The 461373-nt window shown below is 42.2% G+C and carries 366 protein-coding genes, 6 tRNA genes, 1 other RNA gene, 1 pseudogene and 1 riboswitch (2 of these 375 cut by a window edge); of the genes and pseudogenes, 223 read left to right on the forward strand and 151 right to left on the reverse strand.

The genetic code is table 11. The features are described 5' to 3' along the window. The 7 genes from BFS30_RS17195 to BFS30_RS17225 all read left to right on the forward strand — a co-directional run. On the forward strand, nt 1-15616 hold the 3' portion of the coding sequence (locus BFS30_RS17195) for a hybrid non-ribosomal peptide synthetase/type I polyketide synthase (protein ID WP_069380422.1). Its footprint begins 2876 nt before the window's first position; only the last 15616 of its 18492 coding nucleotides appear in the window; its start codon lies beyond the left edge, outside the window; its stop codon occupies nt 15614-15616. Beyond that, nucleotides 15617-19729 (forward strand): non-ribosomal peptide synthetase, encoded by a 4113-nt coding sequence (locus tag BFS30_RS17200; RefSeq protein ID WP_069380423.1) that lies wholly within the window; start codon nt 15617-15619, stop codon nt 19727-19729. 363 nt (nt 19730-20092) lie between these two features. After that, nucleotides 20093-23188 (forward strand): cyclic peptide export ABC transporter, encoded by a 3096-nt coding sequence (locus BFS30_RS17205; protein WP_069380424.1) that lies wholly within the window; start codon nt 20093-20095, stop codon nt 23186-23188. 41 nt (nt 23189-23229) lie between these two features. Beyond that, nucleotides 23230-24741 (forward strand): serine hydrolase domain-containing protein, encoded by a 1512-nt coding sequence (locus BFS30_RS17210; RefSeq protein WP_069380425.1) that lies wholly within the window; start codon nt 23230-23232, stop codon nt 24739-24741. Between the two features lie 37 nt (nt 24742-24778). Beyond that, nucleotides 24779-25717 (forward strand): TauD/TfdA family dioxygenase, encoded by a 939-nt coding sequence (locus BFS30_RS17215; protein WP_069380426.1) that lies wholly within the window; start codon nt 24779-24781, stop codon nt 25715-25717. 23 nt (nt 25718-25740) lie between these two features. Beyond that, nucleotides 25741-26496 carry an aspartate/glutamate racemase family protein gene (locus tag BFS30_RS17220; RefSeq protein ID WP_083252094.1) on the forward strand — a complete coding sequence of 252 codons (756 nt, stop codon included), beginning with the start codon at nt 25741-25743 and terminating at the stop codon, nt 26494-26496. 31 nt (nt 26497-26527) lie between these two features. Then, nucleotides 26528-27232, forward strand: coding sequence for a thioesterase II family protein (locus tag BFS30_RS17225; RefSeq protein ID WP_069380427.1), 705 nt, complete (start codon nt 26528-26530; stop codon nt 27230-27232). Here the strand turns inward: BFS30_RS17225 and BFS30_RS17230 are convergent. Beyond that, nucleotides 27229-27816, reverse strand: a complete 588-nt coding sequence (locus tag BFS30_RS17230; protein WP_069380428.1) for a hypothetical protein — start codon at nt 27814-27816, stop codon at nt 27229-27231. The genes BFS30_RS17225 and BFS30_RS17230 overlap by 4 nt on opposite strands. Before the next feature lie 136 nt (nt 27817-27952). On the opposite strand from BFS30_RS17230, the gene ligD reads away from it, so the two are divergent. Together ligD and BFS30_RS17240 are read left to right on the forward strand one after the other, a co-directional pair. Continuing rightward, a complete protein-coding gene (gene ligD, locus BFS30_RS17235; protein ID WP_069380429.1) occupies nt 27953-30568 on the forward strand; it encodes a DNA ligase D in 2616 nt (871 codons plus the stop codon). Between the two features lie 16 nt (nt 30569-30584). Continuing rightward, complete coding sequence (locus BFS30_RS17240; protein WP_069380430.1) at nt 30585-31349, forward strand: Ku protein; 765 nt, start codon at nt 30585-30587, stop codon at nt 31347-31349. 180 nt (nt 31350-31529) lie between these two features. On the opposite strand, the gene BFS30_RS17245 is transcribed toward BFS30_RS17240, so the two are convergent. After that, nucleotides 31530-33935, reverse strand: coding sequence for a TonB-dependent receptor (locus BFS30_RS17245; RefSeq protein WP_069380431.1), 2406 nt, complete (start codon nt 33933-33935; stop codon nt 31530-31532). 231 nt (nt 33936-34166) lie between these two features. On the opposite strand from BFS30_RS17245, the gene BFS30_RS17250 reads away from it, so the two are divergent. From BFS30_RS17250 to BFS30_RS17290, 9 genes are all read left to right on the forward strand, one after another. Then, nucleotides 34167-38036: a TIM-barrel domain-containing protein gene (locus BFS30_RS17250; RefSeq protein WP_208602984.1), complete on the forward strand. Its 3870-nt coding sequence runs from the start codon at nt 34167-34169 to the stop codon at nt 38034-38036. Nucleotides 38037-38460: 424 nt separating this feature from the next. After that, a complete protein-coding gene (locus BFS30_RS17255; RefSeq protein WP_069380432.1) occupies nt 38461-41607 on the forward strand; it encodes a SusC/RagA family TonB-linked outer membrane protein in 3147 nt (1048 codons plus the stop codon). 18 nt (nt 41608-41625) lie between these two features. Continuing rightward, nucleotides 41626-43536 (forward strand): RagB/SusD family nutrient uptake outer membrane protein, encoded by a 1911-nt coding sequence (locus tag BFS30_RS17260; RefSeq protein WP_069380433.1) that lies wholly within the window; start codon nt 41626-41628, stop codon nt 43534-43536. 45 nt (nt 43537-43581) lie between these two features. Continuing rightward, the gene (locus BFS30_RS17265) at nt 43582-44751 is read left to right on the forward strand and encodes a DUF5000 domain-containing lipoprotein (RefSeq protein WP_069380434.1); all 1170 of its coding nucleotides are present in this window, start codon (nt 43582-43584) and stop codon (nt 44749-44751) included. Nucleotides 44752-44775: 24 nt separating this feature from the next. Beyond that, entirely contained in the window at nt 44776-45972 is a 1197-nt protein-coding gene (locus BFS30_RS17270; RefSeq protein ID WP_069380435.1) for a DUF4998 domain-containing protein, read from the forward strand. Between the two features lie 25 nt (nt 45973-45997). Continuing rightward, nucleotides 45998-47302 (forward strand): hypothetical protein, encoded by a 1305-nt coding sequence (locus BFS30_RS17275; protein ID WP_069382495.1) that lies wholly within the window; start codon nt 45998-46000, stop codon nt 47300-47302. Between the two features lie 4 nt (nt 47303-47306). After that, nucleotides 47307-47978 carry a basic secretory protein-like protein gene (locus BFS30_RS17280; RefSeq protein ID WP_069380436.1) on the forward strand — a complete coding sequence of 224 codons (672 nt, stop codon included), beginning with the start codon at nt 47307-47309 and terminating at the stop codon, nt 47976-47978. Nucleotides 47979-48141: 163 nt separating this feature from the next. After that, nucleotides 48142-48501 carry a DUF4180 domain-containing protein gene (locus BFS30_RS17285; protein WP_069380437.1) on the forward strand — a complete coding sequence of 120 codons (360 nt, stop codon included), beginning with the start codon at nt 48142-48144 and terminating at the stop codon, nt 48499-48501. A 32-nt stretch (nt 48502-48533) separates the two neighbouring features. Beyond that, the gene (locus BFS30_RS17290; RefSeq protein WP_069380438.1) at nt 48534-49061 is read left to right on the forward strand and encodes a hypothetical protein; all 528 of its coding nucleotides are present in this window, start codon (nt 48534-48536) and stop codon (nt 49059-49061) included. An 11-nt stretch (nt 49062-49072) separates the two neighbouring features. Here BFS30_RS17290 and BFS30_RS17295 read toward each other — a convergent pair whose 3' ends face one another. The 3 genes from BFS30_RS17295 to BFS30_RS17305 form a co-directional block, all read right to left on the reverse strand. Further along, entirely contained in the window at nt 49073-50065 is a 993-nt protein-coding gene (locus BFS30_RS17295; RefSeq protein ID WP_069380439.1) for a hypothetical protein, read from the reverse strand. A 113-nt stretch (nt 50066-50178) separates the two neighbouring features. Next, on the reverse strand, nt 50179-50541 hold the full coding sequence (locus tag BFS30_RS17300; RefSeq protein WP_069380440.1) for a nuclear transport factor 2 family protein: 363 nt from the start codon (nt 50539-50541) through the stop codon (nt 50179-50181). A gap of 90 nt (nt 50542-50631) precedes the next feature. Then, nucleotides 50632-51012: a hypothetical protein gene (locus BFS30_RS17305; protein ID WP_069380441.1), complete on the reverse strand. Its 381-nt coding sequence runs from the start codon at nt 51010-51012 to the stop codon at nt 50632-50634. A 147-nt stretch (nt 51013-51159) separates the two neighbouring features. Here BFS30_RS17305 and BFS30_RS17310 point away from each other — a divergent pair, with 147 nt between their 5' ends. Beyond that, nucleotides 51160-52692, forward strand: coding sequence for a sensor histidine kinase (locus tag BFS30_RS17310; RefSeq protein ID WP_083252095.1), 1533 nt, complete (start codon nt 51160-51162; stop codon nt 52690-52692). On the opposite strand, the gene BFS30_RS17315 is transcribed toward BFS30_RS17310, so the two are convergent. Both BFS30_RS17315 and BFS30_RS17320 read right to left on the reverse strand, forming a co-directional pair. Continuing rightward, nucleotides 52685-53167: a hypothetical protein gene (locus BFS30_RS17315; protein WP_069380443.1), complete on the reverse strand. Its 483-nt coding sequence runs from the start codon at nt 53165-53167 to the stop codon at nt 52685-52687. The two genes, BFS30_RS17310 and BFS30_RS17315, sit on opposite strands and share 8 nt — an antisense overlap. Before the next feature lie 2 nt (nt 53168-53169). Then, nucleotides 53170-53643: a hypothetical protein gene (locus BFS30_RS17320; RefSeq protein ID WP_069380444.1), complete on the reverse strand. Its 474-nt coding sequence runs from the start codon at nt 53641-53643 to the stop codon at nt 53170-53172. A 280-nt stretch (nt 53644-53923) separates the two neighbouring features. On the opposite strand from BFS30_RS17320, the gene BFS30_RS17325 reads away from it, so the two are divergent. Next, entirely contained in the window at nt 53924-55759 is a 1836-nt protein-coding gene (locus BFS30_RS17325; RefSeq protein WP_237028596.1) for a DUF4153 domain-containing protein, read from the forward strand. A 5-nt stretch (nt 55760-55764) separates the two neighbouring features. Here the strand turns inward: BFS30_RS17325 and BFS30_RS17330 are convergent, their stop codons facing one another. From BFS30_RS17330 to BFS30_RS17360, 7 genes are all read right to left on the reverse strand, one after another. Next, complete coding sequence (locus BFS30_RS17330; protein WP_069380446.1) at nt 55765-56223, reverse strand: DUF1569 domain-containing protein; 459 nt, start codon at nt 56221-56223, stop codon at nt 55765-55767. Nucleotides 56224-56255: 32 nt separating this feature from the next. Beyond that, complete coding sequence (locus tag BFS30_RS17335) at nt 56256-57077, reverse strand: metallophosphoesterase family protein (RefSeq protein WP_069380447.1); 822 nt, start codon at nt 57075-57077, stop codon at nt 56256-56258. A gap of 81 nt (nt 57078-57158) precedes the next feature. Then, nucleotides 57159-58526, reverse strand: a complete 1368-nt coding sequence (locus BFS30_RS17340) for a DUF3526 domain-containing protein (RefSeq protein ID WP_083252096.1) — start codon at nt 58524-58526, stop codon at nt 57159-57161. Nucleotides 58527-58535: 9 nt separating this feature from the next. Further along, nucleotides 58536-59978, reverse strand: a complete 1443-nt coding sequence (locus BFS30_RS17345) for a DUF3526 domain-containing protein (protein WP_069382497.1) — start codon at nt 59976-59978, stop codon at nt 58536-58538. Between the two features lie 19 nt (nt 59979-59997). Further along, nucleotides 59998-62493 carry a TonB-dependent receptor gene (locus BFS30_RS17350; protein WP_069380448.1) on the reverse strand — a complete coding sequence of 832 codons (2496 nt, stop codon included), beginning with the start codon at nt 62491-62493 and terminating at the stop codon, nt 59998-60000. Further along, nucleotides 62494-63189 carry an ABC transporter ATP-binding protein gene (locus tag BFS30_RS17355; protein ID WP_069380449.1) on the reverse strand — a complete coding sequence of 232 codons (696 nt, stop codon included), beginning with the start codon at nt 63187-63189 and terminating at the stop codon, nt 62494-62496. A 76-nt stretch (nt 63190-63265) separates the two neighbouring features. Then, on the reverse strand, nt 63266-63631 hold the full coding sequence (locus tag BFS30_RS17360; protein ID WP_157262948.1) for a hypothetical protein: 366 nt from the start codon (nt 63629-63631) through the stop codon (nt 63266-63268). 57 nt (nt 63632-63688) lie between these two features. On the opposite strand from BFS30_RS17360, the gene BFS30_RS17365 reads away from it, so the two are divergent. Next, nucleotides 63689-64408 carry a phytanoyl-CoA dioxygenase family protein gene (locus BFS30_RS17365; RefSeq protein ID WP_069380451.1) on the forward strand — a complete coding sequence of 240 codons (720 nt, stop codon included), beginning with the start codon at nt 63689-63691 and terminating at the stop codon, nt 64406-64408. A 278-nt stretch (nt 64409-64686) separates the two neighbouring features. On the opposite strand, the gene BFS30_RS17370 is transcribed toward BFS30_RS17365, so the two are convergent. Together BFS30_RS17370 and BFS30_RS17375 are read right to left on the reverse strand one after the other, a co-directional pair. Beyond that, on the reverse strand, nt 64687-65808 hold the full coding sequence (locus BFS30_RS17370; RefSeq protein ID WP_069380452.1) for a hypothetical protein: 1122 nt from the start codon (nt 65806-65808) through the stop codon (nt 64687-64689). Between the two features lie 38 nt (nt 65809-65846). Beyond that, a complete protein-coding gene (locus BFS30_RS17375; RefSeq protein ID WP_069380453.1) occupies nt 65847-66710 on the reverse strand; it encodes an SDR family oxidoreductase in 864 nt (287 codons plus the stop codon). 60 nt (nt 66711-66770) lie between these two features. Between BFS30_RS17375 and BFS30_RS17380 the strand changes: the two genes are divergently transcribed. The 4 genes from BFS30_RS17380 to BFS30_RS17395 all read left to right on the forward strand — a co-directional run bounded on the left by BFS30_RS17380 (nt 66771) and on the right by BFS30_RS17395 (nt 70527). Next, on the forward strand, nt 66771-67223 hold the full coding sequence (locus BFS30_RS17380) for a winged helix-turn-helix transcriptional regulator (RefSeq protein WP_083252097.1): 453 nt from the start codon (nt 66771-66773) through the stop codon (nt 67221-67223). Between the two features lie 172 nt (nt 67224-67395). After that, nucleotides 67396-67749: a hypothetical protein gene (locus tag BFS30_RS17385; RefSeq protein ID WP_069380454.1), complete on the forward strand. Its 354-nt coding sequence runs from the start codon at nt 67396-67398 to the stop codon at nt 67747-67749. Continuing rightward, entirely contained in the window at nt 67746-68750 is a 1005-nt protein-coding gene (locus BFS30_RS17390) for an ATP-binding protein (RefSeq protein ID WP_069380455.1), read from the forward strand. Before BFS30_RS17385 ends, BFS30_RS17390 begins: the two co-directional genes overlap by 4 nt. A 4-nt stretch (nt 68751-68754) precedes the next feature. Further along, a complete protein-coding gene (locus BFS30_RS17395) occupies nt 68755-70527 on the forward strand; it encodes an SGNH/GDSL hydrolase family protein (protein ID WP_157262949.1) in 1773 nt (590 codons plus the stop codon). Nucleotides 70528-70542: 15 nt separating this feature from the next. Here BFS30_RS17395 and BFS30_RS17400 read toward each other — a convergent pair whose 3' ends face one another. From BFS30_RS17400 to BFS30_RS17410, 3 genes are all read right to left on the reverse strand, one after another. Continuing rightward, entirely contained in the window at nt 70543-71565 is a 1023-nt protein-coding gene (locus tag BFS30_RS17400) for an LLM class flavin-dependent oxidoreductase (protein ID WP_069380456.1), read from the reverse strand. Nucleotides 71566-71800: 235 nt separating this feature from the next. Further along, nucleotides 71801-72493 carry a transporter substrate-binding domain-containing protein gene (locus BFS30_RS17405; protein ID WP_167353160.1) on the reverse strand — a complete coding sequence of 231 codons (693 nt, stop codon included), beginning with the start codon at nt 72491-72493 and terminating at the stop codon, nt 71801-71803. A gap of 40 nt (nt 72494-72533) precedes the next feature. Then, nucleotides 72534-73223: an aspartate/glutamate racemase family protein gene (locus BFS30_RS17410; protein WP_069380458.1), complete on the reverse strand. Its 690-nt coding sequence runs from the start codon at nt 73221-73223 to the stop codon at nt 72534-72536. 142 nt (nt 73224-73365) lie between these two features. On the opposite strand from BFS30_RS17410, the gene BFS30_RS17415 reads away from it, so the two are divergent. Next, the gene (locus BFS30_RS17415) at nt 73366-74715 is read left to right on the forward strand and encodes a M60 family metallopeptidase (RefSeq protein WP_069380459.1); all 1350 of its coding nucleotides are present in this window, start codon (nt 73366-73368) and stop codon (nt 74713-74715) included. Between the two features lie 120 nt (nt 74716-74835). Here the strand turns inward: BFS30_RS17415 and BFS30_RS17420 are convergent, their stop codons facing one another. Further along, nucleotides 74836-75741 (reverse strand): M57 family metalloprotease, encoded by a 906-nt coding sequence (locus BFS30_RS17420; RefSeq protein WP_083252098.1) that lies wholly within the window; start codon nt 75739-75741, stop codon nt 74836-74838. 250 nt (nt 75742-75991) lie between these two features. Here BFS30_RS17420 and BFS30_RS17425 point away from each other — a divergent pair, with 250 nt between their 5' ends. The 4 genes from BFS30_RS17425 to BFS30_RS17440 all read left to right on the forward strand — a co-directional run bounded on the left by BFS30_RS17425 (nt 75992) and on the right by BFS30_RS17440 (nt 79082). Next, nucleotides 75992-76852 carry a helix-turn-helix domain-containing protein gene (locus BFS30_RS17425; protein ID WP_069380460.1) on the forward strand — a complete coding sequence of 287 codons (861 nt, stop codon included), beginning with the start codon at nt 75992-75994 and terminating at the stop codon, nt 76850-76852. Between the two features lie 138 nt (nt 76853-76990). Beyond that, nucleotides 76991-77626 (forward strand): isochorismatase family protein, encoded by a 636-nt coding sequence (locus tag BFS30_RS17430; RefSeq protein WP_069380461.1) that lies wholly within the window; start codon nt 76991-76993, stop codon nt 77624-77626. 121 nt (nt 77627-77747) lie between these two features. Further along, entirely contained in the window at nt 77748-78335 is a 588-nt protein-coding gene (locus BFS30_RS17435; protein WP_069380462.1) for a Crp/Fnr family transcriptional regulator, read from the forward strand. Between the two features lie 105 nt (nt 78336-78440). Beyond that, nucleotides 78441-79082, forward strand: coding sequence for a hydrolase (locus BFS30_RS17440; RefSeq protein ID WP_069380463.1), 642 nt, complete (start codon nt 78441-78443; stop codon nt 79080-79082). Between the two features lie 77 nt (nt 79083-79159). On the opposite strand, the gene BFS30_RS17445 is transcribed toward BFS30_RS17440, so the two are convergent. Next, nucleotides 79160-80131, reverse strand: coding sequence for a phosphatidylinositol-specific phospholipase C (locus BFS30_RS17445; protein ID WP_069380464.1), 972 nt, complete (start codon nt 80129-80131; stop codon nt 79160-79162). A gap of 272 nt (nt 80132-80403) precedes the next feature. Between BFS30_RS17445 and BFS30_RS17450 the strand changes: the two genes are divergently transcribed. The 5 genes from BFS30_RS17450 to BFS30_RS17470 all read left to right on the forward strand — a co-directional run bounded on the left by BFS30_RS17450 (nt 80404) and on the right by BFS30_RS17470 (nt 83928). Continuing rightward, nucleotides 80404-81276 (forward strand): pirin family protein, encoded by an 873-nt coding sequence (locus BFS30_RS17450; protein WP_069380465.1) that lies wholly within the window; start codon nt 80404-80406, stop codon nt 81274-81276. A gap of 19 nt (nt 81277-81295) precedes the next feature. Beyond that, nucleotides 81296-81604: a GNAT family N-acetyltransferase gene (locus BFS30_RS17455; protein WP_069380466.1), complete on the forward strand. Its 309-nt coding sequence runs from the start codon at nt 81296-81298 to the stop codon at nt 81602-81604. Between the two features lie 27 nt (nt 81605-81631). Next, entirely contained in the window at nt 81632-81934 is a 303-nt protein-coding gene (locus BFS30_RS17460; RefSeq protein ID WP_069380467.1) for a GNAT family N-acetyltransferase, read from the forward strand. A gap of 63 nt (nt 81935-81997) precedes the next feature. Continuing rightward, nucleotides 81998-82417: an OsmC family protein gene (locus BFS30_RS17465; protein ID WP_069380468.1), complete on the forward strand. Its 420-nt coding sequence runs from the start codon at nt 81998-82000 to the stop codon at nt 82415-82417. 104 nt (nt 82418-82521) lie between these two features. Then, on the forward strand, nt 82522-83928 hold the full coding sequence (locus tag BFS30_RS17470) for a pyridoxal phosphate-dependent decarboxylase family protein (protein ID WP_069380469.1): 1407 nt from the start codon (nt 82522-82524) through the stop codon (nt 83926-83928). Nucleotides 83929-83943: 15 nt separating this feature from the next. Here BFS30_RS17470 and BFS30_RS17475 read toward each other — a convergent pair whose 3' ends face one another. The 3 genes from BFS30_RS17475 to BFS30_RS17485 form a co-directional block, all read right to left on the reverse strand. Next, nucleotides 83944-84699 (reverse strand): carbon-nitrogen hydrolase family protein, encoded by a 756-nt coding sequence (locus tag BFS30_RS17475; protein ID WP_069380470.1) that lies wholly within the window; start codon nt 84697-84699, stop codon nt 83944-83946. Continuing rightward, a complete protein-coding gene (locus tag BFS30_RS17480) occupies nt 84689-85237 on the reverse strand; it encodes a GNAT family N-acetyltransferase (protein WP_069380471.1) in 549 nt (182 codons plus the stop codon). Before BFS30_RS17480 ends, BFS30_RS17475 begins: the two co-directional genes overlap by 11 nt. A 215-nt stretch (nt 85238-85452) precedes the next feature. After that, nucleotides 85453-86913 carry an MAC/perforin domain-containing protein gene (locus BFS30_RS17485; RefSeq protein WP_069380472.1) on the reverse strand — a complete coding sequence of 487 codons (1461 nt, stop codon included), beginning with the start codon at nt 86911-86913 and terminating at the stop codon, nt 85453-85455. A gap of 394 nt (nt 86914-87307) precedes the next feature. On the opposite strand from BFS30_RS17485, the gene BFS30_RS17490 reads away from it, so the two are divergent. Next, the gene (locus BFS30_RS17490; RefSeq protein WP_069380473.1) at nt 87308-87838 is read left to right on the forward strand and encodes a GNAT family N-acetyltransferase; all 531 of its coding nucleotides are present in this window, start codon (nt 87308-87310) and stop codon (nt 87836-87838) included. A gap of 58 nt (nt 87839-87896) precedes the next feature. Here the strand turns inward: BFS30_RS17490 and BFS30_RS17495 are convergent, their stop codons facing one another. Next, nucleotides 87897-89426 carry a choice-of-anchor I family protein gene (locus BFS30_RS17495; protein ID WP_069380474.1) on the reverse strand — a complete coding sequence of 510 codons (1530 nt, stop codon included), beginning with the start codon at nt 89424-89426 and terminating at the stop codon, nt 87897-87899. A 223-nt stretch (nt 89427-89649) separates the two neighbouring features. Between BFS30_RS17495 and BFS30_RS17500 the strand changes: the two genes are divergently transcribed. Continuing rightward, a complete protein-coding gene (locus tag BFS30_RS17500; RefSeq protein WP_069380475.1) occupies nt 89650-91569 on the forward strand; it encodes a PAS domain-containing sensor histidine kinase in 1920 nt (639 codons plus the stop codon). A 56-nt stretch (nt 91570-91625) separates the two neighbouring features. Here BFS30_RS17500 and BFS30_RS17505 read toward each other — a convergent pair whose 3' ends face one another. Genes BFS30_RS17505 through BFS30_RS17515 form a run of 3 tightly spaced genes read right to left on the reverse strand, consistent with a single transcriptional unit; the run spans nt 91626 to nt 94338 of the window. Beyond that, nucleotides 91626-92216: a LutC/YkgG family protein gene (locus BFS30_RS17505; RefSeq protein ID WP_069380476.1), complete on the reverse strand. Its 591-nt coding sequence runs from the start codon at nt 92214-92216 to the stop codon at nt 91626-91628. Then, nucleotides 92209-93585: a LutB/LldF family L-lactate oxidation iron-sulfur protein gene (locus BFS30_RS17510; protein WP_069380477.1), complete on the reverse strand. Its 1377-nt coding sequence runs from the start codon at nt 93583-93585 to the stop codon at nt 92209-92211. The genes BFS30_RS17505 and BFS30_RS17510 overlap by 8 nt, the downstream gene beginning before the upstream one ends. Before the next feature lie 12 nt (nt 93586-93597). After that, nucleotides 93598-94338 carry a (Fe-S)-binding protein gene (locus BFS30_RS17515; protein ID WP_069380478.1) on the reverse strand — a complete coding sequence of 247 codons (741 nt, stop codon included), beginning with the start codon at nt 94336-94338 and terminating at the stop codon, nt 93598-93600. A gap of 291 nt (nt 94339-94629) precedes the next feature. Here BFS30_RS17515 and BFS30_RS17520 point away from each other — a divergent pair, with 291 nt between their 5' ends. The 8 genes from BFS30_RS17520 to BFS30_RS17555 all read left to right on the forward strand — a co-directional run bounded on the left by BFS30_RS17520 (nt 94630) and on the right by BFS30_RS17555 (nt 104203). Next, nucleotides 94630-95664, forward strand: a complete 1035-nt coding sequence (locus BFS30_RS17520; RefSeq protein ID WP_069380479.1) for a LacI family DNA-binding transcriptional regulator — start codon at nt 94630-94632, stop codon at nt 95662-95664. A 55-nt stretch (nt 95665-95719) separates the two neighbouring features. Next, a complete protein-coding gene (locus BFS30_RS17525; RefSeq protein WP_157262950.1) occupies nt 95720-96922 on the forward strand; it encodes a glycoside hydrolase family 88 protein in 1203 nt (400 codons plus the stop codon). Nucleotides 96923-96996: 74 nt separating this feature from the next. Next, entirely contained in the window at nt 96997-97839 is an 843-nt protein-coding gene (kduI, locus tag BFS30_RS17530; protein ID WP_069380480.1) for a 5-dehydro-4-deoxy-D-glucuronate isomerase, read from the forward strand. Nucleotides 97840-97905: 66 nt separating this feature from the next. Next, nucleotides 97906-99045 carry a DUF4861 family protein gene (locus BFS30_RS17535; RefSeq protein WP_069380481.1) on the forward strand — a complete coding sequence of 380 codons (1140 nt, stop codon included), beginning with the start codon at nt 97906-97908 and terminating at the stop codon, nt 99043-99045. A gap of 25 nt (nt 99046-99070) precedes the next feature. Then, complete coding sequence (locus BFS30_RS17540) at nt 99071-99841, forward strand: SDR family oxidoreductase (RefSeq protein ID WP_069380482.1); 771 nt, start codon at nt 99071-99073, stop codon at nt 99839-99841. 4 nt (nt 99842-99845) lie between these two features. Beyond that, nucleotides 99846-101288 carry a sulfatase gene (locus BFS30_RS17545; RefSeq protein WP_069382502.1) on the forward strand — a complete coding sequence of 481 codons (1443 nt, stop codon included), beginning with the start codon at nt 99846-99848 and terminating at the stop codon, nt 101286-101288. 11 nt (nt 101289-101299) lie between these two features. Next, the gene (locus BFS30_RS17550) at nt 101300-102934 is read left to right on the forward strand and encodes a beta-N-acetylhexosaminidase (RefSeq protein ID WP_237028597.1); all 1635 of its coding nucleotides are present in this window, start codon (nt 101300-101302) and stop codon (nt 102932-102934) included. A gap of 12 nt (nt 102935-102946) precedes the next feature. Then, a complete protein-coding gene (locus BFS30_RS17555; protein ID WP_069380483.1) occupies nt 102947-104203 on the forward strand; it encodes a DUF2264 domain-containing protein in 1257 nt (418 codons plus the stop codon). 56 nt (nt 104204-104259) lie between these two features. Here the strand turns inward: BFS30_RS17555 and BFS30_RS17560 are convergent, their stop codons facing one another. Then, nucleotides 104260-106104, reverse strand: a complete 1845-nt coding sequence (locus BFS30_RS17560) for an alpha-L-fucosidase (protein WP_069380484.1) — start codon at nt 106102-106104, stop codon at nt 104260-104262. A gap of 54 nt (nt 106105-106158) precedes the next feature. Next, nucleotides 106159-107028, reverse strand: coding sequence for an AraC family transcriptional regulator (locus tag BFS30_RS17565; protein WP_069380485.1), 870 nt, complete (start codon nt 107026-107028; stop codon nt 106159-106161). 184 nt (nt 107029-107212) lie between these two features. Here BFS30_RS17565 and BFS30_RS17570 point away from each other — a divergent pair, with 184 nt between their 5' ends. From BFS30_RS17570 to BFS30_RS17590, 5 genes are all read left to right on the forward strand, one after another. After that, on the forward strand, nt 107213-109333 hold the full coding sequence (locus tag BFS30_RS17570; RefSeq protein WP_069380486.1) for a sulfatase-like hydrolase/transferase: 2121 nt from the start codon (nt 107213-107215) through the stop codon (nt 109331-109333). Nucleotides 109334-109512: 179 nt separating this feature from the next. Next, a complete protein-coding gene (locus BFS30_RS17575) occupies nt 109513-110079 on the forward strand; it encodes a UbiX family flavin prenyltransferase (protein ID WP_069380487.1) in 567 nt (188 codons plus the stop codon). A 52-nt stretch (nt 110080-110131) separates the two neighbouring features. Continuing rightward, nucleotides 110132-111451, forward strand: coding sequence for a tRNA (N(6)-L-threonylcarbamoyladenosine(37)-C(2))-methylthiotransferase MtaB (gene mtaB / locus BFS30_RS17580; RefSeq protein WP_069380488.1), 1320 nt, complete (start codon nt 110132-110134; stop codon nt 111449-111451). Nucleotides 111452-111482: 31 nt separating this feature from the next. Then, nucleotides 111483-112637, forward strand: coding sequence for a prolipoprotein diacylglyceryl transferase (locus BFS30_RS17585; RefSeq protein ID WP_069380489.1), 1155 nt, complete (start codon nt 111483-111485; stop codon nt 112635-112637). Nucleotides 112638-112649: 12 nt separating this feature from the next. After that, on the forward strand, nt 112650-113444 hold the full coding sequence (locus tag BFS30_RS17590) for an inositol monophosphatase family protein (protein ID WP_069380490.1): 795 nt from the start codon (nt 112650-112652) through the stop codon (nt 113442-113444). 90 nt (nt 113445-113534) lie between these two features. Here the strand turns inward: BFS30_RS17590 and BFS30_RS17595 are convergent, their stop codons facing one another. The 4 genes from BFS30_RS17595 to BFS30_RS17610 form a co-directional block, all read right to left on the reverse strand. Then, nucleotides 113535-114086 (reverse strand): NifU family protein, encoded by a 552-nt coding sequence (locus BFS30_RS17595; protein WP_069380491.1) that lies wholly within the window; start codon nt 114084-114086, stop codon nt 113535-113537. 77 nt (nt 114087-114163) lie between these two features. Beyond that, nucleotides 114164-115510, reverse strand: coding sequence for an adenylosuccinate lyase (purB, locus tag BFS30_RS17600; RefSeq protein ID WP_069380492.1), 1347 nt, complete (start codon nt 115508-115510; stop codon nt 114164-114166). 140 nt (nt 115511-115650) lie between these two features. Further along, nucleotides 115651-115863 carry a hypothetical protein gene (locus BFS30_RS17605; protein WP_069380493.1) on the reverse strand — a complete coding sequence of 71 codons (213 nt, stop codon included), beginning with the start codon at nt 115861-115863 and terminating at the stop codon, nt 115651-115653. Between the two features lie 449 nt (nt 115864-116312). Then, nucleotides 116313-116525 carry a hypothetical protein gene (locus tag BFS30_RS17610; protein ID WP_069380494.1) on the reverse strand — a complete coding sequence of 71 codons (213 nt, stop codon included), beginning with the start codon at nt 116523-116525 and terminating at the stop codon, nt 116313-116315. A 211-nt stretch (nt 116526-116736) separates the two neighbouring features. On the opposite strand from BFS30_RS17610, the gene BFS30_RS17615 reads away from it, so the two are divergent. The 5 genes from BFS30_RS17615 to BFS30_RS17635 all read left to right on the forward strand — a co-directional run bounded on the left by BFS30_RS17615 (nt 116737) and on the right by BFS30_RS17635 (nt 120805). Continuing rightward, nucleotides 116737-117303 (forward strand): RNA polymerase sigma factor, encoded by a 567-nt coding sequence (locus BFS30_RS17615; protein ID WP_069382504.1) that lies wholly within the window; start codon nt 116737-116739, stop codon nt 117301-117303. 7 nt (nt 117304-117310) lie between these two features. Next, a complete protein-coding gene (locus tag BFS30_RS17620; protein WP_069380495.1) occupies nt 117311-118408 on the forward strand; it encodes a S1 family peptidase in 1098 nt (365 codons plus the stop codon). Nucleotides 118409-118561: 153 nt separating this feature from the next. After that, the gene (locus BFS30_RS17625; protein ID WP_069380496.1) at nt 118562-119509 is read left to right on the forward strand and encodes a DUF72 domain-containing protein; all 948 of its coding nucleotides are present in this window, start codon (nt 118562-118564) and stop codon (nt 119507-119509) included. Nucleotides 119510-119561: 52 nt separating this feature from the next. Further along, nucleotides 119562-120197, forward strand: coding sequence for a peroxiredoxin (locus BFS30_RS17630; RefSeq protein WP_069380497.1), 636 nt, complete (start codon nt 119562-119564; stop codon nt 120195-120197). Between the two features lie 98 nt (nt 120198-120295). Next, entirely contained in the window at nt 120296-120805 is a 510-nt protein-coding gene (locus BFS30_RS17635; protein WP_069380498.1) for a MepB family protein, read from the forward strand. 73 nt (nt 120806-120878) lie between these two features. On the opposite strand, the gene BFS30_RS17640 is transcribed toward BFS30_RS17635, so the two are convergent. The 6 genes from BFS30_RS17640 to BFS30_RS17665 all read right to left on the reverse strand — a co-directional run bounded on the left by BFS30_RS17640 (nt 120879) and on the right by BFS30_RS17665 (nt 128504). Next, nucleotides 120879-123884: a DUF2723 domain-containing protein gene (locus BFS30_RS17640; protein WP_069380499.1), complete on the reverse strand. Its 3006-nt coding sequence runs from the start codon at nt 123882-123884 to the stop codon at nt 120879-120881. A gap of 114 nt (nt 123885-123998) precedes the next feature. Further along, on the reverse strand, nt 123999-125180 hold the full coding sequence (locus BFS30_RS17645) for a THUMP-like domain-containing protein (protein ID WP_069380500.1): 1182 nt from the start codon (nt 125178-125180) through the stop codon (nt 123999-124001). A gap of 11 nt (nt 125181-125191) precedes the next feature. Further along, a complete protein-coding gene (locus tag BFS30_RS17650) occupies nt 125192-126466 on the reverse strand; it encodes an aspartate kinase (RefSeq protein WP_069380501.1) in 1275 nt (424 codons plus the stop codon). A 2-nt stretch (nt 126467-126468) separates the two neighbouring features. Beyond that, on the reverse strand, nt 126469-127275 hold the full coding sequence (locus tag BFS30_RS17655; RefSeq protein WP_069380502.1) for an RsiV family protein: 807 nt from the start codon (nt 127273-127275) through the stop codon (nt 126469-126471). A gap of 69 nt (nt 127276-127344) precedes the next feature. After that, on the reverse strand, nt 127345-127812 hold the full coding sequence (locus BFS30_RS17660; RefSeq protein WP_069380503.1) for a GNAT family N-acetyltransferase: 468 nt from the start codon (nt 127810-127812) through the stop codon (nt 127345-127347). After that, nucleotides 127812-128504, reverse strand: a complete 693-nt coding sequence (locus BFS30_RS17665; protein ID WP_069380504.1) for a YggS family pyridoxal phosphate-dependent enzyme — start codon at nt 128502-128504, stop codon at nt 127812-127814. Before BFS30_RS17665 ends, BFS30_RS17660 begins: the two co-directional genes overlap by 1 nt. Nucleotides 128505-128575: 71 nt before the next feature. On the opposite strand from BFS30_RS17665, the gene BFS30_RS17670 reads away from it, so the two are divergent. From BFS30_RS17670 to BFS30_RS17690, 5 genes are read left to right on the forward strand one after another with little or no spacing between them, the layout of a single operon-like run. Continuing rightward, the gene (locus BFS30_RS17670; RefSeq protein ID WP_069380505.1) at nt 128576-129079 is read left to right on the forward strand and encodes a DUF4296 domain-containing protein; all 504 of its coding nucleotides are present in this window, start codon (nt 128576-128578) and stop codon (nt 129077-129079) included. Nucleotides 129080-129087: 8 nt separating this feature from the next. Then, a complete protein-coding gene (locus BFS30_RS17675) occupies nt 129088-131460 on the forward strand; it encodes an endonuclease MutS2 (protein ID WP_069380506.1) in 2373 nt (790 codons plus the stop codon). 46 nt (nt 131461-131506) lie between these two features. Continuing rightward, entirely contained in the window at nt 131507-132604 is a 1098-nt protein-coding gene (locus BFS30_RS17680) for a PQQ-dependent sugar dehydrogenase (protein ID WP_069380507.1), read from the forward strand. Between the two features lie 48 nt (nt 132605-132652). Next, nucleotides 132653-133354, forward strand: a complete 702-nt coding sequence (locus BFS30_RS17685) for a CoA transferase subunit A (RefSeq protein ID WP_069380508.1) — start codon at nt 132653-132655, stop codon at nt 133352-133354. 17 nt (nt 133355-133371) lie between these two features. Further along, nucleotides 133372-134031, forward strand: coding sequence for a CoA transferase subunit B (locus BFS30_RS17690; protein ID WP_069380509.1), 660 nt, complete (start codon nt 133372-133374; stop codon nt 134029-134031). Nucleotides 134032-134099: 68 nt separating this feature from the next. Here the strand turns inward: BFS30_RS17690 and BFS30_RS17695 are convergent, their stop codons facing one another. Both BFS30_RS17695 and BFS30_RS17700 read right to left on the reverse strand, forming a co-directional pair. Further along, complete coding sequence (locus BFS30_RS17695; protein WP_069380510.1) at nt 134100-134747, reverse strand: uridine kinase family protein; 648 nt, start codon at nt 134745-134747, stop codon at nt 134100-134102. Further along, nucleotides 134737-136005, reverse strand: coding sequence for a LysM peptidoglycan-binding domain-containing protein (locus BFS30_RS17700; protein WP_069380511.1), 1269 nt, complete (start codon nt 136003-136005; stop codon nt 134737-134739). Before BFS30_RS17700 ends, BFS30_RS17695 begins: the two co-directional genes overlap by 11 nt. A 183-nt stretch (nt 136006-136188) precedes the next feature. Here BFS30_RS17700 and BFS30_RS17705 point away from each other — a divergent pair, with 183 nt between their 5' ends. Next, nucleotides 136189-136668 (forward strand): Dps family protein, encoded by a 480-nt coding sequence (locus BFS30_RS17705; RefSeq protein WP_069380512.1) that lies wholly within the window; start codon nt 136189-136191, stop codon nt 136666-136668. 102 nt (nt 136669-136770) lie between these two features. Further along, nucleotides 136771-138588: a UbiD family decarboxylase gene (locus BFS30_RS17710; RefSeq protein WP_069380513.1), complete on the forward strand. Its 1818-nt coding sequence runs from the start codon at nt 136771-136773 to the stop codon at nt 138586-138588. 58 nt (nt 138589-138646) lie between these two features. Here BFS30_RS17710 and BFS30_RS17715 read toward each other — a convergent pair whose 3' ends face one another. Further along, entirely contained in the window at nt 138647-140146 is a 1500-nt protein-coding gene (locus BFS30_RS17715; RefSeq protein WP_069380514.1) for an OmpP1/FadL family transporter, read from the reverse strand. 32 nt (nt 140147-140178) lie between these two features. Next, entirely contained in the window at nt 140179-141129 is a 951-nt protein-coding gene (locus BFS30_RS17720; protein ID WP_157262951.1) for a hypothetical protein, read from the reverse strand. Between the two features lie 104 nt (nt 141130-141233). On the opposite strand from BFS30_RS17720, the gene proS reads away from it, so the two are divergent. The 5 genes from proS to BFS30_RS17745 all read left to right on the forward strand — a co-directional run bounded on the left by proS (nt 141234) and on the right by BFS30_RS17745 (nt 146129). After that, nucleotides 141234-142706, forward strand: a complete 1473-nt coding sequence (proS, locus tag BFS30_RS17725; RefSeq protein WP_069380516.1) for a proline--tRNA ligase — start codon at nt 141234-141236, stop codon at nt 142704-142706. An 11-nt stretch (nt 142707-142717) separates the two neighbouring features. Next, on the forward strand, nt 142718-143413 hold the full coding sequence (locus BFS30_RS17730; protein ID WP_069380517.1) for a hypothetical protein: 696 nt from the start codon (nt 142718-142720) through the stop codon (nt 143411-143413). Beyond that, nucleotides 143410-144549 carry a cystathionine gamma-synthase gene (locus tag BFS30_RS17735; protein ID WP_069380518.1) on the forward strand — a complete coding sequence of 380 codons (1140 nt, stop codon included), beginning with the start codon at nt 143410-143412 and terminating at the stop codon, nt 144547-144549. Before BFS30_RS17730 ends, BFS30_RS17735 begins: the two co-directional genes overlap by 4 nt. 6 nt (nt 144550-144555) lie before the next feature. Next, nucleotides 144556-145410 carry a TIGR02757 family protein gene (locus BFS30_RS17740; RefSeq protein ID WP_069380519.1) on the forward strand — a complete coding sequence of 285 codons (855 nt, stop codon included), beginning with the start codon at nt 144556-144558 and terminating at the stop codon, nt 145408-145410. A 194-nt stretch (nt 145411-145604) separates the two neighbouring features. Further along, nucleotides 145605-146129, forward strand: coding sequence for a YdeI/OmpD-associated family protein (locus tag BFS30_RS17745; protein WP_335645339.1), 525 nt, complete (start codon nt 145605-145607; stop codon nt 146127-146129). A 3-nt stretch (nt 146130-146132) separates the two neighbouring features. Here BFS30_RS17745 and BFS30_RS17750 read toward each other — a convergent pair whose 3' ends face one another. The 7 genes from BFS30_RS17750 to BFS30_RS17780 all read right to left on the reverse strand — a co-directional run bounded on the left by BFS30_RS17750 (nt 146133) and on the right by BFS30_RS17780 (nt 153832). Continuing rightward, the gene (locus BFS30_RS17750) at nt 146133-146861 is read right to left on the reverse strand and encodes a polyprenol monophosphomannose synthase (protein ID WP_069382506.1); all 729 of its coding nucleotides are present in this window, start codon (nt 146859-146861) and stop codon (nt 146133-146135) included. A 102-nt stretch (nt 146862-146963) separates the two neighbouring features. Further along, the gene (locus tag BFS30_RS17755) at nt 146964-148517 is read right to left on the reverse strand and encodes a peptide MFS transporter (protein WP_069380520.1); all 1554 of its coding nucleotides are present in this window, start codon (nt 148515-148517) and stop codon (nt 146964-146966) included. 68 nt (nt 148518-148585) lie between these two features. Next, complete coding sequence (locus BFS30_RS17760) at nt 148586-150412, reverse strand: peptide MFS transporter (protein ID WP_069380521.1); 1827 nt, start codon at nt 150410-150412, stop codon at nt 148586-148588. A gap of 182 nt (nt 150413-150594) precedes the next feature. Next, entirely contained in the window at nt 150595-151515 is a 921-nt protein-coding gene (locus BFS30_RS17765; RefSeq protein ID WP_083252099.1) for a hypothetical protein, read from the reverse strand. Further along, the gene (locus tag BFS30_RS17770; RefSeq protein WP_069380523.1) at nt 151516-152694 is read right to left on the reverse strand and encodes an acetyl-CoA C-acyltransferase; all 1179 of its coding nucleotides are present in this window, start codon (nt 152692-152694) and stop codon (nt 151516-151518) included. Between the two features lie 81 nt (nt 152695-152775). Continuing rightward, nucleotides 152776-152952 carry an Arc family DNA binding domain-containing protein gene (locus BFS30_RS17775; protein WP_069380524.1) on the reverse strand — a complete coding sequence of 59 codons (177 nt, stop codon included), beginning with the start codon at nt 152950-152952 and terminating at the stop codon, nt 152776-152778. 22 nt (nt 152953-152974) lie between these two features. After that, the gene (locus BFS30_RS17780; protein ID WP_069380525.1) at nt 152975-153832 is read right to left on the reverse strand and encodes an SPFH domain-containing protein; all 858 of its coding nucleotides are present in this window, start codon (nt 153830-153832) and stop codon (nt 152975-152977) included. 125 nt (nt 153833-153957) lie between these two features. Here BFS30_RS17780 and BFS30_RS17785 point away from each other — a divergent pair, with 125 nt between their 5' ends. From BFS30_RS17785 to BFS30_RS17825, 9 genes are all read left to right on the forward strand, one after another. Next, a complete protein-coding gene (locus BFS30_RS17785) occupies nt 153958-156036 on the forward strand; it encodes an HD family phosphohydrolase (protein WP_069380526.1) in 2079 nt (692 codons plus the stop codon). A gap of 80 nt (nt 156037-156116) precedes the next feature. Next, nucleotides 156117-156203, forward strand: a tRNA-Ser gene (locus BFS30_RS17790). 84 nt (nt 156204-156287) lie between these two features. Then, nucleotides 156288-156361: transfer RNA gene (locus tag BFS30_RS17795), tRNA-Pro, on the forward strand. A gap of 56 nt (nt 156362-156417) precedes the next feature. Then, nucleotides 156418-156491, forward strand: a tRNA-Pro gene (locus BFS30_RS17800). A gap of 56 nt (nt 156492-156547) precedes the next feature. After that, nucleotides 156548-156621 (forward strand) — tRNA-Pro (locus tag BFS30_RS17805). A gap of 57 nt (nt 156622-156678) precedes the next feature. After that, nucleotides 156679-156752 (forward strand) — tRNA-Pro (locus BFS30_RS17810). Nucleotides 156753-157105: 353 nt separating this feature from the next. After that, on the forward strand, nt 157106-158257 hold the full coding sequence (locus tag BFS30_RS17815) for a zinc-dependent alcohol dehydrogenase (RefSeq protein ID WP_069382507.1): 1152 nt from the start codon (nt 157106-157108) through the stop codon (nt 158255-158257). 2 nt (nt 158258-158259) lie between these two features. Then, a complete protein-coding gene (locus BFS30_RS17820; protein ID WP_069380527.1) occupies nt 158260-158745 on the forward strand; it encodes a hypothetical protein in 486 nt (161 codons plus the stop codon). A gap of 24 nt (nt 158746-158769) precedes the next feature. Then, nucleotides 158770-159936, forward strand: coding sequence for a Gfo/Idh/MocA family protein (locus BFS30_RS17825; RefSeq protein WP_069380528.1), 1167 nt, complete (start codon nt 158770-158772; stop codon nt 159934-159936). 46 nt (nt 159937-159982) lie between these two features. On the opposite strand, the gene BFS30_RS17830 is transcribed toward BFS30_RS17825, so the two are convergent. The 8 genes from BFS30_RS17830 to BFS30_RS17865 form a co-directional block, all read right to left on the reverse strand. Beyond that, nucleotides 159983-161047, reverse strand: a complete 1065-nt coding sequence (locus BFS30_RS17830) for a zinc-dependent alcohol dehydrogenase (RefSeq protein WP_069380529.1) — start codon at nt 161045-161047, stop codon at nt 159983-159985. Beyond that, nucleotides 161044-162129: a lactonase family protein gene (locus tag BFS30_RS17835; RefSeq protein ID WP_069380530.1), complete on the reverse strand. Its 1086-nt coding sequence runs from the start codon at nt 162127-162129 to the stop codon at nt 161044-161046. The genes BFS30_RS17830 and BFS30_RS17835 overlap by 4 nt, the downstream gene beginning before the upstream one ends. Before the next feature lies 1 nt (nt 162130). Next, a complete protein-coding gene (locus tag BFS30_RS17840) occupies nt 162131-162889 on the reverse strand; it encodes an SDR family oxidoreductase (RefSeq protein ID WP_069380531.1) in 759 nt (252 codons plus the stop codon). Nucleotides 162890-162947: 58 nt separating this feature from the next. Beyond that, nucleotides 162948-163157: a hypothetical protein gene (locus BFS30_RS17845; protein WP_069380532.1), complete on the reverse strand. Its 210-nt coding sequence runs from the start codon at nt 163155-163157 to the stop codon at nt 162948-162950. 123 nt (nt 163158-163280) lie between these two features. After that, nucleotides 163281-164003 (reverse strand): DUF72 domain-containing protein, encoded by a 723-nt coding sequence (locus tag BFS30_RS17850; RefSeq protein WP_069380533.1) that lies wholly within the window; start codon nt 164001-164003, stop codon nt 163281-163283. Between the two features lie 7 nt (nt 164004-164010). Then, nucleotides 164011-164511, reverse strand: a complete 501-nt coding sequence (locus BFS30_RS17855; RefSeq protein ID WP_069380534.1) for a CinA family protein — start codon at nt 164509-164511, stop codon at nt 164011-164013. 17 nt (nt 164512-164528) lie between these two features. After that, nucleotides 164529-165284, reverse strand: coding sequence for an SDR family oxidoreductase (locus BFS30_RS17860; protein WP_069380535.1), 756 nt, complete (start codon nt 165282-165284; stop codon nt 164529-164531). Between the two features lie 12 nt (nt 165285-165296). After that, the gene (locus BFS30_RS17865; protein WP_069380536.1) at nt 165297-167507 is read right to left on the reverse strand and encodes a hypothetical protein; all 2211 of its coding nucleotides are present in this window, start codon (nt 167505-167507) and stop codon (nt 165297-165299) included. Nucleotides 167508-167807: 300 nt separating this feature from the next. On the opposite strand from BFS30_RS17865, the gene BFS30_RS17870 reads away from it, so the two are divergent. Further along, nucleotides 167808-168230: a response regulator gene (locus tag BFS30_RS17870; protein ID WP_069380537.1), complete on the forward strand. Its 423-nt coding sequence runs from the start codon at nt 167808-167810 to the stop codon at nt 168228-168230. A gap of 182 nt (nt 168231-168412) precedes the next feature. On the opposite strand, the gene BFS30_RS17875 is transcribed toward BFS30_RS17870, so the two are convergent. Together BFS30_RS17875 and BFS30_RS17880 are read right to left on the reverse strand one after the other, a co-directional pair. Next, on the reverse strand, nt 168413-168652 hold the full coding sequence (locus BFS30_RS17875; protein ID WP_069380538.1) for a hypothetical protein: 240 nt from the start codon (nt 168650-168652) through the stop codon (nt 168413-168415). Nucleotides 168653-168847: 195 nt separating this feature from the next. Then, on the reverse strand, nt 168848-169498 hold the full coding sequence (locus BFS30_RS17880; protein ID WP_069380539.1) for a response regulator transcription factor: 651 nt from the start codon (nt 169496-169498) through the stop codon (nt 168848-168850). Nucleotides 169499-169914: 416 nt separating this feature from the next. On the opposite strand from BFS30_RS17880, the gene BFS30_RS17890 reads away from it, so the two are divergent. The 5 genes from BFS30_RS17890 to BFS30_RS17910 all read left to right on the forward strand — a co-directional run bounded on the left by BFS30_RS17890 (nt 169915) and on the right by BFS30_RS17910 (nt 172983). Beyond that, a complete protein-coding gene (locus tag BFS30_RS17890) occupies nt 169915-170082 on the forward strand; it encodes a hypothetical protein (RefSeq protein ID WP_167353107.1) in 168 nt (55 codons plus the stop codon). 29 nt (nt 170083-170111) lie between these two features. Continuing rightward, nucleotides 170112-171386, forward strand: coding sequence for an NAD(P)/FAD-dependent oxidoreductase (locus BFS30_RS17895; RefSeq protein ID WP_069380542.1), 1275 nt, complete (start codon nt 170112-170114; stop codon nt 171384-171386). A 173-nt stretch (nt 171387-171559) separates the two neighbouring features. After that, complete coding sequence (locus BFS30_RS17900; protein WP_069380543.1) at nt 171560-171892, forward strand: hypothetical protein; 333 nt, start codon at nt 171560-171562, stop codon at nt 171890-171892. Nucleotides 171893-172026: 134 nt separating this feature from the next. Next, nucleotides 172027-172314: a hypothetical protein gene (locus BFS30_RS17905; RefSeq protein WP_157262952.1), complete on the forward strand. Its 288-nt coding sequence runs from the start codon at nt 172027-172029 to the stop codon at nt 172312-172314. Nucleotides 172315-172449: 135 nt separating this feature from the next. Next, the gene (locus BFS30_RS17910; protein WP_069380545.1) at nt 172450-172983 is read left to right on the forward strand and encodes a DUF4142 domain-containing protein; all 534 of its coding nucleotides are present in this window, start codon (nt 172450-172452) and stop codon (nt 172981-172983) included. Between the two features lie 364 nt (nt 172984-173347). On the opposite strand, the gene BFS30_RS17915 is transcribed toward BFS30_RS17910, so the two are convergent. Genes BFS30_RS17915 through BFS30_RS17925 form a run of 3 tightly spaced genes read right to left on the reverse strand, consistent with a single transcriptional unit; the run spans nt 173348 to nt 174770 of the window. Further along, the gene (locus tag BFS30_RS17915) at nt 173348-173593 is read right to left on the reverse strand and encodes a DUF4142 domain-containing protein (RefSeq protein ID WP_069380546.1); all 246 of its coding nucleotides are present in this window, start codon (nt 173591-173593) and stop codon (nt 173348-173350) included. Then, nucleotides 173593-173880, reverse strand: a complete 288-nt coding sequence (locus tag BFS30_RS17920; RefSeq protein ID WP_069380547.1) for a hypothetical protein — start codon at nt 173878-173880, stop codon at nt 173593-173595. The genes BFS30_RS17915 and BFS30_RS17920 overlap by 1 nt, the downstream gene beginning before the upstream one ends. A gap of 11 nt (nt 173881-173891) precedes the next feature. Then, nucleotides 173892-174770 carry a DUF4142 domain-containing protein gene (locus tag BFS30_RS17925; RefSeq protein ID WP_069380548.1) on the reverse strand — a complete coding sequence of 293 codons (879 nt, stop codon included), beginning with the start codon at nt 174768-174770 and terminating at the stop codon, nt 173892-173894. Nucleotides 174771-175182: 412 nt separating this feature from the next. Between BFS30_RS17925 and BFS30_RS17930 the strand changes: the two genes are divergently transcribed. From BFS30_RS17930 to BFS30_RS17960, 6 genes are all read left to right on the forward strand, one after another. After that, entirely contained in the window at nt 175183-175419 is a 237-nt protein-coding gene (locus BFS30_RS17930; protein ID WP_069380549.1) for a hypothetical protein, read from the forward strand. Nucleotides 175420-175569: 150 nt separating this feature from the next. Beyond that, entirely contained in the window at nt 175570-175755 is a 186-nt protein-coding gene (locus BFS30_RS17935) for a DUF3606 domain-containing protein (protein ID WP_069380550.1), read from the forward strand. A gap of 63 nt (nt 175756-175818) precedes the next feature. Next, nucleotides 175819-176082 carry a hypothetical protein gene (locus tag BFS30_RS17940; protein ID WP_069382508.1) on the forward strand — a complete coding sequence of 88 codons (264 nt, stop codon included), beginning with the start codon at nt 175819-175821 and terminating at the stop codon, nt 176080-176082. A 60-nt stretch (nt 176083-176142) separates the two neighbouring features. Continuing rightward, nucleotides 176143-176535 carry an SPW repeat domain-containing protein gene (locus BFS30_RS17945; protein ID WP_069380551.1) on the forward strand — a complete coding sequence of 131 codons (393 nt, stop codon included), beginning with the start codon at nt 176143-176145 and terminating at the stop codon, nt 176533-176535. Nucleotides 176536-176716: 181 nt separating this feature from the next. Beyond that, nucleotides 176717-177019 carry a hypothetical protein gene (locus BFS30_RS17955; protein WP_157262953.1) on the forward strand — a complete coding sequence of 101 codons (303 nt, stop codon included), beginning with the start codon at nt 176717-176719 and terminating at the stop codon, nt 177017-177019. A 403-nt stretch (nt 177020-177422) separates the two neighbouring features. Continuing rightward, on the forward strand, nt 177423-179498 hold the full coding sequence (locus tag BFS30_RS17960; protein ID WP_069380554.1) for a carbamoyltransferase: 2076 nt from the start codon (nt 177423-177425) through the stop codon (nt 179496-179498). Nucleotides 179499-179667: 169 nt separating this feature from the next. On the opposite strand, the gene BFS30_RS28075 is transcribed toward BFS30_RS17960, so the two are convergent. From BFS30_RS28075 to BFS30_RS17965, 3 genes and pseudogenes are all read right to left on the reverse strand, one after another. Next, entirely contained in the window at nt 179668-179820 is a 153-nt protein-coding gene (locus tag BFS30_RS28075; RefSeq protein ID WP_237028598.1) for an IS66 family transposase, read from the reverse strand. Between the two features lie 44 nt (nt 179821-179864). Continuing rightward, nucleotides 179865-179951 (reverse strand): annotated as a pseudogene (locus tag BFS30_RS28210) (hypothetical protein); the annotation flags it as partial. 321 nt (nt 179952-180272) lie between these two features. Then, the gene (locus tag BFS30_RS17965) at nt 180273-181178 is read right to left on the reverse strand and encodes an SMP-30/gluconolactonase/LRE family protein (RefSeq protein WP_069380555.1); all 906 of its coding nucleotides are present in this window, start codon (nt 181176-181178) and stop codon (nt 180273-180275) included. 581 nt (nt 181179-181759) lie between these two features. Here BFS30_RS17965 and BFS30_RS17970 point away from each other — a divergent pair. The 5 genes from BFS30_RS17970 (at nt 181760) to BFS30_RS17990 (ending at nt 188085) form a co-directional block, all read left to right on the forward strand. Next, nucleotides 181760-182731 (forward strand): polyprenyl synthetase family protein, encoded by a 972-nt coding sequence (locus BFS30_RS17970; protein ID WP_069380556.1) that lies wholly within the window; start codon nt 181760-181762, stop codon nt 182729-182731. Between the two features lie 56 nt (nt 182732-182787). Then, entirely contained in the window at nt 182788-184737 is a 1950-nt protein-coding gene (dxs, locus tag BFS30_RS17975; RefSeq protein ID WP_069380557.1) for a 1-deoxy-D-xylulose-5-phosphate synthase, read from the forward strand. Nucleotides 184738-184741: 4 nt separating this feature from the next. Further along, a complete protein-coding gene (locus tag BFS30_RS17980) occupies nt 184742-185941 on the forward strand; it encodes a 4-hydroxy-3-methylbut-2-enyl diphosphate reductase (protein WP_069380558.1) in 1200 nt (399 codons plus the stop codon). A gap of 99 nt (nt 185942-186040) precedes the next feature. Then, on the forward strand, nt 186041-187051 hold the full coding sequence (locus BFS30_RS17985) for a terpene synthase family protein (RefSeq protein ID WP_069380559.1): 1011 nt from the start codon (nt 186041-186043) through the stop codon (nt 187049-187051). Nucleotides 187052-187089: 38 nt separating this feature from the next. Further along, on the forward strand, nt 187090-188085 hold the full coding sequence (locus BFS30_RS17990; RefSeq protein WP_069380560.1) for a terpene synthase family protein: 996 nt from the start codon (nt 187090-187092) through the stop codon (nt 188083-188085). Nucleotides 188086-188215: 130 nt separating this feature from the next. Here the strand turns inward: BFS30_RS17990 and BFS30_RS17995 are convergent, their stop codons facing one another. After that, nucleotides 188216-188788 carry a sigma-70 family RNA polymerase sigma factor gene (locus tag BFS30_RS17995; RefSeq protein WP_069380561.1) on the reverse strand — a complete coding sequence of 191 codons (573 nt, stop codon included), beginning with the start codon at nt 188786-188788 and terminating at the stop codon, nt 188216-188218. A 127-nt stretch (nt 188789-188915) separates the two neighbouring features. Here BFS30_RS17995 and BFS30_RS18000 point away from each other — a divergent pair, with 127 nt between their 5' ends. The 7 genes from BFS30_RS18000 (at nt 188916) to BFS30_RS18030 (ending at nt 199504) form a co-directional block, all read left to right on the forward strand. After that, nucleotides 188916-190049 carry a FecR family protein gene (locus BFS30_RS18000; protein WP_069380562.1) on the forward strand — a complete coding sequence of 378 codons (1134 nt, stop codon included), beginning with the start codon at nt 188916-188918 and terminating at the stop codon, nt 190047-190049. A 128-nt stretch (nt 190050-190177) separates the two neighbouring features. Next, entirely contained in the window at nt 190178-193543 is a 3366-nt protein-coding gene (locus tag BFS30_RS18005; RefSeq protein ID WP_083252101.1) for a TonB-dependent receptor, read from the forward strand. A 23-nt stretch (nt 193544-193566) separates the two neighbouring features. After that, nucleotides 193567-195429: a RagB/SusD family nutrient uptake outer membrane protein gene (locus tag BFS30_RS18010; RefSeq protein ID WP_069382510.1), complete on the forward strand. Its 1863-nt coding sequence runs from the start codon at nt 193567-193569 to the stop codon at nt 195427-195429. Nucleotides 195430-195817: 388 nt separating this feature from the next. After that, entirely contained in the window at nt 195818-196600 is a 783-nt protein-coding gene (locus tag BFS30_RS18015) for an AraC family transcriptional regulator (protein WP_069380563.1), read from the forward strand. 65 nt (nt 196601-196665) lie between these two features. Continuing rightward, a complete protein-coding gene (locus tag BFS30_RS18020; RefSeq protein ID WP_069380564.1) occupies nt 196666-197199 on the forward strand; it encodes a dihydrofolate reductase family protein in 534 nt (177 codons plus the stop codon). Between the two features lie 200 nt (nt 197200-197399). Next, on the forward strand, nt 197400-197852 hold the full coding sequence (locus BFS30_RS18025) for an SRPBCC family protein (protein WP_069380565.1): 453 nt from the start codon (nt 197400-197402) through the stop codon (nt 197850-197852). A 308-nt stretch (nt 197853-198160) separates the two neighbouring features. Next, entirely contained in the window at nt 198161-199504 is a 1344-nt protein-coding gene (locus BFS30_RS18030) for an OmpA family protein (RefSeq protein ID WP_069380566.1), read from the forward strand. Between the two features lie 240 nt (nt 199505-199744). On the opposite strand, the gene BFS30_RS18035 is transcribed toward BFS30_RS18030, so the two are convergent. Beyond that, entirely contained in the window at nt 199745-200035 is a 291-nt protein-coding gene (locus BFS30_RS18035; RefSeq protein WP_069380567.1) for a putative quinol monooxygenase, read from the reverse strand. 302 nt (nt 200036-200337) lie between these two features. Here BFS30_RS18035 and BFS30_RS18040 point away from each other — a divergent pair, with 302 nt between their 5' ends. The 26 genes from BFS30_RS18040 (at nt 200338) to BFS30_RS18165 (ending at nt 249379) form a co-directional block, all read left to right on the forward strand. Then, the gene (locus tag BFS30_RS18040) at nt 200338-201921 is read left to right on the forward strand and encodes a cysteine peptidase family C39 domain-containing protein (protein WP_069380568.1); all 1584 of its coding nucleotides are present in this window, start codon (nt 200338-200340) and stop codon (nt 201919-201921) included. Nucleotides 201922-202035: 114 nt separating this feature from the next. Then, a complete protein-coding gene (locus BFS30_RS18045; protein WP_083252102.1) occupies nt 202036-204321 on the forward strand; it encodes a glycosyl hydrolase family 95 catalytic domain-containing protein in 2286 nt (761 codons plus the stop codon). A 201-nt stretch (nt 204322-204522) separates the two neighbouring features. After that, nucleotides 204523-206982 carry a glycosyl hydrolase family 95 catalytic domain-containing protein gene (locus BFS30_RS18050; protein WP_083252325.1) on the forward strand — a complete coding sequence of 820 codons (2460 nt, stop codon included), beginning with the start codon at nt 204523-204525 and terminating at the stop codon, nt 206980-206982. Nucleotides 206983-207016: 34 nt separating this feature from the next. Next, on the forward strand, nt 207017-208525 hold the full coding sequence (locus BFS30_RS18055; RefSeq protein WP_069380569.1) for a sulfatase: 1509 nt from the start codon (nt 207017-207019) through the stop codon (nt 208523-208525). A gap of 110 nt (nt 208526-208635) precedes the next feature. Continuing rightward, a complete protein-coding gene (locus BFS30_RS18060) occupies nt 208636-210057 on the forward strand; it encodes a Gfo/Idh/MocA family protein (RefSeq protein ID WP_069380570.1) in 1422 nt (473 codons plus the stop codon). Nucleotides 210058-210180: 123 nt separating this feature from the next. Continuing rightward, entirely contained in the window at nt 210181-211800 is a 1620-nt protein-coding gene (locus BFS30_RS18065) for a histidine kinase (RefSeq protein ID WP_069380571.1), read from the forward strand. A gap of 127 nt (nt 211801-211927) precedes the next feature. Then, nucleotides 211928-214612 carry a zinc-dependent metalloprotease gene (locus BFS30_RS18070; RefSeq protein WP_083252103.1) on the forward strand — a complete coding sequence of 895 codons (2685 nt, stop codon included), beginning with the start codon at nt 211928-211930 and terminating at the stop codon, nt 214610-214612. A gap of 35 nt (nt 214613-214647) precedes the next feature. Continuing rightward, the gene (locus BFS30_RS18075; protein WP_069380572.1) at nt 214648-218004 is read left to right on the forward strand and encodes a SusC/RagA family TonB-linked outer membrane protein; all 3357 of its coding nucleotides are present in this window, start codon (nt 214648-214650) and stop codon (nt 218002-218004) included. 11 nt (nt 218005-218015) lie between these two features. Continuing rightward, the gene (locus tag BFS30_RS18080) at nt 218016-219344 is read left to right on the forward strand and encodes a RagB/SusD family nutrient uptake outer membrane protein (protein ID WP_069380573.1); all 1329 of its coding nucleotides are present in this window, start codon (nt 218016-218018) and stop codon (nt 219342-219344) included. A gap of 97 nt (nt 219345-219441) precedes the next feature. After that, entirely contained in the window at nt 219442-220191 is a 750-nt protein-coding gene (locus tag BFS30_RS18085) for a LytR/AlgR family response regulator transcription factor (protein ID WP_069380574.1), read from the forward strand. A 108-nt stretch (nt 220192-220299) separates the two neighbouring features. Further along, nucleotides 220300-224364, forward strand: coding sequence for a hybrid sensor histidine kinase/response regulator transcription factor (locus BFS30_RS18090; protein WP_069380575.1), 4065 nt, complete (start codon nt 220300-220302; stop codon nt 224362-224364). A 215-nt stretch (nt 224365-224579) separates the two neighbouring features. Next, nucleotides 224580-225452: an AraC family transcriptional regulator gene (locus BFS30_RS18095; RefSeq protein ID WP_069380576.1), complete on the forward strand. Its 873-nt coding sequence runs from the start codon at nt 224580-224582 to the stop codon at nt 225450-225452. Between the two features lie 159 nt (nt 225453-225611). Continuing rightward, the gene (locus tag BFS30_RS18100) at nt 225612-228749 is read left to right on the forward strand and encodes a SusC/RagA family TonB-linked outer membrane protein (protein WP_069380577.1); all 3138 of its coding nucleotides are present in this window, start codon (nt 225612-225614) and stop codon (nt 228747-228749) included. Nucleotides 228750-228753: 4 nt separating this feature from the next. After that, nucleotides 228754-230304 carry a RagB/SusD family nutrient uptake outer membrane protein gene (locus BFS30_RS18105; protein ID WP_069380578.1) on the forward strand — a complete coding sequence of 517 codons (1551 nt, stop codon included), beginning with the start codon at nt 228754-228756 and terminating at the stop codon, nt 230302-230304. A 10-nt stretch (nt 230305-230314) separates the two neighbouring features. Beyond that, nucleotides 230315-231070: a hypothetical protein gene (locus BFS30_RS18110; protein ID WP_157262954.1), complete on the forward strand. Its 756-nt coding sequence runs from the start codon at nt 230315-230317 to the stop codon at nt 231068-231070. Then, nucleotides 231067-233520 carry a glycoside hydrolase family 2 TIM barrel-domain containing protein gene (locus BFS30_RS18115; protein WP_069380580.1) on the forward strand — a complete coding sequence of 818 codons (2454 nt, stop codon included), beginning with the start codon at nt 231067-231069 and terminating at the stop codon, nt 233518-233520. Before BFS30_RS18110 ends, BFS30_RS18115 begins: the two co-directional genes overlap by 4 nt. Nucleotides 233521-233529: 9 nt before the next feature. Continuing rightward, nucleotides 233530-236079 carry a glycosyl hydrolase family 95 catalytic domain-containing protein gene (locus tag BFS30_RS18120; protein WP_069380581.1) on the forward strand — a complete coding sequence of 850 codons (2550 nt, stop codon included), beginning with the start codon at nt 233530-233532 and terminating at the stop codon, nt 236077-236079. Nucleotides 236080-236083: 4 nt separating this feature from the next. After that, nucleotides 236084-238231, forward strand: a complete 2148-nt coding sequence (locus tag BFS30_RS18125; RefSeq protein ID WP_083252104.1) for a glycoside hydrolase family 31 protein — start codon at nt 236084-236086, stop codon at nt 238229-238231. Continuing rightward, nucleotides 238224-239399: an alginate lyase family protein gene (locus tag BFS30_RS18130; protein WP_069380582.1), complete on the forward strand. Its 1176-nt coding sequence runs from the start codon at nt 238224-238226 to the stop codon at nt 239397-239399. Before BFS30_RS18125 ends, BFS30_RS18130 begins: the two co-directional genes overlap by 8 nt. Nucleotides 239400-239458: 59 nt before the next feature. Beyond that, complete coding sequence (locus BFS30_RS18135; protein WP_069380583.1) at nt 239459-241339, forward strand: alpha-L-fucosidase; 1881 nt, start codon at nt 239459-239461, stop codon at nt 241337-241339. A gap of 58 nt (nt 241340-241397) precedes the next feature. Next, the gene (locus tag BFS30_RS18140) at nt 241398-242582 is read left to right on the forward strand and encodes a glycoside hydrolase family 88 protein (RefSeq protein WP_069380584.1); all 1185 of its coding nucleotides are present in this window, start codon (nt 241398-241400) and stop codon (nt 242580-242582) included. Between the two features lie 74 nt (nt 242583-242656). Beyond that, nucleotides 242657-243430, forward strand: a complete 774-nt coding sequence (locus BFS30_RS18145) for a heparin lyase I family protein (RefSeq protein WP_069380585.1) — start codon at nt 242657-242659, stop codon at nt 243428-243430. Nucleotides 243431-243538: 108 nt separating this feature from the next. Further along, nucleotides 243539-244975 (forward strand): alpha-L-fucosidase, encoded by a 1437-nt coding sequence (locus BFS30_RS18150; protein ID WP_069380586.1) that lies wholly within the window; start codon nt 243539-243541, stop codon nt 244973-244975. 6 nt (nt 244976-244981) lie between these two features. Then, entirely contained in the window at nt 244982-246313 is a 1332-nt protein-coding gene (locus BFS30_RS18155) for a polysaccharide lyase 6 family protein (RefSeq protein WP_069380587.1), read from the forward strand. 94 nt (nt 246314-246407) lie between these two features. After that, nucleotides 246408-247943 carry a DUF4955 domain-containing protein gene (locus BFS30_RS18160; RefSeq protein WP_069380588.1) on the forward strand — a complete coding sequence of 512 codons (1536 nt, stop codon included), beginning with the start codon at nt 246408-246410 and terminating at the stop codon, nt 247941-247943. 11 nt (nt 247944-247954) lie between these two features. Further along, nucleotides 247955-249379, forward strand: coding sequence for a GDSL-type esterase/lipase family protein (locus tag BFS30_RS18165; protein ID WP_069382515.1), 1425 nt, complete (start codon nt 247955-247957; stop codon nt 249377-249379). 311 nt (nt 249380-249690) lie between these two features. Here BFS30_RS18165 and BFS30_RS18170 read toward each other — a convergent pair whose 3' ends face one another. The 12 genes from BFS30_RS18170 to BFS30_RS18225 all read right to left on the reverse strand — a co-directional run bounded on the left by BFS30_RS18170 (nt 249691) and on the right by BFS30_RS18225 (nt 265698). After that, nucleotides 249691-251283 (reverse strand): hypothetical protein, encoded by a 1593-nt coding sequence (locus BFS30_RS18170; protein WP_237028600.1) that lies wholly within the window; start codon nt 251281-251283, stop codon nt 249691-249693. Nucleotides 251284-251312: 29 nt separating this feature from the next. Further along, nucleotides 251313-253322: a heavy metal translocating P-type ATPase gene (locus BFS30_RS18175; protein WP_069380589.1), complete on the reverse strand. Its 2010-nt coding sequence runs from the start codon at nt 253320-253322 to the stop codon at nt 251313-251315. A gap of 58 nt (nt 253323-253380) precedes the next feature. Next, nucleotides 253381-253800, reverse strand: a complete 420-nt coding sequence (locus BFS30_RS18180; protein ID WP_069380590.1) for a Fur family transcriptional regulator — start codon at nt 253798-253800, stop codon at nt 253381-253383. Nucleotides 253801-253875: 75 nt separating this feature from the next. Next, nucleotides 253876-255108, reverse strand: coding sequence for an efflux RND transporter periplasmic adaptor subunit (locus tag BFS30_RS18185; RefSeq protein ID WP_083252105.1), 1233 nt, complete (start codon nt 255106-255108; stop codon nt 253876-253878). A 4-nt stretch (nt 255109-255112) separates the two neighbouring features. After that, nucleotides 255113-259510, reverse strand: a complete 4398-nt coding sequence (locus BFS30_RS18190) for a CusA/CzcA family heavy metal efflux RND transporter (RefSeq protein ID WP_069380591.1) — start codon at nt 259508-259510, stop codon at nt 255113-255115. An 85-nt stretch (nt 259511-259595) separates the two neighbouring features. Then, nucleotides 259596-259916: a DUF6660 family protein gene (locus BFS30_RS18195; protein WP_069380592.1), complete on the reverse strand. Its 321-nt coding sequence runs from the start codon at nt 259914-259916 to the stop codon at nt 259596-259598. A gap of 60 nt (nt 259917-259976) precedes the next feature. Further along, nucleotides 259977-261074, reverse strand: a complete 1098-nt coding sequence (arsB, locus tag BFS30_RS18200) for an ACR3 family arsenite efflux transporter (protein ID WP_069380593.1) — start codon at nt 261072-261074, stop codon at nt 259977-259979. Between the two features lie 4 nt (nt 261075-261078). Continuing rightward, entirely contained in the window at nt 261079-261495 is a 417-nt protein-coding gene (locus BFS30_RS18205; RefSeq protein WP_069380594.1) for an arsenate reductase ArsC, read from the reverse strand. 21 nt (nt 261496-261516) lie between these two features. Next, the gene (locus BFS30_RS18210; RefSeq protein WP_069380595.1) at nt 261517-262086 is read right to left on the reverse strand and encodes a DUF6428 family protein; all 570 of its coding nucleotides are present in this window, start codon (nt 262084-262086) and stop codon (nt 261517-261519) included. 37 nt (nt 262087-262123) lie between these two features. After that, nucleotides 262124-262453, reverse strand: a complete 330-nt coding sequence (locus tag BFS30_RS18215; protein ID WP_069380596.1) for an ArsR/SmtB family transcription factor — start codon at nt 262451-262453, stop codon at nt 262124-262126. 108 nt (nt 262454-262561) lie between these two features. Continuing rightward, nucleotides 262562-264100: a SulP family inorganic anion transporter gene (locus tag BFS30_RS18220; protein WP_069380597.1), complete on the reverse strand. Its 1539-nt coding sequence runs from the start codon at nt 264098-264100 to the stop codon at nt 262562-262564. Between the two features lie 209 nt (nt 264101-264309). Next, a complete protein-coding gene (locus BFS30_RS18225; RefSeq protein ID WP_069380598.1) occupies nt 264310-265698 on the reverse strand; it encodes a DNA/RNA non-specific endonuclease in 1389 nt (462 codons plus the stop codon). A gap of 179 nt (nt 265699-265877) precedes the next feature. On the opposite strand from BFS30_RS18225, the gene BFS30_RS18230 reads away from it, so the two are divergent. After that, nucleotides 265878-266108, forward strand: coding sequence for a hypothetical protein (locus BFS30_RS18230; protein WP_069380599.1), 231 nt, complete (start codon nt 265878-265880; stop codon nt 266106-266108). A gap of 9 nt (nt 266109-266117) precedes the next feature. On the opposite strand, the gene BFS30_RS18235 is transcribed toward BFS30_RS18230, so the two are convergent. From BFS30_RS18235 to BFS30_RS18245, 3 genes are read right to left on the reverse strand one after another with little or no spacing between them, the layout of a single operon-like run. Next, a complete protein-coding gene (locus tag BFS30_RS18235) occupies nt 266118-266789 on the reverse strand; it encodes an SOS response-associated peptidase (protein ID WP_069380600.1) in 672 nt (223 codons plus the stop codon). A gap of 40 nt (nt 266790-266829) precedes the next feature. Beyond that, nucleotides 266830-267117 carry a chaperone modulator CbpM gene (locus BFS30_RS18240; protein WP_069380601.1) on the reverse strand — a complete coding sequence of 96 codons (288 nt, stop codon included), beginning with the start codon at nt 267115-267117 and terminating at the stop codon, nt 266830-266832. A gap of 11 nt (nt 267118-267128) precedes the next feature. Next, on the reverse strand, nt 267129-268031 hold the full coding sequence (locus BFS30_RS18245) for a DnaJ C-terminal domain-containing protein (RefSeq protein WP_069380602.1): 903 nt from the start codon (nt 268029-268031) through the stop codon (nt 267129-267131). Nucleotides 268032-268282: 251 nt separating this feature from the next. Between BFS30_RS18245 and BFS30_RS18250 the strand changes: the two genes are divergently transcribed. The 7 genes from BFS30_RS18250 to BFS30_RS18280 all read left to right on the forward strand — a co-directional run bounded on the left by BFS30_RS18250 (nt 268283) and on the right by BFS30_RS18280 (nt 276516). Beyond that, nucleotides 268283-268477: a hypothetical protein gene (locus BFS30_RS18250; RefSeq protein ID WP_069380603.1), complete on the forward strand. Its 195-nt coding sequence runs from the start codon at nt 268283-268285 to the stop codon at nt 268475-268477. Between the two features lie 2 nt (nt 268478-268479). Then, nucleotides 268480-269937, forward strand: coding sequence for a Gfo/Idh/MocA family protein (locus BFS30_RS18255; protein ID WP_069380604.1), 1458 nt, complete (start codon nt 268480-268482; stop codon nt 269935-269937). Between the two features lie 17 nt (nt 269938-269954). After that, nucleotides 269955-271037 carry a Gfo/Idh/MocA family protein gene (locus tag BFS30_RS18260; protein ID WP_069380605.1) on the forward strand — a complete coding sequence of 361 codons (1083 nt, stop codon included), beginning with the start codon at nt 269955-269957 and terminating at the stop codon, nt 271035-271037. 399 nt (nt 271038-271436) lie between these two features. Continuing rightward, nucleotides 271437-272300 (forward strand): sigma-70 family RNA polymerase sigma factor, encoded by an 864-nt coding sequence (locus BFS30_RS18265; RefSeq protein ID WP_069380606.1) that lies wholly within the window; start codon nt 271437-271439, stop codon nt 272298-272300. A gap of 247 nt (nt 272301-272547) precedes the next feature. Beyond that, nucleotides 272548-272724, forward strand: coding sequence for a histone H1 (locus BFS30_RS18270; protein ID WP_069380607.1), 177 nt, complete (start codon nt 272548-272550; stop codon nt 272722-272724). A 145-nt stretch (nt 272725-272869) separates the two neighbouring features. Next, complete coding sequence (gene dinB / locus BFS30_RS18275; protein WP_237028601.1) at nt 272870-273919, forward strand: DNA polymerase IV; 1050 nt, start codon at nt 272870-272872, stop codon at nt 273917-273919. A 185-nt stretch (nt 273920-274104) separates the two neighbouring features. After that, nucleotides 274105-276516: an ATP-binding protein gene (locus BFS30_RS18280; protein ID WP_069380609.1), complete on the forward strand. Its 2412-nt coding sequence runs from the start codon at nt 274105-274107 to the stop codon at nt 276514-276516. A gap of 2 nt (nt 276517-276518) precedes the next feature. On the opposite strand, the gene BFS30_RS18285 is transcribed toward BFS30_RS18280, so the two are convergent. Continuing rightward, a complete protein-coding gene (locus BFS30_RS18285) occupies nt 276519-276857 on the reverse strand; it encodes a winged helix-turn-helix transcriptional regulator (RefSeq protein ID WP_069382518.1) in 339 nt (112 codons plus the stop codon). Between the two features lie 117 nt (nt 276858-276974). Between BFS30_RS18285 and BFS30_RS18290 the strand changes: the two genes are divergently transcribed. Then, nucleotides 276975-277976, forward strand: a complete 1002-nt coding sequence (locus BFS30_RS18290) for a quinone oxidoreductase family protein (protein ID WP_069380610.1) — start codon at nt 276975-276977, stop codon at nt 277974-277976. Nucleotides 277977-278055: 79 nt separating this feature from the next. On the opposite strand, the gene BFS30_RS18295 is transcribed toward BFS30_RS18290, so the two are convergent. Beyond that, entirely contained in the window at nt 278056-278562 is a 507-nt protein-coding gene (locus BFS30_RS18295; protein ID WP_069380611.1) for a hypothetical protein, read from the reverse strand. Between the two features lie 154 nt (nt 278563-278716). Beyond that, nucleotides 278717-280216, reverse strand: coding sequence for an acyl-CoA dehydrogenase family protein (locus tag BFS30_RS18300; protein WP_069380612.1), 1500 nt, complete (start codon nt 280214-280216; stop codon nt 278717-278719). Between the two features lie 329 nt (nt 280217-280545). On the opposite strand from BFS30_RS18300, the gene BFS30_RS18305 reads away from it, so the two are divergent. Then, complete coding sequence (locus tag BFS30_RS18305; protein ID WP_069380613.1) at nt 280546-281100, forward strand: GNAT family N-acetyltransferase; 555 nt, start codon at nt 280546-280548, stop codon at nt 281098-281100. A gap of 116 nt (nt 281101-281216) precedes the next feature. Here the strand turns inward: BFS30_RS18305 and BFS30_RS18310 are convergent, their stop codons facing one another. Continuing rightward, entirely contained in the window at nt 281217-281492 is a 276-nt protein-coding gene (locus tag BFS30_RS18310; protein ID WP_069380614.1) for a hypothetical protein, read from the reverse strand. A gap of 199 nt (nt 281493-281691) precedes the next feature. Here BFS30_RS18310 and BFS30_RS18315 point away from each other — a divergent pair, with 199 nt between their 5' ends. Further along, a complete protein-coding gene (locus BFS30_RS18315; protein ID WP_069380615.1) occupies nt 281692-283062 on the forward strand; it encodes an exonuclease domain-containing protein in 1371 nt (456 codons plus the stop codon). Here the strand turns inward: BFS30_RS18315 and BFS30_RS18320 are convergent. Then, a complete protein-coding gene (locus BFS30_RS18320; protein ID WP_208602985.1) occupies nt 283059-283490 on the reverse strand; it encodes a YciI family protein in 432 nt (143 codons plus the stop codon). The genes BFS30_RS18315 and BFS30_RS18320 overlap by 4 nt on opposite strands. A gap of 216 nt (nt 283491-283706) precedes the next feature. Here BFS30_RS18320 and BFS30_RS18325 point away from each other — a divergent pair. Continuing rightward, nucleotides 283707-283780, forward strand: a tRNA-Arg gene (locus tag BFS30_RS18325). Nucleotides 283781-284125: 345 nt separating this feature from the next. Next, nucleotides 284126-284836: an SPFH domain-containing protein gene (locus tag BFS30_RS18335; RefSeq protein WP_069380618.1), complete on the forward strand. Its 711-nt coding sequence runs from the start codon at nt 284126-284128 to the stop codon at nt 284834-284836. A 33-nt stretch (nt 284837-284869) separates the two neighbouring features. On the opposite strand, the gene BFS30_RS18340 is transcribed toward BFS30_RS18335, so the two are convergent. Next, nucleotides 284870-285271 (reverse strand): OsmC family protein, encoded by a 402-nt coding sequence (locus BFS30_RS18340; RefSeq protein ID WP_069380619.1) that lies wholly within the window; start codon nt 285269-285271, stop codon nt 284870-284872. Between the two features lie 153 nt (nt 285272-285424). Here BFS30_RS18340 and BFS30_RS18345 point away from each other — a divergent pair, with 153 nt between their 5' ends. The 3 genes from BFS30_RS18345 to BFS30_RS18355 all read left to right on the forward strand — a co-directional run bounded on the left by BFS30_RS18345 (nt 285425) and on the right by BFS30_RS18355 (nt 290467). After that, nucleotides 285425-285661, forward strand: coding sequence for a hypothetical protein (locus BFS30_RS18345; protein WP_069380620.1), 237 nt, complete (start codon nt 285425-285427; stop codon nt 285659-285661). Nucleotides 285662-285800: 139 nt separating this feature from the next. Further along, nucleotides 285801-289025, forward strand: coding sequence for a SusC/RagA family TonB-linked outer membrane protein (locus BFS30_RS18350; protein ID WP_069380621.1), 3225 nt, complete (start codon nt 285801-285803; stop codon nt 289023-289025). 11 nt (nt 289026-289036) lie between these two features. Further along, nucleotides 289037-290467, forward strand: a complete 1431-nt coding sequence (locus BFS30_RS18355) for a SusD/RagB family nutrient-binding outer membrane lipoprotein (protein WP_069380622.1) — start codon at nt 289037-289039, stop codon at nt 290465-290467. Between the two features lie 58 nt (nt 290468-290525). Here the strand turns inward: BFS30_RS18355 and BFS30_RS18360 are convergent, their stop codons facing one another. The 10 genes from BFS30_RS18360 to trpS all read right to left on the reverse strand — a co-directional run bounded on the left by BFS30_RS18360 (nt 290526) and on the right by trpS (nt 305357). Next, the gene (locus BFS30_RS18360) at nt 290526-291797 is read right to left on the reverse strand and encodes a nucleoside recognition domain-containing protein (RefSeq protein WP_069380623.1); all 1272 of its coding nucleotides are present in this window, start codon (nt 291795-291797) and stop codon (nt 290526-290528) included. A gap of 160 nt (nt 291798-291957) precedes the next feature. Further along, nucleotides 291958-294801, reverse strand: a complete 2844-nt coding sequence (locus tag BFS30_RS18365; protein ID WP_237028602.1) for a prolyl oligopeptidase family serine peptidase — start codon at nt 294799-294801, stop codon at nt 291958-291960. 132 nt (nt 294802-294933) lie between these two features. Next, nucleotides 294934-296739, reverse strand: coding sequence for a membrane protein insertase YidC (gene yidC / locus BFS30_RS18370; RefSeq protein WP_069380624.1), 1806 nt, complete (start codon nt 296737-296739; stop codon nt 294934-294936). 20 nt (nt 296740-296759) lie between these two features. After that, the gene (locus BFS30_RS18375) at nt 296760-298376 is read right to left on the reverse strand and encodes a CTP synthase (RefSeq protein WP_069380625.1); all 1617 of its coding nucleotides are present in this window, start codon (nt 298374-298376) and stop codon (nt 296760-296762) included. Between the two features lie 156 nt (nt 298377-298532). Beyond that, nucleotides 298533-299294 carry a GLPGLI family protein gene (locus tag BFS30_RS18380; protein ID WP_237028603.1) on the reverse strand — a complete coding sequence of 254 codons (762 nt, stop codon included), beginning with the start codon at nt 299292-299294 and terminating at the stop codon, nt 298533-298535. A gap of 1 nt (nt 299295) precedes the next feature. Continuing rightward, a complete protein-coding gene (locus BFS30_RS18385; protein ID WP_069380626.1) occupies nt 299296-302076 on the reverse strand; it encodes an outer membrane beta-barrel family protein in 2781 nt (926 codons plus the stop codon). Between the two features lie 341 nt (nt 302077-302417). Beyond that, nucleotides 302418-302966, reverse strand: coding sequence for a hypothetical protein (locus tag BFS30_RS18390; protein WP_069380627.1), 549 nt, complete (start codon nt 302964-302966; stop codon nt 302418-302420). After that, complete coding sequence (kdsB, locus tag BFS30_RS18395) at nt 302963-303694, reverse strand: 3-deoxy-manno-octulosonate cytidylyltransferase (protein WP_069380628.1); 732 nt, start codon at nt 303692-303694, stop codon at nt 302963-302965. The genes BFS30_RS18390 and kdsB overlap by 4 nt, the downstream gene beginning before the upstream one ends. A 1-nt stretch (nt 303695) precedes the next feature. Further along, nucleotides 303696-304310: a deoxynucleoside kinase gene (locus BFS30_RS18400; RefSeq protein ID WP_069380629.1), complete on the reverse strand. Its 615-nt coding sequence runs from the start codon at nt 304308-304310 to the stop codon at nt 303696-303698. Nucleotides 304311-304358: 48 nt separating this feature from the next. Continuing rightward, complete coding sequence (gene trpS, locus BFS30_RS18405; RefSeq protein ID WP_069380630.1) at nt 304359-305357, reverse strand: tryptophan--tRNA ligase; 999 nt, start codon at nt 305355-305357, stop codon at nt 304359-304361. 141 nt (nt 305358-305498) lie between these two features. Between trpS and BFS30_RS18410 the strand changes: the two genes are divergently transcribed. The 6 genes from BFS30_RS18410 to BFS30_RS27775 all read left to right on the forward strand — a co-directional run bounded on the left by BFS30_RS18410 (nt 305499) and on the right by BFS30_RS27775 (nt 308554). Next, complete coding sequence (locus BFS30_RS18410) at nt 305499-306233, forward strand: lysophospholipid acyltransferase family protein (RefSeq protein WP_069380631.1); 735 nt, start codon at nt 305499-305501, stop codon at nt 306231-306233. Continuing rightward, nucleotides 306230-306520 carry an Asp-tRNA(Asn)/Glu-tRNA(Gln) amidotransferase subunit GatC gene (gene gatC, locus BFS30_RS18415; RefSeq protein ID WP_069380632.1) on the forward strand — a complete coding sequence of 97 codons (291 nt, stop codon included), beginning with the start codon at nt 306230-306232 and terminating at the stop codon, nt 306518-306520. Before BFS30_RS18410 ends, gatC begins: the two co-directional genes overlap by 4 nt. Before the next feature lie 64 nt (nt 306521-306584). Next, on the forward strand, nt 306585-307343 hold the full coding sequence (locus BFS30_RS18420) for an ABC transporter ATP-binding protein (RefSeq protein WP_069380633.1): 759 nt from the start codon (nt 306585-306587) through the stop codon (nt 307341-307343). A 9-nt stretch (nt 307344-307352) separates the two neighbouring features. Next, complete coding sequence (locus BFS30_RS18425) at nt 307353-307901, forward strand: cob(I)yrinic acid a,c-diamide adenosyltransferase (protein WP_069380634.1); 549 nt, start codon at nt 307353-307355, stop codon at nt 307899-307901. A gap of 85 nt (nt 307902-307986) precedes the next feature. Beyond that, the gene (locus BFS30_RS18430; protein WP_008240955.1) at nt 307987-308208 is read left to right on the forward strand and encodes a DUF2795 domain-containing protein; all 222 of its coding nucleotides are present in this window, start codon (nt 307987-307989) and stop codon (nt 308206-308208) included. A 184-nt stretch (nt 308209-308392) separates the two neighbouring features. Continuing rightward, a complete protein-coding gene (locus tag BFS30_RS27775; RefSeq protein WP_157262955.1) occupies nt 308393-308554 on the forward strand; it encodes a lmo0937 family membrane protein in 162 nt (53 codons plus the stop codon). A 31-nt stretch (nt 308555-308585) separates the two neighbouring features. On the opposite strand, the gene BFS30_RS18435 is transcribed toward BFS30_RS27775, so the two are convergent. Beyond that, nucleotides 308586-309260, reverse strand: coding sequence for a 2-C-methyl-D-erythritol 4-phosphate cytidylyltransferase (locus BFS30_RS18435; protein ID WP_069380635.1), 675 nt, complete (start codon nt 309258-309260; stop codon nt 308586-308588). 83 nt (nt 309261-309343) lie between these two features. After that, nucleotides 309344-310393, reverse strand: coding sequence for a tRNA preQ1(34) S-adenosylmethionine ribosyltransferase-isomerase QueA (gene queA, locus BFS30_RS18440; protein WP_069380636.1), 1050 nt, complete (start codon nt 310391-310393; stop codon nt 309344-309346). 273 nt (nt 310394-310666) lie between these two features. Here queA and BFS30_RS18445 point away from each other — a divergent pair, with 273 nt between their 5' ends. Then, on the forward strand, nt 310667-311908 hold the full coding sequence (locus BFS30_RS18445; RefSeq protein WP_069380637.1) for an ABC transporter permease: 1242 nt from the start codon (nt 310667-310669) through the stop codon (nt 311906-311908). A gap of 496 nt (nt 311909-312404) precedes the next feature. Here BFS30_RS18445 and BFS30_RS18455 read toward each other — a convergent pair whose 3' ends face one another. Next, on the reverse strand, nt 312405-313598 hold the full coding sequence (locus BFS30_RS18455; RefSeq protein WP_208602986.1) for a pyridoxal phosphate-dependent aminotransferase: 1194 nt from the start codon (nt 313596-313598) through the stop codon (nt 312405-312407). 135 nt (nt 313599-313733) lie between these two features. On the opposite strand from BFS30_RS18455, the gene BFS30_RS18460 reads away from it, so the two are divergent. The 4 genes from BFS30_RS18460 to BFS30_RS18475 are packed head-to-tail and all read left to right on the forward strand — an operon-like array spanning nt 313734 to nt 317041. Next, entirely contained in the window at nt 313734-314708 is a 975-nt protein-coding gene (locus tag BFS30_RS18460) for a cation diffusion facilitator family transporter (RefSeq protein WP_157263104.1), read from the forward strand. After that, the gene (locus BFS30_RS18465) at nt 314705-315145 is read left to right on the forward strand and encodes an NUDIX domain-containing protein (RefSeq protein WP_069380640.1); all 441 of its coding nucleotides are present in this window, start codon (nt 314705-314707) and stop codon (nt 315143-315145) included. Before BFS30_RS18460 ends, BFS30_RS18465 begins: the two co-directional genes overlap by 4 nt. Then, the gene (gene bioA, locus BFS30_RS18470) at nt 315142-316410 is read left to right on the forward strand and encodes an adenosylmethionine--8-amino-7-oxononanoate transaminase (RefSeq protein WP_069380641.1); all 1269 of its coding nucleotides are present in this window, start codon (nt 315142-315144) and stop codon (nt 316408-316410) included. The genes BFS30_RS18465 and bioA overlap by 4 nt, the downstream gene beginning before the upstream one ends. A 1-nt stretch (nt 316411) precedes the next feature. After that, complete coding sequence (locus tag BFS30_RS18475; RefSeq protein ID WP_083252108.1) at nt 316412-317041, forward strand: hypothetical protein; 630 nt, start codon at nt 316412-316414, stop codon at nt 317039-317041. A gap of 22 nt (nt 317042-317063) precedes the next feature. On the opposite strand, the gene pdeM is transcribed toward BFS30_RS18475, so the two are convergent. From pdeM to BFS30_RS18495, 4 genes are read right to left on the reverse strand one after another with little or no spacing between them, the layout of a single operon-like run. Beyond that, the gene (gene pdeM, locus BFS30_RS18480; protein WP_069380642.1) at nt 317064-317702 is read right to left on the reverse strand and encodes a ligase-associated DNA damage response endonuclease PdeM; all 639 of its coding nucleotides are present in this window, start codon (nt 317700-317702) and stop codon (nt 317064-317066) included. Then, complete coding sequence (locus BFS30_RS18485; protein WP_069380643.1) at nt 317686-320211, reverse strand: ligase-associated DNA damage response DEXH box helicase; 2526 nt, start codon at nt 320209-320211, stop codon at nt 317686-317688. Before BFS30_RS18485 ends, pdeM begins: the two co-directional genes overlap by 17 nt. A 6-nt stretch (nt 320212-320217) precedes the next feature. Beyond that, complete coding sequence (locus BFS30_RS18490) at nt 320218-321810, reverse strand: ATP-dependent DNA ligase (protein WP_069380644.1); 1593 nt, start codon at nt 321808-321810, stop codon at nt 320218-320220. Then, on the reverse strand, nt 321807-322847 hold the full coding sequence (locus BFS30_RS18495; RefSeq protein WP_069380645.1) for a ligase-associated DNA damage response exonuclease: 1041 nt from the start codon (nt 322845-322847) through the stop codon (nt 321807-321809). The genes BFS30_RS18490 and BFS30_RS18495 overlap by 4 nt, the downstream gene beginning before the upstream one ends. Before the next feature lie 100 nt (nt 322848-322947). Between BFS30_RS18495 and BFS30_RS18500 the strand changes: the two genes are divergently transcribed. The 6 genes from BFS30_RS18500 (at nt 322948) to BFS30_RS18525 (ending at nt 330306) form a co-directional block, all read left to right on the forward strand. Beyond that, complete coding sequence (locus tag BFS30_RS18500; protein WP_069380646.1) at nt 322948-325275, forward strand: TonB-dependent receptor; 2328 nt, start codon at nt 322948-322950, stop codon at nt 325273-325275. 1 nt (nt 325276) lies between these two features. Continuing rightward, complete coding sequence (locus BFS30_RS18505; protein ID WP_237028604.1) at nt 325277-326095, forward strand: DUF4249 domain-containing protein; 819 nt, start codon at nt 325277-325279, stop codon at nt 326093-326095. 97 nt (nt 326096-326192) lie between these two features. After that, complete coding sequence (locus BFS30_RS18510) at nt 326193-327101, forward strand: NAD(P)/FAD-dependent oxidoreductase (protein WP_069380647.1); 909 nt, start codon at nt 326193-326195, stop codon at nt 327099-327101. 37 nt (nt 327102-327138) lie between these two features. Further along, nucleotides 327139-328041, forward strand: coding sequence for a helix-turn-helix domain-containing protein (locus BFS30_RS18515; RefSeq protein WP_069380648.1), 903 nt, complete (start codon nt 327139-327141; stop codon nt 328039-328041). Between the two features lie 82 nt (nt 328042-328123). Continuing rightward, on the forward strand, nt 328124-328963 hold the full coding sequence (locus BFS30_RS18520; protein ID WP_069380649.1) for an SDR family NAD(P)-dependent oxidoreductase: 840 nt from the start codon (nt 328124-328126) through the stop codon (nt 328961-328963). A 146-nt stretch (nt 328964-329109) separates the two neighbouring features. Beyond that, nucleotides 329110-330306 (forward strand): GAF domain-containing sensor histidine kinase, encoded by a 1197-nt coding sequence (locus BFS30_RS18525; RefSeq protein WP_069380650.1) that lies wholly within the window; start codon nt 329110-329112, stop codon nt 330304-330306. On the opposite strand, the gene BFS30_RS18530 is transcribed toward BFS30_RS18525, so the two are convergent. Then, nucleotides 330307-331173 (reverse strand): aldose 1-epimerase family protein, encoded by an 867-nt coding sequence (locus BFS30_RS18530; protein ID WP_069380651.1) that lies wholly within the window; start codon nt 331171-331173, stop codon nt 330307-330309. It lies immediately after the preceding gene. A gap of 98 nt (nt 331174-331271) precedes the next feature. On the opposite strand from BFS30_RS18530, the gene BFS30_RS18535 reads away from it, so the two are divergent. After that, nucleotides 331272-333629, forward strand: a complete 2358-nt coding sequence (locus BFS30_RS18535; RefSeq protein WP_069380652.1) for a PAS domain S-box protein — start codon at nt 331272-331274, stop codon at nt 333627-333629. A 76-nt stretch (nt 333630-333705) separates the two neighbouring features. On the opposite strand, the gene BFS30_RS18540 is transcribed toward BFS30_RS18535, so the two are convergent. The 7 genes from BFS30_RS18540 to BFS30_RS18570 form a co-directional block, all read right to left on the reverse strand. Beyond that, nucleotides 333706-335124 carry an efflux transporter outer membrane subunit gene (locus BFS30_RS18540; RefSeq protein WP_069380653.1) on the reverse strand — a complete coding sequence of 473 codons (1419 nt, stop codon included), beginning with the start codon at nt 335122-335124 and terminating at the stop codon, nt 333706-333708. Nucleotides 335125-335126: 2 nt separating this feature from the next. Next, nucleotides 335127-338282: an efflux RND transporter permease subunit gene (locus BFS30_RS18545; protein ID WP_069380654.1), complete on the reverse strand. Its 3156-nt coding sequence runs from the start codon at nt 338280-338282 to the stop codon at nt 335127-335129. A gap of 24 nt (nt 338283-338306) precedes the next feature. Continuing rightward, complete coding sequence (locus tag BFS30_RS18550) at nt 338307-339494, reverse strand: efflux RND transporter periplasmic adaptor subunit (RefSeq protein ID WP_069380655.1); 1188 nt, start codon at nt 339492-339494, stop codon at nt 338307-338309. Nucleotides 339495-339639: 145 nt separating this feature from the next. Further along, nucleotides 339640-340398 (reverse strand): LytR/AlgR family response regulator transcription factor, encoded by a 759-nt coding sequence (locus BFS30_RS18555; protein ID WP_069380656.1) that lies wholly within the window; start codon nt 340396-340398, stop codon nt 339640-339642. A 10-nt stretch (nt 340399-340408) separates the two neighbouring features. After that, entirely contained in the window at nt 340409-341533 is a 1125-nt protein-coding gene (locus BFS30_RS18560) for a sensor histidine kinase (protein ID WP_167353163.1), read from the reverse strand. Nucleotides 341534-341535: 2 nt separating this feature from the next. Beyond that, the gene (locus BFS30_RS18565) at nt 341536-341874 is read right to left on the reverse strand and encodes a hypothetical protein (RefSeq protein WP_069380658.1); all 339 of its coding nucleotides are present in this window, start codon (nt 341872-341874) and stop codon (nt 341536-341538) included. Between the two features lie 197 nt (nt 341875-342071). Then, on the reverse strand, nt 342072-342269 hold the full coding sequence (locus tag BFS30_RS18570) for a hypothetical protein (RefSeq protein ID WP_069380659.1): 198 nt from the start codon (nt 342267-342269) through the stop codon (nt 342072-342074). Between the two features lie 118 nt (nt 342270-342387). Here BFS30_RS18570 and BFS30_RS18575 point away from each other — a divergent pair, with 118 nt between their 5' ends. Further along, a complete protein-coding gene (locus BFS30_RS18575; protein WP_069380660.1) occupies nt 342388-342762 on the forward strand; it encodes a hypothetical protein in 375 nt (124 codons plus the stop codon). Between the two features lie 41 nt (nt 342763-342803). On the opposite strand, the gene BFS30_RS18580 is transcribed toward BFS30_RS18575, so the two are convergent. After that, a complete protein-coding gene (locus tag BFS30_RS18580) occupies nt 342804-343874 on the reverse strand; it encodes a PLP-dependent cysteine synthase family protein (RefSeq protein ID WP_069380661.1) in 1071 nt (356 codons plus the stop codon). Nucleotides 343875-344054: 180 nt separating this feature from the next. Between BFS30_RS18580 and BFS30_RS18585 the strand changes: the two genes are divergently transcribed. Then, the gene (locus BFS30_RS18585) at nt 344055-344519 is read left to right on the forward strand and encodes an Lrp/AsnC family transcriptional regulator (protein ID WP_069380662.1); all 465 of its coding nucleotides are present in this window, start codon (nt 344055-344057) and stop codon (nt 344517-344519) included. Nucleotides 344520-344641: 122 nt separating this feature from the next. Here the strand turns inward: BFS30_RS18585 and BFS30_RS18590 are convergent, their stop codons facing one another. The 7 genes from BFS30_RS18590 to BFS30_RS18620 form a co-directional block, all read right to left on the reverse strand. Then, a complete protein-coding gene (locus tag BFS30_RS18590; RefSeq protein WP_069380663.1) occupies nt 344642-345637 on the reverse strand; it encodes an MlaD family protein in 996 nt (331 codons plus the stop codon). A 4-nt stretch (nt 345638-345641) separates the two neighbouring features. After that, nucleotides 345642-346415, reverse strand: coding sequence for an ABC transporter ATP-binding protein (locus BFS30_RS18595; RefSeq protein WP_069380664.1), 774 nt, complete (start codon nt 346413-346415; stop codon nt 345642-345644). A gap of 11 nt (nt 346416-346426) precedes the next feature. Next, nucleotides 346427-347236 carry an MlaE family ABC transporter permease gene (locus BFS30_RS18600; protein ID WP_069380665.1) on the reverse strand — a complete coding sequence of 270 codons (810 nt, stop codon included), beginning with the start codon at nt 347234-347236 and terminating at the stop codon, nt 346427-346429. Nucleotides 347237-347414: 178 nt separating this feature from the next. Further along, entirely contained in the window at nt 347415-349589 is a 2175-nt protein-coding gene (locus BFS30_RS18605) for a S9 family peptidase (protein WP_069380666.1), read from the reverse strand. 2 nt (nt 349590-349591) lie between these two features. Further along, nucleotides 349592-351352: an LTA synthase family protein gene (locus tag BFS30_RS18610; protein WP_237028605.1), complete on the reverse strand. Its 1761-nt coding sequence runs from the start codon at nt 351350-351352 to the stop codon at nt 349592-349594. Between the two features lie 116 nt (nt 351353-351468). Further along, entirely contained in the window at nt 351469-352146 is a 678-nt protein-coding gene (locus BFS30_RS18615; RefSeq protein WP_069380668.1) for a DUF4412 domain-containing protein, read from the reverse strand. Nucleotides 352147-352178: 32 nt separating this feature from the next. Beyond that, entirely contained in the window at nt 352179-352958 is a 780-nt protein-coding gene (locus BFS30_RS18620; RefSeq protein ID WP_069380669.1) for an enoyl-CoA hydratase/isomerase family protein, read from the reverse strand. A 389-nt stretch (nt 352959-353347) separates the two neighbouring features. On the opposite strand from BFS30_RS18620, the gene BFS30_RS18625 reads away from it, so the two are divergent. Then, complete coding sequence (locus BFS30_RS18625; protein WP_069380670.1) at nt 353348-354169, forward strand: DUF6266 family protein; 822 nt, start codon at nt 353348-353350, stop codon at nt 354167-354169. Here BFS30_RS18625 and BFS30_RS18630 read toward each other — a convergent pair. Genes BFS30_RS18630 through BFS30_RS18640 form a run of 3 tightly spaced genes read right to left on the reverse strand, consistent with a single transcriptional unit; the run spans nt 354166 to nt 358427 of the window. Beyond that, nucleotides 354166-355995 carry a ComEC/Rec2 family competence protein gene (locus BFS30_RS18630; protein ID WP_069380671.1) on the reverse strand — a complete coding sequence of 610 codons (1830 nt, stop codon included), beginning with the start codon at nt 355993-355995 and terminating at the stop codon, nt 354166-354168. The genes BFS30_RS18625 and BFS30_RS18630 overlap by 4 nt on opposite strands. 3 nt (nt 355996-355998) lie before the next feature. After that, on the reverse strand, nt 355999-358041 hold the full coding sequence (locus tag BFS30_RS18635; RefSeq protein ID WP_237028606.1) for a helix-hairpin-helix domain-containing protein: 2043 nt from the start codon (nt 358039-358041) through the stop codon (nt 355999-356001). A gap of 50 nt (nt 358042-358091) precedes the next feature. After that, on the reverse strand, nt 358092-358427 hold the full coding sequence (locus tag BFS30_RS18640) for a MerR family transcriptional regulator (RefSeq protein ID WP_069380672.1): 336 nt from the start codon (nt 358425-358427) through the stop codon (nt 358092-358094). Between the two features lie 118 nt (nt 358428-358545). Here BFS30_RS18640 and alaS point away from each other — a divergent pair, with 118 nt between their 5' ends. After that, on the forward strand, nt 358546-361248 hold the full coding sequence (gene alaS / locus BFS30_RS18645) for an alanine--tRNA ligase (RefSeq protein ID WP_069380673.1): 2703 nt from the start codon (nt 358546-358548) through the stop codon (nt 361246-361248). Nucleotides 361249-361455: 207 nt separating this feature from the next. On the opposite strand, the gene BFS30_RS18655 is transcribed toward alaS, so the two are convergent. The 4 genes from BFS30_RS18655 to BFS30_RS18670 are packed head-to-tail and all read right to left on the reverse strand — an operon-like array spanning nt 361456 to nt 365175. Next, on the reverse strand, nt 361456-362481 hold the full coding sequence (locus tag BFS30_RS18655; protein WP_069380675.1) for a hemin-degrading factor: 1026 nt from the start codon (nt 362479-362481) through the stop codon (nt 361456-361458). A gap of 11 nt (nt 362482-362492) precedes the next feature. Beyond that, nucleotides 362493-363293, reverse strand: a complete 801-nt coding sequence (locus tag BFS30_RS18660; protein WP_069380676.1) for a heme ABC transporter ATP-binding protein — start codon at nt 363291-363293, stop codon at nt 362493-362495. Between the two features lie 11 nt (nt 363294-363304). After that, nucleotides 363305-364345, reverse strand: a complete 1041-nt coding sequence (locus tag BFS30_RS18665) for a FecCD family ABC transporter permease (RefSeq protein ID WP_069380677.1) — start codon at nt 364343-364345, stop codon at nt 363305-363307. Beyond that, nucleotides 364345-365175, reverse strand: coding sequence for a heme/hemin ABC transporter substrate-binding protein (locus BFS30_RS18670; RefSeq protein WP_069380678.1), 831 nt, complete (start codon nt 365173-365175; stop codon nt 364345-364347). The genes BFS30_RS18665 and BFS30_RS18670 overlap by 1 nt, the downstream gene beginning before the upstream one ends. Nucleotides 365176-365531: 356 nt before the next feature. Between BFS30_RS18670 and BFS30_RS18680 the strand changes: the two genes are divergently transcribed. The 14 genes from BFS30_RS18680 to BFS30_RS18745 all read left to right on the forward strand — a co-directional run bounded on the left by BFS30_RS18680 (nt 365532) and on the right by BFS30_RS18745 (nt 381127). Further along, a complete protein-coding gene (locus tag BFS30_RS18680) occupies nt 365532-367898 on the forward strand; it encodes a TonB-dependent receptor (RefSeq protein WP_083252109.1) in 2367 nt (788 codons plus the stop codon). A gap of 27 nt (nt 367899-367925) precedes the next feature. Continuing rightward, complete coding sequence (locus BFS30_RS18685; protein ID WP_069382526.1) at nt 367926-368585, forward strand: HmuY family protein; 660 nt, start codon at nt 367926-367928, stop codon at nt 368583-368585. Nucleotides 368586-368604: 19 nt separating this feature from the next. Next, entirely contained in the window at nt 368605-369366 is a 762-nt protein-coding gene (locus tag BFS30_RS18690; RefSeq protein ID WP_157262956.1) for an HmuY family protein, read from the forward strand. A 20-nt stretch (nt 369367-369386) separates the two neighbouring features. Then, entirely contained in the window at nt 369387-370349 is a 963-nt protein-coding gene (locus BFS30_RS18695) for a hypothetical protein (RefSeq protein WP_069380681.1), read from the forward strand. Nucleotides 370350-370423: 74 nt separating this feature from the next. Continuing rightward, nucleotides 370424-371026, forward strand: coding sequence for a hypothetical protein (locus tag BFS30_RS18700; protein ID WP_069380682.1), 603 nt, complete (start codon nt 370424-370426; stop codon nt 371024-371026). 204 nt (nt 371027-371230) lie between these two features. Further along, nucleotides 371231-372211, forward strand: a complete 981-nt coding sequence (locus BFS30_RS18705; RefSeq protein WP_069380683.1) for a hypothetical protein — start codon at nt 371231-371233, stop codon at nt 372209-372211. Nucleotides 372212-372220: 9 nt separating this feature from the next. Next, nucleotides 372221-373756, forward strand: coding sequence for a S41 family peptidase (locus tag BFS30_RS18710; RefSeq protein ID WP_069380684.1), 1536 nt, complete (start codon nt 372221-372223; stop codon nt 373754-373756). Nucleotides 373757-373767: 11 nt separating this feature from the next. Further along, nucleotides 373768-374088: a DUF6686 family protein gene (locus tag BFS30_RS18715; protein ID WP_069380685.1), complete on the forward strand. Its 321-nt coding sequence runs from the start codon at nt 373768-373770 to the stop codon at nt 374086-374088. 9 nt (nt 374089-374097) lie between these two features. Continuing rightward, entirely contained in the window at nt 374098-375096 is a 999-nt protein-coding gene (locus BFS30_RS18720; protein WP_069380686.1) for a helix-turn-helix transcriptional regulator, read from the forward strand. A gap of 98 nt (nt 375097-375194) precedes the next feature. Next, a complete protein-coding gene (gene gatB / locus BFS30_RS18725; protein ID WP_069380687.1) occupies nt 375195-376658 on the forward strand; it encodes an Asp-tRNA(Asn)/Glu-tRNA(Gln) amidotransferase subunit GatB in 1464 nt (487 codons plus the stop codon). 11 nt (nt 376659-376669) lie between these two features. Further along, nucleotides 376670-377776 (forward strand): TlpA disulfide reductase family protein, encoded by a 1107-nt coding sequence (locus BFS30_RS18730; protein ID WP_069380688.1) that lies wholly within the window; start codon nt 376670-376672, stop codon nt 377774-377776. A gap of 105 nt (nt 377777-377881) precedes the next feature. Then, nucleotides 377882-378571 carry a response regulator transcription factor gene (locus BFS30_RS18735; RefSeq protein WP_069380689.1) on the forward strand — a complete coding sequence of 230 codons (690 nt, stop codon included), beginning with the start codon at nt 377882-377884 and terminating at the stop codon, nt 378569-378571. A 29-nt stretch (nt 378572-378600) separates the two neighbouring features. Beyond that, nucleotides 378601-379323, forward strand: coding sequence for an RluA family pseudouridine synthase (locus tag BFS30_RS18740; protein WP_069380690.1), 723 nt, complete (start codon nt 378601-378603; stop codon nt 379321-379323). A 10-nt stretch (nt 379324-379333) separates the two neighbouring features. Further along, nucleotides 379334-381127: a chloride channel protein gene (locus BFS30_RS18745; RefSeq protein ID WP_069380691.1), complete on the forward strand. Its 1794-nt coding sequence runs from the start codon at nt 379334-379336 to the stop codon at nt 381125-381127. A gap of 72 nt (nt 381128-381199) precedes the next feature. Here the strand turns inward: BFS30_RS18745 and BFS30_RS18750 are convergent, their stop codons facing one another. From BFS30_RS18750 to BFS30_RS18775, 6 genes are all read right to left on the reverse strand, one after another. Further along, nucleotides 381200-382606, reverse strand: a complete 1407-nt coding sequence (locus BFS30_RS18750) for a sigma-54-dependent transcriptional regulator (RefSeq protein ID WP_069380692.1) — start codon at nt 382604-382606, stop codon at nt 381200-381202. Nucleotides 382607-382671: 65 nt separating this feature from the next. Then, nucleotides 382672-383046: RNase P RNA component class A (rnpB, locus tag BFS30_RS18755), an RNA gene on the reverse strand. Nucleotides 383047-383077: 31 nt separating this feature from the next. After that, nucleotides 383078-383716 (reverse strand): hypothetical protein, encoded by a 639-nt coding sequence (locus BFS30_RS18760; protein WP_157262958.1) that lies wholly within the window; start codon nt 383714-383716, stop codon nt 383078-383080. Nucleotides 383717-383852: 136 nt separating this feature from the next. Next, nucleotides 383853-384497, reverse strand: coding sequence for a hypothetical protein (locus BFS30_RS18765; protein WP_069380694.1), 645 nt, complete (start codon nt 384495-384497; stop codon nt 383853-383855). Between the two features lie 313 nt (nt 384498-384810). Beyond that, nucleotides 384811-385233 carry a c-type cytochrome gene (locus BFS30_RS18770; RefSeq protein WP_069380695.1) on the reverse strand — a complete coding sequence of 141 codons (423 nt, stop codon included), beginning with the start codon at nt 385231-385233 and terminating at the stop codon, nt 384811-384813. 2 nt (nt 385234-385235) lie between these two features. Further along, nucleotides 385236-385889 (reverse strand): SCO family protein, encoded by a 654-nt coding sequence (locus tag BFS30_RS18775; protein WP_069382527.1) that lies wholly within the window; start codon nt 385887-385889, stop codon nt 385236-385238. A 193-nt stretch (nt 385890-386082) separates the two neighbouring features. On the opposite strand from BFS30_RS18775, the gene BFS30_RS18780 reads away from it, so the two are divergent. From BFS30_RS18780 to BFS30_RS18900, 27 genes are all read left to right on the forward strand, one after another. Next, complete coding sequence (locus BFS30_RS18780) at nt 386083-386691, forward strand: GNAT family N-acetyltransferase (RefSeq protein ID WP_069380696.1); 609 nt, start codon at nt 386083-386085, stop codon at nt 386689-386691. A gap of 101 nt (nt 386692-386792) precedes the next feature. Beyond that, nucleotides 386793-387935 (forward strand): M20/M25/M40 family metallo-hydrolase, encoded by a 1143-nt coding sequence (locus tag BFS30_RS18785; RefSeq protein ID WP_069380697.1) that lies wholly within the window; start codon nt 386793-386795, stop codon nt 387933-387935. 20 nt (nt 387936-387955) lie between these two features. Continuing rightward, on the forward strand, nt 387956-389287 hold the full coding sequence (locus BFS30_RS18790) for a sigma-54-dependent transcriptional regulator (RefSeq protein WP_069380698.1): 1332 nt from the start codon (nt 387956-387958) through the stop codon (nt 389285-389287). 268 nt (nt 389288-389555) lie between these two features. Beyond that, nucleotides 389556-389633 carry a K(+)-transporting ATPase subunit F gene (gene kdpF, locus BFS30_RS28215; protein WP_157263106.1) on the forward strand — a complete coding sequence of 26 codons (78 nt, stop codon included), beginning with the start codon at nt 389556-389558 and terminating at the stop codon, nt 389631-389633. A gap of 10 nt (nt 389634-389643) precedes the next feature. Continuing rightward, on the forward strand, nt 389644-391362 hold the full coding sequence (gene kdpA, locus BFS30_RS18795; RefSeq protein ID WP_069380699.1) for a potassium-transporting ATPase subunit KdpA: 1719 nt from the start codon (nt 389644-389646) through the stop codon (nt 391360-391362). Nucleotides 391363-391446: 84 nt separating this feature from the next. Then, nucleotides 391447-393480, forward strand: a complete 2034-nt coding sequence (gene kdpB / locus BFS30_RS18800) for a potassium-transporting ATPase subunit KdpB (RefSeq protein WP_069380700.1) — start codon at nt 391447-391449, stop codon at nt 393478-393480. A gap of 38 nt (nt 393481-393518) precedes the next feature. Continuing rightward, on the forward strand, nt 393519-394085 hold the full coding sequence (locus BFS30_RS18805) for a K(+)-transporting ATPase subunit C (RefSeq protein WP_069380701.1): 567 nt from the start codon (nt 393519-393521) through the stop codon (nt 394083-394085). 150 nt (nt 394086-394235) lie between these two features. Then, nucleotides 394236-395306, forward strand: a complete 1071-nt coding sequence (locus BFS30_RS18810; protein ID WP_069380702.1) for a porin — start codon at nt 394236-394238, stop codon at nt 395304-395306. A 134-nt stretch (nt 395307-395440) separates the two neighbouring features. Continuing rightward, nucleotides 395441-395563, forward strand: coding sequence for a hypothetical protein (locus BFS30_RS28130; protein WP_257785583.1), 123 nt, complete (start codon nt 395441-395443; stop codon nt 395561-395563). 6 nt (nt 395564-395569) lie between these two features. After that, the gene (locus BFS30_RS18815; RefSeq protein ID WP_069380703.1) at nt 395570-396697 is read left to right on the forward strand and encodes a sensor protein KdpD; all 1128 of its coding nucleotides are present in this window, start codon (nt 395570-395572) and stop codon (nt 396695-396697) included. A gap of 81 nt (nt 396698-396778) precedes the next feature. Next, nucleotides 396779-398533, forward strand: a complete 1755-nt coding sequence (locus BFS30_RS18820) for a HAMP domain-containing sensor histidine kinase (protein WP_069380704.1) — start codon at nt 396779-396781, stop codon at nt 398531-398533. Between the two features lie 58 nt (nt 398534-398591). Beyond that, nucleotides 398592-398783: riboswitch (cobalamin riboswitch) on the forward strand. A 165-nt stretch (nt 398784-398948) separates the two neighbouring features. After that, nucleotides 398949-401267 carry a 5-methyltetrahydropteroyltriglutamate--homocysteine S-methyltransferase gene (gene metE / locus BFS30_RS18825; RefSeq protein WP_069380705.1) on the forward strand — a complete coding sequence of 773 codons (2319 nt, stop codon included), beginning with the start codon at nt 398949-398951 and terminating at the stop codon, nt 401265-401267. 57 nt (nt 401268-401324) lie between these two features. Beyond that, a complete protein-coding gene (locus BFS30_RS18830; RefSeq protein WP_069380706.1) occupies nt 401325-402329 on the forward strand; it encodes a beta-ketoacyl-ACP synthase III in 1005 nt (334 codons plus the stop codon). A gap of 35 nt (nt 402330-402364) precedes the next feature. Next, on the forward strand, nt 402365-402751 hold the full coding sequence (locus tag BFS30_RS18835) for an acyl-CoA thioesterase (protein WP_069380707.1): 387 nt from the start codon (nt 402365-402367) through the stop codon (nt 402749-402751). Between the two features lie 80 nt (nt 402752-402831). Further along, nucleotides 402832-403206 (forward strand): hypothetical protein, encoded by a 375-nt coding sequence (locus tag BFS30_RS18840; protein WP_069380708.1) that lies wholly within the window; start codon nt 402832-402834, stop codon nt 403204-403206. Nucleotides 403207-403386: 180 nt separating this feature from the next. Beyond that, entirely contained in the window at nt 403387-403815 is a 429-nt protein-coding gene (locus BFS30_RS18845) for a hypothetical protein (RefSeq protein WP_069382528.1), read from the forward strand. After that, complete coding sequence (locus tag BFS30_RS18850; RefSeq protein WP_069380709.1) at nt 403815-404453, forward strand: SCO family protein; 639 nt, start codon at nt 403815-403817, stop codon at nt 404451-404453. Before BFS30_RS18845 ends, BFS30_RS18850 begins: the two co-directional genes overlap by 1 nt. 3 nt (nt 404454-404456) lie before the next feature. Continuing rightward, on the forward strand, nt 404457-404858 hold the full coding sequence (locus BFS30_RS18855; RefSeq protein ID WP_069380710.1) for a hypothetical protein: 402 nt from the start codon (nt 404457-404459) through the stop codon (nt 404856-404858). 135 nt (nt 404859-404993) lie between these two features. Beyond that, nucleotides 404994-405848 (forward strand): MbnP family protein, encoded by an 855-nt coding sequence (locus BFS30_RS18860; RefSeq protein WP_069380711.1) that lies wholly within the window; start codon nt 404994-404996, stop codon nt 405846-405848. Between the two features lie 5 nt (nt 405849-405853). Continuing rightward, nucleotides 405854-406915 (forward strand): cytochrome-c peroxidase, encoded by a 1062-nt coding sequence (locus BFS30_RS18865; RefSeq protein WP_069380712.1) that lies wholly within the window; start codon nt 405854-405856, stop codon nt 406913-406915. Nucleotides 406916-406924: 9 nt separating this feature from the next. After that, nucleotides 406925-407854 (forward strand): transporter, encoded by a 930-nt coding sequence (locus BFS30_RS18870; protein WP_335645340.1) that lies wholly within the window; start codon nt 406925-406927, stop codon nt 407852-407854. Between the two features lie 145 nt (nt 407855-407999). Beyond that, entirely contained in the window at nt 408000-408578 is a 579-nt protein-coding gene (locus tag BFS30_RS18875) for a sigma-70 family RNA polymerase sigma factor (RefSeq protein WP_069380714.1), read from the forward strand. Nucleotides 408579-408650: 72 nt separating this feature from the next. Then, nucleotides 408651-409706, forward strand: coding sequence for a FecR family protein (locus BFS30_RS18880; protein WP_069380715.1), 1056 nt, complete (start codon nt 408651-408653; stop codon nt 409704-409706). Nucleotides 409707-409977: 271 nt separating this feature from the next. Continuing rightward, entirely contained in the window at nt 409978-413496 is a 3519-nt protein-coding gene (locus BFS30_RS18885; protein ID WP_167353164.1) for a TonB-dependent receptor, read from the forward strand. A gap of 19 nt (nt 413497-413515) precedes the next feature. Further along, a complete protein-coding gene (locus tag BFS30_RS18890) occupies nt 413516-415303 on the forward strand; it encodes a RagB/SusD family nutrient uptake outer membrane protein (RefSeq protein WP_069380717.1) in 1788 nt (595 codons plus the stop codon). Between the two features lie 97 nt (nt 415304-415400). Continuing rightward, nucleotides 415401-416522 carry an acyltransferase family protein gene (locus BFS30_RS18895; RefSeq protein WP_069380718.1) on the forward strand — a complete coding sequence of 374 codons (1122 nt, stop codon included), beginning with the start codon at nt 415401-415403 and terminating at the stop codon, nt 416520-416522. Between the two features lie 43 nt (nt 416523-416565). Continuing rightward, nucleotides 416566-419091 carry a family 20 glycosylhydrolase gene (locus BFS30_RS18900; RefSeq protein ID WP_069380719.1) on the forward strand — a complete coding sequence of 842 codons (2526 nt, stop codon included), beginning with the start codon at nt 416566-416568 and terminating at the stop codon, nt 419089-419091. A gap of 224 nt (nt 419092-419315) precedes the next feature. Here the strand turns inward: BFS30_RS18900 and BFS30_RS18905 are convergent, their stop codons facing one another. From BFS30_RS18905 to BFS30_RS18920, 4 genes are all read right to left on the reverse strand, one after another. Then, nucleotides 419316-419555, reverse strand: coding sequence for a helix-turn-helix domain-containing protein (locus BFS30_RS18905; protein ID WP_083252112.1), 240 nt, complete (start codon nt 419553-419555; stop codon nt 419316-419318). 438 nt (nt 419556-419993) lie between these two features. Continuing rightward, nucleotides 419994-420188, reverse strand: coding sequence for a hypothetical protein (locus BFS30_RS18910; protein ID WP_069380720.1), 195 nt, complete (start codon nt 420186-420188; stop codon nt 419994-419996). A gap of 113 nt (nt 420189-420301) precedes the next feature. Then, on the reverse strand, nt 420302-420757 hold the full coding sequence (locus BFS30_RS18915) for a hypothetical protein (protein ID WP_069380721.1): 456 nt from the start codon (nt 420755-420757) through the stop codon (nt 420302-420304). A gap of 140 nt (nt 420758-420897) precedes the next feature. Further along, a complete protein-coding gene (locus BFS30_RS18920) occupies nt 420898-422667 on the reverse strand; it encodes a hypothetical protein (RefSeq protein WP_069380722.1) in 1770 nt (589 codons plus the stop codon). A gap of 136 nt (nt 422668-422803) precedes the next feature. Here BFS30_RS18920 and BFS30_RS18925 point away from each other — a divergent pair, with 136 nt between their 5' ends. From BFS30_RS18925 to hemN, 4 genes are all read left to right on the forward strand, one after another. Continuing rightward, nucleotides 422804-423988 (forward strand): PAS domain-containing sensor histidine kinase, encoded by a 1185-nt coding sequence (locus tag BFS30_RS18925; RefSeq protein ID WP_069380723.1) that lies wholly within the window; start codon nt 422804-422806, stop codon nt 423986-423988. A gap of 12 nt (nt 423989-424000) precedes the next feature. Continuing rightward, nucleotides 424001-425059, forward strand: a complete 1059-nt coding sequence (locus BFS30_RS18930) for a response regulator (RefSeq protein WP_069380724.1) — start codon at nt 424001-424003, stop codon at nt 425057-425059. A gap of 85 nt (nt 425060-425144) precedes the next feature. Further along, nucleotides 425145-425618, forward strand: coding sequence for a lactate dehydrogenase (locus BFS30_RS18935; RefSeq protein WP_069380725.1), 474 nt, complete (start codon nt 425145-425147; stop codon nt 425616-425618). Nucleotide 425619: 1 nt separating this feature from the next. Continuing rightward, complete coding sequence (gene hemN / locus BFS30_RS18940) at nt 425620-426978, forward strand: oxygen-independent coproporphyrinogen III oxidase (protein ID WP_069380726.1); 1359 nt, start codon at nt 425620-425622, stop codon at nt 426976-426978. Nucleotides 426979-427079: 101 nt separating this feature from the next. Here hemN and BFS30_RS18945 read toward each other — a convergent pair whose 3' ends face one another. The 9 genes from BFS30_RS18945 to BFS30_RS18980 form a co-directional block, all read right to left on the reverse strand. Continuing rightward, nucleotides 427080-427457, reverse strand: coding sequence for a group III truncated hemoglobin (locus BFS30_RS18945; protein WP_069382530.1), 378 nt, complete (start codon nt 427455-427457; stop codon nt 427080-427082). A 38-nt stretch (nt 427458-427495) separates the two neighbouring features. Next, nucleotides 427496-428182, reverse strand: a complete 687-nt coding sequence (locus BFS30_RS18950) for a sulfite exporter TauE/SafE family protein (protein WP_069380727.1) — start codon at nt 428180-428182, stop codon at nt 427496-427498. Next, the gene (locus BFS30_RS18955) at nt 428179-428622 is read right to left on the reverse strand and encodes a FixH family protein (protein WP_237028607.1); all 444 of its coding nucleotides are present in this window, start codon (nt 428620-428622) and stop codon (nt 428179-428181) included. Before BFS30_RS18955 ends, BFS30_RS18950 begins: the two co-directional genes overlap by 4 nt. Continuing rightward, a complete protein-coding gene (gene ccoG, locus BFS30_RS18960; protein WP_069380728.1) occupies nt 428615-430015 on the reverse strand; it encodes a cytochrome c oxidase accessory protein CcoG in 1401 nt (466 codons plus the stop codon). The genes BFS30_RS18955 and ccoG overlap by 8 nt, the downstream gene beginning before the upstream one ends. Nucleotide 430016: 1 nt before the next feature. Further along, complete coding sequence (locus BFS30_RS18965; RefSeq protein ID WP_069380729.1) at nt 430017-430811, reverse strand: cbb3-type cytochrome c oxidase N-terminal domain-containing protein; 795 nt, start codon at nt 430809-430811, stop codon at nt 430017-430019. Next, complete coding sequence (locus tag BFS30_RS27955; protein WP_167353165.1) at nt 430811-430975, reverse strand: hypothetical protein; 165 nt, start codon at nt 430973-430975, stop codon at nt 430811-430813. Before BFS30_RS27955 ends, BFS30_RS18965 begins: the two co-directional genes overlap by 1 nt. A 19-nt stretch (nt 430976-430994) precedes the next feature. Further along, the gene (ccoN, locus tag BFS30_RS18970; RefSeq protein ID WP_069380730.1) at nt 430995-433106 is read right to left on the reverse strand and encodes a cytochrome-c oxidase, cbb3-type subunit I; all 2112 of its coding nucleotides are present in this window, start codon (nt 433104-433106) and stop codon (nt 430995-430997) included. Nucleotides 433107-433183: 77 nt separating this feature from the next. Further along, the gene (gene ccoS / locus BFS30_RS18975) at nt 433184-433369 is read right to left on the reverse strand and encodes a cbb3-type cytochrome oxidase assembly protein CcoS (protein WP_069380731.1); all 186 of its coding nucleotides are present in this window, start codon (nt 433367-433369) and stop codon (nt 433184-433186) included. Beyond that, a complete protein-coding gene (locus BFS30_RS18980) occupies nt 433366-435765 on the reverse strand; it encodes a heavy metal translocating P-type ATPase (protein ID WP_069380732.1) in 2400 nt (799 codons plus the stop codon). Before BFS30_RS18980 ends, ccoS begins: the two co-directional genes overlap by 4 nt. A 273-nt stretch (nt 435766-436038) precedes the next feature. Between BFS30_RS18980 and BFS30_RS18985 the strand changes: the two genes are divergently transcribed. The 12 genes from BFS30_RS18985 (at nt 436039) to BFS30_RS19040 (ending at nt 458049) form a co-directional block, all read left to right on the forward strand. After that, entirely contained in the window at nt 436039-437265 is a 1227-nt protein-coding gene (locus BFS30_RS18985; RefSeq protein ID WP_069380733.1) for a Pycsar system effector family protein, read from the forward strand. A 1-nt stretch (nt 437266) separates the two neighbouring features. Further along, nucleotides 437267-439264 (forward strand): polyphosphate kinase 1, encoded by a 1998-nt coding sequence (gene ppk1, locus BFS30_RS18990; protein ID WP_069380734.1) that lies wholly within the window; start codon nt 437267-437269, stop codon nt 439262-439264. A gap of 12 nt (nt 439265-439276) precedes the next feature. After that, complete coding sequence (locus BFS30_RS18995) at nt 439277-440155, forward strand: SdiA-regulated domain-containing protein (RefSeq protein WP_069380735.1); 879 nt, start codon at nt 439277-439279, stop codon at nt 440153-440155. 25 nt (nt 440156-440180) lie between these two features. Beyond that, nucleotides 440181-442541 (forward strand): hypothetical protein, encoded by a 2361-nt coding sequence (locus tag BFS30_RS19000; protein ID WP_069380736.1) that lies wholly within the window; start codon nt 440181-440183, stop codon nt 442539-442541. A gap of 8 nt (nt 442542-442549) precedes the next feature. Continuing rightward, nucleotides 442550-445168: a BamA/TamA family outer membrane protein gene (locus BFS30_RS19005; protein WP_069380737.1), complete on the forward strand. Its 2619-nt coding sequence runs from the start codon at nt 442550-442552 to the stop codon at nt 445166-445168. 82 nt (nt 445169-445250) lie between these two features. Further along, nucleotides 445251-445919 (forward strand): superoxide dismutase, encoded by a 669-nt coding sequence (locus BFS30_RS19010; protein WP_069380738.1) that lies wholly within the window; start codon nt 445251-445253, stop codon nt 445917-445919. Between the two features lie 353 nt (nt 445920-446272). Then, a complete protein-coding gene (locus BFS30_RS19015) occupies nt 446273-449341 on the forward strand; it encodes a SusC/RagA family TonB-linked outer membrane protein (RefSeq protein WP_167353166.1) in 3069 nt (1022 codons plus the stop codon). 22 nt (nt 449342-449363) lie between these two features. Further along, complete coding sequence (locus tag BFS30_RS19020) at nt 449364-450986, forward strand: RagB/SusD family nutrient uptake outer membrane protein (RefSeq protein ID WP_069380740.1); 1623 nt, start codon at nt 449364-449366, stop codon at nt 450984-450986. 100 nt (nt 450987-451086) lie between these two features. Continuing rightward, nucleotides 451087-452103 carry a substrate-binding domain-containing protein gene (locus BFS30_RS19025; protein ID WP_069380741.1) on the forward strand — a complete coding sequence of 339 codons (1017 nt, stop codon included), beginning with the start codon at nt 451087-451089 and terminating at the stop codon, nt 452101-452103. A gap of 111 nt (nt 452104-452214) precedes the next feature. Next, nucleotides 452215-454281 (forward strand): hypothetical protein, encoded by a 2067-nt coding sequence (locus tag BFS30_RS19030; RefSeq protein ID WP_157262960.1) that lies wholly within the window; start codon nt 452215-452217, stop codon nt 454279-454281. A 145-nt stretch (nt 454282-454426) separates the two neighbouring features. Beyond that, nucleotides 454427-456826: a TonB-dependent receptor gene (locus BFS30_RS19035; protein WP_069380742.1), complete on the forward strand. Its 2400-nt coding sequence runs from the start codon at nt 454427-454429 to the stop codon at nt 456824-456826. Beyond that, a complete protein-coding gene (locus BFS30_RS19040) occupies nt 456826-458049 on the forward strand; it encodes a PepSY-associated TM helix domain-containing protein (protein WP_069380743.1) in 1224 nt (407 codons plus the stop codon). The genes BFS30_RS19035 and BFS30_RS19040 overlap by 1 nt, the downstream gene beginning before the upstream one ends. A 75-nt stretch (nt 458050-458124) precedes the next feature. On the opposite strand, the gene BFS30_RS19045 is transcribed toward BFS30_RS19040, so the two are convergent. After that, nucleotides 458125-458970 carry a S1 RNA-binding domain-containing protein gene (locus BFS30_RS19045; protein ID WP_069380744.1) on the reverse strand — a complete coding sequence of 282 codons (846 nt, stop codon included), beginning with the start codon at nt 458968-458970 and terminating at the stop codon, nt 458125-458127. Between the two features lie 84 nt (nt 458971-459054). On the opposite strand from BFS30_RS19045, the gene BFS30_RS19050 reads away from it, so the two are divergent. Together BFS30_RS19050 and BFS30_RS19055 are read left to right on the forward strand one after the other, a co-directional pair. Continuing rightward, nucleotides 459055-459687, forward strand: a complete 633-nt coding sequence (locus BFS30_RS19050; RefSeq protein ID WP_167353167.1) for an ABC transporter ATP-binding protein — start codon at nt 459055-459057, stop codon at nt 459685-459687. Then, complete coding sequence (locus BFS30_RS19055) at nt 459681-460772, forward strand: hypothetical protein (RefSeq protein WP_069380745.1); 1092 nt, start codon at nt 459681-459683, stop codon at nt 460770-460772. Before BFS30_RS19050 ends, BFS30_RS19055 begins: the two co-directional genes overlap by 7 nt. Nucleotides 460773-460794: 22 nt before the next feature. Here the strand turns inward: BFS30_RS19055 and BFS30_RS19060 are convergent, their stop codons facing one another. Continuing rightward, nucleotides 460795-461373, reverse strand: partial view of a HesA/MoeB/ThiF family protein gene (locus BFS30_RS19060; protein WP_069380746.1) — the 3' portion only. The gene runs 468 nt beyond the window's last position; the window shows 579 of its 1047 coding nt (coding positions 469-1047); its start codon lies beyond the right edge, outside the window; it ends in the stop codon at nt 460795-460797.

Here is a 461373-nt window from a genome sequence, read left to right on the forward strand (position 1 = left end):
CACGGTCAGCCTGGACAATCATAATGGCTTCAAAATTAATATAGATAATCCAGAACATTACCTTGAATTTGTCGAGCATTTTAATAAGCTAAGTGAGCCGTTAACAATTATTGATCTTTCCTTTTTTACTCCTGAGGATACTTTACCTGCGGCATATGTGGTTGATTTTGTCTCTTATCATCATTTATTGCATTTAGGGAAAGCATTTGGCCGGTTGACACGCGTACCTGAGGTGTTTTTAAATTGTTTAACTATAGATAACTATGATGTTTATGGTTCAGAGCAATTAACATTACGTGCTTCGTATCTTGCCAGTACATTAAAAGTAATCTCTCAGGAGTATTTCTATGTGAAATCTAAAAATATTGATGTTTCCGCTGCTGAACTATCCGATCTACCAGGGCTTTATAAAAGGATAGGTAAGGAGGTGTCAATTGACTCCAATGAAACTGTCATTGCCTTGAGAAATTATACGCGATGGATTCCCGCTTATGAGCAATTGAATAAAAATGAGCTGGCTCCTGATTCCAAATTTGAAATTCAGGAGAATTCAGTTTACCTGATTACCGGAGGTCTTGGAAATGTAGGTTTTGTTCTGGCAAAATATCTCTGCAGGAAAGGAGCAAGAGTGGCGATCATCGGGAGAACTGAAATCAGTTCCGGCATCAATAGCTCAGATAGTGAAAAGTTGAAGCGATTCAACCAGCTTAAAGAAATTAAATCTGACGTTTTTTATGTTTCGACTAATGTGGCGGATGAAAAATTGCTTAATGAAGCAGTTCAGCAGATTGAACAGGAGCTAGGGAACATAGTGGGAGTATTTCATCTTTCGACAGCTGGTTTTTCGCATCATGAAGATCATTTGATTAAAGAATTAAGCATAGCTACCTGCAGAGAACAGTTCAATGCAAAATTGAAAGGTGCTGAAAATATTCGTCAGGTTTTTAAGCATCATCAGGTTGACTTTGTGGTGTTATTTTCTTCTATAGCATCAGTTTTAGGCGGAATCGGTTATTTTGCGTATGCCGCTGCAAATGCTTGTCTGGACCGTATGGCTGAAATAAATGATGGTGTTGATGCCGTACGGTGGGTTTCCATCAATTGGGATGCATGGGGAACGGAGAATAATGGAGCTGCTGATCTGGCTATTACTGAAAATGAGGGTAACCAGGTATTTTCTCAAATGGAGTTATTACTGGGACATGGTCGTCTTGTCGTGTCAGTTCATGATTTGAAGGACAGAATGGACCGTTGGGTTTTGAAAAAACAGGATTTACCCGATCATAATATTAAAATGCCAGAATTGGAAAGGCCACAGCTTTCCGGTGACATTGACCTTCCTGAAAATCAAATAGAAACTGAATTAGCTGCAATCTGGAAGAGCCTATTTGGTTACGATACCATTGGCGTTAACGATGATTTTTTTGAACTCGGAGGAGACTCACTCAAAGCCTTAGGTCTATTGAATTCAATAAGGCGGAAATTTGAAAAAGAAATTTCATTGGCTGAGTTCTTTAACGCTCCCTCTATCCGGGCGATTGCTTCTCTCATTTCCTTGTTGGCCGTGAATTCAACCGGGATTAATAAGGCTACTGAAAAGGAAACTTATGCATTGTCCTCTGCGCAACAACGTTTGTATTTTTTATATGAACTTGATAAAAGTTCATTGGCTTATAATATGCCGCAGGTGGTGAGAATTAGCGGTGGACTCGACCTCATCAGATTCGGCAATACTTTTAAAGAACTCATTTCTCGTCATGAGAGTTTACGTACCAGCTTTATCCTAAAAGATGGAGAGGCTTGTCAGCTAGTTGGTGATGGGGCCGGTTTTTCTATAGAAGAGTACAGGATTTCAACGCTTGAGCTGAAAGAAGTTATCCGTCAGTTTATCCGTCCATTTGATCTGGATAAAGGACCACTCATCCGTATAGGGATAGTTTCGATCGCAGAGGAAGAACATTTGTTGTTGGTGGATATGCACCATATCATTACAGATGGAATTTCTCAGGGAATTTTGATCCGCGATTTCATGCAGCTGTATGAAGGAGAAGAATTACCATCCCTGAAATTGCAATATAAAGATTATTCAGAGTGGCAACAAGGTGAAGGTGAGCAGTTACGTATCCGCGAACAGAAAGAATTCTGGTTGGCAGAATATAAGGTCTTGCCAGATATTCTTGAGCTGCCTGCTGATTATGCCCGCCCTAAAAAACGCAGTTATCAGGGAGGGACCTATAAGTTTGAACTGGATGAAAAGACTACTGCTGCCTTGCGCTATTTAGGCGAGCAGGAAAAGTCAACCTTATTTATGGTCTTGTTGTCAGTATACAATATCTTCCTTGGTCGGCTTGGTAATCGGGAGGATATCGTTGTAGGAACCCCTTTAGCGGGTCGTCAGCATCCTGAAATTGAAGGTATTATCGGCATGTTTGTGAATACCCTTGCATTACGGAATTATCCGGAAGGGGATTTGAAATTTCGTGACTTTTTGAGGAAAGTACGTTCAAAAACACTCTCCTGCTTCGATAATCAAGATTTTCAATATGAAGAACTTATTGAAGAGCTGAAACTGACACGTGATATGAGTCGGAATCCTTTATTTGAGACCGTATTTTCCTATGAAAATTTTGAAACGGAAGCACTTGAGATTTCCGGGTTGAAACTCGATGCCTACGATCATGGACTTGGAAGTGCTAAATTTGATTTGTCTTTATCGGCTGTAGAAGGTGCTGACCGTTTATATTTCGGATTTAGTTATTCTACCGACCTGTTTACTGAGTCTACAATCGGACGTTTTGCACATTATCTACAGCGTGTGATTAGTGCTATCGTATCAGATCATGATATTCGTATTGCAGATATAGATATCTTATCAGAAGAAGAGAAATATCAGCTTTTAAATCAGCATAATCATTCCTCGGTATCTTATCCTGAAGATCGTACTGTGGTCAGCTATTTTGAGGAGCAGGTAAAGCTTTACCCGGATCGCATTGCTCTGGTAGATCAGGATGTTTCGCTAAGTTATCAGGTACTTGATGGTTTAAGCAACCGGCTTGCCCGTGTTCTGCGTAAAGCGGGGGTAGGGCGGAATAGTATTGTCGGTTTGTTAACCGGACGGACACAAGAGACTGTGATAGGGATGCTCGGCATTCTGAAAGCCGGCGGGGCTTACCTTCCTATGGACCTGGATTATCCTCATGACCGGATCAGTTATCTGCTGGAAGACAGTCAAGCTGTGTTGCTTCTGGTGACTGCAACTGACTACCTGGTATCCCATGAGCTAAATACGATGGTTGTTCAGCAGGTTCTTGAACAGGATGAGATCAGCCTTGAAGCTTTACCTTCGGAGAATCTTGCCGAAGATCTTTGTTATGTGATCTATACCTCCGGTACCACTGGTTATCCAAAAGGTGTACTGGTAGAGCACCGGAATGTTGTGCGTTTATTTTTCCATTCGGAGCCTTTGTTTGATTTCGGAGCAGAAGATGTCTGGACGATGTTCCATAATCCTTATTTTGATTTTAGTGTCTGGGAAATGTATGGGGCGTTATTGTATGGCGGAAAACTGGTGATGATCCCCAAAATGGTAGCCCGTGACCCGGGTTCCTATCTTTCCTTACTGGTTTCTCATGGTGTTACGGTATTGAACCAGACCCCTTCGGCATTTTATAACCTGATCGAAGCAGAATCGTATGCGGGGTTATCACCCGATGCATTGAAGTTAAGGTATGTTATTTTTGGTGGTGAAGCTCTTAAACCTTTAAAGCTATCTGGCTGGTATGCCAGGTATCCGGATATCGCGCTGATCAATATGTTCGGGATTACCGAGACGACAGTGCATGTGACTTATAAATTAATTACAGAACAGGAGATCGGTGGGAATGTGAGCAATATTGGTACACCTATTCCGACACTATCTGCCTATATTTTTGATCCTTACCAGCGTTTGGTTCCTCAGGGCGTTACCGGAGAACTGTATGTTGGTGGAGCAGGTGTTTCCCGTGGTTATCTTAACCGTCCGGAGCTTAATGCATCTCGTTTTGTGCCCAATCCCTACCGTGCTGAAGAACGTCTTTACCGGACCGGGGATTTGTGCCGTCAGCAGGCAAACGGAGAACTGGAATATATCGGCCGGATTGACCATCAGGTTAAAATCCGTGGTTATCGGATTGAACTTGGGGAGATCGAAAGCCGTTTGCTGGAGCATGACCAGATTTCAGATGTGGTGGTGCTGGTCCGAGAGGATCATGAAAATAACAGTTCGTTGTGTGCTTACCTGGTTAGTACAGAAGAACTGGAGTTGTCCGTGATTCGGAGTTATCTTTCGGGGGTATTGCCAGATTATATGGTTCCCTCACACTTTGTTCAGGTTCCTTTCCTTCCTCAGACCGGAAACGGGAAAGTAGACCGTGATGCACTACCAGCACCTGTTCCTCAGGATGGATCTGCTTATGTAGCTGCGGAAAGTGACCTTGATATTGCCCTAAGTAAGCTTTGGTCTTCTGTACTTCAGGTTGCTGAGGTCGGCTTGACCAGTAACTTTTTCAGTTTAGGTGGAGATTCTATGCTTGCACTGAAACTGGTTAGCCGGATCAACCGGGATCTGGGTTTGAAGATGAGCATTGCCGATCTGTTTACCTATCAGTGTATTGGAGAGTTGAGCCCACGGTTAGTGGCTGTTTCTCCGTTGTCAGATGAAAAAGAAGTAGTTGCCGGTTTACTGGCCTCTTATGATATTTTACGGTCGTCGTTCCTGGAGTCACATCCTTCAGTGAATGGGGATGATGTAAGTGCTGTTTATCCGGCAAGTGACATTCAGAAGGGGATGCTTTATCATTCGATGAAAGAGCGGGGACTTTATCATGACCAGATGGTTCATGTGGTCCGTTATCCGGATCATTACCTTTCGTTGCTTGATCAGGCGATGGGCCTTCTGATCGAGAAACATTCGATTCTTCGGACAGGTTTTTACCAGGGAGAGGAAGAGCTGTTACAGGTTGTTTTTACCGAGGGTGTTGCCGATATCCGTTACCAGGATTTGAGTGAGCTGTCTAGCTCAGCTCAGGAGGCTTTTATCCGGGAATCGCTGGAACAGGATAAGGATGAGCCTTTCGGTCTTGGTGAGCCCGGCTTATTCCGATTGCTGGTTTTCCGTTTGGAAGAGGGTCGGAGTTGTGTATGTCTGGTTTGTCACCATGCGATTATTGACGGCTGGAGTGAGGCCTCTTTGAATACAGAGCTTCACAATACGCTGATGAGTCTTTCTGCCGATCCTGAATTCCGTCCTGCCGGACTGCGCCATAGCTATCTGGACTTTGTTATTGATCAGCATCTGGCCTCGATGGACGGGAGATTACAGACTTACTGGCAGGAAGCACTGAAGGATTATAAACGTTTTGTTTTTTCCTCAGTAGAGGAAGTATCTGAGTACCGGACCCACCAATCGAGTTTGGACGGGGCTTTACTTTCGGGGTTAAATTCCTGGAATTTATCTTCAGAAGTGAGTGTTCGCAGCCTTTGTTTTTCAGCTTTTGTTTACGCCCTTTATATGTTGAGTTACGAGAATGACCTGACGGTTGGATTGGTGACCAATAACCGTCCTGCTTTGGAGGATGGGGACCAGATTCTGGGTTGCTTTTTGAATACAGTACCTTTTCGAACTTCTGTACCCGAGCAAGGGAGCTGGCTTTCTTTTGTGCAGGAGATCAATACAAAGCTGAATGGACAGAAGGAGTATGAGCGTTTGTCTTTTTCGAAGATTGTATCCGGGCTGCAAGAGGCTTCAGGAGATCAGAATCCGATCACTGATGTGCTGTTCAACTATGTAGATTTTCATGTTTACGATGCTTTACAGGGTGCTGAACTGAATGAGGGTGGAGGGGCAGTTTTGTCAGATGGACCAGTTGCTGATCAGGGAGAAGGAGTTTCAGGAGAAACGCGGAACAACTCCTTATTTAACCTGAATGTAGACCGGACCGGTGGGGAACTGAAGCTTTCCTTATGTTACCAGAGTAATTTTGTGAGTGGAAGTACCGTGGAGCAGTTCATGAGTTATTACCATCGGGTACTGGAACTGATCTTAAGCAGTCCGGATTCTCCTATTGGTATGGGTTCAGTTTTATCTGTTCAGGAGCAGGAGCAATTGTTGTATGGGTTTAACGCTACAGCCGCTGTTTATCCGGCAGATCAAACAATTCTGGACTTATTTGTGGAACAGGTAGGGCGAAATCCAGAAGCAGTGGCATTGAGTGATGAGCAACGGAGTATGACTTATGAAGAACTTGATCAGCGTAGTTCTCAGCTGGCCAATTATTTGCATCAACATGTGGGCTTAGAAAAGGGGAAAATCGTCGGATTATTAATTGATCGGGAAATAGACCTTATTCCAGTTATATTCGGCGTACTCAAGGCTGGATATGCCTATATTCCGATTGATGTAAAACATCCCCTAGAACGGATTAATTCAATAATTGAAGATTCCGGACTAAGCTTTATTATTAAAAGTGATCATATTCAATACGCAGTTGCGACGCAGATTGATCAGACCTCTATTACTGATTTATGGAAGGACTTAAATGCCATTGACCATTCCAGACCGATTGTAGATATTACAGGTAAAGATCTGGCTTATATTATCTATACTTCCGGATCTACAGGTAGGCCCAAAGGTGTAATGATAGAACATCATTCCCTGGTGAATATCATCACTGCTATGGATCAAAAGTATCCATTATCAGCGACAGATAAATTCCTGTTAAAAACAAATTATTCTTTTGATGTATCCGTTGCAGAAATCTTCGGATGGTTCTTAAATGGTGGAAGCCTCTGTATACTTAAGTCGGGCTCAGAAAATGATCCTTCAGCGATACTAGATACAATAGAACAGAATCGCATTACCCATATCAACTTTGTTCCGTCCATGTTTTCGGCATTCCTGAATTTCATAGGACAGCGGGATTTGAATAAAATAGCTTCATTAAAGTACATTTTCCTTGCCGGAGAGGCATTATCCGGTGAATTAGTTAGAAAGTTTCAGGCTCTGAAGACAGGAATTGCCATTGAAAATGTTTATGGGCCTACAGAGGCAACAGTTTATAGCAGTGCTTATTCTACATTGCCAAATAATGATAAATTACCCGTTCCGATAGGAAAGCCATTGAAGAATGTAAAATTCTACATTTTAAACGCTTCAGGCTGTTTACTACCTCGTGGAGTCGCAGGAGAATTATATATCGGTGGGGCAGGGGTTGCAAGAGGTTATCTGAATAATGAAGACCTTACTGCAGAGAGATTTGTAGGCAGTCCATACAGTGAAAATCAGAAATTATATAAATCTGGCGATCTTGCAAAGTGGACGGTTGATGGAGATATCTTATTTATTGGCAGAATTGACAATCAGGTCAAACTTCGTGGATACAGAATTGAACTGGGAGAGATTGAAAATCAATTGCTTTCTTATACTGGGGTTAATCATGCTATAGTTCTTTTAAGAGAAAAGCAGGGTAGTAAAAATTTGATTGCTTATTACAGTGCAGAGCAAGAGATCGAAAACGCAAAACTAAAGACCTTCTTACTAAATAAACTGCCGGAATATATGGTTCCTGTAATTTATATGTATCTGGAAAATGTTCCCCTCACTACCAGTGGGAAAATCGATAAGAAAGCCTTACCTGATCCTGGCATGGAAGAGCAAAGCGCTTACGAAGAAGCAACAAGAAAAGAAGAAATACTTTTGGTGGATATCTGGTCTAAAGTACTTGGAGTAAAGAAAGTTGGTATTCATGATAATTTCTTTTCATTGGGAGGTGATTCCATCAAGTCCATTCAGATCAGTTCCCGCTTGCGTGGTTTAGGATATGAACTATCCGTGAAGTCTGTATTTAACTTCCCGGTAATTAAAACTCTCGCATCAAAATTGAAACATCTGGAGCGATTATCAGATCAGTCTCCTGTTTATGGGGAAGTACTTTTAAGCCCTGTTCAGTCCTGGTTTTTTGATAAAAATAAGAGGTATAGACACCATAACAACCATGCTGTAATGCTGAGATTTGAGCGCGGCATTTCTGCTGAATCGGTAAATCAGATATTTTATAAACTACAGAATCATCATGATGCATTGAGAATGGTATTTGCCGAGCATGAGGGGGGCATTTCTCAAAGAAATTTTGAAGCAGGAACACCCGTATGGCTAAATACTTTCGATCTGACAAAACATGACCATGCAAAAGAACTAATGTTTTTAGAAGTCAACAAGCTCCAGCGAAGTATAGACTTAGAGAATGGGCCATTAATGAAACTTGGTTTATTTCATACTAATGATGGTAGCCATTTATTAATCATTATACACCATCTGGTAATCGACGGCGTATCCTGGAGGATTTTATTCGAAGATATTGAGTCGCTCTACCAATTATTGATGGAAAATAAGCATTTGGAGCTACCATTGAAAACTGATTCATTTCAAGTCTGGTCCCGTTCTATCTACTCGTATTCACAAAGCAAAGCTTTTTTGCAGGCAAAATCATACTGGGACAGTATTAATGCTCAGGAAATAAATGATATCAGACCTGAGCTCTCAGATGGAGAAAATACATATAGCAGTACAGGTGTTGTCTCTTTTCATTTGACTGAGGCTGAAACAACAAAATTGCTGAAATATTCACAAGTTGCGTTTGGGACCCAAATTAATGATATACTGTTAACCGGACTGTTGTTGAGTATAGTGAAACAATTCGATTATAATGTAATCAGGATTGATCTAGAGAGTCACGGTCGTCAAAGTGCAGATCCGTTGATTAATATCAGTCGTACCGTAGGTTGGTTTACAAGCATCTATCCCGTGGTACTTAAATACCGGGGAATGGCATTGTCTGAGGTCATAAAAGGTGTAAAGGAAGCACTTAGAAATGTTCCTAATGAAGGATGGGACTTTCTGATTAATAAATATATGGCTACTGATTCAATCCATGGTAATGTCAGTAGAGAATCCAGAATGAGTTTTAATTACCTCGGACAATTCGATCAGGATACTGAAAATAAATCTTACTCTATTTCCTCTGAATCAAAAGGGAATATTGTTGCTCCTGAACAAGTAAGACCTTATGACCTGGAAGTTCTGGGACTGGTGTCAGGACATCAGTTATATATGGATATTATCTATAGTAAAAATCAGTTTAAGGAATCTACATTACAACACCTGATGGACCATTATCGAGTGTGTCTGGCAGAAGTGATTGATTACTGCTGCAATTATGGCAAGACTGAATTAAGTCCTTCTGATCTCACCTATAAAGGTTTGACAATAGATCAGCTCAACCATTTACAGGGGGCATATAATCTTACGGATATCTATTCTTTATCACCAATGCAAAGAGGCATGCTGTTTCATGCCTTGCTTGATAAAGCGTCAGATAATTATTTCGAACAGATGACCTTTACAGTGAAGGGTAACTTAAACGTTGAAGCTGTAAAATCCAGTATCAATATGTTATCTCAACGCTATGACATTCTTCGGACCAGATTTCTTTATGAGGATTTGAAGCATCCATTACAGATGGTTTTAGAGGAAAGTCCTGTGGACTTTCTGTATAAAGATATCCGTGATGAGTATAGAAATGATTCAAAAGAGAGGATTGTGGAGTCTTTCCGCCTGAAGGACATGTCAAATAAATTTGATTTAAGTAATGATAGTTTGATGCGATTGTCTGTCTTGCAAACCTCAGAAAATGAATTTGAATTTATATGGAGTCATCATCATATCCTAATGGATGGATGGTGTATGGCGATCATTATTGAAGAATTCAGGAAGATTTATTCAAGTCTGTCCAGCGGTAGCGAATTTATTCTTCCTCCTGTTAAGCCCTATGCGGATTACATTAAATGGATTGATAGCAGAGACAAAGAAGAAGCGGCTAATTACTGGAAGAATTATTTGTTGTTTTATGAAGTTCCTGTAAGCTTACCTAAAAAAAGGAAAGCGCATACTGCCTACTTCTTACAGCCTGAGTTTAGTGCTAGTTCATTGATTATAGACAGAGGCAGGACACAAGCTGTCAATAAGCTTTCCCGTACATATGGGATAACGGTTAATAGTATCATTCAAGCCGTCTGGGCACTTTTGTTAAGTAAATACAATAATACCAATGATGTTGTATTTGGTTCGGTAGTATCCGGGAGACCCGCTGAAATTGAAAATGTAGAGCGTATGGTTGGTCTATTTATTAATACTGTACCAGTGAGAATAACTTATGAGGCTAGTGATACTATTGCAGAATTATTAAAGTCGGTGCAAAGCCAGGCTCTTGAAGCAGGAAGTTATCATTATCATCCATTAGCAGAAATACAGGCCTTAACTGAACCCGGAAGAGATCTGTTTGATCATATTATGGTATTTGAAAATTATCCATTGTCTGAGCGGCTGGAGGGACATATACCAGAAGAGGATATTTCCGATGATATAGAAATTGATAATGTAAGAATGTTTGAACAGACAAATTACGATTTAAGTATTCTGGTGATTCCCGGAGAGGAGATCAGCATTCAATTCGATTTTAACTCAAACGTATATGATCCTGAGTTAATGAGTAAAATGGTTGTTTTCTTGGATGATATTCTTGACCAGGTCCTTTCCGCTCCTGATCTGCGGCTTTCTGATCTTGATTTGCTTTCTTCCACTGAACGTTTACGTTTACTGGAACTGGGCAGGGGAGCTGTTCCTGCTTACCGAACCGATCGGACTCTGGTAGAGCTGTTCAGGGAGCAGGTGTTAAAGAATCCGGATGCTGCTGCAATAATCTTTGAAGATCAGGTACTGAGTTATCAGGAACTGGATGATCTTTCCAGCCGGTTGAGTGTGTTTTTAAGAAATTCGGGAGTGGTATCTGGAGCAGTAATCGGGTTGATGTTAGACCGTTCACCAGAGATGATTGCAGGGATTCTTGGTATACTAAAGTCAGGAGCAGCTTATGTACCTATTGATAGTATTTTGCCACAAGAGCGTATTCTTTACCTATTGAAAGATAGTGGCGCCAGCTTTTTGCTCACTTCATCAGCGTACTGGCAGACATATCAGGATCATATTTCTGTACTGGATATCTCAGCGGCTGAAAGTGTTGCTGAACAGGGGGGAGAGGTTCAGGTACAGACTGAACCGGGAGATCTGGTTTATATTATTTATACCTCAGGCAGTACCGGAAAACCTAAAGGGGTCATGGTAGGCAATACTTCATTGATTAATTTTATTGAAAGTCAGCGGAATTTATTTGAGATCACCTCTGCTGAGCGTATTCTTCAGTTTTCGACGATCAGTTTTGATGCTTCAGTTGAGCAGATCTGGCTGGCCTTATTAAGCGGTGCTGGTTTGGTATTGCTAAGTAAGGAAGTGCTTACAGATCAGGAAATGTTCCAGGATTATCTCCGGATTCATGAGGTGACTCATCTTCATGCTACACCTTCCTTTCTGGAAAACATCCGTCTGCCGGATCAAAACTCCCTGAAGCGGATCATTGCCGGAGGAGAAGCCTGCAGTGCAGATCTGGCCAACCGGTACAAAAAGAACTATAATTTCTATAATAAATATGGTCCAACTGAGAGTACTATAAGTTGTCTTATTTATCATGTTGAACAAAGTTCAAGCTTTAAATCGGCGGTTCCTATCGGGCGTGCGATATCAGGTACCTGTGTTTATATATTGGATCAATATCAGGGTTTAAGTCCTGAGGGGGCATTAGGAGAGTTATGTATCTCTGGTCTTGGACTTTCAAAAGGTTATGTGAACAATGAAGCTTTAACCGCAGAGAAGTTTGTGAGCAATCCTTTTGAAAAGGATGGGTTGATGTACCGTACCGGAGATCTTGTTCGCTGGGGCGCAGATGGGAATATCGAATTTTTGGGTCGTATTGATGACCAGGTGAAGATCCGTGGTTACCGGATAGAACCAGGAGAAATCGAAGTGGTGATCAGTGGATTGGAGGAGATCAACCAGGCTTTGGTAGTGGTTAAGGAACAAGGTAGCGATAAACACCTGGTAGCCTACTACACTACAGCAGCAAGACTTCCTGTTGCTGACTTAAAGCAGCGTCTTCAAGGCTTGCTTCCAGAGTATATGCTTCCCTCTTATTATGTTCATTTATCCGAGTTTCCATTAACAAGCAATGGTAAAGTAGACCGTCGTGGACTTCCGGAATTACGGTTGGATATAGCAGATGATTATGTGGCGGCTTCTACTGGCCTGGAAGATACTCTTGTCACCATTTGGTCAGAGATCTTAAAAATAGAAGAGGACAGGATCAGTGTAAGCAAGAGTTTCTTTGATTTGGGGGGACACTCGCTGAAAGCAATGAGTCTGGTCAACCGGATCAGGAAAGAGGTGGGAGTAGAAGTCTCTTTAAAAGCAATCTTCAGCCATCAGAGTATCCGAAGTTTATCTGCATATATTCAAGGTATGTCTGGAGGCTCAGTTTATTCTTCAATACCTTTAGCCACCGGGAAAGGACATTACGCACTGTCTTCTGCTCAGAAGCGTTTGTATTTTCTATATGAGTTTGACCGGGATTCCCTGGCTTATAATATGCCACAGGCAGTCTGGCTCCATGGTGAGCTGGATCAGGATCGTTTGAGCGGAGCTTTCCGCTCTTTGATCCATCGTCACGAAGTACTCCGGACCAGAATTGTGATGATTGGGGATGAACCTTTTCAGGTTATTGGTGATGGATCAGACTTTTCAATCACAGTGTACCAGAGCAGCGAAGAAGAGGTTGATGCAGTAATGAGCAGGTTCATCCGTCCTTTTGATCTTGGTCGTGGTCTGCTGATCCGTGTGGGACTGGTCCATGTTGCCAGTGGAACAACCTTGATGATGGTGGATATGCACCACATCATTACCGATGGGGTTTCCCATGGGATTCTGATCCGTGATTTCATGGCTTTGTACGATGGACAGGAACTTTCTGCTCCGGGATTGCAGTACAAGGATTACTCGGAATGGCAGCAGAGTGCAGCAGAACAGAAACGCATTGCTGAACAGAAATCCTTCTGGCTTTCTGAGTATCAGGATCTTCCTGAAGCACTGGAACTTCCCCTGGACTATGCACGTTCCAGGCAGGCTGTACATAAAAGCGGGAGTTATGGTTTTGAACTGGATGAACAGACCACCGGGGGGCTTCGTCGTTTAGGCGAAGAAAACGGAGCGACCTTATTTATGGTGTTACTGTCTGCGTATAAAATTTTGTTAAGCCAGCTGGGTAATCGTGAGGATGTAGTGGTCGGTATTCCAACGGCTGGTCGCCGTCATGCGGATCTGGAAGGAGTGATCGGTATTTTTATCAATATGCTGGCTTTACGTAATTATCCTTTAGGAAGCCTGAGTTTCCGTGCTTTTCTGAAGGAAGTGAGCTCCCGTACTTTATCCTGTTTTGACCATCAGGACTTTCAGTATGAAGATCTGGTTGATGAGCTGAAGCTCTCTCGTGACACAGGTCGGAACCCACTTTTTGAAGCTACCTTTTCCTATCAGAATTTTGAAACCGGTTCACTGTCTATTCCCGGATTAAGTTTATCCCCTTACGCTCAGGAAGCGGGAATCTCCAAATTTGATCTGTCTCTTTCTGCTATCGAGGAGTCCGGACTGCTATATCTGAATTTAAGTTATTCCAGAGACCTGTTCAATGCTTCAACGGTTGAACGTTTTGGAGATTATCTGCAACAGATTATAAAATTAGTGCTGGTGGATCCTGATATGCATCTTTCTGAAATCAACCTGCTTTCTGCTGCTGAGCGTTCACATTTACTGGAACTGGGTAAAGGATCTGCTGCTGCCTATGGAATAGAAAAGACCGTAGTAGATTTGTTTTGCGAACAGGTTCTGCAAAGGCCGGATGCTGTGGCTGTCGTTTTTGAAAAGCGTGCACTGACTTATGCTGAGCTGGACCAGTTGTCCAATCAGCTGGCTGGTCTTCTGCAAAGTTCTTATCAGATCCAGGCCGGAGATGCTGTGGGTATTTCCCTTGGAGGTACAGAATTGTTGCTGGTTGGGATCCTTGGTATCCTGAAAGCAGGCGGGGTTTATGTTCCTTTTGATGTTGACTATCCAGCAGAACGTAAAGCCTATTTATGTGCTGATGCCGGTATCCGTTTGTTGCTCACCGTTACCGATCATGTTTTTGATGCGGTAGATTATTACAGCGGTTCCATTATGGCCCTGGATGCAGAGCTTGTCCCGGACGCTCAGACTTATTCCAGGCCATCGGTTTCCATTACAGGGGAGAGCCTGGCATATATCAGTTATACTTCAGGCAGTACAGGCAATCCCAAGGGTGTGATGGTTCCTCATCAGGGTATCCTTCGGCTGTTGAACCTATGTGATATTGTGCTCAATGAGCATACCGTAACCCTTCAGTTATCCTCTGTATCTTTTGATGCAGCTACTTTTGAAATCTGGGTATCGCTTCTAAGCGGAGGTAAAGTTGTTCTGCGGGGAGATGGATCGATAGATATTGGCAAGCTTAATAATTTGATCCGTACAGAGGGGGTGAATACCTTGTGGCTGACGTCCGGACTTTTAGACCAGTGGGCTGATCATGATTTATCCGGATTGCCATTAGTATATCTTTTATCCGGAGGTGATGTTGTTCATGCAGCTTCTGTGTGTAAGGTTTACCGTCAGCTTCCTGAATTGAACATTTATAATGGTTATGGCCCCACAGAGAATACTACTTTTACCTGTTGTTATAAAATTCCCCGGACCATTCAGGCAGATGAGAATATTCCGATCGGCCGGCCGATCACAGGGAGTGATGTTTATGTGCTGAACAGCAGTATAGATTTATGTCCTGATGGGGTAGCTGGAGAATTATGTATCTCTGGTCTTGGTCTGGCAAGGGGTTATGTGAACAATGAAGCTTTAACTGCAGAGAAGTTTGTGAGCAATCCTTTTGAAAAGGATGGGTTGATGTACCGTACCGGAGATCTTGTTCGCTGGAAGCGGGATGGGAATATTGAATTCCTGGGTCGTATCGATGATCAGGTGAAGATCCGTGGTTACCGGATAGAGCCAGGAGAGATTGAGGCAGTCATCAGTGGACTGGAGGAGGTCAACCAGACCTTAGTGATGGTTAAGGAGCAAGGTGGCGATAAACACCTGGTAGCCTATTACACCACGGCCACACGCATCCCTTTTGCAGATCTAAAGCAGCGCCTTCAGGGCTTGCTTCCGGACTATATGCTTCCTTCTTATTATGTTTATTTATCTGAGTTTCCATTAACCAGCAATGGTAAAGTAGATCGCCGTAAACTTCCGGAATTAAGCCTGGATGTATCAGATGATTACGTGGCAGCTTCTACTGAACTGGAGCGTACACTTACCGGTATCTGGTCTGAGGTGTTGAAAATAGACCAGGATAAGATCAGTGTAAACAAAAGCTTCTTTGATTTGGGGGGACACTCGCTGAAAGCAATGAGTCTGGCAAATAAGATACATAAAACATTTTCTGTGGATTTTCCTATCTCTGATGTTTTTAATAACCCGACAGTAAAATTAATGGCGAAAATTATAGAAGTACAGCAATGGATTGGAGTGAGTGTTAATAAGAGTTCAGAAATTATAAAAATAAAGATCTAGATGAGAGACTTAATATATAAACTAAGGCAAAACAATATCGCAATTGATGTTATAGATAGCGAGCTTCAATTGAGCATACCTAATGGTCTTTTTTTAGATGAAATAATAGAAGAAGTAAGAGCCAATAAACAAGAGCTGATCTCTTTTATTGAACAAGCAAAAAATAATAAAAAAGTTAAAGCGATTCATCCTGTTGGAAAAAAGCCTTATTATGCATTATCCTCTGCTCAAAGGCGTTTGTATTTTTTATATGAGTTTGACCGGGATTCTCTGGCTTATAATATGCCCAGGGCGGTTTGGCTTGATGGAGAGCTGGATCAGGATCGTTTGAGCGGAGCTTTCCGCGCTTTGATCCATCGTCATGAAGTACTCCGGACCAGAATTGTGATGATTGGGGATGAACCTTTCCAGGTTATAGGTGATGGATCAGACTTTTCAATCACAGATTATCAGTGCCTTGAAGAAGAGGTTGGAGCAGTAATGAGCAGGTTCATCCGTCCTTTTGATCTTGGTCGTGGTCCGCTGATCCGTGTGGGACTGGTCCATGTTGCCAATGGAGCGACCTTGATGATGGTGGATATGCACCACATTATTACCGATGGGGTTTCCCATGGGATTCTGATCCGTGATTTTATGGCTTTGTACGATGGGCAGGAACTTTCTGCTCCGGGATTGCAGTATAAAGATTATTCAGAATGGCAGCAAAGTGCAGCAGAACAGGAGCGCATGGCCGAGCAGAAATCCTTCTGGCTTTCCGCGTATCAGGATCTTCCGGAGGTGCTGGACCTTCCCTGCGATTATGAACGTCCGGATCACCGGAATCATCGGGGAGAGAGTCATGGTTTTGAGCTGGATGAGCAGATTACGGGAGGACTTCGACGTTTAGCAGAAGAGCAGGATTCCACCTTATATGTTGTTTTGTTATCGGTTTATACGATCCTTCTTGGGCGTTTGGGTAACCGCGAGGATGTGGTGGTTGGTACACCTATTGCCGGACGCCGTCATGCGGACCTGGATGAGATGATCGGTATGTTTGTCAATACGCTTGCCCTTCGTAATTATCCCTTAGGGAGTTTAAGTTTCCGTGATTTTCTGAAGGAAGTGAGTTCCCGTACTTTATCCTGTTTTGACCATCAGGATTTTCAGTATGAAGATCTGGTTGATGAACTGAAGTTGCCACGTGACTTAGGGCGTAACCCACTGATAGAGGTGATGTTTTCTTATGAGAATTTTGAAATCGAGCAACTGGAGATTCCAGGACTGGTGATGAGTGCCTATCAACAGGAGGGAGAGAAGAGTTCGAAGTTTGACCTTTCGCTTTCTGCTTCAGAGCAATCCGGACGTTTATATCTGGCTTTAAGTTATTCCATCGAATTGTTCAGTGCTTTAACGATCCGTCGTTTCGGAACTTATTTCAAACAGATCATTGACCAGGTCCTTTCCGCTCCTGATATTCGGCTTTCTGAGCTTGATTTGCTTTCTTCCCCTGAGCGTTTACGTTTACTGGACCTGGGCAGGGGAGCTGTCCCTGCTTACCGAACCGATCAGACGGTGGTAGCGTTGTTCAGCGAACAGGTGTTAAAGCATCCGGATGCGAGGGCTATATTTTTTGAAGATCAGGAACTGAGTTATCAGGAACTGGATCATTTATCAAATCAACTGAGTCACTACCTGAAGGCAACCGAAGGGCTGCAAAAAGGAGAGCTGGCCGGGGTTAAACTGGAAAGAAGCAGTTGGTTGATCATTGCTCAGCTGGCTATTCTAAAAACTGGGGCGGCGTATGTATCGATAGATCCGAATTATCCTGATACCAGAATAGATTTTATAACAAATGATAGTCAGTGCAGATTTATCATTGATGGTGTTTTTATTGCTGGTTTTGAGGCGCTTTGTGACTCTTATCCCAGGAGTGCAACAGCGTTGATGATAAATGGAAATGATCCGGCATATGTTATTTATACCTCCGGGTCCACGGGATTACCTAAAGGTGTTCTGATTACACATCAAAGTCTGAGTAATCTATGCTTATGGCATCAGCATTATTATGGGGTTTGCCAGGATAGCCGTGGTACTTTATATTCCAGTGTTGGTTTTGATGCTTCTGTATGGGAGATATATCCTTATTTAGTTAGTGGTGGTAGTCTTTATCCGATTTTAAGGGACGAGATGCGGTATGATGTTCATGCTTTGCAGAAGTTTTTTGGCCAGCATCAGATTACCCATTCTTACCTGCCAAGTATTATCTGTCAGGATCTGGTTAGAAATGATATCGACCTTGATGGAGCATTGATTTTGACTGGGGGGGATGTATTGAGAATAAATGAAGGGACCTCACTAAAAATATATAATAACTATGGACCAACAGAAAATACTGTGGTCACTACGGTGGCTGATTTAACCGGATATAAAGGGGGGGTAATTTCGATCGGACGTCCGATATCAGGTACGTGTGTTTATATATTGGATCAATATCAGGGTTTAAGTCCTGAGGGGGCTTCCGGCGAGTTATGTATCTCTGGTCTTGGTCTTGCAGCTGGTTATGTGAATAATGAAGCTTTAACTGCAGAGAAGTTTGTGAGCAATCCTTTTGAAAAGGATGGGTTGATGTACCGCACCGGAGATCTTGTTCGCTGGGGTGCAGATGGGAATATCGAATTTTTGGGTCGTATTGATGATCAGGTGAAGATCCGTGGTTACCGGATAGAACCCGGAGAGATCGAAGTGGTGATCAGTGGATTGGAGGAGATCAACCAGGCATTGGTAGTAGTTAAGGAAGAAAGAGGTGATCAACACCTGGTAGCCTATTATACCACATCAACAATGGTTTCGGTTGCTGACTTAAAACAGCGCCTGCAAGGCTTGCTTCCAGAGTATATGCTTCCTTCTTATTATGTTCATTTATCCGAATTTCCATTAACAGTAAGCGGGAAGATAGACCGGCGTGGACTTCCGGAATTGAGTCTGGATGTATCGGATGATTACCTGGCAGCTTCTACTGAACTGGAGCGTACACTTACCGGTATCTGGTCTGAGGTGTTGAAAATAGACCAGGATAAGATCAGTGTGAATAAAAGCTTCTTTGATCTTGGAGGACATTCACTTAAGGCTGTTCAGTTGATTTCTCAGATCAATAAAAAAATCAAAAAGGAAGTAGGATTAGTAGATCTTTTTAGGTCCTCAACGATAAGTGCCCTTGCTGAAGTGATTACAGTAAAGGAGTATACGGATGTTATTAGTGATGAAAATCTGGTTCTACTTAAAGGCGGTGAAAAGGCTATTGAGAACCTGTTTTTTATACATGAGGTCAGTGGTAGTGTTCGGGGCTATGTCGAATTGGCTGGGTTGATGGGACAATACAATTGCTGGGGATTAAGAAGTGAGCTATTAAACTCACTAGCTCCTCAAAGTGTAGACATTAAAGAAATGGCATCCCGATATGTTCGTAAGTTAAAGCTTGTTCAAAAGACCGGTCCATATAAAATCGCCGGCTGGAGTTTGGGAGGCGTAATCGCACTTGAAATGATACAACAACTGGAGCTGAACGGTGAAAAAAACAATAAAGTAATTATGATTGACTCCCCGTTGCCTGTGTTTCCAAACAATATTTTTGCACCTAAAACAGATGATTTTATTAATCCCGTATTTACGTTAAATGAAGAGAAAGCCCTGATTGGGGGATTTGAAGAGAAGTTGATCTCTTCTCTAACTAATGTACAGACTGTAAAAGAATGCTGGGAATTAGCTGCTGAACATTTTGAAAAAGAAGGAAGCCATGAGTATATTATAAATAAACTGCCAAAGGATATGCTGAATCTCGTACTGGCTCCAGGTACTTCCAATAAATTAAGTGACACTATTAAATCTATAAATACAATCAGGTCATTACGTCATGCGCTCCAGCGTTTTTATTATGGAGCTAATGAAAAATCTGATGCACAATTGATTTATATGAAAGCGGAGACATCGGAAGTTGATTTAAGACAGCTTCAGGATGCTTTCCTGGAAAAAATAGTCGTTGTTGAACTGGGAGGTGGTCATTTTGATCTGCTTAAAGCTCCATCTGTTGTAAACGTTGCTGAATATCTAAAAAAATATCTGGATAATAGTCTATAGTTCAATCGCTTGTTTTGTGCTTGATATTTGTGGTGAAATAATTTTCTTATATATGTTTTTTTATATTCTTGTGTTTAAGTGTTTATCTATTGTTGTTTTTAAATGTTCATTTTTTTGTTTGTATGTTAAATAACTAAGATATTGTCATTAGGTGGAATGTTTTTGTTGTATTATGATTGACTTTCGTTAAAATGCTTTGTGATGTATGTATCATTTTGAATGCTAATTAGATAAGGTATATGTTAGCGCATTTTGGATTTACTTCCGTAAATTTTAATCAAGCCACTAATTGAAATTAAAAATCATATTAAAAAAAAATAATTATAATTCAATTGTTGTAAAAACTATTTAAAATAACAATTAATGAGAAAAAATAATCTCTATGTCTTTTTGATTTTAATCATTTCTAGTTTAGGTATATCTCCATCATTATTTGCACAATTGAAGGATGAGGCCATCAACAGTCAAATCCAGAATCAGGTTTCTGAGCTGATGGAAAAAGGTGATATTCCTGGTTTGAGTATTGTTGTACTCGAAAACGGCAAATCACTGATAAAAAGCTATGGTTATGCAGATTTGGAACTTAAAAAGCCCGTCAGCCCAAAAACCTTATTTCAAATTGGCTCTTGTAGTAAAGCATTTACTGCACTGGCAGTAGAACAACTGATCCGGCAAGAGAAAATTAATGTAAATGCAAACGTTTCTCAGTACATCCCATGGTTTCATCCTGATTATAAAAAGAAACCGGTTAAAATAACCGTTAACCAATTGTTGCATCATACCAGTGGGATTGCCTGGAGTACTATCTCAGATATTCCGGAATCTGATAGTAAAGATGCGCTTGAAAAGACAATTAGAATTATTGCGGGACTGCCGTTAAACAGATTGCCAGGCGAAAAATATGAATATGCTACCGTTAATTATGATGTTTTAGCATTGATTATTGAAAAGGTAACAGGAGAAACATTTGAAACTTATCTTCAGGATAGCATTATCAACAAGTTAAAGCTCCAATACACATCAGTTGGAAAACCTTTAGACAATGAATTAATGTCCGAGGGGTATAAAGTAGGTTTTTTTAAGGCCAGGTCTTATGAGGCTCCCGTATTTAAAGGAAACAATTCCGCTGGTTACGTCATTACCAATGCAATTGATATGTCTGAATGGCTTAAGTTTCAAATGGGGATGATCCCTTCGGATCTGTATCCTTTGGCTAAAAGTACCCATAGTAGAGACGAGACCGTTCCCCTGCATGGAATGGATGCTTATGCAGCAGGTTGGGAGATTGCGCTTAACGGGACAGGAGAGATATTTCATGGAGGACTTAATCCGAATTTTAGCGCCCATATTTTGTTAAGACCCGATCGTAAACTCGCAGTAGCAGTAATTGCAAATTCAAATAGCACTTATACTCCGGTTATCGCGAGGAAAATAATGCAATTGCTGGCATCTGAAAAGCAGGAAAATCAGCCAGACCCTGGTGATAATAACGACACGATATATTCTGTGGTCTTTTTTGGTTTGTTGAGTTACCTGCTGATGACTGTTCTATTTATCTGTTTTATGTTCAGTGATCTGATCAAAAAAGAACGTATATATCTGGGTTTTTCATTTGCTATGGTAAATCAGTTTTTACTTGCTATATGTTTCATACTACCTTTTCTATATGGTTTTTATTTTCTTCCCAGAGCATTTCTGGGCTTTGACTGGAGGTCTATATTTATCTGGTCACCGATAAGTCTTAGTTATTTGATTGTAACCGCCTTTATAGCCATTACTCTAACTTATCTTGCTTATTTTCTTAACCGATGTTTTCCTAATAAGAATAAGCATAAGGATGTAATTCCTGGTGTCGTTTTATTCAGCTTACTATCGGGAATCGCCAATGTGATTTTAATTATTCTGGTAACCTCATTGGTGGGGTCAAAAATACCCTTGCATTATATATTGTCTTATTATGCATTAATACTGGTCGTGTACTTGCTCGGAAGAAGATTTGTTCAGATGAATCTGACAAAGTTGACAAGGGGAATAGTGTATGACTTGAAAGTGAAATTGTTATCTAAAATTTTCTCCACTTCTTATCAGCATTTTGAAAAGATCGATAGAGGGAAGATTTATACTGCACTAAATGATGATGTAGATGTGATAGGCCAATCTGCTAGTACACTTGTATCATTGGTTACCAGCATCATTACAACTATTGGAGTTTTCGTATACCTCGCTTCGATCTCTTTAGTGGTAACGCTCGCTGTTATCGTATTGTTTGTAGCATTCTCCTTAGCCTATTATTTTGTTGTTCAAAGTACAAATATCTATTTTAAGGATGCGCGTGAAGAACGTAATGTGTATATGCGTCTGATCAATGGAATTGTTGATGGCTTCAAGGAATTAAGCTTACACGGAAATAAGAAAATATTATACAGGGATGAAGTCACTAAAAGTGCAAAAGCATATAAAGAAAAACGATCTGTTGCAGATATCAGGTTTATCAATGCCTTTTTAGTTGGAGAGTCATTGTTATTGGTGTTATTGGCTTTAGTTGCTTTTTGTGTTCCAAAATTCTTTCCCGAAATTCCTGTCTATACGGCCCTCAATTTTGTGATCATATTGTTGTATATGATTGGTCCGATTAACACCATTTTAGGCTCTGTTCCCCAATTGTTACAATTTAAAATTGCCTGGCAAAAAATACAGACCTTTTTAGCTCAGATACCTGCAAACCAGGATCTTCATAAAAAGACAGGGGAGGTAACTTCATTGGTGAAATCTATTAAACTCGAGCAGGTAAAATTTCATTACAAAAATGCAGAGAACAATGATTTTAGTGTGGGGCCTATTAATCTGGAAATTAAAAGCGGTCAGATTGTATTCATTATCGGTGGTAATGGGAGTGGAAAAACCACATTGGCTAAACTCATTACAGGCTTATATTCTTCAGACGAAGGCACCGTGTTCATCAATAATATGAAAACGGATAGTCATTGTCTGGGAGAGTATTTCTCGACGGTATTCAGTCCTTTTCACTTGTTTGAAAAATTGTATAATATTGATTGTACCGATAAAGATGAAGCCATTCAAAAGTATCTGAAATTACTTGATCTTGAAAAAAAGGTTACTATAAATGATAATAAGTACAGTACTATTAATTTATCTGCCGGTCAGCGGAAAAGGCTAGCACTTTTACAGTGTTACCTGGAGGATTCCCCAATCTATTTGTTTGATGAGTGGGCTGCTGACCAGGATCCTTCTTACCGTCATTTTTTCTATAGAACCTTACTTCCGGAAATGAGAAAACAGGGTAAAATAGTCATTGCCATTACCCATGATGATCATTACTTTGACATTGCAGACCATGTTTTGAAAATGGATGAGGGTAAGCTATCAACAGTTGATGTAGTTGCACCAGGTGAAACCCCGGATCATTTCTATGGGTTTAAGGCACCATTATTACCTTGAAATATCATTAACCATTTCTAACCAATAAACTCGATAATGCTATGAAAAAACAGAAGCGCTTTTCTCAAAAAAAATTAGCAAGCCTGTCCAACACATTTTTTTATATAACGGGAATATTTCTTTCAGTTGGTGCCCTGGCATTCTCTTCTTCGGATGTATTTGCACAATCTCTTTCATTCGTTTCCGGGGGCCAATCAATTGATGTTAGTTCTTTCAACCAGCATATTAAAAAGTTTATGGAGGAGACTGGAATACCCGGAGCTTCAATCGCTATTATTGAAGATGATAAAGTTGTATTCTCGAACTTTTACGGTTATCAGAATACTTCAACCAAAGCCATTGTTGATTCTGCTACACTTTTTGAGGCATGTTCTTTATCGAAAATGTACTTGCTTAGTCTGGCGTATAAAATGGTGGAAGAAGGTAAGCTGAATCTGGACAAGCCTATGTATACCTATCTGGAGAATAAAAGATTAGAGCATGATCCCAGATATCGGCTAATTACACCTAAGATGATTATAAATCATACTTCAGGAGTGGAGAATTGGCAAAGAATGAATGACAAGGATGTATTGGAAATACTAAGCAATCCGGGTGAGAAGTTTGTGTATTCAGGAGAAGGATATCATTACCTGGCAGACGTAATTGCCTCAATCCTAAAGGAACCGTATCAAAGTTATCTTCCCAGACGGGTTTTGAGTCCGGAAACACGCAGCAGTACAAAACTTAATTATGTGCTGGCTGATTCTAGTAGTAATATATCAAAAGGTCATAATTACGTTGGGAGAGCATTAGATAAATGGATTACCAATGAACCTTGGCCAGCATCTTCAGTTCATACCAACTCAAAAGCTTTTTCAGCGCTTTTGTTAGGCATGTTTAATGGCCGCTTCTTAAAGAAATCAAGTGTAAGGGAAATGACATTGGATATGAAGTTGATTAGTAAGGATAGCGTATCTCAGTTCAGTATCGGGAATGGTTTTTTTGTACTCACAAGTAAACAGGATACCATCTTTAGTTTTGCTGGTCAGAACACCGGTTTCAGGTCTGACATGTTTTATTCTAAAGTTAAAAAAAGAGGATTTGTTTTTTTTACAAATAGCGATCTGGGGCTATTAATGGGGCCGCTAATTAACGAATTAAGTACCAAATTAGATCTTTCTCTATATTTCAATAATCCAGGTTTTAAGTCCGACAATTATGTGTCTGCTCTTCTCAAGATAAAGAATCGTTTCGGAATTGAGGCGATGACCGAAGAAATTGACCGAAGAGCAGAAAAGGGAGAGGTATACGCAGATATTTTGGGAAACCTAATGATTCAGATGTATAAAATGGACAAAGAAACTGCAGGTAAACTGGCAGTTACTGTTCTTAAGTATAATCCCGAATCCAGTAATGCCAATGCTATTCTCGGGGCTGTGAACTTAAAAATATATCATAAATATGCATTAGCCAAGAGTTACCTCGTCAGAGCCAAAGCCCTGAATTACGGAGGAACGCAGATTGATGAGTTTATAAAAGAATGTGATGATAAGTTATCTGTAAATAAATAGCGAACCACTATTAATAAAATCTTTAAATTTTCTTAGAATGCAAAAAAAATCAAATCTCCCGCTCATTATAGGCTTAAGTGATGCTGATTCAGTAAATTTCATTTCTTATTATCAAACTAATAAAATTGAAATCGAAGAACAATTGAACCGTATAGGGGCTATTAAATTTCAAAACGTAAGCATCTCTTCCCTTCATGATTTTCAGGATATCGTAAATGCGATATCTGATAAATTTTTGAGTTATGTTGACGGTAACTCTCCACGAACCAAACTTACTGATAATGTATATACTTCTACAGAATATGATAAGAATCAGAAAATTACGATGCATAATGAGCTATCATATTCTGCTCAGTGGCCAAATAAACTTTTTTTTTCCTGTTTAATTCCAAGTGAAACCGGAGGGGAGACCTTATTGGCAGATAGCAGAGAAATTGTAAAAGCAATGAATCCGGAAATTGTAGAAGAGGTAAAAAGAAAGGGAATTACTTATATCAGAAATTTACATGGCGGGTTGGGGTTAGGTCCCTCTTGGCAGGATACATTCGAAACTGCTGATCCACGTCAGCTTGAAACCTATTGTAAAAGCTATAACATCACCTATCAATGGGGCGAAAATGGAATTTTAAGACTCATGCAGCCGAGTAAAGGCGTCATTCGTCATAGAACGACAGATGAACTGATATGGTTTAATCAGATAGATCAATTCCATCCTGTGCACCTTGGGGATGAAATATATGAAATTATGCAGTCCATATATGAATCAACTGAAGATTTTCCAATGAATGTAAAATTTGGGGATGGAACTGCAATTGAAGAGGATATGGTTCATGAAATTCTGAATACGATAGAGACAGTTACTATTGCACCGGTTTGGAATAAAAACGAATTGCTGATCATTGATAATGAATTGGTTAGTCATGGGAGGAATGAGTTTTCTGGTGAAAGAAAAGTTTTAGTTTCTATGTCTAAATAATGAACTTCTAAATATAACTCCTCATGGATTTTAAACAAGATATGGCGATTGGGATCGTCGGTGGAATGGGGCCTCATTCGGGACTTACATTGTTTAATCATATTTTGTCCAATACAAAGGCAAGAACTGACCAGGAACATCCTTCAGTTATTATGATGTCTTTTCCCAAACATATTGTAGACCGGACTTCATTTCTGGAAGGAGATACCGAGATAAACCCTGCCTACAGCATTGCCCAGATAATTTTGAACCTGGGTAAGTCGGGAGCTAAAGTCGTAGGAATAGCTTGTAATACTGCGCACTCTCAGCATATATATGATGTAATTATTGATGAGCTTGTCAAAGAAAAAAGCGAAGTTAAACTAATGAATATGCCATTAGAAACGTGTCGTCATTTAAAAGACAGTAAGACCGGGATAACCAAGGTTGGTTTGATGGCAACGAATGGAACTTATAAGTCAGGAGTCTACAAAAAAATCCTTGAAGATTCCGGATACGAAGTTATCGTTCCGGATGCTGTTTTCCAAAATCAGGTGATTCATAAAATGATTTACGATGTTGAGTTTGGTATAAAGGCTTCTCCGAATAATCTAAATGTCAATGTTCAGCGATTAATGAATGAAGCACTGGAATATTTTAAGGAGAAAGAGGCTGAAGCGATCATACTTGGCTGTACCGAGCTTTCCATGATCTTTAAAGAAAAAATGTTTGAAAGAATTCATATTGTAGATCCGACGGAGATCTTAGCATTGGCGCTGTTGCGCGAGATTGATGTTTAAGGAAAATTATAATTACAAACCAAATTAAGTGATGCAGAATCATAATCCAAAACCTCAGATATTTTTAGTTCATTTTGCGGGCGGAAGTGTTTATTCCTTTCAATTCCTGAAAGAACACTTTCAGGAATACGATTTTATCCCGATTGAACTTCCGGGAAGAGGCAACAGAATCAGAGAAAGAATCCTGCAAGACTTCAGCGCTGCTGCAAGAGATCTCTATTTACAGATTGTATCTAAATTAAAGTCCCCAAATTTTCTGCTTTATGGACACAGTATGGGTGCATTACTCGTTTTAAGGATTGCCAGTTTACTCGAGTTAGATGGTTATATCCCTCAAGCAATTGTAGTTTCTGGAAATGCAGGGCCCGGAATTTCAAGTTCAAAAATTAGGCACCTGCTGCCGGACGAGCAGTTTAAAAATGAACTGAAAATATTGGGAGGTATGCCAGATGAAGTTCTTGACAATAAAGAGCTCTATGAATTCGTGGAACCAATTATCCGTGCAGATTTTAAAATAGCCGAAACTAGTCAACGTAAAGAAGTGTTGACCCCAGTAAATAGTCCTATTTATGCATTGATGGGCGATGCGGAATCAAAGGTAGATAAAATTGAGAATTGGAAAACCTATACCTTGTCGACCTTTAAGTATGAGGTTCTTGAAGGTGGTCATTTCTTTATTTATGACAATGCTATGGCGCTCAGTGGTGTGATTAAAGCGGCTATTAAAGACAATTAATTATCATCGAAAATAGGAGATGTCCCCGCTGATGGACGGGGTTGCCAATCCTCATCGAAGGGTCTGTTTTGTAAACCGAAATAGCCCCAGTTGATGGTCAGGACTTCTTCCCCGTGGTTTCCGGTAACATAGTTGTCAACGATCAAACAGAAGGCGATCAGTAGCTTGGCATTGTCATCATCATTTGCAATGATCCTGTATCTGTCTCCTTCTAACCAGGCAATGATTTCCTTTTCCCACCAACCTACCTGTTCTTCATTTCTGAAAATAGAATATTTTCGGCCCCGATGACCATAAATATCATACCTATCTCCGGCAAACTGGCATCGGAAATGAGATTTCAGATAAGAGACCGTCTGAAAAATACAGGTGGTATGGTCAAGTGAAATCTTATAGTTAGCCTTAAACAGGTGAAATTGTTTATTGATTTTTATGCTCAGGTGTTTGGTAGAGATCTTTAAAACTACTATTTCTGCCAACCATTGGAGTAATTCCCGGGAGGCGGTGTACATGAGTTCCTCATTTATCAGGATGCGGAACTGAGCAGCCATTGAAAGTTTCTTCTGATGAACTTCTATAACCATGATACCGGACTATGCATAAAACAAAACTACAATTGTTCCATGATTTTTCATTATACTAAACTTTCTGCTGCCCGGTGTGTTTTTCAACATATGTTATTAATTTTTTAATTACTCCAGAGTTCAAAAGTATTTTTCGATGAGTCTTACTGAATATAAAAAGAAGCGGTCTTTTAAGAAAACCCCCGAGCCAAGCGGAGGGAAGGGAACTGGGAAAGAATTGCGGTTTGTTATTCAGAAACACGATGCTTCTCATCTGCATTATGACTTTCGTTTGGAAATGGAGGGGGTGTTAAAAAGCTGGGCGGTCCCAAAGGGCCCCTCCACAGATCCTGACGTTAAGCGCCTCGCGATGATGGTTGAAGATCATCCCTACGATTACCGGAATTTTGAAGGAATCATTCCGAAAGATCAGTATGGAGGCGGAACTGTTATTGTTTGGGATGAGGGAACTTATTCGCCCGCCGAACCTGAGTCTGATGATTTGAAAAAACAGGAAAAGCAATTGCTGCAAGAATTAAAAAATGGAAAACTTAAAATCAATATAAAAGGTAAAAAGCTCAAGGGAATTTATGCGTTGATAAAGGCTTACGGCAGAGGCGAAAACAGCTGGCTCCTCATGAAACTGGAGGATAAATACGCAGGGCAATCGGATATTCTTCTAAAAGATAAATCAGTTCTTTCCAGGAAGACCATTGCCCAGATGGAAAAGAGGCCAGACCATGTTTATGGATCTACTCAGGAAAAAGTAACGAAAGCACTTGAAAAGAAAGTTAAAATCGTTGAGTCTGGGGGTAGCAGGTTGAAGGATTTGCTCAAAAAAGCAGTGAAAAAACCTTTTTTTGAGTGGGTTGAACCTATGTTGACGACCCTGGTGAATGAACCTTTTGATGAGCCTGGATGGATATATGAGATCAAATGGGATGGCTATAGGGCAGTTGCTTTTATGAATAAGGGAGAGGTTTCCTTAAAATCCAGGAACGATAAGCCTTTTGAGAAGAAGTTTTATCCGGTATACGAGCAATTGAAAGAATGGGGAATTAATGCGATAATAGATGGTGAGGTAGTGGTGGTCAATGAAAAAGGAAAGGCCAGTTTTGGTGCATTGCAGAATTGGCGTAATGAATCGGATGGCGAACTCCTTTATTATGTTTTTGATGTTCTCTGGTATAATGGATATGATCTGACCCATTTACCTTTAGTTGATCGCAGAGCGATCCTTGCAGAACTTATCCCGGAAAAATCGTCCATCTTGCTCAGTAAATCTTTTGAAACATCTGGTATAGAATTTCTCAGCGCTGTAAAACATATGGGGCTGGAAGGAATCATTGCAAAACGAGCTGAAAGCATATACAATAGCGGAGGCCGGACAACCGATTGGTTAAAGATCAAAGCCAGCAGAGGGCAGGAGGCGGTTATTGGTGGTTTCACAAAAAATGAAAATAGCAACAAACCCTTTAGTTCTCTGTTAGTTGGGCTTTTTAAGCAGGGGAAATTTATATATACCGGAAAAGTTGGCGCCGGTTTCAACATCGATACCCAAAAGGAGTTGCTTACTCAATTTCAACCGCTGATCATCGCTCAATCTCCTTTTGCGGAGGAACCGGATGTGAATAAGCCAAACCGTTTCAGTTTTGGTTCCCCAAAAGCGAGGGCCACCTGGTTAAAACCGGAGCTGATTTGTGAGGTCAATTTTGCAGAGATGACCACAGACGGTGTCATGAGGCATCCTTCTTTTAAAGGAATGAGAGTAGATAAAAATGCAAAAGAAGTGGTGTTGGAAAAAGCAGTTGATGCGGATAAAATTATTCCTGACTTCATTAATCCTAAAGATATGTTCATCACAAAAGGCGAAGAAACAGAAGTGAAAAAGGTAAACAGGCATGAATTAACATTTACTAACCTCAGTAAAATATACTGGCCGGTAGAAAAAATCAGTAAGCGGGACCTGATTAATTATTATGAACAGATTTCCCCTTTTATCCTGCCTTATCTGAAAGACCGTCCGCAATCTTTAAATCGCTATCCTGATGGGATTACCGGGCAAAATTTTTATCAGAAAGACGTCACGGGAAAGGTGCCGGACTGGATCAAAACTTATTTGTATCATGCTGAAGGAGACGACACTGATAAACATTTCCTGGTGGGGAATGATAAAGCAACTTTATTGTATATGGCCAGTTTGGGTTGTATTGAAATGCACCCCTGGAGCAGCACCATTAAAAAACCGGATCATCCAACCTGGTGTATTATAGACCTCGATCCCGACAAGAATTCTTTTGATCAGGTTATTGAGACTGCGCGGGTAACCAAAGCTGTTTTAGATGATATGGGGGTACCAGGATATTGTAAAACAAGTGGATCAACAGGTTTACATATTTATATTCCCCTCGGTAATAAATACACCTATGAACAGAGTAAGGAGTTTGCACGGATTATCGTTACACTCGTTAACCGGGAACTGCCTGGATTTACCAGTCTTGAACGAACTATTGCCGACCGCAAAGGGAAAATGTATCTGGATTACCTGCAAAACCGGTCACAGGCTACTATAGCTGCCCCTTATTCCCTGCGGCCTAAAGCAGGCGCCACTGTTTCTATGCCTTTACATTGGGATGAGCTGGAAAAGGGGCTGCAAATGAAGGACTTTAACATCTTTAATGCGGTATCGAGGGCAAATAAGCTGGGCGACATTTTTAAGCCGGTACTTGGAAAGGGTGTTGACCTGATGAAAATTATTAAAAAGAACCGCTAACCTAAATAATTGACAAATGAGATCTATCTGGAAAGGTGCAATTGGATTTGGCCTGGTGAATATTCCTGTGAAATTGTTTTCCGGGGTTCAAAGCAGTAACCTTGATTTGGATATGCTTGATGAAAGAGATCATTCCAATATCAAATTCAAACGGGTAAATGAGAAAACCCATAAAGAAGTCCCCTTCGATCATATTGTCAAGGGCTATTTCTTAAAAGATCGGTATATTGTGCTGGACGATCATGATTTTGAGGAAGTAAAGCCGGAAAAAACGAAGGTTATAGAAATAGAAAGCTTCGTGGATATGAATGAGATCAATGCCATTTATTATGAAACTTCGTATTATACCCAGCCTGAAGCTCAGGGTAAGAAAGCCTATACCTTACTGCTCCAGGCACTGACGAAATCTAAAAAGGCAGGTGTGGCACGTTTTGTATTGAGAAATCAGGAACACCTATGTGTCATTCACCCTCTCGGAGGAATTATCGTGATCACAAAAATTCGTTTTGAGGAAGAGATCAGGAGTACTAAAGAGTTTAAACTTAAAGATGAAATCATGATTAAACCGAAAGAACTGCAGGTTGGTCTGGCCTTAATCAATCAATATTCAGCGCCATTTGATATCACCACTTTTAAAGATGATTATGCCAAAGAGCTGTTGAAAATTATTAAGGCTAAAGCCAAAGGGAAGCGGGCGACCGTTAAAAAGATCAAACCTCAAAAAGCAGTTTCTGAAGATTTATATGAACAGTTGATGGAGAGCTTAAATAAACGGGCTTAATACAAACAAAGAGATTTTCATAAAAACACTGACTTCAAGACTCGATGATTTCGAAAAAGAAAGTAAAAGAAAAGGGGTTGAAAAAGTAATAAAGAAAAGTGGTCAATTGAGTAAGTAAACAAAAAGCCGTTTCTGCTATACAGAAACGGCTTTTTATAAGTAATGAAAGCTCAAATAAGCTTAAAATTTGTAAGCAACTCCTAATCTGTAATTTCTCAATGCTTCTGTCTGCCAGGCATAAGCTGCTACCGTCCCAAAATTGTAAATCTCACCGTCATACAGGTATTTATCCAGGATATTAAATACGTTTGCGTTGATTCTGATCTTACCTGATCCCCAGAAAAGTCCTCCGTCCAGGCGGAAATAATCCGGTAAAGGTTTATCGTCTGTTCTGCTCCAGCTGCCTGGTACACGATCCATTTGCCATGAAAAACCTGCAGAAATACCCGCACCTTTCAATAGTCCGTTTTGTAGCGTGTAGCTTAACCAGCTATTTGCGGTATGTTTTGCAAAACCGGGTACCACATCTCCAGCTTTGATGCTTTCGACATCCGGGTTGGCTTTGGTTACTTTTCCATCTGTATAGGCATAATTGGCAATAAGCTGTAAGCCTTCGGTGATTTCTCCTCTAAGATCAAACTCTATACCCTGTACTCTTTTTTCACCTAAAACAACACTGTATATCCGTTGTGGATCGGTAGGATCTCCGGTGAGTTCGTTTTGTTTTACGATGCGGTAGAAAGATAAAGTAGTATTGAACTTGCTGTCAAACCAGTCTTTTTTTACACCGAATTCTGTATTAACACCGGTAAGCGGTTTAATCTTGGCACCATCCCTGAGTATTCCACTCTGAGGGATAAAGGCTTTGTCGTAAACTGCATAAACCGAAGTATTGTTATTGATAGAATAGCTCAGTCCAAACCTCGGCGAAAACTGATTTGCTTTGTTTGGATCTTCAGCACTGCTACCCCAGCTGTATTCACTGAGCTTGGTATACCTGCCGGCAAGTGTCAATCTCAATTTATTGCTGAAAAAACCGAGTTCTTCCTGAAGGTAAAAAGAGTGGTATCTGGAGCCAATTAATCCTCCGGCATCTATCGCTCTTTCTTTTAAAGGAGTTCTTCGTCTGAGGTCAAACGCATAAATTGCTGCGGGATTGGCTCCGTAAACAGGGCGTTCGTTGTTGAAAGGATTGGCCTCTGTATCTAGTTTAACACTGGCATTCCAGTCTGCTTCATATTTTTTATCACCGGCATCGAAACCAGCCAGGATCCGATGTTGAATTCCACCGGTATTAAAGTTTCCATTTAAAAATACCTGAGCCAGTTTCATACTGCTGGTTGCATCCCATATTCCGATACTACGGATGAGGGTCCCATCAGCATTTACAGTGGAAGGCCAGGCACTGTTACCCATCATATTGTAATCGTAATAAGCTCCCTGAGCAGTTAATTTCCAGTGTTCGCCAAGTTTTTGCTGAACGTTCAAAGTCAGGCTTTGATCGTTGATTGTGGTAGGAGGAACCAAAGGATCGGATTGTGAAAAATCAACAGGAAGCGTGCCATAACCGTTCACTCCGAAAATATAGGAAGAGCCAACCTGACTGGTTTTTGCCTGCTGCAAAGTATATTCGGCAGTAATTTTTGTATTTCCGATTTCATAGGACAGAACAGGAGCAATGCTGTACCTGTCGTTATATTCGAAGTCTCTGTGCGATTTTTTGTTCTGTCCGGCCGCATTGAGTCTGAACAATAACTTGCCGTCTTCAGTGAGCTTTCTGTCAAAATCTACGGTTGTGCGGTAAAGACCATAACTGCCGGCAGTAAGAGATACTTCCCCCTTATTAATTCCCGTAGGCTTTTTAGTGACTATATTATAAAGACCACTTGGATCGCCACTACCCAGCATGAATCCTGCTGGACCTTTCACGAATTCCACATGGTCAACAAAACTCATGTCTTCGGTGAGCGGGCCCCAGAATGAATTCACCACATTAAACCCGTTTCTGAAGGCTTGAAGCTGTGAACCCCGCATTTTGATATTGGCATACATGTCTGACCAGTGCTGGGTGCGTATCGCTCCACTTACATTTCTGATCAATCCATCACTCATGCTGATGATTTGCTGGTCTTTAAGTACCTGCTCGCTAACAATCTGGATGTTCTGGGGTGCCTCCAATAAGGGTTCGTTCAATCTTAAAGTAGCGGAAGGTAAGCTGACCTTATATTTATTTTTAATGGCTGCAATGTTGACTTCCTGTAAGGCTTCATCATTTTCTGCGAGAACAAAATCAACTGTTTTAGTTTCTCCGGCTTCAACGGAAATGTTTTTTTCTGCCGAACGGATACCTACTGCAGAGGCTTTAATGGTATAGTTTCCGGCTTTGACATGTTTTAGGGTAAATTCCCCTTTTTCGTCTGAGGTTGCACCAATGTTTTTACCCTTTAGCGTAATGGAGATCTGAGGTGCAGCTTTTCCGTTGGAGATCCGGACACTGCCTTTTATGGTGGCAGACTGTTGGGCAAAGGTGATAAAACTGCTAAGCAACATCCCTGCTGTTAGTATGAGTAGTTTGATTTTATTCATATTTCTTATTTAGATTTATTAAAAATAATTGCAAAACTACATGATGTAACTTTAAAATTCAAGTTATTTAAAACAAATCTAAATAATAATGAAGTGATAACTTCCTAAATCTCATTCCGGGCTATTGCTATAATTCCTATATTGGCGGCTTCAACACACAAGCTTCTGGGATGACTGACAGACTCGACCTGGTTTCTGTCCGGAAAATCCCAGGAAAAACCAATTATAAGAATGATGAGAAAATTATTTGGGCATCCAAACCCAAAAAACACAGTTTTACTCGCACTTGCCTTACCATTACTGGTTTCCTACACCTCAGCATCGGCAGTGCCACAACCAAACCTGGTAAAACAGACAATGCAACAGCGCCTGAAAGTGATTGGTGCGAAAAAGATTAATTCTACTTCAATTGAACTCCTGTTTTCCAACAATCAGCGGTTGACACTTGACTTCTATGGCGGAAACCTTTTCCGGTTGTTCCAGGATAATTCAGGAGGATTTATCAGGGATCCTGAAGCCAAACCTGAAGCTAAAATCTTAGTGGAAAATCCAAGAAGGCCGGTGTCAAAATTAGACCTTGCTGAGGAATCCGGGCAGATTACAATTGCTACAGATAAGATCACCGTGTTGATCGATAAGAATACCGCTTTGCTAAAGGTGATTAACCAGGCCACCAAAACTGTTGTTCTGGAAGAAATGGCTCCTGTTAGTTTTGAAAAAGGAAAAGCGACATTGACCCTAAAAGAAAACCCTCAGGAATACTTCTATGGTGGAGGAGTACAGAACGGGCGTTTCTCTCATAAGGGAAAAGCGATCTCTATTGAAAACCAAAATAGCTGGACGGATGGAGGAGTAGCATCTCCAACACCTTTTTACTGGTCTTCAAACGGCTACGGTATGATGTGGCATACCTTCAAAAAAGGGAAGTATGATTTCGGAGCCAAAGAAAAGGGATTGGTAAAACTGTCGCACGATTCAGATTATCTGGATGTTTTTCTTATGGTAAATGATGGTGCTCCAGCCTTGTTGAACGACTTTTATCAGCTGACCGGAAATCCGGTGTTGCTGCCGAAATTCGGTTTTTATCAGGGACACCTGAATGCTTATAACAGGGATTTCTGGAAGGCAGATGAAAAAGGAATTTTGTTTGAAGATGGCAAGAGATATCAGGAGAGCCAGAAAGATAATGGAGGAGTCAGGGAATCCCTCAACGGAGAAAAGAATAACTATCAGTTTTCAGCCCGTGCAGTCATTGATCGATACAAAAAGAACGATATGCCTTTTGGCTGGTTACTCCCAAATGATGGTTATGGTGCCGGTTACGGGCAGACAGAAACTTTGGATGGAAATGTTCAGAACCTTAAAAGCCTAGGGGACTATGCCCGTAAGAATGGTGTGGAAATCGGATTGTGGACACAATCTGACCTTCATCCTAAAGCAGAAGTCAGCGCCTTATTACAGCGGGATATTATTAAAGAAGTAAGAGATGCAGGCGTAAGGGTCTTAAAAACTGATGTGGCATGGGTAGGTGCTGGATATTCATTCGGACTCAATGGGGTTGCAGATGTGGCGCAGATCATGCCTTATTATGGGAATAGCAGCCGGCCATTTATCATCTCCCTGGATGGTTGGGCAGGTACGCAACGGTATGCCGGTATCTGGTCCGGTGATCAGACAGGGGGAGTATGGGAATATATCCGTTTTCATATCCCTACTTATATTGGTTCCGGCTTATCCGGACAACCCAACATTACTTCAGATATGGATGGCATTTTTGGCGGTAAAAATGCAGCCATTAACACCCGGGATTTCCAATGGAAGACTTTTACACCGATGGAATTAAATATGGATGGTTGGGGATCCAATGAGAAATATCCGCATGCTCTCGCAGAGCCGGTGACTTCGATTAACCGCAATTATTTAAAATTGAAGTCTGAATTGATGCCTTATGCCTACAGTATTTCAAGGGAGGCAGTGAGCGGGTTGCCGATGATCCGGGCAATGTTCCTGGAATATCCAAATGCTTACACAAAAGGTACAGCTACACAATATCAATTTCTGTACGGACCTTATTTCCTGGTTGCTCCGATTTATCAGGACACCAAATCAGATGATAAAGGGAATGATATCCGCAACGGAATCTACCTGCCCGAAGGAATCTGGGTTGACTATTTTACAGGAGCACAATACGCTGGAAACAGTATTTTAAATACCTTTGATGCCCCACTGTGGAAATTGCCGCTCTTTGTTAAAAGAGGAGCAATTATCCCCATGTCAAATCCAAATAATAATGTGGCAGAGATCAATAAAGGAATTCGCATTTATGAGCTGTACCCTTCAGGAAAAACTTCTTTTACGGAATATGACGATGACGGAACAACAGAAGAATACAAATCAGGTAAAGGTGCTTTGACTTTAATTGAGTCCGAATTGGATCAAAAAGGTAAAGTAAGCCTGACGATTCATCCTGCCAAAGGTGATTTTAATGGATTTGTAAAAGAGAAATCTACCGAACTGAGGATAAACGTTACGGAAAAACCGAAGAAATTGACTGCTAAAATCGGAGATACTAAAATCAGGTTGACTGAGGCCAGCTCGATGGACGATTTTCTGAAGAAAGAGAATGTATCTTTCTATGATGCCAGTCCGGATCTGAACAGGTTCGCTACAAAAGGAAGTGAATTTGAAAAAGTGAACATCATTAAAAATCCTCAGCTTTTGTTGAAATTAGCTGCTACAGATATCAGCCTGAATCCGGTTAACGTAATTGTTGAAGGCTTTAAATTTGAACCTGCAGACCAGCAACGGGTATCATCAGGTAAGCTGAGTGCTCCGGTAAATGCGACGGTTACCGATAAAAATAAAGAGGCTTATACCCTGAGGCCAACATGGAACAAGGTGAACAATGCAGATTTCTATGAAATAGATTTCAACGATATGCATTATACGACGATCAGAGATACGAGTCTGCTGTTTGAGGGATTGCAGGCAGAAACCTCTTATTCTTTTAAAATTCGTGCAGTAAATAAAGACGGATATTCGGATTGGACAACGTTAAATTCCAGGACTAGATTTAATCCGCTGGAATTTGCCATTCCTGGAATTGGAGCCGAAACAACTGCTGAAAACCAGGAGGAATCAGGAATAGACAAATTGTTTGATTATGATGAAGGAAACATGTGGCATACAAAATGGGGGCAAAAATCAGTTCCCTTCGATATCGTCATGGACCTGAAATCAATCAACCAGCTGGATAAATTCCATTACCTGCCGCGTAATGGAAGAGGAAACGGAATATTGCTGAAAGGAAAAGTATTTTATAGCAACAATAAGGAAAACTGGACAGAAGCAGGTGCTTTTGAATGGAAAAATGCAGGAGATGTTAAGGTATTCGATTTCGCCAGCCATCCGACTGCCCGTTATATTAAAATTTCCGTTACCGATGGTGTCGGAGGTTTTGGCTCCGGACGTGAATTATATGTATTTAAAGTTCAGGGAACGGAAAGTTACCTTCCGGGCGATATCAATAACGATCGTCTGATTGATGGGAATGATTTGACTTCTTATACCAATTATACCGGATTGAGAAAAGGAGATGCTGACTTTGAAGGTTATATCAGCAATGGGGACATCAACAAAAACAACCTGATTGATGCCTATGATATTTCTGTGGTAGCTACCCAGCTTGATGGCGGGATAGAAGATAGCAAAACGGATAAAGTTGCCGGTAAAATTGAAATCAGTACTGCAAAACAGAGTTATAATAAGGACGAAATTATCGAAGTGAAGGTGAAAGGGCTAAACCTGAAGTCTGTGAATGCACTAAGTTTTGCCTTACCATACTCTAGTCAGGATTATGAGTTTATTGGTGTGCAAAACCTGAATGTGAAACAAATGGAGAACCTTACTAACGACCGGTTGCATACAAATGGAGATAAAGTCTTGTATCCAACTTTTGTAAATCTCGGTAGCAAGGAGGTTTTAACAGGAAATACAGTGTTGTTCGTATTGAAATTAAAAGCAAAACGCAAACTGAAGTTTGATCTTAAAGTACAGGATGGATTTCTGGTAGACAGGAAGTTGAATACCTTTAAGTTTTAAAGCTGCATAGGTTAACATTAATCCTAACCCGCAAATCATCATATTGGTTTGCGGGTTTTTTATGATACAGGGGATAAGTTATTTCGGTTCATTTTGATTGCTTTATCCGAAATCAAGATTTAAATCCTTAAAAGTACAGATTGCCCTGAGTAGAAACCTGTTTTAGATAAAACCTGCTGGATGAAGCAGGAAATATATTACTGTGCATTGTTAATGTATGTACATGTTGATGTGTTTTTTATATGTTGAAAACTTTGTTTTTTGGTATTTTAACCGGGTTTTGATTGGTTTGTACTGTAAAGTATGAAAAATAAAATTTGTGATTGATAAATTAATACGTAAATATGTATGTACAATGTTGATGGTTTGGGTCACGTTGTACAGACATAACCAGATTAATCTAACCAATTAACAAACTATTATTATGTATCGAAGAAGGTTTACTGATTTCAATCTAAAGTACCTCGGCTTCCTCTTTTTGTTCCTGATTTCAGCAAATCAGGCCCCAGCTCAATCTCTCGTCAGGGTTACTGGTAAAGTAACGGATGAAAAGGGAGGTCCGTTGCCAGGCGTAAGCGTATTATTGAAGAATACCACTACAGGTGGTGTAACTGATGCAGATGGAAAATATAGCATTCGTGTGCCGGATGGCAAAGGAATACTGACATTTTTCTACGTTGGCTTTAAAAGACAGGAACAAAATATAAATGGGAGAAACTCAATTGAAGTCATTTTAAAAGAAGACGATAATGCACTAAATGAGGTGGTTGTGGTTGCCTATGGCCAGCAGAAGAAGGAGAGTATGGTCAGCTCCATTACCACGATTAATCCCAAGGAAATCAAGGGGCCAACGAGTAACCTGACCACCATGCTGGCCGGGAAACTGGCAGGAGTTGTGGCTTTCCAGCGCAGCGGAGAGCCGGGAGCAGATAATGCTCAGTTCTTTATCCGGGGAATTACCAGTTTTGGATCGGGAAAAGTAGATCCTTTGATCCTGATCGATGGGATGGAGTCCACAACAAATGCATTGGCAAGGTTACAACCGGATGATGTAGCAGGATTTTCCATCTTAAAAGATGCAGCGGCATCCTCACTTTATGGGGCCAGAGGTGCAAATGGAGTCGTGCTGGTGACTACAAAATCGGGTACAGACGGAAAAACGAAATTCAACTTCCGTTTAGAAAACTCGATCTCTTCCAATACTCAGAATTTCAAATTAGCAGACAACATCACCTATATGAAACTGGCCAATGAAGCAGTGCTTACCAGAGATCCTTTGGGCGTGCTGCCTTATTCGCAGACAAAAATAGACCATACTATCGCAGGTGATCAACCTTACCTGTACCCAAACAACGACTGGATTGGTTTATTGATAAAAGATTATACCATGAACCAACGCTTTAATATGAACATGAATGGCGGAGGGAAAGTCGCTCAGTATTATATTTCAGGGACCTTTAATCAGGATAATGGCGTCTTAAAAACAGATCCGAAAAATAATTTCAACAACAACATTAATCTCAAAAGCTACGAGGTGAGGTCGAATGTAAACGTAGAGCTTACCCCAACTACTGATGGAATCGTCAGAACTTCCGGTAGCTTTGACGATTATACCGGGCCAATTGGCGGGGGAGGAGAAATCTTCAAAAGCGCGGTCACTTCTAATCCGGTATTGTTTCCTGCGAGTTTTCCTGCATCAGATTTATCGGCAGTTAAACATCCCTTATTTGGAAATGCAACGTTGGGAGGTACGGATAATTTTTACAACAATCCGTATGCCTCCATGGTTTCCGGATTTCAGCAATACAGTTCCTCAACGCTTAATGTTCAGCTGGAGTTGAAACAAGATTTTAAATTTCTTACAGAAGGGCTTTCGGCAAGGGTGATGGCTTATACACAACGCTATTCCTATTTCAGTTTACAACGTCAGTACAATCCGTTTTTCTATGGTGTAAATCCCACAAAATCTAATGAGAAAGGGTACACACTTTCGCTTTTAAATGAGAAATCAGCAACGGAATACCTGAATTATAAGGAAGGAGATAAAATTTCGAATACTTCAACTTATGCCGAAGCTGCGGTAAATTATAACCGGACATTCGGCCAGAAACACAACATCAGCGGTTTGCTGGTCACCATTATGAGGAATTACCTGAATGGCAATGCAGGTGATCTTCAGTCTTCACTTCCATTCAGAAATCAGGGACTTTCGGGAAGGTTTACCTATGCGTACGATAACCGATACCTGTTTGAAACCAATTTTGGATATAACGGATCAGAACGTTTTGCTAAAAATGAACGTTTCGGTTTTTTCCCTTCAGTAGGTATCGGATGGAATGCAAGTAATGAGGCTTTCTTTAAACCATTATTGCCAACAATATCGAAATTAAAATTCAGGGCTACCTTCGGTCTGGTGGGAAATGATCAGATTGGCGCCGCGGCAGACCGTTTCTTTTACCTGTCAAATGTAAACCTGAACAACCCTGCGCTTGGAACTTCCTTTGGGGAAGATTATGGCTACTCTAAAAACGGAGTTTCGATATCCAGGTACGCCAATTCCTCCATCACCTGGGAGAAAGCGAGGACTACCAATATTGGAATGGATCTGAGTTTCTTTAATGCTTTAAATCTGATTGTTGACGTTTACAAGCAGCACAGAAGTAATATTTTGATGCAGAGGGTATACGTTCCTTCCACAATGGGGTTAACTGCGCCCATCAATGCAAATGTAGGCGTTGCGGAAGGCAAGGGAGTAGATGTTTCCATGGATTACTACAAGAGTATGGGCGCAACCTGGTTACAGGCAAGAGGTACATTTACTTATGCTACCAGTAAATTGCTGGTCAACGAGGAGCCGGAATATGCTGCTAATATGTATTATTTGTCGCGCATAGGACATTCACTGGCCCAATCTTATGGGCTGATTGCAGAGCGTCTTTTTGTAGATGATACCGATGTCGCGAATTCCCCAAAACAGAATTTCGGTGAGGTAAGGGGAGGAGACATCAAATATCGCGATTTGAACGGCGACGGACAAATTACCAATCTGGATATGGTGAATGGTCTGGGGTACCCGGTCACTCCGGAAATTAATTATGGCTTTGGACTATCTGCGGGATATAAGAATTTTGATATCAGTGCCTTTTTTCAAGGCTCAGCGAGGTCTTCTTTATTTATCGACCCAAAGGCAATCACCCCATTTGTATTTAATGGATCTAAGCAGAACGGTTTATTAAATGTCATTGCGGAAGACCATTGGTCGGAAGAAAAGAATAACCTGTATGCGTTCTGGCCCAGGCTAAGTGCTACAGGTAATCAAAACAACAATCAACCTTCTAACTGGTGGATGCGTAATGGTGCATTCTTAAGGTTAAAAACGGTAGAGATTGGCTACAACCTCCAGGAAAAAACACTGAAGAAACTGCGGCTAGGAGGATTGAGGTTTTATGCCAATGGCAGCAACCTGTTTATCATCAGTGGTTTCAAGCTTTGGGATCCTGAACAGGGAAGTAATGGCTTGGGTTATCCAATTCAGAAGGTCTTTAATATTGGCGTCAATGTACAGTTATAACCCATCAACAAAACGAACATGAAGATTTTATATAAACCTATTGGAGTCAGCACCTTGTTGTTATTGCTGATGACTTTCTTTGCCTGTAAGAAAAGCTATCTGGACGTGATTCCGGATAATGTAGCAACCATAGACCATGCCTTTGCCAACCGTGTGGAAGCAGAGAAGTTCTTATTTACCTGTTATGGTTATCTTCCGCAGGAAGGTAACCCGGATATGAATCCTGGATTCAATGCCGGAGATGAGTTCTGGACGTACTGGCCCATGACACTGGATTATTTTTCACTGGATTCTTATGAGATCGCCCGGGGCCTTCAGAATAAAGTAAATGCTAAGATGAATTATTGGGATGGTTATGATGGGCGTTCTATGTGGCAGGGCATCAGAAACTGCAATATTTTTTTAGAAAATATCGACAAAGCTATTGATCTGGAGCCTTATGTAAAGGAAAGATGGATTGCTGAAGTCAAGTTTTTGAAGGCCTATTTTCATTGGTACCTGTTTCGAATGTATGGGCCGATCCCGGTGATCGATAAAAACCTGCCCATTACTGCAAGTCCTGAAGAGCTGAAAGTATCCCGTCAGCCGGCAGATTCAGTGGTTAATTATATTGCCGGTCTGATTGACGAGGCAACCGCTGGTGAGGCGAATGTCGGCTTGCCAAATAAAATAGACAGCCGTTCAACGGAGCTGGGAAGAATCACAAAAGTAGCGGCGCTTTCCATTAAAGCCAGGTTGCTGGTTACTGCAGCAAGTCCTTTGTTTAATGGTAATGGAGACTATGGTAACCTGAAAAATAAAGAGGGTAAGCCATTGTTTAATGCCACCTATGATCCGAAAAAATGGACCAGAGCAATGGAGGCCTGTAAAAAGGCAATTGATGCAGCTTCCTTTTCCAATGTCAAATTATACCAGTTTGTTCCTGCAGCCGGTGAGGTAAGTGAGGCGTTGAAAACAGAAATGAACATTCGCAATGCGGTTTGTGAAAAATGGAACAATGAACTGATCTGGGGGTATACCGGGAAAAACGGCCCTACTTATTGGCTGCAGTTATTTGCCTGTCCTCAGTTTGATCCGAATAATGTAAACCGGGAATTAAAAGGAAAACTGGCCCCCACTTTAAAAATGGCAGAACTTTTCTATACCAAAAACGGGGTTCCTATTGAAGAGGACAATACCTGGGATTACGCAAACAGGTATGAATTGCGTACTGTATCCGCTGCTGAGCCAATGATGCAGGAAGGTTATCGGACTGTTGGCCTTCATTTTAACCGGGAAGCGCGGTTTTATGCCGACATGGCATTCGACGGATCAAAATGGTATATGCAGAGCGGAAATTATAATATTCAAAGTAAATCGGGAGAATATACCGGTAAAAAACAAAGTCGCATGTATTCGGTTACCGGTTATTTTACCAAAAAGCTCGTAAACTGGAATTTAGTAGCCAGCACAACGGAGGTAAATGTAGAGTCTTATCCCTGGCCGATAATGCGCCTGGCAGATTTATACCTGTTGTACGCGGAGAGCCTTAATGAAACTGGGAATTCTGCTGCAGCACTGCCATACCTGAATGAAATCAGGAAAAGGGCAGGATTAAACTCTGTGGAAAGCTCCTGGACCGCCTTTTCCAATAAGCCCGGGAAATTTACAACAGTAGATGGGTTGAGAGAAATTATTCATCAGGAACGGGGGATTGAACTGGCATTTGAAGCCAGTCGGTTCTGGGATTTGCGAAGATGGAAAACGGCGGCAAAAAAGATGAATGCCCCGATTTATGGATGGAACATTACCCAGGAAACGATAGAGGAATACAATACCAGGGTATTGTTGTTTAGTCAGACTTTCAGTGCTCCCAGAGATTACCTGTGGCCCATCAATGAGTATAACCTTCAGATCAATCCAAACCTGGTACAAAATCCGGGTTGGTAATTCAATGGCGACTATTAAATGATGATTTAATTTAACGAAAAGACAATGAAAAGAATAGCATATATCTGCTCCGTTTTCTGTTTGCTGCTGAGCTGGATTTCCTGTAAACGGGATAAGCTTGAGCCAATAGTGAACGACGGGCATGCCCCGGCCCCGGTAAGTAAGGTGTCGGTAGTTAACCTGAATGGTGCTGCAGAAATTAGTTATACCGTTCCCTCTGACCAGGATCTTCTATACATCAAGGCGGTATACCGGACCAGAAAAGGAGAAGTAAGGGAAACAAAAGTGAGTAAGTATAACCGCAGTTTAACCGTGCTGGGTTTTGGAGATACCAATGCGTATGAGGTAGAATTGTATGCGGTTGACAATGGTGAAAATGCTTCTTCTGCGGTAATTGTGACCGTAAATCCTTTGGAGCCACCTCTAAAACTGGTACGAAACGGATTAGCGGTCTCAGCTGATTTCGGTGGTATTAACGTCGCTTTTGAGAATGAAAAGGGAGATAATCTGGCGATTGTCGTTTTATCGGACGACTCTCTGGGTAATTTTGTACCGATAAACACCTATTATACCAATATTAAAAAAGGATTGTTTCCTACCAGAGACCTGAAAGCAGAGGAAACCAGATTTGGCATTTTTGTGCGGGACAGGTGGGGCAATGTTTCTGATACCTTATATAAGCAGGTTACTCCATATTACGAAGCCAGACTGGACCGGACGAAAATGAGGCCTTTGGTCTTACCTACAGATGCAGTTTTAGGATATGGTGGAAATCTATCCGCTTTATTTGACGGAGATTATGGAGATGGCAGGTTTTATCACTCCGGCGATGCAGCAAAAATGCCACAGTGGTTTTCATTTGATCTCGGGGTAACAGCCAGATTGAGCCGGCTTACCTATTACATGCGTCAGGCTTACTATTTCAATCTGCATAATCCCAGAGAGGTAGAAATCTGGGGTTCAAATAATCCCCCTGCCGACGGAAGTTATAACAACTGGGTGTTACTCACTACACATAAACAAGTGAAACCTTCAGGTTTGCCGACAGGGCAACTTTCTCAGGCAGATAAAGATGCTGCATTGGAAGGAGAATCTATTGCAATCCCGGTTACAGCTCCTAAAGTAAGGTACATCAGGTTTAAGACATTGAGGAACTGGACAGATGGCACCTTCGTGAATTTTAATGAACTGACGGCCTGGGGAGATTTGAGATAACTCATATTTTAATCTATAGAAAAGATGATGAAACTAATATATAATGTAATTTGCTTTTGCACCATTTTATGGTGTCTGAGTTCCTGTACCAAAGAAGATGCGTACAAGGAATTTATGAAAGGCGGTGAGATCTCTTATGCAGGCAGGGTAGATTCGATAACTGTTCATCCCGGTAATCAGCGTATACAATTATCGTTGGCCCTGGGGAGTGATCCTTTAGTGACTAAAGTTAAGGCATTTTGGAACGACCATCGTGATTCAACAATACTTACCGTAAACCGGACATCGGGGAAGGATACGGTAAACCTGATCATCAGTAACCTGACAGAGGGGAACTACAATTTTAGTGTTTTTACCATGGACAACAAAAATAACTCTTCAGTAGCAGTAAATGCTTCAGGAACGGTGTACGGGCCGAGTTATTTCAATTCTCTGGTCAACAGAAGAATTAAAGAACTCGGGTTTTCCAACGATGGAACTAAATTGGAATTGAGCTGGGCGGCTCCCAGTATTGATGAAATTGGAGTTGAACTGAGGCATCTCGGGACAGATAATCAGGAGAAGATATTTGTTGTTCCTGCAGGACAGTTAACGACCGAACTTACAGGGGTTAAAGATGGTAGTGTGTTAAAATACAGGTCTTTATTTAAACCGGAGCCAAATGCAATTGATACTTTTTCGCCTGAGTATACGGCGGTAAATATCCCTTTCTTTGAACGTAAACTGAATAAATCTAAATTCATGGAGCTGATTCTTCCGGGAGATGCAAGGACAGCTCATGGCTGGTTGATGCCCTTTTTATGGGATGATAAGTACAACCCACCAGGTTTTGCAACCACTCCGGGTGTTCCGCTTTGGTTTACTTTTGATACCGGTGTTTCCAGTACTCCAAGCCGGATGAAAACCTGGCAGGCAAATGACAGGTTGTATTCAGGAGAAAGTGTCCGGAAATTTGAAGTGTGGGGAAGTAATGATCCAAATCCTGATGGTAGCTGGAGCAGCTGGACAAAACTGCTGACTGCCGAATCTGTGAAGCCGTCCGGATTGCCCTTAGGAGAAAATACTGCCGCAGATATAGACTATGCAAAAGCTGGTGAAGAGTTTGTTTTTCCCGCCGGCTTACCGAAAGTAAGGTACATCAGGCTTAAATTGTTGGAAAACTGGGGAGGGGCAGGCTTTATGACGATGGAGGAAATTACACTTTGGACAAATGACAGGTAATCTTAAACACAAATATAAAACACATATGAAAATAAAATCAGTAGTATTAGGTTGTTTGGGTGTCGTTGCAATAGGCAATAGCAGTCAGGCACAATTGGCTTTACAGCCAGGAGCGCAACAGGAAGTCAGAAAAATTGCTCCTTTGGCAGATTCGGTGAAGAATATGGCCGAACGTTTGGTTAAAAAAGGATTTACCGCCGGTGATGGTTATGGTGAAGTATGGATCAGGGATCTCAATACTTTTGTCGATGTGGCCTGCAAGGTGAATGATAAGACGTTAATCAAAAAACATTTGTTGACTTTCTTTCAGTTTCAGCAGCCCGATGGGGCGATTCTGGATGGTTATATTCCGGCCAAGCCGGGTGGGGTTTCCTATGACTTCTATTATTCTAAACTGGCACCAAATTATGCAGGACATAAAAATACAGTAGAAACAGATCAGGAAACCTCTCTGGTGCAGGCTGTGGCTAAGTATGTGAGAGGGACAGGTGATAAAACGATTCTTACCGAAGATATTGCTGGTAAACCGGTACAGAAACACCTGGAACGTGCAATGGAATTCTTGCTGAAAGAAAGATTTGTTAAGAAATATGGTCTGATCTGGGGGGCAACTACAGTAGACTGGGGAGATGTTCAGCCGGAACACGATTGGGGGGTAGTCCTGGATTCGAATTCCCACAGAACGATTGATATTTATGATAATGCAATGTTTATCATTGCTATCAATGATTTTCTAAGCATCGCTGATTTATCTGCCTCCTCAAAAAAATATTGGAAGAGCATCAGAAATAACATTGCGGTGAACACCCGGAAATATCTTTGGGATAAAAAACAGCAGAAATTTATTCCTCATATTTATCTGGAAGGATCTCCCTTTCCGTCTTCTTTTAATGAATCCGAGGTTTATTATCATGGAGGAACAGCAGTGGCCATTGAGGCAGGCTTACTGAGCAGAGAAGAAGTACTTCATGCTTACCACAAGATGCAGGAGAATGTAAAGAAAGCAAATGCAGCAACTATTGGTTTAACGATCTATCCGGTCTATCCTCAGGGGTTTTTCAAGAATAAAGGAATGGGACCATATTCTTATCAGAATGGCGGAGACTGGACCTGGTTTGGAGGAAGGATGATTACCCAGCTGATTCGCTATAACTTTATTAAGGAGGCGACAGAGGCCATGAAGCCGATGTTAGACCGTGTGGTGAAAAATAATGGCTTTTACGAATGGTATACACCGGATAATAAACCCCAGGGTTCTGCCAGTTTCAGAGGAGAAGCAGGTGTATTGTGGATGGCCATCAGGGATCTGGAAACTAAAAAATTAAAATAAAGAGATGAAATATATTGGTTTATTTGGCCTGTTTATGACCCTGGGGCTAGCAGAAAATAGCAGGGCACAGGCTCCGGAGGTACTTCATCGGAATGGTTATCAATTGACTATTTTAAATCAGGATCAGAATTTTAATCCTTATTTGAAGAAGAGAATGATCCAGACCTTTTTCGAAGTGTATCCAAAATTAGCGAAAGCTTATAATCCGAAAACTGCAAAAGCGGTCACCTTTATAATTGATACGGCCTATACGGGAGTCGCGGAAGCTTCTGCGAACGAGATTAAATTCAGCTCAAAGTATATGACTACACATCCTAAAGATATTGATGTGGTTACTCACGAGGCTATGCATGTGGTACAGAATTATGGAAACAGTATGGGGCCAGGTTGGTTAACAGAAGGAATTGCAGATTATGTAAGGTTCAGGTATGGGGTAGATAACGCGGGTGCAAACTGGTCTTTGCCGGCATTTAATGCCAGCCATAGCTATGAAAATAGCTATAGAATCGCCGCGAGGTTTTTGGTATGGATAGAAAAAGATACTAAACCGGGCATGGTCAGGATACTGAATGAAGAGTTAACCAGCCATACTTTTACACCCGATAGCTGGAAAAAACTTACGGGTAAGACATTGCAGGAACTCTGGGCAGATTATGCCAAAAATCCAATGATCTGATAGAATTCTGGTTATGGGGTAACTTGATTCAGGTCATTTAAGATGGGGTCTAGGCTAATGCTCAGCCCCATTTTTTACTTTTTTCTAATTCACTTTTTTCTTAAGATAAATTATACTTGTCGGGTATCTTTTTTGATTTTATCTTAGTGAAAAAAGACGGGTTATGAAATTGGAAATACATCAGGCAGGAGAGAAAAGTATAGTAGAAGTTCTTTCAGAGGAAAAGTTGATTAATGATCCCCAGGAAGGACTGCAGTTGCTTGCTGATATCTATTATCAGGGGTATGACCGAATGATCTTGCAGGATAAAAATCTGGATCCGGATGTCTTTGACCTTAAAAACGGTTTGTTGGGCGAAATCCTTCAAAAGTTTTCTAACTATAGAATGAGGCTTGCGATTGTAGGTGATTTCAGCAAATATCCAGGCAAAAGTGTCAGAGACTTTATTTATGAAAGCAATAATGGCAGAATGGTCAATTTCGTGCCTACGGTGGAGGAAGCGATCGCCCGCCTATCAAAATAATCATAACAATCTGAATGGTTAATTTGTCGCCCATGAGCTCTTTCGCTAAGAAATTTGCCTTGTTTTCTGTTGTGCTGTGTGCTGCTGGCTGCAGTGATCCTGGCAGAATTAATCCGCCGGCTCAAAAGCATAAAGCTCTTGTTGAGGATACCGTGATAAAGAAAAATATTCCGGAACATGGTCCTGTCAGCACAGATACCGCCGGAATAATAAAGCAGGAGCCAATTAGTGATGATCAGCTAAACAAAGCCAGTGTTTCGATGAAGGACAGCACCATATGGCTAACTGCACATATGAGGCTTGATCACCGAATTTTTGGTTACGAAGAGCCCGATAGCAATTCAAGAAAAATGATATTGTTGTCCATCTTCACCAATGATGTTAGTGGAAATCCATATAAATGTCCATACGGTTCCTATTATGAAACAAATGAAATGGATGGTTTTAAATTGAAGTTTGTCTCTGATGGAGATATTTTTATAAGAGCGAATGTAGAGTGGGAGGGTCAGCTTAAAGGGACGGTTTATATAGATAAAAAGTGGATTGAGTTTGCTGAATAGTTTTAAGAATCTTATCTGGCCTGAGGTATAATTGACGATTTACTCAGGTTAAAGAGGTCAATTTTATCTTTAGATATAGCTAAAGTCTTTCTAAAGGCTGTAATAGATAGGGTGACGTCGCTATTGGGATGACGTTTCATGATCTGATCAAAATCCTGTTCCACTTCCGGTAAGATCTTATTCGAATCGTATGCCAGAGTAGGCGTATTCTCTAATCCCATTAACAGATGGCTCAGATAGGTCTGATAATTTTTCGCTGCTTCCTTTTTATAGCGACTTTTTGGATATTGTTTTAAAAATTGTTCCCAATAAAAGGCCCAGTCACCTAGAGTTACCCGATCTATCGCTAAACCGGCATCATAATCAATTACCGGATCATTTTCAATTGCGGTCTGATCCCAGAATTTGCGGTCGTCTTTAAGCAGGTGTGACGCAAACATTGACTTCCAATAGCTGGGAGAAAGATGAAAAATAGCCCCTGTTTCTTCTTCGTGGGTAATTTCAATGTGATGATTGATCAGCTGTAGAAAGATTTCTTTTTGTTCAGGAGATAGTTTCTCCTGGAATTTTGTTTCCACTCTTTTTCTACGGTTATTGATACTTTCACCGTCAATCCAGGCAATTTCAAACTGATCAAAGACCGGCAATAGCTTTGTCTGACGCGAATCTAAACGGCCGATACGTGGAGTCAGTACTTTTTTCCATTGGTCTAATAACTGATATCGTTTTTCGACGGGTAGTTCAGGGAGTTTTATCTGTATCGCATTTTCTACTGAATCAAGTGCCGGGAAAGACGGTTCCTGTTGAAATAGAGCGATCAGCCGATCGAGTGTCTGTTGAGGGGTAAGTAGTGTATCCGTTTGAACGATTGCTTTAAGTGTATCTTGTCTCGGCTTAGCTGGTTGCCTGGCTAGCTCTTCCCCTGTTTTTTCATGGGATGTACAGGCGAAATTGAGACTGGCCAGGAAGCATAAAACAGGCATTGAAATGTTAATTTTATTCATAGATAAAGCGAATCTGATTCGAAGATAAATAAAACAATTTCATTTCAAATAAAAAGGCCATCTGATCAGGAAATTTCAGATGGCCTTTTTTAATTGTTTTTTTAAGATCTTCGTCAGGACATTTTATAAAAGAACTGATCTGAAACAATCCTGCCGTCTTTAACTTCGTAAACACAAACTTCACTCATGGGCATTCTGCCATGATTTTTATAGGTCGCATCTATATCCATTACGCAGGAAAAGAAATCATCTCCGGCTACCGGATCCGAAATGGTAGAACTATGAATCTCCTCTACACTATCCATCCATTCCTGGGTTTTATCTAAAACTGCCGCTTTACCCTGTATGACCTCCTGTTTTGATCCAGGAGGTTCTTTACTAACGATATCATCATGATAAAGCTCATTAATGGCCTCTTCAAAATTGCCGCTGCGACAAAGATGAACCAATCTGTTTGCTACTTCTTGTGTATTCATCGTAATGGTATTAAATGTTTAATGATGTATTTGTCTGATAAACAACAGTGTAGGTGTGGAATTGTTTTTTTTTATCAGTAGATACACCGGTTAGTCCTGCCCTTCACCACCAAGGCCTACCCAGTACCATTTCCCTTTTCTATATTCGAAAAGTAAATAACCGTCTTTAGTGGATCTGCATGGTACAGAACATGTTCCAGGTTTGGTACCTTTGGCAACAACAGGCTTATAAAAGGTCCAGGAATTGTTGGCTTGCATAGTGCTGACCCATTCTGATGCAGTTCCCCCTCCGCCGCCATCAAAAAAATCATCCGACATCAATTTCCGAAGAGAACTGGTGTTTTTGGTATGAATTGCCGTCTTAAACTTTGCCCAGAAGGCCGGCCAGTTTTTAAGGGCTGCATCCTGGCCAAAAGAGCTCAGGGAAACAGACAAAAAGCAAAATAATAGCAAGTATTTATAGTTTTTCATAATAGGGGGTGTTATAGGTGATTTTTAATAAAGATAAGTAGATTTGATGGAGTGGTATTTGTTTTATGATCAGAACTAAACATTTTTCAAAAAAAACTGTTTACTACTTATTCTAAAATATATATCGGTGATAATATCAGAAAGACTATGAACATTCCGCTTACCAGCCGTCATGAGCTTGTTGCTCATCCCAATGATCACGTCCCGCTTAATTTATGGCCGATACAAATGTTTGATACTTTGCCTGTAGCCATTTATACCTGTGATCATCAGGGTTATGTAACTTCGTACAATAAGGCTGCGGTAGATTTATGGGGGAGGGAGCCGGAATTAGGAAAGGACCTTTGGTGTGGTTCCTGGAAAATCTTCTGGCCGGATGGCAGGCCAATGTCCTTGGACGAATGTCCGATGGCGAGGACGCTGAAGGAAGGAGTTGCCCTGGTTGGTGAAGAAATCCTGATCTCGTGTCCGGATGGACTTCTGAAAAATGTATTGCCGAGTCCTGTTCCGCTGTTTGATCATTCCGGGCGGCTTACCGGCGCAATTAATACCCTGATGGATGTTACCGCACAGCGCCTGGGGGAGAAAAAGCAGGCCATGCTCGCTGCAATTATCGAACATTCTGAGGATGCTATTGTGAGTAAAACCCTGAATGGCGATATTACCAGCTGGAACCAGGGAGCCGAAAAACTCTTCGGCTATACGGAACAGGAAATGCTAGGGAAGCACATTTCTATATTGATTCCTAAAGACCGAATGGCGGAGGAGGATCTGATCATTGAACGGGTGAAGAGCGATAAAAGTATAGCACATTTTGAAACCATCCGCATTACAAAGGACGGATTGGAGGTGCCCATTTCTCTCACCGTATCGCCGATCAGAGATGGAAAAGGGCGTATCATTGGTGCTTCTAAAATTGCGAGAGACATTAGTGTTCAGAAGCTTTCGGAAGCGCAGTTACAAAAACTATATGAAGACATTCAGGCCTTAAACTCCAAAAAAGATGAATTTATCGGAATGGCCAGCCATGAACTGAAAACACCGGTGACGAGTATTGATGCTTTTTTGCAGCTGGTACAACGTTCGCAGCTATTGGAGCAGAGAGATAAAGAACTGGTTTCTAAAGCAAGGACCCAGGTGGGGAGACTGACCTCCCTGATTGCTGATTTGCTGGATGTAACGAAAATTCAAACCGGAAAAATGGCCTATACTTTTACTGGTTTCGATTTTACTGGTGTTTTGAAAGAGGTGATTGAGGTCATGCAGCAAAATCATCCTTCCCATCAGATCAGTTTGTATAGCGATATAGACATGCTGCATGTCTTTGCCGATAAACAAAGGATTGAACAGGTGGTCATCAACCTGATATCCAACGCAATCAGATACGCACCGAATACCCACGAAATGGTCATCAGGCAATCTGTAAATGACCAATACCTGAAGCTTTCTGTACAGGATTTCGGTCCTGGCATTGACCCCTCAGAACAGGCAGAGATATTCTCCAGGTTTTATCAGGTGAAAAGGTCAAATGGAAATGCTTCGGGGCTGGGGATTGGTTTATATATCAGCAGGGAAATAGTGGACCGGCACCAGGGTAGGATATGGGTGGAAAGTACACCGGGTGAGGGGGCGACCTTCTCCTTCGAACTACCACTGATGCGGGAAACTAAAATTATCTGATAAATTCCAGTAAGGGTTCCAGGATGGTGGCCTCAAATTCTTCCTGTTTGCGAATGCCTTTTTTGCTGTCGGAAAAGTTATCACTGATAGGATAATTCTTTACAAAACGATTGTTTTTAGCGCCAATGGTATACATTAATGTTCCGTAACTGGTGTCGTTTACGATTCTGACTTCTTCGAAATCCATCAGTGTTTTGGTATAAATACCTGGTATCTTTTGATACACTTTACGGGTGTTTTTGTCAAAGATCATGGTGACCTTGACGACGAATAAGAAATCGTAGATCACATAGCAGCATAAACCAGCGCCAATAATATAAATGATACGTTTTACATCGAATCCTATTGGCAAAAAAGGAGTAACGGCGAAACATAAAAAAATGGCCGCTAAAAATACAATGATTTTGGTATACAGGCTCAGATTGGGCTGGAAGCTCATCTTATTGCCTGATAGGTCTAAATTATAAAGCGCCATGATTAGTCTTCAATTTTCATGATGTGCAAGGCTTCAACAACCATGTCATTCAGCGGTTTTACCGTAAATATGGAATTGTTGAGCATCAGGTTTTTTTCTTTGCCATTGATGTTGAGGATCATACTTGCCGCACCATTCATCGTCATACCGAAAAGAGAAACACTTTTGGCAACAAGAAAGGTTTCAAAATAGTCCAGACTATAAGCGACTTCTGAAGAAATGAAGTTCTTTTTAATCAGGATCTGATTGTTTTGCATGTCTATGGTAGTTTTTGATGTAAGACGAAGTAAAGCCATCGCACCAAGTACGGCCATACCGATCCCAATCCACATATTCCCTTTATCCGTTGCCCCTTTTGTAAAAGCAAGAGCGAGTCCTCCTAATAAAAACAAGCCTCCAATAAATCCGATAAAAACGAATTGAGTTTTCAGATGAAATTTGTTGCCTTCTTGTTCAAAGTATTTGTAATTGTTCATAATGGAATGATTAAGCGTTTAAGATTAAACTAATAAAAATGATTTTTGTTAAAATATATTCTTTTCTATCAAAGAAAAGATCTATGTCGACAAAATTAATGCCAAGTGTTATACCGAATCAACATATATTTATGTTTTACAGCTAAATAGTTAATTCTATGGTTAATGAAACTGAATTTTATTATCCTTCAAAAATAATCTGTAGTTTTTGGGCTGTATTGAAAACGATAAAAATGATTTTACAGATAGGTCATAGATATCATTTTATTAAATTCCATCTTTGCATATATTAATTTATACCATGAAACTTCCTTCGATACATGCTCTTGGCCTAAGTATAAAACAAGTACTGCTTCGCTTTCCTCTCCAGGTCTTTTCCTCTATCATAGCCACTTTGGCCTGGTTTTATCTGGCTGGCTCCCGGGAAGGAGAGTTAAGGGAGGAATACCTCTATAAGATCATTCTGATCGCTAATTTGTCCCTGACCTTGCTGCTTGCAGGAGATCTTTATGCAGAGGTAAACCTATATAATGGAAGAAAAAAGTGGGGGCTCAGAATAGTTGGCCTCATGATCTGTATTGGTTTATACTTCCTGCTGTATCCAATCAGGTTTGTGGCGGATATCTACCGGGTCGCTTTCCTCATGGCAGCTGCGCATCTGCTCGTTGCTTTTTCACCCTTTATCAGAAAAGGAAATCTGAATGGTTTCTGGCAATTCAACAAGACTTTATTTTTAAGATTTTTAACTTCAGGCTTGTATGCTTCCGTGCTATACGCTGGTCTGGCCATCGCCCTGGTGGCTGTTGATGGGCTATTCAACGCAAACATTAATTCTTCTGCATATGTCAGGCTAATGGCCCTGGTATTTGCCGGGTTCATGACGATATTCTTTCTCTCAGGAATACCGGAGGATTTTGAAGCATTAGAAAAGGAGGATTTCTATCCTAAGGCCCTTAAAATATTTACACAGTATGTATTGATCCCATTAATGACGATCTATCTGGGGATCTTGCTGGTTTATGAGCTAAAAATTATCATTAACTGGCAACTTCCCAAAGGGCTGGTATCTTCACTGATCCTGGGATATGCAGTGTTTGGTATCCTTTCCTTATTGCTGATCTATCCGATCCGGGAGAAAGCAGGAAATGGCTGGATCAAATTGTTTTCCAGATTTTTCTATGTGATGATGCTTCCGCTGCTTGCTTTATTGTTACTGGCGATCTGGAAAAGGGTAGGTAATTATGGTATCACCGAATCCCGGTATGTTTTAATGGTATTGTCGCTTTGGCTGTTTTTTGTCACCGTTTATTTCCTGTTCAGTAAAACTCAGAATATAAAAATCATTCCAGTCAGTTTGTGTGTCCTGAGCCTGCTGGCTATCTACGGGCCACAAAGTGCTTCTTCGGTATCCAGATATGCACAGGTTAAAAGACTTAAAATGTTGTTCGCCTCTAAAAAAGAGAAAGATGTTGCTCAGCGTGAGGACGTGATCAGATACCTTGTAGGGAGACATGGTCTAAGTGTTTTACAGCCTTTTACAAAAGTAAAACTGGATGCAGTAGAAACCAGAATGGAGCAACGTGTAACCGGCACTGATGCTTATCGTATAAAATATGATAAAATAGATACGGCTTTGGCCTTGCTTCATGTGAAAAAAGGATGGGCTGATAGCGATAATAAGTTGCTCAGTTTTATAACCGAAGGCACGAAAACATTGTCTATAAAAGGCTATGATTTTATGGTAGAGGTTAATTCTTTTCAGAGAGATGGTAAAAAGCAATTGAATGGAATTCCACTATTGATAAAAACAGAAAGTTCAGATTTGGTCCTGAAAGTGGAGTTGGGAACGGATATCAGAACTGAATTTGATGTTCTTCCAATAATGACTGCCTTAAAGAGCATGTATACGTTTAATAAAAATGGGAGGCTTCAAGCTATAGCAGGATTTTCGGATACCTATGATGTGCCTCAGAATCTGATGAGCATTACCAGGAAATTCGATCGGTATGACCTCACATTTCTGGTTTCTTCCATGAAGTTTTATGAGAAAACGGCTGAAAATAGAAAAGATAACTGGTCCAATTTCTCTGGTTATCTGCTGATCAGGGTTAAATAATACGTTTATACGTTAAACTGCGTAAGGTGGTGGTTCAGGTGTTTATAGAACATGTTGTTCCATTCTATCTGATTCAGTTTTCCAAAAGAATGGGATTCTTTTCCCTCAAACTCTGTTGCACCCAATTGCCGGGTTTTTTGAATGAATGCGATTAAACGGTTTTTTTCTGCTTCAAAGTCCTTTTCTCCGGCAATAATAAATGCAGGGGAAGTCGGACCGCTTCTTTTATAAGGAACCTCGCTGACTACCTTAGGTTTGATCAATAGTTTCAGGATAAATTTCATAAATGGACCTGGTTTAGGATGTTTATCCTCATAAACCAGTTCATAGGTCACGCAGCAGTGAGAGAGCATCTGGGCAACGTTCATTTTGCCCCATTGTGCCTGACTTTCCGGGCTAAGTTGATTAATTCGCTGAATGATGTCGTCTGCAACCTGTTGACTAAAGATATTGGGTAAGGCCATATGTAGGTGTTAATTCCTGAGTGAAAATACAATTAATAAGTCAGGATGTTGATTTTTTCCGTAGGGTTCATCAGATAGGTCAGCATCGAATTGTCTTTCAGGAGCTCAACAACTCGGAAACCTTTGTAACTGGTTCCCCAATTGCCACCAAAATGAGTATCAAATAAATATGGAATGTTATCTTTCATTTTAACCCCATCCTGATCATGCTCATGTCCATGAAAGACCGCCTTCACATTAGGGTACTTTTTCAGCAATTCAAAAAAGGCAGGGGTGTCAATTGCATTGGCCGTCCATTTTGCCTGTGGAATATGAAGGAAGATAAAAGTATGTTCCAGCTTCCGGTGCGCATTGAGTTTCTCTTCCAGCCATTTTAGATCCGGAGAAAGGTATTCCCCTTTCTCATTGGAAGTATTGCCAAGCAGGATGGCATTTTTCCTGATCACTACATCGTGGTTTAATGGTGTTTTCCAAACGGACTCCCAATGTTCCGGGCTAACTTTGTCGTGGTTTCCTCTGGTCACGTAATAAGGCATAGTCAGCTGATCAATCTTTTGCTTTGCCTTTAGTAATAAGTCTTTGTCATCATGAATGATATCTCCGTTAATCACACAAAAATCAAGGCGATTCTGTTGATGAAAGCCATTAATCTGTTGAGTGATGGTAGAAAAGAACTCATCAAACTGAGTTTTTGCCTGCCCGTAATGACCATCTGATGCCACTGCAAAACGCAGTTTAACAGTTGCTTTCAGCTCATGCACTTCGGATGCAGTTAAAAACTTAACGCCTCCTCCGACCAGCAAGGCTGTCGCAAAAGAGATGTTTTTGATAAAATGTCTGCGTGAGGAATTCATAAGGTTAAATTATAAAATAAAAACAAATTTATCCCCAATAAACTGAAGTTAAGGGGATAAATTTGTTTGATTTTTCAATCCTTAGAAAAGATGGATCCGTTTGCGAAAATTGGAAAGGGCCAGGGCAGTAAACAATAAGGAGAAAATAAGAACGGATAACAGGTTTTGCCAGATGTATCCGGTTGAATGTTCTTTATATGTAGCCGTTTTGAATTGATCCCATTGAACTTTTTCTATCGTCTCATTTTTAAAAATCAACGGGTAAAAATACAAACGTATTTTTTCATGATGCCTTTTTACAGCCTGCTGGAAGTTCAAATGATTTTCCAGATCTGAGCCCGCGATTTCATTGAGCCGCAACTGCGTCTGGATACCAGGTAAAAATAAGGCAGTAAGGTTGCTGAATTCATGTCTTTTACTTAATTTTTCTGACATGGCATTTGCACCTGCTAAAGCCTCGTCATCACCCATTTGCTGCATCGAGTAATACCAATACCAGCTGAAGGTCAGCTCAGCAGGAAAGGGGTATTGTTTAAACTGGGGGTAATGGGCATAGAATTTATCCATGGTTTTACTTTTATCGGTATCCCATTTTTCATGATAACCTTCGCGCTGCTTAACCAGGGTTTCCAATGCTTCTGGAACCGGGTATTTTTGACTGAGCCAGACATTCAGGATGGCCGGCGAAATGATGTTCAGCACTACCCAGAATGAAATCAGGATTACTGCATTATAACTGGAGGATTTTGTCCGGGAAATCACCCAGAAAGTCAGAGAAAACCAAAAGATCAGGTATAGACTTAATAGCACGGAAACCAGGAGCAAACGAAAGTCAACAGGCAGCTTAAGGTAAAAAACTGCACTGCCCATCAGGAAAAATGCGACGCTGAAAATGCTGATCATCCTAACTGAAAATTTGAGTCTGATGAGGCGTATAAGCGCTCCTGATTGCGATTTGACAATTGCCCATACACCGGATTCCTGCTCGGCGGAGAGCAGATTATAGGTGAAGGCAATGATGACCAGCGGAAACAGAAAAATGAACACAAATGCCAGATCCATATTGCCCAATAAAAGAGTCGATGGATTGCTCAGGTCGGTATCATAAATCTGACCCTCTACCGCTAACATACTTACTGAAATGAGGTAAGGATTAATGTCCCGCTGTCCGTTAGCAAAAGCGGCCCATCGATCTGGAATATTAACCATGGAAAACTTATTATGGTAGAGTAACAGACCGGGATCCTTACCAAAGTGTTTAATGTTCGTACGGGTATTCTCTTCCTGGAGCCGGGCAGCCTTTTCGATAACCAAATCTTGCTGCCGGATGAATTTATCTCCTAAATACAAGCTCGCAAACCCACTGATCAGCAGAATGAGGATACCGGACCAGGCCGCTTTATTTCTAAAAAACAGCTTAAATTCTAATAGATATATACTTTGATTCATATGCTTCTGTTATAATGTTTTTATCCGTCCTGAGGAAAAGTTAAGCAGAATCAACACTCCTGAAAACCAGCAGAAAAGAGAGAAAATACTTCCGGTATGATTAGAAATGACATTGCTTACCGGCCTGAAGGTATACTGGAAATCCGGTTGCTCTTCCCAGTTCCTGCGGCTGATAGATCGTGGAGCTTCCTTTTCTCCAGGAGCATTATTACTGATCTTTTCGATCTGCAGTTTATTCATCCGTTGCGCAAGGCCATAACGGTAAGCTTCAGCTTGATCCTGAAAATCAACGTAAGTTTTGAAATCAGCAGCAGTCAGTGCCATGGATAGGTTTTTAATGGCTAAAAAGGGATTCAGATAACTTGCCGCCACCGTAAAACGGTTTTGCTGTTCAAATGTTTTATTGAGCTCACGCTGATGACGGTTATAGATTCCTGCGGATATTTTTTCTCCTTCGGCCATGACGTATCCTCCGTAGTTAAACGGTAGCTTTTTGACATCATCTACCTTGTATTTCTTTAGGAGCGTTGCTTTTAACTGGGCATAATGTGGATCATCAGGATCATGGCTGTCTCCCTGCTTGCGAAGATCTGCAGCAATGGCTGCATTAAACTCAATCTTGGATGGAGAAGGGTATAGGATTACGCCTAAAGCCTGTGTCATTCTGGGCATCACAATGGCAAAGAAAACCCAGCAAACAACCAGGGTGGTTAGTGCCGATTTTGAGCTCTGGTGAAAAGCCGAAACCAGCACTGCAATACCTGCACAGATGATAAAATAGACCGCATAACTAAGGATCAGTAAGGAAAGGCGTAATGAAGCATCTATACTGATCTGCCAGTTGCTGAGTACTGCCCATAACAGGATGGTTAAGAGGATGACAGGGATAAACAAACTGAAACTCACTGCAATGATGCCGAGGGTTTTTCCCGTCAGGAGTTGCCGCCAGCTTAGGCCCTGGCAAAGCAAAATCTTTAAAGTTCCAGTTTCCCGTTCGGCTGAAATACTGCTGTAACCCAGGAAAAAGATCAGCAAAGGAACGAGCAGTTGTAGTACCATAGCTACACTCATTTCTCCAAAACGAAGCATTCCATTGGAAAAGCCAGCCTCGCTAAAGTTGACCGTGTTCTGTTTATGGGCTTCTAGAAAAATGGATACACCGGCAAAACTTTCTATTCCAAAATCAAAGAAGCTGAGCTCATGTTTATCGCGGAAAGCAAGGTATCCGTAATGGGCCATCCGATGAGGATGTTTGTCGGGTTTAGCAAGCCATTTTTCCCTGACCAGTTCCTTGTATTTTAGACGCTGACTGTTCTGAGTTTTAAAATTCTGCCAGCCAATAAAAGTGGCGAGGCATAAGGCCAGACCCAATATCAGGGTCAGGATTAAGGTTGCTTTACTACTGAAAGCGGTTTTCCAGGTTCTCCTGGCTATGATCAATATCCTTTTCATATGATTTTGCAGGTATAGGTCAGAATCGGTAAGTAGCATTGAACATGACATTTCTGGGCGTTCCGGGAAATAACCTCAGGTAACTCTGGGCACCTACCCAATATGTGCTGTTGAATACATTATTTATGTTCATCGCCAGCTGAACATTTGACTTTGGCGGAGAATAATAAACTGCGGCATCCATCAGGGTATAGGCAGGAAGACGGAAGTCACGGGTATACCAGGGAAGTTTATTTCCACTGTACTGAAGCCCTGCGCCAAAGCCAATACCTTCGAAAAGCCGGCTGTCATTGAGGTCGTATCTGGTCCAAAAGCTTCCGCTATGCTGAGGGGTATTTTGTACACGCTGACCTTTTAAGGCGGGATCATAATCTTCCATAATAATGGCGTCTACATAACTGTAACCCGCGTTAAACTGCCAGTTAGGAAGGATAAACCCGGATGCTTCCAGCTCAACCCCGCGACTACGTTGCGCGCCGCGTTCGATCAGGCGGTTCGCATCAACCGGGTCATTTGCATTCATCAACAGGTTTTTCTGGTTGACTTCAAAAACAGAGAGGTTGACCATTAAAGTCCGGTTCAGCCATTCTGATTTAGCACCAATCTCTTTCAGGTCACTTTTTAAGGGCTTGTAATTTGTTCCGGCAGGGGGAGGGACGACCACCAGATTAGAAGTATTGCCCTGTGGTTGATAACCCTGAAGGTAGGTTCCGTAAATATTGATGTTTGAATTAAACTCGTAAGTAATCCCTAGTCTTGGTAATAATTTTTGTCTGAAAACGGTTTTCTCGTTGCTGAGTTTGTAGTTGCTGTAGTCGTCATGCCATTCCTGTCTCAGCCCCAGTAAAAGTGTTAATTTATCATATTTGAGCTGGTCCTGAATGTAAATTCCATTTGCAAGTGCATGGGCTGGTGGAATTTCATTTTGCGTGAAATGGTATTCACTCAGATCCCGGAGGGTATAAATAGGTTTGGCAAGATCAAAATGCGCTACATTTGGAACCGGAGCACTAACCCCGCTAACGGATTGAAACAAATAAAGGTCTTTATTTAAAGGATCGTATTTCGCTGCAACGCCACCTGCTTTTAAACGGTAACCCTGTGCTGAGCTTTCTGCACCTCCACGGTATTTCTGAACACTGATCCGGTCGTAACCAAGAACAATTTTATGCTGAATCGGACCTGTAATGGCATGGATGCTAAAATAGCTGCTCAGGTTATCAGTGTTTAAGGTTTGCTGTCTTTGTACCGCCCGTAATCCGGCAAGTGTTGGAATGGCTTTGCCTGTTTCATCTACCCCATAAGCATTGGTAGTCCTGTGTTCCAGCAGGTCCTCATCCCAGGTTTGCTTCATGTAGGCAATGTTAAATACGATATCTTTGGTAAAGGCATGAGATAAATTGCTCATCAGCATCAGATCCTGCGTACGGTACCGGTCATTGCTTTCTCCCATGCTAAATGTAATGGGTGTACTTTTAAGGTCAGTCTGACCAGCAATCGCTCCAAAAATACTCTGTCCACGGTCTAATCTTGTTTTGTTATGGTTTAATACCAGTTCTACATTCAGACTGGTTTTATCAGTTGGAATATAGGAGAAAGATGGAGCGATCAGGTAAGCTTTTTTAAACTGGAGATCCCGGAAGCTTTTGCTGTCTTCGTATCCTACATTTAATCGGTATAATAAGGACTTTTCCTGGTTAAGTGGGCCTGTGAAATCCAATGCTCCGCGAATAGTGCTAAAGCTTCCTGCAGAAATACTGACCTGCTTCCGGTCTTCGCTGAGTGGTTTTTTGGTCACCAGATTGATCGTTCCTCCAGGATCAGCACTGGAAAATGAAGCACTGGCGGGACCTTTTATCACCTCAATCCGTTCCAGGTTATTCGTTAATGGCTGGAGAAAATAGAATTGCCTCGTTCGCATGCCATTGACGATAGCTCCTTCCTCATTCTGATTAATTCCGCGGATGGAAAACTGATTGTAATAGCTATTCTGGGTTACAGAAGGCACATTCTTTACTGCATCTGCGAGTGTAAAAGCCTGTCGGTCTGCTATCAGTTCTTTGGAAACAGAAGAGATGGCTTGTGGGATATCCTTATTTAAGGCCGCGATTTTAGTAGCAGAAAAGGAGTAATCACCGTAATATTTCCTCTTGCTTGTACCTATTACTTCCACGGTTTGAAGTTCTTCATTAGAACTGTAAAGCTTAATGGTGTCTATGCGAAATTCCTGTTGTTGGAAAATCCGGTATTCCTGCTGAAAAGGAATAAAGCCAACAGCACTGGCCCTTAGTGAATAATCACCGGCCTTAGGTAATACAAGTCGGAAATGACCATTGGAGTCACTTGAAGTATTTAAAACATCTTTTCCAGTTTTGAATTTCAGGGTTACATTTTTTATGGGTTGGTTTTGTTGATCTGTCAGGATTCCGAAAACTTTTGTCTGGGCCCGAGTGGAGACCGAAAAAAGAAAGGAGAGGAATAATGTTAAAACGGGCTTGATAGAACTGAATTTCATTTATATAGTTTCTAAGTATAATTTCTGAAGATCACTGGCATTGATGTCTGCAGCTTTAATGGTATGGATGAGTTTGCCCTGGCGCATAATTCCAATATGAGTACCGATGTTAACCGCATTGAAGATGTCGTGAGTAGCCATAAGGACTGATTTGCCTTGTTTTCCAAGCGTCTTTACCAGTTCCGTAAATTCGTCGGTGGCTTTAGGGTCCAATCCGCTGGTAGGTTCATCCATCAGGATTGCTGCTGCATTTTTTGCCAGAGCAATAGCAATACCTACCTTTTGACGCATGCCTTTGCTGAAACCCGAAAGCGGTTTATGATGCGCTGCGGTTTGTAAACCACATTGGGAAAGAAAGGCTGTTAGTTCTTCCTGGGCATAACTGAAGCCGGCGAGCATACTGAAATAATCAAGATTTTCTAATGCACTGAGATTGCCGTAGAGCATCACCACCTCTGGAATATAAGCAAGGTGCTTTCGTGTCTCTGCAGATCCGGATTGTACTTCGATATTGTTAATCAGGGCTTTTCCGGAACTGGCCTCAGTAAATCCGAGAAAGAGGTTAATGGTCGTGGTTTTTCCGGCACCGTTCTGGCCGAGAAGACAAAATATTTCACCCGGTTTTACTTCCAGGTTGAGATTGTCCAGTGCTACGTGAGACTGGTAATGTTTGGATAAAGAGATTGCTTGAAGCATGTGCTTTAAATAAATTAGCAGGTATGGAAATACATGGTCCGGGAAGGACAATGAAAAAACTCAATAAAAAGAAAGGTTAGTTAAAGGAGGGAGGTCCTTTATTGCTGCATTTAAGAATAAAGCTGGAAGTGGCCTGAATAATCAGGAGACTTTCAGTTGAGGGTATTGAAGGGGGGAGGAAGGAGACCATAAGCGGCCTGGGCTGGTTGAAATCAGTAGATTGATGTTTCATCAGATCGCAGATTTTGCATGGAGAATAATGCGTTTTTAACTTTTCCCCTCCAGAATATTGACTGTCCTTTTTGATGTTGCTCTGTTCCTGGGAGCTATGTTCATGCTGATGTAAAGCGGGAATAACAGAAGTGCTCATAAAAAGAAGCAATAAGAAAATCGCCCCGATGCGGAGAGAAATGCTCTTGAGATATTTCTGTTTGTCATTCATTAATGCAACAAAGTTACAATTATTATTTTGCTGGTCAAGTTTTCTTACCTTCGGTTTATGAATGAGGTAAACAGGCATAAAACAGAGATGAAAGAGAAGGGTTTTACCACTATTGATGCTGTATTTTCAAAAGAAACAATAGCGGAAATACTCCGGATCATTGAAGCCACAGATTCCTCAGGAGAGACGTTTAGAAAATCTGCTGATTTGTTTGCAATCAGACAATTTTTGAAAGCTGTTCCTGGAGTTGCCCAGCTTATTTTTAAGGAGAATTTTAAAAGGCTGATTCAACAGCTTTTTGGGGAAGGCTATTTTGTCGTGAAATCCATTTACTTTGATAAACCTGAACAATCCAATTGGTTTGTCGCCTATCATCAGGACCTGACCATATCGGTTGATAAAAAGCAGGTTGCTGAGGGCTACGAGAAATGGACAGTTAAGCAAGGCCAGTTTGCGGTTCAGCCTCCATTGAATATTTTAAAACAAATTTATACCGTTCGCATTCATCTGGACGATACCGATGAAAATAATGGTGCTTTAAAAGTTATTCCGCGATCTCATTTAAAGGGAATTTACAGACCAGAGGATATTGATTGGTCGATTGAAAATGAATGTTGCTGCCGGGTAAATCTCGGAGGAGTAATGATCATGAAACCACTTTTACTGCACAGTTCAGGAAGAACAGTTAATAACAATAAAAGAAGGGTAATTCATATTGAGTTTTGTAACCAGGAATTACCGGAAGGATTCGGCTGGATTGAAAAAGCACCATTCTAGATTTTTTACCTGAGTAAAAGCTTGTTCTGCCACTGTTAAGGCTAAATTCATCAGCCGATAACCAATTTTATTTGTAGGTGTGTAATTTGAATTTCATTTTTATTAAAAGTGTTTTTCATGAAGTTATATTGCGAGTTATTTAAAGATAAGTATTATTTTCGCCAACCCTTATGGTCCTTATAAAACCAAATTTATATCCCATAAAGGAAATATCATAGCTTGGTCGCTATGGTAGTTTAGGTTGTGGGTACGTTTGGTCGCGTACCCACTTTATCAACTTAACGATAGAGGTCTCTCATGGCAAAATTAAACTGGCTCAGGATCTGTCGCGTCAATTCCCGGTACAGGTCATCATATCCAGGCCTGTTATTGGCTACTCCATTGACAATGGCCTTATCTCTTTCAGATAGCGCATTGTAATCACCAGTATATTTTCCGGTAAGGTTTTCCCATGTGTATTGAGCAGGAATGCGGTCTGAAGCAACGAGTTTCTGTGTATGTGCATCTGTAACCCGATAATCCATTACCGCTCTTGAATTGATGATTCTTCTGGTTACATATACCCTAGCAGAAATCGTTTTGCTACTCTGTGAACCGGCCATCTTATCACTTTTTACCGGGATCTTTTTGGATACTTCATAAGAATAGGTATTAGTAGCCAGGTTACTGAACCAGATGTCGTACATATTGATGTCCATAAACTGGTCAACCCTGATGTCAGATTGCTGTCCATAAGACATTCCATAAAACTTGTAATAACTGCGTTCACCAATGGAATTAAGGTTCCATAAGATATCATTCTCGAAAAAACTACCATTGATGGAATAGTAGCCGAAGCGCTGATCTAGTTTACTGACCACTACATTTGTGATGGCTGCATCATAGGCCTGTTGTTTTTTTGCAATGACATCTTTATAACCCGGAACATAGGTGTCGGCAATCTTTAGGTTATCGTAGGCTTTTCTGGCACTAAGCCTATCGTTGCGTTGCAGTAATTCCAGGCCCCGGTTGTACCTGGCGGATGCAGCAGCCAAAGCAGCCTGATCTAACTCTGCATGATAGTTTCTCGGACGAAAAGTCGTACTTCCTTCTTTTATATCTGCCGCTGCATCATACATTTTCTGTAAAGCTTCATAACCAGTATAGACCTGATCGAGCATCTGACCCTTTTTGCCATTGCTACTCTTCGCCAAGGCGATGTCCTGTTCATATTTTGAGGCTGCTTCCTGATAAGCAATGGGAAGAATTCTTATTGCATTGGCATCTGAAGGATTTTTCCTGAGGTCATTGATCGCAGAAAAATAGGCCTTTCCATATTCACCTTTGTCAAACAGTTTCTGACTGGACTGACAAGAAGATAATAAAATGAGCAGGTAGGTTAACTTAAGTAGCGTTTTCATAAAATGAAGGTATGGTTACTTAAAGATAAGCAAGGCATTTATTTTATTGTACTGAAATCGCTGTTAATCACCGATTTTAAAGTATTAGGTTTCCTCCCTGTTACCTTTTCCACATCATTGGTGGTAAAACCAACATGGTGATTTGCGATAACGGAATAAACGGAGTTCATATAGGAGGCCACAAAATCAGGAGCACCGGCTTCTTTAAGTATAGTTACATATTGTTCCGGGCTTGGTTGCGGATAGACGATAGTTTTACCGGTAACCTCGCTAAGGATGGTTGCAGCATCAAAATAAGACAGGGCTTCGGGGCCGGTCAGCTCATAAGTTTTCTTACTATGGCCTTCCTCGCTGAGTACGGCCGAAGCAACCGCTGCAATGTCTGCTACGTCAATAAAACCAACTTTGCCATCACCTGCAGTGGCTAATGTAATGCCTCTTTGTGTGATGTTTTCCCATTCATAGTTCTTGAAATTCTGGGCAAAGAAAGAGGCCCTCAGAATGGTGTAATCAAAACCATCATTTGCAAGTTTTGCTTCTGTTTTTAGATGGAAAGTCATGTCAGGTCCCATTTGATCCGATTTTAATGCAGATAAATATACGACCCTTAGTATTCCTTTTGACTTTAGAAAATCAAGGAAAGGATTGATCAAATGATCCATTTCCAATACCATAGCAGGACCAAGAAGGAAAACTTTATCTACGCCTGCTGTGGCCGCTTCAAAGGTTGCAGGATTATCAAAAGAAAAAGAAACCAGTTCTTCTGATAATCCCAGTTTTGCTTTGGATTCTTCTACATTTCTGGTGCCCGCGAAAAAAGCTATGTTTTTTTCCTGAAGGTCTTTGATTAATGCTTTACCAATTGCGCCTGTAGCGCCTGTTACTAAAATTTTAGTTGCCATTTTTTTCTGGATTTAAGTTTCAATAGTTACTTTTAGTAATACAATATTAAGAGGTAACTAATGGATAAACAAGAAGGTACAGCAGCATTACCTAATAACACCGGTGTAACTATTGCTGGGAATGAGGAGCTTAAGGACAAAAGAAATTTACAACAAATTTTCTATAATGCCAATACTATCGCCAATGAGATTTGCCCGGTAAGAGATGTGATCGCCAGAATAAGCGATAAGTGGAGTATTTTGTCAATTTATGCGCTGGGGGCGTATGGAAAACTAAGGTTCAGTGAGCTGATCCATAAAATTGATGGCATTTCTCATCGCATGCTTACCGTAACTTTAAGAAACCTGGAAGGAGACGGTTATATCAAAAGAACTGTTTATGCGGAGGTTCCTCCCAGAGTGGATTATGAACTGACGGAGCTGGGCCGAAGTCTGATGCAAGAGTTGTCTGGTATTATTGGATGGGCGGAAAAAAATGGGAAGGAGATCCTCGCATTCAGAAATAAAAAGTAAATGATCATTACCTGCCGGAATATATCGATGAACAATCAGGGCCCAATCTTGTACATATCGAAGATCTTAATTAAGAAATAGGAAAAAGAAAAGCTTGCTTAGAGAGACCGAATACCTATTTTTGGGTAGAGAAGTGTATATTTGATTCAATAATTAATTAAAAAATCGTTTTATGAATGAAGTGGACAGGACCTATAATATTAATTTAAGTTTTGAGGAAATAAAGCTTCCGCCATTTCAGGATATTCTGGTGCTTGCAAAAAATTCAGTTCAGGGAAAAATAGGACTTTCTAAATCATTTGAATTGCTTGTGCCAAATGGCTTTGAAATCATCGATATCAATGATGGTGTGATAGAAACTATTTTTGTTCACAGGAATATCCTTGCCAAGATCTCTAAAGAAAAAGTAATACAGATACTGCAAAATAATGTGTTTCCTTTTATTTCAGAGGGCGAACTCATCAGTGTAAATTTCAAAGTGAATATCTCTGTGAAAGATATTGTCTTTAAAGATTCCGATTTATGAATATAGCTTCTCTCATTAAATATGATTATGCAAGTCTTGACGGTTACCAGGGAGTGCACATTGCGAGGAGCCATAAAGCAATTGCTAATGGCCTGGTTGTTTTAGATGAAAATATGCCGGTAGGTGTGTTGACTTCCGTAGACCTGGCCAGGAAACACCATATGATTATTATGGATTGTTTAAGCCCGAAACCTACAGTCAATAAAGGGGATATGATTAGTAAAGTGCTGGATGTGATGAAAAACAGCGGACATGATGTCTTGCTGGTATATGATGAGGAAACCTTTTTGGGTACAATTTCACAACACGATATCCTAAATCATTTACATGCCAACCTTAACCGTCAGCGTTTGTCTTTACAATCTGTGGCACATGATCTTAGAAGTCCGATTGCATCCATCAAAATGTTGGGAAATATGTTGCAGGATAATCTGATTCTGGTGGAAAACAAACAACTGGTAGATTATTTAAACCAAAGCTGTGACTTTGCCCAGAAAATAATCGAAGACATCCTGCTGACGGAGCAAACCTTCGAAGAATTGGTAAATTATTCAGAGGAGAATTTTGATGAACTGGTTGAAGAATGTGCGAATGGTTTGGTTACAGAACTGGAAAAGAAACAGCTTAACCTCCATACGGACCTGCGCTTCGGTCAATCAGTTAAACTGGACCGGCCCAAATTTAAACGAGCGATATACAACCTGATTTCTAATAGTATTAAGTTTACCAATCAGAATGGGAAAATTGAATTGTCCACTGTGGTTGCAAACAATATGTTAAAACTGGTTGTGAAGGATAATGGAATCGGTATCCCCAAAAATATTCAGGAGCAGATTTTTGATAAATTTACCCGTGCCAAAAGACAGGGCACTGCAGGTGAGCCGACCACAGGTTTAGGGATGTACCTTACCAAAAGAATTATAGAATTGCATGATGGTAGTATTGAAGTAGAAAGTGACGGAGAAAGTGGGACTTCTTTTTCAGTTTTTCTGCCGCTTTAATTACATGATGAAAAGATACATTTTAATCCTGCTCGCTACGATGATCTCTGCCCACTTTTGTGAGGCACAACAGCAGAACACTTTCAAATCCTGGAACCCTGCAAAAGATTCACTAAACGTCATACAGGGAAGGGGATGGTCTGAGGGGTTTAAAAGCGATTACGACCGTTTGCCGGCCGATGCAGAAAATAAGGTGAGGAAAGCGGTCTGGAATTTATCAGAAAATAGTGCTGGACTGAGTTTGCGATTCAGGACAAATGCAGAAAATATTGTGGTTAGATTCCGTGTTAAAGGTCCGGTTCAAATGCCCCATATGCCCGCTACTGGGGTAAGTGGTGTGGATTTATATACCAGAGACCTGAATGGAAAATGGCTTTGGTGTGCCGGGAAATTTGCCTTTGGGGACACGATCAGCTACCAGTTTAATCATATTTCAGGAAATGATCAGCACCTGAAAGACAGGGAGTATACGCTGTACCTTCCTTTATACAATAGCATCAGCTGGATGGAAATCGAGGTTCCGGGCGCAAGTGATTTCAAGGCATTACCGGTGTCCTCGGAAAAACCGGTGGTTGTTTACGGGACTTCTATTGCCCAGGGAGAATGCGCCTCCCGTCCCGGTATGGCCTGGGCTTCAATTTTGGGAAGGAAGCTGGACAGGGCCCTGGTTAACCTGGGATTTTCGGGAAATGGAATGCTGGAACCTGAAGTGTTGGATTATATCGGGCAGATTGATGCAAGGTTATATGTAATCGATTGTTTGCCAAATCTGACCAGAGTAAAAAGCGCTGATCTTAGAAAACGCATTGTAAATACGATCGGCACCCTTCAGCTTAAACGACCGGGAGTTCCGATCCTCTTAACGGAACATGATGGGTATTCGGAAGCAGAGGTACAACCAGTTAAGAAAAAAGAGTATGAAAGTGTAAATGCAATCATGAAAGCTACAGTAGATTCCTTGAAAAAAGCAGGTGTAAATGATATTTACCTGCTGTCAAAGGAAGAAATTGGACAGGATATAGAAAGCATGGTAGATGGTGTTCATCCCAATGATATCGGGATGATGAATTATGCGAATGCCTATGAAAAGAAAATCAAAAGCATTTTCAGAGAATCTGAAGGAAAAAATGCCATTATGATTCCAGTCCGGCAAAGAAGAGACGCTTCCACTTACGATTGGGAAACACGCCATCAGGAAGTCTTAAGCAGCATTGCTTCAAAGCAGCCAGAGGTCGTTTTTATTGGAAATTCTATTACCCATTTCTGGGGAGGTTTACCGGAGGCTCAGGTTGCCAATGGAAAAAAATCATGGTCAAGATATTTTGGTTCAGGCCATGTCGTAAATATGGGCTTTGGCTGGGACCGCATTGAAAATGTATTATGGCGGATTTATCATGGAGAACTGGACGGATTCTCCCCTGAGCAGATTGTGCTGATGATAGGGACCAATAATCTGGAGATTAATACCGACGCAGAACTGCTTGCAGGATTAGATTTTCTGCTGGAGGCCATTCATTCCAGACAACCTGCATCGCGTATTTTATGTATGGGAATCCTGCCTCGCAGAGGAATGGAATCGCGGATTGCCCGTCTTAATAAAAGAATCGCAACCATGCTGGCAAAGAAACGAATAAACTACGCAGATGCAGGAACCCTCTTTCTAAATCGTAACCAGCGGATTGAAGAATCTTTGTTCAGTGATGGTTTACATCCAAATGAGGATGGGTATGAACGATTGGGAAAATTCATCAGTAACCGCATAACGGTAAAAAAGTAGGGCCGCACCTGTTGATTAGTTATTTAGTAAAGGGTTAACTACCGTACCGATCAGGTGGATAGATTTCAGTTGTTGCTCATGTGATAAGTTTCCGGTGTCCATTTGGAAAGTAAATCTCGATACGCCACCAAGTGCATCAGAATGTCTTTGGATTTTTGCCGCTATTTCTTCCGGACTGCCTACTAATAGCGCACCTTCAGGTCCCAGTTGAGATTCAAACCGATCCCTTGTCATAGGTGGCCATCCACGTTCTTTACCGATATTGGTCATGGATTTTGCATATCCCGGATAGAATTCATCCTGTGCCTGCTGACTGCCTTCTGCGACATATCCCAGTGAATGGACACCAACCTTTAGCTGATCTTCACTAAAGCCGGCTTCTTTACCTGCTTTGCGGTATAAATCTACCAAAGGGCGGAACTGATGTGTCTGACCGCCGATAATGGCCACCATCAAAGGCAATCCTAAGGCTCCTGCACGGGCAAAAGATTGTGGTGTACCTCCTACACCGAGCCATATCGGTAGTTTCTGCTGAAGCGGTCTTGGGTAAATAGACTGGTTCACTAAAGCAGGGCGGAACTGTCCCGACCAGGTTATTTTCTCCTGATCCCGGATCTGCAGTAATAAATCGAGCTTCTCGGTAAACAAATGATCGTAATCCTGAAGTCTATAACCGAACAGCGGAAAAGCATCTGTAAAGGAGCCACGGCCGACAACCATTTCTGCACGTCCCTGAGAAATGAGGTCCAGCGTAGCAAAATCCTGAAATGCCCTGACCGGGTCCGCTGCGCTCAGTACAGTTACGGCACTGGTTAACCGGATGTTTTTTGTTCTGCCGGCGGCTGCAGCAAGGATATTGCTGGGGGCGGAATCCAGAAACTCCCGGCGGTGGTGTTCCCCGATTCCAAAAACATGAATTCCGGACTGATCGGCATATTCAATTCTTTGTAATAACTGAGCAATAGCCTCAGCATCACTTAATGCATCAGGGCCATCTATATTAAATTTCGCTGCAAAACTATCTATTCCTAATTCCATATCAATCGGTTTTTGATTACTCTTTTTTTGAAAAGGTGATTTTTCCGGATCAGGCTATACACCTGAATCCTGGACATCTGTTGTATACAAAATTAGGTAAGATGGCTGATCTTAATCTTGATGTAGGGTAAGTAATGGAATCTAAATTACAATCGCCAATCTTTTTTCCGCATCAATATTCAAACATATGAAGGTTGTTTATCTCTATAAGCAAAGCCGTAGAGAAAGCTGATCATTAAAGTTGTTTCCTTAACCAGGTATTTACTTTTTGTTGTAAAAGGCTATCTTTTTTTGAATACATGATTGCTTTTGCATAAGCGGGACTGATGTTTTCATCCAGGCGAAGCCAGGTAAGCTCCGGATGTTGTGTCTGTTGATACCTGGCTTCTGTTTCATCCGTAAACATGACATCTGCTTTGTTAGCTAATAAAGCTTTAAACACCCGTTGATTATCCGGAATTATTTGCAGGATAGCATGCCGAAGGTGTTGTTTTGCAAAAGCTTCATTGGTTCCACCAATGTTTTCAATTACCCTCACATCCGGCAGATCTATAGACTTAAAATCCCGGAACTTGTGGCGGTCTGTTGCCCGGAAAACAGCCACCTTACGGTCCAGAAGGAGCGGGATGGAGAAGTTAAACAGCTTTTCCCTTGTCACATTGACGGAAATGCCACCTGTAGCCAGGTCAAATTTACCGGCCAGCATATCTTCTGCAAGCGTTTTCCAGGTGGTTCTTACAAATATAACTTTCCTGCCCAGGTGATGCCCCAGGCGTATGGCCATATCAATGTCTTCCCCGCTAAATTTGCCCGTTAGCGTGTCAAAGCTGGTCAGCGGTGGGTAATCACCGGTAGTTCCTACCCGGAGTATGGCATCAGAACTAACTCTTGGGCTACAGGCAAAAAACAACAGGGAAAGTAAGGCCACGATTGAATAATGCCTAAAAAAATAAGGGCTGGAGTTCATTTTAAGAAAGAGAAAAATCTATAGCAGCCTGAGTGTGCAATTGTACGGTATCAAATGAAGGTACAGGAATGTCTTCCGGTTTTAACAGCAATGGGATTTCGGTACAGCCGAGTATAATGCCTTCCGCACCATCGTTAATCAATCCCTGGATAATGGATAAATACCGTTCTTTTGTTGTCGCATTAAAAATTCCCTGGCCTAGTTCATCAAAAATTGAAGCGTGAATATAGGCGCGATCCTCTTCATTTGGGATCATGGTTTCAATACCATGGTCTGCAAGTTTTGTCTTAAAGAAATCAAATTCCATGGTGAACCTGGTTCCCAGCAGAGCAACTTTTTGTAGGCCCTGCTTTCTGATTTCAACTGCTGTTGCAGTGGCGAGGTGAAGGATTGGTAAATGGGTTTCCTTCTGAAGCCGCTCAGCGATGTTATGTGCGGTAGCTGCACATAAGACAATGGCTTCTGCTCCGGATCCCGTTAAGGCATCACAAGCTTTTTTGAACATTTGAAAAATGGTATCCCAGTCGCCTGCATCAATGTTTTTCTTGATTTCCGCAAAATTAAAAGAGTAAATCACACACTCTGAGAAGTTTAATCCTCCAAGTTTTTTGTTAATCCCCTGATTGATCAGGGTGTAGTATTCAATGGTTGATACCCAGCTTGTTCCGCCAATAAGTCCTAATAGTTTCATGCAAATTGATTTGATACTGCTAAAATACATTGTCTTTTGATTTCTCTATCCTTTCCTTTAGAATTTTCATCTTTTTTCGGTTGAGAATCAGATAGATTCGGTAAACAATCAACTAATCATTAACCAATCAATCAACCCTACAATGAAAAAAAGTGTAATCTTAATCTTCCTGACTTCCTTTATTTTAACCGGAACATTGCTTTCCTGCAAGAAAGGGGCTTCGGCTGCGGAAGATCAGCAACCTAAAGGAACTGCTTTACAGGTTCTTGGAACGAATTCTGTTTTAGCCCCTCAAACGGAATGGACTTTTAATGAGAAACCTAGTACAGAAACAGAACAGAGCCGGTTAAAAACTTCGCTAAAAGCAGCAGACTTCGATCCGGTAGGACTAAGGGTAAAAAGTGGTGTCGCCTTATCGATCCATGTTGAAATCCTGGTCCCATCATCAGCAATACCTCAGCTCATCGTCGGTTCCTATGATCGGGGAACAGTAACGACTTATAGCCTCCAGGCGGGCAACAATACCGTCAATCCGACAAACGCAGGAGAACTATACATTAAGTATGTTTCCTCAAACCCCTCAGGGGGGAAGATAAAGGTGACTTTCAACAGTGGTCACCTTGGAATGCCTTTTTATGAACTTGGAAAGACCACACATCAGGATTGGCTGGATATGCTTGCGGGGGATACCGATACGACCTCTAAAAATGCCATATTGGTAGCAAACCGTGCTTTTCTGGTGGTTTCTAAAACTAAAGCACTGGAATTTAAAGACGAAGACCAGGATCAGGCATTGCGTTTAATTGATACGGCATTAAAAGCAGAAGACGACTTTAGCGGAATGGACAACAGTTCGCCTGTAAATGCCCCGAGGAAACTGAAAATTATGGTGACTGAAAGAACCGGAGGATATATGGATGCCACTTCTTACCGTATCCGTATTGTGACCGCTTCGATTTCCAGGATCCTGAAAGTCTCAGATCTTCAAACCAACGGCTGGGGTGTATGGCATGAATTCGGACACCAGCATCAAATGCATCAATGGACCTGGAATTCCGTAGTAGGAGAGGTGATGCCAAATATCTATACCCTTGCCGCCAGACGAGTCGTACAGCCATCTTCGGCAGGACTGACCACTGCACAATGGAATGATGTCAGCACTTTTCTGGCTAAGCCGGCAGCCAGCAGAATTTATGAAGCCAGTAGCACAAGCCTGATCACCAGACTGGGGCTTTTCCAACAATTGTACCTGGCCTTTGGAGACGCTTTCTTTGTTAAAGTGCATAAGTATTACAGAGAAAATACGGTTAGCGTGGCTAATGATGATGAAGAAAAGAGACTTTTTATGATCAATGCGAGCAAGTTGAGTAATACCAACCTGGTTTCCTTCTTTAAAGCATGGGGATTTACAGTCAATGCTTCCGTTTACGATGAGATTAATGCGTTAAACCTACCGGAGCCTGCAACTGATCTGACTGCATTAAGAGATTGAGTCGTTTAGCCTGAAAAAAGACGGCGTTGCTACACAGTTCTTCCATCGGTAGATCGGATGAACAGGAGCAACACCGTCTTTGCTGAATCAATTAACGGATGAGAGTTATATAGAAATTAGTTAGTTTTTAGGATATAATGCTTTGATCGCAATGATGTCGTTTGCAGTGAAAGGACGGTTGGTCCCATCAGAACAGGCTAGCATCCATGATCCAGGTTCTCCACCTACCGGCGTTCCCGGGATATGAATGGCGCCAACTCCTCCATCGCCTTCATTGCCAACACTGATGCCCAACATCCTTAAGAAAGATTCCCATGGGGTTAAGCCACAGCTATAGGTTCTGTCTGCATAGTCCGTATGCCTGAAACCGATGGCATGCCCGATTTCATGGGCCACCACTGTTGCCAGCAGGTTATTGTTCGTGAAATTTTTGTTATAATGGGTATTGCTCAGCTTAATCGGTGTAGCAGGATTTCCGCTGGCATCAGGAAAACCTGCTGATTGTCCAAGGACTCTGGGATCACTGAAAGTTTCACCTTTGATGAGGATATCTTCTGTTGTTACCGAACCTGAATCGAGTAAAGTAAGACTTAACTTAAGGCCAAGATCATTGTATCTTTTGATGGCTTCTTTGGTTGCATCGGTAAACACTTTCTGTGCCTCACCTGCATTGACTTTAATTTTCAGGACTCTTGGTAATCCGGTAACCTGATTGGTGGTTTTGTATTGTTCTGTACGCGGTTTGCCTGATGCCAGTTCCTTAATCAGACCGGCCTGGTTAACCAGATCTGAAGGTTTCAGGAAAATATCGCCTTCAACAATATAGCCGCCATCGGTTTTATACGCACCAGTAGGTGAAAAGCCAGCTTTGGCGATGCCGATCTGCTCTTCTTTCGTTAAAGCTGAGGCGTGATCAACAGGTGTATCTGTATTGCCGTTATTTTTCTTGCAGCTGATCACCACCGTAGTGGCCATTAATGCCACCAGGGCAATAGCTCCTGTTTTGAATAAAAAGTTTGTTTTCATGAATAGGTTGATTATGTTAATTGATTAACTGAATATACCTAAAGCCTGATGATCGTGCAGATGTAGAGGGGATTATGTAAATATTGTATATGCTTTTGTATATAAAGTATACTTATTTGGTATGCTTTATGAAAGGGCTGAGTAATTTGAATCGTTGTAGGCAATTTAACCTGGAATAGGGTCTGTTCTTTATATGCTGTGTAATAGGTTTGTTACCAGTTAACCAAATATTTTAAATTCCCTATTGAGAATGAAGCCACAATTGATCAGGTTGGCGGATAATTTCGTAAGCTCATTTCATGTGCGATTCGACCGTTCCGCGGACATAAATAATTTTTTGCACTATCACCTGGAGTCCGAGCTTGTCTATATGAAAAGAGGGAAAGGGAAATGGATTCTTGGGGATCAGGAACAGCGATTTTCAGAAGGAGATGCGGTGCTCATTGGTCCGGGCTTAGCCCACAGGTGTGAGTTCGATGAAGCTTATCTCAAAGAAAATGAGGGCCGGAATGTGGAGGTTTTTGTGATTCATTTTGCCGAAAATTTCTGGGGAACAGAATTTCTTTTTCTACCGGAAAATACGGTACTGAGGACGTTATTTGAAAACTCAAAGAGAGGGGTTTTTCTGCAAGACAGTACCAATAGATATATCGGTTATTTAATGAATCGCATTGTTCATGTGAGTGGAGCTGCACGTATTTTGTTGTTAATGGATGTGTTGTTATATATTGGAGATCTGTACACAGATAAAAATCTGATTTGTGCAGCTGCATCGGGCAATGCAGTTCCCGGAATCGGAAATAAACCTATCCATGCGATCTGCGATTATATAATGGTGAATTTCCACCGGAAGATAGAATTGGAAGAACTGGTCAGGATTGCCAATATTAGTCCCAATTCTTTTTGCCGGTATTTTAAGACGGAAACAGGGCATAACTATATGCGTTTTTTGATTGAAATACGTCTCAAGCATGCTTGCCGGCTTTTGAGAAAGGGTGATTTAAGTGTGAAGCAGGTTAGTTATGAAAGTGGTTTTTCCAGTCTTGCCGGATTTCACCGGCACTTCAAGGAAATGACTGGCATGAGTCCATTAAATTATCAGAGACAGTAATTTTCCGGACCTTTCTTAACCTACATTAATCTTTTACCTTAACCTACTCCATTTTTTGGTTTTAATGGGCTCCATAACTTTAGCTCCTGAAAAGCCGGGATAAAATGCCCGGTTATTTTAAATGAAAAACTTAAAATTATGGCAGTATTAACAAGGATCAATTCTGATGAGGTAGCAATCCTCCTGATCGACCACCAAAGTGGCTTATTTCAAACCGTTAAAGATATTGATGTAACGGCATTACGTAATAATGTAGCTGCGCTTGCAAAAGTAGCTGCAATCGAAAATATTCCGGTATTTACAACCGCTTCCGAGCCCAATGGTCCTAATGGACCATTGATGCCTGAAATTCATGAACTGGCACCTCATGCCGTATACATCCCACGTAACGGCGAAATCAATGCCTGGGATACACCGGCATTTGCTGATGCGGTTAGAAAATCGGGTAAAAAGAAACTGATTATCGCCGGTGTGCTAACCAGTGTTTGTGTGGCATTCCCTTCTATTTCGGCTAAGACTGAGGGTTTTGATGTATTTGCGGTGATTGATGCATCAGGCGACATGAGTCCATTGTCTACGCAGATTACTACCGCACGTCTGGCTTTAGCCGATGTGGTGCCGATCAGTACTGCGGCGGTATTGAGTGAAATCCAGAAAACATGGCATCGTGCTGATGCGCTGGAATATGCATCTGCTTATTCTAAAGTAATGCCGCCATATCAGTCTCTGATCGAAAGTTATCAAAAAGCGGTAAGTGTAGGAAAAGGAGCCTAAAAAGAGTGCTTCCTGCATTATCAGGCCCTGGGTACTAAATCATTTGCGATTCGGTACCCGGGGCCTTTTGCTTTACATCTGAAGAAGCTTTATCTTCGTGGTATTTAGACATCCTCCTCCTATGAACCATGACCTTCTTTTGGCAAGTATCGCAAAACACATTCAACTTGATGAAGAGGAAACGGTGCATTTCCTTTCCTATATTCAGACGAAGAAAGTAAGAAAAAAGCAATACCTGTTATTAGAAGGAGAAGTGAACCGTTTTGCCATGTTTGTGATTTCCGGATGCCTGAGAAGCTATCATCTGGATGAAAACGGATTTCAGTACATTCAGCAGTTTGCGCCAGAGGGATGGTGGATGGGCGAGATGTATAGCCTGATTACGCAGGAACCTGGCCATTTATACATTGATGCATTGTTTGATTCGGAACTGTTGCTCATTTCTAAAACCAATCTGGAAAAGCTCTATAAGGAAATCCCTAAATTCAACTATTACTTCCGCATTCTGGCAGAAAAATCCCTGGTTTCTTACCAGACACGCGCGATGGAAAACCTGCGTCTTACTGCCAGAGAACGTTATGAGAAGTTTTGCCTCAGATACCCTTCACTGGTAGACTGTCTTTCTCAAAAGCAAGTGGCGGCGTATATTGGTGTTACCCCCGAATTTCTGAGTAAAATGCTCCATGCCGATCAGGAGCTGAAGCCCTGATTTTCTTAACCTGGATTAACTATTTGAGTTAACCTATGTTATTTTTTAAGAATTTCTCAGCTGATAAATTTGTGGTACATATTCGTACCATTAAAAACAAATATCATGAGTAGCTTAGCAATCAGAGATCAAAAAAATGATCACCTTTTAACACCGGAAAACGCAGCCTTAATCATCATTGATTATCAGCCGGTTCAGGTGAATTCAATTGCTTCAATGGACAGACAGTTATTGATTAACAACATTGTCGGTGTAGCAAAAATGGCAAAGCTTTATCACCTGCCAATCATTCTTTCTACGGTTAATGTAAAGACAGGTTTAAACTTTGAAACCATCCCTCAGCTGCGTAAAGAGATGACAGGCATACCTTCTTACGACCGTACCACCATCAATGCCTGGGAAGATGAGGAGTTTCTGGAAGCGGTAAAAAATACGGGAAGAAAAAAATTAATCATGACCGCGTTATGGACCGAAGCCTGCCTGTCTTTCCCAACCCTGGATGCTTTGAAAGAAGGTTATGAGGTATATCCGGTAGTGGATGCCGTTGGTGGAACTTCACTGGCTGCCCATGATGCTGCATTGAGAAGAATGGAGCAGGCTGGTGCAGAGCCGGTAAGTGTAGCACAGTTGTTCTGTGAGCTACAAAGAGACTGGGCAAGATCGGAAACTGTACCTGGATTTATGAAACTGTTCATCGAGACGGGCGGTACTGCAGGTATACAGTTCTCTTACGACAAATCAGAATAATTTCATCTTTCTTTTATTTATAAAAAAAGCACTTTCCTGAATTCGGGAAAGTGCTTTTTTACTTTAATCGGAATTGTTTAGAAATTGGTATTTACAATCAGCTGGCTACGGGTAGCATCAATAAAATCTAATGGGATAATTCCATATCTTCCATGAGCAGCGCTGCTGAAATACGTGTTGATTTTTGGATTAATGGAGTTGGCTACAGTATTGATGTTTGGAATGCCGAAAATCCCTGGTTTATAGCCACTACCATAATTCACATATAATTTTTTGACTGTGCTGTTTTTTGCCTCGTTTAAAAGGCTTTCTACTTTTGTCCATTTTGCGTTCAGGTCATCGACCTTATAGTAGTCCTGAATTTTCAGACTCGCGGCTGGATTGTTGATTTCAAAAGTGGTATTGTCCGCCCAGTTGGTGGCGTCGATTCCTTTTGTCGTTGCGGCGCTGAATCTTCTTAGTAATTTAATTTTTCCACGTACTGAACCTAAGGTAGAAATGCCATTTCCTAAATCCCATTTCGAAGCATTCTGAGCAACATAGGCATCAAAGGTCTGCTCAAAACTGCGGGTATTGTCAGTCGGCGTATGTTCTTCTTTTACACTCATAATGATCGTTTCGGTAGGGTTGCTGTTTAGGAAACCGATACAGGCGTTCAGGACATCATCAAAGTTTAAGTTCTGATAAATGGCACCATGATGAATGGTAAAACTATTTCCAATGTGTCTGCAGCGGATGTCCAGGTACCTTACACCTGCGGTAAGTTGTTCTGCAATGCTTAAATTCTGGGTTTTTGCTGTTCCGGAGATAGGTTCAACTTTGGCTCCTGAATCATGAGTTCCGGGAATGGAAAGCTGGGTAAGGCTCATGGTGTCTGATAAGGCACCCATCCAGTTGTTCATGGTAAAGCTGGTTACCGAAGGGAGTGCCATCAGGGATTTTTTCGGTTTGGAGGTTAATGTGCCATTTTCGGAATCCTGCTTTTTGCAGGCGGTAAATGAAATTGCTGCTGCCAGGATCAGCTGGACTTTTAGGGATGTAATTTTCATAATGATTTTGTTGGTTTAAATATTAAGATAGGTAATTAAACGCGTTGCAAATAAAGTCTGCGCTCATTAAAATCATGTTAATCAGCGATTAAGGTTTGGCATTGTTTTACCTAATCACTTCTTATCCTACATCAATGCGGGCGCAGGGGCTACCAGGTATCTTTGTATACAATAATTCAAACAGGATCTGGTTTAATGACTTTGATTTGGTTCAGATGAATAAAAACCAGAAAACCATTTGAAGGATTGCTTAAAAAACAAGGAGAAACAAAATGAAAAAGTTAATTGAAAAAATCGTGACAAATTCTGGCAGACCACATATGGTTGGCGATGGGTTCAGGGTATTTAATTATATCCCAGGAGCAGGCATTCCTCAGGAGAGAATAAGTCCGTTTTTACTTTTGGACTTTAATCCTGAATACGACTTCGGTCCTTCCAGTCATGTGAGGGGAGTAGGTGTCCATCCCCACAAAGGTTTTGAAACCGTAACGATTGCTTATAAAGGAACAGTGGCCCATCATGACAGTACAGGAAGCTCAGGGATTATCAATTCAGGTGATGTACAATGGATGACGGCAGGAAACGGAATCTTACACAAAGAATACCATGAGGAAGCCTTCTCTAAAAAAGGTGGTCCTTTTGAAATGGTACAATTGTGGGTGAACCTTCCAAAAAAGGATAAATCTACTGCTCCACACTATCAGGAGTTAACTGCTGCGGGAATGGGAAAAGTAGCATTAGCCGGTGACGCCGGAGTGGTAAACGTAATTGCAGGAAACTTCAATGGTGTTGCAGGACCAGCAGAAACCTATAGTCCGGTAAATTTGTTCGATATCAAATTAAACGAAGGCGGGGAAGTCACTACCAGCATTCAGGCGGGTCATAATACTGCTTTATTGGTGGTAAATGGCAGCGTGGAAGTTAACGGAGAGATTGCCGGAGAACATAGTTTTGTATTGTTCAGAAATGAAGGAGAAGAGATTCACATTAAAGCCAATAGGAAAAGTGTTATCTTGGTGTTGAGCGGAGAGCCTCTGAATGAGCCAATTGTAAGTTATGGTCCGTTTGTTATGAATACGGAAGAAGAAATCAGCCAGGCGATCGTTGATTTCAATATGGGTAAATTTGGTGTATTAGCAGATTAACAATTAAATATTTAAAGATATGAATGAGGAGTATGTAGACCTTCCGCTGGTTAAGAACACAGAGGACAAACGTTTTGAACTTAAGATAGGCGATTATATTACGTTTATTGACTATAAGGAGCATGATAAGAAGATCTGGCTGATCCATACAGAAGCTCCGGCAGAATTGCAGGGTAAAGGCGCAGCAACTGCTGTAATTGAGAAAACCCTGGCTTATATTGAAGAAAATGGGTACACCCTTATTCCCATCTGTCCGCTAGTGGCAGCTTACCTGAAGCGCCATCCCGACTGGAACCGAATTTTAGATCCAAGTGTTAAACCTCATTAAGGGGTTTAACACTTTAAATAGAACCTAATGGCTGAATCACATTATGAAGTGACCCATAATAAAGAGCAGCTTCAGTTTGAAGTAGCTTTAAATGGAGAGAAGGCGGTACTTTCTTATCGTCTGTATAAGAAAGATATTGCCATGATGCATACGACAGTGCCTAAAGAGATGGAAGGTAAAGGAATTGCTTCCGCTCTGGCGAAATATGCTTTTCAGTACGCTGCTGAACAGCATAAACCGGTAATGGTCTATTGTCCTTTTGTTGCCGGATTTATTAAGAAACATCCGGAGTACCGGAAACAGCTTGATCCGGAATATCACCGACAGTAGACGAAAAAAAACAGTTGGAGAAACTGATTGTGAAAGCTCAGTTTTTTTGAAATAAACCTAAGAATGGAAAAAAAATATATTCTGACAGAACCTTTAGTTGCCAGCATTGCTGAGGCAAAATATCAAACCACAATTTCATGGAGAAACGGCATACTACTTTCTGATGAGCCGGTAAGCTTAGGTGGACAGGATCTTGGTCCTGATCCATATACCTTACTGCTGTCTTCACTGGCAAGCTGTACCCTGGCTACCCTTCGTATGTATATTGACCGAAAGGAATGGAAAGTTCCTGAAATTACAGTTAAAGCAAATCTGTTTCAACGGATAGAGGTAGGGAAACTCGTTACAACTATCGAACGAGCCATTTTCTTTAATCAGCTGATGGGAGCTGAGCAAAAAGACAGATTACTCAAAATTGCACAATCCTGTCCGATTTCAAAAATTTTAAAGAATGAAGTCATCGTTCTTGACGATGTATTTTAAATCCTGATCTTACAACTGTTATCCTCAAAATAAATAAAACTGCATTGTTTTTATGCGGTTTTATTGTTGAAAATTTGTGTTGTCATTATAAATAAAGAAGCAGCATGAACGAGATTTTAAAAGAAGACCTGAAGAACCTGGAATTGATATTGAATCAGGTGAAAGCTGAAGGACTTGAATTCCTGGATGGTATCGATAGGAGACCAACCAGTGTGAAAAACAGGGAGATTGCAAATTGTGATCTGGAGGAATATGGTTCAGGTGCACTTGCTGCGCTTGCAGAATTTAAATCCCGTTTTGATGAAACTATTGTTGCTTCTACAGGCCCCAGGTACTGGGGATTTGTTACCGGTGGGTCGACCCCGGCAGCAATTGCAGGAGATTGGCTGGCAACAGTGTATGATCAAAATACCCAGACTATTAAAGGGCAAGGCGACATTTCTGCCAATATTGAATTGGAAACCGTTCGCCTGTTATTGCAATTGCTGGGGCTTCCTGATGAGGACTATCTTGGTGGTTTTGTAACCGGTGCAACCATGTCTAATTTTACTTGTCTGGCCGTGGCCAGGCAATGGCTGGGAATGCAAAATGGTCGTGATATTGCCAGAGAAGGTGTTTCAGGAACATTGAACGTATTATCTGCAATGCCGCATTCTTCTTCAGTAAAATCGCTCGCCTTATTGGGATTTGGCAGTCAGAACCTAATTAAGGTGAAGGTAATGCCCGGTAACCGGGAAGCCATCGATCTGAACGATCTGGAAAAACAGATTTCGAAATTAAAGGGACAACCTTTTATCCTGATCTCCAGCGGAGGTACGGTAAATACAGTGGATTTCGATGATTTTGAAGGCATTCTGAGGTTAAAAGATAAATACCATTTCTGGTGGCATATTGATGCTGCTTTTGGTGCTTTCGCGGCTTGTGCCCCTGCTTACCGTCATCTGTTAAAAGGCTGGGAAGAGGCGGATAGCATCACTGTAGATTGTCATAAATGGTTAAACGTTCCTTATGAGAACGCCTTTTTCCTGGTTAAAAAAGAACACCGCTTGTTACAGATCGCCAGTTTTCAGAACTCCAATGCCCCTTATCTTGGAGATCCGCTGGAGAACTTTAACTACCTGAATTTCCTGCCTGAAAATTCCAGACGCTTAAAAGCTTTGCCTGCCTGGTTTTCCCTGAAAGCCTATGGTGCCAAAGGGTATCAGGATATTGTAGAAAGCTGTATTGCCAGAGCGCAGGAGTTGGCTGCGTTTATGGAGGAAGAAGATGCTTTTGAGCTCCTGGCACCGGTACGGTTAAATACGGTTTGTTTTAGCCTGAAAGGAGAGGCCTATAAGGATCAGGTCTTTGAATACCTGAGGGTGTTAAATGACAAAGGAGTAGTCTTTATGACCCCAACAATTTACGACGGAAGGCAGGCTATCCGGGCTGCTTTTGTCAACTGGAGAACGACTAATGATGATGTTTTAATCGCGATTGATTCCTTAAGACAAGCCTTAAAGAGTCTCTAAGGCTTGTAAGTAGTATTAGTTTTCTGTTCTGGCAGACCAGGAGCCATTTTCCTTTGTGGCGATCAGCAGGGCTTCTCCGGTTCCATCTACTTCATGAAGGAGTACGCCATCAGCAGACCAGATTGCGCTTCGTCCGGCAGCATCATAAGCTCCGGAAGGAGCGCCATAATTCGATAGAATGACTGTTAGCTGAAACTCTGAAGCATATCTTTTTAAGAACGCAGCATCTGTTGCATAACCATTTTTACTGATCAGGGCACTTGGGAAATAAATACTGCTTTTGCTTTCAAAAGCTTTTGCTGCATGTTCAGGATGAGTCAGATCAGCGCAGATGGCACAAAAGATTTTTTCGTCATTCAGATGGATTACCACGTCCTTTTGATCTGCCTGAGCAGTAAAGAAAGCATCTTCGGTACCCATATGAATAAACTGTTTGGTATACAGGTCTGTTTTTCCATCCGGGTAAAATAGGAAGGATCCAATATGTAAGCCGGTATCCAATCTCGCAGGAGCTCCAACAAGAACGATCATGTTATGTTGTTTCGCAGCCTGGGAGAAAACACTTAAGCGTTGGTCATCTATGGTAAATGCCAGCTCATCAGCCAGATCCATTTCATATCCGGTTAAGGACAATTCCGGAAAGCAGATCAATTCTGCGTGGTGCTGCGCAGCACGTTCAATCATTTGCAGGTGCGTGTGGGTGTTGGCGGCTATATCACCTCTTTCGGAGATGGACTGTGCTGCGGCAATAACGGTTCTTTTATCTTTCATCTTGTTTTTTTATCCAATCTTCTTTGCTGATTTCGAACCAGTCGCATGTGATACCCTTATGGTCAAATTGTTCTGTGATTTTAAACCCGGACTTTTGCAGTGCATGTCTTGATCCGGCATTTTCTTTCTCCGCCATAGCATAAACCTGAGCTAGCTGGAGTTCTTCAAAGGCATATTTTAAAGCTGCTTTCGTAGATTCAGTTGCATAACCTTTCCCCCAGTGACGGCGAAGAAATCGATAGCCAACTTCATAGAAATGATTGCGGTTATTGGTCTCAATAGTGATGAACTTTAAGCCACCCCAACCTACAAACTCATTGCTTTCCTTATCAATTACTGCCCATCTGCCGATGCCGTTATCCTCATATTGTTTCCGGATAAACCTGATGTCTTCCTCGCTTTGTGAAAGCTGTGTATTGGGGTTGTTTCCCAGATATAAATGAACTTCAGGATCCGAATCCATTTCAAACATGAGGGGGCCGTCAGACAACATGAGTTCTCTCATGACGATTCTGTGGGTTTCTACAAAAATTTTCATTGGTATGGGCTTGTTTTTTTAATACGATTCTCAGTGCCTGTTTTGTAAACAATCACCTGATGGTGGTTTCACTTAATAAGCTTTGCTATGGAATGCGGCTAAAATGAGGAAAAATATCGACAATTTAAATTGCCGATATTTTATTTTGTAAAGCAAAGATCATTATTCTGCATTCTGAGAAAAATGCAAGCGGATTAATGACTTTTTAAAGGTTATTAGTTTGGAAAGGCCCAAAAAGCAACGCCATCCACTTGCCAGCCAACAAATGGAGCTATAACATTACGGTCTGGATGGTAAAAATGATCCGGATCTCTTGGGTAGGCTAATTGATAAATAGGTACCGTTCCTGTTGCCTGATACGCATATGCATAGAAGAGGATTCCATCATAATTATAGTTCGGGAGACTGAAATTTCTATTTGTAGATAGAAATCTATCTGAGGTCGCCTGATTTGTAAACTGATAAACTGGAACAGATCCATTATACGCGTTAGGATAAGCTTTAAACGGTTGTCCATTTGGACGCCATCCACCTGCTGGAAATAGCATATGCATGTTAGGATCCAGGTTATTCGCATGTTTATTAAGTAATGGGGTGGAGAACTCATAAACTTCTTGTGGGGAAAGTTTTATCTGATTATCCTTAATGTGTTTTTCAACAGCTACTTTAACGGCTGCTTTTTTAACTGGGTCAGCTATAAAATCATAGAGAAATAACGAGTTGTGTACATCAAGCAAAGCCGCGTTTCTGTCTGTAATGCTTTGTTCCCAACTTCCAAAATTTATATTTTCGCTGGTATTTCCGTTGGTATCAAAAGAGATATTTCTTCCTGAAGTTGATCCTCCATAAAATTTAAGCTTGTATTGTTTGTTACGGCTTTCTGTAGCTGCTTTAGTCATTTCATCTTTAGTGATTTCTCCATCGATATTTATGCCAATTGCTTTCAGTACCGTAAATCCTAAGCCTGCCTTTGTTGTTCTGGTCTTTTTTTCCAGATTACTTTCATTTATGATCGCACCACTGTAATTAAATCTTAAACGTCCACCTATGCTAATATCCATCATCACATGGGTACCGTATCTCCGCACTAAATCATCAGCACTTTGAGTGGCAATGTTGTTTACAAACTCCGGAGTTAGATATTGCATTAATAAATCCAGGGTAGCGTCGCCAGTAAATCTTAATCTTTTTATCCTTTGCTGTACTTCAAAAGTAGCGTATGAAAATTTTGTGGAATAAGTATATATGTTCTGATCAGAAGTATTTCTTTCCAGACTTCCTGTAAATTTGGTTGTGGTGTCGATGCTGACGTTACCACCCACTTTAAAATTCTTTTTTTTGCTGACGTCTTTCACATAGTCCAGGGCCGAAGCTCCGCCGTAGAATTCTTGTGAGTTTTCTGTGGTACCGTACGAATCCAGCCTGTTCCTGTAGTCCAGTTCAAATCTTGGCATGTCGAAGATCGCCACATCTGAAATGCTGGAGGCGTCAAGCAGATCGCCGGTAACATCTACTCCATAACCTAATAAATCCCATTTTCCGTCACCGGCGGAAAGTTGACCTTTACTTTTCGATAAAATTCCCGAATCGGAATTAATTGTGTCATTTTTCTTACAGCCACTAACGATGGCTGCGAAGGCCAGGATTAAGCAGGCCATTTTTGTTTGTTTTTTCATTCTTAGGGATTAATTATTGTACGATTGTCTTTCTGTGTTTTAAAAAGTAATTTGTTGGATATTTTTATTTTTTTTAAGGCGTTTGTTCGTTCTTGCAACAAGAATAATGTATTTGTTTTGGATTATATTTCATAATAATTTATGTATATGATTTTTATGTTTATTATTATGATATTATTTTCAAATATAAATATTGTTTTGCTGGCATTTTGTGTTTTTTTAATTATATGTGTTAATTAATTTTTAAAATAGATATAAATGTGAAAATCAACAAAATAAGGTGAGTGCTTTTTTTGTTGATATTGAAAATTTGATTGGATAGTAGTAGTAAATAAGTTTTTATTTCTATAGTTTAAGGAAGAAAAATATTTATAATATTGAGCTTTTTATTGTCATGAAAACCAAGAAGATAACTACAGACCGGCTTTATTTAATCCCATTTACAATTCCTATTGCTCAGGAGATATTGGATCGAAAGTATACCATCTTATCAGGCATGGGGTTAAAACCAGGCAAGGGTTGGCCCGATGAGGACCTCCTGGAAACATTACCCAGGATTGTGACCAATCTGGAAAAGGTGACCGAGCCCTCCGGATTTGAATCCTGGCTGATCGTTGAAAAGGAAGGGATGAATATTGTTGGAGATGCCGGATTCAAAGGAAAACCAGATCCGGAAGGGGCGGTAGACCTGGGTTATGGGATTGTTGATTCTGCCAGACGTAAAGGTTATGCGGTTGAAGCTGGCGAAGCTTTGATCAGCTGGGCATTTAAGCAACAGCAGGTTAAGGTCATTACAGCGCGTTGTATGCATGTAAATGAGGGCTCCACAAAAACATTGGAGCGTCTTGGTTTTTATCAGAAGGTGATCAAAGAAGAAATGATACACTGGTTTCTGTTAAGGGAGCCTGGCTCAAAAAAAGGTTGAAAAACGGCTGCAATCGATATCCATTGCAGCCGTTTTTTGCTTTACGTCTTTATTTTAGTTAGATATTTTTAGGCGTATATACTTTGATTACGCCATCATTCTCACTGCTGATAATTAACAAACTCTTTTTGGTCGGGCTATTTTTAGCGGCGATAAAAAGTACGCCTTCTGGTTCCTTTCCGGTCTTTAACAACTGGAGGAAAACGGGAGCTGAAGGATTCGTTACGTCATAAGTGGCTACGGATTCTGCTCTTTCCAGGCCAACGAAGGCTAGTTTTTTAGCACCCATAGTTCCAATAGCTATCCCTTCTGGTTCCACGCCCTTGTCGTCGCTTCTTTTGTCGCTATACAGGCTTGCAGCTATCGCTTTTACTTCCAGTTCATTTTTGCTATCAAAGACCTGCGTGCCGGTATTGCCATTCCATATACTGAATGAACGTGCTCCAAAGGAATACAAAGCATCGTAATCTCCGTCTCCATCCGTATCTCCCAGTGTAGAAGTGATGTTAAGTCTTCCTAGTTGTTCTTTCTTTTGCAGTAAGCCTGCAGTAGGGAAGGCTGTTTGATCCAGTATGATGTCTTTGACTCTTTTTGCCTCAAGAAAGGCTCCTTCGTACTCTCTGACATCACCTTCATTTGCGGTAAATAAATAAGGCGTTCCTGCTGATTCTAATAATGCGATGGCATCAGGAAGATACATTCCCTTTACCGGCCATTTTCCTAAGGTAGTTGAACTGTTGTCTTCATCACTTGGGTTAATTCCATTTGCATCCGTATTGTAATCTTTGAAACCCAAAGGAAAGATATCCGTGATGGTTTTTTCTGCAATATTGATTTTAGCAATTGCATTATTTTCCTGTAAGGTTACCCATGCAGTCTTTGAGTCTTCAGATACCGTAATGTATTCCGGCTCAATATCTTTTAAGAAATCTTTACCGGGGCCAAAAACTCGGAACCCTTTTTTTTCCAATGCCTCTCGTTGAGCCGCGAAAGCAGAGAAATTAATGGTGTTCACCGCATAGTTGTCGTTCACAGAAATGATAGAAACAGTGCCAATTGGGTCAACTGTGTACGTTGCATTCGGCTCACCTTCGTTGGCTGTCAGAATGTATTTGCCATCGGGAGAGAAAGTAATCATATCGGGAAGTGCGCCTACGTTGATCACTTTAATCTCACTGTTGTCGCTGGTTTTAAAAACGGCTACTTTGCCATTTTCAGTTTTGTTAACGGATTCGATAGCAGCAGCTAGTTTTCCGTCGTGCACACTTAGGCTGTTTACAAGACCGCCATAAGGAGCTATGCTGATAGACCCGATCTTTGTCATGCTTTTCGGATCTTTGAAGTCAATTACATCTATCCTGTTGTTGTTTTCGGTATTGTTTACTACGAATAAACGGTTGGTGATGGGGTCAAAAGCGGTGATTTCTGCCGCTCCTGTTTCGCCTACATCAATGCTGCCAATTTCTGCAAAGGTCGCAGGGTCTTCATTTACAATCACTTCCGGTATTTCTATCGGTGTTTCAGTGTTTTCTTTTTTACAGCCCAGAAAGGCGATCAGCAGAAAACTAAATAGTAAGTTTCTTTTCATAAAAGCAGGTGTTCTTTAGGTAAGGAAATGTGGCTTATTTGTAAAATGTATGGTGGTTCCAATCCGACAAAAGTATCCGCGGGATGTTATCCGGCTTTAAGCTTTAGGTTATGATATTGTTAACGATGACCAGATTAATTATTCTAAAATTGATCTGCCTGGAAAACATAAATGTTATTTTTCTGTTAAAGGAACAAGGGCATAAAAATTGCGCGTGCCAGGTATGAATAATGCTTACTCAGAAGATCCGGACGATTCTCTATATAAGGGAGTGATGTTTCAGTCTTTTTTTAAAGACGCTCCTCAGTCTGTTGTAATTAAAGCAAATGTTCCTCATTTTACCATTCTTGCTGTGAGTGACCGTTTTGTAGATATCTCTCTGAAAAGCAGGGCTGAGCTGCTTGGAAAAAATCTGTTTGATGTTTTTCCGGACAACACCAAAGATCCCTCAGGAAAGGAGCGTGCACTGACTGCCTTGATGGAGGTGATGAAAACAAAAAAGAAAGTAGAGCTTCCTATTTATAAGTATGATATTTATTCCAGTGATACCGGCAAAATGGAACCTTTGTATTGGTCGAATTCCAATCAACCCGTTTTTAATGAGGCGGGCGAGGTTAGTTATATCATAAATACGACCATGAATGTTACCGCTCAGGTGATGTTAAAAGAAATGGCCGATAGCTCAGAAGAGAATCTGGTATTGCAGAAACAGCGATTAAATAAGATGTTTTTGAAGGCGCCCATGGGGATGGCGCTGTACTCAAAAGGTGATTTTATCATCGAATATGCCAATGAGGCTATTTGTAAGATGTGGAATAAAGGATCTCCTGAAGAAGTATTGGGTCACTCTATTTTTGAGCTGATCCCTTCTCTGAAAGAAGCTGGTTATAAAGAGATTTACGAAGAGGTGGTGAATACGGGCAAGGCGTATCTGACTAAGGAGTCCCCTGTAACCTACGACCGTAACGGGGTAATGGAGACTTATTATTTTGACCTGAACCTGGAGCCGGTATATGGTTTAAAAAAAGAAATTACCGGATTGCTTTCTCTGGCCAATGAGGTGACAGAACAGGTTGCGACCAGAAAAACAATTGAGAATGCCGAGGAGAGACTTCGTTTGGCATCTGAAGCGACAGGCATAGGGAGCTGGGATCTTAATCTGCAGACCAGGGAAATAGTTTATTCTTCCAGCCTGGCTGATTTGTTTGGGTATCCTGGAGTAACTGACCTGACTCATGAACAACTTCGTGCTATGATTCATCCTGAGGATACCGGAGCAGTAGAGCTGGCTTTTCAGACTGCGCTAATCTCTGGGAAATATAATTATCAGGCCAGGATTGTTCGTCCGGATAAGATCATTTACTGGGTTAAAGTGATGGGGAAAGTGCTGTTCAGTAAAGAAGGTACGCCACTAAGGATGTTGGGTACGGTAATGGACATTACAGAGAGTAAGCATGAAGAGATTCAAAAGAATGATTTTATTGCCATTGCCAGTCATGAATTAAAAACCCCATTGACTTCCTTAAAGGGGTATGCTCAATTGCTGAAAACAGGAAAGGGAGTGTCTGATCCGGCATTTGTAAGTAGTATCGGCACAAGAATCGAAGGTCAGATCAATAAAATGACCAAGCTGGTGTATAGTTTTCTTGACCTTTCTAGAATAGAATCTAATAAAACAGAGCTGATAAAGGAGCTGATCGACCTGAATCAGATCATCCGGGATGTGGCGGCTGATTATTTGTTTCAGGAAAGAAACCATCCAATATCTTTTGAGCCTCAGGAACTGCCATTGATTTTTGCTGACCGCCACAAGATTACGCAGGTGATTGACAACCTCATCAGTAATGCCATTAAATACTCACCTCAGGGAGGAACAGTATTGGTGACCGCAGTACTACAGAAAGAACAGGTACTGGTCTCTGTTGAAGATCATGGAATTGGAATTGATAATAACCATACGCAAAAGATCTTTGACCGTTTTTACCGGATTGATGACCTGCAGGTAAAAAATGCTTCGGGATTTGGTATCGGTCTATATCTTTGCGCAGACATCATTGCCCGTCATAACGGGAAAATTGGTTTGAAAAGTGAGCCCGGAGTAGGAAGTAATTTTTATTTCACTTTGCCTTTGAGCATCAATTGATTAAAGTGGTTTTCTTGTGATTCCCTGAGTTTAATTGTTGTAGAGCTGAACTGATCTTAACCGATATCCAGGATAAATACGGTCATATTCTTTGGACCATGAGCGCCTAATACTAAAGATTGTTCGATATCCGCAGTCTTGGAAGGACCTGCAATAAAAGTTCCGAAATCATATAAGGAGTCAGATACCTTTGCATAAGCCTCATGCATATTGGAACAGATGTCCTTTCTCTGAACTACCACTGCTAACTGCTGACAAATAAAAGGAATAACCCTTTGCTTCATTAACTCTTCTGTTACCCATAATGCTGCATTTTCAGCTACACCGAAATGTGCTTTGATAATGGCAATATCGATGTCTTCATAGCTGTGTGGATCTTGTTCTTCCCAGTTTGCTTCGGTAACTGCAGCCAACTCTGGTAAAGTAGAAATGATCCTTTTCTGATCTGCAAAATGTGTACTTATGTATTCCTGAATTTCAGCGTAACTCTTTACCGGAACCGCAGTTCCTCCGATATTGCCAAGTACGTTGCTGAATACTTCTATCGCATCGGGATATTGAATAGGGGCGGTTAAATCGGCGGGTAACTTACTTAAGTCCGGCTGGTTTTCTTTGATACGGGAAAGGATTGCTATTCTGCTAGTCATTATTGTTGTTCTTATACCATTCACTGAAAGACTGTTTTGGCGGCTCTGGCATTTCGCGTTGCTTATACCAGGCATTGAGCTTATTGTTGACCATAAACGGAGCGATTTTCATTACCCACCGGCCAGCTTTTCCTGCATTTTTATAAATGAAAGGATGAGATAAGGTCAGATCCATAACTTTCATAGCTACCGCCTTTTTGGTATCGGCGTAACCCTCTTTAACAATCACTTGTCTCCATTTATAGAGTTGTTCGTGGATGTTGATCTTTACCGGACATACATTAGTGCAGGAGCCACAAAGAGTGGATGCAAAGGGAAGGTCTGCATAGGCTTTCATGTCCAGATTAGGGGCAAGAATAGAGCCTATAGGCCCTGCAATAGCAGTGTGGTAGCTGTGTCCGCCACTTCTACGGTAAACCGGACAGGTATTCATGCAGGCGCCGCAACGGATACATTTTAAAGAATTTCGAAAATCTGCTCTCCCCAGTTGTTTAGTCCTGCCGTTGTCTACCAGGACCAGGTGCATTTCCTGTCCGGCTCTGGGCTTGCTGAAATGGCTGGAGTAGGTCGTGATCGGTTGTCCGGTTGCACTTCTGGCAAGCAGCCTTAAAAATACAGAAAGGTGTTTTCTTTTTGGGATGATCTTTTCAATTCCCATACAGGCAATGTGGACCTCGGAAAGATGTGCACCCATATCTGCATTTCCTTCGTTTGTACATACGACAAACTCTCCTGTTTCAGCAATAGCGAAGTTGACACCGGTAATGGCTGCTTTTCGGGTAAGGAATTTTTCGCGGAGGTGAATTCTGGCTGCAGCTGTTAAAAACTGAGGATCAGATTCACCCTGAGGTGTTCCCAGGTGTTCATGGAACAACTCGCCGATCTCTTCTTTCTTTTTATGGATACAGGGCAGTACAATATGGCTTGGTGGCTCTTCGGCAAGCTGAACGATGCGCTCACCAAGGTCGGTGTCAATTACTTCAATTCCATTTTTATGGAGGTATTCATTCAGATGGCACTCCTCGGTAAGCATGGATTTGCTTTTTACAATCCTGGTCACTTCCTTTGCTTTTAATATAGCGTGGACAATCTGGTTGTGTTCATCTGCATCAGCGGCCCAATGAACGGTGATGCCATTTTGCTGGGCTTTCGCTTCAAACTCCAATAAGTAGTCATGCAGATTGGAAAGTACATTGTCTTTGATTTGAGAAGCATTCTCCCTCAACGACTCCCATTCGGGGAGTGTATGTGCTGCTTTGTCCCGCTTAGCGCGAACAAACCATAGGGTTTCGTCATGCCAGTCTACCCGTGCTTCGTCTTCATTAAAAATATCAGCTAATCCTGCGTGGTCCTTTGTTCCTGTGCTCATCTTTTCCTTTTTTTAAACTTCTTCTGCATTTAAAATTTCAGCGATATGCAGAACTTTTACCTGGCTGTTCTGACGGCGGAGAATTCCTTCCATATGCATCAGACATGACATATCTGAGGCGGTAATGTATTGTGCTCCATGGTTTATATGATCTGCTACGCGGTCTTTACCCATTTTTACGGATATGGCTTCTTCCGCTACACAAAAGGTTCCTCCAAATCCGCAGCATTCGTCGGGCCGGCTTAATTCTACCAGCTCCAGGTCTTGTACCATTTGTAGCAGCTGCATAGGTTTTGAAAAAGGGGTGGCAACCAGTTCGGTCATTTGCGACATCTTTAATCCGCGCTGACCATGACAGCTTTGGTGTACACCAACTTTATGAGGGAAACGTGCGCTGAGCTTGTCGACCTTCAGGATGTCAGTAAGGAATTCAGTCAGTTCGTATACTTTCTTCCGCACATTGGCCGCTTTATCTTCTTCTTCATGACTGTGCAGGTGTTCTTTTACATGTAAAACACAACTCCCGGAGGGAGATACGATATAGTCGAATTCGGCAAAGTTTTTAATGAAAAGCTCATTGCAGCCCGTGGTCAGGTGTTCAAAGCCTGAGTTGGCCATAGGTTGACCGCAGCAGGTCTGGTGAATTGGATAACTCACTTTAACTCCTAACTTCTGCAGGAGTTTCAATGTGGCAATTGCCGCATTCGGATAAAACTGGTCAATATAACAAGGAATGAAAAGTCCTACATGCATAACTGGAAAATTTTGTTTCAGCAGCCGGAAATAGCGTCTGAATTCCTTTTAAAAAGGGGAAGGTAGCTGTTTTTGTTCAATTATGAAAACCTTTGTAGAAGGCCTGGGTAGTGGTTCTGATCCTGGTCCTGACTGAAGAGGTATTTGTCCTGCTGGCGTCAATTCCGCTTAATATATTGCCAAAATAATGGAGGAGATATTGTCACTCTTAAATTACTGAAAACGTTTTCATTTTATGAAGTAAATGACTAGCTTGCCTCTGTTTAACTTCGAATGATTTTAATATTATCAATGAGTAAGGACAAGAAACCACAGGAGAATACGATTCTTGATATTGCGGAAGCCTTAAAGCTATCTCCGGCTACGATATCAAGGGCTTTGAATAACCATCCTCATGTAAAAGAGAAAACGAAAAGTGATGTCCTGAAAATGGCGGCTCAACTGGGCTATAGGAGAAATCAGATGGCTTCGGGACTACGGAGTAATAAAACCCATACGGTTGGTTTAATTGTTCCCCGGATTTCCATGTTTTTCCATGCAGAAGTAATTACCACAATTCAGAACAGTCTGCATAAACACGGATACAACCTGATCATTTGCCAGTCCAACGACCTGCTTAGTATGGAACAGGAGCTGGCGGAGATTTTATATTCCTCCAGAGTAGATGCCCTGATTGTGGCCTGTACTTTACAACCCACTGATTTTAGCCATTTTGATAAACTGGTAGGCAGCGGAATTCCGGTCATCTTTTACGATCGCGTTCCTTTGAATACCTATAATGCCACCTTTATTAAGGGGGATGATTTCAGAGGAGGTTATCTGGCTACAGTACATCTGATTGAAACCGGTTGTAAACGAATTGCCCACATTTCCGGAAAATTAAGTTCTAACCTTTATCAGGACAGGACTGCAGGATATCGGAAAGCGATGGAACAGCATAAACTTTCTGTAAATGAAGAATGGGTATTTCATCAGGAATTGACTCATGAAAATGCCAGGGAAGCCATGACCAGAATGTTTGAAGGGGAGACGGTCCCTGACGCTTTGTTTTGCGCCAACGATGTAACCGCGATCGCTGCTTTGGAGTTTGCAAAAGAGAATGGAATTGTGGTTCCCGATGATTTGAAGATGATCGGTTATTCAAATGATCCAAGGACTTCCATCATTTCTCCTTCTATATCGACGATAGAACAGCATCCGGACAAAGTAGGAAAAAGAATTGTAGAGGTGTTAATGGACCTGTTAAAGAACGGACCGGAGAAACCGGAGGTGAAGGCGAGACCCCATGTGATTCCGGTGGAGCTGATCAGAAGGATGTCTTCTTAGCGGTGTTAAAATATGAAACTTGTTTAATATAAATTTTGAAATAAATAGGATAATTATGCGAAAGCTTGTAGTTTTTTTTAGCTGTTTAATGCTGAACAGTATGGTTTTGATGGCCCAGGACAACGGAGGGAAGATTGGAATGGGACAATTGATTGATGAACAGTTTAAATTTGCGGAACAGCAATATAAGGTGCTGGCCAGAAATGTTCCGGCAGATGTCATGCCTCAGACCTATAATGCAAAGACAGATAAGGTCCAGACCAGCGATACCAAATGGTGGTGCAGTGGTTTTTATCCTGGAACTCTCTTATATATCTATGAGTATACGAAAGATCCGGAAATTCTGAAAGAAGCTGATGCGCGTCTGGGAATTCTGGAAAAAGAAAAACATTATACCGGAAACCATGATCTTGGTTTTATGATGTATTGCAGTTTTGGAAATGCTTACCGTCTGTTCAAGAAACCGGAGTATAAAACTACTATTGATACTGCCGCAGCTTCACTGACCACCCGGTATCGCCCGGCAGCAAAAGTGATCCAGTCCTGGAATGCCAGCAAAAAATGGGGCGGACCAGTGATCATCGACAATATGATGAATCTGGAGCTGTTGAGCTGGGTGAGCGACCATGGTGGAGATAAAAAATATAAAGAGATTGCCATTACCCACGCCAACACGACTTTGAAAAACCATTTTCGTCCGGATTTCAGTTCTTACCACGTAGTGGATTATGACATGAAAACGGGTAAAGTTGTACAAAAACAAACCGCTCAGGGAGCTGCTGATGAATCGGCATGGAGCAGGGGACAAAGCTGGGGATTATATGGCTACACGATGATGTACCGCTTTACTAAAGATAAACGTTACCTGACTCAGGCAAAAAACATTGCTAAATTTATCCTTAGCAACCCTCATTTGCCGAAGGATATGGTTCCTTACTGGGATTTTGACGCACCTGGAATTCCTGATACTTATCGGGACGCCTCGGCTGCTGCAGTAAATGCTTCCGCTTTACTGGAACTGGCTCAGTATTCAGATAAAAAAGACCGTAAAGTATATGTTTCTGCAGCAGAGAAAATGATCCGTTCACTTGCTTCTGATGCTTACCGTGCTAAATTGGGCGAAAATGGTGGCTTTCTGTTAATGCACAGCGTAGGCTCAATTCCTCATAAATCGGAAATTGATGTGCCTTTAACTTATGCAGATTATTACTTCCTGGAAGCCTTGCACCGTTATAAAAACTGGTACTTAAAATCATAATATTCCTGTTCAGGCAATTGCACCTGAACTGATAAAGAAGAATAACAAAACATTAACGAAATAAAAAAGAGAAGATGCAAACATATTTTGAAAGCCGGTTCGCCCTGAGCCCTAATGAAGGAAAACAATTAGATACCCAGGCCTTACGGGATAATTTTTTGATGGAAAAGCTTTTTGAAGCAGATGCCATACACCTGACTTTAACACATTACGACCGCTATATCTTTGGTGGGGTAATGCCGGTAAAAGAAACGGTATTGCTTTCCAACCCGGAAAACCTGAAAGCAAATTATTTCCTGGAGAGAAGAGAGCTGGGGATCATCAATGTTGGCGGAAAAGGAACTGTGGTTGCTGATGGAACGAGCTATGAGATCGATTTCAAAGAAGCTTTATATTTAGGGAAAGGAACAAAAGAAGTGAGCTTTTCTTCTGCTGATGGAAATGCTCCTGCAAAATTCTATATCAATTCTGCTCCGGCACACCATACTTACCCTTCAAAGAAAGTTTCAAAAACAGAAGCTGAAGTGGTAGAACTAGGCTCGGCAGAAACTGCGAACCACCGTGTGATCAATAAACTGATTGTAAACAGTGTATTGCCAACCTGCCAGTTACAGATGGGAATGACGGAGTTGAAAAGTGGTAGTGTCTGGAATACCATGCCTGCACATACCCACGATCGCAGGATGGAGGTATATTTCTATTTTGAAATCCCGCAAGGTCAGAGTGTCTGCCATTTTATGGGTCAGCCACAGGAAACAAGACACATCTGGATGCAAAATGAGCAGGCGGTAATTTCACCGAACTGGTCTGTGCATTCTGGAGCAGGAACCAGCAATTACACTTTTATCTGGGGTATGGCTGGCGAAAATCTCGATTATGGCGATATGGACCACTGTGCCATCACTGAATTGAGATAATAATAAACCAAATAGCCTGTTCAGCATAACCAACTGAACAGGCTTTTAATTTAACCGTATGAACTAATGAAGAAATTAATCCTATTCCTATATGCTTTTTCTGCTTTACCAATAGTGCTTTCTGCACAAACCAAAAATGGAAAAGCGACGATCATCATTCAGAATACTTCTACCATAAAAAGAACCGGGGCAGTAACCGCTATATCGTGGAAAAGTATCCTTTCCAAATTCCCGGGTATCGATACGGGAAATTTTAAAGTCCTGAATTCAGGTAATAAGGAAGTACCTTTTCAACTGGAGTATAAAGGACAAACCAGTCCGCAGCAGCTCCTGGTGCAGCTGGATGTACAGCCAAATGCTTCGGTAAAACTTTCTGTGGTTCCTGGCAAAGCCGCCAGTACTGTTCAGAAAACTTTTGGACGATATGTTCCGGAACGCAAAGATGATTTTGCCTGGGAAAATGATAAAGTGGCTTTCCGGATGTATGGTAAAGCACTGGAAAATACACCTAAAGAAATGGCTTACGGAACGGATGTCTGGGGGAAAAGAACAACCAGAATGATCTTAAATGAACGCTATAAAAGAGGTGAATATCATGTGGACCATGGGGACGGCAATGATTATTACCATGTTGGACTGACCTTGGGGGCCGGAGATATTGCTCCTTATGTTAAAGACAAAATTTACTACCCGCTGAATTACCGCAACTGGAAAATTCTGGATCAGGGACCGTTACGTTTTACTTTCCAGTTGATTTACGATAACTGGGATGTAGATGGACGATCGGTGAAAGTAACCAAAACGATTTCTTTAGATGCCGGTTCACACCTGAACAGGATAGAAGCAGGTTATGAATACCAGGGCGAGGAGCCACTGCCAGTAGTACTCGGGATCATCAAACGGGCAACTCCGGGGAAGATGTTACTGGATGAACAACAAGGGATTATGGGTTACTGGGAGCCTCAGCATGGGGCCGACGGAACAACAGGAGTTGCTACAATCCTGGCCGATCCTAAACTGAAGATGAAAGTGAGCAATGAACAACTGCTGACACAAACCAACGCAAATAATGGTAGTCCGGTTGTTTATTATAATGGGGCAGCCTGGGATAAAGCCATGGAAATCACCAGTGCAAAAGCCTGGTTTGACTATCTGAACAATTTTAAAAATACGCTGGAGCAGCCGCTAAAAGTAACGGTTCAATAAATCTTAATATCTAAAAATACATCAAATGTCAGTACTGAATTTATTTAATTTAAGTGGTAAAACAGCCCTGGTTACGGGTTGTAAACGTGGAATTGGTAAGGCAATGGCCGAAGCACTTGCCGAAGCAGGTGCAGATATCATTGGCGTTTCTGCCAGCCTGGAACTGGAAAATTCAGCGGTAGAGTTAGCGGTAAAGGCACTAGGCAGAAATTTTTCTGCTTATCAATGTGATTTCAATGACCGCAATTCTTTGAAAAGCTTTATAGAAACGGTGAAAGCTGAACATCCGGTAATTGATATTCTGGTAAATAATGCAGGAACCATCCTCAGAAAGCCAATTGCTGATCATTCTGATGAATATTGGGATGAGGTGATTGCCGTAAATCAAACTGCACCGTTTATTCTGACCCGTGAGATCGGAAAAGAGATGATTTTGAGAGGAAGTGGAAAAGTCATCTTTACAGCTTCATTACTTACCTTTCAGGGAGGAATTACCGTTCCCGGATATGCCGCAAGTAAAGGTGCGATTGGTCAGCTGACTAAAGCTTTTGCCAATGAATGGGCAGCAAAAGGAGTTAATGTAAATGCGATTGCGCCCGGTTATATTTCTACAGACAATACCACCGCTTTAAGGGCTGATGAAAACAGAAGCCGTTCTATCATGGAACGTATTCCCGCCGGCAGATGGGGGGAAGCGGAAGACTTTAAAGGTCCGACTGTGTTTTTGGCTTCTGAAGCCTCAAACTACATGCACGGCACAGTGATGACTGTGGATGGCGGATGGATGGGGAGATAAACAGATGAAGGGACCTTTACTGATTGCAGGATTGTTTGCACTGATGTTTTCTATGAAAGCGCAGGATAAAAAGGTAGTCCGTCCGAATGTCATTATCATCAATATGGATGATATGGGCTATGGAGATACCGAACCTTATGGAATGAATGGAATTCCAACACCTAATTTTAACCGTGCGGCAAAAGAGGGCATGCGCCTCACTCATTTTAATGCAGCACAAGCCGTTTGCAGTCCGTCGAGGGCAGCATTGTTAACCGGATGTTATCCAAACCGGCTCAGCCTTGCCCATGCTTTGAGTCCTGAAGCTAGAACAGCTTTGAGCACTTCCGAAGAAACGATCGCCTCCTTGTTAAAAAAGGCAGGATATAAAACCGGAATGCTGGGGAAATGGCATTTGGGTTCAAAAGCGCCTTACCTGCCCACTCATTTTGGTTTTGACAGTTTCTATGGCCTTCCATATTCTCATGACATGTGGCCGGTGGGTTATGATGGAAAAGCATTGGACTCCAGTACGTACAGAGGGAGATACCCACGACTGCCTATTCTTGAGGGAGATCAGGTAGTGGCTTATAATGACAACCTGGAAGACCAGGGAAAGCTGACGGGTACCTTTACAAAAAAAGCAGTTGAATTTATTAAAAGTCATAAAAAGGAACCCTTTTTTCTATACCTGGCGCAACCGATGCCACATGTCCCTTTAGCTGCCTCAGCTGCATTTAAAGGGAAAAGTGAGCAAGGTTTGTTTGGAGATGTGGTCATGGAGCTGGATTGGTCTTTAGGAGAAATCATGAGGAGCCTGGATGAAAATAAACTCTCCGAAAATACCATTCTGATCATTACCAGCGATAACGGGCCATGGCTAAACTATGGTGACCATGCAGGGTCCAGCGGAGGATTGAGAGAAGGAAAAGGCACAGCATGGGATGGAGGAACAAGAGTTCCCTGCATCATCCGCTGGCCGGGAAAAATAGCGGCAGGAAGTGTAAACTCCCAGCTAATGGTCAATATAGATTTACTACCCACTATTGTTGCTATCGCAAAAGCAGGACTACCCAAAAATAAAATTGATGGAATGGATTTCTCCTCCCTGCTAACCGGAAAGACGGATAAAGGGCCAAGGGAAGTCTTTTATTACTATTATGATGTCAATAACCTGAAAGCACTGCGCTACAAGAATTGGAAACTCGTATTTCCGCATAGTTCCAGAACCTATACTGCCGGATTGCCCGGAAAAAACGGGTATCCTGGAGCAGCGCCCGATGCTCCGGTGAAAACGGCTTTATATAACCTTTCCCATGATCCGGGAGAACAGTATGATGTCCAGGCCAGTTATCCTGAGATCATGAGAAAAATTGAAGCATTTGCAGAAGAAGCGAGGAAAGACCTGGGTGATGACCTGACTAAACGGGTGGGTGCCAATAGAAGAGCTGCAGGTAAAGTAAATTAGAACCAACAGTAATGATGAAAATAAAGATTAAAACAGGATTGCTTGCTTTGTTGATGATGAGTTCCGGAATGGCATTTGCTCAGGATTATTGTCCGGTCATTCCACGCCCGGTATCAGTAACCGAAACAAATAGCCAGTTTTTACTCCATTCAAATACGCCAGTCGTACTGAATGATGCGGCATTAAATCCCATTGCTCAATATCTGCAGGAGGAACTGCTGAAAACACAGGGAATTACGCTGGGTATACAAACTCAGGACCTGATCAGACAACCGGCAATCCGATTGGTGTTGTCTGCAAAGAAGAAAACTGCAGAAGGAGCTTATCTGCTGGAAATCAATAAAGATGGAGTTACCATTGTTGCTAAAGAGTTATCAGGGATGTTTTATGGTACGACCTCTTTAATGCAGTTGATCCGGCAAAGCAGAAATATCAAAGGAAGCCTGAGCCTTAAGGGCTGGAAAATGGAAGATCAGCCGGCTTATGGCTGGAGAGGTTTTATGCTGGACGAATCCAGACATTTCTTTGGTATGGAAAAACTAAAATCCATCATCGATTGGATGGCTTTTTATAAACTGAATAAATTACATTGGCACCTTACTGATGAGCCGGCATGGCGTATTGAAATTAAAAAATATCCTAAGCTGGCACTGGTAGGAGGAGCGGGTAATTACACCAATGAATTTGCCCCTGCTCAATATTACAGTCAGGAACAGGTGAAGGAAATCGTAGCTTATGCGGCTAAAAGGTTTATTACGGTGATTCCAGAAATTGACATGCCGGGGCATGCTACAGCGGCAAATAAGGCTTATCCTGAATTTAGTGGTGGCGGAGCTCCGGGGCATCCTGAGTTTACCTTCAACCCCGGAAAGGAAGGAACTTATGCTTACCTCACAAATATCCTCAAAGAAACCAATGTTTTGTTTCCTTCTGCCATGGTACATCTTGGTGGTGATGAGGTCAGCTATGGCAATCAGAAATGGGCCACTGATCCGGATATCCGTTCCTTAATGACAGAAAAAAAACTTGCCGGAACAAAAGAGGTCGAAACCTATTTTATGAAGCGTATGGCAGATTCTGTATATCGCATGAATGCAAAATTGCTGGTCTGGGATGAGATGGCAGATGCTGGCCTGCCAAAAGATAAGACCATTATCTTTTGGTGGAGACATGATAAACCGGAAGTGCTTCAATCGACTTTAAGCAAAGGATATGAGACCGTTTTATGTCCACGTCTGCCTTTGTATTTCGATTTTGTGCAGGACAGTACCCATACTTACGGGCGTAAATGGAGTAAGCTCTACAATCCGTTGGAAAGTGTATACTCTTTTTCCGCTGATAATTATCAATCCCAGGCAGTCCAAAAAAACCAGATTCTGGGAATTCAGGCCAATTTATGGACAGAGACCGTTCAAACGGAACAACGCTTGGATTATTTGCTTTTTCCAAGGATTACTGCTCTTGCCGAAGCAGCCTGGTCTCCAAAGGAAGGAAAAGATTTTCAGCAATTTATGCAACGCCTGAAAGGGCATCTGGCGCTATATGAGGCGGAGGCAATTTATTATTATGATCCCTTCCCAAGCCGAAAGTACCCGGAACCGGTAAAAGTAGGTAAGGGAATGAAACGTTTCAATACAGAGTTGTAAAATTAAGTAAGAATGAGAAGACGGAACTTTTTTAAGATTGCCCCTTTAGCGGGATTATTTGGTTTGTTAAACCCGGGGAAAACAATTGCTGCTATTCCTGAGGTTTTTGTGCCGGAAAAGTCAGACCGGGAATATTGGATAGACCTGATGATCCGAATTGCGGAACCGGTACTGAAAAATCTGAGCAAAGGAGAGCTAAAGAAGAATATGCCTTTGGAGAAACCTGTAGGTTATGGGAAAAAGGTGGAAGAGGTAACCTATCTTGAAGCGTTGGGGCGTACCCTTGCCGGAATTTCAGGCTGGTTATCTTTGCCTGCTGATCAAAGCGCAGAAGGGAAGAAAAGAGCGGAATTTTCAGAAATGGCCAGAAAGAGCATTTTAAATCTCGTTAATCCAGCTTCTCCTGACTACACGGATTTCGTGAAAAAGGGGGAATCTCAGTTATTGGTTGATGCGGCATTTCTTTCTCATGCTTTTCTGCGTGCTCCTTTACAGCTTTGGGAACCGCTTCCTGACGAGGGAAAAAAACAAGTGATCAGCGCATTTAAAAGTCTGAGGTGGATTAAACCCGGCCAAAGTAACTGGCTTTTATTCTCTGCAATGGTAGAAACATTCTTTCTGAAAATTGGAGAGGAATGGCAGCAGGAACGGATAAGTTATGCCATTGATAAACATAAAGAATGGTACAAGGGAGATGGCTGGTATGGTGATGGAGAGAAATTTCATTTTGATTATTATAACGGTTTTGTGATCCAGCCAATGCTGGTGGATATTCATAAAGTATTGGTAGAAAAAGGCTTGGCGAAAACAGAAGAGTATGAACTGATGCTGAGAAGAATGCAGCGCTATGCGGCTTGTCAGGAGCGCATGATTTCTCCGGAAGCCAGCTATCCGGCAATAGGACGGTCTGTTGCCTATCGGGTCGGTGCTTTTCAGCCGCTGGCACAGCTGGCTTTAAGCCGTCAGTTACCAAAGATGATCAGTCCGGCACAAGTACGTTCTGCCTTAACGGCAGTGATGAAAAGACAATTCGAAATGAAGGGCACTTTTAGCAAAACAGGCTGGTTGCAACTGGGTTTTTGCGGACATCAGCCTCAGGCTGCAGAAACCTATATCAGTACCGGAAGTTTATATTTATGCAGTGTTGGTTTTTTGCCTTTGGGGCTACCTGCTGACGATGTTTTCTGGGCAGGTCCGGCAGAAGACTGGAGTGGTAAAAAGGCTTGGTCAGGCGGGATCTATCCGGATGATCATGCCGTAAGTTTTTAAAATAATCATAAGCCTGTGGGTTGCTGAATTTGTTCAGAAACCCACAGGCCTTTTAATTAAAGGTTGCTTTCAATTGCACCTACTTTTTCTCTGTACAAATCCAGCGGACCATCCAGAAGTACGGCAATGACGGTTAAATTTTTATCCAGGCGATCTTCCGGTACCGGGATATAAATGATGCCCGGGATGGCGCTCCAATAAAGTTTATTGTAAATCTCAGGCTCCATCATCGTTCCTTCTCCCACAATCCGGATTCTGGCAATTTTGTTCTTAACCCCCTTTAAAGCAATTGGTCCTGTTGGCTTCCCCTCAACAAAAAGATAAACGGTTTTTTTATCCGCAGACAACGCGCTGTTACCCTGATAGTGTCCTTCAGGTAATCCTTTTCCGGTTTGAAATAAAGACTCTGCATTTTTAGTAATCCAGCTGTAAACCTCAGGGTTTAAAGTTTTCTTTTCCGCCTCAAATCCCAATCCATCTATGGCAAGTTTTGTGTTTAAGAAAGGATTATTGCCATCCTGCATTGCATCGGCAATTTCCGTGACCTGTTCCTTAGCTGAAGTTTTCTTTTTTTCTGAGAGGTTGACTTTAATACTGGTTTTTTGGTCGAGTTTCAAAGGCTCATCAAATTGAAGCGCCAACACCGTTACATCGGCATCAACTGAGCTTTCAGCAATCTTTAAAACCAGGTCGGTTCCGCTTTTACGAATGTCTACATTCGTATTACTGCCTACAATTTTAGCCGATTTAACTTTAGATCCGATCCCTTTCAGATAAAAAATTCCATCATATGGTGCCCAATCTGCATAGAGGTATAATGTTCTACGGTCTTTGGAAAGGCTGGTTTTTCCATTGAAATGTCCTGTGGGAATCCCTGCACGGGTGCCATAAATCGCTTCTCCATGCTTTTGTGTCCAGCGGGCCAGTCCTTTAAGGATTTTTACCTGTTGGTCAGGGATGGTTCCATCTGCCTTTGGTCCGATATCAAGCAATAAATTTCCGCCCATGCTGATACAATCTACCAGGGTCCTGATGATCATATTCGGGGATTTATATTTATAGTCGTAAGGCTGATAACCCCAGGAGTCGTTCATGGTATAACACAATTCCCAGTAATCTCCTGCAGGTTTTACCACCGGGATCCCTTGTTCAGGAGTTTCGTAGTCGCCGTGTCCGTTGAGTCTGGAGTTGATGATGATATCCGGATTATAACTGCGCAATCCTTTCAGCACTTTTTGAGCCTGCCATTCTTCACCTGAATGCTCCCAGTCGCCATCAAACCAAACCAGGTCTGGTCTAAAATTAGATGAAAGCTCATCCAGTTGTTTGTGGTAGTAATTCAGGAATTTGTTCCAGCGTTTTGGTTCTTCTCCTAATTTATATCTTTTGTGTTCTCTTGTAAATCCGTCATAGTCTGTATAACTCCAGTCGGGCAGGGAGAAATACAATCCTGTTTTTAATCCCGAAGCTTTTAAGGCTTTTACGAAAGGACTGATCAGGTCTTTTTTTGCTGCGCTATGTTTTATGGTTGTTGTGGCATTAGGCGCTTTAGTATCCCATAAAGAGACCCCATCGTGATGTTTGGTGGTAATCACAGAATATTTAGCGCCACTTTCTTTAATGAGTTTTACCCATTCTTCAGGTTTGTAACCGGAGGCATTAAAGCCATCCAATTGTTTCATGTAATTATCATGACTGATGTAGTTATTGAAAAATGCCCAGGATTCTGAAATACCATTCACCGAATAAATACCCCAATGGATAAATATTCCCAGTTTGGCATCGGTAAACCATTCCATTTTTTTAGCGTTGTTCTTGTCCCGGGATTTGCTTTCCTGTGCTTTGTTTGTCTGGTGGAAAACCAGCAAAAACAGAAAAGACAATAAGGTCTTTTTGTTCATAGATTGTGTGTAGGTTTCGTTTGTTAATGTTTTGTTTGTGTGTTTTTTGTTCGCTTATTTTTGCAGATAAGACTTCTGGTAAGTTAAAGGGCTTTTTCCGGTAATAATTTTGAAATGTTTATGAAAACTGGCAAAATTATGGAAGCCACTTTCATAACAGATTTGCTTGACATTCATGCTGTCCTCAATCAGCAGTTTACAAGCGTGTCCCACCCGGATCTCACTGATGAACTGGGTATAGGTTTTTCTGGTTCTCGATTTAAAATACCGGCAAAAAGAGTTCGGACTGATATTGGCTACTGAAGCCATTTCTTCCATCTGGATTTTTCGTTTAAAATTGGCCAGAGAATAGTTGTAAATGGCATTGATCCTGTCGTTTTCGATTTCCTCAAAGTCATGGCGGAAACCGATAGAGGAAAGCAGGTTAGCCGGTGCACAATTTTCAATCGCGAGCAAGGCTTCCATCAATAAAATGATCCGCTTTGAGCCTTCAGAGAGTAAAATCGACTCGATCAGTTCTCCAATGGCTTTTTTGTTCTTGTCCGGGATTTGAATTCCACGTTGTGCTTTTTCCAATGTCAGTTTCAAGGCTTTATTTTCAGGAAGGTTCAGAAAATGACTTCCCCAGAAATTTTCATTGAAATGTACGACGATCACATCTGCATTGTTCTTTTCATCTTCATTAAAGTAAATGTCGTCGAACCTCCAGTAATGGGGGAGATGCGCACCCACGAGTACCACATCGCCGGATCTGAAACGCTTGATGCTGTCGCCGATAAATTGAGTGCCATTGCCTTTTTTGAAATAAATGAGCTCTACCTCTGCATGGTAATGCCATCGGTTGTTGATGTAAGGAACCTTGTCTCTTCTTGCACTAAATGAATTCACAAGGTTGTTTGAAACTTTGAGTAGTTGTGGCTTCATAATATTTGGTTAGGTAAAGATAAAAGTATAAAAATGTTTTATAAATACCTTATAATTTAATAATTACTCTTAAATCTGCCAATATTGCTTAATAATTGCTGATATCGCTTAATTATTCTTCTGCTTATGCGATTAAATAAAAACTGATAACTTTGGTTTGACAACACAAAAACCGAATTAAACCATGATCAAAACAACCTGGAGAGCGACTGTAGTGTCCTTTCTGCTTTCTGTTACACTTTTCCCGGCGGAGATTAAAGCACAGTCTGTTAAACCCATCGTTGCTCCACCCAATATCATTTTCATTCTTACCGACGATCTTGGCTATGGGGACATCGGTGTTTTCTTTCAGAACCAAAGAAAACAAAATGGAAATAAGGCATTTCCTTTTCAACTGAGTCCTAATCTGGACCAAATGGCCGCTTCCGGAGCGAAGTTTACTCATCAATATAGTAACGCTCCTGTTTGTGCGCCATCCAGGGCCTCCTTCATCACCGGAATGAATCAGGGGAATGCAAAGGTAAGAGACAATCAGTTTGATAAACAGATAGAAGAGAACCATACCATTGCCACGATGTTAAAGGCCGCCGGATATTCCACGGCAGCAATTGGTAAATGGGGTTTGCAGGGAGAAACAAAGGAAGAGCCCAATTGGCCGGCTCATCCTTCCAAAAGAGGTTTTGATCAGTTCTTTGGTTATATGAGACATGCAGACGGCCACGAGCATTATCCCTACGAAGGACTTTACCGGGGCGAGAAGCAGGTATGGGACAATTATACGGATGTTGCAGCTGGACTGAGCAAATGTTATACAACTGATTTATGGACGGCTTATGCCAAGAAATGGATCGTATCCCATCAACGGGGAGAAGAAGCGAAAAACCCTTTCTTTATGTTTCTGGCTTATGATGCGCCACATGCCGTATTGGAGTTGCCGACTCAGGCTTATCCGAAGGGAGGGGGACTGAAAGGTGGATTACAATGGAAGGGAAAAAAAGGAGAAATGATCAATACAGCTTCAGGAGAGATCGATACCTATGTACATCCCGATTATGCCTGGGCCACTTATGATGATGATCAGAATGCCGCTACTCCTGAACTGGCCTGGCCGGATACTTATAAACGTTACGCTACCGCCAACCGAAGGATTGATGACGCGGTTGGTGATCTTAGCCAATTGCTTAAAGACCTGAATATTGCAGATAATACCCTGATCATTTTTACTTCTGATAACGGGCCTTCTATAGAGTCTTATCTTCCAAAAGGATTTGCAGCTAACAGCCCTGAATTTTTTGGGAGTTTCGGGCCATTTGACGGAATCAAAAGAGACGTTTGGGAGGGAGGCCTGAGAATGCCGACTCTGGCTTCCTGGCCGGCCCGGATCCCCGGGGCGAAAACCATCAGTTCAGCAAGTATGTTGTCCGACTGGATGGCGACATTTGCTGATGCGGCCAACATTCCTGCTCCTGCAAGAACAGATGGGGTATCCTTGCTGCCTTCCTTAACAGGGAAGGGAAAACAGGAACAGGGACAGGTTTATGTGGAATATACCGAAGGAGGAAGGACCCCTGATTTTAAATCCTTTGAAGAAAGCCGGAGGGGAAGGAAAAGAGAGCAGATGCAAATGATACGTATCGGCGATTTGGTAGGTGTACGTTACCAGATCAGATCTGCCAGCGATGATTTTGAGATTTACAATGTTGTTTCAGATCCGAAAGAAAGGAGAAACCTTGCTATAGAACCAGCTTATCGGCAGGTTCAGGAAAAGATGAAAGCCAAGGTTTTACAGAATAGAAGGGTTGATGCCGAAGCTCCCCGTCCTTATGATTCCACTGCTGTTCCCGCTGGTGTTCTACTTTCCAAAGTGATGCAGCCTGGTTTGAGCTGGAAGTTTTTTAAAGGTAATTTTCCATGGGTTGTTTCAGAAAAAGGAAGAAAATTTTTTAAGCAAGGACATGCGACAGATTTAAAATCTGTCCCCGCATTTGCGTCGAAAGGAATGGTATTATATGAAGGTTACCTTAAAATTCTTAAGGAAGGAAGTTACACTTTCTCTCTTCAGACGAAAGGTAAAGCTTATGTACGGTTACATGAGGCAGAATTGCTGGATGCAGACTTTGGTTATCTACCGGGTAAGGAAATTTTTACAACAGTGAGGTTGAAAGCGGGGTATCATCCAGTTAAAATTTATGTATCGGGAGAGCAGGGAGGGCCGGATAAAATAATGCTGAAGTATAAAGAAGCAGCATCCGATTGGTCATTGCTAAGCAACAAAAATATATATTATGTAAATAAGTTGCTTTAATCCTACTATTCGCAAGATTTATGTGGTAAAAAAAAGTGTTTAAACTTTCATTTAATCAAAAAGTTAATTACATTTGGGCTTACCCTTTCGAGGGTATGTTTTTCATAGGTAGATGTAGGGTCGAAATTAATTTTTCGGCCCTTTTTTGTTGCCGGTGGTTCCGTATCTTTACCGGCGTTATGAATAAGAAGAAAATCGTTGTTGCCATCACCGGAGCCAGTGGTTCCATTTACGCTAAACTACTCCTGGATAATCTGTTGAAGCTGTCTGATCAGATTGAAAAGGTAGGCGTGGTGATGTCCGACAATGCCAAGGAGGTCTGGCGCTTTGAGCTGGGCAATGAAGACTACGATCATTATCCTTTTACTTTTTATCCAAAAATGGATTTCAATGCCCCTTTTGCTTCGGGCTCTGCAAAATTTGACACTATGATTATCATTCCATGTTCCATGGGAACGCTGGGAAGAATTGCCCATGGAATCTCTAACGACCTGATCAGCCGGGCTGCAGATGTGGTACTCAAAGAACGTAGAAAATTGATCGCTGTGGTGCGTGATACGCCTTTTAGCCTCATTCACATCAATAATATGAAGACTGTAACTGAAGCAGGTGGCATCATTTGTCCGGCGAGTCCGTCCTTTTACAGTCTCCCGAAAAGCATTGAAGAGCTGGCTCAGACCGTAGTTAGCCGTGTTATTGACCTGGCGGGGCTGAGTATGGAGAGTTACCGTTGGAATGAGGAATAATCTCATCTAAAAACTTATCTTTGCAAATTCTTAATGAAATTTATCAGGGCTAATGAAGAAGGTTGCATTTTATACACTGGGTTGTAAATTAAATTTTTCTGAGACTTCCACTATAGGCAGGTTATTCACCGATGCCGGTTATTCAGTGGTGGATTTTACAGCAGCAGCAGATGTATATGTAATCAATACCTGCTCGGTAACGGAACATGCAGATAAGAAATGCCGCAAGGTGGTGAAGGAAGCACTTAAGTATGCACCCAATGCCTACATTACTATTGTGGGTTGTTATGCACAGTTGAAACCGGTGGAGATTGCGGAAATTGAAGGTGTGGATATGGTATTAGGCGCAGCGGAAAAATTCCGTATCGTTGAGTACATTTCGGATCTGACCAAAAATCCTAAGGCTGTTATTCATCAGCAGAACATTGAGAAGGTAAACCATAATTTTATTGCCGCTTATTCTATAGGCGACAGGACCCGTACTTTCCTTAAAGTTCAGGATGGCTGTGATTATCCATGTACTTATTGTACCATTCCCCTTGCCCGTGGCGGAAGCCGTAGTGATACCATAGAAAATGTGGTGAACAGAGCAACGCAAATTGCAGAAAGCGGTGTAAAAGAGATCGTCTTGACCGGAGTAAATCTGGGTGATTTTGGAATCCGGGACGGTCAGAGAGAAGATAAATTCTTCGACCTGGTAAAAGCACTGGATGAAGTAGAAGGCATTGAACGGATCAGGATTTCTTCGATAGAGCCTAATTTACTGAGCAACGAGATCATTGAGTTTGTAGCGCATTCTAAACGATTTGTACCCCATTTCCATATTCCATTGCAATCCGGATCCAATAAAATTCTGGGATTGATGAAAAGACGTTACCAGAGAGAACTATATACCGAACGTGTAGCTACGATAAAAGCATTGATTCCAAATTGCTGTATCGGGGTGGACGTGATCGTTGGTTTCCCGGGTGAAACACATGAGGACTTCCTGGATACTTATCAGTTTTTAAACGAACTGGACATTTCTTATTTACATGTATTCACTTATTCTGAGCGTGAACAGACTGCTGCCGCAGAGATGAAAGGCCGTGTAGCCGGAAGTACCAGGGCAGACCGTAGTAAAATGCTTCATATTTTATCCGATAAGAAACGCAGAGCCTTTTATCAGTCGCAGATTGGTACAGTAGGTGAAGTGCTTTTTGAAGATGATCAGAAAGATGGCTTTATGCATGGCTTCACTAAAAACTATGTGAAAGTGAAAGCGAAATACGACCCGGTTATGGTAAATGAGATCAAAACGGTGAAATTGATTGAACTTACTGCAGATGGAGAGGTAGAAGTTGCAGAAACCGGGGAAGTTTTAGCGCATTAATCCTATATTCGCATAAAACTTTTTTATCCGTATGTTTCCAACCGTATCTCATTTTATAGAGTATCTTTTCGGCGTTCAGGTACCCCTTCCTTTTAATACATTTGGCGTTTTTGTTGCGCTCGCTTTCATCGCAGGTTACTGGGCTTTTACCCAGGAGTTTAAGCGTAAAGAAGCGCTTGGACTATTACATCCGATAAAAAAACTGGTGACGATCGGGAAACCGGCAAGTACCATGGAGCTGGTTTATAATGGGATATTCGGTTTCCTGATTGGCTATAAACTGGTGTATGCCTTATTAAATTATAAACTTTTTGTCAGCGATGCTCAAACAGTATTGCTTTCTACCAAAGGAAGCCTGCTCGGCGGTCTTTTCTTTGCCGGTCTTTTCGCTTATTGGGACCATAAAGAAAAAAACAGACATAAATTAGCTGCTCCAAAGACCGTAGAGGTGACGCAACATCCATATGAGCTGATGGGCAATATGATTGTCTGGGCTGCGGTATGGGGATTCCTGGGAGCTAAAATATTCGATAACCTGGAACATTGGGATACTTTTGTACAGGATCCTATCGGAAGTTTACTTTCTTTCAGCGGACTTACCTTTTACGGTGGATTGATCTGTGGTGGTGCTGCAGTATTGTATATTGCAAAAAAGAACAATGTAAAAATCTTACACATGCTGGACATTGGTGGTCCCGGAATGATGCTGGCTTATAGTGTCGGAAGGATCGGATGCCATATGTCGGGCGACGGGGATTGGGGAATTACCAATCTTAACCCTAAGCCTTTTAGCTGGCTTCCGGATTGGATGTGGGCCTATACTTATCCGAACAATGTGGCTAATGAAGGAATTTCTATTCCTGGTTGTGTTGGTAAATTCTGTCATGAGTTAGCTGCCCCGGTATATCCGACACCTATTTATGAAGTGATTGTTTGCTTTATCTTATTTCTGATTCTCTGGAAAATTCGTGACCGGATTAAACTACCGGGTATGATGTTCGGAATTTACCTGATGATGAATGGTCTGGAGCGTTTCTTTGTAGAGCTGATCAGGGTAAACACCAAATATAACGTTGCCGGAATCCGTTTCACACAGGCGGAGTTGATATCCAGTATTTTATTCCTATCTGGTCTGCTTCTTGTACTCTATTCTCTGAAGAATAAAGAGAAGCATGCAAATTATTAATACCTAAGAGACTTGAATTACGAATTACTCTGTTCAAAAGTAGTTGCTATCACAAGGCTGACGGGCAATTTTATCCGTAAGGAATCCATGAATTTTGACGCAAATACCGTTGAGTTCAAGGGACTGAACGATCTGGTGTCCTATGTAGATAAAACCGCGGAGAAGCAGCTGGTAAGAAACCTGTCCAAGCTTATTCCTGGCGCAGGGTTTACCACAGAAGAAGAAACCATCAATAGCAGAGGAGAAGTGTATAATTGGATTATAGACCCTTTGGATGGAACCACAAATTTTATTCATGGAATTCCCACTTACGCAATCAGTGTTGCACTTTATGAAGATGATCAGCCGGTTATTGGGGTGGTTTATGAGATCAACAGGGGGGAAATGTTCTTTACTTATAAGGGAGGCGCAGCCTACCTGAACAATAAAGAGATCAGGGTTTCTACGAGGCCCGCTTTGTCCGACAGTCTGCTGGCCACCGGTTTTCCTTATTATCAGTTTGATAAACAGGCTCAGTATATGCAGCTCTTTTCTGAAATGATGCAAAGGTGCCACGGATTGAGGAGGATAGGCTCAGCTGCAACGGATCTGGCTTATGTGGCTTGTGGCAGGTTTGATGCTTTTTTTGAATACAATCTGAATGCCTGGGATGTCGCCGCTGGCGCCTATCTGGTACAACAGGCAGGTGGCAATATTATGAATTTCTCTGGCGGAGAAGAGTTTCTGGAGAAAAGGGAAATACTGGCTTCCAACGGATTGCTTCATGAAGCTATTCTCGATACGATGGCCAAACATTTTAACAGCTAAAACGCCAATATTTATTATAAAAGAAATATAAAAAGGAAAGCCCCTGATTTTTGGTCAGGGGCTTTCCTTTTTATAACGTTGATCTTATCCTTACAGGGCTTCAGATACCACTTCTTTCACTTCAGGAACCATGCGTTGTAATAGGTTCTGGATACCTGACTTTAAGGTGATGGTAGAAGATGGACATCCGCTGCATGAACCTCTCAGTTCTACGGTAACCACACCTTCTTCAAATGATTTATAGCTGATTGCACCACCATCCTGTTCAACGGCAGGACGTACGTAATCATGCAGGATCTGCTGGATTTTTATTTCCAGTTCAGTACCTTCAAATGCAGTTGCAACTTCGCTGGTTTCTTCTTTGATCTTATATTCTGATTCTACCGCACCTTTAACGAATTCTTTAAGAATAGGCTCGATATCCGGCCATTCTGCATCTTCAGTTTTGGTAATGGTGACGAAGTTACTCGCAAAAAAAACGCCGTTCACAAAGTTGAACTTGAACAGTTCCTTCGCAAAAGGGGAGTGTTCAGCACTCTCTTTAGTTGCAAAATCTTCACTGCCATTGATCAATAACTTATTGACCATAAACTTCATGGTGGCAGGATTTGGGGTTTGTTCTGTATATACGTTGATCGTCATTGTCTTTTTTTCTTACAAAAATAAATAATTCAAAGATGCAATTTAGGCTATCGATGTCTGTTTTAGGTCATTATATCTTAAAATATCCCGGTATAGTTAAATGGAGTAATTTGCTTTAACTCTGCTTTTATGAATTCATTGACATTTAAGCCATCAATAAAAGTAGCCATAGTTTCTGCAGTGATCTTCTGATTTGTACGTGTAAGGTCTTTTAAAGCCTCATAAGGATTCGGATAAGCTTCTCTTCTCAACACTGTTTGAATGGCTTCCGCAACTACTGCCCAGTTGTTTTCCAGGTCTGCAGCAATTGCTTCGTTGTTCAATAATAACTTATTCAGACCCCTTAAAGTAGAAGCGATTGCAATTACGGTATGCGCCATTGGGACACCTACATTTCTCAATACGGTAGAGTCGGTAAGGTCTCTCTGCAAGCGGGAAATAGGTAATTTTGCAGCAAAGAATTCAAATAAAGCATTTGCTACCCCGGCATTTCCTTCCGCATTTTCGAAATCGATAGGATTTACTTTATGTGGCATCGCTGAAGAACCTACTTCTCCTTCTTTGATCTTTTGCTTAAAGTAGTTCTTTGAAATATAGGCCCAGATATCGCGGTCCAGGTCAATGATAATGTTGTTGATTCGTTTTAAAGCATCACATTGTGCCGCAAACTGATCGTAATGTTCAATTTGTGTGGTATGTTGCGCGCGGGTTAAGCCTAATACATCATTCACGAAGTTGTTGGAGAAATCCACCCAATTGATAGATGGGTAAGCGATATGATGGGCATTGAAGTTTCCTGTAGCACCGCCAAATTTAGCACTGTTCGGAATGTTTTTAAGGTTGTTCAGCTGAATTTCCAAACGCTCTGCAAATACCAGAAACTCTTTTCCCAACTTGGTTGGAGAGGCAGGCTGACCATGGGTATGCGCCAATAATGGAACATCTTTCCAGTCTGTTGCCAGTTCCTTAATACGGCTGATCAATCCGGTAATGTTCGGATAATAAACCTCATTAAGTGCCAGTTTGAAAGTATATGGGATTGCGGTATTGTTGATGTCCTGAGAAGTCAATCCGAAATGGATAAACTCTTTGTAATCCTGAAAACCCAGTTCATCAAATTGTTTTTTGATAAAATATTCTACCGCTTTAACATCGTGGTTGGTTATTTTTTCAGTGTCTTTGATCTCCTGAGCGTGATCATCATTAAATTGTTCATGGATCAGGCGTAGTTTTCCATAGTTGGCTTTATCAAACTGAGCTAATCCTGGTAATCCGGTTTCACATAGTGAAATGAAATACTCTACTTCTACATATACCCGGTATTTGATCAGGGCAGATTCAGAAAAGTACTTAGATAGGCTTTGAGTGGTGTTTCTATAACGGCCATCTATCGGAGAAATAGCTTGAAGTGGAGATAAATTCATGAATATTATGGTTGTTTACAGGCGCGAAGTTACGCATTCTCAGGCGTTTTTTGGAACTGTGGGGGCGTTAAAATAAATGCAAGGCACAAAAAAAAGGCTTCAGATATCTCCAAAGCCTTTTTTGTATAGGTTAATTTAAACTAGTGAGCAGCTGGTTTCTCAGCTTCTGTAGTAGTTTTAACAGTAGTATCTTTTACAGTAGAGTCTTTTACAGTAGTATCAACAGTTGTAACAACTGCACCTGAATCAGTTAAAGTAGTGTCAGTAGAAGTACCTTTGTTTTCAGAAGTACAAGCTGCTACTGATAAAGTGATTGCTAATGCTGCAAAGCCAAGTTTAAATGCGTTTTTCATTCTATTTTTATTTTAGGTAATTAATTAATTTTAATGATTAATACCTCAATGTCTGAAAGGTAACCCGGGTATTTGAAATTAATTTGAAAATATTTTTTTTGGAAGGGGATTGGAAGTAAGGGCTGCTATCCTGTGGCGGAATCATAATGATTGTCCTAGGATCACTTAAATTGCCTTAATCTGGTTCGGGCTAAGGGTAGGGGTTGAATGGGCCTGGTAGGGCTTGTAGCCCTTTCAAACCTATTTTATCGGATGCGATATTCAAAGCAAAAAAAAAGGTGGTATACTCCGTATCTGCCAAATGGGGTATACGCTCCAGCTTTGACGCTGGAGCCTGTGGTGCAATTCGGAATATACCTGGAAACCTGAATGGAGAAAGGTAATTACCATATAACAGAAAAGGCGCTGGAAATTTCCAGCGCCTTTTCTGTTATTGAGTTTTATTCAGCTTATTTTTTTACTGTGTCAACAGCAACTGTAGTAGTTTTAACAGTAGTATCTTTTACAGTTGAATCAACAACGTTAGTATCAACAGTAGTAACAACTGCACCTGAATCAGTTAAAGTAGTATCAGTTGATTCACCTTTTTTTTCTGATGAACAAGCTGCTACTGATAAAGAGATTGCTAAAGCTACAAAGCCAAATTTAAATGCGTTTTTCATTCTAATTCTATTTTAAATAATTAATTAATTTTGCTGATTAATACGGGAAAGATTAAAAGGTAACCCATCAATCTGAAAAAAAAATAAAAATATTTTTATTGGTGTTTTGGGTTACTGTTGACGTTAATACTGTATTAAATGACAGATGATAAAAAAGTATTTTTTTTTTGGCTATCATTGGGTTACCATTCACGTATAAATGTATTAATTGGTGAGTAATAAGTTAAGCAGTTCAGTTCCAACAGATAGAGAGGTAGTTTTAGGAATACTAAATGACTCAGAAGATGCGCTAAATAAATTGTACACGGGGTATTTTCCGATGATTTTACAGTTTATTTTGAATAATAACGGTGACGAAGATGATGCAAAAGACGTGTATCAGGAAGGAATTATCGTTTTATACAATAAAATAAAAGGCGGAAATTTTGAATTGAGCAGTAAACTTAAGACCTATATCTACTCAGTTTGCAGAAGGATCTGGTTGAAAAAGCTTTCACAGCAAAGCAAGAAGACCAGTAACATTTCAGACTTTGAAGATGTAATGGCAGTAGAGGTAGATGTGGAACAGCACGAAGAGAAGGATAAGCAATTTGATAAAATGCAGGATGCCCTCCTTCATTTAGGTGAACCCTGCAAGACGATTATTCAGGATTTTTACATCAACAACCTCTCGATGCAGGATATATGCGAGAAATTTGGTTACACCAATACGGATAACGCCAAAACTCAAAAATATAAATGCTTACAGCGGTTGAAGAAATTGTTTTTTCAAGTTTAAAGGTGATATGAGAAACGAGATTGAGTTAGAAGGTATAATTGAGGATTATTTGAATGGTAAACTTTCTGAAGCGGAAAGAACGGCATTTGAGCAGCTTCGCAAAAATGATCCCATGGTGGACCATAAAGTGGTAGCGCACAAGGTTTTTCTGGAGTCTTTAGGAGATTATGCTCAGGTATTGGACTTAAAGGCTAAAATGGATCGTGCACATGCACAGATTGATGTGGAGACTTTAAGTGAAGAGCTGAGACCTCACCCTTCTTACATTATTAATATATGGCGTAAGAATAAAGCAGCAATCGCTGTGGCCGCTTCCTTTATCTTGTTAACTATTGTAACGGTTTATTCTATTCAGCAAAATACGAAACAGATTGGTAATGTCGAATTAGTAAGCAGAGAGCTTGCGAAAATCAAAAGTTCTCAAAGCAGTCTGATCAGAATCATGAATTCAAAAAATGCACCGAATGCACCTAAAAATGTGAAACCCGCTAATTTTGGTGGAACAGGATTTGCATTGACCGCTAATGGTTACCTGTTAACTAACCTGCATGTGGTAGATGGTGCTGACTCTGTATATGTTCAGGACAATAAAGGAGATTCTTTTAAAGCTAAAGTGGTTAGAACGGATTCTCAATACGACCTGGCGATCTTAAAAATAACAGATAAATCATTTAGCCCGCTTTCTAACCTGCCTTACCGATTGAAACAAAGCGGAATAGGAATGGGAGAAATTGTATACACGCTTGGTTTTCCTAAAGATGATGCCGTCTTTGGTGAAGGTTATGTGAGTTCAAGAAGTGGTTATAACGGAGATACTACACAATATCAGGTGTCTATCCCGGTGAATCCTGGAAATAGCGGTGGTCCTTTATTGGATCATCAGGGAAACATTATCGGAGTGATCTCTGCGAAAGAAAAACAGGTGGATGGTGCCACATTTGCCGTTAAATCAAAATACATCCAGGAAGCTTTAAATTCTATTCCTAATGATTCTCTGGGTAAAAAAGTAGCCTTTAACAAAAGGAACTCCTTACAAGGCCTGAGCAGAAATAAACAGGTAGAGAAGATCCAGGATTATGTATTTATGATTAAGGTTTATAAATAGATCTCTAAAAAGAAATTGAAAACCCCGAAATGCTGTCAGGCGTTTCGGGGTTTTTTGTTTGATGAGACAAATATCGTTCAGTCATGTAAACAATTCCTGAAATTTCATAGTTTTACTGGTAGCAAATACTGATTTTATTTTAACAAACTGGATATGGATTTTGGAAAGGTTTCCGATAATGAGCTTAAAACAGTAGATTTCACTTTACCGGATGATGGGAAACAAACTGCAAAAACCCTGAACGGCAATCAGCCGGCAAAACAGCCTGAATTCTATGTAGGTTGTGCGAAATGGGGAAGAAAGGAATGGGTGAATATGATTTATCCGCCTAAAACGAAAGAAGCTAATTTTCTGGACGAGTATGTAAAACACTTCAATTCTATTGAGCTGAATGCGGTTTTTTATAGCATTCCCAACCAGGAACTGATCCGGAAGTGGAAAGAAAAGGCTGATGAGAACGCCAACAACGGATTTCTGTTTTGCCCTAAATTCTCGAGAACGATCAGCCATATCAAAAGACTCAAAGGTGCAGAAGAGCCTACGGACCTTTTCCTGGCCAATATTTCTGAATTCGGAAAGTATCTGGGACCCTGTTTTCTGCAAATGGGCGATAACTTCGGTCCTAAGAATATAGAAGTGCTGGAAGAATTTCTGAAATACCTGCCTGTAGATCTTTCTGTATTCGTAGAGCTGAGGCATGCGGAATGGTTTTCTGATGAAGGAAACAGAACCCGGCTTTTTGAAATGCTGGCTAAGCTCCATAAAGGAGCCGTAATTACTGATGCCAGCGGCAGAAGAGATTGTGTACATATGGAACTGAGCACGCCGGAGATTTTTATCCGCTTTGTAGGCAACGGACAGGAGCATAAGGCTTCCGACGAAGCCAGGATTGACGAATGGGTGGAGCGGATCAAAATATGGATGGGCAAAGGGCTGAAAAAAGTTTATTTCTTTCTGCATCAGCATGATGAAAAGGATACGCCTGTTTTAGCCAACTATACTATAAAAGCCTTTAATCAACATTTAGGAAGTCAGATTGCGGAAATTTCTTTTCTTGGTGATAAGAACGAAGATATTACAAAACAGACACAATTATTTTAAAAAGTATACTAAATTTGTAGATAATGTATTTATACCCTAAAACCACAAAATTATGAGTTTAAGAATAGGGGACGCAGCTCCCAACTTTAAAGCACAAACCTCTATTGGTGATATTGATTTTTATGAATTCTTAGGAGATAGCTGGGGTGTTTTATTCTCTCATCCTGCGGATTATACACCAGTATGTACCACAGAACTTGGCCGTACAGCTTCATTGAAAGCTGAATTTGAAAAAAGAAACGTGAAAGTCCTTGCATTGAGTGTGGATTCAGCGGAATCTCATAAAGGATGGATCAATGATATTAATGAAACGCAAAATACAAATGTAGAATTCCCGATCATTGCTGATGAAGATAAAAAAGTAGCTGATTTGTACGACATGATTCACCCCAATGCATCAGAGACTTTAACTGTGCGTTCCTTGTTCATCATCTCTCCGGATAAAAAAGTGAAACTGATGCTGACTTATCCTGCATCTACCGGAAGGAATTTTGATGAAGTGCTCAGGGTGATCGATTCACTTCAGTTAACCGCAAATTATAGTGTTGCCACTCCGGCCGACTGGAAAGATGGCGATGATGTTGTGGTGATGAACAGCATCAAAACCGAAGATATTCCGGCTAAATTCCCTAAAGGACACAAAGTCATCAAACCTTATCTGAGAACTACACCTCAGCCTAACAAATAAGATTTATTCAGTTTATATAATAACCCTGCATCAATCTAATTGGTTGTTGCAGGGTTAATCATTTAACAAAGACCGGCTTTGCGGTGAGATTACACAGTATGATTTTACCACCTGATTTGCTTATAGCTAAAGAACTGGTGTTTGATCACCTTGGCTTTGAATCTACTCCGGCGGTTATTGAGGCTGAAAGCACTGAGTATGGAGCCTGTTCAATTAAGCTCAATGGATTGGCAGTCAGGTTTCGCGTAGCCAAAATTACCCCAACTAAAACCGGTCAGTTTGTAACGCTCTGGAAGAGAAATGGGGCCGGTCCAATCGAGCCTTACCAGGCATCTGATGAAATTGACCTGTTCCTGGTCAGCACAAGAAAAGAGCATCACTTTGGGCAATTCGTTTTTCCTAAATCTGCTTTGATTAAACATGGCATCATCAGTAATAACGGAAAAGAAGGTAAACGGGCAATTCGTGTTTATCCCCCATGGGATAAGACAACGAGCAGGCAGGCGATGAGGACTCAGAAATGGCAACTGGAATATTTCCTGAAAATTCCTCAGAAAGAATCAATAGATGAGACGCTTGCCAGCCTAAACCAAATCCGTTGTCTTTAACCTTCATGTCGAGATAATTAAAAAGAAAAGAATAAAAAAAGACCCTTTTTGGGAGGGTCTTTTTTATGTATTATTATCCGAGTGATTTCCTGAAAATATTTTCTAAATTTCTGAACTTATCTTTGATTTCTTTATTCAGGACTGTTTGTTTATTTTTTTCAGTTTCCTGGTCCAGACCATTCAATATAGATAATCCCCATTGTATATTTCTGATATAGCCGCGTTGAATATCCGGTGATAAAGAGGCAATGTAGTTCAGTTCCTGATCCAGAAAAGAAAGGGTTTCTTTGGCTATGATGTTGGCATGATTCAGGTCATTCAGATGGTAAAGAATACTGACCGCATCAAATTTGTTCAGGGTATCCCGTATTTCATAATTTCTTAAGGGAAGGTCTTTAATGCTTTTCATCATGACTGCATGAGCCGCTTTATTTTTACCTTCGTTAATCAGGTTTGTGGCAAGGGTATTATTTGAAGCCCATGTGCCAAAAGCTATGGCGCGACTTTGTTCATCGAGATAGCTGGCCTTATTGAATCCGGAAAAGTCCATTTTGTTCATCACATTCTGATACATTACCTCGGTATTGGTAACCTGAGACTTATCTCTGACATCATTTGCAGCCCTCTTTAAAGGTAACAGACGATAGGCATAACCTTCCATATAAAGGTATTTGTCCAGACCCATATAAGTATCCTGAGAAGAGGAGGTTGCAAAATATACGGGTCTTTTCCAGTTGTTATTGGCGAGAATATCGTATACCGCAAGATCTGCTTTTCCGATAAATTTCTTATCCACTGTCCATTCCATACTGGAAGTCACTTTTTCTTTGTCCTCGGCTTTGACGGTCTGTGTTTTTACCAGTTGATCTGCATCAATACTTAGTTTCAGCTTTCTGCTGGGCAGGAAGTTTTCAAAAGAACCGTCGCGCATTTCTATTTTATCCGCCTTATTGTCGGAAGTCAGCACGGCCATCAGGTCTTTCAGTTCTACACTGTCGGTAAATCCATAATCAACATAAGGAATATAGTCCCGAACCCCTTTCTGATACTTTTCATCTGCCATGGTAAGAGGTAGCGGAGTGGAATTATTGACCTGTTTTTTCAATTGATTAATGTAATTGTGATCGCTGAGGAACTGCATACAAATAACCCGGACGTCTGTCCGTATTCCTTCTACTTCCTGTGCATACCATAAAGCAAAAGTATCATTGTCAGCATTGGTGAAAAGAAGGGCATTTGGTGCACAGGATTTCAGGTAATTGTGGGCCCAATCTCTGGCGGTTATTTTGGTGGAACGATTATGGTCATCCCATCCCTGAGTCGCCATTAGTAGCGGAACAGCAAGTAAAGCCAGGAGGGAGGCGGTAATCAGACTCAGTCTGCCTGGTGCAAAACGCTGAAGTACTTCTTTCAACGCCAATACACCAAAGCCAATGAAGATGCAGAAGGCATAAAATGAACCCACATAGGCGTAGTCGCGTTCTCTTGGCTGTAATGGATCCTGGTTGAGGTAAAGGATAATGGCAAGCCCGGTGAAAAAGAAGAGTGTAGCGATCACTAAAGTGGCCTGTCTGTTCTTTCTGTAAAGGAACAGGAGCCCTGCAATTCCGAGGATCAGTGGAAAGCCGTAATACACATTATGTCCTTCATTGGACTGAATCGAAGCCGGCAGATTGGACTGTGAGCCTAATCGTATTGCATCTAATGGTGTAATACCACTGATCCAGTTTCCTGCATCCAGACTTCCATTTCCCTGAATGTCATTCTGACGGCCCACGAAGTTCCATAGGAAATACCTGAAGTACATAAATCCTACCTGATAAGAAGCGAAAAAGCTCAGGTTTTGAGCGAAGGTTGGTGTCTGGCCTTCTTCCATTCCCAGCCATTGCCTGTAGTAGGCCGGATGACCGTCTTTAGCGCTATGGGTACGTGGGAAAAGAAGGTTTTTATCGTAGGTTACTTTAAAGGAATTCCCGGATACTTCATACTTATGTTTTCCTTTGCGGTATTCTGTTCCGGTATCTTTATAGTCCGTTTGTTCGGCATCGAAAGTTTTTCCATATAAAAGAGGTGTTTCGCCGTAATTGGTTCTTCCAAGATAATCATATAAAGAAAAAGGATGGTCAGGATTGGACAGGTTGATGTTGGGTTTTGCATTTGCTCTGATGAGCGTGACAAAATAAGAACTAAAACCAAACAGGATAAATGCGAGGCATAACAAGCCCAGGTTCATGTTATATTTTCTATGCTGTACCGAATAATAAATGCCATAACTTATGGTTCCAATCAGCAGGAGAATAAAGGCCATAGCTCCGTAGCCAAAACTGAAGCCGAGCGTATTGACGAAAAACAGGTCAGACTTAGCAGCAAATAGCACCAGATACTGAACAATAACAACCTGTACAACTCCTACAATCCCGCAAGCCAGGCCAAATGCCTTTAAAAGGCCTAGCCAGGTAACCTGCTTTGTCTTTTTGAAATAATAAACCAGAACTACCGCCGGGATGGTAAGCAGGCTGAGTAAATGGGCGCCAATGGATAAACCAACAAGAAAAGAAATAAAGACCAGCCAACGGTTATCCAGATCATTTTCCCATTTCAGGATCGCCCAGAACACAATGGCGGTAAAAAGACTGGAAAGGGCATAGACTTCTGCTTCTACTGCTGAAAACCAGAAAGTATCTGAAAAGGTATAGGCCAATGCGCCAACTACGCCTGCAGCAATAATGCCCAGGATTTCCAGTTTACTCTTTTCTTTTGGATATAGTTTGGCGGCCATTGCCGTGATGGTCCAATACAGGAACATGATGGTAGCCCCGCTGAATAAAACGGAACTGAAATTTATCCAGTAGGCAACTTTTGTAGTATCGCCCATAGAGAGCGAAGAAAATAATTTGCCGATCATCATAAACAAAGGGGCTCCGGGCTGATGCCCTACCTGTAATCTGTAGCTGGCGGAAATGAATTCTCCGCAGTCCCAGAAGCTTACGGTAGGCTCCATCGTAAGCCAGTAGACAAAGCTGGCGATTCCAAAAAGGAGAAAGCCCACGGTGTTGTTGAGGCGGCGATAATTTTTCATGATTTAATTATTTTTGATTTTTGGTTAATCAAAAATAATTAAATCATTAATGTATAGTCTTTTGCAAATGTTAAAGTATGTTAAAGAATGTTAAATTTTAGCAGGCTTAGTTATTTAATAATGCTGTTCAATAGTGCTGTCAATAATGAGGTATCCTTCCTTTTTGCTTTGGGTAAATATCAGGAAACGATGGTTGTCGGACTTGATTTTGTATTTCTTTACCAGGTTTTCTGCCTTGTCCTGGTAATTTCTGGCAATGACATTCGCCCTCAGGTCTTTTTCTTTTTTCAGGTCCGTAGCGGAAATGAGGCCGTTGATCCTGAATCTTCTGCCGGGGAATTCTTCGATAACCTGATCTGAAGTATACAATTGTGTCTGGGAATCCAGTTTCTGAAGGCCGTAACGGGAAGCGATGAGCTGAAATGCCCCCCCCTTTAATAATGCGGTATCGGGTTCATATAGGTATTGTTGCAAAGGACCTGGGGTAATTTCCGAATCGCTATGCTCTTCCCCTCTGAAAAAGCTAAAGGTTTTTTCCTGTTCATTGAGGGTGATACAGACAATCCTGACATCTTTTGCAATTGTTTTTTCTATAACCCAGAGCAGTTCTTTACATTCATTTCTAACACTTACGACATGGACTTCCGTAACATTTTTCAACTCTTTTATTCCGGCGCTAATGTCCAGAAAAGGAGCGGTTTTAATGATGATTCTGCTGGCCCGGGATAAAAGGAGATCCAGATTTTGAACCACATCAGGCGTACAATCCTTCAATTGGAATACCTTTCCAGTCTGACTTCTCCTTGCGGGGTCTATATAAATGTTGTCGAATTGACTTTGATTATTTTCAAGATAAGCTATACCATCTGTAGGGAGAAACTGAATGTTATGCTGATTTAGCGCTTTTGCATTATGAGCCGCAATTGCGGAGAGCTCCCCGTTGATTTCACAGTGGGTAACAGATTTCAGCCTTTTGGCAAAGTAGAGGCTATCCACACCGAAACCCCCGGTCAGGTCTATCAGGCTTTCTCCCCTGGCAAGCGTGGCTTTATAAGCTGCTGTGCTTTCTGATGAGCATTGCTCAATAGATAACAATAGGGGATAGTAGATCAGTTCCTGATGATACCAGGCAGGCAGTTTCTTTACAGATTTATTTTTTGCTGCAATCTGATTGGCCAGCTCTTTCGGGCTGACCTCAGGAAAGGGACTTTTAGCCATAGCGATTTTATGTACGTCATCATTTAAATGACTGTTGATATATTGTTGTACTTCGCTGTCTAAAATATGATCGTTCAATAGCTGATAATTTAAGAAATGACAGTCTGGTCTTTCATTACAACCTGACAGGTATGCCTGCTTTTAACTTCCAGCAAAATGTTTTTATTCACCGTTACCCGGTCAATAGTTTGCTGATTGTAATACCGGATGGTCACCAATTCCAGGCCTGTATTATATTTCACTTTATAATGAACAGACAATTCTTCAATCAGTTTTTGTAATTTCTCGGCATCCTCATCAATACTTACTGAAAAACTGATGGCGGAGTTTAACATAGTATTGATCTTCACCTTGTGTTTGTGAAAAAGATTGAAAATATCGCTTAGATTCTCCTCAATGATGAAAGAAAAATCCTTAGGAAATATAGAGATCAGGACCTGCTTTACCTTAAAAATGAAAGAGGGGATGGGCAATTGATTCTCCGCTTCAGTAATGTCTGTACCTTCAGCCTCCGGCTGCAGGAAGGAGCGAACATATAAAGGAATGTTTTTGTTTTGAATTGGTTTAATGGTTTTCGGGTGAATTACCGTTGCACCATAATAGGCCAGTTCTATCGCGTCATGGTAAGAAAGCTGTGGAATCCGTTCGGTTTCATCAAACCATTTGGGATCTGCATTTAATACGCCAGGAACATCTTTCCAGATGGTCAGCGACTCCGCATTCAGGCAGGAAGCAAAGATAGCTGCAGAATAATCTGAACCTTCACGGCCCAAAGTAGTAGTGAAGTTTTCACTCGTACCTCCTATAAATCCCTGGGTAACGCCAATGTGATGCTCCAGAACCGGAGAGAGATTTTGTAAAATCTCTTCTTCAGTCTTTTCCCAGTTTACATTGCCTTCCTGGTAATTGTTGTCGGTCTGAATAAAATTTCTTGCATCCAGCCATTTCGCATTGGCACCAGCAAGGTTTAAATAAGCGGCTATGATCTTGGTAGAAACGATCTCGCCTATAGAAACAATCTGGTCATAGATATAGTCAGGGGCATCAGTAGCCTCTTCCTCGATCAGCCAGTCGATTTCCACAAAGCTATTGGCAACGTCATTGAAGACGGGATGCTGATGATCCGGAAACAGTTTTTCCAGAATCTCAAAATGATAAGCTTTGACTTCCTCAAAAATCTGATGAACTTCTTCTTCTCCACGTAAATAGGCATGGGTGAGGGCTTCCAGTTTATTGGTCATTTTTCCCATCGCGGAAACCACGATCAGGAGTTTTTCTTTGGGATAGCGTTTAACAATTTGCGCAAGATTGATCACGCCCTCTGCATCTTTCACAGAAGCGCCTCCAAATTTGAATACGAGCATAGTTATGGTGTCGGACTGAGTAAAGTATTAGGTTTAGCAACGGCTTTTAGTTCACTGAAGGGAATAACCAGTTCAGTGCTTCCATAAGCATAAGCTTTAATTTCGTAAGGATTGTAAAGGAATTTTAAACCTTCTTTGGTAATGGTAAAGTTGCGGTTTAAGCTAAAAGTATCTTTTTCGAAGAAATAGTTGTCTTTCAGACTGGCTGTGGGACTTAATTTCTCATTTTTTCTAAATATTTTTTCTCCGATAGCGGTCAGCTCAGGAAGGCTTCCTTCTTTTATCAGTGATTCCAGTGTAATTTCATTTAGCGTTTTTGGATCCAGGTTCCAATATACCATGGCGCTGTTCGGATGAGCGCCACCCGCATAATTTACGTTGCTGTGCTCCAGGCAAAGGTAATCCGGCCGACTAACAAGCACTTTGGTCTGATCGTCAAGGAACCAGGCTCCCGACTGTGCCATTTCCGGATCCTTGTTAATGCTGTCAAATCCCTCAATAAAAGAAGCAGCAAGTTCTTGATAAGTTTTGTTTGTGCTTGTATCGGTTTGTTCGGCAGCCTTTATAGTCTTTTTCTCAATCAGCTGATTTAACTTTTGGTCTGTAAATACCGGATAGACAATTTTCGCATAGGCGGTGTCGGCATTGCCTTTTTCAGCAGTTTTAACTTGCTTGCTGAATACCTGAAGGCTGTCGTATTTGAAGGTTAAGTCACTGTTTTCAGTGCTGTCTGCCTGACCAGCCGTTTTCTTTTCACTCTGACAAGCGATAATGCTTAAAGAAATCAATAATATACCTAGTCTTTTCATCTGATGTTTTTATATTAGTTTAGTCCTTTTACCTGCAAAGGTCATGCCCTTCAGCGCGACAAAACCGAATTATTTTGAGATCTGTTCTTTCGAAAAGGAAGCATTTAACCAACCGGTTTCAATCTGAGCAGCATATTTATTGTAAAAATTAATAGCTGGTTCATTCCAGTCCAGTACCTGCCAGGTCATTCCGTTGTAGTTCTTTTCCTGTGCCTCTCTCATCACGGTTTCAAAAAGAATTTTGCCTACCCCTTTACCTCTGTATTGTTCGGTAACCAGGAAATCTTCCAGGTATAAACGACAACCTTTCCAGGTAGAATATCGGGTATAGTAAAGGGCAAAACCAATGATCTGTTGTTCATCTTCTGCCACAAAAGCTTTCCATACCGGTGCGGCTCCAAATCCGGCATCAATAAATTCGGCAAGGGTAACGGTTACTTCTTCCGGTGCTTTTTCATAAAGGGCAAGTTCATTGATCAGTTCTAAAAGTCTGGCACAATCTTCTTGCTTTGCAACTCTGATGGTGATGTTATTCATTAGGCTTCTTCTTTCCAGTGTTTAATTTTTCTTTTACCAAATATACTGCTGCCCACGCGAACCATGGTGCTCCCTGCTTCGATGGCCAGTTTATAATCTCCTGACATGCCCATGGAAATCTCTTTAAAGCTCTCTTCTTTTCTGAAAAAGCTAACCTTGATGCCGTCAAAAAGAACTTTCAGTTCTGTGAATTCATCCAGGGTTTGTTTTTCCTGAGCATTATTGCTGGCAATGCCCATCAAACCGACAATCCTGACATTTTTCAGCTGGGCGAATTCTTCGGAGCGCAGCAGTTCGATTACTTCATCAAAGCCAAGGCCAAATTTGGTGTCTTCATCTGCAATATAGATCTGAAGCAGGCAATCGATTACTCTTTTATTTTTTGCGGCCTGTTTATCAATTTCCAGTAACAACTTTAAACTGTCAACAGATTGAATCAGGCTGATGAAAGGGGCAATATATTTTACTTTATTGGTCTGTAAATGACCGATCAGGTGCCATTCAATATCTTGTGGAAGTTGTGCCTGTTTGTCTACCAGCTCCTGCACAATGTTCTCTCCAAATACCCTTTGTCCGGCTTCATAAGCTTCCTGCACTGCTGCCGGTTCCTGGTATTTGGAAACAGCGATTAATTTCACCGCAATCTCATCCAATTCGTTTTTATATTTTAATAAGTTATCTGCTATACTCATTTATCAGTATTTTTGGTAAAATTAATAACCTTAGCGAACTTTGTCTAAGAAATAATGATGTTTTAAGCATAATGAGAAACTTTCTATATATAGTCTTCCTTTTTTTACTGATTTCAGGCTGTAAACCCGGTATTCCTAAAGACATCATCCAACCGGATCAGATCTCGTCGATTCTGACCGATATTCATATTGTTGATGGTTACGTGTCTACGATGCCTAGTGCCGACTCGGCGAGGAAGGTTGCTGCGTCTTTTTATAAAGGTATCTATAAAAAGTATGGCATTGATTCCGCTATGTACGCAAAGAGTATGAATTATTACAACAGGGACCCCAGGATACTGGATGGGATTTATACCAGAGTAGTGGATGACCTGAGCAGACAAAAATCGGTTTTGCTGAAGTCTGATTCCCTGATAAATGCGAAAAATCAAAAAGAGTTATCTCTAAAAAGGACTGCTGATTCATTGTTGAAGGCAGATCCTGAATACAAAATCCGTTTTCTTCTGAAGGATACCACGAAGAAGATTATTGATTTTATTCAACCAAAGATGGTTTATAAAGAACCCAAATTATAAATATAAGTATGTTATATCCGGAGAATTGTTTAGAGCGTTTGGGTTTTAGTGAGGTCCGACAACTGATCCATAAGCACTGTCTGAGCCCGATGGGCCAGCAGATGGTCGATAAAATGCAGGTCATGACGAAGTATGACCAGATCAATAAGTTTTTACGTCAAACGAATGAATTTAAAAGCATCCTGGAAAACCAGGAGCCCCTACAGATCAGTACCTTTTTTGATATTAAAAGTCTTGCAGATAAAATCAAAGTAGAAGGAACTTATCTCGTAGAAGAAGAGTTACACCAAATATATGCCTCCTTGCAAACCGTATTTTCGGTATTGAGGTTTTTTGAAGAAAGAAAAGAAGTTTATCCCAACCTGGAAGCCTTATTGGAACACCTTCCGGTAGAAAAAAATATCCTGAAAAGAATTGAGACTGTCCTTGATCCTAAAGGAAAAATCAAACCAAATGCTTCGCCGGCATTGCAAATGATTATTGGCGACATTTCCAAGGCGGAACAGGATGTCCGTAAGCGGATGGACTCAATTTATAAGCAGGCCGTAGGAAACAACTGGGTGGCAGACGGAAGTCTGACGATACGTGATGGAAGGATGTGTATCCCGATCCTGGCAGAAAATAAAAGAAAACTGAAAGGGTTTATTCATGACGAGTCTGCGAGTGGACAGACGGTATATATGGAGCCGGAAGAGGTCTTTACTTTAAATAATAAGCTGAGAGATCTGGAGTTTGATAAACGCAGGGAGATCATCAGGATCCTGATTGCGCTGACTACTGATCTGAGGCCTTATACGCCATTATTGTTGTCATACCACGGATTCCTGACCAAACTGGATTTTGTTCGTGCCAAGGCTTTGTTTGCCATAGAAGTGGAAGCAGACATGCCGGTGCTGATCAAGGAGGCGAAGACAAAACTGATTAATGCCCGTCATCCTTTGCTCTATCTTTCCTTTAAAGCAGATAAAAAAACGGTTGTTCCTTTGAATATGCACATCACTTCCGACTTGAGAATCATACTGGTTTCAGGGCCAAATGCGGGTGGAAAGTCGGTTTGTATGAAAACCGTAGGGCTGTTGCAGCTGATGGTACAATCAGGTTTACTCATTCCAGTTCATGAATCAAGTGAGGTAGGGATTTTTGAAAATATCTTTGCTGATATCGGGGATGATCAATCCATAGAAAGTGATTTGAGTACTTATAGTGCCCATTTAACAAAAATGCGCTATTTCGTGGAACATGCTTCTCCGAAAACACTGGTGCTGATCGATGAGTTTGGGACAGGTACCGATCCTCAGTTTGGAGGACCTATGGCGGAAGCTGTGCTGGAAGTACTGAACAATAAGAAAGTAAGGGGAGTGATCACTACCCACTATTCTAACCTGAAGCTTTTTGCCGGGAATACCCCTGGATTAGAGAATGCCTCTATGCTGTTTGATAACGACAGAATGAAGCCGCTTTACGTCCTGGAGATTGGTAAACCCGGAAGTTCTTATGCTTTTGAAATTGCGCAGAACATCGGATTGCAAAAGGAAGTGCTGGAACTTGCAAGGATAAAAACAGGTACTAACCAGAACAGGATTGATAGCCTGCTGGTGGATCTGGAAAGGGAAAAGAAGCAGATTTATGATACGAAACTGCACCTGTCCAATCAGCAGAATAAAGTGAAAAACCTGGTCGCTGAAAATGAGAAGCTGAAGTTGTTTTTAGATGAGAACAAAAAAGTACTCATTAAGGAGGCAAAACTGGAAGCTCAGGCGATCATTAAGAACGCGAATAAACTGGTTGAGAATACCATTGCAGAGATCAAAGAAAATCAGGCAGATAAAACCGTTACTAAACAGCTTAGACAAAATCTGCAAAAAGTAATGGTTCAAAACCAGGTAAAAGAAGAAAAGAAACCGGAAGTTGCGGTACCATTAAATACGCCTATTGAAGTTGGAGATTGGGTACAGCTGAACAACAGCGAAACGACAGGGCAGGTGTTGGAAATCAACAGGGATAACCTGGTGGTTGCATTGGGTGATTTACGTTCTGTATTAAAGAAAAACAGGGTGTATAAGATCAGCAATAAACAGGCAAAAAAGGCCATACAAAACAATTCTTATACTGGTAGTATTTCTGAGGCAATAGGTAATTTTACTGCAGAACTGGACCTGAGGGGGATGCGTGGTGATAATGCACTCCATGAAGTGGAAAAATATCTGGACAAGTCCATCATGCTTGGCTTCCCATTCATCAAACTGATTCATGGAAAAGGCGACGGAATTTTAAGAAAGCTGATCCGTGAATACCTGAAAAAATATAGTCAGGTAAACCGGGTAGAGGATGAACATGCCGATAGAGGTGGTGATGGCATCACTTATGTATATTTCAATTAAGTAAACATATTCAGGACATTGCTGTTATATTAAAAAGCAATGTCCTATGAAAACCCTGATCATCAGCGCTTTTGCACTTCTGCTAAGCCTCTCTTCCTGTAAGAAAAACAAAACTAACGGCACAGGAGATCCGCTTCCTGATGCGGAATTAAAAACCCGGGTGTTGAGTTCCGGCCTGGTACACCCTTGGGAGATGATTTATGGCCCTGATCAACAAATCTGGATTACGGAACGACCAGGAAGAATTAGCCGGGTTGATCCGCAAACGGGAAAGGTCACTTTACTACATGCCATCACTGAAGTCGTTTCTAATGGGGAAGGCGGGCTGTTAGGTATGGCTTTACATCCCAATTTCAGTGCCAGTCCATGGGTTTACGTCGTATATAATTATGAGAGCGGTGGGGGTTACAGAGAAAAGGTAGTCCGCTTTAATTATGCAAATGGTACACTTAGTTCAGCTTTCACAATCATCGATCAGATTCCGGCGGCTTCTATTCACAATGGTTCCAGGTTATTGATCAGTTCAGATCAAAAACTCATGATCAGTACCGGGGATGCCAGTAATTCTGCAAACGCACAAAACAGGAATTCCCTTTCGGGGAAAATCCTTCGCTTAAACCTGGACGGGAGTATTCCGGCAGACAATCCGATAGCAGGCAGCCCAGTCTGGAGTTTTGGACACAGAAATCCTCAGGGATTAATTCAGGTAGGGGATAAGATTTACTCTTCTGAACATGGAGCAAGTAGTAATGATGAGATCAACCTGATTGTAAAAGGCAGAAATTATGGCTGGCCAAATGTAGAAGGTTTTTGTAATACGACTGCAGAGCAAAGTTTTTGCAGCACGAATAATGTGGCAGAGCCATTGTTTGCCTGGACGCCTACCATCGCGACTTCGGCCATTTCTTATTATAATTCTGACTATATCCCCCAATGGAAAAACTCTTTGTTGCTGGTTAGTCTGAAAGCTTCCAGGCTGACCCAGCTTAGCCTGAATCCTGCGGGAGATAAGATTACAGAAGCGAAAGATTTTCTGATCAATGAATTTGGCCGGCTGAGGGCTATCTGCCAATCGCCTGAGGGGAAGATTTATATCGCAAGCAGCAATGGCAACAACGATAAAATTATAGAAATAGCCAAATAAATTGTTCGAAAACATTTTATACTATAATTTAGTAGCAAAACCTTATATATGATCAATAAAGTAGTTTCGGGTGCTGATGAAGCCATCAGTGACATCGAGAATGGGAATACCTTAATGCTCGGCGGTTTTGGACTGTGCGGTATTCCTGAAAATTGCATTACCGCTCTGGTAAAAAAAGGCGTCAAAGATTTAACATGTATATCTAACAATGCAGGGGTAGATGATTTCGGAATCGGGCTGATGTTGCAGCAACGTCAGGTAAAGAAAATGATCTCTTCCTATGTCGGTGAAAATGCGGAGTTTGAACGTCAGTTGCTGAGTGGAGAGTTGGAAGTAGAGCTGATCCCTCAGGGAACATTGGCAACAAGGTGTATGGCCTCCGGATATGGAATGCCTGCAATTTTTACTCCGGCAGGAGTAGGTACAGAAGTGGCTGAAGGAAAGGAAGTGAGAAACTTTAATGGTAAGGACTACCTGATGGAATATGCTTTTGATGCGGATTTTGCAATTGTTAAAGCCTGGAAAGGGGATACTGCAGGAAACCTGATCTTCAGGTCGACGAGCAGAAATTTCAATCCGGTAATGGCTATGGCGGGGAAAATTACCATCGCTGAAGTAGAAGAGCTGGTGGAAGCTGGTGAACTCGATCCTGATCACATTCATACGCCAGGTGTATTCGTTCACCGTATATTTCAAGGGGCCGGTTATGAGAAAAGAATCGAGCAGCGCACAGTTAGAACAAAAAATTAATCCTATAAATTATTAGTATGTTGGATAAGGACGGAATTGCGAAGCGTATCGCAAAAGAAATCAAAGACGGATTTTATGTGAATTTAGGGATTGGTATTCCCACATTGGTAGCCAATTATATTCCTGCAGGAATCAATGTAGTCCTGCAATCTGAAAACGGACTTCTGGGAATGGGACCTTTCCCTTTTGAAGGAGAGGAAGATGCAGATTTGATCAATGCAGGGAAACAAACGATTACCACCTTGCCAGGGTCTTCTATTTTTGACTCTGCGCTGAGTTTTGGCATGATCAGAAGTCAGAAGATAGATCTGACGATTCTGGGTGCTATGGAGGTGTCTGAAAACGGAGATATCGCGAACTGGAAGATTCCAGGGAAAATGGTGAAAGGGATGGGTGGAGCAATGGATCTGGTGGCTTCTGCAAAGAATATTATCGTTGCGATGCAACATGTAAATAAAGCCGGAGAAAGTAAGCTCCTGCCGAAATGCACCTTGCCGCTTACCGGAGTGAATTGTATTAAGAAAATTGTGACGGAGCTGGCGGTACTGGATGTACTCCCTGAAGGAGGTTTTAAACTGATTGAAAGGGCACCGGGAGTGAGTGTGGATTATATCAGACAGGCAACCACAGGAAAACTGTTTGCTGAAGATCATGTTCCGGAAATGGTTTTTAACTAAGATAAAGAAGTCAGGGGAATGCCCCTAACCTAAATAAGAAAGGGACGCCATCGCGTCCCTTTCTTATTTTATTCCTGTTTGTGTTTACAGTATTTTACTTTTAAATCTACAGAGATTTCATCTGTGATTTTAATAATATCATCCGGAGTATCGAAATTGTTAACAATTACTTTATCGCAACTTTCTCTATACGGCAGTAAATATTCATGATATGCCGGAACGACATGGTTTATCCATTTATAAGTTACATCCTCTTCAGAGTAACCACGTTCCATTCCATCACGTTTGATGCGTCGTGCCAAGGCAACCGCATCTTCAGCCTCTACAAATATACGGTGATCCAGCATCGCTGCGATCTCCTCAAAATGCAGAATAAAAAGCCCTTCTACAATAATAATAGGAGCTGGGTTAATCTCCAGAATTTTAGTTACTGCCAAAGGATTATTGAAATTATATTCCTTTTTGTAGATCACTTCACCTTTGACCAGTTTTTTAATATCCAGTAAAAACTGCTCGTGATCAATGGTAGAAGGTAAGTCGAAATTATAGAGTTTGTTTTCTTCCTGGGTCATTTCTCCCACAGGAATATAATAGTCATCCTGGGATACCAGGGTAACTTCATCATTTTTAAAATGATGTAAGAAACAATTTAAAAAAAAGGTTTTACCGGAACCACTTCCCCCCGCAATACCAATGATAAATGGTTTATTGTTCATTGTCTTGTCCACCGTACGTTAAATTACAAAAAAATCTCTTGTCTAAGGCTCCTAATGCATCAGCAACAGCTTTAGTCATTACAATGATAACATCTTTTGTGGACTCATTCTCTGTAAATTTACCAACAACCTTTGCAAAGGTTGATCTGTTGCTCATTGGATTGGTAATTTTCATAACTGTTCCGATAGGGGCAGTACGGTGTAATACCAGCATTTTTGAGGGATCAAGATCCGGATCAGCAATCCAGATTCCTGTTCCTTTTTCGTCCATTTGGTTCAGGCCGTATCTGCTGGCAGGTAACCTTAAGGAAGGATTTTTTATAGAATTTAAAGTGTCAGTAGGGGTTTCTACTTCATTATGTGTCGGTTTTGCCGGGTATTGGCCTCTTATGATTAATTTCTGACCTACAGAAAGGGAGTTTGTATTAAGCCCGTTCTTTGCCTTTAACTGATCCATTGTCATTTTATAGGTAGTGGCAATGGAGTATATCGTTTCGTTGGAAGCAACAGTATGCACGAGCAGTTCTTCTGAAGCGGAAGAGTCTGTTGTTGCATTAACCGGTGTGTTTCTTGTTGGTGGCGCAGTAGTGGTTTGTGCTGGAGCTACTGGTTGTTTTTTAGGGAAAATCGGAACCAGGACTTCTTCTTTCTTCCTGTTTTCTATTGGAACGTTCTGCTGAGCCGTAACGGGAGGATTAGCAGCTTTTGTTGTGCCGGCAGTTTCTTGGGGTTGTTCTTCCACCACATTTTTGGCAGGGATTTTTAACAACTGGCCGATCTGGAGGTTAATTGTTCTCAGGTTGTTGACTCTTTTAATCTCATTTACCGTGGTACCATACTTTTCAGCAAGCATATTCAGGTTTTCTTTCTTCTGAACGGTGTGTTCTATCAATCCACCTTCCGATACCTCATTTGAACTATTTCCGGAAGTATTACTCTGATTGTTACCGGTTGTTTTACCAGCGGCATTTACTCTGGAAGGAGCCTGTTCTGCAACGAATGGAATATTAGTTGGTACTTTGATTACGACCCCGATTTGTAAAAACTTGTTGTCGTTGAAGGTCATGATGTCTTTTGGAACTACACTATACCTTCTTCCAATAGAATAATAAGTGTCTTTGGCTACTACCTGATGTAGGATTAGTTTTTTGCCGTTGCGGTTTTCTACCCCTATAGAATCCCGGGTACTGGTATTGGCATTAGCAGCAGATAGATTTAAAACCACTGCAAACAACGATACTATATAATATTTATACATTAATGTCTTGTTAAATTTAATGGGCAATTATACGAATAATAAAAGAAAGCGGGAATTTTGAATATTTAACGCTCATTTTAAAGTGGTATTGTACGCCAAAATAACAATTTTCAAAACCATTTATAAGCCCTATTGTTATATATGCGATCCCTATAATTACAACAAAATAAAAAAATAAATACCATGGACGCAAAAGAAATCAGTTTAAATGAGAAAAAAGTGAAACCTGTAGTAGATATGCTGAATGACTATCTGGCTAACTACCATATGCATTACCAGAAATTAAGAGGATGTCACTGGAATGTTAAAGGGCAGAACTTTTTTACACTACATATCAAATTTGAAGAATTATATACCAATGCCCAGTTAACTATTGATGAAATTGCTGAACGTGTGTTGACCTTAGGAAAGCCCCCTCATAGTCGTTTTTCAGACTATATTAAAGAGTCAGTGATTAAAGAGGCGGATACAATTGGAATGAAAGATCTGGATATGGTTGATGCCGTTTTGGACGATATGGCCCAGTTGATCCAAATAGAGCGCGACTTACTGGAGGCTACTGATGCAGCTGGTGACGATGGTTCAAATGATATGGTAAACAGGTTTATGCAATTCAAGGAGAAAAATACCTGGATGTTACGCTCGTTTGCCGGAAAGAAATAACAATAACTTCCCCCCAATGATAAGGACCATGCATTTATGCATGGTCTTTTCTATTTAATGGCTTTATGTCAAACAACAATTGTTTAATATCTTTGGCAGGTAATGGGATATAAAAGTTTAGCAGAATGCGTTGCCGATTTAGAAAAACACGGCCATTTAATCAGGATTAAAGAAGAAGTAGATCCATATCTGGAGATGGCTGCGATCCATTTAAGGGTATATGAGGAGCAGGGGCCTGCCTTGTTCTTTGAGAAAGTTAAAGGAAGCCCTTTTCCGGCCGTGTCTAACTTGTTTGGTACATTGGAGCGTTCCAAATTTATGTTCAGGGATAGCCTGGATAAAGTAGAGCAGCTGGTGAGGCTGAGGTCTGACCCAATGAAAGTGCTGAAAAACCCTTTAAAACTTCCTGGAATAGGCTTTACCGCATTAACTGCATTACCCCTAAAGCAGACTTTTAAATCCGTATTTAGCAAGACAACAATCAGTGCTTTGCCTCAGATTGTGAACTGGCCTATGGACGGCGGTCCGTTTATCACCATGCCACAAGTTTATACAGAAGATATTGATAAACCAGGAATACTAAATGCAAACCTGGGAATGTACCGCATTCAGCTTGCGGGCAACGATTACGTGAAGGACAAAGAAATAGGGCTCCATTACCAGATTCATCGTGGGATAGGGGTACATCAGTCAAAAGCCAATGCAAAAGGGCAGCCTTTAAAAGTAAGTATTTTTGTCGGAGGCCCACCATCTCATCCATTGGCGGCAGTAATGCCATTGCCGGAAGGATTGTCAGAAATGACTTTTGCCGGTGCATTAGGTAACCGAAGATTCCGTTATTTCTACGATGAGGAGGGATTCTGCATTTCTGCAGACGCAGATTTTGTCATCACCGGGACAGTTTATCCGCAGGAGAATAAACCTGAAGGTCCTTTTGGAGACCATTTAGGGTATTATAGTTTAACTCATCCTTTCCCATTGATGAAAGTACATAACGTATACCATCGCAAAGATGCAATATGGTCTTTTACAGTGGTTGGAAGGCCTCCTCAGGAGGATACCAGTTTTGGTGCATTGATTCATGAAATTGCCGGATCAGCATTGCCAAAAGAGATTCACGGTCTGAAGGAATTGAATGCGGTAGATGCGGCAGGCGTACATCCCCTGCTGTTTGCGATAGGAAGCGAACGCTATACCCCCTTTCTCAAAGAGCGCAGGCCTCAGGAGATATTAACTATCGCAAATCACATTCTTGGCAAAAATCAGCTGAGCCTGGCCAAATACCTGTTTATTGCTGCAAGAGAAGATGATGAAGCCCTGGATACACATCACATTTCAAAATTCCTTCAGCATATACTGGAGAGAATGGATTTCCCTACCGATCTGCATTTCCATACCAATACCACTATCGATACTTTAGATTATAGTGGTGATGGGTTGAATAGTGGTTCTAAGGTAGTATTTGCCGCTGCGGGAGAAAAACGCAGAATATTAGCTGGTCAGATTCCTGCTGGATTCAGTCTTCCTGAGTCTTTTAGTGATGCGCAGCTGGCCATTCCTGGAGTACTAGTCATTCAAAGCGGACCGTATCAGGATCAGCATCAGACGGAACTGGAGGTGGAATCTTTAAACCAACATTTAAAAGATAGGGACCTGGAGGGGATTGCTTTAATTGTTTTATGTGATGACAGTTCTTTTACCGCTGAAAACATAAATAACCTGGTATGGATTGCTTTTACAAGGAGTAACCCTGCTTCAGATATCCATGGAATAGGGGCGTTTACCACACATAAACATTGGGGATGTACAGGCCCAGTGGTTATTGATGCGCGTAAGAAACCTCATCATGCACCTGAACTGATAAAAGACCCTATAGTGGAGAAGAATATAGAACGGTTCTCAGGATTGTTTAAATCATAAAAAAGGGGTTGTAATTTACAACCCCTTTTCTTTTCTATTTTAGAAGACCATATCTTATTTAGAATCTTACTCCAAACGTCAGGAAAACATTGTTTCTGCCGGTTTTAATATTGGCAACAGGTTCCTGCTCATTATTTAAATAATAAGAATCCAAATCCACATTGTTTTCTACACGCTGGTAAGCAAGGTCAACGTAATAATTCCCTACACGATAACCTAAACCTGCACTATAAAAGTCAGTCGCAAAGTAAGAATCTTTATCGTTTTTAAGCGGAGTGCCATTTTTGCCATAACCTGCTCTTAGGCTCACTGCATTGTCAACTTTATACTCTGCGCCAACTCTGAAGTTTACTGCTTCTTTATAATTCGTTTTGATTTGTCTGTTGAGGTTATTTAACTGGCCCTGGTTATTGTCCTGGTCAACGGAATACTGCATGGTAGAATAATCAATATAATCCACATCTGCAGAAAGTAACGCCCGGTTTCCAATTACATAACTTGCGCCAAATGATCCCTTTAATGGAGTACGCAAGCGATAAGTAATGCTTGAAATACCATCCGGATTGGTGTAGATACCAGACAGTGGTCCACTATAAAGCTTGGAATCCATAGTCGTCGATTGGGTGTCATCAAAATACAACCAGGTAGGGGTTTGGAGGGTAGCTCCCAGACGGATATTGCTTTCAGGTCTGTAGATCAAACCAATACGTCCATTAAAACCAGAACCTTTTATTTCTGAGTTTACAAAGTAATTCATATCGTATTTTGTACCCATCGTAGGGGAGGTAGCGACTGTCGTACCGGATTCTGAAAATACACGGTCAGTCAGGTAGCGTACATTTACAAAAGCCACACTTGCTCCAATATAGAATTTATTTGAAATGTTCAGGGCTCCTGCGATATTCACTTCTGAGTTTGAACCACTTCTAACCTCTGATTGCCTTTGATTGCTAATACTAGCAGCATTTGATAAAAAGGCATCGGAAGGCTGATTGTATCTGATTAATTTACTGCCTTCAGCCATTTTCTCTACCGAAAAATCGTCTAATGTTCCGCCATTGTGGAATCTGTTGGCTTCCTCAGCAAAGTAATCTGTAATGGAGTTTGGTGCATTCTGACCTTCGTAAACATAATTTGCAGTAAAATCATTATTGCGGTTGTATCCGATCCCGAATACGGCGCTGATTACTCCTTTTGATGGATCCTGACCTTTAGGTTTAAAGGTTGGACTATAAAATACCACACCCACATTGTTCAGGTTAAATTTATTTTTGGTGGCGTCTGTATTCTGACCTAAATAAGTGGCTTTACCTTTTATCATATTAAATTCAGGAGTAAGGCTGAATTCTGATTTGGTGAATAGGCCAAGGCCGGCAGGGTTGCCGCCTAATGAACTCATGTCTCCACCAACTCCGATCTGGGCACCGCCCATACTTTTAAACCTTGCAGAACTTCCGTAATTGGTTTGTGAAAACCTTAGTGCATCGGCCGTAATTTGAGCATATAAACTTCCTGTAGTGGCTACTATAGCCACTAAGGACAATAAAAGTTTTTTCATGTGTGTTTCTGAATAATAAAAAAATGATCTGACTAGCCTCTGCCTGCACGTGATGACCTGCCGCCACCTCCTCCGCCACCGCCGGAAGATCTGCCACCACCACCGCCTTCACTTCCACCACGTGATGGAGGTGGACTGTAAGATGGTCTGCTTTGAGGTTCCGGTCTGTAGCTTTCGCCACGACTTTGTCTCTCTTGCGATGGTTGCGGTCTGTAGTTATCGCGGGTTGATGCCCTGCTGCCTTCTCCGCGGGAAGCTCTTGAGCTTCCGGAAGCACGGTTAGGGCCGTACATGTCAGCTCTGGTTCCTCTTGAAATCACATTTCCATTAAAATCAGTTCTCACCGTTTCCGAAGACCTGCCTGAAGGTCCGTATGAAGATCTTGCTCCGTCTCTGTAGCCTCTTGTTGCTCTTGGGGCATTGTTCGTTCTGCCGGTATAGGTTCCTCCGCCGATGTATCCACCGCCCCAGTAACCTCCTCCGTAGTATCCGCCACCATAGTAACCTCCACCGCCATAATAGTTATTCCATCCCCAATTGTTCCATCCCCATGGGTTATAACCAAAAGGAGAATAATAGTTACCCCATCCGTAGTATGGAGAATTCCATAGAGAACCAAAACTAAGACCTAGAGAGAAGCCATTGTAGCCGTATCCGCTACCATAGCCATAATATCCATTGTCAAAATAAGGATCGTAATATGATCTCCATGGGCTGGAGTAAGAGAATCTATTGATACGCGAAGAGTAATCCATATCATAATAAGGATCACTGGTGCCATAATATTCGTCGCTTTGATCGTAATTGTCCTGAGGAGCCTGTTGTCTCGGCCGTTCCTGTGGCGTATAAATCTGCGCCTTTGCGGTAGAGCCATAAACATCATCCTCATTCGTACTTTGCTGCGCATATCTTGGCGCAGAGCAGGACGCAACAACAAGTGTTGTCAGGGCCAGCATACTGGTGAATAAATGGTTAGGTTTCATAACTATATGTTTTCTTTGTGTGTGCACGTTTTTTGTAGGTATAAATTTATAAATTTGTAGCCTACATTACAAGCAAACTTACACAAAAAACGTTCCAAATAGTTATGAGCAAAGGTATTACAAGTAAAAACGAAGATTATTCCCAGTGGTATAACGACATTGTTATAAAGGCCGACCTTGCAGAGCATTCCTCTGTTAAAGGATGTATGGTGATAAAACCCTATGGATACTCCATTTGGGAGAAAATACAGGCGGTTTTGGACCAGAAATTTAAAGATACAGGCCACAGCAATGCTTACTTTCCTTTATTCATTCCTAAGTCATATTTTTCAAAGGAAGCATCCCATGTGGAAGGCTTTGCGACAGAATGTGCAGTTGTGACACATTACCGTCTTAAAAATGATGGAAACGGAAACATTGTCGTAGATGAAACCGCCAAACTGGAAGAGGAACTGATCGTAAGACCAACTTCCGAAACCATCATCTGGAACACTTATAAAGGATGGATCCAATCTTACCGTGATCTTCCGCTACTGATCAACCAATGGGCTAACGTTGTGCGCTGGGAAATGCGTACCCGCCTATTCCTTCGTACCACAGAATTCCTTTGGCAGGAAGGGCATACTGCACATTCTACTGCACAGGAAGCAATTGAAGAAACAGAAAGAATGCTGGATGTGTACGCGGATTTTGCAGAAAACTGGATGGGTGTACCAGTAGTGAAAGGATTAAAAACACCAAATGAACGTTTTGCCGGTGCTTTGGATACTTATTGTATCGAGGCGCTAATGCAGGATGGAAAAGCTTTGCAGGCAGGAACATCACACTTCCTCGGACAAAACTTTGCAAAGGCTTTCGATGTGAAATTCACCAATAAAGAAGGTAAAATAGAACACGTATGGGCTACTTCATGGGGCGTTTCGACCCGCTTAATGGGCGCACTGATTATGGCGCATAGCGACGATGCCGGATTGGTTTTACCTCCGAAATTGGCACCTATTCAGGTAGTCATTGTTCCGATTTATAAGGGAGAAGAGGAGCTGAAAAACATTTCCACATTTGTAGATGAGCTGATGCCTAAACTAAAACGCCTTGGTATCTCTGTAAAATATGACGACCGTGATACCCAACGTCCGGGATTCAAATTTGCGGAGTATGAACTAAAAGGAGTGCCAATTCGTTTAGCTATTGGTGGAAGAGATATGGAAAATGGTACTGTTGAGCTTGCCCGCAGGGATACAAGAGAAAAACAAACCGTAATTCAGGAAGGTCTTGATATTCATATTGCCCAGTTACTGGAGGAAATTCAGGCTAATATTTTCGATAAGGCATTAAAATTCAGAGAAGAGCATACCACTGAGGCGAACTCTTATGATGAATTTAAAGAACTGCTGGATGGTAAAGCCGGATTTATTTCTGCACATTGGGATGGAACACCAGAAACAGAACAGAAAATTAAAGAAGAAACAAAAGCAACAATCAGGTGCGTGCCTTTAAACAATAAACTGGAAGATGGTGTTTGTATCTATTCTGGTAAACCATCTAAACAAAGGGTATTGTTTGCCAGAGCTTACTAAATCAACACTTAATGGATACTGAAAATTACGGTAAAATACTTAAAGAATTTGAAAATAAAGCTTCTTTAAAGCAGGCGATTTACAGAAATACAACTGAGATTTTTGAATTGTTGAAAAGGCAATTGTCAAAGACTGCCGGCAGACTAAAACACGATTACGGGGTAAAAGATACCTCTGTCGAAATTGACTATAAAGAGAATAATAAGTTTGAAGCTCAGCTTAAGTTTTCCGGCGATATGCTGATGGTATCCATGCACAGTAATATTTTTAACTTTGAACCTGCCCATTCTATATTTCAAACGAAATACATTAAGGATGATCCTTCATTGAGTTACTGTGGTGTGATCTATATTCATAATTTTCTGGCTGATTCTATTAAATACAACCGCCTGGCGGATGAAGGGTCGCTGATCGCCCGTATCCTCATCAACAGAGACAAGCACTTTATGGTGGAAGGAGAGGGGGCGCTGGATTTTCTGTACCAGGATATTGCCAATAATCTGGTCACAGAAGAGAAGCTGACAGACATCATAGAAAGGTCAATTTTGTTCTGTTTGGCTTCGGATCTGGTAATTCCTCCTTTTGCGCAAATAAAAGAAGTAACTTTAAATCAAAAACAATCCATGTTGGCGGCAAGCGGATATCCTACAGGTAAACATCTGGGATATCAGTTTAAAGCGGAAATAGAGCAAAATAATAACATATGAAGTTCGCAACGAAAGCAATACATGCCGGTCAGGAACCTGACCCGTCTACCGGAGCAGTAATGACTCCTATATACCAAACCTCTACCTATTGGCAGAAATCACCTGGTGATCATCAGGGATTTGAATATTCAAGAGGTACTAACCCTACGCGTAAGGCCCTGGAGGCGTGTCTGGCCGCTTTGGAAAATGCGAAACACGGTTTGGCTTTTTCAAGTGGAATGGGTGCTACAGATACCGTTTTGAGGTTGTTGCAACCGGGAGATGAAGTCATTACAGGTAATGACCTTTACGGAGGTTCTTATCGTATTTTCACCAAGGTATATGCAAAATATGGCATTAAATTTCATTTTCTGGATTTGTCAAAGCCAGAAAATATGTTGCCTTATATCAATGATAAAACAAAGTTGGTATGGATTGAAACCCCTACAAACCCAACTATGCAGATCATTGACATTGAAGGTATTGCCAGGATCACCAAAGAACGCAAACTAATCCTGACGGTAGACAATACTTTTGCTTCTCCTTATCTGCAAAATCCTATGGATCTTGGTGCTGATATCGTGATGCATTCTGTAACCAAATACATTGGCGGTCACTCTGATGTCGTTATGGGTGCACTACTGGTAAATGATGATCAGTTGTATAAAGACCTTTGGTTTATCTACAATGCCTGTGGCGCCACTCCGGGACCTCAGGATGCCTTTCTGGTACTTAGAGGGATTAAGACCCTTCACCTGAGAATGAAAGCACATTGTGAAAACGGAGAGAAGGTTGCCCGTTTCCTTAAAAGCCACCCAAAAGTAGATAAGATCTACTGGCCTGGTTTTGAGGATCATCCTAATCATGATATTGCTAAAAAGCAAATGCGTGGTTTTGGCGGTATGGTTTCCATTACCCTAAAGGATGCTGATCTTCAGGAAACTTTCCGGATTGCTTCTTCATTCAAAGTCTTTACGCTGGCAGAATCTCTGGGCGGTGTTGAATCTTTAATCAATCACCCGGTAAGCATGACACACGGTTCTATCCCGAAAGAAGAACGTGAAAAAGTAGGTGTTACTGATAACCTTTTACGCCTCAGTGTTGGCGTAGAGGATATCGACGACTTAATCGCAGACTTAGAACAAGCTTTAAAATAAGAAATATTGGAATTCCTGGAACTTAAAGATTTTTTGGACCTCAAAGTTGAGCAATACAACAGGCCTGATTTTATCTCAAATGATCCGATTTGCATTCCACATCGTTTTTCAAAAAAACAAGACGTTGAGATTGCCGCATTTTTTGCGGCAATTTTAGCTTGGGGGCAACGCAAAACGATCATCAACAAATGTACCGAGCTCTTTCAGCGAATGGATAATGAGCCGTACGACTTTATGCTGAACCATAGTGATGATGACCTGAAGCGTTTACTAAACTTCAAACACCGCACTTTCAACGATACCGATCTGCTTTATTTCGTATCGTTCTTTAAGCACCATTATGAACAATCGGACAGCCTTGAAACTGCCTTTCTGGCGCCCGAACCAGTTTTTAGAGAAGAATACCTGAAAGAAGCGACTCCTGCTACAAACAGCTATAGTTCTGCCGCCTGTATGCTATCTGAACTAAAGAAAGTCCCGGCTACAGAACGTGCCTTGAATCATTTCAGGTCTTATTTCTTCAGCCTTCCGGATTTCCCCCGACGAACGATCAAGCATGTTTCTTCCCCTTTACAGAAATCCACCTGCAAACGCCTGAACATGTTTTTACGCTGGATGGTGAGAAAGGACAATAAAGGAGTAGATTTTGGAGTCTGGAACACCATTAAGCCTGCAGATTTAATTTGCCCCTGTGATGTCCATGTTGATCGGGTAGCACGCAAACTAGGATTGATCAGCAGGAAACAAACCGACTGGCAAACTGCAGTAGAATTGAGTCGTCACCTCTCCGAATTTGATCCCCTTGACCCCGTAAAATACGACTTCGCTTTATTTGGCCTCGGCATAGAAGAAAAGTTCTAAAAGCCCTGTCAAAAAAAATTCTGCTTTATGAACCTTGCTTAATAAACCCCGCTTTAACCTCCCCGCATAGGAGCAATATCAAAAAAAAGGAGTGTTTATGTGAGGGCATAGGAATTTTGCCCCTTCAGGCAAAGGTTCCAGCCTGAACAAAATACTCCTTTTTTTAAAGAGATAAATCCAAATCATTTATCTTTATGATTATGGTAACCTTCAAAGCAGAAATTGAGCGTTTCGCAGAAATGGGCGAAAAATCCGGCTGGACCTATATTTTTATCCCCTTTGCAACCGCAAACGAAATCAAGAAAAACTGTAAAAAAAGCTATCGGGTGAAAGGACAGCTTGATCAGGTTCCTGTCGAAGGTCTGGCTCTTGTTCCAATGGGCGAGGGCGATTTTATCATTTCTTTAAATGCTACTTTACGGAAAAAGTTAAAAAAGGAAAAAGGTGGAATACTTGATGTTGCATTGGAAGAAGATGTCGCCTTCAAAATAGAGATGCCCGAAGATCTTGAACTCTGCTTATCCGATGAACCTCAGCTATTAAAAAATTTCCTGAAGCAGCCCAAATCACATCAGAACTGGTACATTAACTGGTTAAATTCTGCGAAGACAGAGCCTACAAGAACAAAGAGGATCGTCAAAATTGTTTCCGCAATGGATAAAGACTGGGATTTTGGCACCATGATGAGGGATGGAAAACCTCCTAAAAATAAAGATTAGTGCTTATCGGTCGTATTTCCTGAACCAGCTCCATACTTTCATTTGAATCACTCCAATGAAAGCCTCCCTGAAAATCCTCGTACTCATTTTAGAAGTACCCTCAGTGCGGTCAGTAAAGATGATTGGAACTTCCACTACTTTAAAGCCATACTTAATCGCAGTGAACTTCATTTCAATCTGGAAGGCATAACCTACAAATTTGATTTTATCTAAAGGAATGGTTGCTAAAACCTGTCTGCGGTAACATTTAAAACCTGCTGTTGCATCCTGAATATTAATTCTGGTGATGATGCGAACATACATGGAGGCAAAGTACGACATCAATACCCTGTTCATTGGCCAGTTAACCACGTTCACGCCATTTACATAACGGGATCCGATGGCCAGGTCTCCACCATTAACACAAGCTTCACGAAGTCTGATCAGGTCGTCAGGATTATGAGAAAAATCAGCATCCATTTCAAAAATATATTCATATTGAGGACGTTCCAGTGCCCATCTGAATCCATGAATGTAGGCTGTTCCCAATCCTAGTTTTCCGGTACGCTGTTCCAGGTGTAAGGCTGGATATTCCTGTTGTAACCTCTTAACAATATCAGCAGTTCCATCCGGGGATCCATCATCAATGATTAATATCTCAAAGAAATAGGGTAAGGAAAAAACCTTCCTGATGATCTTTTCAATATTTTCTTTCTCGTTGTAAGTGGGGATTATAATTAGACTGTCTGACACGTAAAATAAATTAATGAGCGAAATTATGGATTCTAAACGAAAAACCCTCAGCATATCGAATATACTGAGGGTTAATTTATGTTAAATTGCCTGATCAGCGGATTAATTCACCTCCTGCATCAGTTTCTTCACTAGAGGAGAGATGATAATCAGCAGCACTCCTGCAATTAAAGCGTAAATAGCAAGTTGTTTGTAACCATCCGTAAAAGTGATCAGCTTTTGCACAGTCGTATCATTTTCGCCTGCCTTTGCCATGTTAGCTCCGAGAATCCCCGCTACATACTGACCGTAAGCACTGGCCAGGAACCACATTCCCATCATTACTCCCTGAAGTTTTACCGGAGATAACTTGGTCATGATCGATAAGCCGATAGGAGAGAGGCAAAGCTCTCCGAAGGTAATCACCAGGTACGATAGCGTAAAGGCATCCAGTGAAGCGATGCCACTTGCGTTGGCAAAGAATCTGGTGCTATACAGGATAAAGAATCCTCCAGCCAGGAATAAGAAGCCTAAACCAAATTTTACAACGGTATTTGGCTCGATCTTTTTCTTAGCCAGACCAATCCAGACCAGACTGAAAACAAAAGCAAAAATAATAACGAAGAAAGAGTTCGCAGAGTTGTTTACTCCATTCGGATCCAGGGTGATTACACCTAGGAGTTTATTGTCCAGGTTTCTTGCTGCAAACAGCGCCATTGAACCACCACTTTGCTCATAGATTCCCCAAAAAATAATGGAAAATAATATGAAAACGAGGGCTGCGATTAACTTTTTAGCTTCTGCCCAGCTGTATTTAGTCATTTCGTAAACGATATACACCAATGTTGCAGGGCCGATAATGTACATAAACCAGTCTGTGTACTGTGTTTTTGCCACCATGATCATAATAACAGGAATGATAGCCAATGATCCGGCATAAACCGCATAGTCATACCATTTTTTGCCTATCGCTTTGCTGGTAATCGTTACCGGTTCAGAAGGAATTTTTGCATCAATGCCATCCGTTAAGATTTCTTTAATCTCTTCATCCTTAAAAGGAGACAGACCGATAGGGCCAAGGCTTTTTTTAGTGAAGATAAAAGTCAGTAAGCTGATGGTCATTACGATCCCTGCCAGGCCGAATGCCAGGTGCCAGGAATAGGTTTTTCCAAGTGTGATACAGGCATAACCACCTAATAAACCTCCGATATTGATCCCTGCATAAAATAAAGAGAAACCTGCATCGCGGCGGGGATCATTTCCTTTGTAAAGGGCACCTACCATGGTCGAAATATTAGGTTTAAAGAAACCTGTTCCCACTACTGTAAAGCTGATTCCGAGGAAAAAGAACTGATGTGGATCATAGGATAAGATCGCACTTCCGATAATCATTAATATACCGCCCCAGAACAGGGATTTTCTAAAGCCAAGAATTTTATCTGCAAACAAACCACCGATAAAGGTGAAAGCATATACAAATGCCTGCGTAGCACCATATTGAAGGTTTGCATCCTGATCCCTCATGAGGAGCTGTGTAACCATGAAATAGGTAAGCATTCCACGCATCCCGTAGAAACAGAAGCGTTCCCACATTTCGGAGAAGAACAGGTACCAAAGTTGTTTAGGGTATTTGCCTTTAAAATTCTGGATTTGTTCGAGGCTGATATTTTCTGGCATATCTTAATTTAATTTATCTGTTGAGCAAAAAAAGCCTTTGGAGAGGTCCAAAGGCTTTTTTTTTTGTATTATTTTACTTCGTGCATTAGTTTCTTGATTAGTGGAGCAAGCAGGATGGAAGTTACTCCGATCGCTACTGCAACTCCTGTAATGATCAGGAAGAAATAGCTGATTCCTTTCTCTGCTGCAATGGCATCTGAATTTTCACCCAGGATACCTGCCACTTTATTCGCGATAGCGATAGCCAGGTACCATACCCCGAACATGAAGGCGATCATCCGTGCCGGAACCAGCTTACTTACATAAGATAGGCCTACAGGAGAGATACAAAGCTCTGCCATGGTATGGAACAGGTAAACAAAGATTAACCAGACAATACTCACGGAAGCCGTTTTAGCACCTGGAGCGATGTCTCTTGCTCCAAAAACAAGAAATGCCATTCCCAGACCTAATAAAATCATTCCGATACCAAACTTAACGTTTGCTCCGGGATTGTATTTACTTTCCCACCATTTAGAGAACAATGGCGCAAGCGTAATGATAAATAAAGAGTTCAATACACTAAACCAGGAAGCTGGAATTTGCGTGAGGTTTTCTTTTACCTTTTCAATTTTCAACATCGACAGGGTATCATCTGATAAGGTCAGATGACCTGCACCATAGAAGTCCCGTAACAACATCCAGATGGTAATCATCCAGATGATCACAAAACTTGCGCTTAAAATCAGGTTCGCCAATGCGAATTTTTTAAAGGTTTGTCCAAATAGAAGGAACAGTACCCAGGTAATGATTCCCAGGGGAACCACAGCGATCAATGAATTTGCAATCAGGAAGATCAAACTTGCATCGCCTTGTAACACACGGTCCGTATAATCTCTTGCGAAGATGGTTAAGGTTCCTGGAGCCTGTTCGAAAACGGCGAAGAAAGAGAAAGTTAAGGTGGCAAAGAAAGTTACCGCATACAATTTGTCTCTGGTAATTTTTGAATATTGTGTTAATCGGAAGAACAAAAGGAACAGAAACAATACCAGGGCAAGAAGAATCGTGAAATTCGTGCCCTCCATTCCAAAGATGTTGAAATTCAATAAATTTTGCGCCCCTTTAGATATTTTAGAAACAGGATCGTTAATCACCCAGATCAAACCCAATATTGAACAAAGTCCAACGATAATCAGCTGCCATGAAGAAAAAGGCACCCTTTTATCGGTATCATCTTTATCGATCACCACATCTTTAGCTTTAATAGGCTTCAGACCGATGGTGCCGAAAATGTTTTGCATAAAATAAAACTGTAACAGACCAAAAAGCATAAATACTCCGGCAAGACCAAAACCAATGCTCCAGCCCACTTTTTCACCCAGATAACCGCAAAGCAGAATTCCGAAGAATGCACCTGCGTTTACACCCATATAGAATATGGTATACGCACCATCTTTCTTTTCAGGATGGTCTTTGTACATCAGGGAAACGATGGAAGTCATGTTAGGTTTGAAAAAACCGGTACCGAAAACTAGTAAACCTAATCCAAGGTAGATAAAGAATGGGGTTTCAACAGCCATACAGCCATGCCCTAAGGTCATTAGCAAAGCACCTACGATTACCGCCCATCTAAAGCCGATCAGTTTATCAGCGAAATAACCGCCCAGCATAGTCGATAAATAAACCAATGCTGTATAAGATCCGAACAGTGACATCGCATGTTCGCGGGGCCAGCCCCAGCCTGGATGGTCTCCTAAAACAGAGGCCGTAAAAAACATTACAAGTAATGCCCGCATCCCATAGTAGGAAAATCTTTCCCACATCTCTGTAAAGAACAGGACAAACAATCCCGAAGGGTGTCCTAATACCTTACTCTCAAAAAAGTTATTTGGATTATCCAAATTTTGTGCATTCATGTGTTGGTTTTTTTGTGTAATAATTTATAGAATGGTTCAGTTAGTTCTTATGAATAAATATTGTGGTGACGAATGTTTCGGGAGGATTTTTCTGTGTCTGTGCTATAAACCATCGCGCAAGATAGGCACACAGACTCAGACTCACAAATTTTTAGCGTAGATTAAAACTTCATAATCATGGTTTAAAGCTTCTTAATGGGTTGTATCTTTTTATTTTTGGGATCTATATAAAGTTCATCCAGATCGTTGGGCGCATTCTTTAGCTCCACATTCTCAACGAGTTTTAGCCTTCCTCCACTAAGTCTATACGCATCAAAGCTCAGGTCGGATGCGTAGAATTCGTAATTTCCCACCATATCCTGATTAAAAGGCGCGAGGTGATCAAATACAATCATATTTGTGGCTTTATCCATCATCAATGTCATTGAATTTAACTTATTGTATTCAAAAATGATTCTGTTTTTGCCGGGATCTTGTTTCTGATCGAAGATGGCTTTTCCAAAAACAGGTTCTCCTTTTTCAAAGGAAAGGACTTCAATCAGTTTTTTGGAAGTTTTATTATTATTCCCTTTCCATCCGATCAGGGCGTAATAAGGGCTTTTACCGTTTACGATAACCGGAATGATTTCATAATAATGTGCGCCATACCAGTTTTTGTTACTGGTAACCGCATTTGCATCTTTCAGGTTTTCAGTTCCGTCAATAAGGGGGTGTAATTTCAGTTTGCCATCCTTAGTGGCTATCTGTATCGCTCCAAAGTAGCGATAAGAGCCATCATCCAACGGTAAGTGCCAGGAGAAAATCCGGAAAGATTTATCTGGTGATTTCAGAACCGTGATTCTTTTTACGGAATCAAAGGAGTGGTTAAAAGAGGAGGGGGTTTTTAACGCGTTTACCAGCGTTTTGATAAACTGTGCATTTGAGGCAAAGCGTTCCTGATTGGTTAGCGCTTCAGCGGTCCGTTCACCGATTTGGATCAGGGAGTCCTGGTATTTCGCCATCGCCGGGATATTGGTCAGCGTAAAGCTATGCTGCGCATGGACTGTAGCCATTGCGCAGCATAAAAAGGTCAATAGCAGGAAAGGTTTTGAAGCCTTAAACATTTAGCTTAGTTTTTCGATAACGATTGCGCTGGCGCCACCGCCGCCATTACAAATTCCTGCAACACCAATAGTGCCGTTGTTTTGTGCCAGTACAGATAAAAGGGTCACGACGATCCTCGCACCTGAAGCACCTAGCGGATGGCCAAGGGAAACGGCACCTCCGTTTATATTTACTTTTTCTCCGTCAAGTTCCAATAGTTTATTATTGGCCAGGGAAACCACAGAGAAAGCTTCATTGATCTCAAAATAATCAACATCAGTAATATTTTTTCCTGCGCGCTGAAGTGCAAGAGGAATTGCTTTGGCAGGGGCAGTAGTGAACCATTCCGGTGCCTGTTGAGCATCTGCATAAGAAAGGATTTTTGCCAATGGTTTTAATCCAAGTTCTTTGGCTTTATCCGCACTCATCAACACTAAAGCAGCAGCACCATCATTTAAAGTAGAGGCATTGGCAGCGGTTACCGTACCATCTTTTTTGAAAACAGGTTTTAAACCCGGGATTTTATCAAACTTAACGGCAAATGGCTCTTCATCCTTATTAATCAGGCTGATTTCTCCTTTACGGTCTTTTACTTCTACTGCGATAATTTCTGAATCGAATTTACCTTCAGTCTGTGCAGCCTGTGATTTTTTGTAAGAACCAATGGCAAAAGCATCCTGCTCTTCACGGGTAAATCCGCAGTCAGCAGCACAAAGTTCTGCGGCAGAACCCATATGATAATCATTATATACGTCCCAGAGACCATCTTTTACCAGTCCGTCAGTAATCTGACCATGACCCAGGCGGTATCCGTTTCTGGCTTTATCTAAATAGTAAGGTACATTGCTCATGCTTTCCATTCCACCGGCCACGATGATGTCACTTTGGCCTAAGGCAATACTTTGTGCAGCCAGCATAATGGCTTTTGTTCCGGAAGCACATACTTTATTAATAGTCGTACCTGGAACATCCGGTAAACCGGCAAATTTTGCGGCCTGCGTTGCCGGGGCCTGACCAAGATTAGCGGATAACACATTTCCCATATAAACTTCCTGAACATCAGCAGGGGCGATGCCTGCTTTCTCTACAGCTGCTTTAATCGCTAAACCACCTAGTTGGGTCGCTGAAAAACCTGATAATGAACCACCAAAGCTTCCTATTGGTGTTCTAACGGCAGATACTATGACTACTTCTCTCATTAATGTCTTTTAATTTTGGTTAAAAGCAAAGTTAAGTAATTACTGGCATGTGCTGGTTAAAGTCAGTTGTTTTTAACATTTTCAGTCTGTATCATTTTTGTTTATTCTTCGTTTTCTTCTCGATTTCAAGGCTTCATTTAAGAGGTATTCTATTTGTCCGTTTGTGCTCCTGAACTCATCTCCGGCCCAATTCTCAATCTCTTTGAGCAGGGTGGCGTTGATCCTAAGCACAAAAGCTTTTTTATCTTTATCAGACATGATTTTTTTGTACTCCTGGTAATTAATTATATAATGTTCCTGTATTGACTACAGGTTGTACATTGCGGTCACCACAAAGTACAACAAGCAGGTTGCTGACCATTGCAGCTTTACGTTCTTCGTCCAGCTCCACAATGTTCTTTTCTGAAAGTCTTTCTAATGCCATCTCAACCATGCCTACTGCCCCTTCTACAATCAGCTTACGTGCGGCAATTACTGCCGTTGCCTGCTGGCGTTGTAACATGGCACTCGCGATTTCCTGTGCATAAGCCAGGTGAGAGATTCTTGCTTCTATGACCTCTATTCCTGCTCTTGATAACCTTTCGCTCAATTCCGCTTCCAGTAATGAGCTTACTTTCTCTGCCCCGTCTTTTAAGGTAATGGTTGCTTCTTCATCTTCGAAATTGTCGTAGGGAAAAATATTGGCGAGATGTCTTACTGCAGCCTCACTCTGAATGGTCACATATTGCAGGTAATCTTCTACTGCAAACATGGCTTTTGCCGTTTCCTGAATCTGCCATACCACTACAGCCGCAATTTCAATCGGATTTCCGAGTTTGTCATTTACTTTGATCTGATGTCCGTTCAGGTTCCTTGCTTTAAGGGAAACCTTCTTTTTTACAGTTAATGGATTAACCCAGAAAAAGCCATCTGTCTTTACTGTGCCTACGTACTTTCCAAAAAGAGTAAGTACTTTGGATTCATTTGGGTTATTGATGATGAGTCCCGGTAATACCAGGATGAAATTCAAGACCAGGGCGATTGCACCGATCACAAACTGTTCTGTTGCCAATGCGAAAATTCCACCGCCCAATAAGACAAGGAATAATACGAATGTTAAATAGCCGGATGGCGGGGTAATGATTTTTTCCTGATACATAATGATATTGATTTGATATCATAAAGTAAAGTATAATTGTGGAGATAAACAAGAGATTACCTCATCCAAAACACGATTTGAAGAAAATTTATATTATTTTTGAATGAAATAAAATCAATATCATTTTGGCTAAAATCAAAAAGAATTCCCACAGGGTGCTTTACCGCAAGTATTCATCAAACATCAAATACATCATGATGGTACTTTCAGTATTGATTATAACGGTGTTTTTACCAAAACAGCCCCGTTTCAGGTATGAATTTGAAAAGGGTGAAATATGGAAAAATAAAGACCTGGTTTCGCCTTTCAGCTTTGCTATTTTAAAAACTGCCCCACAGGTAACCACTGATAAAAAGGATGCACTTAACAATGTACTTCCTATTTATAAGATGAATAAAGACCTTATCCATGGAGTGGAAGAAGCCTATTTGAATGAGTTTGATGTGAAGTGGAAAACAAATGCTTTTCCTGAAAATGAAAAAGCAGCGTATAAAACTTCTTCCTTTAAATTACTGGAAGCGATTTACACCAGAGGAATTATTGCGATGAATGCAAAACATCAAAAGGGAAATAAGTATTACGATTTCGCTTTGATGACCAATAATATCAGCAGGAATTTAAGCACACAGGATGTATTTACGGTACAGTCGGCTTTGGAATATTTTGAGAAGAACTACAATTCCATCAACCTGAAGGTTAAAGAAATGATTGTTAACCTTGTTGAAGATCATTTGACACCCAATATTACTTTTGATGAGAAGCTGACTACAATTGTGCAGAACAATACCGTAAGTAGTTTATCTACTACCAGGGGGATGGTACAGAAGGGAGAACTGATCATTGCGAAAGACAATGTGGTGGATGATGAGATTTATCAAAAACTGCTTTCCTTTAAAGAAGCTTATGAGGCGCAAACCAAAACCATAGGAGATAGCAAGCTGGTTTATTTCGGACAAATATTGCTGGTCGGTTTCATTGTGAGTTTGCTGATGTTCTTTTTGAAACTGTTCAGGAAGGATATTTTTGCCGATAACAGGCAATTGTCCCTGCTGCTTCTGGTCATCACGACCATGCTCTTGTGTTTAACCTGGGCCATTAAACTGAACCTGCCCAGTATCTATTATATTCCTTTTTGTATCGTTCCGATTATCATCAGGATCTTATTTGATACCCGTCTGGCGCTTTACCTGCACTTATTGGTGATCCTGATTGCCGGCTTCTTTGTGCCAAACAGTTTTGAGTTTGTGTTTTATCAGATCACTTCCGGTATGGTGGCCATTTACAGTATCCGAAATCTAATCAAAAGAGAACAGCTGTTATTGTCGGCCTTATTTATACTATCGGCTTATTTTGTTTCCTTTGTTGGGATTGGTTTACTTAGAGAGGGATCTTTCAGTCAGATTGAGTGGATTAATTTCGTCCCTTTCATTATTAGTGTATTGCTCTCTCTGCTTGCTTATCCACTGATCTATGCTTTCGAGCGTTTATTTGGCATTACTTCCGATGTCGCACTGATTGAGCTCACGAATACCAATAATAAGTTATTGAGAGAGCTTGCTTTTAAGGCTCCGGGAACTTTTCAGCACTCTTTGCAGGTAGCGAACCTGGCAGAGGCGGCTATTTTTAAAATAGGAGGGAACTCATTACTGGTTAGGGCCGGTGCTTTGTATCATGATATTGGTAAAATTGAGAATCCTCAGTATTTTATAGAGAACCAGAATACAGCCCTCAGTCCACACGACAAGCTGCCTTACGAGCAAAGTGCTCAGATCATCATCAAACATGTTCATAAAGGCATAGAGATTACGCGCAGACATCAACTGCCGGAAAGTGTGATTGATTTCATCAGAACCCACCATGGAAATACCAGGGTCGATTATTTTTATCAATCCTTTTTGAAGAATTCTCCGGAGAAATTTGTGGATGAAAACATCTTCCGATATCCTGGACCTATCCCTTTTTCTAAAGAAACAGGTGTTTTAATGCTTGCAGATTCAGTCGAAGCAGCCTCAAGAAGCCTAAAAAATCCGGACGCTCAAAGTATAAATGACATCGTGGAAAGGATCATCAACTATAAATTGGAACAAAATCAATTAGATAATTGCGATATTACTTTAAAAGATTTAGAAACTATAAAGCTGATCTTCAAGACGATGCTTATGAGCATCTATCATGTGCGTATAGATTACCTCCAAAATGTGTAAATTTTTTTTGGATCAATGGTTGAAGTTACTATATTTGCAATCCCGAAAAACAGGAGCGTTTTTTGAAAAAGAATTGAAAAGGAGAGGTGCCTGAGTGGCCGAAAGGAACAGTTTGCTAAACTGTCGTACTGGCAACGGTACCGCGGGTTCGAATCCCGCCCTCTCCGCTGAATTAATGTTTTGACAAAGGACCGGATTTTAATATCCTTACTTTGCAAACCCTTCGAAAAAGGGAAAAGAAGATACCAGTTCGGGGTGTAGCGTAGCCCGGTATCGCGCCTGCTTTGGGAGCAGGAGGTCGTAGGTTCGAATCCTGCCACCCCGACACAGATTACCCGAAAGGTAGTTTTATAATGACCAATAAAAAAGAAGATACCAGTTCGGGGTGTAGCGTAGCCCGGTATCGCGCCTGCTTTGGGAGCAGGAGGTCGTAGGTTCGAATCCTGCCACCCCGACACAAATTACCCGAAAGGTAGTTTTATAATGACCAATAAAAAAGAAGATACCAGTTCGGGGTGTAGCGTAGCCCGGTATCGCGCCTGCTTTGGGAGCAGGAGGTCGTAGGTTCGAATCCTGCCACCCCGACACAAATTGCCTGGAAAGGTGGTTTTATAATGGCCAGTAAAAAAGAAGATACCAGTTCGGGGTGTAGCGTAGCCCGGTATCGCGCCTGCTTTGGGAGCAGGAGGTCGTAGGTTCGAATCCTGCCACCCCGACAACAATTTAAAAACCCTCTAACTGTAAAAGTTTAGAGGGTTTTTTCGTTTTAGTCATATCAAAGAAAAGAATATCAAGGTTTTTATGCCCTATTCTACACCCTCTTTTTTTCTTGTATCATTGTCCTGATAGAAAATGTAAAGTCAAGCTTAGCGCTCAAGGTATTCCCAAATCCTCGTTTTCTGTTATTTGGATCCGCCGTCTGATGGAACGCCCATTTCGTATAAGACGCAATTGATACGGTAATTACCTGTTTATGCATTCCCTTAAACAAATTAAGACCCCACAGGTTAATGGTGTGTTATTTAATCTGATCATGCTGGTTTTCAGGCTGATCATAAATCTTATGCTTATGCTAGCCATGAATTATCGGGGTCCTTATAGGGTCAGAACGACACAGAAACCAATGCCGGAAATTTTACATCCTGAAGATGCAATTATTAGGGTCACCCGTACCTGTATTTGCGGATCGGATTTGCACTTGTATCATGGCATGGTTCCAGATACGCGCGTAGGTTCCACTTTTGGTCACGAGTTTACAGGTATAGTGGAAGAAGTTGGCCCCCTGGTTCAGCATCTTAAAGTTGGTGATCAGGTATTGGTTCCTTTCAATATTGCCTGTGGCAGATGTAATTTTTGTAAGCAGGGTTTATTTGGCAACTGCCATGAGTCAAATCCTATGGCTACAGCTGTTGGCGGTATCTTTGGTTATTCTCACACTGCCGGCGGATTTGACGGGGGGCAGGCGGAATACGTCCGGGTTCCCTATGCCGATGTAGGTCCTACTGTTATACCCGCCGACATGGATCCGGATGACGCGGTTTTATTGACAGACGTCGTACCAACCGGATACCAGGCGGCCGAAATGGGTGGCATTAAGCAAGGAGATACGGTTGTCATTTTTGGTGCTGGTCCAATCGGGATCATGGCAGCAAGGTGCGCCTGGTTCTTCGGTCCTTCAAGGGTAATCATTATTGATCATATAGACTACAGGCTCGAATTTGCGAAGAATTATGCCAAATGTGAGGCCTATAATTTCAAAGACATGGAAGACCCTGTGGTGTTTTTAAAGAAAACCACAGACTGGTATGGAGCTGATGTTTGTATTGATTGTGTCGGATGTGAGGCCGAAGGAAATACATTGCAGACATTTACCGGCCGTGTCATGCTGATGCAGGCCGGGGCAGGTACAGCATTGCAATGGGCGATCAATTCGGTAAAAAAAGGCGGTATTGTTTCCATCGTCGGTGTTTATGGTCCACCATTTAACCTGATACCTATTGGTAATGTGGTGAATAAAGGAATTACCATCCGTGCAAATCAGGCATCAGTTAAGAGGCTGTTGCCGAAATTAATCGATCATGTCCAATCCGGACGACTGGACCCCAAGGGGCTGATCACACATCGCGTCCCTCTGGAAGAGGTTGCAGATGCGTACCGGTTGTTTTCGTCAAAACTGGACAATTGTATAAAAGCTGTATTGATCCCATCTTCAAAACCTTAATTATGGAACGTAATAATTTAGATTATAAAAATATACCAGGATGGGGCATGGATGCTGATCCGGAAAATGAACCTACTTATCCGATGAAAAATTATACGGGTGATGACCACAATAGAATCAACTACGAGCATGCAGATCAGCAGCCGGTTGATGTCGAAGTCCTGATGTCTAATGAACGGCCGGCTATGCCCCGGGTGTTTGGGACTTCTGTGCCGCCCTCCGGACTTAGCGGTGCCATTCGCAGGTACGCCTTCAAACATAGTGAAGACCGTTACCGTCACTGGATCCCATTGATTCTTGCGGACCGGGTCAACATGGTGGAAGGGCTAATAGAAGACATCAGCAGGGGATATCTGCCTAATATTGCGGCTGAGCGGGGCTGGAAAGTAGAATGGAAGTATAACCCAAAAGGCATCGCCACAAAGCTAGCTGCGGTGGCCGCTGTCGGATTGATTGTGTTTCTGAATTATAAGTCGAAAAAGAAATAAAAACCTACTGTTAGTGATTAGATTATGAAAACATATAATATTGGAATTATCGGTTATGGCGGATTTGGTAAATTTCTCCACCATTGGTGGGATAAACTTGAAGGAGTTAAGGTACTGGCCATCTCGGATATGAGCCTCGATGATGACCTGGAAGGTGATGTAAAGCAATACAAAAAGTGGCAGGATTTAATTGAACATGAGGAAATTGATATCGTAAGTGTCGCTACGCCACCCGCCTTTCATGTTGAGATTGCCTGTGAGGCAATGCTTCACAACAAACATGTTCTATTGGAGAAACCGATTGCCTTGACAAATGAAGGTGCTGAACGGATATTGCGAATTCAAAAAGAAACGGGCAAGGTGGTGACGGTAGACCATATGATCAGATATAATCCGGTTATTCAGGCGTTTATCGCTTTAGGTAAGGAAAAAGCTTTTGGTGAACTGCGGCATGTAGAGGTGAGTAATTACGCACAGGATGAATTGCTGCCGGCTCGGCACTGGTTTTGGAATAAAACGCTTTCTGGTGGTATATTTATTGAACACGGTGTGCATTTTTTTGATATCGTTAATGCTTTGACTGATCAGGAAGTGAGCAAGGTTTATGGCTGTTCGCATTACCGGAATGAAAGACAGGAAGACCAGGTGTCTGCTACGGTGCTATTTAATGGCGGACTGATAGCCAGCCATTACCATTCGTTTTCAGGCCCAGGATTTTTTGAACAAACCAGTTTGAGATTGGTATACGATCTGGCAAAGGTGGAGATCGAAGGATGGATGCCGATGAAGGGCAGCATTAAGGCTCTGGTAAATGAACAGACGAAGGAAATGTTAACACTCCTTCCGGGATTTAAACTGGGAGAAGTGGTTCCCGTTGACGCGCTTACCGATGTTTCCCGTCCGGAAGGATGGGGAAGCTCATCTGATGAAAAAAATAATGGTGTTTTTTGTGCCGGTATCGAATATGATGTAAAGGAGGTGATAACAGGAACATTTGAAATTCCACAGCCAAAATCTGTTGTCTATGGCACTTGTCTCCAGCATATTTTAATCGATCTGATCGGAAAAGTGGAAAACCCGGCTCAACAATTGGGCATATCAGCCGAAGATGCGTACAAGGCTTTACAGATAGCTGTGCTTGCAACTGATGATGCTACAATGAGATCAACAACTCAGGCAGAGAAAGTATAGCTACAAGCGATCCGGGACCCAGAAGTTATACTTTCTGGCTAGCCCGTTAATGAATCAGTGCGACAAACAGGGCCCCGGTTTCCGATTTCGCATTAGCTGTCTCAAAAGCCTCGTTAATTTGTGCAAGCGGAAAACTGTGGGTAATCATTTTTCTGGCATTGAGTTTACCTTTTTCAAGTAAGTCCAGGCAGATCTTAATCTCAGGGTCAATGTTCCAGAAGGCATAACTGGCACTAAAAACCAATTGGAGCTGGCTCAGCTGAAGCTGTTGCCAGTTGAGTTCAATCGGCATTTTTCCTTTATCGAATCCTCCTACGATAACTACCTTACCTCCAATTCTGGTAACTGTTGTGGCGAGTTCCAATGTTTGCTGCATGTGTTCTCCTCCAACACACTCAAAGGTAATATCGGCACCCCGGCCTTTAGTAAGCTCCATAACGCGGCTGTAGACATCTTCTTTTTCACTATTAATTACTGCTACCGCACCAAGGTCGGTCGCCATGTCAAGCGAAGAATCTACCACATCTACGACAATTACATCCGCGCCAGAAAGTTTAGCAAGCTGAAGCTGACCAATACCTATTGGTCCGGCACCCACGATAACTATCTGATCATTTATTTTTAAGCCACTTTGCTGCAAGGCATGTAGGCAAACAGCAAAAGTATCCAGAACGGTTGCTTCTTCAAAACTTACGTTTTCTGGTAACACATAGAATTTGTTGGCCGGGCCTATAATGTATTCTGCGAAAGCCCGGGAAACAGTTTCCATACGGACTTTATAAAGATTTGGACAAAGATTATATTGCTGAATTCGGCACCATTCACAATCGCCGTCTCCAAGTAAGGTCTCGATCACAACCCGGTCGCCTGGCTTTACATTTGTCACTTCACTGCCTACTTCTACTACCTCCCCGGCCAGTTCATGTCCCATGATTTTACATTCCAATTCGGGTTCATGCTTTTTCCAATGGCGAAGATCCGTTCCACAAATACCAGATACTCTCACACGGGCCAAAACCCAATCCTCTGCCGGAATTTTAACCCGCTCCACTTGTTTTACCTCAAATTTACCTTCCGCGGTTTTTAAAGCTGCGGTCATTACTTCTTTCATAATATCTGATTTTTAGTACTGTTAATTCGATTGTTTACAGTTTTAACACATGTCGGTGCAGGAATATGAAGTTGATTTGGCGTGAGTTCCAAGGAGCCGTTATGCTGAATTTTAAAGATGACAACATTGTCACTCTGCTCATTGGCCGCAAGCAGTAAGCCGCATTGTTCACAGATCAGTATACTCCGAGGACTTAATCCAGCTGTACTTATGCGCTGGCGGAATTGCAATTTACCGGTCAACGGTTTAATCTTAAATACAACAATTTCATTAGCATCTCCACGGTTGGATGCGTAAAGAAAACGTCCGGTAACATCTACCTGAACATCTCCTCCTTCAATCTTCCCCGAATAGCCTGAGGGATTAATTGCTATCTGCTGTAACCAATTGTTATCCGGCTCAGCCATATCGAATACGAATAGTTCAGCACTGAGTTCGGTGATCAGGTAAAGCCATCGCCCATCCGGACTAAAGGTAAGGTGTCGTGGGCCACAACCGGAAGGAAGTTTTATGTAGGAATGCAGGTTGGCCTGTAGCGGAAGAGGATCTTCCGGTTGATATAAAAATCGATACAGATGATCAGTTCCCAGATCGCTGCAATATAAAAAACGTTCGTCTCTAGATAGCAAGGCAGCATGAAGGTGCGGTTGTTCCTGGCGTTTAGGATCAGGGCCATTTCCGATGAACTTAAATTGCTGAACTACTCCTCCGGTGATTCCGTCTGCCGGCAGCTGCACCACGGTAAGGCTTCCACTTTCGTAATTAGCAATAAAGGCGTGCCGTCCTGCGTCATCAGTACTGATGAAGCAGGATCCTGCAGCCTCAAAGGGAATGGAACTGAGCAGTGTGGCTTCTCCATCATTTAGTTGGAGCTCATAAATACTAATTTTGCCTGCCGATCCCTCTTTGTCTTCACTTATGGCATATAGGAGTGGAGCTTGGGGAGCTATCCAAATGTAGGATGGATTCTCAATACCTGATATACCGCCTGTTGGTTTAAATGTTTGATCCGACCCACACCAATCGTAAAGATGAATTCCTCTGTTCGTAGCTTCCCGATAACTTCCAACTATCAGTTGCATATTATATGATTTGTAAATGTGGCCTGATCTGCATATTCACAACATCACAACGCTCATGCTGTGCCAAACAAAATGTTACAGCCATCGCAATGTCTTCGGTACGGAGCATCTCGAGGTTCTGTACCTGTTCTTCTTTTTCCGGTCCACTGTCAGGTTGCATGTCGGTATCTACGGCTCCAGGTTCAATCAGCGTCACTTTGATGCCTTTACAATTAACTTCTTTTCTCAGCGTTTCAGAAAATCCCTGTATAGCGGATTTGGTTGCTACGTAAACTGAGCTGCCTACTTCACGGACATCAGCACTCATGGAGCCTATGTTGATAATATGGCCACTGCCTGCAGCTTCCATTCTTTTTATCGCCTGATGGGCACAAGCAAGATAGGCTGTGAGGTTGGTACGAATAATATAATCCCAATCCTGGTAACTTCCTTCAGTAACACTTCCATAACCCAATGCTGCATTGTTAATGAGAATGTCAATTCCTCCAAGTTGCCGGTCAGTCGTCTCAAATAAATTTATAATATCATCGGCGTCTGCAAGATCGGCAACTAAACCTTCACAAGAGCCGGAACCTCCCTGGGCAATTGCAGCTGTAATTGTTTCGTCAATCTGCGGCTGGTTACGTCCGCAAATCATACACCGAGCCCCCAAGGCAACCAGTAATATGACAACTTCGCGACCGATACCAGTGGTTCCCCCGGTAACCAGTACTTTTTTTCCGGATATTCTCTTTGTCCAGTAATCATTCAGGTTCTTCATAAGCTTAAATTTTGCGTTTAATTTTGTTTTGATGTGGCTCGCTACACATATCCGACATCTAGGGCGTAATCAGCTTTTCGCGTTCATCCTCATCCTCTGTTCTGTCGTTACCCAGATCCGGCTTTGGTGATTTATCGGCAGTAGTCCGATTTTTCTGTTGCTGGTCATTCAAATTTTCTTCGGCTGGTAATTCCTCACTACTTCTATGGTCTGTACTGCTTCGGAATTTTGGAATAGGATCGGGCTTAGGTTTTTTTTGATTTTTCATACGATATATATTTAGTCAATCGGTTGTGGTCATCAACAGTCTTTAGGGGGTATGTGTTTACTTTAACTCCATTTCAGGTACTATTAATGAAGTTAATAGGTATTTACCCTGCGAACGATGTGATCAAGGTGCTATTTGACCTATCAAACTTTCCGCATTCTGAGGTGCAAAACCCTTCGCGTCATTGTTAAAGTAGATATAAATACGTTTTACGTGCTTCTGTTCTTGTATTTTGTGCAACAGGCGACTGAGTTCTATATTTGAGTATCCAGAAGCATAAAGTTGCTCGTTACCATGCATTCTGTAATACAAGTGGTCTGTATTGCCGATAAGTTCAGGGGGGAAATCCGGATGGCTCATTCCGCAAAAAGCTATATCTTTTTCTCCAAGTTTGCGAATCGCTTCGTCATTCCACCAGCTGGCGTGCCTAAATTCTACAACATTTTCGAATGTGGGGTCTACGTTGTCCATAATTCGGCGAAGGTGGTCTTCTGTATAAGAAAAGTTGGGTGGAAACTGGAACAAGACGCTGCCTAATTTTTCCTGTAAACCTTCCCGGACCAAATGGTAAAAATCAGAAACCATCGGTATGGTGTTGTTTAATTTTTTGAAATGGGTTATTGATCTGGGCACTTTGACGGAAAAGATAAAATCGTCTGGAGATTGCTGGTACCATTCCCTAAGTGTTGAAAGCTTAGGGAAACGGTAAAATGTCACATTGAGCTCTAATGTTTTGAAATGCCTGCAATAAAACTCAAACCACTTTTTTGCCGGGAGATCTGCCGGATAGAAGCCTCCTTTCCAATGTTTGTAATGAAATCCCGAACAGCCTATGATAAATTGCATATCGCCTTTACACTGAATGTTTTAGATACTGATGCAGGCGTTGGGCAAGGAACTCGACTGTTTGACTGACAATTTTTTCCGGGCTGCCCTGGAAAAGTACCCGTTCACTGAACATCAGTTCATTTGTTTTAATGCCATACAGAAACATTGTGCCGACTGGCTTTTCGGTAGTCTCGCTACCACCTGGCGCAATCAGGCCAGTACAGCCAATGTGAATATCTGCTGGAATGAGTCTCTGCAAACCGGCAGTGATTAGACAGGTTACAATCTCTGACTCTGGAGTAAAAACTTTAAGTTGTTCCCTGGGTACGTTTAGCAAACTGCACTTCAAATCGGCATCGTAACAAACAATCGAACCCTTTAGAAATTTGCCTGCATTTGGTATCAGTGCGAATTCGGCGGAGATGCGACCAGCGGTCGCACTTTCTGCAAATGCAATGCTCAGCTGCTGTTCGATCAACAGGTTACCACAGGCGGTTAAATCGGCGTTTTCAATGTCTTCTTTCATAAGTATGGAGTTTTGTATTAGACGGATTGGACTGAACTCTGATTATCAGGTAAGGAAATCGCAGTGTGAGGTTGAGAAAGACAATGCATCACGGTCATGGCGATGTCGTCGGCTTTCAGAATCTCCATTGCAGCCATTTTTTTACGCAACTTCACATCACCATCCATAATCATGTCTGAATCGACAATACCGGGGTCAATAAGGCTGACTTTCAAGCCGTGCTCGTTTACTTCTTTCCTTATATGCTTATTAAACCCCCGGATTCCGGCCATGGCGGCAACATAAACTGCATTTCCTTTCGCTTGCACATCTGCATCTATGGGACCAATGTTCACAATATGGCCTCGCTGATGGCTTTTCATCCGTTTTATCGCTTCATTACAGCAGGCGATGTATCCCAATAAATTGTTGTTAATAATATATTGCCATTCTTCGTAGGTTCCCTCCATTTTACTTTCGAAAGGTGTATGGAAGTTATTGATTAAAATATCTAAACCTCCAAACATGCAGTCCACCATATAAAATATACGATCGAGGTCTTTTTTATTGGCGACATCAGCGAGCATGCTAAAGCATTCTGTTTCAGTTTCCAAATCGCCAATAGCCATCATAGTCTTATCAATGGACCGCTGATGGCGGCCAAAGATCATAATTCTCGCACCTTGGGAGGCAAGTAATATTGCCATCGCCCGGCCGATGCCTGTGGTACCGTCCGTAATCAGTATCCGTTTCCCTTTAACGGGTACAGGTATATAGTTATTAGATATTTTCATAGTCAGGTATGGTTAGTTGCTGTGTAACATAATTGTAATTATGCTGCCTCCAGGAATGCTATATTCTAAGTTTCCAAGGGGGGCAGGTTTAGCTTTTAATGGTTCTTTTTGGCCCTTAACCTGAATATTGAATTCTGGGATTTTCTTTTTTGCTGTTTTTATAAGCATCAACCTGCAGTTTAGCCGGTCATCTCCAAGAACTTTGAATTGGATGTTTTTTCCCTTAACAGCGCTAAAGCCTGAGGTCGGATAATCGGTGTAAATCAGAAAGGGTAGCCCGGGGATTTGCAAATAGTGTCGTGGGAGAATGCCAAAGACGTTTCCCGCACCATAAACTTCCTGACCGACTGTTCCTGATTTCAGCCATCCGTCCTGTAAGTCTTCCAGTGCAATCCAGAGCCTGGGATCGATTTCTCCCATTTTGGGGTTTTCTTCCAGCATGTCTTTTGGGAGCATAGTGGGGTAATAATATACAGCCCGGTCTATTAGAAAACGAATGAACTCTGCAACGAGCAATTTTACAGAAGGTAGAATATCGACTCCCTCGGCGTGTTTCAGGTAGTCATGAAAAGCACAAAAAACTTCCTGTTCTTCATAAACAGCTGTATATGGAGCATCGTTGAGTGGATAAAGGAAAAAGAATTTCGGGAAGTTTTTTCCATATCCGTAATTACAGTCCCAAAGTTGTACATTCCTGAATATCGCGGCTAAGCACAAATAGCTGAGTTCGAGATACAACTCTTTCCCCGTAATTTTATATAACCTAAGTAAGGCTCCGGAGGCAAAAGCAGTATTATTAGCCTGGTAGAAGATTTCAAAGCCATGGCCACTTAATGATTTGGCTGCTTTTTCTGCTTCGTTCAGGTAACGTTTTTCTTTAGTCAGTTCCCAGGCCTGGAGCATAACATGAGCATATATGCCTGCAACATCTTTTTCACCGCCTTTTCCTTCAGCAGTTTCTGCTTTAATAACCTCCAGCGTATCCATTTTATAGAATACAGGCCACTGGTATTTAAAATGACGGGCTACTTTTATTGCAAAATCAAGTGAATCCAGAAACAGTTGTTTGGCGATTTTGTCTCCCTTTATAGCCAGTCTGGAGAGGTTAAGGAGGGGATGGTGCAAATACCACGAATCCATGACCTTTGGGACTTTCTGTTCTTCTTCGCCTTTAAGTTTATCTTCTGCTGCCGGAAGCCAGCGCATGATGGTCTTTAATTTTTCATCATAAAAGGCTGGTAAACCTTCTTTTATAGTATTCATGACTTCCAGCTTTTTTTTGCTCCATTCAACGTAGTCCACCAGTGGTAGCAAGACTGCCAGTTGTACCATGATTTCCGGTGGTGTCTCATAGTCGCTAACATAGGCATTGAAGTATTTGTGTCCACCCACCTGAGACCAGCAGCCAGGGCTTTCTATTAAATCTTTTAACCCCTTATCCAGAATATCCGGCCATGGCTGGTATTCCGTCTCAGGTTTGGGTAAGAGCAGATAAATTCTTGCCAATAGATCAAGATATAGACGGCTTAGTATAGATTCTTTATCGGGATTTTCATCACTAAAAGCAATCAAAGCATCTGACAGAATCACCTCTTTACCAGTCTGCAGTGGCTTTTTGGAAGGTGGTAGAGAGAAGCCTAGTTCGGGCCATTCCCCGCCAACGGTATCACCCAGGGAAGTTTCTGTCTGTTGGCAGTAATCTGATAATGCGGTTAGGTTTTGGAGATAGAGCAGACTGGCAGATTTCGGTTTGGTTTGACTGAGGTAGAGGAACCCAGTCCTTGTGCCAAACTGGCTGGCATGAATTTTTCCTTCTGTTTGTTCAGGGTTATCATTTTTTCCGTTAAACAGAATGTCTCTTGGCCAGCCAGGAATCATCATGTCTTTTGCCGGAGTCAGACGGGTAGTATACCGGAGTACCGGCGATTGCTCAGTCTGGTCTATTATGATGTCGATTCTTTGCTGGCCTATGGGTGTTGATATATCCAGTGCGATTCCCTGACCCAGCGCTTCTGTTTTCGTAAACTCCAAGTCAGCTCCTGGGCTGTAGGCTCCGCGGAAGGCGACATTTCCGCCACCAGGCATTTCGGTTTGGATCCATACAGAATCCGAGGTAACAATCACTTTAAAATTAAATTGGTCTGCTGTATGCTCAAAGACTGTGGATGAACTATTTGCCAATTCGGTGCTCGCTACGACCGCCCATGGTGACAGTGCATTCATATTATTCTAATTTAAACAGGTTCTTGAGGTAGATACGCTGCTATAACATCCCGCCTAAAACTTAGTTTTTACATTGGAAAAGATCAGTAGTTTTCCTATTGTATGCGTGAAATACGGTATGCGGAACTTATCAGCTCCTGACAAAATAGTCATACTGAGCTTGCAAACAATATGGTTACAATATCTTAAGCTTAGTAAGCGGCACGCTGTTAAAACGGGTAGAAAGCACTGGATAATCGGGTAGTATACAGCATGGTAGTGCTCGCTCATTTGGGTAATTTTATCAATCAATTTATTGCTATGAACGAACATCAGATTTATTACAGATCAGTAAAACCGAGCAGGAAAAAAATCTTTTTGATTGAAGATGATTTTGAGTTAGCTGATTTCATGCGCCTTTTTTTTGAAAACATTCGTGTCAGTTATCAGATAATAAATAGGACGGATGATGTTTTGCCGTTAATCGCAGGATTTAAACCCGATTTGGTAATTTTAGATTATTTGTTACCTGAAATTAATGGTGGCGAGTTATGTGCCCAGATAAAGAAAAATTCATCTACCAGTTCTCTACCAGTTTTAATCTATTCAGCATATCCGAAAGTGTTATGTTCCCTCGGGGATTATGGGTGTGATGCTTTTCTTGCTAAACCATTTGATTTAACCGAACTAGAAAAAATAATCCAAAACTTGGCTGGAACAACGCTTTCATTGGAGGCCGATTAAGATTATTTATGTTTAATTGGGAACGGAGTAAATAATGAGTGTAGTTAAATAAAGCAATACATCTATCTAGGCTAAACCAGTACACGGTTCATTTATAATGACCTTGTTTTTGAGAATTGGGGCGATCATTTTAAGGCTGCTATTTCACGAGGCAAAGAAATAACCGACTGATTTTTGGTTAATTATTGTTTAGGGTGTTTACCCGATTCTTGTATAGCTCTTTGTTCTGTAGTATTGGTCGTGTCAGTTCCTGTTCCATTGTCTCCCGAACGACCGCTTACATTAGTTATGGTATCGGAACCAACAGTGTCTTTGTTTTTTACAGTATTTGTATCTGTTTGCTGAGTTGATCGCTCTTCTGGTGAGGCACAAGCAATTAGCGACGATGTAGCTAATAGAAAAAGAGTGTGTTTTAATTTCATCTTGCTTTTATTTTAGTTTGAAGTTATTGTTACAACAGCTCGAGGATTTAAGTGTTTCAGCTAACATCCAGTTCAAGTATTTAACGCATCAAAAAAACAGGTAGGTCCTGGGAGTACGCAGACTACAATGAGTTTATAAAAAAGGTGGATCAAGCTAAAGTTCTAAACGGCACTGACGTGCGAAATCTCAGCTGGCTATTTAAGCATATCGTGCATCATGGCGTACCGGATTAAAGCCGCCGTATTTCGACATCCGGTCTTTTCTGTGAGACTCAGGCGGTGCCCTTCAACCGTGCGCTTACTGATGAACAATCGATCGGACATTTCCTGATTGGTCAATCCTTCCGCAATTAGTTCCAATACCTCCATTTCTCGGCTGGAAAAATCCAGTGACGTCTCTGTTACCGAGATAGAACCATTTATTCTCTTCAACGCCTTTCCCAGCATTAGCATGGACAATTCGGTGCAAAGGTAGCTTCCTCCACGGCTGATGTGTTTTAAAGCAAAAAGCAGTTCTTCAGCGTCTGCATTTTTGAGCAGGTAGCCGGAAGCTCCCGCCTGGAAAGCCTGGGCTACATATTTCTCATCGTCGTGCCCGGACAACACTACAACCTTAATTTCAGGATCAGAGGTTTTAATTTCTGTGATCAGCTCGATTCCGTCCATTCCGGGCATATTAATATCGGTCAATACAAGATCTACTGAGTCGCTATTTTTAATATGATTCAATGCCTGTGCACCATTGATTGCCTCCGCAACAATAGTGAAGGTCTGGTCTTCTTCTAATAGTCTTTTTATGCCGCTACGGACAACGTTGTGGTCTTCGGTGAGGATTAGCTTTAACATAGGTGTTTATTTAGGTAAATCCCGTCCTAAGTTAGACAGGCAATAGGGTTTTCTAGTCATAAACGATGTCTCATAACGGTAATGTTAGATGAGCTTTAATTATTATGACAACGTAGCATATAACGCTTTCATTGGGTAGACTGTTTGAAACTGATTTTGTTAGGGTACTTATCCACAAATTTAGCGTATTCGACACCGCTGATAGGGCAAATACGTGTTTTCTGGTTATCGCTGCATCAAAAGAACAAATCACTTTTGAGGGTGTTCTGTTGTGTATCGGCGTATGGGACAGATATAACGCTGAAGAAATGCGAAAAAAGCAAATCGGATTAAGTGTTTACCAATGGCCTCCATGAGTTGAACAAATATTTACAGCTATGAATAATCAAAAAGATACGAAAAGAAAACAAGGGGTTGTGCCCGAGTCAGAACTCCAGGGTAGTGATGCGGATAGGGCTTATAATGAGCAAGGTGAATTCCCAAAACTGGACAAGGACATCTCAGGTAGTAATGCAAATGGGGGGAAGGAGTCTGGGGAAGATGAAGCCGAAGACAAAAATCTTAGCACGCAGCAAGGATCATAAATATACTTTATCATGCTTAACTCTTAGTTATGAAACCTACTTTAGGAAGAATTGTCATTGTCGGCGGAGGCTTTGCAGGATTGAATCTGGCGAAGAAGCTGGCCCGGTATGACCACTCCGAAATAATATTGGTAGATAAAAACAATTATCATTTTTTTCCGCCGCTTCTCTATCAGGTCTCTACAGCTTTTATAGAAGCCTCAAATATCAGTTACCCTTTCCGGCGTATGTTTCAGTCAAAGCCTCAATTTAGTTTTCATATGGGTTCTTTATTAGGAATTGACCTTACATCTAACACGGTACATACTGACCATGGTTCCTTGTCGTATGATCAATTGGTGCTTGCGATGGGTACGGAGACCAATTATTTCGGGTTGGAAAATGTCAAGATCAACGCCTTGCCGATGAAGTCGATTGATGATGCACTGGAACTGCGAAACCATGTACTGCTCCGTCTGGAGGAAGCTGCACGTAGCGAAGATGCGCGGGAGCGGGAGCAGCTTGGCAACATTGTGATCGCTGGTGGCGGTCCTACAGGGGTGGAGATCGCTGGGATGCTGGCAGAAATGGGTGGAAATATTGTGAGAAAGGATTACCCGACGGCAGCAAGAAAGGGGTTGGGTAAAATTTACCTGGTGGATGCGCTGGACCGCCTGCTGGCACCGATGAGTAATAGGTCTCAGCAGGAAGCAGCCAAAGTGCTAAACAAGTTGGGAGTTCGGATTCTGCTGAACACGACGGTCAAAGATTATATCGCTGGTGAGGTCGTTTTTGCTAATGGAGAAACTATCCCCTGCGCTACGCTGATCTGGACCTCGGGAGTGATTGCAAGGGAGGTGCCGGGTATACCGGCTGAAGCGATCGGCAAGGGAAGAAGAATATTGGTTGATCTGTTTAACAAGGTCAATGGACTTGAAAATGTCTTTGCGATAGGTGATATGTGTTTGCAATTGGGTGATCCTAATTTCCCGAATGGACATCCTCAGCTGGCGCAGGTAGCCATTCAACAGGGAGCGTTATTGGCCAAAAATCTTTTAAAGATCTCGCAAGCGAAACCTCCTGTCCCTTTTTATTATAAGGATAAGGGGACCATGGCAATTATAGCTAAGTTCAAAGCCGTGGTGGATTTGCCCAGCGGTTTTTTCAAAGGTTTTTTTGCGTGGCTGGTATGGCTGTTTATTCACATTATTCCTATCGCTGGATTCAGGAATAAGCTGAAGCTTGCCTTTAATTGGTTTTGGAGCTTTGCAACAAATGATCCAACACTGCGCCTGATCATCCGCCCCGAAAAAATTGATAAGTAAGTTTTTTTTTCCAGCATGCATCATATGCTGTTTGATTACTAAACGAATACATTCAGCTTACGTAGAATCAGGCTAAATACCTGTCGGTACTGCGGGATTTACCGGATTTTTAGGCTCCGGGAACTATTTTAAATGTCTGCTGTTAGAGGCTATACAACTTAAAATAAAACATTATGGAAAATCAAGAGCAAAATCAGCACTCAGGTGGATGGGGACAGAATCAAGGGGGACAGCGCTCTCCGGAAGATGATGAACGAAATGGGTTACCACAAGAAGATCAGGAAAGCAGACAGGACGATACTGATACAGATCAAAATGATATCGCGGGTAATGCAGGCGGAAATCAACAGGAACCTGGCAGCCAAGGAAACGACGGATCGATTACCCAGGAATCAGATACGGACGATGAAGATTCTCAATGGGAAGAAGAAGATGATCAAGAGCAGCAAACTGATGTCAATGAAGTCGAAAAAGACGACGATGATGAGCTTTCTGTAACTGATTAAATTGTGAAAATAATTCAGGTTACCAGCAACAAACGTCGAGTGTTTAACACATTCGCCGTTTGTTATTTAATAATGTTACCCATGTAATTTTTACTTGGGCTCTTAGTTCTCCTAAACCTAAAAAACTAAACACAATGGAATCTATGGAAATGATTTTAGTGACCCCAAGTGCGGCACCTGGCGAATATTACTTTTTGGCCTTTAAGGAGCTAATACCCATTCAGCTGCTTGGTAATCCTGAGAAGGGTATACCCGGGGAATATAACAGAGCATATGACAGAGATTTTGAGTATGAGGTGATTAAAACTTATGCGCAGGTCATAACAAGGAGTAAAATTCCAGTTGTAGAAGACTACGATCGATACATCATGACAACAATCAGTGATACCTGGTATATTGCGAAAATCGATATGAAAAAGTAGATTCCCGCATTCGGTACGGTTCCAAATGGGTTGATGTCAGGGTATTAGTACGCCGCGGAGAGTAGTGTACCTGTTTTTGTCTTAGGAGAAACAAGCTGGTTTATGAGGTGTTGAATTAGTCTAACTAAGGAAAATATGAAAAGCACATTTAACAAAATCAACCTGGTTTTGCTATTGATAACAACGATAGCTTTGGTCTCTTGTAAGGATGACAATAACCAGGACTACGCAGTGAGCAATCAGGAATTTGTAACACGCGCATCCGGCGGCAATAACTTTGAAGTTGCTGCTGGCGGATTGGCAATGAGTAAAGCCGAAAAAGCTGAGGTCAAACATTACGGCGAGCATATGGTTACGGATCACACTGCCGCCGGTTTGGAATTGAAAAGTCTTGCATCACAAAAAAACTGGTCGATTTCGGAAGGTCTGCTGCTGAAGGACCAGGCGATGTTGGCTAAACTGGCTGGCTTAAGTGGGAATGCCTTTGACCGGGAATTCATGCGGATTATGGTGCAGTCGCATCAGGAAACGGTAGCATTATTTGAAACTGGCTCATCGCCGATGGGATTGGCAGACGCTGACCTCAGAGCAATGGCTTCAAGTAAATTACCTACACTGAAAGCGCACCTTCAAGAAGCGATTGTACTTAACGCGGGACTGAATCCTTAAAAATGTTTGAGGAATTTCGGAAAAACAAATTTCTCTGTCGAATGTTCTAACTAAGAGAGCGTTAATTTAGATATGCGGTGAACAGTCGGAGGGATTGTTCACCGCTTTCTTTATATATCATTTTTAATGCAGACATATGCGTAGTCGATACCTATTTTAATGTATGAAAATCTCCATTAGCTCTGCGCCTAGCTTTACAGATGGTAAAAAGCTGCCCGATAAGATATGAGACCCCATTGAACAAGTCCGGGTAGATGAATCTGTTGATTCAGCGTATCATAAAGAATCGTTCTTCGGATAAATGTAAAGGGCTGTTCGACATTCCGAACAGCCCAATTAATATTATATGTAACAGAGTATATTATTACAAATTAGTAAGTGCAATTGATGTGCGCTTTGCGAATTGGCTGACTTTGCTGGTCGTAACATCAATTCCCGAAGCAAATATATCGATTAATCTTTGTTTGTTCAATTCCACCCGACGGGTATATTCCTGATCAAACGCTTTGCCCTTGGCTGTGGACAACATTGTTATTTCCTCATTGACGTCGTGGGGCAGTTCTTGGGGCAACAGTAGTTTGCCTTCAGTAGCAACACGTTCCATTTCCATCAAAATGCATTTGTTTTTTTAACCACTTCTTTAGCATGCATTTTTATTTGAGGATCGCTTGAAGTTAAACTTAGACTTGCATATCTTGTTTGCGTCCTCAAAAGAACAGCTGCTTCCTTCAAAAAATAGGCTGCGTCGCCATCAATGTCGGATTCCCAGGTGGTGTCAATTCTATGCCAATTAAACCCTGTACCATCTGACCCTGTTTGTGGCTCACAGGCGATTAAAGCCAGGGCCAGCAGTAAACAGCAGCTTATTGATTTTTTGTTTTGCAGATATGTTTTCATTTCAGCCGGTTTTAATGATGGCCTGTGCCAGCAGGCATCGGAGTGGTTTTTTGCCCGTTTCCATTGGCACCAGAAATGTTTTGTATCTGCTGTAAATGACTTTGCAGTGTTGGGAGGTGTTTTGTCGCGAAAGCTTTGATTTCTGGATCGGAGGACTTGGAGCCAAGTTCAAATAAAGTGATTGCGTTTTTATGATCGGTGATCATCATCTGCGTATAAGCCATATCGAATTGTGTACCACTTAAAGCATCAAGTTCCTGAATTGCTGAGTTAACTTCTGCGACAGTAATCGTTTTAAGCGAGTCTGCACCAGCAATCACGCCCGAGGATGGCAAGGTATTAGATGTCTGTGAATTGGTTTGATTGGCGATCGTATTATTCTCATTCAGCGTTCCCTTCGCATCACCATTAGTAGTTGAGGTTGTGTTTCCATTTCTAGTAGTACCTGCTTTGTTATTCCCGGTTGTGTCAGTTGTTGTTTTGCCGTTTTGCTTGGTTCCGGTCGTAGTTCCAGTTCTGGTTGAATCACTATTTTGGCGTTCTGAGGTTCCACTTGGACTGGTAGTTGTGCCGCCTGTTTGTGGCATGATGTCGCCTTGCTTTGGCAGAATGATGTTTTTGGATTTGGCAATAGTCATCAGCTCAGAATTTGCCTTGCTGTGGTCTTGGGTCATCATTGAGCCAAAGTCTTTAATTTTTTGATCCTGTGCTTTTCGCTTCGCGATTTTGCCGGTGGCCACTTCTTTCATGCCGCCTAAGGCCGCTTGGGTAATGAACTGGTCAGCAGTAATGTTTGTGCCTGGACCTGTGGTTTGAGTTGTTTGCGCTGAGGCGGATACAGTAACTGCTGCTGCGACCGTGATCAGTAGGGAATGGATGTAGTTTTTCATAATGGAAATTTTTAATGAATAATTTGATAAATAGATAGACTGCTATTACAACCTCTTGAAAAAGAATAAGTTTCCGAGTGAAACACCTGATTTTTCTTGGGGAAATACCCGTTTTGTTTACTTTGTAAATCCGGTAATGATGCCAGATCAGATATCGCTCAGTGGTTATCGAGTTCTAATGGGACAAATGTGGTAAGCACATATGGATGATGTTCTTAAAGAAGGGATTACAGCTGGAAACATGGTTTTATGAAGTACAACGCCAAACGTATAATACGTAGTTGGGGAGGAATCTACGTGTTTGAAACATTTGTTGAACAAATGCCGATATAGAGGGTTAATGCACTGACAGGGTTCAGCAATGCAGCGGAATCTGTTTGGTATTTCTTTAACGAGTTTAAATTGAATAATTATGGAAGATTTCAATAATGAAAAGAAGGAAGGGCCTTTAGCGAGGGCTATCGAAGAACAAACGTCCAAATTGCCCTCGGATGTATTTCTATGGGCAGCTGTGGGTGCGATGGGAATTTCCCTGGCATTAAAATGTATCCGAAAGAACAATACGGCATTGTTTGTAGGGCAGTGGGCAGCACCACTGCTACTGTTTGGAGTTTACAACAAGATTGTTAAAACTGAAGGGCACGATTAGAATTTCTGCAGTTTAAGAGTGACCCAGTCTGGGTCCGTTAAATCAAGGAATGGCTTGTATAATGTTGGCCTCATCTTTTAAAAAATAACACAAATATTTTAAACACCGCAGGAGGTCTTTATTTGACGCTTGCACTAAAATCTAGAACATATGGCAACGAAAGGATCAAAAGTTGAAAAAAGTAAAGTAAACTCCTCGCAAGATTACGAAGTAAGTTATCTGGCGAAAAAACTTGGTGCCAGTAGCCAAGCGATAGGAGGAGCTAAGCGAGCAACTGGTTCGAATGACCGGGACAAGATTGAAAAATATATCAAGGAAAAGAAAAAGACAAAATAGTCAAATGGCCGCTTGGTGTTTTCATGAAACAGCGGGTGGCTATGAGTTTAAAATTCAATGAATATGAATAGCTTGAAGGACGCCATATTGAAAGTGTTGGGCAAGACTTATCAGCCTCTTACGCTGGTAGAAATTCGATTCAAAAGATATGATCTGGCTTTTAAAACTGACGGTGACGGCTGCCCGGTATTGCTTTTCATGGGAGAAAAGGACGAGAACGGCCGGATTAAAGGAGCGCGATACGCCAGACGGCTTTTGAAGGCTGCAGATGGGAAAGTCATCAAAGATCATTGGGATCACAAGGGAAAGGCTACTGCGCAATTGTAACACAGGAGCTTTTGGCTTTAATCGATTGGTTTAATATGAGCTGATATAAAATTAAATTTTATGCATTTTATAAGTAGGAAATTTCATGCGGTGCTGGATTATCTTTCTGGCCTTACATTGCTTGTTGCTCCATGGGCAATGGGCTTTAGCGAATCAAGTGGAGGCGGGACGGTTGCTGTGTTTGCAGGAGTTGTTATTCTGATAATGTCAGTAATGACCGATTACGAGGGTGGCCGGCTTGCCCATATCCCGATGTCCATGCATTTGAATATAGATCTTTTGATTGGAATTTTTCTCTGCGTGTCCCCAGCACTACTGGGTTTTAAAGATCATGTATACATGCCGCATTTATTGATTGGACTTCTATCCATTTTTGCTAGTTTGTTTACTGTTAGAACTTCCTTGTCGGATCAGCACAAGAACAGTGATTATGAAAAAAGGCGAGCAAGCTGATCTGACCAGATCATTGGCCCAGAGCCTGGGTTTGCTAAGTGCCGAGGGCCTACCGCTTTACCAAGATGAGCAACTGGAAAAATGGAAGCGGCGAATGGCTGTCGTGCAGACAAAGTTGCAAAGGAAGGTGAAGACGGCAAAGAAAAATAAAAGAATTACTACCATATCATAACGCACTGGAGTGGAATATTTTGATCGGGAATACCATAATGGATTAATTAACAAATTGAAAACTAAAATGTATAAACTAATGAGAGAAATTAAGAAAATGATGCTTGGGCTGATAATATTTGCCGGCATCGCAGCGGCCGGATGTGGTTCGGGACGAAACGATCAGCGCACCGACGACTCGCTCACCACAGATACTATGGTTTCTGATACCAGCACCATGGACAGGGGAAACATGTCAGATAGTACTGGACGCAACGATCAAGTTGTTGATAGCGCGGGGGCGGGGCAAACGCCTGCGCCACAATCTCGATAGCTTATTTAATTACAGGTTTGTTTTACGGTGGGTAGTCTTAGGGCGGCCTGCCGTTTTTAGTTTTTATCAATTTCGAATTTTTCCCCGGAATATCCATTTTCCCAGTTCATTGATTGCAATAACTCCACAAAACCATACAAAATTAAATAATCGACATTGTATGGACTTTCTAACAATGGAGGGTTATATTATAATTCTATTATATAAATTTAATAAATAGAAATATTTTAATTAATTTCAAACTATTATACTTATGTTTAGAATAAGCAGATCGTTATAGTAATAAAATTAAAACAACTCATTGGTTTTATTGATTTAACTGAAGTAGATTTATTTGTTGTTTATCGTATCGAGAGTGATTTTGCGGTAATTGAAATAAATTTAATAATAGAATAACTTATTTATGAATATTGAAAGAAAAGATGTCTATGTTTTGGGGACCGGTTTGTCACATGACGGTTCAGCTTGTCTGCTTAAAAATGGTGAAATTTGCGTGGCTATTGAGAAAGAGAGAATAACGCGAATTAAGCATGATGGAGGCAACGATAATGCCGCTATAGAATATTGCCTTGAGGCAGAAGGTATCACGTTGAACGACATAAGCCTCATTGTTCAAAATGCAAATTTTGGCTCATTTAAATTCGGTAATTCATTTTTCGAGGGAAATCGATTATTTGATGATTCGGTCAACATTCCAATCGTCACCATATCCCATCATTTGGCCCATGCGTATTATGCCTTGGGGACTTCCCCTTTTGAGAACACAGCAATCTTTGTTTTAGATGGTTGCGGTAGTCCTTATGATCAATGTATCGATTTAGAAAACGCCGTAGTTTCACCTATTGCCCTTGATAAGGACATAGAACATTTGTATTGCGAAAAAGATAGTTTGTATACATATGTAAATAATAGTTTTAAAACTGTAATTAAGGATTTTTCACCAATGGGGTTCATTCATCGGAATTATCCCATGCATCCTGGAACTACTAAACATTCTATTGGAGGTGTGTATGCTGCGGCTACTGGGTACTGTTTTAACAATGACGGAGACGCGGGTAAATTAATGGGTCTTGCGTCATTTGGGAAAGATGGTATTTACAAAGAGAAAATATTCAGACTTGAAGATGGAAAGGTCTATTTAAATCACGATTGGATGTTTGGTTTCAATCGCGCGGCGAGGTCCGCCGAAAGTTTTTGGCATAATTTTCAATACTATGCCGATATTGCATATTGGGTACAAAAAGAAACTGAAGAAGCAATTATATATCTGTTAAGAAACCGAAAAGAAATGGTTGAAACAGAATATTTATCTTTCACTGGTGGCGTTGCATTGAACGCAGTAGCTAATCGTAAAATTTTAGAAGATAAAATATTTGAAAACTGCTATTTTACTCCAGCTGCAGGAGATAATGGTTTGTCAATTGGCTGTGCTTATTACGGCTGGCTGGAGATACTTAAGAAAGAAAGGGTTATTCATAAAGGTACCTCGAACTTTGGAAAAAGTTACGATGCGGATCAGGTATTAAACGATATAGAAAACTTTTTTATCGGAAATGCAAATTCTAATGAAATTTATTGGAATTTGTTCATTAACAATCTTGAAAAATTTGTCGATGAAAAAGAGATAAGCAAAGAAACGTATACAATTCAGATAGAATTCGTTGATATAGGATTTTATAGTATTAATTTTAAGGAGGAGAAAATTCAGTTTCTAAAATCTTCTTCTATCAATCCCAATTGTTCTATTGTCACTACGCTTGATATATTTATCACTGGCCTTACAGATAAAAGTGTATTTATCAAATCTGTTAATGAAAAGAAGTCCAAAGTAACTGGAGATATCAATTACTTTTTAAGGAGTATCAAAATCAAGAGTTTAAATGACTTTATTCAAACACACATCCGGAATGAAGTCACTTTTCCAAAAATTAAATATTCTAAGGAAACAGATGTCTTTAAAAAAAGCGCTGAGCTCTTATCTGAAGGAAAAGTAATCGCTTGGTTTCAAGGTGGTTCTGAATTTGGCCCCAGAGCTCTCGGACACAGAAGTATTTTAGCAGATCCAAGAAAAGCAAACGTTCAAAAATTCATTAATAATAAGGTTAAATTTAGAGAAGATTTCCGTCCCTTTGCTCCAGCAGTATTAAGAGAAGAAGTCTCAAATTATTTCAAATTTGAAGGCGAAAGTCCTTACATGATCTTAACAGCTCCTGTCAGAGATGAATGGATAACTAAAATTCCAGGTGTTGTGCATGTTGATGATTCAGCACGCATTCAAACGGTAACTGTTGAAAATAATGAGAAGTTCTACAAGCTAATTAAAGAGTTTCAAACCATAACAGACATACCAATATTGCTAAATACTTCGTTTAATAAAAAAGGAATGCCCATTGTCGAGACGCCTAATCAGGCATTAGCGTTTTTCTTTGAATGTGGACTGGATTGTTTAATTATAGAAGATTTCATTATTACTAAATAATTTTTTGAGTATCTATGTGAGCTGCTGAATCAAAAAAACGTATGCTATCAATAGAGTACATATTAACATGATTTAGCTGTGATTCTAAGTTTGTATCCTAATACCTTTATGATGGAGCTACAAAAAATCAAACCATGCGGAGCAGTGTACTTTCGGAGAAAGCCGTAAGTTATTCTTTTAGCTTTACTATTATTGGTGCAGCCAGTTCCTTTCTGTCCGCCAATAATTGTGTAGCATCAATTTGTTTCTCCAGGAATTTGCGTTCAATGGCATAGACTTTCTGCAGTTCTCCCAGGACATAATCAGTCCTTGGGCCATACATCTCATATGGGGTATACCATCCCTTTTTGCAAAGTTTTCGTAGACCTGGTACCCGTCAGTCTGAAGATATCCGGTAAAGTTTTTCAGACACTCTTCAGGACCTTCTCTGCCACAGGCCCTGCCTGTAATCAAAGAAGACCTGTTTATTCAAAAGGTCATAATATAGCCATTAAATAAGCAGTTAATCATACTTTACTATCGGACGATAGTTATACAAGTTGATAAAATGGTTTAAGCTGATTTGATTTGAAATAATTTATGCCCTAATCTACACCCTGTTATTTAAAAAGTGTGTAAGTGGTTGAAAATAAGATGCTTAAAATATAGGTACGGCGTCCTGCCACCCCGACAACAATTTAAAAACCCTCTAACTGTAAAAGTTTAGAGGTTTTTTTGGTTTTAGTCATATCGAAGATAAGCAACGGAATATCTATGTCTTTTAAATATATAATGCTATTCCACTCCTTGACTTTGCATCTTTATCACATATATGGCTTTACGTGCAGTAATAAATAAATGATCCCTATCTTCTCCAAAAAAGCAAACATTGGTAGGGATTTCTGTAACTTTAATCTGATCGAGCAGCTTGCCGTCTGGACTATAGATAAAAACACCTCCGGCACCAGTCAGGTATAAACGTCCCTGGTTATCCAGTGTCATGCCATCAGAACCCCGTTCAATGATCAGGTCTTTTCCAATCAGGTCTCCGTTCTTTTCGATACGGAATCTGTAGGTTTTTCCGGCGCGGTTATCTGCTACATACAAGTATTTACCATCGGGTGTACCAACAATACCATTCGGTTTAACCATCCCGCTGGCAGCTACTTTTACGGCGTTACTACCTTTTGGAAGGTAATACACATCTTCATTTTTAAGATCAGGGGCAGTCCTTTTCCAATAATCACGCTGGTAATAGGGATCGGTAAAATACATTCCGCCATTGGGATGGATCCAGATATCGTTTGGTCCGTTGAATTGTTTGCCAAGCTTGCTGTTTAGGACAATTTTTATTTTACCGGACGGACTTATAGACCATAGCTGTCCCTCTTCATCGGCACAGGTAATCAGGTTGCCCTTTTTATCGAAATAAGTTCCGTTGGCCCTGCCCGATTTATTCAAAAAAACAGAAAGCTGCTGATCCCTTGCCTTATATTTCCAGATCTTATCATTCGGTTGATCGGTAAAAAATACATCTCCGTTTTTATCAACAGAGCAACCTTCCGTAAAACTGAATTTCGAAGAAACCAGTTTAAGGTCGGATTGAACAAAGAGAGGCGCACTAATACCAGACTGTGCATTCAAAAAAAATGGCGCAAATAATCCTATTGCGATTAAAAAACTAATTCTATAAATATTCATTTCTGTGCGGATCTGTCAAAAGATAAGCCTAATCTATAACTATTTAGTAAACTGAAGCTGACTAAAATTAAAAGACCCCGTAATAGCCAACACTTTTAGGTTTGTTCCACTTTTCTGTGAGATGTATACAATGGTAAGAATCAGATAGAGGTGAACTTCTAACGGCTCCCGGAGCAGTATGTCAATAAATTTATTACACTGAAGAGCAAGGAGGAAATAGTGTTTACAATCTTAGCCTTTAAAAAATCCCAAAACATACTAACCTAGTTTTGCTTTCTGATCAGGGCTGGCTATACCAGATGAGGCAGCCCATTTTTTTCTATAATTCTGTTCAATTTATTCACACCCAATTAATTAATGCTAATGGACCGGTTTAGCTGGTAATAAGGCCCTATTTGCATATTGATCAAAACGCTTTTCTTTAAAAAAAAATCCAAGTAATAATGAATAAAATGAATGTATATATTTGATATATAGCTTATTATATTTGATGTGTTTTTCGTCTGTTAACTCATTGATGCTACAATTATGAAACAATCTCGCCAAGTTGATAAAATAATTATGTACATAATGTTAAACCTATGCTCTCACTCACAGAAATCTACGAAAGCTATCAGGACCACGCAGGTTCTGTAACTTTTCCCTCCTCCCCAGAAAATCTATATGGTTCCATCGTTTATTTCCTGGACTATCCAGGGAAAAGGATAAGGCCGGTTCTATGCCTGATGGGAAATGAACTTTTCGATAAAATACATCCCAATGCTTACGTTGCTGCTTATGCCATGGAACTCTTCCATAATTTTACCCTGGTGCACGACGATATCATGGACCATTCCGCAATTCGCAGAGGACGGCCGACTTTGCATGTAAAGTATGGTCAGGATACGGCAATACTTGCCGGCGATATGTTATTGATTCATGCCTATTTGCAGCTCAACAAAATAACACAGGAATACCGTACGCAGATTATAAATATATTCTCTGAGATGGCTTGTCAGGTCTGCGAAGGCCAGCAAATGGATATTGAATTTGAAGATCGGGCCATTGAATCGGTGAGCTATGCAGAATATCTTAAAATGATTACCCTTAAAACTTCTGTTTTGTTAGGTGCTGCAGCAAAAATAGGGGCGATTATAGGTTCGGCAAGTGCTAAACAGCAAGAGGATATTTATGAGTTTGGGAAAAACATTGGAATTGCTTTTCAGATACAGGACGACTTTTTGGATGCTTTTGGGAATACCCTGAAAATGGGAAAACAAGCTGGTAGCGATATCCTGGAGAATAAAAAAACAGCACTCTTATTGAAAGCTTTTGAATTGGCAAATTCTTCGCAGAAAAATCAATTGAAAGAAGCAATGAACACGGCAGGAGAGAGCAAGGTGCAAGCTGTGATCGCAGTATATAAAGAGCTTAAAGTAGATCTGTGGGCCGATTGGGCAATTCATCATTATACGGAAATTGCTTTTAACAGTCTGGACCGGATTGAAATTCCTATCCATAAAAAAGAGAAGCTCACAGAGTTAGCTAATTCCCTGCTGGTTCGCCAATCTTAAGGTTATGCTGATCGGGTCACAGGACCACCCGAAGTTCACCATTAAAATACCTTTCTATGAAAACAAAACTAAAATTATCTCTGCTTGACCACATCAATTATCCCGCTGATTTACGGAAGATGCGGGTCAGTCAACTCCCACAGGTATGTGAGGAACTGCGCTCCTTTATTATTGATACAGTAAGTTTAAATGGTGGACATTTCGGAGCAAGCCTGGGAACTGTAGAACTCACAACGGCATTGCATTATGTGATGAACACTCCTTACGATCAGCTGATTTGGGATGTTGGCCATCAGGCTTACGGACATAAGATACTTACCGGAAGAAAGCCCTTCTTTGATACCAACAGAAAGCATAAAGGGATCAGTGGTTTCCCAAGAAGAGATGAAAGTGAATACGATACCTTTGGGACTGGCCATTCTTCCACCTCTATATCTGCAGCACTTGGAATGGCCCTGGCAGCAAAACAGAAGGGCGAACATGATAAGCAGCATGTTGCTGTGATTGGTGATGGAGCAATGACTGCAGGCCTGGCTTTTGAAGCCCTTAATCATGCTGGTATTGCGGGAACTAACCTTATTGTGATCCTAAACGACAATTGCATGTCTATAGATCCCAATGTTGGTGCCTTAAAAGAATACCTCACACACCTTACCCTTTCAAAGGCCTACAATAAGATCAGAAGAAAAGTAGGGAATACACTTAATAAGATCCCGGTTGTTGGTGAATTTTCTAAAGACGTACTCAATCATGCTAAAGCAGGTCTGAAAAGTGCATTTGCAGAGCAGGCCAATTTCTTTGAAGCATTGAACATGCGGTATTTTGGGCCGGTCGACGGTCATGATGTGATCAAATTAACAGCTATCCTGGCAGACTTAAAACAAATTCCAGGGCCTAAATTATTGCATGTGATGACTACCAAAGGGAAAGGGTTTTTACCCGCCGAAGAAGAAAAAACCTTATGGCACTTTCCAGGGTTATTTGATAAAGTAACCGGAGAAATCCACAAAAAGGCATCGACGACCTTACAGCCACCAAAATACCAGGATGTTTTTGGACATACCATCATAGAGCTTGCCGAATTAAATGATAAAATAGTAGGCATTACACCGGCCATGCTTTCAGGTTCATCATTGAAATTTATGATGGAAAAGATGCCGCACCGTACATTTGATGTCGGTATTTGCGAACAGCATGCCGTTACGTTATCGGCGGGCATGGCCACACAGGGCCTAAAAGTTTTTTGCAATATCTATTCTTCCTTTATGCAGAGGGGATATGATCAAATGATCCATGATGTGGTTTTACAAAAATTACCCGTCATCTTTTGTTTAGACCGTGGTGGTTTGGTAGGCGAAGATGGGCCTACGCACCATGGCATTTATGATATTGCGTATTCCCGTTGTTTGCCTGGCGTAATCATCAGTTCCCCAATGAACGAATCCGAGCTTCGCAACCTCATGTATACCGCACAACTGGACAAAACAGACCAGCCATTTATTGTTCGTTATCCCAGAGGACGGGGGGTGATGCCAGAGTGGAGAAAGCCTTTTGAGGAAATAGAAATTGGAAAAGGAAGGATCATCAGGGAAGGAGCAGATATCGCTATTCTAAGCTTTGGTCACCCTGGGAATTTTGCGAATGATGCCTGCCTGGATTTGGAGAAAGAAGGAATCTATTCAGGTCTTTTTGATATGAGGTTTGTGAAACCACTAGATAAAGATCTACTCCACCATGTGTTTCAGAACTATACGCATATCATTACTGTAGAAGATGGCTGTAAGGTTGGCGGGTTCGGAACAGCAGTAGCCGAATTTAGGACTGAATATAAGTATCAGGCCGACTTACAGATCCTTGGTGTACCAGACCAGATTGTTGAGCATGGAAAAGTGGAGGAACTGTATAGAGAATGCATGTACGATAAAGAAGGAATCATGTACACGGTGAGAGCGTCGAAAGCATCGATAATGTCTTTAAGGAAAGAAGTATTAACCGCTAGATTCTAGAAACGTGAAAGCATTTAATATTCCTGAAATTTATAGAAGCGAATTCATTACGACCATAAAAAAAGGCAGACAGGAGAAGGACCGCTTAAAAAGAGATTTTATGCCATCCATACTTGATTTTGGTAAAGTCAGGATCCATCTCGCCCGTCATTTTGGATTCTGTTTTGGTGTGGAGAATGCCATAGAGATTGCCTATGCGGCTATTAAAGAGAATCCGGGTAAAAAGATCTATTTGTTAAGTGAGATCATTCACAATTCGCATGTCAATATGGCTTTACAGGAGAATGGGGTTCGGTTTATTATGGATACCGCAGGAAATCAGCTTATCCCATGGGATGAAATCAAAAGAGAAGACGTCATCATTATTCCTGCTTTTGGTACCACCCTGGAAATGGAGCGTATTTTAAAGGCAAAAAAAATTCAGCAGATCTATTATAAGAGCAAGTGCCCTTTTGTGGAAAAAGTATGGACCAGGGTTTCCCAGATTGCTAATAACGATTATACCGTCATCGTGCATGGAAAGCCTGATCATGAAGAGACCAGGGCCACATTCTCACACAGTAAAAGCGTAGCACCTTCGGTAATCATCAAAGATCTGCAGGAGGCCATATTACTGGCCGATTTTATTCTTGACAGAAGACCTCCGGATGAGTTTGCAAAGGTCTTCAAGGACAGGTATTCTGAGGGATTTAATGTCATGCAGGATTTAACCCGGATAGGAGTGGTTAATCAGACGACTTTACTGGCCAGCGATACCCAGGAAATAGCCGACTATTTAATGCAAACCATGAGAGAGAAATACGGCATAAATGAGGAGGATACCTCAGCTCATTTCGCAAACATGAAAGATACCCTTTGCTATGCGACAAATGACAATCAAAGTGCAGTGATCAGTATGTTGTCCTTAGATGCAGACCTGGCCATTGTCGTAGGAGGGTATAATAGTTCAAATACCTCCCATCTGGTGGAGTTGTGTGAAGAAAAAGTGCCTACCTACTTTATTTCCTCTAGCGACAGTATGGTCTCTGACGACAAAATTATTCATTGGGACATTCATTACCAAAGGTTAAAGGTTACCTCTTCCTATCTGCCAGACAAAGATGCAGTGGTGATCCACTTAACCAGTGGCGCTTCCTGTCCGGATATTCTGATTGAAAATGTGATCATTAAACTGCTTTCCTTTTACAATTTATCGTTGAATTAATACTCAAAATCAGCCCTATGACGATAATGTGCCCATCAAATAAAGCTGCAATATTAAAAACAAAGCGACAATGAATTTATAAATTAAAAGAAACCTATTATGAATGCACACATGCTTTCCCGATTTCATTACCCTTTCCCCATGCTTAAGAATCCTTCAGCAGATGCGCTGCAGGAAATTACGGACAATGAGTGGATTGATGGGGAGTACCTATGGCTGTACAGGGATGATCCAGATACCAGGCAGAAGTATAAGAAAACCAAAACTGCCCATATCGCCTCTCAATGGTTCCCCACAGCCAGTCCGGAGCGTTTAAAACCCATTTGCAGGTTCATGTTATGGACACTGTATAATGACGATAAATATGAAGAAGGAACCCCGGAGGAAAGCCGGCTTGTTCATCAGCGGTCTGTGGATGTACTCAGAGGGAATCTGACTGCTGAACAAGCCCAGATCCCTTTAGGCGGTTTGCTGGCGTCCCTGAGGAAGGAACTCCTGCAGTTTATTCCGGTCGAATCGTTGCATCGTTTTATTGCTGCACTGGATAAGTACTTTAAGGGCCTGGAGCAGGAACTCATTTACAAATCTAAAAAAGCCTTTCCAACTATAGAGGAATGTATTGCTATCCGCGAGGATTCGCTCTGCCTTTTTCCATTTTTGGAACTGGCAGATGTAGAAACGAAACTACCCTTGCCAGCTGATATTTATGGGCATCCGGTGATACAACGGCTTAAAACCCTGGCCAGTCAAATGATGGTTTATTTTAATGAGGTACAATCTGTGATCAAGGATGAAGCAACCGATAGCATTTATTATAACGTGGTCAAAGTGATTCAGCATAACCGGAACATTTCTTTAGAGGAAGCATGCCTGGAGGATCTTCGCATCCACAATGAAGCGCTGGAAGAGTTTGTTCATCTGCAACAATCTTTACCCGATTTCGGGGAATGGCACGATGCAGTCGTGAACCGGGTTCATTATATCAGTATGACCCTGAGCGGATGGAAGAATGTGTCATCAAAAATGGAACGGTACAATTCGTTGAATGGGTTTCCTTCAGCAGAAAGAGTGAAATCAATAATCGTTCCTCATCAATTCTTTGTAAAATAACTAAGTGAACAGTTAAATTAAACATACCTCTAAAAAAAATGAAACCGGAAGAATATAATTCAAAAGATTACCTGCCACGTGGCCATTATCCCTGGCCAGACCTTATTAACCCGCATGCGGAGCAAATGGGAAAAGATATGGACGGATGGATCGACAATGACTACACTTTCCTGACGGAAAAACAGCGTGAAATATATAAGAAAATGAGGCTGCACATGTGCACTGCGCGTATGTGGCCGGACTTAACCTATGAGCAGAGTATTCCCTGCAACAGGTTCATGCTCCAGTATGTCGCTCTTGATGATCAGGTGGAACATTCATCCCTGGAGGAAATCCAACAGTTAAGGATTCGTTGTGTAGACATTCTCAAAGGGGCCCGGCCTGGACCGGAAGAAAATGCACTCTATCAGCATATGGCCTTGATCAGGGATGAATTCCGCGCTTTGATGCCTGATATATGGGTGGAGCGTTTTATTTATTATTTCTATCAATCCTTCAGATATGGGATTGAATTGGAGTATCCTTATAAAATAGCGCAGCGCCCGCCGTCGCTCACGCTTTTCAAAACCATTCGTGAGTATTCTGTTCTTATGCGCCCATATCTGATCTTAGGTGAAATTGAATCGGGACTTGTCCTGCCGGAACATATTTTTGAGCATATTGTTGTTCAAAAAATGATATCTCATATGACCTTGGTTGTTGCCTGGCAAAATGACATTCATTCCCTGCCAAAAGAAATGGCAAAGGGAACAGAAGTTTTTAACCTGGTCTTTGTATTACAGCAGGAATATAATCTTTCACTGAAGGAGGCCTGCGAGCAGGCATTTCGCATCCATAATGAAGAATTGGCAAAAGCGCTTGCCTTACACGCTGAGTATCGTGAGTTTGGTGAATTTCAGGAGCATGTAGACAAATTCGTCTATTATGCGGGAGTCGGGCTTCAGGGAGTGAATTCTTTTTATCTGGAAACAGAAAGATACCGGCATGGAGGAGTAGGTTTTGCCTGGCCGGAGAATAATGCGGTTGCAGAATAATACACCAAATCAGAACGCTACAAAAAACCTTTAAATGTCACGATTTAGAGGTTTTTTTCGTTTTGTTCCTATTAAAGAAAAGCAAGGGAGAAGATCCGCCTTTTAATTAATATCTGATTATGGAGATCGATTACTTTATTACTCGTTTGCCCTGAATTGCGTAGTGATTTTTCAGGTATTTTACCGACAAAGAGATTTGATTCTCAACCGTCCTTTTTGAAATGGAAAGTTTAACGGCTATTTCGGAATTGCTGAGCTGTCCGAATTTGCTTAGTAAAAAGATCTCTTTACATCGTTCAGGTAAGCCATTAAGTAAACCATTGATGCGGGAGTGGATTTCAGTATTAATCATGTCGGTTTCGCCGGCATTGCGCTCGACGTTATTATTTTCGAACATTTCGTAACTGTTCACGTAAACCAGGTTGTTGTTTTTTCTGGCCTTAAGGACGTTATAAACACGGAAACGAGCGGCTGAAGCAAGGTAGTTTTTAAAGATTAAAATATTAGAAACACCTCTTTTAAGCCAGATATTTAAGAAAATGTCGTTTACAATTTCCAGGCAGGCATCCTGATCATGGAGGTAGAAAAAAGCTTTCTTATAGACTAGCGCCCAATACCTTTCATAAAGCATATCAAATGCCTTCCTGTCGTCCCGTTTAACCGCGGAGAACAGTTCTTCATCTGTGAGCTGCGTTAATGCCATTTTGAGTTAGGTATAGTTTGGTTATTGAAATATAAAAAAAGGTTTTTTTATTCACCTTACCAAAAAAATATTAAAGTTATGTGAGTTGTTGAAGAACTTGTTGTCTATACACATACCAAATATATCCATGACACAAGAAGAATTCGACATACTTTATGAGCGTTGCACCTCGGGGAAAGCGAGCCTGGAAGAACAGAAACTGTTTGAGGAATACAATGATCTGTTTGATTTATCCGATATTCCCTGGACAGCCGAAATGGGTGATTACCAGCTCACCCGGCAGCGGTTCCTAAAAGATCTTGACGAGCGGTTAACCCTAAGCGAGCCTAAAAAACTTAAAAAATGGCATTGGTCTGTTGCGGCCTCCATTGTCATCGCCATCGGTATTGGGTTTATCTTTATTAAATATTTCGACGAGCCTGGAAAGGCTAAGCCAATGGTGGCAGCGGTTGCTATTGAGCCGGGACGAGACAAGGCTACGCTTATTTTATCCGATGGCCATCAGGTATTGTTAAAGGATTCAGGAAAAGACCTGATTTCCGAAAACGCGTATGTGACCATTTCAAAAGACCGTGATAACACGCTGACCTATCAAAGCAATAACGAAGCTGGCGGAGGGGGTAAAGAGCTCTTCAATACACTGATTACCCCGCGTGGGGGGCAGTATGCATTGGTACTTGCTGATGGTACCAGGGTGTGGTTAAATGCGGACAGCAAATTAGTGTTTCCCATCAACTTCAACGGAAAGGAACGCATTGTTCAGCTAACCGGCGAGGCCTATTTTGAAGTGGTGAAAAATAAGTCAAAGCCTTTTAAGGTGGTCACAGATCAAAAAACAGTGGAGGTACTTGGAACCAGCTTTAACGTAAGTGCTTATAGCAATGAATCCTATCAAACCACTTTACTGAGTGGCCTGGTTAAAATGAGATTTGGGGTCGGTTCCGCAATTATGTTAAATCCGGGAAATCAGGCGATGCTGAATTCGAAGCAATCATTTGATGTATCGGCGGTAAATGCCGAAGATGCGATTGCATGGAAAAAAGGAATTTTTCTTTTCAAGAATGAGAACATACAGACTGTAATGCAAAAAATTGCCCGATGGTACGATGTTGAAGTTGAATATAAGGGTGATGTTTACCGGAAAAAGCTCGGTGGCTCAGTATCCAGATACGAGAAACTTGATGAGTTGCTGAAAACCATTGAATTAACCGGAAAAGTTCAATTTAAAATCCAGGGAAGGAGGGTGACTGTTATGCCGTAGGTCGATCTAAATATATGCGGTATGGACCTAAAAAGGCTAGAGGTGTTACAGCACCCCCAACCCTTTGCCCATAAGGCATTTGTTCGTTAAATTATCCATCCTTTCAGAAAATAATAACCAACAACCAAATGTATAACATTTTTACCGAAATGCATCGGCGGAAGCCGCTATGCACTTATTCGAAGCTTTTTTTTACGACGAAAAGTATCATCATCCTGTTGTTTGTCAGTTTTTTGCACACAACTGCGAATGCTCAGCAAAAAATTTCACTGACCATTAAGGACGCTCCTTTAGAGCAGGTATTTACTTTGCTTCGTCAGCAGACAAATTATAACTTTCTCTATGATGCCGATGACCTGAATAACGCGAATAAGGTTAGCCTTTCTGTCCAAGGTGCCTCCTTATCAGAAATTCTAAACAAATGTTTCCAGGACCAGCCTTTAACTTATATCATCAACGATAAAAATACGGTTGTCATCAAAAGGAAGCCGCTCTCTTCCACTCAAAAAACACAGCCTCGAACCGTCGGAGGGAAAGTGACCAATGAAAAGAATCAGCCGATCGCAGGGGTCACCGTAAGCGTAAAAAATGCGCGAACTTCTGTTGTGACAAATAAGAACGGGGCTTATCAGATTGTTTTACCTGGTCAGACCGCCACATTGGTATACTCTATGGTAGGCTACATGCAGGAAGAACGAAAAGTAGATACGGCTAATGTCATCAATGTGATGCTAAACGTAAGTGTGGGCGAATTAGATCAGGTTGTGGTAGTTGGTTTTGGCACACAGCGGCGTGCATCTGTTGTTGGTGCGATCACCACCATCGATCCAAAGGAACTGAAAATAGGCACGAGCCGTTCCATGAGCAATAACCTGGCCGGTCAATTAGCTGGCGTTATTGGTATCCAACGATCCGGAGAGCCTGGATATGACAATTCGAATTTTTGGATCAGGGGAATCAGTACATTTGGTGGGAACAGAAATCCGCTGGTGCTGGTGGATGGGGTTGAACGCTCACTGGACAACATGGACCCTGAAGAGATCGAATCGTTTTCCATCCTTAAGGATGCGGCGGCCAGTGCAGTCTATGGCGTAAGGGGTGCGAATGGCGTGATATTAATCAACACAAAAAGGGGTAAAGTGAGCAAGCCAAATGTTTCATTAAAGTATGAACAGGGCTTCACACAACCCATACAGTTGCCCGATTTTGTGGATGCAGCGACTTATCTGGAGATCATGAACAACATACGGAAAGAAAGGGGTGAAAACGGGCTTTATACCCAGGAGCGCATTGATAATACCCGCAACCGCGTAGACCCGGATCTTTATCCTGATGTAAACTGGCTGGATGCGATATTGAAAGACAAGGCGGCCAATTCCCGCGCAAATATGACTGTTTCCGGAGGCTCCAATATCTTACGGTATTCCCTGGTTTCATCCTATTACGGTGAGCAGGGGCTTATTGAACGGGATCCAAATCAGGCATGGGATTCCTCTTCCAAGCTGCAGCGGTTCAATGTCCGTTCCAATGTAGATATCAATATTACTCCTTCAACGCTTTTCAGGCTCAATATCGGAGGTTATATGCAGGACCGGCAACGTGCACCTCAAAGTGTTGACGATTTATTCCAGCAAGCTTTTACCATTCCGCCGTTTGTTCACCCTACAGTATACTCGTCCGGAGAAATCCCCCGTACCCCTGAAAGAACCAATCCCTGGGCTCTGGCCACACAGCGGGGATATGAGCGGTTTAGTGCGAGCAAGCTTGAATCGTTATTTTCATTAGAGCAGGATCTTGGTTTTGTCATACCAGGGCTGAAGGCCCGGGGACTATTTTCGTTTGACCGGTACTCGAATACTTCCGTTACACGGAGCAAAGATCCCGATTATTACAACCCTGCAACGGGAAGGGATCAGGACGGCAATCTGAAGCTGGTCATCGACAGATACGGGCAGCAATTTCTGGGCTATTCCACGGGATCAGACTGGGGAGACAAAAGCACCTATGTTGAAGGAACATTATTTTACAATAAAGCTATTGGTAATCACAACATCGAATCAATGTTCTTGTACAATATGCGCAATTATGACAACGGTTCCATTTTGCCTTTTCGCAACCAGGGTATTGCCGGCAGGTTTTCCTATAACTACAATAATCGTTATATCGCTGAATTCAATTTCGGTTATAACGGATCGGAGAACTTTGCACGGGGAAAACGTTTTGGCTTCTTTCCTTCTGTTGCCCTGGGCTGGTATTTATCTGAAGAACCTTTCATGGAACGATTTCGGGGCACGTTTTCCAAAATCAAGTTCAGGGGGTCCTACGGTCTGGTGGGTAATGATAACCTGGATGGCAGGCGATTCGCTTATATTACAACCATTGGTGAAACGGGCGGATACCGTTGGGGCATAAATAATGATTTTTCCCGTACCGGACGGCGTGAGGGAGATCTGGGCAATCCGAACCTAACCTGGGAGACAGTCGCTAAATCCAATGTAGGTATAGAACTGGGGCTATGGAATACAATAGAATTGCAAATGGACTTTTTTAAGGAGCTCAGGAGTGACATCTTTATGCAGAGACGTTCGATACCGGGCTCGAGTGGCTTTGTCAGCATTCCATGGGCGAACTACGGTAAGGTAGAGAACCGGGGAATAGACATGTCAGTTAATGTCAATAAACAACTCAGTAAAAATTTCTTCTTATCCGTGAGAGGTACCTTAACTTATGCTGCAAACCGCATTTTAGAGCAGGATGAGCCCAGCGCTATTATAGGCACCAGCAGGTCATCAACGGGCAAACCTATCGGGCAGTTATTTGGATTGGTTGCAGACGGTCTTTTCACAGAAGGAGATTTCGCCAATGTAGGAGGAGGGCAACTGGCTCCTCATGTGCCAAAACATACTTTTGGTCCGGTACGCCCCGGAGATATTAAATACAAGGACTTAAATGGCGACGGTTTGATCAATACCTTGGATCGAAGAGCAATTGGTGGTACCGAAGATCCTCAGTTAATCTATGGTGCCGGGGCCAATCTTCGTTACAAGGCGTTTGAATTCGGTTTCTTTTTCCAGGCAATAGGTAAGACCGATCGCGTGATTGGTGGAGCTAACTTTATTCCAGGAAGCGGTAATGGCTCCCTGGGTAATATTTATGCTAATGTACAAGACCGTTGGACTGTGGATAATCCGAGACAAGATGTGTTTTACCCGCGTCTTTCTGACTACCAAAGCGCAAACAACAATGAAGCCTCTACCTGGTGGCTACGTGATATGAGTCTGATCAGGCTGCGAAACATTGAAGTAGGATATAACCTGCCACAAAATTTAATGAATAGGGTAGGCGTAAGGAACCTACGGTTATTTCTTCGTGGGAATAACCTGCTTACCATTTCAGAGTTCAAGCTATGGGATCCGGAGTTGGGGGTAAACAACGGACTGCGGTATCCGGTGATGAAGTCTGTTTCATTTGGGGTAGAGATCAATTTTAAATAACAATGAACCTAATAACTTCTAAAATGACTAGAATATTCAAATACATGTTCGCAACGTTAGTTGTGGTATCTTTTACTTCATGCAAAAAATATTTGGACAGGATGCCGGATGATCAGCTTACGCTCGAGATGATTTTTAAGGACAAGACAAGAACAGAGGACTGGTTAGCCGGTATTTATACCAATATTCCTGATCCTTATTGGGGGTATACCCGCGATATTGCCTTTGATGCACTGGCCGATGATCTCGCTCCATCTACTGGTTGGGAACAGTTTGGCTGGACGGTGGTGTCTAAGCAAAACGGCAACTGGAACTCTACAAGTGAGTGGACACCCAATTATTGGTCTGAGCTTCCCCGGCGGATTCGGGCAGCACATATATTAATCGAAAATGTGAAGCCAAATCCGGCACAACTCGTAACAGAAGCCGATGTGGCACTGATGCGTTATGAGGCCCGGTTTCTGATCGCTTATTATTACTCTCTGCTTTTGGATGTCTATGGTGCTATACCCTATCATGCGGGACTTTATAGCCCGGATGCATCAGAAAAGGAACTTTTAATCGGGCAGACTCCGTTTGACGAAACGGTAAACTGGATAGATGCTGAACTGAAAGAATTGGCGTCGTTACTCCCACCATCTTATTCAAACACGCAGAAATATGGCCGGGCAACTTCGATCATGTGTTTAGCGGTAAGGGCGCGGTTATTGCTTTTCGCTGCCAGTCCATTGGTCAACGGAAATCCCGACTATGCAGATTTCAAAAATCATGAAGGGGTTGCCTTGTATAATGCCAGTTATGATCCCGGTAAATGGGTTAAAGCGACAAATGCATGTAAAGAGTTGGTGGATGTGGCGGAAGCGAACGGGCATGCACTTTACTATGAACGGAATTCAGATGGAAGTATTGACCCCTTTCTCTCTTATCAGAATATGATGTTTAAAAGACGTCAGGATGGCAATAACGAAATCCTTTTTGCCCGGCCGGACTGTAATTTTTCTGAGTACGACAAGCATGCGCAACCCCGTGGAACTGGTGGCAATGGCGGCTTGGGAATCACACAGTCGTTGGTGGATGCCTTCTTTATGGAAAACGGATTGCCGATAGACGATCCCAATTCCGGTTACGTGGAAAAAGGATTTTCAACGGCTCCCGAAATAAGGAACACAAAATGGGAAGAAGTGCGGGGTGGCGGTAAGGTCACTTTGGAAAATACCTATAATATGTACACGCATCGGGAACCCCGGTTTTACATTTCCGTATTGTATAATGAGGCATGGCATCGCAGGGAAAACCGGCGGACACAGTTTTACTTCGGTGCTATGGACGGCGGGCCGACGCATGACGCACCACAAAATGGATACCTTGTCAGAAAAAAGGTTCATCCGGATTATGACCCCCGCAATAACATCAATCCCTATCGTCCAGGTATCCTTTATCGGCTTGGAGAAGCTTATCTGAACTATGCAGAAGCCTTGAACGAGACTGAACCCGGCAACCCGAATATCCTGAAATACCTTAACTTAATCCGTGAACGGGCCGGTATCCCTCAATTCGGTGGCGGGAATGGTTCTTTGCCTGTGCCGGGATCGCAGGATGCGATGCGTAAGGCAATTCGCAGGGAACGAAGGGTCGAGTTGAACACAGAAGGTATCAGATACCGGGACATTCGAAGGTGGAAAATTGGAGAAGAGGTGTTAAACGGTAATTTCTATGGAATGAACTTTACAGGGGCCGAAAACAATGATAATGAAAGTAATCCCAAAGCGTTCTTCAAACGAAGTGTTTACCAACGACGGGTGTTTACAAAGAAAAACTATTGGTTCCCTATACCGCAAGGTGAAATCGATAAAAACCCAAATCTTGTGCAGAACAAGGGATTTTAATAGCAGTTATTAAGGACATTCAGCCAATACTTCAGGCTGGGGCAGGTTTCTGCTGCCAGCCTGTAAAATTTGATCAGATACCGATATGATGAGCCGCAACGCGCTGATGATAAAGTGTTTGTTTTGCTTAAAAAGATGTTCAATGAAAAAGTATTTTAGTTATCTGTTACTGTTTGCAGCGTTTTTCACGCTTCATGCGAAAGCACAACACAAAACGGAAATTATAGGTCAGGTATGGCCAATAGAAAAAGTTAATGGCTAAGAGGTTTTTCTTTTTCCAGAAAGCCGAGGGCTGAAGCAGCGAGTGTAAAACAACATACTGGTTTACTTGAATAAGGATTAATATAAAAATTCGGCAATTTATTGATATCAGTTATCTTTACAAGACATGCGCCTGCAATTGTATGATATTATTCCAATTTTACAGCCCTACATAAAATTGATATGTACTATGGACTGTGAGGAAGATGCGGACACGCATCATATTCGTGTGTTGCCGGATACTTGTGTGGAACTGTTTTTGAACTACACCAGTAAACCTGTGGCGATGATCGACAACGAATTCCATAATCGAAGTATCATTACTTCCCGTATGAGCCGTCCTATGGATGTTCAGATGCGTAAGGGTGCAGGCTGTCTTGCCGTTTGTTTTTATCCGGGGATGGCCAGTCAGTTCTTTCGTGTTTCAATGCAGGTGTTAACGGACACTACTGTAGCCCTCTCTGATGTATGGTCTGGAATGGCAGCAGAGTTAGAGGATCAGCTAGCCAGCTTATGCACCAATGAAGCTCGTGTAGAAACCGTGCAAAAATATCTGGTGCAACAATTGGCTTCCGATAAGCATGATTTACAGGTAGCCTTTTGTATGAAACAAGCGCGGCTTTCGGGCGGTTCAATTGCTGTGGGTAAGCTCAGTGCTGAAATTGGGATGAGTCAGCGTCAGCTTTCCAGGAGGTTTCAGGAAAATATAGGCTTGTCGCCCAAAGCGTATTTGCGTGTCTTCAGGTTCGTGCAGTCACTGCAGCATCTGAAAAAATACCCGCTTATTTCACTTACTGAGGTTGCCTATCAAAGCGGCTACTATGACCAGGCACATTTTATCCATGATTATAGGGTGTACACCGGACATTCTCCCTCTGAGGTTTTAGACGCACAGCACATTTTATTCTAATGTCCGTTTTATACAATTCCGGATCAAAGGGTTTATGAAATTTTGCAGGATAAAACATTAACAACATGCGAAAACTAATATTAGGACTGGCCGTAACATTAGACGGATACATTGAAGGTCCGAACGGCGAATATGACTGGTGCTTTACCGATCAGGATTATGGACTGAATGAATTCTTTGCCCGCATTGATGCCATCTTTATAGGGCGAAAAAGCTATGAAATCGCGCAGCAATATGCCGATGGTAATAATGGAGAAATGGTACCTGGCATGCCTGCAGTTACGGAGTATGTATTTTCGAAGACATTAAAATCTTTAAAAGAAGGTGCGGTACTGATATCAGGTGACAGTATTGCTGAAGCACGTAGGATAAAAGAACAACCGGGCAAGGACATTTGGCTGTATGGAGGGGCTTTGCTTACCGCTGCCCTGATGAAAGAAGGACTTGTAGATGAACTGTGGCTTTCGGTGCATCCAATATTACTGGGTAGTGGTAAACTACTGTTTCAGGAGCAAAGTAATCGTACCCAACTTACACTCCTGGATAGTAAAACCTATGAAACAGGTCTGGTTTCACTCCGTTACGGCATTAAAAATTGATGACGAAAAACGTTTCTCCCGGAATTTATACAGGAAGGTCTGGAAGCCTGTCGCAAAATTGCCTGTAAATTGTCGCATTATCCCCCTTTTAATATCTGTTTTTACCAGGATCTTTATTAAAACAATGGTGGAGCAGCTACCACAGACAAAAACGGGCGAGCCGAAAAGCCAAACGAGTAGGAATACAAAAAAATGATGTTATGTCAGACAATAAAGTTTCATTACACAGAGTTATTAAGGCCTCTCCTGAAAAGGTATATCGTGCCTTCACCGAATCTACGGCGATCGCTTCATGGTTGCCGCCTTATGGCTTTCTTTGTACCGTACACGAGATGAACGTTCAGGTTGGTGGTACTTTTAGAATGTCGTTTCACAATTTTACTACTGGAAATGGCCATTCATTTGGCGGAGAATATTTAGAGGTTAAGCCAAATGAATTTCTTAAATACACCGACAAATTTGATGATCCTAACCTGCCGGGTATAATGACTACTTCTGTTTGGATTCAAAAAACATCAGTAGGCACGGAATTAAAAGTACTGCAGGAAGGAATACCTGCTGTGATACCAGCGGAAATGTGTTATCTGGGTTGGCAGGAATCGCTGGAAAAACTCATTAAACTGGTTGAACCTGAAATACCGGATGCCGGATAAATTGTTGATAAAGTATTCTCTTTCACTGGTAACCTAACCGTGAAACGTGATTAAACCGCCTCTAAATATCATTATTTAGAGGCGGTTTTGTTGGGCATCTCTCTCTAATACTGGCCCGGAAAACGGTCGTTATCCCTGAAAAAATGATCTTTCCTTGTTAATGTATTTTAACTTGCTGATTTTCAGTCGTAAGTGCTTAAGTTTGTAATAGTGTAGACCTATTGTAATCCGATAGGTCGAATTGAAATTAAAGGCGAGGGTGTATAGTATTTGTTTGAATTAAGATTTCTAACCTAAAAACTATAAACATGAATTTAATTGAAATGCTAAAGAATGAGGTCAGCGGCAGCGTTGTCTCCTCTTTAAGCCAGAAAGCTGGCGTAACTGAAGAACAGGTGCAAGCCGGTTTTTCTGCAGGTATTCCCGCTGTTCTGGCCGGAATCTTAAAAAACGGAGTAGGAGGAGATTCAGGATTTTTGGGCAAAATGCTCTCTAATATTACCAATTCAGGAGGAGAAAGTAAACCGGAAGATTTGTTAAACAGCGATAATGATTCTTTGTTGGAGAAAGGTAAATCAATGTTGGGTGGTTTATTTGGACAGGATACTGATGCTTTAACGAATGCAGTTTCCTCATCAGGTGGATTGAGCACTGATAAATCCGCAGGCTTGCTGGCAATGATTGTTCCGTTAATTACCGGATTTGTATCTAAAATCATGAGCAGTAAAGGCTGGAGCCTGACCGACTTATTGGGTAAGATTTTTGAAAATAAAGCAGATATTACCGCCGCACTTCCTCAGGGCTTAGGCGATTCGCTCGGCTTAGCGGGGATCAATATGCCAAATGTGAATATTCCGAATGTAGAGGTGCCGAAAGTGGAAGTGCCCAGGGTCGAAGTACCACGGGTTCCTCCTGTAAATTATGCTTCTGGAAATGACGTTAAATCCGGAGGTAGCTTCTTGAAATGGTTAATCCCATTACTGATCATCATTATAGGAGTATGGTGGATCTTAGGCAGATCGGGTTGCAAAGACACGACCATGAGTAGCGCAGTTGATTCTTTATCGGCTAATGTAGATTCTGCAGGCAACCAACTTGACTCTGCTGCTGATGCGATAAAAGATGGAGCAACAACCGCAAAAGGTGCCATTGCAGGTAAACTGAATGAAGCTGGTGATTTTATCAGAGATCTGGGTGCTAATATCAATAAGAAACTAGCCGATGGCACGGTAATTAATATTGGAGATAATTCTGTAGAAAACCGCTTGATCTCATTCATTGAAGACAAAGATAAACCGGTTGATAAAACCACCTGGTTTACTTTTGACAGGTTGTATTTTGAAACCGGAAAAAGTACCTTAAAAGCTGAATCGCAGGAGCAGTTAAAAAATATAACCGCCATTTTAAAAGCTTATCCGAATGTAAAGCTCAAAATGGGAGGATATACTGATAATACCGGTGATGCAGCTGTGAACAAGAAAATATCTACCGAGCGGGCAAACGCCGCAGTAGAAGCACTGGTAAAACTAGGCGTTGATGCCAAACGCCTGGAAGCGGAAGGTTATGGTCCTGAACATCCGATTGCCAGTAATGATACCCCTGAAGGAAGGGCCCAAAACAGACGGATTGATATTCGTGTCACTCAAAAATAAACACTGATTAAATGTAAATGAAAACGCTCGGCCACAGAACGGTTGGGCATTTTCATTTAGTTCGGGAGCAATAAAAGATCATATCTTGTAGAAAACCGGGGTTAAAGAATATAAAATAAGACTTCAGGAAGAATATCCCCAACAGCCTGTTTTTTATCCGTTTAAACGAATCATCATGTCGGGGATATTCTAGATGCGAATCCTCCTTATCAAGGTGTTTTTCTATGCCTCAGCTAAGAATCAGCTGATCTTATCTGTGTGATAAATGGTGACCGGCCCATCTATAATGCTTACTGAATCTGCGATAAAACGGGCAATATGAGGTTGAGAATTATGTAGGTTCCATCCCTCCTGACTTTCCCAGATCTCCTGAAAAATAAATACGTTTCTGTTTGCCTGATCCTGATGAAGGTCATATTGCAGGCAGGCATTTTCCTTCCTGGAGTCCACAACGAGCTGTTGCAGCAGGTTTTTCATAGACTCAGCGCTTCCTTCTTTACTTTTTACAATAGCAGTTAAATATATGTTCATTTCTGTATGTGGTTAATAATATCAGACAAAAATAGTCCGATTTATGATAGGATGATCATCATATAAATCATGCCTGCTTATTATAATTCTGATGCCGGTGAAAAAGACAATTTTTTTATAAAACAATATTGATTTTTTTGTAAAATAATAAGTACAGTGAAAATGTTCAGTATAATAGGAAAAATATATTGCAAATGTGAATGTGTTTTTTGTAGATTAGTTTAACGGGATTATTTTTAATGTTTGTAAAGTAAATTTATTAAGCTGCAAATGTTCTTTTTTGTAAATCAACTGTTCTCTATATGATAAATCCATTGCAATCCAGGCTCGAGAATTCTGAAGCCGTAGTTTTATCTCTTATAAAAGAGCTTCGTATTGACGTAAGCAAACCTACCGTACAGTATCAATTAAATGAGCATCCGGAATACCCTAGTTTATTGGCGATTAGTGATTCTTTAAATGGCTGGAGAATACCGCACGAAACCTATAGGATAGACAAAGGGGAGTATGCTGTTGAGGACCTTTCATTTCCTTTAATTGCTCATTTAGGAGATGGAGGAGGCAGATTTATATTGATCCATAACATTACAAACGGAAAAGTCACTTATACCAACGAGACAGAGAAAAAGGCAGTCATGGAGGAAACAGAGTTTCTGAAAAAATGGGATGGAATTCTCTTATATGCCGAAAAGACGGAGCATAGCGGAGAAGAAAATTACAGAATGGAACAACTCAAAGGATGGTTCGATCAGGCGCGCGTTCCATTGTTGGTTCTCTTACTCCTGGTTTGTGTTGCTGCGGTGGTTAATGATACTGCATTGAGTATGGCCTATGGCGCCTTGTTGGCCGTAAAACTGTTAGGAGTTGCCGTCAGTGTATTGCTGTTAGTGTACAGTATTGACGGAAACAATCCTTTCATACAAAACCTCTGTAGCCTGGGCAAAGAGAATAACTGTAATGCGATCCTGAAGTCAGATGCCGCTAAAGTAACCAGTTGGTTAAGCTGGAGCGAAGTGGGCTTGTTTTATTTTGCGGGATCATTGCTCTGTCTACTGGTCAACCCACAATCCGTTGCGCTGCTGGCCTGGTTATGTCTTGCTGCTTTACCTTACACTTTTTACTCCATCGGCTACCAGATAAAGATTAAAAACTGGTGTGTACTGTGCTGTACCATACAGGGATTGCTCTGGCTGGAAGCATTTGCTTTCCTGATGAATTCTTCTTTTACATTGGATATTCCCCTTTCAGTTCTTCCCACTGTGATGGTTTGTTTTTTACTTCCTATTGCGATCTGGGCTTTCCTGAAACCCTTCCTGACTAAAGCCGGACAAACAAAACACTTGAAACAGCAGTTGAAAGGATTTAAATACAACAGCGATTTGTTCCATAAACTGCTTACCGGACAACCTCGTTATGCTGTTCCGGAGGAATTAAAAGCCATCAATTTAGGGAACCCTCAGGCACAAACGGTCATTACGATGGTCACCAACCCATTCTGCGGGCCATGTGCGGCTACCCATAAAATGCTGGATGAATGGCTGACGACGAGGGAAGACCTGCAATTAAAAATCTTGTTCACTACGGCAAACCATGAAGAAGATGCCCGCACCAAAGTGGCCAGACATGTAACCGCATTGAGCTTGTCTAAAGACGGTAAATACGTAGGAGAAGCTTTAAATGGTTGGTATAAACAAAGCAATAAAGATTATGATACCTGGGCTACTCAATACCCTGTTCATGTGAATGAGGAAATGAGCCTGGTTACGGAAAGGCAAAAGGCCTGGTGTGAGATGGCAGAGATTACTTTTACCCCAACGATCCTGGTGAACGGTTATAAACTGATGGAACCTTATCGTCTGGAAGATATTCAGTTCATGGATATTTAGGAATTTTAGTATAACATTAAGGAATTTTGGCATATTGGCGAAATTTCGGGTAAATCTGATTAGATTTAAATTAAGAGAATCATCCAGGGGAATAACCATCTTAATTTTAATCTTATGAAACAGATTTACGCTGGTTTTATCTTTTTGCTATGCAGCCTCAGCTTAGCTGCTCAGGTGAATCATCCTGGGATCAATTGGGCAGAATATATGAAGCGCCAAACCTTGCGATGGGATTCCATCGGTACCAGTTATTATACGGGTATATTATTGGGAAATGGCTTACTGGGGACCAATATTTATCAGGAAGATGACCGTACAATCCGCTTTGATATTGGACGGACGGATGTAACCGATCAAAGAGAGCATCAGGGAACAGGACTATCAGAACCGCTGATCTCCCGGCCAAGGTTACCAATCGGAAGAATGGTACTGAAAACAGCAGGAGTAATTACAGGGGCTAAAATGAACCTGGATATTTACAATGCCAGGGCAGAGGGAACGATTTATACCACTAAAGGAGCTGTTGAATTCAGCTCGTTTGTCCCGGCAAATACCAATGTGATCTACATTAAGGCAAAGGGAACTCAGCAGGAAAAGAACGTCAGCTGGCAGTTTGTCGCCGAGCAAAGCAAGAGCCCTAGAATGAACCAGAACAATTCCGGAAATCCCGATACCTATCCGGAAAATCCTGCCTCAACACTTCAAAAATCAGGGACATTTACGGTTTGTCATCAATTGTTGTTAAATGGTGGGGGATATGCGACAGCCTGGACAGCTAAAAAAGGAAGCAATGAGAGTACCATGCTCATCTCTGTAGGGTATGATGGAGACGGAAAATCAGATGAAATAAAAGAAGCAACAACTGCCATCAATACTTTTATTACCGCTAAGATGCCGGTCGTGTGGGCAGCACATCAAAAATGGTGGAATCAGTTTTATCAGAAGAGTTTCCTGTCGCTTCCGGATCAGCGGATGGAAAGTTTTTATTGGATCCAGCTGTATAAACTGGCTTCCGCAACAAGAGCGAACAAACCTATGGTTGACCTGATGGGCCCCTGGTTCAGCAGTAAAACACCATGGCCCGGAATCTGGTGGAACTTAAATACCCAGTTAACCTACTCACCTGTTTTTACGGCCAATCATATGGAATTGGCTAAATCGCTGTTTAATACCCTGAATAAGAACCTGCAGAATCTGATTAATAACGTTCCTGAGGAATGGCGTAAGGATGCGGCTGCAATCGGACGCATCAGTGGCTATGATCTGGTTGCACCCCTGAGGGAAGCGGAAAAGGACAATGGGCAATTTGAATTGGGGAACCTGACCTGGACCTTGTTCTATTATTATCAATATTATGCTTACACCAAAGACAAGGAGGAATTAACCAGATACATTTACCCATTACTGAAAAGATCGGTGAATCACCTGATGTATCATTTGAAAAAAGATGAGGCAGGAGTTCTTCATCTGCCTTCTTCTTTTTCTCCGGAATATAAATATGCAGAAGATGCGAATTATGCATTATCCAGTTTGCGTTGGGGATTGGAAACGTTAATTGCGCTGGATAAAAATGAAAATCTAAACGATGCCGACCGGGGAAAATGGGAATCTACTTTAGAAAAGCTGGTACCTTATCCAGTAGATGATACTGGTTTTATGATCGGTAAGGATGTTCCCCTGAGCAGCTCACACCGCCATTACTCACACCTGATGATGATCTATCCTTATCGCCTGATCAATGCCGATCAGGTGGATAAAAGGGAGCTCATTGAAAAGTCAATGAACCACTGGATTTCATTGAAAGGAGCATTACAGGGATATACTTTTACCGGTGCTGCCGCGATCAATGCCATGTTGGGGAAAGGAAATGAATCCTACGATTTATTAAATCAGCTTTTTGATAATTTCATCAAACCAAATACCCTGTACCAGGAATCCGGTCCGGTGATTGAAACCCCGCTTGCTGCAGCAACTTCTATCCAGGAAATGTTATTACAGAGCTATGGCGGAAAAGCAAGGGTCTTTCCTGCAATTCCGGATCAATGGAAAAATGTATCATTTGATAAACTTCGGGCAGAGGGTGGTTTTCTGGTCTCCTCAAACCGGGAAAATGGAGAGACTTCGTTTATCAGGGTTTTTAGCACCAAAGGAGATACCTGCCGGATTCAGACAGATATGAAAGTAAGTATGGTCAGTTCCGATAAAAGAAAAGAACTGGCCTTTACGGTGTATGAGAATGAAGGAAAAATGAACCTTAGCTTTTCAACGCTTCCGGGAGAAACGATTTTACTGGCCGCCGGATATGATACCAGTAAATTTAATATCCTGCCTGTAAAAGCAACGATCAGGGAAAACTGGAGCTGGGGACTGAAAGCCAGGACTGCTGCTAAAATAAAATAACGAATCCCCTGGCTTATAGTTATTCCGTTTTCAGAGCATAAATGCTTGTTAAAATAAATGAAAAATAATTGCAATTAAATTCAAATAGGAATAGATTAATGAACTAAAAGCCAAAATCACTTAATAATTTGACAGAAAGATAGATTTTCTGTTCGCTAATTGTGCCGTTCTTTGGGTAACACACCTGAAACCAAACCAGATATGAAGTTTTACCAGAACTTTCTTTTAGCTACAATTGGCCATACTTTTCTATTCGCAATCAGCGGAACCAGCTATGCGCAATCTTCCGATATTCAAATCTATTTTAAAAAACCTGCAGCGTCTTTTCACGAGGCCTTACCCTTAGGAAACGGACGTTTGGGCGCATTAATTACTGGAAATCCCAATAAAGATAAAATCACCCTCAATGAGATCTCTTTATGGTCCGGAGGGCCACAGGATGCTGACAATGAAAATGCCCATAGCTCCCTTAAACCCATTCAGGACTATTTGTTGAAAGGACAAAATAAAGAAGCCCAGCAACTGCTGCAAAAACAGTTTGTAGCGAAAGGCCCTGGTTCCGGTTTCGGGAATGGTAAGGAGGTCTCTTTTGGATGTTACCAGACAATGGGAGACCTCTTGATTTCCTGGAAGGATACCACTGCTGCTTATTCTGACTACCACCGGACTTTAAACCTGGAAAAGGCAATTGCAAAAACAACCTGGAAGCGAAATGGGGTAACCTATACTCAGGAAGCCCTGATCAGTATTCCGGAAAATATCATGATGATCAGAATTACGGCCTCAGAAAAGGGAAAGATCAGCTTTTCGACCAGCATGAACCGGAACGAAAATGCCGCATTTAAAGTGCAGGATCAGGGACTGATCATGACCGGGCAACTGCCCAATGGTAAAGAAGCTGGATTGCGTTTCGCCGCAGGCTTAAAAGTACAGACCAAAGGAGGAAAGAAGTCCTGGAAAGGGAAGGAACTGGAAGTACTCAATGCCGATGAATGTATCCTGCTCTGGACGGCTGCTACCGATTACAACCTCCAGGATTATAGTAAACGGGGAGCGGATCCGGAGGTGGTTGTAAAAAACAACCTGCTGCGTGCAGAGAAATTAAATCCTTTGCAACTGAAAAAAGCACACATCAATACCTTTGGTAGTTTTTTTAACAGAAACAGATTTTACCTGAAAGGTGCTCCTGCAGAAGTTGCTGCCTTAAGTACTCCTGAACGTTTGATCCGTTATGAAAAACAATTGCCTGATCCTCAGTTTCCAGCTCTGTATTATAATTTCGGGCGTTATTTGTTGATTTCTTCTTCTCAGAAGGGAAGCATGCCGGCAAACTTGCAAGGACTCTGGGCAGAAGAATACCAGACCCCCTGGAATGGGGATTACCACCTGGACATTAACATTCAGATGAACTATTGGCTGGCAGAACCTACCGGATTGGGAGATCTGGCAGATCCTTTACATCGCTTTATTGCAGGCCTGGTGAAACCCGGAATGAAAACGGCTAAAGCCTATTACAACGCTCCGGGATGGGTGGCACATGTGATTTCTAACCCATGGGGTTATACCTCTCCGGGAGAAGGAGCAGAGTGGGGATCTACTTTAACCGGTGGTGCATGGTTATGTGAGCACATCTGGGAGCATTATAAGTTTACCAACGACAAAGCATTTCTGGAGAAATATTACCCTGTTCTGAAAGAAGCTGCTAATTTTCTGTCGGCAATTCTGATCGAAGAGCCGGAGCATAAATGGCTCGTCACCGCTCCTTCAAATTCTCCGGAAAACACGTATATCATGCCGGATGGTTTTAAAGGACAAACGGCAATGGGCCCGACCATGGACATGCAGATTTGCAGAGAAATCTTTGGTTACACTATTGAAGCATCAAAAATCTTAAATAAAGATAGCGAATGGGCGGAAAAACTGACCGGCATCAGAAAACGTCTGGCACCGAACCAGATTGGTGCGGCAGGAGACATCAACGAATGGCTGAACGATTGGAAGGATGCAGAGCCTCAACACCGCCATACTTCTCATTTGTATGGTTTACATCCATATGAAGAAATTACCCCATGGGATAGTCCTGAAATGGCAAATGCCGCACGGGAAACATTGAAACAAAGGGGAGACGGGGGCACCGGATGGTCAAAAGCATGGAAAATCAATTTCTGGGCCAGATTGGGGGATGGGGATCATGCGCTGAAATTATTTCAGCAATTGGTAACGCCGGTAGATCCACTTAGAAAACTGAATATGCATTCTGGCGGAACTTATCCAAACCTCTTCTGTGCGCATCCACCATTCCAGATCGATGGTAATTTTGGAGGAACTGCAGGCATCGCAGAAATGCTGATGCAGAGTCACGGAAAGGATAATGTGATCCGTCTGCTGCCTGCATTACCTTCAAATGCCGATTGGAAGGATGGAGAAGTGAAAGGAATGAGAGCAAGAAACGCATTTGTGGTAGATTTTGAATGGCAAAACAGCCAATTGAAGAAAGGGAGCATCCTGGCTTTAAATGGGGGAGCCTGCAAAGTGGCCTTACCGGAAAATACTTTGCTGAAAGATCCTCAGGGAAAGGTGCTTGCCCGTACAACCGATAAAGCTGAGGTCATCGGTTTTAATGCGGCAAAAGGTGTATCCTATCATTTTGAGCATCTTTAATCATTAATCAGCACCTGGTCATTATCTTTAACTTATGAAAAAAATCCCTTTATTTCTCAGTCTTCTACTCTGTGCTGCGGTATTGTTTGCTCAGAAAAAACCGAATATAGTGATCATTGTATCTGATGATCATGCTTTTCAAGCCATCAGTGCTTATGGAAGTAAGCTGATGCAGACCCCAAACATCGACAGGATTGCGAAAGAAGGGATGATCTTCAATAAAGCTTATGTTACCAATTCTATCTGTGGTCCCAGCAGAGCAGTTATTCTGACCGGGAAATATAGCCATAAGAACGGATTTAAAGACAATGACCATTCCCGTTTTGAAGGAAGTCAGGATTCTTTTGTCAAACAGTTACAATCAGGAGGATACCAGACTGCATGGATCGGGAAATGGCACCTGGGCAGCAATCCGGAAGGATTTAACTACTGGCAGATTCTTCCTGGTCAGGGTGATTATTACAATCCTGATTTTCTGATGATGGATGGAAGCAAACAAAAGACAATAGGTTATGTCTCGAATCTGATAGAGGATGCAGCAGAAGAATGGATGGAGAAAAGAGATCCTTCTAAACCCTTCTGTCTGGTTATCGGGCATAAAGCTACACACCGTTCCTGGGTACCTGATACAACAGATATGGGGCGTTTTGAAAAGGTAAACTTCCCGATGCCGGCAAACTTTTACGATGCGTATGAGGGCCGGGAAGCGGCAAAAGTTCAGGACATGACGATTGATAAAACAATGACGCTGGACTATGACCTGAAAATGCTTTCTTATGGTAAACAGGTGGACGGAGCAGTGAAACGGATGAATCCGGAGCAGCGTGCTAAGTTTGATGCCTATTATCAACCGGTCGAAGCAGATTTTAAATCCAGAAACCTTCAGGGAAAAGCATTGGTAGAATGGAAGTATCAGCGTTACATGAAGGACTACCTGAGTACCGCCGCCTCTTTGGACCGTAATATCGGACGTACGCTGGATTACCTGGATCAGCATGACCTGAAAGAAAATACCATTGTGATCTACCTGTCCGACCAGGGCTTTTATATGGGGGAACACGGCTGGTTTGATAAGCGGTTTATGTACGAGGAATCCTTCAGAACACCCATGATGATGCGGTATCCCGGACTAATCAAACCGGGTAGCAAATCGGAAAGTTTTGTGATGAACCTGGATATTGCACCTACAATGCTGGATGCTGCGGGCTTAGCGGTGCCTCAGGGAATGCAGGGCGAGTCTTTTATGCCACTGTTGAGAAAGAGCGGGGCTAAAGGCCGGGAGGTGATGTATTACCACTACTATGAAAATACGGTCCATTCTGTATCGCCTCATTTCGGCATCAGGACAAAACGATACAAGCTGATCCGCTTCTATGAACGGGTAAATGGCTGGGAGCTTTTTGACCTTCAGAAAGATCCCGGAGAAGCGCATAACCTTTTCGGAAAAAAGGGCTATGAGCAGATTACCAAAGTGCTTAAAGGAACCTTAAAAGCCCAGATTCTCAAATATGAAGATCAGGAAGCTGAAAAATTAATGGAATAAGCGCGATCTGTAATTTACGCAAGCGTTTGCGTTGACAAAGCATTGAAGAGGAGGGGACAGAATCGTTATATTCGTTTATACATCAAACACTAACCAAACTTAACCACCAAATGAAACCTAACCGTAGAAAATTTTTACAAACCCTGGCCATTGGTTCGGGAGCCGTGGCCATCGGACTCCCTGCTTTCTCAAATGATAAGGTATCAGAGGAAGAAGAAAACCTTAGCCGTTATACCAGTGCTGCACCAAAATTCAATATGTGTGGCTATGCTGCTCCTAAAATTGATAAAGTCCGGATTGGCATTATTGGCCTCGGCATGAGAGGCCCTGGTGCGGTAGGAAGGATGTCATTTATTGAAGGGGTAGAAATTAAAGCCCTTTGTGATAAAATTCCGGAAAGAGCGGCATCTGCACAAAAATACCTGACCCAGAAGGGATTGCCTAAAGCAACAGAGTATTCCGGCGAAAATGGCTGGAAAGAAATGATCGACAAAGAAGAGCTGGACCTGGTTTATATCTGCACCCCATGGCATTTGCATACACCAATGGCAGTTTATGCTATGGAGCATGGAAAACATGCGGCTACAGAGGTTCCTGCAGCCCTCACGATCGAAGATTGCTGGAAACTGGTAGAAACCTCTGAAAAAACACGTAAGCATTGTATGATGCTGGAAAACTGTTGTTATGACTTCTTTGAAATGCTGACCCTGAACATGGCCCGTCAGGGAATGTTCGGAGAGCTGATCCATGCAGAGGGTGCTTATATCCATGACCTGTTAGGCCTGAACTTCAATAAGAAGGGTTATGAGAACATGTGGAGACTGAAAGAAAACATTGATTTCAATGGAAACTTATATCCGACACATGGTTTAGGGCCTATTGCACAATGTATGAACATCAATAGAGGGGATAAAATGGATTATCTGGTTTCCGTATCGACCAACGACTTTATGATGGGCGATACCGCAAAAGAGAAAGCTAAAACGGATCCTTTTTACAATGAGTTTGTAGGCAGGAACTACAGAGGAAATATGAATACCACAACCATCAGGACGAGCAAAGGAAAAACCTTAATGCTGCAGCATGATGTGACCTCCCCAAGACCTTATTCCAGAATTCATTTGCTAAGTGGTACAAAAGGATTTGCCAGTAAATGGCCTGATCCTGAACGCATCACCTTTGGCGAAGAATGGTTGAAAGAGGACGAAATGAAAAAATTATACGAGACCTATACTCCTCAGCTGATCAAACATGTGGGAGATATCGCTAAAAAAGTAGGTGGACATGGCGGAATGGACTTTATGATGGACTGGCGACTGATCGACTGTCTGCGTAACGGACTTCCTTTAGATCAGGATGTTTACGATGCTGCAGCATGGAGCTGTATTGTGCCGCTAAGCAAGAAATCGGTATCTAAAAGATCATCCAGTGTAGACATCCCTGATTTTACCAGAGGTGGATGGACCGCCAATAAACCAGTTAATTTAACACTGGATGGTGGTGGAAATACCACAGTCAGAAGTATGAAATAGGCCTGTCTGAGCCAGGAAACACAGCAGCTCAGCCCTGGAAAATAAATAAGGAACCCGGAGTTCGCGCAAACGTTTGTGCAGCCTCGGGTTCTTTATCATTCTCATTTTCTTATCTTTGCGGCAATGAAGCCTGCGTTACAAAACCCCCGGTACCTGCTGGTCATCGGTCTGACTGTCTTTTTGTGTATTGCCGGAATCACTTTCTTTACCGGCCGTCTTGTGGAACAACGTATGACCAGAATCGCTGAGTTTACGGGCAGTGTGGTCTACAAGCAAAAACTCAGCATCTTCAGGTATGAATTTAATAACATCCTCAATACCAGCCTGAATGCCATCAACCTGTTTCCCGAGGCAGCAGATAAAAGCAATATAAATGATCAGCTGAGCCAAACGCTGGGGAAAGCATTGCTTGCGGATAAAAAGGTCAACAGGGCATGGTATGCGGTGATAAAAGGCCGCGATACTTCATGCTCTTACCTGGTTCGTACCGCTCACTCTTTTAAAGAAACCGCCTTACCTGAGTACCTGAAAAGCTGGGTGAAACAACAACTGTCTGCTCAGAACAGCACGATGGTCAGATCCGGACTGATCACTGAAAGGGATACCCTGAGGTGGATGACGGCTTCAAACACAGTGCAATCCGACAAAGGGAAACTGATGCTGGGCCTGGACCTCAACCTGGAGGAACTGCAACGGTTTTTTTATTATGTAGACCCTACAGGAAGCGCTTATGCTTTTATCGTGGATGAAAACGGGATCTGTATCAATAATCCGAATGAAAAGCTGATCGGCGAAAAGCTGTACGACCTGAAGCCTGGAATGCTCATCACCGAAGTGATGAAGGAGGGCAAAATCAAACATGAAAAAGTCATTTCTGATTACCTGAAAATCCCGGTTACCCGTTATTATATTCCCAATGCAATTGAAGGGCTGAAATGGACTGTCGTGATTGATATTCCGGACTTTGTGCTGGAGGAGGATGTGACGGCAATCCGGAGCTATTCTATTTACCTGGGATTGATCGCCGTAACTGTCATTTTGGTGTTAATATGGTTGTACCAGCGCAGGTGGCAGAAGGAATTCCTGCTCAGAAGAGAGGTGGAGATCAATCGTCAGGAACTCTCTATGGAAAAACAGGCACTGAACCTGATTGCTGAACGTCAGCAAAAAGAAAATGCACTGTTACAACTTGGAAAACTGAAAGAAAAAGTGAATCCTCATTTTCTTTTCAATTCCTTAAGCTCTTTAAATGCTTTAATTGCACAGGACCCGGACCTGGCAAAATCTTTTGTCGTAAAGTTATCCAGGGTGTACCGGTACGTCCTGGAATCTTATCCTAACGGATTGGCTACTGTTGCCGAAGAACTGCGTTTCATGAACGAATACTTTTTCCTGTTGAAAATTCGTTTTGGAGAAGCCCTGGAGCCGCTGGACCTGGAGTTATCGGAAGCCCATCTGCAGGGGAAAATTCCATTTATGAGCTTACAGACCCTGGTGGAAAATGCGGTAAAGCACAATATTTTATCCAAATCCAAACCCCTTAAAATCAGGATCGAAAGCAGGGGAGAGGGAATTGTGGTGAGCAATAACCTGCAGCTGCGTACAGATGTCAGGGATTCGGGAAAGCAAGGTCTGAACTACCTTCAAAGTACCTACGCTTATTTTGGAAACCAGCAGCTAAAGTATGGTATCGAAGGGGAGTTTTACCGCTGTGAACTCCCGGTACTTTATTTAACTGAATAGTAATCAGGACATCATATTTAATTAACAATAATTTTTTCACTCCTTAAAACCGCGCTTTCACTAAACATAATGCGCCATTCCACTCCTAATAATTTCATAATGTGCCAATTATGAAGCACTTTGGAACATGATTTTGAATAAGACTTCATTTTTTTCAACCGAAAAAAAACACCAGATTAAACTAGCCGATACTTCAAGGAATTCCTTTTTAGTAGTTTTAGTATGCCTTTTTGCGTTCCATGTTAACGCACAGAGCCCGAAGAAATTGCCTAAGAAAGTCACTAAAAAAGTAGTGGTCGATAGCCTGAAAAAAAAGGATACCGCTGATAGCACAAAAGGCAAAGACCTGAAAAATTATGCAGAACTTTTAAAGAAAGCAAAAACACTTAATGGTTTATTTAAGGTTCACCAGGTAGAAACAGATTATTACTTTGAAATCCCCCTGAAATTGATGGGAAAGGATTTTCTGATCGTCAACAAAATCTCTTCTGTTCCACTTTCACTGAACGAATTCGGGGTAAATAAAGGAATCAATTACGACAATAAAGTGATTCGTTTCTCTCAGAATAAACTGGCGAAAACCATATGGGTAAAATCAATTGTTCCCCAGGTAGAATCACCGGCAGGAGATGCGATTACGCGTTCTGTGAACGATAATTTTGTGGCTTCTGTGATTGAATCTTTTAAAATTGAAGCCTACTCACCGGACTCTTCGGCAGTAGTGATCAAAATGAACAGGGTTTTTGATGGTACAGACAAAAGTTTTAACGATGTATTTACCGATATTGGATTAGGTACTGCGCCTAAAACCACTTTATCCGCAATAGAGCGAATCAAGAGCTTTCCCGAAAATATTGTGGTGCGTGCATTACTGACCACCAGGGTAACCGAAGGCAGATCCAGTACACCGATCAGTATGGCGGTAACGACAAACCTGCTTTTATTACCGGAAAAACCAATGAAACCACGTTTCGCAGATGAAAGGGTTGGATTTTTCACCACTCCAAGATGGTATTTCTCTGATGCGCAGCACAAGCTGGAAACCAGGGAATTGCTAACCAGATGGAGAATGGAGCCTAAGCCGGCAGACCGTGCCCGTTACCTGAAAGGGGAATTGGTGGAACCGGTAAAACCAATCATCTTTTATATCGATCCATCTACTCCTCCGCAATGGAGAAAACAAATTATTGCAGGGGTAACCGACTGGCAGAAAGCTTTTGAACAGGCAGGTTTTAAAAATGCCATTCAGGCAAGAGAAGTTACCGATACGGCTGATTACGATGGGGACGACATCCGTTATTCGGAGATCACCTATGCGGCTTCACCGAAATCGAATGCGATGGGCCCTGCGGTGGTAGATCCACGCTCCGGAGAAATCCTGGAATCAGATGTGATCTGGTGGCACAATGTGATGACTTCCCTGAATTTCTGGATGAGGGTGCAAACCGGGGTAATTGATCCGGAAGCCAGAAAAAATAAGCTTTCTGATGAACGCATGGCGCATGCCATCCGTTTCGTTTCTTCTCATGAAATTGGCCATACTTTGGGCTTAAAGCACAACATGAGTTCCTCTTTCTCTTTCCCGGTAGACTCTTTGCGCTCGCCTTCTTTTACCAATCGTATGGGTGGAACGGCCTCTTCCATTATGGATTATGCACGTTTTAATTATGTGGCACAACCGGAAGATAAGGTCACCAATATTACCCCTCAGATCGGTCTTTATGATAAATATGCAATTGCATGGGGTTACCGCTGGTTAGATGTGGAAGATCCGCATCAGGAGCTTCCTGTACTCAGACAATGGATCAAAGAACATGCTGATGATCCTTTATACCATTATGGCGAACAGCAGGATTCTAAAAACGTGATCGATCCAAGAGCACAATCAGAAGACTTAGGGGATGATGCCGTTAAAGCAAGCGAGTATGGATTGGCAAATCTGAAACGCCTGGTTCCTCAGATTTCAAGCTGGGCTTCCAATGAAGGTGAAGATTATATTCAGGCCGGAAAGTTGTTCATGGCTACCATTTATCAATGGCAAACCTATGCAGAACATGTGATGGCAAATATAGGGGGGATATACCTGGAAAACCCGGTGGCTGGCGACCATAAGAATGCGTACACACCGGTTCCTAAAGCCATGCAGCTGAAAGCCCTCGGCTTTTTAAAAGAGCAGGCATTGGTGGCACCGGAATGGTTGTTTGATCAGGAATTGCTGAAAAAAACCTTCCCGATTAAAGAATCTCCGATGGGACCTTATGAATATGCACCTTATAACCTGAAACGCGAGTTTCAATACGGACTATTGTACAGCCTGGTTAGTCAGGAGCGCCTGCTGAGAATGATGGAGATGGAAGTGATGCTGGGTAAAGACAAGGTGTTTACCGCTGCAGAATTACTGAAAGAACTGAGAGGAACTGTTTTTGCGAAAACCTTAAACGGTAAAAACCTTTCCGTAGAAGACCGCATGCTGGAGCAGAACTATGTAGATGTACTGTTGGTGAGCACGGATAAGATGCTGGAAAAAATCACCAAAACATCCTTACAGGAAAACAAGCTTAAGCTTAAAAACGAACTGCAGATCTGTGACTTTGGTGATACGGATAAATCGGCAACAGGAGAGGCGATCTCTGCAAGAAACATACAGGTGAGCTCCATGAGCAGAACTTCTGATGTGGCAGCAGCAAAACGTGGAGAACTGTTACAGATTGTAACCCTGCTGGAAAAAAATAAAGGAAGAGGAGATGACGCCACAAAGGGGCATTATATGGACCTGATCTTAAGGATTCGTCAGAGCCTTAAAATGAATTAAAAACAACCAACAAACTAATATATAATATAGGGGATATGAATAAACAATTACTTTTAATACTGTTCCTGCTGGGCATCAGCTTTGCAGGTTTCAGTCAGAAACAAACGACCATCACCGGACTGGTGCTGGACGAAAAGGATGGCTTGCCCATACCGGGAGCTTCTGTATTTGTAGACAATGCCGTAATCGGTGAGCAGACCGGCGTTCCCGGAGTGATTCAGAATTCGGTAATCGGGACGGTAACGGATAGCAATGGTAAGTTTAGCTTAAAAGTACCGGAAGGAACTACAGCGCTAAAAGTAAGCTACCTGGGATACAATGCAGCCCTGATCAATATCATCAATAAAACCAATATCACCGTTTCCCTGAAAAACAGCGACAATACACTGGGTGAAGTGGTGGTGAACGGATATACTGACATTGCCAAACGTAAAAATACGACGGCAACTACCAAACTGGATTATGGTAAAATCCGTCAGACCGGTGTATCTGGTATAGACGAGATGCTGGCAGGCCAGGTTGCGGGGGTTGCGGTTGGCAACATCACCGGCGGACCAGGTGCTGCACCAAAAATCAGAATCCGTGGTACCGTTTCCTTAAACGGAGGCCAGGACCCTTTATGGGTATTAGACGGACTTCCTTTGGAAGGAACGGACCTGCCGAACAATATTGCGGATAAAGACAATATCGATCAGCTGCGCAACTTGCCGATTGCTGGATTAAATCCGGACGATATCGCCGACATTACCATTTTGAAGGATGCGGCTGCAACGGCAATCTATGGTGCAAGAGCGGCAAACGGAGTAATCGTGATCACCACCAAAAAAGGTAAAAAAGGACCGATGGCAATTAACTTCAGTGCAAATACCTTTATCTCACAACGCCCGGATCTGAATAAACTAAACCTGATGAATGCCAATGAAAAGGTAGATTTTGAATTGGGACTGGCTTCCAGAGCAGACCTGAATTACAGAGATAACCAGGGTGGCGTTTCCAGAATCCTGAGCAAAAGTGGTGAGTTGAACCAGTTTAGAACAGGTGGTTTCTCCAGCCTGAGCCCGGCTACAAAGGATGCCATCAATAACCTCCGTCAAGCAGGTACAGATTGGGGCAAGGAATTGTACCAGACGGCCATCAACCAGCAATATACCCTGGGTTTATCCGGAGGAAATGAGCAGGCTACCTATTACGTTTCCGGTGGTTATTACAATGAAAAAGGAACGACGAAACAAACCGGACTGGAACGGTATAACCTGACGATGAAAACGGACTTTAACATCTCTCAGAAATTAAAAGCAGGGGTGTCCTTTTTGGGTTCAAAATCTAAGCGTAATAATTACCTGACAGATGCAGATTCATTTACCAACCTGAGTACTTACAGCAGGAATGTAAACCCATACCTGCAGGCAAGAGACGCTTCCGGTGCCTATACGTATGATCCGGATATTTTCGGTAACGTTAATGGAGATGTTTACCTTCCTTTTAACATGCTGGAAGAGCGTGCCAATACGCATTACACCCTGGACAATAAGAGTGTGAAAGCAGTATTCGACCTGGGCTACCAAATCAATAAAGACCTGAACCTGCGCACCGAATTCGGAGTTCAGTTTGAAGACACAGGAGTAGAGAAGTTTGCCGGACAAAATTCATATTACCTGCGTAAGCTAAGAGAATCGTCTAAATTCTATAATTCAGCGATTAAGAAAAATGATTATTTCCTGCCTGTAGGAGGAACCATTCAGAACCAGAATACAGATTTCTTCCAATACAACTGGAAATCTATCCTGGAATATAAAAAGGTCTTCAATGAAAAACATGAGATTGAAGCATTGGCAGGATCTGAGCTGAGAAGAAATAACAACAACGTGATCATTACCAAAGGATTTGGTTACAATGAACGTACGCTGACCAATCAGAACATCGTTTTCCCGAATGCAAACTTTGCAAAGGAATCGACCTGGCGCGCGTATCAGAAGACCAGAAATGAGAATGCATTTGCTTCCTTTTACGGTACTTTATCTTATACCTACGATAGAAAATATACCTTGTACGGAAGTATCCGTTATGATGGTTCAGACCTTTTCGGGGTAGATCCGAAATACAGATACCTGCCTATTTACTCGGTTTCAGGTGCCTGGAATGCCAATGAAGAGAAATTCATTAAAGACATCAGCTGGATTTCTAACCTTCGGGTAAGAACTTCTTACGGACTTCAGGGGAATATCGATAAAAATACTTCGCCATTCGTGGTTGGGGATTATTCCAACGGATCGATTCTTCCGGGAACAAATCAGCCGACCATCTCGGTGTCAAACCCGCCAAATGATAAATTGAGATGGGAGAAAACTTCGACCTTCAATGCGGGTCTGGATCTGGGTATCTTAAATAATGCAATACAAATTACTTTTGATTATTATAACCGCTCTAGTAAAGACCTGATCGGAACCCAATCTTTACAGCTGGAAAACGGATTTAACTTTACCCGTTCCAATGCTTCACAAGTGAAAAATAAAGGTCTGGAACTGACCATCTCTACCAGAAACATCAGTACCAGCAATTTCCAATGGTGGACAGATTTTAACATCGCGCACAATAAAACCAGGGTAGTTAAAGATAAAATCCGTGATAACCAGCTGACTCCTTCAAAAGAAGGATATCCGCTGAATGCTTTATTTGTGATCAAAACAAGCGGACTGGATGCAAATGGTATCCCTCAGTTCCAGAGAGATGGTAAAACAGTTTCCCTGGAAGAGTTCTATAAATTATATGACCCTTACGCAGACTTCTTCCCTGGTGAAATCGTCAACAGTGGACTGGATGCAAAAAGCACACAAGGCCTTTATAGCTATGCAGGTGATATGGATCCTCAGTTTACAGGAGGTTTAACCAACCGTTTCCGCTACGCGAATTTCGACCTTTCGGTGACGGCAATCTTTAACATTAACCAATGGGTAAAAGCAAGACCGGTTTACAACCCGGCGCAGGTGGATCGCGGACGTAATTACTCGAGAGATATCCTGAATGCCTGGTCTCCTTTAAATCCTGGCAGCAACTTACCTGGAATCTATGGTAACGACAGCTTTGCAGGCGCCAGATGGATGGCCTATAAATGGCAGAATGGCAATGACCCGGGTAATACCTATAATGACCTGGACATCTTTGCGAAAAAAATGAGCTATGTCAGGATCAACAGCATTCGTCTGGGATATACCTTACCCTCAGCTGTGTCTGGAAAGATTAAAGCAAACAGCCTGAGAATTAGTGTGGAGGGCAGAAATCCTTTTGTATTCGGAAGCAGTCATAAAGGATTCTTTGATCCGGAAACTTATGGCAATATCTATTCACAACCGATCACTAGAAGTATTTCTATTGGTTTAAATGCTACCTTTTAATTAATTATCTGATGAAGAAGATCATAAAATTAAGTGCAGCCCTGTTATTGGTTCTGACAGCCAGCAGCTGCAAAAAATATCTGGATATAGAACCGGTAGGAAAAGTAATTCCTACCACTGCAGAAGACTTCAGGGCACTGCTAAATTCAGGTTATACCGGCTTTGCAGAACATAAATCCATGCTGGCCTTACGCACGGATGAATTGTTGCTGAATGAGAATGAAGAAGGAACCGCGGCTTACCGCGATAGCTATAAATGGAATGATGCCAATCCGGATCCGGTTTCTACAGCCTTTCCATACATCGCATTTTATAAGTCCATCTTTTATGCAAACTCTGTCATTGCTGATGTAGAAAACAGAGCGGGGAAAACTCCGGAAACGGCACAACTGAAAGGGGAGGCGTATTTGTTGCGTGCCTACAATCATTTTGAACTGTTGAACCTGTATGCTAAATCCTACGATAAAAGTACGGCTTCAACAGACCGTGGCGTTCCATTGGCCGTGACGGTAAACCTGGAGCAAAATTATAAACCGGCATCGGTAGAAGCAGTATACAATCAGATCTTTTCCGACCTGGCAGAAGGACAGAAATTACTGAATGTAGATAATTTTGATGCGGGTAAAAATTACCGTTTCACCAGACGTGCAGCTTTAGCTTTCGCGGCCAGGATTTATGAATTCAGGGGAGAATGGGCAAACGCATTGAAAGCGAGTCAGGATGCACTGGCACTGGGCAACCAGCTGGAAGACCTGAACGCAGGCGAAAATCCTTTGTTACCTAATCAATATACTTCCAAAGAAAACATCATGTCGATGGAAGATGCTTTTAACAGTGACCTGACCAAGATCAGCTTTATCGCACCACACCTGATCGGCATCTATAACCAGGAAAACGACAAACGGTTTGCCTTATATTTCGGTCGGTCCGGAAGCAGGTATATCGGAAAGAAAGGTGCTTCCAGTGAATATAAGATTTCGTTCCGTAACGGAGAGCTCTACCTGATTCAGGCTGAAGCAGCTTTACAGACCGGTAACCTGTCTGTGGCATTACAGAGCCTGATGGCCTTAAAGGCAAAACGTCTGACTCCTGCTTATTTTGCTACCGAACAAACCCGGATATCCGGACTGGACAAGGCAGGCCTTTTACAGGAAATCCTGAATGAAAGAGAAAGAGAACTGGCATTGGAAGGCCATCGCTGGTATGACCTGAAACGTTATGGTCAGCCGGAATTAAAACATACCGTAAACGGGGTGACGTATACCCTGCAGAAAAATGATCCGAGGTATGTGATTCGTTTTCCTCAGGAAGCAATCACCGCCAATCCAAATCTCCAATAGGGGGGAGCTTTAAAATACGCTGTTAAGCGTTTGAATCACTCCGGTCTGTTTTACAGGCCGGAGTTTTTTTTTACATTTACATTTCAGTAAAAAAAGGATGAGGGTATTAATTATTGAGGATGAAGAACTGGCAGCAGATACGCTGCACAAGATGCTTTTGCAGCTGAATCCGAAAATAGAAGTACTCGCCATTCTGGGGACGGTGGAATCTGCCGTTTCCTGGCTCAGCAAAAATACCGCAGATCTGTTGTTCATGGACATCCATCTCGGAGATGGGGAAAGCTTCCAGATCTTTCAGCAGGTACCTGTAAATAGTCCGGTCATCTTTACCACTGCCTATGATCAGTATACCTTAAAAGCCTTTAAAAACCAGGGGATCGATTACCTGCTCAAACCTTTTGATGAGGAAGACGTAGCGGCAGCCCTGGCCAAACTGGACCGTATCCGTAAATTTACAGAACTGGATATCCCGCAGATCAGCCCAAAATCAGAAGAAACCAGGATCCGTAACCGCTTTATGGTTAAACTGGGTAAACTGATCAAAACGGTGCAGTCAGACGATGTGGCTTATTTTATGGCCGACGATAAATATCTTTTCCTGGTCACCAATGATAAGCAAAATTACATCATTGAAGAGACCATAGGTAGCCTGGAGCCTCAACTGGATACCTCGGATTTCTTCCGCATCAACCGGAAGTTCATCATCAACATCAACGCCATCAGGGAAATGTACAAGCTTTCCCGGAACAGGGTAAGGGTCGTATTGGAACCTGCGCCGGTTGAAGGACTGGAAGTGGTGGTTAGTGAAGAAAGGGCCGAAGCTTTCAAAAACTGGTTGAATCAGTAACATGTTACCTTTGAATTTCCATTAAATTATATACTTTTACCTCCGACCAAATACGCCATATATCGGGTTAAGCCTGAAGATCCTGAATATATGGTAACCTAACCTGATATGAACTTTTACAAACTATTGTTTTTTGTGCTGCTCTTTTATACGATAGAAGCAACTGCGCAAAAGAGTAACATTAGCTTTAACCACCTCACTGTAGAAAACGGGCTTTCTCAAAGCAGTGTGCTATCGATTACACAAGACAGTCTGGGCTTTATGTGGTTCGGGACAAAAGACGGACTCAATAAATTCAATACCCAGAATTTCGAAATCTATAAATACCATAAAAAAGACAAGTCTTCTTTAACGAGCAGCATGAACATCAATGCGCTCCTCACAGACCATAAGGGCAATGTATGGGTGGGTACCCAGAAAGGGCTTAACCTCTACCTGCCGAAAACAAACTCCTTTAAACGTTTTCAATACCACCCGAAGCGAAAGAACAGCCTCAGTAATAACATCATCAGGTGCATCTATGAGGACCGTCAGGGCTACCTTTGGGTTGGCACAGACAGCGGTCTGAATAAAATGGTGGGCCCGGATAAGTTTGAGCGTTATTTTACCAGTACAGGTCCGGCTAAAGGACGGGTGCATCACCTGATCAAAGCGATTCATCAGGACCATAACAATGTGATGTGGATCGGGACCGTTCAGGGACTGAGCAGCATGACGCTGGAAAAGGGTAAATACCGCTACCAATCCTATATTCATGAAGCCGGCCGGCCGGAAAGCTTAAGCGATAACGACATCAGTTCGATATTGGAAGACCGCCGGCATAACCTTTGGATCGGCACCCATAACTCCGGGCTTGAGCTCCTGGACCGCACAAAGGGGACATTCCGGCATTTCAAGTCTAAAAAAGGACAGGCCAACAGCATCAGCAGCAATGTGATCCGTAAAATGATGGTGGCCAGAGACGGGACGTTATGGGTATCTACCTTAAACGGAATCAACATCATTGATGTAGAAAACCAGACGGTCAGGGTGCTGAACCACCATCCGGATGATCCTTCCAGTCTGAATCAGAATTCAATTTACGATATGATGCAGGATGCTGCAGGCTCGGTCTGGGTAGGGACATATTACGGAGGGGTGAATGTTTACCATGAAAATTCTACCCCATTCCGTGAGTATAAATCTAACAGCGGCAAAAACGCGCTCAGCAGTAATGTCGTCAGCGCAATTCTGGAAGATCAAAAGCATAACCTCTGGATCGGTACGGAAGCCGAAGGCCTCAACTATTACGACCGCAGTTCCGGGAAATTCAATAGCTTCAGACATGATCCGGAAAATCCGGCTTCACTGAGCTCCAACCTGGTTAAAGCAGTGTCTGTAGACCATAAAGGAAGAGTATGGGTGGGCACTTATGAAGGCGGCCTGGACCTGTTTCTGCCGGAGTCCGGAAGTTTCAAACATTATAAACCCAATCCCGGAAATCCTTACGCCTTAAATTCTAACCGCATTATAGCCTTGCTGCACGATAGTCAGAAGCGTTTCTGGATCGGGACCCGGGCGCAGGGAATCTACCTTTACAACGAAAAGTCGGATAATTTTGATCCCTATACCGGAAAGGATGGGGAGCATGACCTTAGAATTGTACGGTGCTTCTTCGAAGATTCTAAAAAGAACATCTGGATCGCCTGCAGTTCGGGAACGTATATCCTGGAAAACAATTCCAATATCCTCCGGCGTTTTAAGACCAGGAACGACGATACGAAGTTTAATGACATCAATTTTATTCAGGAGGACTCCAAAGGCATCATCTGGCTGGGAGGATATGAATCCGGGTTGATCCGGTATATTCCGGAACTGAAAACGACACGGTTTTTTACCAAAGAGGAGGGGCTGCCGAGCAATGTCGTGCTCGGAATGCTGGAAGATGCAAAAGGATATTTATGGATCAGTACGGATAACGGCCTTTCCAAGTTCGACCGCAAGGTGTTCAAAACCTATACCGTAAGAGATGGCCTTCCGGGAAATGTATTCAATTACAATTCATTCTTTAAAGATAGTAAGGGCGAGTTTTTCTTTGGCGGATTCAATGGTATGGTCAGCTTTTTTCCGGATCAGATCAAAGACAATAAAATGGTGCCGAAAGCAGTCTTCAGTCGCCTGAGGTTGTTTAACAAACCGGTCAATATCAATGATGAAACAGAATTGCTCTCAGAGAACTTCAGCCTGACCAAATCCATTACTTTTTCCCACCACCAGAATATTTTTACGATAGACTTTGCGGTACTCAACTACATCAAGTCAGAGAAAAACAGGTACGCCTATAAACTGGAGGGTTTTGAAAAAGACTGGAATTATGTAAGCAGCCCTTCTGCAACATTTACGAACCTTCCTTCGGGAACTTATACTTTACTGATCCGGGGTTCCAATAATGACGGGGTATGGACTGCTGCTCCTGCACGCTTAACGATCCATGTGAACCCGCCTTTCTGGAAAACCTGGTGGGCTTACCTGATTTACCTGAGCTGCTTCCTGGGACTCCTGTTTTTGTTTTCCAGATTTTTATGGATCCGTGCACTCTTAAGAAGAGAGCATGAGCTTTATCAGATGAAACTCGATTTCTTTACCAATGTATCTCATGAAATCCGGACACCACTTACCCTGATTGTGGGGCCGCTGGAAAACCTGATTAATGAAACCCAGGAATCTCCGGCCTTAAACAGGAAACTGCTGACGGTAAGAAAAAATGCGGGAAGGCTCACCAGGCTGGTCAATGAGCTGATGGATTTCAGAAAAGCAGAATCAGGAAAACTGAGGCTTAACATCTCTCCGGGAAATATCGTGCCTTTTGCCAAGGAGATTTTCCTTTCTTTTCAATACCTGGCCATCAAACACCAGATCAGTTATCAGTTTATCAGTGAGGAAGAGGAGATTGAGGTTTACTTTGATAATGAGCAACTGGAAAAAGTAGTGTTTAACCTCTTATCCAATGCTTTTAAATTTACTCCTGATGGTGGCGCAATTCATTTAGCGGTACTAAAAACAAAAGACGGTTTTCTGGAAATCAGGATATCGGACAATGGAAAAGGAATTCCCGAAGAAAGCCGGGCAAAGCTTTTTACCAATTTCTACCAGGTAAAAGATCCTTTGTCCAGAAACAGTGGTACCGGAATCGGCCTGGCATTGTCCAAAAAGATTGCGCAGCTCCACTATGGAGGTTTGTTCCTGCTGGATGAAAAAAATACGACGGAGGAAGGCATGCATACCTGCTTTTGTCTGAAACTGAAGCTGGGACAAACACATTTTTCTAAAGAAGAACTGGTAGAAGAGTTTCTGAACAGCGAGAACCCGGAACATTACCAGTTTAATCCCGATCCTGAAAATGTATGGACGAGCCTGCCTCAGGAAAATGTTACGGAAGAACCGCTGACTTTACTGATTGTCGAAGACAACCATGAAGTACGGGACTTTATTGTACAGTCGCTGAGTCCTTATTACCAGATCCTGGTAGCAGAAAACGGAGAAGAGGGGGTTGACCTGGCGATAGAAAAAATCCCCGACCTGATTGTCAGTGATGTGATGATGCCGGTGATGGACGGCTTACAGCTTTGCCGTACCTTAAAGGTGGATGTACGGACCAGCCATATCCCGATTATCCTGCTTACCGCACGTTCGGGAAATATCCATGAGGTAAATGGGCTCAGGACAGGAGCGGAGGCTTACCTGACCAAACCTTTCAGCATCAACAGTCTGCAGCTCAATATTTCCAATCTGCTCATGCTTCAGGCAAATATGAGGCGCAAATTCAGTCAGCAGATTACCTTACAACCCTCCAATATTTTAATAGAATCTTCTGATGAGGAATTCCTGAACAAGGTGATGCTCATCATTGAAAATAATTTTGCCGAGGCTGATTTCAGTGTGAATACCCTGGCCTCAGATCTGGGGATGAGTACGCCGGTTTTATATAAGAAGATCAAAGTGCTGACCGGACTAACGGTAAATAATTTTGTCAAATCGGTTCGTCTGAAAAGGGCTGCCCAGCTCCTGCGCCAAAACGTATACACCGTATATGAGATTGCTTATATCGTGGGCTTCAATGATCCGAAATATTTCAGCAAAGAATTTATTAAACAATTCGGACGTACCCCTTCTGATTATGCTTTTGAGGAATAATCCCTGCTAATTTAAGAATTTCACCCCTTTTCTTTAAGATTTCACCCCCTCAGGGAGGAGCATGACACTTACATTAGCAAAACCAATTATAAATATCTGTTAAGATTAAAGAATCTATGAACGAGTATCCGATGATCCTTCTTTCTGTGGTTTCCTGTTATATACAGGTTTCGCAATATTCTTTTTCCAGTTTATCAACTAGATAATTATTGATTATGAAAGCACAATTACTTAAAGTAGCAATGGCTCCTGCTCAATCATTTAGTGTAAGGCAGGATGTAGAACCTTTTGTAAATAACAAATGGCATTACCACCAGGAGCTGGAACTGATCTATTTCAATGAAGGTAAAGGAACCCAGTTTATAGGGGATAGCATACAACCTTTTAATTCGGGAGATATTGTGCTGGTAGGCGCGCACCTTCCTCATTACTGGAAGTTCGATGAAGCCTATTTCGATGAAAACGGAAAGGCCGCAAGCCTGGATGTTAAAGTAGCGCATTTCAGCGAAGACCTATGGGGGGATTTCTTTTTGAACCTGCCTGAAAACAAATTGCTAAAGGATGTGCTGGAGAAATCCAAAAGAGGAGTGAAGGTAACCGGAAAAAACAGACAACAGGTGGCAGACCTGCTAACCAGAATGCTGAAGGCAGAGGGTACCGAAAGAATCATCATGCTGATGCAGGCCCTGGTAGAAATTGCCAAATGCGGACAATTGGAATCACTGGCCTCTGTAGGCTTTCAATACGACCTGGAGCAGGTAGAGAAGGACCGCATCAGTGATATCTATGAATATACTTATGCCAACTTCAGAAATAAGATCTGTCTGGAAGAGATTGCCGATGTAGCCAAAATAAGTCCGAATTCTTTCTGCCGATACTTCAAATCCAGAACTCGCAAAACCTATTCGCAGTTCCTCACAGAAATTAAAGTCGGACAGGCCTGTAAGCTCCTGATTGAAGCACACCTCAACCTGAAACAAATATGCTATAACAGCGGATTTAACAATTTCGCCAGCTTTCATAAATGTTTCAAGAAAATTACCGGAAAAAGCCCGCTTTCTTACCAGCGGGAGTTTGTAACCGGATAAATCGTCAACCAACCAACGTCATCCCTTATACCAACCAAATATAAACCTAAACAAAATGAACATGAAAACCTCCAAACCAGCGGCCATAAGGGATTGATGGCTCCGTCTCCTGAACAGATTATCAATTAAAGTATTTACTCATTTTTTTAAAACAGAAGTATGAAGGAAATTTATACTAAGAACCTCTATTTGTCTAACAAATGGAAAGTATGTAATATCAGACAGGTTGGCGTGATCGTTTTACTTGCCCTGGGCATGTTATTTTCGCCCGCTGTATTTGCACAGAAAACAAGCAAAATCAAGGGAATAGTGAAGGACGACAAAGGAGTCCCGCTTCCGGGTGTGGGTGTAAAAGTAAAAGGCACCTCCACGGGAACCTCTACCAATGTAGACGGGGTCTATAACCTGACCGTAACAGGGGATGCTGCGGTATTGGTGTTCAGCTATATTGGTTTTGTCTCACAGGAAATCCCTGTAGGCAAGAAAACAGACATCAATGTGAGCCTTAAAGAAAATTTTTCTGACCTGGAAGAGGTCGTAGTAACCGGATACGGTGGGGTAGCGAAAAAGAAAGACCTGACCGGTGCCAGTTCATCTATCAATCAAAAAACCATCCTGGAACGTCAGCCGGTGAACCTTTTTGATGCCTTACAAGGTCAGGCTGCAGGGGTTTTAATCGTAAATGATGGAGGTGGTGCTCCCGGAGCAACGGGATCGGTACAGATTCGCGGGGCCTCGACACTAAACGGGGGTAACGGACCATTATATATTGTAGATGGAGTGATCAATCCTGACGGAGCAGCGATTAACCCTACAGATATTGCAAACGTGGAAGTTCTGAAAGATGCAGCTTCTGCCTCTATCTATGGTTCCAGAGCTGCCAACGGAGTAATCTTAATTACCACCAAAAGAGGTCAGGAGGGAAAACCGGCCATTGACCTGACTTATAACCATATATTTGGACGCCTGGCTCATGGCATTCCGGTGAGCAACTCTGCAGAAGTACGTGCTTTCCGCGATATTCAGGGCAGAGGAAATGGAACAGATTCCCTGAATCCAAGCTTTAATGCCGACAATAACCTGCAGGACCTCCTGCTGGGAAATCTTGCGCAAAGGAAAGAAGTGAAGATGGGCATCAGCGGCGGACAAAAAGGATTGAGCTATTATACCAGCTTAAACTATATGGACGACAAATCCATCATCATCAACAGCTGGGCAAAACGCTTACAGTCCAGGATCAATGTCAACTATCAGGTTTCTCCAAAATTGAAATATTCCAATAACATGTCTTTCACCTGGCAGAAATCAAACCAGATCCCGATTGGAAATACGGTGAGGGTAGTCATCGACAGACCTGCTTATTCCCTGATCTACTATCCTGATGGCACGCTTACGAGTTATATTGCCTCAAAAAGGAATCCGATTGCTCAGGCTTTGTTTGAAAGGGATGAGGATGAAACCTATTCCGGACAGTTCAATAACCAACTGGATTATCAGTTCACTAATGACCTGAAATTTACCACCTTATTCAATGCGAAACTGGATAACTTCCAGAACCTGTATTTCCTTCCGAGAATCCTTTCTCCCAACAGAGATCAGAATGCCGGAAGAAATCAAATGAGAAAGAACTTTAGCTGGGAATATCAGGCTTTCGTAAACTACAATAAAACCATTAATGAAAACCATAACTTCTCTGGTTTATTGGGATTTAGTGCCGACAGGAAAAGAATGGACCGTTTTCAGACGGAATATTTAAACAGTGTAAGTGAAGAGATCTTTGTGACGCTGCCGGATTACCTGACTGCACCAAAAACCTATACGGAAGCGACGGCAAATTCCACTGCTTCAATATTTTCAAGATTAGGATATAACTATAAAGGAAGGTACATTTTGCAGGGAACTTACCGCAGGGATGGTTCTTCGAGATTTGGTCCTGAAAACCGCTGGGGAGATTTCCTGTCTGCTTCAGCAGCATGGCGCTTCTCTGATGAGAAATTTATGTCCTGGTCGAAATCCTTTTTGGAAGATGCCAAAATCCGTTACAGTTTCGGTCAGCTGGGAAATGACCAGATCGGTGATTACGAAGCACGGACCAGAATTGCATTCAGTGGAAATTACAATGGTGTCGGTGCAGGAGCGCCAACCACTATTCTTGGAAATAAATTCATTAAATGGGAAACCACTACACAGAATAACATAGGTTTAGACCTGAGCTTCTTTAAAGGCAGATTGGGCTTTACCGGAGATTATTATGTGAAGAAAACTTCCGACCTCTTGTATCCAAGAGAGATTGCCAAAGAAACCGGATTCAGTAAGGTACAGGTAAATGTGGGAACGATACAAACCAAAGGATTGGAGTTTGTGGTAAACGGTACGCCAATAGTATCGAAAGATTTTGAATGGAATGTGACCGCAAACATCTCTTTTGAAAGAGGTAAAGTCTTAAAACTGGCGGATGGTGTTCCTTTCTTCGCAGGAAACAAATGGTATGTGGAAGAAGGAGGCAAGATGGGCAACTTCTACGGATGGAGAAATCTGGGAGTTTACCAGTGGGACGAATCCAACGCATACGATGAGAACTGGAAAAAGCTGAATGTGGTTCTGGAAAACGGCCAGCCTAAATATGTGAACGGAAAACCGGTATACACACAGGATGGACGGGAATATACCGGAAACGTTCAAAGTAAACGTGCACCGGATGGTAAACTCAAAGGTGGAGATGCAGAATGGGAAGAGGTCAGACAGGATGGGGTGATCGATGATGCAGACCGTCAGGTTCTGGGAAATGCCACTCCGGATTACTACCTGGGTGTGCTGAACAATTTCCGTTACAAAAACTTCTCGCTGTCTTTTCTGATCAACGGGTCATTTGGCGGAGAAGTGTACAACTCACTTTTGCAAACACAAAATAACCCTTCTAATACAGGTGCAGGTTCTCCGGAGATCGTTTACAACTCCTGGAGAAAACCGGGTGATGTAGCCAAATATCCTTATTATATAGAGAAAAATAACCGTGGAAACCTGAAAACCAATCAGAACAGCTTGTATATCGAAGATGCTTCTTTTATCAGGTTATCGAGTGCCCGGCTTTCTTATCGCTTAAATCCGGATTGGGCAAAACGTATTTTCCTGAAAGGTTTAACCACTTATGTGTACGGAACAAATCTGTTGACATGGACGAATTACCGTGGTTATGATCCTGAGTTCAGCACAGATAACGTATTGACTCCTGGTGATGATACCGGAAAGTATCCAAGAAGAAGAGAGTTTGGTTTTGGTGTGAACATTAATTTTTAATAAGATGAAGACGAGTAAGATAATCACAATGTCTGCCTTAGCTACAGCGCTATTATTAGGCGGTTGTAAGAAATTTTTAGATGAAAAACCTTTAGCTCAGGTGGCTGTAGAGGATTTTTACAAAAACAGATACGATATGGAAGCCTCTGTGGCAGCCATCTATGCTGCATTTCAGCAGGAAATGATAGGGAAGGAGCAGTATACAGAGAAATATATGTACTGGGGAGAATACCGTTCCGATAATTTTGACCGGTTCCTGTCGTACACCAAAGACTATGTAGACGAAATTGTGTTGAACAGTCTGACGCCTACGAATCAGTTTTCAGACTGGAGCGGTCTTTATACGGTAATCGGAAGGGCCAATAGTACCATTAAATATATGGGGCAGGCTGCAAGCCTGGATGTGACACTTACGCCTGCCCTGAGCAATAGTTACCTTAGTCAGGCTCATGCCATGCGCGCCATCAGTTATTTTTATCTGGTGAGGGTTTGGGGAGATGCACCGATCAGACTGGAACCTTATGTAAACATTACTGAACAATCAGATTTCCGCAGAGAATCTAAAGATAAGATCATTTCAGAGGTGATTATTCCGGATCTGGAAAAGGCGTATAGCCTGGTGGTTAAAGGTTCAAAACCGGTCGTGTATAACATTGGAGAAGCCGCTATTTGTGCCACGCTTGCAGATGTGTACATGTGGAAGAAAGATTATCCGAATGCCATCAAATGGATCAATAACCTGTTTGCTGCAAAAGGACCACTGGGCGCAACTTATGCAGGTGCAAGCGAAGCAAATCTTCAACCTTCAGCAACCTGGAAAACGTTGTTTACCGCACCGGCAACAAGTAATGAGTCGATCTGGAGTATCCATTGGGATTACCTTAAAAATGGTTGTGCCTGTATGCAGACTTCCTGGACGAACAACAATAAACAAGTGGTGGTGGATGAGGACATCTGGGCAACCTGGTTCCAGCCCCAAACTCAGCCTACAAGGTCTCCGGATATCAGACCAAGACAAACGGCAGATGTGTTTCTGGCTCAGCCAAAACCAAACAGAGACCGTTTTATTAAATGGTATCCTACAGCGGCCAGCCCAACTGCGGCTGATCCCTTTCCGGCAAGCAATCAGTTGTTGCCGGTATACCTGACGATGTACCGCCTGGGAGATATTTATCTTTTATATGCAGAAGCGTTAAACGGTAGCGGTGATCTGGCCGGCGCATTAAAATACCTGAATTTTGTTCGTAAAAGAGCGATGGTTCCTGAATATCTGGCTACGGATCCACTGGTTTCCAATCAGACGGCAATGGAAAATACGATTCTGGATGAAAGACAGCTGGAACTTTTTGGAGAGGGTAAAAGATGGTTTGATCTGGTACGGACCAATCACGTTAAACAGGTGATGGATCCTATCCTTAAAAGAAGACAAACTGCTGCCGGAAATCTGGAAGCTCCGGGATTCCTGAATCCGGAAACTAAAGCCTACTGGCCTTTACACAGAAATGTGCTCAACTCTAACAGACAATTAACTCAAAACCCTGGTTATACAGACTAAAAATAGCAATATGAACACGATCAGAATAATATTGAAAAGGTATGCTTTCTTATTGTTACTGCCATTGTCGGGATGTACCTTATTCGATATGGAGTTGCAAAAAAAATACGATTATGAACATAAAACACTGGACCCGCACATTAACATTACGGCAAGGCAGTTTTTAGAAACCCGTTCTTATGAATCTCCGACTAACCTGAAAGATACCGTCTTTAAATGGATGAGAAAAGGATTGGAATATGCAGAGATAGACCTGGCGGCTTATGATAAGCCAGGAATGACCTTCATCTTTCTGCACAATGATGCCGTGAGGGTCTGGGATGCAAAAGCAAAGAAAACCACTTCAGGCATTTTTGTTGATTTTCCTCTTTTAATCGTAAATCCGACAACGGGGGAAACCAAAACCAAAATCGCTGAGAAGTGGGAGGACTATCCGAAGGAAGATGTTAAAAATTTCTTCTTATACCTGATGGTTCAGGGTACGTACAACTTTAATAATATCGGCCTGACCACCGTTACGGCTCAGACTTTGTTACCTCCGGGATCTAAAGCCTCGAAAAAATCGGCATTGGGCCTTTTAAATAATGGTACCGGATTTGACCAGGAAGGAAAGATGGATTTAAGGATCGTCAATAATGATGACCTGGCACCCATCATGATCAACGATAAAACTAAAAATCGTTCTGGTGGTTACATCGCCACCAATGCCATCGTTCATGTTTATGGCAGTACCATCTATCCTTTCAGATCAGCGCCATCTTTATGAGAAAACTAATATTATCCCTGTTTTGCACGATCCTTTTTAATCATTTATTTGCACAGCAAACTCAACGTTTAGCGCAAAACTGGGAATATTTAAAGGGCGATCTGGGCGGTATTTATGAAGCCATCAGGCCAGTAAAAGCCGGAAACCCGGAAAGCGTTCCTTTATGGGAAAACGTCAGTCTGCCGCATTGTTTCAATGCGACAGACGCCGTAAGTCCTGACCGGAATTATTACCAGGGGCCGGGATGGTACCGGACTCAGCTCAGCATCAATAATCCTTATAAAAACGGAAGGACCATCCTTCATTTTGAAGGAGCGGGGCAAAAAACACAGGTATATGTCTATGATGTGAAAGTGGCTGAACATATTGGTGGTTATGATGAGTGGACGGCGGACATTACGGAGGCTGTAGCTGCGTTCCGTAAAAATCCGCTGTTTGAAAAACAGTTTAAAGGAAAAATTCCGGTAGAAATCCGTTGTGATAACTCCCGGGACCTGGAAATGATCCCTTCAGATCTCTCTGATTTTAACATTTACGGTGGTTTATACCGTTACCTGAACCTGGTTTATGTACCTCAGGTATCTGCGGAAAAGGTTTTCGCTGCAGCCAGTGTGGATGCAAAAGGGGAAATGGGACAGTTAAAAATAGGAACAAGACTGTTTAATCCGGATGGAGTAGACACGGTAACGGTAAAGCTGGAGCTGAAAGATCCTCAGGGGAAACTGATCAGCAGCTGGAAAAAAGAAGTAAAAGCATTTTATGGAACAAAAGACCTTTGGGAAACGAAGATAAAGAACCCCAGGTTATGGTCGACGGAAAATCCAAACCTGTATACCGTAGAAATAACGGTGGACGCTAAAGGAGAAAAGTCTGTCCATAGCGAAAAAGTGGGTTTCAGAAATTTTGAGTTCGTTAAAAAAGGCCCCTTTATGCTCAATGGCAAAAGACTCCTGCTCAGAGGGACTCACCGCCATGAAGACCATGCTGGAGTAGCTGCAGCGATGACGGAAGATCAGATTCGTGAGGAAATGCGGCTGATGAAAAATATGGGGGTCAATTTTATCCGCCTGGGTCATTATCAGCAATCCAGGATTGTACTGGAACTCTGCGATAGCCTGGGTATTCTGGTTTGGGAAGAAATTCCATGGTGCAGAGGTGGTTTAGGAGGCGAATCTTATAAAAACCAGGCGCGCAACATGCTGGTGAATATGGTGGAACAACATTATAACCATCCTTCAATCATCATCTGGGGAATGGGGAATGAAAACGACTGGCCGGGGGATTTCAGTGAATTTGATCAGCATAAGATCAGAGAGTTTATGAAAGAACTGAATGACCTTTCTCATCGCCTGGACCCATCCCGTAAAACGGCAATCAGAAGATGTGATTTTTGTAAAGATATTGTAGATGTCTATTCTCCTTCAATATGGGCAGGATGGTACCGCGGGATTTATACGGAATATAAAGAGGTTTCTAAGCAGGAATTTGATCGGGTAGACCATTTCCTTCATGTGGAATGGGGCGGCGACAGTCATGCTGGCAGACATTCTGAAAATCCGGACAATGCTTTAAGCCAGGTGAAAACCGGCAAAGGAGCAGATGAAAGAGCAGGAGATGCTTCTTTATTTGGAGGAAGTGCCAGGGTTTCCAAGGATGGAGACTGGAGTGAAAGTTATATTGTTAACCTGATCGACTGGCATTTAAAGGAACAGGAAACCATGCCCTGGTTAACCGGAGCGGCTTACTGGCCTTTTAAAGATTTTTCTACTCCGGTGCGTCCGGACAATCCGGTTCCTTATATGAACCAGAAAGGGGTGGTTGAACGTGATTTTACCAAGAAAGAAGCATATTATGTATTCCAGTCGTACTGGACAACCGCACCAATGATCCATATCTACGGGCATTCATGGCCGGTAAGATGGGGAAATGCGGAAGAGCAGAAAATGATAAAGGTATATGCGAACCTGGATGAAGTGGAGCTGTTCCTGAATGGCCAGAGTCTGGGCAAAAAGAAACGTGATTCACAGGATTTTCCTGCAGCTGGTTTAAGGTGGATGGCCAATTTCAATGAAGGTGAAAATACCATCAAGGCAGTAGGAAAGAAAGATGGTAAAGTATTTACCGACGAAATTATCCAGCAATACCAGACCGCAAAATGGGATAGACCCGCTAAAATGGTCCTGGAGAAAGTATCAGAAAAAGATGGGATCGCGGTAATCCGGGTAAAGATGCTGGATAAGAACAATATCCTGTGTCTGGATGCCCAGAATTACGTGAACTTCGGCCTTACCGGCGATGGTAAACTGATCGATGATCAGGGAACTGCCCGCGGTTCAAGCAAGGTGCAGGTAGGAAACGGAAGAGCCGAGATCAGTATAAAATTGAATAATGGAAAAAGTGTGGCCAGCGTAAAAGCCGACGGACTGGCCTCCGCATTTGTTGAACTTTAAATATTTGAAATGAAAATTATCCCCTGTTTGTTATTAGGAGCCCTATTCATCCACGTAAATGCCGATGCTCAAAGCAATGATCCCCTTAAACTGTGGTATGACCGCCCGGCAAAAGTTTGGGAGGAAGCCCTGCCTTTGGGAAATGGGAAAACGGGGGCAATGGTATATGGCCGTATCAACAGGGAACGTATCGCTTTAAATGACAACACCTTATGGTCGGGTTTTCCGGATCCGGGGAACAATGAGAATGGGCCAAAAGTGCTCCCTCAGGTAAGAAAGGCGATAGAGGAAGGACAGTACGATCAGGCCGCGGTGCTCTGGAAGAAAATGCAGGGCCCTTATTCGGCAAGGTATCTTCCTTTGGGAGAATTGTTTTTGCAGTCTGATCAACTGGATAGTATTCCTGAAACCTATCATCGGGAATTAGACCTGCGGACAGCAGTATCATCTGTAAGTTATAAACTGAAGGGGGTAACCTACAGAAGGGAAGTGTTTACCAGCTTTCCCGGAAAGGTATTGATGGTGCGCATTACAGCCGACAAGCGGGGCGCCATCAGTTTTGCAACAGGCCTGATCAGTAAACTGAGGTTTCAGACCAATACTTCGGGAAGCAATGAGCTGATCCTGAAAGGAAAGGCACCGAAGTTTGTGGCCAACAGGGACTATGAACCTAAACAGGTGGAATATGATGAAAAAGAAGGGATGACTTTCCAGATCCGCCTGAGAATCAAAAACGAGGGAGGATCGCTCATCGGAAAGGGCAGCCAGTTGCTGGTTAAAAATGCAAATGCAGTAACGATCTATTTAACAGAAGCAACCAGTTTCAACGGCTTTGATAAGTCTGCGGGACTGGAAGGTAAAGATCCGGCTGTCGAAACACTGGCCAATATGAACCAGGTTTTTGCCAGGAGCTTTGACCAGCTGAAATCACAGCACGTCCGCGATTATCAGGCTTTATTTAACCGGGTGGAGTTTCGGCTTGCTTCCAATCCTGCTGCCGAAAAACAAAACACAGACGAACGTCTGAAACAATATGCGAAGAACAGAAATGACCAGGGGCTGCAAGCCCTATATTATCAGTTTGGCAGGTATTTAATGATCGCTTCTTCCCGCCCGGGATCAAGACCATCCAACCTTCAGGGGATCTGGAATGACCTGGTTCAACCACCATGGGGAAGTAATTATACCACCAACATCAATACGGAAATGAATTATTGGCTGGCAGAAAATGCCAACCTCTCAGAATGTCACCAGCCGCTGTTCGATTTTATGAAAGAACTGGCAGTGAATGGTGCAAAGACGGCTAAAGTGAATTACAACATTGATAAAGGATGGGTTGCACACCATAATTCTGACCTTTGGGCCAAAACTTCTCCCCCCGGAGGATATGACTGGGACCCTAAAGGAATGCCGAGGTGGTCGGCATGGCCAATGAGTGGAGCCTGGTTCAGTACCCATTTATTTGAACATTATCAGTTTACCGGCGACAAGCAATTTCTAAAAGAAACGGCTTATCCGCTGATGAAAGGCGCTGCTGAATTTATGCTGCAATGGTTAATCAAGGATGAGAAGACTGGTTACCTGGTAACCAGTCCTTCCACTTCACCTGAAAACACCGTTAAAATTCAAGGCAAAGAATATCAGCTTTCTAAAGCTTCAACGATGGATATGTCTATCCTCAGACAACTGTTTACGGATTTGATCCGCAGTACTGAGGCTTTAAATATAGATGCTGCATTCAGAACAGAACTGCTTGCTGCACGTGAAAAATTATACCCTTTCCATATCGGCCAGCATGGTCAGATTCAGGAATGGTTTCAGGATTGGGATGATCCGAAAGATACACACCGACATATTTCCCATTTGTTCAGTCTGTTCCCGGGAAACCAGATTTCGGTTTTTGAAAGTCCGGAGCTGGCCAGTGCGGCAAAACAAAGCCTGCTCTTCAGAGGGGATGTGAGCACCGGATGGTCTATGGCCTGGAAAATCAACTGGTGGGCCAGGTTACAGGATGGCAATCATGCCTATAAAATCCTGGAAGATGCGTTTAACTATATCGACCCTACGCTAACAAAGGCACAAATGAGCGGGGGTGGAACTTATCCGAACCTGTTTGATGCGCACCCGCCTTTTCAGATTGACGGTAATTTCGGGGCAACAGCAGGAATCACAGAAATGCTCCTGCAAAGTCAGGATGGAACAATCAGCTTATTGCCTGCATTGCCGGATGCCTGGCAGGAAGGAAGGATTCAGGGGATTAAAGCCAGAGGAAATTTCCTGGTAGACATCAGCTGGAAAAAAGGAAAGCTGGTTTCTGCATCACTTAAATCAGAAATCGGCGGGAATTGCAGGCTCAGAACTTTACAACCTGTTCAGGTGGTCGCTGTGAATGCGACCGCGGCTGCTGGGGAAAACAGCAACCTGCTTACACAGAAAGCCTACCTGCCTCCATACCAGAATCAGGCTAAATCTACACTGCAAAAGCTGAATGTGGAGCCCGGATATGTATTGGATTTTAAAACTGAAAAAGGAAAAATATATAAAATTATAGCCCTGTAAGCTCATGTATAGACAAGTATTTATCTTTGTAGCCTTTTTATGGTCTGGTCTGTCGGCACAGGCGCAGGAAATTAAGTGGGAGCAGGTAGCCCCCGGGATCTGGAAAGGAATGGTGGGAAAACCGGAAAACTATAACCTGCTTACCGCATCGGGAGCTCAGCCGGCAACAGAAGGCTTAAAGCGAATCGGAGAGGCCGATTTCCCACTCCTTAAACAAGAAATTGTGGCCAAACTGAATGATGGCAAGACCTATCTCCGCTTTCCTTTAAACAAAAAGGAACAGCTTTATGGTTTTGGACTTAACTTTCAGACGGTTCACCAAAGGGGGAAGATCCTCGAATTACACGTAGATCATTATGGAGGCAAAGACAATGGCCGGACGCATGCGCCGACACCTTTCTATGTCTCTTCTGATGGTTATGGGGTATTCATCAATTCTGCCCGTTACTTAAAAGTATATGCAGGATCTGCAGTAAGAAGGGACAGCAAAGATGCGCCCGAAGCGAAAGACCGCAATACGGATAAAACCTGGTCTTCGCGTCCTTATTCGGATGCAGTGGAAATTCTGGTTCCTGCAGAAGGTGTGGAATTTTATGTGTTTGCAGGCCCTAAACCTTTAGATGCCATCAGCAGGTATAACCTGTTTAATGGTGGTGGTCCTTTGCCTCCGCGCTGGGGACTTGGCTTTACACAAAGGGTAAAAACGCTTTACACTGCCGCTGAAGTAGAAAAGGAAGCCCAGGCATTTGCCGATAAAGGTTTCCCGCTGGATTATATCGGACTGGAACCGGGATGGCAGAGTAAAGCCTATCCATGTACTTTTGAATGGGATAACAGCCGTTATCCTGACCCTGCAGGGTTTGTGAAACACATGCTCAGTAAGGGAATCAGGCTGAATTTATGGACCAATCCATATGTTTCTCCACTTGCCTCTATCTATAAAGACCTGAAACCTTATACTGCCGATCATACGGTATGGCTTGGTGCCGTGCCAGACCTGACCCTACCGGAAGCAAGAACGATCTTGTTCGGACAATTAAAGAAAGCTCAGGTGGATATTGGTGTCAGCGGGTACAAATTTGATGAGGTGGATGGTTACGACCATTATTTATGGCCTGATGTGACCAGTTTCCCTTCCGGAAAAAGTGCAGAACAAATGCGCCAGACTTATGGTTTGCTGATTCAGCGCTACAGTGCGGAGCTGTTTCATCAAAGAAACCAACGTACTTATGGCCTGGTCCGTGCCTCTAATGGTGGAGGAACGGCGATGCCTTACGTGATCTATAACGACTATTACAATCATGAGGACTTTATCACCGCGCTGATCAACAGCAGCTTCTCCGGTGTGCTCTGGACGCCTGAAGCGAGGGCTTCCAAAACAGGAGAGGAATGGTTGCGCAGGATGCAGTCTGTGGTGTTTTCGCCAATGGCGATGATCAACGCCTGGTCCAGCGGTACAAAACCATGGTCTTACCCGGAAGTAGAACAACAGGTAAAAGATATGGCTTTACTGCGTATGCAGATGATGCCGTACTGGTATAGCGAGTTTGCTAAATACCATTTTCAGGGCATTCCGCCATTCCGGGCAATGAACCTGGAAGAGGGTTTTTTATCGGAAGTCAAAAAGGAATTGAAAAGCACCAATCTGGAAGATAATCCTTATGTGGAAGCGGTGAGTAAAGAAGTGAAAGATCAGTATATGGCCGGAGAATACTTATTGGTTGCCCCCATGTTTGCCGGTAAAAGCAGTCGTACGGTGATCCTTCCCAGAGGGAAATGGTTTGATTTCTATACCGGCAAATTTGCGGGTGATGGAGAAGTGATCACCGTTACACCAGGACTGGACAGGATTCCGGTATATGTAAAAGATGGAGGGATTATCCCGATGGGCCCAGCCCTGATGCAGGCCCCAAAACCAACAGATAAAATCAATCTGGAAATCAGGTACTATGGAAGTAAACCGGGTAAATACCTGCTTTACGATGATGATGGGGAAAGTTTTAACTATGAAAAGGGAGATTTCAGCTTCCGGGAAATCAACATTACCAAAGGATCCAACGGTGTATTAAAGACTTCAGTTTCCAAAGCGGAAAAGGGAAAACCGAATACTCTTGATAAAATCACTTTTAAAGCAATGACCAGTCATGAATAAGAAAAGATTAAGCCTGCTGGTGTTTACCCTGTTGGGGATTTTAGTTTCTCTTACCGCCTTTGCACAAAAAGGGACGGTGGGTAAGGAAGTGCTGCAGACCTTAAAAAAAACAGTACTGGAACAGGCAGCATGGGCAATGCAACAGCAACCGGTAACGGTTACCGCGGCGGGCTCGGCAAGATCTGCCGGAGGGATACATGATTTTTATTCGGAAGGTGATTACTGGTGGCCAGACCCCGCAAATCCTGATGGACCTTATATTCAGCGTGATGGAATGACCAATCCGGACAATTTTGTGGCCCACCGGCTGGCCATGATCCGGTTTAGCAGAATCATAGGGGCATTGGCCTCTGCCTATAAAATCACCGGAGATCAGAAATATGCAAATCAGGCCATGATCCATCTGGAAGCCTGGTTCATTAATGAGGGTAGCCGGATGAACCCAAGTCTAAACTTTGCCCAGGCCATCAAGGGCAGGTTTACCGGCAGAGGAATCGGCATTATTGATACCATTCAGCTGCTGGAAGTTTCGCAAGGGGTATTGGTACTGGAAAAAGCATTGAGTAAAGCAATCCTTTCAGGAACAAAAGAATGGTTTACGGCATACCTGAACTGGTTGATGACCCACACTTATGGTAAAGATGAAATGAATGCCCAAAACAACCATGGTACCTGTTTTACGATGCAGGTAGCGGCATTTGCGAAATTAACGGGAGATCAGAAACTATTGTCTTTTTGCAGAGAACGGTACAAAACAATACTTCTGCCAAACCAGATGGCCAATGATGGCAGCTTTCCAAGAGAGCTGAGCCGTACCAAGCCTTATGGTTATTCCATCTTTAACCTGGATGCGATGACCGCCCTTTGCCAGATTCTGTCTACCCCGAAGGATAATCTTTGGAAGTATGAAACTGCAGACGGGAAATCGATTCAGAAAGGAGTGGAGTACCTGTACCCATTTGTAAAAGACAAAAGCAAATGGCCTTTAAAACCAGATGTGATGTATTGGGAGAACTGGCCGGTAGCACAGCCTTTTTTAGTGTTGGGCGCTTCGGCATTTCAGCAGGAAAACTGGTTGCAGACCTGGCAAAAGCTGGATCATGATCCTCAGGTAGAAGAGGTGATCCGAAACCTGCCACTCAGAAACCCCTTAATCTGGATCAATTAGCCCAATGTATTCCGCTTAACTATAAAACCAAAAAAACAACTATTAACACCGATACCAATATGAAGCTCCGGATAAACCGCAAGTCGGCTTTTTTACTCTCTCTTTCTTTAATTACCGGGTCGGCTTATAGCCAGGTGCCTGGTGATGAAGATAAGGAAATGTTTAATCAGGCCAGGCAGCGTGATGAGCGGGCTATAGATGTTGCCAAAACAGGTTGGTGGACCGAATCCATGAAGCGCCATGAGCAGCGCATGCAATGGTGGAGGGAAGCTAAGTTTGGTATGTTTGTGCACTGGGGCCTGTATTCCATGCCTGAAGGGGAATGGAAAGGAAAGGTGGTAAGCGGTTATGCCGAACACCTGATGAGAAAGGAAAAGATCAGCAGGGCGGCTTATCTTGAGCTTGCCCATGAATTTAATCCCCTGAAATTTAATGCGGAAGAATGGATCCTGAATGCTAAAAAAGCAGGGATGCATTACTTTATCGTCACCGCCAAGCACCATGATGGTTTTGCCCTGTTCGACTCCGGGGTTTCTGATTTTGATGTGATCGATCAGACCCCTTTTAAGCGTGACCCAATGGCGGAACTTGCTGCGGCAGCTAAAAAACACGGAATGAAATTCGGTTTTTACTATTCCCATGCTTTCGACTGGGAGCATCCTGATGCACCGGGAAACGATTGGGAGTACCAGAATCCGGGCGGAGACCGGCTGATAGGTGGGGCAAACTGGTTCGATAACCATCCGGAATGGTTGCCTAAAGCAGTAAAATATGTAGACCAGAAGGCGATTCCTCAGATTAAAGAATTGATCCGTAAATACCATCCGGATATCCTTTGGTTTGATACCCCTCATAAACTGCCGCTTTCCGAAAACCTGCGTATTCTTCAGGCCATCCGGGAAACGGACCCGGATATTGTGGTCAACGGACGCCTGGCCAGAAGTACCTCCGGAAATTTTGGTGATTACCTGAATACCGGCGACCGCCCCGCAGAGCTGCGTACCGTAGCGGGCGATTGGGAAGCGATTCCGACAACGAACGAATCTTATGGTTATTCGAAACACGATAACAGTCATAAGCCAGCAAAATTCTTTATTCAGCTGCTGGCCAATGCGGCTTCAAGAGGGGGTAATATCCTGTTGAATATCGGCCCGAAAGGAGACGGCAGTTTTGATCAGAAAGACAGCCGGATCCTGGATAGCATCGGCAGCTGGATGAAAACCAATTCAGTCGCAATATTCGGAACGGAGCGTTCTGCTTTGCCCATTCAGTCATGGGGTGTAGTTACTCAGAAAGAACAACGTCTTTACCTGCATGTATTTGAATGGCCTGAGGATGGAAAGCTGGTGCTCGCCGGATTGAAAACTGCAGTAGATGCTGCTTATCTGATTGCAGATGAGTCTGAAACCAAGCTTAATATAAAGCGTTTAAATAGTTCGGATCTGAGTATTGATGTTCCGGCTGTAGCTCCGGACGGATCGGATGCGGTGCTGGTATTGGAGCTGAAAGCTCCGGTAAAAGCGGAGGGTACGCGCTTGCTGTCTGTCCGAAATACCAACAGACTACTGGCCTTTGATGCCAGTCTTCATGGCAAAGGTTTTGGCTTTGGGGACGGGAAAACTGACCGTTATTTTGTGGATGGGTGGAAAAGCAAAACGCAGTCCCTGTCCTGGGATTTCAGGACTCCACAGCCAGCGGAATATCAGGTCCTCATCAAATACCTTTCCGCTGCAACAGCCGGAGGAACGTACCTCCTTCAGCTGGGGGATTTTAAAAAGGAACTTTCCGTCATCATCCAAAAAACAGGAGTGGTGACTCAGGATATAGGCACTATAAAATTAAATAAGGGAGCGGCACAGCTTAAAATCGCTCCCCTTCAGGTTCCTGGAAATGAACCCATGAAGTTGCTGGAAATTCAACTCATTCCTTTAACCAAATGATCCTTTTAACTAAAAAGCTGAATAAATCCAATCGTATAAACATCAAGAACATAAAACAATGAAAAGATATCTCTTTACCGTATTAGCCCTCTCCGTATTACATTCCAGCGCTTTTGCACAAAAAGTAAACGTTAAAAAGGTTTTTGATAAAGCTGCCCGGCAAACGCAGGTGATGTTGGGGGAGGTTGATAAAGTAAAACACAGTTCGGGAAAAACCGGATTGGTGTCTCCCAGGACGATTGAACACGGAAAACTGAAGCTGGTGGCCTCCAAAGACTGGACAAGCGGCTTTTTTCCGGGGGTATTGTGGTTCCTCTATGAATATACCCAACAACAACACTGGAAGAAAGAGGCAGAGAAATTCTCTGCCGATATTGAAAAAGAAAAACTAAACGGCACTACCCATGATATGGGGTTTAAAGTATTCTGCAGCATTGGTACCGGTTTCCGTCTTACCAATGATGCACATTACAAAGAAGTAATCCTTCAATCCGCAAAAACACTGAGCAGCCGTTTTAACCCGAAAACAGGGGTGATTCTTTCCTGGGACCATAGCCGTGATAAATGGGTAAATCCGGTGATTATAGACAACATGATGAACCTGGAGCTGCTTTTTGAGGCAACCCGCTTAAGCGGAGATTCTTCATTTTATAAGATCGCGGTAAGCCATGCCAATACCACGATGAAAAATCATTTCCGTCCGGATTACAGTTCTTATCATGTGATTGACTATGATCCTGCAACCGGAGCGGTGTTGAAAAAGAACACCCATCAGGGCTATAGTCATGAGTCGGCATGGTCCAGAGGACAGGCATGGGCGCTTTACGGATATACCTTGTGTTACCGTTATACCAAAGATCCGGTGTACCTGAAACAGGCAGAACACATTGCTTCTTTTATCCTGAACCATCCGAATATGCCAAAAGACCTGATTCCATACTGGGATTTTAATGCACCGAATATTCCGGACGAACCAAGAGATGTATCGGCAGGGGCTGTGATTGCTTCTGCACTCTATGAGTTGAGTGACTACAGTGATCAAAAGAAACTATATCAGGAAAAAGCGGGCATCATGCTGCAAAGCATGGCCAATATTTATACCGCAAGGGTAGGGGAGAATAAAGGGTTCATCCTGACCAGCAGTACGGGATCAAAACCTTCAGGTACTGAGGTCAATGAACCGCTTTCCTACGCGGATTATTACTACCTGGAAGCATTGCTAAGGGCAGAGAAGAGGAAATAGAAATTTGTGGCAGCCGGCCTTTTTACAACCAATAAGACGAATTAACCAAATACTAAACTATATACATTAAAATTATGAAAACAAACCATGTAATGATTGCTGTATTGATGAGTGGAGGCCTGTTATTGTCGAGTTGTAAAAAAGAAAAAGAGCCGGATGCTGCTCAAAAAGATCTGGCCAGCGCTGCTGCTGATGTCGGAATCATGTCTGTCCTCTTTAACGGAGATGCGAGTAATGGATCTTCAAACGTTTGGAAAGACATTAACATTGAAGGAACAGGAACTGTGACCACCGTAAATGATGAAACAGGTACCCTGACCTGGAAATTCCTGAAACCTTCCGGAAGTCATCGTACCGAAGGACATGGTGCTAAAAATTATGAGGCCCAGGATGGAGATGAGATCTATATTGGCTGGACGAGCAAAATCTATATGCCTTCCACTTTAAAGACAGATGCGCTTTTCCAATGGAAATCTTATCCTACCTCAGGTTCTTTACAAAACCATCCGTTTATGGTCAGGACAAAAAATGGAAACCTGGAACTTCAGCACTTTGATGACAATCATGTGGCTAGTGTTCCATGGTCTACTCCACTTTCTACGAGTACCTGGCTGAAATTCGTGATCCGTATGAAAGTTTCCAGAGATGCATCCGTTGGATTTATCGAATTCTGGTATAATGGGGTAAAACAAACCCTTTCCAATGGCAGTCAGCGTTTATACTGCAGAACACTGGATGTAGATTATTGTGATCCTAAATGGGGAGTATACGGTGGAGACACTTCACAGGTAACCCATTTTGTGAAAAAGATCAGAATCGGCTCTACCTATGCTGATGCTGCACAATAAACGAAGCATTAAAAGTTAAAATTGCTGAACCATAAGCCAATTGAATAGATCGCCCTCAAATAAAAAGAAGTTAAATTAGAAGACTCAATCAAACCATTTATAATCGTTATGCGCAAAATATCATTTTCCCTGCTTCTGGCATTTTCTATTTTTATTCAACTGGCTTATGGTCAGCAATCCATTCCTAAAGAGGAGCGCATGGCCTGGTGGCGCGAAGCGAAATTCGGGATGTTCATCCATTGGGGGATCTATGCCCAGTTTGCAGGGGTTTATCGTGGAGAGGAACAAAGAAGAGGCGGAGCGGAATGGATCATGAACAGGTCCAAAATTCCCGTTGCGGAATATCAGGAAATGGCGAAAAGCTTTAATCCTACAAAATACGATGCCGATGCCTGGGTAAAAATGGCGAAAGATGCCGGGATGAAATACCTGGTCATTACGGCAAAACACCATGATGGATTTGCTTTATTCAATTCAAAAGCGAGCAAATGGGACATCACTGATGCGACACCTTATGGTAAAGATTTGTTAAAACCCCTGGCAGTTGCCTGCAAGAAATATGGACTTAAACTAGGCTTTTACTACTCACAGGCCCAGGATTGGAACAATCCGGGTGGTGCAGCAGCGAGAAAAGTGATGAGTGAAGGATGGGCAAACCCGGATTCTGTAAAAGTTGATGCGTATACATTGGCCAATAAAGGCCACTGGGATCCGGCACAACAGACCAGAACCTTTGATCAGTACATTGATGAGGTTGCCGTTCCACAGGTAAAAGAACTGATGACCAATTATGGCGATATCGCGGTGCTATGGTGGGATACGCCGACAAATATGACCGATGATGCCGCTTTAAAGCTTCAGAATGCCTTAAAAACACAACCTTATATCATTACCAACGACCGCTTAAAAAGACCCAACTTCCCTGGAGATACCAAAACTCCGGAGCAGAAAATCCCAAATCAGGCAGAGCTGGATGGTCTGGATTGGGAAACCTGTATGACGATGAATGGTACCTGGGGATTCAGGACTTCAGATCATAAATGGAAATCCAGTGAAACACTGATCCGCAACCTGGCTGATATTGCCTCAAAAGGAGGGAATTACCTGCTGAATATTGGTCCGAAACCCGATGGCACCTTTCCGGAAGAGAGTGTGAAGAGATTAAGTGACATCGGAAAATGGATGAAAGTGAACAGCGAATCGATCTATGGAACAAAGGCGAGCCCATTGTTGCCTTTAGACTGGGGACGCTGCACTAAAAAAGAAACTAAAAACGGAACCACACTTTATTTTTCGGTGTTCAACTGGCCTGCCAATGGTCAGCTGCTTATTCCGGGTATAAAAAATAAAGTCCTTTCTGCCAGATTACTTGCTGGAAAGGGGAAGATTGCTGCGGAAACAAAAGGAGCTGATCTGCTTTTAAAACTCCCTGCCCAGGCACCTGATGCCATAGCAAGTGTGATTAAAGTAGAGTTTGAAGGTAATATTGCCAGTCAGCATACCGACCAGCCGAAAAAAGAAATGAAAACCGGTGCATTAGACTAAAGGAACATGAAAAAAATTATGACTATGGGGCTTGCCCTGCTGCTGATGAGCAGTAGCTGGAAAGCACAGGCAAAGGACTACCGGATCAGCTCGGCTAAAGAGCTGGATGCCCTTCATTTAAAAGCCGGCGACAGGGTGCTGATGGCGGAAGGAGAATGGAAGGATCAGCAGCTGAAATTTAAAGGCAATGGAACGAAAGGTCGGCCGATTGTTTTGATGGCCGCAAATCCAGGGAAAACCATCTTAAATGGAAACTCTACCCTGGATATTGATGGTTCCTGGTTGCTGGTAGAGGGACTTGCTTTTGCCAACGGGCGTTTAGATTCCGGAGAGGTCATTAATTTTTCCGAAAAGTCTTTTTCCTGCCGTCTTACAAATACTACGGTTACCGATTACAACGGAGCCAATGATCAGGTGGACTATACCTGGGTTTCCTTAAGGGGGAGCCACAATCGCGTAGACCATTGCCTGCTGAAAGGGAAAAATCATCAGGGGGTAACTTTGGTGGTCTGGCTTTCTGACAAGCCGAATTACCATCAGATTGACCATAACTATTTTGGTCCACGTCCGGAACTGGGCAGAAATGGTGGAGAGACCATCCGTATCGGAACCAGTACCTGGTCATTTTACGATTCCTTTACCGTAGTGGAGCAAAATATCTTTGACCATTGCGACGGGGAGATCGAAGCGGTTTCTGTTAAATCCTGCAAAAATACCATTCGCAATAACCTCTTTTATGAGTGCAAAGCGACCCTGACTCTGAGGCATGGGAACCACTCTGAAGTCTACGGAAATTACTTCATTGGGAATGGGAAACCAGGTACCGGAGGAGTCCGGATTATAGGAGAAGATCACCTGGTCCGGGATAACTATTTTCAGGACCTGACCGGAACGGGAAACAGCGCTGCAATCTCTGTAATGGCGGGCTTGCCGAACCCAATTCTGGTGAGTCATTGGCAGGTGAAAAATGCCCGGATTACGGACAACCTGATCCTGAATTGTAAGGAGCCTTTTGCCATTGCTGCGGGCTACAGAACGGACCGGTATTTACCTGCTTTGAATACCTATTTTGGGAAGAACATTATCGTCGGCAACACAGAACCTTTGAAATGGTATGATGAAAAAGTAGTAGTCAATTTTGAAGGCAATCAGATCCTCAGTGCTTCCTTTTCCGGTCAGCAGGGTAGGGGATTTGAACTTAAAAATGAGCAGCTGAAAAAGACGGAGTCTGGTGTTTTTTTAAGACCGGGACAAGCCGATTTTAAACCTTTCTGGGAATCAGAGCAGATCGGACCATCCTGGATTTCTAACTTAAATAAAAAGATCATCATAAATTAGTTTTTTATTTGGTAAATAGTATGTTATGTTTTTTGTAAAATAGCGTATTACCAAAAGTTATGACTAAAAACAGCTCAATATCTCTAAAAAATACATGAATAAATCAATTTTTGCCTTCCCGTTTTTGCTGATGGCGTTGCCCATAAAAGCACAGCAGGTTTCTCCGCTGTGGCTGGATTTTGTACAGGCAAAACGGCTTGGAAAAACTCCAGTGCTTCCGGATTTCTCTTATGCCGGTTACCATTGGTCTGAAAAAAATCTGCCTTCCCTGGAAGACAAAAAAGTGTTTAGAGCAGACGATTACGGAGCGGTTCCAAATGATGAAAAATATGATGACGAAGCGATCCAGAAAGCGGTCGATGCAGCGGAAGCAAATCCTGGTGGAGGCGTTGTTTTTTTCTCTCCCGGAAGATACCTGATTGCCCCCGATTCGGACGCTAAAAAACAGATCCGGATTTCCAAAAGCGGGATCGTTTTAAAGGGGAGTGGAAGTGCCGTCGGAGGGACCGAAATTTACCAGGAAAATATGCGGATTAACGGGCGTCAGTTTCTTTTCAAACCTTCCGGCGAAGAGCCGAAAAAGCTGACTACAATTGTGGAAGATGCCGGCAGGGAATCCTATGCTGTTGTGTTGAAAGATGCCAGCCAGCTGAAAGTCGGACAGGACGTGGTGATCCGCCATAGAAGTGAAGAATTTACGAAACTGTATTTTGCTCCCCTCGACCTGAAACCGCAATGGTCCAGGTTGTTTGGAACAAACGGTGGAATGCAGGTTTATGAGATCCACACCATTGAAAAAATCGATGGAAACAAGGTTACTTTTAAGAACCCCCTGCACCTGGATATTAAAATGGTCAGCTCTGCAAGCTGGACTTTGGAAAGTTTTGTCTCCCTCTCCGAATGTGGTATTGAAGACCTGCTTTTCTCCAGCAACTGGAAAAGTTATCCCGAAGAGTTTATCCACCATAAGAATGAAATTCATGATTATGCCTATGAGGCAGTTGGAATGGAATACCTCAAGAATAGCTGGATCAGGAATTGTGAGTTCCATGACCTCAATGAAGGTGTTTTTATCCGCTCCGGCTATCAGATTACCATTGAAAATACCCATTTCAGAGGAAAGAAGGGACACGCCTCCATTCATGCGCGGACAGGCTATGGGGTGCTGATTAAAGATTGTTCCTTCAATGGGGCACAGCATCATGGGGCAGGAACCGGTTATAGTGCCGTAGGGACGGTCATCACCCGTTGTTCCTTAGGAAGGGATCAGAACTTTGATATCCACTCCGGACAGCCATATGCGACTTTGTATGATGACATCAGCGGTGGGGTGTTTTACAACCTGGGTGGTCCCGAGCCTGGTCATCCGCACCATGGTAAACAATTGGTGCTCTGGAATTTTCAGCACCAGTCGGCCAAAGATCAACATTACAATTTCTGGGACAAGAGCAAAAGAAGGAACTACACCATCGCTGCTCCTATATTAGCAGGCTTTACTTCAGACAGATTGGTTACCTTTGAAAATGCAGGAATAAATGAGTCGCAGGGAACACCTGTTCTTCCCCGTTCTTTATTCGAAGCACAGCTTCAATTGCGGTTAAAAGGTACCGATATCGTAAAGAGCAGATAAAATATATGTTCATGAAAATTTTGTTTAAGTATTTCTTGATATTGGCGTTGTTTATTTCTGGGAATCAGATTTATGCCCAGTCAAAATTTAAGATTGCCTGTGTCGGCAACAGCATCACCTACGGCTCCGGATTGAAGGATCGTTTAACAGCGTCCTACCCTGCCCGCTTACAGGCTTTGCTGGGCACTTCCTACGAGGTTTCAAACTTCGGTGTAAGCGGAGCAACGATGCTGAAAAAGGGGAATAAGCCCTATTGGAATACCCCGGAATATCAGCGGGTACTGAGCGCCTCCCCGGACCTGATTTTTATCAAATTGGGCACCAACGACAGCAAGTTGATCAACCGGGAGCAGATGCCTGGATTTGAAGCCGACTACAAGGAAATGATCCGGACTTTTAAAGCATTGAGCAGTAAACCCAGGGTGGTTTTGCTACTTCCGATCAAGGCCTTTTCGGATGAGAAATTTGGAATTTCGGGGAGTTATCTCAAAGCAAGCATGATTCCGGTGATTCAGAAAATTGCCTATGAAGAGCAGCTGGAGATCCTGGACCTCTACTCCCTGTTTGCAGATAAAGAAGCGCTGCTGGCCGATAAAATCCACCCTAATGCAGTAGGGGATAACTTTATTGCGCTGAGGCTGGAATCTTTCCTGCGTCAGCAGACAAAACCTGGAAAAGCGCTTTCCAAAAAGATCAGTGTTCCTCTTCAAAAGGAACAGTTTTATGGATATGAAGTCCTTAATTTTTCATTTCAGGGGCGTAGCGCAAAGATTGTACAGCCAAAAAAGGTGGCTAAAGGCATGCCCTGGATCTGGAGGGCAAGGTTCTGGGGTCATGAACCTCAGACCGATATTGCTTTGCTGGAAAGAGGTTTTCATGTGGTTTATTGTGATGTGGCAGAGCTATTCGGCAATCCCGAGGCTATCCGCATCTGGAATGGTTTTTATGCGTATCTTAGGAAAATGGGTTTTGCCAGGAAAGCTGTTCTGGAAGGAATGAGCCGAGGCGGTGTGTATGTCTATAACTGGGCCGCTGCAAATCCGGAAAAGGTGGCTTGTGTATATGCCGATAACCCGGTACTGGACCTGAAAAGCTGGCCCGGTGGAAAAGGGCAGGGACCAGGGAGTAAGGAAAGCTGGAATACTTTCCTGACAGATTATGGTTACGAGACGGAAACCGCCGCTGTGGTCTTCAAAGGCAGCCCTATTGATCAGATTGAGGCTATTGTAAAGGGAAAATATCCGATGTTACACGTTTGCGGTGATCAGGATGAAGTGGTTCCGATGTCGGAAAACAGCCTTCCCTTTGCGGAAAAGATCAAACTTGCCGGAGGAGACATTCAGCTGATCCATAAACCGGAAGGCAAACATCACCCGCACAGCCTTGCTAATCCTCAGCCTATTGTTGATTTTATCTTAAAGGCAACGGGTTATTAATCTTCTTCAATTTAAGTTAAACTTAATGTGAGTTCGTACTGCGTCCGGAGCTCCTTCGTACTGATTCCAGTACTACTCCAGGGTGGCTGCAGGCCTGGTCCACCTTTTCCTGTAAAAACGTGGACTCACTGTGGACTCAGTGTGGACTTACTGTGGACTCAGTCCGGGCTCATATCGACCCGAATCCGGAGGGATACCCTCCGGTCTTGCCTTAGGGTTTTAATACTTTTTATGGGGGTGTACTGGATTTTTCAGTTAAATCTGTCTGATGTTTAAAGATAATAATTTATTTATAAAATAAATCTGGCGCTTTATTTAGTCAGTTTGCGGGCATTTAATTGTGCCTGAAACAGAGATGCGGGTTGCAAACCTTTCTGATCCTGACCTTCCCATTCTCCATCCGGTTTATCTTTTAGTCGCCCGGACAGTTTCTGGCCCTGCAGGCCTATCGAATAATTTTTGCCTGATACCCAGGGGTTTTGAATGGCCGCGGATTTCACTTTGCAATTCCAGACCACCTGTGTTACTCCGGCCCAGCCATGCCCGCTTCCCCAGTTTCCGCGGTCCTGAACGTTAATCTCTCCGTCGGTATCGATGTTATCGTATAAGGTTCCGCTGGCCCAGCGGTGATGAGGGCCGATATCGGCATGGGTATTTCTGGATTTGCATCGGTAAAATACATTCGGGCCGCAGGTCTTGGCTCCGGTTACGTAATCGTGCCTGCCTTCTGTGGTTTCCAGGTCCATAAAAAGGTTTTGCTGCCCGTTATTATTGAATGAATACCTTTTTCCGCCCGTAATCACTGATTTTGCATCCAGACATCTGGAATTCTTTACGGTGATGTTCTTTGCGCCGCCATCCAGACTAACGCAGGCATAGCCAAAAAAGCGGGAAGTGACACCTGTAACCCATCCGTTCTCGATGTGGTTAAAGTCTGCCGCGATCCAGCCATGATCTTCATCTGTATCGCTGGCATATTCGGATTCAAAAAGTATGTTTTCTATCCCAACCTCGCTGATTCGGCCCTTGTATTCGTATTTGAAGATGTTTCCACCGCCGTATTGCTGATCCATAGCCATGACTACAGGATTGTCAATGAAGACCGTGTTGCCCTGAATGCGCAGGATCTCACGCTCATAGCTGAGGTTATAATCTGCCCCTGTCCACTGTTTGGTGCCTTCTCTCGCTACAATCTGATCCATTTGAAGGTCATGTATCCACTTGTCTGTTCCTGGTCTGAACAGGATAATGCGATCGCCGGTTTTTAAGCCTTTCGAATCACTCACTTTGAAGGATTTGGCTCCTGTAGGTACATATTGGTCGGTAATCTGAACCCTGGTTCCGGGGATTTCAGTGATTTTTCCTTTACCCTGTATTTTCAGCAGGGAGCGCAATCCTTTTCCGGATGCAATCAGCCTGGTTGCATCTCCTTCGCTTCCGGCACCTCTCAACACAATGCCGCTGGTTTCAATTGTTAAAGTGCCGGCAATGGAATAATCCCCTTTTGTCAGAAAAATGGCACCCCGATGTCCATTTGCATCAGCCGGCAGGGCAGAAACCTCATTTATTGCGTTCTGGATCATCTTTCCTGCATCTCCTTTTACAGGATTCAGGGTTTTAACGACTTTCAGTTTAGGAATGTTTTTTAGTCCGTGGTGATAACCTACTCCGCTAAAATCGGGAATGGTATTGCCTTTTTCGTCCGGATGATACTTGATGCTGCCGTCTTTATTGATGCTCAGGAACCTGGAAGTCCAGGTGCCGCTATGCTGGATAAAAGAAAAGAGAAAGAGGCTGACCGGGAGGATCAGCAGGCAGAAAATGGATTTGTATTTCATCAGAATTCGGATATTATCGTTTGTAAATGCAATACCGCGATAATATCCGAATTTCTTATTGCTCATATGAGCAGTTTAATCAACCGGATTGGCATTTATATCTTCATGCGCTGGATGCGGACGGCGTTGAGGATGGCCACCAATGCGACTCCTACATCGGCAATTACCGCTTCCCATAGGGTGGCTACGCCACCTGCACCAAGGATCAGGACGATTATTTTTACACTCATGGCCAGAATGATGTTTTGCCACACCACACTTCTGGTCACTTTTCCAATTTTAATGGCCGAAACGATTTTTGAAGGCTGGTCATTCTGAATCACGATATCGGCAGTTTCAATAGTAGCATCACTTCCAAGGCCTCCCATGGCGATTCCTGCATCAGCCAGTGCCACCACAGGTGCATCGTTTACCCCATCTCCAACAAAGGCGATGGCTCTTCCTTCTTTTTTAAGGTTTTCCACTTTTTCTACTTTGTTTTCAGGAAGGAGGTCGCCAAATGCGAAATCAATTCCCAGAAAAGCAGCTACTTTTGCCACCACGCTTTGCTTATCACCACTCAGCATGACGGTTTTGATGTTCAGGGCATGCAGGTCGGTAATGGCCTGTTTAGCATCTTCTTTAATCTCATCGGCAATGGTGACATATCCGGCAAACTGCTGATCGATGGCCACCACCACTACAGAGTCTACAATGGCATCCACTTCTTCAGGATAGGGGATATTGTGTTTTTTCAGAAGTTTGGCATTGCCAGCCAGCACCTCTTTGCCGCTGATCAGCCCTTTTAAGCCGTGTCCTGCAATTTCTTCCACCTCGCCGATATGATCCAGGTTCGGTTCCGTTCCGGCGTACTGAGCGATCGCTGTTGCGATCGGATGGGTAGATTTGCTTTCTATGGCGGCAACCAGCTGTATAAATTCTTTTTCTGCGATGCCCGCGGTAACGACTTGTTGCACCTGAAATACTCCTTTGGTCAGAGTTCCGGTTTTATCCATCACCACGGTATCAATTTTTGTCATCACATCCAGGAAGTTAGAACCTTTAAACAGGATTCCATTTCTCGAAGCCAGTCCGATTCCTCCAAAATAACCCAATGGAATAGAAACGACCAGGGCACATGGGCAACTGATCACCAGGAAGACCAGGCCGCGGTAGAACCATTCTTTAAAGCTGTAATCGGCTACAATGAAATAGGGAAGGGCAACCACAAGCAGGGCAAGGAGGAATACAATTGGCGTATACACCTTGGCAAAACGGGAAATGAATAGCTGGGTTTGTGATTTTCTGGCCGTGGCATCCTGTACCATTTCCAGAATTTTGCTCAGCTTACTGTCTTTGAAAAGAGATTTTACCTGTACCTGTGCCAGCTGGTTTAAGTTGATCATTCCGGCCAGGACCTGTTCGCCTCTGGCTTTGGAATCGGGTTTTGATTCACCAGTCAGCGCTGCAGTATTGAATGTTGCCTTATCAGAGTATAAAGTTCCGTCCAGGGCTACTTTTTCCCCTGGTTTTACCTGGATGATTTCTCCGATCTGCACTTCTGCGGGGGCAATGGTACTCACTTTCCCATCGCGGATCACATCTACACTTTCCGGTCTGATATCCAGTAAAGCTTTAATACTTCGTTTTGCCCGGTTTACGGCAGCATCCTGGAACCATTCTCCAATGGAGTAAAATACCATTACCGCCACGCCTTCACTATAAGAACCGATGGCGAAAGCCCCCAGGGTAGCTACGCTCATCAGGAAAAATTCATTAAAGAAATCCAGTCTCAATGCCTTTCTGAAAGCCAGTTCCAGTACGTTATATCCGGCAAGTAAATAGGCAGGAATAAAGATTGCAAGTTGAATGAGGTTGTTAAAGGTGAGGTCAAAACCATATTCCAGGGTCAGCATCACGAGTACAATAGCCAGTGAGGTTAATAATGGCCAGTGATCTTTCCATCCTGAAGGGTCTTCGTCACCATGGTTGTGCCCGTCGTCATCGGAATGTTCTTCTGCGGCGTGCTGATGTCCTGTGTGGTTATGTTGATGTGGAGTACGGGGAGTTGCGGCACTGTGTTCTTCTGTGGAGCAGCATTCTTTAAGTTTCTTAGATTCTTGCATCGTCATAGATTTTGTACTACAAATGTACTTGCTATGACGATGCAATGCTATTGCAATGTTAGCCCGGATGACACTGATCGCAAATTCCTTTAATAATCAGGTTCATTTCTTCGCTCTGAAATCTTTTAGGCAGGGAGATTTCAGGAATCTTTGTATTGGGTAGACAGAAGGTCTCTTTACAGGTATTGCAGTAAAAGTGGACATGAAGGTCATGGTGATGATCTCCATCACAGTTATCCTCACATAGTGCATATTTCGTTGCACCGGTACCATCTTCAATGCTGTGGACCAGGCCTTTTTCCTCAAAAGTTTTTAAGGTACGGTACAAGGTAATCCGGTCTGAGGGGCCCATTCCTTTCTCCAGGTCGTTTAAGCTGATTGCCGCAACTTGTTTAGTCAAAAAATCCAGTACCAGTAAGCGCATCGCTGTAGGATTGATATCCTTATTTTTAAGCCGGTGTTCTATATCCTTTGTCATCGGTTATTTTGATTGTATGACGCGCTATAAGTTACCATTAAAATTTCTAAAAATTGTGGTTTCATGTGACTGGGGTTAATGGGCGTGTTCTGAAGGGCCTGAAGATTTGGATTGCAGGTAAAATGCGCCTTTAGTTACCAATCGTGTGTTTGGAGGTAGTTTTTCCAATGGGTTGATGTTGATATAACCCAATTCTGAAACTCCCGTTACGACTTCTACTTTTTTGAAATGAGTCCCGTGTCCGGCTTCTTTTGCTCCTGCTTTTTCTTCTTCCTCCACGATGAAAATGTATTCCTTTCCTTCTGCTTTTACTACTGCATCAATGGGTACTGCAGGAGAAAGTGCTGTTCCTACGCTGATCAGTCCGGTTACGTACATTCCCGGGATCAGGTTACTCAATGGTTTGGTAATGACTGCATGAACAATGACCCCTTTGGTATCATCTTCAAAAGATTTGTTGATCCCGTTTAATACCCCTTCAATCTGCTGATTTTCCTGGTTGGTTAACCTGAAACTTACTTTCTGACCGATCTTCACTTTAAAAAGGTCTTTTTCATAGACCAGCAGATCGGCATGGATCTTGGAATTGTCTACGATATCCATCAGGGAAGTCCCGGGCTGGATGAAAGATCCGGTGGTGACCGAAATCGTTCCGATTGTACCTGCAATTGGTGCAATAACCGGAATTTCTGAGGTGATTTTACCGGAAGCAACTTTGGAAGGAGAGATACCCAATTGTTGTAGCTGACGTTCCAAAGCCTTGATTTTGGATAACTCCGAGCGGTAATTTGCTTCGGCAAGCTGATGGGATTTGCCTGTTCCAGCATCTGCCGCTTTTAATTGCTGCTGGCGTTTATATTCTGCTTCCACAAAGCTGAACCCGTTCTTTGAAGAAAGGTAATCCTGTTGCAAACGGATCATATCCTGATTCTCCATAATGGCTAATACCTGTCCTTTATGCACTTTTTGGCCTTCCAGAACACTGATTCTGCGGATGATCCCACCGGAAAGCAGATTTACTTTGGCTTCATTTTGTGGAGGTACGGCCAGTTGCCCGCTTGCTTTTACCACTGCGGTGAGGTTTTTCTCTTCAATTTTGCCGATCTGAATGTCTACAGCCTTCATTTGCTGTTCCGTCAATTCGATCTCATCACTGTGTCCTTCTTCGCCATGCCCTTCTCCTTCATGGGCTTCAGCGGTTTCTTTTGCGGCTGGTTTTGCTTTGTCGCCGGTGCAGGAATTCATACTGATGCTCATCGAAAGGGCGATCATAAGGGCGAGAGGGAATTGTTTTTTATATCGGTTCATCTGATTATTCTCCTTTGATAAATGCTAATTGAATGGTAGTTTGGTTTAATTGATTCAATGTCTCCAGGTAAGTGATTTTACTTTGCACGGCCAGAGAGATGTTCTGGACATACTCCATATAGCCGATTTCTCCAAGGTCAAAAGACACCTGGGCAATGCGCAGCTGCTCTGCAGCCTGTTTTAATCCTTCTGAAGTATAATAGTCTACCGTCTGTTTGTTTTTCAGGTATTCCTGAAAGGCCTGTTCATATTGGATTTCGAATTGCTGCTGTGTTTCCTGATACGCGGTTTCTGCGATCTGGGCAGCGATTTTTTCGCTTTTCACCTTTGCCCGGCCCGCGCCATTGAATAGAGGAACCGCAATGCCGAACTGAAGGCCTGCAATTCTGGTTCCGGGTGTATAATCCCGGTTCAGTTTTGCGGGGTCAAAAGAGCGGATAACCAGCTGCTGGCTATAGCCTAGGGTGAAATCGGGTAAAGCTTTAGCTTTTTGAAGTCCGATTTTCGCTTTCGCAATTGCGATCTGTTGCTGCTGAACATCCATCAATGGATTGGTGCTGTTGCCTAAAGCCTCATTCGTCCCGGGAGAAAGAATGGGAAGGCTTTTTTCTGCAAGAAGGATTGGAGCTCTGGTATTCAGCAGTTGCTGAAGCTGTAGTTCCTGAACCCTTAAGCCTGCTCTGGCCATATTTTTTAAGGTCTGTACCTCCTGATATTTGTTTCTTGCCGTCATGAGTTCCAGGTTGGAGGTTTCTCCGGATTTATACCTCACTTCTGCTTTCTTGATGAAGTTCCGGTATACACTGTCCTGAAAATCAAGGATTTTTAAACTCTCCTGGAAATATAGGTAATGGTAATAGGCAATTTTAGTATCTCTGATGATTTCAGCACGGGTATAGCGGGCGGATTGTTCGGAGAGGGCAGTCTGCAGGTTTAAAACCTTTTGTTGGTTTTTATATAAACCCGGCCATGCAAAAGTCTGGGTGACATTAATGGCATTGTCATTACCGCCCCCACTGGTAGGATCCTGAGAAAGGGAAAATTCTGTTTTCCCCGGGTCGAAACCTGTCTTTTGCAAGGCTTTACTATGTGTACTTCCCAGGTTGGCAGATTTTAGCTTCAGGTTGTTTTTTACCGCGATAGAAAGAACGCTGTCTAAACTAAGCGGATTATTCGTGTTTTGTACCCCGGTATTATTGCTTTGAGCCTGAGCGGAATTGCTGTTCGTTGTTAATGTAAAACCGAGGATTGCAAGAATGGCCAGTGCTTTTGCAGATTTTTCCGTTGAGATTTTTTTATCTCCAAACAGCAGGTATAAACAAGGCAGGACAAAGAGCGTCAGCAAGGTTGCCGAAAGCAGGCCTCCTATAACCACCGTAGCCAAAGGTTTTTGTACTTCTGCACCGGCACTACCCGATAAAGCCATAGGCAAGAAGCCCAGTGAAGCCACTGCTGCGGTCATGATTACCGGACGAAGTCTGACTTTAGTCCCTTCAATCACACGTTGATAGATATCTGTCATTCCTTCTTCTTTTAATTGATTGAAATATCCGATCAGGACAATTCCGTTGAGGACAGCCACTCCAAAAAGGGCGATAAATCCGACCCCTGCGGAAATACTGAAAGGCATGTCTCTGACTAATAAGGCGAATACCCCGCCAATCGCAGACAGGGGAACAGCGGTAAAGATGAGGATCGTCTGTCCAAATGATTTAAATGTGGCGTATAGCAGCCCCATAATCAGCAATAAAGCAATAGGAACCGCTATAGAAAGCCTGTTTTTAGCTTTAGTCAGGTTTTCAAACTGGCCGCCATAGGTCAGGTAATAACCCGATGGAAGCTTTAGTTTCGCATCGAGGATTTGCTGGATCTCTGAAACCGTACGCTCCACATCGCGGCCTTTGACATTGAATCCTACATAAATCCTTCTTTTTCCATCTTCTCTGGAGATCTGGGCCGGGGCATTTTTTAGTGCAATGCTCGCCACCTGGTTCAGGGGTACTTTATTTCCGGAAGGGAGGGGAAGGTACAGGTTTTCAATACTGGATATGTTTTCTCTGAGTTCTCTTTCCAGCCGGACGACCATTTCAAAACGTTTTTCTCCTTCAAAGATCACCCCCGCAGTATTTCCGGCAAAGGCGGTTTTCAGTAAGGTGTTGACCTCGGAAATGCTCAGTCCATATTGGGCGATCTTATCGCGGTCGTATTCTACAACAATCTGAGGCAGGCCGGTCACTTGTTCTATAAAAGGTTCATTTACGCCCGACACAGGTGCGATCAGAGCCGCAATTTTATTGGCCTGCTGGGTCAGTATATCCAGGTCTTCTCCGTAAATTTTGATGGCTACATCCTGACGAACACCAGTCATCAGTTCATTAAAACGCATTTGCATTGGTTGAGTGATTTCAATATTCACACCTGGAAGGATGGAAAGTGCTTCCTCTATTTTTTCCGACATCTCTGGTTTTGATGAGGCTGTTTTCCATTCTTCCTTTGGTTTCATTGCCACCATCATGTCTCCGCGTTCTACGGGCATGGGATCGGTTGGAATCTCTGCACTTCCGATTCTGGTGACCACCTGTTTTACTTCAGGGAATTGTTCCTTCAGGATCTTTTCTGCTTTGCCAAAGGTCTCTACCACCTGGGTGAGCGAGGTTCCCTGCGACATTGAGATTTCTACCGCCAGGTCACCTTCTTCCAGTTGCGGAAGGAATTCTCCTCCCATCTGGTTAAATACCCATAGGGTGAAGGCGAACAGCAATATGGCGAAGGCCACTGTAAGTTTCTTGAATTTCAGCACCAGTACCAGGGCGGGTTGATAAGCCTTACGCAAGGCATCCATGATTTTGTCTGAAATGTTCCTCTTGTGTGTGGTGTTCTTGCTCAGGAATAAAGCCGTCATCATCGGGACATAGGTCATGGACAGGATGAAAGCCCCTACAATTGCAAATACCACGGTCTGTGCCATTGGTTTAAACATTTTTCCTTCAATTCCGACCAATGATAAAAGGGGAAGGTAAACGATGAGGATAATGATTTCCCCGAAAGCCGCACTGTTCCTGATTTTGGAGGATGCAGTATAGACTTCTTCGTCCATCTGACTTTGAGTTAAAGGAAGTGCTTCATTGTTCGCATTTCTTGCACTTAACCTGAAAATAATGGCTTCCACAATGATCACTGCACCATCTACAATTAATCCAAAATCTATCGCACCGAGGCTCATCAGGTTACCGGACACTCCAAACAAGCGCATCATGGCAAAGGCAAATAGCATGGATAAGGGGATAACCGAAGCTACCACCAGACCGGCCCGCCAATTGCCCAGCAAGAGCAGAAGGACAAAAATAACGATCAGGGCACCTTCTATCAGGTTTTTCTGAACGGTACTGATGGATCTGCCCACCAACTCTGTACGGTCGATGAAAGGTTCAATAACCACCCCTTCAGGAAGTGATTTCTGAATCTGGACAATGCGTTGTTTGACGTTTTTGATTACTTCATTGAAGTTTTCTCCTTTTAGCATGAGGGTGATTCCTGCCACCACTTCGCCTTCACCATCCCGGGTAACGGCTCCATATCTGGTGGCTGATCCAAACTGAACGGTAGCCACATCACGGATCAGAATGGGCACGCCGCCCATATTTTTGACGACGATTTTTTCGATATCCGCCAGGCTTTTCACCTGACCAACACCCCTGATGGTATAGGAGTTGCTTTGCTGCTCGATATAAGAGCCTCCGGTATTTTCATTGTTGTTTTCCAGGGCTTTATAAATGTCTGCGATGGTAATGTTCAGGGAGTTCAGTTTGTCGTTGTCGAGTGCAATTTCATACTGTTTTACATATCCTCCCCATCCGCTTACTTCCGCAACGCCTTTGGTTCCTGCCAGTTGGGTCCGTACCACCCAGTCCTGCAAGGTTCTGAGGTCGGTTGCAGAGTATTTTTTCTCGTAGCCTTTTTTGGTATGGAGTACATATTGGTAAATTTCCCCCAATCCGGTAGTAATGGGGGCAAGGGTAGGCGAAGCCAGGCCTTTAGGGATATTGGCTTCTGCTTCTTTTAGCTGTGCGCCAACCTGTTGCCTGGCCCAATAAATGTCTGTTTCGTCTTCAAAAACAATGGTGATCACGGAAATTCCTGATCTGGAAATGGATCGTTTTTCGATCACTTCGGGGATATTGGCCATGGCCAGCTCTATAGGAGCGGTAATGAATTGTTCTACTTCCTGGGCACCTAAACTCGGGGCCTGGGTGATGATCTGTACCTGGTTATTGGTGATGTCGGGTACCGCATCAATAGGAAGTTTTGTTAAGGAATAAATGCCCCAGATGATGAGGGAAAGGGTCATTAAACCAATTGCCAGTTTATTCTTTATAGAGAAATAAATAATCTTATCAAACATACGAAAGTTTGTTTTATAGCCTGTTAAATGGCAGGAAGTCCTGACCATGAACAGATGGGTAAATAAATCGAAGAAAAAAAATGATTTACACCAACTGAGGCGGTTGCCAGATGTCGCCGGCAAATAAGATTACAGGAGAAATAGGTAATTCAGAATAACTGATTTCCTTTTTAAATGGAGCTGCAGATTGCACCAGATAAGCTACACTGGTTAGGGCAAAAGCCTGACAGCTGCTGCAATGAAAAAATGGAGAACAGGTATGTGAGCTGTTTTCAGCATCACAAGGAATCTCTTTTACCTGATTGTATTGTGCTTCCTGAGAACTGAGGTTAGCTTCATCGTCACAGCATGGCCATACTGAAAGGGCCAGAACGCAGAAAGTAAACAGGTAAGCTAAGTATCTCACATTACAAACTTATATATTTTTTTAAAATTGTGATTAACTTTCGTGTTTTTTTATTAGAACTTAAGAAGTTATCTCTTCGATCGGGCTGTCTCCTGACCTGGGATAGTATTTCTTTCTGAACCAGAAAGCAACATTGACCAATGCAATCAGGGCCGGTACCTCAACCAATGGCCCGATTACACCTGCAAAGGCTTGTCCGGAGTTGATGCCAAAAACGCCAATCGCCACGGCAATGGCCAGTTCGAAGTTGTTCCCCGTAGCTGTAAATGCAATAGAAGCGCTCCTTGAATAATCTGCACCAAAGTATTTTCCAGCAAAGAAGCTGCAAACGAACATCAGTACAAAATAAATGGTTAAAGGAATGGCAATGCGGACCACATCCATTGGAATCTGAACAATCAGCTCTCCTTTAAGGCTAAACATCACCACGATCGTAAACAACAAGGCAATCAGGGTGATCGGAGAGATAAAAGGTACAAATTTCTCCTGGAACCATTCTTCTCCTTTTAAACGAATCAGGCTATACCTGCTGATGATGCCTAAGGCAAAGGGAATTCCCAGATAAATGGCTACACTTTCGGCAATTTGCCCGATGGTGATATTTACTTCCAATCCTTTTAATCCGAATAAGGGAGGGAGAACGGTAATAAAAACATAAGCATATACACTGTATAACAACACCTGGAAAATACTGTTCAGGGCAATTAATCCGGCAGCATATTCCCGGTTTCCCTCTGCCAGTTCATTCCATACCACTACCATGGCAATACACCTCGCCAGCCCGATCAGGATCAGCCCGATCATATATTCCGGATAATCCCTGAGAAAGGTGATCGCCAGAATAAACATCAATACCGGGCCTACAATCCAGTTCAACACCAGCGAGGTGCTCAGCACTTTAACGTCTTTAAACACTTTTCCCATATTTTCATATTTCACTTTCGCCAGTGGCGGGTACATCATCAGGATCAGGCCGATGGCCAGGGGAATATTTGTGGTTCCGCTGGAGAAGGAATTGATCAGCTCCGAAGAGGATGGTATGAAGTAACCGGCACTTACGCCGATAGCCATCGCCAGGAAGATCCATAAAGTGAGGTAACGGTCCAGAAAACTAAGTTTTTTTCTTTCACTTACCGGAAAACATTGGTTTGCAGACATGGGATTAATGGAGGTTTTCGTTTACAAAATTCTGAGTATAGCTTTTAATCATTTCGCGCACTTCCGCAAATTGCGATTTGATTTCTTCTTCTGTTCCCTGTGCTTTTGCAGGATCAGGGAAATTATAATGAAACTTAACCGCTTTTGTGGGGAAGTAAGGGCAGCTTTCTTTAGCATTATCGCATACCGTGATTACAAAGTCGAAATCGATGTCCAGGTATTCCTCAATGTTATTGGAGGTATGACCGGAGAGGTCTATTCCATCTGCCTTCATGGTTTCAATGGCTCTGGGATTTACCCCATGGGTTTCTATTCCTGCGCTGTAAATGACGGCTTTATCGCCTGCAAAATGTTTCAAATAGCCTTCTGCAATCTGACTGCGACAACTGTTTCCGGTACACAATACCAATACTTTTTTCATGTTCAATGTTTTATTATAAGGTTAGCAGCATCCCGAATCAGGTCCACAGGTGGGGCCGCTGGAAGCCAGGTTGATCAATTGGATTTTAGGTTTTGCCTCCGTAGCGGCAGGTGCACAGCATTCCTCTCCGCTGTCTGTAGTGCCACAGCTGCCACCACGATTAATGGCTTTGCATTGTGTCGCATCAGGGATCAGGTTTACAATCAGGTCTTCTCCTGCGATGGTCAGTTCTCCCGGGTACATCTGTCTGGTGTCAAACTGAGAGTTTCCGAATTCAATCTTTACAATGCCTAAAGGATTCAGGGGCAATGTTTTTTCTACAAGCTTGACAATAGACAAAGCTTTGCCAACCTGCATTGCTCTTTCACTGTCTTTTTGACTAGGTTCCCAGAGCTGAACAATGATTTCTGTCCAGGAGTTCATCACCCCGCCGCAGTCTACCGAAACAATCGGAGCCTGTTTGATTTCTGTAATGTGATAGGAAGCATCTACCCATTTGTTTTCTGCATATTGAAATTGCAGGGTCAGCTCCGGATGTTCCTCCAGCTTTGTTTTAAAGCTTTGCCAGTTCATAAATGTGGTTGTATTCATAATATTGCAATTTTACGATTGATTTAGACAATTTTTTTTAACAGCATTTGACTTCGCCTTTGTAAGAAGAGAAAAAGGCTCCCAGTTGATGCTCCATCATTTTCCAGGTAGTAGGGTTGATGCAATAACATACACTCACGCCTTCGATCGTTCCCTGGATTATTCCTGCTGTTTTTAGTTCTTTTAAATGTTGTGATATGGTGGCCTGAGCAAGACCAAGTTCTTCCACCAGATCTCCGCAGATACAGGTGTTGGAGATCAGGATTCTTTGCAAAATGGCAATCCTGGCAGGGTGTGCCATGGCTTTCAGGAGCTGCGACAACTGATTCTGCTCGTCGGTAAAGATCTCTGATTTGGTAAGTCCCATTTTTATCTTGATTAATATATTGCAATAATACGATTAATATGAGAATTCAAAGTCATTTTAATGTTTTATCTGAAATTATTTCAAAATTCGGTGTTAAGGTGGCCTGGATTAACCTTTTTCAGTTGCGATCCTGTAGGTAGGATCTTCCAGAATGTTCACCACAATCACTTCTTCTGCATCTTTTAACAATCTCCTGCAATCTTCGCTCAAATGGGTCAGCTGCAGTTTCTTTCCCGCTTTATGGTACCGTTCGGTTAGTTTATTGACTGCATCAATCCCGGACATATCTGCAATGCGGCTATCTTTGAAATCAATGAGGACTTCCTGAGGGTCATTATGGACATCGAATTTCTCGTTAAAAGCAGTTACGGAGCCAAAAAATAGAGGTCCATAGATTTCATAATGTCTGACGCCGTTTTCGTCAATGTATTTTTTTGCCCTGATCCTTTTTGCACTTTCCCAGGCAAAAACCAATGCCGAAACAATGACACCAATCAAAACTGCTAAAGCAAGGTTGTGAAGCCATACGGTAATCCCGGCTACCAGGATACCAACAAATATATCCTGTTTAGGCATTTTATTAATGATCCGGAAACTCATCCATTCGAAGGTTCCGATGGCTACCATGATCATAACCCCGGTTAAAGCAGCCATAGGTACCTTTTCTATAATGGGCGCACCAAAAAGAATGATCATTAAAATCGTCAATGCTGCAATGATGCCGGATAAACGTGCCCTTGCTCCGGAAGAGAGGTTGACCAGGGTTTGAGCAATCATCGGACAGCCGCCCATACCAAAGAAAAACCCATTGAGCATATTGGCACTTCCCTGGGCAATGCATTCCCTGTTGCTGTTTCCTTTGCTATCGGTTATCTCATCCACCAGGTTTAGGGTCAGAAGTCCTTCTGTTAAGCCTACAGCAGCCATAATCAGGGCATACGGAAAGATAACCTGAAGTGTTTGCAGGTTAAATGGCACTTCTGGAATATGAAAAGGGGGAAATCCACCAGCGACTGAAGCAATGTCTTTGACCGTTTTGGTATCTATGTTAAATCCAAGGACCAGGAGAAATACGACCATAATGGCTACCAGAGAAGGAGGGACAGCCCTGGTGATTTTTGGAAGCATCACCACGATGGCGATGGTTAAGGCAACGAGCCCGAGCATAAGGTAAAGGGCATTGCCACTTAGCCAGACCATTTCTCCGTTTACCTTGATCTTAAACTGCTCCAGCTGCGCCATAAAGATGACGATGGCGAGGCCGTTTACGAAACCAAACATCACAGGTTGCGGAACAAGGCGTACAAATTTTCCAAGCTTAAACAGACCAATGCTGATCTGAAAAATACCAGCCAGAACAACTGCCGCAAAAACATAATCCAGTCCATGTGATTTCATAAGGGCAATCAGAACGATTACAGTGGCTCCTGCTCCACCGGAGATCAGTCCGGGCCTTCCGCCAAAAATAGCAGTGACCAGCCCCATGATGAATGCGGCATATAAACCCACTAAAGGAGGGAAGCCTGCAAGAATAGCAAAAGAAAGAGATTCTGGCATCATAGTCATAGCTACCGTAAGGCCAGCCAGGATTTCAACTTTGTAGTTGATTTTCTGAGAAAAATCGAATAGTCGGAGATAGGGCTTCATTCAAAAGCAAAGATAATAGATCAGCATAACTTTGCAGGCAAGAATAGTGCGGGAGTCCTGATTGCATCTGTTAATAGTTGATATTTCTTGGTAAATCGCGCAACCAACCGTATAAAACTGTATTAATAAAAGAGATGATGACAAATGAAACTAAAAAAAACGGCTGTCCAATTTGAGCAGCCGTTTTTTTTATGGATTTGATTCAGGACTTAAATACCTGTATCTTTTTTCAATTCTATTACATCCTGAACGTCTTGAGGTAGGTTCGAAAGCAGGTTATAACCCGTTGCTTTCTCGATATCTCTTACCGTTACCGTATATTTTTTCCAATCCGGATCAATGGTGTTGATGTTCGGTGTATTTATAGCGATTACCCTGGTAGAAGTACTTACTCTCTGCACGTCGCCATTTCCGTTAGGAATAACTACGGCAACTTTCCATACGTTACTTGGTACAGTTACTTTTCCGTTATCAATAGTACTGGTCATGGCTCCTGAACTTCCAACGCCACCAACTCCGTAACTACCCATAATAATGTATACCTCATTTCCTGCAGTCACCTGCGAACGGAGGTAGCTTTCCAGACCTTCCCATGTTTTTTGATTATTCATCGGTGCCTGAGGGATCATGTTGTTCATTAAGAAAGTGGCACCATTCGCTTCTTTGGAACTGATGCGGTCGGCAGAAGGACAGTTATGACCTCGGTCAAAACCAGATCCGGAATAGCTGCTGCTTAATACCTGGTAAAAACCGGAAGGTAGGCCGGTATAGCCTGCAAAATTATCTAGTCTTTCTGTTCCTTTGGTGATGCTTTTGGCATCCAGATGCCAGCTTACCCAGTTTGGTGTGCCTCTGCCGCTGCTATAGGATTGGGTGTAATAACGCATATCTAAGAGGTAGTTCTCTGGTGTAACTGTACTTGCGCCTGAAGGATTTCCGAAAAGTGCATTGCTGTCATCTCCGGTGAGAGGTTGTGCATCCGGGCCAACTACCAGGTCGCGGGAAGGCAAGGTAGGGTTAGGATTACCACCTTCTCCCGGATCGGTATCAGGTTTTCCTAAAATGATTCCCGACTCTCCGGTTCCCTTAAAGATGATGTCATCTATGTTTACTCTGGTACTCGCACTTGTTTTTTGGATCTGGAAACGTACCTTTCCTTGTGTGTTGATCTGGAAGGAATCGGTAACCAGGGTGGTATTGGTTTCCTGAATCTCTGCACCCAGTGGGGTAAAAGTGGTACCGCCATCTGTAGACATTAATAATTGCCAGGAAGAGTTGGCGTCTTTACCATATTTACCATGGCTGATATATAAAGTCTTTAATCCGCTCACATCAAAATTCATGGTGATTTTTCCGGTTCTTAACCTGGCGCTTTTCAGACCGGTTTTCAAATCGGCAGGCAGGTTACCAACCAATGCGTCTTCGAAATTCCATACCCCGGTGATCAGCGTATCCGTTTTAGCCGCATAAGCAGTTTTACTGCCATTTTCGAAATCTTCTGTAATTTTGTAGGTGACTGGAGTGTCGTCTCTTTTGGAACAACCTGCTAAAGTGAAGATAGTCAGGGAGCTGTAGATAAGTAAATGTTTGATTCTCATATTTTGATGTTTGATACAAAATAATGAGTTTAAATATTACTACAGTGTTAAATTACTCGAATGTGGATAATATTTTTTAACAAACTGGTTTAAAAGTCGTTAAACCTGTGTTAAATTCAGGTGATTTGTTAATATAATGATAATTTAACATTAAAAGCGGCTTGCTTTACCTTTGAGGCGTGAGTATTCCCGTTTTTGTATTTTATGAGCTGTTGATCAGGCTATCCGAACTGAACCCCAATGTGGGAGATTATTTTTCGCATACCCTGCTGGAAAAAGAAGTGATTTTGCAAACCACCACCGGCCTGGTGAAGGTTCCCCGCAATTTATTGAAAAAGCAATTTACTGATCCCAGGTTAATCGCTGAGTCCGAACTTTCTGCCCTGATCACACATTTTAAAGCGAGCTGAGTTAAAGGATCAGGCCGGAACATGATTCAAAGGTTTGATCAGGCTGGGATCATTGATGTTTCTATCCGCGATATCTCTGGATACCAGAAACTTCAGCATCTGTTCTTCAGGGTAAGCGGTACATACCGACAGCAGTTCTTCTTCGGATGCTCCTTTGCTGAGCCATAATTTTTCGGTTTCCGGAGTTAAAATAACCGGCATGGATTTACGGATATCCCTCACTAATGGATTGGCAGGGGTAGTGACGATACAAAAGGACTCGTACCTTTCTTTGGTTTCAGGATCTATCCAGGCAGACCATAATCCAGCCATTGCAAACACCTGACGGTCCTTCAATTGAAACCGGAAAGGGTATTTGTCTGCTCCAAACCTTTGCCAGATATAGAATGCATCAGCCAGAATCAGACATCTTTTGTTGGCGGTTACCAATTGTTTAAATACTGGTTTGACCATGATCTGGGAGCTTCGGGCATCGCACATGGATGATTTTCGTTCTTTAAAGAAGAAAGGAACCATCGAGAAATGCATTTTTCTGATCAGCTGGGGCTGATCAGCAGCGATGACCATTCCGGGCATATATATACCTATATTATAGGTAGGGGTATAATCCCCCTCAAGCTGGTAAGGATAGTATTGTTGGAGTGTTGAGAGTCCTTCAGCAAGAGAATAAGATGAAGCCATCTGTGAAGTTAATATTTTTTTGTAAAATGGAAGCAGAATTCTATTCGTGCAGATGAAGCTTTTTGTTCAAGTCTCTGATCTCCTCCTGCATCCGACTGACCTTTTGTAATAAATGTCTGATTGCGTCGATTCCCTCCATATTAATGTGCAGGTCGTAATGTAAATGAATGTATTTATCCAGTTCGCTGAACTGCTCCTGATGAACGCACTTTTCTTCCCCGATAAGGGTGAATATAATGATACCCGACTCTTCCAGAGAAACCATAAAAGAAGGGTCTATGTCGTAATTGATACAATATTCAGTGATGGTGATGAATTCTGTTTCCATAGTTGCAGGGGTTAACTCAGGTTTTGTAATTCCCTGAAGAGTTCTTTTTGCTTGTCGGTCAGGTCGGATGGGATCTTTACGGTGTAAGTGATAAACATATTCCCGAATTCTCCTTCTTTCTTATAAACAGGAAAGCCCTTGTTTTTTAGCCTCACCTTTGTTCCGTTCTGGGTTCCGGCAGGTACTTTCAGTTTTACCTTTCCATCCAGTGTTTCAATGGTGACTTCGCCCCCCAGAATGGCGGTATAGAGGTCAATCTCCTGTTGGATATAAAGGTCGTTGTTCAGTCTTTTAAACATAGCATCTTCTTCAATATTGATAGTAATGTAGAGGTCGCCGGCCGGGCCTCCGTTTACGCCGGGGCCGCCATGTCCGCTTAATTTAATGACCTGCTCGTCTGCGATACCTGCAGGAATGGTGATGCGTATGTTCTTTCCGTTAACGGTTAAAGTTTGTTTATGGGTTTGATAAGCGCTTCTCAGTTTCAGGCTTAGTGATGCCTGATAATCCTGACCTTTATATTTTACGCTGTTTCTTCCTGATCTTCCGCTTCCGCCGCCAAACATCGATTCAAAGAAATCTGAAAAGTCTCCGCCTCCGAAATCAGCACTGCCATATCCTCCTCCGGAGAAGGGATTTTGGGTACGTTGTCTGGATTGGGACCTTTTAGACTGCTCAAACTGTTCGGAATTTTTCCAGTGTTCTCCGTAATCGTCGTATTTCTTTCTTTTGTCCGGATCGCTAAGCGCCTCATTGGCTTCGTTGATCTCCTGAAACCTCTTATTGGCCTCCTTATCATTAGGGTTGAGGTCCGGATGATATTTTCTTGCCAATTTTCGGTAGGCTTTTTTTATATCGTCCTGAGAAGCCTTCTTGTCGATACCCAGAATCTTATAATAGTCTATGAATGCCATGTAAATAACTGATCTGTTCTCAAATTTAAGATAATATTTTCAGGCTTTATCAAATTGTAGCCAATTGGTTTAAGTTAGTGTTTTTAATACACCCGTTTTCTCAGGAATAATAATAAATTTGAAAATGAACCAAATGTAATCTGTCCCTGTGCGCATCTGCCTGTTCCAGGTAAATGCCGATCCGTGCCTGTTTTGCGGACTGTATTGCATTGCGTTGAATGATTAGAAAACCATGAACACACATACAATATATGAAACCAAACCAAATCAATTTAAGAAGAGATTTTATGAAGAACTCTGAGTTGGGAGTCGCCGCATTCAGCATGATGCCCCGATATGTCCCTGATGGTACCGGCTATTTAGCTTCCGGCGGGATCAAAACCTTTAGCGATAATCAGGAACTGATCAGACTTAATGAATTAGCTGTCAATCAGATTAAAAGATAAAAATGATGGAAGAAAAAAAGAACCCGACTGCAGATCATTCCAGAAGAAATTTTATTAAAACAACTGCTTTAGCTGCAGCCGGTTTTATGATTGTGCCGAGACATGTATTGGGTGGAAAAGGATTTCTTGCGCCCAGCGACCGATTGATGGTTGCCGGAGTAGGAGTTGGAGGAAAAGGTCAAAGCAACCTGAGTAATATATATAAAGGTGGAAAGGCTGATATCGCCTTTTTATGTGATGTAGACGATCGCCGGGCTGCAAATTCAGTGAAGAATTTTCCGGCAGCAAAATATTATAAGGATTACCGGCAGATGCTGGATAAGGAAGCGAAGCATATTGATGGGGTAGTCGTTTCTACACCAGATCATAACCATGCCATGATTGCGATGGCCGCGATGCAACTGGGTAAACATGTGTATGTCGAAAAACCGCTGACGCACGATATATTTGAGGCCCGAAAGCTGACCGAAGCGGCAGGCCGTTATCAGGTGGTTACCCAAATGGGAAATCAGGGTTCTTCCGGAGATGGTGTACGGCAGCTTCAGGACTGGTGTGATGCCGGTCTGATTGGAAAAGTTCATACCGTGTATTGCTGGACAGACCGTCCATCCTGGCCACAGGGAATTTTATGGCCGTCTGCAACAGGTGTTGTTCCTCCGGAACTGGACTGGGACCTTTGGCTGGGAAGTGCACCCTATAAACCTTTTATCGATAAACTGGTGCCCTTTAACTGGAGAGGTTGGTGGGATTACGGAACAGGGGCAATCGGCGATATGGGTTGTCATCTGGTGGAACCTCCTTTTCGGATTCTGGGACTGGATACCCCGATTGATGTGCAGTGTAGCGTTGGAAGTATTTATGTGGATGAATTTAAAAGAGGCTATTTTCCGGATAGCTGTCCGCCTTCCAGTCATGTCATCATGACCTTTAAGAAAACAAAGAAGACCAAGGGAGATCTGCAGATCCATTGGATGGATGGAGGAATTAAACCAGCCCGTCCGGAAGAACTGGCTGCGAACGAGCCTTTTGGGACAAATGGGGTGCTGTTTGAAGGCACCAGAGGGAAAATGATGTGCGATGTCTATGGAGCGAACCCTCGCTTGTTGCCTTTGAGCAGGAATAATGAGGTACACATCAAGCCAAGGGCAGAGAGAGTAACCGGTGGTGTGGACGGACATTACTGGGACTGGGCAGAAGCCTGTATTGCTGGTTATGGAAAGAAACAGCTGAGTTCTCCTTTTGAAATTGCGGGGCCACTTACAGAAACCCTGCTGATCGCAAATCTGGCGATAAGAGGGACAGATGTTCAGGTACCCCGGTCTACCGGAAATGGTTTTGATTATCCTGGTCGGGACATTAAACTGATCTGGGATAAAGAGAACCTGAGGGTAACTAATTTTGATGAAGTCAATCAGTTTGTGAAACGGGAATACCGTAAAGGCTGGAGTTTAGGTGTATAATAAAGAAATCAGTAGATATGTCATCAGAAAAGACGATTAGCGTATTGGTTGTGGGTTGTGGCAATATGGGGAAGTCTCATGCTGCTGCATACCATGAACTGGAGGGGTTTGAAATTTGTGGATTGGTATCCAGAGGAGATAGTAAAAAACTGTTAAATGAAAAGCTGGGTGGAACTTATGCTTTGTTTAACGACTACGAAGAGGCTTTGGAGCGCACAAATCCTGATGCGGTCTGCATCTCAACTTATCCGGATACCCATGAATCGTTTGCCATCAGGGCAATGGAAAAAGGCTGTCATGTTTTTATAGAAAAACCGCTGGCAGATAGTATGGAAGCTGCTTATAGGGTAGCTGATGCGGCGAAGAAATACAACAGGAAGTTATTGGTCGGTTATATCCTGCGGTATCATCCGTCCTGGAAACGGTTTATTGAATTGTCTCAGGAGATGGGCAAACCGTTGGTGATGCGGATGAACCTGAATCAACAAAGTCAGGGAGCAAAATGGGCGGTACACCGGAACCTGATGGAAAGCTTAAGCCCGATTGTAGATTGTGGCGTTCATTATATTGATGTGATGTGCCAGATGACCCGGTCTAAACCGGTTCAGGTGACAGCTATAGGTGCACGCCTGACGGAGGACATTCCTGAGGGTAATTATAATTACGGACATTTGCAGATCCGTTTTGAAGATGGGTCTGTGGGTTGGTATGAGGCTGGTTGGGGACCGATGATCAGTGAAACTGCTTTTTTTGTGAAGGATGTGATCGGACCGAAAGGGGCAGTCTCTATTGTTGCAAAAGAAGCCGCTGCGGCAGGTAACTCGGACCAGATTGATGCACACACGAAAACGGAGTCTATTAAAGTTCATTATGCGGACCTGAATGCAAAAGGAGAATTCTCAAGACCTGACGAATGGGTTGATCTGAGAGATGAACCTGATCATCAGGAATTGTGCAGCCGGGAGCAACGTCATTTTCTCAGGGCAATACGGGAAGATCTGGACCTTAGTGGTCCTACCGAAGATGCGCTCAATAGTCTGAGTGTAGCCTTTGCCAGCGACGAATCTGTGAGGACAGGAGCGGTGGTTAGGATTAAGTAATTTCAGCGTGATTAAGTGTAAATAAAAAGCCGGCCGACAAGCCGGCTTTTTATTTACCATATAAATTCATGTTTTGTCAAAAGTTTTACTTAGTGTATATTATTTTGTATTTGTATGTTTTGTTTATGCTTTAAAAACGCGTTTATTGTGTCATTTATCAATAAAAATTATTTTTATAATTTATGCTTAGTGTATTAATTTTTTATATGTTTGTTTCAGGATGCGCTGCTGGTCATACTTGTGATGTCTTTTGGGGCTTCTGTTTGCGATACTGATTCATGATGTCTTACGCTCTTAAAAAATGTAACATATCTGATTTTTATGGAACGTAAATCTCTATGGGTTGAGGTCGCAGGTTTTAAATTAAGTCAACTGAATAATTAATCTATTGCAGCTTTTATGAGACACTTGAGGATATCGCCTTCCATCACCAACAGGAAAACAGATTCATTGGAAAGGTATTTAAATGAAATTGGAAAAATTGAGTTGTTAACCACAGAGGAGGAGCTTTCCCTGGCACTCAGGATCAGTGAGGGGGATGAGGAGGCTGCGGCGAGGCTGATTAAGTCGAACCTGCGCTTTGTCGTCTCTGTAGCAAAGAAGTATCAGGATAAGGGCTTAAGGCTTGCTGATTTGATCAGTGAAGGGAATAAAGGTCTGATCAGGGCGAGCGGTCGTTATGATGTAACTAAGGGCTTTAAATTCATCTCCTTTGCAGTATGGTGGATTCGTCAGAGCATCATGGTGGCTATTGCAGAGCAAAAGCGTCTGGTCAGGTTACCTGGCAATCAGATTGTGGGGATTACCAAGACCCATCGGGCGATTGACCAGCTGGAGCAGGAATTGGAGCGGCTTCCAAGTACAGAGGAGATTGCGGAGTTGCTGGGGATCTCTGAAGAACGGGTATTGGATTATATCTCCAACTCCCCATTGTCACATTCCTTAGATATGCTGTTAGGTGAAGATAGCGAAACCACTGTAAAAGACCTTATCCCTAATGAGAATGCTCCTGCTGCGGATCATGGATTGCTCCAGGAATCGATGATTCTGGATATGAAGCGGTATCTGAAGATATTGTCGGAAAGAGAGCAAAAGATCCTTTTTTATTATTACGGTTTGTATGACCATCCCCAGACTACACTTGATGATATGGTGTGCATTTTTAAACTGAGCAAAGAAAGAATCAGGCAATTAAAAGATAAAGCATTGAAGACTTTAAAAAACAGTTCGAAAGCAGAGATGCTGAGGTCTTATTTGCACTAAGGATACCTGGATTAGGCCTTTTTTTAGTCCTCAGGCTATTTTTTGAAAATTTATTTGCACTGTTTTGTTTATACTTTTTCTTGTTTTATTTAAACGAAATCGGGCTTTACGCGGGTTTTTTGAAGAAAAGTAGCCGTTTTGAACAAAAAAAGAGCATTGTCAATAAATATTCATTTGGAGGAAATCCAATAATTATTACCTTTAAAGCGTTATATCATATATTTAAAATCTTAAACGAAAGAAAAACATGGAAAAATTCTCGAAACTTAAAGAACTTATTGCAGGCGTTGAAGCTGATGCAGACAAATTTTATAATTCAGGTAACGGTGCTGCTGGTACAAGAGTACGTAAAGCAATGCAAGATTTAAAAGGCCTTGCTCAGGAGATCCGTACTGAAGTGACTGAGAAAAAAAACACAAAGTAATCTACTTTGAATGTCAATAGAAAGGCCTGCAAATTGCAGGCCTTTCTTGTTTATAGCTATTGAGGATTTTATTTTATAATTTTAAGGCTTCAGCCTTATGGATTCTTTGTCGCAACCAGCCCAACGTAAGATTATACATATTGATATGGATTCATTTTATGCTTCTGTAGAACAAAGGGACAATTCTGCACTCAGGGGAAAGCCTGTAGCAGTTGGTGGTGGGCCTGAAGGACGTGGCGGGGTAGTGGCAACCGCCAGCTATGAAGCAAGGGCATTTGGAGTACATTCAGCCATGTCGTCCAAAAGGGCACAGCAATTATGCCCTCATCTTTTATTTGTTTATCCCAGATTTGCGGTCTATAAGGAGGTTTCCAGGCAAATCCGTGAAATCTTTAGCAGATATACTGACTTGATAGAGCCTTTATCGCTGGACGAAGCCTACCTTGATGTCAGTCATGATAAACTTGGAATCGGATCAGCAATTGAAATTGCAAAAGCCATCAAAGCAGCAATCAAAGAAGAACTGAATCTGACCGCCTCTGCAGGTGTTTCTATTAATAAATTTGTGGCTAAGGTTGCTTCCAATATGAATAAGCCGGATGGCCTTACCTTCATTGGCCCTTCTAAAGTGGAGGATTTTATTGGAAAATTGCCGGTTGAGAAGTTTCATGGAGTAGGTAAGGTGACCGCTGAAAAGATGAAAATCAGAGGTTTACATACTGGTGCAGATCTGAAAAAACTAACCGAGGCAGAGCTGGTCCATCTTTTTGGAAAGAGTGGGCGTTTTTTTTATAAAATTGTGAGGGGGCTGGACCACCGCAAGGTCGAACCCAATCAGGAGACAAAATCCATCGGGGCCGAAGATACTTTTTCCTTTGATCTGGAAGAGTTGTCGGAAATGAAGCCTGAACTGGAAAGGATTGCGCAAATTGTATTCCAGCGGATGAGCCTTTACCGGCTCTATGGAAGGACATTGACTGTGAAAATTAAGTTTAGTGATTTTAAGCAGATTACGAGGAGTAAATCTTTTGCGGAAGAAATTACGACCATCGAGATGGTCAATGAGGTATCCTGGTCATTGTTAACTGCTGCTGATCTGGAAGGAAGAAAGGTCAGGTTGCTGGGGGTCTCTGTTTCTAACTTCAATCCCGCGCCGGAGAAGGGAATGTTATATCAGCCGAGGCTTTTCCCATAGCCTGATTTTGCCTCTGAATCTGCTCTTTTATAACCTGATGGTTTCCAGATTCATAGGTCAGAATCACTTTTTCTAAATAATGTTGCCTGCTATTTAACTTATTCCAGAAATCTCTGATAAGAAGGATTGTTTTTGGGTTATTTATGTAAATTGACCGCAGCATCTAAAGAATAATGTTTTTATCTATGCGATCTTTTGCTGATTTTTCTAATAACTACCTGACACAGCCCGATCTTGTTTTTTTTAACAGGATTTTGCAGTTTCAGAATGCTTATTATTCAAATGGTCAGAAAGAACGGGTGCTGGAGCAGTTATTACACGAGTTATGTGAGCTCACGCAAAGCGATTCGGCAGGTTTGATCAATAATAAAAACCGGTTGAAAGATGTTTTCGTGAACAATGGTCAGGTTGGTCTGGTTCATGCTACCTTTAAAAATACTGGAACCGGAACCGGAAATTATCAGATAAAAAAGATCGGCGAGCAAAGTATGCTGATTTGCAGCATCAAAGATGCCGAAGGTATTGTGGGACTGATTTATCTGATTCGTTCGAACCAGCCTTTTACTGTTGAGAATTATGCCATGATCAAGCCCGCAATTCCTATCCTGAATGGAATGCTGGCCTATATGAACCTGTATGGCAAGAGTGTTCCGGAGCTGGATATTCAATTGAAAAAGACCGCCAGTCTGCAATTACTGATAGAATCCCTTGATGACATCATCCTGGAGCTGGATGAAAATACGGTCATTAAAAAAGTTTGGGTAAAAGATAAGAGTAAGCTGTTTATGCCGCCGGAACTCTTTATCGGGAAAACCTTAACAGAGGTGATGGGCGGTTTTGCCTATGTCTTTATGGAGTGTATACACGAGCTGCTCATTACCGGAGAACGACAGGAGTGTGTGTATCCGGATTTTGATGTGAACAAGGATTTCTGGTACAGTGCGAAGTTCCAGAAAATTGATGGAGAAAACGACGCTGATGCAGTCCGGGTGATCTGTGTGATTGAAGATATCACTGCTAAGAAGTTAATGAGCGATCAATTACAGCAAAGTACAACGGAATTAAAAAGGATCAATAACTTATTGGATATTGGCCTGGATATCTCTAAGATGGGGGGCTGGGAATACCAGTTGCAAAACAGGGAGCTTTTTGTGACCAAACAGATCAATGACATTAAAGATCTGGACCATCAGGTGGTACTTGACTATAAAACTATCCTTGATTACTTTGATCACGATAATAAAATTATCCTGTTAAATACGCTTAACGAAGCCTTTAAAGGTTTCCAGCCTTTTGATATCGAGCTGGAGTTGACTTCTGCAACTTACCAGAAAAAATGGGTTAGGATCGCAGGAGTTCCGGTCTCAGAGAATGGATATGTTCAGTCCTTCAGGGGAATTCTGAAGGATATCACCCACAATAAAAAAAATCAGGAAGAGCTTATTGCAGCGAAGAATCTGGCAGAGCAGATTGCAAGAAAGAGAACGGAAATCCTTTCTATCATGAGTCATGAAATACGTACTCCGTTGAATGGGATTATCGGAATCTGTAATCTGTTGAACCAGAATGATTTTCCTGATCCCCAGATCAGAGAGTATCTGGATCACCTGAGTTTTTCCTCTAACCATTTACTGAGTCTGGTAAATGATATCCTTGATCTGGAGAAAATTGAGAACAAGAAAATGGAACTCAATGAAACGGAGGGAGATCTGGTTGGTCTGGTTGGAAATATCATTAAACAATTCCAGTCGCTGGCCGAAGTGAAGGGGCTTGAGCTAAAGTTTTATGCGGATCATGGAATTCCTTCTTCTGTTATCTTTGATGAGCTCCGGCTCGGAAGGATTTTGAATAACCTCATCGGGAATGCAATTAAATTTACCGAAAAGGGAGAAGTCCGGATTAGCCTTAAAGCGGTCAGACAAGAAGGAAGAATGATAAGGGTGCTTTTTAAGATTGAAGATACTGGAATTGGAATTCCCGAGCACCTTCATAACCTGGTGTTTGATAAGTTTCATCAGGTCCAGCAGGCGAGCCATAGACAACAACAGGGAACTGGTCTTGGATTAAGTATCACCAAGGGCCTGGTTAGTTTATTTAAGAGTGAAATATTCCTGCGAAGCCGTGTAAATGAAGGGACTACATTTGAATTTGAGATAGAATTCGAGGTGGTTAAAGGCCCCGACCTTCGTAGGGTAATTAAAGGAGAGCGGCGTATAAAGGATATTCTGCCTGGATTAAGGCTATTGGTCGTGGATGATAATCCTGTTAATTTGCTCGTTGCCAAGCGTCAATTGTGGAATTTTGGTATCGATGCGGAGCAGGCTGATAATGGATATACTGCTCTGGCCATGTTGAAAGCAGAGGAATTTGACATCATCCTGATTGATCTTCATATGCCGGGGATGGATGGTTATCAACTGGCAAGGCAGGTACAGGTAGATTATCCGGAAACAAAAGTGATCATTTTTACTGCGGATATTCTGGAAGAGGTCAGGATGCGCCTGGCAGAAATGGGGATCACCTATGTTTTGTCTAAACCTTTTAATCCCGATGAAATGCATGAGCTGCTGTTGGAAGTCATCAATAACACCGGCTAGCTTTATTCCATATCGCTCCAGTTGGAAAGATTCACCAGGATTGGCATTAAGGCTTTTCCTTTTTCAGTCAGATGATAATCTACACGCACCGGGATTTCGGCAATGATCTCTTTGCTAAGCAATCCATCTCTTTCCATATCTTTCAATTGTTTGCCCAGTGTCTGATCCGATATTCCCGGCAGAACGCTTTTCAGCAGACTGAACCGGTTTGTTTCTTCATAAATGTGAATCAGGATCAGTGCCTTCCATCTTCCGGAAATGGCGTCCAGAGCGGTATTAATCCTGCATGACCTTAGAAGAAAGGCTTTATTAACGGCATTTGATGAGGTTTCTTTAATCATTACGCGGCTCATTTTTTTATGAGTTACTCCCAAATAAGGGAGCTCTGAGTATTTATTCTTTTGTGCTGTAGTTTTGTGAGAGGGGTTTTCCCTAACAAATATAAAAATAAAGTTACGATGAAAGCAATTGTATTGGATGGCTTTGGCGGACTGGATAATTTCCGTCTTGCCGATATAGAAATGCCTGTAATGAAAGCAGAAGAGGTATTGATTCAGATTAAAGCGGCTGCATTTAATCCTATAGATTATCAAATGAGACTGGGCCGTAGAGAGAAGCACCGGATGACTTCTCCGATTCTGGGAAGAGAGTTGTCGGGGGTGATTATTGCGGTGGGAGATCTTGTACGGGGTTTTCAAGCTGGTGATGAAGTGTTGGCTGCTTCGGGTAGTATGGGTTCCAACGGTAGTTATGCGGAATATATGGCCTTAAACCCGAAAATGATTGCGCATAAGCCTTCCAATATCAGTTTCGAGGAGGCAGCAGCGATTCCTTCTGCGGGATTAACTGCATGGCAATGTTTTAAAAGGATGGATGTGAAACCAGGACAATCGGTTTTTATTACCGGAGGATCCGGAGCGGTAGGAAGTTTTCTAATTAGAATTTTGAAGCAGCAAGGCATTCATCAGATCATTACAACTGCCGGTAACAGAAGGAGCATGGAAGCTTTATTTGCCCTTGGATTGGACGAGCATAATGTAATTGATTATAAAACAGCACATTTGAAAGATCAGGTTATCGCAGCTAATGGTGGAAAGTCTTTTGATTTTGCGGTGGAGATTGTCGGAGGAGAGAGCTCAGAGCTTGCTGCGGAAGTGCTTAGGGTAAACGGAATCTATCTTGATGTGACTTTTCTGGGAACAGAGCAGGCCAGAGGGGTATTGTTTGATAAAGGATGTATCGTGGTCAATATCTCTAATTATGCTTATATCCTCGATAACAACATGATGTATTACGAGGAAACACTTCGTCAGGTTGTCGATCTGATTGAAGAAAATAAAATCAGTCCTCCGGCGATAAATATAGTGGGAGAGCTTAGTATTAAGACGGTGCAGGAAGCTCATTCCCTGATGGAGAATAACCAGGTTCATGGAAAGAAAATCGTGATGAAAATCAGTTAAGTACAAAGACTGATTGATAAAGCGCCCTCAAAAAGTGTCTGACTTTTGGGGGCACTGCAGACGCTTATTGGGGTGCTTTTTAATAAAAAGACACGCTTGATTTTATGTTTAGCACCTGGCATAAGGCCATAATTCTCGAGGTATCTGCGCGGTTAACGATAATGCCTTGTAAATCATCTCCATAGCTGTCTCCAAATGAAATCAGCTGATGACCTGGAGGTATGCCTTTCAGGATCTTATTGATCCAGATAAAGTATTCGTCTGAGGAAGAGAAGTGGTTATGTGGGAAGTCGGGAATGGGGCCGCCTGGGAATTCATCCTGTACTTGTTCGTGAAACTCGTCTATTTTATCGGAACGGAGCAAAAGGTCAAATAATTCTGAGCCGATTGACCAGGTCGCGATTCCTTCCGGATCTACCTCTAATAACCAGGTATATTCTTCACCTGCTTCCGAATTAAGGTATGCTTGAGGATCCTGATAAGCAAGGCAGATAATTTCTGTAATTCTGCTAATTTCTTCCTGTTCCAGCCGGCCATTTGCCAGAAGGCCGATAAGTTCTTTGATTAAATTCTGATCTGTGCTCATTTCTGATTGGTGTTTTCGCCAGTAATTTTTCTAATGAATTTCAGTTGACCGAAATAACTGAAAATTTTTTCTAAAATAAGAAAACGTATGGTCGTGGCATAAAAAAAAGCATCCGGTTTTTAGGCGGATGCTTTTTAAACTAGGTATTGATGGATTAGGCGAAGTTCAGCCAGGAGCTGTCTGCCGAATAATCATCTATTACTTTAACGGTATTGTCGAACTGGAAGGATGCAATTAAAGCGGATACTTCTTGTTGAACCATCGTAATACAATTGTCAACCAGGTCTTTTCTGAATCCTTTTTTCTGTAGGTTTAATACGTATCCGATGCAAATAATCCTTGTTAAAACCTTACCCAGATCCACCATTTTACGTTGTGACAAGCTTTCTGAAAGTGTGAAGGATAAGTCTTTCTTAAAATACTGGCAAGCTTCTGCAGTCAGGCTGAACATATTTAGGAAATCAAACAGATGTGATTGTTTCTGTTTTTTCATCGTTCTGGTGATCATTTCAGCGGTCTGGTTATACAGCATTTCATTAGAACCTTCAAAGATCTGGAATGGCCTGCTGTCCATAATTCCGCGGCCGCCGATATGAGTTGTTCTGTATCCGTTGGCACCGGAAAGTTGTACCAGCAATTGAGCTGATTCCTGCATCAGGTCAGTCACCACTGCTTTCATGGTATTTGCTTCCAGTCCCTCAGTCGCTAAATTGTGTTGAATACCACTAATTTCGCTACTGTGTGCACACATGGCAGAACAGATGGTATAAGCCGATTGTATTCTTGAAATCTGAAACTGTACATTGTCTATCGCCATTAAATTACCAGCACCTACGATACGGCTATGGCAATGTTGCATGGCTTCGTCCAGCATTCGCTTGATAAAGCCCATTCCCATTCCCGGGAATTGCATCCTGCTTCGGTGAAGAATGTCCAGCATCATTTTTATTCCGGTCGTTTCCGGTTTCAATCTGAAATGCTGAGGCACTACAAGATCGAGCTTGTTTAGGCCGTATGGGATCATATAAAGACCGGCATTGTCAAAATATTCTTCCACAACAATGTGTTGTTTTGGCTGGGTGATGTCGCATAAAAAGAAGTCAATATCTCTGGCCAGGTCGCCATTTTCATTTTCATTTCTTGCGGCAATGATCCAGTAATCTGCCATTCCGGTAAGCCCCTGCCAGTGTTTGGTACCTTTAATCTGGTAACCTTCCTGAATTTCTTTGCTGGTAGTCTTCATGTTAAGGGCATCGCTACCGTAATCAGGTTCGGTAATCATGAGGCCACCCATTTGTCCTTTTTCAAGGAAATTATTGAAAATTCCGGATTTAACTGATTCATCTGCATATTTAGAAACCGGTTCTAAAAAGAGGGCAATATTGATTCCAAAGGTTAAAGAAAGGGGAAGCGACTCATAAGATGCTGCAGCTAAAACGCCCAGACATTCCTTAACGATACTTCCACGGCCACCATATTGAGTTGGAATAGCTACCGAAAGCGGTTGCTGATCCATGATCCCCCGAAGTATTTCAGGAGGCAAGCCTCTCTCCAGACTAAGTTTGTCTATGTCAGATTGTACGTGGAATAAATTTTTTAAGGTTTGCTCGAAGTCTCTGATGTAATCAGAAAATCGGATGTCGGTTGATGTCATAAATAGAATACAAATATTTTAATAAGATCGTTTCGCAAATAAGTGAATATTTATCTAGAATTCTTATAAATAATAAACAATTTTTGCTGAGTATCAAATTCAAAATAATGACAATGTAACGAATCATAAAATGATGCTGATCACATTAGTCTATTTAGTATGATAAAGTAGGTCCCTATCCCTTCTTATACAGCTGTTTAATCCCCACATCGGTTCGCCGGAGGAAAGACATTTTTCCTTTGCGCACCGATGAGTGTAGGGAAATATACAAAAAATATTAGGTTACATGTATTTTTCTCCATTTTGGCGATTTATTTATATTTACCATTATGCTGAAAATTCCGACATTAAATACTGAGCGGCTTGTGCTGAAAGGGGTAACGATGGAAGATGTGCCTTCTTATTCGGGGTACTTCGTTGATTATGATGTGATCCGGTTCTTATCTGCTGAAGTGCCATGGCCATATCCTGAAAATGGAGTTAGAGATTATATTGAGCATGTTCTTTTGCCTCAACAAGGTAAAGACCGTTGGGCATGGGGGATCTTTCTGAAGGAGCAGCCTGATCAGCTGATTGGTTGTATCGATTTATGGCGTGAAGGCAAGCCTGAACACCGGGGTTTTTGGCTGGCTAAGCCATTTTGGGGTAGGGGAATCATGACCGAAGCAAACTTTCCGGTGATCGATGTTGCTTTTAATGAGCTTGGTTTTGAGCGACTGGTATTTGCAAATGCGCTTGGGAACATCGCTTCCAGGAGAATCAAAGAAAAAACAGGTTGCGAACTCATCGGACTTAAAGCCACAGCCTTTGTTGATCCTTTATTAAAAGAAAGCGAAATCTGGGAATTAAGCAAGGAAAACTGGTTGAGGTTTAAAAATAGGTAATTCTTCCAGTTTTCTCTATGGAGAAGGAATCTGGAAAATATAGCAGTTGCAAGCGTTAATAGTGCTTATTAAATCCTGCAGCTGCCTTTGTTATTGCCTGTAAGGTTCCTATGGAATTACTTTTTGTTTACGAAAACGCCTTTAAAAGCAGACCAGCATGCGTTTTTGATATCGATAGGAAGTCCATCTTTTACATAAAACTGAATTCCATTTGCATCGTAGAAATAACGGAAGTAATTACCCAGTTTGTCTGGTTTCTCTCCGGTATGGATATTTTCACGGTTCAGTAACCAGCGGGAATAAGTTACTTCAACACCATTTAAGGCATCTTCAAGGTCCTTAATTCTGCCAGAACTTTTATCGTTATTAATCAATTCACTATAATCTATCATATTACATATTACTTTAATTGACAAAGATACGGATAATATAATGGTCCGGCGACTAAGCTCTGGTTTATGACCGGCATCCGACTATTCTGCAGATATTTAAGGGATTCTGAAAGGCCGGAGAAAAGATATTTTAATTCGCTTCAGTTATACTAAATTTATTAGCATATTTACAGCCTGAAATCACGTTTTTTAATAAATCATGCTGTACGCTGTTGTAGATATAGAGACCACCGGTGGTTATGCCTCAGGAAATGGAATTACGGAAATTGCAATCCTGATTCATGATGGGGTATCAGTGGTCAATTCATTTGAAACACTGATTAATCCGAAGCAATATATTCCCGATCATATTGAGGCTTTAACAGGAATCAGCAATGATATGGTTGAAAATGCCCCTGTATTTGCAGAGGTGGCTTCAGAAATCTACGATTTGCTTCATGATAAAGTGTTTGTAGCCCACAATGTGAATTTCGATTTTTCTTTTATCCGGCATCAGCTTGGTGAAGCCGGATATGATTTACAATGTAATAAACTGTGTACGGTAAGGCTGAGCCGTAAAATATTGCCAGGTCATAAATCCTATAGTCTGGGTAAGCTATGTGCTGCATTAAAAATTTCATTGAACAACCACCACAGGGCGGGGGGAGATGCGAAGGCTACTGCGGAATTGTTGAGCATGCTGCTACAGAACGATACGGAAGGCATCATCCATCAATCCCTTAAAATTACTTCGAAAGAGCAGGCATTGCCCCCTAATTTATCGAAATCCAAGATCGATCAGCTACCCCAGAATCCGGGGGTCTATTATTTTAAAGATCAGAAAGGAAAGGTCATTTATATCGGAAAAGCGAAAAGCTTAAAGAAAAGAGTGTGTTCCCATTTCAGTGGAAATAATGCAGGTAAGCAACGTCAGGATTTCCTGAAGAACATTTATAGTGTGGATTTTGAAGTGTGCGGAACAGAATTGATGGCTTTCATCCTGGAGGCGACGGAAATCAAAAGACTATGGCCGGAAAATAACCGGGCATTGAAACGTTACGAACAAAAGTATGCTTTGTATTCTTTTGAAGACCAGAAAGGTTACCTCCGATTGGGAATTGATACGTTCAAGAAGAACTTACCGGTATTGTATAGTTTCAATACGATTCTTGAAGGGCATCACCTTTTAAAGATCCTGATAAAAGATCATTTTCTATGTGAAAAGCTGTGTTATATTCAGAAAAACAGAATGGCCTGTACTGGTCATGAGGAGGGTAATTGCAGTGGGGCATGTGTGGGTAAGGAATCTGCTCCTGCCTATAATGTGCGGGTTAAATATGCAATTGCGCAACTGAAATCTATGCTTCCGAGCTTCGCCATTATAGATGCAGGAAGAACGGAGGATGAGCAGAGCTGTATTTTAGTGGAGCAGGGTAAATTATATGGAATGGGGTATATATCTCAGTACTCAGATGTTCAGGAGCCTGAGCTCCTGAAATCTGCTTTAAAAGCTTATCCTTCGAATGATTACATCATGCACCTGATTCTGACGCATACGGAACAACACCCGCATAAGCGAATCGCTGTTTAATGACTTTTTTTCTCGATTTTGCTGTGGATCTTTAAGGTTTCCTTTAAAGCTGCAGAACCATACCATACAATCAGATCTACGTCCAATAATTTTGATTGGATGGCCGGATCGGTGTCAACAAGCTTTTTTGCTTCTTCTATGGTAGGTACATCAAGCACAAAAATACCCCTGTAATTCTTATCATTTTTACCCAAGGGACCTGCAACAACCAGTTTTCCGTCTGTCACTAATTTTCCAATATTGGTCATGTGTCCCCTGAAAATACTGTCTTGTTTTGCTTTCGGAAGACTTTTTTGAGTGCCTGTTTTTAAAATTGCCAGAACATAGGTCTTCATTCCGTATTCATCGGCATTTAATTCCTTTGCCAGCTTCTCATCGTAGTTTTTGTTGGTTTCCTGTGCTTTAAGGCTTCCGTAAAAAGCTGTCAAACAAATAATTAATGTGGTTATTAGGTAGTGTTTTTTCATGTGATGTTAAATTGTAGTGAATCCCCCGTGATATTTCTGTATTTCGAAATTACATTTTTTTTTGCATCCTATCGTGCTTAAAAGCAGTGAAATACGCATTAATGGTAAATAAAATTGTAAAATAGATTTGTTGTTATTCATTTTTACTTCTATCTTTGGCGCTCCAACAAGGGAAACGCATCCATAGCTCAGCTGGATAGAGCAACGGTTTTCTAAACCGTAGGTCATAGGTTCGAATCCTATTGGGTGTACAAGGGATTTATCTCTTAATTAAAGGCGAAGTTGCTCCAGACTTCGTCTTTTTTTGTTTAATGGGTTTTTGGACTCATATTTCTCTTCTTCACAAATTGTAAAGAATAAATTTTATCTTGAATTAAATAAAAATCAGATTTAAGATCTTCCAATATGAAAGTGCTATTTTACATCCTGATTGTAGTAGTTGCAATCTGCCTGATCAACTTTTGGTATCAGATTTACATTCTCGGTCAATACTACAAAAGTGCCGGCCTATTTTTTACGGTCATAGTGGCATTAATTCCAATTGTGGTTGCTATTATCTCCTATAAATTAATAAATTACATCAAAAATAATAAACGATGAAAAATCTATTTTTACCGCTCTCTGCTTGCCTGATGGCATTGTCTCTTTCTTCCTGCGATCGCGCTCAATCCAATGTACAAACCCTCTATACCAGTAATTGTGGGGTAAGCTGGGAATTAATCAAAGCCGGTGAAACCGTGCCAAAAGGTGTGGGCATGTGTTCCTATAAAATTACCGTACCAGACTATCCAATGCAGGGTGAAAGTGTTTTTAAAAGCGCATTTAAAAACCGTGTAATGGCTAAAATCGAAGTTACCTATGATTATTCAATAACAGACGCGCGGCTTTATATCGGAGAAGCCAAGTACCTGGGTAAAATGAATAGCGACAGCGATAGCGAAGTGAACAGTTCCCAAGCCTATGAAACTGCTGAGAATTCGGTCATTGATAAAAGGATTAAAGAAATCGCAAGAGATCTATTGTTAAATGAGGATATTGTTGATTTCAATCAAAATGAGTTTGAAGCAGACCTGCTAAAAAATGTAAACAACCTGCTAAAAACAAAAGGAGTGACTTTAAACTTCCTTTCTTTTGTTCCAATTCCTGAAGAGCAAACCAGACAGGCTATTGATGTGGTTACTGCAATGAAAATCTATGAATCAAAAGGACTTACTGAAATCGGAAAAGCAGTTTCATCTGCAAGGGCAGGAGCAACCAAAGTCGAGGTTAAGGTGACTAAAGACGACGAAGTAGTAAAAGAGGATTAAAATATAGGGGCACTCCAGGTGCCCCTTTAACATTTATCTGGTTTCAATCTTTATCGGATTGCTTAAGATTTTATGAATCGGACATTTATCTGCGATTTGCATCAGGCGATCATGTTGTTCGCCGGTCAGCACTCCGGTTAACTCCACCTTCCTGGTGATGACAGTAGCTTCGTTCATGTCCTTTTCCTTACAGATGGCCAGCTCAATCCGGATGTGTTCCAGATTTAACCCCTTGCGGTCGGCATACATTCTTATGGTAATGGCTGTACAACTCCCCAGACTTGCAAGCAGCAAGGCGCCTGGTGCCATTCCTTCATTTGTACCACCCAGATCTTCCGGTTCATCCGCATAAATAAAATGTCCATCTGAGTACACTTTCGTTTTGTAATTTGATCTGTCCAGTTCGGTTACTGCGGTGATTTGCTTGTCTGACATAATGAAAATAAGAATGATGGTTAAACTGATGTAAACATTGGAACAACTGGAAGTACAAAACGTTTGGTCACTTCACAATTAAATGTTAATTAGTTAAAATTACTTAAACATTTCAACTATAGATTTGTTGTCAATACCTAACCTCATATAAATATGCTAAGTAATTATCTCAACTTTCAGTTTGATGTTCAGGGAAAACCCGTGAAAGGTTTCTGCATGAGGATTCAGGACGATTTTCATGAAACTTATGCCGTAGTATTGGATGGCTACCATTCCTTTTGTGTATGGCTGGATTCCTCCAGCACCTGGAGATCCTCAAAATATACCAGTGTAGAGCCGGGAGTTCTGGAGCAAATTATCAGTCGCTTATCCCTAAGCAAACCCGTTTAAAATTTTCTTCTTCTTTACCTTCTTTAATAAGGTTCATTTTAATGGTATTTGTGTATCAATTTGGCTAATAGTATCCAAATAATTAACAATACAGTCATTTTTTTAGTATTTTCCTTTATAGAACTTAAATACTAACCAAATGAACAAAAGATTTATCCTTATTTGTTCCTGTTTTATTTTATTCGCATTTAGTGGTTTTTCTCAGCAAATTGTCCGGGGAAAAGTAAGTGATGCAGGTAATGGAGCAGGCATTCCGGGTGCAAGTGTCCTTGTTAAAGGCAGCAGCTCCGGAACTTCAACTCAACCGGATGGTAGTTATAGCATTACTTTGCCGGCAAATGCTACAACACTGGTTGTAAAGTACCTCGGATATTTAAGTCAGGAGGTCCCGATTAATAACCGTAGCCTGATCAATATCAGCTTAACAGCGGATGAAACATCCCTGACGGAAGTGGTAGTGACCGCATTGGGCATTAAACGCAGTGAAAAGTCTATCGGTTATTCTACTCAAACCGTCAAAGGAGATAACCTTACGCTAACAAAAGAGCAAAATGTTCTGGGCTCCCTGGCCGGAAAGGTAGCCGGTGTGCAGGTGGTCGGATCTTCCGGAGCAAGCATGGGAGGAACACAGAAGATCAAAATCCGAGGAGTGAATTCCTTAAGTGGCAGCAGCTCTCCGTTGATCGTTGTAGATGGCACACCGATCTCTGATGCCAATTTCAGTACCGACAACGGAAATGGTGTGGATCTTGGAAATATCTCTCAGGACATCAATCCAGAAGATATTGAATCGCTCAACGTCCTAAAAGGTCCAACCGCCTCTGCACTCTATGGAATCCGCGGACAGAATGGAGTGATCATGATCACGACCCGAAAGGGGAGTAAAGGTGCTAAAAAAGTGGAGGTACGTTTCAATTCGGGTTTCTCTATCGAAAAAGTTGCCAATTTTATGCCTTTGCAAAACCTCTATGGAGTTGGTAATAACCAGACTTTTCTTACGCTCGCTAACGGAGAGAAATATATCAATGGAAATGACGAAAGCTGGGGGCCAAAGATGGATGGAACCCCGGTAAGAATGTATTATAGCTTTTATCCTCAGGACGCAGACTATGGAAAATCAACACCATTTGTTCCTCAACCAGATAATATCCGTGATTTTTATGAAACGGGAAAAAATATCAATAACAGCATATCGGTAACGGGGGGAAATGAGAATTCTTCTTATCGCTTGAGTTATAACAACGCTTATATTAATGGAACGATCCCGAATACATGGCTGAAAAGAAATAACCTGAGCCTAAGCTCAGATCTGAAGCTGAACGATAAACTCACCGTTGGTGTCAATGCGAATTATGCGAATAACAGTGGGCAACGGCCGGAACAAGGGTATCAGGGATCTTTCTCCGGTGCAACCCAGTGGTTTCAACGCAATATAGACATCAACAGATTAAGAAATTATCAATATGCTGATGGTACGATTATGAACTGGAATGTTAACCCGAACACGAACACGGGGATGATTACCAGTGCAAACAACAAGCCCAGCGACTGGAATAATCCATTCTTTGATGCTTATAAGAGTTTAAATAATGATGATCGTGACCGTTTATTTGGTGATGTAAGCCTGAACTATCAGGTTTTACCGGAATTGAAATTGAGTGCCTTCGTACGTTCAGACCGTTATACTCAGAATATCTCTCATAAAGAGGCTTTTGGAGGCCGTCTGGATGATGCCTATTCGGTGGGGAAATACCAGGGAATAGATAACAATTATGAGTTCCTGGGGCAATATAACAAGCAGTTTGGGGATATTTCCTTAACAGGAAATTTAGGCGCCAATCTCTATACGGAGAAGTTTACTCAAACTTTTCAGGCTACCGTGGGTGGTTTATCAAGCCCTGATTATTACAGCATGGCTGCCTCGGTAGATCGTCCGGAAAGCACTTCTTTTCTGCGTAGAAAGGAAGTTCGCAGCGCTTATGCGATGGCTTCTGTGGGGTATAAGGACACCTATTTTCTGGATGCTTCCCTTAGGAACGACAATTCTTCGACATTACCGAAAAACAACAATTCCTATTGGTATTACTCTGTTTCAGGTAGTTTTGTTTTCAGTCAGTTAGTGAAATGGGAACCGCTTTCTTTTGGGAAACTCAGGGCTAGTTATGCAGTAGCAGGTTCTGATAGTAAGCCTTATCAGGTTAATCCTTTCTACTCTCCTGGCAGTGTATATAAAAATACGACCATTAATATCAATACCTTATTTGTTCCGGACAGGCTGAACAATTCTGACCTCAAGCCTGCTTTTGCCAACTCTTTTGAAATAGGAACAGACCTGAAATTTCTGGACAACAGACTGGGTTTTGAATTCAGTTATTATCAGCAGAAAAATAAAAACCAGATCCTCAATCTTTCTGTATCAGGAGCAAGCGGGTATACGTCAAATGTAGTCAATGCAGGAATGATTCAGAACCAGGGGATTGAATTCTCCTTATCCGGTACACCCATCCGTTCCAAGCTGTTTAGCTGGGATGCGACATTGAATTTTAACCGTAATAAAAGTATCATCAAGGAATTGTATCAGGACTTGCCGGTCTACCAGTTAGACGTAAATACCTATTCCAGTGTCAACATGTACCTGAATGCGACAGTGAATAAGGGGTTTGGAAGCCTGGTCGGACAAGCCTATGCGCGTGATCCCCAAACCGGAAAAATTCTTTTAGGTTCGGATAACCTACCTTTGGTGGAAACCAATCATGATTTTGGAAGTGTACTGCCTAAGTTTACCGGTGGATTCCTGAATAATTTTAAAATAGGGCAGTTTGACGTCTCGGCAATGATCGACTTCCAAAAGGGCGGTCAGTTTTTTAGCTGGACAAAAATGTTGGCCACAAAATCAGGACAGGCAGCAGAAACTGCGGTGATGAATGACAGAGGTGCAAATGTACGTGATCCTCTTGCCGATGGCGGAGGGGTAAAGCTGAATGGAATCTATGGACCTGGAACAAAAATAGCGGGGGTAGATGTAAGTGGACAGGAATTTAACGGTTATGTAGATGCAAGATCCTATTTCAGAAATTCTATCGGCACTAAAATCTACGAGGAATGGTTATATGATGCTTCTTATATCAAGTTGAGAGAGGTGAGTATCGGCTATAACTTTAGCGGTGATTTCATGAAAAAAACTCCTTTCAAATCAGCTAAACTGGCAGTGATAGCCAGAAACCCTGTAATGATCTGGCAAAAAGCACCAAAAGGATTGGATCCTTCCGAATTGTCTACCGGAAGTGCCTCGATCAGCTGGCTGGAAAAAGGAGAACTGCAAACCGTACGCTCTTATGGTATTAACCTGAATCTGACATTTTAATTTCTACTTCAATGAAACAACTTTATATAGGTCTGGCCGCCATGTTTGTCTTAACAGCAACGGGCTGCAACAAATTTGATGACGACATCAACAAGGAACCCAATAATCCCGAAAAAGCATCTGCGACACAATTGATTGCCAGTGCACAGCAGTCTCTCCCGGATATCGGCTCTGCATTTGATAAGAATGCCTCTCCTTATGGTATTCATTATCCTCAATATATTTCCGGGACTACCTTTACCGAAAATAGCCGCTACAATACAGTCAACTTTAATTTTTATCCCATTTATGCAGGGCCGCTGATGAATTTGCAAGAGGCAATCAGAGTGGCCTCCAACCCAAACGAAGGGCCGGTTCCGAATCAGATTGCGGTAGCAACGATACTGAAAGCTTATTACTTCTGGCATATTACCGATCGTTGGGGAGCGGTTCCCTATACCGATGCACTTAAAGGACGTGAAGACTTTACACCTGCATACAATACACAACAGCAGATTTATACCGATCTCTTTAAATCACTGGACGAAGCAAATGCAGCTTTTGTTGCGGGTAGCATTAAGAATGATATCATCTATAATGGTGACGTGAGCAAATGGAAGAAATTAGGGAATACCATTCATCTGTTAATGGCATTACGTCTTTCTAAGATAGATCCTGTAAAAGGTGCGGAAGAGTTTAAAAAGGCACTGGCAAATGGAATCATGGAAAGTAACACAGACAATTTTAATTATGTTCATCTGGTGGATAAGGTGAATGAAAACTTCTGGTATACTTCCTTTACCCGTTTAAAAAGAAACTGGTTTGCAGTGAGCAAGCCGGTTATTGACTATATGCAGCCCTTAAATGATCCCCGTTTGCCTGTTTTTGCTGACAAAAATGTAGCAGGTAATTATGTAGGATTAGAATACGGTCTTCCGGGATCCGTTTCGGTGGTGATCAATAACATTTCTTTATTGGGCACTGCACTTCGTCAGCAAAATTCACCGGTATATCTGGTAACTCATGCCCAGGCCTTGTTTGCAAAAGCAGAAGCAGCCAAGCTGGGCTGGATTCCTGGTGGAGATGGGGAGGCTAAAGCCAATTATGATATGGCGATTCAGCAATCCATCCTTCAGTGGACCAACAGCAGCAATGGTGCAGCAGAATTTTTGGAGCAGTCGCAGGTCGCATACAATGCGGCTACAGGTTTGCGTCAGATTGCAGAACAACGCTGGATCCATCTCTTTATGCATGGTTATGAAGGTTGGGCAGAATGGAGAAGAACTGGATATCCGCTGTTGAGTCCTGCACCAAATAATAACAGCCAGGAGATTCCAAGAAGAGAAGGTTATCCTACTCAGGAAATCGCCAATAATGGGGTAAACTACAGTGCTGCAGTATCCGCCTTCCCGTATGGAGGAGCAGATAACCTGGACAGCAGGGTCTGGTGGGATAAACCATAACCACATAAAAAAGGCAGGGATTTTTCAAATACCTGCCTTTTTTAATGAGATAGCGGAACTATCCGAAGAACAGATAACATAAACTGATTGCAGTACAAACACCTACCAAATCCGCCAGCAACATTGCACCAATGGCGTATCGGGTATTGGTGATACTTACTGAGCCGAAATATACGGCAATCACATAAAAGGTAGTATCTGAAGAGCCTTGTAAAATACTGGACAACCTTCCTGCAAAGGAATCTGGTCCATGTGCGGTCATGGTATCAATCATCATTCCTCTGGCGCCACTTCCACTCAATGGCCTGATCAGCGCGGTCGGAATTCCATCGATAAAACGGGAATCAGCACCCAATATAGTACATAAATGTTTTAATCCGTTGATGACCATATCAAAGGTGCCGCTGGTGCGTAGTAAACTAATAGCAATCAACATGCCCACCAGGTAGGGAATGATGCGGATAGCGGTCTCAAAACCACCTTTAGCACCTTCTACGAAAGCATCGTATACATTGATCTTCTTATACAATCCGCCGAGAACGATAAGAAAGAAAATCAATAGCAGTAACCCGTTACTCAGAATTCCTGAAAATTGCTGGAGGCCGGAAGTACTCAGGCTCGTTAAATATAAAACCAGTAAGGCAATTATAGAAGAAAGGCTCAGTACCCAACCCAGAATCACCGGTTGAAAAACATTGATCTTTTGTTTGAAGGAAACAATGAACATCGCAGCCATAGTGGCAACAAAAGTGGCGATCATACAAGGGATAAAAATATCTGTAGGATTGGCCGAATTTAAAGAAGCACGGACGGCAATGATGCTTACCGGAATCAGGGTTAAGCCAGAGGCATGTAGACAAAGGAACATGATCTGAGCATTGGAAGCGGTATCTTTACTCGGATTTAGTTCCTGTAAACTCTCCATGCTTTTTAATCCGAAAGGGGTAGCGGCATTGTCAAGGCCTAATAAATTGGCCGAAAAATTCATTACCATATGTCCGGTAGCAGGATGCCCCTTAGGAATGTCAGGAAAGAGTTTTGAGAAGAATGGTCCAATAATTCTGGACAACAAACGGATACCTCCTGCTTTTTCGGCAATGCTCATAAACCCCATAAACAAGGCCATAATACCGATCAGTTTTAAGCAGATGTTGACTGCTGTCCAGCAGGTTTCAATTACGCCGTCTACTTTGAGCAGATTTCCGGGATCACTGGCTTTTCCAATAATCATCAGGTTGAAAATTTCGGTTTCGCCCAAAAAGAAACATTTTATACTGGCAACCACAATCGCAATGATGATGAAAGCGGACCAGATTCTACTTAATGCCATTAAAATAAAATTAGTTGAATGGTTAAATTTATAGTTTTGATTCTAATAATCCGTTTTTAAAGCATAATAAAATGCAGGAACAGGTAAAAGATTTAAAAAAGAGCTTAAAAAACAAAAGGTCCTGCACATCATGCAGGACCTTTTGAATAATGGAGAATCTCTATGGTTTTTCGTCTGTCAGTTCAAAACCCCATGTTTTTCCTTTTTCCGTAGCAGGAATCCCTGAGGTCATCCATGCAGGAGCTTTTGCCCCTTTCAGGTAATAATCAAAGAATTGTTGTTCGCGAATCTGAATGTCTTTTCTGTTCTGACGTTGTACCAGGTTGTGTGCTTCGTTATTGTAGTTTAACATCCATACTGGTTTTCCTAAGCGTCTGAGACCGGTAAACATCTCTATTCCCTGGTACCATGGTACGGCACCATCGGCGTCATTAGCCATAATCACTACCGGAGTGTTGACTTTCGGTAAGGAGAATAAAGGAGAGTTCTCTATGTACAGTTCTGGTTTCTCCCATAAGGTTGCACCAATCCTGCTCTGTGTTTTCTCATATTGGAACTGTCTGTTCATACCGCTTTCCCAACGCATTCCGCCATAGGCAGAAGTCATGTTTACCACTGGTGCACCAGACCAGGCAGCAGCATACATATTGGTGCGTGTAATCAGGTGAGCAACCTGGTAACCGCCCCAGCTTTGTCCCTGGATTCCGATCTTGCTACCGTCTATCCATGAATTTTTCTTTAAGGATTCTACACCCGAATTGATAAACTCTTCAGCAGATTTTCCAGGATATCCTTTTTCATAGCTGATATCCGGAGCGAAAACCAGGTAACCATTGCTCACAAAGAAAGGAATGTTTAAGCGGGATGGGGTAGGAGCCGGTGCTTGGTAAGCATATAATCCATCAGATAGTTTTTCATAGAAATAAACGATCATAGGATATTTTTTTGCCGGATCAAAGTTTTCCGGTTTATAGAGAATTCCATTGGATTTATATCCTTTAGGGGTCTCCCATTTTACCAGTTCTGCTGTTCCCCAGTTGTAGTTTTGTTGCTGCGGATTGGTATTGCTCAGCTTGATTTCTGTTTTCAGATCTTTGGAAACATACACGTCAGGAGAGATGCTGTAATTTCCTTTATCGTAGATGTATTCCTCTGCGTCTTTGGCTTTTACCAGATTCGAGTATTTGAATTTCCCCATAACGATCAACTCGGGATTCTTCGTATCGCCGACATTGGTTTTATAGAAACCATTCTCTTTGTTGAGGTTGTTTAATACATCCATAATAATCGTTTCTTTCTTTCCAAGGAAGCGGCTTTCCGGATCTAATTTCTGGTAACGGAAAGTCAGGCTGTTTTGTCTGCCAAAACCATTGGTCATATTCTTAGCTGGGTTTTTCCCTTCGGGAGAGAATTCCCAGATGTCGTACCTGTCGTAAATCAGAACAGTCTTATCTTCTTCAGTCCAGGCTGCAAGTCCATAAGCGGAAGGATCATCCGGAACATCGTTTTCTTCGTCTACCAGTTTAACTGTCATGCCGTTGTTTAAGTGGGTCACTTTTCCAGTCGCGATGGCATAGGTATACCAGTTGGAATTGGTCTGATCAAAATAAATCACATATTTTCCATTAGGGGATGCCATGGCATTGCCACTCAGGCCTTCAATGATTTTCTTTCTTGCTCCGGTTTTGACATCTACAAGATAATAGTCTCTGATCGAATTTGCTGTCCATTGTTGTTGAATCCTGTTGCCAAAATCAGTAGCAGCCAATGCATAAGGGGCATTTCCTTCATTGATCATCGTGGCATCAGGTAATTTAAGGTCAGTAAGCGGAATGATTCTGGGATCGCTGTTGAAGATTTCAATGGTACTTAGGTAGGATCTTTTTGATTCGCGTTCCGCATTCTTCAACTGCATGGGCTGAAGATAATCGTCCTTATAGCCCCAAACATCCAGCTTTGCATTTTCAAAATCTACCAAAGTCGTGTCCTTGGCTTTTTTAACCGGAGCAATGCCAAAGAATAACCTGGTTCCGTCTTTGCTGAAGTTTACTTTTCCATCACCACTTACGGCCCATTTTGCAGGCATTCCAGGAATTTCATTGTCTACCAAAATCTGAGCAGTATCTAAGGAAAGGGAATTGTAATATACATTATAGGTTTTGATTTCTGTCTTTTCCGGACTTTGTTCTCCTACAAAAGCAAGGTAATCTCCGTCTTCAGTAAAGCTAAAGTTTTTAAAGGTTCCTTTTCCTTTAACCAAAGTTTTCAGGGTCCCTTTTTCCGTATTCAATACAAAGACACCTGCGGGAGCAGATTTGTCTTTTTTAGCTCCTGTGCAAGCAAAAATAAGCTGTTTTCCATTTTTGCTGAAAGCGTATTCGCTAACATATTTGAAGCTGCGCTCCAGACCGGTAGTCAGGTTTTTTAGAATCAGATCTGTGCCTTCCTGTTTTGAAGCTGTTGCAGATTCCTCATCGGCGAAGAAATCCTGATTGTCTTTTTTATCGGGACTAGTGGAAGCACCAGCCTTTTTCGTGGTATCTACTGGTTTTTCCAGTTGATAGGCCAGGAAGCCTCCGCTTTTCTCCGGCATTTTGAAAGATTTTACCCGCGCAACTTTTACAATCCCGAGATTGGTTAAGTTGGCTAAACCAAGACTGTCTTTCGGCATGTCATCGGCTTTTTTCTTTTTGATCTTAGCCTGGCGGATGTCTTTTTGAAATGCCTTGATTGCAAAGACCGCATATTTTGAATCTGCACTGAATTGTGCATTTGTAGCCCGGTGAACTTTTATTTTAGAGTTATTGATCAGGTTGTTCAGGTATAGATTGGCATCTCCTTCCTGTTGGTTCACCCCATACATCGCCCATTGTCCGTTATTGGAGAGTTGTTTCGCTCCAACAGATTCCCAGGTATCATAGACACTATGATCCAGCGGTTTTTTCTGCGCCAGAGCGACGCTGGAAAACAATAGAAAAGTTAGGGTAAGTTTTTTGTGCATCATAAAAAGCTATTTTTTTCTAAAAATTGTGATTTTTTGACAGATATTCTCATTACGAACCAAATTTTTACAATAATGAAAGGTCATTAAACAAAAAAAGCACCCCTGAGGGTGCTTTTTAAGGTCTGTAAAAGACTATTTGTTCTTTTTCGACTGGATCTGCGTTTGTTGTTGTTGACGCATATAATCGTCTAATCTCGACTGAAATTTAGATTTCTTTTTTGTTTCTACAGGTTTTGTTTTGTTCTCCTGTAAAGTGCGGTGAATTTTCTCATCATCAACCATAGATTTGATCAGGAACTGCTGAGCAAAAGTCAACATATTTGCCAGGAAGTAATAATAGTTTAATCCTGATGGATAGCTGTTCAGTACGCCTAAGAAAATGATTGGCATAATGTATCCGATGTACTTCATCTGTCCGGTTGCACCAGAGATCTGGTTGTTGAAATAAGTATAGATCAATGTTGAAATCGTCATCAACACACACATCAGACTCAGGTGATCTCCGATAAATGGAATGGTGAAACCAAATTTGATGAAATCATCATAAGTGGAAAGATCTTTCATCCATAGGAAGCTTTCTCCTCTTAACTCGAATAAGTTCGGGAAAAAGAAGAAGAAGGCCATTACAAAAGGAAGCTGAAGGAGCATTGGTAAACAACCTCCCAAAGGATTTACACCCACCTGTTTGTAGAGTTTCAGGTATTCCTGTTGTAATAGGGTAGGGTTATCATCGCCAACCTTAGCCTTGATCTCATCCATCTCCGGTTTAAGAATTCTCATCTTAGCCATCGAGATATATGATTTGTAAGTCAAAGGAGACATCGCTACTTTCAAAAGAATGGTCAGGATCAGAATGATCAGGCCATAGTTCCATCCAAAACCTTCCAAAAATTTAAATACCGGCAGTACAATAAATCTGTTGATGTATTTCAATGGCCAGTAACCCATATCTACCTGTTTCTCAATTTCGTGACCCTGCTTTTTCAATACATCGAACTTATTGGTACCGAAGTAGAAATCCATCGCATAATTTTGCGAAGCCAGTTGTCCGAAATGCATTTTCATATCTGCCGCATAACGTTTGATTTCACCAGGCTGAGTCAATACGGTAACACCCAGTTTTCCGCTTTCAAAAGCTACTTTAGGGATCAATACCGCAGAGAAAAACTGTTGTTTAAAGGAGAACCATTCGATCTTTCCTTTTTTCAACTCTTCAGTTTCATCTTTAGCAATGCTCAAATGATCAGGAGTTTCATTTACGTATTTATAGAAAGGAGCAGCATGCTCTTTCTCTTTTTTACCTGATTTCTCCTGCTCCAGTAGTGTAGTTTCCCAGTTCAGGGCTACAGAGTCTGTTTGAATCACCTGATTTAAACCATTCAGGTTGATATTGAAGGCCACGTTATTGCTTTTAGGCTTCAGGTCATAAGTATACTCAATGTATTTATCACCCAGGTAATTCGCACGCATACTTACCAGGTTTCCGGTTTTTGTAGCCGTAAAATAAAGATCATTGGTATTTACTTCTTTACCGGCAATATTCATTTTTAAGCCAAACTTATTCTGGTTTCCGTCAAATAAGATGACCGGCTTACCGTCATAGGTTTTTTGATCTTTTACCTCTACAGATAAGATTTTACCACCTTTATTGGTTAGCGTCAACTTCAGGTTCTCATTTTCAAGAACAGTAGTCTGAACAGTACCTGCGATGCTGCCACCGAAAGGTCCTGATAATGTAGCTGAATCAACTGCAGGAGTTGTGGCTGCTGCGGTTGAGGGAGCAGTAGTTTTTGTGGCTGCTGCGACTTTTTTCAAAGAATCTGCAGCAATTCTTTCCTTTTCTTTATTGATTTCAGTCTGACTGGGACCAAAAAAGTAAAAAGAACCGGCCAAAACGATCATGATCAGGAACAGGCCTGTAAACGTATTTCTATCCATTATTGTTATTTAAACTCGTATTATTTTATTTTCTTCTTCGCAAATTCCATCGCGGCGGCGACAAATTTAACAAAAAGTGGGTGAGGATTAGCAACTGTTGATTTTAATTCCGGGTGAAACTGTCCGCCTACGAAGAAAGGGTGGTTTTTCAACTCTACAATCTCCACCAAATGGCTATCCGGATTTAATCCTGAAGCAATCATTCCACCTGCTTCATATTGAGCCAGGTAATCATTATTGAATTCATAACGATGTCTGTGACGCTCAGTGATGTGGGTTTTTCCATAGGCAGCATAAGCCTTGGTTCCCTTTTTAAGATCACATGGATAAGATCCTAAACGCATGGTACCACCTTTATTGGTCACACTTTTCTGATCTTCCATCATGTTGATTACCGGATTTTCTGTGTTTTCATCAATTTCTGTGGTATTGGCATTTTTTAAACCCAATACATTTCTGCCATATTCGATTACCGCACACTGCATACCCAAACAGATACCAAAGAATGGAACATCATGCTCACGTACATATTGGATCGCGTCAATCTTTCCTTCAATACCACGGCTTCCAAAACCGGGAGCAACCAGCACACCATCAAGGTGCATTAGTCTTTCTTTAGCATTTTCAGGATGTATTCCTTCAGAATGGATGTATTCTACTTTTACTTTACATTCATTTTTAGCTCCTGCGTGTACAAAAGATTCAATGATTGACTTGTAAGCATCAGGAAGCTCAACGTATTTACCAATCAGACCGATCTTCACCTCAGCAGTTGGATTTTTTAAACGGCCAAGGAAATCTTTCCAGCTTTCCATATCCGGCTCGTTCTTCTGAGCAAGCTTCAATTTGCTCAATACTGTTTTATCCAGTTGCTCTTTCATCATTAGCAATGGAACATCATAAATGGTAGACGCATCAATAGATTCTACTACGGCATTTACGTTTACATTACAGAACAGGGCAATCTTTTTACGGATATCAGCATTGATTCTATGTTCTGTACGGCATACAAGAATATCTGGTTGAATACCATATTCCAATAATGCTTTTACAGAGTGTTGTGTTGGTTTTGTTTTTAGCTCACCTGCAGCGGCCAGGAAAGGAATCAGCGTTAAGTGAATTACGATGGCATTGTTTGCACCTTCTTCCCATTTGAACTGACGTACAGCTTCAATAAATGGTAAAGACTCAATATCGCCAACAGTTCCACCCAATTCAGTGATTACAATATCGTATTTGCCGCTATCGCCCAGAATGCGCATGTTGCGTTTGATCTCATCAGTAATGTGAGGAACAACCTGAACCGTTTTTCCAAGATATTCTCCTTGTCTTTCTTTATTGATTACATTCTGATAAATCCGGCCGGTAGTGATGTTGTTTGCTTGTGAAGTAGGGACATTCAGAAAGCGTTCGTAGTGACCAAGGTCAAGATCTGTTTCAGCACCGTCTTCAGTAACATAGCATTCCCCATGTTCATACGGATTTAATGTTCCCGGATCAATGTTGATATAGGGATCAAATTTTTGAATGGCTACACTGTAACCTCTTGCTTGTAATAATTTGGCTAATGAAGCGGAGATGATGCCCTTACCTAATGAGGAAGTAACACCGCCCGTAACAAAAATATACTTAGTCATGCTTTGTGAGTTTCTGATATAAAAGCAGCTTTTATGCTACTTTTATTGTTTTTGTACGGGATACAAAGTTAGCAAATAAAACGGAAGCTAAAGGGCTAATTGTACAAATAAAATTGCACGCCTAAAAGTGGAGGTAAGCGCTTATCGCTGAAAATGTTACAGGACGAAACCGTAGAGCCGCTTTTTCAGGTCCTCAGGTTTTTCCTTTTTTTGTTCATCATATCGGGTAAATAATTCCAGCAATTTCCTGAAATCTTTTTCCGTCTGTGTTTTCTTTCCTTTTGAAGGTGGAACAATATCTGCAACGGGATTGCTGAAAGCATTGACTTTAGTTGCAAACCAGGTGGTGTAATAACGGGGAATGGCAAGACCAAGAATCATTCCCGGTAATCCACTGAATCCTTCCGGCCCCCCTCTTAATAAAATCTCATCGGTATAAAAAGCAACGACATAAACCGTATCATTAATCCTGCCAATAGCCTTTCTGCATTCATAGCCTGCAATATTGCGCACGTCGTGCATGATCTTCCAGTCTACCTTAGGGATGGTATCATTCAGGAGGTAATCTTCTCCCATGATTCTCTTTTTTAATACCCTGCTTTGTTTTTGATAATCAGCATACAGCTCATTTTCCGGCTCTCCTGCGAAATCGAAAAAAAGGTTGTTGTTGTCCTCAGACTCTTGTTTTATGGATTTGAAAATTGATTTTGTCCGGTCAAAGGACAATTCCCAGTTCGTCACTTTATATTTTTTTATTTTTTCCTTGGCTTCATCGGGAATATCCCACTCTGCCAGACTTCGCTGCAGATTGATCTTTTTCTCAAAGCTGATCTTGCCATAAGGAATGAATAGCTGCTGTGCCTTCATACCTGTACAGGTGCAGATAAAAAATAAGAAGGGAGCGAGCCTTTTCATCATCTTATGGGTTAACAACAGTTTTGGTAAAATTACCACTTAAATTCCAGCTTACACCAAATAATACATAACGCGGAATATAGCTAAATGTGTTTTCACTAATCACGTTACCCCCAACAAAACGGTTGTATCCAATCTTCTGGTTCAGGATATCGGTTACTGTTAATTTAAGTTCCAGGGCCTCACCTTTACCCATTTTCATGGCCAGATAGCTGTTCCAGATCACCACATTCAGGTCCTGGCCAAAAGAGGCATTTGCAGGTCTTAAGGAAACAGAAACCGTACTGTTGAATTCTGTCCGGTAAGGAAGCTGCACCGTACCTGAAAATTCATGGTTATGGGTGATGCTTTTTCCGTCATTAATGCCACCGATGGATGATTTACCATACATAATTGTTGCTGATGGCGAATAACTGACATCTACTTTGGAGGTATAATAGTTAAACGAGCCTTTGACGTTATATTGTGTGTTTGCAGTCCGGTTTTTTACTGCATTGATGATGGCGATATTGTTGGATCTGTAGAAACTCATATCAAGGCCCATCCGGAAATGAAGTTTGGAAAATCCTTTTGAATAATAGACGTTTCCGCTTAAGGAATTGTTCCCGTCTAGATTGACGAAGCTGGATATCCTTTTGTTGAACTCATCTACATTTTCTGAGTTTGCAATTGCATTATTGGTGAAACCGTAATTCAGGTACCCGGAGATATACTGATCGGAGTTCATTAAAAAGCTATTGTAGGAAACCCCGAAATTATTGGTAAAAGAAGGCCTGAGCAGTGGATTTCCGATCACCTGAAACAAGGGGTTATTAATCTGTCTTACCGGCTGGATCTGTTCAATACTTGGCTGCTGGGTAAACCCATTGTAATTCACCGCGAGACTGGTATTGTTGCTGAGTTTATAATACAGATTGGTACGCGGGGAAAGGTTCAGGTATTTGCGCTGAAAATTACTGCCAAGGTCAAGATCTTTCAGCTCAAATGTTGTAATAGTGGCTTCCAGTCCGCTGGAAATGGAGAAATTTTTTGCTTTATACTGAAAAATCATTTTTCCAATGTTCGAGAAATTGATGAATTTAAAGTCATTACTCAGGGAATCTATTTTTGTTTTGATTCCGGTAGTATAATTCTGAACAAGTCTGTTGCTGCTGGAAGAAATGGTTTTGAAAGTATAACCTGCTTCCAAAGACCACCTTTTGGTGAGTGTTTCCGCATAACTGATCCTGGTCCCGATAGAGTTTTGTGTTCCCGAATTGTTCTTTATCAGGTTGATGTCTTCACTTCGGTTCCAGTTTCCATTGTTATCATAATATTCGGTATGGTTTAAACTTCGTTCCAATCCTTTATTGTTCAGATTTTCCGGCTGAATATCGATAGACAAAGCCCGTCCCTTTTTTTTGAACCTTCTTGACCAGTTGATGTTTCCATTAAAGGTATCACTGAAGCCATTTCCGATATTAGACTGGTTATTCTGACTAATGATCTGTCCGGTTTCACTGCTACTTCCGTTAATGGTGCCGGATTCGGTATAATTCCGGTTCTTTTTCAGTCCGAAAGAAATTTTTAAGGTAGACAAAGAATCGATATGATAGTTGTAAGTACCACGGATGTTTTCTCCGGTAACCTTGGAACGGTCGTCGGTTTTCCCCTGACTAAAAAAACGTTTTCCATCGGGCAGGAGCTCCTGAGAATTGGAGGTTTTGATATTGGTGTTCTTGTTGTCAAAGACCTTGAAGTTTAATTTCAGGCCCATTTTATTGCTATAGAATTTATCAGAGAAATGAGCTCCCAGATTTAGATTGCTGGGTAAACCTCCTGTAGAAGAATAATAATCGTCGTCGTCATCTCCGCCGGAAGAATACATAATAGAGCTCCCATCATCACCAACCTCTATCTGATCATACTCTTCGCCTTTTAATTTTCTCATGGAATTGTTAATCTTGGACTCATTGTCCAGAGTAGAATAAGTGCCGAAAATGGCAGTTTTGAGTTTATTCTTAAAAATACCCATCATTCCGCCATAATCCTGAAAATTGGAGCTGCCGGCATTGGCATCAAGAGTAGACAGGTATCCGTTCCTGGCGTTCTCTTTTAATTTAATATTGATGGTTTTATTTTTTATCCCGTCATCAATGCCGGTTAGTTCTGCTGTTTTACTTTTTCTATCGTATACCTGAACCTCATCCACCGCATTGGCCTTGAGGTATTTTGTAGCCAGCAGGGGATCATCTCCGAAAAACTCATCTCCATCAACGAGCACCGTTTTTACTTCCTTGCCCTGAGCTTTAATTGTTCCGTTTTTATCTACATTTATTCCGGGAAGTCTTTTTAAAAGTTCCTGTACATTGGCATTGGTGCGTACGGCAAAACTATCGGCCTGAAAGACAAGTGTATCACCCCGCATGCGGACGGCATTCTTTGTTGCCGCGATGACTACTTCATTGAGCAGCTTGGATTTCAGCTCCATATTGATCCTGCCCAGATCCAGCACTGTATTTTCTGATAACCTTAAATTACGGACATAATCGGCCATTTTCGGATAGCTGATTAGAAGCTTGTAGTCGCCTTTGGCCAGATTACTCCATTCAAAACGCCCCTCTTTATCGGCACGTACTGTTCTGACCAATATAGAATCGGCAGAACGGAGCAGTAACACCGAGCTATTTTCCAGAACCTTTTTCTCCAATGTATCAGCAACTATTCCTTTGATACTTGCTCTTTGTGCTAAAACGGTAAAAGAAAATAAAGTGAAAAGTATATAAATGAAAAATTTTTTCAGCATAAATTACCGGGTAACAATCCTAGAGAGTTCCTAAATCTAATAACTATTTTTTTGTAAGTATTAATTTTTAGGAATATTATTGGTTTTTGAGAGAAAATTTAAGCGGATATAAAAAATGCCCGGAATTTTCCGGGCACCTTCGTTAAATTATATTTGGTTAGAATATGCTGGTTTTGGTTGTTTATTTTTAGTTCTTTACATTTTGATTATCTAAATATAATGTAAAATATATTTTAATCACAATATAATTTTCAACTTTTTTTATAAAACGAACAAAAATATGCTGTTTTTGTACCAGGAAGCCTTTTTTGGCAGAATGCTGTGGATAGTTTTATAAAATGTTATTTGCAGCAACTATAGTAAGGCAGCACTTTCTGTTCCCTGGCAGACCAGGCAATATATACTTTTTGCTCATTTGATAAACGGTATTTGAAACCATTTAATCCGGATAGCTTTAACTCCTTAAAAAAGTTTTTATCAGGGGTATTGGCGTCAGGGCTTTCATTTTCTGTTACTGCCGGCTCCAAAAAGTTTTCATCCTCAAAGAACGATTTAAATTCCTGTTGAATAAATTCCTTTTGTTTCGACTCCTTATTCAGATCAAGTGTCGATTCATAATTTTTTATAAGATCTGTTGCCTTAAAATCTTTTTGATAGATTTTAATCCCGTTATGCGCGATAATATTAAAGCTCATCACCATATCTTTCGGAGATTCGCCATTAAGTACGACTTTAAACGTATCCACTTTTACAGAGTCACTGAAAGGTTTCAACACCTTGAAACCCGCTGCATCAGCCCCTGAGCTTTTTGCAGCGTCTGTTCCCTTATTGCCGTTGCAGGCCGCAAGAAATCCTAAAAAGAGTAAGATGCAGGTATAGCGGTTTTTCATGAGCGAATGATTTTATTCAGGTCTTCCGGAGTATCTATGGAAATGGTTTCTATGGCCGTTACCCTGGTCTGAATGGCATAACCGTTTTCTACCCATCTCAATTGCTCCAGGCTTTCGGCAATTTCCAAAGCAGAGGGTGGAAGCTGGGTAATTTCCAGTAATGCAGAAACAGTATAGCCATAAATACCAATGTGTTTATAGAACTGATGTGTTTTTAACCAGTTTTCCTTTTCTGCATTGCGGAGATAAGGAATGGTTTGCCGGCTAAAATAAACCGCTTCCTTTTTGTTGTTCAGAATAACTTTTGGAATATTATGGTTAAATAATTCTTCGGCAGTATGGATCTCTTTAATCAGGGTTGCCAGCTGGACTTCCCTGTCTTCAAAGCAGGAGATGAGCAGGTCAATCTGTGCAGGATCGATAAAAGGCTCGTCGCCCTGGATATTGATGACCACATCAAAGCCGGAAACCTGCCCTACAACTTCTGCACAGCGGTCTGTACCGCTCTGATGTGACGTGCCGGTCATGATGAATTCCCCGCCAAATTTTTTCACCTCTGCAGCGATGCGTTCATCATCGGTAGCAACTACAACCTGGTCTATTCCTGAAGCTTTAACCGCCTGTTCATAAACCCGGCGGATCATGCTTTTCCCCTGAATGTCTACCAGCGGTTTCCCCGGGAAACGGGTAGAGGCATAACGGGCAGGGATAACACCTAATACTTTCATCTTAAAATAATCCGTTTATTTCCGCATCAATAGATTGAATAATACTGCCAAGATCTTCCGGATTGTTCGTGAAATCAAGCTTGTCTTTATCCAGAATAAGCAATTTCCCAAGACTGTAATCTTTAATCCAGGCTTCATATTTTTCATTTAACTTGGAAAGATAATCAATTCGGATGCTGGCTTCATATTCACGGCCGCGACGTTGGATGTTGTTAACCAGGGTAGGAACAGAAGCACGAAGGTAAACCAGTACATCAGGAGGTTTGATAAATGAAGTGATGTTCTCAAAGATTGCCCGGTAATTGTGGTGGTCTCTGGTGGTCATCAGGCCCATTTCATGCAGGTTTTCCGCAAAGATATGGGCATCTTCATAAATCGTCCTGTCCTGAATGACATTGCGCTTATTGCTTTCAATCTCTACAATCTGTTGAAAACGGCTATTCAAAAAGTAAATCTGCAGGTTAAAACTCCAGCGTTTCATGTCGCTGTAAAAATCCTCCAGATATGGATTGTCTTCCACCGCTTCATACAAAGCTTCCCAGCCATAATGTTTGGCCAGTAAGCCTGTCAATGTGGTTTTTCCGGCACCAATGTTTCCAACTATAGCTATATGCATATATTTTATTTTAAGGTAGCTGTTATAGCTATATCATTAATAGTAAGATTAAAAGGATCTGAACCCGATTAATTCTCTTGCTTCTTTAATTGTTTTCTGGGCACTTTCTCTGGCTTTTAATGCGCCATGTTTGGCTACCTGACGCAGGTATGAAGTGTCTTTTGCAATGTCTTCAATCTTTTCACGGATAGGGGTGTTAAATACAATCATATCTTCAGCAAGCTGTTTCTTGAAATCACCGTAACGAATTGCGCAGCTGTTATAAAGGTCATCAAAGTGCTTCATGGTATCTGCCGGAGAAACGATTTTCATCAGGTCAAACAGATTCTGGATCGCCTCTGGTTTTTGCTGATTCTCTTCAGTTGGTCCGCCATCAGTTACCGCACGGGAAACTTTCTTACGGATCACTTCCGGGCTGTCTGATAAATAAATGCAATTGCCTTCTCCGGAAGACTTGCTCATTTTTCCGCTTCCATCCAGACCAGGTACTTTTACCAGGTTTTCAGAATAGTTGAAGGCCTGAGCTTCCGGAAAGAAGTCTGCATTATACAGCCTGTTGAAACGGTTCCCGAAAGTACGGGTCATTTCCAGGTGTTGTTCCTGATCTTTACCTACCGGTACTTTCACTGCTTTATGGATCAGAATATCTGCAGCCATTAAGGTCGGATAAGTCAGCAAACCTGCGTTTACATTGTCCGGTTGTGTCCTCACTTTATCTTTGAATGAAGTACTGCGCTCCAATTCGCCCATATAGGCGTTCATATTCAGATATAAATACAACTCTGCTACTTCAGGAACGTCAGATTGAATATAGATGGTGGTTTCTTCGGGATTGATTCCGCAAGCCAGGTATTCTACTAAAACATGTTTTACATAACCATGAAGATCGCCGGGAGTTGGATGGGTCGTTAAAGAATGAAGGTCTGCTATAAAAAAGAAGCAATTGAAATCATATTGCATCTTTACAAAGTTCTTTACTGCACCAAAATAATTTCCAAGGTGTAATTTTCCTGTAGGACGTATCCCGCTAACTACCGTTTCTTTCATAGGGACGAAATTAATAAAAAACAGGTATTAGGTCTGCCTATAATTTTATTTTTATGCGTTATAAATAGCTATTGTCCTGAATTTACATTTGCATGAACGTTTTCATCGGGCTTACTGCTTAATTTTTGTAGTTTTGGCGCAATGATTCGCCTGCTTAAGCACACCCATCGCCTCTATTCGATAACCGTTATTTTGTTGCTGTCTGCACTTTTCTATCCTTTTTATTACCTCGCCGCGAAATCGCCCAAAGGCTACGGAGCCTTAAACCAGCTGCGCAAAGTAAACAGCATCCTGAGCAGCTGGCTGAGCGGAATATTCTTTAAGTTTACCTATGAACAGCCGCTGGATCGGAACCAGACTTATATTTATTGCGCCAATCATGCTTCCAGTCTGGACATCATGGTATTTTGTATTCTGGCAAGGGGGAAATTTCATTTTATGGGGAAGGACGAACTTCGGAGCAACCCGGTATTGAAGATTTTCTTTAACACAATTGACATTTCCGTAGACCGTAAAAGTAAAATTTCTGCATTCCGGGCTTTCAAGAGAGCCGGTGAAACGCTGGAAAAGGGATGGAGCCTCATTATCTTCCCCGAAGGAGGGATTGATGGGGTACATTATCCTCCGGTATTGCATCCTTTTAAAAACGGACCTTTCCGCCTGGCCATTGAAAAGAATATCCCTGTTGTGGCAGTCAGCCTGACTGATGTATGGAAAAAAATGTGGGATGATGGTTCAAAATATGGTAGTACGCCGGGAATTTGTGATATTTACATCCATAAGCCAGTGGACACAACCGGTTTAACCATCGCAGATGCAGATTTTTTAAAGGATCGCATCTTTAATTTAATAAATAGTAAACTCATTAGAGCATGACCATAGATAAGCAGACGATACATAAAGTTGCAGACCTGGCAAGAATCGCGATCGAAGATAAAGAAGTCGATACATTGATGACGGATATGAATAAGATCCTTACATTTATGGAAAAGCTCAATGAGCTGGACACGACAGGTGTTGCCCCCCTTGTTTATATGAACGCTGAAGAGAATGTATGGCGTGAGGACCAGATAAAGCAGGAGATTTCCGTTGAAGACGGACTGAAGAATGCGGCGCGGCACAACGAAAACTTCTTTATGGTTCCAAAGATCATAGAAAAATAGGGGCAGAGTGTAACATCCCGGGGTGGCCGATTGTCTAAAACGAAACAGGAATAAATAAATTTCAATGGAAAAAGCGTTAATCAACATCAAAGATATAGGTCGTAAGTACGTGATAGGGTCGGAAGTAATCCATGCCCTGAAATCAGTTTCATTGGATATACATAAAGGAGAGTTTGTCGCATTGATGGGCCCCTCTGGTTCCGGTAAATCTACTCTGATGAATATTCTTGGTTGTCTGGATACACCTAGCAAGGGTGATTACGTGCTGAACGGGATCAATGTTAGCCAGATGACAGATAATGAGCTTGCAGAGGTGCGTAACAAAGAAATCGGGTTTGTTTTTCAGACCTTTAACTTATTACCCCGTTCTACTTCTTTGGATAATGTAGCGCTGCCATTAATTTACGCAGGAGCAAATAAAAAGGAAAGAGATGCAAGGGCACAGAAGGCATTGGAAAATGTAGGCCTGGGCAACAGGGTTACGCATAAACCCAATGAACTTTCCGGCGGCCAGCGCCAAAGGGTAGCCGTTGCACGGGCGCTGATCAACAACCCTTCTATTATTCTTGCGGATGAGCCAACAGGTAACCTGGATACGAAGACGTCCATAGAAATTATGGGTTTGCTGGAAGAGATTCACAGTAAGGGAAATACCATTATTCTGGTTACGCACGAAGAGGACATCGCTCAGCATGCACACCGTATCGTCAGGATGCGCGATGGATTGATTGAAAAAGATTATCAGAATACTGATGTAAAAACAGTTTCTCCACGTCTCACCAAGCTGGAGGCAAAAGGCGATGATTTTGAAAAAATAAGCTAATATTTCTTCATGAAGATATATACCAAGACCGGGGATAAGGGGCTAACCTCCCTGATTGGAGGCACCCGGGTACCTAAGTTCCATCTGCGTATAGAATGTTATGGAACTGTAGATGAACTGAACTCTTATATCGGGCTGATCATGTGTCAGGATATTGACGTTCATCATCAGAAAATACTAAAAGAAATCCAGGACAGGTTGTTTACGGTGGGCGCTTCTCTTGCGGCAGATCCGGAGAAATCAAGAATGAAAATCCCCGATTTGCACGAAAGTGACATCCATTTGCTCGAACAGGAAATGGATGATATGAATGAAGTGCTACCTGAATTGAAACATTTTGTATTGCCGGGCGGAACTACTGTGGTTTCTTTTTGTCATGTTGCACGCTGTATTTGTCGCCGTGCAGAGCGTTTAACCGTGCATTTGGCCTCAGAAAGCTTTGTTGACGAAAAAATGACTATATATTTAAACCGTTTAAGTGATTATTTATTTGTTTTGGCACGAAAACTGAATTTAGATGCAAAAACGGATGAAAACATCTGGATTCCGCGACTATAAATTGGTTGAAAAAAAGTTTGTTTTGCTCATGTTTTTTAATATACTTTTGCGAAACGAATTAGAATAACTTAATAGTATAAGAAATATGTATTGGACATTAGAACTCGCATCGCATTTGGAAGACGCTCCATGGCCTGCAACAAAAGACGAATTAATTGATTACGGTATAAGATCAGGTGCGCCTGTAGAGGTGATCGAAAATTTACAAGCTTTGGAAGATGATGGGGAACCATATGAAACCATTGAAGAAATCTGGCCTGATTATCCTACTAAAGATGATTTCTTCTTCAATGAAGATGAATATTAATCTTTAAGATTTTCTTAATGATGATTTAAAAGGCCCTGTGAATAACGGGGCCTTTCTTGTACAATTTGCTGTACGATTTTTTTAAGGTAAACTTTTTGGAACGAAGATTGTTTATGTAATGTCATGAGAATGTTTGACAGTTCTCTTCATTTTATCTAAAAAACATATCTAAAAATTAAACGTTATGGGAAATTTACTTTATTTAGTAGCCGTAGTACTAGTGATACTATGGGTCATTGGCTTCTTTTTTCAAGGCTTCGGTCCGAATGTGGGGAACTTAATTCATGTGCTTCTGGTGATTGCTGTGATTGCGATCCTGTTGAAAGTCATCAACAGGGCTGCATAATCAGATGATATAAAAAGAAAAGCTCCTGATTTCAGGAGCTTTTCTTTTTTAAAAAGGAAGCCATCTCCAGGTCTTCCGGATAAGTGATTTTAATGTTATCCCGGGCACCTTCAATGATATTGATGGTAAACCCGGAGTATTCGGCAACAGAAGCATCGTCTGTAAATTCATTTCTGAAGGGTTGCTGGTAGGCTTTTCTCAATAAGTCTATGTTAAAAGTCTGAGGAGTTTGAATCAGCAACAGCTCATTCCGGTTCAAAGCTTCAGTCTTTCCATCAAAATTGATCTTTCTGACAGAGTCTGTAGGCTGGATACCTGCAACCGCATTTCCTTCGGCTTCTGCAGCTTCAAAAGATCTTGAAATTAGCTCCGGACTCACTAATGGCCTGACGGCATCATGTATAGCTACAATACCTTTGCCTTTAATGGCCTTAAGGCCGTTCTTAACGGAGTGAAAGCGTTGCTCTCCGCCTTTGATCAGTTGGTGGGGAATCGTGAAGCTATGGGCTTTACAAAGCTCTTCCCAGTATTGATGCTGATGGATATTCAGGACAAGCAGAATTTCGGGATTCAAGGCGCAGGCGGCAAAGGCCTCCATAGTATGCATCAGGACTGGCTTTCCATCCAGTAATAAAAACTGCTTGGCAATTTTATTCTGCATCCTGCTTCCGGATCCACCTGCAACGATAACTGCGTAATATTTCATTTGTGCTGTATCTTTAAAACAAAAATAGGAGATCTAAACCAAAATGGTTCAAAATCTCCTATTTCTATGTTTTTATATTTTACTTAGATGATCAACATCGCATCTCCATAACTGTAGAAACGGTATTTTTCTTTCAATGCTACATCATAAGCATTCCTCACATAGTCATAACCGCCAAATGCACTCACCATCATCAATAAAGTAGACTCAGGAGTATGGAAGTTTGTGATCATTGAATTGGCAATGCTGAAATCATAAGGAGGGAAGATGAATTTGCTGGTCCAGTCGTTGGCCGCTTTAAGCATTCTTCCTGAAGAAACAGCAGATTCAATTGCACGCATGGAAGTCGTACCTACCGCACAGATCTTTCTCTTTTCTTCAATCGCCTTATTTACGATATCTGCATCTTTCTGCTCAATAATGAATTGCTCAGAATCCATTTTATGTTTGGTTAAATCTTCTACTTCAACAGATCTGAAAGTACCTAGTCCAACGTGTAAAGTCACCTCGGCGAAATTAACACCTTTCAGTTCCAGTCTTTTCATCAGCTCTCTGCTAAAGTGTAAACCTGCAGTTGGAGCAGCAACAGCACCTTCATGCTTAGCGAAAATCGTTTGGTAACGCTCTTTATCCTGAGCAGTAGCCTTACGTTTGATGTATTTTGGTAGCGGAGTTTCTCCTAAAATTTCGATATTCTTTCTGAATTCTTCATCTGTACCGTCAAATAAGAAACGGATGGTACGCCCACGGGAAGTAGTATTGTCTACAACCTCAGCAACCAACAAATCGTCATCACCGAAATATAATTTATTTCCAACGCGGATTTTACGTGCAGGATCTACTAAAACATCCCATAAACGTAATTCTTTATTTAACTCTCTTAATAAAAAGACCTCAATAGTCGCACCTGTCTTCTCTTTATTTCCGTATAAACGCGCAGGGAAAACCTTGGTGTTGTTTAAAATCATGACATCCTTGTCATCGAAATAACTCAAAACATCCTTGAATATTTTATGTTCAATTTTGCCACTATCTTTATGCAAAACCATTAAACGGGCTTCGTCCCTGTGTTCTGAAGGATTATTGGCAACTAATGATTCAGGTAGATTAAACTTAAATTGAGATAACTTCATATTTTTCGATGTGATAATTAAGGGTGCAAATTTAAGAAATATAATCTTCTTTTTCATTAGTATACATTTATTTTTTATCGGTTATGAAGCTATCATCAGCATATTGTTGCCATTTATAAACCGTATGCGGATAATGGTTTCATTAGTATACATTTATTTTTATCCGCTACGAAGCGATCACAATTTTAAAAGATCTCGCTGTGTCATGTATTTTTTATATTATATAAGATTTTACTGTAACCTTTTTAGGTACTTTTGGTCTAAACCTCAATTATGATTATTTTCAGACTAATAGGCGAAAGTTTTCGGTTTGCATTAGATGCACTGCGCCAGAATAAAATGCGAACAATGCTCTCCTTATTAGGAATTACCATTGGTATCTTTACGATTATCTTCGTGTTCTCTGCTGTAGATACTCTTAGGAGTAAACTACAAGCCAGTATCGATAAACTGGGCTCCAGTACAGTATTTGTTCAAAAATGGCCTTGGGGTGGCTTTGGCGATTACCCATGGTGGAAATATATGAACAGACCTGAAGCTTCCTTAAGAGATTATGAAGGACTGAAAGACCGCCTGGAATATGTGGAGGGGGTATCTTACGAAATCTCTGCCAATGGCAGAACAATCAAATATAGAAGTAACTCTGTAGAGGGTGGAGGAATAAGAGCCGCCTCTCAGGATTTTAATAAAACATGGAACCTCGATTTTCAGGAAGGACGGTATTTTACCGATAATGAAGGTAAATCCGGATCCCCGGTAATTATTATTGGTGCCGATATCGCCGAAGGTTTGTTTAATGGCCAGCCCGCCATCGGTAAATCTATCACAGTGATGGCCAGAAGGCTAACGGTAGTAGGGGTGTTTAAAAAAGAAGGCGAAGATATGATGGGCATGTCTCAGGATAAAAATATCCTGATCCCCCTGAACTTTGCCAAAGGAATAATGGATGTGGAAAGCGAACGTTATGATCCGACAATCACCGTAAGAGGTAAAGATTATATCGCTTTGGAAGAAGTAGAAAGCGAAATCAGAGGGGCGATGAGAGCAATCCGTAGAACCAAGCCAGGTGCAGAGGATGATTTTGCCCTGAATAAAAGTACAATCGCCTCCAATCAACTCGATCAGATGTTCGGAGTAGTGGACATCGCCGGATGGGTAATCGGAGGTTTCTCCATTCTTGTCGGAGGCTTTGGAATCGCTAATATCATGTTCGTATCTGTCAAAGAAAGAACAAATATCATTGGAATTCAGAAGTCATTGGGCGCTAAAAACTATTTTATACTTCTGCAGTTTCTGTTTGAAGCAATAGCACTATGCCTGCTTGGAGGGGCATTGGGACTATTACTCGTCTATTTACTGACTTTAGCATTAACGGCGGGTGGGTTTGAAATGATCCTGTTCTGGAAGAATGTGATGTTAGGCGTAACAATATCGGTTGTCATTGGTACGATTTCAGGGTTCTGGCCAGCGTTTTCGGCATCACGACTAGACCCTGTTGAAGCAATTCGCTCCTAACGAAATCCTGCCCCCTCTTCAGGAAAAACAGCATACTCATCAAAGGCTGAAATCTTTTGCGCTGAAGGGCGCAAAATTTTCTATGCCTTTTCAGAGCAAGCTGTTTTTCCTGAAGAAATGTTACACAGATTTGTTACTCGCTCCACTGACAAACCTCGACCCGGGCAGGTATAGAGGTGTAGTTACCTTTTCTATGCCTTTTCAGAGCAAACTGTTTTTCCTGGAGATTTTTCTGTGATTTACATTGACTCTTATCTTTAAGAGATATGCCGTTGTATCATGCGATGGAGCAATCATTGTTTCAGATCAAAATATCTATTTGCTTTGAAGACATTCGAATATTTGCCCTTCAGCAAAGATTCGGGGATGAAAAGGAGATAGATATTTTGATCAACACTTAATTTCTCCTGAAAGATAAAACTAAATGAGCGCAGCCTAAATAAAAAAAGCAGGTTCCTTTAAAGAAACCTGCCCTTATGATATATGAATGTCGTAACTAGCTTAATTTTTCTAAAGCAGCTTTGATTCTGGAAACTGCATCTCTCAATTTATCTTCTGCAGCAGCATAAGAAATTCTGATACAATCTTCGTTTCCGAAAGCTTCACCGGTAACGGTAGATACATGAGCTTCGTTTAACAGGTATAGACAAAGGTCCTCAGCATTGTTGATTTTGTAATCGCCGGTGCTCGTACCGAAGTATGCTTTAACTTCAGGGAAGAAATAAAATGCGCCGTCGGGAAGGTTTACTTTGATGTTGGGTATTTCTTTTAATAAGGCAAAAACGATGTCTCTGCGACTTTTAAATTCCTGTACCATTGCATTTACGGTATCTAATCCACCCTGGTATGCTGCCATAGCAGCACGTTGTGCGATAGAAGAAGTTCCTGAAGTGATCTGGCCCTGCATTTTGTCGCAGGCATTGGAAAGCTCTTTGTTAGCCGCCATATAACCTACACGCCATCCGGTCATTGCATAGGATTTAGAGAATCCGTTAATCAGGACTACTCTGTCTTTGATCGAGTCAAACTCCGCAATCGAAGCATGTTTACCTACAAAGTTGATGTGCTCGTAAATCTCGTCAGAGATGATATAAATGTTCGGGTATTTTTCGAATACAGCAACCAGGTCTGCCAGCTCTTCTTTGCTGTATACAGATCCTGTAGGGTTACATGGAGAAGAGAACATGAACAATTTGGTTTTTGGCGTAATCGCTGCTTCCAGTTCTGCTCCTGTAATTTTGAAATTGTTTTCTACTGAGGCATTGATGAATACCGTTTCACCTTCTGCAAGTTTGATCATTTCAGAATAGGAAACCCAGTATGGAGTAGGTACAATAACCTCTTCTCCCGGATTTACCAGACACATGACTGCATTGGCCAGAGATTGTTTTGCACCCGTAGATACCACAATCTGATCAAAACTGTAGTTTAATCCATTTTCTCTCAATAACTTTTCGGCAATCGCCTTACGCAACTCAGGATATCCTGAAACAGGGGTGTAATACGAATAGTTTTCGTCTACAGCAGTCTTTGCTGCTTCCTTAACGAATTCAGGCGTAAAGAAGTCCGGCTCACCGAAGCTCAGATTGATTACATCTATCCCTTTTGCGGATAGTTCTCTGCCTAACTTAGCCATTTTAATGGTCTGTGACTCTGAAAGGTTATTGATTCTTTTGGATAAAAATGTCATAATAATTTGTGCGCAAGCAAATATAATTTTGTGAGATAGCAAATATAGAAACCTAACCGAATTATAAACTAAAAAAAATACTTTTTAATATAATTTCCTTGTTAAAATGTACTTTTGACAGCTAAACTCTGTAAATTGCTACCTCAGAAAAAAGCCATACTCGTTTCCTTATGCATTAGTGTTGTGCTGATGCTTGCCAAGTTCGTGGCTTATTTCATCACACATTCTAATGCCATACTGACCGACGCTGCGGAGAGCATTGTGAATGTACTGGCCAGTGGATTTGCATTTTACAGTATTTATCTGGCTACCTTACCGAAGGATGAAAACCACCCTTATGGACATGGTAAGGTAGAATTCTTCTCCGCTTTTGTAGAGGGGGTACTCATTGCCCTCGCCGGACTGATCATTGTCTTTAAATCGGGCTACGACCTTTTATTTCCAAAAGCAATTACTCAACTGTTTGAAGGAGCAACGATTATCGGAGTTACGGGGGTGATCAATCTTCTGGTTGGTTTTTACCTCATCAATACCGGAAAAAAACACCGTTCTATTACACTGGAAGCAGATGGGAAACACCTGCTTACCGATGCCATTACCAGCGCCGGACTGGTAGCAGGTATCGTGCTGATTCAGCTGACGAAAATCTTCTGGCTGGATAGTGCGATTTCTATTGGGCTGGGATTATACATTATTTTTAACGGATATAAGCTCACCAGACGATCTGTGGGCGGATTGATGGACGAAAGTAATGTGGAACTGGTAAAAGATATTGTGGCGATCCTGCAGGAAAACAGGCATGATGCCTGGCTTGATGTCCACAACCTTCGGGCACAACAGTACGGGGCCGACCTTCATATTGATTGCCACATTACGCTGCCTTATTATTTTGATCTGGTGAAGGTGCATCAGGAAATATCTGATATTGATAAACTGATCAATGTAAAGGCAGAGCATAAAACTGAACTTTTTATTCATGCGGATCCCTGTTTGCCGGAATGTTGCCACTATTGTAACATGAAGCACTGCCCTGTGAGGTCGGAACCCTTTGATAAGGAAATTGCCTGGACCGTAGAGAATGCAACTAAAAATAAAAAACATTTCCAATGAGCTATTTTAATGTAAGGGTGTATGGCCTGCTAGTTAACGACAAAAACCAGGTACTGATCAGTGATGAGCAGTCGGGGGGAAGGACCTTTAGTAAATTCCCTGGTGGCGGACTGGAATTGGGAGAGGGCCTGATTGATGCATTGAAAAGAGAGTTTATGGAGGAGTGTAATACCGAAATTGAAGTCCTGGAACATTTTTATACGACAGATTTCTACGAGAAATCTTCTTTTAATGACAGCCAGATCTTAAGTATTTATTACCTCGTAAAAGCAGTTCATCCTTTGGAACTTACTTTCAAATCAGAAGTATTTGACTTTGATGAACACAGCCTGCAATCTTTCAGGTGGGTGGACCTCGCCACGCTTAAAATCGGGGATGTTACCTTTAAAACGGATCAGACAGTAGTGGAGCTGCTGACCATTAAACAAACAACATGAGCTTAACAGAACGAGATCAGAAAGTAATCTGGCATCCTTATACCCAAATGAAGAATGCCTTACCACATATTCCTGTTGTTCGGGGAGAAGGGGTTTACTTATTTGATGAAGATGGGAAGAAATACATAGATGCGGTTTCGAGCTGGTGGGTAAATATCCATGGACATGCACATCCGCATATTGCAAAAAAGGTGGCGGAACAGCTGAGTGTACTGGAACATGTGATCTTTGCCGGATTTACACATGAACCGGCAGTACAGCTGGCAGAACGCCTACTGGAGCTGCTTCCTGGTGATCAGGAAAAGGTTTTTTATACGGATAATGGTTCTACATCAGTGGAGGTGGCTTTGAAAATGTGCCTTCAGTACTGGTCCAATACCGGACATAAAGGACGTACCAGGATCATTGCCTTTAAGGAAGCTTATCATGGCGATACTTTTGGTGCGATGTCGGTAAGCGGACGCAGTATTTTTACTGATCCTTTTAAATCCATGTTGTTTGAAGTGGAATTTATAGACCTGCCTACAGAAAAAAATATAGAACAGCTAAAGTCGAAAATTAATTACCTGAGTAATGAAGTGGCCTGTTTTATCTTTGAACCGATGGTACTTGGCGCCGGAGGAATGCTGATGTACGAGGCGGAGTACCTGGATCAACTGATCGAAACTTGTCAGAAGCACGGAATCCTGACCATTGCCGATGAAGTAATGACCGGATTTGGACGTACAGGAACTTATTTCGCCTGTGAAACCTTGCACTCAAAACCCGATATTTTCTGTCTTTCAAAAGGATTGACAGGAGGGACTATGCCCCTTGGCGTAACCACCTGTAATCAAAAAATATTCGATGCTTTTTTAAGTGATGATAAACTTAAAACTTTGTATCACGGGCATTCATTTACGGCAAACCCGGTAGCTTGTGCCGCTTCACTGGCCAGTCTGGATATCCTGCTTAGCGCGGAAACTTTACCTAATATTCAAAGGATAAAGCGTAAAAATGAAGCCTTTGCCACTCAGATTAAGGAGCATCCTAAAGTTCGGGATGTGCGGCAGAAAGGCACCATTCTTGTGCTGGAATGGGAAACCGGAAATGATACTTCTTACCTGAGCAGCCTCCGCAATCAATTGTATCTTTATTTTCTGGAAAGAGGCATTATCCTGAGGCCACTGGGCAATACCATTTATATTTTGCCCCCATATATCATCAGTGATGAAGATCTGGACTATATTTACCAAACAATTCAACAAGCATTAAACGATATATAACATGGAAATCAAAGCGATTCTTGAAAATATAGTGAGCGATAACCAATTACATGCAAAATGGTTAAATACCCTGTCTTATATGGAAAATGCCGGTGCAAAAAAAATCTCTGCATCGGAGCATAAAGAACAGGTAAACCTGATCATTTTGAAACATGCCGCAGAAGAACACCGCCACGCTTATTATTTAAAGAAACAACTGGATAAACTGGATGGTAACCTATGTAAAACCTATACCAATGATGAATTGCTGGCACCTAATCATACCAAGTTTTACTTAAATGCATTGGATGTTGCCGTTTGCCGTTATCTGAAGCAGCATTTCAATTTAACAGGTTATGAATTGAAATTTGGCGCCTATTTATTCGTGACTTATGCCATTGAAGTCCGTGCCGATGAGCTGTATCCGATTTATCAGGATGTGCTTACCGATGCCGGAAGTAAAGTCAATGTCAAGTCGATCATATTGGAAGAAGAAGGACATCTGGAAGAAATGCTGAACCAGCTGAAAACATTCTCCCCGGATTGGGAAGAACATGCGGATCTGGTAATCAAAATTGAGCAGGACATGTTTAGCGACTGGATGCAGGGACTGGCCTTGCAGACTGGTGTGGCTGCTCCTGTAGCAAACTAATCAATTGACCACAGCACTTACATTAAAGTGCAACAATACCCGAAGGAGTGATCGCATAAAAGCGGTCATTCTTTTGAGGATGGATCCTGCTCAATCCGGTGAAGGCACTGAATGCCGGTAATATGGCATGGTTTTCTCCGAAATAAAAACAAGGAAAGTTTAGCCTTTGTCTGGCTTTTCCATAAACCGTTACCCCGGGATGAATATGTCCGGAAATCGTATAGTACGGCTGACCTGACAATTCCGGCTGGTCATGGATGAAGCGAAAAGGAGCGGATATCAGCTCTTTCTGCACCAGTTCAATGTCCAGCGACCGGTAATTGCTGACCGCCAGCTTATCGTGATTGCCTTTGATCAGCAAAATTTTTAAAGTACCGAACTCCTTTCTCCAGTCCGAAAATAAAGCGACATCACTATTGATTTTATCATGAAACATGTCTCCCGTAATGAGGAGGGTTTGAGGATCATAAAGGGCAATCAGCTTACTTAGCCTTTGCAGGTCATCATGACCGATGCTGGATGGAACCTGGATGCCATGTTTCCGGAAGTGTGCCGCTTTTCCGATATGGAGGTCACTAATGATCAATGTCTTTTGAGCAGTCCAATATATGGCCCTTTCCCTACACAATATCAATTCTTCTCCGTTACAGCTGATCGTCATTTTTCTTTTTTGATTCCGCAGTCATTCTTGCTATTCTTTTTTCCAGCTCTTCCGTACTCATGTTCTCCCTTAAACTGTCAACCTTAATCGGAAAACAAAGAGGAGTATAGCTTTCCGGTTTTACCAGGATGATTTTACTCCGCTGTATGCGTTGTAAGGCAGCCAGTAACCTGGGCTCTTCAATCTGCTGATAGAAAGCCTCATCATAAGCCTGGCGCAATAATAAATTATGTTTGTCATAATCACTAAAAACATTGAAAAATAATGCGGCAGAAGATTGGAGGTGTTTATTGGCGGTATATTTACCCGGAAAACCCTGGAATACCAGTCCGGAGATGCAGGCGATATCCCTGAATTTACGTTTTGCCATTTCCGTAGAATTGATGCTGGCTACAATGTCTTCTCCAAGGTTTTCCGGACTAAATAAAGTGTTGATGTTTTTTTCGTCCACCGGAATCGGATATTCGCTCAACAGCTCAAATCCATAGTCATTCATCGCAATGGAAAAGCTGATCTGGGTTTTACGGCTTAGCCTGTAGGCAATTAATGCCGCCATTACTTCATGCACCTGTCTGCCTTCAAAAGGATAAGCGAAAAAATGATAACCATCTTTGGTATGGATCAGTTCAATCAGAAATTCATCACTTTTAGGAACATGAGAGACCTTTGCCTGACGTTCGAATAAGGGAAGGATGATGTCAAGTTCTTCATCCTGATGGTTTTTATCCAGGGTTTCATTGTATTTTTTCCTTAGGATACTGCCCAGGTTGGCACTTAGAGAAATCCTTCCGCCCATCCAGCTGGGAGTGATGGCTCTTTTCAGTTTACTACGTCTGACTAAAGCTGTCATTTCCTTTACCATAATAAATTCCAGCACCCGGCCTGCAAGACTAAAACTATTCCCCGCTTTCAGTTTGGAGATAAAAGATTCCTCTACCATGCCAATGTATCCACCGCCAAGATATTTTACTTTGAGCATGGGATCACTTACTATTGTTCCGATATGCAGGCGGTGCCGCATGGCAATCTGACGGCTTTCCACTTTCCATAAGCCTTCTTTTTTTAAGACTTTACTAAATTCTGTATAAGCCGCCAGGCTATCGCCGCCGGAGGTAATGAACTGCATTACCCATCCCCATTCTGAAGGGAGTAATTCGCTGAAAGCATGAGTTGCTTTTACTTCCCTGTAGATCTTCTGATCATCAAAACCATCGCCCACAGCCAGTGTAACCAGGTATTGGATCAGGGTGTCGAAAGCCATCACTATAGGGTCCCTGATTTCTATCTGTTGCGTTTTAGCCGCTTCTTTTATGGCTGCCGCCTCCACCAGCTCCAGGGCGTGAGTAGGTAAAAAGTAAATCACCGAGGTTTCATGAGGAGAATGACCACTACGGCCGGCGCGTTGCAAAAAACGGGCTACACCCTTTGGAGAGCCAATTTGCACCACTGTGTCTACGGGTTTGAAATCCACACCCAAATCCAGAGAGGAGGTACTGATGACCGCCTTCAGTGCACCGGAATGCAGGGAGTCTTCAATCCAGTTGCGCAATTCATAATCGATAGAGCCGTGGTGTATTGCAATTAATCCGGCCAGATTTTCATCCAGCGTCAGCAGGTTCTGGTACCATAATTCGGCCTGTCCGCGGGTATTGGTGAAAATGAGGGTGGTTTTACTTTTATGGATGATGGGTAAAAGTTTATGCGCCAGCTTATGCCCCAGGTGTCCGGCCCAGGGAAGCATATCAATGTGATCAGGCAGGATGGACCTGATCTCGATTTTCTTATCGACCTCTGCCTTGACGATGATTTTAAAGACATCCTGATCCGGAACAAGGACTTCGAGGGCCTGTTCCATATTTCCGATCGTTGCAGAGATCCCCCAGATTCTGAGCAGCCTTTCCGGATGTTTTTCTCCGACAATTCCTTTGATTCTGGAAATGGCCAGTTCAGCCATTACACCGCGTTTACTGCCCAGGAGCTCATGCCACTCATCGGCAACTATACATTGGAGCTGATGGAAATGTGTATCGGTGTTTTTCTGGGCTAAGAGCAGGTGCATGCTTTCTGGAGTGATGATCAGGACCTCCGGCATCTGTTTCTTCTGTTTCAGTTTTTCTGCTGCGGTAGTATCGCCGTTTCTTACGGAAACCTGCCAGTCCAGTTCCAGTTCTGCACAAACTTCCCGCATGGCACGTGCCAGATCTTTAGCCAGCGCACGCAGGGGAGTAATCCAGATCAGCTTTAATCCGGTAACTGCTCTTGCTGCTTTTTTTGTGGCTTTTATTTTGGGCTTTACAGCAGCCTGTGCTGCACGACTGTTCAGTTCCTCAATCACTACAGCGAGGAAAAGAGAAAAGGTCTTTCCAAACCCCGTCGGGGCATTCACCAGGCCGCAATACCCTTCTGCATAATATTGCCAGGCATCAGTCTGGAACTGAAAAGGTTTTTTCCTGCTCAGTTTAAGCCATTTGATGACCTCTTTGTATCCTTTGCTCTTTTCTAGTTCCATATCAGCTTATAAGGTCGACTGCAACAATTGTCTTAAGTCTTCCAATGTATTGATTTCTGCTGCTTTTTTATCTTTTCTCCATCGGGCAATCCTTGGAAAGCGTAAAGCGAGGCCAGCTTTATGCCGCTTGCTTTCGGCAATTCCTTCAAAAGCAATTTCAAACACAAGTTCAGGTTTTACGGTACGTACCGGACCAAATTTTTCTATGGCATTTTTCCTGACGAAAGCATCCACCTCTTTGATCTCCTGATCGGTTAGCCCGGAATAAGCCTTGGCAATGGTAATGAGCTGTTCTCCATCACGAACGGCAAAAGTATAATCGGTGAAAAAATTCGCCCTTCTGCCACTACCTTTCTGAGCATATATCATGACGGCATCTACCGTATACGGATTGATTTTCCATTTCCACCAGTCACCTCTTTTTCTGCCGCTATGGTAAAGGGAGTCGAGTTTTTTGAGCATGAGTCCTTCACTGTTCTGTAATCTGGAATCAGCTCTTAACAAGGCAAGAGCCTCCCAGGATTCCACATTGATTACAGGCGAAATGACAATTGCCTCCTGATTTCCGGTATTTTTTATGACTGTAGTAAGTTGATCCCTTCGGACTTGCAGGGTTTTTCCTCTTTGGTCGGCCCCCTGATATTCCAGAAGATCATAAACATAAAAGGCAATCGGTGCCGCCAGCAGCTGTGCTTTGGAAATGGTTTTTCTGTTTAGCCGTTGCTGAAGAAGGCTGAAAGGTTGTATTTTTCCTTCTTTAACAGAAAGAATTTCTCCATCCAGCACAGTCCCGTCTTCCAGATGATCGATGAGGAAATGTAATTCCGGAAACTGATCGGTTACAAGTTCTTCCCCCCGCGACCAGATGAAGAGTTCTCCGCCGCGTTTCACAATTTGTCCGCGGATGCCATCCCATTTCCATTCTGCCTGCCATTCCTTAATGTTACCGAGAGATTGTGGTTCCGTATCCAAAGCATAAGCAAGGCAAAAAGGATAGGGCCAGGACCGGTCGGTATCTACATGTGCACCGGCAATTAGTTCCTGATAACTGATTTCATCAGGTTTCCACTTGCCCATAATGCTGTGCATAATCTGATTGCTTTCCAGATCGCTTTGTTTTGCCAGCGCATTGACCAGCATCTTGTTGGAAACGCCGATTCTGAAATTGCCGGAAATGAGCTTATTAAAGACGAATCTTTCCTGCATATCCAGGCTGTCCCAGGCGCGCTCAATAAATCTTTTCTTGCTTTCATCATCCTGACCATTGAGCGCTGCAAGTGCATTGATCCATTGGTGTAAGGGAAGATCAGTGGTGCTTGTAGGAGGGGGAAGGATCAGCGCAATGGTTTCACTGAGGTCACCTACACTGTGGTAACTTTCTGCAAATAACCAGGCTGGGATACCACTCAGGTTGATGGCCCACTCTTTCATAAGCGCTGTGCTGACTGGTCGCCGGGGTCTTTTTCCGGTAAACATGGCGATCACATATGGTTTGTCCAGGTCCTCTGCTTCATTAAAATAACGAACCAGGGCAGCGATCTTATCGTTGGTCTTATTGCTCAATTCCAGCTGAGCGATCAGTGCGGTAAAACGTTTCAATCTATGCCCTCCTTTATGACCTGTTTCTCGGGGGAACCGATTTCCGTTTCATCATCTTCTGCACCGTATTGTGTTTTTACTTCTTCTGCCAGAATTCCAATCTCGTTCAGGTATTTTGAAAAAGTAGCGGTAAAGCCATGGGTAACAAAAACTTTTTCTGCTTCGGTGGCTTTGATCGCCGAAAGCAATCCCGGCCAGTCGGCATGGTCACTCAGGGCAAATCCGGCATCGGCACTTCTCCATCTTCTTCCGGCTCTCACCTGCATCCATCCGGAACAAACTCCTGTTGCTGCCTGTTGAAGTGTTTTTATCCAGCGCCCATCGGCAAGGGCAGGCGGAACAATCACAATCCCTTGCTGAAGTTCATCCTTCCTGATTTCAGGACCGATTCTGATGGTTTCCGGAAGTGTGACCCCTGATCGTATGAATGCGTCATTCAGGTTGGCAATAGATTGATGCACATAGATCGGACGACCGGCTTCACTGAGCCCTTTGATTAACCTTTGCGCCTTGCCAAGACTATAGGCGATCAAAACGCTCGTTTTGTGCTGTTCCTGATTGTCATTGACCCAGGTGCTGATCTGATCAAAAATGAGCTGCTGAGGTAGCCACTTATAAATGGGGAGGCCAAAAGTACTTTCAGAAACAAAGGTATGGCATTTTATAGGCTCAAAAGCAGTACTGATCCCATCATATTCTACTTTGTAATCACCTGAAACCACGGTTATTTCTCCTTTATATTCAAGTCTGATTTGTGCGGAACCGATCACATGGCCCGCGGGAAACATGCTTAGTTTTACTCCGTTAATATTGATTTCCTCTCCGTAAGCAAGGGTCTGGATTGTCAGTTCCGGGCCGAGGCGGTGCAGCAAAATAGGCTTTGTTAACTCATGGCACAGATAAGCCTGGTTTCCCCATTTTACATGATCAGCATGTCCATGCGTGGTCACTGCAAGTTTAACAGGCTTCCATGGATCGATATAAAAATCGCCCTGCTCGCAGTATATGCCCTTATTAGTGAATCTGATTAAAGCCATCCTTTTATCAACAAAACCCTGGCTATAAAGTTTGAGGAGGAATTTTGAAAAGTGTCAGCAGTTGTACATATATTTACAACATCCATATACTCAATTTTTTATGCCTGATACCAATAGAGTTGTACTGATACTTTTATTAATTGCCCTGTTTCAATATTCAAATGCCCAGACCAGAAGAACGGTAAATGGAAATGTCAGTGATGCAAAAACCGGAGAAACCTTAATAGGAGCTAGTGTAAAGCTGATCGGGCCGGTTTCTGCCGGCGGAATAACTAACGCCTACGGATTTTATTCTCTCAATGTGACTGATGGCAACTATGAAGTTTCTGTTAGTTTTATTGGGTATAAAACTGTGCAGAAAACGGTAGAACTGTCTAAAGATACCAGGCTGAACTTTACACTGGAAGAAGACAACCAGCTCGATGAGGTGGTCATTTCTGCGACTAAGAAAAATGAAAATGTAAGTAGTCCGCAAATGGGACTGCAAAAGATAAATGTCAGGGAGATCAATAATGTTCCTGTATTATTAGGTGAACGCGATATCCTGAAAACCTTGCAATTGCTGCCCGGAATAAAATCGGCGGGAGAAGGGAATAGCGGCTTCTATGTCAGGGGCGGCTCTACCGATCAGAACCTGATTCTGCTGGATGAAGCACCGGTATACAATGCTTCCCATTTACTGGGTTTCTTTTCTACTTTTAACTCTGATGCGATCAAAGATGTGAGCGTTTATAAGGGGGGAATGCCGGCGCAATATGGCGGAAGGCTGGCCTCGGTGCTGGATATTAAAATGAACGATGGAAACCGTAAGGAGTTTACGGCAGAGGGCGGAATCGGACTGATCTCGTCCAGGCTTAAAGTGGAAGGCCCGATTGTCAAAGACAAAGGCTCTTTTATGGTCAGCGCCAGAAGAACTTATCTGGATGCTTTTTTTAAGCTTTCTTCGGATAGTTCTATCAACAAAAACACCCTTTATTTTTATGATGTTAATGCCAAGGCAAACTATCAGCTGGATGAAAAAAATACCCTGTACCTATCCGGATATTTTGGAAGGGATAAACTTGGCCTTGCCGAAACATTCGGTTTTAACTGGGGAAATGCAACCGTCACTTTGCGCTGGAACCACCTCTATAGCAATAAGCTGTTCTCCAATACTTCTCTTATTTACAGCAATTACAATTATGTCATCCAGAACTTTATGGAGGACAACAATTTTGAGGTCAACTCTTCTATTAAGGACTTTAACCTGAAACAGGATTTTGAGTACAGCCTGAGTAACGACCATAACCTGAAGTTCGGCTTAAACCTGATTCACCATACCATTGCACCTGGAAAACTGACTTCAGATGAGCGTTCAAGCGTCAACGAAACTACTTATGAAAACCGTAAAGGGCTGGAGTCGGCAATTTATATATCAGATGAATGGGCCGTCAATGAGCGGCTAAACCTGGTTTACGGATTCAGATTAAGCGGGTTCTCCCTGTTGGGACCGGGTAATTTTAAAACCTATGACGCTGAGGGAAATACCATTCAGACCAAATCTTATAAATCCGGGGCGTTTGTAAAGAACTATTTAAACCTGGAGCCACGTTTCTCTGCCAGTTATCAATTGAATACGGTAAGTTCCTTAAAGGGAGCCTATACCCGGAACGTTCAGAACATCCACCTGATGTCTAACTCAACTTCCACTTCTCCGACAGACTTATACATCATGAACAGCAATAACGTGAAGCCTGAAATTGCAGATCAGGTTGCTTTGGGGTATTTCAGGAATTTCAACCAAGACAAATATGAGTTTTCTGCGGAGATCTACTATAAACAAATGCAGAACCAGATTGAATACCGAAGCGGGACTGATCTGAGAGGGAATGGAAATGTAGAAGCCGATCTGTTATATGGAGATGGCCGTGCTTACGGTATAGAATTATTTTTTAAGAAAAGATTCGGCAAGTTTAACGGCTGGATTGGTTATACTTTTTCCAGAACTGAGCGGCAGTTTGATGCCATCAATGAAGGCAAATGGTTTTATGCAAAGCAAGACAGAACGCATGACCTCTCACTTGTAGGGATCTATAAAGCTGGTCCACGCTGGACTTTCTCTTCTGTTTTTGTGTATAATACCGGAAATGCGGTGACTTATCCAAGCGGTAAATATCAGGTAAACGGAAGGACAGCGTTTTATTATAAAGAAAAGAACGGATACCGGACTCCGGCTTACCACCGACTGGACGTTGCGGCTACACTGGAAGGCAAACCAGGGAAAAAGCTGCAGTCGAGCTGGTCTTTTGGAATATATAATTTATATAACCGTCAGAATGCATTTTCTATTGACTTTAAGGATGATCCGGATGATGCAACCAGAACACAGGTGGTAAGAACCACTTTATTTGGGATCATTCCTTCGGTAACCTGGAATTTTAAATTTTAGTATGATAAAAGAATATATGAAAATAGGGAATTTAAAAAAACATATCAGTTCAGTGCTGGTACTTGTTGTTTTATCTGTTTTTACCTCCTGTGAGAAAGTTATTGACCTTAAACTGGATGAGGCGGAGCCAGTTATTGTGATTGATGGGGGAATCAGTGACCTGAATGTAAACCATAAAATCAGAATTTCTAAAACGTACAGTTTCACTGAGCCGAATAAGTTTAACGGGGTAACGGGAGCAGTGGTAGTGCTGACCGCAAATGGAGAAAATCCGATAGTATTTGTGGAAGTGTCGCCAGGAATTTATCAAAGCCCCAAGTTCAAGGGGAAATCCGGAATCAGGTATGAGCTGACAGTCACTTTTGAAGGGAAAACCTATAAGGCGAGTTCCATTATGCCGGCAAGGGTTACGCTGGATTCACTGACATTCAAAACATTCAACTTTTTTGGTGAAAATAACAGCTATATCGTTGCCAATTTTTCCGATCCTGCAGGCATTCCCAATCAATATCGTTATATCCTCAAGGCCAAGGGAGTGATTGAAGAAGACGCCGTTAGTGAAGACCGTTTTAATGACGGGAACAAAGTGGCCAACGTTATTTTTTATGAGCTGGATGACCTGATTAAAGGAGATAGCGTCAATGTTGAATTTCAGTGCGTTGATAAAGAGGTATACCGCTATTTTTATAGCCTCGGACAAAATTCAGGAGAAGGAGGGCCACCGGTAGCTCCCGCAAATCCACCATCTAATTTCAGTAATGGTGCCTTAGGTGTATTCAATGCGCATACTTCAAGTTCCAGAACGGCAGTGATCAAATAGTGGTTCAGGTTTGTCAGGCTTAAGTTTTATTAATGCAATTTAGTTGCATTATAGTGAATCCTTCTTATTTTTATGACTCAATCATAAAATTAAAAGAATGGAAGATAAAAATACCCGGGAGGTCATCATTATTGGTGGAAGTTTTGCCGGTCTTTCCGCAGCGATGACTCTAGGTCGCGCGATGCGGAATGTACTGATTATTGACAGCGGCAGACCTTGTAATGCCCAGACCCCTCATTCACATAACTTCATTACCCAGGATGGAGAAACTCCGGCAGAAATAACAAAAATAGCAAAAGAGCAGGTTTTAAAATATCCAACGGTCTCATTCCTGAACGATAAGGTTCTTTCCGGAAAGAAAATTGATGGTCATTTCGAGCTCCAGACAGAATCAGGTCAGGTACTGATTGCCAAAAAGCTCTTATTTGCAACTGGTATTAAAGACAGGATGCCGGATATGGAAGGTTTTGCTGCCTGTTGGGGAATTTCAGTTATCCATTGCCCGTATTGTCATGGCTATGAAGTCAGTCGTCAGAAAACCGCCCTGCTGGCCAATGGTCATGATGCACTTCATTTTGCTCAGGTACTGAGCAACTGGACAAAGGAATTGGTTTTGTTTACCAATGGTCCGATAACTCTGGATGAAGAACAACAGGAGCAGTTGACAAAACATGGGATAAAATGGATAGAAACTCCGGTCAGTCATTTGCTGCACACCGTCGGACAATTGAATACGCTGGTATTGTCCGACGGACAAGAACATGCATTTAAAGTAATGTATGCCAGAATTCCTTTTGATCAGCATACCGATGTCCCTGCAGATCTGGGTTGCACATTAAATGAGCAGGGGTATCTGCAGGTGGATGAAATGCAGCATACCAGTGTTGCGGGCATCTATGCTGCGGGGGATAATACCAGTAGTGGAAGGGCGATAGCAATTGCGGTTGCTGCGGGAATGCGTTCTGGTGCAGCAATAAATTATGACCTGATTGCGGACAGCTGGTAATTCCTTGTAAATGGTTTGAATTGTGTAACTTTGGCTCATGTCAAAAACAGAGAGCCTTGAAGATTTTTACCGCGAAAAGTTCAATTGGCTTCCTGAAAATCTTCAGGAAGGCATAGGACATTTTAACGTCTTTAACCTGGATAAGCACCTGGGGCCAAATGCCGCTCCCGTAAAATACAGCAGACGGGATTTTTATAAAGTCTGCCTGATGAGAGGACGGAATATCTACCATTATGCCGATAAAAGCGTAGAGATCAGCGGTTCTACCCTGATGTTTTTCAATCCAAAAGTTCCTTATACCTGGGAATGCTTAAATGAAGAAGGATCGGGCTACTTCTGCATTTTTACCGATGCTTTTTTTACAGAAAAGATCCGGGGCAGTTTAACGGACCTGCCCATGTTTGCATTGGGTGCTAAACCTTCCTTTTCCTTAAATGAAGAGCAGGACAGGCAGGTAACTACACTCTTTCTGAAAATGATGGAAGAGCTTGATGCAGATTATATTTATAAATATGACCTGATCAGAAACTATGTGATGGAGCTGATTCACTTTGCGTTGAAAATACAGCCGGCAGAAACCCTGTATCAACACCCGGATGCCAATTCCAGAATTACTTCGGTGTTTACCGAATTGCTGGAACGCCAGTTTCCTATAGAACGCCTGCAGCAACGTTTTACCATGCGTTCCGCAACAGATTTTGCACAACAACTTTCTATCCATGTAAATCACCTCAACAGGGCCATTAAAGAAACCACAGGAAAAACAACTACGATGCACATCACCGAGCGCATTGTGGCCGAAGCCAAAGCCCTGCTGAAACATACCGACTGGAATATTACGGAAATTGGCTATTGTCTTGGATTTGAAGAATCTGCCCATTTTAACAACTATTTTAAAAAACATACCCGGCTCAACCCTTCTCAATTCAGGAATGTTTGAATTTTACAATAATTGGTTTGATAGATATAAACCTTTAATGCCCGCTGTCCGGTAATTTTGTTTCCATAAAAACGCTGAAATTATGGACAATCAAAAAGTATGGTTTGTAACAGGTGCTTCTAAGGGATTAGGGTTAAGCCTGGTAAAACAACTGTTAAAAGAGGGCTTTAAAGTGGCCGCAACAACAAGGAAACTCAAGGAGTTAACAGGTGCAGTAGCTAATGATACCGCGAATTTTCTCCCACTGGTGGCAGACCTTAAAAATGAAGAAAGTATCGGCGAAGCAATTGATGCCAGCATCGCTAAGTTTGGTAAAATAGATGTCGTTGTAAATAACGCAGGATATGGGCTAACCGGAAGCCTGGAAGAGCTAAGTGATGAAGAGGCGAGGGCTAACTTTGACGTGAATGTATTTGGTTCTTTAAATGTCATCAGAAAGGTGATGCCTCATTTTAGAGCGAAACATGCAGGTCATATCTTTAACATCGCCTCTATCGGTGGTTATACAGGCGGCTTTCCCGGATTTGGCATCTACTGCGCAACCAAGTTTGCGGTAGCGGGTTTTTCCGAATCACTTGCCGCTGAGGCAGCGCCTTTTGGCGTAAACGTGACTGTAGTTTATCCCGGATATTTCAGGACCAGTTTTCTTTCTCCGGATTCTTTGATCGTACCGAAAAATCAAATTGAGGCCTATCAGGAAGTAAGGGCAAATGAACATGCACATCAGAATAGCATTAATGGTAATCAGGCTGGAGATCCTGAAAAGGCAGCTGATGCACTGATTCAGGTTGCAGGGGCAGAAAAGCCTCCTTTACATTTGTTTCTGGGTGCCGATGCTTATGAATTTGCAAATGTTAAGATTAATCAGGTTAAGCAGGATCTTGAAGAACAGAAACAGATCACCGTTAACACCGGTTTTTAGATTAAAAACAAAATAAAAAAGGCCGTCAGATGACGGCCTTTTTTGTGGTAATAAATCTTTATCTTTAGTCATATTCTCGGTATAAAGTCTGGGTAGTTTGTTTTCAGAGGGAACATTCTTAACTTTATATCACAATGACAATCTCAATGGCGACTCAAATAGATCAGGATATTATCTCCTCAGAAGAAGAAAGAATTAAAGCCCTGAAAAGGTATGCGATTCTGGATACGCCACCGGATGGCTCCTTTGACCGGTTAACCAGGTTAGCAGCGAGCCTGCTGAAAGTACCCATTGCCATTGTGAGTCTGGTAGATACTGACCGGATCTGGTTTAAGTCGAAATATGGAGTGGATGTCCAGCAGATAGATCGCGAAGAAGGGCTTTGTGCTTCTGCAATTTGGTCTGATGAATTTTATCAGGTCGAAGATGCAGCAGCTGATCCCAGAACATCAAACCACCCACTCGTTGCAGGCGCTTTAGGACTTAGGTTTTATGCTGCAGCCCCCCTGCGGACTAAAGATGGTTTTAACCTGGGTACTTTTTGTGTGATGGACAAAGAAACACGGACGTTGAACCAGGAGGAAGCACAGATTTTAAAAGACCTGAGGGACATTGTAATGGATCAGATTGAACTGAGACTGGCTTCCAGGACCAGTATCGCCCAGCATAACCAGATTTTAAATACCACTGCCCATGACCTTAAAAATCCATTGACCACCATCCCTGTCCGTGCCGATCTGATCAAGATGAAGAAAGACAATCCGGAGATGGTAGACACGCTATGTGATCAGATTAAAATTGCCAGCTTAAATATGGTTCGGATCATTGATGAGTTGCTGCAGGTTGGAAGCATAGAAGCAGGAAAAATTCATTTGCTGTTAATCAGGGTCAATGCTTCATTTTTAGTCAGCAATGTAGTTTCTATGAATCTCCCTTTAGCGGAAAGAAAAAACCAGACGCTGCACTTTAGCTATGAAAAGGACCTTTACGTGAGTGCTGATGAAGGAAAGCTAACAGAAATCGTGGATAATCTGGTAAACAATGCCATCAAGTATTCACCAATGGGCACCAATATCTTTGTACGTGTCAAAGAAACAGCTGATCATAAAGTGATAATCGAGGTAGAAGATGAAGGCCTGGGCCTGACTACTGAAGATAAAAGTAAGCTATACCAACGGTTTACCCGTTTAAGCGCACAGCCTACCGGTGGAGAAAATTCAACAGGCCTTGGCCTTTCCATCGTAAAAGTGCTCGTTGAAGCACATGAAGGTACGATCTCAGCAGAAAGTGAAGGGCAGGGCAAAGGCTGTAAGTTTATTGTTGAACTGCCTACAAGGAGCTAACTAGAAGCAGGTTACCTGCCACTGTCGCTTCCAGTTTTCTTTCGGATTTAAAGAAAGAATCCCTTCCTTTTCTTCCAGGTTTTGTTTGGTATGAATCCCATCTGCAATGCCACACCAAGGCTCCAGGCATACGAAATTGGCATCTTTAGCCGCCCATATTCCAAAGAAAGGAAAATCCTTAAACTGAAATTCAAGTCCATGCGGATCCTGTTTGCTCCGGACTGCAATAGCATCGCTTTTCAGATTTTTAAATACCAGGGCATCCTCATAGAATAAGTCATGCTCCAGTCTCAGTTTTCCATTCTCCAGTTCTGTCATTTTTGTTTCATCGTCTATCAGGTCCTGATTGATCTTGTTGGAAATGAGCTGATGGTCTTTGTTAAACTGAAGATAATAATCATGATAGGATAACTCTTCTTTTAAAGGGACTGCGAATGCTGGGTGGCCACCTATAGAAAACCATAACTTCTGATCTCCTGTATTAAGTACCTCATAGCTGCAAATCAGCTGATCTGCTGAAAGCTGGTAACGTAAGCCCAGACGAAATTCAAAAGGGTACACTTTCAGACTCTCTTCGTCGTGTTCCAGCGTAAAGAGTAGTTCTGTTTCACTGATCTGTTCTGCTTCAAATACCCGGTCTCTGGCAAAGCCATGACGGGGCAGGGTATAAGCTTTATTCTTAAAATAATAGGTGTTGTTTTTTAAGCCACCCACGATAGGAAACAATATCGGACTAAATTTACCCCAGTAATCCGGATTGCCACTCCAAAGGTATTCCAGCTCTGTTTTTTTACTTTTTAAACTTTGTAATTCTCCGCCTTTAGAGGAGAAGGAAGCGCGCAGGTACTGGTTTTCTAAGGAAATCATAATGGATAAAAGTAGAAATTAAATTGAAAAATCAATTGGCTATTTGTCACAGCTTTGTCAACCATTTTTTACTATATTTAAATCCTGCCTGGGAAAAAATGAGTATAGAAAAGAAATTATCATCCACAACAAGCATTTTATTCAGAAGACCTAAAGTTGTAGGAATTATCGTATTTCTGCTGCTAACCGCCATCATTCTTTTTGTTGCCAACCAGAGATACCGGCTGGTTATGGAAGATAAAAGACTGGAAATGTCCAGGATATTAAGCACAGTGAAGCAGAATGTAGATCAATCTCTGAAAAATAGCTATACTGCTGCACTGACCCTTGGGCTTACCATTAATGGGAACGGTGTTCCGAAAAACTTTGATACGGTAGCCTCACAGCTGCTGAATTCTAACCGTACGTTATCCTCAGTTCAGCTGGTACCCAATGGTATTATCAAATATATCTATCCGCTGAAAGGGAATGAGCCTGCGCTCAACATGGATGTGTTCAGGCACTCAAAAAGTATTTCTATCGAGGCGCAAAAGGCTGTAGAATCCAGGAAGATGTATTTTGCTGGTCCAATAGCGCTTCAGCAGGGAGGAATGGGAATTGTGGGCCGGATGCCTTTGTTTTTTGACAATAAGTTTTGGGGCTTCTCTGCGGTAGTGATTAAGCTGGATGTGTTTCTTAAACAGGCAGGAGTACACGAGCAGATGAACAACAGGTTTCAGTTTCAATTGTCAAAAGTAAATCCGGTAAGTGGTAAAGAGGAATTTTTTCTACCAATACACCCAGGTTTTTCGAAATCTGCCTATGAAACCATAGACTTTCCTGATGGAGACTGGAAGCTGTATGTAATGGTTGCGACTGCTTATAAACCTTATCTGAAAATAATTTTTCCGGCGATATTTAGCGTCTTACTAGCCGCACTGACTGGCTTTTTGGTTTACCTCGTATTTAAGAAGCCTGCAGAGTTACAATTACTGGTTCATCACCAGGCATCCAGATTAATAGAAAATGAAGTTAAGTTTAAAACGATATTTGATCAGGCTGCAATCGGTATTATGGAAATTGATTCCAATACCGGTACTTTTTTAAGGATCAACAGTAAGCTTTGTAAAATACTGGGATATACTGAGGAAGAATTGCGTCAGACCACTTTTCAGGCCCTGACTCACCCGGACGATTTAAAGGAAGATTTGCGATATTTCCAGCAAATGAGGGCGGGACTAATCAGGGAGTTTGAATTGCTGAAAAGATATTACCGCAAAGATGGACAGGTGGTCTGGGTAAATTTAATGATAACCCCATTATGGAAGGCAGGTGCTGAACCCACTACCCATATTACCGTTGTTGAAGATGTGACCGGGAGAATTGAAGCAGAACAGATTGCCGAAGAGTATCAACATCGTTTGGAGTCTTTAATCAATACCATAGATGGAATTGTATGGGAGGCAGATCCGGTTACTTTTGATTTTAATTTCATCAGTAAGAAATCAGAAGATATTCTGGGTTATACCGCTGAAGAATGGTTGTCCTCGCCAACATTCTGGGCAGACCATGTACATCCTGAAGACCGCGATTGGGCAGTCAAATATTGCATCACCTGTACAAGAAAAATGGAGCAGCATGATTTTGAATACCGGATGATTGCAAAGGGAGGGGATGTCGTTTGGTTAAGGGATATTGTCAACGTGATTGTGGAAGAGGGCAAAGCAGTATTGCTCCGGGGAATCATGATTGATATTACTAAGAACAAACAGGCAGAAAGAGACCTGAATCATTCTTTTGATCTCGTAAATGAGCAAAATAAGCGCTTGTTGAATTTTTCCTATATCGTGTCTCATAACCTGCGTTCCCATAGCAGTAATATCCAGTCGATTGCTTCTTTGATTGAAACTACGGATGCTGAGGAAGAACGGACTGAGATGATTCAGCTGTTGAAAAAGGTGTCTGATGCCTTAAATGAAACATTACTGAATTTAAATGAAGTGGTTAATATACAGACGAATATTAACATTATCGTTGAGCCGCTTAATCTGAAAAGATATATTGATAAAACACTGAATATTCTGCATGATCAGATTGTATTGAAGCAGGTTACCGTTATCAATAAGGTTACTGAGGATATTGTTGTCAATTATAATCCGGCTTATCTGGAGAGTATCCTGCTGAATTTTATTTTCAATGCCATCCGGTACAGTCATGACGATAGGCTGCCTGTGATTGAACTAAGCTGTCGTCATGAAGATAGACTGGTACTGCAAATTTCTGATAATGGAATCGGGCTGAACCTGGAAAAACACGGTGATGAATTGTTCGGAATGTACAAAACTTTTAATGGGAATCCGGATTCCAGGGGTGTCGGACTGTTCATCTCGAAGAATCAGATTGATGCCATGGGGGGAAGGGTAACGGTAGAGAGTGAAGTTGGGGTAGGAACAACTTTTAAGATCTACTTCAGGTAAGTTCATCATACTGCGGAGGTGGGAATGCCTCCGCAGTGCTGATAAACAAATAGAAATATAGGGGGAAGATCTTGGTTTATTCGTTAATACCGCCTCCCAAAGCAGTATAAAGTTCTACGTCTGCACCTAAACGCTGACGTTTCAAATTGCTTAGCTCCAATTCGCTTTGCAATAGATTTCCTTGTGCAAGGATCACTTCGAGATAGGTTGCCATGCCGCTTCCGAAAAGCATATTCGCATTTTTTATGGCCGAACGGAGGGTATTTACCCGGGTTTCAGCAATGGCAACCTGTTCTTTTAAGCGGGCTGATTTTGCTAATGCATCCGAAACTTCGGTCACCGCAGTAAGCACCGTTTGTCTGAATTGTAAAACAGACTTTTCTCTTTCTACCTTTGCAATTTCAAAAGCTGTTTTCAGCTTTCTGCGTTGAAAGATGGGTTGTGTAACTGATCCTGCCACCATTCCAAATAAGGAACCGGGGATATTAAACCAGTTGCTGGCTTTGAAGGAGTTCAGTCCGCCGTTTGCTGTAATGTTGAGCGATGGGTATAGGCTTGCCTGTGCAATGCCAACAGATTCGTTGCTGGCACGAAGCGCATATTCACTTGCTTTTACATCCGGACGGTTGTTCAGTAAAGCCACGGGATATCCGGTAAGCATTTGCGCTGCAGGAGCGATGTCATTCAGTTTCTTTATCCGGTTGATGGAAGAAGGAAGGGTTCCTGTCAGCAGGCTCAGCGCATTTTCCTGAATGCTGATGCTTTGTTGCAGGGAAGGAACCAGCTGTGCGGAGCTTAGTTTCTGCGCTTCTGCCTGTTGAACCGCCAGTATGGTTGTTAAACCTGCGTCCCATTGCAGTTTTGTCATTCTTAAGGTGCTGTCGTTCAGGGCAAGCGTTCTGTTGGCGATCTGTAATTGCTCATCCAGCATCAACAGGTTGTAATAACCTGTAGCTACTCCGGATACCAGTTTGCTGCGGATCGCTTTTGAAGCTTCACGTGTCTGAAGGTATTCCGATAAAGCTTTTGCTTTCATTCCTTTTAACTTACCAAAGAAACCGATTTCCCAGGAAAGGTTTAAAGCCGCATTGTAATCCTGTACTGACCTTGAACCGATAAACTGACCGATGCTCAAGCCATTTAAGCTGTTTTTCGAAGGTGTACTGGAATTTGCCTGGATATTTAAGCCCAGTTCCGGCAGGAAGTTTACTTTTGCCTCACGAAGCGTCTGATCCGCGCTTTCAATGTTCTTCAGGGCAATCAGCAGGTCAAAGTTTTTCGCATTTGCACTGTCGATCAGTGATTGTAACTCCGTATCGTTAAAAAAAACTTTGGTACTCAATGCCGCGACACTGCTGGAATCTGTTTTGGCCTCTTCAGATCTGAATTGCTGTGGAAGATTCATGTCCGGTCGGACATATTCCTTACCGACCTTGCATCCTGAAATCAGGATGGCTAAGGCGGTAATGGTATATAATTTATGTAAATGATTCATTGTTAATGTGATTTGACGTCGTCATTTGTTTCAACTACCGGTTTTCCGGTTACTTTTTCCTGTAGGGACTGGAAGACTACAAATAATACAGGAATGATAAACAGTCCGAGCACTACCCCTGCAAGCATCCCGCCGGCAGCACCAGTACTGATCGAGCGGTTCCCCATTGCGGAACCACCTGTGGCAATCATCAGCGGGATCATACCCGCAACGAAGGCCAGGGAAGTCATCAGGATCGGTCTCAGACGAAGTCTGGATCCTTCTAAAGCAGCAGGAATCAGATCCATGCCCTCTTTCCGGCGTTGCAAGGCAAACTCAATAATCAGAATGGCATTCTTTGCCAATAATCCGATGAGCATGATCAATCCTACCTGTACATAAATGTTGTTGTCTATACCTGCAATCTTGATGGCAACAAATACGCCCAACAGTCCGGTAGGAATAGAAAGCATAACGGCCAATGGCAAAATATAACTTTCATACTGCGCAGCCAGAAGGAAGTAAACAAACAACAGACTCAAACTTAAGATGAAAAGGGTTTGAGAACCTGAAGATTTCTCTTCTCTGGAAAGGCCGTTCCACTCATAGCTGTATCCGTTAGGTAGTCTTTCAGACAGCAGGGTTTCAATCTGCTCCATGATTTTACCATTGCTGACTCCCGGTTTGGCAATTGCATTCACCGTAATGGAGTTGAACAGGTTGTAGCGGTCCACAGATTCCGGACCATATACTCTTTTTACAGCCACCAGCTCACTTGCCGGAACCATTTTGCCCTGATTATTTTTAACAAATACCATGTTCAGGGATTCTTTATCGGTTCTGTACATTCCATCAGCCTTCACATTTACCCGGTAATATTTACCAAAACGGTTAAAGTCTGAGGCTTGTGCGCCACCATAATACACCTGAATGGTATTGAGTAATTCTCTGACGCTTACACCCAGCTGTTTGGCTTTTTCATCATTTACTTCCAGTTCAAACTGCGGATAATCCGCTTTGAAAGTAGTAAAAGCCACGGCAATACCATCCAGTCCAAACAACTGGCCGACAATACCATTGGCTACACCGCTGAATTTCTCCAGGCTACCACCAGTTCTGTCCTGTAATACGAATTCAGCACCACCAATTGCACCATAACCTGCAACAGGAGGCATTCTGAATACACTTACGGTTCCTTCTTTTAAGGTTGCCATTTTGGCATTGATGAGGTTAATTACCCCATCCATATCCTGAACTTCACCTCTTTCCTTAGGCGCTTTCAGTTTACTGAAACCTAAACCATAAGCAGGACTCGATGCGTTACTCATGATGTTAAAACCGGATACACTCGTTACGTTTTTCACCGCGTCAAATGTTCTCAACGTAGAATCGACACGTTTGATGAATTTTGTTGTCCGGTCTAAACCCGTACCTGAAGGCATGGTTAAGGAATAAATGATGAAACTATCGTCTTCATTCGGAACAAATCCTTTGGGGGTATTGTTCATCATCCAGAAGGTAAGACCGGTAACCAAAGCCAATGCAGCCAGACTCAACCACTTAAACCTGATCAGGAATTTCAGGCTGCCGATATACTTGTCTGTCATTCTGTTGAATGAAGTATTGAATGCATTGAAGAACCTTTTAGAGAATCCTTCTTTTTTACCTGCCTTTTCCGCATGGTTGTTTTTCAGGAATAAGGCACATAAAGCCGGACTTAAAGTCAATGCGTTTACTGCAGAGATCAAAATCGCAATCGCCAGGGTAAAGGCAAACTGTTTATAGAATATTCCTGATGAGCCTTCCATGAATCCGATGGGGAGGAATACTGCTGCCATGACCAGGGTAATGGATACAATTGCTCCGGTAATCTCACTCATCGCAGAATAGGTGGCCTCCCGGGCCGTCATATGTGTTCCTTCCATCTTGGCATGGACGGCTTCCACCACCACAATCGCATCATCGACCACAATTCCGATGGCGAGTACCAAGGCAAACAGGGTCAGTACGTTCACGGTAAAACCGATCATCTGAAGAAAAAAGAAGGTACCGATAATCGCTACCGGAACCGCAATGGCCGGGATTAAAGTAGACCTGAAATCCTGAAGGAATATAAATACCACAATAAATACGAGCACGAAAGCTTCAATCAGGGTTGTTTTTACCTGACTGATGGATTCATCCAGTCTTTCTTTAGTACTTTGCAGAATATCATATTTTATCCCTTTTGGAAATTCTTTTTCTGCCCTGATCAATGCTTTACGTACCTGAATTTCAATTTCGTTTGCATTGGAACCACTGGCCTGAAGGATCCCTAAGGTCACCGCATCTTTACCATCCATTTTGGAATCACTGCTATAACTTGCTGCGCCAAACTCAATTCTGGCCACATCCTTTAAACGAAGGACACCACCATCAGGATTGGATTTAATAATCAGGTTTTCATATTGTTCAGGAAGGTTTAACTTCCCTTTATATTTTACCACATATTCAATTGCTTCTTTAGATTCTTCACCAAATTTTCCCGGAGCAGTTTCCAGACTCTGATCATTAATGGCTGCTGTTACTTCTGACGGAGTCAGGTTATTGGCCGACATTTTCTGCGGGTTCAACCAAACCCTCATGGAGTAATCTTTGGAACCAAAAATCTGTACCTGGCCCACACCCTGAATCCTTTTCAGCTCAGGAACAAGGTTGATCTTGGTGTAGTTTTGCAGGAACTTCTCGTCGTACTTCGCTCTGTCTTCGCTGTAAATATTGAAGTACATCACATTACTGTTCTGCTGTTTTGAAGTACTGATCCCCGCCAGCAATACCTCTGCAGGCATCTGACTGTTGATCTGTGAAACCCTGTTCTGTACGTTTACCGCAGCCTGATCAGGATTGGTGCCTTGTTTAAAGACAATAGAAATAGAGAAGGAACCATCGTTACTGGCGGAAGATTTCATATAATCCATATTTTCCACCCCATTGATCGATTCCTCTAAAGGGGTAATTACGGAACGGACTACCGCCTCACTGTTTCCTCCCGGATAACTCCCTGAAACCATTACCGTGGGAGGGGCAATGTCGGGAAATTGGGTAATTGGAAGTCGGGTAAGGCCAACAATCCCCAGCAGGACAAGCAGGATGGAGATTACCGTAGCCAATACCGGCCTTCTTATAATAGATTGTAACATGTTGATTTCGTATTAAAATGTAAATTATTGTGCGCGGTAAACGCTGTCCGTATTCAGAGGTTTCGGTTTAATCTGTGCATCTTCTGCCAGACCATCAATACCTGAAAATACAATGGTTTCTCCCTTTTTCAGACCATCGCTGATCAGGTAGTTATTGCCACTTTTTCCGGAAACTGTAATCGCTCTGCGTTGCAGCTTATTCCCGGGACCTACCAGGTAAACAAAGATTTTATCCTGTACATCCATCGTTGATGCTTTAGGAACCATCAATGCCTGAGCATGGGTTTCTTCCAAACGGATTTTTCCGGTATTACCCGAGCGTAATAGCCCATTTGGATTAGGGAATATAGCCCTTAAGCTAATGGAACCCGTGTTTTTATCGAACTGACCATCTACAATCTGAATTTTTCCTTTTTGAGGATAGGTGGTTCCATCGGCCAGCAATAAAGTTACCGGAGGGAGCTTCCTTAATTTTTCTGCCATTGATGATCCCGGAATCTGCGCATTGAATTGCAGAAATGCAGGTTCACTCATCGCAAAATAAGTATACACTTCTTTGGTGTCAGACAAGGTGGTCATGGGTTCTGCATCCCCTTTGCCAACCAAGTTACCCACTCGTTTAGGGATTTTACCGATATAGCCGGAAATAGGGGCCTTGATCAGGGAGAAACCAATATTGATTTTTGCAGAATTAATGGTTGATTTTGCCTGTGATACTGTGGCCTGAGCCTCGCTGTAGTTGGCCTGGGCAGTGCTCAGCTGTACTTCAGAAACGACTTTGTTTTTAACTAATGGGGTGACTTTATCTACCTCAATCTGTGCGGTACGCAGTCTTGCTTTTGCAGACTCCATACTGGCATTAGCTGTATTCAGCTGTTCCTGGTAAACACGGTCATTGATCTTAAATAAAGGTTGTCCGGCTTTTACATAGGCACCTTCGTCGACAAATATTTTATCGAGGTAACCATCTACCTGAGGCCGGATGTCTACATTCACCTTTCCTTCAATCGAAGCGGAATAATCGGTATAGGTAACTGCAGGTTGTTCCATCACACTGATGACCGGAATTTCTGCAGGAGGGGGAGCTCCTGCGCCAGCTGCCTGTTCGTTTGCTCCTTTCGAACCGCAACTGCTTAAAAGAGCTGCAGGGAAAAGCAAGGATAATAATAGTAGGTATCGCTTTTGATTTTTAGGGGTTGGAGGGAAAGACATTGCTTTTATAATTTATGTTCTTTTAAAAATGAATGCAAAAATAAAATCTCACACGCGCGGTATGTTTATTAAATGACCGAAATGGAGATAATCGTTACTGAAACGGCAAAATTCAATAACCGAAATTTTAAGGCATGGGTTCCTTTTAGCGGTCCAGCCAGGCTTTGAACTGGCCGGATTTTTCCTTGCTGATGATGATCTCACCCGAACTCTTGCTCTTCAAAATCACTTTCAATTTACCATTAAAATAATTATGAATCGAAAGAATACTATTCACAAAAATCATATGCTGACGATTCGCACGGAAAAAACATACCGGATCTAACTGGTCTTCCAGCTCATCCATGGTAAAAGGAACGATAATATCGGTATTGTCGTCCAGAACAAGATGCGTGATTTTGTGTTCTGAATAAATGTAATCTATAGAGGAAACCAGAATGGTTTTATATCCGTCTTTGTATGGAAGCAGAAAGCGGGAACGGTAAATGACAGATTTGGATTTGATATAGTCTACGAGCTGGTCCAATGCCTTATTCGGATTGGTTTCCTGTAGAATATGGTCGTATAAACCCAGTGCATCTTTCAATTCATTCTTTTCTATAGGCTTTAATAAATAGGCAAGGCTATAAATTTTAAACGCCCGAAGGGCATATTCATCATAAGCAGTGGTGAAAATTACCGGACAATGGATTTCCACTTTAGGGAATATTTCAAAGCACAATCCATCTCCAAGCCGGATGTCCATCATAATCAGATCTGGCTGAGGATGCTGTGTCAGGTAGTTTACGCTTTCTTCTACACTGGCTAAAACCCCGGTAATGACCGCATCTTCTCTGATCTCTGCCAGTAATTTGATCAGCCGGTTGGCATTGGGTTTTTCGTCTTCAATGATTAGAATATTCATATTTCGGGAGCTATAATGGAAGTAAAGGTAGGTAAACTGCAAATGAATGTTCATCTTCTATAATAGAAGGGAGATTCTCTGATAGTAAAGCGTATCGGCTTTTGATATTCTGAAGGCCAATACGTGCGGATGGAATGGCCAGCTTTATTCTTTGTAAGTTATTGCTTACCACAATGTGGGCATCGGTATTGTAAATTCTGATGTGTAAGGGATTGGTCTTGGTGGCTGCATTGTGCTTAATTGCGTTTTCAATGAGCAATTGTAACGTAATGGGAGGGATGCCCCGTCCGTCATCGTTAGTGATGTCGACTGAGATGGTCACATTTTCGCCGTATCTGATCCGGATAAGGTATAAATAGGCATCGACAAAGATCAGTTCTTCCTCCAGTGAGACAATGTTTTTATTCAGGTTCACAATCATATAACGGTATACCCGTGACAGATTTCTGAGAAATACTTCGGCTTTTAACTGATCTTCAGAAATCAGTTCTGAAAGGGTACTGAAGTTATTGAACATGAAATGAGGATCCAGCTGGAGCTTGAGCGACTGTAGTTCCGCCTGCATGGCGATCTCTTTAAATTCAGCTGTTTTGAGTTTTAATTCTGTGGCTTCAATCATGGTGGTTTTCCATTTTTGGAGTAAGAAGTTTCCGGTGGTTACCGCACTGATCAGAATGCCCATAATGACACATACATAGACAAACTGCAGACTGTTCAGCTCTTCCTCAAAGGTGAGTTTTTCTTCATAAGTATAGATGAAAGAGCCGATAAAGTACAACAGGATCATCAGGATGATGACAAATATAATCTGAAGGAGTAACTGGATACTAAAGCGGGTAAAGGGTTTTTCTGTCCAGGGGATGATTTTATCAAGCATCACCGAATTGAGGACGCTCAATTCAAATATCAAACCGCAAAAGATCATGGTAAGGCCAGCATCAGTCAGCATCTCTAAAAGAGGCCGGCTGAAATAATGCTTATAATAAGCACTGTAGGGATTAAGCAGATAGGATAAGAGGTTTAAGACCAGGAATATCAGGGGGATGGTGATAAACCTGAGGTATTTGTTTACTGGTCTTGGAAATAGTTCTCTTGATTTGCTCATCGTGCCGCCGAATGTTCTTATATTTTTCAAAATTACATAAAATGAGAGTGATCAGAGGTGAGAAATGAGGTATTCCTGCCTGAAAATAAAAAATGATTGATCAGCTCTGATCCATTCCGCATCCTTTTTTCCATGATGGCGTTGATCAGGTCGTAAGGTGTCTTTATTGCTTTCTCCTCGGGGAAGGTAAAGGAAATATTGAAGCAGTCTTCCACGCGGTTGAACAACCTGCATCGCTCATAGGAAAGAAGTTCCAGCTTTTTCTCCGGATCAGGATTTAAAAGCCCGGGTTTATCTGTCCCGAATTCAAATTGGAGAATGATATTGAGTTGCAGGTAAATCCTGATGAAGGTAAAAATAGGAATGATCATTTTTCGTTAGGTGCACTTATTTTATGGATGCAATGATAGGTAATGTTTCCGGGGGTATAAGGAGGAAACAGACCCAATTGACCAAATCCGCAACCCAAGCGGATAAATTAAATGCCCAAATGATCAGGAAGTGTAAAAAGAAAAACCTGCTATACACTTATAGCAGGTTTCATATATAGAGTTCAGCTTTATATAAACTATTCTGTATAAGGATCAGTGGATTGTCGGTACTGTTGCTTCACGTCATTTCCAAATTCCTTTGCTTTGTCCAGCCATTCCGGTGCCTGTTCTTTCAGCTCATCTACAAGAGATTTGCCATTGACACCTTTTTTTGTGACATATTTTACTGCCCCATAAACTGCGGCACCGATGAGAAGATTTTTTAATAGGCCCATGTTGGTATGTTTTTAATTTTCAAACTGTTTTTCTAAGAACAAGGGGGAGCTGGAATAGTTTTATATACCTGAATATTTTTTATATTTAGGTAATTATAAACCCTATAGTCTGCTTATTATGAAAAAATTAAGTTTCCTTTTCTCTTTTGTTTTATTAATGTTATTTGCTAATGGGGTACAGGCCCAGAAAAATGAAACCTACTTTGTAGGTAAGTGGGATATCCTGATCAAAGGCTTACCTCAGGGGGATACAGAAGCCCTGGTTAAGTTTGAATTGAAAGACGGGAAACTAAGTGGAAGTATTGCTGATAAGGCAAATCAAAAAGATATGCCTTTTACAGATGTTCAGTTAAAAGATTCTGTAGTTGTTGTGAAGTTTGACCACAGTAGCGGTGAGGTGGAAATGAGCCTGCTGAAAAAGGATGCAGACAACCTGACCGGACAGGTCAACAGCCAGTTTGAGCTGACTGGTGTACGGAAAAAAGAAGACTAAAAAGAAAGGGTCGGTGGATGCCGACCTTTTCTAACTATTAACTAAGCCCCATGATTGGGCAAAAGACTTAACCGGCAGATAGGGCGGTATCCGGTAAAAGTGACCTCCGTAGAAAGGAAGGACTCCTTAATCGTCTCTTCTTTAACCAGGTCGGTACTTAAATATTTTTTATTGCTATCGCAGAGCAGGGTCACCACAACTGCGTCAACGCCTAAATCCTCTTTGATTTTAATGGCTCCAATGACGTTGGCTCCGGAAGAAATCCCTACAGCAAGACCCAGCTCTTTTGCCAGTTTCTGTGCCATAATGATGGAATCTCCATCATTTGCCTGTATAATCTCATCCAGCTCGTCCAGCTTTACAATTTCAGGAATAAATTCATCAGAAATCCCTTGTATCCTATGGCTGCCAACTTTATATCCTGTGGTCAGCGTCGGGCTTTCTGCTGGTTCCAACGGATGTATTTTGATGGATGGATGATGAAGTTTTAGCCTTTTGCCAACGCCCATAACGGTTCCACCAGTACCTACTCCGGCTACAAAAGCATCTGGCCTTAATCCAACTGACTTCAATTGCTCCCAGATTTCCATACCAGTGGTTTTTTCATGGGCTTCCTCATTGTAACGGTTCTCAAATTGTCTTGGTAGAAATACGCCTCCTTTAGCGGCCAGTTCTTCGCACATGCTGATGCTGCCCAGGAAACCACCTTCTTCTTTGCTCAGCAGAATCACTTCTGCTCCCATACTTCGGATGATGTCTATTCTTTCTTTGCTTAACCAATTGGGCATGATGATTTTTACGGGATGACCAAGCGCACGCCCTATTGCAGCAAAGGCAATCCCGGTATTGCCGCTAGTCGCCTCAATGATGGTATCACCAGGATTTATGGCACCCGAGCAATACGCTTCGTACATGATGTTCAAGGCCATCCGGTCCTTAACGCTTCCTGTAAGGTTATAATGTTCGCACTTTACATAGATCTTTCCGGCCTTATTTTTATAGGTATAATGAAGTTCCAGCATAGGCGTGTTGCCTACCAGGTGCCATAAATGTTCAAATTTGTCGGCCAGTGTTTCCGTTAACCGGGAGGTGGTTTTCTCTTTAGTCAGCATTTTTTATGTTGCATTTATTTCTGACAAAACTCTGTATTTATGTTTTTTATGACAATAGTATCGGTTGTTTTCCATTTATTTTATGGAAAATGATTAATTTTGTATAATTATTTTCAGTTACCAGTTTACTTAGCTACTGCCAACTGTCTTTTTTTCGACGCTTCTATACTATAAACTGATATGCAAAACGTACTTGACCCCACAGATGTTGAAATTCTCAGGTTGCTTCAACAGGATGCGACACTCAATAATAAAGAGATCGCTTTTGAGATCAAAAAATCTATTGCTACGGTTCACGAACGGATCCGAAAGCTGAAAGAACAAGGCTACATCAAACGTATTGTGGCCATACTTGACCGGAAAAAGATCGATAGAAGCCTGATTGCATTCTCACATGTATTCTTAAAAGAACATACTGCGGAAACCCTGGGAGAGTTTGAAAATGAAGTGGCAAAATTTGACGAGGTGATGGAGTGTTTTCAGATGACTGGTGCTTACGATTTTATTCTGCGTATTGCCACGAGTGATATGGATGCTTACCACCTGTTTTTGCGCCATAAATTAGCCACCCTTCCAAACGTAAGTACAGTTCAAAGTTTCTTTGTATTGTCGGAGACCAAAAGTGAAACCGCGTACCCGCTATAAGTTTTTTTATTTTGACCCGGGATCTTCACAAAAAAAAAGCAATTTCGGGGTAGAAAATTGCTTTTTTTGTGAAACTACTGAACCTGAAATTGTTGGTATGAATAATTTCAGAACGGTCCCGTCTACTGTTTTTCTGTTGCTTTTGCCGCTTCAGCTTCTGCCTTGGCTTTTTTCTTAAAGAATCCTCTCAGCAGGAAGTTATGTTGTAAAGCTTCCATATTCTGGTCCAGCTTTTTGCTGCTTCCTTCCAGGTTCTGCATAATAGCTTTGATCTGTTCGGCAGTTTTCTGATCGTTTAATAACATCCCGGCTGCATTGTCAGACTGTGTCAGTTTTGACGAAGCTTTATTGAGGTTCTCTGTCATTGCTGCGGCTGAGCTAGCTGTTTTTTTTAACTCATTTACGGAGGCCTGAAGCTGTGAAAATACCAGAGTATCTGTCAGCATTTTATCTGCCAGACCGCCTTTTGAATTCATTTTTCTTGTGAATGCATTCAGGTCTACCGCCATTTTATTGGCAGATTCGGTAGTCACTTTCAGGTTCTGTACGATGGCTTTGAAATTATCTGCAATCTGCTGATCGGCCAATAATGCTCCGGCAGCGCCTTTTCCTTCTACCAGGTTTTTAGCCAGGATTTTAAAGTCTGAAGTCACGTCAACCAGGTTTTTATTGTTTACCTGGAAGGTTTTCATAATGTCGTCTGTAGATAGTGCATTGCTCGCTTTCAGGCGGTCGCCATCTTCTACAAATGGGAATTTTGGTGATCCTCCTGTTACGACAATGATCTTGTTTCCGATTAATCCATCGGAGCTGATGGTTGCAGTAGCATCTTTATGGATGTATTTATGCGCTTCTTCTTCAATGTTCAGGAATACCTGCACCTGTGAAGTTCCGAAGAACTGGATTTTTCTGATGGTTCCGATTTTAACTCCTGAAAACCAAACATTGTTTCCTGCTTTTAGTCCCTGGATATCATTAAAAACAACATCAACAGTGAAGCTCTTTACAAATGTCTTTTTTTGACTGCCCAGCGTAAAAATCCCTAATACAAAAATAAGCAAACCCAGGAATACGAATACTCCTACTGTTACTTTGCGACGCGTGTCTGTTACTTGCATATTGTTATTGTATAAAATTATAATCGTAAAATGGTTTCACCCGTTCATCACTGGTGTTAAATACTTCGTCAAAGGTTCCCTGACGTTCAAATTTGCCATCGAGCAGCATGGCGACCCTATTGCCGACTGCTTTGGCGCAAGTGAGATCATGAGTGATCACGATAGAGCTGGTATGAAAGCGTTCCTGTACCTCATTAATCAGGCTGTTGATTTCCAGACAGGTAATCGGGTCTAAACCGGCAGTAGGTTCATCATAAAGCATCACCTCCGGCTGAAGGATCAGTGTCCTCGCAATTCCTACTCTTTTTCTTTGTCCGCCGGAAAGCTCTGAAGGCATCTGATTAATAGTCTGCAACAAGCCTACGGCATCCAGTACCCTTTCCACAGCCTGGTTCACTTCTCCTTTGGTCAGCCTGCGCTGATTTCTTACCAGGGGAAATTCCAGGTTTTGCCTTACCGTCATACTATCATAGAGGGCCGAATTCTGAAAAGAGAACCCCACTTTCAGGCGTAAAGCTAAAAGTTCTTTATAGCTGATCTGGTCTACATGCTGCCCCAGTACTTTTACTTCTCCTTCGTCCGGACTGAGCAGCCCAACGAGTATCTTAATCAATACGGATTTTCCCGTTCCCGATTTTCCGAGAACAACCAGATTTTCTCTTTTATAAAGATCCAGGTCAACGCCTTTAAGCACATCATAACTGCCAAAGGATTTATATAGCCCTTTGATCTCTATTACTTTTTCCTGATCCGTATCGGTTGGTTTCTTTTGTTCCATTATTTAAAAGATCAAGTTCTGAATAGACCAAAAAACTGTACGGAGATGACCTCTTCTATAAAGATGAGAAACATTCCGATAACTACTGCGGAGTTGGCCGCTTTACCCACACCCTCTGTTCCTTTTGAAGAGTTATAACCCTGGTAACAGCCAACAATCCCAATGGTGAACCCAAAGAGCACGGCTTTAACGGTAGAAGCAGTGATGTCTAAAAAAGTAATCGATTCTAAAGAGGTCTGAAAAAATGCCCTGGCACTGGTATCTTCAAATAAAGATACATTCAGTAAGGCACCCAGCATTCCAACCATTGCCGTGTAAAAGGTAAGGATAGGAATGGTGATGGTTGCTGCAAGCACCCTTGTGGTAACGAGAAATTTAAAAGGGTTTGTAGCAGAAACTTCCATGGCATCAATCTGCTCTGTTACCCTCATTGAGCCCAATTCTGCACCGATACTGGAGCCAACTTTTCCTGCGGCAATGAGTGAGGTAAGGAGTGGTGCAAGCGTTCTCAGCAGGGCAATACCCACCAGTGAAGGAAGCCAGGAAGTGGCCCCGAACTCGGCCAGTGATGGCCTGGATTGCTTGGTAAATACAATACCTGTGATAAAGCCCGTTAAAGATATTAAGGCTAAAGACCGGTAGCCAATGTCATAGCATTGCCTCATGAGTTCTTTTCCCTCGTAAGGTGGAAGGAATCCTTCCTTAAAAAAACGCGTGACGAATTGACAGACATCGTAAAAAGTAAGAAACATCCTGGTTATCTTTCCGGGAGGTTTGACTTCTTTTCTTATATGGGCTGGAGTTTCAGCTGTTTTATCCATTAATTAGTGTAGGTGTGATCAGATTATATTAAAAAACTCCTTTTATATTATGTGTTATAACAGAGATGTGCAACACGTATCAAAATTTGCGCCATATTAACGATATATTCCCGATTATAGTGTTTTTTACATAAAAAAATGGCCTGTAAATTACAGACCATCCTTTTATTTCCTTCTTTTATTTTCCTCCAGGAGGGCAGTTTTTCTGTAAAAACTGAGTGTAGGTGAGGGCTAAATGCTGGAAGGTGCCATCCCCTTCACTGATGCTGTGTGTCCGGTTAGGGTAGGACATCATCTGGAATACTTTTCCGTGTTTGATGAGTTCATTAATCAGCATCTCTGCATTCTGATAATGTACGTTGTCATCGCCTGTACCATGAATGTAAAGCAGGTTACCTTTGAGATTTTTTGCATAGCTGATCGGAGAGCCTTTTACATAGGCTTCCGTTGTTTTCAAAGGAGAACCCATATAACGTTCCTGATAAACATTGTCGTAAGTCAGCTGATTGGCAACGGCTGCAATTGCAATTCCTGTCTTATAAATCTCAGGATATTGAAACAACAGGTTTAAAGTCGAAGAACCACCTCCGCTCCATCCCCAAACGGCAATCCTGTCTTTATCAACAAAAGGCCATTCCAGAATCTTCTTCGCAGCCATGGCCTGATCACGTATGTTCAGTGTACCTATGTTTTTATAAATACTTTTGCGCCAATCTCTGCCTTTTGGCGCTGGTGCGCCACGGTTTTCTATGGAAATATAGATGTAACCATCTTTAGCCATATCACCTGCATATAGGAAATTACGTCCTGCCCCATAAGTATCGGTTACGGTTTGAGATGCCGGCTCTCCATATACATAGAATACTACCGGATATTTCTTAGTGCGGTCAAAATTATCAGGTTTTTTCATCCAGCCATCCAGAATGATTCCATCTTCGGTGGTTACTTTAAAAAACTCTACCTGGTTTTTAGGTGGTTTTATCCTGCCCAGCTGATTGGTAACGCTGCCTTCCATTGTCAAAGGATTCAAAGTGCTCAGCTTCATCCATTCTGTGATCGGGCGGACAGTAGCATTGGTGTATTGATGGCGGGCAAAAATACCATTTGGAGAAATTTCATAACTATGCGTACCCGGAAGGATAGAGGGGGTAACCATTTCGGCCTTACCACCACCGCTTAATTTTGTTTTAAACAGGTACTTCTGAGTGGCATTCTCCGGAGAAGCCATAAAATAGAATAAGTTGTTTTTCTCATCGATCAGGGACTTTTCGATCACATCATAATCACCTTTGGTGATCAGCGTTTCTTTTTTACCGTCTTTACTGATGCGGTAGTGGTGGCGCCATCCGTCTTTTTCACTTGCCCAGATGAATTCCTTACCTCCATTGATCCATTCCCATCCCGCGGTTACGTCAATCCAGGCTTTATCCGTTTCACTATAAATGTTTTTTACGGCGCCCGACTGTGCGTTGGCTACAAAAAGCTTACTCACATTCTGCTCTCTGTTTAACTGTTGAAGGATCACTTCATTGGTGTTTGGAATCCAGTCCATTCTTGGAATGTAGTTCTGGATATGATCTCCGGGAACATCCAGCCATTTTGTGGTGGCAGTGCTGATGTCTACAACTCCAACTTTGCAGGAAGAAGGGTCCTGGCCAACTTTTGGATATTCTACAGGGATATTAAAAGAGTAAATGGAATCGGTATTGTTGATCATCAGGAAGTTTCTGATTTTGCGGGCATCTAACTGCCAGTAGGCAATTGTTTTTCCATCAGGGCTCCATCTGAAACCGTCTCTGCAGTCAAACTCCTCCTCGTATACCCAGTCAAATGTACCATTGATCACCCGGTCAGTACCATCAGTGGTTAAGGTTTTTGTGCTGCGGAGATTCAGGTCATCTACATATAAATTGTGTTTGCTGACATAAGCTACTTTGCTTCCGTCCGGAGAAAACTTGGCGAACATCAGAGAAGATGCCGGCTGATCTTTTCCTACTTTGATCAGTTCTTTAGTTTTCAGGTCGGCGACAAAATAATCTCCGCGTGTTTCATATCTCCATACCTTTTTGCTATTGGTATAAAGCAAGATTTTACTGCCGTCTTCAGAGATCTGAAAGTCTTTGATCTCCCCAAGTCCGCTTCCGGAATTGGAATAAATAAAACTCTGGTCGAGGATGATCTTTTGTTCGTTTTTTGGTAAAGTGATGGAAACGATGTTTCCGTCCTTCACCTGATAGTAGGAGTTGCCATCCTTAGCCCATTTCAGATCAGACTGTCTTTGCGCATGGCCCTGTCCGCAATATCCGAGAAAGATGATGACGGTCAGCTTAAAAAAGAGATTTTTAAAGTTCATTTTTATAATTCTATAAATTGCTGATATACTTTTTGAAGGTATGATTTGGCATGGTCAAGCAGCTCAGAGGTTTTGACCTTGTCTTTTGGATTGCTGTTAAATAAAACCATCTTACCTACATTATCAAATGTAACACATTGTTGGTTATCGATAAAGCCCATTCCATTATCCCATGTAAAATAGGCGAAAGGTTTGGTATAAGGGTTCAACATATTTTTACTCCATACAAACTCCTTAGCCGGAATTTGTAGTTGTGCCAGCAGTGTGGCGGCAATGTCGACTTGTGAACCTACATTGCTGAACTTGCGTCCTCTAAATTCATCTTTGATCACCTCTCCATAAAACAGTAGCGGAATATGGTAGCGTTCCGGAGCATAAATCTCGTAGGCCTGTTTTGGAAGTCCGTGACCATGATCTGCTACAAATACAAACAAGGTGTTTTTGTACCAGCTTTGTTTCTTTGCCTGGTTCAGATAAGCATTAATACAGGAATCTGTATAGTAAGCTGTGCTTTTGAATTTGGCAACATTATCGGAATTTCCGAATTTAGGTTTTCCGGGAAGGGTGTAAGGCTCGTGGTTACTGAGGGTTAACAAAGTGGAAAAGAAAGGTTGCTTTTCGGCATTCAGATCTTTCAGTTGCCTGCCAAATACCACTTCATCATATTTTCCCCAGGTAGATTGTAATTCCCCTCCTTTAAAACTATTTCTATCTATTAGCTTCTGATAATCATGACTGAGAATAAAAGCTTTGTAATTGTCGAATTCAGATTCTCCTCCATAATAGAAAGAGGTATTGTAGCCGTTTTTATGGAAGGATTGGGAGAGGGCAGGTAATTTCTGCATTTTCTCCGGCCATTTTACGACACTTCCGGAAGCCAGTGTCGGGAACCCCGCAAGAGAAGCAATAATACCTTTGTCTGTGCGGTTACCGGAAGCATAAATTTTATCGAACAATACCCCTTTGTGCATCAGCGTATCGAAATGAGGGGTGATCCCGGATTCGTTTCCCAATGTTTGGGTGAGGTCGGCCGTAAAGCTTTCAATGATGACAAAAACCACGTTAGGCCTGTTTGTTTTTAAAATCTGGATGGTACTGTCTTTTTCCGTTGTATAAAGCCCTTTAAGCAGTTGATCTGCTTTTTTAGGTTCGAAATAAACGTAAGGGTTATTCCTGGCCATTCTTTCAGAAAGCGAGCTTCTGAGCAGGTTCCATTCTGTATTTACAGCAGCCTGATTGAGCAATTGTTCTTTCGAAAAATAAGCCATACTCTGAGTGATGGGAGAGCCCCTGAGGCCTCCACGAATCAGGATAAAGGAAAGACCAATCAAGAGCACGGATACCAGGGCACGCAACCAGATTGATGAGCTGCCAAAATTCAGCTTCCGGGAAACGACCCAGCGCTGGATAAACAGGCTCAGAACGATCATTAAAACCAATAAGGACAGCGATAGTCCGATTGGAGAGGAGGCACTGGAAGCCATGGCTTCATTGGGGGTGGAAATGGCAAAACCTATGGCTTTGGCATTTACTTTACTTCCCCATTCTCTGTAAATATTGAAATTGATGACTGAAATGATACTGAATAATACAATCAGGACTTTGTTATAGGTAGAGATCCATTTGAGTTCCACGACTTTTCTGCCACTTAAAAGCCAGTAAATATAGGCTACGAGTGGAATGATGGCCAGGTATGCCGTCATGGAAAGGTCTAATAAAATGGCATGATAGAAAGTTGCCATGGTCTCAGATAGCGGGACCATGGCAAGTTTTTTATGATAAATAAGAAGGAACATCAGTCGGTCGACAAAGAAAAATAGCAACCAGAAGATGTAAAATCTAATTAAAAAGATAAGGCTTTTGAACATTTTAGCGGATGTTATTGACCCCCACCTTGCATTTGCATTACTTCTTCCATTGTTTTAAGATCATATCCTTTAGGAACGTCTAATGTAAATGGGCCAGCTGCTTCTTCGTTTAAGGCCTTGATGGTTGAAGTAGATTTTACACCACGATTAAATTTAGTGAACTTGATCGGCGTACCTTTTACTTCTTTAAATTCCTGGCCCATCAGACCTGCAGGAAGCTCGATGTCGTTCGTAGCCCAAAGTTCATAGGTACCTCCTTTGTCGTCTTTATAAGTGTATTTCTCTGCGTTATAGGTAAGGATTTTTTGTTTTTCTCCAGTTGCTTTAAAGTCACTGAATTTAGGATCATTTGCTTTTTCTTTCTCATAATCTTCTTTAGTTCCTTTTACCGCAATTTGCATCTGCGCTACCGGTACATCAATTAATACCAATGAGTTAAAGGAAACATTGTCAGAGATCACAGTGATGGTTGCAGGACCTTGTTGTAATTCAAATCTCGACATATTGCCGTTGAATTTTACTTTCGTCTCTGTAGGTAGCATGGATGCCATTGGTTCCTGTTCCGGAGTAAGGGAATAGCTTACTCCAAAGGTTACACTTCCTTCAGAAATTTTCTTTTGAGCGTGTGCGAAGATAGCGGTACTTACAAGAACTGCAGCTAAAACTCCGGTTTTGATAGATTTTAACATATAATAGTTTTTAGTGTTTATACTTATTTAATTTACCATTTAATTTTCTCTTTGCTGATAAAAGCAGCAACACCTTTTTTGAAATCTTCACTTTCTCTTACCCTGGCATTAATCTGTACCGCCAATGAAAGACTGTGGTCTAATTCCCGATTGGTAGTTTGTCCAATCAGTTGCTTGGTTACCACTAACGAATTTGAAGAAGCTTCAGTACACAAACTTAATGCAAATTCCTTTACCTTAAGATTAATGTCTTCTTTGTTTGTTACAAAAGTGATTAAACCATAATCTAAAGCCTGCTGGGCCGAGAATAACTCTCCGGTAAATAAGATGCGCTTGGCGATGGTTTCCGAGGTCTTTCTTAGCAGAAAACAGGATACTATTGCAGGTACAAAACCCAGTTTCACTTCGGTATAACCAAAACTGGCCTCCGGAACAGCAAAGCTGATGTCGCATACGGTAGCCAGACCACATCCCCCGGCAATGGCATGGCCCTCAATCTGTGCAATCACTACTTTAGGCAAGTAATAGATGGTGGTAAACAGGCGTTTCAGGTTTTCTGAGTCTGCCAGGTTTTCCTCGTAGGTGTTCTGTTGTAATTGCTGAAGATACGCCAGATCGGCACCTGCGCTGAATGTGGTTCCATTGGCCTTTAACAGGATCACTTTAACGGTTTCATCTTCCGATGCCTTCATTAAGGTCTGGGTGAGCAGGCTAACCAGCTCAGGATTTAGGGCGTTACGCTTTTCCGGGCGGTTGATGGAAATGGTTGCAATGCGTTCTTCAACTGAATATAAGACTAAAGGAGCTGTCATGATCTTTCTGAAATAAATCTTTATTTACGTCAAAAGTAAAGAAACAAAACCATTGGTGTTAGGGGAGGGGATTATATTTTCCCGGAAGCTGATCGCTGAATGTTGAACCGCTATTCAGGGCAACAGGCATTTGCCTTCTGAAGAAGGCTATATTAAGGCACTACTTACGGCTATGTTATTGCTTTTTTGAAGGTAGGTTGGCAGGGCCCATCAGGGCCTGGCAGCCCTGCTAACCTATATTATTTTCAGATGAAAATTTAATGTAAATCGCAGGTAATTGGCCGCTTGTTATAGCGTGTTTATTAGGTTTAACAAAACTTATTGGCTATATTGGTAGTGTTAATAATGGTATTGTTAATTTTTACTACCAAACATTTAATTTATTCAATATGGCAAAAGTATCAAATGGCCCTTTGGGGGCCTTAAACGGAAAATTACGGAACCTGGTTTTTTACATGCTCAACGGGCAACCTGTTGTCCGTACCATTGGCGATCCGGGTAAACCCAGCAGAAATCAACTGGCCAACCGTCAGGCAATGTCGGTGACGATGGGGCTGGTGAGCAGGATCACTGATTTTACCAGTGTCAGCTTTGAACTGGAAGCAAAAGGAACAGTCAGAAATGCCCACAATCTGGCCACTTCTTATATCAAAAAGCTGGCTTTAAAGGGTGAATATCCCAATATTTCGGTAGACTACAGTAAAGTGATCCTGAGCAATGGCAGTTTGCCTTGTGCTGCTGACCTGAAAATAGAAAAGAAAGAAAATGGGGTATTGCTGAGCTGGGATGCTGCAGGTGAAGATGATGATATCGTAATGATTTTGCTTTGTCATCCTTTACAAAAAAGGGCCACTTCCTGTATCAATGCAGGTCGCAGAGATGCAGGATCCTACTTTATTGGCCTGCGTGAGGACCACCTGAATGAGCCGATCGAAGCTTATATCTGCTTTCGGGCAGCGGATGGTAAGGCCATATCCAACAGTGCTTACGTCGGGAACCTGAATGGAGAGCTCGAGAGCCCGGAGGAGACCGCACAAAATAAAAAGTATCAGCTGATCAAACAGCGTTTTGATGTGGTAGAAGCCGATTATTTGCAGCAACTGAAAGATAATTTTGGAAATCGCGTCGATAGCAAAGCATTCCGTAACCTGGAAAAGGAGTATGAAGTATTAAAAAATAAACTGGAAAACCTCCCGGGGAAACCAGGTTAAGGGTTCTTGGCAGAAAAAATTGAAGGAATCAGTTTTATTGACTTTACTTTATGCTGATCCAGAGCTGGTTGGATAAAATAGACGAAGTCTTTATCTTCTCTTTTTAGCCCGGTGCAGACGATGGCATGATTTGAAAATATATAGGCAACTGCCTGTTGTCTTGGAATGCGGAAGCTAATAATCCTGCATTGCCGGTAAGCCATGATCTGTTCATAGCTCAAGAAGCTTTGTAAGATAAGAAGTGTGGTTAGCGCTGCGAAAAGCACTCTTTTCTGATGGTGGACTATTGCCGGTATCAATAGAGTTAAGGTCAGACATAACAGCAGGTACATTGCTTTATCGATCCAGATGCCCGATAAGCTGGAAAAAGGAAGTCCGGAGATCCATTGAAGCCCCTGATTGGTAAAGCTGATCAGCCATTCGAAAACTGGTGCCAGAAAACCAAAACCCGGAAACAGCACCACAATTCCGAGATACATCAGCAATGCGATGGGAATCAGGATAAACAGGTTGCTGAGCAGGAAATAAAGAGGGAACTGATGGAAGTAATAAACTGAGGAGGGAAAAGTAAATAGCTGTGCTGCTAAAGACATGGCAACTGCTCCCCATAGTTTGTTGAGCCATTTGTTTTCTATATACCAGGATTGCTGAATTTTCGGTTGCAGGTAAACCAGGCCACTTACGGCCAGGAAGGACAGCTGAAAGCCAATATCCCAAAGAAGAAACGGATTGTATAGCAACAGGCAGAAAGCACTGAAAGCAGTGATGTTATAGCTGTTGGCTGGCCTGGAAGATGATTTTGCAATCAGGAATACCGAAAGCATCAATACCGCGCGAAGGACTGAAGGAGAAAGCCCGGTGAGGAGGGCATAAAACCAGATGACAGGGAGGATTAAGATCAGTTTAAATAATTTTCCCCGCTTGCTATAGTTTAGAAAACCCAGCAGGTAATTCAATACCATATAGATCAGACCTACATGCATCCCGGAAACCGATAAAGCGTGAATGGTTCCCGTTTTGGCATAAATATTCAGGATTTCCTGACTGAGGTCGGCCCGGTAGCCGAGGATAAGTGTGGAAGCCAAAGCAACTGCTTCTTTGTTTTTGATGAGCTGTACATAACGCATCAGCTGTTGTTGCCGGAGTTGCAAAGCGAATCGCCGGATGGGGTTGCCGTAATTTCCTGCTAATTTCAGGTACTGATCCCTGTTCAGAAAAGATTGATGGTAGATGTTTTGTGTGGCAAGCCAGGATTTGAAATCAAATTCGGAGCGCAGATGAGGAGGCTTAACTTCCGAAAACAAGGAAGGGATAATCAACTCTTCTCCATAACGCAAAGGCAGGGGAATATCAACAGGTGTTTTTATAGCCAGCATGATCATCCCCGAAGCGGATCTGGGAAGGAGCTGCATTTCCTGTCCCCTGGAGTCAGCCCGGATCTGGTAGGCCAGCATTACTTTTGCTTTGAATCTCCATATCCCGGCTTTATATTGAGGTTCCTCATTGATTTGAACCTTTAAATAACGGGAAGGTACTTTGGCAAAGTAATCGGACTTTAAAGACTGATTATAGCTCATCGCCGATAAACCGCCAAAGAAGAACATCAGCAACTGTAAAAGAAAACCAGTAAGGACTTTGAACCGATAAGCTTTACATTGTTTGTAATAGGTGTTTATGACGATCAGGGAGATAAACAACAGGAGGTTGAACGAAATTAAAACCAGGATCCCGGAGACAAATTTGAAGTTATAGAAGAAACCTATTCCTGCGGAATAGGGGATCAGAATCCGCATAAAGGTCAGGGCATGCTGATGGGAAGGGAACATGGTCTAAAACTGATAACGCAGTTGTAATTTCAGATCCGACTTCTGATTTCCTGTGATTTCATCGAGCCCGGAACCAATACTTGATTTATCCTGATAAATGTATATCGCATACTTTCCCCAAAGATCCAGCATCCTGAATAAACGGTACCTGAAATTCAGGTAAGTTCTGATGCCCTTACCATAATATCCGCCGGAACCAGAACCAGATAAAACATCGTCCTCATAGGCGTAAATTCTGGAATTATAGGAGTCGGTACGGAAATAAGCAAGCCGTATATTACCTGATAACTTTGAGGACAATGGCGTGTAGTGGAGGTCCTGATAAATCAGATAACCCAGTTCTGCGGCCTTCCTGCCTTTATGATATCGAATAACTTCGAACCTTTGTTGAGATTTGAACTTTTTATCAAACTGCCAGTCGCATTCCAGTCTGTAGTTTGTCTTCCTGAGATCCTCCAGAGATCGATCAGGGTTTCCGGCGTCGGGGTTTTGTTGTTTCTGTTCTGTTTTAACGCGGAGGTTAAGCCGAAGTTTTTTAGAGGGGGTATAGCGTAACTGAGAAAGGATTTCGTGCCCGGAAGAGGGGAAATCTACGCGGTATCTTAACCATGGAAATTTGAAATAATCCAGGTAAGCGGAGAATTTCCAGTGTTGATGAGGGCTGTAGTTTAATCCGAAATAAGCGCCCTGCTCATTGGCCGTTTCTGAAGCTTCTCCAATTGATTGGCTAAAAAAATTATGGTAATTCTTGTCGTAATGCCTGTAGAGCAATACTGCAGAAAACCGGGAAGAGATGCTGGCCATTGCGCCCTGTAGCATTGCCCAGCCGCCATGAAAGCTCCGCGCCAGCTCCCCGTAAAAGTAAACATTCTGAAAAGTGTAATTGTAATGGAAACCGGTGTTGATCAGCTGATCACCTGCGAAATGGTATTTTTTATAAGCCGGACTGCTATTGGTAAAGGAATGTCCGTATTTCGATTGATAGCCCACTATACCTGCACTAAAATGGTCAGTCAGGTATTGTAAGGCGGCTCCATATACCTGTTGAGCCAATCTCTTTCTGTTCTGTAGTTCAGTTTGGGTTCTGTGAAGACCACTTTCGCTGATGGTACTTAATATGGCGCTGCCATCAGGTAGCATTTTTAAGCTGGCATCACGTTTTCTGAACGAAAAAAATGAGTTGAGGTAAAAATTTCCGGACAACTGAACGGTAGCCGCAATACCTCTGAAAAAAGCACCTTCATTGGCAGAGGTATAAGGCTTTAAACCTACATCTTTACTGGCTACACTGGTCACATCAGGGCCTTTTCCAAAAGAGAAGCCGGACCAGAGCGTTAACCCCTGTCCGAATTGAAGACTGTAGTCTCCGATAACCAGTTTATGGATGCGCCGGAACTTATAAAAGGCAATGTTTCCGGAGAGAAAATCTATGGCTGCTTCCTCATTGAATATCACTTCTCCGGCATCTTTCTTCATCACTATGGATGCGGAAAGTATTTCTGAATACTGGTATTTGTACCGGAACAACAGTTTGTCCGGGCTCCCCAGGTACCTGCTTCCCTTAAGATTTCTGAAACCCTTTTGTTCTTGCAAAATCCTGCCATACCTGAGCATGATCTGGTTGGTACCCTCCCGGTAAAGATCTTTCAGTTTTAAATGAGTATAGGCTGTGGCCGGATTTAAGGTTACATAAGGGAGCAGCCTGTCTATGGTTTCCGGATCAAAACCAGGAATAGATTGTAGCTCCAGAAGGTCTAACAATTTTCCATTAACAGATAGGTGTAGAAAGAAATTGCTGATTTGTAGAGGAGATAAGCAGATCAGCTTTTTTAAGTCTTCCGGGCGGGCGCGGTTCAGGTCTATCGGATGCTTCCTGAAAAAATCAAGCTGATCGGTCAGTTCAGAAAGTTCTTCTTCTTCATTCCCCTTTTCGGCGAGGCTTTCCCTGAGCTCTTTTACAGCTTCCTCTTCCTGTGCAAAGAGGGGAACTTCCGAAAAAATCAGAATGAAGACGAAGAGAAATCGAAGTGAAGCAGGCATCATCATGCCTAATCACCGTATTATTTGTGGTAATAAATAATTATTTAACTAATAATTTATATTTCCTCGTTAAGTTTTAATAAGAAGTCTTTCAGTTTTTCCAGAGAAGCGATGATCTTTTGGTTCTCTTTTACTTCGGAGGTATTGTTTTTTAAATGTTCTTTTGCCCCTTTAAGCGTAAAGCCTTTGTCATCTACCAGGTGGAAAATGATCTTTAGATTTTCAATGTCTTCAGGAGTAAATAAACGGTTTCCTTTTTTGTTTTTCTTAGGTTGCAATACATCAAATTCCTTCTCGTAAAAGCGGATCTGGGATGCATTTACGCCAAACATTTCGGTCACCTCACCCATCGTATAATACATTTTATTAATTTCCCGTTCTTTGTAAGGCATAGTTTGATCTTGATTATTAGTGGTTTACGGCTATTATATAAAGTGTTCAAATGTAAAGGGATTTTAGTAGAATACCGCAATAAAATTTTAATTTTGTTCACCATTAATATAGAGAAGGATGACAGCTAAGGAAATCAGACAGGCTTACTTAAAATTTTTTGAATCGAAACAACATCATATTGTTCCCTCTGCACCAATTGTAGTAAAGAACGATCCGACACTGATGTTCACCAATGCGGGAATGAATCAGTTTAAGGATTTGTTTCTGGGAGAAGCAGCCGTTAAATATCCACGTGTAACCGATACGCAACGTTGTTTGCGTGTGTCAGGTAAACATAATGACCTGGAGGAAGTAGGAATTGATACCTATCATCATACCATGTTTGAAATGTTGGGTAACTGGAGCTTTGGAGATTACTTTAAAAAAGAAGCCATTGCCTGGAGCTGGGAATTATTGACAGAAGTATACCAGATCCCTAAAGATAAATTATATGTTTCTATCTTCGAAGGAGATGAGAAAGAAGGTTTACCAAGAGATACGGAAGCCTATGATCTGTGGAAACAATATGTGCCCGAAGACCGCATCATCCTTGGAAATAAAAAAGATAATTTTTGGGAGATGGGCGATACCGGTCCTTGTGGACCCTGCTCAGAAATCCATGTAGATTGCAGAACTGAAGAAGAACGTAAAGCAGTGAGCGGAAAAGACCTGGTGAATGCAGATCATCCACAGGTAATCGAAATCTGGAACAATGTATTTATGCAGTTCAACAGGCTTAAAGATGGCTCTTTGCAACCGCTTCCGGCTCAACATGTGGATACAGGAATGGGATTTGAACGTCTGGTACGGGTGTTACAGGAGAAATCCTCTAACTACGATACCGATGTATTCCAGCCATTAATCCAGTTTATTGCGGAACATGCAGGGGTTGCTTATGGAGCAGATGAAAAGACCGACATTGCGATGCGCGTAATGGCTGACCATATCCGTGCGATCTCTTTTGTGATTGCAGACGGACAGTTGCCGTCAAATAATAAAGCAGGGTATGTGATCCGCAGAATCCTTCGTCGTGCAGTAAGGTATGCCTATACTTTCCTGAACCTGAAAGAACCTTTCCTGAACCAGTTGGTGCCGGTATTGGCCGGACAGTTTAGCGGTGTGTTTGACGAATTGGTTTTACAACAGGATTTCGTTCAGAAAGTAGTGTTGGAAGAGGAAGTTTCCTTCCTGAGGACCTTAGCTACAGGAATTCAGCGCTTTGAAAACTATACCAAAAAACAAGGTGAATTGCTGATGTCTGAAAATGCAATTGAACTGGAGAAATCATTCGAAGACAATTGGGTTTACAGCATTTTAAAAGACCAGATGGTGATTTCAGGAGATTTTGCTTTTGAACTGAATGATACTTATGGTTTCCCGATAGATTTAACGGAGTTGATGGCCAGGGAACAACGCTGGACTGTTGATATGGATGAATACAATAAGGCTTTGTTAAAGCAGAAAGAAAGGTCAAGGGCAGCTACGGCTGTAGATACGGGCGACTGGATCATGGTGAATGCTGACCTGGAGACTGATTTTGTGGGCTATGACGATTTTGAAATAGAAACTCAAATCATCAAATACCGTAAGGTGAGTGCAAAAGGCAAGGAACAATATCAGATTGTGCTGAGCAAAACACCGTTTTATGCAGAGAGTGGTGGTCAGGTAGGAGATACCGGACGGTTGGAAGACCATAGCCGTTTGTTCTTTGTGGAGATTACAGACACCAAGAAAGAAAATGGAGTAATCGTTCATTATACAGATACTTTGCCTGAAGATTTGGATGGTTTATTCTGGGCGGTGATAGATGAAGACAAACGTTTATTGTCGCAAGACAACCATACGGCTACACACTTGCTTCATGCAGCACTTAAAAAAGTGCTTGGAAGTCATGTGAATCAAAAAGGATCCCTGGTTAATCCGGATTATCTGCGTTTCGATTTTTCTCATTTTGCAAAAATCAGCGAGGATGACCTGGCACAGATCGAGCACCTGGTGAATCAAAAGATCAGAGAGAATATTCCATTGAAAGAACAAAGGGATGTGCCTTATGATCAGGCGATTTCTAGTGGGGTGACGGCATTGTTTGGAGAAAAGTACGGTGATTTTGTACGTATCATCACTTTTGATGATCATTATTCAAAAGAGCTTTGCGGAGGTACCCATGTTCAGGCAACGGGGCAGATTGGTTATTTCAAAATCATCTCAGAGAGTGCGGTTGCAGCTGGGGTAAGACGTATTGAAGCAATTACAGCAGATAAAGCTGAAGCCTTCATTTTAGACCAGAACAGGGAGCTGAATGAGCTGAGAGCTTTACTTAAAGGAAATAAGGATTTAAAATCTGCAGTCAGCGCTTTGCTGGAAGAAAACTCGAAGCTGAAGAAAGACGCGGAGAAAGCAGTAGGGGAGCAGTCTGCGAACCTGAAACATGAAATTGTTCACCACCTTAAAACCATTAATGGGGTGAACCTGATTGCCACTCATGTGGATCTGCCGAATGCCGATGCGGTGAAGAACCTGGCTTTTGCAGTGAAAGACCTGGTAGATGATCTTTTATTGGTATTTACTACTTTAATTGATGATAAACCTGGAATTACGGTGATGCTTTCAGAAAACCTGATTAAGGATAAGGGCTTAAACGCTTCGAATATAGTAAGGGAGCTGGCTAAAGACATCCAGGGTGGTGGTGGCGGTCAGCCGTTTTATGCTACTGCAGGCGGTAAGAACAAGGATGGTTTATCTGCGGTTCTTGCTAAAGCAGCTGATTTAATCCCGGCATAACTGCTTGTTAAAAAAATGGGGCTCAAAAAGCCTGTTGATATAAAAAGGCCGGTCATAAACCGGCCTTTTCTTATTTAAGAACCCAATAACCAAGGGCCAGCCAGATCAGCCCCTTGACTAGAAAAAAGAGGAATCCCCAGATTCCAACTTTCTTTAACCATTTTAAGATGTTGGCTTTTTTCTCTGATGTGGGTGTATTTGTCATAATTAAAGCGATTCTTTCAGGACTTCACGCCAGCTCTCTAATTCAGGAATTCCAGGCTTGCGCTTGCCAAAAAATTGAACAATCATTTCTCCGTTTTTGTCAAACAATTCGATTGAGTTTACATCTCCGTCGGTAGAAGGTTTTACGACCTGCCATACGCTGCGAACTTCATCTTCACGAAGGTGCAAATTAAATTCTGGATCTAAAACATTAAACCATGGTCCCATATCTACTAATTTTGTAATATTTCCACTGTGGATCTGAATACAACCTGCATTTCCGGTGAAAACCATTACCGGAACCTGCTTTTCCGAACAGGCAGTCATGGCTTTTCTGAAACCTTCGATGGTGGTTTCTTTTGCTCTTCCCGCCGGAGCAAGACGCAGGGCCTGTGTTCTACTTACTTTAAACTTTTTCAACAGCATAAAAAACTCATGACTGTCTTTCATATTGTTCCAGGCTTCCTGAAATCCGGTTACATCAATTTCTGCATCTGCCAATTCCGGTTGTGGAGCGGCTTCGGGAGCTTTTTCTATCAATACCGCTTCCTGAGTGTCTTTGCGGAAGGTCTGGATCAGTTGATCATAAGCTTCCTGGTTGCTGCGTTCCGTCAAATAAATCTTGTGAAGGGCAGTCCCATTGGCATCAAAAAACTGAAGGCTTTTACGTCCGTTTTCTTCTACTGCAAAACCGTGTTTCCACTGGCGGAGGAATAAACGCAAGTCGATATCTGCGCCGAGTACCAATCCGGCATGAGGGGTAAAAGAGATGTCTTCATAAACCCCTTTTCTTTCATTTACGCAATACTCATTGCGCGTAAGTGCCATTACATAACCCAATGAGGTTACCGATTCCAGGATTTTTTCAAAATCAGGTTGTAAGAAAATAACCTGTTGACCTAAGCCGGTCATCAGTAATTCTGCCTCAGTTACTTCCAGTTCCTGTGCGGCCTCCCTGATGCGTTTTTTAGGGTTGGCAGTTTTATAGGCTTCATATTTTTGTTTTAGGCTATTTGTTTCTGTAATCATGGTGTTGAATTTTAAGAGAATGGAGTTAAATTAACAATTGTATTTTTTGGAATAAAGAAGGGTTTGAGGGTTCTGGGGTTGGTAAAAACCTCCGAGTCAATTTCAAATACTTCATAAATATTTTTAGTGTTCAATACTTCGGATGCGGTCCCATCATACCATTTTCTGCCATTTTTAAGCATCAGAATGCGATCTGCATACTGGGCGGCCAGATTGATATCATGTAAAATGCTGATCACCATAAAGCCCTTTTTAGATAACGCCTGTGCAATGGCTAATGTTTGCTGCTGGTATTGCAGGTCAAGTCCGGAAACGGGCTCATCCATCAGGAGCAGGGCATCCGGGACATCCCAGATCTGCACCAGGATCCTGGACAACTGGATCCTTTGCTGTTCTCCTCCGGATAAACTCAGGTAGGAGCGTTCTGAAAGGTGTGTCGTACCGGTCAGCTTCATGACCTCCTCGCAGATCTGCCTGTCTTTTGGGGAAGGGGCATTTTGATAATGAGGATAGCGGCCCATCATGACAATTTCCGCTGCCATAAAGGCCATGTTTACCACGTTTTGTTGGTTGAGTACGGCCCTTTTCAACGCGAGCTGAGGAGGGGAATAATGGCTGACTTCCTTGTGGTGGAGGGTAAGGCTTCCTTTAGAGGGCTTCCGTTCCCCGCTTAACATCCTGAGTAAGGTCGATTTTCCTGCTCCGTTGGCCCCCAGAACGACGAGCATTTCACCCGGGCGAATGCTAAAGGAAATATCCCTGACCAGCATGCGCTTTCCTGTTTCATAACTTATATTATCTGCTATTAACATATTTCAGAGGGTTATAAAGTCAGTTTTTTCTTGTCCTTAATTAAAATATATAAGAAGAGGGGGGTGCCCAGCAAAGCGGTAATGACCCCGATTGGAAGTTCAATAGGAGCAATGATCGTTCTGCAAAGCATGTCTGCCAGTGTGAGCATTAAAGCGCCCATTAAGGCGGAAGCGGGCAGTACATATTTATTGTCTACGCCGATCAGCAAGCGGATGGTATGCGGAACAAGCAAACCTACAAATCCAATGATGCCGGATACGGCTACAGAAGCACCAACTGCCATTGTGGAAAGGATCACGACATTTCTTTTGATGCGGCTGATACGGAGTCCGAGCTGATTGGCCTGTGTTTCTCCAAGTGCAAAAGCATTGAGTGCCTTGCCCATATAAGGAAGAACAAACGCTGGAATTAGCACAAAGGGGGCGACGGTAAGGACAGTTTCCCAGGTGGCACCACCCAGGCTGCCGAGCATCCAGAAAGTAATATTTCTCAACTGCTGGTCATCGGCCATATAAGTGATTAAACCTGTTAATGCCCCGGCCAGGGCATTGATTGCGATACCGGCCAGTAACATGGTGGCCACATTGGATTTTCCATCTGTTTTTGAAATCTGATACACCAGCATTGCCGCAATTCCTGCACCTGCAAAAGCTCCGAAAGCGAGCAGGTAATAGCCCAGGAGATTGCTCAGGCCGGCAAAAAGTGCCATCTCTAATACAATAACTATGACTGCCATTAAGGAAGCTCCGGCAGAGATGCCGATTAATCCGGGTTCTGCCAGTGGGTTCCGGAAAATCCCCTGTATTGCTGCACCGGAAATACCCAGAGCTGCACCGATGAGCATACCCAGGACCACCCTCGGGATCCGGACAATATTCAAGACCCCTTCATATTGAACAGAAACGGTTGAGCCGGAGAAGAAACCTGATTTTTTTGCAAGGATGAGCAGCACATCAGTTACCGGAATTTTAACTGCCCCCAATCCAAGAGAAAATGCAGCTGCTACAAATAGCGCTGATACCAGTAAAATATAAAGGGTTGTTTTCTGCATTACCATTTGCTGTTGAGTTCTTTAATGGCTTGCGGCAGTCTTACTGAAAAACTTACCATTAACTCCCCATCCATCTGGATGATCCTTTTGTGCTTTCTTGCATTGGTTAAGCCTACTCCCGGCATTTTTAGAATGCTGTTTATTCCCCCCAGACTTTTATACCCGAAATCAAACATGAGGATAAGGTCGGGATTGGCGTTGACTAAAGCTTCTGTAGTATAGGGTTTATAGCTGGAAAAGCCCTGTGCGGCATTTTTTCCGCCTGCCAGCGTAATCATGGCATCCATATTTGTATTTTTCCCTGCTACCATCATCACACCCGTGCCCCGGGCATAGACAAACAGGACTTTAGGGTGTTTGGGGTTTTTCCTGACCAGCTCCAGTGACTGAGCGAGATTTGATTCCATTTGTTTAACCAGAGCTTCTCCTTTGGGAACCACCTCTAATGCTGCGGCAACCGCCCTGATGAATTTAGAGGCACCTTTTATGGTGTATTCCTGTTTGATACTGACCAGCTTGATCCCGGCTGATTTTAACTGGTATTCGATTGCTTTGGATACGTCACCTTCCGGCGCAATGACCAGGTCAGGAGAGAAGGAAATGATCCCTTCTGCTGATAAAACCCGGTTCTGGCTTACTCTTGGTAATTTGCCGGCATAAGCAGGGTAGGCACTGGTTACATCCACTGCCACGATCTGATTTCCAAAACCTAAGGCATCAACGGTTTCCGTAAGCGCGGCACTTAGGGTGATGATCCGTTTGGGCGCAATCGCGGAAGAAGTACAATAACATAGTATTACGAGGAGGAAGGTTTGGAACGCTCTGATCATTTTTTCGTTTGTGTATGCGTGTTTATAACGACACAAAGAAACCTTTAATTATACTCATTCCAAATAATTATTTTTTTATTGTCGGTATTGGTACGTTTTCACTTTTAGTAGGGTTTAGGACTGCTTTTTTTGATATTTTTTCTATTTATTTAATTGATTTACAGTGTTTTGAATGTTATTTTATTGATGTCGTTATTGCTTATTTTCTTTTAATTCTGCCTGTAATATATCCCGATTCCGTAAATGTTATCCCGAAAAGGTTAAAAATAATCCCTTTTGCGTTGTGCAGATATTAGTAAATCTAAGCATATTTGCCTACTTTATTTAGACTGATTAAAAATAGATCACGTAATTGAATGTACAACTATATCTCTAAAAAGAATTACTTATTGGCGCTGCTGTTCTTCTTTACCAATGCTGCAATGGCAAAGGAATTAAAAGGGAAACTGACCGGTGTGGTTTACGATCATACCAATAAGCCTCTTTCAGGAATTACGGTTGCACTGGAACCGGATATGCGTCGCGCATTGACAGATAGCAGAGGCGTTTTCGGAATTGAGGGGTTGTATGCAGGTACCTATACTTTGAAAATTTCTGCCATAGGCTTCGGAACTCATGTACAGGAAGTGGTCATAGAAGAAGGCAAAAAAAATACGGTAACTATCCGCTTAACGCGAAAAGACGCCTCTTTAAATGAAGTGAGTGTTACAGGCGTACAAAGTAATCCTGACAATTTCATTGACATGGCCAGAACTGCAATGCCAGCTACAGTAATTACCAGGAAAGAAATTGAACAGATGGGAAGCCGCCGGCTGGATGAAGTATTGAAAGAGCAAACCGGACTGGCAATTGTCAATGACATTGGTGCGGGGAACCGGGCGGTTGGTTTACAGATGCAAGGTTTTGACAGCGGGTATACCATGATCATGATCGACGGACAACCCATGGTGGGCCGCAATAGCGGTAACCTGGATCTGTCCCGGATTACGGTTTCCAATATTGAAAGAATAGAAATAATAAAAGGGGCTTCTGCCTGCTTATTTGGAAGTGAGGCCTTAGCAGGAGTGATCAATATCGTAACCCGTAAGAACATTTCGGCGCCACAGGCTTTGGCCGCATTGCGCTATGGTAGTTTTAATGTGCTGGATGCTACCCTGGAAGGAGAAACTCCCTTTGCAGGAAAGAAAGGCTCGATCTATCTTTCCGGTAACTATTATAAAACCGACGGGTTTAATTCCAACCCTTATCTGAAAGAAGGGAAAACAGCTCCTCCTTTTGATAGCTACTCTTTTCAGGGAAGGGGACGTTATGAATTGACGGAGATCAGCAGCCTGAATTTCAACGGAAGATATGCCAGTCGCCACTCTGTAAACAACCAGTCCTACGGCGTGCAACCCAGCAAAGACGTGATGGATGAGCATGACCTGAATGGGTCTGTTGCCCTGAACCAGAATTTTAGAAACGGAACTAAACTAAGAACCCAGTATTACCTGACTCGTTATGAAACCGGGCAGGATGTAACGGACCTGAATAGTGGTATTGTAATGCCTGGAAGCCGGTTCAAACAATACCTGCATCGTGTAGAAGTACAGGGGAGTCATCAGTTTTTCGGCGCCTTGTCGCTGACCGGCGGAATCGGAGGAGCTTATGAATTGTTGGATAATGCCTATTACCGTGGAAAAAAAGACATGAGCAATTATTTTGCCTATGGTCAGGCCGACTGGCAGCTTTCGCAACAGCTCAATATGACTGCGGGTGCCCGATATGATTATCATGACAAATATGGCGCTAAGATCAGCCCGGGTATTGGTCTCCGTTATCAGCCGATTGAAAAACTGACCCTCAGGGCTGCAATAGGAACAGGTTTTAAGACCCCTAATTTCCAGCAATTGTATATGGTATTTACCAATGTTCAGACAGGTTATACTGTATTCGGTTCGGAGGAATTCTGGAGAGAACTGAATGCTTTACAGGAAGCGGGGAAGATCGTCAGTGTTTATCCTGCCGCTACTCAGATCGGGAACCTGCGACCGGAACGTTCGGTTTCTTATAGTGGCGGATTTGTTTTCAACCCATTTAACTCCCTGAAACTGGATGTGAATGTCTTTTATAACGACATGAAAAATTTCATCAATGCTGAAGCAGTGGCACAAAAGACAAATTCTCAACAGATATTTTCCTATGTCAATGTAGCCAAAGCCTATACCGCCGGAACAGAAATTGGGTTGAGCTGGAAAGCCAGTAAAACGCTAAGTCTCTCGGCTGGTTACCAGTTGTTGTATGCGGTGGATAAAGGGGTGGTGGATTCTATAAAAAATGGGACCGGCTTATATGCCAATATTTATGATGGTGTTTCTCCCTTACCAAGGCGCTCTACCAGAGCGGATTATTTTGGGATGTCCAACCGTTCCCGTCATATGGCTAACCTGAAACTGAGTTATGAGCATGTTAAAACAGGACTCACCGGCTCCCTGAGGGTAAATTACAGAAGTAAATATGGCTTTACAGAAAACAACAGTGCCAACCGGTTTATAGATACCTACGATACGTTTGTACCCAGTTACTTCCTGTTTAATGTGGCGGTTCAAAAAACGCTTTACCACAAACATTTACAGTTGCAGCTAAGCGCAGATAACCTGATGAATTACAGGGACCAGCTGATGCCCGGACAACAGGGAAGGGCGATCATAGCGGGAATAAGCTGGAGGTTTTTTAAAGATTAAAGAAGAATGAAATCTAAAATGATAACCATGAATAATAAATTGAAATCTGCAGGCCTTCTTTTGGTAGTAATGCTTGGTTTAAGCGCCTGCACAAAAGATGAAGTGAAACCGGATCTTGAAGATGGGAAGAGTAAGGTGATTATGGATCTCCCGGGAGATGTGGGCAAAACTGTTGGAGCCGGGGTTGATTTTGATCCTTTATATTTTAGTTTTAAAACCGGGGCAAAGGTTGCTGCATCAGAAAAGCTGACTGCAGGATGGGACCTTGTTTTTGCTAAAGAATACAACTCTTTTGTCTCCATTAATAATGGTAAGGACGATAAAAGCCTGGGATTTGGCGGTCCCGGAAAAGGGGCAATGGTGGTGGTTAATAAAGCCTATAATGAGGTGAATGCAGCCCCTGCTGATGCCGAATTTACCAATAACGGGATTACCGGCACAGGTTGGGAAACCGGAAATGGAAACGGCTGGTTTTTCTATGAACTGAAAACCCATATCGCGATCCCCGTTAAAAACAAAACATTCGTATTGCGTACGGCCGAAGGTAAGTATGCGAAGCTGGAAATCATCAGCATGTATAAAGGCGCCCCTGCTACGGTAAGCGACATGAAATGGCCTGCTCCATATTTCAAATTCAGGTACTATGTACAGGAAGATGGCAGCAGAAACCTGTCTACTAAAGATTAAAATTATAGAACATTCATAAATGAAAACGAATATGTTAACCTTTCTTAAAAAATATTCCGCTTTCCTGATGCTGGGATTAGTGATCAGCCTTGGGACTGCCTGTTCGAAAAATGAGGACCCTGCACCCGTTGTAGATCCGCCGGAAGTGATCAATCCACCGGCAACAGTGCCTTTCTATAAGCTGCAACGGGTAGAAAACCTTGCGGTGGAAACGGATGATAAAAACCCGACTGTACCAAAACTCGCTGCTTATTTTAGTCTGGACCACAAACAGGAAGTACCGGCCTTATATGCAAAAACTGCACGCTGGGATATAGCCTTCACCGGACTTTACAACAGTTTTCTTTCCGGTAATAATGGTTCTGATGGAACAAACCAGGGATATGGAGGGAACGGTATTGGTGGAATCACCATCCTCAAAAAACCATTTGAAGAGGTAACTGATGTACCCGCTGAAAGTGAATTTAAAACGAAAGCCGCGGTGGTCGGAACAGATGACCTTGGTGCTTTTGGTGAAGGTACAGGCTGGTATTTATACGATTTCGGAGGTACAATCCGTGGCGATGGAAGCGAGCAGAAGAAACACGTGGCTTATGCAATGCCGGAAATGCGGACTGTGGTGATCCGTACCGCCACAGGTAATTATGCAAAGATAAAAATGATCAGTTGCTATAAAGATGCCTTTACTGCAGATAAGTGGTTCAGAGATACCCCGCACATGTTTTTCACCTTTGAATATGTATTGGTGCCGAAGGGCAGTACTAAATTTGAAATTAAATAAGAACGATTAGCTGAGATCATATGAAACTAAGACTTATACCAGTTCTGTTTTACCTTTTTATCCCATTGCTGTTTTCAGCCTGCAAAAAGACGGTTGATTATCCCAAACCTGCCAATAGCAAAATCCTGTCTTATAAAGTTCCGGTTTCTAACGGAGAAATTACCGGTGTGATTGATGAATCGGATAAAACCATTACGGTTTATTTACCCTTCTTTTATCAGCTTGATGTGATTGATCCGAAAATTCAACTGGCTGCAGGGGCGACATTAAAAGAAAGCATTGTTCCGGTAGCAGTAATGGACAATAAGACTACTTATACCGTTACAGGAGCGGATAAGACAACGACTTCCTATCAGTTAAAGATCGTGATACAGCAGATTGCCCCATTGGTGGTAGAAGAAGTTTCTACTGCTGCGGTGATCACAAAATGGGGAATCGGGAATGGCTTTGTACTGATCCGGGGTAATTTCAATACCACGGATATTACGAAGGTAAAAGCTTACCTGGTTGCTGCAGACCAAAAGGAAATCGAGCTTACGCCAAGTGCAAGTTCAACAACCAGTATCGTCCCTCAGTTATTGCCTGCCGGAAAAACATACCAGATCGCTTACCTGCAGGTACCTCAGTCGGTAAATCCGGGAAGTTATAAATTAAGGGTTAAGGTATACGCTTTGGTTGCAGAAACCACTTATCCGGTTGAAGTCGTTTATGGGCAGCCTCAGATTACCTATGCAGGGGTAACTGCCAGACAAGGGGAAACCTTTACCATCAGTACCAAAGCAGAAGTTTTTCATCAGTTTTCTGAGTTCAGCATTCTGGTGAACGGACAAAAAACGGTATTGCCTATTGTTTCCTATACCAGAACGTCGGCAATCATCAGGGTGCCCGATGGGATTCCGGCGGGCGTCTATCAGCCGACTGCAAAATTTGAAGGCTGGCCGGCCGCAACTTATGGCTGGACCGTAACGGTGACGCCTAAATAAACATTTATCCATTTAAAAAAACAATCCGGGAAGCTCTCCCACATATATTATTATCCTTAAATAAAAAAAATAACATGAAAAAGAACTTATTAAAAATAACATTAGGCGTCGCAATGATCGCCGTATTAGGTACAGCTTGTAAAAAAGAAAACGAAGGAATTCCAGATCAGAAATTAGCGTTGAATGAAGCTAAAGCTGTAATTCCTGTAAACGGAACTGAAGCAGGTGCGGTTACAAACACTTCTGCTTCTCCAACTTCCTGGACTGCGATTAACTACAATTTATTGAATAATGTGGCTTCAAGCGTAGGTGCTCAAGTGAAATTTGAAAGCAACTTTAATGGAAACATTACAAAGCTGACCGGATATTCTTTGGGATATTACGATTCACCTGCAGTGACCAATGTATCAGGCATTACCTTAACTGATATCTCTGCCGTTACACTTGGCCTGACTACTTTAGGCAGCAACTCTGCTACTACTGTTGGCTGGTATGATTACAACAGGGTTACCCGTGTGATTACTCCGGTAGCAAAACGTTATGCTGTAGTGGCAAATAATGCTTCTGTTGCTGCTGCAACTGCAGTATATGTGGTTCAGCTGGATGCGGTAACTGCAACAGGTACAACTGGTCCGTTCACGACCAACGTACAGTTCCATACCAAAAGATTAAAATAGAAAAAAAGAGGAACGCCATCTTCAAATACCGTCCCTCAGAAAGAGCCCTGGTGCTCCAGATTAAACTTAAAGCAGGGTAGAGCGAATCCCGGATTGTTTTTTAAACTCATACAGCTTTTTATGGCTGCTACCAGTCTTCGCCAGACTCTAATCAGGCGCTAATGTATATAAAAAAATAAATATCTGTACTTCAACTAAAAATATATGACACTAATTCAGTTCATTAAGTACTTTAAATCGCCTGTTGGAAAGCCACTGATGATCCTGTTGTTCCTGTTGGTTTTCACTTCCTGTAAGAAGGAATATCAGGAGTCCCCCTATGCGGAGATGATTAATTTCAGCATTAAAGATGCAAAGGGAGAAATACTTAAGGCTGGACTGGAGAATCAGGAAATTATCCTGTACTGGCCGCCGGAACAAGCCGTTCCGGAGTTTATTACCCCTTCGATCACTTTAGCTGAAGGCGCTACGGTTTTACCTGCTTCAGGAACAAAGGTCCCTTTCAGAAATGGGGAAGTCTTCAGGGTAAAGGCAAAAAACGGGAATACGACAACTTATAAGATAAAACTGAAGATCAATGCCATCATTCCCTATATCAGCAATGTCAATTTTATGAAATTTAAAACCAAAATATTCCTGACTAAAGGAAATCCGGTATCCATTATCGGTGATTATTTTGGTACAGATGCAAAGCTGATCAAACTTTACCTCATAGGGAAAGATGATAAAGAAACCCAGGTTGAACCAGTTTCTGTAAATCCAATCAGCATCTCGTTTATTCCTGATGGTTCACCTGGTCTTTACAAAAGGATAAAGCTGGTAAGCCAGGAGCTGACTGCAATTTATGAACAGGAATTCGAACTGATACCGGAACAGGTTTTACCTTCTTTGACTACCGTCTCCTTTGGGCAGCCCAGAACGCTGAAGCATGGAGATGAAATTGAAGTGAAAGGAGGAATGAACCTTGCCGTAGTGGACCGCGTCATTTTTTACAATAATGCCACCGGCGGAGAGTACGATCTGATTATTAAGGAGAAGCGGGCAGATGGCTGGATCCTGCAGATTCCGCCAACATTACCTCTGGGTGTGTATAATGATTTGTATTTCTTCTTCCCCGAAACCGATTATAGGGAAGGTGGAAATGCAGGAATCAGCTTTACCGGAAGTATTACGATTGTCCCATAAACAAAGGTTATGAAATCAATCCGGAATGAGGCGAAATTTGCAGGGCTGCTTTTTTTTATGTTGGGCTTCAGTGCCTGTAAAAAAAATGAAATCAATCCCGGGGAGAAGGCCATTTCCCCGCTTACCGGAACGGTTGCAGAAATGACGCTGGATTCTATTTATCTGTACGCTTTGCAAACCTATTTATGGAATGATGCCTTGCCATCTTATTTGGATTTTAACCCAAGGAAATACAACAGTTCGGGTACGGATGCCGGAAACTTTAAGCAGGAGCTATTTGACATCAGTCAGCTCAAAAAGAATCCTTTAACTGGCGCAGCTTATGAAGAACCTCTTTTTGCAGGTGTTCCCAAATATTCTTTTATCGAAGAGGGCAATACTTATGGAAGTGTAAAGGCTGCCATTTCGCTGGGAACATCCGGGAATGACCTCGGACTGGAAGTTGCGGCGATGGGGGCAGGGGTGTACGTGAGTGTGGTCAATCCGGGATCAGCAGCTGATCAGGCCGGTTTACAGCGGGGATTCCGTCTGGTAGAAATCAATGGGCAGGCGGCCAATCCTGCACTTGCAGAAAATACTTTAAAACAGTCGCAGGTAATGATCAGTTATGAAAAGCCGGATGGAAGTAAGGTTAAGGTTACACTGGACCGGGTTGCCTATAAAAGTCATGGGGTATTGAAATCTTTATTGCTGAATCTGGGCGGACAAAAGATAGGCTATTTGTCGCTGGCCAAATTTGACCGTTTAAATGAGGTGAAGAGCGAGCTGGATCAGGCCTTTCAGAAATTCTCTTCAGAACAGCCGCAGGAGCTGGTGATTGACCTTCGCTATAATGGGGGCGGTTACGTGGAAACAGCCGAATACCTGGCTAATCTGATGGTTTCTTCGGCGATGAGTGGAAAAGTCATGTATGCCAAACATTTTAATACCTTATTGCAACAGGGTAAAGGAGCGATCCTGCAGAAACAATTGTACTTTGATGAAGAAGGTAAGCCGGTTTACCTTAAAGGAAGAAGGGCTACGATGGCAGATGTGGACTTTACTGTGGAAGGAAATACCGCCCGGTTTAACAAGCAGGGAGCTTTGGAGCGGGTTAAAAATATTTATTTTATTGTGAGTAACCGGACCGCTTCTGCAAGTGAGTTCCTGATCAATAGTTTAAGGCCTTATTTCAATGTAAAACTGGCAGGCAGCCGGACTTATGGTAAGCCCGTAGGTTTTTTTGGCATAAACATTCACCGGTATACCGTATACCTGTCAAATTTCCTGATTAAAAATTCAGCAAATGAAGGAGAATATTATAGTGGTTTTCTACCGGATCTGGTGGTGGCCGATGATGTAGGCCATGATTTTGGTGATCCGGAGGAGCAATGCCTGAAAAGCTTGCTTTCCGGAATCAGCAGCAGCTCAAAAACGGGAATTCAGACCGGTAAATTAATGGGCATGGCCGCGCCTGCAAATACAATAACCCCGGAACCGATCATGGATCCGGGGTTTCGTGGTATGATTACCACACATTTCAAATTAAAAAAGATGGAGAACTAATTGAGAGAGTCATGTGTAAAACAAGAGTATTAAGTACAAAAGGAGATACCGTAATCAGCAGTTGTTTAGGATGCCAGATGTATTATTTATGGCATAATAATTTGCTGTTGAACTTTACTTCAGAGGCTTTTGAATCCTTTAGAGAAGTGGTGAACAGTCTGCCTTTTCATAAGAACAGTCTGCCTTTTCCTGATGATGAAGAAAGGATCATTCTGCATACCCCTAATGATGACATTTGCTTTGCCTTTTGTTATGAGGAGTTTGAGACGTTTAAGCAGGCAATAGATGAAGCAATGTACATGAATGAGGTGTATGTGCTGATGAGTAAATAAAAATTCAGGATGAAAATTAAATCGAAGATTGAAGGCTCGGAAGACTGGTTGTTTATTGAAGAAATACCGGAAATGTATGCCCCTAATACTCCGCTTTCCGAGAAAAATATCAATATCAGAATGCCGGCCGTGCAGAAGCTGATCAATTACCAGCTGAGTGCCGGCGGACTTTTTCTGGTACACTCTACCATGCAGTTCAACGAAAATGTGAAAGTGCTTTCTGAGGTGGAGGGGGAAACCATTACCTCCCAGTTTATTTTTTACGGCGCCAATACTGCCGGGGATAAAGCTGAACCCAAAAACAGCAGACGAACGGGAAGCCGGCATAATATCCGCTACATTCCTTCTTTAAAAGGGAAGTATCCGATGATGCCCGATATTGAGTATAAGTATTTCTTGCTGGTACTTTCCAAATCCTATTATTTTCATTTGATTGATCAGCATTCCTTACTTCATACCGGTTTTGTAAAGGAGATTCTAAAAGGGAAATACACTTCCTTTGCTGCCAAAGACCTTTCTGTAACCAGCGAAATGAGGCGGGTGATCAATGACATTTGCGAATGTAAACGGTCCGGAGAATTGAAACGGATGCATACCGAATCAAAAATACTGGAATTATTGATGTTGCAGCTGGAACAGATGCAGTCGGGAATGGAGGTAGAAAAATACCTGATAAAGCAGGACGACCTGAAAAAGATAGAGCATGCCAGGGAGCTGCTGGACGGAGGTTACCGTTATCCTCCAACAATCATAGAGTTGTCAAAACTGGTTTCTTTAAATGAGTTTAAATTGAAACGTGGATTTAAGGAATATTATGGGACAACGATTTACGGTTACGTCACCAGGCTAAGAATGGAACAGGCCAGGAGTCTGATCCTGGAGGATAAAATGAGTATCGGACAGGTTGCTACCGCAGTTGGTTTTAATCATCAGAGTCACCTGACCGATGCCTTTAAACGTTATTTCGGGATTTTACCCAGTGAGGTGAATCTGGGAATCGACTCCTGATTTTCTGTTTGACTGCGGTAATTCTGTCTGGCTATGGGTAATAATGTTATATTTGTCTATCAAATACATCGAAATTTAAGTTAAATCATTGCCGATAAATGAGTACGAATACCCTAATTTCTTCATCAGAATTTGAATTGGTATCTGGTCTGGAAATCCACGTACAGCTGAATACACAAACTAAGATCTTCTCTTCAGATAGTGCTTCTTTTGGTGCAAAAGCCAATGAACACATCTCTGCAGTCTCACTTGCCTTACCCGGTGCTTTGCCAAAACTCAACAAAGAGGTGGTAGCTAAAGCGGTAAGAATGGGGCTTGCATTAAATTGTACCATCAACCAGTTGAATTATTTTGACCGGAAGAATTATTTCTATGCAGATTTGCCTAAAGGATATCAGATTACCCAGGATAACCGACCAATTTGTCAGAATGGGTACCTGAATGTAGTCCTTTCCAATGGCGAGGAGAAGAGAATAGGAATCAACCGCATCCACCTGGAAGAAGATGCCGGAAAAAGCTTACATGATCAAGATGATCAGTATTCTTTTGTGGACCTGAACAGGGCCGGGGTTCCATTGATTGAAATTGTTACTGAACCAGATATCCGCAGTGCGGAAGAGGCTTCGGCTTTATTAACGGAAATGAGAAAGCTGGTACGTCACCTGAATGTGAGTGATGGGAATATGGAAGAAGGGAGCTTGCGTTGCGATGCAAACATCTCTATCCGTGAAGCCGGAACTACCGCATTCGGTACCCGTTGCGAAGTAAAAAACCTGAACTCTATCCGGAATGTGCGCAGGGCGATGGATTTTGAATTTAACCGCCAGAAGCAGGTGATTGCCGGGGGAGGACGCATCATTCAAAGTACGCTGAACTTTGACGCAGACCAGGGAACAACTTCCCCGATGCGGACCAAAGAGGAAGCCAATGATTATCGTTATTTTCCTGATCCCGATCTTCCGCCTATACATATTTCGGACGAATGGCTGGCACAGATTAAAGCCGAAATGCCTGCATTGCCGGCAGAGATTGCTAAACGTCTGGTTGCGGAGTTCGGTGTCAATGCTTCAGAAGCCGCGATGCTTTCTGAAGATGAAGCCCTGCTCAGCTATTTTAATGCAGCTTTGCCAGGTGTAAACCATAAGAAAAGCCTGGTGAACTGGTTGACCGGAGCGATCAGAGCTTTGTTGAATGAACAGGGGATCAGCATTGCTGATTTTAAACTGGCACCGGCACAACTGGCGGGAACGATCAACCTGGTAGATGATAAAAAAATTACCCAGCAGATTGCTTTACAGCAATTGCTTCCGGAATTGATCAGCAAGCCTGATGCGGTACCGGCGGAACTGGCTGCAGCACTCAACCTGTTGATTGCTGATAACGGTGATGAGCTATCCGGATTTGTGGAGGAAGTACTATCGAAGTATCAACCACAGGTAGCTGCCTATAAAAAAGGTAAAAAGGGCGTATTGGGACTTTTTGTCGGGGAAGTGATGAAGCTGGCCAAGGGAAAAGCCGATGCGCAGAAAATAAATGAATTGTTACAGGAAAAATTAAAGTAAACAGGAAAGAGATGAAAAGAATCGCCTATATATTATTGGTATGTATTGCATTTGCAGCGTGTAAAGACAAGAGTAAATTTATGATCAGCGGAGCATTTAAAAATGCAACTCCAAAGAGTAAAGTATACTTGTTTGGTTTACAAAAAGACAATGCTTTGCCATTAGATTCTACGGTGCTTTCGGAAAAAGGGGAGTTTAAGTTTTCTCACAGTACACCGGGAGTAGATTTTTTCCGGATATCTGCAGGGAATAGCGAGTATATGATCATCGCCAAAAACGGAGATGACATTAAGATCTCGGCTGATTTATCGGATAAGAATTTAACCTATAAATTGTCTGGCGCAGCAGAAGCTGATAAGCTGGAAGAGTTGAATGTGACCAAACATCAGTATATGGTGAGAATTGCAGCCATTCAAACTCAATTTGACGAGACGGTAGCCTCACAGCCCCAGAACAGAGATATGATCATGGAGCAGATGAGACCAAAGTATACAGAGGAAATTGAAGGTCTGAATAAGGCGGTGCTAAAGTTTGCTCAGGAAAATTCCAGCTCTCTTGCCGGGTTTTATGCCATTAACTTATTAAACCCATCAGAGTATGAGGCCGAAATGGTGGCTTATTCGGATAAGATTAAGAGCAGTTTCAATGACAATGCTGCGGTTACTGAGTTTTTAGTAAAGATGGCGAAACTGAAAGCCCTGCAGATCGGACAGCCGGCACCTGAGTTTACCATTAATGGTTTGGATGGAAAACCGGTAAAACTGACCGATTTTAAAGGTAAATATGTATTACTGGATTTCTGGGCGTCCTGGTGTATGCCTTGTCGCCAGGAGAATCCAAACCTGGTAAAAGCCTATAATACTTATAAAGACAAGAACTTTACCGTGCTTGGAATTTCTTTAGATAAAGATCCCGGTGCCTGGAAAAATGCCATTGCTGCAGATCACCTGGCCTGGTCGCATGTTGGAGAGTTGAAAGATTTTGAGGGACCAACAGTCAGGTTGTATCAGATTGAAGCCATTCCAAGTTCCTTTCTACTAGATCCTAATGGAAAAATCATTGCTAAAAACCTGCGCGGAGAGGAGTTAGATGCTTTCTTAAATAAAACTTTACGATAACCCTAAATTCATGTTAATATACAGGAGGTACTTAACAATTTGTTAACTTGGGTTTAACGCTATATTATAATTGATTACCTATTTTCGTAACAAATATTTAAAGCTATGAGCACCGTAAAACAGAAGATACTTATTGTTGATGATGAACCAGATATTTTAGAGTTAATTGAATATAACTTAAAAAAAGAAGGTTATCAGGTTTTTCTGGCCAGCAATGGTCAGGAGGGGATTACGGTTGCCAAGAAAGTTCATCCCGATCTGATTATCCTGGATATCATGATGCCTAAGATGGATGGGATAGAGGCCTGCAGGTTAATGCGTGCTATTCCTGAGTTTAAAAATACCTTTATGGTTTTTTTAACTGCCAGAAGTGAGGAGTATTCGGAAATTGCCGGTTTTAATGTTGGAGCCGATGATTACATTGCCAAGCCGATTAAACCAAGAGCTTTAATTAGCAGGATTAACGCCATCCTGAGAAGAAATTCAAGTGCAGATGAGGTTTCTGATAATAAAGTGGAGATTGGGGACCTGGTGATCGACAGGGAAGCGTATCTGGTTTTTCAGGGCGGACAGAAAGTTGTTTTAGCCAAAAAAGAATTTGAATTGCTTTATCTGCTGGCTTCGAAACCGGGAAAAGTATATACCAGGGAATCGATTCTGAAAAACATCTGGGAAGACTCCGTAGTAGTTACAAACAGGACTATTGATGTGCATATTCGTAAGCTTCGTGAGAAATTAGGTGAGCGATATGTTGCAACAGTGAAGGGTGTAGGCTATAAATTCGAACTTTCTTAGTATTTTTGTACAGTATTAAATCTACTGTATTGAAATATCCTTCTTTTAAAGATCTTATCCTATTCGAAAACGATGATTATATCGTTGTAAATAAACCTCCATTTGTAGCCTCGCTGGATGAGCGTGGCGGATCAGGCGAGGTCAATATATTACGTTTGGCAAAGCAGTATTCTGCTGACGCACAGGTATGTCATCGTTTAGACAAAGAAACTTCAGGTGCAATTATCATCGCCAAAACACCTGAAGCTTACCGTTCTGTGGCCATGCAATTTGAAAAGCGTAAAGTGAGCAAAGTGTACCATGCTGTGGTAGACGGACAGTTTACTTTTAACGAGCTTTTTATCGACCTTCCGATTCTCAATGACGGAAATAAGAGTGTTACCATCGACAGAAAAGAGGGTAAACGCGCAGAAACCATTTTTAATTCTATAAAAAATTACCGCCATTATACCCTGGTAGAATGTAAGCCGATTACCGGTCGGATGCACCAGATCAGGATTCACCTGGCTACGCAGCGTGCAGCTATTGCCGGAGATGACATGTACCGTGGGAAACCTGTTTTTCTATCCAGTATGAAAAAAGGCTATCGCATTGCTAAGGATGATGAAGAACTACCTATTATGAAACGTTTTGCCTTACATGCCAGACATCTGGTGTTTAAAGGACTGGATGGGAATGATATTGTAATTGAAGCCCCATATCCGAAAGACTTTGCCACGCTCATAAAATTATTGGATAAATTTGACGCTTAAGTAAGAAGATATGTACGTACGGCTGGTAAATTATGTAGACGCAATTAACCAATACCGGAAAACTAAGATCTCAAACAGAAATTTTTTGGTGATTGCAGCATTGATTGTTGGCGTCCTGGCCGGGCTTGCTGCATCATTGTTAAAAACAATTACACACCATATTGAAGATTTCCTGCAAACGGGATTTCATTGGGAATATAAATACTATCTCTTTTTCTTTTTTCCGTTTATAGGGATCTTGTTGTCGGTGATGTATGTCCGCAGGTTCATTAGAAAAGGAAAATTTGAAACGGGGCTTACGCCTTTGCTATACACCATTTCCAGAAAATCGAGTAAAGTAGAGCCTCATAATATCTATTCTCAGATCATCACGGCCGCCACGACTGTTGGTTTTGGTGGTTCTACAGGATTGGAGGCACCCATCGTGACCAGTGGTGCGGGAATTGGTTCGGTAGTTGGCCGTTTCCTCGGCTTGTCTTATCGGGAGACGACCATGTTATTGGCCTGTGGTGCTGCTGCGGGGATCGCAGGAGCCTTTAACAGTCCGATCGCAGGAATTGTATTTGCTATTGAAATTCTGTTGCCTGAGTTTACCATTCCGGCTTTTATTCCTTTATTACTGGCCTCTGCAACTGCAGCGGTGGTGGCAAGGTTATTTTATAATGAGCAACTGTTCTTTCTCGTAACAGAAGGATGGAAGATGAATGCCCTGATCTACTATGTGATCCTGGCTGTTTTAATTGGTTTCTTTTCCATTTATTTTACCAAGGCAAACAGTTTTATAAAGGGGCTTTTTTACAAGATCAGTAACCCTTATAAAAAAGTTGTGCTGGGTGGTTTGATGCTGGGTTTGCTCGTATTTTTATTTCCTACTTTATATGGTGAGGGTTACATTACCATTAAGAACCTGTTAGGGGGAAATTATTTTGCGGTAATCAATAACAGCATTTTTTCATCTTATAGTAACCTGCCTTGGGTCGTATTATTGTTTACCCTGATCACCATTTTTGCGAAATCTGCGGCTACCCTGATTACGTTGGGAGCGGGCGGGAACGGAGGTATTTTTGCGCCTAGTCTGATTATGGGAGGTTTGATCGGGTTTATGGTTGCCTATACCGTCAATACCCTTGGAATTGCCCAATTGAATGTCGCTAACTTTATCGTAGCGGGAATGGCGGCCTCTTTAAGCGCAATTATGCATGCACCACTGACCGGGATCTTTCTGATTGCAGAAATTACAGGTGGTTATATATTGATGGTACCCCTGATGATTACCTCTGCCATTTCTTACCTGATTAACCGCAGTGCGAACAAATATTCAATTTATACCAAACCTCTGGCAGAGAAAGGGGAGTTGTCTTCTCATGAAGATAAGGACACCACGGTATTGAACATGATGAAATTGAAGTACCTGGTGGAACGTGATTATCTGGTGCTGAATGAAGGGGATCTGATTGCTGAAAAGTTAAATGAGATTCTGCAATCTAAAAGGAACCTCTTTCCGGTAATCGGGGGAGAAGACCTGAGCTTTAAAGGTTTGATTTATGTCGAGGATGTATTAAAGAGGGCCATTAACAATCCTGATCAGCAGGAAATGACTGCTCAGGACCTGATGGTTGCTGCTCCGGATACCTTGCAGATGGGGGATCCGATGAAGAAGGTATTGCAGAAGATGGAAAAAGAAAATGCCTGGTTGTTGCCGGTTTTAACTGAACAGGGGAGCTATATTGGCTTTGTCTCTAAAACGGCCATCTTTAACAGGTACCGTGCACTGCTGAGAAGACAGGCAGATTATATGGAATAGTGCAGCTGAAAGACATAAAAAAAGGCCAGCTTCCAATATCAGGAGCTGGCCTTTTTCGTTGGTATTGTGTTATTATTCGGCAGATCTTTTTAGTCCGAATTTTTCAATTTTACTGTAAAGGTGACTACGTTGAATGTCAATGTCGTCGGCAGTTTTGGATACATTCCAGTTGTTTTTTTCCAGTTTAAATTTGATAAATTCTTTTTCTGCGTAATCTTTATAATCCTGGAAATTATTGAAGTTATCATAATTCGGACTTGCAGAACGCGTTACCTGAGCATTTGCCGAACCGTGATGTGCTGCACCGATGTTTGTTCCTCCACCAGGATTTGCAAACGCGGCCACATCATGTTCTGTAATGGCTTTATCGCTCAATATAATTAAACGTTCAATCATATTGTGCAGTTCACGTACATTCCCTGTCCATGGTAATGCCTGAAGGGCAGTCATGGCTGCATCATTGATCTTTTTGGTCGGCATGCCATAATCCTTACAGATTTCTTCCAGAAAGTTTTGTGCAATTTCAGGGATATCTTCTACGCGTTCTGTTAAATGGGGAACATGGATATTGATCACGTTTAAGCGATGGTATAAGTCCATACGGAAGTTACCGTCTTCAATTTCCTTTAACAGGTCTTTGTTTGTTGCGGCAAGAACCCTTACATTAACCTCCAATTCTTTTTCACCACCCACACGACTGATTTTATGTTCCTGCAAGGCGCGTAATACTTTTGCCTGTGCAGAAAGGCTCATGTCTCCAATTTCATCCAGAAAAAGTGTTCCTCCATTGGCCAGTTCAAATTTACCGATGCGTTGTTTTACTGCAGAGGTAAAAGATCCTTTTTCGTGTCCGAACAACTCACTTTCAATCAATTCTGAGGGAATTGCAGCACAGTTGACTTCTATTAAAGGGCTGTCTGCGCGGTTTGATTTCTCATGCAGCCATCTTGCTACCAGTTCTTTACCACTTCCATTGGCTCCGGTAATTAACACACGGGCATCAGTAGGGGCTACACGCTCAATGGTTTCCTTGATTTTTCCGATACTTTCGGAACTACCTAATATATCTCTTGTTTTGCTGGCTTTTCTTTTAAGGACTTTTGTTTCGGTAACTAAAGTGCCTCTGTCCAGCGCATTTCTTACCGTGATTAATAACCTGTTTAAATCAGGTGGTTTTGAGATGAAATCAAACGCACCTTTTTTACTGGCTTCGATAGCGGTTTCCACTGTACCATGACCGGAGATCATGATGAAAGGAAGGTCCGGGCTGTAGGCAAGTGCCTGTTCAAGCACCTCCATTCCGTCCATCTTATTCATCTTAATGTCGCAAAGTACGAGGTCGAATTTCTTCTTCTTAATCAGCTCTAGTCCGTCGACGCCATTATCTATATCTTCAACATCGTAGTTTTCGTACTCTAAGATCTCACGCAGGGTGCTTCTTATCGCCCGTTCATCATCAATTATTAATAATTTTGCCATAGGTGGTACTCATCATTTTTATCAGATACGAATATATTACTTTTATCAACAAGGAGTGATAAAATAAAAAATGCAAGCCTGTAAGCCGGGTTCTGTACACTGATTGCTCAGCGTTTCTATCATTAATCCACTATAAATGTTACCATTTATCTCTAACGACCTACCCGCTAACATCGGACGAGCAGCCCTACATGCGTTAGCCTATTTGGTCTTTCAACTCCCGGGGTTTACCAGCAATCCGGTTGCCCGGAATACTCGTGAGCTCTTACCTCACGTTTTCAACCTTACCTGTGCTTAAAAGCCATCGGCGGTATATTTTCTGCGGCACTTTCCATAACTCAGGTTTTCAATCCTAAGCCTCTTCCCGTTAGGAAGCGAGATGCTCTGTGTTGCCCGGACTTTCCTCTCCGATAAATCGCAGCGATAGAACGGCTTGCATTTTTGTGTTGCAAAGATATAAAAAAACGGGGTTTATCGGATAAAAGGCAGACTTCTTACTGCTGCTGCTATTAAATATTCGGAAATATAACTGTATTGTACATCGTGATCGTAGAACCTCCACATTTGTTTTCCGGTTCGCCCGTCATAAAGTACAAGTGTAAGTGTATTCTTGATTAAGGTAGAGACGCTAGGCATTTTTACGGATAGTGAAGCCGTATCTATGGTCATCTGGCTCTCTTTAACAAAGGAATTACTTTCATACAGACCAGATATGATGGCATCTACACCCAGGATTTTAGCAATTTCTTCTTTTGTATACTGATCCAGCCTGCTGCTCATTTCTGATTTCAACAGCAAGAGATTGGTTTTTTCAATGTCCTGAATTTCTACTTTCATCCGATGGGATTTGGGTAAAATATAACTGTATAGTCTGGACTGATTGGCCAATCCGGTATTTTCAATCGCTTTATTTCTTTCGTTGAGGTATGAAACCTGGCTTTTAAAGCTCAATTGTGATCCTATCGGCAAAATTGCAATTACTTTATAGTCCTTCATTGTTTTTTTCAGATCGGGATGGGTATATACCTGTTTTGTCCTGGAAAAACCGAATTGTGCATGGGCCATCATACCGATGGTCATTGCTATTAAAAATAAAAAGATCCTTTTCATTGGAATATGTTTTAATGATGATGAAGCGATCATAACAAGGATGATCACTTTATCGGATTAAGAAGATGAGAATTGGCTGGTGATTCGTTCAGGGGGGGAGAAACGGAACCACCAGACCAATTCAGGGGTAAAAAAATTACTTGCTGTAAGGGAAGTTTCTGGAAACTTTTCTCATCATCCGGTCGATGAGCTCATCGCTTGAGCTGAATACATCGTCGTTCATGCTTTTGAAGAAGCGCCATAATAAATCGCCGCTAGGGCCATCATTTACCATCATCGTCAATGCGCCTGATCCGGTTTTGCTTCCCATTCCTCCAAATAATACGGTAGTTACAATAGCTCCTGCTTCAGATTTTGACTGTTCCGCTTCGAATTTACCAGCGATCACTGCGTCGACATTCAGGGCTTTAGCGATTTCATCTTTGGTAAATTCCCCGAGTTTATCGGTCATTCCTGCTTTCTTTAACAGTACATTGGTTTTTTCCACGTCCTGAAATTCTACGGTATACTTTGAGGCTTTACGAAGCAAAAAGGTGTAGATGCTGGACTGAATAGAATAAGCCTTTTCTCTTTCCTTCTCCCGGTTGGTTTCGATGTCGAAATCCCGGGGTTGCTTTTTATAGGTCATCTTTACCTCGAAAGGCAAAATGGCGACCAATTTGTGCGTTTTTACTGCTTCCTGCAGTTTCGGACTGATGAATACCTGTTTGGCATTCTCGTACTGAGCATTGGCGACCATACCAGTCACCATCGCTACAAATAGTAACAATGATTTTTTCATTTGATAGATTTTTTAAAAAATCATCAATGCGTCTTTAATCCAAAGTTAATGGAGGTGGAACTCATAATGATTTCATTTGTGTGTAAACAATATTATGTAGAATCTTTTAAATTATTATGAAATAATTAAAGACTATGGAACTTTTTTAGTGATGATTTTTAAGCGATGGAGATGCTAAAACGTTATTACCTCAGAAAAACTCGGTTTTTTCTGAGGTAATAAATTGTAATATTTTTATTAAAATCCGGCTTTAGGCTGCTGGTTGGGAATATTTAACCAGATGAGATGGGTGTTTTGCTACTCCGGGTAAAGCTTATTTACAGTTTTTTAAATCGTTGGAAGTTTGTTCCAAAGTGTACATCCCTTGTTTATTCCCGAAAGAATTGGTGATGTAAACGACAATCTGCGCAATATCAATAGCGGCCAAAGTTTGAAAGTCCGGCATTTTACCTTCATACTTCTGTCCATGTATGGTGATGGCTTCAGTCATCCCGTTTTTTAGGTAACAAGCCAGTTTCTGTTTGTTTTCTTTTAAGAATACGGTGTCGGTAAGTGGGGGGGCCAATGCACCCAATCCTTCTCCATTGGCGCCATGGCAATTCTGGCAATATTTGATGTAATAATCGCGGCCGTTGGTATAATAAATGTCTTGTTTTACCTGATCTGCACTCTGACAGGAATAAATCATGCTGAGGAGGGTAAAGAGAACGATGGTACTGATCAATAATTTACGCATGGTTATTTTTTGTCTTCAGCAAGTAATACAGGAATATCTTTAGTCAGCTGTTCCACCTGTTTCGGATCGGTTCCATCATAAGCGCCACGAATGCGTTTTTGTTTGTCTATCAGAACCAGCCATCCCTGATGGATATAACCGTCTCTGGACGTGGTATCTTCCATCACTGCAACCAGGTAATTGCGTTCTGCCAGCTTATATACACTGTCTTTTGATCCGTATACAAACTGCCATTTATTGCCATCTACTCCAAGTTTCTGTGCGTATTTTTTTAATACAGAAGGTTTGTCGTATTTAAAATCTATGGTATGGGAAAGGTACATTACATCAGGATTGTCTTTATATTTTTCAAATATGCTTTTCATGTTTCTATGCATGGTCGGGCAAATTGTGGTACATGAAGTGAAAAAGAAATCTGCAATATAGATTTTGTCTTTGAACTGATCATTGGTAATGTAAACACTATCCTGGTTTAAGAAGCGAAAGGGAGGAATGGTCTGATAAAGGGTGTCTACCCCCATGGAACCATCTTCATTTTTAACAGACACTGCTTCTCTGGGCCCGAGGATGGGTAATTTTTTACTGTCCTGACAAGAAGAGATAAAGATTGCGAGTGCAAATAGAAAGGGTAATGGGCGGGAAAAGTTCAGCTTCATCATTTTATTATTATTGAATCCGCCAAAGGTAGCTAAAATGAAATTAACCCTGCCATTTTGATAAGGTCCACTATTGCCACAATAGCGTCATGAAATTATTATTCAGGCCTTAATTAATCTCCAAAGCGTCTTTTTGAATTCTGGCACGTTTGGGCATCTGGTTTGAAAGCGGTTGGGGTAAAATAAATTAAGAATGGAAAATCCAATGATCTTTGTGCGTATTGCTACCATAAATGATATAAAATACGTCGATGAAATAATTCAGGAAACGGAATCCTCTGCTATTGCCAGGGGATCTGGAATTTCAAAACGAAGCCCGGAAGCGCTGGCTCAGAAAATCAGAGATGAGAAAGCGGTAATTGCAGTGACGACTGCCGGGGAATGGGTAGGTTTCGCTTATTTTGAAGTCTGGGAGAACGGTAATTTTATCTCGAATTCCGGATTGATTGTTTCTCCGAAATTCCGTAAAACAGGAGTGGCCAGAGCCATTAAGGACCGGATCTTCAGAATGTCCAGAAGAAGATATCCCAAAGCAAAAATTTTCAGCATTACTTCAGGCATTGCCATTATGAAGATGAATACGCAATTGGGCTTTGAACCTGTCACCTTTGCCGAGATTACAAAAGACCCTTCCTTCTGGGAAGGTTGCAAAAGCTGTGTGAACTACAGTATCCTTGAAGGCAAGAAAAAATGCAATTGCTTGTGTACTGCGATGTTATTCGATCCGGAAAAAATACAAGCAGAACGACAGCTGACGATGCCTGTTGAGGCTTATCAGCGGTACCTTTCTAACACCAATTGATTGGTCGGAAATACAGTTCCGAAATCAAGAGGTTAACTCAGATTTTCTAATCAGAATCATTAAACCAATTCAATAAATCAAATCATCAAATCAAAAAGCATATGAATCCCAATTCCACAAAAAGCTCCGGCAGTCTGCCCGACTTATATACTTTGACTGAAGACCCAATCCAGTTGTTAAGAAAGTTAATCTCTACACCTTCATTCAGTGGTGAAGAAATCAATACCGCTGATCAGCTGGAATCCTTTTTGAACCATCACGATGTGTTTACTTTCCGGAAATTCAATAACATCTGGTGTTATAACCGGAATTTTGACCCTTCAAAACCAACCCTTTTGCTCAATTCTCATCACGATACGGTAAGGCCATCAAAGGCTTATCAAAATGATCCTTTTCATCCTTTTATCAAAGATGGAAAACTACATGGATTGGGAAGTAATGATGCCGGAGGATGCCTGGTTTCTTTGATGGCAGCTTTCCTTCATTTCCATGAATTTACAGACCTGCCTTACAACCTTTGCTTTGCCGCGACTGCCGAGGAAGAGACTTCCGGAGAGAAAGGATTGAAATGTATCCTGCCCGAACTTCAGAACATTGCTTTTGCCATTGTTGGAGAACCTACACAAATGGAAATGGCCGTTGCTGAGAAAGGGTCTATGGTTCTGGATTGTACCAGCTATGGTAAGCCTGGTCATGCCGCCAGGGAAGAAGGAGACAATGCAATTTATAAAGCCTTTGCGGATATGCAATGGTTTGCCGCTTTTATCTTTCCTATTGAAGGCGATCTGCAGAGTCCGGTGAAAATGACGGTGACAGAAGTCAATGCCGGAATTCAGCATAACATTGTCCCTGGGGAGTGTAATTTTACAGTTGACATCCGTTTTACCCATTCCTGGACGCCAAAAGAAATCTTAACGACCATTTATAACCATACCACCTGCAAAATCAAAGTGCGTCCAAACGTCATGAATCCTTCCTTTATTGACGGACATCATCCCTTGGTGATGGCCGGGAAAGAAATCGGAAAGACCAGTTATTGCTCGCCTACCAGTTCAGATCAGGGCTGGCTGGATGTTCCCTCTATGAAAATGGGGCCTGGTGATTCTGCCAGATCGCATATGGCAGACGAGTTCATTTATATAGATGAAATCCGGGAAGGAATTGCGACTTATATCTGGCTGCTGGAATCTTTATTCAGCAATCACGGAAAGAAGAAAAACTTACTTGTCTCAGATAATTATTAATATTGTCTAAATTATCAGCTATGCAAGATACGGTCCTCATTATCGACGACGAAAAGAAAATCTGTAGCCTCCTTGCGAGGATTATAGAACTGGAGGGATTTAAGGTATTTCAGGCAAATACGGGAAAGGAAGGATTGAAAACGCTTTCAATGCAGGAGGTAGATGTGGTGATCAGCGATGTGAAGCTACCCGATATCAATGGCGTAGAGCTGGTAAAAGAGATTAAAAAAATCAAACCTTATGTGGAAGTGATCAACCTGACTGCCTTTGGAACTATTTCAGATGGGGTTATGGCGATGAGGAACGGCGCTTTTGATTACATCACTAAAGGAGATGACAACGATAAGATTATCCCATTGGTCTATAAAGCAATGGATAAAGTGAAACTGCAGCGCAGGGTTTACGAACTGGAGAATAAAATCATCAAAAAACATAGCTTTAGTACCATTCTGGGGCAGTCCAGATCGATGAAAGAGGCAATGGATCTGGCTCAAAAGGTTTCTGCAACGGATACTACCGTGTTGTTACTCGGAGAAACAGGTACGGGAAAAGAAGTTTTTGCCCAGGCCATCCATTATGAAAGCCCAAGGAAGATGAAGCCGTTTGTTGCCTTGAACTGTAGCGGCTTTAATCCGGAACTCCTGGAAAGTGAATTGTTTGGGTATAAACAAGGTGCTTTTACAGGGGCTATGAAAGATAAAAGGGGATTATTGGAGGAAGCAAATGAGGGGACCCTGTTCCTGGATGAGATTGGGGAGATGAACCTCGACCTTCAGGCAAAGCTGCTACGGGTACTGGAAAACCAGACCTTTATCAAAGTAGGGGATACCCATACCAGCAAAGTAAATGTCCGGATCATTGCAGCAACGAACAGGAACCTGAAAGATGAAGCAGAAGCAGGGAAGTTTAGGTTAGACCTTTATTTCAGGCTTTCTGTATTCTCTATTGAACTCCCTAATCTTTCTCAGCGGAAAACAGATATTCTCCTGATTGCGAAACATTATTTAAAGGAATTTGGCCTGAAAGTCAATAAGCCTGATTTCGTGATGGACGAAGGATTTTCAGATTTGCTGTTGAAGCATGTCTGGAAAGGAAACATCAGGGAATTGAAAAATGTGATGGAAAGGGTGGTCATCCTTGCCGATGGAAATACCGTCACCGCGAACCTCCTGCCTTATGAGTTTCATACAGATACCCAGGAAGAAGATTCTATGAAAATGCAGGTTATCGAGAAGCAACACATCAATAAGGTATTGAAACATACCAGAGGTAATAAAACAGAAACCGCCAGGTTACTGGGGATTGGTTTGACCACCTTATACCGTAAAATGGAAGAATATAAGATCAGCTAAAGGGAATCTCCAATACATTCATTATGATAAAAAACCCTTCCAAAATGGAAGGGTTTTTTCGTTTATGATTTTTGGCATTTGCTCTGTATGTTGATTTTTAGCCTCGTAATCAGTGTTTTACGACTTTGGTCCGGACTCTGGTATGCCGATTGGCTATGGCTATCTAAAATAGCTAATTTATGTTAACAATCGCACTACTTCTCGCCCTGCTACTGATGTGCTGGGTATTCTACAAATCAATCGACTGGTTCGAAAAAATCTAACAATTATGATCGCATTACTTATTGTCGCAATCGCAGTATTTATCTATATGGTATACGTGCTGATTAAACCTGAAAAATTTTAATTAATTTATTATGAACACTGAATTACTTGGCATTATTGCCACCTACGGGCTGACCTTGCTGATTGGAATACCACTAGGTATTTATCTGGCAAAGATGTTTGCAGGTGAGAAAGTCTGGACAGACTTTCTAAAACCCCTTGAAAAGGGTATTTATAAATTATCCGGAATTAATCCGGAAGAGTCGATGAACTGGAAACAGCATATGAAAGCGCTGTTGACCATCAATATGGTTTGGTTGGTGTACGGATTCTTTGCCCTGATCTATCAGGATAAACTTCCCTTAAATCCGGACGGAAACCTTGGTCAGTCGCCGGATCTTGCCTTTAACAGTATCATCAGCTTTGTGGTCAACTGTAATTTACAACATTATTCAGGAGAAAGCGGGGCGACTTACTTCACACAGCATTTCGTCTTCATGTTCTTACAGTTTGTAAGTGCGGCTACCGGAATTGCGGCGGCAGTAGTCTTATTTAAGGCTTTCAGAGATAAAACCACTACCAGTCTTGGTAACTTCTGGGTATTCTTTACCCGTTCTATTACCCGTTTATTATTGCCGCTATCTATAGTGGTTGCCATCATTCTGGCTTTTAATGGAACAACAACCAGCTACGAAGGCAAAGGCCAATATGTTTCCCTTCAGGGCGATAGCGTAAGTGTTTCCCGGGGACCTGCAGCTGGTTTCGTAGCGATTAAGCATCTCGGTACCAATGGTGGTGGCTGGTTTGGTGTGAACAGTACGCATCCAATAGAAAATCCAAACTACCTGACCAATATGACAGAAGCCATTTCCCAGGTGATCATTCCTGTGGCGATGATCTTTGCCTTCGGATATTTTATCCGCAGGAAGAAAATGGCCTGGGTGATCTTTGGGATCATGACCTTAGGTATGATGTTGTTATTGGTTCCTACAGTCATCAGTGAAACCGGAGGAAGTCCTGCAATTGCAAAAATGGGTGTTTCCCAGTTAACGGGTGCTATGGAAGGTAAAGAGGTTAGATTTGGACCTACGGCCACAGCGTACTGGAGTACCGTCACCACAATTATTTCTACAGGTTCCATCAACTCGATGCACGATAGCGCAATGCCGTTAACCGGAATGTATCAATTGATTGCCATGATGATGAACTGCTTCTATGGAGGTTGTGGGGTAGGGATTCTGAACTACTTTATCTTTATTATCATTGCAGTTTTCATTTCCGGACTGATGGTTGGCCGGACACCGGAATTCCTCGGACATAAAGTAGAGGCCAGAGAAGTGAAGATTGCTTCTATCATCGCCTTGCTACATCCCTTCATTATTCTGGTAGGAACGGCATTGGCTGCTTATACGATTACTTATTTTCCAGATGCAAACTGGGCGGTTAAACCGGCCAGCTGGTTAAATAACCCGGGTTTCCATGGCTTCTCTGAAATGTTATATGAAAATACTTCAGCAGCTGCGAACAACGGTTCCGGTTTTGAAGGACTTGGGGACAATAACATCTTCTGGAACGTAGTGACAGGCTTTGTATTGATCCTCGGACGTTTCCTTCCGATTATCGGCCCTGTAGCCATTGCCGGATTACTGGCTTCGAAAAAATACATTCCGGAATCAGCAGGAACCCTGAAAACAGATACATTAACCTTTGGGATGATGACTTTCGTAGTCATAGTGATCATTGCGGCACTTGCGTTTTTCCCTGCATTGACCCTGGGTCCGGTAGCTGAATATTTTACCCTGATTAAATAACGGAATGAAGCGCTGCATCAAAAGAAACAACACAGCAATCGCTGCAAAGTATCAAAAGATGCAAAATCATTAGAATCAAAAGACATGAAAAATAAATCTAATATATTATTTGAACCCGCTTTAGTAAATACTGCATTAAAGCAATCATTTATCAAACTTGATCCGCGTTTGATGGTTCGCAATCCGGTCATGTTTACTGTAGAGATCGGAACATTTGTGATGTTGTTCGTTACGATTTACTCTTTAAGTAACAGCAGTCAGGGTTCCTTCGGATATAACCTCATTGTGTTTATCGTCCTGTTGCTCACAGTATTGTTCGCCAACTTCGCGGAAGCAATTGCCGAGGCAAGAGGTAAAGCACAGGCAGACAGCCTGCGCAAAACCCGGGAAGAAACACCTGCAAAAATAGTGTTGAGCAATGGGAAGATCGAAGTACGCTCTTCCAATCAATTGAAAAAAGGAGATGTGTTTATCTGTGAAACCGGAGATACCATTCCTACAGACGGAGAAATCATTGAAGGGATTGCAACGATAGATGAATCGGCCATTACCGGAGAATCTGCTCCGGTGATCCGCGAATCCGGTGGTGATAAATCTTCAGTAACAGGAGGTACAAAAGTACTTTCAGATCAGATTAAAGTTCAGGTGACTACTCAGCCGGGTGAAAGCTTCCTGGATAAAATGATCGCTTTGGTGGAAGGGGCTTCCCGTCAGAAAACACCAAATGAGATCGCTTTGACGATCCTGCTTGCCGGTTTTACCCTGGTCTTCATCATTGTATGTATCACCTTAAAACCCTTCGCAGATTATGCAAATACACCAATTACAATTGCTGCATTCATCTCATTATTTGTCTGCCTGATCCCAACTACCATCGGAGGTTTACTTTCCGCCATCGGTATTGCGGGAATGGACAGGGCTTTAAGGGCGAATGTGATTACCAAATCCGGTAAAGCGGTGGAAACTGCCGGAGATATTGATGTATTGTTACTGGATAAAACAGGAACGATCACCATTGGTAACCGTAAAGCAACTAATTTTTACCCTACCGCAGGGATGATCATCAAAAGCTTTACCGATGCCTGCGTATTGAGCTCCCTGGCAGATGAAACTCCTGAAGGGAAGTCGATCATAGAATTGGCTGCCTCACAGGATGATAAGCTGATGACCACTGCTCCTGAAGGATCTAAATTCATCAAGTTCACTGCAGAAACCAGGTCCAGTGGTTTAGATACTGCAGATGGCAGAAGGATCAGAAAAGGCGCTTTTGACTCCATCCGCAACATTGTGCTGACTGCAGGAAATCCTTTTCCGATGGACATCGAAGAGCAGGTGAAAAGAATTGCCAGCAATGGTGGTACGCCGCTCGTAGTTGCCGAAAATGAAAAAGCACTGGGAGTGATTGAGCTACAGGACATCATTAAACCAGGTATCAGCGAACGTTTTGAGCGTTTACGCAAAATGGGTGTGAAAACAGTGATGGTAACCGGAGATAATCCGTTGACTGCTAAGTTTATCGCTCAGAAAGCAGGTGTGGATGATTTTATTGCAGAGGCTAAGCCTGAGGATAAAATGAACTACATCAAAGAAGAACAGGCACAGGGTAAGCTGGTTGCGATGATGGGTGATGGTACGAATGATGCGCCGGCCCTTGCACAGGCAGATGTAGGTGTAGCGATGAACAGTGGTACTCAGGCCGCTAAAGAAGCCGGTAACATGGTGGATCTGGACAATGACCCAACCAAGCTGATTGAGATTGTAGAGATCGGAAAACAATTGCTGATCACCAGGGGAACGCTGACTACCTTTTCTATTGCCAACGACGTGGCTAAGTATTTTGCCATCGTTCCTGCCTTGTTTATTGTGGCGATTCCGGCATTGCGCAGTCTGAACATCATGAACCTGCACAGTCCGGAAACAGCGATCCTTTCGGCAGTGATTTTCAACGCATTAGTAATCCCATTGTTGATCCCGGTTGCTTTACGTGGGGTGTCCTATAAACCAATTGGTGCCAGCGCCTTGTTACGCAGAAACCTGCTGATTTATGGAATAGGAGGGGTGATTGCTCCATTTATCGGAATAAAACTAATTGATATGCTGATTGCTCTGATGGCTTAATTGCCGGATCCATAGAAAGAAATATAAAAGAAATAATCATGAAAAAATACATCATACAATCTTTGAGATTAACAGGAGTACTTATGGTACTGTTATGTGTCATCTATCCATTAACCATTGCCTATGTTGGAAAATTTAGTCCTGGTGAAGGAAGTGGTGAAAAAGTAACAAAAAATGGTAAAGTAGTAGGTTATGCTTTGATTGGTCAGTCCTTTACCAAACCGGAATATTTCTGGGGCAGACCTTCTGCGGTAACTTATAATGCTGCAGGTTCAGGCGGTTCTAATAAAGGACCATCAAATCCTGACTACCTGAAAGATGTAGCGGGAAGGATTGATACCCTTTTGAAATACCATCCTTACCTTAAAAAATCCGATATCCCGGCGGATATGGTGACTGCTTCCGGTAGCGGACTGGATCCGGACATTTCAGAAACAGCAGCGATCATGCAGATCAAAAGGGTAGCGGCATACCGCAAACTTGACGAGAGACTGGTAGCTGAAGTAGTAGTGAAAAATACCGAAGGTCCTTTGTTTGGCTTATTTGGCCCTTCGAAAGTAAACGTCCTGAAACTCAATGTTGCCCTTGACGAATTAAAGAAATAATTCCCCCCGCCCGAATGGTGCTGCCGATTCCTTAGCGTTTGCCGGATATGGGAAAGGCAGCCAAACGGGAAAAGAAAACGATCATCAGGCCAGTTAAAAAGGAAAAACTGATGATCGCTTCGGAAAATGATAAAAAGAACAGCAATTAAAATGAAGAAACTACTTACATTATCAGCAGTATTAGGTACTGCACTATGCACTTACGGACAGGAAGAACCTAAGATTAAAGTTACAGGTTACCTGGAAACTTATTACGGATACGATTTCAATAAACCATCAGATAACAACAGACCGGGATTTATCTATTCCCATAACCGCCATAATGAAGTGAACTTAAACCTTGGTTTTATAAAAGGCAGCTACGATAATGGAAACATCAGGGCAAATGTGGCACTGATGGCCGGAACTTATTCCAATGCCAATTTAGCGGCTGAACCAGGAGTTCTAAAAAATGTACTGGAAGCCAATGCCGGGATTAAACTTTCTAAAACAGCCAACCTTTGGGTTGATGCGGGGATTTTCTCTTCTCATATCGGTTTTGAAAGCGCAGTATCAAAAGATTGCTGGGTTCTGACCCGTAACATCTCTTCTGAAAATACGCCATATTACGAATCAGGAGCTAAAATCACTTACGGAACCAATGATGGTAAATTTACGGCAACAGCACTTTACCTGAACGGATGGCAGCGCATCAATCGTCAGAATGCCAACAGTCAGCCTGCAGGAGGAGTACAGCTAACCTGGAAACCTACTGATAAGATTACTGTAAACTATAGTAATTTCTTAGGAACTGAAGGAGCTGATTCTGTTCGTGTCCGTCGTTTTTATCATAACGTATACGGGATTTTCCAGGTTACCGATCATTTTGGTGTAACCCTTGGAATTGACTACGGCACGCAACAGAAAGAAAAAGGAAGTTCTTCAAAAAATGAAGTGTTTTCACCGGTGGCAATTGCCCAGTACCGTTTCAATAGCAATTGGGCTCTGGCAGGTAGGGTAGAACATTATCAGGATAAGAACGGTGTTTTTATTGCGACAGGAACGGCTAACGGATTTAAAACAACAGGATATTCGCTGAATGTAGATTATGCACCATTCCCGAATGCGGTAGTCAGACTGGAAGGTAAAGTTTACGATAGCAAGGATAAGATTTTTGTCCGTGAGCCAAGTCTGGTGAATTATAATGCGGCAATGACGGCAAGTATTGCAGTATCGTTCTAAAAATAAATAAAGATTTACCTGTCATTCCGGACCGGTGTGCTGAGCCTGAAAGCGATCAGGATCATCGCATCACAACGCAGTCAGGAGCAGCCCGGAATGGCAGGTATCTATAAAAAAATGTAATGATCATCCTCATGAAAAAGAGAAACTATAATACACGTACAATTAAACTTATCCCCTTATTAAGCGTTGGTTTTGTGCTGTTGATGGCATTGTGGTATTTGGTGAGTAAGGACTATGTGATTCTTAAATGGTAAACAGAAATGGAAGAGAATAAGTCAGGTTCTGTAAAAGATTTCCTGGACCTGGTAAAACGGTCAAGAAGAGGGAAATTTAAGGTATATATCGGCATGAGTGCAGGGGTAGGGAAAACCTATCGGATGCTGCAGGAATCTCATGCGCTTTTAAAAAATGGAATAGACCTGCAGATCGGCTATATCGAAACACATAACCGGGTAGAAACCCATGCTTTGTTGGCAGGTGTCCCGGTAATTCCCAGAAGAAAGATCTTTTACAAGGGAAAAGAACTGGAAGAAATGGATGTACAGGGCATCATCAATATCCATCCGGAAGTGGTGATTGTGGATGAGCTGGCGCATACCAATATTGAGGGAAGTAAAAATAAGAAACGCTGGCAGGACGTAGTGGATATTCTGGAGGCAGGGATCAGTGTGATCTCGGCCGTCAATATTCAGCACCTGGAAAGCATGAATGAAGAGATCGAAAAGATCACCGGAATTCCCATTACTGAAAGGATCCCGGATAAGATATTGGAACTGGCTGATGAAATCGTGAATATCGATTTAACCGCCGATGAACTGATCGACCGCTTAAAAGCCGGAAAGATCTATGATGAGAGTAAAATTTCCAGGGCCCTGGATAACTTTTTTCAATCAGAAAAGATCCTGCAATTGCGGGAAATGGCCCTCAAGGAAGTAGCGCATCATGTGGAAAGAAAGATCAGTATCGAAATTCCGAAGCAGATTAAATTGCGTCAGGAGCGATTTATGGCCTGTATTTCCACGAACAATAAAACAGCAAAGATTGTCATACGTAAAACCGCACGACTGGCTTCTTATTACCGTTCTCCCTGGATTGTTTTATATGTGCAGAATAGTAAGGAAAGTGGTGATAGAATTAAATTAGATTTGCAGCGGCATCTGATCAATAATTTTAAACTGGCAACCGAGCTGGGTGCAGAAGTGATTAAGCTGAAGAGTGACGACATTACCGGAACGATTACCAGGATAGCAGATGAAAAGGAAATTACAACGATATGTATTGGAAAACCACATTTAAACCTTTTTCAGGTGATTATGCGAACGGCTATTTTTAACCAGCTGCTGAAACACATTTCTACTACAGAAACGGACCTGGTCATTTTATCCTGAACATCAGCTGATTTTGTCTTAAATATAAACACGGGCCTGACCCTATAAAAATATAACAATAACTATTAAAAAAATAAAGTCATGAAAATCAAAACCAAACTCCGCCTCGGATTCGGATTCCTGTTCGTGGTGGTTATCTTCTTTGGAGCAATTTCTTTGTTTTACATGAATAAAATCTCGCTGAGTTCTAAGGTGATCCTGAAGGATAATTATGAAACCCTGAACTATACCAGCAATATGCGTGCAGTATTGGATGAGCATCCTTTGCCACTTTCGGAAAGCGCAAAGAAAAGCTTTGAAAATTACCTGGAGCTGGAAGGAAAAAATGTAACGGAAAAAGGAGAGGGCGAAGCTGTTGCAGCCTTGCGTAAAGCTTATGAAAGTATAAAAAGCCCTGCTGTAAGCCTGGTTGAAAAACAGGGGGCAGTGACTACATTGAGGTCCGCACTCCGGCTCATTGACAAATTGAATATGGATGCGATTGTGGGTAAAAACGATGCTGCACAGAAAGCCATAGAAAAGGCCGCAATGTACGTGATCTTTGCTGCTTCAATTTGTTTTCTGATCCTATTTTCTTTTATTGTAAATTTTCCTGGTTTCGTGGCCAATCCATTGAGGGAATTCTCTGAAGCGATCCGTGAAATCAGTCGCAAAAACTATAAACAACGATTGGAATTTAAAGGCTCCGACGAGTTTTCTGAACTTGCAATTTCCTTTAATACCATGGCCCAGGAGCTCAACAAATGGGAAAATAGCAATCTTTCTAAAATTCAGTCTGAAAAATTAAGGATAGAAGCGATTATTGAACAAATGCAGGATGCGATTATCGGATTGAATGAAAAGAAAGAAATCCTCTTTTTTAATAAGGTGGCAGGTGAGTTGCTGAACCTGAGCGGAGAGGCTGTTGTTGGTCAGAATGCAGAAGCTCTGATGAAAAAGAACGACCTGTTAAACCGGATTCTTCAGGATCAGCAAAGCGATAAAGCCATGAAAATATATGCGGATAATAAAGAGTCCTATTTCCAGCTGGAAAGAAGAGAAATTACGGTTCCGAACTATGAGGGACAGAGTGATGTGGCCATGAATCAAACTGCAAAAGCTGCCGGAGAAGTATATATCCTGAAAAATATCACCCAGTTCAAAGAGCTGGACGAAGCGAAAACCAATTTTATTGCTACCGTGTCCCATGAATTAAAAACACCGATCTCTTCCATTAAAATGAGCTTAAAGCTGATGGATGATGAGCGGGTGGGAGCGATGAATGTGGAACAAAAAGAATTGGTACAACACATCCGGGAAGACTGCGGCAGATTGTTAAAGATTACCAGTGAATTGCTGGACCTTGCTCAGGTTGAAACAGGAAACCTTCAGTTGAATTTCGTAAAATCTGATCCCCGCAAGATTGCGATCTATGCAATGGATTCGGTCAGGTTTCAGGCCGAGCAAAAAAACATTGAACTGGAGCTGATCAGTAGGAATAACCTGCCTAAGATAAACGTAGACGTAGAAAAAACAGCATGGGTACTGGTCAACTTCCTGTCTAATGCACTTCGTTACAGTTCTGAGAAATCAAAAGTGCAGATCCAGATTATAGAAAAGGGAGAGGAGATTGAATTTTCTGTACGGGACTTCGGAAAAGGAATAGAGGAGATCTATCAAAAGAGACTGTTTGATAAGTATTTTCAGGTTCCTACAGATGGCAATAACAAGTCGGGATCCGGATTAGGGCTGGCCATTTCCAAAGACTTTATCGAAGCTGAGAGTGGAAAGATCTGGGTGGAAAGCGCACTGGGTGAAGGCAGTAAATTCTGCTTTTCTTTACCTATTGCCCCTTAAAGTATCCTAGGAGAGAGATTTTTCGTTACATTTGCCCTGATAAGTTCTTTACTTTATTTCTTCATCAACCGGAAGAGGTTTTACTTAGCTGTAGATTAATAGGGAATCGTGTGCAAATCACGAGCTGTCGCGCAACTGTAAGTAACACAACAAGTTTTTACCCAGGCATATCCACTGTTCCAACACAGGAATGGGAAGGATGGTAAAAATGTTACAAGTCAGGAGACCTGCCTTTACCGAATTGACAATGCTTTCGCGAACTGAAGCATGGGTCAGGTAGGTGTATATCCAATACATACATTCTGTAGAATGCGTGCGCCTATACATTTATTTTTCCTTTTTTTCTTACCGCCAGCATTGCGAAGTCCAGCAAAGAGCTTTTAACTGATCTTTTCATCAATTAAAAAGCAAGACAATGCTAACAAACAATCTAGGCTACCCGCGTATAGGTAGTAACAGAGAGCTCAAAAAGGCCTGCGAGCAATTTTGGGCAGGTAAGAGTACCCTTCAAAACCTGGTACAGGTAGGGAAAAACATTCGCCAGCAAAACTGGGAACTGCAAAAAGAGAAAGGAGTCGACCTGATTCCTTCCAACGACTTTTCATTTTATGATCAGGTATTAGACCTGTCTCTAACCGTAGGAGCTATTCCCAAGCGTTACCATGAGGTGATTCTGAACAAGGCCAATACCGAGCTGGATCTTTATTTTGCCATGGCCAGGGGTTATCAGAAAGAAGGTCTGGACATTACTGCCATGGAAATGACCAAATGGTTTGATACCAATTACCATTATATTGTGCCGGAATTTACCAAAGACCAGCAATTTAAACTGTTCTCCACCAAATTACTGGACGAATATAATGAGAGCAAAAGACTGGATATTAAAACTAAACCTGTCCTGATCGGTCCGGTATCTTATTTATTATTGGGTAAAGAAAAAGAAGCGGGTTTTGAGCGGATCGACCTGATTAAAAATCTGTTGCCGGTATATATTGACATCCTTAAAAAACTGGAAGAGCAACATGTGGAATGGGTACAGTTTGATGAACCTTTTCTTTCTTTAGACCTGACAGACAAAGATAAAGCCGCATTTAAATACGTATATGCAGAGATCAAAAAACAGTTTCCTAAACTTAAGACCTTACTGACCACTTATTTTGAAGCCTTAAAAGACAATACTGAACTGACCGTTTCTCTTCCTGTACATGCTTTACATATTGACCTGGTTAGAAATCCGGAGCAATTACAGCCTGTTTTATCTGCTATACCTGCCAACCTGATACTTTCGATAGGAGTGGTAGATGGTAGAAACATCTGGAAAAATGATTTCCGTTCTTCCCTGCAATTAATAGAAACGGCAAAAGAGCAGATCGGTGCAGGTCGTTTGATCATTAGCCCTTCCTGTTCTTTGATTCATTCGCCATGCGACCTGGACCTGGAAACCAATGAAGCTACTTTAACGCCAGAAATCAAACAATGGTTGTCTTTTGCGAAGCAAAAAGTAGAAGAGGTCGTAACCCTGAAACAATTGGCTGAAAATGATGCTTCAGCACAAGCAAAACTGAAAAGCAATGACCAGGCCAGTAATAACAGAAAAACGTCTGCTTTAATCCATAATCCATTGATAAAACAAAGGGTTGCCGGAATTGAAGAAAAAGATGAGCAACGTCTGCAGCCTTATTCGGTAAGGAGTGTTTCCCAAAAAGAAGCCTTAAAACTGCCATCATTCCCGACTACTACCATCGGTTCATTTCCGCAAACTGCAGAAGTGAGAAGCTGGAGGGCGAAATTCAAAAAAGGCGAATTGAGCCAGCAGGAATACGATGCGCTGATTGAAAAAGAAACGAAAGAAACCATTCTTTTCCAGGAAGAAACAGGTATTGATGTTTTGGTTCACGGAGAGTTTGAGCGTAATGACATGGTGGAGTATTTCGGTGAGCAGCTGGCAGGATTTACCTTTACCAAAAACGGATGGGTACAAAGTTATGGCAGCAGATGCGTGAAACCACCGATTATTTATGGTGATGTTCACCGTCCGGCACCAATGACGGTAAGGTGGTCTTCTTTTGCGCAGTCATTGAGCGAAAAATGGGTGAAAGGAATGTTGACCGGTCCGGTAACGATCCTGCAATGGTCTTTTGTGCGTAATGACCAGCCACGTTCTGAAACCTGTACACAGATTGCACTGGCCATCAGAGATGAAGTGGTAGACCTGGAAAAAGCAGGGATAAGAATTATTCAGATTGATGAGCCGGCAATTCGGGAAGGTTTGCCTTTACGTAAGGCCGATTGGCAGAATTATTTGCACTGGGCGGTACGTGCTTTCCGTATTTCGGCCAGTGGAGTACAGGATGATACACAAATTCATACCCATATGTGCTATTCTGAATTTAATGACATTATTCAGAATATTGCAGATATGGATGCGGATGTGATCACTATTGAATGTTCCCGTTCTCAAATGGAGTTATTAGATGCTTTTGCTGATTTTAAATATCCAAATGAAATAGGACCAGGGGTTTACGATATTCATTCGCCACGTGTTCCGGCAAAAGAAGAGATGGTTTTTCTCCTGGAAAAAGCCCGTTCAGTAATTCCTTCGGCACAACTTTGGGTGAATCCGGATTGCGGTTTAAAGACCAGACATTGGGAGGAAACAAAAAAAGCACTGACAGAAATGGTCGCTGCTGCAAAAGTACTGCGGGAATATGTTGAAGAAGCTGTAACTTTGTAAAAAAAATCAAACAGGCAAGTGGTAGGCTTGCCTGTTTTAATAGATACAGCACACAGAATGAGAATACGTAAAAATGCGGTGATAACCGGAGTTGGTGGTTATGTTCCGGAAACTGTTTTGAGCAACAAGGACCTGGAAAAAATGGTGGAAACTAATGATGAGTGGATCGTTTCCAGAACAGGGATCAGGGAGAGAAGAATAGTTAATGATGCCAATGTGGCGACTTCAGACCTGGCAACCAGAGCCTTGAAAAAATTGCTTCAGGATGGGGACATTCATCCTGATGAAATAGACTGTGTGATTGTATCCACCTCTACTCCAGACTATGTGATGGTCTCTACCGGAAGTATGGTGTGTGAAAAAGCAGAACTAAAGAATGCCTGGGGAATAGATACCAATGCGGCTTGCAGTGGTTTCCTTTATGCTTTGACGCTTGGCGCAAGCATGATTGAAAGCGGACGTTGTAAGCGTGTGGTGGTTATTGGTGCAGATAAAAACAGTTCGATCGTAAACTATAAAGACCGCAATACCTGTATTCTTTTTGGAGATGGTGCCGGAGCGGTTTTACTGGAACAAACAGAAGAAGAAGTCGGATTAATAGATAGTTTTTTCAGAACAGATGGCAGCGGTAAGGAAAACCTGATCGTTACTGCCGGAGGTTCCAAATATCCTGCATCTCAGGAAACCCTGGATCAGAATTTACATTATGTGCGTCAGGACGGTCGTGTGGTGTTTAAAGCCGCGATTCAGGGCATGACGAATACCTGTAGAGAAATCCTCAGGGCAAATGATTTAGACATTAAACAAATCAATTATCTGATTCCTCACCAGGCGAACCTGCGGATCATTCAGGCCGTAGGGGAGCAGTTAAACTTAACAGATTCACAGGTCAAAGTAAACATCAGCCGTTACGGAAATACTACTGCAGCAACGATTCCATTGTGCTTATGGGATTTTAAAGATGATTTCAAATATGGTGATAAACTTTTATTAACCGCTTTTGGAGCCGGATTCTCATGGGGTGCTACCTATTTAAAATGGGGCAAACTGAGGGGGAAATAGAACTCCCCGGGTTAGAAGTGTTTAACGAAAAGTAAATGACAGTAGAAGATAAAATTAAAGCGTCGGAAACACGCATTTTTAAAGCCGTGTTCCCAAATACCACTAATCATTACGATACCTTATTTGGCGGGACAGCCATGCACATGATGGATGAAGTTGCCTTTATTACGGCAACCCGTTTCAGCAGACAGATCATGGTTACCGTAAGCAGTGACCGGATCGATTTCAAGAAACCCATTCCCGCAGGAACAATTGTAGAACTGATTGGTACGGTAAGTCATATCGGAAATACCAGTCTGAAAGTCAGGGTGGATATATACATCGAACAAATGTATTCCGAAGACAGAGAAAAGGCCGTTACCGGAGAGTTTTCTTTTGTCGCCATTGACGAACATAAAAAACCGATTAAAATATTAAAATAATCAGTGAAAAGCAGGCTCAGGCCTGCTTTTTTTATGCTTTATCCATTAAATCCCGGTAATTGTTCCCTATCTTTGCGCCAATGTTAATCAAACCAACAGCCATATTGCTTTTGTTGAGTTTACTGATGGTAAACTTCTCCAATGCTTTTGTATTTGCGGGTTTTGAAATGAACGAAAAATACATCGCTGCCGAGCTTTGTGTGAATAAAGATAAACCTCAGCTTCATTGTAATGGAAAGTGCTATTTAATGAAAAAATTAAAGCAGGCACAGGACAAAGAGCAGAAGCAGGAAAGACAATCCCAGAAAACACCAGTCCAGGAGGCTATTGTAGTCAACATACTGGAATTCAAACAATATCCATTCGGAGAAATTCATTTTCATATTCCGCTTTCTACAGGAATGCCACAATCTGGCCTGAATGCTATTTTTCACCCTCCGCAATTCATCGTTTAATCCAAGCATGCGCAGCCGGCTTTTAGTGCCGGTCTAAAAGAGCGCATCAGGTTTTACCGGGTTGATCAGACGGTTTCCATGCTCAGCAGGGAAGAAGGTGTATTGATATGCACCGGATTGTCCCTTTGTGCCATGCCTGAATCTGATCAGGATGATACACTAATATTTTTAAAAATCAAGATGAACAAATTAGTTGGAATAGTGCTGATTGCTCTTGGAGCATCGGCCTGCACTGTAGATTACAAAAAAGAACGCGATGAAGTCATGCAATTTCATGACCTGGTTATGGGAGATCAGACCGCTATCGTTAATTACCAGATGAAACTGGACACCTTATTAAAAGACATGAAGGGCTTAAAAGCAAAGTATCCGGAGCTGGATACCCTGAAGGAAAAAGAAACGATAAAGGTGCTGCTGAACGACCTGACTACTGCGGAGGATAGCATGAACGACTGGATGCATAAATTTGAACCCGATGTAACCGGCAAATCAAATGAAGAATCTGTACAATATTTCAAAGCAGAGAAGGCCAAGATACAGCGGGTCGATAGCCTGTATAAAAAAGAAATCAAATCATCCGAAGCCTACTTCAGTAAATTCAAAAAATAATGAGATTAAACTTAAGCTGTCTTTTCTTATTGTTTCTTTTTAGCTGTAAGGAAGAACCCAAACGCCTGCCCTTTTTGCAAATGGAACAATCCGAAAGGGTTGTTGACGGTAAAACGGTTATAGATACTGTTTTCAGGACGATTCCCGCATTTAAACTGTTAAATCAGGATAGTATGGCGGTAACCGAAAAAGACTTCAACGGAGCGATTTATGTGGCTGATTTCTTTTTCACATCCTGTCCGACCATTTGTCCTGTTATGCACAGGAACCTGTTAAAGGTTTATAAAAAGTATGAAGGGAATCCGGAAGTGAAACTGGCTTCCCATACCATTGATGTGAAGTATGATGTTCCTTCAAGAATGAAGGCATATGCGAGCAAATTAGGCGTTAAAGGGACCCAGTGGGAATACCTTTGGGGTACAAAAGAAGAGATCTATGCCCTTGCAGAACGCAATTATATTGTGGCGGCGAAGGAAGATAAAAATGTACCCGGCGGTTTTATGCACCAGGGATACCTCATCCTGGTAGATAAAGAGAAACGCATCCGCGGAGCCTATGATGGTACGGTAGATAAGGACGTTAAAAAACTGATGGAGGATATGGATATTTTATTAAACGAGTATAAAACTAAAAAGTAAATCATGCTCAGGAGTTTTACCGCTATGTTTTTACTGATCAATATGTTGCTGACGCAATTCAGCAGCGTATGTATCTATGCGGGTTTTGAACTCAATCAGCAATACATTGCCAGTACACTTTGCGAAAACAGGGACAAACCGGAAATGCATTGTAATGGTAAATGCTACCTGACAAAGAAGCTTAAACAAGCTGAAGAAAAAGAAAAAAGACAGGAAAGAGAAGCTCAAAAGAAAAGCGCTGCAGATACTTTTTTTGTGAGGTCAAATGTGCTGCTTGTCTTTCCTGATTATTTTATCAGGAAGGCATTTTCTATGGAAAGGCCTTTCCACCTGCCTGAAAGTATTGCTGAAATTTTACACCCTCCTCCGGTAAATTTCATTCACTCCCCATATTTAACAGCTTAAATTTTCCTTTCTGATCATTTTACCCGGGTTTTACCCGGGGGGATATTGCTGTGAAAACAACTGTCGATTTTTTAACCCTGCCTGCCTTTTTTCTTTTGGAACGGAGGGGGTATGCACGAATAATTTCAAATAAAAATGAAAAATAACATACAACAACTTACATGGATATTACTGGGTAGTGTACTAATGATCTTATCAGCCTGCTCTAAGAAAGAAGCCGGGGCTCCTGAATTTGTGGAAACAAATCTGGCTCCTTTTTCTGTCGAGTTTGATAATATTGTTGGAGAAAGAACTTTCTCGATTAACAACACGGGCAGTCCATATACCAATGCTTCAGGAGAGAAATTCTCTATTTCTTTTCTGCAATATTTCATCAGTAACATCAAAGTCGCTACGGCTTCCGGTCAGGAATATACGGTAAAACAGGATGAGAGCTATTTCCTGATCAATGGTGCCGATAAAACAACCCGTTTTGCCAAAGTAAATGTTCCGGAGGGGGATTATACCCGTTTAACCTTTACGGTAGGAGTAGATAGTTTAAGAAGTACCATGCCAGTGGAAAAGCGGACCGGTATGTTGGATCCTGCTTATGGCGGAGGCCATGAATCAGGAGGAATGTACTGGGGATGGCAAAACGGTTATATCTTTTTCAAATTCGAAGGGAATTCTTCAGTGATTTCTGATGATAAGAATGGAGATCCTTCCGGTAAAAGGCAGTTTAAATACCATATTGGTGGTTTTGGAGGTTATAATGCGCCGACGCTTAACAACATCAGAACAGTGACCTTAGACCTGAAGGCCGCCGGAATTGCCAAAGTCAGAAAAGACAGGCAGAGTAATGTGCACCTGTTTGTGGATGTGATGAAAGTATTCAATGGAAAGAATGTCTTTAGTATTGCGGCACATCCGAATGTGATGTTCGGGGATTTTAGTGCCAAAATTGCCAATAACCTGACTGAAATGTTCAGGCATGACCATACTGAAAACTAGTTGCTATGAATAAAAAACATTGGATAACCCTGTTGCTCATGGGCATTTTTATTCTGGCCTGTAAGAAGGATGTGGTGCTCAAAGACCATCCTGTGATCGGGGAGATTTCGAAGTTTCTGGGTTTTCAAAAGCCGGTAAATTTTCCGGAGCCCACTTATAATTTCGCCAACAACAAAGTGACTAAAGAGGGCTTTGAGTTGGGAAGGGCTTTGTTTTATGAACCCCGGTTGTCCAGGAACAATACCATTACCTGTGGTTCCTGTCATATTCAATCCTCTGCTTTCACCCAACATGGGCATGATGTAAGTCATGGGATTGACGATCGTTTAGGAACGCGCAACTCCCCGCCAATTATGAACCTCGCCTGGAACAAATCTTTCATGTGGGGAGGAGGGATTTATGACCTGGATCTGCAACCTATTGCACCCATTACCACTCATGAGGAAATGGATGAAAAACTCGAAAATGTATTTAACAAACTACGTCAGCTGCCTAAATACACAGAGCTTTTTAAACGGGCCTTTGGAACAGAGGAGATCAGCACGGCCAGGTTTATGAAAGCATTGTCGCAGTTTATGCTGATGTGTGTCAGCAGCAATTCCAAATATGATCAGGTAATGAGAAAGGAAGGAAATGCAGTTTTTACTGCGGAAGAGCAGGAAGGTTACAACTTGTTTAAGCAGAAATGTGCTTCCTGTCATAGCGAACCTTTGTTTACCGATGGGTCTTTCCGGAACAATGGCTTAGGAATCAGCCCAATCAATGATCAGGGTTTGTACCTGGCCACCCTTATCGGTACAGACCGTTATAAATTTAAGGTGCCGTCTTTGAGAAACCTGCGGTTTACGGCGCCTTATATGCATGATGGGCGGTTTTTAAGTCTTGCAGGTGCGCTGGAGCATTACAATTCCGAAGTCCAGGATACGCCGAATCTGGATCCCTTATTAATAAAAGGAGACAAAAGAGGCATAGACCTCACAGAAAATGATAAGGTTAAGCTAACGGCTTTCCTATCCACTTTAAATGATGAAGAGTTTATCAATAACAAACTCTTAGCCGAACAATAATAAAGAGATATGATGAAAAAGAAAATATGGATTAGCCTGATGCTATTGTGTACCACTTCGCTTTCCAGCTTTGCCTGCGACATTTGCGGCTGCGGAGTAGGGAGTTATTATCTGGGTATCCTCCCTGAATTTAACAAGAGATTTATAGGGTTAAGGTATCAGCATAAAACATTACAAACACACCTGGGGCCCTCAGGCCAGAGAACCCCCATTACTGCTGATGAAACCTACCAGAGTACGGAACTTTGGGGCGGCTGGAATATCGGAAGCCGTTTTCGGGTTCTGGCTTTTGTACCCTACAATTTCAATAAAAGAGAAAGTCAGACAGGGGACGGAACAAAAAACGGTCTTGGAGATATTGCGTTGATGGGTTACTATAAATTGTTGGATCATAGCGGAACCCTGGGCGAACGTTTGCTGGTGCAATCCATATGGCTTGGAGGAGGGGTAAAAGTGCCGACGGGAAAATACGAACCTTCAGAACGTCTGGCCATTCAGGAGTCTCCTAATAATTTTCAATTGGGTACAGCAAGTACAGATTTTACTCTAAATGCAGCCTATGATATTCGTTATAATGATCTGGGATTGAATACAAATGTGAATTATAAGATCAATACCGAAAACAAATACAATTACCGTTATGGGAATAAACTGACGGCCAATATGCTTGCCTATTATAAGTTCAGACTGGCTAATGTAGTTACGGTTGCACCCAATGCTGGTGTTTTATATGAAACTGCGGAGAAAGACGTGGAAAACAATAAATACGATGTCGAAGTATCCGGAGGTTATTCCTTATCTGCAGTTGCAGGTTTGGAAGTGGCGATGAAAGGACTAGCATTTGGCGCCAATTATCAGAATGTACGTTCCCAGGACCTTGCTGCCGGAAGGGCAAGGGCAGGAAACCGGGTAATGGTGCATTTGTCCTTGCCTTTTTAAACTCGTTTGCCTTTCGAAATCACTCAGCAGGAATGTAAATTCTGCTGAGTGATTTGCTCGTTAGGATCAGATAATTTTTTATCGCCGTTTGACTTTTATTGTTAAATTTGTTAGAACCAGACTTAACTAACTATCTTACCACCATATGAATCTTTCACTCCTGACAGATGATGAACTGATTGTTCTTTTTAAAGACGGCAGTGAGCGTGCGTTCAGAGAGATTTACACCCGTTACTGGAAAGAGGTGTTTCAGGTGGCCTATAAAAAAACACACCATAAGGAACTGGCAGAAGAGCTCACCCAGAACCTGTTTACTGATCTTTGGCACAGGAGGGAAAGCATCAGCATCATTTCCATGAGTAATTACCTTTTTGGTAGCCTGAAATACAGCATTATCAATCATTATAAGTCACAACTGGTGAAGGAGAACTATCAGGAGCACCTTAAGGTGCTGAAAAATGATACTGTTGAAAATACAGATTACCTGTTGATGCTCAATGAACTGTCTGATGCACTGACTAGTGGGATTGCCAGACTACCCAAGAAAACAGGAGAAGTATTTAAGCTGAGCAGACTGGAACATTATTCTATAAAAGACATTTCCAGAGAACTCAATATCTCTGAAAAAGCGGTAGAATACCACATTACCCAATCGCTTAAATCCATGCGCTTTCATTTGAAAGATTACCTCTTTTTACCCCTTATCATCAGTCTGTTTTTATAAAACGGAAAAATATTTTTATTTTCTTTAGGGATCCGCCTCTGTTAACTTACATATAGTTTAAAAGCTATAAGAATGAGTAGAGAAGCATTTCACCTTCTATTAGAAAGGTATCTCCAGGGAAAATGTACAGATGAGGAAAAACGAATCGTCGAAGAACTTTACGGAATGCTCGATAAAGAAGAGCTGGAGGAAATTAATCCACGGGAATTCAATATTATGGAGCAAAAGCTTTGGGACCGGATCCACCTGGATATCTCAGTTCCGGCAACAGCATCACCGATAGCTTTAACAAATCATAGAATTCTTTCTGCAGGGACGTGGAGAGGCATTGCAGCAGCAGTTGCGGGCTTTGTTCTCCTCAGCAGCGGATACCTGTTTTTTAAAGAAGAAAAGCAAGTTCCGGTATTTCTTGCGGCCAGCGCTGCGTTTGAAGTTAAAGAACTTACCAATACCTCAGAACGTGCTCAAAAGATCATCTTTGAAGATGGGAGTTTTGTTGTTCTGGATGCAAATGCAGTGGTTAAGTACCCGGTACATTTTGGTCGGGAGGCCAGAGAAGTGACGATAGAAGGAACAGGATTTTTTCAGATTAGTAAAGATGCTTCGAGGCCTTTTCTGGTTTATAGTAAAGAGGTCATCACCAAAGTTCTTGGGACCAGTTTTACGGTCAGAACCACTTCCTCAGGTAATGGAACCGAAGTTTCAGTAAGGACTGGAAAAGTGATGGTTTCTCCGGTTTCCGGACGACTGGCCATTCTGAAAGGAATTCTCGGCACAGATAAAGGGGTTTTTCTTCATCCCAATCAGAAAGCCGTTTTTAGTGCCGATCAGAAAGCATTTGAAAAAACACTGGTCAGCAATCCGGAACCTGTATACACAGGAGTGGACAAGCAGGAAATTAAAGAAGCCTTCTCTTTCAACGATGCAACAGTGGCAGAGGTCATTGCGCAACTTAAAAAGGCTTATGAAATCGACTTTATTGTCGAGAATGCCGGTTTATACGACAATACCTTTACGGGAGACCTTTCTGAGCAGAGCTTATACAATAAACTGGATTTTCTCTGTGAGTCTATAAAGGCAACTTATGAAGTTTCCGGAACCAGTATCGTCATTAAAAGTAAAAAATAACAGGTACTGTATTTTCAAAAGAGCAGGGTTGCGGGACCTTGCCGGAGAAAAACAGGCCTGAGCCAGTATCACTTAGTAAACTAACCTTAAACCAACTAAACCAAAAGCGTATGAAAAAGAGAAACTTCTACTAGACCTACCTCAAAAAAAAAACTGACAATGTTGCGGGACATTGCCAGTTAAATTGATTCTGAACGAAATTTTCACATTAACGAACAAAACTTCTAAAGGTATGAATAAAAAGCGATTTGTTGCTTTAATAATAACAGCAATGAGAATATCTGTAAGCCAAATTTTTCTTGTCATCTTATTCACCTGCAGTACTTTTGCAAAAAAAGTAGAGGCACAGGGAATTCTGAACAAAGAAATTTCTATAAATATTACTGAAGGTAAAATAAAGCAGATCTTAAAGGAAATTCAAAACCAGACTAAGGTAAAATTTATTTATAGCCCATCTGTAATCAAATCCGAAAGGATTGTCAGTCTAAATGTCGTGAATAAGCGCCTGGGGGATATCCTTACGGAAACACTTGCCGCCCTTAACATCACTTACAGAGTGGTGGATCAGCACATTTTACTATACGACAAAGCAGGTTTTGCAGCGGCTGAAGCCGAGGCGCAAAAACCACAGACCATTATCAAAGGACAGGTGAGCTCGGTAAGAGGAGAAACCCTTCCCGGAGTCAGCGTAAAGATCAAAGGAACGGCTACCGGTGCAATGACCGACAACAATGGTAATTACTCAATTACGACAACTTCTGCAGATGCCATTCTGGTTTTTACTTATATTGGTTTTAAGACTAAGGAAGTCGCAGTTGCCGGTAAGACAATCATCAATGTCCAGCTGGAAGAAGAAGAAACCTCATTGGGCGAGGTGGTCGTAGTAGGTTATTCCACCCAGAAGAAAAAGGACCTGACCGGTGCTGTTGCAGTTGTCAATGTCTCTTCCATGGTCAAACAACCTGTTTCTTCGGTAAACAACCTCTTGCAGGGGCAGGCTTCAGGAGTAACGGTATTGGGATCAGGACAGCCTGGAGAAGAGCCTCAGGTAAAAATAAGGGGGATCAATACTTTTGGAAACAATAGCCCACTTTACATTGTAGATGGTGTTCCTACCCAAAGCACTTCCGACATCAATCCGAATGACATAGAATCTGCACAGGTATTGAAAGATGCCGGGGCTGCTTCGATTTATGGATCAAGGGCCGCGAACGGCGTAATCGTCCTGACCACCAAAAGAGGTAAGGGAAAAACTCAGGTCAACTATGATGCTTATTATGGTAGTCAGCGTCCTAAAACCGGAAATGTATGGGATATTTTAAACCCTGCAGAGATGGCCACACTGAAACGTCAGATGCTGATCAACTCCGGAGAAACAAATCTGAATGACCCCTTGTATGGAAATGGTCCTTCCTATGTCGTACCTGATTATATTCTTCCGCGTGGAGCAATGGAAGGAGATCCCAGAACTAATCCTTCTTTATACAATATCAAACCGTTTTTCAATGCTGCGGAGTATGCTGATTTTTATCGCATCACACGTGCCAATAAAAATGGAACCAACTGGTATGAAGAGATCTTTAGTCCGGCACCGATTACCAGCCACAACGTTTCCGTTAGTGGTGGTTCAGATCAGGGAAATTACCTTTTCTCGGCCAATTATTTTAACCAGGAAGGAACGTTACTTAAAACTTTCCTGACCAGGTATACCATCCGCTCAAATACCCAGTACAATATTGGTAAAAAGATCAGGGTAGGTGAAAACCTTGCCTATTCCCTGAAGAGCAATCCTCAGATTGGAGGGTTGACTGGTGATAATGCAATCGGACATGCTTTTCGTCAGCAGCCGATCATTCCTGTATATGATATCATGGGCAATTATGGTGGTTCTTTTGGAGGAGGATTAGGCGATGCCTATAACCCGGTGGCTATGATGATGCGCACGAAAGACAATAAAGCCACAGACAACAGGTTGTTTGGAAATGTTTTTGTAGAGGTGGACCTGCCGGAATCACTGACACTGCGCAGTTCATTCGGTGGTTCCAATTATTCAGGGGATTCCCGTTCATTTGTTCATCCACAATATGAAAACTCGGAAAATAACATCACCAATACCTATTCTGAGTCTTCTTATGCGGGATTTGATTATACCTGGACAAACACCCTTGCCTTTAACAGAACATTTGGTAAACATACTTTAAAGGCATTGGCAGGTACGGAATACCTGAGAAACCGCAACAATACTTTAAGCGGGAGTAACAAAGGTTATTTCTCTTTCGATCCCAACTATACCAATCTGAATACCGGTAGCGGACCTAAGGATTCTTCCAGTGAACGTGAAGCAAGTGCTATGTTTTCTCTTATCGGTCGTTTGGACTATAGCTTCAACGATAAATACCTTATCGGAGGAACAATCAGACGCGATGGATCATCCAAATTTACGGAAAACGTATATGGCTGGTTCCCTTCAGTAAGCGGGGGATGGAGAATTTCGCAGGAGTCTTTTTTAAAGGATGTCAAATGGATTACCGACCTGAAGATCAGAGGTGGATATGGAGTCATGGGGAATCAGCTGAATGTAACCAGCGGAAATGGATTCAGTACTTATAGCAGTGCAATTGCCCCATCTTATTATGCAATAGGAGGAGGAAACAATGTTGTTTCCGGTTTCTATAGAAACCGTACCGGTAATCCGGGAGCGGAGTGGGAAAGAAATACCAACTCCAACATCGGTGTCGACGCGACTCTATTTGCGGGAAAACTGGAAATTTCTGCAGACTACTATCGCAAGGTCATCAATAAGTTATTGTACAATCCTGAAATGATCGGGACGGGAGGTGCTTCCTCCGTGCCTTTTATCAATATTGGCGAGATGAAGAACGATGGATTAGACCTGGCAATTTCAACCCATACCAATATCGGAAGCGAGCTTAAATTCAATGCAACGGCAACCCTTACCACTTATAATAACCTGATTAAAAAGATTTCCGGTGATGCAGATTATTTTGATGAAGATTCACGTCGCTTTGATGGTAGTATGATTATCCGTAATCAGGTAGGTCATTCCGTGAGTCAGTTTTTTGGTTATAAAGTGGCCGGATTCTGGAATTCCCAACCAGAGATTGATGCTGCCAATTTAAAAGCACAAGGTGCAACCGGAGATCCCAATTCTGTTTATCAGAGTGCAATAGGTCTCGGACGTTTTAAATATGAAGACATGAATGGGGATGGAATCATCACGGCGGCCGACCGTACTTTCTTAGGAAATGCCAACCCGAACTTTAGTTATGGACTGAACCTTGGTTTAACCTATAAAGATTTCGACCTGAGCATGTTTTTTTATGGGGTTCAGGGCAATTCGATCTGGAATCAGGTAAAATGGTGGACGGATTTTTCTTCTTCTTTCGGAGGGGCAAAAAGCCATACCGCTTTGTACGATTCCTGGACGGAAAACAATAAAAATGCGAAGGCACCAATTCAGGAGAAAGAACAGAATTTTAGCTCGAACAGTGTCCCTAACTCGTATTTCGTAGAAAAGGGCTCCTACCTCAGATTGAAGAATGCACAGATCGGATATACATTCCCGGCGGCAATGCTTCAGAAAATCGGCGTGGGTAAACTCCGGGTTTATGTATCCGGAGCCAACTTGTTTACGATTACCAAATATTCAGGACTGGATCCTGAGATTGGTACTTCAAGTGCCACTGGTAGCCAGACCGCCTACGGGGTAGATGAGGGCGCTTATCCAAGTCAGCGGACTTTCCTGTTCGGATTAAATTTAAATTTTTAACCATTTAATGTTTTAACAGATGAAAAGATCAACATATATTTTGTTCGCTGTAATGTTCTGTACAGCACAGCTATTTTTCTCCTGCAAGAAAGCATTGGAGCAACCACCATTAGGTGCCTTAACAGAGGAGATTTTAGCCAATAAAAATGGAGTAAACGGCTTATTAATCGGGGCTTATGCGGCCCTGGACGGACAACAAGGTTCCAACGAAAGCTTAGGCGGTGGTGAAGCCTGGCATGCCTCACCAAGTAACTGGGTGTTTGGCGCCATCACCGGGGGAGATGCTTCCAAAGGTAGCGATGGAGGGGATCAGCCAGCTATAGACCCGATTGCAAAATTTTATCCGGATGCCACCAACGCCTATTTCAATGGTAAATGGAAAGCATTGTATGAGGGGGTAACCCGTACCAATAATGTCCTGAAATTAATGGCAAAAGCTACGGACCTTAAAGATGATGAACGTAAAAGTCTGAGCGGACAAGCCAGATTTCTCCGTGCTCATTATTACTTTGAACTGAAAAAGATGTGGAATATGGTGCCTTGGATTGATGAAACCACCACCATCTTTAATCAGCCAAATAATACCGATATCTGGTCTAAAATTGTAGATGACCTGAAGTATGCTTATGATAATTTGCCTCCTACGCATCAGGAAATGGGTAGGGTAAACAAGTGGGCTGCAGGCGCTTATCTGGCCAAAGCCTATTTGTATCAGCATAAATTTCCTGAAGCAAGGACCTTGTTTGATCTGGTCATTACCCAGGGAGTAACCACTACCGGCAAGAAATACCAGTTAAATGAAGAGTTTGCAGATAATTTCAAACCTAGTAAGGAAGACAATTCCGAGGTGGTGTTTGCCATTCAGATGGCGGCAAACGTAGATCCTGACGGACCTTCAAACGGCAATAATGGAGATATGCTGAACTTCCCTTATGGAGATAGCCCTTTTGGCTGCTGCGGATTTTTCCAGCCTTCTATTGATATGGTCAATCATTTCCGGACCAATAAGGACAACGGACTTCCTTACCTGAGCAATTACAATGATTTTGCGGTAAAGAACGATATGGGAGTAAGCGGAACAGATCCTTTTGTTCCGGATGCAGGAACCCTGGACCCAAGAATTGACTGGACTGCGGGCAGACGTGGAATCCCTTATCTGGATTGGGGGATTTATCCGGGCAAACCATGGATCAGGGACCAGGGGTATGGTGGACCTTACGGACCTAAAAAAAATATCTATTGGCAGGAATCGCAGGCTACTGATGCAGATTTGACCACCTGGGCTCCCGGTTCAGCGATCAACTACCTGGTGATCAGGTTTGCCGATGTCTTGTTAATGGGGGCGGAGGCAGAAGCCCAATCAGGAAATCTGGCTAAGGCTCAGGACTACGTAAACCTGGTCAGGGCAAGGGCTGCTAATCCTAAAGGATGGGTTTATCAGTATAAAAATAATGCTAAACCAATGGAAGGATTTTCTGCTACTCCTGCTGCTAACTATAAAGTGAACGGATATCCAGCGGGTGATTTCTCTACCAAAGGAAAAGACTATGCATTAAGTGCCATTTATTTCGAAAGAAAAATAGAGCTGGCCATGGAAGGGCACCGTTTCTTTGACCTGGTTCGCTGGGGAATTGCAGAGCAAGAGCTGAATGCCTATTTCAACTATCAGGGAAAACTAACTTCTGATGTGAGAAATGGAAAATATACAAAAGGTAAAAATGATTATTATCCGATTCCACAACGACAGATTGATTTGAGCCAGTCTGGTGGCGCACCGGTATTGAAACAAAATTCCGGTTATAACTAGGGAGAAATTGTTCCCCCATTTCTTATCCCTATAATGAAGTAGGGGCGGATGCCCCTACTCATTTTATATTATTTTTTATTTGTAACTTCCTTTCCTAATGAACCAACCACAACGTTTTTTATCACTCGATGTATTTCGGGGAATGACAGTTTGTTTTATGATCATTGTCAACACCCCGGGAAGCGGCGCCCAGCCATTTGCCATGCTGGAACATGCTGCCTGGCACGGATTTACACCCACAGATCTGGTCTTTCCTTCTTTTCTGTTTGCGGTAGGTAATGCCATGAGCTTTTCCATGAAAAAGTCTGCCCTGATGAATAATCAGGAGGTGCTGACTAAAATATTCAAACGGACATTACTGATTTTTCTGATCGGATATCTGATGTACTGGTTCCCGTTTTTCCATTATAATGAAGCCGGGGGAATCAGTTTTTCTCCGATTGGAAATACCCGTATTCTGGGCGTTTTGCAACGCATCGGATTGTGTTACGGGATCGTCTCCCTGATGATACACTACCTTTCTACCAGATGGGTAGCTATTCTCAGTGTATTGTTTCTGATTGGTTATTGGATCGTATTGTTATGTTTTGGAGATCCTGCCGATCCATTCAGTATGACCGGAAATGCGGGGCAATACCTGGACCTGTTCCTCCTTGGAGATACCCATCTTTACCATGGCGAAGGGATCGCATTTGATCCTGAAGGTATATTAAGTACAATTCCTTCCTGCGTGAACGTAATTATAGGTTACTATGCCGGCCGTTTTATTCAGGAAAAGGGAAAAGGCTTTGAAAGCATTGCTAAATTATTGCTGGCGGGAGTGTTACTTGTTTTCCTGGCATGGTGCTGGAATTCCGCTTTTCCAATCAATAAAAAACTATGGACGAGTTCATTTGTACTGATTACCTGTGGACTTGACCTGATCATTATTGCCGCGCTCATTTACATTATAGAAGTGAAAGCATCCACCAAATGGACCGGATTTTTTACTGTATTTGGGAAAAATCCTCTGTTCATTTACATCGTTGCCGATCTCTTGCTGATTATCATCAATACCCTGTTTCCTAAATCTGATTTCAGCGGATGGATCAATACTGTTTTCTTCCAGGCAATTGCACCGGGGCCTATCGGTTCCCTGCTCTTTGCAATCAGCTTTATGCTGGTGTGCTGGTTTATTGGTTACCTCCTTGACCGGAAAAAAATATATATCCGCGTCTGATGGTAATGAAATAATTAAGAAAACTATTTAAAAAGAAAAACAAATGAAACAATACCTTATAGGAGCTTTACTCATCATGACAGCAACTGAAAGTAGCTTTGCACAACAAGGATCTGATTTGAAAGCTCAGGATTTGAGCATTAACCTGGAGATGATGAGCAACAGAGATGATAAAGTCGTATCGGTTCTCCACATCAGAAATAATGGTAAAGCAGCTTTGCCTGCTTCAGGCTGGAAAATTTATTTCAATTCCAGGGTAATAAAAACCTCAGGAGCAGATTCGGCAGTGGCTACCATTCAACATGTAAATGGAGATCTGTTTCAGTTATCTCCATTAAAACCATTTAAAACGCTTCCGGCAGGGGCGACCGTTCAGCTTAAACTGAGCTCGGAATCGATGAACAATGTCTCGGAACGGCCGCAAGGATTTTACCTGGTATGGGACAAAACACCCGATCATGCAGAAAACATCGGTACCTTCAGTTTTAAAGCATTTCCAGGAAATTTAAAAGAAGAGCTGGATCTTGCGACAAAAATATATCAGCAGAATAAACAGATTAAAACCATTCCGGAAAGTGATTTGCCGGCCATATTTCCAAGTCCGGTGAACTATGTTAAAAGGGAAGGAAGTTTTAAACTGAGTCCGGAGGTAAAAATCATTGCCGTGGCGGCTTTTGAGAAAGAAGCATCAGCCCTGGCAAAAGATCTTGCCGGCATTTTTGGAAAGAAACCGATGCTGGCCAAAGGTTCAGAAACCCAAGGGATTTTCTTCGAACAGGATAATTCTATTGGAAAAGAAGGATATGAACTGAGCATTAGTGCGCAGAAGATAGTCATTAAAGCTGCAGATGCTGCAGGCGCTTTTTATGGGGTTCAGTCGCTGAAAACTATGCTTCCCGCCTCATCGTGGGCAAGTGTTACGCGTCTGATCAACATTCCCGCTGCGGAGGTTAAAGATGCACCGCGTTTCGGTTTCAGAGGTTTTATGATGGATGTCGGCAGAAATTTTCAACCTAAATCTGAAGTGTTAAAGGTTCTGGATCTGATGGCACTATACAAGCTTAACGTCTTTCATTTTCATTTAACGGAGGATGAAGGCTGGCGATTGGAAATTCCAGGATTACCTGAGCTGACTTCCGTTGGAGCCCAACGTGGACATAGCAGGAACGAACAGAGCAGTATTCTTCCATCTTATGGATCAGCTGCAACTGTTGGAACGAATTCCGGAACTGGATTTTTTAGCAAAGCAGATTATATAGAAATCCTTAAGTATGCAACGGAAAGACATATTCTGGTTATTCCTGAGATTGAAACCCCGGGACATGCCAGGGCAGCTATCAAATCTATGGATGCAAGGTATGCCAGATTGATGAAAGAAGGCAGGCAGGCCGAAGCAGAACGTTATCTGTTGAGAGACCTGAATGACCAGTCGATATACCGTTCGGTTCAGGGATTTAATGATAACGTGGTTGATGTTGCCCTTCCTTCTGTCTACGCTTTTTTAGAAAAAGTAACTGATGAATTGATTGCTATGCATAAAGAAGCCGGAGCACCGCTTCCAACCATTCATTTTGGCGGAGACGAAGTGCCGACAGGAGTATGGGAGAAGTCGCCGGCAGCAGATCAGCTTTCAAAAACAGACCCTAAGCTGAAAGGAACAGACGCACTCTGGTATTATTATTTCAGTAAAATGAATCAGATGTTGAAAGCTAAAGGGTTGTATTTGTCGGGATGGGAGGAAATTGGTTTGTACAAAGCAGAGATGAATGGCGGAAAGAAAATGTTACCGGAATCTCGTTTTGTAAATGAAAACTTTCATGCAGATGTATGGAACAACCTGAGTGGTAATGAAGATCTCGCCTATAAAATGGCTAATGCAGGGTATAAGGTGGTACTGACACCGGTGACTAATTTCTATATAGACCTGGCAGTAAACCGAAGTTTTGAAGAAAGAGGACAGAACTGGGGTGGTTATGTGGATGTCGACAAGCCTTTTTACTTCATTCCTTACGATTACTATAAAAATGTAAAAGAAGATGAACAGGGAAACCCAGTTGATCCTGCAATTTTTAAAGATAAAGAGCGTTTGACGGAGCTAGGTAAATCTAATATTGTAGGGTTACAGGCTCCGCTATGGAGTGAAACGATTAAAACACCAGCACAATTTGAATACATGCTGTTGCCAAAACTTTTAGGCTTTGCCGAAAGGGCATGGGCTAAAGATCCGGAATGGGCAACAACAGCTGATCCGGCAAAAGAGAAAGCACTTTACGAGCAGGCATGGTCTGAATTTGTCAACGTTTTAGGCAAAAAAGAACTTCCTCGTTTGAGTCACTATTCGGGAGGATATCTATACCGGATCCCTACTGTTGGTGTGAACCTCAGCAATGGACAGCTGGAGGCTAACCTGCAATATCCGGGATTTACGATCCGGTACACGACTGATGGAACGGAGCCTGGAAAGAACAGCAGCATTTACAAAACGGCGATTCCTGTTAAAGGGGATATAAAATTGCGTGCTTTCGATACAGCAGGGAGAGGAGGCAGGACGATACTGATTAGTCAGTAGATTTCATTTTCAAAGTATCTCTATGCCCATTAATGCGGCGAACTTACAATGTATATCACTATGATGATAAATACCTTTTTACAATTTCTCTGAAAGGAAATAATTGTAACCTTATAACCAGATCGCTTGCATTTCTTATGAAAAAAGGAATGCAAGCGATCTGGTTGAAAACGAATGCCAGCTCTTACATGAAAATTTATGCTTATGGTATAAATAGCGTGGTTTTACACAATTGCTTTTTCCGGGAAGAATACTCGTGGAGAGATCCCAAAATGATCTGCCAGTAAGTTAACATGATCCATATTGTACTTTGCTGGTTGACTATTATTCTCAATCTGGCTTATGAAAACTTTACTCGTGCCAACGATAAAGCCTATTTGCTCCTGAGAATATCCTTTATCCTTCCTTAACTTCAAGACAAAATCTATCACATATTGTTCAAAAGGAGATACCAAACTTTTCATCCCCTAAGAGATAACTTTTTATTTTCCAAAAGTTAGTATATATATTAACTTTTTACATAGCTTAGTATAAGCAATCTTCAACAGTAGCTCATAGACAGTCATCGTGGGTGGATTGGCGGCATTCAAGTTAATTCTTGGGGCCGCTTTTTATGTTATTTATTTGGTCGCCGGAAGTAGGTATTTGCTGTTTTTGCAAAAAAACAGGCGAGAAATAAAAGATCTGAGGTGCTTTTTTGGTGGCAGTGTTTTAAATAAAAACAGGGATAAATCGGAGAGATCTATCCCTGTTATAATGATGGTTGATCCACCACAGATCAACCTAAACCAAACAAACTGATCATATAACGGTGAATGTTGTCAAAAAGTTTTCTACTTTAAAAATAAAAACAATTTAATGACAATTGTAATCGATTTAGCGGCAGAATTGGTTTCCAGGGGCTATTCCTTATCGTGGTATAAAAACTCCATTCCTTCAGGCGTAATAGAAGAGGAATGCTGGACACTATCTCTGTTAATCCGGATGTATCCTAATCTTTCCAATTCTTCATATTGTTCTTCCATTCCTCCTAAAATCGAGGAACTAACTTGCTGGTCAATAATCTCCAGTAATGATTTCATAGCTTCTTTTTCCATGGCATGTTCTTGGTTATTGTAGCGAATTTTTGTTTCTACCTAAGATAACAAAAATTCGCTACAATAAGGTGTTTAGTAAATGTTCCATTTTATGGTTTGCGATAAGTTGTTTGTTATTTCGTTGAGGAGGCAGTCGCTTTATTAAGTGTAATTGGGGCGGCCGTCGCTGCATCCACAACCTCCAGTTTCAGGATCCCCTCGATGAGCAGGGGATTGGTGGTATAAGCAACAGGCTTAGCCATATTCACTAAAATCATGGCAGGAACTCCGTTTTGTCCGCAGAAGAAACATTGATTGATAGGCAAGGGAGAAAGCAAAAACTGTTGCTGTTTTAAGCCTGCTTTGATTGGGATAATGTAACCTTTAAGGCTAAACTCCTGATCGGCAAAACGTCTGATCATTTCTCCATATACAGGAAGAAGTCTGTTTTGCTTGTCCAATTCGAAATTTACGGAACCGATCACGTCCCAGTTCATTGAATGGATAATATCGGCTGGGTTGTGTGCTCTTTTTTGCGCAAATGCAGCTGTTGTAAAAAGCAACAGGATCAGGAGTAGTTTGTTTTTCATGTTTGTCAATACAAATGAGTATTGCAAACTTAAATCAAACGCAACAATATTGCAATTATGTTTGATAAATTGAGACCCTGATGACTCAATCTGAAATTAAATTCTTTTTCGATCCCTGGCTTAACAACTTAAAGCGCGATTTAGCTTAAGCGCTGCTCCGCTAATTGGAGTTGTTTGAGCATCTCTTCAACAGATTCACTATGTTGAAATGTCAACTCTGGAATTAAGTCCCGGTAATAGGCAATCCCGTTTAGCAACTGGCTTTTAAACTTGCTGAAATACTTATCTTTTTTAGCTGTCAGCTCCTCCAGCTGAGCAGCAATATCTTTCTTCAGGTAATCGACATACAGGTTGAGTTCATTTATAAACAGGTTTGGGCGTAGTACTTCTGAGAGCAGGTTTTCCCTTCCGTAAATATGGTTGATCATCTGCTTAAGGGAATATTGGGCATGAAAGAAAGCCAGGTTTGGGCCAGGACAAATGCTAACTGCTTTATTTTCCCTGGGTTTTAATATTCCGGCTTTAATATAGGTCGAGGCGCATAGACCTTCACACAAACATACCTTTTCCGTAACCGCATCAAACTGTTGCTGGTATTCCGTTTCAGAAAGCTGCTGATCCTGCAATTGTTTTATTTTCAGGTTTTGATATTCCCTGGAAGCCGTACAAATGGGCAATTCTGTAAATTCGGTATTGGTGCAGAGGAATTTCTTGGTGCATGGACTGCCTGGTCTTCCTTTTTCAATGCGTTGTATCCTTTGTTGTTCTGCTGTACTTTTCCGGAAATTATTAAAAAGTACACCCAACGGAGAGGAATTGCTCAGGTAATAATCATTTGCTCTGGCCGTAACCAGATCGTTAAGCGTATCGTCATCTACATTTGTTGCCTCGGGAACCAGTAAAAACGGGCTTCCCCAACCCGCCGCATCCAGCTCATAATAATTGAGTAAAAACTGATGTTCTTCCGCTGTACCGATTCCTCCCTGTGCAGTGATGCGTTGTACTGGTTTAATTACTTTCACATCAACTTTACTTTGCAGTGCAGCTTGATACATCTGATATAACTCTTCCGCCAACTCCTGACGTTTCTGCTTAAATTCTTCGAGAATGGGGCCTAATAAAAATCCTTCCGTAGCGAAAGCATGTCCTCCACAGTTTAAGCCGGATTCTACCCGGAATTCGGAAACCCATAATCCTTTTTTTGCCAGCATTTTCGCCTGGATCAGTGCAGAACGGAAATCACTTACTTTAAGGATGATCTTTTTTTGCAGCTTTCCATCCGCATCCGGATAAAAGGCATTGCATTTTTCCATATAGGTATACAATCTTGGATTTAGGCCGGCAGAAATGATCACCGAAGAGTTCAGTGTGCTATTGGCAAAACCACGCATGGCTGCCAGGGCATCTGTAAAATCATCTCCTGCATATTCCTGATTGGCCTTATAATTTGCTTTATCGACTTTAGACATGATATTAACGTCTATCGTACCGGGAACCATTGCTGCTATCAGCTGCTCCTGGATTATCGCTTTAGGCACTTCAGCTTCCAGGGCCATCATTGCCTCATATTGCTGCTTTATGGAAGAAGTATCCGGCAAAAGTTCAAAATACCGGGATAAGTCTGTCCCTTCTTCGAAGGTTTGAGTTTTCAAGTCAGTAAACTGTTTTTTTACCAGCAGGTCCAGCAGGTTCAGGTAAGCCGTAATCCTTTTTGCCCTGCTGTCGTCCTCTTTTTTGGAAATTAGCGTATATCCTCCAACTGTTTTTTCCTGATGATACTTTCTCATCCGCTCAGTCAGCTCATCATCTACAATGGAGACAACGGAAGAGATGCCATATCTGGCTACTTTTAAGGGAGTATCAATGGAATAGCCTAAGCCTAAAACAGGAATGTGAAAAGTATGGTTCATTTAATATAAAATAGCGGTGTGAATCGCAAAAGAACAGACTATTTAATTTTAAAAACATGATATTAGTCACACTTTTGCGTGATAGAGGTTATCAACCAACTGCAATCGTATAAACTATATTTGTAAAAAATAAATAATGGAACAGGCAAGGTTACTTAAGGCAATCATCGAAACGGCCATTGATGGGATCATTACCATTGATAACCGGGGCAGGATAGAGAGCCTTAATCCGGCAGCACTGCGGTTATTCGGTTATAGCCTGGAAGAGGTAGAGGGAAGGAACATTTCTGTCTTGATGCCTGAGCCCGACAGAAGTGGGCATGATGGTTATATTTCCAGATATCAGACTACCGGAGAAAAACGGATCATTGGGAAAGGAAGAGAAGTAAAAGGATTGAGAAAAGATGGGACTACTTTTCCATTCAGACTCGCGGTGAGTGAAGTTCAATATGAAAACCGGATCATTTATACCGGATTTATCCATGATCTTTCCAGAGAGAAAGAGGCCGAAGAACGTCTGCGGGAATATGCTGCAGAGCTGGAAGAGCTGGTAGAAGAACGGACAAAATCGCTGAAGAAAACGGTAAGGGCCTTAAGTGAGGCGAAAGAAGAGGTGAGTCTTTCTTTGGAAAAAGAAAAAGAGCTGAATCAATTGAAAAGCAGGTTCGTATCTATGGCCTCCCACGAATTCAGAACCCCGCTGAGCTCTGTGCAGCTTTCAGCTTCACTGATTGATAAATACGCGGAGCCTTACGACAATAAAAATATCCGTAAACATGTCAGCAAGATCAAAAATGCGGTAGGCAACCTGACCACCATTCTGAATGATTTTCTATCTCTGGAACGTCTCGAAGCAGGGCGGGTGGAACCTACGTTTACGGCTTTTGACCTGGTAAAACTCGCTGAAGAGATCACTGAGGAAATGCAGATGATTGCCAAGCAGGACCAGAATATCATTTATCAGCATACCGGATTGCAAAGCATGGTACTCCTTGACCCCAATCTGTTGAAAAACTGTATGATCAACCTGATCTCTAATGCCATCAAATATTCCGGAGAAAATACCTTCATAGAATTCAATACAGAAATCAACGATCAGCAATGTATTGTGACCATTAAAGACAATGGCATCGGAATTCCGGAATCTGATCATAAATACTTATTCCAGCCCTTTTTCCGTGCCCATAATACCGGAAATATTCCCGGAACTGGTCTGGGATTAAATATTGTTCAGCGATATGCTTCCCTGATGAAGGGGGACTTATATTTCGAAAGCCGCATTGATACAGGGACTAAATTTGTCCTGTCCTTCCATAAATAAAACACCACATTGATGAAGAAGACACAGATACTCATTATAGAAGACAACGACGACATCAGGGAAAGCACCGCAGAGATTCTGGAACTGGCCAATTACGAAGTCCTGCAGGCCAGCAATGGCCGGATAGGAGTTGAACTGGCCAGCACACACCTGCCGGACCTGATCCTATGTGATATCATGATGCCTGAACTTGATGGTTATGGCGTATTGTATTTACTCAATAAAAATGAAAATACCGCTGCAACTCCTTTTATCTTCCTGACTGCCAAAGCAGAACGTCTGGATATGCGTAAAGGAATGGAAATGGGAGCTGATGATTACCTGACCAAGCCTTTTGATGATGTGGAACTGATGAATGCCATAGAAAGCCGGCTTAGTAAAAAAGAAAAACAGCAGCATTTCTATAGCCAGTCGCTGGAAAAACTGAGCGCCTTGTTCAGCAACACTTCCGGTTTGCAGGAGCTGGAAAGGATAATTGCCGCCCGTAAGGTCCGGACGATAAAAAAGCGACAGATTGTCTATTATGAAGGAGACCATGTTTCCGGAGTTTACCTGGTGATGCAGGGAAAGGTTAAAACCTTTAAGCTAAGCGAAGATGGCAGAGAGCTGTTAACCGGAATGTATGGTCAGGAGGAGTATTTCGGTATTACTTCTTTATTGCTGAATGCCCCTTATTCAGAAACGGCAGAGGCCATGGAAGACAGTACTGTTTGTATGTTGCCAAGGGATCTGATGGAAGATTTGCTCAACCGGTATCCTGATGTGGCCAGACAGTTTATTGAAATTCTATCCAATAACCTTCAGGAAAAAGAGGAGCAATTGCTCCAGCTGGCCTACCACTCGGTAAGAAAGCGTATGGCAGAAGTACTGACCAGACTGTGCAAACAGGAGCAGGAAGGTGCTGAACTGACCTTGCGTGTTTCCAGAGATAACCTTGCTGCGATGGCAGGAATGGCTACGGAGACGGTAAGCAGGATCCTGAGCGATTTCAAAGACGAAGGGATTATTGAAAGGAAAGGCAGCCAGATCGTTATCCTGGATCAGCTTAGGTTGCAACAAATGAAAAACTGACGAAGATCACTTTTTAGGCTGACCAAACTCATTCCCCCCGCCGGGCCTTCATGCTAACTTTGATTATTAAATAAATCGAACCTGCATGAGAGTTGTCGCATATAGTATAAAATCTTTTGAAAAAGAACCCCTGGCCATTGCCAATAACAAAAAGCATGAGATCACGCTGATCTCTAATTCACTGAGCCCGGAAACTGCTTCTTATGCTGAAGGTAAAGAAGCAGTAATCGTTTTCAATGAGGACGACAACGTTTCTGCTATGGTGATCAATAAACTGGCAGACCTGGGCGTTAAATTCATTGCCACACGCTCTACAGATACCACACATATCGACACCGAAGCTGCTGCTTTAAGGAGCCTGAAGATCGCTAATGTTCCCCTGACTTCTTTATCCGGACTTAGCGAGAAGGAATTGCCTATGGCTCTGGCTATAGAGACCATCATCAACCTGGACAACTGGCAGCAAAACCGCTGCCTGGGCGATGCCTGTGTATGTTCCAGATCATGTGATCAGGCAGAAAGTAAGGTTCATATTAAAGGAAAACCTCATCAGTACTAATATGAACAACATCATTTCAAAATACCATGTTGCCGCCCCGCGCTATACCAGCTATCCGACGGTCCCTTATTGGGATGAATCCGATTTCAGCGCAAAAAACTGGACTAAGGCAGTTATACAATCTTTTAAAGAAAGCAATCAAAGGGATGGCATCAGTCTATACATTCACCTCCCTTTTTGCGAAAGTTTATGCACCTATTGCGGTTGCAATACCCGAATTACCAAAAATCATGCAGTAGAAACGCCTTATATTGAGGCAGTACTGAAAGAATGGCAACTGTACCTGAATTTATTTGTGAGCAGGCCGGTAATCAAGGAATTACACCTTGGTGGTGGCACACCTACGTTTTTTAGTGCAGCAAACCTGCAGCTGCTGATTGAAGGGATCCTTCAATACGCTGATCTTCATCCCGATGCAGAGTTCAGCTTTGAAGCCCATCCCGGGAATACCAGTCCGGAACATTTAACTACCCTCAATCAGCTTGGATTCAGAAGACTCAGCCTGGGGATTCAGGATTTTGATCCACATGTTCAGCTGATCATCAACAGGATTCAAAGCTATGAGCAGGTAGAAGCAGTGACTTTGAAAGCCCGGGAATCTGGTTATACTTCCATCAATTATGACCTCATTTATGGCCTGCCTCAACAAAATTTAGCAGGTCTTTCTGATACCCTTGATGCCGTCGTAAAATTAAGACCAGACCGCATTGCTTTTTATAGTTATGCCCATGTACCATGGGTGAAGCCGGGCCAGAGAAGATATACGGAAGCCGATCTCCCTGCTCCGGAACTGAAACAGGACTTGTATGAACTTGGATGTAAAAAACTGAAGGAAGCCGGATATATCGATGTGGGAATGGACCATTTTACCCTGGTAACAGATAGCCTGTATGGTGCCGAGATTAAGGGGGATCTACACCGTAACTTTATGGGCTATACCCATCAGTACAGCCGGTTAATGGTGGGGCTGGGCGTATCATCGATCAGTGATACCTGGTCTGCCTTTGCACAAAACGTGAAAAAGGTGGAAGATTACATCAGTATTGTAAATGAAGGAAAGCTGCCGGTATTTAAAGGACATCTGCTGACCGAAGAAGATTTGGTGATCCGTAAACATATTCTGAACATCATGTGCAGGGGATATACTTCCTGGGACAAAGCCGAAGAACAGTCTGAGGGATTGATGGAAGGGTTAAAGCGAATGCGCTGGCTGGCAATGGATGGCCTGGTGCTGATGTCTGAAGATAACCTGAGGGTAACCCCTCTGGGGAAACGCTTCTTAAGAAATATCTGTATGGCATTGGATGTCAGACTTTGGGCCAATCAGCCAACAACACAGTTGTTTAGCCTGACGGGTTAAGGCATGGCCGGAACCTGAAATGTACTTCGGGTACGTTCAACAGCAAAAAAGCAGCTCGCTTTAAACTTAGCAAACCACCTTACAAAAAGGACTTGAAATGTTTAAAGCGAGCTGCTTTGTTTAATCTTGTATTGCATCAGCTGTCCGATAGAAGAGGCCCTGGAAATGGCGTTGTCGGCTACCGGACCTTCAAAATGAGTACGAACTGTAGTTTCCCATATTTTCATCCATTGATCAAAATGTTCTCCATGTAAAGGAACTTCTTTATTTAAGGCAATGTGCTTTAACATCGGATTTCCCTTATAGGTCACCACATCTAATAAAATCGTTTCCCAGAAAGAGACCATCACCGGGATGTGTCTTTCCAAAGAAAAGGCTGCAGCTTTAAATACCGGGCCGATTACAGGATCAATCAGGGCATTACTGTAGAAAGTATCTACCAGGAAACGGATGTCATTGCTATCTTTTATATCGTTCATATTCGTTGCTAATTTACGTTTAATGGATGGAAAGAATTTTATCTGCATTCTGCGACCCCTTGCTCAGCTCCCGCCGGGCTCAGATAGGGAATGTTTAATTCCAGTCCCCGGAAAATAAACCAGATGCCCAGGCAAAGCATGAAGTAAGGAATAACCTTGTTAATCCTCCTGCGGAGCAATGCTCCTGTAAATCCCATACTCAGGGTAGCGATGAACATCAGTGGGAGAGTGCCCATTCCGAACCAGAACATGTAAGTGACCGAATTGCTTACATTTCCGGTATTTAATGCCCCTGCCATGGCCAGATAAACAAAACCACAAGGTAAAAAGCCATTAATTATCCCAATGATCAGGTGGTTGGCTTTATGCTTTAAGGCATAATTAAAAGCCTTATGAAAAGGCTTCAGAAAGAAGGAAGGCGTGTTTTTAAAGACCTGAAATTTGAATAACCTGGACGATGCCGCCATGACAATCAGCACTCCGCTAAAGATGCTGACCCCTTGCTGCAACCCTGCCATCCAGATCTGTTGTCCGATCAGGCCAATCATCAGCCCCAGAAAACAGTAGGAAACAATCCTTCCCAACTGATACAGCAATTTGTCCAACACCAGGAATGCCCATCCCTGTTTCAGGGAGGGCACAGCGAAGGCAAGGGGACCGCACATACCTATGCAATGCACGCTCCCCAGCAATCCGATCATGAAAGCAAGCCTTTCCGTACTCATTTTATCATGACCTCCTGCTCATCCAAATAGGATTTACCCGCGCTATTCCAGATAATGATCAGTTTCCATCTGCCTTTGGCAATGTCATCCGAAGGGATGACAGACTTATAGTCCGTATCTGTTTTGATCAGTACAACTTTGTCCATACGCTTATCCGAAGGGCGGACAATCTTAACTTTTCCTTCTGCAGCTTCTTTGAAGGTCAGGACGATTTCACCGGTTAACACCTGTACTTCCGGTGCCGCATGATCTGCCTTTACCTGTTCCTTCCGATTGTAGTCCGCATCATAATTGAGCCCTTTTTCATAATAATCATTGTCTACAAGGGCATCCGGTGTGCTGTTAAACATCAGTACCGCCAGTACAATAATAAAGGTCATAAAAGAGACCATTCCTATCATTAATTTCGTTCCCCAGTTCCATTTCATCTGCTTAATCATTAATTGGTGCTATAAATGTAGTTTCAAACCGATCCAGAACTTTGCCATCCGACACCAGTTTGAAACCGATATCCGATTTGTATTTTTTCAATCCGAGTTGTGGCATGATCACAAAGAAGGTCAGCTTGGCCACACCGCCATAGGCAATTGAATCGGATTTCTGGATGTATTGAATTCTTGTTGACGGATCATCAGGTACGATTTCAAATTTCAATGACCTATTGGTTTTATTAATCAGTTCGGCATTGTATAAATTGCTGACTTCCTTTTCTTTCTCCCGCATCTGGTACAGTGTTCCTCCTGCACGTAAAATGGTGGTTTTAACGTCACTTCTCACGATCAGAAGATAACTCAGTACGGCAATTAAAACCAGTAACACGCCACTATAGGCATAGACTCTTTTATTCAGTTTGAAGCCTTGTTTGTTTTTGATCTCATCATCCGACTTAAACCCGATTAACCGGGTAGGGCGGTTGATTTTTTCCATCACCATGTCGCAGGCATCAATACAGGCGGTACAGTTGACGCATTCCATTTGAGTGCCGTTTCTGATGTCGATACCAGTAGGACATACCTGTACGCAAAGCTTACAGTCGATACAGTCGCCAATCTGGTTTTCTGCTTCCTTGACCCGTTTCCCTCGCGGTTCCCCGCGTTCATAATCATAGGCCACAATGATACTCTGGTTATCCAGCAGCACGCCCTGCAAACGCCCATAAGGACAAACAACGGTACATACCAGCTCCCGCATTCTGGAGAATACCAGGTAAAACACAATGGTAAAAATACAAATGGCAATAAAACCGGTCAAATGTGCCGAAACCGGTTCAGTAATGATGCTGATCAATACCGACGAGCCGATCAGGTAGGAAAGGAAGATATTGGCAATCAGAAAAGAAATCGCGAGATAAATTCCATGCTTCAATCCCTTTTTGAAAACCTTCTGTCCCGTTAATGGCCCCTCATCCAGCTTTTTGCGTTTGTGGTGATCGCCCTCAATCCAGATCTCTATTTTCCGGAAAACCATTTCCAGAAAGATCGTCTGGGGGCAGGCCCATCCGCAAAAGACCCTGCCAAAAACGACAGTGAAGAGCACAATGAACACAATAAAGATCAGCAATGCCAATACAAACAGGTAAAAATCCTGAGGCCAGAAAATGACCCCAAAGAAGACAAACTTCCTTTCCAGAATATTCAGAAGGACCAATTGCTCCCCATTTAATTTAAGAAATGGGGCAGCAAATAGTAAGGTCAGAAAAAAATAGCTGACCAGAGCGCGGTATTGATATAGTTTTCCCTTGATGACATGCGGATAAATCCATTTGCGACTTTTACCGTCATCGGTAAGGGTGGAGATCTGATCTCTGAAGTGTCCTGGACTTTGCGACGACATATTATTCTTTTTTGCCCTGAGGTGCTTTCGCTCCTGCAGGATTACTTCCTTTTAATGACAATACATAATTGGTGATATCCGAGATTTGTTTGGCATTCATGGATTTCTCCCAGGCCACCATTCCTTTTTCAGGAACACCATATTTAATGGTCTTGAAAACATCTTTTGCACCTCCGCCATGTAGCCAGAATTCATCCGTCAGGTTTGGGCCAACGCCACCTTCTCCGTGTTCCCCATGACAAGGGGTACATACTGTCTTGAACAATGCAGCACCTTTCTGGATCATTTCTTTATCCGTACTCTGCTCCATATTGTTCTCATTGATCTGCGGACCACCGGCTCCGGGTTTCTGAAGAAAAGCAATACGTGCTTCTTCTGCTTCCTGCAGCTCTACCGCATATTCTTCTTCCTGTGATTTTCCCCAGTTAAAGACATGGTAGTTGAACATATAACCAATGGCAAAGATGATGGTTCCATAGAACAATACACTGAACCAGGCAGGGGTAGGGTTATCCAGTTCCGCAATGCCGTCAAATTCATGCTCCATCATGAGGTCTTTCTCCTCTGTCATAGGTTTTAAGCCCATGATTTTGGTCCAGATCGATGGTTTTGCTTTTTCTTCCGCTTCGCGTTCTGCGGCCAACAAACGGAATTGTTCTTTCTCCTCTGCAGTTGCAAATGGGGAAGGGCTGATGCTTTCCTTGATAAAGATTTTGATGACCTTCAATACCTGTAAGGAAACGATAAGGATAATTGCTGCAACAAACAGCAAGGCCCAAATAAGTAGCTCTGTCATTACTCGTCGTCTTTTAAAGGTAATTCACTCATATATTTTATTTCGTCTTTTTTCATGGTCAGCAGGAGAATGCCGACCAGTAAGAAAAAGAGCATGAAAATTCCAAGAGAGGTGAGTAAATACACCTGGCTTCCATCTACTTGATTTAAAAATTGCTTAAACATGGTGTTTTCGTTTAGATGTTTACTTTGCTTTAATATCCGTTCCCAAACGTTGCAGGTAGGCAATCAGCGCAACGATTTCTTTATCACTTTTCACTTTGATATTGTTCTTCTGAAGATCCTGGGCAATGGCCTTTGCCTGTTTGTCCAGGTCTTTGTTGGCTTTATGCTCATAGCCCTCTTCGTATGGAACCCCTAAGCTGCGCATCGCGTTGATCTTGCTGATGGTGGTAGTCGTGTCCAGTTTCTGGGTAATCAACCACTCATAAGGAGGCATGATACTTCCCGGCGACATGGTCTGTGGGTCCAGCATGTGATTGTAATGCCATACATTGCCGTATTTACCACCTTCGCGCTGCAAATCCGGTCCGGTACGTTTCGAACCCCATAAATGTGGATGGTCGTAAACAAACTCTCCCGCTTTACTATATTCACCATATCTTTCTGTTTCTGAACGGAAAGGGCGGATCATCTGAGAGTGACAGCTTACACAACCTTCGCGGATGTATAAATCGCGCCCCTGTAATTCCAAAGGAGAGTAAGGTTTTACGCTCGCAATCGTAGGAATATTAGATTTGATTGTAAAAGTGGGCATCATTTCGATCATTCCACCAATCAGGATTACGACCAGAGAAAGTACCATAAACACCATTGGTTTACGTTCCAGCACACGGTGTAGCTTTTTTTCTGCGCCATGAGGTACATAGTCTTTCGCCAATGGCATGGCTTCTGCCGGCTCATTCGCCACCAGTTTACCCATACGTACCGTTTTGATCAGGTTATAAGTCATCACGATCACTCCGGTAAGGTATAATGCACCACCGATAGCCCTCAATACATACATCGGAAGGATCTGTATGATCGTTTCCAGGAAGTTCGGATACCTGAGCATGCCATCCTCAGTGAACTCTTTCCACATCAGTCCCTGTGTGAAACCTGCGAAATACAAAGGCACGGCATAAAATATGATACCCAGTGTTCCGATCCAGAAGTGGAAGGAAACCAGTTTTTTAGAGTATAATTCTGTTCTGTAGATGCGGGGAATTAACCAGTATAAAATCCCGAAGGTTAAGAAACCATTCCAGCCTAAGGCACCTACGTGGACGTGTGCTACGATCCAGTCGGTATAGTGTGCAATGGCATTGATTTGTTTCAGGGCCAGCATCGGACCTTCAAAAGTGGCCATACCATAAGCGGTAATACCCACTACCATGAATTTAAGCCTGGAATCTTCTCTTACTTTGTCCCATGCACCGCGAAGGGTCAATAATCCATTGATCATTCCGCCCCAGCTTGGTGCAATCAGCATGATAGAAAATGCTACTCCCAACGATTGTGCCCAGCTTGGTAAAGAGGTATACAATAAATGGTGAGGACCAGCCCAGATATAGATGAAAATCAATGACCAGAAGTGCAGGATACTCAGTTTATAAGAATATACCGGACGTTGTGCCATTTTTGGCAGGAAATAATACATCATTCCCAGGTAAGGCGTGGTCAGGAAGAAAGCCACCGCATTGTGCCCATACCACCACTGTACCAGTGCATCCTGAACCCCGGCAAATAAATAATAGCTTTTAAAAGCAGATACCGGAAGCTGGAAAGAGTTGACAATATGTAATACGGCAACCGTAACAAAGGTGGCAATATAGAACCAGATGGCCACATACATGTGTTTCTCTCTTCTTTTGATGATGGTACCAAACATATTGATCCCGAAGACTACCCAGATGACCGTAATGGCAATATCAATCGGCCATTCCAGTTCTGCATATTCATGCGAGGAGCTGAATCCTAAAGGGAGCGTAATCACTGCAGAAACAATGATGAGCTGCCAGCCCCAGAAGTGTATTTTACTCAGCACATCACTGAACATCCTCGCTTTAAGGAGTCGTTGGAGTGAATAATAAACGCCCATAAAGATGGCATTACCCACAAAAGCAAAGATCACCGCATTGGTGTGTAATGGCCTGATCCGGCCGAAAGTCGTGTACTGGGAGCCCATATTTAATGCAGGCTTGAAGAGCTGCATGGCTATGAGCAATCCGACCGTCATTCCGATGATGCCCCAGACTATGGTGGCTACTGCGAAGTTCCTGACGATCTTGTTGTCGTAGTAAAATTTATCAGTCATGTTAAAATAATGAGTGGTTGTTTATTGCATGTAAAATTAGGGCGGTGTGCGTGACTATAGAATGACGCATATTGCGGTTAATAGTGATCCTCATCACTTTTTATGTCAGCCTGGTCGGATTTAACCTCATCGTCGAAGAGTATCCGTACCGATGGGGTATAGGTATCGTCATTCTGTCCCGTTCTGCTGGCCCAGAAGAATGCGGCCAGAAAGATCAATGCCAGCAGGATACTACAGCCAATGAGAAAGTAAATGATGTTCATAGCAATTGGTTTTTTCTTGCATACAGCCGGGCTGCAATGCTGGTGAATAAAATGATCGTTACCGTACTGATGGGCATTAAAACTGCTGCAATGAGTGGAGAAAGCATACCCTGTACTGCAAAGTATAATCCCAGTGCGTTATAGGTCAGGGAAATGGCAAAGCTCATATGAATTACTTTTACCGCGTCTTTAGCCTGCCGGATGAATTGTGGTATTTTATGAAAACTGGCGCCATCCAGAATGGCATCACAACCGGGAGAGAAATTGTTAATATTGTCGGTTACCGCAATCCCCAGGTCGCTTTGTTTTAAAGCACCGGCATCATTCAATCCATCTCCGAACATCAGTACTTTTCTGTTCGAAGATTGAAGCTTCACGATATAATCCAGTTTGTTTTGTGGACTTTGTTTAAAATGCATTTGCTGCGTACGTGGGAAAAACGGAACCAGGCTTTGTTTGTCCTGTTCCTGATCACCCGACAACAGGTGTAAGTCGGCATCTTTACCCAATTTGAAAATCAGGTCCTTAAAACCGGGACGCCACTGTTGCTGAGCACAGAAGAAGCCATGGTACTGCTCATTAATAACAATATGTACAACCGCTCCGGGAGCCGTTGCTGCGATTTCCAGTCCAAGGAAAGAGGCACTTCCTAGTTTTAAGGTATTTCCGTTTACCGTTCCGGTAATTCCCCGGCCCACCTTTTCCATATATTTTACTACACTATATTTAGCTGGTCTGTCCAGCCATTTCACCAGCTCCCTGCTCAGGGGATGTCCGGAGTTTTTGGCCAGGTCATTAACCAGCTGTTTTTCCTCTCCGCTAAGTCTGCCTTCAAAACTGAATCCTGTTGCATCAGGATTCGTGATGGTGCCGGTCTTATCAAATACATAGGTATTGATGCGCGCCAGTTCTTCCACAACCGCTGTATTTTTCAGGTAGAACTTATTTTTATCAAAAATGCTCAGTACTGCGGCGAGAGTAAAAGGAGAGCTTAAGGCCAGTGCACAAGGGCAGGCAATGATCAGCACGGCCGTAAAGGAGGCAATTGCTTTGGTGGTATCGCCTTTAAAGAACCAGAAAGCAGCAGCGACAATGGCAATGCTCAGGAGCACAATACTGAAATATTTACTGGCCCTGTCGCTAAAGGTTCTGATCCGGTTTTTCTCTCCAAAAAAGGCCTCATTGTTCCACAACTGGGTGAGGTAACTTTGAGAAACAGGTTTAACCACTTCCAGCTCCAATGCCCCGGAGAGTTGTCTGCCACCTGCATAAACGACTTCACCCAGAACTTTTTTTACAGGCAGGGATTCACCGGTTACAAAGCTGAAATCCATTTCTGCATCTCCTTTTAACAGGATGGCATCTGCCGGAATGATTTCATTGCTGCGGATCAGGATCCGGTCGCCAACACTCAGCTCATTTAAAGGAATGGGCCTTTCGCGGCCTTTCTCCATCAGGGTCACTGCAACGGGGAAATAAGAACGGTAATCCCTTTCAAAGGAAAGGTGATGATAGGTATGTTGCTGCATCCATTTCCCTACCAGCAGGAAGAAGACCAGACCGCAAAGGGTGTCTACAAAACCCGCCCCTGTATTGGTCAGGATTTCTGCGATGGAGCGGATAAACATCACGGCAATCCCCAAAGCAAGTGGGAAGTCCAGGTTTAATATCCCGTTTTTTAAGTTGTTCCAGGCCGAAATAAAGTAATCCCGTCCACTGTAAAATACGACAGGTACAGAGAAAGCCAGGTTCAGCCAGCCAAAGAAAGACTTAAACTCCTGATCCAGATTTGTAATTCCAAAATAATCGGGAAAGCTGAGCAACATCACATTGCCAAAACAGAAGCCGGCTACAGCAATTTTGGTGATCAGGTTTCTTTCTGAATGATCAGATTTTTGCTTTTTAACCACATCCTGCAAGCTGATCAGGGGTTCATAGCCAATGGCCGATAAGGTTTCCACGAGCTGCCGCAATGACAATTCCTGGTTTTTATAGGTAATGACAACCTGCTTTTTGAGGAAATCAATTCTGGATTGCAGGATTGTTGGTTTAATCTTATGAAGGTGCTCCAGCAGCCAGATGCAGGAGCTGCAGTGGATGGCCGGAATATATAAAGTGATGACGCTCACTCTTTCGTCGCTGTAGTCCAGCAGGTTTGCGGCAATTCCCGGTTCGTCCAGGTATTCAAAGTGTTGTGCCCCATTCTTTTGCGTCTGTCCGGGTACGTCATTGTAGGCGTAGTAGCTGCTGAGGTCATGGCTCGACAAAAGCTGGTAAACGCCCTGGCATCCCAGACAGCAAAAAGTCTTGTTATCCAGTACGTAAGGGCTTTTTGGGAGCTCGTCACCACAATGATAACATTGGGTTTCCTGGGCTATGGTTTTCTGTGCTAACATAAGGAAATTCTATATTTCCAAAGTTCCCGCTTCCCCCTAAGTATAAATATGACGACGGTCACCTTCCTGCCTGATACAGATCAGAAACCATCATGAAAAATAGAAGTTATGACATCTTTTAAAGTAATTTTAAATATGAAAATTAAAACACCCATATTTACTAAAGAAAAGGGCACAGGTCTGAAGCCTCCAAAATCATCTAAAACAGGCTTGTGATCGCTTCTCAAACCCTTGAAAAACAATATTTACTAAAGAAAAACAATAGGATACCAGATGAATTATAGGGAAATATTAGACCAGTTGAGGTCGCATGTAGCCAACGTATTCCACGCTAAAAGCGATGCCAGACTTATATATCATAACCTAAACCATACCGAGCAGGTCGTAGAGAATGCAGTGAAAATTGCCAACCATTACCAGCTTTCTGATGAAGACTTTTTCATCGTTACCGCGGCCAGTTGGTTCCATGATCTGGGCTACTTTTTTGACTGCCAGCATCATGAAGCAAGTGGAGCAGGACTGGCAACAGAATTCCTGAAGGAAAAAGGAGTTAAAGCAGAGGTCATCGATAAAGTGGTGAACTGTATCCTGGCTACTAAAATGCCACAAAACCCGGAAGGTCTGCTGGAGCAGATTGTTTGTGATGCCGATCTGTATCATTTGGGAAGTAACAGTTTTAAAGAACGAAACAAACTGATGCGGAAGGAAGCCGAAGCTTTCTGTAACCGGGTATTGGATAAAGATGAATGGAGATTAAAAACAATCGCCCTTTTTAAAGCGCACCATTACCATACTGCGTATTGTCAGAATTTGCTGAACGCGAAAAAAGCAGAGAACCTGGCCGATCTGGAACACAAAGCGGAGGAGGCACAAAAGGAGACGGCTCTTATGCCTGTAGCAGACAAACCGGTATCGCTGGAACCTGAAGTGGCTGCGGAAAGCAAAAAAGATAAAAAGAAAAAGAGCGAGCGGCCGGAAAGGGGAATTGAAACCATGTTCCGGATCACTTCTACCAATCACCAGCGATTGAGCGATATGGCCGATAATAAGGCGCACATCATGATCTCTACCAATTCTATCATTTTATCCGTGATTCTGAGTATCCTGCTGAGAAAGCTGGAAGATAACCCACACCTGATTATCCCGACCTTAATCCTGTTGGTGATTTGCGTCGTGACCATGGTTTTCTCTATCCTGGCTACACGTCCATCCATTCCGGAAGGGGTATTTACCCCGCAAGACATTACCAATAAAAAGGTAAATCTCTTGTTCTTCGGTAACTTTTACCGCATGAGCCTTCCGGATTATGAAGGTGGAATGATCAAAATGATGGAAGACCGGGATTTCCTTTATGGAAGTCTGATCAAAGATCTTTACTCGCAGGGAGTAGTCCTTGGCCGCAAATACCGTCTTTTAAGAATTGCCTATAACGTTTTTATGTTCGGGATTGTGATCTCTGTAGTGGCCTTTATCCTGGCGTCATTCCTGGTTACCTTATAATATGGAGTCTGCTGTTTTTTTTAACCGGGATTTAAGCTGGCTGAGCTTTAATGAGCGTGTGCTGATGGAAGCCTCAAGGCCTGCTGTGCCAATCCTGGAACGCATTAAATTTCTTTCTATCTATTCCTCCAATCTGGATGAATTTTACAGAGTGAGGATGCCGGTGCTGATGTGGGATTTTGAACTCGCGAAAAACAAGATCAACCAGCAGCAGCAAAAGTTTGGCGAGATCATGGTGGAACAGATCCTGCCGGAACTGGAAGCTCAAAAGGTTCATTGGTTATACAATAAACCTATTCCTGCCACCATTTCTGATCAGATTTCCGATATTTTCTTCAATGAAGTGCTCGCCTATATCCACTCGGTTTGTATTGACCGGGACCTGACGGATTTTTTTGCCGAGAATAATAAACTCTACCAGGTGATCATTTTAAGAGATAAAGAAGGGAAAGAACGCCTGGAGTTAATCAGTATTCCTTCGGAAGTCCTGCAGCGTCTGTATGCCATCCACTTGGGAGAGGAACAGTATGTGGTATTTTTGGAAGACATCATTAAACATAATTTAGCTTACCTCTTTCCTCATGATGTGATTCATGGTGCCTATAACCTGAAGATCACCAGAAATGCCGCTTTAAAAATAGGGCAGGAGTATGCGGAAGACATTACCAGTGCCCTGGAAAAGCAACTGGAGGTGCGTGATTTTGGTTTTGCTACCCGTTTTCTTTATGAACCAGGGATACCTCTTAGAAACTTATACCGCGTAATTCATGCCCTGAACCTGAATAAGGCTGCAGTGGTAGAAGGTGGAACTTATCATAATTTAAAAGACCTCAATAACTTTCCTTTAGACAGTAAGCAATTCGGATATCCGAAATGGCCGGCTGCCCTGGCGGAGCGGGTTGCTGAAAAGGATACGCTTTTTAACCATATCCTCCGCAAAGACATCCTGATCAATGTACCTTATCAGAATTACGATCCGGTACTTCGCTTTTTCAATGAAGCTTCAAATGATGTGTCGGTGGAAGAGATCTTTGTGACCCTTTACCGGGTGGCCAGCAATTCCAGAATTGTCAATGCACTGATGACTGCCGCCAAAAACGGTAAGAAGGTGGTGGTGCTGGTAGAGCTGAAAGCAAGATTTGATGAAGCAAATAACATCAAATGGGCCAAACAGATGAAAGCTGCAGGGGTGCGGATTGTTTACAGCAACCTCGACCTGAAGGTACATGCTAAAGTAGGCCTGGTGAAAAGAAATATCGAAGGGGAAACGCAATACCTGGGTTTACTGGCTACGGGCAACCTGAATGAAAGCACCGCGAAATTTTACACGGATCATATTTTACTTACTGCCCATCAGCCGATGTTACAGGAGCTCGAGTCTTTATTTGGCTTTTTAAGCAAGAAAAAGAAAACTCCCGGCCTGGAGGACCAGATCTCTTTTGAGCACCTGCTTGTTGCACAGTTTAACCTGCAAAAAACCTTTCTGGATCTGATCCAGAGAGAAATTGACCATGCAAAGGCGGGCCTTCCTTCGGGAATCATCATCAAAATGAACAACCTGGAAGAACAGGTACTCATCGCTAAATTATATGAAGCTGCTCAGGCAGGAGTGAAAATACAACTCCTCATTCGTGGCATTTGCTGCCTCATTCCCGGGCAAGCAGGATTGAGTGAAAACATTACGGTGAGAAGGATTGTGGACCGCTACCTGGAACATGGACGGATCTTTATCTTCCATAATAAGGGGGCAGATGATACCTATCTTGGCTCCGCAGATTGGATGAACAGAAACATTTATAGCCGTATTGAGGTATGTTTTCCGTTATATGACGCTGAGTTGAAACGTCTGATTATGGAAATTATTACCTTGCAGCTTCAAGATAATGTGCAGGCGGTAAATATCAGTTCCACCATGCAGAATGAAGAGATCAGTGCCCTGCCGGCATTGCGCTCTCAGGAAGCCATTTATCAGTTGTTAAAAAGGTTTAACGCTAATTAATGAACGTATTTTATGAAAAAAGTCTATACTAAACTATTCTATATTCTTCCGGTTCTGGCACTTTTTGTTTTTTATGCCTGCAAACCCATAGCTTCCAAATTCAGCAGCCCTGCGGGTTATGACCTGGAGAAACCCGACAAATTCAATATGCCGGAAAGCCTCCTGGAGATCTCGGGGATTACATTTTATAAGGGACAGCCGGATACTGTTTATTCGATTCAGGATGAAGATGGAAAAGTATTCCGTCAGAAGTGGGACATTAAAGACCAGAAGAATGTTCGTTTTGCCGCTAAAGGTGATTATGAAGACCTGGCAATCTTTAAAGAAAAGATCTTTGTTTTGAAAAGTAACGGACACCTTTTTTCTTTCCCTTTTGCAGAAGCCGTTAAGGAAGATGCAGAACAGGTGAAACATAATAAAGGATTGGTGCCGAAAGGGGAATACGAAAGCTTATATGCAGACGAGGAAAACAGCAAGGTATATATCTTATGTAAATCATGTCCGGTAGATAAAAAGAAGAAAACCGTAACAGGATATGTACTTAACTATCAGTCTGAGATTGACAGCCTGGTTCCTGAAAGCTCTTTCAGCATTGACCTGGAGCAGATCAAAACAATGAATCCTAAGCTGAAAGCAAGTCTGAGCCCTTCTGCACTAACTAAAAATCCAAAAACCAAAGAATGGTATATTCTGGCGTCAGCCAATAAGTTGTTATTGGTTGCAGATGAAAACTGGAAGGTGAAAACCATCCACCGCCTGAGCTCCGGACTCTACAATCAGCCGGAGGGAATCGCCTTCGACAAAGACCTGAACCTGTATATTTCTAACGAGGGGGATGAGCTGACCAATGGCAACATCCTCAAGTTTAAATATACGCCTGCAGGTAAATAGTACTGAAAAATAAATAATACAACAGATGCAAGCGATCACGCTGGATTTAAATAATAGTATTGTTGGAACGGGCGAGAGGCCGGTTGGCGCAGACATAAAGCTGTCGCTGAGGCCATTTATTGCTTATGTGGAGAACATGGCAAATACGGAGAAAACCGCCAAAATCAATTTTTATAAATACATTCTGGAGCAGTTTAAGCAATTCCCTGAATTGCAGGAGCCCATACCAATGGAGAATGTCCAGCGGTACAATGTGCTTTTTGAATTGATCTATACGGCATTATCGCCAATTATAAATGAAGAGAAAGAGCATTTATGGGCCATTAGTACACCACTGATGCCCTGTTTTCATTATGGAACAAATGCTTTTTATAATGTATTGATGGAGCCCTCCACCTGCACCTTGAAAGCGGATTTGAGTCTGCCTTCAAAGCTGGAAATGGAAAAAAGCCTCTTGTCAGCATTTTATAACCTGGTGCTCCGCCGCTTTTATAATTTCTCCCTTACTGCCAATGAGTTTACCGTTAAATCAATTATCGATCCGGAGACAAAACTCCCTAAGTATTATCGTTTAATTATAGATACCAGGTTTCTGGACATTACCGCGAATGTGGAAATGCCGGTATATGACCTCAATATTGTGAAAGATTATATTCAGGATGAAACCAATACGATAGACATTTTAACCAAGTTAATTCCACCTGAAATCTTTACCATAGAAGGGATTTCTATTGTGACCATGGTGGATGTGACCGGTGAATATGTGTTGGAATCGATCAAGAACATCATCATTGAACACCATGAGTCCAAGAATGTAAGCCATAGTAAAGAAATTGCTACTGCCTTAAAGACCCTTGTGGGAACTGAAAAGCTGGAATTTGGCATGTTACCTTATACTAAGCTGAACAATAAGCTCCTGGTGAATGAGAAATCAGGTTTTTACAGCAAGCTGATCAAACTGGCCGAAGAAGATGGTTGGAAATATGAGGATGAGTTAAATCTTATTGAAGAATACCTGAGCAATCCGCGGACCATGATCTTTCCGGAAATTACAGAGGAAGATCAGGAAAAATATCCGATGCTCCGCCTCCTTTGGGCGAAAGGAATCAAAGCCTATGGCCTCTTTCCTTTGTACTACAACGCGAAATTGGTAGGATGCCTGGAATTGTATACCGAAGATCCGACCAAATTTAACGGAAGTACCCTGACGAAAATTGACCTTGCCTTTCCATTACTGGCGCAGCTATATCAGGATATCATCACTGATTTCAATCAGGAGATCTCGGAAATTGTAACCGATAAATTCACGGCATTGCAGCCTTCGGTTGAATGGCGGTTTCATCAGGCGGCATATCGTTATCTACAATCCGGAGGTAAAGCTAGAAATCTGCCTGTTGAACCGGTTTTCTTTAAAGAGGTACATCCTTTTTATGGGGCGGTAGACATCCGGAATTCCAGTGTGCTCCGTAATATGGCCATCAGGAAGGACTTGTATGTGCATTTCGAGATCCTGGAAAAAACATTGGATGCAGTGAAAGATAAAGTCTGTCAACTGCAGGATGGAGAAATGCCTCAGCAATATCAAATCTGGAACAAAGAACAGTTTGAAGAACTTTCAGACCGTGAAATTCTAAAAACTGAAGATTATCTGCAACGCCAGATTCCTTATGCCCTGACTCATTTGATGGAGACTTATCCGGAACTTACTGAAACGGTTGATGATTATTTCAGACTCACTGCCGTTGATGGAAAAAGCTATGAACACCGGGACCGTTATGAAAAAAGTCTTCAGATGATCAACCTGTCGGTCACCAGGCACCTGGATGAGTTTAACAGAGAGATTCAACGCATTTATCCCTGCTATTTTGAGAAATTCAGAACCGATGGGGTAGAGTTTGATATTTACCTGGGCCGTTCTATCGCTCCGGATAAAGCGTTTTCAGAGGAGATCCTTCATGAGTTCCGCCTGAAACAATTAAAAGTCCTGGCAGAAATTGCCCAGACCACCTTTAGTCTGGCGCCTTATTTCTCTTTACCATTGGAAACTACGCAGCTGATTTTCGTGTATGAAAAGCTGATCGACATTAGTTTCAGAATCGATGAACAGCGCTTTGATGTGGAAGGAAGTTATAATATCCGATACCAGATGGTGAAGAAAAGGATCGATAAAGCACATATCAAAGACACCACAGAACGCATTACCCAACCTGGAAAGATCGCAATTGTATACTTTAACAGTTGGGAAGCACATGAATATGTAGGATATATTAAAACTCTTCAGGATATTGGTCTTTTAAATGACGACCTTGAGTATCTTGATATTGAGGAACTACAGGGAGTTGAAGGATTAAAAGCCCTCAGAATAGGGGTAACGCTTAAAAATTAAAATAAACCATGCGTTTTAAAAAGGAGCTGCAAGCTGCATTATTAGTAAAACTGGCTCTTGTAGCCATTCCTTCGCCTGGCATTGCACAGCATGTCGGGCAAACGGATTCCATTACAGTAGCGATTGCACCGGAATATGATAAAGTAGGTGGTTTTCACCGTTTCTGGTTGGGAGAAAGCTATCGTAAAATATGGGCTACCCCTGTGAAATTGAGAATCATGGACCTTCAGAAAGAAAAGGGAGGACTTACGATCATTAAACTGGGAGGAGGGATGCAGACCCGTTCCCTGCGTCTGAAAGATGCTGCGGGAAAAGAATGGGTGCTGAGAACCGTTCAGAAATATGCCGATAGAAGTCTGCCGGAGAACCTGAGGGCTACCATTGCAAGAGATATTACTCAGGATCAGGTATCTACCAACCATCCTTTTGCTTCCCTGATTGTTCCGACATTGGCCGGAGCACTCGACCTCGCACATGCAAAACCCGAAATCGTGTATGTAGGCGATGATCCCGGATTGGGAGAATACCGTAAGGATTTCGCAAATGCCGCTTATGTGTTTGAAGAAAGGTCTCCTTTTGAAGAGAAAACAGACAATACCGAGAAAGCCCAGAAGAAAATCCTGAAAGATAATGATACCCGTGCAGATCAAAAAATGACCCTTAGGGCGCGTTTGCTGGACTTCCTGCTGGGAGATTGGGACAGGCATGAAGACAACTGGCGCTGGTCTGTAGAGAAAACCAAAGACGGTACCACTTATAGCCCGGTTCCAAGAGACCGCGATAAAGTGTTTTATAAAACTTCAGGCGTTTTCCCATGGGTATTGACCCATCAGTGGCTAAAATCTCACCTGCAACCTTATTCCCCAACCATCCGGGATGTGGAACATTGGAACTTTAACGAAAGGTATTTTGACCGTTTCTTCTTAAATGAGCTGACGGAGCAGGACTGGAAAGAGGAAGTGAAGGTAGTACAGTCTAAGATGACCGACGAACTGATTGCTAAATCTTTCAGGGAAATGCCGGATCCTATCTTTAAACAGTGTGGAGCGGAGCTGATTGCTAACTTTACTTCAAGAAGAAATCAGCTGGAAACACTGGCTTTGAAATATTATAGGTTTTTATCTATAAATGTCGATGTGCCTGCTTCAGACAAGACCGAATATTTCGATGTAAAACATCAGGATGATGGAACGGTAAGGCTGCACGTATATAATATTAAGAAGGATGGAAGTAAAGGACGCCTGTTCTTTGACCGTACTTTTAACCCGGAGGTAACCAAAGAAATCAGGTTATTCGGATTGGGTGGTAAAGATGTTTTTGATGTTCATGGTAAAGCCAGCTCTCCGATAAAAGTGAGGATGATTGGTGGGGATGAAGAGGATCAGTTTAAGGTAGCAGAGGAGGTCAGCAATAAATCAGGACTCTTTATTTACGACCGTAAGGACGAAACAAATGAGCTCCCTCAGAAAGGTTTTGCCAAGTTAAGGCTTGCAAAAGATACTGCCGTTAACCAGTTTAATAAAACCGGATTCCTGTACGACAGGTCTGGGGTTTTATTCGACCTGAACTATAATATTGATCAGGGAGTGCAGATTGGATTGGGCTATATCATCGAAAAACAAGGATTCAGAAAGTCGCCATATGCTTCAAAACAGGAGTTCTGGGCGCATTATTCTACCGGAAGAAAGTCTTTTATCCTCGATTATGCCGGAGATTTTAAGAAAGCAATCGGTAACAATGACCTGAAGGTAACGGTAAATATGTTGGGCCCTAATAATTTGAGTAACTTCTTTGGCCTGGGGAACAATACAGATTATATAAAAGATGATGACCATCATGAGGAGAATGAGGAAGAGAACGATAAAGAAGATGGAATTTCTTACTACAGGAACCGGTATAATTATTTAAATGCCAGTCTGAAACTCAAAAGAGACCTCGATAAATTCTGGAGTGTGGAAGGAGGATTGCTCTTGTCTTATTATGCAAGTAACCGATCGGAGAATGAGGAACGTTTTCTTTTTGATTATGATTTAGCCAATCCCGGGCAGGATGTATTTTCTAATCGCTTTTATGCGGGACTAACTGCGGGCTGGTCTTATGATACACGCGATCATATTGCCATTCCTAAAAAAGGAGTGTTCTGGAAAACTACAATTTCTGCGCAGCAACGCGTAACAGGGGAGGATCAGCGCTATGGGATTGTAACTTCGGAATTCCGTTTTTACCTCAATCCATGGAAATCCGGCCTGGTAATCGCCAACAGAATTGGTGGCGGGACTACAGTTGGTAACCCGGCATTCTTTCAGCACATTCAGCTGGGCGGAGTAAACAGCCTTCGTGGCTTCAATAGCAGAAGATTTACCGGTCGCACGGGAGCATACCATAACCTGGACCTGCGACTAAAGTTGTTCAATTTCACCTCATACCTGGTTCCCGGAACAGTGGGGATGATCGGGTTTAATGATGTGGGCAGAGTCTGGCAACCTGGAGAATCCAGTGGAAGATGGCACCATGGCTATGGTGGTGGTTTATACATCATGCCGGGAGATCAGATCCTCATCCAGGGTACATTGGGTTTCTCTAAGGAAGCGACAATGCCCTATTTCTCAGTAGGTTTCAATTTTTAGCCCGAAATCCCTTTCTATTTCTGAGAGCGAGGGAAACAAAGTCTGCCTGAAAACGTTCTATTATTACAAATTATATCATCAAATGAGATTATTAAAAAGCTTTTTGCCCCTTAATTTATTGTTGCTTGGCACGCAGGTGGTAAGCGCTCAATTTAAATTGCCGACACTTCCTTATGCAACCAACGCACTGGAACCTGCTATTGATAAGCAGACAATGGAAATTCACTACGGTAAACACCATGCTGCCTACGTAAACAACCTGAATGGTGCCTTAAAAACTGCTTCAGCTGAAGGAAAGTCATTGGCCGAACTGTTGGCACAGGTTTCCAAATACCCTGCTGTAATTAGAAATAATGCCGGTGGTCATTTTAACCACAGCCTCTTCTGGCTGATCATGACACCTAAACCAAAACCGGTTTCTGCCGGGTTTTTGAAGGAAATTAATGCCAATTTCGGATCAATAGAGAAATTTAAAGCTGCTTTTGCCGATTCAGCAGCCAAAAGGTTTGGATCAGGGTGGGCATGGCTGATTGTTCAGAATGGAAAACTGAAGATCAGTACGACAGCGAACCAGGACAATCCTTTAATGGACGTGGTAGCAGAGAAAGGGAAACCAATTCTGGCACTGGATGTCTGGGAGCATGCGTATTACCTGAAGTATCAGAATAAACGCCCGGATTATATCAATGCATGGTGGACAGTAGTCAACTGGGCAGAGGTAGAGAGAAGGTTTAATGAAGTTAAAAAGTAAGCATGTCTGTTCGCAGACGGAAATCCTTGCCCTGAAAAAGGGCAAATATTTCTAGGTCTGCTCACAGAACGCATACTTTTTTTGGGTGCTAAACCCGGGAGGAGTATAAAAAAAGCCGCATCATTTTAAATGATGCGGCTTTTTTTATACGATGAATATAAGCTTTTTGGGACGCGTTGAAATAAAGTTTGGGATCTGTTAAAATGTTTATATGTTTGTGTTATACTAGAACAGTATAGAATAGTACTGTTGCTTTGGTTTGAGTGATAATCAACCGAATGATACAACCGAATGATACAACCAAATAATATCAACCAAATAATATAAACCAAACCAACTAAACAAAAATGCGTATGAAATTAAAAATGACCCTTAAAGTATTCATGCTATTCTCTGTATGCGGGGGGCAGATGGGGATGATCAATGCCGTTAATGCCCAGTCTGTGGTGCAAACAACAGATCGGGTAACGGGGAAAATAACCGACGAAACAGGTGGGGGCCTGCCGGGAGTTTCGGTTACAGTTAAAGGCAAAGGAACTGCTGTTTCTTCAGATGGATCAGGCAATTACAGCATCAATATTTCCGGGAAGGAGATATTGGTTTTTTCATTTACCGGTTATACCACAAAGGAAGTAGCCGTAAATGGGACCACCAGAGTTAACGTACAATTGCAGGTGGATCAAAAAGTTTTGGAAGAGATTGTGGTGGTGGGCTATGGGGTTCAGAAGAAGGTAACGGTTACCGGGTCTGTAGCTTCAATAAAAGGGGACGTACTCAGACAAAGTCCGGCGGCGAATTTAAGTAATGCCATTGCAGGGCGTGTTCCCGGGGTAATTGCTTCCAATCGGTCCGGAGAGCCGGGCAATGATTTTTCTACTTTACTGATCCGTGGTAAGGGGACATTGAACGACAATAGTCCGCTGATCGTGATTGACGGAGTTGCCAATAGGGGCGCATTTGAAAGGATTAATCCCGATGATGTAGAAAGTATCAGTGTATTGAAAGATGCTTCCGCTGCTATATACGGTGCTCAGGCTGCAAATGGTGTTATTTTAATTACCACGAAACGGGGGAAAACCGGAAAGCCGGTCATTACTTATACCGGGAGTTATGGACTTACCCAACCTACACAATTGCCTAAACTGGTAGATGCCGGGCAGTATGCCACGTATATTAATGAGGTAAATGACCGTTTGGGACAACCTCATCAGTATTCTGATGCAGATGTGCAGAAGTATAAAGATGGCAGCGACCCTTTGAATTTTCCCAATACCGACTGGTACGATGCGGTATTGAAAGATTTGTCGCCACAATACCGCCATGCCATTAGTCTGAGCGGTGGAAACGAAAAAACAGATCATTTTATTTCCGGCGAGTATTTAAATCAGGATGGTATTTTTCATAAATCTGCCACCAATTACAAACAATATAACCTGCGCTCCAATATCGGTTCTCAGGTAACAAACGACCTGAAAGTATCTTTGAATGTTTCGGGAAGGCTCGAGGACAGGCATTATTCTAATTATAGCAGCGGGAGTATTTTTGCAGAGGTACTTTCCGCTTATCCTACTTTACCGGCCTATTATCCAAACGGGCTTCCCGGACCAGGACTTGCCGGTGGGCGCAATCCCGTGTTGATGGCTTCCGGAGCGACAGGGTATAACAAAACAAAGGATTATTCCCTGATTTCTGATGCCTCATTTCATCTTAAATTGCCTTATGTTACCGAAGGACTTTACCTTTCCGGACTTGCAGCCTTTGATTTCCGCTTTCGCAATGGAAAGAAACTGTATGACAACTGGGATGCCTATCGCTATAATAAAACCAGTAATGAATATGTGAACCTGCGGGATACGGAAGGGCCGATTAACCTCAATGAAGACTTCAGAAATTACCAGCTGCAAACTTATAACCTGAAATTAGGTTATGAAAGACGCTTTGCGGCCCACCTGATCACTGCATTTGTGGCTTTTGAACAAAGCGAAAACTATGATGAAGGAATCAGTGCCTACCGTACAGGGTACCTGAGCAGTAAGATCGATCAGATTTTTATTGGAGGGGATAAGGACAAGAACAATGGAAGTGTGGCCTCACAATCTGCACGCAGGAATTTCTTTGGCCGTTTTACGTATGGTTATAAGGATCGCTATCTGGCAGAGGTTATTTTACGCCATGATGGTTCGTTTAACTTTCCTAAGGGTAAACAATGGGGAACTTTTCCCGGTATCTCCCTGGGATGGAGAATTTCTGAAGAGGACTTCTTTAAGCAGCAGGTCAGCTTTGTAAACCAGTTGAAAATCAAGGCTTCATGGGGTAAGTTAGGGAATGATAAAATTGCGCCTTACCAGAATTTGCAACAATATTACCTGGATGGGGGATTCTATTTCGGCCCGGATAGCGAGAAACAACAGGGCTTGTCGGCAGGCGTGGCCCCAAATCCGGGAGTGACCTGGGAAGTGGCAAATAATATGAATATCGGGATAGAATCTGCTTTCTTTAACGGTGAGCTGAGCATCAATGCCGATTATTTTATTTCTAAACGTAACCGCATTCTGATTGCCCGCAATGCTTCTGTTCCTTCCAGCACCGGATTGAGTGGCAAGTTGCCCGTAGAAAATATTGGAAAAGTAGACAACAGGGGCCTGGAGCTGGAACTGATGTACAGGCACAGCATCAATAAGGATTTTTCTTACCAGGTTGGTGGGAACTATACCTATACCAGGAACAAGGTGGTATTCATGGACGAGGCAGCGAATGTTCCCGAATGGCAGAAAATTCAGGGACATTCCATGGATTCCTGGCTGGTATATAAGAGTACAGGGATTTATAAGACACAGGCAGAAATTGATAATTCTGTACATCTGGCTGGTACAAAACCTGGTGATATTGGCTATGAAGACATTAATGGAGATAAAAAAATCACTTCTGATGATCGGGTCCGCATATTTGAAACGCCAACTCCCAGCAGTGTTTTCGCATTGACTGCCGGTTTTCAGTATAAAGGATTTGGATTGGACATCCTTTTGCAGGGGCAGGGGAAAGCAAGGCAATTGATCCTGCCACAGCAGGGAAATGCCATTACTCCTCCGGTTTGGTTATTTGAAGACCGTTGGAGCGTAAATAACCCTGAGGGCACATATCCAGCTTCTTTTGACCGGAATGATCCGGTAAACAACAGGTATTCAGATTTCTGGCTTCGCAATGCTGCATTTTTAAGGCTCAAAAATGTAGAAATCTCTTACACCTTCCCGAAAACATTCATCTCCCGTTTAAGCCTGCAAAACCTACGTGTTTTTGTAAATGGAAGCAATCTGCTGGTGATGAGCAAAATTAAGGACTACGATCCTGAGCTCAATGCGGTGACCGGAAGCTATTACCCGCAAACCAGAATCATGAGTGCCGGAATCAATATTTCTCTTTAATCCTAAATGAAAAAATAAGAAAATGAAAACTATATCTATATGCTTTTTCAGCCTGCTGCTTTTGTTGAACATCAGCTCCTGCAAAAAGGGGTTTCTGGAAAGAAAACCGCTGGATACCTATTCAGAGCAGGATGTCTGGACAGATCTGAACCTGATACAGACCTTTATCAATTCTAAATACCGCGCTTTGCCACATTTTTATAACTGGGGCGCTGCAGTGAACGGGCCGGGATTGTCTGCTGCCTCTGATGAAGGTTATTCCAAATTTAATTATGAAAGTGTCTTTTTATGGAATAAAGGAGAAGTAAACCCGGATAACCTTTCTATGGACAGCTGGTCGGCCGACTATGGCTTTATCAGGGATTGCAATTCTTTTTTTCTGAAGATCGCGGAAGTAAAAGGGGAGGAGGCGATAAAGAACAGGATGATCGGGGAAATGAAGTTTATCAGGGCATGGTGCTACTTTAACCTTATTTCCCGCTATGGCGGCGTACCCCTGATTACAAAAGTCTACCAGCTTTCTGATCCTGATTTTTTAACCTTAAGAAACTCCTACGACGAATGCATGACCTTTGTGATCAGGGAGCTGGACGATGCCATTGCCTTATTACCTGATAGTTATACCGGGAAAGACCTGGGAAGGATCACCAAAGGAGCGGTGCTGGCCTTGAAATCCAGGGCTTTGTTATATGCGGCAAGTCCTTTGAATAACCCATCCAACAACAGGGCCAAATGGCAGGCCGCAGCAGATGCCACCAAAGCCATGCTGGATGCGCCGGGATTTTCCCTTTACCAGGGCGCAGACTACAAGCAGCTGTTTCTGGAGAAGTTTAATCCCGAAATCATCCTGTCTTATGGGATGAACGGAACCGATTGGGAATCTTCTCTGGATGTGATGATTGCGCCAAATGGATACCATGGCTGGTCGGTGTACGCCCCTTCTCAGAACCTGGTAGATGATTTCGAAATGAAAAATGGAAAGATGATCACTGATCCGGCTTCCGGATACGATCCCGCGAATCCTTATCAAAACAGGGATCCGCGTTTCAATGCCACCATTATTTATAATGGAACACCGTTTAAAGGCAGGAATGCGGAATATTTTAAGGGTGGGCTTGATAGCCCGCAGAGTCCTGTAGAAAACTGGAATGCCAGTCTGACGGGCTATAACTGGCGTAAATACGCAGATGAATCCCATGATATGGATGCTACAGGAAGTACACAGAACTGGGTGATTTTTCGTCTGGCAGAAATCTATTTGAATTATGCCGAAGCCCAGTATGAACTGGGAAATGAAGCCGAGGCAAGAAATTACCTGAACCTCGTTCGCAGTAGGTCGTCTGTAAATATGCCTCCTGTTACTGCAGGGTCAACTGCTCTTTTGCAGGCCATCAGGCATGAACGTGAAATCGAACTGTGCTTCGAAGGTCATCGTTTTTATGATGTACGCAGGTGGAAAATTGCAATGGTTACCGAGAATAAACCACTTCGGGGAGTAAACATTACTAAAAATGCTAACGGCTCCCTGAGCTATGATTATTTCAATCTGCAGCCAAGGAAATTCCTGGAAGCCAATTATTTATTTCCTATTCCTGCTTATGAAATGCAAAAGAATACATTACTGATCCAGAACCCCGGATATTAATCAAAAGAAAACCGTACAGTGTGCAAATGCTGTACGGTTTTAAGAATTGGAATGTTAAATTTGTTTTCCTGATCTTCAGGCAGGCAATTAGATAAGATATATGAGGAATGTTTTTGAGAAAATACAAGAACTGGAAGTGATTCCGGGTTATTCTAAACACGAGCAACTGGTTCAGGGCTTTATTAACTCAATTGATGAAAAGATTCTGGTGAAAGGCGACCAGCTTCCTTCTGTAAATATCATGATCAGAGAAACCGGATTTGCCCGGGAAACCATCGTAAAAGGATATAAAGAGCTGATTGAACGGGGCATTATTGAGTCCAAAAGAGGCATGGGTTATTATATCTCCAATACTGATACCGGACAGCCGCTAAAGCTGGCCCTGGTTTTATATGCCTTCGATTCAATTCAGGAAACCTTTTATAATGCTTTCAGAGATCTTTTGCTGCCGGATATTCAGATCGACGTATTTTTTCACCATCAGAATATTGACACTTTCGGGAGCATCATCAACAACATCAGCGGAAAGTATGGCATGTATGTCGTTACACCAATGCCCCATCCCAGAACTGCAGAAATCCTGAAAGTTCTCCCGCTGAATAAATTCCTGATGATTGACCGTTTTGAGCCGATGCAGGGGGATTTTTCCTACCTCACTCAGGAATTTGAAGCATCCAGTTATCGTGTGTTTGTGGAGTTATTGGATACCATCAGGAATTTTGACGAGATGATTTTCTTTTCCAGACCTAATTCAGACCTGCCTGTTGAAATCATGAAAGCATTCAAAAGATTCGTAAAAGACTATAATATCAAATTTCAGGTAAAAAAGGAATATGTTCCCGGTGCTCTGGAAAAAGGAAAAGTCTATTTTGTGTGTAATGACAGGCAGCTTTGGACGATGTTAAAAGATTGTGAAGCACAAGGTTTCAAGCTTGGTCAGGACGTTGGTATTCTGGCTCAGGATGATGATCCCATAAAGGAAATCATCTTTGGTGGCATCACTACGTATTCTACAGATTTCCAGTTGATGGCAGAGAAAGCAGCAGCGTTTGTACTCAGCCAGGAAAAAATACAGGAAGTGATTCCCACGGTTTTGAAAAGACGTACTTCTCTTTAACAATTTCATTTCACAGATCAGTTCCGGTAACAGATTAACCTGTTGCAGCACTATTTCTATGGTCTTTAAGGCCATTAAATCTGATTTTAATCCAGCATAAATAAAATAACCATGAAAGGTAAATTAAAGATACTAAGGATAGGTTTGATCCTGTCCATATTGATGACCATTTGGAATCTGGTCAATGCCCAGCAGCTCAACCTTCCCGTTCAGAATGATCGTTGGAAGATCAGTAAAGAAGGAGGGATCCTTTGGGAAATTAAGGACCGCCTGTCTCATTCCGATCATATTGAAATGAGCGGGCAACGTGTTTCTCTATGGCTTCAATATGAAGTGGATAAAGAAAAAAAGCTTCATTTAAAGCGAACGGTAGTCTTCCCCGGCTTCCGGATGAAACCAAATGATACCCATTCCAGTCTCATGCAGGTGATTAAAGATGAGGAACTTCCTCAGGTTTTTATAGATGGAAAGCCCATGAAGACAGAGTTGTTTAACGGGCGTCAGCTTCCTGGTTTTTCGGAAAAAGTGACGGCCATCCGGCTTGACGGCAAAATGGAGATCTATAGTAAACTGGGTGAAAAAGGAGAAGTCAGCCTAAAAAGAACCCTGTTTCCCTCCGTAGATCAGGCAATGGCCATTGAAAAACTGGTTTTTGTAAACGAGGGTAAGAAAGCCCTGAAAATTTCAATGGATCATCAGATCAGGAACATTCAGGTAGCCCCTTCCAGAAGTCATCTGCAAACCCATCATTTGATATTAAAGTCGGCCGGAGGAGACAGACAAACGGTTGAACCTGGTGATTCCATTACCTTTTCCATCACCTATCAGGCAGTGGATAAACCAAGCTCTATACTCGATGTGGAGGTATTGGCTGAAGAACAGGCCCGTTATTCCCGGGTTCAGGAGATTTCCGGAAAACTGCAGCTGATCACACCTGACCCGGTTTTAAATACTGCTTTTACCTTTGCAAAGCTGCGTGCCACAGAGAGTGTTTTTAAGACTAAAGGTGGATTGATGCATGGTCCCGGCGGACTTTCCTACTATGCTGCCATCTGGGCAAATGACCAGGCCGAGTATGTAAACCCATTTTTTGCGTTTTTAGGCGATGAAATGGGAAATAAATCGGCTATGAATGCTTATCGTATGTTTGCCGCGTATATGAACCCTGAATATAAACCTATTCCCAGTTCAATCATTGCGGAAGGAGAAGGGTTTTGGAATGGTGCCGGCGATCGTGGGGATCAGGCAATGATTGCCTACGGGGCATCCCGGTATGCATTAGCGAACGGAAATATAGATTCCGCAAGGGTATTATGGCCATTAATAGAGTGGTGCCTTGAATATTGTAGAAGAAAACTGAATGCGGAAGGAGTGGTAGCCTCGCAAAGCGATGAACTGGAAGGACGTTTTCCTGCCGGAACAGCGAACTTATCGACCAGCTGTTTATATTATGACGCCCTGCTGTCTGCCGAAAAACTGAGCCGTCTACTGGGAAAATCTTCAGGTCTCGCAGATGGGTATGGGCTACAGGCAAAAGCACTCCGGCTGGCCATAAACCGTTATTTCTCTGCTAATATAGACGGTTTTGAGACTTATCGCTATTATAAGGAGAACACGGTATTGCGTTCCTGGATTTGCATGCCCCTGACTGTTGGCATTCTGGAGCGTAAATCCGGGACAATTAAAGCCTTGTTCTCTCCAAAATTATTTACTCAGGATGGATTACTGACACAGGCGGGTGATAAGACATTCTGGGATCGTTCCACACTTTATGCTTTGCGTGGGATTCTGGAGGCCGGAGATACAGAAACTGCCATGCATTACCTCAGGTATTATTCCAGAAGAAGATTACTGGGAGAACATGTTCCCTATCCGGTAGAAGCCTTTCCGGAAGGAGGGCAGCGGCATTTATCCGCAGAAAGTGGCTTATACTGCCGGGTTTTTACGGAAGGCCTGTTTGGCATACGTCCTATAGGTTTCGACCGCTTCAACTGTACCCCAAGACTACCCGAAGGATGGAATGAGATGGCTTTGCGTAACATTCATTCCTTTGGAAACGTATTTGACCTCGAGATCTCCAGGTCAGGTCATAACAGATTAAAGATCAAAGTAAGAAAAGGTGGTAAAGTCAAACAATATCTCCTTAAAAATGGGGCCACAGCCTTAGTAAAAGTATAGGTATTCCATTGCTTGTCTTGGTTGATCCACTCAACCAGGACAAATGCTTGCATAGCTAAAAGGTTTTTTAAATATTATTAGGATAGTAAATGGGTTTTAGCTTTCTTTGCGCTCTATTTGTAATTAATCTTAATAAGTATAGCGCATGCGAAAACTCTTACCTACTCTTTTATTTTTCCTTCTATTCAGCTCCAGTATTTTTGCGCAGCAAACCAGCAGCATTAAAGGACGGATCACTACGGCAGATGGTCGTGTGGCCAGTAACATCTCCGTAAAATTGAAAGGAACCTCGCTGGGAGGGATCACTACTGAAGACGGTGAATATCAGATCCGAAAAGTCCCTGTAGGGGAATATACCATTGTCGTTTCCGGAGTTGGGCTTTTTACCAAAGAAAAAGAAGTCACCGTAACCGGTAAATCCAGTGTTATTGCCGATTTCTCTTTGAAAGAGAACCTGTCTCAGCTGGATGATGTTCAGATATCAGGTCGTAAAAAGAAGTTTAAAGTGGATAAAGTATCTCCTTCATTACGTCTGCAGACCCCATTATTGGAATTACCGCAGAACATTCGCGTGGTCACCAGCCAGGTCATGGCCGATCAGATGGCTTTTGATATTGTGGATGGGGTAACCAGAAATGTAAGCGGTGCGATCAGGGTAGGCCACTGGGATGCTCAGTATGCCAATATCTTTATGCGTGGTACCAGCATTCCTGCGTTTCGGAATGGCATGAATATGAAAACACCCTGGGGACCTCTTGCAGACGATGCAGCTACGATAGACCGTATAGAGTTTGTAAAAGGACCTGCCGGATTTATGATGGCCAATGGCGAACCGGGAGGGATGTATAACATTGTAACCAAGAAGCCTACCGGTCAGAACAACAGTTCAGTGAGTGTGAGCGCCGGCGGTTATAACCTTGCCCGTGCTGCGGTAGACCTGGATACTAAACTCAGCTCAGATGGTAAACTGTTATTCCGTCTGAATGTAGCCGGACAAACAAAAGGCAGTTTTAACAAATACAATTACAATGATAAATATGTGGTTGCACCGGTAATCAGTTACCAGATAGACAGCAACACTAAAATTACAGCCGAATATACCCATCAGCATGTGGAAGCACAGGCACTGGGAAACTACAGCTTTTCTAAAAAAGGGTTTGGTGACGTTCCCCCAAGCTTTTTCCTGGGCGATCCCTCATTGAATCCGGCCAAGCTGAACGACCATAACCTTACTTTATATCTGAACCATAAGCTCAATAAAGACTGGACGTTCAATGCCCAGCTGGCTTACCTGAATTACTCCCTGGAGGGTGGTTCGGTATGGCTTTCTTCTTTGGACGATGCCGGCAATATGAGAAGGTATTACAATATTGGAGATGAACTGGCGATCAATAAGAACGCGCAGTTCAGTTTACAGGGAGAATTGAAAACCGGACAGGTGGTTCACCGGATCCTGGGTGGTTTAGATATGGGTAACTTAAAGACCTGGGGAGATTTCTCCAGTTCAGGAACACCTGATCTTCAGCTGGCCAATAATGCTCCTTTTAATATTTATAACCCGGTTTACGGCATTCCTACGGCAAACATCCCTGTATTTGACCGGTCAAAAAGCATACAGGTACGTTCCGGATCCAATGTATATGCAACCAACCTGACGTATACCGGAATTTACCTGCAGGATGAACTTCGTTTCCTGGAAGAAAAACTGAGGTTAACCCTGGCCGGACGCTTTACCCATACGGTAACGGTTGGAAAGACCAATGCCACGCAGCTATCAGATAATGTATTTTCTCCAAGAGTAGGATTAAGTTATTCCATTACCAAAGACCTGTCTGTATATTCTTTATACGACCAGAGCTTTTTGCCTCAGTCTGGCGCAGATAAGGAAGGAAATGTATTTAAGCCGGTAAGGGGAAACAACATCGAGATCGGTTTCAAAAAAGACTGGTTTGACGGAAAATGGAATACCTCTATTACGGCCTTCAAAATCACCAAGAAGAACGTGCTGACCCAGGATCCGAGATATCCTAACGATCCGGCTAACTGGAGGGTGCAACTGGGAGAAATTCAATCAAAAGGACTGGAATTTGATGTGGTCGGAGAAGTTGTGGAAGGACTAAATGTGACCTTGAATTATGCCTATACCGATCCAAAGGTAACCAAAGACGAGTCGGTGATCAAAAACCTTAAAGGGACTTATATTGCCAATGCGGCTAAGCATATTACCAATGGCTGGTTGTCTTACAGCTTTAAAAAACAGGGTGCTCTTTTAAATGGTTTTGGCCTGAGTGGCGGATATCAGTTTCAGTTTGAGCGTGTTGCGGGATCAGGTTTTACCAAATCAAACCTTCCTGATTACCTGCGCTTTGATGCCGGTCTTTCCTATGCAAAAGGGAAGTTTAGCCTGTCTGCGGTAGTGAATAACCTGTTCGACCGCAAGTTGTTTACCCAGGGAACTGCTCCTGCAAATGCTTCCGGATACTATACCTGGATTTATGAAATGCCTAGAAATGCAAGGATAACAGCGCTTTACAAGTTTAAATAATGAATTTTAAAAAGATCAATGCTTTTTTACATTTATGGCTCGGACTTGGTTCGGGCCTGATTGTATTTATAGTCAGCATAACGGGTTGTATTTACGTATTTGAAAAGGAAATCAGAAGTTTATATGAGCCCTGGCAATATGTAAAACCTCAGCAAGAGGCTTTCCTGCTTCCTACACAACTGGCCGGTCTGGCCGGGCCGAACATGGGAGGAGTGAAGCCTAATTCCATCCGGTACGGGCAAAAAGACGAGGCCGTTACGGTCAGCAATTTTAACCGGAAAAAGGGCACAAGTGTCGTTGTTTTTATGAATCCCTATAACGGAAAAGTAATCCATACGGAAAAGAAAAACAGGAAGAGCAACTCTGATTTCTTCCGCTTCATTCTGAACGGACACCGGGCACTATGGCTTCCTTATCCTATTGGAAGGCCTATTGTAGGCGCTGCTGTACTGATTTTTGTCCTCTTACTCCTTTCCGGAATCATTTTATGGTGGCCAAAGAAATGGATCAGGTCTATCCGGGATAAAAGCTTTAAAATCAAGTGGAATGCCAGCTTTAAGCGTAAAAATTACGACCTGCACAATGTGCTGGGCTTTTATACCTTTCTCTTTTTACTGATCATTTCCTTAACAGGACTGGTTTACAGCTATAAGTGGTATAGTAAATCTTTATACTGGTTAAGCTCCGGAGGTAAATCCATGAAGGAATTTAAACGGGCAGTATCGGATACCACTGCAACAGGAACCTTTAAACCAGGCGATATTGACCAGCTTTACCATAGTATTGTTGCTGCCGATAAAACAGAAAACATATTGGTATCACTGCCGGAAAAGCCATCTGATGCCATAGGATTTGTTGTTTACCTGAAAGCACGGACATTGTATAAAACCAACCGTTATAGCTTTGATCAGCTGAGCCTTAAGCCCATCACAGATGGTTCTCCTTTTTCAGGGAAATATGCCGATGCCAGTGCTGCCGACAAGCTCAGACGGATGAACTATGACCTCCATATCGGTGCGATATTTGGGATCCCAACTAAGATTCTTGCTTTTCTGGCCAGTTTGATTTCAGCAAGTTTACCCATTACTGGATTTATCATCTGGTATGGCCGAAAATTCAAAAAGAAGAAAAAAGGCGGGAAGCCATCCATACCGGGAGCAAAGAAAACTGTTGTTCCTGTCCCGCAGAAAATAAAACGGGTAGAGGAGGAGCTCGTCCTTTAAAATTAAAAAGCCGTAAACACTTTAATGTTTACGGCTTTTTTTATGGTAAGACCTTAAAACAGGCCTGATCTGCGGTTATTCCGCTTCGTTGTCCACAAATAACTTGATCTCATGATCCGAAACCGTGATTAAGCGATCTTTGTATAGTCCGCCAATAACCTTTTTAAAAGCACTTTTACTGATCTTAAAACGCTCATAAATGGCATCAGGAGAGCTTTTGTCACCAAGATAGATGATCCCTCCGCATTCCTTTAATTCATCCAGGATGACATCTTTATTTTCGAGAATGTGGCCATAACCCATTGGTTGAAGACTCAAATCGATTTTGCCCTCTACGCGGATTTTTTTAATCCATCCTTTTCTGATTTCTCCCGGATTAAGCTGGTCAAATAGCTCATTGGTATATAAAAGACCGATATATTTATTGTCTACAATGGCATTGTAACCCAGATCAGAGCGGTCTACAATCAATAAACTCACCTCATCACCCTCTTCCAGATCGATATCCTGATCTTCTACATAATTGGTTAAACGGGAAGAAGCAACCATACGGTCATTGCTTCCGTCCAGATACACATAAACGACATGGCTGTCTCCTTTAAACATCGGGCGTTTCTGTTCACGCTGAGGAACATAGATGTCTTTATCCAGGCCAAGATCCATAAAAGCACCGTCTTCGCTATCGTCAACTACCGTCAGGTAGGCAAAATCTCCTACACAGGCCAAAGGCTTTTTGGTGGTTCCGATGAGTCTGCCCTCTTTACCCATATATACGAAAACGTTAATGTTATCCCCGATTTCGATGTTTTTAGGGACATCGACATAAGGTAGCAGCACTTCGTTTTCACCTTCGGTAAGGATCAGGCCGTTTTCAGTTTTATTTATAATTCGCAGATCGTTATATCTTCCTATTTCTATCATGTTCTTGCAGGCATTTTTGCAAAGGTAACGATATCAGCAGTAACATATCGGTGCACGAGGTATCTAAATGTAAAAATAAACCAATTGCGCAGCCTGGATTTACAACATATCGTTAAGAAATACGGTAACCATACCATTTTCTCTTTTGAAAAATGGAGCCTGGACCAGGGTATTTACTGGGTTAAAGGAGGAAATGGAACCGGGAAGACCACACTCTTTAAAGTGATTTCCGGACAGACCCCCTTTGAGGGAACGCTCAGTCTGAATGAGATCAGCATTAAAACAGCGCCTGTTGCCTACAGGGCAATGATCTCCTATGCAGAAGCGGAACCTCAATATCCCTCGTTTATCACCGGAAATGAACTCTTAAACTACCATATCTCCGTTAGAAAAGCCGATCCACTGATGGTAAAGGACGTGACAGAGCAGTTCGGGATGACTCCCTTTATGGACAATAAGATCGGCAGTTATTCCAGTGGAATGCTCAAAAAACTCTCATTGATATGCGCTTTTACCGGTGATATTCAGCTGTACATACTGGATGAGCCGCTCATTACCATAGATACACATTCCGCGGAAGTACTTTATGGATTGATCAGAAAGTACCATGAACAGGGGAGCAGCTTTTTGCTTTCTTCCCATCAGGAGCTGGAACCCGGCCAGCTGACACTTAAGGGCGTATTTCAAATTAAGGACCAACAGATAGCCGCATGTTGAAGCTATTTTTGAAAACCCTGAGTAAAGAATTTTTTGCGGCACATGCAGGTCTTTTTCTATTTGGGTTTTACCTGTTATTCGGCATTGTGGAGGCCGCACAGCTGATTAGCTATCATAAAACCCTGATGCTGCTCATTTATTCCTCTCCACTTATTCTTTTCCTTGTCGTCCTCTGTTGGGCTTTATATGCCATAAAATGCTTCTTTTTTGTGAAAAAGCAGTTGAAGCTGGAATCCTACCGTTTTGTATTTCTGATTGGCGCATCTGAACGTAAAATCCAGTTCAGGTTATGGTTAAAGCTGTATGCGGTATTGTTTCTTCCGGTATTGCTATACCTCGTACCTTTAGTATACGTAGGACTTAGTTATGGCTATTATGGCAGTGTTTTTGCAGTTTTTCTCAGCGTTTTGGGCATATTGTCTGCCGTTTCCGGCTATATGTTCCGGATCATCAATTATAGTCATGTTCCAGTTAAGGTTTATTTAAAAACCTCCCTCCCCCAATGGAGTAAGCCTTACTGGACATGGCCTTTTTATTATCTGCTGAAAGAACAGACGCTGATGCTTGTGGCCAGTAAAGTGCTCTCATTTGCCCTTTTTAATGCCACCATGTGGGTGTTTGCAGATGTTGCCGGAGATGTTCGTGTGGCCATGATCGGGATTCTGGCCGCTGTTTTGTCTCACGGTATGCTGATCCATGCTTTAATGAAAAATGAGCTCGACCGCCTTTCTTTTACCCGAAGCCTTCCCATTACCCTGGCCTCCAGGCTGGGACATCAGGTGATGGTATTGCTATTGCTTTTTGTTCCCGAGATCATTTTTTACATCCTCAAATCAGATGGACAGCTGTTGCACATTGCCTATGGTTTAGGCTTTGGCTTGTCTGGTCTGATGGGTTTACAAATGATCTTATACTGGATAAATCTCGATCAGGACGAATACCTGAAATGGTTACTCGGCTTCTTTTTTGTCAGCATGTTTGTCGTCCTTACCCACTATTATCTGCTCTATATCCTGCTGGTTTTCTTTAGCTATATCGGGTATTTTTCTTTCTTCTATTACAGGAAAGACTTAAAAGAGATTTAAAACCTAATATTAAATTTTAAGTTTATCTATTGCTATTTAATAGGCTGATTATAAATAGTTTTTCTTTTCTATTCTGGCTGATTAATTTAGCCGCCATTCTGCTTTTCGCTCCCGAAGTGCAGCATAAAACCAATTTGTGATGGAATGGGATATCGGCTATTTTTTCTTTAAGATCATAAAGTGAAATATGAGTTCCGCCGATATTGTACTCTTCAAATTCATAGGCTTCCCGGACATCGATCAGCAGGAAAGGTTCTTCCTTATCTTTCCAGTCCTGTAATTCCTGCTGTCCGATTTCCTGATAGATTGCTGTTTTGTCTGTGCCTTCGGTTGGGGGATCGCTTTTGGGATTTTCAGGTTGAATATTAAAGATCTGCATATCGTAATTTAAAGCATTGAAGATAAGAAGTTTTCCGGATAGATGATCCCCAAAGCCACAGATGATCTTCATGCACTCATTAGCCATCATGCTTCCGATAATACCCGGTAAGGGGCCGGTTACACCGCTCTCGCCGCAGTTAGGCTGTTCTTCGGGCAAAGGACTTTCCGGATAACAACTTCTGTAATCCGGTCCGCCCTGGTAATTAAACACCGATACCTG

Origin of the sequence: Pedobacter steynii, from assembly GCF_001721645.1 — a bacterium.
Taxonomy (GTDB): domain Bacteria; phylum Bacteroidota; class Bacteroidia; order Sphingobacteriales; family Sphingobacteriaceae; genus Pedobacter; species Pedobacter steynii_A.

What these genes read in the sequence shown, in the direction of transcription:
- BFS30_RS17960 (WP_069380554.1), top strand. Translation starts at nt 177,423, where the DNA reads ATGAATATTGAAAGAAAAGATGTCTATGTTTTGGGGACCGGTTTGTCA.
- BFS30_RS17840 (WP_069380531.1), bottom strand. Translation starts at nt 162,889, where the DNA reads ATGAAGAACCTGAATGATTACTGGACAAAGAGAATATCCGGAAAAAAA.
- BFS30_RS17310 (WP_083252095.1), top strand. Translation starts at nt 51,160, where the DNA reads ATGAACATTCCGCTTACCAGCCGTCATGAGCTTGTTGCTCATCCCAAT.
- BFS30_RS17970 (WP_069380556.1), top strand. Translation starts at nt 181,760, where the DNA reads ATGCTCTCACTCACAGAAATCTACGAAAGCTATCAGGACCACGCAGGT.
- BFS30_RS18810 (WP_069380702.1), top strand. Translation starts at nt 394,236, where the DNA reads ATGAAGAAACTACTTACATTATCAGCAGTATTAGGTACTGCACTATGC.
- BFS30_RS17410 (WP_069380458.1), bottom strand. Translation starts at nt 73,223, where the DNA reads ATGAAACTATTAGGACTTATTGGCGGAACAAGCTGGGTATCAACCATT.
- BFS30_RS18745 (WP_069380691.1), top strand. Translation starts at nt 379,334, where the DNA reads ATGTACGTACGGCTGGTAAATTATGTAGACGCAATTAACCAATACCGG.
- ccoG (WP_069380728.1), bottom strand. Translation starts at nt 430,015, where the DNA reads ATGTCGTCGCAAAGTCCAGGACACTTCAGAGATCAGATCTCCACCCTT.
- ccoS (WP_069380731.1), bottom strand. Translation starts at nt 433,369, where the DNA reads ATGAACATCATTTACTTTCTCATTGGCTGTAGTATCCTGCTGGCATTG.
- BFS30_RS17920 (WP_069380547.1), bottom strand. Translation starts at nt 173,880, where the DNA reads ATGAAAACATATCTGCAAAACAAAAAATCAATAAGCTGCTGTTTACTG.
- BFS30_RS17930 (WP_069380549.1), top strand. Translation starts at nt 175,183, where the DNA reads ATGGAAGATTTCAATAATGAAAAGAAGGAAGGGCCTTTAGCGAGGGCT.
- BFS30_RS18090 (WP_069380575.1), top strand. Translation starts at nt 220,300, where the DNA reads ATGAACTTTTACAAACTATTGTTTTTTGTGCTGCTCTTTTATACGATA.
- BFS30_RS18730 (WP_069380688.1), top strand. Translation starts at nt 376,670, where the DNA reads ATGAAAAGAATCGCCTATATATTATTGGTATGTATTGCATTTGCAGCG.
- BFS30_RS17575 (WP_069380487.1), top strand. Translation starts at nt 109,513, where the DNA reads ATGAATAAGAAGAAAATCGTTGTTGCCATCACCGGAGCCAGTGGTTCC.
- BFS30_RS18055 (WP_069380569.1), top strand. Translation starts at nt 207,017, where the DNA reads ATGAAAAAAATCCCTTTATTTCTCAGTCTTCTACTCTGTGCTGCGGTA.
- BFS30_RS18015 (WP_069380563.1), top strand. Translation starts at nt 195,818, where the DNA reads ATGCGCCTGCAATTGTATGATATTATTCCAATTTTACAGCCCTACATA.
- BFS30_RS18930 (WP_069380724.1), top strand. Translation starts at nt 424,001, where the DNA reads ATGAAGAAGACACAGATACTCATTATAGAAGACAACGACGACATCAGG.
- BFS30_RS17370 (WP_069380452.1), bottom strand. Translation starts at nt 65,808, where the DNA reads ATGAAAACGCTACTTAAGTTAACCTACCTGCTCATTTTATTATCTTCT.
- BFS30_RS17210 (WP_069380425.1), top strand. Translation starts at nt 23,230, where the DNA reads ATGAAAAAACAGAAGCGCTTTTCTCAAAAAAAATTAGCAAGCCTGTCC.
- BFS30_RS17945 (WP_069380551.1), top strand. Translation starts at nt 176,143, where the DNA reads ATGCATTTTATAAGTAGGAAATTTCATGCGGTGCTGGATTATCTTTCT.
- BFS30_RS18315 (WP_069380615.1), top strand. Translation starts at nt 281,692, where the DNA reads ATGCTGTACGCTGTTGTAGATATAGAGACCACCGGTGGTTATGCCTCA.
- BFS30_RS18430 (WP_008240955.1), top strand. Translation starts at nt 307,987, where the DNA reads ATGTATTGGACATTAGAACTCGCATCGCATTTGGAAGACGCTCCATGG.
- BFS30_RS18385 (WP_069380626.1), bottom strand. Translation starts at nt 302,076, where the DNA reads ATGCTGAAAAAATTTTTCATTTATATACTTTTCACTTTATTTTCTTTT.
- dinB (WP_237028601.1), top strand. Translation starts at nt 272,870, where the DNA reads ATGGATTCATTTTATGCTTCTGTAGAACAAAGGGACAATTCTGCACTC.
- BFS30_RS18530 (WP_069380651.1), bottom strand. Translation starts at nt 331,173, where the DNA reads ATGATTTCCTTAGAAAACCAGTACCTGCGCGCTTCCTTCTCCTCTAAA.
- BFS30_RS27775 (WP_157262955.1), top strand. Translation starts at nt 308,393, where the DNA reads ATGGGAAATTTACTTTATTTAGTAGCCGTAGTACTAGTGATACTATGG.
- hemN (WP_069380726.1), top strand. Translation starts at nt 425,620, where the DNA reads ATGAACAACATCATTTCAAAATACCATGTTGCCGCCCCGCGCTATACC.
- BFS30_RS18380 (WP_237028603.1), bottom strand. Translation starts at nt 299,294, where the DNA reads ATGATGAAAAGGCTCGCTCCCTTCTTATTTTTTATCTGCACCTGTACA.
- BFS30_RS17360 (WP_157262948.1), bottom strand. Translation starts at nt 63,631, where the DNA reads ATGAATGACAAACAGAAATATCTCAAGAGCATTTCTCTCCGCATCGGG.
- BFS30_RS17915 (WP_069380546.1), bottom strand. Translation starts at nt 173,593, where the DNA reads ATGGAAATGGAACGTGTTGCTACTGAAGGCAAACTACTGTTGCCCCAA.
- BFS30_RS18235 (WP_069380600.1), bottom strand. Translation starts at nt 266,789, where the DNA reads ATGGCTTCATCTTATTCTCTTGCTGAAGGACTCTCAACACTCCAACAA.
- BFS30_RS18965 (WP_069380729.1), bottom strand. Translation starts at nt 430,811, where the DNA reads ATGACAGAGCTACTTATTTGGGCCTTGCTGTTTGTTGCAGCAATTATC.
- BFS30_RS18515 (WP_069380648.1), top strand. Translation starts at nt 327,139, where the DNA reads ATGTCAAAAACAGAGAGCCTTGAAGATTTTTACCGCGAAAAGTTCAAT.
- BFS30_RS17225 (WP_069380427.1), top strand. Translation starts at nt 26,528, where the DNA reads ATGCAGAATCATAATCCAAAACCTCAGATATTTTTAGTTCATTTTGCG.
- BFS30_RS17305 (WP_069380441.1), bottom strand. Translation starts at nt 51,012, where the DNA reads ATGAAAAACTATAAATACTTGCTATTATTTTGCTTTTTGTCTGTTTCC.
- BFS30_RS18665 (WP_069380677.1), bottom strand. Translation starts at nt 364,345, where the DNA reads ATGCAGAAAACAACCCTTTATATTTTACTGGTATCAGCGCTATTTGTA.
- BFS30_RS18125 (WP_083252104.1), top strand. Translation starts at nt 236,084, where the DNA reads ATGTATAGACAAGTATTTATCTTTGTAGCCTTTTTATGGTCTGGTCTG.
- BFS30_RS17395 (WP_157262949.1), top strand. Translation starts at nt 68,755, where the DNA reads ATGATGAAAAGATACATTTTAATCCTGCTCGCTACGATGATCTCTGCC.
- BFS30_RS18680 (WP_083252109.1), top strand. Translation starts at nt 365,532, where the DNA reads ATGTACAACTATATCTCTAAAAAGAATTACTTATTGGCGCTGCTGTTC.
- purB (WP_069380492.1), bottom strand. Translation starts at nt 115,510, where the DNA reads ATGAATTTATCTCCACTTCAAGCTATTTCTCCGATAGATGGCCGTTAT.
- BFS30_RS17850 (WP_069380533.1), bottom strand. Translation starts at nt 164,003, where the DNA reads ATGCAATTTATCATAGGCTGTTCGGGATTTCATTACAAACATTGGAAA.
- BFS30_RS17895 (WP_069380542.1), top strand. Translation starts at nt 170,112, where the DNA reads ATGAAACCTACTTTAGGAAGAATTGTCATTGTCGGCGGAGGCTTTGCA.
- BFS30_RS18700 (WP_069380682.1), top strand. Translation starts at nt 370,424, where the DNA reads ATGAAAAAGAACTTATTAAAAATAACATTAGGCGTCGCAATGATCGCC.
- BFS30_RS18905 (WP_083252112.1), bottom strand. Translation starts at nt 419,555, where the DNA reads ATGAAAAGTTTGGTATCTCCTTTTGAACAATATGTGATAGATTTTGTC.
- BFS30_RS19045 (WP_069380744.1), bottom strand. Translation starts at nt 458,970, where the DNA reads ATGATAGAAATAGGAAGATATAACGATCTGCGAATTATAAATAAAACT.
- BFS30_RS19055 (WP_069380745.1), top strand. Translation starts at nt 459,681, where the DNA reads ATGTTGAAGCTATTTTTGAAAACCCTGAGTAAAGAATTTTTTGCGGCA.
- BFS30_RS17710 (WP_069380513.1), top strand. Translation starts at nt 136,771, where the DNA reads ATGGGATATAAAAGTTTAGCAGAATGCGTTGCCGATTTAGAAAAACAC.
- BFS30_RS17995 (WP_069380561.1), bottom strand. Translation starts at nt 188,788, where the DNA reads ATGGCATTAACGCAGCTCACAGATGAAGAACTGTTCTCCGCGGTTAAA.
- BFS30_RS18605 (WP_069380666.1), bottom strand. Translation starts at nt 349,589, where the DNA reads ATGAACTTTAAAAATCTCTTTTTTAAGCTGACCGTCATCATCTTTCTC.
- BFS30_RS18260 (WP_069380605.1), top strand. Translation starts at nt 269,955, where the DNA reads ATGTCATCAGAAAAGACGATTAGCGTATTGGTTGTGGGTTGTGGCAAT.
- BFS30_RS18455 (WP_208602986.1), bottom strand. Translation starts at nt 313,598, where the DNA reads ATGACATTTTTATCCAAAAGAATCAATAACCTTTCAGAGTCACAGACC.
- BFS30_RS18510 (WP_069380647.1), top strand. Translation starts at nt 326,193, where the DNA reads ATGGAAGATAAAAATACCCGGGAGGTCATCATTATTGGTGGAAGTTTT.
- BFS30_RS17700 (WP_069380511.1), bottom strand. Translation starts at nt 136,005, where the DNA reads ATGTATAAATATTATATAGTATCGTTGTTTGCAGTGGTTTTAAATCTA.
- BFS30_RS18095 (WP_069380576.1), top strand. Translation starts at nt 224,580, where the DNA reads ATGAAAGCACAATTACTTAAAGTAGCAATGGCTCCTGCTCAATCATTT.
- BFS30_RS18135 (WP_069380583.1), top strand. Translation starts at nt 239,459, where the DNA reads ATGAAGCTCCGGATAAACCGCAAGTCGGCTTTTTTACTCTCTCTTTCT.
- BFS30_RS17390 (WP_069380455.1), top strand. Translation starts at nt 67,746, where the DNA reads ATGAATATAGCTTCTCTCATTAAATATGATTATGCAAGTCTTGACGGT.
- BFS30_RS17705 (WP_069380512.1), top strand. Translation starts at nt 136,189, where the DNA reads ATGGACGCAAAAGAAATCAGTTTAAATGAGAAAAAAGTGAAACCTGTA.
- BFS30_RS18225 (WP_069380598.1), bottom strand. Translation starts at nt 265,698, where the DNA reads ATGAGAATCAAACATTTACTTATCTACAGCTCCCTGACTATCTTCACT.
- BFS30_RS17690 (WP_069380509.1), top strand. Translation starts at nt 133,372, where the DNA reads ATGTTGGATAAGGACGGAATTGCGAAGCGTATCGCAAAAGAAATCAAA.
- BFS30_RS17205 (WP_069380424.1), top strand. Translation starts at nt 20,093, where the DNA reads ATGAGAAAAAATAATCTCTATGTCTTTTTGATTTTAATCATTTCTAGT.
- BFS30_RS18625 (WP_069380670.1), top strand. Translation starts at nt 353,348, where the DNA reads ATGGCAAAAGTATCAAATGGCCCTTTGGGGGCCTTAAACGGAAAATTA.
- BFS30_RS18355 (WP_069380622.1), top strand. Translation starts at nt 289,037, where the DNA reads ATGAAACAACTTTATATAGGTCTGGCCGCCATGTTTGTCTTAACAGCA.
- BFS30_RS17695 (WP_069380510.1), bottom strand. Translation starts at nt 134,747, where the DNA reads ATGAACAATAAACCATTTATCATTGGTATTGCGGGGGGAAGTGGTTCC.
- BFS30_RS18835 (WP_069380707.1), top strand. Translation starts at nt 402,365, where the DNA reads ATGACAGTAGAAGATAAAATTAAAGCGTCGGAAACACGCATTTTTAAA.
- BFS30_RS17610 (WP_069380494.1), bottom strand. Translation starts at nt 116,525, where the DNA reads ATGAAAAACGCATTTAAATTTGGCTTTGTAGCTTTAGCAATCTCTTTA.
- BFS30_RS17270 (WP_069380435.1), top strand. Translation starts at nt 44,776, where the DNA reads ATGATGAAACTAATATATAATGTAATTTGCTTTTGCACCATTTTATGG.
- BFS30_RS17625 (WP_069380496.1), top strand. Translation starts at nt 118,562, where the DNA reads ATGGATTTTGGAAAGGTTTCCGATAATGAGCTTAAAACAGTAGATTTC.
- BFS30_RS17875 (WP_069380538.1), bottom strand. Translation starts at nt 168,652, where the DNA reads ATGAAATTAAAACACACTCTTTTTCTATTAGCTACATCGTCGCTAATT.
- BFS30_RS19040 (WP_069380743.1), top strand. Translation starts at nt 456,826, where the DNA reads ATGAATTTTAAAAAGATCAATGCTTTTTTACATTTATGGCTCGGACTT.
- BFS30_RS18880 (WP_069380715.1), top strand. Translation starts at nt 408,651, where the DNA reads ATGAGTAGAGAAGCATTTCACCTTCTATTAGAAAGGTATCTCCAGGGA.
- BFS30_RS17735 (WP_069380518.1), top strand. Translation starts at nt 143,410, where the DNA reads ATGAAGTTCGCAACGAAAGCAATACATGCCGGTCAGGAACCTGACCCG.
- BFS30_RS18500 (WP_069380646.1), top strand. Translation starts at nt 322,948, where the DNA reads ATGCCTGATACCAATAGAGTTGTACTGATACTTTTATTAATTGCCCTG.
- BFS30_RS17770 (WP_069380523.1), bottom strand. Translation starts at nt 152,694, where the DNA reads ATGAGAGAAGTAGTCATAGTATCTGCCGTTAGAACACCAATAGGAAGC.
- BFS30_RS17765 (WP_083252099.1), bottom strand. Translation starts at nt 151,515, where the DNA reads ATGTTTAAGGCTTCAAAACCTTTCCTGCTATTGACCTTTTTATGCTGC.
- BFS30_RS18630 (WP_069380671.1), bottom strand. Translation starts at nt 355,995, where the DNA reads ATGTTCCCTTCCCATCAGCATGCCCTGACCTTTATGCGGATTCTGATC.
- BFS30_RS19000 (WP_069380736.1), top strand. Translation starts at nt 440,181, where the DNA reads ATGCAAGCGATCACGCTGGATTTAAATAATAGTATTGTTGGAACGGGC.
- BFS30_RS18255 (WP_069380604.1), top strand. Translation starts at nt 268,480, where the DNA reads ATGATGGAAGAAAAAAAGAACCCGACTGCAGATCATTCCAGAAGAAAT.
- mtaB (WP_069380488.1), top strand. Translation starts at nt 110,132, where the DNA reads ATGAAGAAGGTTGCATTTTATACACTGGGTTGTAAATTAAATTTTTCT.
- BFS30_RS18155 (WP_069380587.1), top strand. Translation starts at nt 244,982, where the DNA reads ATGAAAAAAATTATGACTATGGGGCTTGCCCTGCTGCTGATGAGCAGT.
- BFS30_RS18220 (WP_069380597.1), bottom strand. Translation starts at nt 264,100, where the DNA reads ATGAAGCCCTATCTCCGACTATTCGATTTTTCTCAGAAAATCAACTAC.
- BFS30_RS17845 (WP_069380532.1), bottom strand. Translation starts at nt 163,157, where the DNA reads ATGAAAAATCAAAAAAAACCTAAGCCCGATCCTATTCCAAAATTCCGA.
- BFS30_RS17825 (WP_069380528.1), top strand. Translation starts at nt 158,770, where the DNA reads ATGAAAACATATAATATTGGAATTATCGGTTATGGCGGATTTGGTAAA.
- BFS30_RS17435 (WP_069380462.1), top strand. Translation starts at nt 77,748, where the DNA reads ATGAACCATGACCTTCTTTTGGCAAGTATCGCAAAACACATTCAACTT.
- BFS30_RS17260 (WP_069380433.1), top strand. Translation starts at nt 41,626, where the DNA reads ATGAAGATTTTATATAAACCTATTGGAGTCAGCACCTTGTTGTTATTG.
- gatB (WP_069380687.1), top strand. Translation starts at nt 375,195, where the DNA reads ATGAGTACGAATACCCTAATTTCTTCATCAGAATTTGAATTGGTATCT.
- BFS30_RS17860 (WP_069380535.1), bottom strand. Translation starts at nt 165,284, where the DNA reads ATGAAAATATCTAATAACTATATACCTGTACCCGTTAAAGGGAAACGG.
- BFS30_RS18860 (WP_069380711.1), top strand. Translation starts at nt 404,994, where the DNA reads ATGAAAAATAACATACAACAACTTACATGGATATTACTGGGTAGTGTA.
- BFS30_RS18575 (WP_069380660.1), top strand. Translation starts at nt 342,388, where the DNA reads ATGAAAAAATTAAGTTTCCTTTTCTCTTTTGTTTTATTAATGTTATTT.
- BFS30_RS18240 (WP_069380601.1), bottom strand. Translation starts at nt 267,117, where the DNA reads ATGGAAACAGAATTCATCACCATCACTGAATATTGTATCAATTACGAC.
- BFS30_RS18000 (WP_069380562.1), top strand. Translation starts at nt 188,916, where the DNA reads ATGACACAAGAAGAATTCGACATACTTTATGAGCGTTGCACCTCGGGG.
- BFS30_RS17555 (WP_069380483.1), top strand. Translation starts at nt 102,947, where the DNA reads ATGAGAAGACGGAACTTTTTTAAGATTGCCCCTTTAGCGGGATTATTT.
- BFS30_RS18115 (WP_069380580.1), top strand. Translation starts at nt 231,067, where the DNA reads ATGAGAAAACTAATATTATCCCTGTTTTGCACGATCCTTTTTAATCAT.
- BFS30_RS17425 (WP_069380460.1), top strand. Translation starts at nt 75,992, where the DNA reads ATGAAGCCACAATTGATCAGGTTGGCGGATAATTTCGTAAGCTCATTT.
- trpS (WP_069380630.1), bottom strand. Translation starts at nt 305,357, where the DNA reads ATGAAAGAAACGGTAGTTAGCGGGATACGTCCTACAGGAAAATTACAC.
- BFS30_RS18610 (WP_237028605.1), bottom strand. Translation starts at nt 351,352, where the DNA reads ATGGTCCCGCTATCTGAGACCATGGCAACTTTCTATCATGCCATTTTA.
- BFS30_RS18120 (WP_069380581.1), top strand. Translation starts at nt 233,530, where the DNA reads ATGAAAATTATCCCCTGTTTGTTATTAGGAGCCCTATTCATCCACGTA.
- BFS30_RS18925 (WP_069380723.1), top strand. Translation starts at nt 422,804, where the DNA reads ATGGAACAGGCAAGGTTACTTAAGGCAATCATCGAAACGGCCATTGAT.
- BFS30_RS18830 (WP_069380706.1), top strand. Translation starts at nt 401,325, where the DNA reads ATGAGAATACGTAAAAATGCGGTGATAACCGGAGTTGGTGGTTATGTT.
- BFS30_RS18870 (WP_335645340.1), top strand. Translation starts at nt 406,925, where the DNA reads ATGATGAAAAAGAAAATATGGATTAGCCTGATGCTATTGTGTACCACT.
- BFS30_RS17870 (WP_069380537.1), top strand. Translation starts at nt 167,808, where the DNA reads ATGAACGAACATCAGATTTATTACAGATCAGTAAAACCGAGCAGGAAA.
- BFS30_RS17345 (WP_069382497.1), bottom strand. Translation starts at nt 59,978, where the DNA reads ATGAAAAGGATATTGATCATAGCCAGGAGAACCTGGAAAACCGCTTTC.
- BFS30_RS18285 (WP_069382518.1), bottom strand. Translation starts at nt 276,857, where the DNA reads ATGATTAAAGAAACCTCATCAAATGCCGTTAATAAAGCCTTTCTTCTA.
- BFS30_RS18210 (WP_069380595.1), bottom strand. Translation starts at nt 262,086, where the DNA reads ATGAATACAACCACATTTATGAACTGGCAAAGCTTTAAAACAAAGCTG.
- BFS30_RS17340 (WP_083252096.1), bottom strand. Translation starts at nt 58,526, where the DNA reads ATGAATCAAAGTATATATCTATTAGAATTTAAGCTGTTTTTTAGAAAT.
- BFS30_RS17820 (WP_069380527.1), top strand. Translation starts at nt 158,260, where the DNA reads ATGGAACGTAATAATTTAGATTATAAAAATATACCAGGATGGGGCATG.
- BFS30_RS18140 (WP_069380584.1), top strand. Translation starts at nt 241,398, where the DNA reads ATGAAAAGATATCTCTTTACCGTATTAGCCCTCTCCGTATTACATTCC.
- BFS30_RS17775 (WP_069380524.1), bottom strand. Translation starts at nt 152,952, where the DNA reads ATGTCTGATAAAGATAAAAAAGCTTTTGTGCTTAGGATCAACGCCACC.
- BFS30_RS17355 (WP_069380449.1), bottom strand. Translation starts at nt 63,189, where the DNA reads ATGCTTCAAGCAATCTCTTTATCCAAACATTACCAGTCTCACGTAGCA.
- BFS30_RS17880 (WP_069380539.1), bottom strand. Translation starts at nt 169,498, where the DNA reads ATGTTAAAGCTAATCCTCACCGAAGACCACAACGTTGTCCGTAGCGGC.
- BFS30_RS17715 (WP_069380514.1), bottom strand. Translation starts at nt 140,146, where the DNA reads ATGAAAAAACTTTTATTGTCCTTAGTGGCTATAGTAGCCACTACAGGA.
- BFS30_RS17470 (WP_069380469.1), top strand. Translation starts at nt 82,522, where the DNA reads ATGAACGAGATTTTAAAAGAAGACCTGAAGAACCTGGAATTGATATTG.
- BFS30_RS18535 (WP_069380652.1), top strand. Translation starts at nt 331,272, where the DNA reads ATGAGTATAGAAAAGAAATTATCATCCACAACAAGCATTTTATTCAGA.
- BFS30_RS18250 (WP_069380603.1), top strand. Translation starts at nt 268,283, where the DNA reads ATGAAACCAAACCAAATCAATTTAAGAAGAGATTTTATGAAGAACTCT.
- yidC (WP_069380624.1), bottom strand. Translation starts at nt 296,739, where the DNA reads ATGGATAGAAATACGTTTACAGGCCTGTTCCTGATCATGATCGTTTTG.
- BFS30_RS17490 (WP_069380473.1), top strand. Translation starts at nt 87,308, where the DNA reads ATGAAAACCAAGAAGATAACTACAGACCGGCTTTATTTAATCCCATTT.
- BFS30_RS17480 (WP_069380471.1), bottom strand. Translation starts at nt 85,237, where the DNA reads ATGAAAATTTTTGTAGAAACCCACAGAATCGTCATGAGAGAACTCATG.
- BFS30_RS18655 (WP_069380675.1), bottom strand. Translation starts at nt 362,481, where the DNA reads ATGATTACAGAAACAAATAGCCTAAAACAAAAATATGAAGCCTATAAA.
- BFS30_RS18790 (WP_069380698.1), top strand. Translation starts at nt 387,956, where the DNA reads ATGCAAGATACGGTCCTCATTATCGACGACGAAAAGAAAATCTGTAGC.
- BFS30_RS17255 (WP_069380432.1), top strand. Translation starts at nt 38,461, where the DNA reads ATGTATCGAAGAAGGTTTACTGATTTCAATCTAAAGTACCTCGGCTTC.
- BFS30_RS17535 (WP_069380481.1), top strand. Translation starts at nt 97,906, where the DNA reads ATGAAGAAATTAATCCTATTCCTATATGCTTTTTCTGCTTTACCAATA.
- BFS30_RS18945 (WP_069382530.1), bottom strand. Translation starts at nt 427,457, where the DNA reads ATGAACGATATAAAAGATAGCAATGACATCCGTTTCCTGGTAGATACT.
- BFS30_RS17940 (WP_069382508.1), top strand. Translation starts at nt 175,819, where the DNA reads ATGAATAGCTTGAAGGACGCCATATTGAAAGTGTTGGGCAAGACTTAT.
- BFS30_RS19010 (WP_069380738.1), top strand. Translation starts at nt 445,251, where the DNA reads ATGAGATTATTAAAAAGCTTTTTGCCCCTTAATTTATTGTTGCTTGGC.
- BFS30_RS18950 (WP_069380727.1), bottom strand. Translation starts at nt 428,182, where the DNA reads ATGAGTACGGAAAGGCTTGCTTTCATGATCGGATTGCTGGGGAGCGTG.
- BFS30_RS17830 (WP_069380529.1), bottom strand. Translation starts at nt 161,047, where the DNA reads ATGAAAGAAGTAATGACCGCAGCTTTAAAAACCGCGGAAGGTAAATTT.
- BFS30_RS18310 (WP_069380614.1), bottom strand. Translation starts at nt 281,492, where the DNA reads ATGATAGATTATAGTGAATTGATTAATAACGATAAAAGTTCTGGCAGA.
- BFS30_RS17335 (WP_069380447.1), bottom strand. Translation starts at nt 57,077, where the DNA reads ATGAATTCCTCACGCAGACATTTTATCAAAAACATCTCTTTTGCGACA.
- BFS30_RS27955 (WP_167353165.1), bottom strand. Translation starts at nt 430,975, where the DNA reads ATGTTTAAGCAATTTTTAAATCAAGTAGATGGAAGCCAGGTGTATTTA.
- BFS30_RS18570 (WP_069380659.1), bottom strand. Translation starts at nt 342,269, where the DNA reads ATGGGCCTATTAAAAAATCTTCTCATCGGTGCCGCAGTTTATGGGGCA.
- BFS30_RS17635 (WP_069380498.1), top strand. Translation starts at nt 120,296, where the DNA reads ATGATTTTACCACCTGATTTGCTTATAGCTAAAGAACTGGTGTTTGAT.
- BFS30_RS18295 (WP_069380611.1), bottom strand. Translation starts at nt 278,562, where the DNA reads ATGAGCACAGATCAGAATTTAATCAAAGAACTTATCGGCCTTCTGGCA.
- BFS30_RS18180 (WP_069380590.1), bottom strand. Translation starts at nt 253,800, where the DNA reads ATGACAAAGGATATAGAACACCGGCTTAAAAATAAGGATATCAATCCT.
- BFS30_RS18375 (WP_069380625.1), bottom strand. Translation starts at nt 298,376, where the DNA reads ATGACTAAGTATATTTTTGTTACGGGCGGTGTTACTTCCTCATTAGGT.
- BFS30_RS17385 (WP_069380454.1), top strand. Translation starts at nt 67,396, where the DNA reads ATGAATGAAGTGGACAGGACCTATAATATTAATTTAAGTTTTGAGGAA.
- BFS30_RS17455 (WP_069380466.1), top strand. Translation starts at nt 81,296, where the DNA reads ATGAATGAGGAGTATGTAGACCTTCCGCTGGTTAAGAACACAGAGGAC.
- kdpA (WP_069380699.1), top strand. Translation starts at nt 389,644, where the DNA reads ATGAACACTGAATTACTTGGCATTATTGCCACCTACGGGCTGACCTTG.
- BFS30_RS18025 (WP_069380565.1), top strand. Translation starts at nt 197,400, where the DNA reads ATGTCAGACAATAAAGTTTCATTACACAGAGTTATTAAGGCCTCTCCT.
- BFS30_RS17640 (WP_069380499.1), bottom strand. Translation starts at nt 123,884, where the DNA reads ATGAAAAATTATCGCCGCCTCAACAACACCGTGGGCTTTCTCCTTTTT.
- BFS30_RS18465 (WP_069380640.1), top strand. Translation starts at nt 314,705, where the DNA reads ATGAGCTATTTTAATGTAAGGGTGTATGGCCTGCTAGTTAACGACAAA.
- BFS30_RS17400 (WP_069380456.1), bottom strand. Translation starts at nt 71,565, where the DNA reads ATGGAATTAGGAATAGATAGTTTTGCAGCGAAATTTAATATAGATGGC.
- BFS30_RS18660 (WP_069380676.1), bottom strand. Translation starts at nt 363,293, where the DNA reads ATGTTAATAGCAGATAATATAAGTTATGAAACAGGAAAGCGCATGCTG.
- BFS30_RS18265 (WP_069380606.1), top strand. Translation starts at nt 271,437, where the DNA reads ATGAGACACTTGAGGATATCGCCTTCCATCACCAACAGGAAAACAGAT.
- BFS30_RS18910 (WP_069380720.1), bottom strand. Translation starts at nt 420,188, where the DNA reads ATGGAAAAAGAAGCTATGAAATCATTACTGGAGATTATTGACCAGCAA.
- BFS30_RS18890 (WP_069380717.1), top strand. Translation starts at nt 413,516, where the DNA reads ATGAAAAGATCAACATATATTTTGTTCGCTGTAATGTTCTGTACAGCA.
- BFS30_RS17835 (WP_069380530.1), bottom strand. Translation starts at nt 162,129, where the DNA reads ATGCAACTGATAGTTGGAAGTTATCGGGAAGCTACGAACAGAGGAATT.
- BFS30_RS17780 (WP_069380525.1), bottom strand. Translation starts at nt 153,832, where the DNA reads ATGTATCAGGAAAAAATCATTACCCCGCCATCCGGCTATTTAACATTC.
- BFS30_RS17905 (WP_157262952.1), top strand. Translation starts at nt 172,027, where the DNA reads ATGGAATCTATGGAAATGATTTTAGTGACCCCAAGTGCGGCACCTGGC.
- BFS30_RS18620 (WP_069380669.1), bottom strand. Translation starts at nt 352,958, where the DNA reads ATGACAGCTCCTTTAGTCTTATATTCAGTTGAAGAACGCATTGCAACC.
- BFS30_RS18065 (WP_069380571.1), top strand. Translation starts at nt 210,181, where the DNA reads ATGAAGCCTGCGTTACAAAACCCCCGGTACCTGCTGGTCATCGGTCTG.
- BFS30_RS17680 (WP_069380507.1), top strand. Translation starts at nt 131,507, where the DNA reads ATGAAAACCCTGATCATCAGCGCTTTTGCACTTCTGCTAAGCCTCTCT.
- BFS30_RS18805 (WP_069380701.1), top strand. Translation starts at nt 393,519, where the DNA reads ATGAAAAAATACATCATACAATCTTTGAGATTAACAGGAGTACTTATG.
- BFS30_RS18075 (WP_069380572.1), top strand. Translation starts at nt 214,648, where the DNA reads ATGAATAAACAATTACTTTTAATACTGTTCCTGCTGGGCATCAGCTTT.
- BFS30_RS18920 (WP_069380722.1), bottom strand. Translation starts at nt 422,667, where the DNA reads ATGAACCATACTTTTCACATTCCTGTTTTAGGCTTAGGCTATTCCATT.
- queA (WP_069380636.1), bottom strand. Translation starts at nt 310,393, where the DNA reads ATGAAGTTATCTCAATTTAAGTTTAATCTACCTGAATCATTAGTTGCC.
- BFS30_RS17865 (WP_069380536.1), bottom strand. Translation starts at nt 167,507, where the DNA reads ATGAATGCACTGTCACCATGGGCGGTCGTAGCGAGCACCGAATTGGCA.
- BFS30_RS17815 (WP_069382507.1), top strand. Translation starts at nt 157,106, where the DNA reads ATGCTAGCCATGAATTATCGGGGTCCTTATAGGGTCAGAACGACACAG.
- BFS30_RS17350 (WP_069380448.1), bottom strand. Translation starts at nt 62,493, where the DNA reads ATGAAATTCAGTTCTATCAAGCCCGTTTTAACATTATTCCTCTCCTTT.
- BFS30_RS18895 (WP_069380718.1), top strand. Translation starts at nt 415,401, where the DNA reads ATGAACCAACCACAACGTTTTTTATCACTCGATGTATTTCGGGGAATG.
- BFS30_RS18765 (WP_069380694.1), bottom strand. Translation starts at nt 384,497, where the DNA reads ATGAAAAAATCATTGTTACTATTTGTAGCGATGGTGACTGGTATGGTC.
- BFS30_RS17910 (WP_069380545.1), top strand. Translation starts at nt 172,450, where the DNA reads ATGAAAAGCACATTTAACAAAATCAACCTGGTTTTGCTATTGATAACA.
- BFS30_RS18105 (WP_069380578.1), top strand. Translation starts at nt 228,754, where the DNA reads ATGAAGACGAGTAAGATAATCACAATGTCTGCCTTAGCTACAGCGCTA.
- BFS30_RS18190 (WP_069380591.1), bottom strand. Translation starts at nt 259,510, where the DNA reads ATGTTTGATAAGATTATTTATTTCTCTATAAAGAATAAACTGGCAATT.
- BFS30_RS17240 (WP_069380430.1), top strand. Translation starts at nt 30,585, where the DNA reads ATGAGATCTATCTGGAAAGGTGCAATTGGATTTGGCCTGGTGAATATT.
- BFS30_RS18690 (WP_157262956.1), top strand. Translation starts at nt 368,605, where the DNA reads ATGAAAACGAATATGTTAACCTTTCTTAAAAAATATTCCGCTTTCCTG.
- BFS30_RS18785 (WP_069380697.1), top strand. Translation starts at nt 386,793, where the DNA reads ATGAATCCCAATTCCACAAAAAGCTCCGGCAGTCTGCCCGACTTATAT.
- BFS30_RS18300 (WP_069380612.1), bottom strand. Translation starts at nt 280,216, where the DNA reads ATGACATCAACCGACATCCGATTTTCTGATTACATCAGAGACTTCGAG.
- BFS30_RS17660 (WP_069380503.1), bottom strand. Translation starts at nt 127,812, where the DNA reads ATGAATAACATCACCATCAGAGTTGCAAAGCAAGAAGATTGTGCCAGA.
- BFS30_RS18390 (WP_069380627.1), bottom strand. Translation starts at nt 302,966, where the DNA reads ATGAAAAACCGCTATACCTGCATCTTACTCTTTTTAGGATTTCTTGCG.
- BFS30_RS18445 (WP_069380637.1), top strand. Translation starts at nt 310,667, where the DNA reads ATGATTATTTTCAGACTAATAGGCGAAAGTTTTCGGTTTGCATTAGAT.
- BFS30_RS17520 (WP_069380479.1), top strand. Translation starts at nt 94,630, where the DNA reads ATGAGTAAGGACAAGAAACCACAGGAGAATACGATTCTTGATATTGCG.
- BFS30_RS18205 (WP_069380594.1), bottom strand. Translation starts at nt 261,495, where the DNA reads ATGAAAAAAGTATTGGTATTGTGTACCGGAAACAGTTGTCGCAGTCAG.
- BFS30_RS18885 (WP_167353164.1), top strand. Translation starts at nt 409,978, where the DNA reads ATGAGAATATCTGTAAGCCAAATTTTTCTTGTCATCTTATTCACCTGC.
- BFS30_RS17230 (WP_069380428.1), bottom strand. Translation starts at nt 27,816, where the DNA reads ATGGTTATAGAAGTTCATCAGAAGAAACTTTCAATGGCTGCTCAGTTC.
- BFS30_RS17760 (WP_069380521.1), bottom strand. Translation starts at nt 150,412, where the DNA reads ATGAATGCACAAAATTTGGATAATCCAAATAACTTTTTTGAGAGTAAG.
- BFS30_RS18110 (WP_157262954.1), top strand. Translation starts at nt 230,315, where the DNA reads ATGAACACGATCAGAATAATATTGAAAAGGTATGCTTTCTTATTGTTA.
- BFS30_RS18735 (WP_069380689.1), top strand. Translation starts at nt 377,882, where the DNA reads ATGAGCACCGTAAAACAGAAGATACTTATTGTTGATGATGAACCAGAT.
- dxs (WP_069380557.1), top strand. Translation starts at nt 182,788, where the DNA reads ATGAAAACAAAACTAAAATTATCTCTGCTTGACCACATCAATTATCCC.
- BFS30_RS18545 (WP_069380654.1), bottom strand. Translation starts at nt 338,282, where the DNA reads ATGTTACAATCTATTATAAGAAGGCCGGTATTGGCTACGGTAATCTCC.
- BFS30_RS18555 (WP_069380656.1), bottom strand. Translation starts at nt 340,398, where the DNA reads ATGAATATTCTAATCATTGAAGACGAAAAACCCAATGCCAACCGGCTG.
- gatC (WP_069380632.1), top strand. Translation starts at nt 306,230, where the DNA reads ATGACCATAGATAAGCAGACGATACATAAAGTTGCAGACCTGGCAAGA.
- BFS30_RS18035 (WP_069380567.1), bottom strand. Translation starts at nt 200,035, where the DNA reads ATGAACATATATTTAACTGCTATTGTAAAAAGTAAAGAAGGAAGCGCT.
- BFS30_RS17620 (WP_069380495.1), top strand. Translation starts at nt 117,311, where the DNA reads ATGAGAAACGAGATTGAGTTAGAAGGTATAATTGAGGATTATTTGAAT.
- BFS30_RS18495 (WP_069380645.1), bottom strand. Translation starts at nt 322,847, where the DNA reads ATGGCTTTAATCAGATTCACTAATAAGGGCATATACTGCGAGCAGGGC.
- BFS30_RS17320 (WP_069380444.1), bottom strand. Translation starts at nt 53,643, where the DNA reads ATGAACAATTACAAATACTTTGAACAAGAAGGCAACAAATTTCATCTG.
- BFS30_RS17500 (WP_069380475.1), top strand. Translation starts at nt 89,650, where the DNA reads ATGAATAATGCTTACTCAGAAGATCCGGACGATTCTCTATATAAGGGA.
- BFS30_RS17475 (WP_069380470.1), bottom strand. Translation starts at nt 84,699, where the DNA reads ATGAAAGATAAAAGAACCGTTATTGCCGCAGCACAGTCCATCTCCGAA.
- bioA (WP_069380641.1), top strand. Translation starts at nt 315,142, where the DNA reads ATGAGCTTAACAGAACGAGATCAGAAAGTAATCTGGCATCCTTATACC.
- BFS30_RS18985 (WP_069380733.1), top strand. Translation starts at nt 436,039, where the DNA reads ATGAATTATAGGGAAATATTAGACCAGTTGAGGTCGCATGTAGCCAAC.
- BFS30_RS18935 (WP_069380725.1), top strand. Translation starts at nt 425,145, where the DNA reads ATGAGAGTTGTCGCATATAGTATAAAATCTTTTGAAAAAGAACCCCTG.
- BFS30_RS17495 (WP_069380474.1), bottom strand. Translation starts at nt 89,426, where the DNA reads ATGAAAAGAAACTTACTATTTAGTTTTCTGCTGATCGCCTTTCTGGGC.
- BFS30_RS19020 (WP_069380740.1), top strand. Translation starts at nt 449,364, where the DNA reads ATGAAAACTATATCTATATGCTTTTTCAGCCTGCTGCTTTTGTTGAAC.
- BFS30_RS18540 (WP_069380653.1), bottom strand. Translation starts at nt 335,124, where the DNA reads ATGAATCATTTACATAAATTATATACCATTACCGCCTTAGCCATCCTG.
- BFS30_RS18400 (WP_069380629.1), bottom strand. Translation starts at nt 304,310, where the DNA reads ATGCATATAGCTATAGTTGGAAACATTGGTGCCGGAAAAACCACATTG.
- BFS30_RS18170 (WP_237028600.1), bottom strand. Translation starts at nt 251,283, where the DNA reads ATGAGCAATAAGAAATTCGGATATTATCGCGGTATTGCATTTACAAAC.
- BFS30_RS18995 (WP_069380735.1), top strand. Translation starts at nt 439,277, where the DNA reads ATGAAAAAAGTCTATACTAAACTATTCTATATTCTTCCGGTTCTGGCA.
- BFS30_RS18710 (WP_069380684.1), top strand. Translation starts at nt 372,221, where the DNA reads ATGAAATCAATCCGGAATGAGGCGAAATTTGCAGGGCTGCTTTTTTTT.
- BFS30_RS17560 (WP_069380484.1), bottom strand. Translation starts at nt 106,104, where the DNA reads ATGAACAAAAAGACCTTATTGTCTTTTCTGTTTTTGCTGGTTTTCCAC.
- BFS30_RS17900 (WP_069380543.1), top strand. Translation starts at nt 171,560, where the DNA reads ATGGAAAATCAAGAGCAAAATCAGCACTCAGGTGGATGGGGACAGAAT.
- BFS30_RS18305 (WP_069380613.1), top strand. Translation starts at nt 280,546, where the DNA reads ATGCTGAAAATTCCGACATTAAATACTGAGCGGCTTGTGCTGAAAGGG.
- BFS30_RS17925 (WP_069380548.1), bottom strand. Translation starts at nt 174,770, where the DNA reads ATGAAAAACTACATCCATTCCCTACTGATCACGGTCGCAGCAGCAGTT.
- BFS30_RS18420 (WP_069380633.1), top strand. Translation starts at nt 306,585, where the DNA reads ATGGAAAAAGCGTTAATCAACATCAAAGATATAGGTCGTAAGTACGTG.
- BFS30_RS18165 (WP_069382515.1), top strand. Translation starts at nt 247,955, where the DNA reads ATGAAAATTTTGTTTAAGTATTTCTTGATATTGGCGTTGTTTATTTCT.
- BFS30_RS18875 (WP_069380714.1), top strand. Translation starts at nt 408,000, where the DNA reads ATGAATCTTTCACTCCTGACAGATGATGAACTGATTGTTCTTTTTAAA.
- BFS30_RS18600 (WP_069380665.1), bottom strand. Translation starts at nt 347,236, where the DNA reads ATGGATAAAACAGCTGAAACTCCAGCCCATATAAGAAAAGAAGTCAAA.
- BFS30_RS17415 (WP_069380459.1), top strand. Translation starts at nt 73,366, where the DNA reads ATGAAAAAAAGTGTAATCTTAATCTTCCTGACTTCCTTTATTTTAACC.
- BFS30_RS19015 (WP_167353166.1), top strand. Translation starts at nt 446,273, where the DNA reads ATGAAATTAAAAATGACCCTTAAAGTATTCATGCTATTCTCTGTATGC.
- BFS30_RS17650 (WP_069380501.1), bottom strand. Translation starts at nt 126,466, where the DNA reads ATGCTCGTATTCAAATTTGGAGGCGCTTCTGTGAAAGATGCAGAGGGC.
- BFS30_RS18020 (WP_069380564.1), top strand. Translation starts at nt 196,666, where the DNA reads ATGCGAAAACTAATATTAGGACTGGCCGTAACATTAGACGGATACATT.
- BFS30_RS17280 (WP_069380436.1), top strand. Translation starts at nt 47,307, where the DNA reads ATGAAATATATTGGTTTATTTGGCCTGTTTATGACCCTGGGGCTAGCA.
- BFS30_RS18840 (WP_069380708.1), top strand. Translation starts at nt 402,832, where the DNA reads ATGTTAATCAAACCAACAGCCATATTGCTTTTGTTGAGTTTACTGATG.
- BFS30_RS17380 (WP_083252097.1), top strand. Translation starts at nt 66,771, where the DNA reads ATGGATAAACAAGAAGGTACAGCAGCATTACCTAATAACACCGGTGTA.
- BFS30_RS17250 (WP_208602984.1), top strand. Translation starts at nt 34,167, where the DNA reads ATGATGAGAAAATTATTTGGGCATCCAAACCCAAAAAACACAGTTTTA.
- BFS30_RS18720 (WP_069380686.1), top strand. Translation starts at nt 374,098, where the DNA reads ATGAAAATTAAATCGAAGATTGAAGGCTCGGAAGACTGGTTGTTTATT.
- BFS30_RS17300 (WP_069380440.1), bottom strand. Translation starts at nt 50,541, where the DNA reads ATGAATACACAAGAAGTAGCAAACAGATTGGTTCATCTTTGTCGCAGC.
- BFS30_RS18160 (WP_069380588.1), top strand. Translation starts at nt 246,408, where the DNA reads ATGAATAAATCAATTTTTGCCTTCCCGTTTTTGCTGATGGCGTTGCCC.
- BFS30_RS18580 (WP_069380661.1), bottom strand. Translation starts at nt 343,874, where the DNA reads ATGCTGACTAAAGAGAAAACCACCTCCCGGTTAACGGAAACACTGGCC.
- BFS30_RS18245 (WP_069380602.1), bottom strand. Translation starts at nt 268,031, where the DNA reads ATGGCATTCATAGACTATTATAAGATTCTGGGTATCGACAAGAAGGCT.
- BFS30_RS17220 (WP_083252094.1), top strand. Translation starts at nt 25,741, where the DNA reads ATGGATTTTAAACAAGATATGGCGATTGGGATCGTCGGTGGAATGGGG.
- BFS30_RS18615 (WP_069380668.1), bottom strand. Translation starts at nt 352,146, where the DNA reads ATGTTAAAATCTATCAAAACCGGAGTTTTAGCTGCAGTTCTTGTAAGT.
- BFS30_RS18185 (WP_083252105.1), bottom strand. Translation starts at nt 255,108, where the DNA reads ATGAACCGATATAAAAAACAATTCCCTCTCGCCCTTATGATCGCCCTT.
- BFS30_RS18005 (WP_083252101.1), top strand. Translation starts at nt 190,178, where the DNA reads ATGTATAACATTTTTACCGAAATGCATCGGCGGAAGCCGCTATGCACT.
- BFS30_RS18565 (WP_069380658.1), bottom strand. Translation starts at nt 341,874, where the DNA reads ATGATCATTCCTATTTTTACCTTCATCAGGATTTACCTGCAACTCAAT.
- BFS30_RS17485 (WP_069380472.1), bottom strand. Translation starts at nt 86,913, where the DNA reads ATGAAAAAACAAACAAAAATGGCCTGCTTAATCCTGGCCTTCGCAGCC.
- BFS30_RS18290 (WP_069380610.1), top strand. Translation starts at nt 276,975, where the DNA reads ATGAAAGCAATTGTATTGGATGGCTTTGGCGGACTGGATAATTTCCGT.
- proS (WP_069380516.1), top strand. Translation starts at nt 141,234, where the DNA reads ATGAGCAAAGGTATTACAAGTAAAAACGAAGATTATTCCCAGTGGTAT.
- BFS30_RS17295 (WP_069380439.1), bottom strand. Translation starts at nt 50,065, where the DNA reads ATGAATAAAATTAACATTTCAATGCCTGTTTTATGCTTCCTGGCCAGT.
- BFS30_RS17200 (WP_069380423.1), top strand. Translation starts at nt 15,617, where the DNA reads ATGAGAGACTTAATATATAAACTAAGGCAAAACAATATCGCAATTGAT.
- BFS30_RS18270 (WP_069380607.1), top strand. Translation starts at nt 272,548, where the DNA reads ATGGAAAAATTCTCGAAACTTAAAGAACTTATTGCAGGCGTTGAAGCT.
- BFS30_RS18750 (WP_069380692.1), bottom strand. Translation starts at nt 382,606, where the DNA reads ATGGCAAAATTATTAATAATTGATGATGAACGGGCGATAAGAAGCACC.
- BFS30_RS18760 (WP_157262958.1), bottom strand. Translation starts at nt 383,716, where the DNA reads ATGAAAAGGATCTTTTTATTTTTAATAGCAATGACCATCGGTATGATG.
- ccoN (WP_069380730.1), bottom strand. Translation starts at nt 433,106, where the DNA reads ATGACTGATAAATTTTACTACGACAACAAGATCGTCAGGAACTTCGCA.
- BFS30_RS18130 (WP_069380582.1), top strand. Translation starts at nt 238,224, where the DNA reads ATGAATAAGAAAAGATTAAGCCTGCTGGTGTTTACCCTGTTGGGGATT.
- BFS30_RS17585 (WP_069380489.1), top strand. Translation starts at nt 111,483, where the DNA reads ATGTTTCCAACCGTATCTCATTTTATAGAGTATCTTTTCGGCGTTCAG.
- BFS30_RS18685 (WP_069382526.1), top strand. Translation starts at nt 367,926, where the DNA reads ATGAATAATAAATTGAAATCTGCAGGCCTTCTTTTGGTAGTAATGCTT.
- BFS30_RS17430 (WP_069380461.1), top strand. Translation starts at nt 76,991, where the DNA reads ATGGCAGTATTAACAAGGATCAATTCTGATGAGGTAGCAATCCTCCTG.
- BFS30_RS19030 (WP_157262960.1), top strand. Translation starts at nt 452,215, where the DNA reads ATGAAAGGTAAATTAAAGATACTAAGGATAGGTTTGATCCTGTCCATA.
- BFS30_RS17330 (WP_069380446.1), bottom strand. Translation starts at nt 56,223, where the DNA reads ATGGCCTTACCCAATATCTTTAGTCAACAGGTTGCAGACGACATCATT.
- BFS30_RS17565 (WP_069380485.1), bottom strand. Translation starts at nt 107,028, where the DNA reads ATGAAGCCACAACTACTCAAAGTTTCAAACAACCTTGTGAATTCATTT.
- BFS30_RS18050 (WP_083252325.1), top strand. Translation starts at nt 204,523, where the DNA reads ATGAAGTTTTACCAGAACTTTCTTTTAGCTACAATTGGCCATACTTTT.
- BFS30_RS18815 (WP_069380703.1), top strand. Translation starts at nt 395,570, where the DNA reads ATGGAAGAGAATAAGTCAGGTTCTGTAAAAGATTTCCTGGACCTGGTA.
- BFS30_RS18340 (WP_069380619.1), bottom strand. Translation starts at nt 285,271, where the DNA reads ATGTCAGACAAGCAAATCACCGCAGTAACCGAACTGGACAGATCAAAT.
- BFS30_RS18030 (WP_069380566.1), top strand. Translation starts at nt 198,161, where the DNA reads ATGAATTTAATTGAAATGCTAAAGAATGAGGTCAGCGGCAGCGTTGTC.
- BFS30_RS17215 (WP_069380426.1), top strand. Translation starts at nt 24,779, where the DNA reads ATGCAAAAAAAATCAAATCTCCCGCTCATTATAGGCTTAAGTGATGCT.
- BFS30_RS17755 (WP_069380520.1), bottom strand. Translation starts at nt 148,517, where the DNA reads ATGCCAGAAAATATCAGCCTCGAACAAATCCAGAATTTTAAAGGCAAA.
- BFS30_RS17720 (WP_157262951.1), bottom strand. Translation starts at nt 141,129, where the DNA reads ATGAAACCTAACCATTTATTCACCAGTATGCTGGCCCTGACAACACTT.
- BFS30_RS18425 (WP_069380634.1), top strand. Translation starts at nt 307,353, where the DNA reads ATGAAGATATATACCAAGACCGGGGATAAGGGGCTAACCTCCCTGATT.
- BFS30_RS18040 (WP_069380568.1), top strand. Translation starts at nt 200,338, where the DNA reads ATGATAAATCCATTGCAATCCAGGCTCGAGAATTCTGAAGCCGTAGTT.
- BFS30_RS17365 (WP_069380451.1), top strand. Translation starts at nt 63,689, where the DNA reads ATGAATGAGGTAAACAGGCATAAAACAGAGATGAAAGAGAAGGGTTTT.
- BFS30_RS17285 (WP_069380437.1), top strand. Translation starts at nt 48,142, where the DNA reads ATGAAATTGGAAATACATCAGGCAGGAGAGAAAAGTATAGTAGAAGTT.
- BFS30_RS18070 (WP_083252103.1), top strand. Translation starts at nt 211,928, where the DNA reads ATGATTTTGAATAAGACTTCATTTTTTTCAACCGAAAAAAAACACCAG.
- BFS30_RS17730 (WP_069380517.1), top strand. Translation starts at nt 142,718, where the DNA reads ATGGATACTGAAAATTACGGTAAAATACTTAAAGAATTTGAAAATAAA.
- BFS30_RS18365 (WP_237028602.1), bottom strand. Translation starts at nt 294,801, where the DNA reads ATGATGCACAAAAAACTTACCCTAACTTTTCTATTGTTTTCCAGCGTC.
- BFS30_RS17540 (WP_069380482.1), top strand. Translation starts at nt 99,071, where the DNA reads ATGTCAGTACTGAATTTATTTAATTTAAGTGGTAAAACAGCCCTGGTT.
- BFS30_RS17855 (WP_069380534.1), bottom strand. Translation starts at nt 164,511, where the DNA reads ATGAAAGAAGACATTGAAAACGCCGATTTAACCGCCTGTGGTAACCTG.
- BFS30_RS17675 (WP_069380506.1), top strand. Translation starts at nt 129,088, where the DNA reads ATGTTATATCCGGAGAATTGTTTAGAGCGTTTGGGTTTTAGTGAGGTC.
- BFS30_RS17545 (WP_069382502.1), top strand. Translation starts at nt 99,846, where the DNA reads ATGAAGGGACCTTTACTGATTGCAGGATTGTTTGCACTGATGTTTTCT.
- BFS30_RS18010 (WP_069382510.1), top strand. Translation starts at nt 193,567, where the DNA reads ATGACTAGAATATTCAAATACATGTTCGCAACGTTAGTTGTGGTATCT.
- BFS30_RS18350 (WP_069380621.1), top strand. Translation starts at nt 285,801, where the DNA reads ATGAACAAAAGATTTATCCTTATTTGTTCCTGTTTTATTTTATTCGCA.
- BFS30_RS18850 (WP_069380709.1), top strand. Translation starts at nt 403,815, where the DNA reads ATGAGATTAAACTTAAGCTGTCTTTTCTTATTGTTTCTTTTTAGCTGT.
- BFS30_RS18770 (WP_069380695.1), bottom strand. Translation starts at nt 385,233, where the DNA reads ATGCGTAAATTATTGATCAGTACCATCGTTCTCTTTACCCTCCTCAGC.
- BFS30_RS17450 (WP_069380465.1), top strand. Translation starts at nt 80,404, where the DNA reads ATGAAAAAGTTAATTGAAAAAATCGTGACAAATTCTGGCAGACCACAT.
- BFS30_RS17275 (WP_069382495.1), top strand. Translation starts at nt 45,998, where the DNA reads ATGAAAATAAAATCAGTAGTATTAGGTTGTTTGGGTGTCGTTGCAATA.
- BFS30_RS17315 (WP_069380443.1), bottom strand. Translation starts at nt 53,167, where the DNA reads ATGGCGCTTTATAATTTAGACCTATCAGGCAATAAGATGAGCTTCCAG.
- BFS30_RS18485 (WP_069380643.1), bottom strand. Translation starts at nt 320,211, where the DNA reads ATGGAACTAGAAAAGAGCAAAGGATACAAAGAGGTCATCAAATGGCTT.
- kdpF (WP_157263106.1), top strand. Translation starts at nt 389,556, where the DNA reads ATGATCGCATTACTTATTGTCGCAATCGCAGTATTTATCTATATGGTA.
- BFS30_RS17505 (WP_069380476.1), bottom strand. Translation starts at nt 92,216, where the DNA reads ATGACTAGCAGAATAGCAATCCTTTCCCGTATCAAAGAAAACCAGCCG.
- metE (WP_069380705.1), top strand. Translation starts at nt 398,949, where the DNA reads ATGCTAACAAACAATCTAGGCTACCCGCGTATAGGTAGTAACAGAGAG.
- BFS30_RS18345 (WP_069380620.1), top strand. Translation starts at nt 285,425, where the DNA reads ATGCTAAGTAATTATCTCAACTTTCAGTTTGATGTTCAGGGAAAACCC.
- BFS30_RS17605 (WP_069380493.1), bottom strand. Translation starts at nt 115,863, where the DNA reads ATGAAAAACGCATTTAAACTTGGCTTTGCAGCATTAGCAATCACTTTA.
- BFS30_RS17525 (WP_157262950.1), top strand. Translation starts at nt 95,720, where the DNA reads ATGCGAAAGCTTGTAGTTTTTTTTAGCTGTTTAATGCTGAACAGTATG.
- BFS30_RS18585 (WP_069380662.1), top strand. Translation starts at nt 344,055, where the DNA reads ATGCAAAACGTACTTGACCCCACAGATGTTGAAATTCTCAGGTTGCTT.
- BFS30_RS18175 (WP_069380589.1), bottom strand. Translation starts at nt 253,322, where the DNA reads ATGCAAGAATCTAAGAAACTTAAAGAATGCTGCTCCACAGAAGAACAC.
- BFS30_RS17990 (WP_069380560.1), top strand. Translation starts at nt 187,090, where the DNA reads ATGAAACCGGAAGAATATAATTCAAAAGATTACCTGCCACGTGGCCAT.
- BFS30_RS18705 (WP_069380683.1), top strand. Translation starts at nt 371,231, where the DNA reads ATGACACTAATTCAGTTCATTAAGTACTTTAAATCGCCTGTTGGAAAG.
- BFS30_RS18335 (WP_069380618.1), top strand. Translation starts at nt 284,126, where the DNA reads ATGAAAAATCTATTTTTACCGCTCTCTGCTTGCCTGATGGCATTGTCT.
- BFS30_RS17935 (WP_069380550.1), top strand. Translation starts at nt 175,570, where the DNA reads ATGGCAACGAAAGGATCAAAAGTTGAAAAAAGTAAAGTAAACTCCTCG.
- BFS30_RS17510 (WP_069380477.1), bottom strand. Translation starts at nt 93,585, where the DNA reads ATGAGCACAGGAACAAAGGACCACGCAGGATTAGCTGATATTTTTAAT.
- pdeM (WP_069380642.1), bottom strand. Translation starts at nt 317,702, where the DNA reads ATGACGATCAGCTGTAACGGAGAAGAATTGATATTGTGTAGGGAAAGG.
- BFS30_RS18715 (WP_069380685.1), top strand. Translation starts at nt 373,768, where the DNA reads ATGTGTAAAACAAGAGTATTAAGTACAAAAGGAGATACCGTAATCAGC.
- BFS30_RS18060 (WP_069380570.1), top strand. Translation starts at nt 208,636, where the DNA reads ATGAAACCTAACCGTAGAAAATTTTTACAAACCCTGGCCATTGGTTCG.
- BFS30_RS17465 (WP_069380468.1), top strand. Translation starts at nt 81,998, where the DNA reads ATGGAAAAAAAATATATTCTGACAGAACCTTTAGTTGCCAGCATTGCT.
- BFS30_RS17630 (WP_069380497.1), top strand. Translation starts at nt 119,562, where the DNA reads ATGAGTTTAAGAATAGGGGACGCAGCTCCCAACTTTAAAGCACAAACC.
- BFS30_RS17665 (WP_069380504.1), bottom strand. Translation starts at nt 128,504, where the DNA reads ATGAGTATAGCAGATAACTTATTAAAATATAAAAACGAATTGGATGAG.
- BFS30_RS19025 (WP_069380741.1), top strand. Translation starts at nt 451,087, where the DNA reads ATGAGGAATGTTTTTGAGAAAATACAAGAACTGGAAGTGATTCCGGGT.
- BFS30_RS18085 (WP_069380574.1), top strand. Translation starts at nt 219,442, where the DNA reads ATGAGGGTATTAATTATTGAGGATGAAGAACTGGCAGCAGATACGCTG.
- BFS30_RS18595 (WP_069380664.1), bottom strand. Translation starts at nt 346,415, where the DNA reads ATGGAACAAAAGAAACCAACCGATACGGATCAGGAAAAAGTAATAGAG.
- ppk1 (WP_069380734.1), top strand. Translation starts at nt 437,267, where the DNA reads ATGGAGTCTGCTGTTTTTTTTAACCGGGATTTAAGCTGGCTGAGCTTT.
- BFS30_RS18640 (WP_069380672.1), bottom strand. Translation starts at nt 358,427, where the DNA reads ATGCCTTACAAAGAACGGGAAATTAATAAAATGTATTATACGATGGGT.
- alaS (WP_069380673.1), top strand. Translation starts at nt 358,546, where the DNA reads ATGACAGCTAAGGAAATCAGACAGGCTTACTTAAAATTTTTTGAATCG.
- BFS30_RS18670 (WP_069380678.1), bottom strand. Translation starts at nt 365,175, where the DNA reads ATGATCAGAGCGTTCCAAACCTTCCTCCTCGTAATACTATGTTATTGT.
- BFS30_RS17515 (WP_069380478.1), bottom strand. Translation starts at nt 94,338, where the DNA reads ATGCATGTAGGACTTTTCATTCCTTGTTATATTGACCAGTTTTATCCG.
- BFS30_RS18980 (WP_069380732.1), bottom strand. Translation starts at nt 435,765, where the DNA reads ATGTTAGCACAGAAAACCATAGCCCAGGAAACCCAATGTTATCATTGT.
- BFS30_RS17440 (WP_069380463.1), top strand. Translation starts at nt 78,441, where the DNA reads ATGAGTAGCTTAGCAATCAGAGATCAAAAAAATGATCACCTTTTAACA.
- arsB (WP_069380593.1), bottom strand. Translation starts at nt 261,074, where the DNA reads ATGTCTGCAAACCAATGTTTTCCGGTAAGTGAAAGAAAAAAACTTAGT.
- BFS30_RS17985 (WP_069380559.1), top strand. Translation starts at nt 186,041, where the DNA reads ATGAATGCACACATGCTTTCCCGATTTCATTACCCTTTCCCCATGCTT.
- BFS30_RS18435 (WP_069380635.1), bottom strand. Translation starts at nt 309,260, where the DNA reads ATGAAATATTACGCAGTTATCGTTGCAGGTGGATCCGGAAGCAGGATG.
- BFS30_RS18505 (WP_237028604.1), top strand. Translation starts at nt 325,277, where the DNA reads ATGATAAAAGAATATATGAAAATAGGGAATTTAAAAAAACATATCAGT.
- BFS30_RS18520 (WP_069380649.1), top strand. Translation starts at nt 328,124, where the DNA reads ATGGACAATCAAAAAGTATGGTTTGTAACAGGTGCTTCTAAGGGATTA.
- BFS30_RS18150 (WP_069380586.1), top strand. Translation starts at nt 243,539, where the DNA reads ATGCGCAAAATATCATTTTCCCTGCTTCTGGCATTTTCTATTTTTATT.
- BFS30_RS28075 (WP_237028598.1), bottom strand. Translation starts at nt 179,820, where the DNA reads ATGTATGGCCCAAGGACTGATTATGTCCTGGGAGAACTGCAGAAAGTC.
- BFS30_RS17245 (WP_069380431.1), bottom strand. Translation starts at nt 33,935, where the DNA reads ATGAATAAAATCAAACTACTCATACTAACAGCAGGGATGTTGCTTAGC.
- BFS30_RS18780 (WP_069380696.1), top strand. Translation starts at nt 386,083, where the DNA reads ATGGAAAATCCAATGATCTTTGTGCGTATTGCTACCATAAATGATATA.
- BFS30_RS18360 (WP_069380623.1), bottom strand. Translation starts at nt 291,797, where the DNA reads ATGGCATTAAGTAGAATCTGGTCCGCTTTCATCATCATTGCGATTGTG.
- BFS30_RS18695 (WP_069380681.1), top strand. Translation starts at nt 369,387, where the DNA reads ATGAAACTAAGACTTATACCAGTTCTGTTTTACCTTTTTATCCCATTG.
- BFS30_RS18100 (WP_069380577.1), top strand. Translation starts at nt 225,612, where the DNA reads ATGAAGGAAATTTATACTAAGAACCTCTATTTGTCTAACAAATGGAAA.
- BFS30_RS18955 (WP_237028607.1), bottom strand. Translation starts at nt 428,622, where the DNA reads ATGATTAAGCAGATGAAATGGAACTGGGGAACGAAATTAATGATAGGA.
- BFS30_RS19035 (WP_069380742.1), top strand. Translation starts at nt 454,427, where the DNA reads ATGCGAAAACTCTTACCTACTCTTTTATTTTTCCTTCTATTCAGCTCC.
- BFS30_RS17670 (WP_069380505.1), top strand. Translation starts at nt 128,576, where the DNA reads ATGAGAAACTTTCTATATATAGTCTTCCTTTTTTTACTGATTTCAGGC.
- kdpB (WP_069380700.1), top strand. Translation starts at nt 391,447, where the DNA reads ATGAAAAATAAATCTAATATATTATTTGAACCCGCTTTAGTAAATACT.
- BFS30_RS17265 (WP_069380434.1), top strand. Translation starts at nt 43,582, where the DNA reads ATGAAAAGAATAGCATATATCTGCTCCGTTTTCTGTTTGCTGCTGAGC.
- BFS30_RS17290 (WP_069380438.1), top strand. Translation starts at nt 48,534, where the DNA reads ATGAGCTCTTTCGCTAAGAAATTTGCCTTGTTTTCTGTTGTGCTGTGT.
- BFS30_RS18080 (WP_069380573.1), top strand. Translation starts at nt 218,016, where the DNA reads ATGAAGAAGATCATAAAATTAAGTGCAGCCCTGTTATTGGTTCTGACA.
- BFS30_RS17655 (WP_069380502.1), bottom strand. Translation starts at nt 127,275, where the DNA reads ATGAAAAGACTAGGTATATTATTGATTTCTTTAAGCATTATCGCTTGT.
- BFS30_RS17745 (WP_335645339.1), top strand. Translation starts at nt 145,605, where the DNA reads ATGATTATGGTAACCTTCAAAGCAGAAATTGAGCGTTTCGCAGAAATG.
- BFS30_RS17445 (WP_069380464.1), bottom strand. Translation starts at nt 80,131, where the DNA reads ATGAAAATTACATCCCTAAAAGTCCAGCTGATCCTGGCAGCAGCAATT.
- BFS30_RS18915 (WP_069380721.1), bottom strand. Translation starts at nt 420,757, where the DNA reads ATGAAAAACAAACTACTCCTGATCCTGTTGCTTTTTACAACAGCTGCA.
- BFS30_RS28130 (WP_257785583.1), top strand. Translation starts at nt 395,441, where the DNA reads ATGAAAAAGAGAAACTATAATACACGTACAATTAAACTTATCCCCTTA.
- BFS30_RS18215 (WP_069380596.1), bottom strand. Translation starts at nt 262,453, where the DNA reads ATGGGACTTACCAAATCAGAGATCTTTACCGACGAGCAGAATCAGTTG.
- BFS30_RS18855 (WP_069380710.1), top strand. Translation starts at nt 404,457, where the DNA reads ATGCTCAGGAGTTTTACCGCTATGTTTTTACTGATCAATATGTTGCTG.
- BFS30_RS18525 (WP_069380650.1), top strand. Translation starts at nt 329,110, where the DNA reads ATGGCGACTCAAATAGATCAGGATATTATCTCCTCAGAAGAAGAAAGA.
- BFS30_RS17570 (WP_069380486.1), top strand. Translation starts at nt 107,213, where the DNA reads ATGATCAAAACAACCTGGAGAGCGACTGTAGTGTCCTTTCTGCTTTCT.
- BFS30_RS17420 (WP_083252098.1), bottom strand. Translation starts at nt 75,741, where the DNA reads ATGAAAACAAACTTTTTATTCAAAACAGGAGCTATTGCCCTGGTGGCA.
- BFS30_RS18475 (WP_083252108.1), top strand. Translation starts at nt 316,412, where the DNA reads ATGGAAATCAAAGCGATTCTTGAAAATATAGTGAGCGATAACCAATTA.
- BFS30_RS17460 (WP_069380467.1), top strand. Translation starts at nt 81,632, where the DNA reads ATGGCTGAATCACATTATGAAGTGACCCATAATAAAGAGCAGCTTCAG.
- BFS30_RS17595 (WP_069380491.1), bottom strand. Translation starts at nt 114,086, where the DNA reads ATGACGATCAACGTATATACAGAACAAACCCCAAATCCTGCCACCATG.
- kduI (WP_069380480.1), top strand. Translation starts at nt 96,997, where the DNA reads ATGCAAACATATTTTGAAAGCCGGTTCGCCCTGAGCCCTAATGAAGGA.
- BFS30_RS18045 (WP_083252102.1), top strand. Translation starts at nt 202,036, where the DNA reads ATGAAACAGATTTACGCTGGTTTTATCTTTTTGCTATGCAGCCTCAGC.
- BFS30_RS18845 (WP_069382528.1), top strand. Translation starts at nt 403,387, where the DNA reads ATGAACAAATTAGTTGGAATAGTGCTGATTGCTCTTGGAGCATCGGCC.
- BFS30_RS18635 (WP_237028606.1), bottom strand. Translation starts at nt 358,041, where the DNA reads ATGATGATGCCTGCTTCACTTCGATTTCTCTTCGTCTTCATTCTGATT.
- BFS30_RS17375 (WP_069380453.1), bottom strand. Translation starts at nt 66,710, where the DNA reads ATGGCAACTAAAATTTTAGTAACAGGCGCTACAGGCGCAATTGGTAAA.
- BFS30_RS18550 (WP_069380655.1), bottom strand. Translation starts at nt 339,494, where the DNA reads ATGTCTTTCCCTCCAACCCCTAAAAATCAAAAGCGATACCTACTATTA.
- kdsB (WP_069380628.1), bottom strand. Translation starts at nt 303,694, where the DNA reads ATGAAAGTATTAGGTGTTATCCCTGCCCGTTATGCCTCTACCCGTTTC.
- BFS30_RS19005 (WP_069380737.1), top strand. Translation starts at nt 442,550, where the DNA reads ATGCGTTTTAAAAAGGAGCTGCAAGCTGCATTATTAGTAAAACTGGCT.
- BFS30_RS18900 (WP_069380719.1), top strand. Translation starts at nt 416,566, where the DNA reads ATGAAACAATACCTTATAGGAGCTTTACTCATCATGACAGCAACTGAA.
- BFS30_RS17550 (WP_237028597.1), top strand. Translation starts at nt 101,300, where the DNA reads ATGATGAAAATAAAGATTAAAACAGGATTGCTTGCTTTGTTGATGATG.
- BFS30_RS17685 (WP_069380508.1), top strand. Translation starts at nt 132,653, where the DNA reads ATGATCAATAAAGTAGTTTCGGGTGCTGATGAAGCCATCAGTGACATC.
- BFS30_RS18865 (WP_069380712.1), top strand. Translation starts at nt 405,854, where the DNA reads ATGAATAAAAAACATTGGATAACCCTGTTGCTCATGGGCATTTTTATT.
- BFS30_RS17965 (WP_069380555.1), bottom strand. Translation starts at nt 181,178, where the DNA reads ATGAATATTTATAGAATTAGTTTTTTAATCGCAATAGGATTATTTGCG.
- BFS30_RS18145 (WP_069380585.1), top strand. Translation starts at nt 242,657, where the DNA reads ATGAAAACAAACCATGTAATGATTGCTGTATTGATGAGTGGAGGCCTG.
- BFS30_RS18590 (WP_069380663.1), bottom strand. Translation starts at nt 345,637, where the DNA reads ATGCAAGTAACAGACACGCGTCGCAAAGTAACAGTAGGAGTATTCGTA.
- BFS30_RS18280 (WP_069380609.1), top strand. Translation starts at nt 274,105, where the DNA reads ATGCGATCTTTTGCTGATTTTTCTAATAACTACCTGACACAGCCCGAT.
- ligD (WP_069380429.1), top strand. Translation starts at nt 27,953, where the DNA reads ATGAGTCTTACTGAATATAAAAAGAAGCGGTCTTTTAAGAAAACCCCC.
- BFS30_RS18410 (WP_069380631.1), top strand. Translation starts at nt 305,499, where the DNA reads ATGATTCGCCTGCTTAAGCACACCCATCGCCTCTATTCGATAACCGTT.
- BFS30_RS18820 (WP_069380704.1), top strand. Translation starts at nt 396,779, where the DNA reads ATGAAAATCAAAACCAAACTCCGCCTCGGATTCGGATTCCTGTTCGTG.
- BFS30_RS18775 (WP_069382527.1), bottom strand. Translation starts at nt 385,889, where the DNA reads ATGAAGCTGAACTTTTCCCGCCCATTACCCTTTCTATTTGCACTCGCA.